This window comes from Prevotella histicola (genome assembly GCF_055385135.1).
Genome location: NZ_AP043793.1, coordinates 173,015 through 634,387, shown reverse-complemented (window position 1 = coordinate 634,387; position 461,373 = coordinate 173,015). Strand labels below are relative to the sequence as shown.

General features: G+C 39.1%; 376 protein-coding genes, 13 tRNA genes and 3 pseudogenes (2 of these 392 only partly in view). 200 read left to right on the top strand and 192 right to left on the bottom strand.

Annotated features, from left to right (window positions below):
• From gap to ACZ48L_RS02640, 8 genes are all read left to right on the top strand, one after another.
• Positions 1-101, top strand: partial view of a type I glyceraldehyde-3-phosphate dehydrogenase gene (gap, locus tag ACZ48L_RS02675; protein WP_025791033.1) — the end only. It extends 928 nt beyond the left edge of the window; the window shows 101 of its 1,029 coding nt (coding positions 929-1,029); the start codon falls outside the window, past its left edge; the stop codon is at positions 99-101.
• A gap of 149 nt (positions 102-250) precedes the next feature.
• Positions 251-1,177 (top strand): tRNA (adenosine(37)-N6)-dimethylallyltransferase MiaA, encoded by a 927-nt coding sequence (gene miaA, locus ACZ48L_RS02670; RefSeq protein ID WP_199897292.1) that lies wholly within the window; start codon positions 251-253, stop codon positions 1,175-1,177.
• On the top strand, positions 1,171-2,109 hold the full coding sequence (locus ACZ48L_RS02665; RefSeq protein WP_025791036.1) for a diacylglycerol/lipid kinase family protein: 939 nt from the start codon (positions 1,171-1,173) through the stop codon (positions 2,107-2,109). Before miaA ends, ACZ48L_RS02665 begins: the two co-directional genes overlap by 7 nt.
• Positions 2,110-2,469: 360 nt before the next feature.
• Positions 2,470-4,413 (top strand): glycogen debranching enzyme N-terminal domain-containing protein, encoded by a 1,944-nt coding sequence (locus ACZ48L_RS02660; RefSeq protein ID WP_219523798.1) that lies wholly within the window; start codon positions 2,470-2,472, stop codon positions 4,411-4,413.
• A gap of 14 nt (positions 4,414-4,427) precedes the next feature.
• Positions 4,428-5,693, top strand: coding sequence for a glycosyltransferase family 4 protein (locus tag ACZ48L_RS02655; RefSeq protein WP_025791038.1), 1,266 nt, complete (start codon positions 4,428-4,430; stop codon positions 5,691-5,693).
• Positions 5,694-5,747: 54 nt separating this feature from the next.
• Positions 5,748-7,163, top strand: coding sequence for a glycoside hydrolase family 57 protein (locus ACZ48L_RS02650; RefSeq protein WP_025791039.1), 1,416 nt, complete (start codon positions 5,748-5,750; stop codon positions 7,161-7,163).
• 679 nt (positions 7,164-7,842) lie between these two features.
• Positions 7,843-8,295: a DUF6359 domain-containing protein gene (locus tag ACZ48L_RS02645; protein ID WP_308339657.1), complete on the top strand. Its 453-nt coding sequence runs from the start codon at positions 7,843-7,845 to the stop codon at positions 8,293-8,295.
• Between the two features lie 197 nt (positions 8,296-8,492).
• Entirely contained in the window at positions 8,493-9,089 is a 597-nt protein-coding gene (locus ACZ48L_RS02640) for an RNA polymerase sigma factor (RefSeq protein WP_025791040.1), read from the top strand.
• 183 nt (positions 9,090-9,272) lie between these two features.
• Here the strand turns inward: ACZ48L_RS02640 and ACZ48L_RS02635 are convergent, their stop codons facing one another.
• On the bottom strand, positions 9,273-11,639 hold the full coding sequence (locus tag ACZ48L_RS02635; RefSeq protein WP_025791041.1) for a mechanosensitive ion channel family protein: 2,367 nt from the start codon (positions 11,637-11,639) through the stop codon (positions 9,273-9,275).
• A gap of 185 nt (positions 11,640-11,824) precedes the next feature.
• Here ACZ48L_RS02635 and ACZ48L_RS02630 point away from each other — a divergent pair, with 185 nt between their 5' ends.
• The 11 genes from ACZ48L_RS02630 to ACZ48L_RS02580 all read left to right on the top strand — a co-directional run bounded on the left by ACZ48L_RS02630 (position 11,825) and on the right by ACZ48L_RS02580 (position 23,503).
• Positions 11,825-12,724, top strand: a complete 900-nt coding sequence (locus ACZ48L_RS02630) for an ATPase (RefSeq protein WP_025791042.1) — start codon at positions 11,825-11,827, stop codon at positions 12,722-12,724.
• Between the two features lie 375 nt (positions 12,725-13,099).
• Entirely contained in the window at positions 13,100-13,450 is a 351-nt protein-coding gene (locus tag ACZ48L_RS02625; RefSeq protein ID WP_008822630.1) for an NADH-quinone oxidoreductase subunit A, read from the top strand.
• The gene (locus tag ACZ48L_RS02620; RefSeq protein WP_025791045.1) at positions 13,441-14,328 is read left to right on the top strand and encodes an NADH-quinone oxidoreductase subunit B; all 888 of its coding nucleotides are present in this window, start codon (positions 13,441-13,443) and stop codon (positions 14,326-14,328) included. Before ACZ48L_RS02625 ends, ACZ48L_RS02620 begins: the two co-directional genes overlap by 10 nt.
• Before the next feature lie 18 nt (positions 14,329-14,346).
• Positions 14,347-15,921 (top strand): NADH-quinone oxidoreductase subunit D-related protein, encoded by a 1,575-nt coding sequence (locus ACZ48L_RS02615; protein WP_008822628.1) that lies wholly within the window; start codon positions 14,347-14,349, stop codon positions 15,919-15,921.
• 45 nt (positions 15,922-15,966) lie between these two features.
• Positions 15,967-17,064: an NADH-quinone oxidoreductase subunit NuoH gene (gene nuoH / locus ACZ48L_RS02610; protein ID WP_025791046.1), complete on the top strand. Its 1,098-nt coding sequence runs from the start codon at positions 15,967-15,969 to the stop codon at positions 17,062-17,064.
• A gap of 6 nt (positions 17,065-17,070) precedes the next feature.
• Positions 17,071-17,607 carry a 4Fe-4S dicluster domain-containing protein gene (locus ACZ48L_RS02605; RefSeq protein WP_008822626.1) on the top strand — a complete coding sequence of 179 codons (537 nt, stop codon included), beginning with the start codon at positions 17,071-17,073 and terminating at the stop codon, positions 17,605-17,607.
• A 12-nt stretch (positions 17,608-17,619) separates the two neighbouring features.
• On the top strand, positions 17,620-18,162 hold the full coding sequence (locus ACZ48L_RS02600; protein WP_025791049.1) for an NADH-quinone oxidoreductase subunit J family protein: 543 nt from the start codon (positions 17,620-17,622) through the stop codon (positions 18,160-18,162).
• Positions 18,159-18,467, top strand: coding sequence for an NADH-quinone oxidoreductase subunit NuoK (nuoK, locus tag ACZ48L_RS02595; protein WP_004360908.1), 309 nt, complete (start codon positions 18,159-18,161; stop codon positions 18,465-18,467). The genes ACZ48L_RS02600 and nuoK overlap by 4 nt, the downstream gene beginning before the upstream one ends.
• Before the next feature lie 13 nt (positions 18,468-18,480).
• A complete protein-coding gene (locus ACZ48L_RS02590; RefSeq protein WP_025791054.1) occupies positions 18,481-20,535 on the top strand; it encodes an NADH-quinone oxidoreductase subunit 5 family protein in 2,055 nt (684 codons plus the stop codon).
• Between the two features lie 4 nt (positions 20,536-20,539).
• A complete protein-coding gene (locus ACZ48L_RS02585) occupies positions 20,540-22,051 on the top strand; it encodes a complex I subunit 4 family protein (protein ID WP_025791056.1) in 1,512 nt (503 codons plus the stop codon).
• A 12-nt stretch (positions 22,052-22,063) separates the two neighbouring features.
• Positions 22,064-23,503: an NADH-quinone oxidoreductase subunit N gene (locus ACZ48L_RS02580; RefSeq protein WP_025791058.1), complete on the top strand. Its 1,440-nt coding sequence runs from the start codon at positions 22,064-22,066 to the stop codon at positions 23,501-23,503.
• A gap of 245 nt (positions 23,504-23,748) precedes the next feature.
• On the opposite strand, the gene ACZ48L_RS02575 is transcribed toward ACZ48L_RS02580, so the two are convergent.
• Positions 23,749-24,153, bottom strand: coding sequence for a DUF3127 domain-containing protein (locus ACZ48L_RS02575; RefSeq protein ID WP_025791060.1), 405 nt, complete (start codon positions 24,151-24,153; stop codon positions 23,749-23,751).
• Between the two features lie 214 nt (positions 24,154-24,367).
• On the opposite strand from ACZ48L_RS02575, the gene dnaN reads away from it, so the two are divergent.
• The 11 genes from dnaN (at position 24,368) to ACZ48L_RS02520 (ending at position 36,052) form a co-directional block, all read left to right on the top strand.
• Positions 24,368-25,492: a DNA polymerase III subunit beta gene (gene dnaN, locus ACZ48L_RS02570; RefSeq protein WP_025791061.1), complete on the top strand. Its 1,125-nt coding sequence runs from the start codon at positions 24,368-24,370 to the stop codon at positions 25,490-25,492.
• Positions 25,493-25,581: 89 nt separating this feature from the next.
• On the top strand, positions 25,582-26,436 hold the full coding sequence (locus ACZ48L_RS02565; RefSeq protein ID WP_008822619.1) for a 3'-5' exonuclease: 855 nt from the start codon (positions 25,582-25,584) through the stop codon (positions 26,434-26,436).
• 4 nt (positions 26,437-26,440) lie between these two features.
• Positions 26,441-27,649 carry a bifunctional phosphopantothenoylcysteine decarboxylase/phosphopantothenate--cysteine ligase CoaBC gene (gene coaBC / locus ACZ48L_RS02560; RefSeq protein ID WP_025791065.1) on the top strand — a complete coding sequence of 403 codons (1,209 nt, stop codon included), beginning with the start codon at positions 26,441-26,443 and terminating at the stop codon, positions 27,647-27,649.
• Positions 27,627-28,511 carry a type IX secretion system protein PorD gene (gene porD / locus ACZ48L_RS02555; RefSeq protein WP_314695548.1) on the top strand — a complete coding sequence of 295 codons (885 nt, stop codon included), beginning with the start codon at positions 27,627-27,629 and terminating at the stop codon, positions 28,509-28,511. Before coaBC ends, porD begins: the two co-directional genes overlap by 23 nt.
• An 8-nt stretch (positions 28,512-28,519) precedes the next feature.
• Complete coding sequence (gene recN / locus ACZ48L_RS02550; RefSeq protein ID WP_464722004.1) at positions 28,520-30,190, top strand: DNA repair protein RecN; 1,671 nt, start codon at positions 28,520-28,522, stop codon at positions 30,188-30,190.
• Between the two features lie 41 nt (positions 30,191-30,231).
• Positions 30,232-31,905, top strand: a complete 1,674-nt coding sequence (locus tag ACZ48L_RS02545; protein ID WP_197050678.1) for a tetratricopeptide repeat protein — start codon at positions 30,232-30,234, stop codon at positions 31,903-31,905.
• A gap of 57 nt (positions 31,906-31,962) precedes the next feature.
• Positions 31,963-32,037: transfer RNA gene (locus tag ACZ48L_RS02540), tRNA-Arg, on the top strand.
• A gap of 245 nt (positions 32,038-32,282) precedes the next feature.
• Entirely contained in the window at positions 32,283-33,410 is a 1,128-nt protein-coding gene (locus tag ACZ48L_RS02535; protein WP_025791068.1) for a site-specific integrase, read from the top strand.
• Positions 33,411-33,460: 50 nt separating this feature from the next.
• Positions 33,461-33,682 (top strand): hypothetical protein, encoded by a 222-nt coding sequence (locus ACZ48L_RS02530; protein ID WP_025791069.1) that lies wholly within the window; start codon positions 33,461-33,463, stop codon positions 33,680-33,682.
• A gap of 358 nt (positions 33,683-34,040) precedes the next feature.
• Positions 34,041-34,421: a hypothetical protein gene (locus ACZ48L_RS02525; protein ID WP_025791071.1), complete on the top strand. Its 381-nt coding sequence runs from the start codon at positions 34,041-34,043 to the stop codon at positions 34,419-34,421.
• A 68-nt stretch (positions 34,422-34,489) separates the two neighbouring features.
• The gene (locus tag ACZ48L_RS02520; protein WP_025791073.1) at positions 34,490-36,052 is read left to right on the top strand and encodes a relaxase/mobilization nuclease domain-containing protein; all 1,563 of its coding nucleotides are present in this window, start codon (positions 34,490-34,492) and stop codon (positions 36,050-36,052) included.
• 55 nt (positions 36,053-36,107) lie between these two features.
• Here the strand turns inward: ACZ48L_RS02520 and ACZ48L_RS02515 are convergent, their stop codons facing one another.
• Positions 36,108-37,217 (bottom strand): HigA family addiction module antitoxin, encoded by a 1,110-nt coding sequence (locus tag ACZ48L_RS02515; RefSeq protein WP_025791075.1) that lies wholly within the window; start codon positions 37,215-37,217, stop codon positions 36,108-36,110.
• The gene (locus tag ACZ48L_RS02510) at positions 37,201-37,533 is read right to left on the bottom strand and encodes a hypothetical protein (RefSeq protein ID WP_025791076.1); all 333 of its coding nucleotides are present in this window, start codon (positions 37,531-37,533) and stop codon (positions 37,201-37,203) included. Before ACZ48L_RS02510 ends, ACZ48L_RS02515 begins: the two co-directional genes overlap by 17 nt.
• Before the next feature lie 549 nt (positions 37,534-38,082).
• On the opposite strand from ACZ48L_RS02510, the gene ACZ48L_RS02505 reads away from it, so the two are divergent.
• The 17 genes from ACZ48L_RS02505 to ACZ48L_RS02425 all read left to right on the top strand — a co-directional run bounded on the left by ACZ48L_RS02505 (position 38,083) and on the right by ACZ48L_RS02425 (position 53,790).
• The gene (locus ACZ48L_RS02505; protein WP_025791077.1) at positions 38,083-38,772 is read left to right on the top strand and encodes a ParA family protein; all 690 of its coding nucleotides are present in this window, start codon (positions 38,083-38,085) and stop codon (positions 38,770-38,772) included.
• A complete protein-coding gene (locus tag ACZ48L_RS02500; protein ID WP_004363138.1) occupies positions 38,769-39,176 on the top strand; it encodes a hypothetical protein in 408 nt (135 codons plus the stop codon). Before ACZ48L_RS02505 ends, ACZ48L_RS02500 begins: the two co-directional genes overlap by 4 nt.
• On the top strand, positions 39,169-39,771 hold the full coding sequence (locus ACZ48L_RS02495; protein WP_025791080.1) for a helix-turn-helix domain-containing protein: 603 nt from the start codon (positions 39,169-39,171) through the stop codon (positions 39,769-39,771). Before ACZ48L_RS02500 ends, ACZ48L_RS02495 begins: the two co-directional genes overlap by 8 nt.
• 12 nt (positions 39,772-39,783) lie before the next feature.
• Entirely contained in the window at positions 39,784-40,149 is a 366-nt protein-coding gene (locus ACZ48L_RS02490; RefSeq protein ID WP_044113800.1) for a hypothetical protein, read from the top strand.
• Positions 40,150-40,268: 119 nt separating this feature from the next.
• A complete protein-coding gene (locus ACZ48L_RS02485) occupies positions 40,269-40,631 on the top strand; it encodes a DUF4134 domain-containing protein (protein ID WP_025791082.1) in 363 nt (120 codons plus the stop codon).
• A gap of 62 nt (positions 40,632-40,693) precedes the next feature.
• Positions 40,694-40,972, top strand: coding sequence for a DUF4133 domain-containing protein (locus ACZ48L_RS02480; RefSeq protein WP_025791084.1), 279 nt, complete (start codon positions 40,694-40,696; stop codon positions 40,970-40,972).
• Positions 40,973-40,977: 5 nt separating this feature from the next.
• Positions 40,978-43,863 (top strand): TraG family conjugative transposon ATPase, encoded by a 2,886-nt coding sequence (locus ACZ48L_RS02475; RefSeq protein WP_025791086.1) that lies wholly within the window; start codon positions 40,978-40,980, stop codon positions 43,861-43,863.
• On the top strand, positions 43,845-44,573 hold the full coding sequence (locus ACZ48L_RS02470) for a hypothetical protein (protein WP_464722003.1): 729 nt from the start codon (positions 43,845-43,847) through the stop codon (positions 44,571-44,573). The genes ACZ48L_RS02475 and ACZ48L_RS02470 overlap by 19 nt, the downstream gene beginning before the upstream one ends.
• A 14-nt stretch (positions 44,574-44,587) precedes the next feature.
• On the top strand, positions 44,588-45,283 hold the full coding sequence (locus tag ACZ48L_RS02465) for a hypothetical protein (RefSeq protein WP_278537166.1): 696 nt from the start codon (positions 44,588-44,590) through the stop codon (positions 45,281-45,283).
• Positions 45,280-45,960: a DUF5045 domain-containing protein gene (locus ACZ48L_RS02460; protein WP_025791088.1), complete on the top strand. Its 681-nt coding sequence runs from the start codon at positions 45,280-45,282 to the stop codon at positions 45,958-45,960. The genes ACZ48L_RS02465 and ACZ48L_RS02460 overlap by 4 nt, the downstream gene beginning before the upstream one ends.
• Before the next feature lie 16 nt (positions 45,961-45,976).
• Positions 45,977-47,335, top strand: a complete 1,359-nt coding sequence (locus ACZ48L_RS02455) for a membrane protein (protein WP_025791090.1) — start codon at positions 45,977-45,979, stop codon at positions 47,333-47,335.
• A 16-nt stretch (positions 47,336-47,351) separates the two neighbouring features.
• Positions 47,352-47,948, top strand: a complete 597-nt coding sequence (traK, locus tag ACZ48L_RS02450; protein WP_025791091.1) for a conjugative transposon protein TraK — start codon at positions 47,352-47,354, stop codon at positions 47,946-47,948.
• Positions 47,949-47,952: 4 nt separating this feature from the next.
• Positions 47,953-48,432, top strand: a complete 480-nt coding sequence (locus tag ACZ48L_RS02445; protein ID WP_013264290.1) for a hypothetical protein — start codon at positions 47,953-47,955, stop codon at positions 48,430-48,432.
• A 1-nt stretch (position 48,433) separates the two neighbouring features.
• Positions 48,434-49,822 (top strand): conjugative transposon protein TraM, encoded by a 1,389-nt coding sequence (locus ACZ48L_RS02440; protein ID WP_025791093.1) that lies wholly within the window; start codon positions 48,434-48,436, stop codon positions 49,820-49,822.
• A gap of 31 nt (positions 49,823-49,853) precedes the next feature.
• The gene (gene traN, locus ACZ48L_RS02435; RefSeq protein WP_025791095.1) at positions 49,854-50,777 is read left to right on the top strand and encodes a conjugative transposon protein TraN; all 924 of its coding nucleotides are present in this window, start codon (positions 49,854-49,856) and stop codon (positions 50,775-50,777) included.
• A gap of 18 nt (positions 50,778-50,795) precedes the next feature.
• Positions 50,796-53,129, top strand: coding sequence for a type IV secretory system conjugative DNA transfer family protein (locus ACZ48L_RS02430; RefSeq protein WP_278537161.1), 2,334 nt, complete (start codon positions 50,796-50,798; stop codon positions 53,127-53,129).
• Position 53,130: 1 nt separating this feature from the next.
• On the top strand, positions 53,131-53,790 hold the full coding sequence (locus ACZ48L_RS02425) for a TraX family protein (protein WP_025791097.1): 660 nt from the start codon (positions 53,131-53,133) through the stop codon (positions 53,788-53,790).
• Here ACZ48L_RS02425 and ACZ48L_RS02420 read toward each other — a convergent pair.
• The 11 genes and pseudogenes from ACZ48L_RS02420 to ACZ48L_RS02370 all read right to left on the bottom strand — a co-directional run bounded on the left by ACZ48L_RS02420 (position 53,779) and on the right by ACZ48L_RS02370 (position 76,182).
• Positions 53,779-55,188: a KAP family P-loop NTPase fold protein gene (locus ACZ48L_RS02420; RefSeq protein WP_025791099.1), complete on the bottom strand. Its 1,410-nt coding sequence runs from the start codon at positions 55,186-55,188 to the stop codon at positions 53,779-53,781. The two genes, ACZ48L_RS02425 and ACZ48L_RS02420, sit on opposite strands and share 12 nt — an antisense overlap.
• Positions 55,178-56,206 carry a hypothetical protein gene (locus ACZ48L_RS02415; RefSeq protein WP_061450557.1) on the bottom strand — a complete coding sequence of 343 codons (1,029 nt, stop codon included), beginning with the start codon at positions 56,204-56,206 and terminating at the stop codon, positions 55,178-55,180. Before ACZ48L_RS02415 ends, ACZ48L_RS02420 begins: the two co-directional genes overlap by 11 nt.
• A 51-nt stretch (positions 56,207-56,257) precedes the next feature.
• Entirely contained in the window at positions 56,258-57,679 is a 1,422-nt protein-coding gene (locus ACZ48L_RS02410; protein ID WP_025791102.1) for a DUF2130 domain-containing protein, read from the bottom strand.
• 73 nt (positions 57,680-57,752) lie between these two features.
• Entirely contained in the window at positions 57,753-58,790 is a 1,038-nt protein-coding gene (locus ACZ48L_RS02405; protein WP_455064287.1) for a helix-turn-helix transcriptional regulator, read from the bottom strand.
• Between the two features lie 73 nt (positions 58,791-58,863).
• Positions 58,864-64,938 (bottom strand): DEAD/DEAH box helicase, encoded by a 6,075-nt coding sequence (locus ACZ48L_RS02400; RefSeq protein ID WP_025791104.1) that lies wholly within the window; start codon positions 64,936-64,938, stop codon positions 58,864-58,866.
• A gap of 4 nt (positions 64,939-64,942) precedes the next feature.
• On the bottom strand, positions 64,943-68,077 hold the full coding sequence (locus tag ACZ48L_RS02395; RefSeq protein WP_025791106.1) for a hypothetical protein: 3,135 nt from the start codon (positions 68,075-68,077) through the stop codon (positions 64,943-64,945).
• A gap of 66 nt (positions 68,078-68,143) precedes the next feature.
• Positions 68,144-71,788 carry a type I restriction endonuclease subunit R gene (locus ACZ48L_RS02390; RefSeq protein ID WP_025791108.1) on the bottom strand — a complete coding sequence of 1,215 codons (3,645 nt, stop codon included), beginning with the start codon at positions 71,786-71,788 and terminating at the stop codon, positions 68,144-68,146.
• Positions 71,789-71,800: 12 nt separating this feature from the next.
• On the bottom strand, positions 71,801-73,072 hold the full coding sequence (locus tag ACZ48L_RS02385; RefSeq protein ID WP_455077909.1) for a restriction endonuclease subunit S: 1,272 nt from the start codon (positions 73,070-73,072) through the stop codon (positions 71,801-71,803).
• A pseudogene (gene rhuM, locus ACZ48L_RS02380) lies at positions 73,069-73,709 on the bottom strand (RhuM family protein). Before rhuM ends, ACZ48L_RS02385 begins: the two are co-directional and overlap by 4 nt.
• 38 nt (positions 73,710-73,747) lie before the next feature.
• Positions 73,748-75,781 (bottom strand): class I SAM-dependent DNA methyltransferase, encoded by a 2,034-nt coding sequence (locus tag ACZ48L_RS02375; RefSeq protein WP_464722002.1) that lies wholly within the window; start codon positions 75,779-75,781, stop codon positions 73,748-73,750.
• A 191-nt stretch (positions 75,782-75,972) separates the two neighbouring features.
• Entirely contained in the window at positions 75,973-76,182 is a 210-nt protein-coding gene (locus ACZ48L_RS02370; protein ID WP_025791114.1) for a helix-turn-helix transcriptional regulator, read from the bottom strand.
• 234 nt (positions 76,183-76,416) lie between these two features.
• Here ACZ48L_RS02370 and ACZ48L_RS02365 point away from each other — a divergent pair, with 234 nt between their 5' ends.
• Complete coding sequence (locus ACZ48L_RS02365) at positions 76,417-77,103, top strand: DUF4468 domain-containing protein (RefSeq protein WP_025791116.1); 687 nt, start codon at positions 76,417-76,419, stop codon at positions 77,101-77,103.
• A 56-nt stretch (positions 77,104-77,159) separates the two neighbouring features.
• Here the strand turns inward: ACZ48L_RS02365 and ACZ48L_RS02360 are convergent, their stop codons facing one another.
• Positions 77,160-78,218 carry a peptidoglycan DD-metalloendopeptidase family protein gene (locus ACZ48L_RS02360; RefSeq protein ID WP_061450564.1) on the bottom strand — a complete coding sequence of 353 codons (1,059 nt, stop codon included), beginning with the start codon at positions 78,216-78,218 and terminating at the stop codon, positions 77,160-77,162.
• A gap of 85 nt (positions 78,219-78,303) precedes the next feature.
• On the opposite strand from ACZ48L_RS02360, the gene ACZ48L_RS02355 reads away from it, so the two are divergent.
• The 15 genes from ACZ48L_RS02355 (at position 78,304) to ACZ48L_RS02285 (ending at position 90,139) form a co-directional block, all read left to right on the top strand.
• Complete coding sequence (locus ACZ48L_RS02355; RefSeq protein WP_025791118.1) at positions 78,304-79,071, top strand: DUF4099 domain-containing protein; 768 nt, start codon at positions 78,304-78,306, stop codon at positions 79,069-79,071.
• A 159-nt stretch (positions 79,072-79,230) separates the two neighbouring features.
• Positions 79,231-81,018: a MutS N-terminal domain-containing protein gene (locus ACZ48L_RS02350; protein ID WP_025791120.1), complete on the top strand. Its 1,788-nt coding sequence runs from the start codon at positions 79,231-79,233 to the stop codon at positions 81,016-81,018.
• Between the two features lie 61 nt (positions 81,019-81,079).
• Entirely contained in the window at positions 81,080-81,307 is a 228-nt protein-coding gene (locus tag ACZ48L_RS02345; RefSeq protein WP_004382186.1) for a hypothetical protein, read from the top strand.
• On the top strand, positions 81,288-82,607 hold the full coding sequence (locus ACZ48L_RS02340; protein WP_464722001.1) for an ArdC family protein: 1,320 nt from the start codon (positions 81,288-81,290) through the stop codon (positions 82,605-82,607). Before ACZ48L_RS02345 ends, ACZ48L_RS02340 begins: the two co-directional genes overlap by 20 nt.
• A 21-nt stretch (positions 82,608-82,628) precedes the next feature.
• Positions 82,629-83,828, top strand: a complete 1,200-nt coding sequence (locus ACZ48L_RS02335) for a toprim domain-containing protein (protein ID WP_278537311.1) — start codon at positions 82,629-82,631, stop codon at positions 83,826-83,828.
• Entirely contained in the window at positions 83,825-84,547 is a 723-nt protein-coding gene (locus ACZ48L_RS02330) for a hypothetical protein (RefSeq protein ID WP_025791122.1), read from the top strand. The genes ACZ48L_RS02335 and ACZ48L_RS02330 overlap by 4 nt, the downstream gene beginning before the upstream one ends.
• 124 nt (positions 84,548-84,671) lie before the next feature.
• On the top strand, positions 84,672-85,469 hold the full coding sequence (locus ACZ48L_RS02325) for a type IA DNA topoisomerase (RefSeq protein WP_025791125.1): 798 nt from the start codon (positions 84,672-84,674) through the stop codon (positions 85,467-85,469).
• A 13-nt stretch (positions 85,470-85,482) separates the two neighbouring features.
• Positions 85,483-85,986, top strand: a complete 504-nt coding sequence (locus ACZ48L_RS02320; RefSeq protein WP_025791127.1) for a hypothetical protein — start codon at positions 85,483-85,485, stop codon at positions 85,984-85,986.
• 370 nt (positions 85,987-86,356) lie between these two features.
• Positions 86,357-86,836, top strand: coding sequence for a BTB/POZ domain-containing protein (locus ACZ48L_RS02315; protein WP_025791129.1), 480 nt, complete (start codon positions 86,357-86,359; stop codon positions 86,834-86,836).
• A 4-nt stretch (positions 86,837-86,840) separates the two neighbouring features.
• Positions 86,841-87,062 (top strand): hypothetical protein, encoded by a 222-nt coding sequence (locus ACZ48L_RS02310; protein WP_013264447.1) that lies wholly within the window; start codon positions 86,841-86,843, stop codon positions 87,060-87,062.
• A 53-nt stretch (positions 87,063-87,115) separates the two neighbouring features.
• Positions 87,116-87,331, top strand: a complete 216-nt coding sequence (locus tag ACZ48L_RS02305) for a hypothetical protein (protein WP_013264015.1) — start codon at positions 87,116-87,118, stop codon at positions 87,329-87,331.
• Between the two features lie 264 nt (positions 87,332-87,595).
• Positions 87,596-87,769, top strand: coding sequence for a hypothetical protein (locus tag ACZ48L_RS02300; RefSeq protein ID WP_159102208.1), 174 nt, complete (start codon positions 87,596-87,598; stop codon positions 87,767-87,769).
• Between the two features lie 139 nt (positions 87,770-87,908).
• The gene (locus ACZ48L_RS02295; RefSeq protein WP_174254475.1) at positions 87,909-88,124 is read left to right on the top strand and encodes a hypothetical protein; all 216 of its coding nucleotides are present in this window, start codon (positions 87,909-87,911) and stop codon (positions 88,122-88,124) included.
• Between the two features lie 290 nt (positions 88,125-88,414).
• The gene (locus ACZ48L_RS02290) at positions 88,415-88,783 is read left to right on the top strand and encodes a hypothetical protein (RefSeq protein WP_013264841.1); all 369 of its coding nucleotides are present in this window, start codon (positions 88,415-88,417) and stop codon (positions 88,781-88,783) included.
• Positions 88,784-89,251: 468 nt separating this feature from the next.
• A complete protein-coding gene (locus ACZ48L_RS02285; RefSeq protein ID WP_025791136.1) occupies positions 89,252-90,139 on the top strand; it encodes a hypothetical protein in 888 nt (295 codons plus the stop codon).
• A gap of 282 nt (positions 90,140-90,421) precedes the next feature.
• On the opposite strand, the gene ACZ48L_RS02280 is transcribed toward ACZ48L_RS02285, so the two are convergent.
• From ACZ48L_RS02280 to ACZ48L_RS02240, 9 genes are all read right to left on the bottom strand, one after another.
• Positions 90,422-90,547 carry an XRE family transcriptional regulator gene (locus tag ACZ48L_RS02280; protein ID WP_108235544.1) on the bottom strand — a complete coding sequence of 42 codons (126 nt, stop codon included), beginning with the start codon at positions 90,545-90,547 and terminating at the stop codon, positions 90,422-90,424.
• Complete coding sequence (locus ACZ48L_RS02275; RefSeq protein WP_025791139.1) at positions 90,544-90,852, bottom strand: helix-turn-helix transcriptional regulator; 309 nt, start codon at positions 90,850-90,852, stop codon at positions 90,544-90,546. Before ACZ48L_RS02275 ends, ACZ48L_RS02280 begins: the two co-directional genes overlap by 4 nt.
• A gap of 26 nt (positions 90,853-90,878) precedes the next feature.
• Positions 90,879-93,281 (bottom strand): S8 family peptidase, encoded by a 2,403-nt coding sequence (locus tag ACZ48L_RS02270; RefSeq protein ID WP_278537492.1) that lies wholly within the window; start codon positions 93,279-93,281, stop codon positions 90,879-90,881.
• 8 nt (positions 93,282-93,289) lie between these two features.
• Positions 93,290-94,249, bottom strand: coding sequence for an AAA family ATPase (locus tag ACZ48L_RS02265; RefSeq protein ID WP_025791141.1), 960 nt, complete (start codon positions 94,247-94,249; stop codon positions 93,290-93,292).
• Between the two features lie 146 nt (positions 94,250-94,395).
• Positions 94,396-97,506 carry a DNA primase gene (gene dnaG, locus ACZ48L_RS02260; protein WP_025791143.1) on the bottom strand — a complete coding sequence of 1,037 codons (3,111 nt, stop codon included), beginning with the start codon at positions 97,504-97,506 and terminating at the stop codon, positions 94,396-94,398.
• 108 nt (positions 97,507-97,614) lie between these two features.
• On the bottom strand, positions 97,615-97,818 hold the full coding sequence (locus tag ACZ48L_RS02255; RefSeq protein ID WP_025791145.1) for a helix-turn-helix domain-containing protein: 204 nt from the start codon (positions 97,816-97,818) through the stop codon (positions 97,615-97,617).
• On the bottom strand, positions 97,811-98,143 hold the full coding sequence (locus ACZ48L_RS02250) for a hypothetical protein (RefSeq protein ID WP_025791147.1): 333 nt from the start codon (positions 98,141-98,143) through the stop codon (positions 97,811-97,813). The genes ACZ48L_RS02255 and ACZ48L_RS02250 overlap by 8 nt, the downstream gene beginning before the upstream one ends.
• Before the next feature lie 382 nt (positions 98,144-98,525).
• Entirely contained in the window at positions 98,526-99,815 is a 1,290-nt protein-coding gene (locus ACZ48L_RS02245; protein WP_025791149.1) for an ATP-binding protein, read from the bottom strand.
• 964 nt (positions 99,816-100,779) lie between these two features.
• A complete protein-coding gene (locus ACZ48L_RS02240; RefSeq protein WP_206777546.1) occupies positions 100,780-100,941 on the bottom strand; it encodes a hypothetical protein in 162 nt (53 codons plus the stop codon).
• Positions 100,942-101,417: 476 nt separating this feature from the next.
• Between ACZ48L_RS02240 and ACZ48L_RS02235 the strand changes: the two genes are divergently transcribed.
• On the top strand, positions 101,418-101,930 hold the full coding sequence (locus tag ACZ48L_RS02235; protein WP_025791151.1) for a hypothetical protein: 513 nt from the start codon (positions 101,418-101,420) through the stop codon (positions 101,928-101,930).
• A 1,569-nt stretch (positions 101,931-103,499) separates the two neighbouring features.
• Positions 103,500-104,465 (top strand): CfxA family broad-spectrum class A beta-lactamase, encoded by a 966-nt coding sequence (locus tag ACZ48L_RS02230; protein WP_004339683.1) that lies wholly within the window; start codon positions 103,500-103,502, stop codon positions 104,463-104,465.
• A 92-nt stretch (positions 104,466-104,557) separates the two neighbouring features.
• Here ACZ48L_RS02230 and ACZ48L_RS02225 read toward each other — a convergent pair whose 3' ends face one another.
• The 7 genes from ACZ48L_RS02225 to tnpA form a co-directional block, all read right to left on the bottom strand.
• Complete coding sequence (locus ACZ48L_RS02225) at positions 104,558-105,961, bottom strand: hypothetical protein (RefSeq protein ID WP_004292734.1); 1,404 nt, start codon at positions 105,959-105,961, stop codon at positions 104,558-104,560.
• 282 nt (positions 105,962-106,243) lie between these two features.
• Positions 106,244-107,359, bottom strand: a complete 1,116-nt coding sequence (locus ACZ48L_RS02220; RefSeq protein WP_004292742.1) for a DUF6371 domain-containing protein — start codon at positions 107,357-107,359, stop codon at positions 106,244-106,246.
• Between the two features lie 3 nt (positions 107,360-107,362).
• The gene (locus tag ACZ48L_RS02215; RefSeq protein WP_004348225.1) at positions 107,363-108,460 is read right to left on the bottom strand and encodes an AAA family ATPase; all 1,098 of its coding nucleotides are present in this window, start codon (positions 108,458-108,460) and stop codon (positions 107,363-107,365) included.
• 5 nt (positions 108,461-108,465) lie between these two features.
• Positions 108,466-108,840, bottom strand: a complete 375-nt coding sequence (locus ACZ48L_RS02210) for an excisionase family DNA-binding protein (protein ID WP_004338328.1) — start codon at positions 108,838-108,840, stop codon at positions 108,466-108,468.
• Between the two features lie 199 nt (positions 108,841-109,039).
• Positions 109,040-109,897, bottom strand: a complete 858-nt coding sequence (gene tnpC, locus ACZ48L_RS02205; protein ID WP_004339687.1) for a transposon Tn4555 protein TnpC — start codon at positions 109,895-109,897, stop codon at positions 109,040-109,042.
• Positions 109,898-110,144: 247 nt separating this feature from the next.
• The gene (locus ACZ48L_RS02200; protein WP_004338318.1) at positions 110,145-111,263 is read right to left on the bottom strand and encodes a tyrosine-type recombinase/integrase; all 1,119 of its coding nucleotides are present in this window, start codon (positions 111,261-111,263) and stop codon (positions 110,145-110,147) included.
• A gap of 141 nt (positions 111,264-111,404) precedes the next feature.
• Positions 111,405-112,340, bottom strand: a complete 936-nt coding sequence (gene tnpA / locus ACZ48L_RS02195) for a transposon Tn4555 protein TnpA (RefSeq protein ID WP_004292844.1) — start codon at positions 112,338-112,340, stop codon at positions 111,405-111,407.
• A gap of 342 nt (positions 112,341-112,682) precedes the next feature.
• On the opposite strand from tnpA, the gene ACZ48L_RS02190 reads away from it, so the two are divergent.
• The 13 genes and pseudogenes from ACZ48L_RS02190 (at position 112,683) to ACZ48L_RS02130 (ending at position 128,190) form a co-directional block, all read left to right on the top strand.
• Positions 112,683-112,910 (top strand): hypothetical protein, encoded by a 228-nt coding sequence (locus tag ACZ48L_RS02190; RefSeq protein ID WP_025791198.1) that lies wholly within the window; start codon positions 112,683-112,685, stop codon positions 112,908-112,910.
• 106 nt (positions 112,911-113,016) lie between these two features.
• A pseudogene (locus ACZ48L_RS02185) lies at positions 113,017-113,214 on the top strand (IS982 family transposase); the annotation flags it as partial.
• Between the two features lie 289 nt (positions 113,215-113,503).
• The gene (locus ACZ48L_RS02180; protein WP_025791200.1) at positions 113,504-114,106 is read left to right on the top strand and encodes a hypothetical protein; all 603 of its coding nucleotides are present in this window, start codon (positions 113,504-113,506) and stop codon (positions 114,104-114,106) included.
• A 190-nt stretch (positions 114,107-114,296) separates the two neighbouring features.
• Positions 114,297-114,818 (top strand): hypothetical protein, encoded by a 522-nt coding sequence (locus ACZ48L_RS02175; RefSeq protein WP_044113805.1) that lies wholly within the window; start codon positions 114,297-114,299, stop codon positions 114,816-114,818.
• 615 nt (positions 114,819-115,433) lie between these two features.
• Positions 115,434-115,565 carry a hypothetical protein gene (locus tag ACZ48L_RS02170; protein ID WP_257879285.1) on the top strand — a complete coding sequence of 44 codons (132 nt, stop codon included), beginning with the start codon at positions 115,434-115,436 and terminating at the stop codon, positions 115,563-115,565.
• A 5-nt stretch (positions 115,566-115,570) separates the two neighbouring features.
• The gene (locus ACZ48L_RS02165; RefSeq protein ID WP_025791206.1) at positions 115,571-116,044 is read left to right on the top strand and encodes a hypothetical protein; all 474 of its coding nucleotides are present in this window, start codon (positions 115,571-115,573) and stop codon (positions 116,042-116,044) included.
• Between the two features lie 598 nt (positions 116,045-116,642).
• A complete protein-coding gene (locus ACZ48L_RS02160) occupies positions 116,643-117,629 on the top strand; it encodes a hypothetical protein (RefSeq protein ID WP_025791207.1) in 987 nt (328 codons plus the stop codon).
• A 324-nt stretch (positions 117,630-117,953) separates the two neighbouring features.
• Positions 117,954-119,915 (top strand): ABC-F family ATP-binding cassette domain-containing protein, encoded by a 1,962-nt coding sequence (locus ACZ48L_RS02155; protein ID WP_025791208.1) that lies wholly within the window; start codon positions 117,954-117,956, stop codon positions 119,913-119,915.
• Between the two features lie 6 nt (positions 119,916-119,921).
• On the top strand, positions 119,922-121,955 hold the full coding sequence (locus tag ACZ48L_RS02150; protein WP_025791209.1) for a M13 family metallopeptidase: 2,034 nt from the start codon (positions 119,922-119,924) through the stop codon (positions 121,953-121,955).
• A 415-nt stretch (positions 121,956-122,370) separates the two neighbouring features.
• Entirely contained in the window at positions 122,371-123,288 is a 918-nt protein-coding gene (gene metA / locus ACZ48L_RS02145) for a homoserine O-acetyltransferase MetA (protein WP_025791211.1), read from the top strand.
• Entirely contained in the window at positions 123,288-125,249 is a 1,962-nt protein-coding gene (locus ACZ48L_RS02140) for a peptidase U32 family protein (RefSeq protein ID WP_025791212.1), read from the top strand. Before metA ends, ACZ48L_RS02140 begins: the two co-directional genes overlap by 1 nt.
• A gap of 13 nt (positions 125,250-125,262) precedes the next feature.
• Positions 125,263-126,351 (top strand): TFIIB-type zinc ribbon-containing protein, encoded by a 1,089-nt coding sequence (locus tag ACZ48L_RS02135; RefSeq protein ID WP_008822598.1) that lies wholly within the window; start codon positions 125,263-125,265, stop codon positions 126,349-126,351.
• 237 nt (positions 126,352-126,588) lie between these two features.
• Complete coding sequence (locus ACZ48L_RS02130) at positions 126,589-128,190, top strand: tetratricopeptide repeat protein (RefSeq protein WP_025791213.1); 1,602 nt, start codon at positions 126,589-126,591, stop codon at positions 128,188-128,190.
• 84 nt (positions 128,191-128,274) lie between these two features.
• Here the strand turns inward: ACZ48L_RS02130 and ACZ48L_RS02125 are convergent, their stop codons facing one another.
• Together ACZ48L_RS02125 and ACZ48L_RS02120 are read right to left on the bottom strand one after the other, a co-directional pair.
• Complete coding sequence (locus ACZ48L_RS02125) at positions 128,275-128,721, bottom strand: NanQ anomerase/TabA/YiaL family protein (protein ID WP_025791214.1); 447 nt, start codon at positions 128,719-128,721, stop codon at positions 128,275-128,277.
• A 223-nt stretch (positions 128,722-128,944) separates the two neighbouring features.
• The gene (locus ACZ48L_RS02120) at positions 128,945-130,411 is read right to left on the bottom strand and encodes an SLC13 family permease (RefSeq protein ID WP_008822595.1); all 1,467 of its coding nucleotides are present in this window, start codon (positions 130,409-130,411) and stop codon (positions 128,945-128,947) included.
• A gap of 128 nt (positions 130,412-130,539) precedes the next feature.
• Here ACZ48L_RS02120 and ACZ48L_RS02115 point away from each other — a divergent pair, with 128 nt between their 5' ends.
• From ACZ48L_RS02115 to ACZ48L_RS02100, 4 genes are all read left to right on the top strand, one after another.
• A complete protein-coding gene (locus ACZ48L_RS02115) occupies positions 130,540-131,649 on the top strand; it encodes an ABC transporter substrate-binding protein (RefSeq protein ID WP_278528834.1) in 1,110 nt (369 codons plus the stop codon).
• Positions 131,649-132,659, top strand: a complete 1,011-nt coding sequence (locus ACZ48L_RS02110; RefSeq protein WP_025791215.1) for an iron ABC transporter permease — start codon at positions 131,649-131,651, stop codon at positions 132,657-132,659. The genes ACZ48L_RS02115 and ACZ48L_RS02110 overlap by 1 nt, the downstream gene beginning before the upstream one ends.
• A gap of 185 nt (positions 132,660-132,844) precedes the next feature.
• On the top strand, positions 132,845-134,509 hold the full coding sequence (locus ACZ48L_RS02105; protein WP_314695201.1) for an AMP-binding protein: 1,665 nt from the start codon (positions 132,845-132,847) through the stop codon (positions 134,507-134,509).
• 199 nt (positions 134,510-134,708) lie between these two features.
• Complete coding sequence (locus tag ACZ48L_RS02100; protein ID WP_025791217.1) at positions 134,709-136,373, top strand: AMP-binding protein; 1,665 nt, start codon at positions 134,709-134,711, stop codon at positions 136,371-136,373.
• 148 nt (positions 136,374-136,521) lie between these two features.
• On the opposite strand, the gene ACZ48L_RS02095 is transcribed toward ACZ48L_RS02100, so the two are convergent.
• Together ACZ48L_RS02095 and lepA are read right to left on the bottom strand one after the other, a co-directional pair.
• On the bottom strand, positions 136,522-137,121 hold the full coding sequence (locus ACZ48L_RS02095) for a Crp/Fnr family transcriptional regulator (protein WP_008822590.1): 600 nt from the start codon (positions 137,119-137,121) through the stop codon (positions 136,522-136,524).
• 25 nt (positions 137,122-137,146) lie between these two features.
• The gene (gene lepA / locus ACZ48L_RS02090; RefSeq protein WP_008822589.1) at positions 137,147-138,928 is read right to left on the bottom strand and encodes a translation elongation factor 4; all 1,782 of its coding nucleotides are present in this window, start codon (positions 138,926-138,928) and stop codon (positions 137,147-137,149) included.
• Positions 138,929-139,579: 651 nt separating this feature from the next.
• Between lepA and ACZ48L_RS02085 the strand changes: the two genes are divergently transcribed.
• On the top strand, positions 139,580-139,984 hold the full coding sequence (locus ACZ48L_RS02085) for a hypothetical protein (protein WP_314695197.1): 405 nt from the start codon (positions 139,580-139,582) through the stop codon (positions 139,982-139,984).
• A gap of 38 nt (positions 139,985-140,022) precedes the next feature.
• Here the strand turns inward: ACZ48L_RS02085 and ACZ48L_RS02080 are convergent, their stop codons facing one another.
• The 3 genes from ACZ48L_RS02080 to yihA form a co-directional block, all read right to left on the bottom strand.
• Positions 140,023-140,949, bottom strand: coding sequence for an IS982 family transposase (locus ACZ48L_RS02080; protein ID WP_006045714.1), 927 nt, complete (start codon positions 140,947-140,949; stop codon positions 140,023-140,025).
• Between the two features lie 111 nt (positions 140,950-141,060).
• Positions 141,061-142,851 carry an ABC-F family ATP-binding cassette domain-containing protein gene (locus tag ACZ48L_RS02075; protein ID WP_278567565.1) on the bottom strand — a complete coding sequence of 597 codons (1,791 nt, stop codon included), beginning with the start codon at positions 142,849-142,851 and terminating at the stop codon, positions 141,061-141,063.
• Between the two features lie 2 nt (positions 142,852-142,853).
• Positions 142,854-143,453 (bottom strand): ribosome biogenesis GTP-binding protein YihA/YsxC, encoded by a 600-nt coding sequence (gene yihA / locus ACZ48L_RS02070; RefSeq protein WP_025790341.1) that lies wholly within the window; start codon positions 143,451-143,453, stop codon positions 142,854-142,856.
• A gap of 101 nt (positions 143,454-143,554) precedes the next feature.
• On the opposite strand from yihA, the gene ACZ48L_RS02065 reads away from it, so the two are divergent.
• Genes ACZ48L_RS02065 through ACZ48L_RS02055 form a run of 3 tightly spaced genes read left to right on the top strand, consistent with a single transcriptional unit; the run spans position 143,555 to position 146,811 of the window.
• On the top strand, positions 143,555-144,538 hold the full coding sequence (locus ACZ48L_RS02065) for a Gfo/Idh/MocA family protein (RefSeq protein ID WP_025790343.1): 984 nt from the start codon (positions 143,555-143,557) through the stop codon (positions 144,536-144,538).
• Positions 144,539-144,577: 39 nt separating this feature from the next.
• Positions 144,578-145,819, top strand: a complete 1,242-nt coding sequence (locus tag ACZ48L_RS02060) for a DUF4421 domain-containing protein (RefSeq protein ID WP_025790344.1) — start codon at positions 144,578-144,580, stop codon at positions 145,817-145,819.
• Between the two features lie 26 nt (positions 145,820-145,845).
• Positions 145,846-146,811 carry an N-acetylmuramoyl-L-alanine amidase-like domain-containing protein gene (locus ACZ48L_RS02055; RefSeq protein WP_025790346.1) on the top strand — a complete coding sequence of 322 codons (966 nt, stop codon included), beginning with the start codon at positions 145,846-145,848 and terminating at the stop codon, positions 146,809-146,811.
• A gap of 588 nt (positions 146,812-147,399) precedes the next feature.
• Here the strand turns inward: ACZ48L_RS02055 and ACZ48L_RS02050 are convergent.
• Positions 147,400-149,688 (bottom strand): NADP-dependent malic enzyme, encoded by a 2,289-nt coding sequence (locus ACZ48L_RS02050; RefSeq protein ID WP_025790347.1) that lies wholly within the window; start codon positions 149,686-149,688, stop codon positions 147,400-147,402.
• Positions 149,689-149,831: 143 nt separating this feature from the next.
• On the opposite strand from ACZ48L_RS02050, the gene ACZ48L_RS02045 reads away from it, so the two are divergent.
• The 5 genes from ACZ48L_RS02045 to ACZ48L_RS02025 all read left to right on the top strand — a co-directional run bounded on the left by ACZ48L_RS02045 (position 149,832) and on the right by ACZ48L_RS02025 (position 155,460).
• Entirely contained in the window at positions 149,832-150,458 is a 627-nt protein-coding gene (locus tag ACZ48L_RS02045; RefSeq protein WP_025790348.1) for a TetR/AcrR family transcriptional regulator, read from the top strand.
• Positions 150,459-150,493: 35 nt separating this feature from the next.
• A complete protein-coding gene (locus ACZ48L_RS02040; protein ID WP_025790350.1) occupies positions 150,494-151,894 on the top strand; it encodes an SGNH/GDSL hydrolase family protein in 1,401 nt (466 codons plus the stop codon).
• Positions 151,895-151,898: 4 nt separating this feature from the next.
• A complete protein-coding gene (locus tag ACZ48L_RS02035; RefSeq protein WP_025790352.1) occupies positions 151,899-153,446 on the top strand; it encodes an MBOAT family O-acyltransferase in 1,548 nt (515 codons plus the stop codon).
• Positions 153,447-153,467: 21 nt separating this feature from the next.
• Entirely contained in the window at positions 153,468-153,890 is a 423-nt protein-coding gene (locus ACZ48L_RS02030) for a hypothetical protein (protein WP_219495794.1), read from the top strand.
• A gap of 307 nt (positions 153,891-154,197) precedes the next feature.
• Entirely contained in the window at positions 154,198-155,460 is a 1,263-nt protein-coding gene (locus ACZ48L_RS02025) for an Nramp family divalent metal transporter (protein WP_025790355.1), read from the top strand.
• Positions 155,461-155,555: 95 nt separating this feature from the next.
• Here the strand turns inward: ACZ48L_RS02025 and mltG are convergent, their stop codons facing one another.
• Positions 155,556-156,584, bottom strand: coding sequence for an endolytic transglycosylase MltG (mltG, locus tag ACZ48L_RS02020; RefSeq protein ID WP_025790357.1), 1,029 nt, complete (start codon positions 156,582-156,584; stop codon positions 155,556-155,558).
• Positions 156,585-156,743: 159 nt separating this feature from the next.
• Here mltG and ACZ48L_RS02015 point away from each other — a divergent pair, with 159 nt between their 5' ends.
• Positions 156,744-157,400, top strand: coding sequence for an HAD family hydrolase (locus tag ACZ48L_RS02015; RefSeq protein ID WP_025790359.1), 657 nt, complete (start codon positions 156,744-156,746; stop codon positions 157,398-157,400).
• A gap of 888 nt (positions 157,401-158,288) precedes the next feature.
• Here ACZ48L_RS02015 and ACZ48L_RS02010 read toward each other — a convergent pair.
• From ACZ48L_RS02010 to gcvT, 8 genes are all read right to left on the bottom strand, one after another.
• A complete protein-coding gene (locus ACZ48L_RS02010) occupies positions 158,289-158,999 on the bottom strand; it encodes a LytR/AlgR family response regulator transcription factor (RefSeq protein ID WP_025790361.1) in 711 nt (236 codons plus the stop codon).
• The gene (locus ACZ48L_RS02005) at positions 158,974-160,050 is read right to left on the bottom strand and encodes a sensor histidine kinase (protein WP_008822570.1); all 1,077 of its coding nucleotides are present in this window, start codon (positions 160,048-160,050) and stop codon (positions 158,974-158,976) included. The genes ACZ48L_RS02010 and ACZ48L_RS02005 overlap by 26 nt, the downstream gene beginning before the upstream one ends.
• A 253-nt stretch (positions 160,051-160,303) precedes the next feature.
• The gene (locus ACZ48L_RS02000; protein WP_008822569.1) at positions 160,304-160,909 is read right to left on the bottom strand and encodes a riboflavin synthase; all 606 of its coding nucleotides are present in this window, start codon (positions 160,907-160,909) and stop codon (positions 160,304-160,306) included.
• A 435-nt stretch (positions 160,910-161,344) separates the two neighbouring features.
• Positions 161,345-162,706: a dihydrolipoyl dehydrogenase gene (gene lpdA / locus ACZ48L_RS01995; RefSeq protein WP_025790364.1), complete on the bottom strand. Its 1,362-nt coding sequence runs from the start codon at positions 162,704-162,706 to the stop codon at positions 161,345-161,347.
• A gap of 21 nt (positions 162,707-162,727) precedes the next feature.
• Positions 162,728-164,218 carry an aminomethyl-transferring glycine dehydrogenase subunit GcvPB gene (gene gcvPB, locus ACZ48L_RS01990; protein WP_008822565.1) on the bottom strand — a complete coding sequence of 497 codons (1,491 nt, stop codon included), beginning with the start codon at positions 164,216-164,218 and terminating at the stop codon, positions 162,728-162,730.
• Between the two features lie 33 nt (positions 164,219-164,251).
• The gene (gene gcvPA, locus ACZ48L_RS01985) at positions 164,252-165,562 is read right to left on the bottom strand and encodes an aminomethyl-transferring glycine dehydrogenase subunit GcvPA (RefSeq protein WP_315362050.1); all 1,311 of its coding nucleotides are present in this window, start codon (positions 165,560-165,562) and stop codon (positions 164,252-164,254) included.
• A 76-nt stretch (positions 165,563-165,638) separates the two neighbouring features.
• On the bottom strand, positions 165,639-166,019 hold the full coding sequence (gene gcvH, locus ACZ48L_RS01980) for a glycine cleavage system protein GcvH (RefSeq protein WP_008822563.1): 381 nt from the start codon (positions 166,017-166,019) through the stop codon (positions 165,639-165,641).
• 140 nt (positions 166,020-166,159) lie between these two features.
• A complete protein-coding gene (gene gcvT / locus ACZ48L_RS01975) occupies positions 166,160-167,239 on the bottom strand; it encodes a glycine cleavage system aminomethyltransferase GcvT (protein WP_025790366.1) in 1,080 nt (359 codons plus the stop codon).
• A gap of 230 nt (positions 167,240-167,469) precedes the next feature.
• On the opposite strand from gcvT, the gene ACZ48L_RS01970 reads away from it, so the two are divergent.
• Positions 167,470-168,561, top strand: coding sequence for an FMN-binding protein (locus ACZ48L_RS01970; protein ID WP_025790367.1), 1,092 nt, complete (start codon positions 167,470-167,472; stop codon positions 168,559-168,561).
• A 281-nt stretch (positions 168,562-168,842) separates the two neighbouring features.
• Here the strand turns inward: ACZ48L_RS01970 and thrC are convergent, their stop codons facing one another.
• The 3 genes from thrC to thrA are packed head-to-tail and all read right to left on the bottom strand — an operon-like array spanning position 168,843 to position 173,823.
• Positions 168,843-170,150, bottom strand: a complete 1,308-nt coding sequence (gene thrC, locus ACZ48L_RS01965; RefSeq protein WP_025790369.1) for a threonine synthase — start codon at positions 170,148-170,150, stop codon at positions 168,843-168,845.
• Positions 170,147-171,382 carry a cofactor-independent phosphoglycerate mutase gene (locus tag ACZ48L_RS01960; protein ID WP_008822559.1) on the bottom strand — a complete coding sequence of 412 codons (1,236 nt, stop codon included), beginning with the start codon at positions 171,380-171,382 and terminating at the stop codon, positions 170,147-170,149. Before ACZ48L_RS01960 ends, thrC begins: the two co-directional genes overlap by 4 nt.
• A 5-nt stretch (positions 171,383-171,387) precedes the next feature.
• A complete protein-coding gene (gene thrA / locus ACZ48L_RS01955) occupies positions 171,388-173,823 on the bottom strand; it encodes a bifunctional aspartate kinase/homoserine dehydrogenase I (protein ID WP_025790371.1) in 2,436 nt (811 codons plus the stop codon).
• A gap of 143 nt (positions 173,824-173,966) precedes the next feature.
• On the opposite strand from thrA, the gene ACZ48L_RS01950 reads away from it, so the two are divergent.
• Positions 173,967-175,541, top strand: a complete 1,575-nt coding sequence (locus ACZ48L_RS01950; RefSeq protein ID WP_025790373.1) for an NAD(P)/FAD-dependent oxidoreductase — start codon at positions 173,967-173,969, stop codon at positions 175,539-175,541.
• A gap of 599 nt (positions 175,542-176,140) precedes the next feature.
• On the opposite strand, the gene ypfJ is transcribed toward ACZ48L_RS01950, so the two are convergent.
• On the bottom strand, positions 176,141-177,025 hold the full coding sequence (gene ypfJ / locus ACZ48L_RS01945) for a KPN_02809 family neutral zinc metallopeptidase (RefSeq protein WP_025790375.1): 885 nt from the start codon (positions 177,023-177,025) through the stop codon (positions 176,141-176,143).
• A gap of 212 nt (positions 177,026-177,237) precedes the next feature.
• On the opposite strand from ypfJ, the gene pheT reads away from it, so the two are divergent.
• Together pheT and ACZ48L_RS01935 are read left to right on the top strand one after the other, a co-directional pair.
• Entirely contained in the window at positions 177,238-179,706 is a 2,469-nt protein-coding gene (gene pheT / locus ACZ48L_RS01940) for a phenylalanine--tRNA ligase subunit beta (RefSeq protein WP_025790376.1), read from the top strand.
• Between the two features lie 11 nt (positions 179,707-179,717).
• Positions 179,718-180,446: a YebC/PmpR family DNA-binding transcriptional regulator gene (locus ACZ48L_RS01935; protein WP_008822554.1), complete on the top strand. Its 729-nt coding sequence runs from the start codon at positions 179,718-179,720 to the stop codon at positions 180,444-180,446.
• A 123-nt stretch (positions 180,447-180,569) separates the two neighbouring features.
• Here the strand turns inward: ACZ48L_RS01935 and ACZ48L_RS01930 are convergent.
• The 5 genes from ACZ48L_RS01930 to ACZ48L_RS01910 all read right to left on the bottom strand — a co-directional run bounded on the left by ACZ48L_RS01930 (position 180,570) and on the right by ACZ48L_RS01910 (position 182,142).
• Positions 180,570-180,641 (bottom strand) — tRNA-Glu (locus ACZ48L_RS01930).
• A 30-nt stretch (positions 180,642-180,671) separates the two neighbouring features.
• Positions 180,672-180,743, bottom strand: a tRNA-Glu gene (locus ACZ48L_RS01925).
• A gap of 30 nt (positions 180,744-180,773) precedes the next feature.
• Positions 180,774-180,860, bottom strand: a tRNA-Ser gene (locus ACZ48L_RS01920).
• A 455-nt stretch (positions 180,861-181,315) separates the two neighbouring features.
• Positions 181,316-181,915 (bottom strand): OmpH/Skp family outer membrane protein, encoded by a 600-nt coding sequence (locus tag ACZ48L_RS01915; protein WP_008822552.1) that lies wholly within the window; start codon positions 181,913-181,915, stop codon positions 181,316-181,318.
• Positions 181,916-181,947: 32 nt separating this feature from the next.
• Positions 181,948-182,142, bottom strand: coding sequence for a hypothetical protein (locus ACZ48L_RS01910; RefSeq protein WP_025790377.1), 195 nt, complete (start codon positions 182,140-182,142; stop codon positions 181,948-181,950).
• A gap of 78 nt (positions 182,143-182,220) precedes the next feature.
• Between ACZ48L_RS01910 and ACZ48L_RS01905 the strand changes: the two genes are divergently transcribed.
• Positions 182,221-183,672 carry an aminoacyl-histidine dipeptidase gene (locus ACZ48L_RS01905; protein ID WP_025790378.1) on the top strand — a complete coding sequence of 484 codons (1,452 nt, stop codon included), beginning with the start codon at positions 182,221-182,223 and terminating at the stop codon, positions 183,670-183,672.
• A 638-nt stretch (positions 183,673-184,310) separates the two neighbouring features.
• Positions 184,311-186,365: a molecular chaperone HtpG gene (gene htpG, locus ACZ48L_RS01900; protein ID WP_025790380.1), complete on the top strand. Its 2,055-nt coding sequence runs from the start codon at positions 184,311-184,313 to the stop codon at positions 186,363-186,365.
• 353 nt (positions 186,366-186,718) lie between these two features.
• Here htpG and ACZ48L_RS01895 read toward each other — a convergent pair whose 3' ends face one another.
• From ACZ48L_RS01895 to ACZ48L_RS01880, 4 genes are all read right to left on the bottom strand, one after another.
• Complete coding sequence (locus ACZ48L_RS01895) at positions 186,719-187,471, bottom strand: shikimate dehydrogenase family protein (RefSeq protein ID WP_025790381.1); 753 nt, start codon at positions 187,469-187,471, stop codon at positions 186,719-186,721.
• Between the two features lie 17 nt (positions 187,472-187,488).
• The gene (gene ubiE, locus ACZ48L_RS01890; RefSeq protein ID WP_025790382.1) at positions 187,489-188,223 is read right to left on the bottom strand and encodes a bifunctional demethylmenaquinone methyltransferase/2-methoxy-6-polyprenyl-1,4-benzoquinol methylase UbiE; all 735 of its coding nucleotides are present in this window, start codon (positions 188,221-188,223) and stop codon (positions 187,489-187,491) included.
• A gap of 99 nt (positions 188,224-188,322) precedes the next feature.
• Entirely contained in the window at positions 188,323-189,273 is a 951-nt protein-coding gene (locus ACZ48L_RS01885) for a phosphoribosylaminoimidazolesuccinocarboxamide synthase (RefSeq protein ID WP_008822547.1), read from the bottom strand.
• A 21-nt stretch (positions 189,274-189,294) separates the two neighbouring features.
• Positions 189,295-190,242, bottom strand: coding sequence for a PhoH family protein (locus tag ACZ48L_RS01880; protein WP_025790384.1), 948 nt, complete (start codon positions 190,240-190,242; stop codon positions 189,295-189,297).
• 108 nt (positions 190,243-190,350) lie between these two features.
• Between ACZ48L_RS01880 and ACZ48L_RS01875 the strand changes: the two genes are divergently transcribed.
• The gene (locus ACZ48L_RS01875) at positions 190,351-191,148 is read left to right on the top strand and encodes a DUF5715 family protein (RefSeq protein ID WP_008822545.1); all 798 of its coding nucleotides are present in this window, start codon (positions 190,351-190,353) and stop codon (positions 191,146-191,148) included.
• Positions 191,149-191,265: 117 nt separating this feature from the next.
• Positions 191,266-191,817 (top strand): 30S ribosomal protein S16, encoded by a 552-nt coding sequence (locus tag ACZ48L_RS01870; RefSeq protein ID WP_025790385.1) that lies wholly within the window; start codon positions 191,266-191,268, stop codon positions 191,815-191,817.
• A gap of 262 nt (positions 191,818-192,079) precedes the next feature.
• On the opposite strand, the gene hutI is transcribed toward ACZ48L_RS01870, so the two are convergent.
• The 5 genes from hutI to ACZ48L_RS01845 form a co-directional block, all read right to left on the bottom strand.
• Positions 192,080-193,324 (bottom strand): imidazolonepropionase, encoded by a 1,245-nt coding sequence (hutI, locus tag ACZ48L_RS01865; RefSeq protein WP_025790386.1) that lies wholly within the window; start codon positions 193,322-193,324, stop codon positions 192,080-192,082.
• 108 nt (positions 193,325-193,432) lie between these two features.
• Positions 193,433-194,914, bottom strand: coding sequence for a histidine ammonia-lyase (hutH, locus tag ACZ48L_RS01860; protein WP_025790387.1), 1,482 nt, complete (start codon positions 194,912-194,914; stop codon positions 193,433-193,435).
• A 34-nt stretch (positions 194,915-194,948) separates the two neighbouring features.
• The gene (locus tag ACZ48L_RS01855) at positions 194,949-196,958 is read right to left on the bottom strand and encodes a urocanate hydratase (RefSeq protein WP_036870697.1); all 2,010 of its coding nucleotides are present in this window, start codon (positions 196,956-196,958) and stop codon (positions 194,949-194,951) included.
• Between the two features lie 122 nt (positions 196,959-197,080).
• On the bottom strand, positions 197,081-198,784 hold the full coding sequence (gene ftcD / locus ACZ48L_RS01850) for a glutamate formimidoyltransferase (RefSeq protein ID WP_025790389.1): 1,704 nt from the start codon (positions 198,782-198,784) through the stop codon (positions 197,081-197,083).
• Between the two features lie 469 nt (positions 198,785-199,253).
• The gene (locus ACZ48L_RS01845; protein ID WP_008822539.1) at positions 199,254-199,475 is read right to left on the bottom strand and encodes a hypothetical protein; all 222 of its coding nucleotides are present in this window, start codon (positions 199,473-199,475) and stop codon (positions 199,254-199,256) included.
• A 102-nt stretch (positions 199,476-199,577) separates the two neighbouring features.
• Here ACZ48L_RS01845 and nth point away from each other — a divergent pair, with 102 nt between their 5' ends.
• Positions 199,578-200,225: an endonuclease III gene (gene nth, locus ACZ48L_RS01840; protein ID WP_008822538.1), complete on the top strand. Its 648-nt coding sequence runs from the start codon at positions 199,578-199,580 to the stop codon at positions 200,223-200,225.
• Positions 200,226-200,270: 45 nt separating this feature from the next.
• Positions 200,271-200,981 carry a DUF2461 domain-containing protein gene (locus tag ACZ48L_RS01835; RefSeq protein ID WP_008822537.1) on the top strand — a complete coding sequence of 237 codons (711 nt, stop codon included), beginning with the start codon at positions 200,271-200,273 and terminating at the stop codon, positions 200,979-200,981.
• 114 nt (positions 200,982-201,095) lie between these two features.
• On the opposite strand, the gene ACZ48L_RS01830 is transcribed toward ACZ48L_RS01835, so the two are convergent.
• Positions 201,096-201,542, bottom strand: a complete 447-nt coding sequence (locus ACZ48L_RS01830; protein WP_025790391.1) for an HU family DNA-binding protein — start codon at positions 201,540-201,542, stop codon at positions 201,096-201,098.
• Between the two features lie 469 nt (positions 201,543-202,011).
• The gene (locus tag ACZ48L_RS01825) at positions 202,012-204,705 is read right to left on the bottom strand and encodes a valine--tRNA ligase (RefSeq protein ID WP_025790393.1); all 2,694 of its coding nucleotides are present in this window, start codon (positions 204,703-204,705) and stop codon (positions 202,012-202,014) included.
• Between the two features lie 146 nt (positions 204,706-204,851).
• Here ACZ48L_RS01825 and mazG point away from each other — a divergent pair, with 146 nt between their 5' ends.
• The 3 genes from mazG to ACZ48L_RS01810 are packed head-to-tail and all read left to right on the top strand — an operon-like array spanning position 204,852 to position 207,240.
• The gene (mazG, locus tag ACZ48L_RS01820) at positions 204,852-205,730 is read left to right on the top strand and encodes a nucleoside triphosphate pyrophosphohydrolase (protein ID WP_008822534.1); all 879 of its coding nucleotides are present in this window, start codon (positions 204,852-204,854) and stop codon (positions 205,728-205,730) included.
• A gap of 20 nt (positions 205,731-205,750) precedes the next feature.
• Positions 205,751-206,308, top strand: a complete 558-nt coding sequence (locus ACZ48L_RS01815) for a lipocalin-like domain-containing protein (protein WP_008822533.1) — start codon at positions 205,751-205,753, stop codon at positions 206,306-206,308.
• Positions 206,309-206,325: 17 nt separating this feature from the next.
• Complete coding sequence (locus ACZ48L_RS01810; RefSeq protein ID WP_025790396.1) at positions 206,326-207,240, top strand: ribonuclease Z; 915 nt, start codon at positions 206,326-206,328, stop codon at positions 207,238-207,240.
• A 66-nt stretch (positions 207,241-207,306) separates the two neighbouring features.
• On the opposite strand, the gene ispE is transcribed toward ACZ48L_RS01810, so the two are convergent.
• Positions 207,307-208,146: a 4-(cytidine 5'-diphospho)-2-C-methyl-D-erythritol kinase gene (gene ispE, locus ACZ48L_RS01805; RefSeq protein ID WP_008822531.1), complete on the bottom strand. Its 840-nt coding sequence runs from the start codon at positions 208,144-208,146 to the stop codon at positions 207,307-207,309.
• Between the two features lie 83 nt (positions 208,147-208,229).
• Between ispE and dnaB the strand changes: the two genes are divergently transcribed.
• On the top strand, positions 208,230-209,744 hold the full coding sequence (dnaB, locus tag ACZ48L_RS01800) for a replicative DNA helicase (protein ID WP_008822530.1): 1,515 nt from the start codon (positions 208,230-208,232) through the stop codon (positions 209,742-209,744).
• 585 nt (positions 209,745-210,329) lie between these two features.
• Here dnaB and kdsB read toward each other — a convergent pair.
• Positions 210,330-211,076, bottom strand: coding sequence for a 3-deoxy-manno-octulosonate cytidylyltransferase (gene kdsB / locus ACZ48L_RS01795; RefSeq protein WP_008822529.1), 747 nt, complete (start codon positions 211,074-211,076; stop codon positions 210,330-210,332).
• A 131-nt stretch (positions 211,077-211,207) separates the two neighbouring features.
• Between kdsB and ACZ48L_RS01790 the strand changes: the two genes are divergently transcribed.
• Genes ACZ48L_RS01790 through rlmH form a run of 4 tightly spaced genes read left to right on the top strand, consistent with a single transcriptional unit; the run spans position 211,208 to position 213,537 of the window.
• The gene (locus ACZ48L_RS01790) at positions 211,208-211,984 is read left to right on the top strand and encodes a Rossmann-like and DUF2520 domain-containing protein (protein ID WP_025790397.1); all 777 of its coding nucleotides are present in this window, start codon (positions 211,208-211,210) and stop codon (positions 211,982-211,984) included.
• Positions 211,984-212,502 (top strand): KdsC family phosphatase, encoded by a 519-nt coding sequence (locus tag ACZ48L_RS01785; RefSeq protein WP_025790398.1) that lies wholly within the window; start codon positions 211,984-211,986, stop codon positions 212,500-212,502. Before ACZ48L_RS01790 ends, ACZ48L_RS01785 begins: the two co-directional genes overlap by 1 nt.
• A complete protein-coding gene (locus ACZ48L_RS01780) occupies positions 212,496-213,107 on the top strand; it encodes a Maf-like protein (protein WP_373272810.1) in 612 nt (203 codons plus the stop codon). The genes ACZ48L_RS01785 and ACZ48L_RS01780 overlap by 7 nt, the downstream gene beginning before the upstream one ends.
• Positions 213,067-213,537, top strand: coding sequence for a 23S rRNA (pseudouridine(1915)-N(3))-methyltransferase RlmH (gene rlmH / locus ACZ48L_RS01775; RefSeq protein WP_025790401.1), 471 nt, complete (start codon positions 213,067-213,069; stop codon positions 213,535-213,537). The genes ACZ48L_RS01780 and rlmH overlap by 41 nt, the downstream gene beginning before the upstream one ends.
• A 23-nt stretch (positions 213,538-213,560) precedes the next feature.
• Here the strand turns inward: rlmH and ACZ48L_RS01770 are convergent, their stop codons facing one another.
• The gene (locus tag ACZ48L_RS01770; RefSeq protein WP_008822524.1) at positions 213,561-213,923 is read right to left on the bottom strand and encodes a DUF4491 family protein; all 363 of its coding nucleotides are present in this window, start codon (positions 213,921-213,923) and stop codon (positions 213,561-213,563) included.
• Between the two features lie 174 nt (positions 213,924-214,097).
• Between ACZ48L_RS01770 and ACZ48L_RS01765 the strand changes: the two genes are divergently transcribed.
• Positions 214,098-215,843: a phospho-sugar mutase gene (locus tag ACZ48L_RS01765; RefSeq protein WP_008822523.1), complete on the top strand. Its 1,746-nt coding sequence runs from the start codon at positions 214,098-214,100 to the stop codon at positions 215,841-215,843.
• A 272-nt stretch (positions 215,844-216,115) separates the two neighbouring features.
• Here the strand turns inward: ACZ48L_RS01765 and ACZ48L_RS01760 are convergent, their stop codons facing one another.
• Positions 216,116-216,502, bottom strand: coding sequence for a DUF1573 domain-containing protein (locus tag ACZ48L_RS01760; RefSeq protein ID WP_008822522.1), 387 nt, complete (start codon positions 216,500-216,502; stop codon positions 216,116-216,118).
• 219 nt (positions 216,503-216,721) lie between these two features.
• On the opposite strand from ACZ48L_RS01760, the gene aspS reads away from it, so the two are divergent.
• The 3 genes from aspS (at position 216,722) to ACZ48L_RS01745 (ending at position 219,354) form a co-directional block, all read left to right on the top strand.
• Positions 216,722-218,479, top strand: coding sequence for an aspartate--tRNA ligase (gene aspS, locus ACZ48L_RS01755; RefSeq protein WP_464722000.1), 1,758 nt, complete (start codon positions 216,722-216,724; stop codon positions 218,477-218,479).
• Positions 218,480-218,652: 173 nt separating this feature from the next.
• The gene (locus tag ACZ48L_RS01750) at positions 218,653-218,937 is read left to right on the top strand and encodes a winged helix-turn-helix domain-containing protein (RefSeq protein ID WP_025790404.1); all 285 of its coding nucleotides are present in this window, start codon (positions 218,653-218,655) and stop codon (positions 218,935-218,937) included.
• 72 nt (positions 218,938-219,009) lie between these two features.
• A complete protein-coding gene (locus ACZ48L_RS01745; protein ID WP_025790405.1) occupies positions 219,010-219,354 on the top strand; it encodes a hypothetical protein in 345 nt (114 codons plus the stop codon).
• A 146-nt stretch (positions 219,355-219,500) separates the two neighbouring features.
• Here ACZ48L_RS01745 and ACZ48L_RS01740 read toward each other — a convergent pair whose 3' ends face one another.
• Complete coding sequence (locus ACZ48L_RS01740) at positions 219,501-221,711, bottom strand: RelA/SpoT family protein (RefSeq protein WP_025790407.1); 2,211 nt, start codon at positions 221,709-221,711, stop codon at positions 219,501-219,503.
• 141 nt (positions 221,712-221,852) lie between these two features.
• Here ACZ48L_RS01740 and ACZ48L_RS01735 point away from each other — a divergent pair, with 141 nt between their 5' ends.
• Entirely contained in the window at positions 221,853-223,370 is a 1,518-nt protein-coding gene (locus ACZ48L_RS01735) for a DUF4301 family protein (RefSeq protein WP_464721999.1), read from the top strand.
• Between the two features lie 781 nt (positions 223,371-224,151).
• Positions 224,152-226,134, top strand: coding sequence for a transcription termination factor Rho (rho, locus tag ACZ48L_RS01730; RefSeq protein ID WP_464721998.1), 1,983 nt, complete (start codon positions 224,152-224,154; stop codon positions 226,132-226,134).
• 75 nt (positions 226,135-226,209) lie between these two features.
• Here the strand turns inward: rho and ACZ48L_RS01725 are convergent, their stop codons facing one another.
• Both ACZ48L_RS01725 and ACZ48L_RS01720 read right to left on the bottom strand, forming a co-directional pair.
• On the bottom strand, positions 226,210-227,472 hold the full coding sequence (locus tag ACZ48L_RS01725) for a type IX secretion system plug protein (protein ID WP_025790409.1): 1,263 nt from the start codon (positions 227,470-227,472) through the stop codon (positions 226,210-226,212).
• Positions 227,469-227,915, bottom strand: coding sequence for a hypothetical protein (locus ACZ48L_RS01720; protein WP_025790411.1), 447 nt, complete (start codon positions 227,913-227,915; stop codon positions 227,469-227,471). Before ACZ48L_RS01720 ends, ACZ48L_RS01725 begins: the two co-directional genes overlap by 4 nt.
• Positions 227,916-228,079: 164 nt before the next feature.
• On the opposite strand from ACZ48L_RS01720, the gene galE reads away from it, so the two are divergent.
• The 4 genes from galE (at position 228,080) to ACZ48L_RS01700 (ending at position 233,564) form a co-directional block, all read left to right on the top strand.
• Positions 228,080-229,117, top strand: a complete 1,038-nt coding sequence (galE, locus tag ACZ48L_RS01715) for a UDP-glucose 4-epimerase GalE (RefSeq protein WP_008822513.1) — start codon at positions 228,080-228,082, stop codon at positions 229,115-229,117.
• A gap of 256 nt (positions 229,118-229,373) precedes the next feature.
• The gene (locus tag ACZ48L_RS01710; protein ID WP_219523765.1) at positions 229,374-230,486 is read left to right on the top strand and encodes an MORN repeat-containing protein; all 1,113 of its coding nucleotides are present in this window, start codon (positions 229,374-229,376) and stop codon (positions 230,484-230,486) included.
• A 106-nt stretch (positions 230,487-230,592) separates the two neighbouring features.
• Positions 230,593-232,593, top strand: coding sequence for an alpha amylase C-terminal domain-containing protein (locus ACZ48L_RS01705; protein ID WP_242401667.1), 2,001 nt, complete (start codon positions 230,593-230,595; stop codon positions 232,591-232,593).
• A 5-nt stretch (positions 232,594-232,598) separates the two neighbouring features.
• A complete protein-coding gene (locus tag ACZ48L_RS01700; RefSeq protein ID WP_025790414.1) occupies positions 232,599-233,564 on the top strand; it encodes a hypothetical protein in 966 nt (321 codons plus the stop codon).
• A gap of 761 nt (positions 233,565-234,325) precedes the next feature.
• On the opposite strand, the gene ACZ48L_RS01695 is transcribed toward ACZ48L_RS01700, so the two are convergent.
• Both ACZ48L_RS01695 and ACZ48L_RS01690 read right to left on the bottom strand, forming a co-directional pair.
• Positions 234,326-235,897, bottom strand: a complete 1,572-nt coding sequence (locus ACZ48L_RS01695) for an Rne/Rng family ribonuclease (protein ID WP_008822509.1) — start codon at positions 235,895-235,897, stop codon at positions 234,326-234,328.
• 361 nt (positions 235,898-236,258) lie between these two features.
• The gene (locus tag ACZ48L_RS01690) at positions 236,259-236,537 is read right to left on the bottom strand and encodes an HU family DNA-binding protein (RefSeq protein WP_008822508.1); all 279 of its coding nucleotides are present in this window, start codon (positions 236,535-236,537) and stop codon (positions 236,259-236,261) included.
• Positions 236,538-236,714: 177 nt separating this feature from the next.
• On the opposite strand from ACZ48L_RS01690, the gene coaW reads away from it, so the two are divergent.
• Complete coding sequence (gene coaW, locus ACZ48L_RS01685; protein ID WP_025790416.1) at positions 236,715-237,542, top strand: type II pantothenate kinase; 828 nt, start codon at positions 236,715-236,717, stop codon at positions 237,540-237,542.
• A gap of 668 nt (positions 237,543-238,210) precedes the next feature.
• Here coaW and ACZ48L_RS01680 read toward each other — a convergent pair.
• Positions 238,211-239,572 (bottom strand): TrpB-like pyridoxal phosphate-dependent enzyme, encoded by a 1,362-nt coding sequence (locus tag ACZ48L_RS01680; RefSeq protein ID WP_008822505.1) that lies wholly within the window; start codon positions 239,570-239,572, stop codon positions 238,211-238,213.
• Positions 239,573-239,694: 122 nt separating this feature from the next.
• On the opposite strand from ACZ48L_RS01680, the gene ACZ48L_RS01675 reads away from it, so the two are divergent.
• Positions 239,695-241,122: a sodium:solute symporter gene (locus tag ACZ48L_RS01675; RefSeq protein ID WP_314695475.1), complete on the top strand. Its 1,428-nt coding sequence runs from the start codon at positions 239,695-239,697 to the stop codon at positions 241,120-241,122.
• Between the two features lie 133 nt (positions 241,123-241,255).
• Here ACZ48L_RS01675 and ACZ48L_RS01670 read toward each other — a convergent pair whose 3' ends face one another.
• The gene (locus ACZ48L_RS01670) at positions 241,256-241,804 is read right to left on the bottom strand and encodes a glutathione peroxidase (RefSeq protein ID WP_008822503.1); all 549 of its coding nucleotides are present in this window, start codon (positions 241,802-241,804) and stop codon (positions 241,256-241,258) included.
• A gap of 235 nt (positions 241,805-242,039) precedes the next feature.
• Here ACZ48L_RS01670 and ACZ48L_RS01665 point away from each other — a divergent pair.
• The 3 genes and pseudogenes from ACZ48L_RS01665 to ACZ48L_RS01655 all read left to right on the top strand — a co-directional run bounded on the left by ACZ48L_RS01665 (position 242,040) and on the right by ACZ48L_RS01655 (position 245,133).
• A pseudogene (locus tag ACZ48L_RS01665) lies at positions 242,040-242,907 on the top strand (hypothetical protein).
• 448 nt (positions 242,908-243,355) lie between these two features.
• The gene (locus ACZ48L_RS01660; RefSeq protein WP_025790418.1) at positions 243,356-244,327 is read left to right on the top strand and encodes a bile acid:sodium symporter family protein; all 972 of its coding nucleotides are present in this window, start codon (positions 243,356-243,358) and stop codon (positions 244,325-244,327) included.
• A 5-nt stretch (positions 244,328-244,332) separates the two neighbouring features.
• Entirely contained in the window at positions 244,333-245,133 is an 801-nt protein-coding gene (locus ACZ48L_RS01655) for an SGNH/GDSL hydrolase family protein (protein WP_025790420.1), read from the top strand.
• 194 nt (positions 245,134-245,327) lie between these two features.
• Here ACZ48L_RS01655 and ACZ48L_RS01650 read toward each other — a convergent pair whose 3' ends face one another.
• Positions 245,328-247,316 (bottom strand): OPT family oligopeptide transporter, encoded by a 1,989-nt coding sequence (locus ACZ48L_RS01650; protein WP_025790421.1) that lies wholly within the window; start codon positions 247,314-247,316, stop codon positions 245,328-245,330.
• A gap of 87 nt (positions 247,317-247,403) precedes the next feature.
• On the opposite strand from ACZ48L_RS01650, the gene tsaA reads away from it, so the two are divergent.
• Positions 247,404-248,066 (top strand): tRNA (N6-threonylcarbamoyladenosine(37)-N6)-methyltransferase TrmO, encoded by a 663-nt coding sequence (gene tsaA / locus ACZ48L_RS01645; RefSeq protein WP_008822498.1) that lies wholly within the window; start codon positions 247,404-247,406, stop codon positions 248,064-248,066.
• A gap of 384 nt (positions 248,067-248,450) precedes the next feature.
• On the opposite strand, the gene ACZ48L_RS01640 is transcribed toward tsaA, so the two are convergent.
• Positions 248,451-248,765 (bottom strand): hypothetical protein, encoded by a 315-nt coding sequence (locus ACZ48L_RS01640; RefSeq protein ID WP_025790423.1) that lies wholly within the window; start codon positions 248,763-248,765, stop codon positions 248,451-248,453.
• On the bottom strand, positions 248,765-249,259 hold the full coding sequence (locus ACZ48L_RS01635) for a zinc ribbon domain-containing protein (RefSeq protein WP_025790425.1): 495 nt from the start codon (positions 249,257-249,259) through the stop codon (positions 248,765-248,767). Before ACZ48L_RS01635 ends, ACZ48L_RS01640 begins: the two co-directional genes overlap by 1 nt.
• 137 nt (positions 249,260-249,396) lie before the next feature.
• Here ACZ48L_RS01635 and ACZ48L_RS01630 point away from each other — a divergent pair, with 137 nt between their 5' ends.
• The 7 genes from ACZ48L_RS01630 to ACZ48L_RS01600 all read left to right on the top strand — a co-directional run bounded on the left by ACZ48L_RS01630 (position 249,397) and on the right by ACZ48L_RS01600 (position 257,071).
• Positions 249,397-249,849, top strand: coding sequence for a hypothetical protein (locus ACZ48L_RS01630; RefSeq protein WP_025790426.1), 453 nt, complete (start codon positions 249,397-249,399; stop codon positions 249,847-249,849).
• An 11-nt stretch (positions 249,850-249,860) separates the two neighbouring features.
• The gene (locus tag ACZ48L_RS01625) at positions 249,861-250,466 is read left to right on the top strand and encodes a DUF3256 family protein (RefSeq protein WP_025790429.1); all 606 of its coding nucleotides are present in this window, start codon (positions 249,861-249,863) and stop codon (positions 250,464-250,466) included.
• Between the two features lie 63 nt (positions 250,467-250,529).
• Positions 250,530-251,792, top strand: a complete 1,263-nt coding sequence (locus ACZ48L_RS01620) for a nucleoside permease (protein WP_025790431.1) — start codon at positions 250,530-250,532, stop codon at positions 251,790-251,792.
• 55 nt (positions 251,793-251,847) lie between these two features.
• Positions 251,848-252,405 carry a bifunctional nuclease domain-containing protein gene (locus ACZ48L_RS01615; protein ID WP_025790432.1) on the top strand — a complete coding sequence of 186 codons (558 nt, stop codon included), beginning with the start codon at positions 251,848-251,850 and terminating at the stop codon, positions 252,403-252,405.
• Positions 252,406-252,426: 21 nt separating this feature from the next.
• On the top strand, positions 252,427-253,149 hold the full coding sequence (locus ACZ48L_RS01610) for an RsmE family RNA methyltransferase (protein ID WP_025790434.1): 723 nt from the start codon (positions 252,427-252,429) through the stop codon (positions 253,147-253,149).
• Between the two features lie 242 nt (positions 253,150-253,391).
• Positions 253,392-256,652 (top strand): TonB-dependent receptor, encoded by a 3,261-nt coding sequence (locus ACZ48L_RS01605; RefSeq protein ID WP_025790435.1) that lies wholly within the window; start codon positions 253,392-253,394, stop codon positions 256,650-256,652.
• Between the two features lie 86 nt (positions 256,653-256,738).
• Positions 256,739-257,071 (top strand): cupin domain-containing protein, encoded by a 333-nt coding sequence (locus ACZ48L_RS01600; RefSeq protein WP_008822489.1) that lies wholly within the window; start codon positions 256,739-256,741, stop codon positions 257,069-257,071.
• Positions 257,072-257,353: 282 nt separating this feature from the next.
• Here the strand turns inward: ACZ48L_RS01600 and ACZ48L_RS01595 are convergent, their stop codons facing one another.
• Positions 257,354-257,626, bottom strand: coding sequence for a hypothetical protein (locus tag ACZ48L_RS01595; RefSeq protein WP_025790437.1), 273 nt, complete (start codon positions 257,624-257,626; stop codon positions 257,354-257,356).
• A 264-nt stretch (positions 257,627-257,890) separates the two neighbouring features.
• Here ACZ48L_RS01595 and ACZ48L_RS01590 point away from each other — a divergent pair, with 264 nt between their 5' ends.
• The 6 genes from ACZ48L_RS01590 to ACZ48L_RS01565 all read left to right on the top strand — a co-directional run bounded on the left by ACZ48L_RS01590 (position 257,891) and on the right by ACZ48L_RS01565 (position 262,948).
• Positions 257,891-258,100 (top strand): hypothetical protein, encoded by a 210-nt coding sequence (locus tag ACZ48L_RS01590; protein ID WP_025790439.1) that lies wholly within the window; start codon positions 257,891-257,893, stop codon positions 258,098-258,100.
• 73 nt (positions 258,101-258,173) lie between these two features.
• Positions 258,174-258,965, top strand: coding sequence for a leucine-rich repeat domain-containing protein (locus ACZ48L_RS01585; protein WP_464721997.1), 792 nt, complete (start codon positions 258,174-258,176; stop codon positions 258,963-258,965).
• A complete protein-coding gene (locus ACZ48L_RS01580) occupies positions 258,962-259,354 on the top strand; it encodes a hypothetical protein (protein ID WP_025790441.1) in 393 nt (130 codons plus the stop codon). The genes ACZ48L_RS01585 and ACZ48L_RS01580 overlap by 4 nt, the downstream gene beginning before the upstream one ends.
• 2 nt (positions 259,355-259,356) lie before the next feature.
• Positions 259,357-260,175, top strand: coding sequence for a GLPGLI family protein (locus ACZ48L_RS01575; RefSeq protein WP_025790443.1), 819 nt, complete (start codon positions 259,357-259,359; stop codon positions 260,173-260,175).
• Positions 260,172-262,769, top strand: a complete 2,598-nt coding sequence (locus ACZ48L_RS01570; RefSeq protein ID WP_464721996.1) for a lantibiotic ABC transporter — start codon at positions 260,172-260,174, stop codon at positions 262,767-262,769. Before ACZ48L_RS01575 ends, ACZ48L_RS01570 begins: the two co-directional genes overlap by 4 nt.
• Before the next feature lie 2 nt (positions 262,770-262,771).
• Positions 262,772-262,948 carry a cysteine peptidase family C39 domain-containing protein gene (locus ACZ48L_RS01565; protein WP_081767838.1) on the top strand — a complete coding sequence of 59 codons (177 nt, stop codon included), beginning with the start codon at positions 262,772-262,774 and terminating at the stop codon, positions 262,946-262,948.
• Between the two features lie 602 nt (positions 262,949-263,550).
• Here ACZ48L_RS01565 and ACZ48L_RS01560 read toward each other — a convergent pair.
• Both ACZ48L_RS01560 and ACZ48L_RS01555 read right to left on the bottom strand, forming a co-directional pair.
• Positions 263,551-264,798, bottom strand: a complete 1,248-nt coding sequence (locus ACZ48L_RS01560; protein ID WP_025790445.1) for an ABC transporter permease — start codon at positions 264,796-264,798, stop codon at positions 263,551-263,553.
• 3 nt (positions 264,799-264,801) lie between these two features.
• Positions 264,802-266,007, bottom strand: a complete 1,206-nt coding sequence (locus ACZ48L_RS01555) for a pyridoxal phosphate-dependent aminotransferase (protein WP_008822479.1) — start codon at positions 266,005-266,007, stop codon at positions 264,802-264,804.
• A 212-nt stretch (positions 266,008-266,219) separates the two neighbouring features.
• Between ACZ48L_RS01555 and ACZ48L_RS01550 the strand changes: the two genes are divergently transcribed.
• Both ACZ48L_RS01550 and ACZ48L_RS01545 read left to right on the top strand, forming a co-directional pair.
• A complete protein-coding gene (locus tag ACZ48L_RS01550; protein WP_025790447.1) occupies positions 266,220-266,708 on the top strand; it encodes a DUF4494 domain-containing protein in 489 nt (162 codons plus the stop codon).
• Between the two features lie 23 nt (positions 266,709-266,731).
• On the top strand, positions 266,732-267,403 hold the full coding sequence (locus tag ACZ48L_RS01545; protein WP_008822477.1) for a YggS family pyridoxal phosphate-dependent enzyme: 672 nt from the start codon (positions 266,732-266,734) through the stop codon (positions 267,401-267,403).
• A gap of 198 nt (positions 267,404-267,601) precedes the next feature.
• Here the strand turns inward: ACZ48L_RS01545 and ACZ48L_RS01540 are convergent, their stop codons facing one another.
• Both ACZ48L_RS01540 and ACZ48L_RS01535 read right to left on the bottom strand, forming a co-directional pair.
• Positions 267,602-269,428 carry a M6 family metalloprotease domain-containing protein gene (locus tag ACZ48L_RS01540; protein WP_025790448.1) on the bottom strand — a complete coding sequence of 609 codons (1,827 nt, stop codon included), beginning with the start codon at positions 269,426-269,428 and terminating at the stop codon, positions 267,602-267,604.
• 37 nt (positions 269,429-269,465) lie between these two features.
• Positions 269,466-270,308 (bottom strand): EFR1 family ferrodoxin, encoded by an 843-nt coding sequence (locus tag ACZ48L_RS01535; RefSeq protein WP_008822475.1) that lies wholly within the window; start codon positions 270,306-270,308, stop codon positions 269,466-269,468.
• Between the two features lie 125 nt (positions 270,309-270,433).
• Here ACZ48L_RS01535 and ACZ48L_RS01530 point away from each other — a divergent pair, with 125 nt between their 5' ends.
• From ACZ48L_RS01530 to dapA, 4 genes are all read left to right on the top strand, one after another.
• Entirely contained in the window at positions 270,434-271,978 is a 1,545-nt protein-coding gene (locus ACZ48L_RS01530; RefSeq protein WP_025790450.1) for a ComEC/Rec2 family competence protein, read from the top strand.
• 24 nt (positions 271,979-272,002) lie between these two features.
• Positions 272,003-272,758 (top strand): tRNA pseudouridine(38-40) synthase TruA, encoded by a 756-nt coding sequence (gene truA / locus ACZ48L_RS01525; RefSeq protein ID WP_008822473.1) that lies wholly within the window; start codon positions 272,003-272,005, stop codon positions 272,756-272,758.
• Positions 272,759-272,762: 4 nt separating this feature from the next.
• A complete protein-coding gene (locus ACZ48L_RS01520) occupies positions 272,763-273,686 on the top strand; it encodes an EamA family transporter (protein ID WP_025790451.1) in 924 nt (307 codons plus the stop codon).
• A 130-nt stretch (positions 273,687-273,816) separates the two neighbouring features.
• Positions 273,817-274,701, top strand: a complete 885-nt coding sequence (gene dapA / locus ACZ48L_RS01515; RefSeq protein ID WP_025790452.1) for a 4-hydroxy-tetrahydrodipicolinate synthase — start codon at positions 273,817-273,819, stop codon at positions 274,699-274,701.
• Positions 274,702-274,988: 287 nt separating this feature from the next.
• Here the strand turns inward: dapA and pyrF are convergent, their stop codons facing one another.
• From pyrF to ACZ48L_RS01495, 4 genes are all read right to left on the bottom strand, one after another.
• Positions 274,989-275,813 carry an orotidine-5'-phosphate decarboxylase gene (gene pyrF, locus ACZ48L_RS01510; protein WP_025790454.1) on the bottom strand — a complete coding sequence of 275 codons (825 nt, stop codon included), beginning with the start codon at positions 275,811-275,813 and terminating at the stop codon, positions 274,989-274,991.
• A 64-nt stretch (positions 275,814-275,877) separates the two neighbouring features.
• On the bottom strand, positions 275,878-276,990 hold the full coding sequence (gene prfA / locus ACZ48L_RS01505; RefSeq protein ID WP_008822469.1) for a peptide chain release factor 1: 1,113 nt from the start codon (positions 276,988-276,990) through the stop codon (positions 275,878-275,880).
• Positions 276,991-277,158: 168 nt separating this feature from the next.
• Entirely contained in the window at positions 277,159-278,322 is a 1,164-nt protein-coding gene (locus tag ACZ48L_RS01500; RefSeq protein ID WP_025790456.1) for an AIR synthase-related protein, read from the bottom strand.
• A gap of 119 nt (positions 278,323-278,441) precedes the next feature.
• Positions 278,442-278,918, bottom strand: coding sequence for an energy transducer TonB (locus ACZ48L_RS01495; protein ID WP_008822467.1), 477 nt, complete (start codon positions 278,916-278,918; stop codon positions 278,442-278,444).
• Between the two features lie 458 nt (positions 278,919-279,376).
• Here ACZ48L_RS01495 and ACZ48L_RS01490 point away from each other — a divergent pair, with 458 nt between their 5' ends.
• Together ACZ48L_RS01490 and ACZ48L_RS01485 are read left to right on the top strand one after the other, a co-directional pair.
• On the top strand, positions 279,377-280,441 hold the full coding sequence (locus ACZ48L_RS01490) for a mannose-1-phosphate guanylyltransferase (RefSeq protein WP_025790458.1): 1,065 nt from the start codon (positions 279,377-279,379) through the stop codon (positions 280,439-280,441).
• Between the two features lie 172 nt (positions 280,442-280,613).
• Entirely contained in the window at positions 280,614-281,561 is a 948-nt protein-coding gene (locus ACZ48L_RS01485) for an esterase-like activity of phytase family protein (protein ID WP_025790459.1), read from the top strand.
• A 90-nt stretch (positions 281,562-281,651) separates the two neighbouring features.
• Here ACZ48L_RS01485 and ACZ48L_RS01480 read toward each other — a convergent pair whose 3' ends face one another.
• From ACZ48L_RS01480 to ACZ48L_RS01465, 4 genes are read right to left on the bottom strand one after another with little or no spacing between them, the layout of a single operon-like run.
• Positions 281,652-282,338 (bottom strand): sigma-70 family RNA polymerase sigma factor, encoded by a 687-nt coding sequence (locus ACZ48L_RS01480; RefSeq protein WP_025790461.1) that lies wholly within the window; start codon positions 282,336-282,338, stop codon positions 281,652-281,654.
• Between the two features lie 55 nt (positions 282,339-282,393).
• A complete protein-coding gene (locus ACZ48L_RS01475; RefSeq protein ID WP_025790463.1) occupies positions 282,394-283,026 on the bottom strand; it encodes a DedA family protein in 633 nt (210 codons plus the stop codon).
• Positions 283,027-283,064: 38 nt separating this feature from the next.
• Entirely contained in the window at positions 283,065-284,258 is a 1,194-nt protein-coding gene (locus tag ACZ48L_RS01470; protein WP_025790464.1) for a tetratricopeptide repeat protein, read from the bottom strand.
• 12 nt (positions 284,259-284,270) lie between these two features.
• Complete coding sequence (locus tag ACZ48L_RS01465) at positions 284,271-285,989, bottom strand: glutamine--tRNA ligase/YqeY domain fusion protein (RefSeq protein WP_025790465.1); 1,719 nt, start codon at positions 285,987-285,989, stop codon at positions 284,271-284,273.
• A gap of 1,314 nt (positions 285,990-287,303) precedes the next feature.
• Between ACZ48L_RS01465 and mtgA the strand changes: the two genes are divergently transcribed.
• Positions 287,304-287,993: a monofunctional biosynthetic peptidoglycan transglycosylase gene (gene mtgA, locus ACZ48L_RS01460; RefSeq protein ID WP_025790467.1), complete on the top strand. Its 690-nt coding sequence runs from the start codon at positions 287,304-287,306 to the stop codon at positions 287,991-287,993.
• Positions 287,994-288,052: 59 nt separating this feature from the next.
• Complete coding sequence (locus ACZ48L_RS01455; protein ID WP_025790468.1) at positions 288,053-290,608, top strand: ATP-dependent helicase; 2,556 nt, start codon at positions 288,053-288,055, stop codon at positions 290,606-290,608.
• Positions 290,609-290,647: 39 nt separating this feature from the next.
• Here the strand turns inward: ACZ48L_RS01455 and ACZ48L_RS01450 are convergent, their stop codons facing one another.
• From ACZ48L_RS01450 to ACZ48L_RS01435, 4 genes are all read right to left on the bottom strand, one after another.
• Positions 290,648-293,515: a PD-(D/E)XK nuclease family protein gene (locus ACZ48L_RS01450; RefSeq protein ID WP_025790470.1), complete on the bottom strand. Its 2,868-nt coding sequence runs from the start codon at positions 293,513-293,515 to the stop codon at positions 290,648-290,650.
• Positions 293,516-293,649: 134 nt separating this feature from the next.
• Positions 293,650-296,922 (bottom strand): UvrD-helicase domain-containing protein, encoded by a 3,273-nt coding sequence (locus tag ACZ48L_RS01445; protein WP_025790471.1) that lies wholly within the window; start codon positions 296,920-296,922, stop codon positions 293,650-293,652.
• A 963-nt stretch (positions 296,923-297,885) separates the two neighbouring features.
• Positions 297,886-298,539, bottom strand: a complete 654-nt coding sequence (locus ACZ48L_RS01440; RefSeq protein ID WP_025790475.1) for a hypothetical protein — start codon at positions 298,537-298,539, stop codon at positions 297,886-297,888.
• Positions 298,540-298,570: 31 nt separating this feature from the next.
• A complete protein-coding gene (locus ACZ48L_RS01435) occupies positions 298,571-298,840 on the bottom strand; it encodes a hypothetical protein (RefSeq protein WP_025790477.1) in 270 nt (89 codons plus the stop codon).
• A 1,151-nt stretch (positions 298,841-299,991) separates the two neighbouring features.
• On the opposite strand from ACZ48L_RS01435, the gene ACZ48L_RS01430 reads away from it, so the two are divergent.
• From ACZ48L_RS01430 to leuB, 5 genes are read left to right on the top strand one after another with little or no spacing between them, the layout of a single operon-like run.
• On the top strand, positions 299,992-301,488 hold the full coding sequence (locus ACZ48L_RS01430; protein ID WP_025790479.1) for a 2-isopropylmalate synthase: 1,497 nt from the start codon (positions 299,992-299,994) through the stop codon (positions 301,486-301,488).
• A 13-nt stretch (positions 301,489-301,501) separates the two neighbouring features.
• A complete protein-coding gene (gene leuC / locus ACZ48L_RS01425; RefSeq protein ID WP_025790480.1) occupies positions 301,502-302,896 on the top strand; it encodes a 3-isopropylmalate dehydratase large subunit in 1,395 nt (464 codons plus the stop codon).
• 52 nt (positions 302,897-302,948) lie between these two features.
• Positions 302,949-303,539: a 3-isopropylmalate dehydratase small subunit gene (gene leuD, locus ACZ48L_RS01420; protein WP_025790482.1), complete on the top strand. Its 591-nt coding sequence runs from the start codon at positions 302,949-302,951 to the stop codon at positions 303,537-303,539.
• 11 nt (positions 303,540-303,550) lie between these two features.
• A complete protein-coding gene (locus tag ACZ48L_RS01415) occupies positions 303,551-305,131 on the top strand; it encodes an alpha-isopropylmalate synthase regulatory domain-containing protein (RefSeq protein ID WP_464721995.1) in 1,581 nt (526 codons plus the stop codon).
• 16 nt (positions 305,132-305,147) lie between these two features.
• Positions 305,148-306,212, top strand: a complete 1,065-nt coding sequence (gene leuB / locus ACZ48L_RS01410; protein WP_025790483.1) for a 3-isopropylmalate dehydrogenase — start codon at positions 305,148-305,150, stop codon at positions 306,210-306,212.
• A gap of 675 nt (positions 306,213-306,887) precedes the next feature.
• Here the strand turns inward: leuB and ACZ48L_RS01405 are convergent.
• Positions 306,888-308,522 (bottom strand): hemin receptor, encoded by a 1,635-nt coding sequence (locus ACZ48L_RS01405; protein ID WP_025790484.1) that lies wholly within the window; start codon positions 308,520-308,522, stop codon positions 306,888-306,890.
• Positions 308,523-308,561: 39 nt separating this feature from the next.
• A complete protein-coding gene (locus tag ACZ48L_RS01400; protein ID WP_025790486.1) occupies positions 308,562-309,593 on the bottom strand; it encodes a hypothetical protein in 1,032 nt (343 codons plus the stop codon).
• A 169-nt stretch (positions 309,594-309,762) separates the two neighbouring features.
• Here ACZ48L_RS01400 and prmA point away from each other — a divergent pair, with 169 nt between their 5' ends.
• The gene (gene prmA / locus ACZ48L_RS01395) at positions 309,763-310,629 is read left to right on the top strand and encodes a 50S ribosomal protein L11 methyltransferase (RefSeq protein WP_025790488.1); all 867 of its coding nucleotides are present in this window, start codon (positions 309,763-309,765) and stop codon (positions 310,627-310,629) included.
• On the opposite strand, the gene ACZ48L_RS01390 is transcribed toward prmA, so the two are convergent.
• Positions 310,538-311,428 (bottom strand): glycoside hydrolase family 25 protein, encoded by an 891-nt coding sequence (locus tag ACZ48L_RS01390; RefSeq protein ID WP_081767839.1) that lies wholly within the window; start codon positions 311,426-311,428, stop codon positions 310,538-310,540. The two genes, prmA and ACZ48L_RS01390, sit on opposite strands and share 92 nt — an antisense overlap.
• A gap of 94 nt (positions 311,429-311,522) precedes the next feature.
• Entirely contained in the window at positions 311,523-313,166 is a 1,644-nt protein-coding gene (locus tag ACZ48L_RS01385; RefSeq protein ID WP_025790489.1) for a diphosphate--fructose-6-phosphate 1-phosphotransferase, read from the bottom strand.
• Between the two features lie 209 nt (positions 313,167-313,375).
• On the opposite strand from ACZ48L_RS01385, the gene ACZ48L_RS01380 reads away from it, so the two are divergent.
• The 8 genes from ACZ48L_RS01380 to ACZ48L_RS01345 all read left to right on the top strand — a co-directional run bounded on the left by ACZ48L_RS01380 (position 313,376) and on the right by ACZ48L_RS01345 (position 322,206).
• Complete coding sequence (locus tag ACZ48L_RS01380) at positions 313,376-313,648, top strand: hypothetical protein (protein ID WP_025790491.1); 273 nt, start codon at positions 313,376-313,378, stop codon at positions 313,646-313,648.
• Entirely contained in the window at positions 313,648-314,205 is a 558-nt protein-coding gene (locus ACZ48L_RS01375; protein ID WP_219449576.1) for a 1-acyl-sn-glycerol-3-phosphate acyltransferase, read from the top strand. Before ACZ48L_RS01380 ends, ACZ48L_RS01375 begins: the two co-directional genes overlap by 1 nt.
• Before the next feature lie 3 nt (positions 314,206-314,208).
• Positions 314,209-316,797, top strand: a complete 2,589-nt coding sequence (locus ACZ48L_RS01370) for a golvesin C-terminal-like domain-containing protein (RefSeq protein WP_025790493.1) — start codon at positions 314,209-314,211, stop codon at positions 316,795-316,797.
• Between the two features lie 42 nt (positions 316,798-316,839).
• On the top strand, positions 316,840-317,175 hold the full coding sequence (locus ACZ48L_RS01365) for a hypothetical protein (RefSeq protein ID WP_008822436.1): 336 nt from the start codon (positions 316,840-316,842) through the stop codon (positions 317,173-317,175).
• Positions 317,176-317,268: 93 nt separating this feature from the next.
• A complete protein-coding gene (locus ACZ48L_RS01360) occupies positions 317,269-319,296 on the top strand; it encodes a YgiQ family radical SAM protein (protein WP_314696044.1) in 2,028 nt (675 codons plus the stop codon).
• 740 nt (positions 319,297-320,036) lie between these two features.
• On the top strand, positions 320,037-321,602 hold the full coding sequence (locus ACZ48L_RS01355; protein WP_025790496.1) for an acyl-CoA carboxylase subunit beta: 1,566 nt from the start codon (positions 320,037-320,039) through the stop codon (positions 321,600-321,602).
• 16 nt (positions 321,603-321,618) lie between these two features.
• Complete coding sequence (locus tag ACZ48L_RS01350) at positions 321,619-321,768, top strand: hypothetical protein (protein WP_008822433.1); 150 nt, start codon at positions 321,619-321,621, stop codon at positions 321,766-321,768.
• Between the two features lie 9 nt (positions 321,769-321,777).
• Positions 321,778-322,206: a biotin/lipoyl-containing protein gene (locus ACZ48L_RS01345; RefSeq protein ID WP_025790498.1), complete on the top strand. Its 429-nt coding sequence runs from the start codon at positions 321,778-321,780 to the stop codon at positions 322,204-322,206.
• 460 nt (positions 322,207-322,666) lie between these two features.
• On the opposite strand, the gene panD is transcribed toward ACZ48L_RS01345, so the two are convergent.
• Positions 322,667-323,011, bottom strand: a complete 345-nt coding sequence (gene panD, locus ACZ48L_RS01340) for an aspartate 1-decarboxylase (protein ID WP_008822431.1) — start codon at positions 323,009-323,011, stop codon at positions 322,667-322,669.
• Between the two features lies 1 nt (position 323,012).
• Complete coding sequence (panC, locus tag ACZ48L_RS01335; RefSeq protein ID WP_025790500.1) at positions 323,013-323,870, bottom strand: pantoate--beta-alanine ligase; 858 nt, start codon at positions 323,868-323,870, stop codon at positions 323,013-323,015.
• A gap of 169 nt (positions 323,871-324,039) precedes the next feature.
• On the opposite strand from panC, the gene ACZ48L_RS01330 reads away from it, so the two are divergent.
• The 4 genes from ACZ48L_RS01330 (at position 324,040) to ACZ48L_RS01315 (ending at position 329,126) form a co-directional block, all read left to right on the top strand.
• The gene (locus tag ACZ48L_RS01330; RefSeq protein ID WP_219524786.1) at positions 324,040-324,849 is read left to right on the top strand and encodes a glycogen/starch synthase; all 810 of its coding nucleotides are present in this window, start codon (positions 324,040-324,042) and stop codon (positions 324,847-324,849) included.
• Positions 324,849-326,294, top strand: a complete 1,446-nt coding sequence (locus ACZ48L_RS01325; RefSeq protein ID WP_025790501.1) for a DUF4270 domain-containing protein — start codon at positions 324,849-324,851, stop codon at positions 326,292-326,294. The genes ACZ48L_RS01330 and ACZ48L_RS01325 overlap by 1 nt, the downstream gene beginning before the upstream one ends.
• Positions 326,284-326,415, top strand: a complete 132-nt coding sequence (locus tag ACZ48L_RS01320; RefSeq protein WP_081767840.1) for a dehydrogenase — start codon at positions 326,284-326,286, stop codon at positions 326,413-326,415. Before ACZ48L_RS01325 ends, ACZ48L_RS01320 begins: the two co-directional genes overlap by 11 nt.
• Positions 326,416-326,564: 149 nt before the next feature.
• Positions 326,565-329,126: an ATP-dependent Clp protease ATP-binding subunit gene (locus tag ACZ48L_RS01315; protein ID WP_025790502.1), complete on the top strand. Its 2,562-nt coding sequence runs from the start codon at positions 326,565-326,567 to the stop codon at positions 329,124-329,126.
• Positions 329,127-329,338: 212 nt separating this feature from the next.
• On the opposite strand, the gene ACZ48L_RS01310 is transcribed toward ACZ48L_RS01315, so the two are convergent.
• The 3 genes from ACZ48L_RS01310 to fabD form a co-directional block, all read right to left on the bottom strand.
• Complete coding sequence (locus tag ACZ48L_RS01310) at positions 329,339-329,800, bottom strand: alanyl-tRNA editing protein (RefSeq protein WP_008822426.1); 462 nt, start codon at positions 329,798-329,800, stop codon at positions 329,339-329,341.
• Between the two features lie 3 nt (positions 329,801-329,803).
• Positions 329,804-331,498 carry an alpha-amylase family glycosyl hydrolase gene (locus tag ACZ48L_RS01305; RefSeq protein ID WP_025790505.1) on the bottom strand — a complete coding sequence of 565 codons (1,695 nt, stop codon included), beginning with the start codon at positions 331,496-331,498 and terminating at the stop codon, positions 329,804-329,806.
• Between the two features lie 82 nt (positions 331,499-331,580).
• On the bottom strand, positions 331,581-332,468 hold the full coding sequence (gene fabD / locus ACZ48L_RS01300; protein ID WP_025790506.1) for an ACP S-malonyltransferase: 888 nt from the start codon (positions 332,466-332,468) through the stop codon (positions 331,581-331,583).
• Between the two features lie 1,004 nt (positions 332,469-333,472).
• On the opposite strand from fabD, the gene ACZ48L_RS01295 reads away from it, so the two are divergent.
• On the top strand, positions 333,473-335,020 hold the full coding sequence (locus ACZ48L_RS01295) for a Gfo/Idh/MocA family protein (RefSeq protein WP_025790508.1): 1,548 nt from the start codon (positions 333,473-333,475) through the stop codon (positions 335,018-335,020).
• 104 nt (positions 335,021-335,124) lie between these two features.
• Here the strand turns inward: ACZ48L_RS01295 and ACZ48L_RS01290 are convergent, their stop codons facing one another.
• The 10 genes from ACZ48L_RS01290 to ACZ48L_RS01245 form a co-directional block, all read right to left on the bottom strand.
• Positions 335,125-336,198: an AAA family ATPase gene (locus ACZ48L_RS01290; RefSeq protein ID WP_025790509.1), complete on the bottom strand. Its 1,074-nt coding sequence runs from the start codon at positions 336,196-336,198 to the stop codon at positions 335,125-335,127.
• Between the two features lie 81 nt (positions 336,199-336,279).
• Positions 336,280-336,807: a 50S ribosomal protein L9 gene (gene rplI / locus ACZ48L_RS01285; RefSeq protein ID WP_025790511.1), complete on the bottom strand. Its 528-nt coding sequence runs from the start codon at positions 336,805-336,807 to the stop codon at positions 336,280-336,282.
• A 15-nt stretch (positions 336,808-336,822) separates the two neighbouring features.
• Positions 336,823-337,092, bottom strand: coding sequence for a 30S ribosomal protein S18 (gene rpsR / locus ACZ48L_RS01280; RefSeq protein WP_004353605.1), 270 nt, complete (start codon positions 337,090-337,092; stop codon positions 336,823-336,825).
• A 3-nt stretch (positions 337,093-337,095) separates the two neighbouring features.
• Positions 337,096-337,440 (bottom strand): 30S ribosomal protein S6, encoded by a 345-nt coding sequence (gene rpsF / locus ACZ48L_RS01275; protein ID WP_008822420.1) that lies wholly within the window; start codon positions 337,438-337,440, stop codon positions 337,096-337,098.
• Positions 337,441-338,376: 936 nt separating this feature from the next.
• Positions 338,377-339,243, bottom strand: coding sequence for a carboxylating nicotinate-nucleotide diphosphorylase (gene nadC / locus ACZ48L_RS01270; RefSeq protein WP_025790525.1), 867 nt, complete (start codon positions 339,241-339,243; stop codon positions 338,377-338,379).
• Between the two features lie 15 nt (positions 339,244-339,258).
• Complete coding sequence (gene nadA / locus ACZ48L_RS01265) at positions 339,259-340,251, bottom strand: quinolinate synthase NadA (protein WP_008822418.1); 993 nt, start codon at positions 340,249-340,251, stop codon at positions 339,259-339,261.
• 51 nt (positions 340,252-340,302) lie between these two features.
• Entirely contained in the window at positions 340,303-341,913 is a 1,611-nt protein-coding gene (gene nadB, locus ACZ48L_RS01260) for an L-aspartate oxidase (protein WP_025790527.1), read from the bottom strand.
• Between the two features lie 453 nt (positions 341,914-342,366).
• Complete coding sequence (rprY, locus tag ACZ48L_RS01255; protein WP_008822416.1) at positions 342,367-343,074, bottom strand: response regulator transcription factor RprY; 708 nt, start codon at positions 343,072-343,074, stop codon at positions 342,367-342,369.
• A 35-nt stretch (positions 343,075-343,109) separates the two neighbouring features.
• A complete protein-coding gene (locus ACZ48L_RS01250) occupies positions 343,110-344,666 on the bottom strand; it encodes a sensor histidine kinase (protein ID WP_025790529.1) in 1,557 nt (518 codons plus the stop codon).
• A 446-nt stretch (positions 344,667-345,112) separates the two neighbouring features.
• Entirely contained in the window at positions 345,113-347,275 is a 2,163-nt protein-coding gene (locus ACZ48L_RS01245) for an elongation factor G (RefSeq protein WP_464721994.1), read from the bottom strand.
• Positions 347,276-347,478: 203 nt separating this feature from the next.
• Here ACZ48L_RS01245 and hemW point away from each other — a divergent pair, with 203 nt between their 5' ends.
• Together hemW and ACZ48L_RS01235 are read left to right on the top strand one after the other, a co-directional pair.
• A complete protein-coding gene (gene hemW / locus ACZ48L_RS01240) occupies positions 347,479-348,726 on the top strand; it encodes a radical SAM family heme chaperone HemW (RefSeq protein ID WP_025790532.1) in 1,248 nt (415 codons plus the stop codon).
• Positions 348,727-348,763: 37 nt separating this feature from the next.
• Entirely contained in the window at positions 348,764-349,090 is a 327-nt protein-coding gene (locus tag ACZ48L_RS01235) for a hypothetical protein (RefSeq protein ID WP_025790534.1), read from the top strand.
• A gap of 87 nt (positions 349,091-349,177) precedes the next feature.
• Here the strand turns inward: ACZ48L_RS01235 and ACZ48L_RS01230 are convergent, their stop codons facing one another.
• The 13 genes from ACZ48L_RS01230 to tamL form a co-directional block, all read right to left on the bottom strand.
• On the bottom strand, positions 349,178-350,398 hold the full coding sequence (locus ACZ48L_RS01230; RefSeq protein WP_025790536.1) for a uracil-xanthine permease family protein: 1,221 nt from the start codon (positions 350,396-350,398) through the stop codon (positions 349,178-349,180).
• 283 nt (positions 350,399-350,681) lie between these two features.
• Entirely contained in the window at positions 350,682-350,840 is a 159-nt protein-coding gene (locus ACZ48L_RS01225) for a DUF4295 domain-containing protein (protein ID WP_008822410.1), read from the bottom strand.
• A 42-nt stretch (positions 350,841-350,882) separates the two neighbouring features.
• Complete coding sequence (gene rpmG / locus ACZ48L_RS01220) at positions 350,883-351,071, bottom strand: 50S ribosomal protein L33 (RefSeq protein ID WP_008822409.1); 189 nt, start codon at positions 351,069-351,071, stop codon at positions 350,883-350,885.
• Positions 351,072-351,076: 5 nt separating this feature from the next.
• A complete protein-coding gene (rpmB, locus tag ACZ48L_RS01215; protein WP_008822408.1) occupies positions 351,077-351,340 on the bottom strand; it encodes a 50S ribosomal protein L28 in 264 nt (87 codons plus the stop codon).
• A gap of 125 nt (positions 351,341-351,465) precedes the next feature.
• A complete protein-coding gene (locus ACZ48L_RS01210; RefSeq protein WP_008822407.1) occupies positions 351,466-351,969 on the bottom strand; it encodes a CinA family protein in 504 nt (167 codons plus the stop codon).
• A gap of 30 nt (positions 351,970-351,999) precedes the next feature.
• Positions 352,000-353,031: a tRNA (adenosine(37)-N6)-threonylcarbamoyltransferase complex transferase subunit TsaD gene (tsaD, locus tag ACZ48L_RS01205; RefSeq protein WP_008822406.1), complete on the bottom strand. Its 1,032-nt coding sequence runs from the start codon at positions 353,029-353,031 to the stop codon at positions 352,000-352,002.
• A 34-nt stretch (positions 353,032-353,065) separates the two neighbouring features.
• The gene (gene map / locus ACZ48L_RS01200; RefSeq protein WP_025790541.1) at positions 353,066-353,929 is read right to left on the bottom strand and encodes a type I methionyl aminopeptidase; all 864 of its coding nucleotides are present in this window, start codon (positions 353,927-353,929) and stop codon (positions 353,066-353,068) included.
• Between the two features lie 322 nt (positions 353,930-354,251).
• Complete coding sequence (gene metH, locus ACZ48L_RS01195; protein ID WP_052341918.1) at positions 354,252-357,002, bottom strand: methionine synthase; 2,751 nt, start codon at positions 357,000-357,002, stop codon at positions 354,252-354,254.
• A gap of 10 nt (positions 357,003-357,012) precedes the next feature.
• Positions 357,013-357,492: an SsrA-binding protein SmpB gene (gene smpB / locus ACZ48L_RS01190; RefSeq protein WP_008822403.1), complete on the bottom strand. Its 480-nt coding sequence runs from the start codon at positions 357,490-357,492 to the stop codon at positions 357,013-357,015.
• Positions 357,492-357,995, bottom strand: coding sequence for a DMP19 family protein (locus ACZ48L_RS01185; RefSeq protein WP_025790546.1), 504 nt, complete (start codon positions 357,993-357,995; stop codon positions 357,492-357,494). Before ACZ48L_RS01185 ends, smpB begins: the two co-directional genes overlap by 1 nt.
• Before the next feature lie 150 nt (positions 357,996-358,145).
• Positions 358,146-358,310, bottom strand: a complete 165-nt coding sequence (rd, locus tag ACZ48L_RS01180; RefSeq protein ID WP_008822401.1) for a rubredoxin — start codon at positions 358,308-358,310, stop codon at positions 358,146-358,148.
• Positions 358,311-359,110: 800 nt separating this feature from the next.
• Positions 359,111-359,917, bottom strand: a complete 807-nt coding sequence (locus ACZ48L_RS01175; RefSeq protein WP_025790548.1) for an MBL fold metallo-hydrolase — start codon at positions 359,915-359,917, stop codon at positions 359,111-359,113.
• 121 nt (positions 359,918-360,038) lie between these two features.
• On the bottom strand, positions 360,039-362,303 hold the full coding sequence (tamL, locus tag ACZ48L_RS01170; protein WP_025790549.1) for a translocation and assembly module lipoprotein TamL: 2,265 nt from the start codon (positions 362,301-362,303) through the stop codon (positions 360,039-360,041).
• An 85-nt stretch (positions 362,304-362,388) separates the two neighbouring features.
• Here tamL and ACZ48L_RS01165 point away from each other — a divergent pair, with 85 nt between their 5' ends.
• The gene (locus tag ACZ48L_RS01165; protein ID WP_008822397.1) at positions 362,389-363,093 is read left to right on the top strand and encodes an RNA methyltransferase; all 705 of its coding nucleotides are present in this window, start codon (positions 362,389-362,391) and stop codon (positions 363,091-363,093) included.
• Between the two features lie 27 nt (positions 363,094-363,120).
• A complete protein-coding gene (gene hisC, locus ACZ48L_RS01160; RefSeq protein WP_025790550.1) occupies positions 363,121-364,158 on the top strand; it encodes a histidinol-phosphate transaminase in 1,038 nt (345 codons plus the stop codon).
• 1,003 nt (positions 364,159-365,161) lie between these two features.
• Here hisC and ACZ48L_RS01155 read toward each other — a convergent pair.
• The 4 genes from ACZ48L_RS01155 to ACZ48L_RS01140 form a co-directional block, all read right to left on the bottom strand.
• Positions 365,162-367,309: a peptidylprolyl isomerase gene (locus ACZ48L_RS01155; protein WP_025790551.1), complete on the bottom strand. Its 2,148-nt coding sequence runs from the start codon at positions 367,307-367,309 to the stop codon at positions 365,162-365,164.
• 100 nt (positions 367,310-367,409) lie between these two features.
• Entirely contained in the window at positions 367,410-368,675 is a 1,266-nt protein-coding gene (locus tag ACZ48L_RS01150; protein ID WP_219524288.1) for a hemolysin family protein, read from the bottom strand.
• Between the two features lie 11 nt (positions 368,676-368,686).
• Entirely contained in the window at positions 368,687-369,280 is a 594-nt protein-coding gene (locus ACZ48L_RS01145; protein WP_242401671.1) for an LPS export ABC transporter periplasmic protein LptC, read from the bottom strand.
• A 58-nt stretch (positions 369,281-369,338) separates the two neighbouring features.
• Entirely contained in the window at positions 369,339-370,646 is a 1,308-nt protein-coding gene (locus tag ACZ48L_RS01140) for a membrane protein (protein ID WP_025790554.1), read from the bottom strand.
• 156 nt (positions 370,647-370,802) lie between these two features.
• Between ACZ48L_RS01140 and ACZ48L_RS01135 the strand changes: the two genes are divergently transcribed.
• The 4 genes from ACZ48L_RS01135 (at position 370,803) to ACZ48L_RS01120 (ending at position 376,564) form a co-directional block, all read left to right on the top strand.
• Positions 370,803-371,990 carry an Lnb N-terminal periplasmic domain-containing protein gene (locus tag ACZ48L_RS01135; RefSeq protein ID WP_025790555.1) on the top strand — a complete coding sequence of 396 codons (1,188 nt, stop codon included), beginning with the start codon at positions 370,803-370,805 and terminating at the stop codon, positions 371,988-371,990.
• 5 nt (positions 371,991-371,995) lie between these two features.
• Positions 371,996-372,355 (top strand): hypothetical protein, encoded by a 360-nt coding sequence (locus ACZ48L_RS01130; protein WP_008822389.1) that lies wholly within the window; start codon positions 371,996-371,998, stop codon positions 372,353-372,355.
• Positions 372,356-372,489: 134 nt separating this feature from the next.
• Complete coding sequence (secA, locus tag ACZ48L_RS01125) at positions 372,490-375,849, top strand: preprotein translocase subunit SecA (protein ID WP_008822388.1); 3,360 nt, start codon at positions 372,490-372,492, stop codon at positions 375,847-375,849.
• Positions 375,830-376,564 carry an ATP-binding cassette domain-containing protein gene (locus tag ACZ48L_RS01120; RefSeq protein ID WP_025790557.1) on the top strand — a complete coding sequence of 245 codons (735 nt, stop codon included), beginning with the start codon at positions 375,830-375,832 and terminating at the stop codon, positions 376,562-376,564. The genes secA and ACZ48L_RS01120 overlap by 20 nt, the downstream gene beginning before the upstream one ends.
• Positions 376,565-377,002: 438 nt before the next feature.
• Here the strand turns inward: ACZ48L_RS01120 and ACZ48L_RS01115 are convergent, their stop codons facing one another.
• The 30 genes from ACZ48L_RS01115 to ACZ48L_RS00970 all read right to left on the bottom strand — a co-directional run bounded on the left by ACZ48L_RS01115 (position 377,003) and on the right by ACZ48L_RS00970 (position 411,717).
• Positions 377,003-378,520 (bottom strand): Y-family DNA polymerase, encoded by a 1,518-nt coding sequence (locus ACZ48L_RS01115; protein WP_044113756.1) that lies wholly within the window; start codon positions 378,518-378,520, stop codon positions 377,003-377,005.
• A 97-nt stretch (positions 378,521-378,617) separates the two neighbouring features.
• A tRNA-Ser gene (locus ACZ48L_RS01110) sits at positions 378,618-378,706 on the bottom strand.
• 45 nt (positions 378,707-378,751) lie between these two features.
• A complete protein-coding gene (locus tag ACZ48L_RS01105; protein ID WP_025790562.1) occupies positions 378,752-379,345 on the bottom strand; it encodes an IMPACT family protein in 594 nt (197 codons plus the stop codon).
• Between the two features lie 19 nt (positions 379,346-379,364).
• The gene (locus ACZ48L_RS01100) at positions 379,365-380,612 is read right to left on the bottom strand and encodes a DUF1015 domain-containing protein (protein ID WP_036868389.1); all 1,248 of its coding nucleotides are present in this window, start codon (positions 380,610-380,612) and stop codon (positions 379,365-379,367) included.
• An 89-nt stretch (positions 380,613-380,701) separates the two neighbouring features.
• Entirely contained in the window at positions 380,702-381,619 is a 918-nt protein-coding gene (locus tag ACZ48L_RS01095) for an NAD(P)-dependent oxidoreductase (protein WP_025790563.1), read from the bottom strand.
• A 93-nt stretch (positions 381,620-381,712) separates the two neighbouring features.
• The gene (serC, locus tag ACZ48L_RS01090; protein WP_025790564.1) at positions 381,713-382,783 is read right to left on the bottom strand and encodes a 3-phosphoserine/phosphohydroxythreonine transaminase; all 1,071 of its coding nucleotides are present in this window, start codon (positions 382,781-382,783) and stop codon (positions 381,713-381,715) included.
• A gap of 207 nt (positions 382,784-382,990) precedes the next feature.
• Positions 382,991-384,304: a DEAD/DEAH box helicase gene (locus tag ACZ48L_RS01085; RefSeq protein ID WP_008822380.1), complete on the bottom strand. Its 1,314-nt coding sequence runs from the start codon at positions 384,302-384,304 to the stop codon at positions 382,991-382,993.
• The gene (locus tag ACZ48L_RS01080; protein WP_044113762.1) at positions 384,304-385,485 is read right to left on the bottom strand and encodes a tetratricopeptide repeat protein; all 1,182 of its coding nucleotides are present in this window, start codon (positions 385,483-385,485) and stop codon (positions 384,304-384,306) included. Before ACZ48L_RS01080 ends, ACZ48L_RS01085 begins: the two co-directional genes overlap by 1 nt.
• Before the next feature lie 23 nt (positions 385,486-385,508).
• Positions 385,509-386,624 (bottom strand): tetratricopeptide repeat protein, encoded by a 1,116-nt coding sequence (locus ACZ48L_RS01075; protein ID WP_008822378.1) that lies wholly within the window; start codon positions 386,622-386,624, stop codon positions 385,509-385,511.
• 85 nt (positions 386,625-386,709) lie between these two features.
• Complete coding sequence (locus ACZ48L_RS01070; RefSeq protein WP_008822377.1) at positions 386,710-387,972, bottom strand: tetratricopeptide repeat protein; 1,263 nt, start codon at positions 387,970-387,972, stop codon at positions 386,710-386,712.
• Positions 387,973-388,009: 37 nt separating this feature from the next.
• Positions 388,010-390,592 (bottom strand): DNA gyrase subunit A, encoded by a 2,583-nt coding sequence (gyrA, locus tag ACZ48L_RS01065; RefSeq protein ID WP_025790567.1) that lies wholly within the window; start codon positions 390,590-390,592, stop codon positions 388,010-388,012.
• 410 nt (positions 390,593-391,002) lie between these two features.
• Positions 391,003-391,527 carry a hypothetical protein gene (locus ACZ48L_RS01060; protein ID WP_025790568.1) on the bottom strand — a complete coding sequence of 175 codons (525 nt, stop codon included), beginning with the start codon at positions 391,525-391,527 and terminating at the stop codon, positions 391,003-391,005.
• A complete protein-coding gene (locus ACZ48L_RS01055; RefSeq protein ID WP_025790570.1) occupies positions 391,524-393,491 on the bottom strand; it encodes an NAD(+) synthase in 1,968 nt (655 codons plus the stop codon). The genes ACZ48L_RS01060 and ACZ48L_RS01055 overlap by 4 nt, the downstream gene beginning before the upstream one ends.
• Positions 393,492-393,501: 10 nt before the next feature.
• Positions 393,502-394,719 (bottom strand): DUF2027 domain-containing protein, encoded by a 1,218-nt coding sequence (locus ACZ48L_RS01050; RefSeq protein WP_025790572.1) that lies wholly within the window; start codon positions 394,717-394,719, stop codon positions 393,502-393,504.
• A 147-nt stretch (positions 394,720-394,866) separates the two neighbouring features.
• Positions 394,867-396,138 (bottom strand): S-adenosylmethionine:tRNA ribosyltransferase-isomerase, encoded by a 1,272-nt coding sequence (locus ACZ48L_RS01045; RefSeq protein WP_025790573.1) that lies wholly within the window; start codon positions 396,136-396,138, stop codon positions 394,867-394,869.
• Between the two features lie 7 nt (positions 396,139-396,145).
• The gene (locus tag ACZ48L_RS01040) at positions 396,146-396,841 is read right to left on the bottom strand and encodes a phosphatase PAP2 family protein (RefSeq protein WP_025790574.1); all 696 of its coding nucleotides are present in this window, start codon (positions 396,839-396,841) and stop codon (positions 396,146-396,148) included.
• A 31-nt stretch (positions 396,842-396,872) separates the two neighbouring features.
• Positions 396,873-399,434 carry a BatD family protein gene (locus ACZ48L_RS01035; RefSeq protein WP_025790576.1) on the bottom strand — a complete coding sequence of 854 codons (2,562 nt, stop codon included), beginning with the start codon at positions 399,432-399,434 and terminating at the stop codon, positions 396,873-396,875.
• A gap of 7 nt (positions 399,435-399,441) precedes the next feature.
• A complete protein-coding gene (locus ACZ48L_RS01030) occupies positions 399,442-400,110 on the bottom strand; it encodes a tetratricopeptide repeat protein (RefSeq protein ID WP_025790577.1) in 669 nt (222 codons plus the stop codon).
• Between the two features lie 21 nt (positions 400,111-400,131).
• A complete protein-coding gene (locus tag ACZ48L_RS01025; protein WP_025790579.1) occupies positions 400,132-401,121 on the bottom strand; it encodes a VWA domain-containing protein in 990 nt (329 codons plus the stop codon).
• A gap of 38 nt (positions 401,122-401,159) precedes the next feature.
• Positions 401,160-402,116, bottom strand: coding sequence for a vWA domain-containing protein (locus ACZ48L_RS01020; protein WP_025790581.1), 957 nt, complete (start codon positions 402,114-402,116; stop codon positions 401,160-401,162).
• Between the two features lie 11 nt (positions 402,117-402,127).
• Complete coding sequence (locus tag ACZ48L_RS01015) at positions 402,128-403,174, bottom strand: hypothetical protein (protein WP_025790582.1); 1,047 nt, start codon at positions 403,172-403,174, stop codon at positions 402,128-402,130.
• On the bottom strand, positions 403,174-404,043 hold the full coding sequence (locus ACZ48L_RS01010; protein ID WP_025790584.1) for a DUF58 domain-containing protein: 870 nt from the start codon (positions 404,041-404,043) through the stop codon (positions 403,174-403,176). The genes ACZ48L_RS01015 and ACZ48L_RS01010 overlap by 1 nt, the downstream gene beginning before the upstream one ends.
• A gap of 53 nt (positions 404,044-404,096) precedes the next feature.
• On the bottom strand, positions 404,097-405,092 hold the full coding sequence (locus ACZ48L_RS01005; protein ID WP_025790585.1) for an AAA family ATPase: 996 nt from the start codon (positions 405,090-405,092) through the stop codon (positions 404,097-404,099).
• A 145-nt stretch (positions 405,093-405,237) separates the two neighbouring features.
• The gene (locus tag ACZ48L_RS01000; RefSeq protein WP_025790587.1) at positions 405,238-406,392 is read right to left on the bottom strand and encodes an HU family DNA-binding protein; all 1,155 of its coding nucleotides are present in this window, start codon (positions 406,390-406,392) and stop codon (positions 405,238-405,240) included.
• On the bottom strand, positions 406,385-406,678 hold the full coding sequence (locus ACZ48L_RS00995; RefSeq protein ID WP_025790589.1) for an HU family DNA-binding protein: 294 nt from the start codon (positions 406,676-406,678) through the stop codon (positions 406,385-406,387). Before ACZ48L_RS00995 ends, ACZ48L_RS01000 begins: the two co-directional genes overlap by 8 nt.
• A 12-nt stretch (positions 406,679-406,690) precedes the next feature.
• The gene (rimO, locus tag ACZ48L_RS00990) at positions 406,691-408,001 is read right to left on the bottom strand and encodes a 30S ribosomal protein S12 methylthiotransferase RimO (RefSeq protein ID WP_219446413.1); all 1,311 of its coding nucleotides are present in this window, start codon (positions 407,999-408,001) and stop codon (positions 406,691-406,693) included.
• 3 nt (positions 408,002-408,004) lie between these two features.
• Entirely contained in the window at positions 408,005-408,955 is a 951-nt protein-coding gene (gene ftsY / locus ACZ48L_RS00985; protein WP_025790590.1) for a signal recognition particle-docking protein FtsY, read from the bottom strand.
• An 84-nt stretch (positions 408,956-409,039) separates the two neighbouring features.
• On the bottom strand, positions 409,040-410,215 hold the full coding sequence (locus ACZ48L_RS00980) for an MFS transporter (RefSeq protein ID WP_219446409.1): 1,176 nt from the start codon (positions 410,213-410,215) through the stop codon (positions 409,040-409,042).
• A 9-nt stretch (positions 410,216-410,224) separates the two neighbouring features.
• Positions 410,225-411,043, bottom strand: a complete 819-nt coding sequence (gene panB, locus ACZ48L_RS00975; protein ID WP_219446407.1) for a 3-methyl-2-oxobutanoate hydroxymethyltransferase — start codon at positions 411,041-411,043, stop codon at positions 410,225-410,227.
• 50 nt (positions 411,044-411,093) lie between these two features.
• Positions 411,094-411,717, bottom strand: coding sequence for an HAD family hydrolase (locus tag ACZ48L_RS00970; protein WP_025790591.1), 624 nt, complete (start codon positions 411,715-411,717; stop codon positions 411,094-411,096).
• A gap of 68 nt (positions 411,718-411,785) precedes the next feature.
• Between ACZ48L_RS00970 and ACZ48L_RS00965 the strand changes: the two genes are divergently transcribed.
• From ACZ48L_RS00965 to ACZ48L_RS00945, 5 genes are all read left to right on the top strand, one after another.
• The gene (locus ACZ48L_RS00965; protein WP_025790593.1) at positions 411,786-412,553 is read left to right on the top strand and encodes an RsiV family protein; all 768 of its coding nucleotides are present in this window, start codon (positions 411,786-411,788) and stop codon (positions 412,551-412,553) included.
• Positions 412,554-412,606: 53 nt separating this feature from the next.
• Positions 412,607-413,230, top strand: coding sequence for a 16S rRNA (guanine(527)-N(7))-methyltransferase RsmG (rsmG, locus tag ACZ48L_RS00960; RefSeq protein WP_025790594.1), 624 nt, complete (start codon positions 412,607-412,609; stop codon positions 413,228-413,230).
• Between the two features lie 67 nt (positions 413,231-413,297).
• Positions 413,298-413,942, top strand: coding sequence for an MBL fold metallo-hydrolase (locus tag ACZ48L_RS00955; RefSeq protein WP_025790596.1), 645 nt, complete (start codon positions 413,298-413,300; stop codon positions 413,940-413,942).
• Between the two features lie 14 nt (positions 413,943-413,956).
• Positions 413,957-414,532: a crossover junction endodeoxyribonuclease RuvC gene (gene ruvC, locus ACZ48L_RS00950; protein WP_025790597.1), complete on the top strand. Its 576-nt coding sequence runs from the start codon at positions 413,957-413,959 to the stop codon at positions 414,530-414,532.
• 115 nt (positions 414,533-414,647) lie between these two features.
• The gene (locus ACZ48L_RS00945; protein WP_025790598.1) at positions 414,648-415,160 is read left to right on the top strand and encodes a hypothetical protein; all 513 of its coding nucleotides are present in this window, start codon (positions 414,648-414,650) and stop codon (positions 415,158-415,160) included.
• 504 nt (positions 415,161-415,664) lie between these two features.
• Here ACZ48L_RS00945 and ACZ48L_RS00940 read toward each other — a convergent pair.
• Complete coding sequence (locus ACZ48L_RS00940) at positions 415,665-416,219, bottom strand: outer membrane beta-barrel protein (protein WP_025790599.1); 555 nt, start codon at positions 416,217-416,219, stop codon at positions 415,665-415,667.
• A gap of 266 nt (positions 416,220-416,485) precedes the next feature.
• Between ACZ48L_RS00940 and kdsA the strand changes: the two genes are divergently transcribed.
• The 3 genes from kdsA (at position 416,486) to cls (ending at position 419,652) form a co-directional block, all read left to right on the top strand.
• Positions 416,486-417,244 carry a 3-deoxy-8-phosphooctulonate synthase gene (gene kdsA / locus ACZ48L_RS00935; RefSeq protein WP_025790600.1) on the top strand — a complete coding sequence of 253 codons (759 nt, stop codon included), beginning with the start codon at positions 416,486-416,488 and terminating at the stop codon, positions 417,242-417,244.
• On the top strand, positions 417,241-418,212 hold the full coding sequence (locus tag ACZ48L_RS00930) for a KpsF/GutQ family sugar-phosphate isomerase (RefSeq protein WP_025790602.1): 972 nt from the start codon (positions 417,241-417,243) through the stop codon (positions 418,210-418,212). Before kdsA ends, ACZ48L_RS00930 begins: the two co-directional genes overlap by 4 nt.
• 90 nt (positions 418,213-418,302) lie before the next feature.
• A complete protein-coding gene (gene cls, locus ACZ48L_RS00925; RefSeq protein WP_279181249.1) occupies positions 418,303-419,652 on the top strand; it encodes a cardiolipin synthase in 1,350 nt (449 codons plus the stop codon).
• Positions 419,653-419,670: 18 nt separating this feature from the next.
• On the opposite strand, the gene ACZ48L_RS00920 is transcribed toward cls, so the two are convergent.
• On the bottom strand, positions 419,671-420,285 hold the full coding sequence (locus ACZ48L_RS00920; RefSeq protein WP_025790604.1) for a response regulator transcription factor: 615 nt from the start codon (positions 420,283-420,285) through the stop codon (positions 419,671-419,673).
• Between the two features lie 79 nt (positions 420,286-420,364).
• Entirely contained in the window at positions 420,365-421,321 is a 957-nt protein-coding gene (locus ACZ48L_RS00915) for a LuxR C-terminal-related transcriptional regulator (protein WP_025790606.1), read from the bottom strand.
• Between the two features lie 398 nt (positions 421,322-421,719).
• Between ACZ48L_RS00915 and ACZ48L_RS00910 the strand changes: the two genes are divergently transcribed.
• The 5 genes from ACZ48L_RS00910 to ACZ48L_RS00890 all read left to right on the top strand — a co-directional run bounded on the left by ACZ48L_RS00910 (position 421,720) and on the right by ACZ48L_RS00890 (position 429,413).
• Positions 421,720-423,030 (top strand): hypothetical protein, encoded by a 1,311-nt coding sequence (locus tag ACZ48L_RS00910; RefSeq protein WP_008822345.1) that lies wholly within the window; start codon positions 421,720-421,722, stop codon positions 423,028-423,030.
• 53 nt (positions 423,031-423,083) lie between these two features.
• Entirely contained in the window at positions 423,084-424,445 is a 1,362-nt protein-coding gene (locus ACZ48L_RS00905; RefSeq protein WP_025790608.1) for an imelysin family protein, read from the top strand.
• A gap of 101 nt (positions 424,446-424,546) precedes the next feature.
• A complete protein-coding gene (locus tag ACZ48L_RS00900; RefSeq protein WP_025790609.1) occupies positions 424,547-426,244 on the top strand; it encodes a di-heme oxidoredictase family protein in 1,698 nt (565 codons plus the stop codon).
• A gap of 75 nt (positions 426,245-426,319) precedes the next feature.
• Positions 426,320-428,497: a cytochrome c biogenesis protein CcsA gene (locus ACZ48L_RS00895; RefSeq protein WP_025790610.1), complete on the top strand. Its 2,178-nt coding sequence runs from the start codon at positions 426,320-426,322 to the stop codon at positions 428,495-428,497.
• 298 nt (positions 428,498-428,795) lie between these two features.
• Positions 428,796-429,413: an HU family DNA-binding protein gene (locus ACZ48L_RS00890; protein WP_025790612.1), complete on the top strand. Its 618-nt coding sequence runs from the start codon at positions 428,796-428,798 to the stop codon at positions 429,411-429,413.
• Positions 429,414-429,479: 66 nt separating this feature from the next.
• On the opposite strand, the gene rny is transcribed toward ACZ48L_RS00890, so the two are convergent.
• The 4 genes from rny to ACZ48L_RS00870 form a co-directional block, all read right to left on the bottom strand.
• A complete protein-coding gene (gene rny / locus ACZ48L_RS00885; RefSeq protein WP_025790614.1) occupies positions 429,480-431,021 on the bottom strand; it encodes a ribonuclease Y in 1,542 nt (513 codons plus the stop codon).
• Positions 431,022-431,055: 34 nt separating this feature from the next.
• A complete protein-coding gene (locus tag ACZ48L_RS00880) occupies positions 431,056-431,349 on the bottom strand; it encodes a cell division protein ZapA (protein ID WP_008822339.1) in 294 nt (97 codons plus the stop codon).
• 11 nt (positions 431,350-431,360) lie between these two features.
• The gene (locus ACZ48L_RS00875) at positions 431,361-431,654 is read right to left on the bottom strand and encodes a hypothetical protein (protein ID WP_008822338.1); all 294 of its coding nucleotides are present in this window, start codon (positions 431,652-431,654) and stop codon (positions 431,361-431,363) included.
• Positions 431,655-431,721: 67 nt separating this feature from the next.
• Positions 431,722-432,354, bottom strand: coding sequence for a hypothetical protein (locus ACZ48L_RS00870; protein ID WP_025790618.1), 633 nt, complete (start codon positions 432,352-432,354; stop codon positions 431,722-431,724).
• Between the two features lie 530 nt (positions 432,355-432,884).
• Between ACZ48L_RS00870 and rfbA the strand changes: the two genes are divergently transcribed.
• Genes rfbA through ACZ48L_RS00855 form a run of 3 tightly spaced genes read left to right on the top strand, consistent with a single transcriptional unit; the run spans position 432,885 to position 436,764 of the window.
• Positions 432,885-433,763 carry a glucose-1-phosphate thymidylyltransferase RfbA gene (rfbA, locus tag ACZ48L_RS00865; protein WP_008822336.1) on the top strand — a complete coding sequence of 293 codons (879 nt, stop codon included), beginning with the start codon at positions 432,885-432,887 and terminating at the stop codon, positions 433,761-433,763.
• A gap of 45 nt (positions 433,764-433,808) precedes the next feature.
• On the top strand, positions 433,809-436,313 hold the full coding sequence (locus ACZ48L_RS00860) for a GumC family protein (RefSeq protein ID WP_025790620.1): 2,505 nt from the start codon (positions 433,809-433,811) through the stop codon (positions 436,311-436,313).
• Positions 436,314-436,338: 25 nt separating this feature from the next.
• Positions 436,339-436,764, top strand: coding sequence for a BT0820 family HAD-type phosphatase (locus ACZ48L_RS00855; protein WP_219450564.1), 426 nt, complete (start codon positions 436,339-436,341; stop codon positions 436,762-436,764).
• A 586-nt stretch (positions 436,765-437,350) separates the two neighbouring features.
• Here ACZ48L_RS00855 and ACZ48L_RS00850 read toward each other — a convergent pair.
• The 3 genes from ACZ48L_RS00850 to ACZ48L_RS00840 form a co-directional block, all read right to left on the bottom strand.
• Positions 437,351-438,466, bottom strand: a complete 1,116-nt coding sequence (locus tag ACZ48L_RS00850; RefSeq protein WP_025790621.1) for a nucleotidyltransferase family protein — start codon at positions 438,464-438,466, stop codon at positions 437,351-437,353.
• A gap of 32 nt (positions 438,467-438,498) precedes the next feature.
• A complete protein-coding gene (locus ACZ48L_RS00845) occupies positions 438,499-440,418 on the bottom strand; it encodes a polysaccharide biosynthesis protein (RefSeq protein WP_025790622.1) in 1,920 nt (639 codons plus the stop codon).
• A gap of 162 nt (positions 440,419-440,580) precedes the next feature.
• Entirely contained in the window at positions 440,581-441,831 is a 1,251-nt protein-coding gene (locus tag ACZ48L_RS00840) for a toxin-antitoxin system YwqK family antitoxin (RefSeq protein ID WP_008822331.1), read from the bottom strand.
• A gap of 148 nt (positions 441,832-441,979) precedes the next feature.
• On the opposite strand from ACZ48L_RS00840, the gene ACZ48L_RS00835 reads away from it, so the two are divergent.
• The 5 genes from ACZ48L_RS00835 (at position 441,980) to serB (ending at position 447,628) form a co-directional block, all read left to right on the top strand.
• Positions 441,980-442,891, top strand: coding sequence for a phosphate acyltransferase (locus ACZ48L_RS00835; RefSeq protein WP_008822330.1), 912 nt, complete (start codon positions 441,980-441,982; stop codon positions 442,889-442,891).
• A gap of 5 nt (positions 442,892-442,896) precedes the next feature.
• Positions 442,897-443,961 (top strand): butyrate kinase, encoded by a 1,065-nt coding sequence (buk, locus tag ACZ48L_RS00830; RefSeq protein WP_025790625.1) that lies wholly within the window; start codon positions 442,897-442,899, stop codon positions 443,959-443,961.
• Positions 443,962-443,998: 37 nt separating this feature from the next.
• Positions 443,999-445,138: an ADP-forming succinate--CoA ligase subunit beta gene (gene sucC, locus ACZ48L_RS00825; RefSeq protein WP_025790626.1), complete on the top strand. Its 1,140-nt coding sequence runs from the start codon at positions 443,999-444,001 to the stop codon at positions 445,136-445,138.
• 12 nt (positions 445,139-445,150) lie between these two features.
• Positions 445,151-446,023 carry a succinate--CoA ligase subunit alpha gene (gene sucD, locus ACZ48L_RS00820; RefSeq protein ID WP_008822327.1) on the top strand — a complete coding sequence of 291 codons (873 nt, stop codon included), beginning with the start codon at positions 445,151-445,153 and terminating at the stop codon, positions 446,021-446,023.
• Between the two features lie 378 nt (positions 446,024-446,401).
• The gene (gene serB / locus ACZ48L_RS00815; protein WP_199897289.1) at positions 446,402-447,628 is read left to right on the top strand and encodes a phosphoserine phosphatase SerB; all 1,227 of its coding nucleotides are present in this window, start codon (positions 446,402-446,404) and stop codon (positions 447,626-447,628) included.
• Between the two features lie 27 nt (positions 447,629-447,655).
• Here the strand turns inward: serB and ACZ48L_RS00810 are convergent, their stop codons facing one another.
• The 16 genes from ACZ48L_RS00810 to spt form a co-directional block, all read right to left on the bottom strand.
• Positions 447,656-448,357 carry a hypothetical protein gene (locus tag ACZ48L_RS00810; protein ID WP_025790628.1) on the bottom strand — a complete coding sequence of 234 codons (702 nt, stop codon included), beginning with the start codon at positions 448,355-448,357 and terminating at the stop codon, positions 447,656-447,658.
• A 6-nt stretch (positions 448,358-448,363) separates the two neighbouring features.
• Positions 448,364-449,317: a hypothetical protein gene (locus tag ACZ48L_RS00805; RefSeq protein ID WP_025790629.1), complete on the bottom strand. Its 954-nt coding sequence runs from the start codon at positions 449,315-449,317 to the stop codon at positions 448,364-448,366.
• Positions 449,318-449,443: 126 nt separating this feature from the next.
• Positions 449,444-450,586, bottom strand: a complete 1,143-nt coding sequence (locus ACZ48L_RS00800) for a replication initiation protein (RefSeq protein ID WP_081767842.1) — start codon at positions 450,584-450,586, stop codon at positions 449,444-449,446.
• Between the two features lie 597 nt (positions 450,587-451,183).
• Positions 451,184-451,696, bottom strand: a complete 513-nt coding sequence (locus ACZ48L_RS00795) for a 4'-phosphopantetheinyl transferase family protein (protein WP_081767841.1) — start codon at positions 451,694-451,696, stop codon at positions 451,184-451,186.
• Positions 451,671-452,993 carry a gliding motility-associated protein GldE gene (gldE, locus tag ACZ48L_RS00790; RefSeq protein WP_025790634.1) on the bottom strand — a complete coding sequence of 441 codons (1,323 nt, stop codon included), beginning with the start codon at positions 452,991-452,993 and terminating at the stop codon, positions 451,671-451,673. Before gldE ends, ACZ48L_RS00795 begins: the two co-directional genes overlap by 26 nt.
• Positions 452,993-453,400: a single-stranded DNA-binding protein gene (locus ACZ48L_RS00785; RefSeq protein ID WP_025790635.1), complete on the bottom strand. Its 408-nt coding sequence runs from the start codon at positions 453,398-453,400 to the stop codon at positions 452,993-452,995. The genes gldE and ACZ48L_RS00785 overlap by 1 nt, the downstream gene beginning before the upstream one ends.
• Positions 453,401-453,431: 31 nt before the next feature.
• Positions 453,432-453,971, bottom strand: a complete 540-nt coding sequence (locus ACZ48L_RS00780; RefSeq protein ID WP_008822318.1) for a hypothetical protein — start codon at positions 453,969-453,971, stop codon at positions 453,432-453,434.
• A 34-nt stretch (positions 453,972-454,005) separates the two neighbouring features.
• Positions 454,006-454,078, bottom strand: a tRNA-Gly gene (locus ACZ48L_RS00775).
• Between the two features lie 40 nt (positions 454,079-454,118).
• Positions 454,119-454,202, bottom strand: a tRNA-Leu gene (locus ACZ48L_RS00770).
• A 30-nt stretch (positions 454,203-454,232) separates the two neighbouring features.
• A tRNA-Leu gene (locus ACZ48L_RS00765) sits at positions 454,233-454,314 on the bottom strand.
• A 42-nt stretch (positions 454,315-454,356) separates the two neighbouring features.
• Positions 454,357-454,429, bottom strand: a tRNA-Gly gene (locus ACZ48L_RS00760).
• Positions 454,430-454,469: 40 nt separating this feature from the next.
• Positions 454,470-454,553, bottom strand: a tRNA-Leu gene (locus ACZ48L_RS00755).
• A gap of 30 nt (positions 454,554-454,583) precedes the next feature.
• Positions 454,584-454,665, bottom strand: a tRNA-Leu gene (locus ACZ48L_RS00750).
• Positions 454,666-454,707: 42 nt separating this feature from the next.
• A tRNA-Gly gene (locus ACZ48L_RS00745) sits at positions 454,708-454,780 on the bottom strand.
• Between the two features lie 37 nt (positions 454,781-454,817).
• A tRNA-Pro gene (locus tag ACZ48L_RS00740) sits at positions 454,818-454,891 on the bottom strand.
• Positions 454,892-455,657: 766 nt separating this feature from the next.
• On the bottom strand, positions 455,658-456,848 hold the full coding sequence (gene spt, locus ACZ48L_RS00735) for a serine palmitoyltransferase (RefSeq protein ID WP_008822317.1): 1,191 nt from the start codon (positions 456,846-456,848) through the stop codon (positions 455,658-455,660).
• A gap of 196 nt (positions 456,849-457,044) precedes the next feature.
• Here spt and ACZ48L_RS00730 point away from each other — a divergent pair, with 196 nt between their 5' ends.
• The 3 genes from ACZ48L_RS00730 to lon all read left to right on the top strand — a co-directional run.
• Positions 457,045-458,073 carry a diacylglycerol/lipid kinase family protein gene (locus tag ACZ48L_RS00730; RefSeq protein ID WP_025791699.1) on the top strand — a complete coding sequence of 343 codons (1,029 nt, stop codon included), beginning with the start codon at positions 457,045-457,047 and terminating at the stop codon, positions 458,071-458,073.
• Between the two features lie 21 nt (positions 458,074-458,094).
• Positions 458,095-458,808, top strand: a complete 714-nt coding sequence (locus ACZ48L_RS00725; protein WP_025791698.1) for a tRNA1(Val) (adenine(37)-N6)-methyltransferase — start codon at positions 458,095-458,097, stop codon at positions 458,806-458,808.
• A 109-nt stretch (positions 458,809-458,917) separates the two neighbouring features.
• On the top strand, positions 458,918-461,373 hold the 5' portion of the coding sequence (lon, locus tag ACZ48L_RS00720) for an endopeptidase La (protein ID WP_008822314.1). The gene runs 10 nt beyond the window's last position; only the first 2,456 of its 2,466 coding nucleotides appear in the window; the start codon lies at positions 458,918-458,920; its stop codon lies off the right edge, out of view.

Here is a 461,373-nt window from a genome sequence, read left to right as displayed (position 1 = left end):
ATGATACTTATCAGGTACAGGTTGTTTCTTGGTACGACAATGAGAACTCTTACACTTCTCAGATGGTTCGTACAATCAAGTACTTCGCAGAGTTGAAGTAATACCGTTAGAGAATAGTCTGTAAATTCTCTCTTTTGTAGAGAGTTATGGATAAAATAATACTCCCTGTCAGCTTTGCTGGCAGGGATTTTTTTGTTATCTTTGCGACATGGAGAACAAAGGGTTATGTGATCAGATAGCTATAAGTGATATGTCAGAACGAAGAATGATAACCATTCTTGGCCCAACAGCATCTGGAAAGACTGATCTTGCTGCACATCTTGCTTCATATCTAAAGGCAGAGATTATCAGTGCAGATAGCCGGCAGGTGTATCGTGGTATGGATATCGGAACAGGAAAGGATTTGGGGGATTATACTGTCGACGGACACGTGATTCCTTATCATCTTATAGATATCTGTGAGCCAGGGACGAAATACAATCTTTTTCGATATCAGCAGGACTTTCTTGATTGCTATGAAAATATACGTAAGCGGAAAATACAACCAATTCTCTGTGGTGGAACAGGTTTATATATAGAGGCTGTCTTGAAAGGATATAGTCTTTCTCCAGTTCCTCAAAATCCAGAATTACGTATGGCTTTAGCTGATAAATCACTTGAAGAGTTGACGGTTATATTAGCAGATCTAAAGACAAAGAACCATTCTGTCATGCATAATAAGACGGATGTTGATTCCTGTCAAAGAGCCATCCGCGCTATTGAGATAGAGACATATAACCTTTCCAATCCCGTAAAGGAGAGGTCATGTCCGCCTATAGACTCCTTGATAATTGGTGTAAATATAGATAGAGAGGAACGTCGGAGAAAGATCACGAGCCGTTTAAAGAGCCGCCTTACTAACGGGATGGTTGAGGAGGTAGATGGGTTATTAAAGAGTGGAATATCTGCAGAAGACCTTATCTATTATGGTTTAGAGTATAAATATGTAACAGAGTTCCTTATTGGTAATATTACCTATGATGAAATGGTTCATCAACTTGAAATAGCTATTCATCAATTTGCCAAACGACAGATGACGTGGTTTAGAGGAATGGAACGTCGTGGGTTCACCATTCATTGGATAGATGCACTGCAACCTATGGATGTAAAGATAGATGAAATAATGAATTTATGGTAGATGAAGAAAGATGGGGTATTATTTATTGCCCACGGAATGGTTATCTTGGTAATTATCAGAAGCAGAGAAGGTCTCTTGAACAATGCCTGCAGCTACACCAAGTTTCTTATGATATAGTTCAAAGTGAGAATCCTCGTAGCGTAGAGCGACTGGTACGTCTGCTTGTAAGCAATGGTTACAAGACTATTATCATATATGGTGGTGACTCTGCATTGAATGATGCGGTTAATTATCTGATGCTTTTAGAACCAGAAAAGCGTGACAGTATAACGGTGGGTGTTATTCCAAATGGTGTGCTGAACGACTTTGCACACTTCTGGGGATTTGATGAATCACACTTGGAACAGACTATAGTTTGGCTTAAGCAGAAGCGTATAAGACGGATAGATATTGGGTATATTCGCTATGAAAACAAGAAGTGTGAACGTTGTCGTAGATATTTCCTTAACTGTGTAAATATTGGGATGGTTGCAAATATAATGAGCCTTCGTCGTCGTATGCGCCACCTTTTCATATCCCGTACAATCTCCTTTATTCTCTCTTGTTTCCTGCTTTTGTTCCAACGTATGGATTATTTGATGTCACTGAACATCAATACAGATAGTATCAGGCGACGGTTGATGACCGTTTGTATCGGTAATGCTCAAGGCTATGGGCAGACACCGAATGCTGTCCCATATAATGGTTTACTAGATGTTTCAATCGTTTCTCAACCAAAGATGTTGCAAGCAATGAAGGGTATGTATCTCTTGTTGCGGGATAAGATATTGAATCATCAGAGTGTATTACCTTATAGAACGCAGGAACTGAGAGCACAGGTAACCTCACATACTCCTGTCAGTGTTGATGGACGACTCTTGAAATCGGCACCTGTTGGCACTTTTATAATAGGTGTGGAGAAAGAAGTCATTAACTTTATCATACCGAATTAATACACCTTATATATTAAATTACTCCTGTCTATTCTCTTGTTTTTATTGAAAAAAGAGACCTTCTATTGTTTAAGCAAATTACTGATAGATTCTATCTACCCGTTAAAAGCTCCTAAGCTTTCTCTCAAATGTTTATGAACTTTTCCTATTATATATTAGAGCTTTTAAGACATAGGTATTTAAACCTTCTTCGTAAATTCTTCTTATAAGTTTCATAAGAGAAGTCTGAACCTGAAAATAATATCTTACTTTATAATGCTATTATGAAAAATATTTGTATCTTTGGAGTGCCAAACGGTAAAGTCTGTAAAGACTTCTACTGGAAAGAAATTAAAAACCAAACAATAAACCTTAAAAGACATGAGCTACTTAAAATTTGAAAAAGCTCTGATGACCAATCTTCAAGATTCGCTTCCTCGAGAGCTACTGCGAACTAATCGTTCTGGAGCTTATGCTTGTTCCACTATTGTTGATTGTAACACTCGTAAGTACCATGGTTTACTTGTTGTCCCCGTTCCTGAATTAGATGATGACAATCATGTGCTGTTGAGCTCTCTTGACCCCACAGTTATACAGCATGGTGCTGCATTTAACTTGGGTTTACATAAATATCAAGGAGGAACTTTCAGCCCACAAGGGCATAAGTATATACGGGAATTTGATTGTGATAATGTCCCTACTACTATCTATAGGGTTGGAGGAGTCTTGTTAAAAAAAGAAGTTGTTTTCCAACACTATGAAGATCGTATCTTGATACGTTATACATTACTGGAAGCTCATTCGAAAACAACGTTGCAGTTTCGCCCATTTTTAGCATTCCGCAGTGTTAAACAATTTACACATGAGAATCCTGTAGCTGATAGAACCTATCATCAGATAGATAATGGAATAAGCACTTGTATGTATGCAGGGTATCCAGCCCTATACATGCAATTCTCAAAAACCAATGAGTTTCATTTTGAACCTTATTGGTATCGTGGTCTCGAATATCCAAAGGAACAAGAACGTGGTTATGCTTCTGATGAAGATTTGTATGTGCCAGGTTATTTTGAGATGAATATTAGCAAAGGAGAGAGTATTATTTTCGCTGCTTCTACTTCAGAATGCAAGCCTTCTATACTACCCAATTTGTTTAATACAGAGGTTGAGACACGTAGTCCTCGCGATAATTTCTTCCATTGTCTTGTTAATGCAGCACATCAGTTTCATAATAGTGCAAAGGATGGTGCCCGTTATATACTTGCGGGTTACCCATGGTTTAAGTGCCGCGCGCGCGATCAGTTCATAGCACTTCCTGGTCTCACATTGAGTATTGAAGAGCAGGATTATTTTGAGTTGGTGATGCAGACAGCAGAGAAAGGGCTACGCGAATTTATGGAAGGAAAGCCTTTGACTGTTAATATCTATGAGATGGAGAAGCCTGATGTACCTCTTTGGTGTGTGTGGGCTATTCAGCAATATGCTAAAGCTGCAGGTAAAGAACGTTGCAAGAAACTCTATGGTAGTTTATTGTATGATATCATAGATTACCTTATGTTAGATAAACATCCAAACTTAACTTTAGACAAGAATGGATTACTTTATGCTGATGCAAAGGGTAAAGCTATAACCTGGATGAATTCTATGAACAATGGGCGACCAGTTGTTCCACGCTCTGGATATATCGTGGAGTTTAATGCCCTTTGGTATAATGCTCTGAAGTTTGCTGCTGTTATGGAACAAGAGAGTGGGAATATAGAGCGATCGAATACTCTTGAGGAACTCGCAGCGCGGTGTAAAGAGGCGTTTGTCGATACATTCCTTAATGAGTATGGCTATCTTTATGATTATGTTGATGGGAATATGATAGATTGGAGTGTTCGTCCAAATATGATATTTGCAGTTGCACTTGATTATTCGCCACTTGATCAGAAACAGAAACGGGGTGTTTTAGATGTTTGTACGCGCGAGTTACTGACACCGAAAGGATTACGTTCTCTTTCTCCAAAGAGTGGTGGTTACAATCCAATGTATACTGGTCCGCAAAGTCAGCGTGATCTAGCTTATCATCAGGGGACAGCCTGGCCATGGTTAGGAGGATTCTATCTTGAAGCCTGCTTGAAACTCTATAAGCAAACACGCTTGAGTTTTGTTGAGCGCCAGTTAGTTGGTTATGAGGATGAGATGTTTCATCATTGCCTTAGTACGTTACCAGAACTCTTTGATGGCAATCCACCTTTTAATGGCCGTGGTGCTATATCTTTCGCCATGAATGTGGCTGAAGTACTTCGTACTTTAGAGTTACTTGAAAAATATAAATATTAATAGGAGGAACTTATATGAAAGTATTAATGTTTGGATGGGAGTATCCTCCTCATGTATATGGCGGTTTAGCGACTGCAAATTTTGGTATATCGGAAGGTCTTCATGTACAAGGTGATATTGAGACAACGCTTTGTCTTCCTCATCCTTTTGGTGATGAAGATCAGAGATTTGCCAATATTGTAGCAATGAACTGTGTGCCAATAGCCTATCGAGATGTTGATTATGATTATGTGAAGAGCCGTATAGGCAATATAATGAATCCAGATCTTTACTATGAGTTGAGAAACCATATCTATGCAGACTTTAATTATATGCATGTCAACGACCTCGGCGCCATGGATTTTGCTGGTGGTTACCCTGCTAACCTTCATGAAGAGATCAATAACTATTCAATTATAGCTGGCGTTGTGGCACGGACACTTGACTATGACATCATTCATGCACATGATTGGTTAACCTATCCTGCGGGTCTTCATGCCAAGCAAGTTTCAGGCAAGCCTTTGTGCATTCATGTTCATGCCACAGACTTTGATCGTTCACGTGGACAGGTTAATCCAACTGTATATGGCATAGAGAAGGATGGAATGGACAATGCTGATTGCATCATGTGCGTGTCAGAACTGACTCGCCAGACCGTTATAAATCAATATCATCAGGATCCACGTAAGGTTTTTACAGTGCATAATGCAGTTTATCCCCTGACACAAGAGATTGCAGAAATTCCACGACCAGATCATAAAGGGAAGGAGAAACTTGTTACTTTCCTTGGTAGAATAACAATGCAAAAAGGTCCAGAATATTTTATTGAGGCTGCAAATATGGTACTTCATCGTACTCGTAATGTCCGGTTTTGTATGGCAGGGTCAGGTGATATGATGAATCAGATGATTTATCTTGCGGCTGAACGTGGCATTGCTGACCGTTTCCATTTCCCTGGTTTTATGCGAGGTAAAGAAGTCTATGAATGCTTGAAAGCATCAGATGTTTATGTGATGCCTTCTGTCAGTGAGCCTTTTGGCATTTCTCCTTTGGAAGCAATGCAATGTGGTACACCAAGTATTATCTCCAAACAGAGTGGATGTGCCGAGATCCTCAATAATTGTATCAAGATTGATTATTGGGATATACATGCATTAGCTGATGCAATTTATTCTATCTGTCATAATGAGAGTCTTTTCGACTATTTATCAGAAGAGGGTAAAAAGGAGGTTGCCCAGATAACGTGGGAGAAGGTTGGGGCATGGATTCGTGAGCTTTACCTTCGCACTTTAGGCTGGTAATAAAAGATTAATGAAACTTACTAATGACCTTTAAAACTAAAACGAGATAAGATAATGAAAACGATTTGTTTATATTTCGAGATACATCAAGTAGTTCATTTGAAACGTTATCGTTTCTTTGATATAGGTACGGATCATTATTATTATGATGATTTTGAGAATGAACGTTCAGTTTCGGATATAGCAGAGAGAAGCTATATACCTGCATTGAATACACTGTTGCAGATGATTCGTGACAATGGAAATGCTTTTAAAGTTGCCTTTTCTCTTTCAGGGGTTGGTATAGAACAACTTGAGATGCATGCTCCACAAGTACTCGAGAAACTACAAGAGTTGAATAACACAGGCTGTGTAGAATTTCTTGCAGAGCCTTACTCACACGGCTTAGCTTCCCTTGCTAATGAAGAGAGCTTTAAGCTAGAGGTAAAACGGCAGGCTCAGAAGATAAAGGAATATTTTGGGCAAACACCAAAGGTGTTACGTAATTCTTCTCTTATCTATAGTGATGATATAGGATTACTTGCTTCTCAAATGGGCTTTAAGGCTATGCTGACAGAAGGTGCGAAGCATGTGCTAGGTTGGAAGAGCCCACACTATATATACAACTGCGCACTTGCCCCAAAGTTAAAGTTACTATTGCGTGATATTAAGTTGAGTGATGATATCTCTTTACGCTTTAATAATTCAGAATGGGAGGGTTATCCTTTATTTGCTGATACCTATATGGATGAGATTGCAGCTCTTCCAGACGAAGAACAGGTGATAGGTATCTTTATGAATCTTTCTGCTCTTGGTATAGACCAACCATTGTCAAGCAATATACTTGAATTCCTTAAGGCATTCCCCGCATGTGCAAAGCAACGTGGAATAACTTTCTCTACACCATCAGAGATCTGTATGAAACTGAAAAGTATCAGTAGTCTTGATGTGCCAGATACACTTAGTTGGATGGATGAAGAACGTGATGTCAGCACGTGGTTGGGTAATCCTATGCAACGAGAGGCGTTTAATAAACTTTACAGTGTTGCTGATCGGGTGCGAATAGCCAGAGATCCACGTATTAATCAGGATTGGGATTATTTGCAAGCTAGTGATAATTTCCGCTTTATGTCAACTAAGCCTTCTCGTGTTGGAATGGATCGGGGTATCTATGATGGTGCTTTTGACGCATTTACAAATTATATGAATATCCTTGGTGACTTCCTTAATCGTGTCAATAGCCTCTATCCTGCAGATATTGATAATGAAGAATTGAATGGGTTATTGACTACAATCCGCAATCAGGGTGAAGAGATTGAGATGAAGGAGAAGGAGGTAATACGGCTACAAGGGAAGGTTGACAAGTTGGAATCAGAAGAGGATAAGCTTCGATTGCAAGTTGAGAAGGAGGTAATCGGTAAGGATGCCCCCAAGAATCCTAGTCATAATACCCCTGCAAAGCGTACGGTAAAGAAGAAACAAAAGGATTAATATAGATATAAGAGAGAGGGGATTAACGATGAGGAAAGCTCTCATGAGAAGTGTTACATGCTTTTCTTTGATGGTATGAATAACTTTTACAGATAGGATTGTTATTCTATTTAATATTTAATGTAAATCCTTTCGGGAGTCACTTCGTATCTACTTGTAATTCAGATGCTTATAATTTGAAAAACAAAAGATGCCCTTTTGCAACGCAAAAGGGCATCTTTTGTTCCCTCAAAGGGTACCTTTTACCATTCAAAAGGGCGTCTTTTACAATGCAAAATAGCACCTATTGAAAGTGTGTTATGATTTATTCTTACAATAATCTTTTGTAATCCTATTGTCCAAGAGTGGGGTAGGGCAATGCCCATGTTTTTTTAATCTTCCCTCTTTATTTAGCCTAAGTGTTTGTTACTGTGTACGCTTACAATGTTAAAAACATCTTTTTTTTACTATAATATTTGTTTTATTCTTTTATTAGCTATATATTTGCCATGTGTTTTTCACTGATTTAGATGTTTGCTAAATCATTATTCGAGGTTGGTAGCTTCCTGCACCAACCTCTTTTTTGTGTACTTTACTTGATACTCTTCTAATCTTTTTCTATCTTTGCAAAGTCTAATATAAATTTTATTCCATGAAGTTGTATAAGTTATTTTTTCTGGTTCTGTGTGCTTTGTTTTTTGTGAATTGTGAAAAAAGTGTTGTAGATGACGTTGAACATAAAAGACATAAGACAGAAGATGTGGATAACGGAGAATCTGATTCTGTAGATTCTTCTGCCATTAGTCATATTTATACAATTGCAGAATTCCAGCATGATATTCCTGAAGGGAAGGTTGTTACAGTGTCTGGATACATTGTTGGTGCATGCTCTAAGCATATCAAGAATGCAGAATGGGAGTACCCCTTTACTTATGATAATGCCATTTTGTTAGCAGATGATCGTGGAGAAACCTCTCCAGAACAAGTGATTGCCATTCAGTTGGCTTCGAAGCTTCTGAAAGAAGAGCTTGGTTTGAAAAGTAATCCTAATAATTATGGGAAGAAGATATTTTTCTGTGGGGTAAAACATAAGTATCTTGGAGTGTTCGGTATGAAAAAGAATATATATGATTATGGATGGATGGAAGAATGATTTTTGTGTAAATAATTTGCATATACCGATAAAAGTGATTATATTTGCAGTGGAAAAGAACATTGCAGACAAATAAAGGGAGTGATCCTTTTGGTTTATTGCAAACTTCTCCAGTATTCATTGAATAATAATACTAATAAGAATAAGTTTAGAAAGCCTATCGAAACACCTGTACTTCATAAATATTTCTTATAAAAATGAAGAAACTGAATGAGATGACCGACGAGGAGTTGGCATTGTCATACATTGATGGAAGTAATGAGGCTTTCGATTTATTGTTGTCACACAACCAATCGAAATTATTTTCGTATATCCTTTTTGTGGTGCGTGATCGTGACATTGCTGATGACTTGTTTCAAGAGACTTTTGTTAAAGTAATAACGAAATTACAGCAGGGGAAATATTCGCCGACAGGTAAATTTTCTGCTTGGGTGATGCGTATTGCCCATAATGTAATTATGGATTGGTATCGTGCACAACGTGCTGAGAAAGTTGTAGAGGCACCAAAAGACAATGATCTTTCAAATATAGGGGGGATTGATACGGTTATTGCCAATATCGAAAGTCAATTTGTTAATTCCCAAACACTCTCAGATGTAAAGCGGTTGATGAACCTTCTGCCAGCTTCCCAGCGTGAAGTTGTATTTATGCGTTTCTATCAAGAGATGTCATTTAAGGAGATAGCAGAAACTACAGGTGTAAGTATAAACACAAGCCTAGGCCGTATGCGTTATGCTATTTTGAACCTACGTCGTATGGTTCGTGATCATAAGGTGAATCTGCAATTTGCGTGAGAAGTGATTAGTACACTTAGATTAATCTGTATTTTTAAGAACAAAGGTTGAGGCTATCAGGGTATAATGACAGGTTTACTACCTGGTTACTTCAATAATTTAAGAAAAAGCTCCAAGACCCAGTTGAGGTTTTGGAGCTTTTTGAATTGTAGGTATAAAACTTTTTATACTTTTCGTTATCTATTATTCTTCTATCGTCTGGTGTTTAATAGTAATCTCTCTTTGTGGGAATGGAATTTCTATGCCATTCTTTTCAAGGGTTTCATATATACATTCCATGATGGCACTATCATCAGAACCCTGGGTGAAAACGTTTACCCAAACAAGAACCTTTAATGTTACGCAACTGTCATCGAAACTTTTTATCATTACCTGAACACTCTTCTCGGTATAGGTAATTCCTAAGGCTGTAATAGCGTCAACCAACATCTTTTTCACTTCATTGATATTACTTCCATAAGCAATACCAACTTCGAGGATATCTAATTCATATCCGTGATTCTTGGTCATGTTTTTATAATTCTTAGTGAAGAGCTGTGAGTTCTGAAAAGCTATGACAGAACCATCGAGGGCCTCCAACATTGTAGAGGTATAACTGATAGAACTTACTCGCCCGCGTATGCCATCACAAACAATATAATCGCCAATCTTTATTCGTCCTGTCATCAAAGAAATACCATAATAGATGTTTTCAAGTATATCCTTCATGGCAAAACCAATACCTGTCGACAGACCTCCACTGACGACAACCAGCCAAGTACTACTGATTTCAAAGATACTTAATATGGTTAAAAGCCATGCTCCCCAAACAATGACTTGTAAGACATTGATGTACATTGTGCTACGTGCTGCAGCTGTTGTTGGGTCATTTTTATCCAAATATAACTTAATTGCATCACGAGTCGTCTGATTAAGATATCTGAAGACGAACCAAAGAATGACAGAGATTGTAATGGAGTAAACGCTTATCTTGAACTTATCTGAGTTGATAAAGTCCGTGCGGAATATTTTCCAAGTCATGTCGCTGAGGTTGAATACATCTGTAGCCCAGTAAATAGCAAAGATAAAAGACAATACTAAAGCTGATGGTATGAACACATTTGATATTAGGCGAATGAACCAACCTTTATTAACAGGGAGTGTTCTCGTGTTATGACGCTCTCGGTATTGGTTGAGATAATCGTGTAAGAAAGCTATAGTCTGAACGCATGCTAATTGCATCATCCACCAAATAATTCCTTGTACTGCCAGCATAGTATAACCTATGGTTGAGCTTACTAGCGAGAAGAGGAATACTGCAAGTGAGAAGTAAGCTAGGTAAAGGTCATATTTAGGAATGAGTTTATAATATTTGTACATAACTCGGCCCTGCCAAGAAGCAATAATAAGCATGAGTGGAGGGAATAATAATGTAACAATGGAACTTGGAAGCATTACTATGCGGAAAGTAATAACCGAGAAACCTACAAGAATAAGAGGATAGTAAATTCGGTAGGTATTATGCGTTTGTGCGCCATTGACGCGGAAAAGTAAAGACGCAAAGATGACAGCAAGTAGCCAAGTATACTCTAATAGTAGACTACAAGCCATGTGAACGAAATTGGATGGTGATAGAATTCTTATTATTATAATGATAAGACTAAAGGTCATAACCGAGGTCACCATGATGATACAGGTTCGTTTGGCAAGAAAAGCACTATTTTGCTGCTCAAAACGGTTTGTTTTCATCAACTTTGTGACAAGAAAACGAATGCTCAGGTAATTAATTAGAATGGCAACAAACCCGTAAATCAATATCATACTGAAAAGGGCAATCAGCCATTTAACATCCCATTGTGATTGAACTACGCTCTGTGGGGTATATTTTTCAGAAATACTTGAACTCATGTTCTTTATCATATAGGGTGCGGAACGGAGATATTTAAAGTAATTCTCACCGCTATTAGTAAAGATACCTGACTGAATCTCTTCATATCTTTTCTGAGCATATGAATCAAGAGCTTGTAATTGTTGTTGGCTATACTGATAATATTGAATGTATTCTTGATAAGAATCGTTGCGCTCCTGTAACATACGCCGAATGCTCGTTGCGAGTGTAAGACACACATTACGCTCAGTTTTCATTTTGGTAGTCATTCCAAAGGTATACATTGTACTGAGCACATTGATAAGAGAATCATACCTTGCAATCTCTTCATTACTTTGGGTAATAAGGTCATGAAAGGGACGTGTTTTTGTTTGGAAGTCCTTCCAAAGCTCTGTAGCCTGATGACAGGCATATGTAAGATCAAATATATTATCAGTCTTTTGTGAATAGAGCATGAGTGAAACCTGTGCAGATTTTTCTCCAATTTCTTTCAATTGTGTCATCACCTGCTCATTAATTATTTTTGAGCGATTCAACTGCTTAGTCTCTTCAAGGTGTTGGTTGATCAGTTCATGCCGAAGAACAGACAATGAGTTTTTCAAAGAGTCTTCTTGTAAAACAGCATGCGTAGGTACAGTAATTAAAAATAGTAAGAAGGTGATGAAGAATATTTTTTTCGGCATATCAGTTTCTTATGATAACGGTTTCTTATTGATTAATAATGTGTGCAAAGGTAATCAAAGTTTATCATTCTGACATGTCAATGAATGTAAAATGATACTAAAGGTTTTACTTATCAATGATTTCTTTTTTTATCTGACTTTTAAGTGGATAATTTTGTGTAAGTTTGCAAATAAAACATAAGACAATGATATTAATAGCTGATAGTGGTGGATCTAAGACTGATTGGGCTCTGGTTGAGGAAGAAAATGCCGATAACAGGCAAATTTTAAAGGGACGTACACAGGGTTTGAACCCTTTTCATCAGTCGGAGGATGTTATTTTACATACTTTGGAATGTGAATTGAACCCAATCTTTCAGGTAATGGATTTAAAGGGTGGCTGTGTTCAGACAAAGGATGATGTTATAGAACAAATTACTAAAATTTTTTTCTATGGTGCTGGTTGTACTTCTGAAACTTCATATGTTATGCGAAAAGCACTTATGAAGCACTTTCCTAAAGCAGAAGTAGAGGTTGATAGTGATTTGTTAGGAGCAGCACGAGCTGTGTGCGGATATGAGCCTGGTATTGCTTGTATCTTGGGAACTGGTGCTAATAGTTGCCTTTATGATGGAAAAAAAATCACGCAAAATATTCCACCACTTGGATATATCCTTGGAGATGAGGGTAGTGGAGCTGTCTTGGGGAAATTATTTTTGAATGGTATTTTTAAAGGGAGTCTTTCGGAAGATATAAAAGAAAAATATTTAAAATGGAGTGGACTGACGTATCCACAGATTATAGATAAGGTGTATCGCCAACCGTTAGCTAATCGTTTCCTTGCAGGTATCTCTCTCTTTATTAAAGAGAATTTGAAGTACTATGAGTTAAGAGATTTGGTTATCTATAATTTCCAATGTTTTTTTGAAAAGAATGTCTTGTGTTATTCTTCGGATTCTATTCGTACTCTTTCTGCTGTTGGAGGAGTGGCTTCTGCATTTGAGGGGGAACTGAGAGCTTGCGCAGAGCACTTCAATTATAAAATAGGTAAGGTTATTGATGCACCAATTGATGGTTTGATAGGGTATTATAGTGAAACTGTTTAAAGCTGGCACTTTTCCTTTTATTATCTATATACTTTAATGGGATCTTAATTAGCACTAATAACGATATTTGCAAAATGCTAAATATAGGACTTAAAGAGACTGTTATTGCTTTTCATTAATGCTAAACGATAGAGAAATCTTTATTAAAGTTTGGATATTACTGACATAGTGTTATCTCCGTATTTTTCAAGACCTTCTTAGTAGGGGGCAAGTTGTTTGTGCAATCTTTTGTTTGTAAAGTAGAGTTTGCAAAATGTAGTGCGTTTTTTTGTTAGATTTGCATACGTTCTCAAATATTTTTGTATCTTTGCAACCGTTTTAAAACATGTTCTTTGTGAACGAGATTAGACAATTAAATTATAGCTATATAAGTTTATGTATTTCACACTTTTTGTTACCGTTCTGATAACGGCTGCATTCTTGGTAGTGGCAGCGTATGCCATAGCTAAGTTGATTGGTCCGCGTTCATACAATCCAGTGAAAGGTGAGCCTTTTGAGTGTGGTATTCCGACCTATGGAACCTCTTGGTTGCCAGTGCATATCGGTTACTATCTCTTTGCAATTCTCTTTCTGATGTTTGATGTGGAAACAGTTTTCTTATATCCTTGGGCAGTTGTTGTTAAGACATTTGGACCATTGGCTCTTGCCACGATTGGGTTCTTTATGTTGGTATTAGTATTTGGCCTTGCATACGCTTGGCGGAAAGGAGCACTCGAATGGAAATAAGAAAGCCAAAAATCAAATCTCTTCCATACAATGAATGGAAAGATAATGACACGCTGAGTAAGATGGCAAGTGAGCTGAACGAGGGAGGGACAAATCTCGTTCTTGGGAACTTGGATCAACTTATCAACTGGGGACGGAGTAATTCTCTGTGGTCATTGACTTTCGCTACTTCTTGTTGTGGTATTGAGTTTATGGCAGTCGGTTGTGCACGTTACGACTTCTCTCGTTTTGGATTTGAAGTTACGCGTAACTCTCCTCGTCAAGCGGATTTGATTATGTGTGCAGGTACTATTACCAATAAGATGGCACCGGCACTGAAGCGTTTGTATGATGAGATGGCAGAACCTAAATATGTTATTGCAGTTGGAGGTTGTGCTATTTCTGGTGGTCCATTCAAAGATAGCTATCATGTTATGCGAGGTATCGATGAGATTATCCCTGTAGACGTATATATTCCAGGTTGTCCTCCACGTCCAGAAGCTATTATCTATGGAATGATGCAACTTCAGCGTAAAGTTAAAGTTGAGAAATTCTTTGGTGGCGTAAATCATAAGCAGACTGCAGAAGAGCGTGAGTTGGGCAAGAGTAATGCCGAACTGATTTTTAAGGAGAAACTAGGCATTGATCCAGAGGAAATAAAGGAGAAGCGTGAGGCTGCATGGGAAGAGGCGCATAAGCCTACCCCTAAGCCTGCTCGCCCTGCAGCTAAACCCGCAGTAGACTCTGTTACTCCAACTCCTGTAGGGGTAGCTCCTAAGAAAGAGACGATTGTCATCAACCAACCAGTAACAAAAGAAGATGTTGATAAGTTGGGTAAGGAAATCGATCAGATTGATGCTGCAAAGAAGGCTGCTGATGAGAGTACAACTAACGTATAATATATAAGGTACGCGAGAATGAAACTAGAAAATAAAGAATTCGGCTTTGATAGCTTTGCTACTGAGATGGCAAGGTTGAAGAATGAGAAGCATTTCGATTACCTTGTAACTGTTGTCGGTGAAGACTTTGGTACAGAGGAAGGTCTTGGGTGTATTTATATTCTTGAGAATACAAGTACACACGAACGTTGTTCTGTAAAACAGCTTGCAAAAAAGGTGGGAGAGGAATTTGTAATTCCTTCTGTTATTAAGTTGTGGGCTGATGCCGATTTACTGGAACGTGAGGTCTATGATTTCTATGGTATTAAGTTCCTTGGTCATCCAGATATGCGTCGTCTCTTCTTAAGAAATGACTTTAAGGGGTATCCACTTCGTAAGGATTACGATATGGATCCTGCAAAGAATATGTATACTACAGAAGATGATGTAGAACTTGATACAACTACAGAGTGGAACTTAGACAAGAATGGTGAACTCGTAGGAACACAACATGCTTTGTTTACTGATGACAATTTTGTTGTTAATATTGGTCCACAACACCCTTCTACTCATGGTGTACTTCGTTTACAAACGGTGTTAGATGGTGAGACTGTTACTAATATCTATCCACATTTAGGTTATATCCATCGCGGTATAGAGAAACTTTGTGAACAGTTCACTTATCCTCAGACTTTGGCATTAACTGACCGTATGAATTACCTGTCAGCTATGATGAATCGTCATGCACTTGTGGGTGTAATTGAAGAGGGCATGGGGATTGAATTGTCTGAGCGTATTCTCTATATCCGTACTATTATGGATGAGTTACAGCGTATTGACAATCACCTCCTTTATACAGCTTGTTGTGCTCAAGACTTAGGTGCTCTTACTGCATTCCTTTATGGTATGCGTGACCGTGAGCATGTCCTCAATGTTATGGAAGAGACTACAGGTGGGCGTTTGATACAGAACTATTATAGGATAGGTGGTCTGCAAGCGGATATCGATCCAAACTTTGTATCAAATGTAAAGGAACTCTGCAAGTACTTACGTCCAATGATTCAGGAGTATGTTGATGTCTTTGGTGATAATGTGATTACACATCAGCGTTTTGAAGGAGTTGGTGTTATGGACGAGAAGGATTGTATCAGCTATGGCGTGACTGGTCCTGCTGGTCGTGCTAGTGGTTGGAAGAATGACGTTCGTAAGTACCATCCTTATGCAATGTATGATAAGGTAAACTTTGAAGAGATAACATTGACAAATGGTGATTCTATGGATCGCTATTTCTGTCATATTAAGGAAATCTATCAGAGTCTCAATATTATAGAGCAATTGATTGATAATATTCCTGAAGGTGAGTTCTATATTAAGCAAAAGCCAATTATCAAAGTCCCAGAAGGACAGTGGTATTTCTCTGTAGAGGGAGCAAGTGGTGAATTTGGTGCTTATTTGGATTCAAGAGGTGATAAAACTGCTTATCGTTTGAAGTTCCGACCAATGGGGCTGACACTTGTTGGCGCTATGGATAAGATGTTGCGTGGTCAGAAGATAGCCGACTTGGTTACTACTGGTGCTGCACTTGATTTCGTAATTCCTGATATAGACCGTTAACAAGGTTTATCATAAAAGTAATCAATTAAGAATTAAAATCATACTATGTTCGATTTTAGAATAGTAACAACATGGTTCGATGAATTACTACGCGTCACTTGTGGCTTGAGTAATTTTTGGACTATTCTGATTGAGTGCGTTGTGGTAGGCTTAGCAATTCTTCTTGCTTATGCTCTACTAGCTATCGTTCTCATCTTCATGGAACGTAAGGTCTGTGCCTACTTCCAGTGCCGTATTGGGCCTGTCAGAGTAGGCTGGTGGGGAACTTTACAGGTTTTTGCTGATGTATTGAAGATGTTGATCAAAGAGATCTTTGCAGTTGATAAAGCTGATAAATTGCTTTATTATCTTGCGCCATTCTTGGTTATCATCGCTTCAGTAGGGACATTCTCTTTTCTGCCATGGAATAAAGGAGCTAATATTTTAGACTTTAATGTGGGTATTTTCCTAGTAACAGCTATTAGCTCTATTGGCGTTCTCGGTATTTTCCTTGCAGGGTGGGGAAGTAATAATAAGTATTCTGTACTCTCTGCTATGCGTGGTGCGGTACAGATGATTTCTTATGAGTTGTCTTTGGGACTTTGTTTAATTTCCGCAGTTATACTAACTGGGACAATGCAAATTTCTGGTATTGTAGATGCACAGACTGGTCCTTGGCAATGGTTGATAGTGCAAGGGCATGTACCTGCAATTTTAGCTTTCCTTGTATTCTGTATTGCCGGTAATGCAGAAGCGAACCGTGGTCCTTTCGACTTAGCTGAGGCTGAGAGTGAGTTAACTGCTGGTTACCATACCGAGTATAGTGGTATGGGATTTGGTTTTTATTATCTTGCAGAATATCTTAACCTCTTTGTCGTATCAGGAATTGCCACTACTGTGTTCTTAGGTGGATGGGCTCCTCTTAATATTGGTATAGAAGGCTTTGATGCAGTTATGAACTATATTCCAGGTATTGTATGGTTCCTCGGTAAGACATTCGTTGTAGTATTCTTGTTGATGTGGATTAAGTGGACTTTCCCACGCCTTCGTATTGACCAAATTCTGAAATTGGAGTGGAAGTACCTTATGCCATTATCACTTGTTATCCTAGTCCTGATGACTGTTTGCGTAGCATTTGGTTGGACGTTCACTATTAATGGTTAAAAGAGAATGGAAGAAAAAAAACAATCATATTTTGGTGAGGTTGGTTCTGCACTCAAGACTCTTGCTACAGGTATGAAGGTGACGATGAAGGAATACTTCACACCAAAGTCTACTGAGCAGTATCCTGAGAATCGTGAGACAACCCTTCACGTTGCTAAACGTCATCGTGGTCGTTTGGTCTTTAAACGTGACGAAAATGAAGACTACAAGTGCACAGCTTGTACTATGTGTGAGAAGGCTTGTCCTAATGGTACCATCAAGATTGCTTCAGAAATGGTTACTAACCCAGAGACGGGTAAAAAGAAAAAGCAACTTCTCGATTATGAGTATGATTTGGGTGATTGTATGTTTTGCGAGTTGTGTGTAAATGCTTGCAACTTTGATGCAATTGAGTTTACAAATGATTTTGAGAATGCAGTGTTTGATCGCTCTAAGCTAATTCTCCACCTGGATAAAGAAATATATAAAGGTGGTTCACTACCAAAGCTTATTGAGGGTGGAGCAGATTGGAAAGTTGGAACATTCAATACTAAAAAGAAATAAGGAGTAAGGGATATGGCAAGATTAATTATGTTTGCGATTCTCGCCGTTGTAATATTGGCATCAGCTATATTCTGCGTGTCGACGAAACGTATCATGCGAGCTGCAACAGCATTGCTGTTTGTGCTCTTTGGTGTTGCAGGTCTCTATTTCCTGCTTGATTACACATTCCTTGGTGCTACCCAGATAAGTATTTATGCTGGTGGTATCACTATGATGTATATATTTGCAATTCAGTTGGTGAGTAAACGTACGTTACAAGGACTCTCTGAACGATGGTTAGGTAAGCGTACTTTTCTTGCTGCGGCAATAGCATTAGTTGGTTTCGCAACTGTTGTTGTTGTATTGTTAAAGAATGAGTTGATCAATAATACAATAATAAATGGTGATACATTGTCAAAAGAAGTAACAATGGATACCATTGGGCAGAACTTGATGAGTGCAGATAAGTATGGATACGTACTTCCTTTTGAATTTATTTCTGTATTCCTTTTGGCATGTATTATTGGTGGCTTAGTTATTCTGAATAATAATAAGAAGGAGGAGGAAAGCAAATGATACCTGTAGGATATTTCTTTGTCCTTAGCGGACTTCTGTTTTTTATCGGAGTTTTTGGTTTTGTCACTCGTCGTAATCTTGTTGCAATGCTAATCTCTGTAGAATTAGTTCTTAATAGTGTTGATATCAATTTTGCAGCATTCAATCGTCTGCTCTTCCCTGATGGATATGAGGGTATGTTTTTTACGCTTTTTTCTATCGGTGTAAGTGCTGCTGAGTCAGCTGTAGCACTCGCTATTATTATAAATGTTTACCGTCATTTCCACAGCGACCAGGTGAACAGTATTGAAAATATGAAATTATAAAGAGAAAACAAATATGTTTGATTACGCATTTTTGATACTTCTTCTCCCGTTTCTAAGTGCTATTGTACTTGGATTATTCGGAATGAAGATGCCACGCAAGGTTGCTGGTATTATTGGCACCTGTGTGTTGGGGACGTTATTTGTGCTTAGTCTCTATACTGCTTATCACTATTTCTTCTATACAGGAGAGTATACAGCAATGGGAGAGACTTTCCATGTTACTGACGGTCGTTTGGCGAATGGTACTTATCCTACTGTTACCGTCTTTAATCTGACATGGTTAAAGTTTACAGAGCTATTGACATTTAATATAGGCTTCCGTCTTTCTCCAATCAGTGTGATGATGTTAATTGTCATTACTACTGTCAGCTTTATGGTTCACATCTATTCATTTGGTTATATGGCTGAGCGTGACGAGAACTACAAGTTTGAGGAGTATGAACACGGATTCCAACGTTTCTATGCTTATTTGTCACTTTTTACGATGTCTATGCTTGGACTCGTTGTGGCAACCAATATCTTCCAGATGTATCTCTTTTGGGAGTTGGTAGGTGTATGTTCATATCTGTTGATAGGATTCTATTATCCAAAACACACGGCAGTACATGCTAGTAAGAAGGCATTTATAGTTACGCGCTTTGCCGATTTGTTCTTTCTGATTGGTATTTTGTTCTTTAGCTTCTATGTAGGAACATTCAACTATGACCTTCATGCAAATCCAGACCTTGTTGGTAAATTGACAGCATTAGCTTCAAATCCCGCTTTAACGTGGGTACTTCCAACATCACTTTTCTTGATGTTTATTGGTGGTGCTGGAAAATCAGCAATGTTCCCTTTGCATATATGGTTGCCAGATGCCATGGAAGGTCCAACGCCTGTATCTGCTTTGATTCACGCTGCTACGATGGTTGTAGCAGGTGTATTCCAGGTTGCATCGTTATTGCCTATTTATGTACAGTTTGGCGCTCAAGAACAACTCCACTGGATTGCTTGGATTGCTGCATTCACAGCTTTCTATGCAGCAGCAGTAGCTTGTGCGCAGCGTGATATTAAGCGTGGCTTGGCATTCTCAACGATCTCGCAGATTGCTTACATGCTTGTTGCACTTGGTGTATGTTTCTATGATAGTAAGGAAGGAACATTTAATAGCCCTGAGTTCCTCCATCATGGTGGTCTTGGTTATATGGCTGCAATGTTCCACCTCTTCACTCATGCTATGTTTAAGGCTCTACTCTTCCTTTGCTCTGGTGCTATCATTGTTATTATTGGTAGTAACTTCAAAGATTATATGGGAGGTTTACATAAATATATGCCAATTACAAATATCTGCTTCTTGATAGGTTGTTTGGCAATTGCTGGTATTCCTCCATTTGCTGGTTTCTTCTCAAAAGATGAGATAATTTCAGCATGTAATAGTTTGCCAGGCGTAGAAGGACAAGCTTTGAAATGGATTATGACTATTGTTGCAGGAATGACAGCATTCTATATGTTCCGTCTCTACTACGTAATCTTCTGGGGTGAGTCTTATTATGAACAAGATCCTGAGAACCGTCGTCGTCCACAAGAAGTACCTTTCGTAATGTGGGGACCATTGGTATTCCTCGCTGCTATTTCTGTATGTGCTGGTTGGATACCATTTGGTCACTTCGTAAGTGCCAATGGCTTAAACTATGATATTCATATAGATTGGAGCATTGCAACAACAAGTATCATTGCAGCCGTTATCGGTATAGCCCTTGCAACTTGGATGTATATGGGTAAGAAACAGCCAGTAGCTGATGCCTTACAGCGTACCTTCCCACGTCTGCACAAGGCAGCCCTTAACCGATTCTATATAGATGATGCATGGCAATTCTTCACACATAAGATAGTATTCCGTTGCTTCTCTATTCCAATCGCATGGTTCGATCGTCATGTTATTGATGGTACATTCAACTTTATGGCTTGGGGTACACAAGAGGCAGGCGAGTCAATCCGTTCTTGGCAGAGTGGCGATGTACGTCAATATGCCGTATGGTTTATTACCGGAACTGTAGCATTAACATTAATCTTACTTTGTTTGATATAATAAAATGAGTTGGATATTAACTGTATTTGTAATAATCCCCGTCCTGATGCTTTTCGCCCTTTGGGTTGCTAAGAATGACAATCAGGTACGCGGTGTGATGGTAGCCGGCTCAACGGCACTTTTGATTGGTGCTATCTGGTTGACTGTCTATTTTGTTCAGCAGCGTAATGCTGGTAACCATGATGCAATGCTACTGGCAAACTCCGTGATGTGGTTCAAGCCTATGCATATTGCTTTCTCGGTGGGTGTCGATGGTATCTCTGTTGTGATGATTTTGCTTTCAGCGATTATTGTCTTTACAGGAACCTTTGCTAGCTGGCAACTTGAGCCGATGAAGAAAGAGTATTTCCTTTGGTTTGTGCTTTTGGCTTCTGGTGTGTTTGGCTTCTTTATTTCTACTGACATGTTTACAATGTTCATGTTTTATGAAGTAGCCCTTATTCCTATGTACCTTCTTATCGGTGTTTGGGGAACAGGACCAAAGGAGTATTCTGCAATGAAGCTAACCTTGATGTTAATGGGTGGCTCAGCTCTATTAATTCTTGGAATTCTTGGTATCTACTATTTCAGCGGAGCTAAGACTATGGATGTTATAGAGTTAGCACGTATGCATGCGATGCCAAAGAATATACAGAACATCTTTTTCCCATTTGTATTTATTGGGTTTGGTGTCCTTGGTGCTTTGTTCCCATTCCATACTTGGTCTCCTGACGGTCATGCATCAGCGCCTACAGCAGTGTCAATGCTCCATGCCGGTGTATTGATGAAGCTTGGTGGTTATGGTTGTTTGCGTATAGCAATGTTCTTAATGCCAGATGCACTTACTGTATGGGCACCTGTGTTCCTTGTCTTGACTACGATTTCTGTGGTATATGGTGCACTATCTGCCTGTGTACAAACGGACTTGAAGTATATCAATGCTTATTCATCAGTGTCACACTGTGGTATGGTACTTTTTGCATTGGTTATGACGACACAAACTGCAATCACAGGTGCTATTCTCCAAATGCTTTCACATGGTTTGATGACAGCTTTGTTCTTTGCATGTATCGGTATGATTTACCATCGTGCGGGAACACGTGATGTTCGTTACCTTGGTGGTTTGATGAAGGTTATTCCATTCCTTGCTGTCTCTTATGTTGTAGCAGGTCTTGCAAACCTTGGCCTCCCTGGTTTTTCTGGATTCGTTGCAGAGATGACTATCTTTATTGGTTCATTTGAGAATGCAGGAATGTTCCATCGGGTTGCAACAATTATTGCTTGTACGGCAATTGTCATCACTGCAGTTTATATTCTTCGTGTTGTTGGTAAGATTCTGTTCCAAACTATTCCTAACAAGAAGTTCTATGAATTGCATGATGCTACATGGGATGAGCGATTTGCCATTGGGTGTCTGATTTTCTGTGTAGCAGGGTTGGGCCTTTGTCCACTCTTCTTTGAAAATATGATTATGGATGCAGTTCATCCAATATTTGATCACATCATAACGTATGTTCCAACATTGGGTAATCTTTAATAAACTAGCGAAATGAATTATAGTGATTTCTTTAAGATGATTCCGGAGGCAAGTCTTGTTGCCATCCTGATTGTTTTGTTCGTTGCAGACTTTGTGACGGCAAAGACTGAAGAACGCAAGTGGTTCAATCCGCTGGCTTCTGTTCTACTATTGTTGAATACATTTGTTTGCCTTATTCCTATGGATGCACAAACAGCATTTGGCGGTATGTATGTTACCTCCTCTGCCGTGGATGTGATGAAGGCAATTCTTTCTATGGGAACATTCATTGTTATTCTTCAAAGTCGTGTTTGGGCAGCAAAGAGTGGTAAAGAAGGTGAGTTTTATATGCTTATTGTCTCAACACTCCTTGGTATGTTCGCTATGATGAGTGCAGGTAACTTCTTGATGTTCTTCCTCGGCCTTGAGATGGCGTCAGTTCCTTTGGCATGTGCTGTTGCTTTCGACATGTATCGTAAGAATTCTGCAGAAGCTGCAGCTAAGTTTATCTTGACCGCTACTTTCTCTAGTGGTGTAATGCTTTATGGAATTAGCTTCCTTTATGGTGAGTTTGGTACACTTTACTTTGCTGATATTACAGCGAAGATGCAGGCAACCCCACTTACTATTATGGGCCTTGTGTTCTTCTTTAGTGGTCTTGGCTTCAAAATCTCTCTTGTTCCATTCCATTTTTGGACAGCTGATACGTATCAAGGTGCACCAACAACGGTTACAGGTTATCTGAGCGTAATATCAAAAGGTGCAGCCGCCTTCACATTGTTGAGCATTCTCTTCCATGTTTTTGGTGGCATAATGGAGTATTGGCATGTGTTATTGATGATAGTAGTTGTACTTTCTATCACTATCGCTAACCTCTTTGCCGTTCGTCAGAGTGAGTTGAAACGTTTCATGGCGTTCAGTTCTATCTCTCAGGCTGGTTACATCATGTTGACGGCTATTGGTAACGATTGGGCAAGTTCTGTTAGTGCATTAAGCTATTATGTATTGATTTATGTTGTTGCTAATATGGCAGTCTTTACTATCATTTCCGTTGTGGAGCAAAATAATAATGGCAAAACGAACATTGATGATTATAATGGCTTCTATCAGACAAATCCTCGTTTGAGCTTCTTAATGACTTTAGCAATGTTCTCACTCGGTGGTATTCCGCCGTTTGCAGGTATGTTCTCAAAGTTCTTTGTATTCATGTCTGGCGTTAATGGAGCTAACATTAATACAACAATGGGGGCATGGGCATATGGAGTAGTGTTCATCGCATTGCTCAATACAGTCATTTCACTCTACTACTATCTCAAGATAGTAAAGGCAATGTATATCGTTCGTACAGACAGCCCGTTGCCAAGCTTCAAGAGTGATTGCAATACAAAGTTCGCTTTGGCTGTTTGTATGGCAGGCATTCTCCTCTTTGGTGTATGTAGCTTTGTTTATGAATGGATTGCAATGGCAGCTTAATGATGTAGTAAGAGTTATATAATTATGATATTAATACCCAAAGGTTTTAGCCTTTGGGTATTTTTATAGTTCATATGACGGTATATAGTACTTACTCTTGCTTCAGTCGATAGTTCACGGAACGGCATATTGTATTTGTGTTGATGGTAAACTCCCCTTTGAAGATATGTATGCTATTGGGAAGACAAAGAGGACGAGCTCTTATAAAAGAACTCGTCCTCTTTGTTGTTTTTTACTTTTTACTGTTAGAAAGGAAGGTCGTCTGCAGAGTCAGAACCTTCTTGAGCAGGAGGGAATGGAGCAGCTTGTGTCGCTGCAGGGTTTACAGGCTGTGAAGTAACAGGTGCTGCTGCTGCAGGAACCCCTGCCTGTACTGCTGCTGCATCTACGCGCTGTATGTTCCATGCGCGTATATTGTTAAACCAGCGACCATTATATTCGTGTGCATCTATATCAAAACTTACCATTACTTCTTCACCAGCTTTGATTGCGAATTGGTCAATACGATCTGCTCCGAAGACGTTAAAAACCATCTTCTTAGGATATTGATCATGTGTTTCAATTACATACTCTTGTGACTTCCATGGCCCGCGAGCTGAAGTCCCTTCACGCGCAGGGAGGACGGCAATAACTTTTCCTTGTAAATCCATTATCTACTTGTTTTGGTTATTTTATTACTTATTTCTGTTTGCGAAATTACTAAAATAGTTCTAAAAAGCGAAACTTTTATACTTAAATTTTGTTTTTCACGTCTCTTTTTTGTATTTTTGTACGATGAAGTGTGAAGCCTATATAGCCCTTGTTGTGCTTGCGGTTGGAACTTTATTGTTAGTAACAAAAAATATTAACTAAAATAAGATACTAATGAGATTTAACCTTTCAAGTACTGCCTTGGGCAGCCGATTGTTGACTCTCTCGCGAGTAATTAATAGCAAGAACTCTCTTCCGATATTAGATTGTTTCTTGTTTTCTGTTCATGATGGACAGTTAACAGTAACAGCATCTGATAGTGAAAATGTCATGCGTGGCACCTTGAATCTTGAAAATTGTGAAGGGGAAGGAGATTTTGCCGTAAATAATCACACGATTCTTGACGCAGTAAAAGAGTTGCCAGAGCAGCCTCTCTCGCTTGATGTTGATATGGGTGAAATGAAGATCTACATTACCTACCAGAATGGCTCTTATAATTTCCCAATTCTGAATGCTGATGAGTATCCTAAAGCTCAGACCGTTTCTGAGAATGCAACAACTATCACTATAGACGCAGGAATACTGTCAGATAATATTAATCGTTCTTTGTTTGCAACAGCTCAGGATGAATTGCGTCCTGTGATGAATGGTATTTACTTCGATTTGCAGGCTGATAGCTTGGCTATAGTTGCAAGTGATGGTCACAAGCTGGTGAGAAACAAGAACTTTATGATTAAGAGTGATATTCCAGCTTCATTTATTCTTCCAAAGAAGCCTGCTACGCTACTTAAAAATGTGCTCTCAAAAGATGGAGGTGATGTCGTGATTCGTTTTGATGATCGCTCTGCGGATATATCTTTTGCAGAAGGTAACTTGTCATGCCGCTTGATAGAAGGGAAGTACCCTAATTATAACAGTGTTATCCCACAAGATAATCCTAATCAAGTTACAATAGATCGTAAGTCTTTGATAGGGGCTCTTCGTCGAGTCCTTCCTTTTGCAAGTGACTCTTCTCAGTTGATTCGTTTTCATGTAGCGGCAGGCTTATTAGAATTAAGAGCTGAAGATATTGACTTCGCTACGAGTGCAAAGGAAAGTGTGACATGTGAGTATGGCGGCAACCCTATGGATATAGGTTTTAAGGGATCAAGTATGCTAGAGATTCTCAATAATCTTGAGAGTGAGGATGTAACGATTCAGTTAGCCGATCCTTCACGTGCAGGTATAATCATCCCAGGGGTGCAACCAGAGAATGAAGACATCCTTATGTTGATTATGCCAATGTTGCTAAACGATTAACATATATAAAAAGAAATAGGCTTAAATGTAAGGAGGATGGCTTTCAATTCTATATAGCCATTCTCCTTATATACTTTATATACGAGCAGATGAAACCAAACTTATTGAAACCACTTGTTGTATTTGATTTAGAAACAACAGGGCTGGATCTTGTCAGTGACCGTATCATTCAGATTTCTTTCATAAAGATTTATCCTGATTGGAAGGAAGAGAGAGAGAATATTTTTATTAATCCAGAGAGGCCAATACCATCCTCGGTAGTTGCATTGACAGGAATTTCAGATGCAGATGTGGCTGATGCTCCTACATTTAAGCAGAAAGCAAAAGAGCTCGCAGATAAATTCTCAGGTTGTGATTTTGCAGGTTTTAATTCTAATCGATTTGACATCCCTATGCTTGCCGAGGAGTTTTTACGCGCAGGAGTAGATTTTGATTTCTCTAAGTGTCGACTAATAGATATGCAAAATATCTATCATAAGATGGAACGTCGTAACCTTGCTGCTGCTTATAAATTCTATTGTGGTAGGAAAATGGAGGATGATTTCGAGGCACATAGAGCTGATCAGGATACAGAGGCTACGTGGCGTGTATTGCAGGGACAGCTTGATATGTATGCCCCAGAGAACCAGTCCGAAGAGGATCGTGTCTTGAACAATGACATGGAAGAGTTAGCTGAGTTCTCAAAGATGAATGACTTTGTGGATTTTGCTGGTCGTATCGTTTGGGAGGATATGAAGGATCAAGATGGTAAAGTTTTACTTGATGCAACAGGAAAAGTACGTCGGCATGAGATATTTAACTTTGGCAAGTATAAAGGATGGGATGTAGCAGAAGTTTTACGTAAGGATCCGGGATACTATAGCTGGATGTTGGCAAGTGATTTTACATATAATACAAAGCAAGTCTTGACGCGTATTCGTTTAAGGGAGTTTAATAATAAGTAAGCTGATGTTGAAAGGGAAGAAAATAGTATTAGGTATAACGGGCTCTATTGCTGCATATAAAAGTTGTCTTGTTATTCGTGAGTTGGTAAAGCATGGAGCTGAAGTACAGGTGGTTATTACTCCTGCAGGGAAAGAATTTATTACTCCTATTACGCTTTCCGCTTTGACACACAAGCCTGTTATTAGTGAGTTTTTCTCCCAAAAAGATGGAACGTGGAATTCACATGTAGATCTCGGACTTTGGGCCGATGCTATGTTAATAGCTCCATGTACAGCAGCAACGCTTGGAAAATTCGCTAGTGGAGTGGCAGATAATATGCTTATTACGACTTACCTTTCGATGAAAGCTCCTGTGTTTCTTGCTCCAGCAATGGATTTAGATATGTATAAACACCCGTCAACTCAAAGGAATCTTGAAGTTCTCCGTGGTTTTGGCAATTATATCATAGAACCTGGAAATGGATTTCTAGCAAGTGGTCTGGAAGGGAAGGGTAGAATGGAAGAGCCTGAGAACATAGTAAAAGTCTTGGATTCTTATTTCTCTGGTCAATATAATGGTCATGCCGTAACCGACTTGGCTGGTAAGAAAATCCTAATTACTGCTGGGCCAACATACGAAAAGATAGACCCAGTTCGTTTTATAGGAAACTATTCTTCTGGGAAGATGGGCTTTGCTTTGGCAGAGGAGTGTAGTAGGAGGGGGGCACAAGTTATACTTGTGGTGGGACCCGTAAGTCAGACTTGTTCCGATTCTATTAAACGAATTGATGTGGAAAGTTGTAATGAAATGTATGAAAGAGCACTGTCTGAGTTCCCAAAATGTGATGTGGCAATTCTTTGTGCAGCTGTTTCAGACTTCCGTCCAGACCATGTCGCTGAGCAGAAAATAAAACGAAAGGGACATAATCTGGTTCTCACTTTAGAGCCAACACAAGATATTGCAGCATCTATAGGTCGCATGAAAAGTGCACATCAGCGCTTAATAGCCTTTGCTTTAGAAACAAATGAGGAGCAGCATAATGCACAACGGAAACTCTTACAGAAGAATGCAGACTTTATTGTCATGAATTCTACGAGGAACCCAGGGACGACTTTCCAGTCGGATGATAACCAGATAACGATTATCAATAAGGAAGGAAAAAAAGAATATGCAAAGAAACCAAAGTCAGAAGTGGCACGTGATATTATTAATGAGCTTGTGTCTATTCTTTAGTTATAGGTTACAGGCACAGGAATTGCAGGCTAAAGTAACTGTGAATCATAATCAGATTCAGGGAACTGAGTCTGCTATTTTTGATAATCTACAGCAGACGCTAGAGCAGTTTATAAATACGCATCAATGGACTCATTATCAGTTTCAAAAGAATGAGCGTATAAATGTAAACTTTAATATTACAGTGACTAAGTATGATCCAAGTTCTAATGCTTTCAACTGTACAGCTTTGATTCAAGCTAACCGACCTGTTTACAATTCTGCTTATACCTCAACGCTATATAATAATCAAGATGCAGACTTCAATTTTTTGTATGCTTTGTATGATCAGATAGAGTTTAATGAGGAAAATATAGATAATCAGTTAACGGCACTTGTTGCTTATTATGCTTATCTTATCATAGGACTTGATCTAGACTCATTCTCCCCAATGGGGGGAGAGGATGTTCTGCAGCGTTGTATGAACTTAACTAATAATGCACAGAATCTGAATTTCACAGGGTGGAAAGCATTTGATAACTCTCGGAATCGTTTTGCTATTATTAATGATTATTTGGACGGAGCAATGAGACCATTTCGTCAGTTGCAGTATGATTATTATAGAAAAGGATTGGATGAGATGGCAAATAATGCTGAAAGGGGACGTACTAATATTACAACAGCCCTTGAGAATGATTTGAAGAAGGCACATGAGAATCGTCCAATAAGTCTGTTGCCACAGATATGGACTGACTATAAGAAAGATGAACTTGCCAATATATATCATGGGAAAGGTACACAGAAGGAGAAAGAACAAGTGTACGATATTCTCTTTAGTATCAATGCAAGTCAGAATATAACATGGGAGAAGATTAAACAATAAGTACGATTATGCTGAGGCATCTCTATATAAAAAACTTTACTCTAATTGATCAGTTGGATATAGATTTCCATACGGGTTTCTTTGTTATTACTGGTGAAACGGGAGCAGGAAAGAGCATTATTCTTGGCGCTATTGGTCTGTTGTTGGGTAATAGGGCAGATAGTAAACAGATAAAACGAGGAGAAAAAAAATGTACTATTGAAGCACATTTCGATCTTTCTCATTATAATTTTGAATCTTTTTTTATATCACACGATATTGACTTTGACCCCGAAGATACTATTATACGTCGTGAATTGACTGCTGCAGGTAAGTCGCGTGCATTTATTAACGATACCCCAGTGTCATTACAAGATATGCGTACACTAGGGGAACAGCTGATAGACATTCATTCACAACATCAGAATCTGCTCCTACAGAAAGATGATTTCCAGTTGAATGTTGTTGATATTATTGCACAGGATGATAAGGTTCGAAATGATTATAAGATCTCTTACCAACTTTATAAAACGGCAGAACAACGTCTTGAAGACTTGAAAAGTCAGCTTGCAAGATCTCAAGAGAATGAAGAGTTTATGCGTTTTCAGTTTGGAGAATTGGATGGTGCGAATCTTGTTGAGGGAAAACAAGAGATGCTAGAGCAGGAGAGTGAAACTCTTTCTCATTCCGAAGAAATCAAATCTGCATTCTATGAGACGGATCGTCTTTTAAGTTCTGATGATGTAGGCATCATCTATCAGTTGGGACAGAGTATTGATTACCTTTCTAATGTCTCAAATGTTTATCCCAAAGCACAGGAGATAGTGCAACGTATCTCCTGTGCCCATATTGAATTGAAGGACATTGCTGCTGATATTAGTAATGAGGTAGAAAATATAGATTTTGATCCTTCACGTTTAGATGACATTAATCAGCAGCTTGATCAGCTTAATACACTTGAGCAGAAGTTCCATGTTTCTACAGAGAAGGAACTGATAGAAATAAGGGATAGTCTTGCTTCACAATTAAAAAGTATTGATAACAGCGATGAAGAGCTTGAGTCTTTGGAGCAGGATGTTAAGGAAAAACAAATAGCTTGTGAACAACAGGCGAAGAAGCTGACTGCACTTCGCCAGAAAGCAGCTAAAGCTATAGAAAAGGAAATGGCGGAACGCCTTGTTCCACTTGGTATTCCTAATGTTCGTTTTGAAGTGAGTTTATCTGCTAAACCCTTGTCTGCGGATGGGGCAGATAAAGTCCAATTCCTCTTTTCAGCAAATACAAGTACAGCACTGGAACCTGTTGCTCAAGTGGCTTCTGGGGGTGAAATTGCGCGTGTCATGTTGTCTCTTAAAGCCATGATAAGTGGTGCGGTTCAATTACCTACCATTATTTTCGATGAGATTGATACGGGTGTTAGTGGTAAGATTGCCCAAAAGATGGCGCTTATTATGCAGGAAATGGGAAACCATAATCGTCAGGTGATATCTATCACGCACCTTCCTCAAATAGCGGCTCTTGGTAGCTCTCATTATAAAGTGGAGAAAAAGGAAACTTCTGAAGGGACAAATAGTAATATGCGAGAGCTTACAGGAGAGGAGCGTGTGACGGAGATTGCACAGATGCTTTCTGGTGCTGATGTCTCAGATGCAGCTTTACAGAATGCACGTGAGTTGCTAAACTTAAGCGTAAAGAAATAATAACCTTATGATATATGTGTGTAGATACGTATAAAAGATTAATGAGTATGAAAAATAGAAAACTGTCCTTTTTGTTTATACAGTTGCTTTTCTTTGTTTCTCTAACGAGCATGGCACAACCTGGGTCTGTAAAGAAAGTAGCTGATGCGACTTTTACTTTGACTACATTTAAGGCTGATGGGAGTATCCTTGCATCAACCAATGGTTTCTTTATCAGTACTGATGGTGTGGCGATTGGGCCTTGGAAACCCTTTGTAGGTGCAGATAAAGCTGTTGTCGTTGATGCAAAAGGACAGAAACATAATGTGGAATGTCTGTTAGGTGCAAATGAGATTTATGACATTGCGAAGTTTCAGGTGGATGGTAAGACTATCTCTGGCTCTCTATCAGCTACTATTTCTGCTCCTGAGACCGTCTGGATAGCTGTAGCTCCAAAGAGTGGTAGTGCTGTGAAGGCTGAAGTCTCAAGTGTCGAGAAATTCATGGATAAGTATAATTATGCCATATTGAAGTCTGCTGCTACAGAGAAAATGAATGGTGCACCTGTAGTAAATGAACGTGGACAAATTATTGGAATATTCAACGCTGGTGGTACATCTCAGAGTGCTACTGATGCTAATTATGCAAAAGACTTTGTTGTTAAAGGATTATCACAGAATGATGTAGCTCTTCGGCAGAGTAATATTCGTGTTGGATTGCCAAACTCTTTGGAGGAAAGTGTTGTTGCTTTAATGCTCTCTTCGGAGAAGCCTGTGGGTACGCATGAAGCTTTAATTAATGATTTTATAGCTAAGTTTCCACAAGCTAACGAAGGCTATTATGCTAAAGCAAATCTCTTAGTCGCACAAAACGATCTTGTCAATGCAGATAAAGTGCTACAAGAAGAAGTGAATAAAGCTACATCTAAAGATGAGGCACATTATAACTATGCCCGTATCGTCTATCTTAATTCAGTTAATAGTGCCAATGCAGATAAGCTAAAGGCTGCAGGATGGTCGCTTGATAAGGCTTTGACTGAAGTTGAAAAAGCCATTGCTATAAAGTCTCTTGAGGTCTATCGTCATCTTCAAGCTCAGATCATTTTTGCAAAAGGTGATTATGCTAAGGCTTACACAGAGTTTGATGCATTGACGAAAACTCCTTTTAAGAATCCAGAACTCTATTTGGAAATGGCGCAGAGCCGTCAGCATTTAGGGGCAACAGACAAGGAAATTCTCGAATTGTTAAATCAGAGTATAGCTCTTTGTGATACTCCTTATGTTGCAACTTCAGCACCTTATTTCCTTGCGCGTGGTCAGCAGTTGGAAAAAATGGGGGATTATCGTAAGGCAATGCAAGACTACTATACTTATGAATATTTCAACCAAGGACGCCTCGGGGCTGAATTCTATTATATGCGTGAACAGTGTGAGGTGAAGGGACGTCTTTGGCAACAGGCACTGCAAGACATTCTTGTTGCTTCACGGCTAGACCCTAAAGAGGCCTTATATCCTACGGAGGCTGGTAGTTTATTGTTGCGATTGGGTAAGCTTGATGCAGCTATTAGTGCAGCTCAACAGGCAATACAGCTTGATCCTTCTCTCCCTGATGCTTATCTTATTTTGGGTGTAGCACAATGTCAAAATAATCAGAAAGCAGAAGGAGTTAAGAACATCCAAAAGGCAAAGGAATTGGGAAATGCGCAAGCTGAAACATTCCTTCAGAAGTTCAAATAAATATATTTGATAATTTGGCAGAACAGAATTAAATCTGTACCTTTGCACTCGCATGATGGTTCCGTAGCTCAGTTGGATTAGAGCAACAGCCTTCTAAGCTGTGGGTCTTGGGTTCGAACCCCAACGGAATCACAAACCATGTAAAAAGAGGATTTTGGAAACAAAATCCTCTTTTGCGTTTAGAATGAGCCACTTGTGGCCTAATTAGCACATTTAGAGGAGTTTATGCTTAATGTTAAACCCTGTGGCTAATGGGAAGTAATGGGAGCAAAAAGGAGCTCTCGGGAATAAAATGTGTTACCAATTTGTGTTACCAGAATACAGAATGTGTTACCACTTTCCACAATCTTCTCCATCCACACTAAAATGTTGTTAATATGGCAAAACAGGAAGTTGTGGTCATCTATGATCGGAAAAAGGTTGCTGCAAAACGTGGCAAAGGGAAAGTCGAAGTACGAGTCTATATCAGCAGGACTGAGAGGAAATATATTTCTCTTGGTGATGTAGCCCCTGATGAACTGGAAAATTTTGTAAGTTCTTCCAAGGTACTTGCTATCAAGAAAAGATGTGAGCAGATACTGGCTGCAATGAGTGTTCTTGACGATAAATTATCCGTTGAGAAGTTTGACTCCTATTATTACGAAACAGAAGACAATCCATTTGCCAAAAGTAAAGGCTCGGTAAATTTCTTGCTGTATATGGAACAATCCATTAAGCAAGAAAACATACGTGAGGGTACACGCAAACACAAGATTTGCACATTGGAAGCTATCAGGCGTTTTGGTCAGATAAAAACCACAAAGGACTTAACGCGGGAAAATTTGGTAGCCTTTGACCAATGGCTTAGAGATGGCACTCGCTCTGATGTTTCAATCAATAACTATCACAAGAATTTTCGTATCTATACAAAGAGGCTTGCTACAGAAAATGTTATAGACGTTGATCCTTACGACTTGGCTAAATTTAAGCGAGGCAAATGTAAAGAACGTGAGCCGCTTTCTGAAACAGAATTGAAAAAACTCCGAACAATAAAACTGGAGGGGAAACTGGATAAGGTCAGAGATTTGTTTGTGTTCGCCGCCTATACTGGTTTGGCATATTGTGATGTTCAATCATTTAGCTTTGATACGATGACGGAACTGCAGGGAACATTGTATTATATTGATGGAAGCAGATTAAAGACTGGCTCTAAATTCTTCACTCCCATTCTCAAACCGGCAATGGAGGTGCTCAAAAAGTATGATTTCAAGTTGCCGAGAATATCCAATCAAAAGGCAAACGACTACCTGCATCTCATCCAGGCAGCCATGAAACTCAACAAGAACCTGACCTTCCACATTGCCCGGCACTCGTTTGCGACGCTGGCTCTTGCCCACGACGTGCCCATAGAGAACGTCGCACGAATGTTGGGGCATCAGAACATCCGGACCACGCAGATTTATGCGAAGGTGCTGAAATCGACCATCGAACGACATGCGGTAAACCTCCAGAAGGCAATCAGATGAATGATGAATAAATCTCACACCCACATAGAGCCATACCTCCCCTTCGAGGCATGGCTTTATGTTTTGCGTTCTATCAGATAATTCACCAGGTAAGCGATGCCGCCAAAGAGCATCCACAAAACATACAGAAAGCCTTGAATCACCCAACCTATCAGTTGGAAGATGGCTCTGAACAGGATATATACGAAGAGAAATACTTGCATCTTAAAACATTATTAGCCATACCAAAGATACGAAAAATATCCGAGAAAAACAAACAATATAACATCTAAAACATTGATAATCAGTAAGTATTTTGTGATTACGTTTTCTCGCAATATCACTACTTCACAACTTCGGTTCTTCGTCTTGTCTCAAAGAAATGGACTCGTGACTTCGGCTTATCCTTATATCGCTAAATCATGTTTTCATTATCCCGATTTCACGATAATTTTTTTCTTGAATTAGTTATCGAAGGACACCACAGTCCATCATTTCTTGCTAACTTTATGTCAGACAAGCAAGTGGCAGGACTACATTTCCCTTACGGAGTTTGGGTAGCAAGTTGTACTTTTGTGCGGACAAAAGTAACTTGCCAACTCTGTCAAGTTGGGGATTATTCTTCGCAACTCAGAATATAAACAGGAGAATATGGAACGGAAAACGAAAAGACTCTGGATAAGGATTTCTGCACAGGATGCCGAGCAGATTAAACAGAAAGCTACTAACTACAAAACGGTAAGTAGCATGATTTGGGATGCTATCAAGCAATTTGACGATGTTGGCACGAAACGTAAAATCGCCACGCTCAACGAAATGATGACCTTCTATAAGAAGTATCAGCAGGACTTAGCATGGATGGGCAGCAACTTCAACCAGGTGGTCAAGCGTGCCAACGAACTGGCGATAGCCAATGAGCTGACACTTCCCTATTTCGAGAGTGTGCTTTATCCTCAAATCATGGAGCTGCAAAAGCTCTTAACAGCGATAAAACAGGAACAGCATCAGATAGCCAAACGATTAACACGATAAAGCGAAAAGCCGTAATCGGTAAATACCGATTTATCAATCCCATCTTTTCACAAACACACAAGAAAACGATGATAGCAACCATACTACCCTCCAGCACGACATTCCATGCCGTCGAGTACAACGAACGAAAGGTGGCCAAAGGTCAGGCCGTGCTCCTTGAAATGCAGAACTTCGGTTATGTGGGAGCCGTCGATGACTACACGCCCGAGCAACTGCAACAGTTCCTGATGGACTACTCGGCAAGAAACGAGCATATCCGCAAGGCGCAGTTCCATGTTGCTATCTCCTGCCGGGGACATGAATACTCTCAGGAGCAGCTTCTGGATATTGCCCACCGGTATCTCCATGAAATGGGCTATGATGATGAAGGCCAGCCGCTTCTTATCTATGTGCACAATGACACCGACAATAATCACCTTCACATCATCACCAGTCGGGTGAATCCTAACGGGCAGAAGATAGACCACAACCATGAGCGCATCCGCTCGCAGGAGGCTATCAACAAGATTGTTGGCGAAGATGAAGAACTGCGTGCCAGCCTGTTCTTAAAGGAAGCCCTCGGTTACAAGTTCAATTCGCTCACTCAATTCAAAGCTATCATGGAAGCATCCGGCTATGAATGTTTCGAGCGTGACGGCAACCTCGAAATAGCACGCAGCGGTCGTGTACGCACCAATATTACTAAGGATGACTTGATAGCAGGATTTTCAACCATTGATGAAAAGGAGACCTACAAACGTCGTATGCAGTTGGGGGCTATAATGAAAAAGTACCGTAACATGGTTTCCAGCCGTGGCGAGTTGGCGGACATCATGCAAAAGAAATTTGGTGTCTCGCTCATCTTCTTCGGTTCAAAGGACAAGCCATACGGTTACATGATAGTGGATCATCACAAACAGGCGGTGTATAAAGGTGGCAGCGTACTCTCCATCAAACAGCTGCATCATTTCATGAGCGAAGAAGAACGAGTCAATAAGGTGGAACTCTATGTGGATGCCATGCTGGAGGATAATCCACGGATGATTGCCTACGAACTCAACAGAATGTTATGGCGACAGTATGGTACCCACATTGCCAAAGGTCGCTTCAAACTCCTTGGTGGCAGGGAGGTTGCCCTAAGCGATAACGTGCAAAAGGTGTTGAAGTTCAACTTCATGCTGCGCCGTGTCCAGGCATTTTGTCCTACCAACGAGACGGAACGCGATATTCTGTGCCACATTTGGAAGATTGAGAATCCCCACCTTATTTATATAGAGCCACACGGCATCCTCAACAATGGCTTTGCCGTAGAAGTGCTGAACAATCTGGCTGCATCAACTGATAAGCAAGACTTGAGGGCAGCATTAAAAGAAAATCATCTTGCCATTTTCAGACAAGGTGACGAATACTATTGTGTCGATTTCTCGCACAAGTCTATTTTTAACTTGGCTTCAGAAGGTATCAACTTCAAAGCCTTGCTCCCAGCTCTGCAAGTGCTCCAACCTATGCCCATCCACAACACTTATCTTTCTAATAGCATCCTGAAAAATATTCTTTCATACCAGACCTCAGCATCCGAACGAAATGCAGAATGGGAAGTGGGTAGTAAAAATAGCTATGAGGTTGATGATGAACGAAGCCTGAAGCGATAGACTTGTAAGCCCATAGACCAAGAAGAGCCGGGCAAGTCACCCAGCTCATTTTTTATCAATAAATCCTAGATGACTTGTAAGCCGAGGTCTGATACCAATTGGTATCATGTTTATACCTTGAAACTGCTATAGTCGGACTAATTCCATACTTTTCAGCCTCTTTTGCAATAGCCTTCACTACAATATGCGGCGATAGGCTACTGCTTTTACCTGAAAGTATTTTATTCCAAACTTCACATGGAATTAAATGCTCTTTAGCAAAGTCGTTTGCCTCTTTTTCCCTTGGATCTTTTGAGTAGATAGTTCCTTCGATAGAGATGAACGATGTGTGCTCTTCTGAGAAGTGCTTTTCGATATGACACAATTCATGAAGAACATCAAATGCTAATTTATCAATATCATTATATCGATAGGTAACCGTCACTATAGGATGTTGGTTTACATAAGTAGAGAAAGCATCAACAGGGGTTTTATCCAACTTTTCTACTACAACATAACCTATACCGTTTTGATAAAGACTATCCTTGATAGCCATGGCTGTAAGTTTCCGCTCATTAGCCAATTTCGCGATTGTTTCAGCGGCCTTTATTCCATTGCCATGTACATAAGTCCTTTCTACTTTTTCACGTGAAGTTGCCAACCAGCTCAACAGAAGCCAAGTCTGCATATTCTTTTCGTCAATTTGAACCTTGTCGCTGTACTTATATAATCCAGCTACTTGCTTGCTCATATCTGCAGATGACAGCAGGTCAAAGGAAAAAAGCGATTTTATTTCTTTCACCCGTTCAAGAAGGGGAAGAACTGCTAAATTCAATTTCTTATAAAGAAGTTTAAGATTGAACACACGAGCACACGCGTCCTCAAACGAACGTGCATTTTGTTCTTCCGATTGTTTCATGCTGACTGCTTTGCTGTCATACATATAACCATTGTGCAAGTTCATCCAGGTTTTATAGGGAATCCCTAAATGGTTTTCCAGCTTCATGGCCAGATCGTCGTTCAGATTGCGTTTGCCACGAATAAACTCACTCAGATGGGTAGCTTGCATACCTATCTGCTTTGCAAAGTCCTTTTGCTTGATGCCACGTTCCCGCAACTCTTCACGCAAGATTTCTCCTGGGTGGATTGCCCTAACAGGAACTAATCTGTTACTTCTTGTTGCCATAATGTGTACTATCAATTTCAATTAGTTCTACTTCGATGCCATCCTTTGTCTCCTTGAACAACAGGCGTTCTACCAAACCGTTTACAAGTCGAACAGAGCTTAGAGGCTCTTTCTGCTGATATTTCAATTTCTCATAGTGTAAGAAGCTGAAATTCTTTAGTTCGTCTGTACACTCTACATCATAAATGATTCCTACTGCCCGGATGTAGCCATCTAACAAACGTTTATTCTTGCATATCTGCTTGTATTTCTTGTCTTTGGTTTTGCCTATTTCATACAGCTCAGATAAGGCTTCTTCCTTGAAGATTATATTCATGCGGTGAAATGTATCTTAGCCTTTATGCTGCAAAGATAAGACAAAATTCCCATATATGGTAATTTTTTAATACTGTTATTGTTCACTATATACATATTTAACTTTTCTACATCTTTTATAAACTGCAAGAAGAATGTTTTTGTTATTATCCCATGATATCGTTTACAATTAGAATCATAGCAGAGCATTACCGGATATTTTCATCTCCTGTAGTTAAACTACGTTAAAGGAAAAGGATTGCAAACTATAATCCATATTCACAATAAATTGTGCGTACTATCTCTATCTTACTATAAATATTATTATGTCTTGAAACCATCAACAGAATATCGGCATTATCGTGCTTATTGACGAGTTAATAGTCTCTTGCAAATTCCATTTCCATTTTTTATCTTTGCCAATGATTTCACGATTTAGCATCTTCCTCATTTACCTAATTCGCAAGATACCTATTTCTCGAAATAATGCTACTGGGGCCCAACTCCATTTGATAACCGGCCTTCCAAAAAGGAGTTTGTTATTATCACACAACTAATAACAACCTCGACAATGAGAGACAACATCATGATTACCTTTGCCAATCAGAAGGGCGGTGTCGGAAAGACCACGCTCTGCACCATGTTCGCTGATTACCTGGCAGCAAAGGGAGAGAGCGTACTCGTTGTAGATTTCGACCGTCAGCAGACTATCTATTCCAAGCGAAATGAGGACGTGGAAAAGTACGAGGGTGTGCGACTGCCTTACAGCGTACACACTTTCGACATCAAAGACGCTAACAATGTGAGAGAGTTCCTTACGAACCTACGCAACAGCTATAAAGGTTTCGTACTGATGGACACTCCCGGCAATCTGTCACAGCAAGGTCTGGTGCCTATCTTCGCCCTAAGTCATTACATTGTTTGCCCCTATCAGTTCGAGGCAACCTCCATCAGTTCCACGGCTACTTTCATCGGCTTTATCGCCAAGCTGCAGCACATGCTGCCCATCATGAAGAGCCGGTTTATCTTCGTTGTGAACAAATGGGATAAGCGATATGGCAGGAAGGCAGAACTGGAACTGTGGGATAAGACAGAGGAAAGGCTCCGCCACTTCGGACTGGTTGCACCGCGCATAGAGGTCAAGGCGGATATGCAACGGTACAATACCATCGAACTGATGGGGCCGCAAAACGACATCGTGTCACCCACCTTCGACTTTATGTATCAACAGATCTTCAAACCTAAAGTGCCAACAAAATGAAAACGAATACTTCCCATTTGCAGGCTGCACCTACCAACGACCTTCTCAATCTGCCCGATATAGACGGTGTGTTTAATGAGGTGAAGACATCAACTTCCCCATCGTCTTCTCAGCCAATGCTAAGAGCTGCACAGCAAGACATTCCCCAGACAGTCAGCAGTTGGCAGCTCTTCCAGCAGTATGCCCAACAGTACGGCTACCGTGTCAAGAAGTACGGCCGCAAAAACTATGAGATAGACAACGAAGTGGTAGAGTTACTGAAGCTATGTAACATCAACAATATGTCAGTTACCGACATCATCAACGCTGCTCTCCGTGCCTTCATCGGCACCAACGGCAGCTACCTCAAAGAGTTTTTGCGCAGAAACGATTGCATTATCAATAATCTTCAAGATCATGTATAGGCAAAGTATCATCTGGACCGCCGCTATGGTGGATTACCTTAAAGACCATTATAAAGCGATGAGCAACGCCTCGTTAGCAGAGCATTTAGGTATTTCCCTAAGTTGCCTTCGTAAGAAGCTGCATGAGTTGGGCTTACACAAATGCCCTGTCACCAAAGCGATGACAGTGGCAGATAGGATCAGACGGCTATACTGCAGCCACTCTCATAGTGAGATAGCCCGGCTTACAGGCATATCCACTCGGACAGTATCACGAATTGTGAAGAAGTTCCATCTTGTCAGGACGGCAGACGATGCCCTGCAGATACGGTCCCGTAGCAGAAGGAGCATCATCAAACGGGAGAAGGCTCGCGTGTTGTTCGGTCTGCCACAGAAAACCAACATCAAGGTGGTGGGAAACAAGAAGCGGGTGGTCTTGAAGAGCATCCTGAAGTCATTTGGCTATTTGGTCATCCCCGGGCACAACACCTTATATTATAATGAAGAGCTGAAGCGCAGGCCGATACGTGAGAGCAACGGACAGAAGATGGGGTTGACATTTCAGCCTATGAGTGTCTATCTTTCTGCATCAGTTCCATGTTCATCATTCACTTAATGCCTATTGCGTATGAATTTTCAAATATTCTTTGGTTTTATAGTGGTTTGCTACATCTGCTATTACTTAGGAATAGTGGCCTACGACCTGATGGTAAACAGCAAGCGGGCTGCCAGCGAAGACGACAAGGTACAGGAGGAAGCCATCGACATTTCTGATGAAGTAAGGGAATTTACCCCCGTGCTTATCACTCGCCCTATTGTCAAGAAGCAAAAGGCAGCTGCCATGAAACGGAAGCAGACGGCAGAGCTCCTGATGACCGGCGGCATTGAGGTAAACGACTTGCTGATCAAGGTGGAAGACCTGTCGAAAGACGGTGAGAACAGTGAACTGGGTGGGCTGCTTGCCGACTGGAAGGAAAGTCCACCATCTTCATAGCGGATTTCTTCATGAATCATATATCGACCTTTAGCTTTAACATTGCAGACGTAGCACTTTAACTTGTTTGACTTACGGCTTTAACATGGAATTGAATTTCAAATTTAATCCATTCGATTATGTCGCAATTAAGAGAACAAGCAATAGCGTGCGCAAAGAAAGCTTGGAGTTTTGCGAAGCAGCAGTCTTTGAAATTAGCAGTGGGTGTATGTATGTTCACCCTGAGTACAGGAACAGCGTTGGCCAACAGCAGGGGGGCGGGCGGCTTCTCAAAGGCCACCACGGAGATCTCTTCGTATCAGACCCCTGTTTCCAACCTGATGAAGGCCATCGCAGCCGTCATCGTGCTTGTGGGTGCGTTCAATGTATATTTCAAGATGCAGAACGGCGACCAGGACGTGAAGAAGACCATCATGCTCACCATCGGTGGCTGTGTGGCTTTCATCGCCATGTCGGAGGCGCTTCCGCTCTTCTTCAAGTAACTAACCGGTGGGAGCCGGACCATCTGACCATGCGTCTGGCTCCTGCCAAATTTCAACATTCTATGGAAGATTTCTTTCCTATATACAAGGGCATACAGAAACCGTTGGAGTTCATGGGCATCAGAGGCCGATTCCTGACCTTTGCTGCCATAGCCATCGGCGTGTCCTTCCTCGGCTTTATCCTCTTCTCCATCATCTTGGGTAAGTTAGCCGGCTTCATTGCCATGATTGTCCTTGCCCTTGTTGGACTGGCCACCATTTACATCCGGCAGCGCAATGGCCTTCATGCCAAACGCCACGATAAGGGTATCTGCATCTATCACGGAATCTTCAAACAATAAAGGTTATGACACAGAAAAGAAAACCATTCGACAAGCTCTTTGCCCAGTTGCAGGACATCAGGGAGAAGGGCGGGAAACAGCTCAACACGGTGCTCTGGTCGCAGAAGGGCAATCCATCAGTATTTTTCGAGATAGAGAATTTCGTGCAGCAGTATTGTACCGATGCCGACCAGTATCGGCTCTTTCAGGACGTACTGGCCAATATCGTCAAGACGCTCGGCGAAGGCTATGCCCTCCAGAAGCAGGATATTTTCTGCAAGCAGGAATATCACCATGAGCCGGAGGGAGAACAGGAGTTCCTCACCGAAAGTTACTTCAACTACTTCGAGGGACGGCCTTATACCGACATACGCACCTTTCTCATCATCACGCAGGAATGTGCGCACAATGCCTTCGTGAAATACGATGCCAAGCGATGGGAGGACTTCCATGTAAAGGTGGCCAAGGTAGCCGACATCCTGCAGGAGAAAGGTATTGCGCACCGTAAGCTGAGCAAGCCTGAGATTGTCGAGTACCTTCATCGCTTCATGGCGTTCCAGTTCAAGCAGGGACCATTCTCCATGACCAACTTCAAGTGCTCGGACGAGAACCTGAAGATTGGCGACCGCACGGTAAAGTCCTTCCCCTTGGTGGATATAGACGAAATCAACATGCCCAACTTCGTGCGTCCGTTCCTCTCTGTGAATATCAACGGTACTTACATTGCCACCGACCTCTTCTCCTTCCTGACGGAGATTCCTTATACCGATTGCGTCATCTACAATCAGGTCATCCAGATACCTGCCCAACGAAAACTCATGCGGAAGCTGCAAGGCAAGGCGAAACGTCATGGCTCCATGCCCGACCCGTCCAACCGCATCGCCAAGGAAGATATAGAACGATTACTGGACACGTTGGCCGTGGATAGCAAACTGATGGTCTATACCAACTTTAATATCCTCGTCAGCTGTCCACACGATAAGATAACCCCAGTTACCTCGTATATCGAGACGAAACTCTACGACTGCGCCATCATGCCTTCTCGGTCAGCGTATAACCAGTTGGAACTCTTCACATGCAGTTTCCCGGGCAACGGCTATGCCTTCAATCCCGACTACGATCTCTTCCTTACGTTGTCGGACGCCGCACTCTGCCTTTGCTTCAAGGAGCATCTGAAACACTCGGAGGAGACGCCACTCAAAACCTACTATACAGATCGGCAGGGACTACCCGTGGCGATAGACATTACCGGCAAGGAAGGTGCGCACAAATATACCGACAATGCCAATTTCTTTTGTATAGGACCTTCTGGCAGTGGCAAGAGCTTCCACATGAACAGTGTGGTGCGCCAGCTTCTGGAGCAAAACACGGATGTGGTGATGGTTGATACTGGTGACAGCTACGAGGGAATATGCAGCTACTTCGGTGGCACTTATATCACCTATTCCAAGGAGCATCCCATCTCCATGAATCCGTTCAAGATTACCAAAACGGAGTACCGACAGAACTTCGGGGAGAAGAAGAACTTCCTCAAATCCCTCATCTTCCTGATCTTCAAGGGTAGCGAGATGCCCTCCAAGATTGAGGATGCCATCATCAATCAGGTCATTGTAGAGTATTACGATGCCTACTTTCATCCTTTCCGTGGCTTTTCTTCCGAAGAAAAGGACAGACTGCGCCACCGACTTTTGCTGGAGGATAAGAAGAACGGCGAGTATGAGAAGTATGGTGAGAAGGTGGAGCATCGCTATTATCAGGACTTTGAGGAACATCAGAGCGACATTTCCACAAAGGACTATGCAGAGGGTAAGGACGACATCTTTTCAGAAGCAGAGGTGCGGCATCAGGTCAAGGCAAAGCGTCAGGTGGAGAAACTACATGCCTTGGTCAATGACAAAGCTGCGACCGAAGGCGAAAAGGTGGCGGCCAACCGTCAGCTTATGCGCATCATGGCGGAGGTGATCGAGGGCAGCTATCTTATGCGTATCGAACAGAAGATAGAGAAAATGGAACAGCGCAGACGGAAGATGACCGTCAGGAAATTGTCTTTCAATACTTTCTATGAATATGCCTTGGAACGTATTCCACAGTTGATGGCCGAGAAAAGGATAGCCTTCAACATTGACAACTTCGCTGCCATCCTCGAACAGTTCTACCGTGGCGGTGAACTGGAGAGTACACTGAACAACGATTTGGAGCAGTCGCTCTTCGATGAGCGGTTTATCGTCTTTGAGATAGACAAAATCAAGGACGACCCCGTGCTGTTTCCCATCGTTGTGCTCATCATCATGGATGTGTTCCTCCAGAAGATGCGTATCAAGAAAGGCCGAAAGGCACTCATCATCGAAGAGGCATGGAAGGCCATCGCCTCGCCTACGATGGCAGAGTATATCAAATATCTGTATAAGACGGTGCGCAAGTTCCACGGCATCGCCGGTGTGGTGACGCAGGAATTGAACGATGTGATTGACTCGCCCATTGTCAAAGAGGCGATTATCAACAACAGTGATGTGAAAATCCTGCTCGACCAGGCCAAGTTCAAGGACAGGTACGATGACATTGCGGCCATCCTCGGATTAACGGCCGTACAGCGACAGCAGATCTTCACCATCAATGCGCTCAATAACCACGAGGGGCGCAACTACTTCAAGGAGGTATGGATATGCCGTGGGCAGGTGTCGGACGTGTATGGTGTGGAGGAGCCGCCTGAATGTTACTGGGCCTATACTACGGAACGGGCAGAAAAGGAAGCACTCAAAATCTATACAAGGCACTTCGGTGGCAACATCCAACGCGCCATCACGGAGATCGAAAAAGACCGCAGACAGACTGGGATAAATAAATATCTCGACTTCGCGCGGCAGGTCAACAATCATCAAAACATTATGAGCTTATGGAAAAGTCAAAGTTAATCCTCGTTCTGGCGATGCTCCTTGCCTCGCTGAATATCCAGGCTGGCTGGCGTGTGGTGATCGACAAGAGAACGATGGCAACAGTAACGGCAAATGCAGTTTCGCAGAAAATCATTGAGGACAAGCACAACGGTCGTCTGGATTCCATCAAGTCCAAGCAGGAGAAGCTGATGCAATACACCGCTACGATGGCAAGCATTAAGGAACTCTACCAACTTTCCATGCAGAACATTACAGGCTTTGGGGAGGAAAGCAAATACTATGGGGAAATAGTCTCGCTCACCGCTGGTATCTTCAAGGACGTGCCCATCGTGTTGAAACAGCTCGGCAAGTCGCCGGGCAAAAACTATGTGGTATGCATCAATGAGATGGCCAACCTCGTGTCCGAGACGGAAGGACTGGTACACGACTTTGTGGACATTGTGAACAATGGCAGAATCCGCAACCCACTCAAAGAAGGCAAAAACGGCGGCAAGGACGATGGGTATAACCTGCTCAACCGCTATGAACGGCTGACGATGGCTAACAAAATCTACAGCCGTCTGCTTGAAATCCACTACAAACTGGAGGTCATGATGATGATGTGTCAGTTCGGAAACAGCTGGGGCGATGTGCTCATGGCCATCGACGTGGAGTCATGGGCTGCCTATATCACCGCTCGCAACTCGGTGGACGGGCTGATTGACAACTGGAACGGATTGGGTGTATAATGGAGGTCGAGCATATGAAAAGAGCATATTATATAAATAGGTGTTGGATGTTGCTCTTATGCCTAACATTAGCAGCTCCTACTTTTGCCGATGTAATTCCCACACCGAGGGATCCGGCCACCATCGAAGCCCTCATCAGTCTGCACAAACTCATTAAGGGCGAGGAGGACAAGGCCTTGGCAAAGGTGACGACGAGTTTTGGCGAGCAGAGCATCATCACAAAAGGTGCCACGAAGTTCAATGATGTGAGGACGACCTTGGACAGCAAACTGAACAACGGCTATTCCTACGTCATCTTAGCCAGTGCGTTGGGTTCGACGGCCAACAGCATGTATCGTCTGATACAGGAGTATTCCCAGTTTACACGCTCCACCTTTCAATATACCTTCAAGAAACCGATGGTGGCATGGTACTATACCGAGGCGAACATGGCATGTGCAAGGGAAATCAAGAATATCAAAGCCCTTTATGCCTCGCTTGCCGCCAGCGGTATCAACGCAATGAAGGCCTCGGTGGACGAGAAGCTACATCTGGTCATGGAACTGAGAACATCCATCGAGAACATGAGGGGAATTATAGACGGTGCCAACGTATGGTGCAGCATCATTACCGTCGGCGGCTTCAGATACGATTACATCTGGGACATTCTCAACAGTGAGGTAACGGACAAGATAGCAGAGAAAGTAATCAATAAATGGAACAGCGTATGAGAAAGTATTTATTGATAATAGTGGGCTTGCTTTACCTATGTTTACCAGTATCGGCACAGCATCCAACCTACGACGACCAGAAGGAAAAGCAGTGGAAGTCAATGGAAAACGGGCCGTGGGATTTTTCTCCTGCATGGTATTATTACCTGCTGCATAAAAAGTATAGTGGTGGGGAGACCTACTGGAAATGGGGATTCCTTAAATCTGGTTGGAGGGTGCGGTTCAAGGAAAGTAAGTCCAAGGTGAAGCGGATCATGCCCACCCGTATCACCGCCGAGGAGACACAACGGCAGAAGATGAAGGAAGCCGAACAGGAACGTGTCAAGATGGAAGAACTCTACAAGGAGGAAGTGGCGCGTGCCGCTGACAGGAATGTCGATCTGGTTTATTCTTCGTTCAAGGCCGACTTTGACCGTATGCAGCAATCCATTGCCGACGGACTGCTCTTCTGTATGCAGCGAAGCAAGGGCAAACTGAAATATCAGGTCGATGAACTGACACGGCAGAATGAAATGATTTGCCAGGAAATCGTCTACATCCATCGGACAGGTGCAGGGTATGAACTTGAAAACGCCAAGCGGCAGAAAGCCTACCAGCAATACAAGAAACAGATGGAGGAGATGGTCAGCCGTGTGGCGCACCTTGTCGGCATGGCGCAGAACTATTACAAACGATAAAACATGGTTTAAGAATATGGTTACAGACATCTTATTGAATATCACAAGTCAGCTGCTCACGATGGGACTGCCTTCCATCGACGAGAGCCTTGACAAGCTGCTGGTGGCGATGGAAACCTTCCCGAAGTCGGCGGTGCTGGGCGACACCGTGGGCTATGCCCGTGTCATCGGCCTATGCCTTGCCCTTTGCGTGGGTTCCTACGAGTGCTGGATGATGATGCTTGGGCGCAGGGCGATGGACGTGATGAAACTCCTCCGTATCGTGGGACTGTCCATCTGCATCACTTACAGCTCGTGGATCTGTCAGGAGCTTGCCTGGCCGGGAAAGGCATTGGAGGCGACGACCAAACAGATGGCGAGCAGCAAAAATAAGGAGGTCGCAGCCCTCGAACTGAAAGTGGCGCAGAAGCAGTCGGACTACCTCAAACGGCTCCGGCAGGTACAGGACAGCATCGAGACGGCGAAGCAGGTACAGGAAATTGGCGAGGATGCCCATTGGTGGGACAAGCTCATCTACAACATGGAGAATCTTGGCTCGACCATCAACAATTATGCGCAACGGGCTACCGTAGCCGCGGAGACAAAAGTGTCGGAATGGATCAACGACGTGATACGCTTTATCGGGGAACTGATCTTCCAAATGTCGTATTATGGCATTTTGGTGGCGCAACGTATCTTCATGACGATATTGGCGACCTTCGCGCCCATCATGTTTGCCCTGTCCATCGTACCGCCATGGAGCAGTGCGTGGTCGCAATGGATCAGCAAATACCTTTCCTTATCGCTTTGGGGATTTGTTACCTATATGTGCCTGTATTACATAGACTTCATTCTGATGTATAACCTTGGCGAGGACCTTACCGCCTATGGCAGGCTTCTACAAGGACAGGTGAACTCATGGGGACAGATAGGTGCGCTGGGCATTCAGGGCATCGGCTCCAACTGTATGTACGCTATGGGTATGCTCGTGGGTGCCTACATTATCCGCTTTGTTCCAGAGGTGGCATCATGGCTGATACCAGGTGGCGTGAGTTCGAGTGCGGGCAGTGCCGCCGGTGGTGTTGTGGCAGGTGCTGTGGGCGGAGCCGTGGGCAGTGCCGCCTCTACTGGTATGGGCATCGCTTCGGTGGCTACGCCAGTAGCAGGTTCGGCGGTATCGGGTGCAGCACACCTCGGAGCGGCAGGTATGGCCGGGGCAGTAAGTGGCGCAAGTGGTTATTCCGATGGCGGTGCAGCTACTTTGGCCGGGGCGATGGGCGGTGCAGCTTCAGGTATGGCGAAAGAGGCCAAACACATGTTCACCGAAAGCTCTGCTGGCAAGGCGGCATCGAAGATGGGCAGTTCCATGAAGGATTCATATAACAGAGGAAAATAAACTAAAACGACAGGATATGTTAATACAGAGTTTGGAACAGAAAACAAGACTCGCACTGACGACCGTACTGCTGACCATCATCGGCAGTACGGTGGTCTGTGCCTGCTGTATCTTCTATTGTGCCAAGTTGGTAACGGAAGAGCGTAATCAGATTTATGTCCTCGACGGCGACATCCCTTTCCTCGCTGAAAGGAGCAAGCAGGAGGCGAACTTTGTGATGGAGGCGAAAGCACACATCCAACTCTTCCATCAGTATTTCTTCAACCTGCCGCCCGATGATGATTATATCAAGTGGACGCTGTCCAAGGCGATGTATATGGCGGACGGTACGGCACTGAAGCAGAAACAGGCAATGGAGGAAAACGGTTTCTACTCGGACATCGTGTCTTCCTCTGCCGTGTGCATGATTATCTGCGATTCCATCAAGTTGGATGAGCAGTCGAGGAAGTTCAAATATTATGGTACGCAGATTATCAAGCGCCGTTCGCGCGACATGAAACGCTCCCTCATCACGGTGGGCAGCATCGAGAATGTGCCCCGCACAAGGAATAATCCGCACGGGCTGCTGATTACCAACTGGAGAACGCTGGAGAATAAGGATTTAGACTACTAAGGGTATGAAGAAGAAAATGAAGCGTGCGAAAGCAGCAAAAGCAAGATGGGAACAGGGAGTCAAAGGTAAAATAGAAACCGTCGTAAGGAAATTCTCTCGTCAGTGGAAGATACAGGAGCGGATAGACGCTGCCAATACATGGGCTACAAATCATCCGAAGCGCACGGCGGCCATGACCATCGGTGCGTTGGTCTGTTCGCTCGGCCTTGGGATTCTTGTCTCCCTCTACACTCCACAACCCAGCAAGGATATTGTGGGAGAGATAGAGAATGTGCAGTCTATGTTCGCCGGACTACAGAGCATACAGAATGGCAAAAACGTGCAGGTGCGTGAAGTCGGGCAGCTGGCTCTCAGAGGACAACGGCTGAAATGGGAGTTGGATTCCCTTGTACACATCCCTGTAAAGACACATCGGGATTCTATGCTCATCATCTCTAAATACAGACAACTCGAAATGATAGTGGCAAACTTAAAACATCAATGATATGAATGAACTGATTAAGAAACTCTTACTCAAAGTAGGACTGAGAAAGGAGGATGACCCTTCAGACAATGCCCGGACGGAGGCTGATGCAGAAACGCAGGGTGAAAACGAGGCTAAGGGCGACGAAAGGGAAAAGACAAGTCCGAAAGAGCCGCCCGTAGTGAAGCCCTTATCACAGGGCAAGAGTTGGTGGCGCATCGACTTCAAACAGCCCAAGTACATCTTTCCTTTGGCCATTCTTCTGCCTATCTTGTTCTTAGGCTATGAGTTGATGGGGGTGTTCGGAGGTACGGACAATGCCAAGAAGGGTGTGGCCACGGACAGCATCAATGCCTCCCTGCCCACGGCGGCCAATGCTGATATGGGTGATAAGATGACTGAGATGAACAAACGCTATAACGAAGAGGATGCGGCATCGGCAGTGAACGGCATCGGTGAGGACCAGCCACAGCAGGACTCGCTCGGCAACGGCTATCAAGAGCATGAACTGGATGAGATAGACCGCCAGAATGCCATCAATGCCCAGCGGCAGAAGGATATGGAAGCCTTGCAGCAGCGGCTGGCTCAGTCACGGAAGCATATCAATGCCTATGAGGGTGGCAGTTACGGAGGTGCATCTGGCTATGGTTCGGGCGGCAGCTATGGGCGCGGTTCCAGACAGACAGAGATGGATGACTATGCCAGGGAGGTGGAGGCGATTCAGAAGAGAAGCCTTGCCCGGCAGAAAGCGTTGGAGAAGAGCATAGGTATCGGCGACGAGGATGAAAGTGCCAAAGTGTCAAAAGCGTCACATCCTTTTGGTGCGTCCAATCGTAAGTCCGAAGAGAAACCGGTCATTGTCAAGAAAGTGATGGAGGGTAATGCGGAGAAGTTCAACACCGTCAGTGCCGAGCCTACGACGGATGTTCCGTTGATCCGTGCCATGATAGACAAGACGACGAAGGCACACGAGGGTACACGCCTCCGCTTCAAGCTCCTCGACGATGTCACGCTCAAAGGGACAAAATTGAAGAAGGGCACCTACCTCTATGGTACGGTGACGGGATTCGGTCAGCAGCGTGTGATGGCGACCATCACCAGCATCCTGGTCAGGGATAAGTTCATCAAGGTGGGACTGTCGGTCTATGACAACGACGGCATGGAGGGCTTTTATGTCCCGGAGTCTGCCTTCCGTGACCTGATGAAGGATGCCAAGGCGAATGCCTTGCAGAGCAACATCAACTTTGACGGTGGGTATGGCAGTGGACTGAGTTCCGAAGCGGTGGCTCTGCAGGCCCTACAGAATATGTACCAGTCGGTAACATCAGCCGTGTCTACCAATATCCGAAAGAACAAGGCTCGTATCAAGTACAACACCATCGTCTACCTGGTCAATACCAATGCAGAATAGCTTTCAAAAATTCATCAAACATTTAGGAAATATGAAAAAGATTTTAGTTCTCATGGTTGCCCTCATGGGATTGTGTGGCAGCCTTCAGGCACAGAAGAAGTATAAGAACATCGAGGCAGACTCGGCTTCGGTGAGGTATATCCGCAACGCCAAGCCTACGGACAGCTACATCTTCGACGAAAACAGGCGTAAGGATGTGGTGTTTGTCAACGAGGAAGTGACGACACACCTGCTGATGCCTGAGAATATCAAGCTCGTAGACATCTCGACGAGCAAGATTGTGGGCAACCAGTGTACGGACAATATCGTGCGCATCAAACCCTCTGGGAGAATGTACAACAACGAGCTGGTGGGTACGATTACCGTAATCGGTGAGCGGCATATCGTACAGCTCAACGTGGTTTATACCGCCGGACCTACCAAAGCCAACTCCATCTACCGCATCAAAGCCGGGGACATGGGCAGGTATGAAAATCCCGACGTATCGATGCCGCGCAAGGAAATGGCGGCCTACGCCTGGGCCATCTTTGCCAGTAAACCACAGAAGAACATCCATTCTAATGAGAACGGAATCAAGGCGAGGGTGAACAACATCTACAGTATCGGTGACTATTTCTTCATCGACTACTCGCTCTACAATGCTACCAAAATCAAGTATGACATCAGCGAGGTACGTATCAAGCTCACGGACAAGAAGGAACTGAAGGCCACCAACTCACAGACGATTGAGCTGACACCGGTATATAGTCTGAGCAGTGCCAAGAGTTTCAAGAAGGCATACCGTAACGTGCTGGTGCTCGATAAACTCACCTTCCCTGAAGAGAAGGTGCTGAAGCTGGAAATTTCGGAGGAGCAGATTTCGGGGCGTATCATCACGCTCGATATCAACTACAAGGATATGCTGCACGCTGACGGGGTCAGTGAGCAGATGGTATCGTATCTGCCAGTGTTTTAACCATCAAATTGTAAAGTCATGGCTGTAGAAGAGACAAGAGAACAGCAGCAGATGTACAACATCTTCAGGAGCTGCATCTATCTTTTCCTGATAGTGGAACTGATCATGAATCTGCCCATCACGGCGGACAACCGTGTCACAGGATTTATTTTGGAACTCATCGCACGCTTCAAAGTGTTCAACAATGTGGCATCGTGTAAGCTCGTCGAACTGATCTGCATCGGTGTGACATGTATCGGCACACGTCCGCAGAAGGCACTGAAGTTCAATGTCAAAACGATGGTGCTTTATCCTATCGGCATCGGCATCACATTCATCGCACTCTGCATGATGTTTCATAAGGGCATCTGGGGAGGAGTCTCTTTTGGTTTTCCGACCAACCGCATCCTTTATGCCATGACTTCCATCATCGGTACAATGCTCCTGCATCAGGGGCTGGACGGTATCTCGCGCTTCTACAACTATAAGTTAGGAGAGGACCGCTTCAACTTTGAGAACGAGTCGTTCCAGCAGTCGGAGGAACTGAATGAGAATCCTTACTCGGTGAACATCCCGATGATTTACTATTTCAAAGGACGTATGCACAAGGGGTGGATCAACATTATCAATCCCTTCCGTGGTACCATCGTGCTGGGTACGCCTGGCTCCGGCAAATCCTTCGGCATCATCGACCCGTTTATCCGCCAGCATGCGGCCAAGGGGTTTGCCATGATGGTATATGACTACAAGTTTCCTACATTGGGCAAAACGCTGTTCTATCAGTATTGTAAGAACAAGAAGCTCGGCAGGTTACCAGAGAACTGTGGTTTCCATATCGTGAACTTTACCGATGTGGAATATTCCAACCGCATCAATCCTATTCAGCGAAAATATATCCCTGATTTGGCGGCGGCAGCAGAGACGGCAGCGACCTTGCTGGAATCGCTCAATAAAGGGGGCGACAAGAAGGGTGGCTCGGAGGCGTTCTTTCAGAACTCAGCCATTAACTTCCTCTCTGCCATCATCTATTTCTTCGTGAACTTTCACCCGACGGGATTCAAGGACGGCAAGAAGCTCACGAGGTATGTCAAATACAGGGGCAAGAAACTGAAATTGATTACGAAGAACTGGCATGACTACCGGGCTGTCGATAAGGACGGCAACACGATACTGGACTTTGTGGATGAGTTGAGCCACGATGTGTCTGTAGATGAGGACGGTATGTTCGTGGATTTGAATGACTTCACTTATATCAGCCGTAACGGGCAGAGGGTGCATATCACTTCGTCATGGTATGAGGATGAGCAGGGGCAGGTGGTGGAACCGGACACCATCACCGGAGAATACTCGGATATGCCGCACGTGCTGTCCTTCCTTGGCAAGCAGTACAGTGACGTATTCGACATCCTGATGCAGGACCAGAAGATTCTCTCGCTCATGGCTCCGTTCCAGTCGGCTTATACCAACAAGGCGATGGACCAGCTCGAAGGTATGGTGGGTACGCTCCGGGTCAATGCGGCACGCTTGGTCTCGCCAGAAGCCTACTGGATTTTTACGGGGGACGACTTCGACCTGAAGATTTCAGACCCTGCAAGTCCTTCATATCTCGTGATAGCCAACGACCCGGAGAAGGAGCAGATAGTGGGTGCACTGAATGCGTTGGTGCTGAACCGTCTCGTTACCCGTGTGAACAGCCGGGGGAATATCCCTGTTTCCATCATTGTGGACGAGCTGCCGACCTTATACTTTCATAAGATTGACCGTCTGATCGGTACGGCGCGTAGCAACAAGGTGGCTGTGACATTAGGCTTTCAGGAACTGCCTCAGTTGGAGGCGGACTATGGCAAGAACGGTATGCAGAAGATAATCACCACGTGCGGAAATATCTTCATGGGGGCCGCCCGTAACAAGGAGACACTGGAATGGGCGCAGAACGATGTGTTCGGAAAGGCGAAGCAGACTTCCAAATCCATCACCATCAACGACCAGAAGGTTTCCACATCTATCTCGGAACGGTTAGACTATCTTGTTCCAGCGGCGAAGATAGCGGACATGGCGACGGGTTGGCTGGCAGGTCAGTCGGCACGTGACTTCACGCCTACCGAGAGTAGTATGATGCAGGGCTTTAATATCGAGAAGTCGGAGGAGTTCAAGACATCCAAGTATTTCTGTAAGACCAACTTCGATATGGCACAGATCAAGCAGGAGGAAAGTCTATATGCCGACTTGCCGAAAATCTATCAGTTTGCCTCTAACCGTGAGAAGGAAATCATGCTCGGTCGTAACTTCAAGCGGGTCAATGACGAGGTGGACGCGATGATTGCCGAGCTTCTTGGCAAGGACAGGAAGAAGAAACAGGAAAATAAACAGTAGTATGGTACTTGAGCAGTGGAAAGGATTGTCAGGCAGTGCCCTGAAGATAATAGCATTGGTGTCCATGACCATGGATCACATTGCTTATTACCTCATGGAACATGGTAGTTTGATGTATGACTTGATGCGGACGATGGGAAGAATGGCGTTCCCCATCTTCGCCTTTCTACTGGTAGAGGGGTATGACCATACTCGTTCCACAAGGAAGTATGCGCTAAGCCTCTTGGCTTTTGCACTTATATCTGAAATACCATGGTGGCTGCTCAATCACGATAATACCCACAATGTGTTCTTTACTCTGCTATTGGGGTTGATAGCGATAGAGGGGATGTGCAGAATCGGAGACAAGCCCCTGATATGGTGCATCATCATTGCCTCAATTTGCGGCAACGCCATTTGGTTGCACGTCGATTATGAGTATTCCGGCATCCTGCTAATATGTGCGTTCCATATCTTTAAGCCAGATAAGGTAACAAAATGCCTTTTAGCTACCCTGTTCATGTACCAGTATGGTGTAGTCGGGCTTTGTTTGGGGCTGTCTGCTATCCTTTGTTACAATGGAGAGCGAGGATTTATCAAGGGACAGTATGCGAAGTATTTGTGCTACGCGTACTATCCCTTGCACTTGGTGCTTTTTATGTTATTGAGTCTAGTCTTCTAATCTCAATTCTTCCGACAATTCAATAAAGTTGGTAACATAAGACAGTCTCGGTGAACTACCCCGTCTAAGTGATTTTGCATATCGGGCAATATCTTCAGGCGTAAAATGCTCAGAGGTAAAGAACACATTCAACTTACTAGTATCAGACTCATCAACTTTCCATAGCTTAGATTCTGTACTATAGCTATCTGTAGTCATATAATAAACTAATAAATCACAGAAAGGGAAGAGAATAATTGGAACATCATATTCTGAGTATTTTTTTCGTACAAAAAGTGAATTAGGCAATATCCTATCTAACTCGCTAACTAGTTTTTGACGGGTAAGTTGATGATTAACGATGTCTTCATATAATCCCAAATGGTAACTTCTAATATATAAAAGTAACAGAATCAACCCAGGTAGCTCCTCTCTATTCGTATTGAGTGAACAATATACTAATCGAACAGATACCAGCAATTTCTGCATCTGTCTAAGCGTTAGCTTTTTACAACCAGCAAGAGATCTAACAAACTCTTCAAAGAATGAATAAGCCGAACTTGGCATATCAGAATTATTACCAAAGAAGAAGCCTTTGAAATTAAGATCATCACACAGATACTTAATGTAGTAATCATAGTTGGGTTCTGGTAAGAAGTATTCTATATCTATAAAGCGACGTAAGTACTCTTCTGCGTCAATTCGGTCACTTCCAAAATACCCTCTAATAGAATTACTTAACTGTTGCTTATCCACAGAAAGGATAAATATAATATTAGGAATAGAGAAAAGATGCTTTACTCGTTCCAGTACTTTTACAGCATGATGTGGGTTACATCTATCTAATTCATCTACAAAAAAGATTAATGGTTGTTCTGTTAATTGGTCTACCAAACCCTTTAATTGTGCTCGAAAAGAAGTAAGACTCTTTCTTTCTTCATAGTATTTATCTATTTGCTCTTTAAGAGCAGATGCACCTTCCTCAAGCATATCGGATATACAATCAGCTGCATCACTTCCTATATGTTTTTCCACAATATGCTTCACTATTTTGGGTGTTGCTGCCAAAGTTATTTTGCCAGCATTAGCTATTACAGATGCAAACAAATCTTTGAATTTTTCTTCTTGGCTTAATTCGCCAACTTCTGCGATCATTGCAATTAAAGGATCTTCAACAAAATCTGATTCCCAAGCATTATAATAGATGGTCTTATACCCCTTGTTCTTCAGCATTTGTTTCCACATCTTTACAAATGTGGTTTTGCCAGCCCCCCATGCGCCACTAAGACTTATTACACAGCCCTCATGGTCATGAGCAATAATGTTTGTCAATATATTGGCATACTTTTCTCGTCCTAACTTGTCCTCCTTAAAAGGAGAATCTACTCCAATTTCAACGTCTTTAAATCTATACTGCATTATCTGTTTTTTTTATTTTTCTATACCTCAGCCCAGAATGCTCTCCTTTTTGCCACAGTCGATAGTTTGGCAGCAACTCAAACTTTGCCAAATGTCCATTGATAGGCCTACTACCAAAAAACAAATCGACATCATCTTTCAAGCTCATACGCAGTTTTATGAGGAATTTTATGTCAACCCCAAACTCAGACTTAGACCCTTCCCTTTGTGGTGCAAGAATATTTTTTGTCTGGGTTGATATTGAAACATCATTTGGCATTTGCTCATCCATCCCTAATTCCGCTTCATCAGTCAAACGGGATCCATCACGATTCCAAAATGAGCCTCCATCATCTGAACAGAACAATATGATTTTCTTAATAGTTGGCTTTACGAAGCTCTTGTCAAACCAAGCATCATAGTCCTTTTGGGCTGTATACCACTCTAATTTGGTAGACTTAACATTATTGTAAAGTTCGAGGGAGGTGGAAACTTCTCCGTGCGGCATCGACCAATTCTCAATAAGATATTCTTCATCGTATTGTCCATTGTTATGAAAAGCAAAGAAGTTTAGGAGTGCCAAATAGATGCTTTTTATTAAATTAACGGGTGAACAAATAGCAGAGACCGTTTGTTCTTTATCTTCTAAAGTCGAACAATATACAACAAACAATCCTCTTTGGTCTTCTACGCTACCAAATTCAGGAAGTTCAACTAACTCATAGTGCATAAAGATATGGGTGCCTTCGCTGTCTATATGCAACGTATGCTCATAGTATGGATTTCCATTACCCAAATCTATGATTGCTTCCAGCCATTGTACTATATCCTGTAGCGGATCGTATAAATCGCTTAAAGGTATCATCAGCTGCTTTTGACCATTGATTCTAAAAACCATTTCCAGCCATCCATATCGTAAATTCTGGAAATCGACGTTTATCACATCAGGTTTCTTTGGAATCGATTTGGAATATTTGTCATAGATAAGACTTCGTTCATGGAACCAGTCTTGTATCTTTAGCCATCCGTCGTAAATCATATTCTTATTGGTATTGGGTATCCTCAAATAAACGAGGATACCTATTTCTATTTACACCTCTTGACTTTCAGACTCAAGTCCTCTTGCTTCTTCAAACTTTTCCTTCATTGTAGGATTGTTGTAGGTAAGCTTCTTAATAGTCAGCTCGTCAGCCTTCTTATTCGCTAAGCGAAGGTTGTCTTCAGAACCGACTAAGGCTTCACGCACCTTCTGTAGATGCTTGATAGACTCGTCAATCTGGGCGATGGCTGTATTGAACTTCTTGCTGGCCAATTCATAGTTACGACTGAAGCCGTTGCGGAACTCATTGAGCTTTGTCTCAAAGTTGGTTACATCAACCGACTGGTTACGGACGATAGCCAACTGCCGCTTATAATCCACAGCATTTCTCGACGCCTTGGCTAAAAGCGAAATGATGGGCATGAAATACTGTGGACGTATGACGAACATCTTAGGGTAACGGTGGCTCACGTCCACTATACCATTATTATATAGGTCACTCTCTGGCTCCAGCATACTTACGAGTACGGCATATTCACATCCCTTGGCAGTACGATCCTTGTCAAGTTTGGAAAAGAAGTCCTCATTCTTATGCTTAGTGGAAGTCGTGTCTGCCTCATTCTTCATCTCAAACATAATGGAGATATATTCCGTATCACCGTCATAGTCCCGGAAGATAAAGTCACCCTTGCTCCCATTGCTGGCATCATTGTCCTTCTCAAAATAGGCATTTGGATATAGTCCGAGCGACCGTGCATTATCAAATTCATTGTGACAATGTATCTCCAAATCCTCGCCAATCATCTTGGTTGATTGACGAGTCTTGAAGTCCTTATAGCGTTCTATCTCTTCGTCTTTGTCCTTCAGGCTGCGCTCGTAATAGTCTTTCATGTTTTTTTCGTTGAGCGCAGCTTTTGCCTCATTCTCGGTGAGTTTTGCCTCCAGCTCCGTGATGCGCTGTTGCTTCTGCTGTATGGCGTCCTGTTGGGCGGTCTTCTCCTGTATCACAGCAAGTTCCTGGTCTTTAGCCTTCTGCTGCAATGATGCTTCAAGTTCAAGTATACGCTTGTCCTTCTCTGCCACCTTGTTATCAATCTCCATCTGCTTACTACTCTGCAGACTTGCGATTTTCTCTTCCAAGCGGGTAATTTCGGTATCTTTGTCAGATATCTGCTCTTTCATTTCGAGCTGTTTTGTCTGGGCAATACTGTTCAGGCGCTCGTTTAGCTTTGCTATCTCAGTATCTTTGCCGGCAATGACTGTATCCTTTGCCGACAACTTATCCTTGTACCCTTGCTCGGTTTTTAAGATAACTGTAGCTTGCTCTGCCTCCTGCTGCTTATGAAGTTCAGCAAGTCTTTGATTTATCTCTGCCTCAAAAGCATCATTCTTAACTTGATTAAGGATAGCTGCATAATCAGCTTCGTCAACGGTGAAAATAGCACCGCACTTTGGACATTTAATCTCGCTCATAAACAAACTTATTAAAAATTACAATGCAAAGGTAATCACTAACTGTGCAGACATTCTGCGTTATTGCGGATTTTTATTCGTCAGAGTACATTTTAGATAGGGTATCAGCCTCTTTCTTCATCTTTTCACGTAGTGAGGCTGGCTTTATCACCTCTATTTGGCTCCCAAAAGAACGCAACAATGCCCGCAGTTCATAGTTGTCTTTCACTTTCAGAGTTATGATTCTTCTTCCATCCTCAGTTCGTTCACCTCTGGCTACCTGTGATTCATGGAGAGGTTTGGTATAGATATAGTTGAAAGCCTTATCGTTGGCATATATTACAACGTCCTCAACTGGCACATCTTCAACTGATACACCAATGACATCCTCAAAATACTCATCGAAGTTGAAGTCTTCGTCCAGTGGTTCAAACTTCTTGCGGCCCATTTCCTTAATACCGTCTATCCTGTCAATGGCATAGTTGGTCAGTCCAACAAAGTCGCTTTGCTTACCGATAAGGAACCACCTATTATTATATTGCTTCAGATGGTACGGACTCACCACAAGCTCCGAAGCCTCCTTACCGAAAGGATGGTAGCAAATCTCCAGAGCCTGTCTGTTGACAATGGCATCGAAAATCTGCTTATAATAGTCCTTATCCATACCTTTCAGATAAGGATTGTGTTGGAAACTAACTACCGAACGCACATCTTTTCCCAGTTGACTGGTAGAATACAATTTCTTGTCAACATCCATCAGCCATTCGAACTGGGGTACCCCCTCAAAACGTTTAAGCAACATCAGAGCATCTGATACGATGTTCTGTTCTTCTTGGTTAAAAGGTCGCTCACTGATAGAGTCATTACGATGATGGTAGCGATAGTACATCTTATGGCCGTCACGTATGGCGTCAATCATCATTCCGTAACCTTCTTCGCTTTGCATGAATTTCAAGTCCTCCTGTACCTGGCGTTTCCTAACGCCATCCCCTTTCTTCCCTTCGCCATTGTAAAGGTAAAGCGCTTCATTGCAAGCATCTACCAAGTCGTCAATATAGTACCGACGACTCCAGTTGCCCAAACATCTGTCCAGTGCCTGGTATCTTATCTGTGCATTCTTATTGGTTGCCATAATCCACTATAATTTAATATTCGATGCAAAGTTATTGTGCAATAACGCAGCAATCCAGCATTGTTGAAAGTTTTTAACCAATATCATTAGACTTGTGGAAGTCAATAATATATTGGATGCCCACATGTGTGTTCACATTGAAAAGCATTAAGTTCTCATGATAATTTACGTCGTCATATTTCTTTTGACTGTCATTATAGCGTAACTTCCAACCATTAGCAATACCGCCATCGGGATAAATTGAAAGTGTAAAATCTGGACCTTTCAGATCTATCCAACGAAAATGTGGCTGTTTTTCTAACATAGTAATCTGGACATTTTTATTAACTAATTGGTCAATACATGCAGTAAGATAATCATTTCTTTCTGCAGCATCATAGAAGTTATCCATAAGTTTGTTTCCCCAGTTATTGGAATTATTGAGCCGCTTTGGGAAATAACATTTAACAGAGCCAAGCCTTACTCTAAGCACATTAGGGATAGCCTTAACCATATTTGCTAGAATCATGCAGCCTAATGGCGTGTTTAAATATTTCTCATTATAGGAAACGTCCACATTTTTCCCTTCAATAAAGGATTTTATTGCAGACCATTTTTCCTCATATTGTTTAGTCAATAGACTAAGTAAATCACTAATTTGACATGCGTCATCTTTCAGCCGAATAAGACTTGTAATATCATCCCCTTGTGAGAGAATTGTATCAAGTTCGATGTCGAACGTATTGAAAATAATGTCATGTGAGGTATAATATATATTTTCGCATTCTCCCCAATGTTCATTATAAGCAATTGAGCCTTCTAACGTGAAATATAACCGTAAAGAGCCATCCATGAGTTTTACTATCATCAATGGCTTATATGGTTGTGCTATCATGTCGGTTGTCTTAATGCCCCTTTTATAGATTGTTCCCAACAAGGCTATCTTGTTAGGGCTTACTCTTAGAGCATCTAACATCGTCTTATTAGAAACCAAATTTGTGGTGAAATGCCTGTTAAACAGTGAAGCTGATAGGGGAAATTCGTCATCTTCCCATTCATCAACGTTAGGATCAACAAAAACTGTTACAGACTCGATATTGTCATCAGAATCAAGACGGCTGATTTCAGAAACGAAGTCGCCAGTCATTGTTACTGCATCATCAAAAATAGCCTTTATTTCTTTTGGCGCAGTGCGGCTCTTTCTTTCCATCTTCAACCATTCAATAGCCTTATGGCGATCTAAATAGTTAGAATACCATTGAGTACGCCTATTTATAAGGCATTTCAGACATGCTCTTTCACAATTGCATGATTCTAGTGCTGTTAATGCATTCTCAAATATGATATTCTTATATTCAGGCAGATGCACTGAATAGCCTGAACCGCCAAGTGCAGTGTCAAAGATAAAAATGGAGTTGTAGTCCTGATTATATCCGAAAGATATTTCATCATCACGAACACCAAGGTATTTTGATAGTTCTTGTGTTATAACCGTACCCAGTGAATACAAAGTGGAGATGTCTTTAATCTCTTGCTTTTCATCATCATAAAACTTCATCTCTACTATATCAGTTGGATATTCTGCTGTTAATAGGACATGACGTCTTATATTGTCACGCTCATTTCCAACACATCTTGTATTATCTAAAAGGCTAATATGGTTTGATAAAGGATGGTCATTTGTAGGGTCTTCTGTTACCATCCTACCACAGTGGCTACAAAGTGCGAAGCCCGTTCCTGCCCCATAATTGTAGAATAGAATTTTGGACTTCTCTGACCCTTTTCTCATCAGTACCTTGGCATTATTAGTTCCTTCATTTCTCCATGGCTGCATTTCTAATAGCAAAGGCTGGGTAATGGCTGCTCCTGCATCTTCTATTTTTCTTTTGGGTGCCGATGTAAATGCAACCGTAAATCCCGCAGGCTCTATTACCTCTGTAAATGGAGATAACTTGCCATATACATCTTTTAATCCATGCATTTCATGGTGATGGCATACGGGACATTCATCTCCAACAGATGTAGGGGCTATTGTGGCAAAACCACAATGGCTACATCTTTGTAATGCAAATCTCCCAGCCTTATTATAATCCGTTTTAAGATATATTCCTTCAGACCGATATGCTAATTCATTTATAACAACTTGTCGTCCTGGGGAATACATTGAAATAGCTTGGCTGAGATGCTGAGTAATATCTCTATGGCTCCCACTGTCTTTGTACCAATCATTGTGCATTGAATAAACATCCTTCGTAAAAGGAACTAATCCTGTTGGCATTCCTGCACTTGGAATAAAGCCATTTTCTGCTAGATAACCAAGCAGAAAGCTATCCTTATAATTGCCTAATGCATTTTCTATAGCCTTTTGTTGACGTCCGCTCGCATCTTTTAACTGCATTTCATAGGCACTTAATCTATTTTCATAAATTTTCTTTATGTATTGAAGTTTGAAAAGCGCATTTACGGCAGCATCTTTTAACTCAGTTTTATTTTCAAAAACCGTACCACGAGTTAATGCTATATATGAATCATTCATCTTATTATCCATACCATTAGCTATACGATACAGATAATCTGAAAAAGCATCATATCTACTAGGGGTGTTATCAAAGAATTCTCTTAATTTCGTGGTAACATTAACACTAGTCCTAATATTCTGTTGCACAAAATCTGTAAGCAACAATGAGTTTACATGCCGCTGTACAAGTTGCTGACTTTCAAACTTTAATGTTGGCAGTTCATTATCATGGGATAACATCGACATGGGAGCATTCCATGTTGATGTACCTATAGGGGTAGGAGCACAGAATGTTACTGCCATTGACTTTGTCTCATTTCTTCTTCCTGCGCGGCCAGCTCTTTGTTGATAATTTGATGGCTTGGGCGGAACATTGTTCATCACGACTTCACCAATACCCCCTATGTCAACACCCATTTCCATCGTAGTCGAACACGAAAGTATATTAATATGCCCAGCATTGAATGCCTGCTCATATTTACTTAATGTTGAATGGTCTATTTGTGCAGAATGTTCAGCTGCCATAAATATCGGTCGATATAAGAAGATGGACTCATGTAGATTGGAAAGCAACCCTTTTTCTTCAATATTATTTAAATTGTTATTAACCCAAGCAATTATTTCCTCGTCAGAAACGTCAGTAGTCCTATCTCCTTCTGTTTTTCTGTGACAAGCAAAAGGAAAATAAGGCATTGTGATCTGGGCATCATCTTTTACTTTATAATGCGCAAAAGTAGAGTTTGCCAATATACCTGTTATACGAGGACTATATCCTTTCAAAATTGTTGTAACAGGAACATTATCTATAGGGCATACCCATGCTTGCTTTATAAGTTGAAGCCGAACCTTATTCTCGTCCATGAGATTGATGACATATCCATCATTTTCACTATCAACCTTTTCCAGCACATATTCTGTCAAGAATTTCCAAGCCTCTTTCAAAAGTTGATTGATCGTATTCTCTTGCTCTTGATTTAATTCACCAGAATAACCTAATGCAGCACAGAGTAGGAGTATTATTCGATGCTGCTTTTTTCCTTTTTCACCGACTAGTTTTACTCCTGGTATCCATTTTTTGACATCAACAACATTACCCTGTTTACTTTTATATGTCAAAGTACAATCCGAAGGGTAAACTGCGTTTGCTCTAATCTGCTGAGTGAGATAATGGCTAAGTTCTGCGGGTATGAAATAGTGCCTGCCCGCTCTAATAAAATAATCAACACAAATGACCAAGAAGTCTTGCCAGTCTTTATCCGTAAACTTATCGCCTACGCATGGTGGGACATGAGCATTTGAGATAGTAGGGTAAACTAGCCTTACCAGTCCCATATTTTCCAAGGAGTTTCCATATTTTGGAATCCAGCCAAATTGGTCTAAGAACATAGCATCGATGTAATTCCCCTTATTATTGAAATTCCTTTTGCTTAGGTTCATCAGGTGTGAGAATAATAATCTAAGCTGAGAATCTTGAAGTGTCGGGCTTCGCTTGACCTCGCCCCATCCGAACGACTTATATTTCACCACCGACGATGCTACGGCATCCTTGTACATGTTCATCAAATATCCTGGTACTTTCTCTCCTACAGATAACTTATGCTCTATATCCTTAATCATGTCTCGAACATCATCTGTAGGTTGTTTGGGTGCAGACATATTAAGGAGAGTATGATAAATAGCTGTTCTTATCCAGTTACGCTCAACATCCTGATTAATAGACATAGCAACCTTAGCAGATCCTTGACGATTATCCATGAATGACAAGTATTTGCGCCCACCGTAGGTTACTTCTGTATCATGATTATCTTTCGCTGGGTCTGTTGCGTTTAGAAGTGTAGAAGCCAGAATTCGACTCAGAAAAGACGAGCTCGCCCGTAAAGATACTCCGTTGGAAACCCCTTTCCCACAATGTGGGCAACGGTATCCACCTGACTCCCTAACAAAAGAAAAGGAATCTTCTGTTTGTTTGTCATCAACCTTTAGCCTTCCATTTTTTAAGGTAGTGAATTGTACATGTTCTGGATCCACATAGATATTATCATCGACTTTTGCTAAGACAAAACCTTCGTACACATCTGGTGTAGTACTTATGGTATCTGTTCCATAATCGTCCAGATTATCATCTTCTATATCTTGACCGAAAATATTTTGCTCCAAAGATTTGTCGATAGTCTTCATACGGATTTTCCCATAGTCATCTTTTCCTGTCACAACATTTTCTTCGCCAACAACAAGTACTTGCCCACATTGTGGACAAGTAGCTACCTCAAGCATAGGTTGCCTACAATCTTTATCAGGACAAACATTACTTTGGTAAGTTGTCATACTGCCCAATGAAGGGCGTATGGCCTTGTCACGGTTGCAGTCTGGATTAGTACAAACGTAAACACCATTAATTGACCGTATAAAGAAGTGAGCACGAGTAGGAATCATAGCCTCGCTAAGTTTATCTATAACCTTCAAGCGTTCATCTATGGTTGCTGATGGAGGCATAAAATATGTCAACTGAGACGTTGTGAGCCCATTTGATTCGTTTATTTTCCGACGCAAATGTTCTACAGTTTTCAAATTGAGACTACTATCCCCAATCATATTATTAACATCTTCTATGTCTCTATCAGCCTCTTCTTTATTTAATTCAGGAATAATTCTTTTACCATCAATTACCTCTATTGTATCAATAGGCTTTCCAGTAAGTCTATGAACAAAGGTTTTCAACTTCAACTTAATTGCTGGATCAGATGTATCACCAATTGTTGCAGATGTTACGGCGAAATTCACATCATCAACAGTTTCGCCGAACGCATCTATTATTCGCCGAATTTGAAGAGCTAATTCTGAAGCGGCAGAGCCTGAATATGAATGGGCTTCGTCAAGTAAAATCCAACGGAGTTTACCACGAGATTTTTGAATTATTGGCTGGTCCTCTTGGCGAACTAACATATAATTCAACATTGTTGGATTCGTAAACATGATTTGTGGAGGTGTACTTCTGATTTGCTGGCGGTACACCAATTCCGGTAGAGCTTTCTTTATACGCTCGTTTTCTTTGATATTTGGTTCTTTCTTCTCAAGATTATTTGTATCACCATTGTAAATGGCATAGGTGATGTTTGGATCAAGGGCTTTACACCACGCATTAATACGTTTTTGCTGGCTTTTCATCAAAGCATTTAACGGGTATATAAAGATTGCCTGAACCCCACTATCAAGTGGATTCTTAATCCGCTGCCGATATAAGTCTTGAAGAACTGGAATCATAAAGCACTCTGTCTTTCCTGAGCCAGTGCCAGTTGTAACCACAATAGTCTTGTGTTTGTTAAGCATACAATCCCAGCCCTTCGTTTGATGGAGATAAGGGCGACGCTCTGCAGGAAAGTTCTGTTCCTCACCGGTCAGACATTCGTCAGAAATTGCTTTTACGAATTTTTCGTCTAATATCTTCAACTTTGACGCATGGTCAGAAAAACTTTCAGTTGACTGCTCCCATGGAAATACCGTTTGGAAGATGGGCTCCGACATCAAAGACTCACGTTTTGTCAAGATTTCACGCAAATAAATTTGCTCCTTGCCTTTCCCTTTGAACCAAATGGACAGTAAAGTATTAACCATGATGCGGTTAGCATCCCTATAAAACTTAGAATACTCCATATCGTTATAAATTTATATATATTGAGAGTGCCTTAATTAGAATCCGTGAATACGTCTTTGTAGCATAAATACGATAAAAATTAATAACCCGTCTTAACTCTTCATTCTCATCTCCCCAGAAATTGACATCATCAATGTTCTCTGTCAGAAGTTCTGCTATCTTTACAGGACATAACATAGCAACCTTTTGCCATGGCAGCGTATCTTTAGAGAATTCCGGAAAAATATATTTGCTCAAAACAATTTTTGTTGTTGGCAGATCCTGACCTGTATCAGATACCCCATGAATACTTGCCTTATACTCACGCAAATCTGAAAGGTAAAATGTTCCTCGTGCTTTTATTTTATTCGACATAAGGAATAATGAAAACTCATTTGCTTGCCCTTGATACAATTCTGTCTTAAAAACATCTGTCATAAACTTAAAAACATCATTCCTCAGATATTTTTGCTCCAATTCACCAAGTGTGTTGATAAATTGAAGAACACCTTTCCATATCTCAGGCCGGATCCAATGCAAAGCGAACGCAAGTTCGCCTGCGTATCGGTTAAAATCAGAGATACTGTTGTCGCTATACCCATTATAGCAAAGGCCAAGAACAAATTTGGCAATGAGTTTAGGACTTTTAGCAATACTAATGAAGCAATCAAATGTTGAAAAGACGAGATTGTTTTCAGTGACGACTTTGTAGCATTGAAACACTTCGTCCCATTTTTCACTGGATAAAGAAGCGGACTCCAATATATTCTCATATTCTTTTAGTCGGGCTCTTCTGGTGGCAATTCGTTGTGCCACGGTAAGATCTGGAATTTCTAAGTTGTAATATCGGGGAATTACTCTATCTCTGTCATTCTTGTCAGAGAACACTATGAATTGATTGGCTATGTCAGGGTCGGGAAATTCAAACTTCGTAGAATCTGTTGTTTCACGCAAAGGTAATACTTCCCAAGCGTTTGATCGTTGCCCGACAATACAAGCCAACAGTCGCCCAGAATAATTCTGTGGACGTGTAAATATTTCATCGTCAGGATTATCATCTATATCCATTACCACACATGAGTCTGGGCATAACATTTTCGTATCCAATGAATAATGACGAACTCTAAATGATTTCTTATAACTTCCATAAGAGCCTTTTATAGTTACCATTACAAACGAACTTCGATTAAAGGCACGTCTTTCATATAGCATAAACAATCTGTCAAGTAGATCGTTTATGTCGCTCAAAGACATGATTCCATTTGAAGGACGATGAATTTCTAATGATTTTGTATCTTCTATATCATCGCTAATGTAGCTTAGTTTGATAGTTATATCCCCAATACCTTGTGCAAAAACTTTATAATTATATAAGTTTTGGGTACAAAGCATTGCACCATTAGCAACTTCTTTTCCCTCACTATCGAGGACTGCCAATCCTTTAAAAGGTGAAGAAATTACCAATTTTGTTGGAGAACAAGCAGGGGCAAAGATGACGAAAGTACAAACAGAAGGGAAAACATTATTGTCTTCTGTTCGATGTAGGTGAAAAGAATTGTTCCCATTAGATGTTACATCAACTCCTTCCAAATCTAAACAAGAGATTCTGATATTGTTGCTATTTTCCCATTTAATATCGGCATCGTAAAGAGTAGCATCTGATGTAATATACTTTACATCACCCAAATAGAAGAAAGAACGGATATCTTCCTTTCCGTCAGGATATTTTACTCGAATTTGTATACTTTGAGGAATGCTCCCTTCAAGTTCTTTCAGGGGTTGCCATCCACATCCAGTGCCTCTTGTCCTATAACATTTTTCGACATTATGAGTACAATTCTCGCCATTTTCATTAAAAACGTTGATTAAAGGAACTGATGTGAGGAAATTCTCTGTGCTATTCAGACACCAAGATGCTATATTGTAACGATATTCTGCATGATAGGTAGAAAATACATTATCATAGGTCATGATTTCTCCTTGCATATTCTGCAAACGTATCGTATCATTGAAGACGACATAGAAGTATTCTTTATCTAACAAAGTGATGCGCCTTTTTGTTTGGCCATCAATTATACTCCAGTTGTCATCAAAAATGATAATGTTATCTGTATCGGATGTACCATGCTGTACATAATCATCACCATTCTTTATGAATGTCTGTGGGGTTGAAAAGTCTGGTGCATAACAATTACTAACCGTAATTAGCCTTTCTTCTCCATTATCCAGTAATAATTTTACGGGAACAAGCTGCTCTCCCAACCATTCAATGACAACACTATCTTTGCTTACGCAGGTGTATAGCGAATAATCTTCATTATGCTCAACTCTTGCATACCGTGCCACAAATTTTCCGGAAACATGTATTTCAAACCTATAGACCGAAGGTGCTATGGACAACACATCGGAACGTAAGCTATTTTGTGCATTCAAGCTGTAGAGGAGATGGGCTTTTTCATTAGATATTTTCAAGGACCAAGAAAAAGCCATTGGATTTGCTTTCCTACGATGAGAATATATCTTTTGTAAACTGGTATTCAGTTTCTTAAATCGCTCTTCTTTTATATCATACGGGAGAATATCAGATTTGTCTTCGACAATAGACCTTACTACCTGCATACTTACATTATAGATACACTCATTTTGGAATGACTTCGGTAAGTATTTAACACAATCCAAGGTCTCAAAAATAGACGTGTCTTCCCAATTGGAAACACCCCGAGTTATCAATTCCATCATGGCACGCTCTAAGAAGTTCGTGTAGTTTCCCCATGAGCTTTGTATTTGCTTCATAGGTAAACCGCCTTGCAGCAACAATGAATAGAAGTACATGTGACGATTAACACCATACACCTTGCACTTCCATCCATGCATTGCTTGCTTTGCCTGCTTAAATAGTAATTCAGGATCGTCTATACCAGCAGCACGGGCAACTCTCTCTTTACTTGGAGTCCCTCCGTTATATTCTCGACGCCACCATTCTGCGTAAAAAATAGCAGCTTCCCTGGTATACATTTCAAGATTACCTCTAATATATGCGGCACTTAGTGTGTCTTTCAAGTCAAGATATTCTTGTTCTTGTACATGAAGTTTCCATAGAGGAAATTTAATCTTCCCTCCATTCCTTACCATAATTTGAGCAAGAGTCGTATATTCCATGAATCCTCTAAATTTTTGATTTTCTATTTTGGCATATCTTAAAGAGCGTGCCAGATGTCTTTGAAATTATTTCTCTCCTGGCCCAGGCTCCGCTGCTATGAAGTATCCTTGCTTACTATCATCAATCAGCTCGTATCCTCGTTGAGCGGAATCTGGATGAGAGTGAGACTTATTATTCGTTGGTCTATCAATCATTCCACCCATCTCCATATCGGTGATATTGATCATGGTGGCATAGAGATACATGGCCACGGTCATGTGTATGCCGGGCTTCAGGTCGCGTGGCTCGATGACTGGTGCTTGATGGGTGGTATCATTACGCTGCTGGTGTACAAATTCGTAATAGGTTTTCATCTGGTTGAGATAATCCTCTACATCGTAATGCAACTTGTTTACCCCGACAGCCTTGGCTGCGTCGAGGAACTGGACAAAGCCTCCGTCTGTACGCGACAGTTCGTTACCTTTACAGAGATAGTATATCTTCTTCATGTAGGGTTCAAAACCACTCAACAACAACTTCAGCCACTCTTCCATATCCTCGTCACGTCCTATTGTGCGATAGGCTAGGTTGAGGATACGGCGGATCGACTTGATACCATCCAACTTAGAGGTTGTCGTAGCTTCCAACACGCTGAAATACCAGTCGATTACCTCTGTTAATGCACGATAGCGCACACCGCACAACTCCGCGAAATCACTAGCATAAGCCTCGTTGAGCTTTTCTTTCAGCCGCTGCTCGTTGTAAGAAGGATTAAACTGTTCTTCCAAATGCTGGAGCAATGAAGCGTCAATAATCTGGCGCACATTCGGGTCAGTGGCATACCGTAGTTGGAGTTCGCTGGCATTTGCAGTGAGAATGCCGATGATGTCTGACATGTTGTCGTGTATTACCTGCATCTTGGTGTCTTCATCATTGTTGAGCAATGCATCACGCACCTCGTCGTTTACCTGGAGCGAGCTGGCAGCCTGGGTGTACTGTTGCTTCACCGTGTCGGTATCCTTCCATTCTATGCCACCGAGGAAGGTGTTGAAGTCGTCCACTATCTTGTCGAGCGTCTCCATGTTAGGGTCGGGCTGCCCACCGCCCGGCTGTCCTACCGGGATAGGCTCCACCTCAGCATTCTCATTCTTCAGGCGTATCTCCTCGTCGGTCTTCTTCGTCACGCGATACTTGTCAAAGTCAACCAGCTCCAACAGTCCTTCTGCCCAGTCTTCGCGTTTCAGCTTCGGAAGTTTGCGCAGCAGGAAGTGGAAGAAGGTGTTTTTCTTTTCCCACTCTGGTACACCTTCGGGCAGCAGGGCGGCGATGAACTCATACAAACGCACAAACGACTTCATGGCTCCCTTGATCTCTGCTTGGCGGTCTTCGCCGTCTTCCTCGCCTATCTGTACGAAGCGTTCTCGGCATGTGTCGAGTATCGGATCAAGCTCTGTGCGATCGGCACCGCACCAGTACTTCTGGTTGAAGTCCTCTACTTCTTCTTGTTCATAGACCAGGCTCTGGTCGCAGATGTCGAGCAGGTCGCTAGCCTTGTTGATGTCGGTCTCATGGCTCAGCGATGTCTGCTTGTAATACTTCTGGAACGACTTCTCTATATCCTCTGCCGAGTTCACGAAGTCGAGCACATAGGTATCCTTCTTCAGCGGGTGCACACGGTTCAGGCGCGAGAGTGTCTGTACCGCCTTGATGTCGCTCAGCGTCTTATCCACATACATGGTGTGGAGCAGCTTGTTGTCGTAACCTGTCTGAAACTTGTCGGCCACGACGAGGAAGCGGTAGCCATCGGTGTTGAATGTCTTTTCTATCTTCGACGAGGGAAACTGGTTGAGTTGTGCCTCGTCGTAGCTCTTGCCACCATATTCCTTCGTGCCCGAGAAGGCAATGATTGCCTTGTAGGGGCTGTTGCGCTCAGCCAGCAGTCGCTTGATGGCAAAGAAGTAATCGATGGCACGCTCTATACCATTGCATACCACCATGCACCGTGCCTCACCGCCTATCTTGTGGCACACGCTCTCGTGGAAGTGTTCCACCATGATGCGTGCCTTCTTCTTTACCGTTTCGGGACGGCTCTCCACCCATGCACGGAGCTTCTTGGCAGCCTGATCCTTGTCAAACATGGGGTTTGCCTCGGTATTCTTCAGTATCTTGTAGAAGCTGTCGTAAGTGGTGTAATTCTTCGTAACGTCAAGGATAAACCCTTCCTCTATGGCCTGTTTCATGCTGTAGAGGTGGAAGGGACGATGCCCTTTCTCTCCATCAGGCTTGATGTATTCGTCGCCAAACATCTGTAACGTCTTGTTCTTGGGCGTGGCAGTGAAGGCATAGAAGTTGGCATTCTTTGCCATCAGTCGGCCTTCCACCACGTGTTCCATCAGTGTGTTGAGCCCCTCCTCATTGTCTTCCATGCTCACGCCTTTCAGTCCGTGTCCGCTGAGCACCTTGTTGAGGGCACTTGCCATGTCGCCGCTCTGACTGCTGTGTGCCTCGTCGATGATGACGGCAAAACGCTTGTTCCTCAGTTCGGTGCCGATAGTCTGCAAGATGAACGGGAACTTGCACACCGTGCTCACGATGACCTTCTTGCCCTTGTTCAGCGCCTCTTTCAGTGCTTCGCTGTCGTCGGCCCACGTCACGATGTCTTTCTTGGTGATAAACGAGCGCAGGTTATCGCGTATCTGCTTGTCGAGCACCACGCGGTCGGTAATGACCAGCACACTCTCAAAGTGGGGCGTGATGCCGTCAGCCTCTTTCAGGTCTACCAGCTGCTTGGCTGTCCAGGTGATGGTGTTGCTCTTGCCCGACCCTGCGGAGTGCTGTATGAGGTAGCGGCGACCGCTCTCGCTTACACGGGTGTCGGCAAGCAGGGCACGTGTACACTCCAACTGGTGATAGCGGGGCCAGATCACGTTCTCCTTCGTCTTGCCCGTGTCCTCGTCTTTCTCTTTCACCACCTGTGCAAAGTTCTCCAGTATGTCGCTCAGGCTCGCCTTCTGCAGAATTTCTTCCCACAGATAGGCAGTCTTCAGCCCGTTGGGGTTCACGGGATTGCCAGCACCGTCATCTACTCCTTTGTTGAAGGGCAGAAACCACGATGCTTCGCCATTGAGGGCTGTACACATCATCACCTCGTTGTCGTCCACGGCAAAGTGTACGGCACATCGCTTTTTCTGCAGCAGCAGTTCTTTGGGGTCACGGTCGGTGCGATACTGGTGTATGGCATCGGCCACGGTCTGACAGCTGAGGTCGTTCTTCAGCTCCATGGTGATGATGGGCAGACCGTTGAGCATCAGCACCATGTCGATACTCAGTTCGGGGTAAAGCTTGGAGTAGTGCAACTGGCGCACACAGCAGAAGTGGTTGTTCTCGTACAACGCCTTTGCCTGCAAGTTGGCATCGAGCGGCGTGGGAAAGTACAAAATAAACTTGGTGGCATTGTGCTCCACGCCCTGGCGCAGCACATCCACGATGCCACGCTGGGTAATCTGCCCCCGCAGCCGCTCGTAAAACTTACGGGTGTTCACCTCACTGTCGTAGATGCGAGCACGCTGTACCTTGTCGCGTTGGGTGCTCTCAAGGAAGGTGCGCAGCATACCCTCGTCAATGGCGTAATCGGTATTAAAATCCTTGCTTGTGCGCTTTTCGTACCCGCTGTTGAGGAGAACGCTTTCTATCGTTTCCTCCAAACCTTTCTCTGATGTATCTGTAGTCATTTTATTTTGCCTTTAATTGTTTACTTCCCTCACGTCAATTTTGCCTGTTACTGCATCGCTGATGATGCGCTGCTTCAGCTCCTTCAGGTGGTTTATCTGATCGACAAGCTGTGAGGTAAGCATATCAATCCTTTTATTTAGACTGTTGATGGCAGAGACAATGGCGGTCTGCTCTTGTTTTGGAGGAACAAATAGATAATTATTCTTTAGCATATCATAGTTGATATTTTGCCCTTCTCGAATACCCTTCACACAGGTCTTAAGGAGCTGTATAAAAGGAAATGACTTGAACAAGTATCTTGTATAATCATTGGTTAAATCACCCTTTGAACGTAAGATAGTATAAGCAGCACTGATGATGCCTTGATAATGTGCATACTCTATGCCTCCTTGAAACGAACGCAAACTTATAACGAAATCACCAACCTCCACAAACTTTAAGTTCTGGAAGCCCGTATTCACCACAACCACTCGATTGTCATACATTGATTGAGGGATCACACCATGAGCTTGAGTGGCACAAAGTATTGGTTCTTCGGGATGGTTTTTCTCTGTGCGCTCGTCAAAAAGAAATTTCATTTTCCTTACCTCCCAATGCTCTGGTACCTGTCCTATCCATACGATGTTGCTATCCTTCATGGGTGCATCGGGATTGGTGCCGTGCATCACCAAGTGGGCTATCTGTGCCTGCTTCAGTTCGTTTAGCTTCTCTATCTCTTTGGTGGCCTCGGAAATAAAGCGGTCAATCTGCGCGGTCTTTGCATCAAGGAATGACACAATAGCCTGCTGCTCTGGAAGAGGGGGCTCTATAAAAGGAATACTTTTTAGTGCGATTGGAGATAAATCCCACTGATCAACCCTAATACCTTTTGAATACTGAGTAAAAAAAGGTATATATGCTCTACTTCTGATTGCAATACTAAAGAATTTTTTATACGGGAAGTTTAGGTCACATATATAATATGCAGGGCTTACAATTCCTTGATATTCTGACACAGCATATGAGCCTTGCCACGATTTCATCTTATTAATAGCGAATTGACCTACTTTCACTAACTTATATCCCGATAAATCATCAGGGATAAAATTATGGTTTTCTTCCTTAGAATCAACATTTCTAATAATAACACCTCTATCCCTTGTTACTGATAAAAGTATTTCGTTGGGATGTCCTTTATCTGAGACCAGCTTAAGATAGTTCCTTAAATGAGCAAACTTCCAATGCTCCGGTATCTCTCCAATCCAGCTTACCCCAGAGTCTTTATATTTTGGATATTTCTTCATACGTTTTTCTTATTTATAAGGTTCACCACCACCTTTACCATGGTATCCTTCTCCTCTGTCCGACTCTCCGCAATCATCAAGGTGAGTGCCACGAGGGTGTTGTCGCCGATACGCTTAGAGCCGTCAGGGTTGTAAAGAATGCCGTTGTTGTTCATGAACCATAGGAAGAGCGTGGCAGCAATGCGCTTGTTGCCATCGCTAAAACTGTGATTTTTAGTAACGAAATAGAGCAGCATCGCTAGCGAGCAAGGTCGTTCTTGACGGCATAGCCCTTGACGAGGTATTCCTTCAGCACGGTGTTGGCCCATCGACAGAACTCTATGCCACGTTTCGATTTTACTCTATAGCCCACCGACGTAATCATCTCCAAATTATAATAGTCTGTCATGTGGGTCTGCGTCTTGCCTTCCAAAGCACCATGCTGAGTGGTTGTCGCAAATTTTGCGACAACCACTTCGCCCTCCAGTTCCTCCTTGAGCGCATTGTTGATGTGCTTACCAATAGTTTTCACATCGCGGTCGAACAGTGTAGCTATTTGATTACGGTTCAGCCACACCGTCTCGTTCTCCAGTCGCACGTCGATGGTCGTCTGCCCGTCCTGCAACTGATAAATCTTTATCTCGCCTTTACTATCCATGGTTGATTACTTAACATTTAACACCTAACACCTAACACTTAACCTCTATCACTTAAAATTTCTTCCAGCAGTCCATCCGTATTCTTTTCGATGGCGCGAATATCCGCCTTGATGTCGGCTATAGAGCGCAGCTGCACAGGCTTGTAGAAGTATTTGGTAAACGAGAGTTCGTAGCCGACAACGGTTGCATCTTCGTCCACGTAAGCATCGGGAGCGTAGGGTAGCACCTCGTTTTGCATAAAGACATCTATACCGCCTGGGTACAACAAAGGTACCTGCTCTGTATCTTTCAGCTTGGGGTCGGCTTCGCCCTCTACAGCTTTGGCTGAAGGGGCGGTAACGGTGACAAACGGACGGAGCTTCTTGGCGAGCGTCTTCTTCAGCTTCAGCTGGCAAGCATAGCCCTCCCAGTCGTCAAGGGGCGTGTCGGCGGGTACATTCTCTATAGCGGCTTTACACTCTACCTTCTCTGCTTCTTTCAAGCCCACCTCGTCCCAGTTGATGTCTGTGAGAACTCTCAACCTGAGTGGTCGCTGCACGGTAATCTGCCAATAGCCGAACTCACGGTTGTCGAAGATACGGCACTGTTCGGTCTCACGGAAGTCGGTGAGAAGCTGGAGGATAGCCTTGCGTCCCTCCTCGTCGATCTCACAATTCTTGTTGCCCAGGTTCTTGCGCAGCGGGGTGGAGATGCTGGTGGCATCGATGAGCTGCACCTTGCCTCGGCGACGCTCTTCCTTGCGGTTGGTAACTATCCATACGAAGGTGCCGATGCCCGTGTTATAGAACATGTTGAGCGGCACGGCAATAATGGCCTCCAGCATGTCGTTCTCGATGATGTAGCGACGTAGGTTGCTCTCTCCACCACCAGCATTGCCCGTGAAGAGGCTGGAGCCATTGTGTATCTCGACGATGCGTGTGCCCTGTCCCTCGGTCTTCATGCGACTTACGTTGTTGGCAAGAAACAGCATCTGCGGGTCGCCGATGTCGGGAATGAAGCTCTTGTCGGAGTCGGGCCAGTAGAAGCGTGGATCTTGAATGTTCTTCTTCTCGATGGGTTTCAGTCCCCATTTTTCCAAGTCGGCTTTCCAAGGCGTGCCGAAAGGCGGGTTAGAGATGCAGAAGTCGAACTTGCGGCCCGGGTGTCCGTTCTCGCTGATGGTGCTGCCATTGGCAAAGCGGTCGCGCACCACTCCGTTATGGATATAAGAGAAGGTGGTGCTATTGCCACTGAGCATGAGATCCGCCTTACAGGTGGCAAAGGTCTCAGGTTGGAGCTCCTGTCCGAAGAGGCTGGTTTTGAAGCGGCGTCCCTTCTCATTGGTTATTTCTGCAAAGCGTTCCTGCACAATGCTCAGGATGCCGCCCGTACCGCAGGCACCGTCGTAGATGTCGTAAGTGCCGTTCTTTAATTGGTCGGCAACAGGCAGCACGGCAAGGTCGGCGAGCAGTGCCACATAGTCGCGCGGGGTGTAGTGCTCTCCTGCCTCGGTCACGCTGTAGTCCTCGTTGAACTTGCGAAGCAGCTCCTCGAACAGCGTTCCCATGGTGTGGTTGTCGAGCGCTGGTAGCTTCTCATGGTCCTCATCGTCGAGCACAGGGCGCATGCCGAGGTTGATGCTCTTATCGGTCATCTTGTCGATCATCATGCCCAGACGGTGTACGTCGTTGAGCTTCTCCACGTAGTGGCGCAAGTCAAACTTGGTGATCACGTCCTGCACATGCTTGCTGAATCCGTCAAGGTAGGCCCTGAAGTTGAGCAGCAGACGCGTCTCGTCGGTCTCGCCACGCAACATATTCATGGTAAACGGTGAGACATTGTAGAAGGGGTGACGGGTGAGCATGCAGAGCTGGCTCTCTTGGCTCTCTTCGGGCAACTCCCTGAAAGTATCTGTCTTACTAAAGTCCAGCACCTGTTGCTTGGTGTCGGCAAGGAGCAGGTCCAGGCGACGCAGCACGATAAAGGGCAGTGTTATCTTCTTGTAGTCGCCCTTCTCGAATGCTTGTACCAACACGTCGTTGGCAATGTTCCAGAGGAATGTGAAGAGCTTGTTGTATTGTTGTTGTTCCATATTATTATGCTTCAGTTTTTAATTTCTATTTGCAAAGATACAAATTAACAATGCAACAGAGGTGCATTGTTGTGATGATTTTTCTTGCTCTTGGCATGATTAACTCTTCTTGATAGAGCGATGTAGTGAATACAAACGGGAAAATGATCGGGAAGTTCACGTTATTCTTTCTTGAGCATAGCAGTAATGGGTTATTGGTCATTATTCTTAGCAAGGAGATCTTCTACTGTTACTTCCAATATCTTTGCAATTTGAATGAATGTTTCTATATTAGGCTGGGTGGTGTTAGTACACCACTTGGAAACAGTAGTCGGATTGATGCCCAACTGTTCGGCGAGCCACTTGTTGGTGCGCTTATGCTCAACAAGCACGACCTTGATTCGATTGATGTCTTTTGCCATGTCGCTTAGGAATTAAAATGCTTACGGCACAAATATAATGAATTTTTTCGAGAGAAGCCTCTGCTTATTATAAATAATGTGGAATATTCCTTCTTTTGTTGTTTTGACCGTCAAACAACCTTCTTTCTCATCGTGAAAGACTACTTTTTATGGAATGATGCAAAATGGTTGCGCTGTTGTGTATTTACTTTGCAAGCAGAAACAAATATTGTTCTAATTTAATACTAATCAGTTATGAAGAAACTACTGTTAATGATTGCCTTTGTTATGACAACCGTGTGTGCGAATGCGCAGATTATGCGTGTAGATGAGTTGGAGAAGTACGCCAAGGAGAAGTATGGCGACAAGTGGACAGAAGCTGCCGCCAACATCTCGAAGAGCATTGAACTCGACAAGAACAACGCAATGACCTTCGTGCAGGTTATCTCGTGTGACGGGCAGTCAGCGGAGCAGCTGTACGTGAACCTCAACTACTGGTTTACCGCAACCTTCAACGATGCCAACTCTGTGATCAAGTTGAACGACAAGGAGAGTGGTGTCATCATCGCATCGGGCTATATGGCCGACATCGCTGGTCATGCCGGAGGTACGAACTCTTACAACGTGAGTATCAAGCCTGTGATTAGAGTGGATATCAAGGAAGGTAAAATCAGGGTAACTTACTCCATCGATCACTATGACGTGACGGTGCTTGCTGGAGGTGGCATCATGGGGGCACTTGCAGGCTCTATCCCTACAAGGGTTGAGGAGAAATGGGTACTTGACAAGTGTTATCCGTTCACGGAGAAAGATGTCCATCATGCCAAGAGAACATCAAGCAAGGCACTCGTGATGTCTTACGCCTACTCGAATGTGTTGCTCGACAAGATAGAGGAAGCCGCCAAACATGGTCTGGTGGGTAATGAGAATGATAACTGGTAATAGCCACAACTAACATTGAAGTCCTGCAGTTTCTATGCTGCAGGACTTTTTTTGCTCTACAAGAAAAGGCTCCTTTCAAGGTTCATCACTTTGGATATATAACTTCCATCTTCCGCATACCTAATCCTATTCAGGAACTCGTAATAGTTGCCACCTTTGTACTTATACTGCACATAATCCTTATAGGCCTTCACGCTTTCCTCCCATGAGTTGAAGGTGTAGTAGCTGCCATTGCTGGGACGGCGGAGTCCGAAGAGGTTGTTGTTCTCTAAGCATACCCGTGAAGTGAAATAGCCTGTTTCAAGCAGAGCTTGTGCGGCAACTATCTGTGGGAACTTTACATCATACTGCCGGAGAACAGCCATCAGGTTCTCGATGTTCAACTCCTTGTCGGGCTTTGTCCCGAATCTAACGTATGCCATCTTATCCTGTAGCTGCGTGATGTAACCGTTAAGATAATCCACGAAAATATTGGGATCGACGCTCTTCCCACCTCTCCTGATTCTGATATGGAGGTGTGGGCCGGTGCTTTTGCCTGTGTTTCCTGATATTCCTACGATGGTTCCTGCCGAAACGGCATCGCCAGTTCTTACGGTTATCTGGTCAAGATGGCCATACAGACACTCAAAGATGCCATGTTCCAATACAACATAGTTGCCATAACCTCTGTTCCCGAAATGTACCTCCTTGATGATACCGGGCAGCATCGCATAGACTCGTGCATGGTTGCATTGCAGGTCTATGCCGTCATGGAACGCCGTGCATCTACTTACAGGGTCTTTGCGATAGCCGAAAGCTGAATTGAGTTTCAAAAAGTCGAGCGGAAGGCAGACATTCAAGCGCTGGCTAATCAGATTGAAAAGTAGGGAGTCCTTCACATTGACAAACAGTGGTACGTCCTTCTCAATGGTGATTTCAAATCCATGGCCAGTTTGAAAGGTTACTTCAGGTCGCTTTGCACTTATGCTGTCTGCTTTTCGCCTTGTAACCGCTTGTTTTTCAACCTTTACCTGTTTGCGAACTACCTCCGGACGGAGGGTATAAAACTGCGCTGCCATCCTTATGCTAATTGTCATAGCGACAAAAACCAATAGAAATAATCTGTATCGTCTCATCTTATCATATTGCTTTTTTAATAATTTTGTTTGGCGAGAAGCCGTAAGACTTCTTTCGACAAATTTACCGATAAACATTCAACGTATGGAAGATGTGATGACTTTTCAAGCTCAGGGAGCTGTCTTAGAGAAACTGATGCTGTTGGGTATCGACAGGGAAAAACTGGAGTTGATGCCTGATGGTCTGAAAGTTCCGCTGCTTCGTGGGGAGGTAACGCCTGTCTTCGTGGCCAACATGGAAACATCAAATGGCAAGGTGATACAGTTACCGCTTAAAGCCCAGTTCGTGCTGGATGAAAACGACCAAGTGATGCTGATGACTTATCCGCTTCGCCGGGAGATTGCCAACGAGCTGAATCTCAATCAAACTGAACTCCAGCGTGTGCAGTCGGGCGATGTAGTCCGTAAGGAGGTGGACGTGGAGGGAGAAAGGAAAGTAAAATTTATCCAGTTGGATAAGGAAACCAACTCGCTCATGCACCGTGACGTGGCCAGTGTGTCTATCGAATCGGAACTGATGACACGGGACAAGGTGAAGGACATCGAACTCGGGGCTAACCAGAAGGAGGCTCTGCAGGAGGGAAAGCCCGTGGAGCTTTCGCTCGGCGACACTAAGGTAACGGTGGGTGTGGACCTGCGTGAGCCACAGGGCTTCAAGGTGGTCAATGGCGACATGAAGGAATGGGAACGCCTTCAGCAGATGCGCTACGATGATACCCACGAGGATTTTATAGGGTATGTGATGACCGACGAGAACCGCTGGGAATACCAGAAGGTGGTGGAACGCCAGACAATGACCAACAACCCCTCTGAGTCTATCGAAAAGAAACAGCGTACTGGCTTGATACGATAACTCCGGACTAAGAACCATTCTCCCAAACAAGGGATTCTTTAATATTCTGCTCCCGGCTTGTCACTTTCATAAGAGCCAGCGAGTGCTTTAACATTCTTCTTTGTTGGCGAGTTCTTCTGTTGTAGAACCGTAGCGTTAAAGCATATCACGACAAGCAAGGTGGGTAGAAAGAAATACAAAAATCTTGATTACGACTACATCGTCAGCTCCGTGGCTGGCTATGCCAAGGTTGCTCCCATTGCCCGAAAGGTAAAGGCTGGGGACGATATGGCCATTGCCAAGGCAGCAGCGATGATGACGGCTGCCGTCAGGAATGTCATGCCTAAGGACAAGCAGGTGGTACTGGTACCCATTCCCAACCGCACGGGCAGGGCGGGTTACACCAAAACGCTTGCCGAGAAAATCAGCGAGGCACTGCATCTACCTGTCATCGACGCATTAGCAAGCAATACCCACGAGCCGCTTTATCTGGTGAAGAAAGCCAATGGCTCGATCGATGAAGTGCCGCTCTACTTCTATCGCATCCGAAGGGTGCCCAGAGACAAGATACCCATTCTCATTGATAATGTACTCGACACCGGGCACACGGCAATGGCTGCCTATGAAGCGATAGGCAGGCAGGACACGCTGATGGCGGTGCTCGGTGATACGCATAAGTTCACGCCCAACAAATGGAAAACGGATATTTACCCTTTAATTGACAACAATATGGCAAGCAAGAAAAAAGAAGAGGTGCAACAGCAAGCTACCCCGAAGGAAGAGCCGAAGGCTCAGACTGAGAAAAAAGCTGCAAAGAAAACCGCGAAGCTCCCGAAGTCAAAGACGCTGGCAGAGCTGTACGAGAACATGAAGGAGAAGCATCCTGATGCCGTCCTGCTCTTCAGGACGGGAGATTTCTACACGGCCCTGAACGCTGATGCCTCCAAGGTGGCTGACACCTTGTCCATCAAGCCAACAAAACCGGCAAAGGCAGAGGACGGCCCTCTGCAAGTCACATTCCCTCATCATGCTTTGGACACAAACCTGCCAAAACTCATCCGTGCCGGTCTTCGAGTGGCCATCGTGGACAGTCTGGAGAAGAAACAAAGCGTAGAGAAATCCACATCGGTAAAAACGGAAACAAAAGCACAGGAAACAAAAGTGCAGGAAAAGAAAGAGGAAGGAAAGAACGTGGACAAGTCGGCTTCCGCCAAACAGGAGCATCAGCCGCGTGAGCCGCAGATGGTAACGGTCAATGGCGACAAAGTTTCCCATGCCCATGCCTTCCAGTCCAAGGTGAATCCTGCCGACTGGTTCTATGTGGCTCAACTCAACGGCAAGCAGCTCAACCCTATGAAGATGGACGCTGCCGACATCGCAGCCTATCAGAAACGGGAGGCGAAGGTGGAGGACATGATGCAGAAATACTATCCGACGAAACTGGCTCCCAAGGTGTCTGCCGAGGAATACAAAGCTGCCAACATTCTATCTGACGGCAGGGTAATCGACAAGATGACGGTGTATAAGGAGAAAGATGAACAGCGTGCCGACTATGGCAAGTACAAGCTCTACGCACAGGTGGGCGACCAGCGCATGTCCGTACCCATGACCAAAGCGGACCAGAGTGCTTTCTTCGACCGCGTGACGACACCGGCGGCATTGGTAGAAAAGAACTTTGGTGAACGGCTGCACCTGGCATCCGCCTACGCCATCTATCAGCTCCCAGCCAACATCAAGGTGGAGGACATCCGGGTGGCGAAGGACAACATGGACGGTAAGTGGAAGATTTCGGCTGCCGTGGGCGAAAATGGGCGCACGGACAAGAAAGCAATTTCCTTTGACGACGGCTTTTCTCTCTTCCAAGCCAAGACCGTCACACGGGAGCAGCTGGCCGCCAAATATCTCTCGGACGACATCAAGGTGCTGTCGGGACAGAAACAAGCCATCAGCAACGGACTGAAGATGTAGAGCTTGGTTATGGTATAGTGAGTATGAATTACAAAATACAGGCAAAATAAAATCAAAGAAAATGGCATATAGTTTTGAAGAGCTGGTCCAGCTCAAACAGGACAGACGGATCGGGTGGCTGCAGTTCACGCTCGAAGGCGAGCATGCGGACGGCTTCATGCAGTGGTGCAAGGAACACAACACGCATCCGAGTGAAGATACCGCAGAGTTCTACATGGAGTCGGTGGAACTGAGTATGCAGGACAAGCAAATCTTGGCAGAGGACGACTATGACTACAGCTGGAACTGAAACAAAGACGCTCGGTCAGAAAGCCGTGGACAGGTTCACGGAGATGATGATTGGGCGCATGGAACAGATGAAGTCCGTGGGCTGGCACAAGGAGTGGATAGGCGGTGCCACCGCCCCCGGTGCCATGCCTCAGAATGTGTCCGGGCGTGGATATTCGGGAAGTAACTCTTTCTTCCTCCAACTGGACACGGCTCTCCGTGGCTACTCAATGCCCGTGTATCTCACCTTCAAGCAAACCAATGACTTGGGAGCGTATGTCAAGAAGGGCGAGTCGGCCATGCCGGTGCTCTACTGGGACATCATGGCAAGGGACAAGGACGGACGCAAAATCACCAAAGACACCTACCGCAAGATGAGCCTTGCGGAGCGGATGCAGGTGCAGACCATTCCATTCCTAAAGGCCTACAATGTGTTCAATGTTGATCAGACCAATCTGGCTGAGGTGAAGCCTGATAAGGTGGAAGCACTCAAAAAGCTATTTGCACCGCCTGAACTGCGTGATGCAGAGGGGATGTTTACAAGCAAGGCACTCGACCGTATGTTTGAGAAACAGGAGTGGATTTGTCCTATCCAATATGACAAGCAGGTACCCGGTGCATACTTTTCTCCCTCCAAGGACATCATCGTCATTCCAAGGAAAGAACAGTTCAACATCGGCAAGACACCGGAGGAAGTGTATAAGGACGGTATGGAATACTACTCCACGGCCCTGCACGAGATGGCTCACTCCACGGGTACGGAACCTCGGCTGAACAGGGGCAGCCATGAGAAGTTCGGCGACGCGAAATACGCCAAGGAGGAACTGGTGGCTGAGCTGACGGCGGCGATGGTGGGCAACTCGATGGGCTTTGACAAGCGTATCCTGAATAACAACGCTGCCTACCTCGACGGTTGGATCTCCACGCTAAAAGAGAATCCAAAGTTCATCGTATCGGTGATAGCCGACGTGAACAAGGCTGCCAACATGGTGCTGGAAGAGGTGGACAAGCAGAAGATGGCTTTGGGCGAGGAACCTTTGCTCGACAAGAACAGGAATCAATCTACCGAAGCCCCTAAAAACAAGATTGTCTTTGAGAACGCTTCGATTATCAAGCAGAACGACGGGGACTATGCGGTGCGTGCCTCCTTCCAAGGCAAGGAGCTGGGACTCAAGCCGATTGATCGGAATGTGGGCATCCTCTATTTCTCTCTGTCGGAGGAAGCGGAGAAGGCTCGCCTGCTCTCTCGCACGCTGGAAAAGAGCTATGGCGATGTGGTCATGGCACAGACTCAGCAGCAAGCTCATCGTGTAAAAATCTAACCTTTATACTTGTAGGCAGTTATGAAACAGACAGTAAACTTCAAAGACCTTAAAACAAAGGTAGGCGTAGATGATATAGCCTATTATCTGGGCTATCGTCTCGACCGCTCGGCTGGCGTGGGCAGATATATTGAAATGGTCTTGCCTGATACCACCGGACATAAGGATAAGCTCATCATCAAGAATCCAAAGGAGAAGGCCGCACAGACTTATTTTCGCCGTAACGGGGCGAAAGGCGGGGATGTAGTGTCGCTGATTCGTGAGAATCTTAACAGCTTCCACGAGTCCGGCAGGAACGAGTGGGAAATCATCGGTAAGGTGATGGCCCGCTTTGCCAACGAGCCGATTCCCGACTATGGGGATAGCCTGTATCTTGCGAAAGCCGGATATAGCGACAACCGTGTGTTCGATCCTAAACTCTACGAGACGAAGGAGATAGGCAGTGATTTGTCGGAGGTAATGGCTTTCTTTGCCCAGCGTGGCATCAACGAGGAGACGGTGGCTGTCTTCGCTCCGTTCATCAAGCAGATAAGGGACAGCTGCCACACCACCTACAAACAGTTCAACATCGGTTTCTCTTATACGGAGGCTGGTAAGGACAAGGTGGTGGGCTATGAGATACGAGGCTTCGGTTCATTCAAGAGTAAGGCTGCCGGTACCAACTCGACGACGGGCGCATGGATAGCTGATCTCTCACAAGGTGGAGAGCCTGCTGACATCCGAAATGTGTATTTCGCAGAGAGTGCCTACGACATCATGGCGTTCTATCAGCTGAATCACCTTCGGTTAGATGCTGCACATTCGGTGTTCGTGTCGCTGGGCGGTACATTCTCTGACGGACAAGTCAAAGGCATCATGTCGCATTACTCTGAAGCCAAGGCGATGGACTGTTTCGACAATGACCTTGCTGGACGCATCTATGGCATCCGCATGGCTGCCCTGTTGGAGGGTATTCGCATGAATATACATAAGGAAGATAGCGAGGTAAAAATTACCATTGGTGATAAGAACTTTAACATTCCTAACGACCAATTGTCGATCCGTGAGCTTCGCAAGCATGTCCACATCCGCTATAACGTAGGTGAATGGAAGGCTGCCGAGAACTACAAGGACTGGAACGACCAGTTGATGGGTAAGCAGTTGGAAGTTGTGCCCATAGAGAATAAGTTTGCAAGGGACCGCAATCTGGCTGACCGCCGAGAGAAAGGAGTGTGCTTATGAAACGAATTTTCATCATATCGTTGTTGGGCGGTTTGACTTTCTGTCCTCTGATGGCGCAGCAGACGGACCCGATGCTGACGGGTGCCGTGGTAGCGCAGAGCGAGATGCTGAAAAAGATTTTCAAGGACCGCGAGAAGACACAGAAGAAAATCATTGCAGCGGAAACAGCGGTCACTGTGGCCATGGACAGGATGCACAAGGTGGAAGATAAGATGCTGGAGTATCTTTCCAATGCCCAGGGTGCCATGCAGAACCTTTATCAGATCAAGCGGGCGGCAGAGTTGACGACGGTGGAGATTCCACGAAACATGAGCCTGTTGCGCCAGTCACTGCCTGGCCATCTGAAAGGTACGGCCATTGCACTGTTGGTTTCTGACGAGCTGACGGATGCTGCTACGCAGATGGCTTCGCTCTATCCGTTCATGCAACAGCTGGTGACAAGCGGCACTTACAATGTGAGTGGCTATGATGCCACGGGCAAGCCCATCAATGAGAAGCATAAGGTAAACCTCCTCTCTTCGGCGGAACGGTATTATATTGCCAATGAGGTGGTAACGAAACTGGAGACCATCAATACTGACCTTTGGTTGCTGGCATGGCAGGTAAGGACATACTCGTGGAATGACCTTTGGTTCGGGCTTGATCCAGAAGGCTGGGCCACGGTGATGTCGGGGAAGGCGATTGTGGATGGACTGGTCTATGAGTGGAAATATATCTGACAGGCCTGAATATGGGCAATTTTCTGTACTTTTGCACTCGCTACACTTTGTTATTTCGAGGAGGAGCGGTGCAAACGGAGGGTTGCCAAAGATAGAGTAACATATAACGTAAAGAAATAACAAAATGAGTGATACTGACAATTTACTGACCTGCCCCGTGTGTGGCAGGGGCACAATGGTACATAACGAACAGGAGTGGAAGTGCAGTGAGCAGTCCTGCGGGTTCGTTATCCCTAATCGTGTGTTTAATCTGGAAATGACGGAGGAACTGGTTGCACAGCTCGTCAAGTATGGCCATACCGGTATGCTCTCGCTGCAGAACAGGGACGGGCAGCATTTCAAGGCGGCAATCGTAATTCGCAACGGGAAGGTGGAGGTCTCGTGCGGTGTGCATTATATCAACGGTGTGTGTCCTATATGCGGGGGCAAAATGCGTAAGACCTCGAAGGGCTACCGATGCGAAAACTCCATCGGCGAGCATCCTTCGTGCGACTTTATGATTCCGGGTATCATCTGCAACCGTAGGATTACGGAGCAGGATGCTGTGGCGTTCTTGAATGGCAAGCATATCGCTTTGGAGGGCTTTGCCTCGAATGAGTGGAAGATGTTTGCCTCGTCGCTGTCGATAGCCGAGGGCAAGGTGAAGCTGGAATCGCGCATCGCAAAGTGTCCGCATTGCGGGGGAGACCTGCATGTAGGGCTGAAGGCATACAACTGTGCCAATTACCGCAATACCGAACATCCCTGCAAGTTCTCCATCTGGCGTAACATCAGCGGTCATGCCGTGTCGGTGGAGGAGGTGAAGCAGATATGTGAGCAGGGCGTGACGAGGGACAGCATTGAGTTCTACAAGGAAGACGGTACGGTGTACTACAAGCGTCTGCAGCTAACGCCTGAAAAGGACAGAATAATCATGATTTAATTAGTTATTGATGATGAAAAGACAAAGTATTATATATTTAGTGGTGGCATTGTTATGCCTCACTGGTTGTACGAATAAACGTCATGCGTTGAAGCAGTTGGCAGTGGAGAATCTGAAACAGTCGGTGGAATATCCTAAGCAGTTACAGGTGATGGCTATATCAGAACCAGACTCGGCGTTTGGATTCAGCTACTTCTCGCAAAAGGAGAAGGCAGGCATCGTCCGTATCATGAAATCGGTAACGGACAGCATCATGAGGCGAACTGACAATATGCAGTCGCTGGACATCAACGACTTCTACGTGATGGATCTCGCTGAAAGGCAGATGCGTGCCAACTCGGACATCAGGCAAATGCTTAGCCAGGCAACTGACAGGAAGGAATGGACGGGCTGGAAAGTGAAAATCGACTATCAGGCGGTAACGCATCATGGCATGAAGTACAATGCTGAGCGGTGGTTCTTCATTAGCATGGACGGCAAGGCGGTAGTAAGGACGTTTGAGTTACCGCTACCATAAAGATATTGCATTTTTGGTTGAATTGGGTTAATTCTCTTTTGTTTAGGTGGAGATTGTCGTGAGACAGTCTCCATTTTTTGTGTATCATTTCCATGTTTGCAGTTGCCTCCTTGCTACATGTGCTCATTTTCTTTGCAAAGTTACGGCATAGGAAAGAACGGCAAGTACCGCTACGGCTATGCGCAGAAAAATAGACGGCAGCCTTCCCAACAATCATAGATTGGGGTATTCCGTCGATTTTCTGTGCATTACTTGCCTTATCTTTCCCGCTTATACCGTCCTGTTTTGCTCGAAAATTAAGTACCTGCAAGAAGTCTGAAGACTTCACAAAAGGGAAAAGATTAAGTTTAACCTCATAAAATTATAAGTTATGCACGCATGGATTTTTCAATTATCGGAAGAACGCATCGAGGGCTATCTTTGTGAAGATACCTTGTTGCAGGGTGATGGCAGCGATTACGACTACTGTGCCGCCATATCTGAGGAAGAGCGGAAGAGAGCCGTTTGCTCGCTCGTAGATGACATACTGCCATTGGGTATGTTTCACCTCAAAGATGAAACGACGTTGGTGTATCAAGGTGGTTTTGAGCAGTGGAAACGTGAGTGGGTGGAGCGTATTCAGATAAGGGCTGCAAAGGTGAACATGGAAAACGTGATGAACTTTTGCGGTGAGGTGTACCGGCTGGAAAACGAATTACAGAACCCACTCGATACCGCAGCACACTTCTACCTTTGCAATGACGACTATCAGACCTTTGCGGAGAAGTCGGCGGAGTTGATGCGCATGGTGGAGCATCTGACGGAAGGCGACGAGCTTTATATCGGTGGTATCATTGATTTTCATTTTTAAGCGTATGGAGAATATCAGTATTTTTTCGATAGAGGGCGTTGATGCAAGGGAGATTTGCAATGCGCAGTTGGGCGATGCCCTGTTTGCACCTTGTAGTGTGTGCGACAAGTGGAGGGGCGACTATCCATCGGTGGACAATCTGTTTTACGGATATGTGGAGGACGATATTTTCTATAACTACTCCGATGACGAGTTTGAGACCCACGTCAATACGATGTTTGACTAAGTAGAACCAGGAGTGTGCCGAGCTATCGGCATACTCCACAAAAGCAAGTTACAATGAAGAAAACGTATAGTGTAACGGCTCGATACATCTTCGAGGGTACTTTCAAGGTAGAAGCTGAAAGCAGGGAGGAAGCCAAGGATAAAATACTAAAGCATTGTGGCATGGTCATGGACAGTGGCATACAAACCACGCTGCCAGACAATGAGATAGACTGGAATTTCTGTAACCACCCTTATAAGCAGGTGGCCAGAATAAGCAGGGAGAAGTAAGGTACGGCTGGGCATATCAGGCTGGTATGCCCGGCTTTCAAAGTCGGGCAGCGGTCACAGTTCGCTGCCTGCTTGGGAGGGAATTGCCCATCGGAAGGATGAATAACAGAGATAAAAAGTCTTGTTTTTGACGCAGAAAACAAGACAATTCGTTGGGAGTACTTTATTTCCCTGAAAGCCGTATCTCGCTATCACGCCATAAATGATCGTGATGGCTCCACACCGCTTTCATCGCTCCGTCGGAACGTAGAGCGACAAGGGAGAGTGGTTAGGTTGTTTTGTGCTGAATGGAGTGCATGGGCAATGGGGGCAGGAAGGATAGGCTACCGCTGTTTCACTTGTCAAGGACTTATCGCCCATGACCACTTCACGGCTCCGCCTATCTTACTTCCTGCTCCATGCCTATGCACACCATATCGCACGCTCTATCCAGTGTAACGCCAGTTTATTGTCGGTGTAACTCACTTTTTCGTTGCACTGACGATAAACTGACTATCTTTACAGGTTTTACCTAACTGCTTTGTGCCCATTTCCCTGAAGGCCGTATCTCCATTCATTGCGCATAGAGCAGCAATCATTGCGATACCGCTTCCATCATTCTTCAGGGACGAAGAATGACAAGGGAGAGAGGTTAGGTCATTCCGTGCGCAGCAAGGCCAGTGATGAGTTGAAGACACCACATTCTATTTCAGACTTGCAGCAAGAAGGTCCGCATCATTGCATGCAGTTCTTCCATTCTATTTTCGGCTCTCTTCAACTCATTACCTGCCATTGCGCACTCGTTTTGCTGTGAGAAATAAACCTTCTTCGGTGGTCATCCATTTCCTTCGCGAAGTTCGCTATTGGCACCTTCTGGTCAAGTACCAGTGCCTTATTTTTCAGGTTTTTAATGGCCGTTCTTAGTTTGGTTGTGGTAAGCTAATAAAAACTTGAAAAATTCCTTGCCGTTGAATGTGTCGTCCAATAGCGACTTATTTGCTCGAAAATCGTTTCCCCGAAGAAGTCGTTAGACTTCACAGGAGGGAAAAGAATCGAAATCAAGGTAACGGGGTGGCTCACCACTGCTCCACAATAGCTTTTTATATGGCAAATCGTTTGATGACGGCAGAACTCGCCGAACAGCTGAAGGACTTCCCCCTTTATTCTCAGGATGGGAAGCAAAAGGACGCTACTTGTGTCTGTGTATTCGAGATTGGACTCATCCGCTGGTATGTACTGGAGGGACAGCCAGAAGGCGATGACTTCACTTTATTCAGTATCGTCGTCGGCATGGCTGAAACGGAGTATGGCTACGCCTCTGTGAAGGAGATGGAAGGCATCACGGTGGATGGCTCACGGTATGGTCTGGGCACGTTGCGCATTAGGCAGGTGCTGAACTTTAAGCCATGCCCACTTGCCGAGATACAGGATAGGCGGCTACAGGACTTTCTGTCAAGGCTATATGAAGAGTAGTAACAAAAGACTTTGCAAACGAGAGCAAAGGGAGCTTACTTCAACTTTGCCGAGTGCAGCTAAGTGAAAAGGCGGAGCTTCCGCCTTTTTATTTTTCATAGGGCATATATTTTTTGGCTGTCTTTTCTGTCTTATTTGTCATAAACACATAAAGTGTTGATATTCAGTAATATAATATTCTTTATTATTGGACAAGACTTAATCTAATTTGACTAAATTAGAAAGATTCTCCACTTCAGCCCTTTTCTAAGACAAGCGATGACAAGTCAAGACAAAACAAGCAGCATATAACCCATTGATAATCAATGACAAGACATATAAGACAATTAAGACAAGCATTTTCGGAGGCCGAAAAGATACCCATTGAACGCTAATTAAGCTTTTCATCGATATTTTTCAAACATAAGGGTGTTTACTTTCATGTATTTTTCACTATATTTGCAATATTAAAACTAAAACAGGTGAATTATGGGAAGAAAGTTAAACTATATCCATCTACTATTCTTTAGCACTATTATTGTAATCCTGCTGATGTCGGCTGGTTGTGAAAGAAAAGCAACTATGGTTTCAAGAGCGAACGGAAGAGGTCATTCCATCATTGATGGAAAATCGGATTCTTTTGTGGATGCCAAGTCTAAAATGACCATCGAACTTGATACCATAGTAAGGGATTGGCATATGCTATTACAAACTGCAGACAATGGCATTAAGATAAAAAATGAGAACTTCTACGATAAAACGCTTTTTGTGACAATTGCCAAAAATGGCAAAACACTTTTCCATCAAAAGGCTGTAACTACGCCATGGCTATTAGGGAGTCCAGATAATGAACGACAACTATATGCCGGACCCCTCTTTGCTGTTTCTAATACGACAGTCTATCTATTTGTAGGTTCATACCTACCTGAAACAGACGATGGATACACTTACATTTTAGCATTCTCTAAAGACGGTAACGTCAACAAATACCTGATGCCACAGAGTTTAGACGAATCAGATTTGGTGACCGAATTTTATTTGTTATATTCCCATGAATGTCTTTACAAACCTTTTGACGCAGAATCTTTACAGCAAATCATCAAGGAATATTGCACCGATGAATTGTTATGGAAAATCAAACAACAAGGCAAATTTGCTATCTTTCCCCCAAAAATAAGCGACAGACATTCTCTCAAGTATGATGTTGCAAGTGAAATGATAGACATAGATACAACTAAAATGCTATTATATAGTAGAATTTATTTCTACAAACGTCACAGTTATCAACCTCTCGACTCCATGAAAGTTGTGCTGAAAGGGCGTAGGAACGAATATAATGGTGTGAGCTATGATAAGATATTGTCCATTAATCATTGATTTGGAAACGATTAATTGTTATTCTCTTCAACAAGTTCCTTTCTGAAAAAGTTGCGAATATAAAAATCCGCCATTACAAGGACTTACACCTTGGTAATGGCGGCTTTGTAAAAAAACGACCCGCACATTTGTATAATGCTTGCTGCATTCGGCAATGTGAAAGTGCACTTTCCATTGCCCTCATTTGCAAACTCATTTGAGCATCGTTGAGAGGCTTGGTGGGTTCTAGCGGTGCAAAGATACAGTATAAATCCTATCTATACAAACCTTTGGTATCTTTTCTTAATGCGTATCTCTTTTATCTTTCAAGAGGTAGTTGATTTTCTGCTCATAAGCATTACGGGCAGGAGTGCCTTTGCTGCCCAACACCTGGTCGAGCATATCTTCATGTGAGTATAGCTTCATCATACGGCTTCTACCTCGCTGGGGAGCAAATGGAGTGAGAGGGCATCCTCTATCTTACATAGTGTCTCGATGGAAAGGTTTTCCTTGCCACGAAGTATCTTCGACACGTACTGCTGCGAGCAGCCCATGCGCCGGGCAAGTTCTGTCTGGGTAAGATGGAGTTCGTCCATCTTGTCGAGCATAAGCATCGCAATACGCTGCGAGTGGCGGAGCCACGACTTGTTGGCCTGGCGGTATTCAGCCGCCTCGCGCCAGCGTGAGGGAGTCTTGCTCTCGTGCGCTTCCAGTTTGTTGATGATTTGGTTCATGTGGCCATCAAGCAACCTCATACTTTTTAATAATGATTCGAAATTGGAATTGCTATTCTGTTTGCAATAGCGGTCTCTACAGCTTGGTAAATTTCAGTTTTCTCCGTCTGAATTGATACCACAAGTGAATACTTTATCTTATTATCGACATTTTCAAGCTTACGCTCTTTCCACCAACCAGGACCTGGGAACACAACAATTTGCCCACAGCTTGCTAACTCTTGTGCCGTACATGAGAACCAGTCTGACTGGACGGTACCTCTTTCTCGACGCTGCTGTCCGATATTCCATCGTGTCGAATTATTGTCACTTGTTTTTTCACCTTCGAGTTTATTGTGGCGAGCCAAGAATTCTGAATCGTTCTCAATTGGAGTTTTTACATCAAAACGCAAAGTGGCTGATGGGTAGCGGTATTTATTGTTCTTTCCGGATTTTCCTGGTGCCGGCTCGACATAGTATGACAGAGTTATACGTAAAGTTACAACTTCATCGTGCATTGCTTCTAGTACGTCTACAGGCCATGGCAAAGCATAGAAATGCATTTCATTGTATGTATTCGTCCCCCCGGACTTGTATGGCTTTAATTCATTTTCAAATACATAAGTTGCATATTTTTCACTGCTATATGCTGCTATATCTTCATCTGGGACGCCATATCCACAGAGTGGTATTATATCTTGAGGTCTTCCGTCATCAATACTTTTCATTTCATCTGTCCAACGAGCTGAATGTACCATCAACGCTCTGATTGACAGCATACTTAAATTAGGATTCTCTACCTTTATCTTTGCTGCAAGACGCGCAGCAAGAGCTGTTGCAGCACTTGTAGCATTAAACGTCTCAAGAGGGGAACGTAAATCATTGCTGGTTGTGATAAGGCACAGATCCTCGTCAGGATATAAACCCATAGATGGACTATATGCCAGATTTCCACCCTCCATTACAATTTCTGGTTTAACTCTTTCTTCATGCCAACTAAACGAAGTACATGAATATGGGGACACTCCTTTAGGGGACGCTATTCCTTTAGCAGTCTTATCTGCAGGTATAGAAAGTTCTGTATATGCGCCAACCGTTAGAGCATTCCATGCCTGAGCAGGACTATTTATAGCATTTGCCTTACATGATTTAATATAATTGGTGGCGTCTACATCATCTTGATATATATTACCAGCAGAAACCAATACTAGGCGATCACATTCTCCACTATGATAAATACTTTCATCAAGAGCAGCTGAACTAGATGTAGGTTTTCCATCATCAGAAATTGAATCTGTTACCGCCATACAATCAATATCAGCTCCCATGTCTTGACTTTGAGATATAGCATCTTCAATAACAGCGCCATAAAATGAAGGGGCTGTGGAGTAATTTGCATCTACAATCTTCACAGAAGCTAAATTATGCTGGACAACTGGTAAATTTCCTCTATCGTATGCCAATTTTGTCAAATCTCCCATGAGAACCAAGCCTGCCATTCCTGTTCCATGATCTATGTGATCTAGGTTATCTTGAACATTGATAGCAGTGGACATACGACTGTCTGGGAGTGCTTGAGCTATTAATGGATGCGCATTATTTACACCGCTATCTAAAATACCTATGTGAACATCAGATTCTTCAAACTGTAACTCGTTTGCAAGTATGTCTGTCCATTCTCGACTGACCTCTGAAGATTCTGTTAAAATAGATGGCTGCTTATAACGGCGGATTTCAGATATGTTTGCCATGTGGTATGGCAATTGTGCAAGAACGGTCTTGTTTGTTGTAATTAGAAAAACATCAACATCCGCAAATTGCAGCCGTTGTTCTATTTGACATTTTATACTCAGGTCATCTAAAACGATCTGAATATCATTGATGTTATAATCATCTGTCTTACAAATCCACAATTCGAATCCCATTTCCTCTGCAGGTCCTAAGGCTTCATATTCGTCTTTTGACTCAAATAGGGATTCTATTTTTGCTGATGAAATACCTTGTATTGGAGCGATAAGAGATTCATTGCATGGTTTTTTCTTTTCTGTCTCTGCTGTAGCAAATTTATCAGCCTTCTTATCAAACCAATCTTTATGTTTGTTCGAAACAAAAACTGTTACATCAACATTATCATCCTCTGAATCCTTTTTATGGATCTTCATTATTCGAGCGCCTCTTTGGGTGTCAAGAGATGAAGGTATCATGTTTTGTGGTACGGTAAAATCCAGATAGGCACCATCAGCCGTATGCTGCCCATACTGAAGAAGTGGCTCTTGCTCATTAATTGCATTTGCAAATGCATTAGCATATTGCTGTTTTAATGCATCTGCATGAGCTCTTCTATTATCGTATTGTGGAAATTCTGCTGGAGAGCCACCTCCTTGCGGTTGGGGTGTAAATCCTTTATTCTCAGCTATTTGATTACCTAAGAAGAAATGTTTTTTGTGCATAAAAAATATTACCCGATATTGCGTACCAAAATGCTACGCATATCAAGAACGGTTTTTACAAGATTAATGTTGATAGGTGTATCGTTTAAAAGGGATTCTTTGAATATGTCAGCACAGACCATTTTAATCTCTGCATGACTCATTCCGTCAAACAAAGGCTCGACCATTGAAAAATCAAGATCCTTTGCCGTATATAAATATTCTTTTAAAAGCTTTAGACGTTGTTTTGAATCTGGTAAAGTATATTCTATCACATCATCGAATCTGCGGAACATAGCCTTATCTATTGATTCGATGCTGTTTGTTGCTGCGATAATAAAACTTTCAGAAGAATCTCTTTCTAAGAGCTGTAAGAATGTGTTTAAAATACGACGTTGCTCACCAACTTCGTTGTCCATTCCTCTTTGAGCTCCAATTGCATCAAATTCATCAAAAAGATATACAGCTGGTACTTCGGAGATAAAATCAAAGATATTACTTAGTTTCAACCCGGTTTCTCCCATGAACTTCGTAACAACCTTTTCTGTACGTACTACAAAGAAAGGAAGATTTAGTTCCCTAGACAGAACATTAGCTGTCATAGTTTTACCTGTTCCGGATTCACCATATAACAACAGTTTTCGTCTATTGTCAAGTCCATACTTATGAAGATTGTCTCGTTTCAAATATTCCTTGATGATTCTGTTGATTTTCTCAATGTTCTCATCTGATGTAATGAGACTTTTCAAGTCTTCATCACTTTCAATTTGCAATAAAAGATCTTCTACATCTTTATGCTTCGGAGAAATATGAAGTGGACTAAATGAAGTCTTGGATTTACCGAGTAAATCTTGAATGGTACGTGCTAAAATAACATGACCATTCTTGGCTTCTACAGCTGATATCTGTAAAGCCACCTTCCTGAACTGGGCATCATCATTATTCAAATGATTCCGTATCAGGGATAATACTTGGTCAGAATTAATCATAATTACTAACACACAATAATTCGCTTTGCAAATTTAGTGTTTTATTTGTGTAACGACAAGCTTTCATTGTTAAAACATTACCATACACCTAAATTATTCATGTTATAACATAATAAATGAATATTTTTGTGAGACAATCACGATATTCAAATATCTTCATTACGAGACATCTCCAAATTGATATCAAACGCCTCGACGAGCTTTTCGTAGTCGAAGCAGTAGGAACGCTGCTGCACGGACATTTTGGTGGGCTGCCCCTTGGCATCGCGGTGCTCAAAGTCGAGGACTTGATTGCCTTTTTTAATGACGTGGTAAGTCATGCGCTGCTCGCCCAGATATTCTTTGCTGTTTTCAAGATAGTAGCGCAGCGACTCCTCGGGCAGGGAGGTCTCGCCGTTGCGGTGGGCATTGAGCTTGTAGAGCATGAAGATACGGGTCTTCTGTAGGTAGAGTATCTTGCGCGGCTCGGTCCAGACGGTCTCGCTGACGAGGGTGGAACGGAAGCGGCTCACGGCCTTGATCTTGAAGTCGGCATCCTCGTTGATCTCACCCTCGCTGTTGAGAAACTGCACCATGCGCCAGAAGCTGCCCAACTCGTCGTTGGTCTTGCACTCCATGTTCTGATGGACGATACCCTCGACAGTGATCTCCAGCAGTTCTTTGTAGGATAAAGTGGTGTCTAACTTCCCTTCCAAACAGCGAAAGGACGTGAGGGGAATCACCCAGTTCTGAACAATTCGGTCGATGATGGTGTGGCTCGTGAGGCGACTGTTCACGTCGTCAAGCGTCTGCCGGTACTGGTCGTAGAAGCACTGGCCGAACTTGTCGCGGTGGGCAAGCAGCTGGAGGGTGAGATGGCTCAGTCCCTTGGAGCGGATTTGCAGCAATTGCTGATAGTTCGCCTTCTCGCTTGCCGTGAAGTTCGATTTGGGAAACAAGAGGAAGATGAGTCGGCTGAAGAGGGCGATGTCGGCCGTGGGCATCTCCTGCCCGGAGATAATCACGCCCGCATCCACGGCGGTGGTTTCCTTCTTCTTGTCGGTGGCCATGTTCATGCGCGTGCGACCCGTGCCGTCCCAAAGCCCCTTGATAAACTCTATCTTGGCGGTGTCGATGCCGTTCTTGTATTCGTCGATATGCACCAGGGCATTGGCAGCGGCAGCCACGGTGTCGTTGAGGGCGGGAATGGTGGAGTTCTGTATGTTGGGCGGTATGTTGTCGATCACGAAGAACGACATGAGCGTGTGGCCCAGTTCGCTCTTGCCGGAACCCTTCGGACCGAAGAGGTCGAGGATGGGGAAGGAACGTGTGGTGAGGGTGATGATGTCGCGGAAGAGCGTGGCGAGATAGAAGCAGAAGCCGATCTTGCCGTTGTCGCCGAAGACGAGGAAGAGTTGACGGGTGAAGTCCCGGAGGCTGATCATGGAGAAGTTGAAATGCACGAATTGCCGCTCGAAGCGGAAGTAGTCGGTGTTCTCCTTATAAATCCGAGAGAGGGCGGGAAGATAGAAATTGCCCTTCTCGCCCAGGTGGACGATGCCGTACTCATTGACCTCGTGGAACTGCCGACCGTCAAAGATACCGTTGCCAAAGGCAAAGAAGCCCTTCTTGTTCCAGCCCAACTGCTTGATTTGCGCAGCCGTCTCGGTCTTTTCGTAGAGGAAACTCTTCAGTTTGATGAGTTCCTTCTCACTGGCCTTCCAGATGAAGTTGCCGAGCGATTCGAGCTTCTGACGGAACTTTTGCAGTGAGATAAGGTCTTCCTGCTCCATCTCCACAATCTCCTTGACGCCCAGTTCGTTGGTGAGCAGGTAGAGGCGTTTGGCCATGAGCGGGTCTTTGATGTGGAAGAGCGGCGTAAGGGTAAAGTTGCTCCATTCGAGTACGCCGCCCTTCTCGGTGGTGGAGAAGTATTTGCCGCGGTCTATCCAGAATCCGTACTGGCGGTTCAGGTCGATATCGTCCTCCTTCGGACTGTCGCGCCTCGTCCGCTCGTTCTCGATGGCTTTCTGCCAGAAGAGCTTGCCCCGGTGGTACTTCGTGAGGGCATCGATGAACATGGTGAGCTTGGTATCGTCGTCGATAAAGGAGAGCAGATGGGCTATCCGCTTCACGGCATCGCTTTTTTGCTCGGTGTTGCCGCTCGTTTCAAAGAGTTTGGCGGCCAGCCACAGGATGAAGTCCTCTTCCTCGACGGCCTTGAAGAGGGTTTGATTCTTGAAATAGGTGTCGGGATCTTCTTTCTTGCCTTCCTCCGTGGTAGTTATCTCCTTGACCGACACCGTAAGGTGCTGTTCGGTGGCGAGTTTACCAGCCTTCATCACCGCCTCGATGCCCGTGCCATAGTCGGCTCCACCCTTGAGTGGGTCGTTGTCGGGAATGAAGCACACCTTGTTGGCAGCCCTCTTGATGAGCTGAAACTGCTCCACAGTCCACGCCGAGCCGAGGTCGGCCACGGCGTTCTGCACCCCGATGGCGTGCAGACGCATACAGTCGGGTGCGCCCTCCACGAGGTACATCTGCCCGGTCTTGCCCGCTGCCCGCCATGCCACGTCCAACCCGAAGACGGTGCTGCGCTTGCTGTATAGAAGGGATTCCTTGCTGTTGAGGTATTTGGGCTGACTGTCGTCCATCACCCTTGCCGTGAAGCCGATGATGTGTTGGTAGCGGTCCTTGATAGGGATGACGATGCGGTTCTGGAAGAAGTCGTAGCCTTGTGGGTTAATAAGTCCCAACTCCTGAAGAAACTCCTTTTGCAGAGGTCGATGGGCGAGGGCTTTGCCGTCGATGGGCGCAAAACCGATTTCTATCTCGTCGCAATACTTCTGCCCCCAGCGGCGGTAGGCATAATCTTGGGCAGGCTTGTAGCGCAGGAATACCTCACGGTAATGCTTATGCACGGCAGTATTGACAATCAGCAGCGACTCGCGTTTCAACCGTTGCTGCTTCTCGTCGATGGTTTCCTCTCTTTCCTCCACCTCGATGCCGTACTTCCTACCCAGCCACCTGACGGCTTCCGGGTAGGTCATGTTCTCATGCTCCATCAGGAAGGTGATCACGTTGCCTCCCTTGTGGCAGCCAAAACAGTAGAACATGCTGCGGTTGGGCGTAACGGTGAACGATGGCGTCTTCTCCTGGTGGAAGGGGCACAGCGCACGATAGATGGTGCCACGCTTTTGGAGTGGCAGGAACTCGCCAACCACATCTTCTATATGTGCCGCATCGAGTATCTTTTCTATGATGGTCTTGGGTATCATCTCATCCTCTAATAATTTCAATGTTCACAAAAAATGCCCCAGCCGACTGGCTTCACAGCTGGTCGGCTGGGGGCTTCTACTTAGTCACTTGTTATTTAGAGGATTCTGCTAAGTATCTCTCAGTCCCGCCACCAGTTCCGACTTCAGGATGTACCAGCAGCGTCCCATCTTGTGGGCGGGGATAAGTCCCTTCTCGATGCGCTTGCGTATGGTACATTCCTTGCGTCCGAACATGCGGGCGACATCGGGCACGGTATAAACGGTGTCCGAGGTATCTACTATGCCGTGGTTGTTGTCCGTGGCATTACTCATACTCTTGTCCTTCCTCCCATGGTTCTTTGTCGAAGAATCCTTTGGGCAGTTCCTTTGTCCATTCATGTTTATCTGCAAATGAGTTTAGTTCAAGGGCTCGCTGATCCATACTGATGGCACAGATGGCCATACGATGGGCGTAGCTGTTGTAAGAAACATGGAGGAAGCGGTCCTTTTCTTCACCCAAGAGGCGGTTGAATCTGCTTGCCAGGTTGCGCACAGCGTGCGCACGCATTGGGGGAATGTTGGCCACTCTTACCTCTCCGACACTGATGCCGTTGATCCATGCTGAGGGATGGATTACCTTTTCTACTTTTACTTTCATGTTGATGAAATTTTAGTCCGAAGCGATATTGCTCCGGTATTCAAAAGTAGAAAGATTCCGGTCCCTGTTTTGGGGACGTGTAGAATAGCACTAAATCCTTTTCCAGCCATTTTGTACTTGTTTCTTCTGATTTAATGCTGCAAAAATATAATCAAAAAATCTGGAAAAAGAAAGAAAAGACATCAAAACTTACCAACCAACCAACTATTTAACACTACTTGGCAGGTTCTAATGGGATTTTTGAAGACTAACGGTGTCTTGTATGTAAAACGACACAAAAAAGGTATGACCGTTATTGGCCATACCTCTATAAATTTTGGAACCCTGCTATCTTTGTCTGTTGGATAAAGATGCTAAATGAATCCTTTGGATTACCACATATTTAATCTCTCATACATCCTATGGGTATTATTTTTACTCCGTCAGGTCTTGAATAAGCCATAGCACCTCCAGTTATTACCATCAGCAGGTCTGGTTCACGAAGCCGAATCTGCTTTTCTTTTTCATTATATTGCTGGACGAGACGCTTAATCTCTAAAAGATGTTCTGCTCCTTCCTCGATTTCCCTGCTTCCAAGTTTGAATTCTATGAGCGCATACCTTCCATCCTCCAGATGAAGAACAGCATCTGCCTCTAAATCATATCGGTCATGATAATAGGAGGTATAGCCCCCTAAGGCCTGAGAATATGCTTTCAGGTCACGAATGCACATGCACTCAAAAACAAAGCCAAAAGTCTTCAAATCCATAAGCAATGTTTCTGGAGACATAGATAAGGCTGCTACTGCGATAGACGGATCTACAAATTCTCTTTTTACACCGCGACGTATGGCTGATGCCGACCTGACCGCCGGACTCCAAGCCTCTATATCTTGTATGACGAAGAGTTTAGTCAATGCGTTCAGATAATCATTCAACGTGTTTTCTGAACAGGTTTCTACATTTGCCCTAATATCTTTCAGCATATTGCTCTTCTTTGCCAGTGTCGAGACATTGCGGGCGTAAGTACGAAGAATAAGCTGAGTAAGCTTTTCGTTGCGTGCAACACCATCTATGGTTGAAATGTCTATTCGGCAAAGGCTATTGATATAGTCTTTTGCAACCTGAAGACGTGCTTTGTCCGTTTTACGGTTCAATGCAGCTGGCCATCCTCCTCTGCAGGCTGCAAAAATCAAGTCTTCCAACTGCATCGGTGATGTTTTGCCGTCAACATCTAAAAGAGGATCATCAAACAACTTTTTCAATGAAACTGTACCAGATGATTCCTTGGACTCGAACAGGCTCATAGGAAGCATTTCCATTGTTGCAATACGACCAGTCCCCGAATGTCTGATAGCACTTTTATCTATGGAATTAGAACCTGTCAAGATAAACTGACCTACATCATTCCGTTCATCCACCATCGTTCGCACAGAATCCCACAAAATGGGGATTTCCTGCCATTCATCTATCAAGCGAGGCGTTTCACCTGCCAATAATAAAGATGGTCTTATGGATGCGGCAGAGAAATAACGCTCTCTCATATCAGGATCTTGTAACTTTATGACGCTTGCAGCCTGTTGTGTGGCAGTAGTTGTTTTTCCACACCACTTCGGACCTTCTATCAATACCGCACCTGCAGAATCAAGATGATCGGCAAGTAATCCATCTGCCATTCTACTATAATACTCCATATCAGTTTATCTTTTTTGCAAAGATAATAAATTTATTTGTTACAACAACTATATTGATGTGTTTTGTGTATTATCATTGATGTTTTTTGTGGTTATACAATAATTATTTTTGTGCTGTTCCATTGATATTTTTTTGCGAAATTAGTTGTTGTATTCAAGAAAAACTACTATCTTTGTTCCGTTATTTAGATGGAGTAGGTGTTATGCTAAGTTTTTAACTTCTTGATGCACCATGTTCCTCAAACACTCCGATATATAAATACGGTAGTGTAGCTCTTTGAACAAGTTAAAAACATCCTCGATAGAATATGTGCTAATGATTCTTGTTGGGTCATGTACCAAATGTGTTACCGGTGTGTTACCACCGCAAAGTTCAATACAAAGTGAATGTTTAATAAATCCGTTCAACACATTGATACATATTTAATTACATCAAGGCACAAGAGTTCGTAAAATGATTCCAGCCGAATCACAAAAGATTCCAACGGAATCACTTGGACAAAAGAGGAATATCTTAGTTGATATTCCTCTTTTGTTGTTTGTACTCTTAGCTATATTTCTTCTTTGCGGGCTTTATGAACTCTGACTTTAATCCTGTGTAATGACTCGTTTATGCTGAGAATACAGACAATTTCCTTTTCATAGCTATCCTTCACAATTCTCAATAGTTGGGGCTGAAGCTGTTTGTTAGTATCTGCCTAACTGGGTCTATAATTTGCCTGTTGTAAATATTATTCTTAATCTTAGTTTTATATATGCTCTTTTACCACGTAAAAGATGCCCTTTCACACGGTAAAAGATGCTCTTTTGAGGTGTAAAAGACGCCCTTTTGCAGCGTAAAAGGGCATCTTTTAGAAAGTCATTTGTAAGTCTTTGATAGAGAATGGCATACAAGTCCGAATGCTTTGCATAACTCCAGATTTTGTGGGCACGCAGCTTCAATTCACTGTAAACATATTTCTGATTAGTCCGTAATGGTTCTGTGGTATACATCGGGATGGATAATCTTACAAGGACCTGCGCTGGAGCGTTTTACCATGGACAGGTGTATCCCATAACTATCAGTCGCCCTTTCTCCACCCAAGGACAAAAGCCGATTACATACCATTTCTGATTTTGCTGTCATTTCTGTCACTCCATTTCTATTTTTAATCTACTGATTATAAGTTAATTACTCGAAGTGTTAAAAGTGACAGCAACTAAAAACAAAACTAGATTAGGGGTTTTGATGCTTCTCGTTTGGTTACATTTACACGCACAACGCACCCTTATCCATCCTCGTTTTCCCATATTCTAAATACCCATTTACAAAATTAAGTTGTATATTTGCCTTAAAATAACACATGACATAGGAGTCTGCGGACATTAGGTCTTACGGTGGAGGAGTTGTTGTGGTGTAGGAGAACCAGGTCTCTTTACGCTGTGATTGGAAGTCACAGCAGGGACAGGTGTCTCTCGTTTCTTCCTTCAATCTATGCCCTAAACTCACCACACACACTATTATGATGAAAGGAACAGCAAAGTCGCAGGGAGGACAATGGATAGGGGGAAGAACTCAATATTTTACAGTGGGTAATTTAAATAGGGTTAAATAGAAGTCTAATGAAAAAAAGTATTGTATATGCGGAAATGGGAAATCCTTGGAGATTCCCATCTTCTTACGAGGTTGCTTCCTGTAGGATTCAATTTAAGGATTTGCATAATTTTGGAAAAGAAGGTCCATTATGTGGGAAATTATTTATAAATGACATACAACTCACAATTCCCGATTATGATGGTTTTGGGGGGCCAATCATAAAAAATAATAAGTATATATATCTACCTCTCTATCAGATGAAAACAGGAAACAGGTCAAACAGTCTAAGAACATATATTGTGGAAATAGATATTTCTAGAAAAAAATATCGGCTAATAGGGAAAAGAGTTGAATATGCTGTCGTTTATCTTGATTTTATGGTAGATGACATACTATATTTTTATAATTCTCCAATGAAGAATGATAAATTGCTTAAATATATTAATATTAATTCTATTTATAAACCTTGGAGTTGGAAAGATAGATGTTCTCATTTCTATCATGAATTATTATATTTTTTCCATGATTTGTTTTCATAAATATAATCCTTCGTCTATGAAAATAACTTTTTACCGTCCGTACGGTGATAGCAAGTGTGACGGATATCGGGACTTATGTCTATGATGCCACCTATGATAGCTAGAAGCGTGTGCAGACGATGACTTATCCTGACGGAGAAGTGGTAACTTATCACAACAATGCAGCAGGACAGGTGGAGAGTCTGACAAGCAATAAGTAGGATGCTGCGCTTGAACAATACGTAGTCACAAGACCATATGGATTGTCTTATAAAATAACTGATGAACTTGAAGACTTGCAAACGACGGGTATAAAATCAATCTTTATTAATTCTTCAAAAGGCACAAGTGGGAAATCACAATTTGCTGAAAACATTTTAAGAAAAGAACATGGTTATAATGAAAGAGTTGAATATTAAAATTATATATTTATTACTATGTATAATTTTCATAGGGTGTCATGATTCTGTTGATCCAAAAGATTCATATATAATATGTTTCCAAACAAGCTCTATCCAGAATTGTTATATTATAAAAATTAATCATCAAATGATTAGTACCTCCGTAGGACAACGCTCTACTACTTTTCTAAAGAATGTTTATAATAATAAACAGATCCCGTTAAATACGAAATTCCTGGATGCTATTGTAAAAACAAGAAATAAGAAAATTACAAGAATGCAATACTCTAATTTTTATAATGATTTAAAAATGTTGATTTCAGAAAAGGTATTTACAACCGATTATTACTCAATATTTTATAGATAATAAGTCAGAAATATGGTTGTTATTTTTAATTGCACATTCTAAAAGGTGAAGATTTAACGCTTTTATTGATTATTAACTCAAAAAGGACATCAACTTGGGTCGTTTCTTCTCTTTTCCTTGCTATTCGTTTCCGATATTCCACTTTTGTTTTGGTCTATCTCATATGTACTGCAAAGGTATTGATTTTTGTTTGATATTGCTCCTTGCTTGCTCCTTGTCGTAGATTAATTTTCACACAGGAATTTTTGTTCTCTTTCTATAGGGGCTTGAAACAATCCATTTATTGGAAACAATTAAAGACGGAGCTGGTTTGCCCCAGTGCTTTTTAAGAAACAGGGCAATTATTTTATCTCCACAAAGGCTCTTGTTCCCAATTATGAGGAAAGCCTAATAAACGAGTTCTTACTGATGGGTATTTCGATAAAAGCTGCTTGAAATCTGCAACAAAAGTGTTGCCCATAGAAATGGAGTTAAGCCAATACACCACATAGCAGAGTTGCGGATAAAGTGTTTGTTCACGGAACGAGAAATCCGTAATCCATGTGTTTGGCATACGCATAGGCATCATTGGCTTGACAGGAAAGACCCGATTTGACAGTCTTGAATGATGGGCGCAGCAATTACGAAGTACGGGTCTGGGTACGGATTAAAAGGCTAAGTGATTATTTCCAGTCATTTAGCCTTTGTAATTATCTAATTTTTCCCCACATTTTCCCCACAGCTGTCTATTTATATATTTTAGAAACATATTTTTCCGTAAAGTTATGTACCTTTGTCGGCAAATAAAGATATTCTCGTCAAACAAATATAAATAATATAAACATGGAAAAAAACAGAAAAAAACAAATCGTAGTTTTGAGTATAGCTTTAGTTTGCATTTTCATCTTGGTATTTTCATTGTTCCATAAATCAGCGACAAAAGATAGCGCAAATCCTCCTTTAACAAATGTTTTGACTGATAGCATTTCTCAAATTGTCTCAGCTTGTCCTGGCGAAATTGGTGTGGCGGTTATTGTTAATAACAGAGATACGGTTAAGGTCAATAATAAGAGTGTTTATCCTATGATGAGTGTGTTTAAGGTTCATCAGGCATTAGCTCTTTGTAATGACTTTGACAATAAAGGAATTTCACTTGATACCTTAGTAAATATAAATAGGGATAAACTTGACCCAAAGACTTGGAGTCCTATGCTGAAAGATTATTCAGGGCCAGTCATATCATTGACAGTGAGAGATTTGCTGCGTTATACTCTTACTCAGAGTGACAACAATGCAAGCAACCTTATGTTTAAGGATATGGTTAATGTCGCTCAAACAGATAGTTTTATAGCCACACTCATTCCTCGTTCAAGTTTTCAGATAGCTTATACGGAAGAGGAAATGTCGGCTGACCATAACAAGGCTTACTCTAACTATACATCTCCTCTTGGTGCTGCAATGTTGATGAATCGTTTGTTTACTGAAGGTCTTATCGATGATGAGAAACAAAGTTTCATTAAGAATACGTTAAAAGAATGCAAAACAGGTGTAGATAGGATAGCAGCTCCACTTCTTGATAAAGAAGGGGTTGTTATAGCGCATAAGACAGGTTCAGGTTATGTTAATGAAAATGGTGTTCTTGCAGCTCACAATGATGTTGCCTATATATGTCTGCCTAATAATATCAGTTATACCTTAGCGGTATTTGTTAAGGATTTCAAGGGAAATGAATCACAAGCGTCACAATATGTTGCGCATATATCAGCTGTAGTATATTCTTTATTAATGCAAACTTCAGTAAAATCTTAAACTGCACTTGCTTTGATAATTAATGATAAACAATCTAAAAGCACTCTAATCGTTATCGGAGTGCTTTTAGATTACTAATCAAATTGCTTCTATTATAATTTGAATCCTCTACTTTTTCTTTCTTCCTGTTGCGGCACTCTTGCTCCATATCTAAGCCTGTGCCATTGCTCCCTGAACCAGTCGGCAATCGGCTTCCTGTTTATTGTCAGGTTCAGCCTGCTTTCATCGTCAGGGTCATTTTCCACCCTTAAAATATCATCCTTTATATCAAAGTTCCGCCTGTGTTGCTCGGAATAGATTTTACCGCTACATTTCAGGGCTTCTTTTTTGACTATAAGACTTTCAGTCATTTCTTTAGAGAATCCCAGCATGGCACAAAACTTTTCCATGCGCAGCATTTCCCTGAACATCGGAAACCACCTGAAAGCCTTGTCTATGATTCTGGCGAGCCGTGACAGTTCTTTTTCTTTCATGTCAAGTTCCTGCCTGTGCATTTCTCTGAGATTGTGGATTTGCGTATCATGCTGTTTCTGCATCTGCTGTACTTGGCTCTGCAATTTTTCAATATTGGTGTTCCGTTTTGAAACCTCGTCTTGCAGTTTTTCGTTGGCACGTTCCAGTTCTTTCAGTTTTCCACTCCCGAAAAGAGAAGCAACTCCACTAGTTATGGCTGTCGCTGCCGTGGTGGCTGTCTTCTTTAACTTGTCAGTGCGTATTTCTGATTTCACCTGTTTCAGTTCCTGCTCGGCAAGATTTATCTGTTCTTCTTTGTGCCGTTTGGCTGCATCCATGCGTTGCAGTTCAGCTTTCTGCTTCTCAATGATAAAGTCGTTCCGTTCCAGATGCTCCTTACCAGTGACAGCCTTTGACTGCCCGCGTTCCATCAGCAGGATGTCGGATGCAAGGGTCTGCATCTGCATCATGTCATCGTCATTGAGCTTTCGGCTCTTTCCTGTTTCGTGGTTCATCCAGTCGAAAACGATATGGGCATGATAGTTCGGCTTGAACCATCTGTCCCCGACTTTGAAGCTTTCCCTGTCTTCCGCTTCCGGCTGACCGTTCAGCCAATGCCCTTCATCCTTGTGCAGGAAGATTTGCAGCGGTGTGATTCCCCAGCGTCTTTGACACTCCTCACCGAATTTACGCACGTCTGCCAGTGTGGTGTCCGACCTGACAAGCAGCACTCCTTCACGTATGGGGGAGCATCCCGCAATCTTGACTATTTTACCGTTCTTGCCTTTGCGTTCACGCTCCTTTTCCTGCATGGCACGTCCGGTCTTTTCCTTTACCATCTGTCTGATATTGTCATAATGCATCCGCAAATCCGGACTGCCGAAGTCGGGATTTATCCACTGTTCGTTATCGGTGGATAGTTCAGGAACGACATAGATTCTGGACTCTCCGATGTGGCGCATGTATTCGGCAGTCCTCCTGTTGTGAGCCTCGCTCGATGCGATGTTGCAGGGCTTGATATGTATGCTTGATTTTGTTGCCATAGATACTTGTTTTTTGGTTTGTACTTTATTGTTTGCTTTTCCGCTGTCCGTAAACGCATGGGGTTCTTAGGGGTGCAACCCATAAGCGGAGATTGCAAAGAGAGGGTCACTCTTTGCTCTGGGTTCTCAGGGGAGAAACGCCCTGAGTGGGTCATTAGGGTAAAACCCTAATCCCCTCGGGAGAGCCCACAACTACGTAAGCGGAGCGTGTAGTTATAGTGGGCTATATCAATGGCAAGCCATTGTCTGCAAACTCCAGCCTACGGCTTCCGCTCTCCTCCGTCAGGGAGGTTTTTCATCATCGTTGCCGATTGGAGATGCACCGACCAGCACAAGGTCTAAATCGTCTATCAGTTTTTGCAGGACGGGATTCTTCTCTATCATCCGCTGGAGGATTCTCTCAGCCTCGACCAAGTGGTTGGCTGTACTCATCACCTTGCCCTCCCGTATCTGAAAGATAATCCAATCGGCTATGTCGATATGGGCTTCTTTTTGTTTCGGGGTGGCATTCCTTTCGATGATGTCCGAAACCACCACCTTACAAAAGTACATGCTCTCGGCTCGCTGTTTCCACTCGGCATAAGCATCGGCATCGGGAAAGAGAAGCACGGTTCGCCCTGACAGTACACGGAGTTTCTCTTCTCTCATCTGACTCTTACCACCCGTAGCCAGCCATACATAATCGGGGAAGATAGCAGAACCGATAACGGCACTCTTCTCGGATTCCACCAAGACCACCACCTTGTCGGGATGCGTTTTCAACAAGTGTTCCCCGAAAAGGCATTGGGATAGTTGCCAATCCTCTGCCAACACACGCTGCTTTTTCAATATGCTGTGTATCCAGTTCACTGCCGATGTCTGTCCTCCCTTGATACGGTGTCCGTCTTCGGGATTGTACTGCATCACCTTTCCCGTGCGTACCTTGCCCGTCCTGTCTATCTGCCAAAAGATAACAGAGCCGTCACGGGTAGCCCCCAAACGGTATTCCTCCAACAACCGCTTCAACACCTCTTTCGCCTTGTCGCCATAGTAGGAAGTAAGGAGTGTGAAGAGGAAACGGAAGAAATTGCTACGCTCGCTTTGCGACTTCTCCACATAGTGAGGGGGAATATAGCCGATGGCTGTCGGCTTACTTTGCTGCTTCACTTTCTTCTGCTCTGCTCTTTGCCTGTCAAAAGAGAAATCATTGGTAGTTCTGTGTTCAGGATGCTCTTGAAAATACTCTTTCGGAGTGTAGTGATACCCACAACCGCTTTCGTGGTTACATCTGCCGACCGATGGATGCAACGGCACATTATTTTCGTCCACGTAATAGACGAAAGAATGCCTGTCTCCGCATTTGGGGCAGGTATGCCGTGTTGCCGTTCCTTTATACTTCTGTAATGAATAATTGCCCATAGCTTAGTCCGTTTTTGATGGTTGATTGTCGGCTGTCCCATCCTGTCCCATTGTCCCACACTCTAAGGGTTGGGACAGTGGGACACTTGGGACACCTGCGTTTTTACTCTCTTTGCTGCGCTGGATGATACGGTTTACGGTGGACTTGCCACAATTCACCTGTGAGGCTATCTCCCTGACGGACTTGCCCGATTGGGAGAGTTGCAGAATTTGGCAATCCCTTTGGCTTGATTCATTGTCGCCCAATTTTTTCAAGTGTTCCTTTTCCGTGGAATAGCCCCTGAACACGAACTGCAAGAAAGCATCCACCTTGTCAATCTCGTAAACGATTACATTATCCGCATCATGAGAGAACGTGCCATAGCGCACTTTAAGCTGCTTCACATAGCGAAGCCCTCCGTCTTGGGCACTTTTTCCAATGGTGAACACGCTGTCAAAGAAATTGTAGAGCCGTTTGCTTCCGGCAAGGTCGTTGGATGTGATGGGACAATCCAAAGAGCGTTTGGGCGTATGTGCTAGGACAAGGATAGAGAGCGCATATCTCTTTTTGAGATTGTTCAGCTGAATCATCAGCCGTCCTGCGGCATCGCCTTTCTCCATGGCGCAACACAGGTAGGTAAGATTGTCAATGATGAAAATCTTGCAGTCGGTCTGCACAGCCATCTGTTCAATGCCGCCTATGATAGCTTCCTCAAAGTTGGCATCCAAAAGCTGGTTGCAGTCAATAGACACCCGATAGAGTTTGTCGGGAAAGGTGTAGAGCTCTCCATGCTCGTTGGTATAGCGGAGCTGGAACTGCTTTTCGGACAGTTCAAAGTCCAGATACAGCACATTGTCGGTTCGGGCGATGCGGTCGGCTATCTGCACGGCAAGGATGGACTTGCCCACGTTGGAATCGGCAAACAAGCAGGAGAGTTCCCCCTCGTACCAAAAGCTGTCCCACAGCGCACGGGGCGTAGGCAATAACGATGCTTCAAGAATGGTTTGGTTTGCCGTCTTGATATTCATCATGCCTACACTGTCGGGCATACCGTTATGCGCTTGGGATGCTTTTGTGAGGTCGCCACGTATCAGGTTGATATAGTTCTTATCCTCTTCCATATCATTCACCAGTTACGTGGGTTGGGCTTGCGACGGTGGGAAGAGGATAAGGACTTGTTCAGTTCCTCGTCTGACAACGGTATGGGATTCTTTCGGGCGGTTTCCAGCCACTTGTCCAGTTCGTCACGGTAAAGGCAATAGCGTTTGCCGGGCTTGGTGGCAGGGATTGTCCCTTCTGACAGTTTCATGTAGAGCGTACCCTTAGGGATACCTAAATACTCTGCTGCCTCGTCCACAGACATGGGCACGTGGGTGTCCACCGTTTTGGCATTGTTCACACTGCGCTGCTCGGCGAGCAGGCTTTTCAGGCTCATCACTTCGTCTCGAAGCTGAGCGACAACCTCGGGGAGGTCGTTGAAGGTAAGAATTGATTTTTCCATTCGCGTACTCGTCTCTTTTGTAAGACTTGGCGCAAAGGACTGAAATGATATATCCGTGAATATCTCCACGACACGTCATTGCAAAATAATTCCCGAATAATTAAGCCCAGCCATAAATGACGGGTAAAATTACTCGGGAAACGATGTAAAACAGGCGGTTATGAGTTACCGGATGGTTGTCGTTGGTGTCGTGATTATCCTAATTCCGCACATAATCCTCGGGATAGTGGAAATCAAGTTTGCCGTTTTCGGGTTCATCAATGGGAATTTCCGTCTTTAACGGCTCTACCTTGAAATTCTTGATGGTTGATAAGTCTGTATCAGCAAACGATTTCGGGAAAAGGGCTTTGATGAACTTGGCACGGTTATCCCCATTGTAGTATCTCTTGTACAGGAAACGCTCAGAGATATTCCATACGAAGTGACGGAGTGGAATGTTGTTGATGTCTTTGGTAAACGGTCTTTGTATGGGCTTCGGGGTATAAGTGTTAAGATTCATCCATTTGTCCACCTCAGTACAGATGTGGTTCACGGTTTCTTGGTCGGCAATGCGAGGCAGGTAATAATGGCAATACTCCATGACCATGCGGATGCGCTCTTCCTTTTCCCGTTGCTCTCTGCTTGCGTAATTGGCACGGTTCTTTTCGTGAAGATCCGGGGCGATAGTAAGCTCTATCGGTTGTGTTTGGATAAGTGTCTCTTCTTTTGTCGGGGATGATTCGGGTACAGGCTCAGGGACTGATGTAGGTCCAGGCACAGATGTGGCTTCTTCAAGTGTATTTTGTGACAGTTCTTCCTGCACCTCTATGGCTTCGGCAATCGTTTCTTTCTTGCCGAACTTGATTTTGTAGATTTCGTATGTATCAAAGATAAGTGTCTGAAAGGAGAGATAGAGCAACCATCCCAACAGGTTACAGCATACGAATACTATCCACCTGACAAAGTTGTCTTGGTTGAAGCTGTCCGCTATTACCAGCGTGGCAATGGAAGATATTAGGACGATGGCGAAGCCGACAAAGCCCAAGATGATGTATTTGTCCTTGATTGATGATTCCATATTTCGTTGAGAGATTGAATGTTCCTGTATTATTTTGTGCAAAGTTAATGCTATTTTTCCCAATTACTGCCCGTTATTTGCGGTTAGAACGGTCTTTTTCAATGTATTTCACGAAATGTCATCATATCATACTCTGTTTCATACTCTGAGGGGCTTATAAATGGTGGCATCAAGCCAAAAACATAGAGGGGCGATTATAGCCTTGTAGCCATAACCGCCCCTCTGAATACCTGTCAATGTGAGACATTTATGCCTCCTTGCGCTTCAAGGTTATCTTGTCCACCACCTGACACATCTGCTGCGCTGCTATCTTGGAATAGATTTGTGTGGTGGTAATGTTCTTATGTCCGAGATAGGCTTGGATGACAGCCATGTCCGTTCCCATTTCCACGTGCAGGCTTCCGAAGCTGTGGCGGGTACAGTGAAAGGTGATTTTCTTGGTTATCCCTGCTGCCGTGAGCCACCGTTGGAGTGGTCCTTGCAGCATCTTGTCCTTGAAATCCTCAAAGATAAGTCCCTCGCCCCGTTCTCCCAGCAGTCCATAGGCTTCATCACTGATGGGGTTATGCACTATTTCTTTGGTTTTCTGCATACGGGTGGTAACGAACATCCTGCCGTTGGTGTATGGTTGTATCTGCTGCCACGTGAGCTGTCTGATGTCGCTCTTTCTCAGTCCCGTAAGACAGGCGAAAAGAAAAGCTTTTTTCAAGACCTCCTCCTCACAGGGTGTTTCGGCAAGCCGTATCAGTTCCTCTTGGCTCAAATGCTCCCTGATGGTGGGAATGCACTCGATGCGGTCTAAGAAGCCGTTTGGGTTCTCCTTTATCTTCCTGTCACGGTAAGCGGTGTGCAGCACGGCACGGAAAGTTGACCAATAGCCTGCTGCGGAGTTGATGTGCAGCTTTTGGTTGGTGTGGATGGATTGGGGTGCATCAAGCAGGTATTCCATGAACTTGCGGCACAAATCCACATCCACCTCCTCAAAGGTGCATTTGCCGTTCACGAACCGCTGGAAATGCTTGTATACGTGCTGCCACTTGATATTCTTGCGGTCAGCCAGTCCTTTGAAATAGGCAAGGAAATCGCCCTTCATCTTGGTCTTGTCAAAAAAGCCGTTGTTTTCATTGAAAATGGCTTCGTAGCGCTGGTTGCGCAGGATGACCGCTTTCTTCATCATGCGTGCGTTGAAGTCCCGTTCCTGCTGGTTTGCAGGTTTGGCGAAGATGTAAATTCCTAAGGCTTCACGTGTAATCACTCTCATGGTGACATTGTCACGGTAGCCGGGATAGTAGTCAAGGCATAGTGAATACTGTGTCCCGTTCTTAATCTTGCGCTTACGCAAGGTAACTGTTTTGCATTTACTCATAATAATTATGTTTTAATTGGTTGTATACATTTTGGAGTTGTATCCATGTTTCCGATGGCAAAGGAACAACGTGAAATATCCGTGAATACCTCCACGATACATCATTTTGAAATAATTTTCGATAATCCCGATTTTTCACGGTTATTTGTTCCTTTCAGCCATGACACGCTCCACATCTGAGCGCAAAAGCAGGTTTTTCACACCCACCTTTATCTTTTCGATGTGCTTCACCTTGACGATATGGCAGATGTTGGCTGACGAAAGACCATAGATTTGCTGCACCTGCTCAACGGTATAGTAGCGTTCATCGTTCACAAGGTCAGTTCTGCGGAGTTCGTTCAAATGTGATTTGGAGTAATAGGTACGCCCGTACTCTCTTTTAGTGGGTATCTTATGGCGATAGGTGTAGGCACGGAGTGCGGTCGGCTTCATGCCGAACAGTTCCTCCACCTCCTCGGTCAGTAGCCAGTCGGTAATTTCGCTAATATCAACTGCCACACCGAAAAACTCGTCAATATGCTTCTTGCTGTAATAGTTCTTTCCTGCGATACGGCAGATGGGGATATGGTTACGCTTGGCGGAAGTGTAAAGCCATGACTGCTTTACCTTAAAAAGGGACATCACCTCCTCGCCCGAATAGAAGTCCAACACTTCTTCGCTTTCCTTTTCCCTTTTTTCTCTTTTGGCAGGTAAGGAAGATGAAGATGATTTCCTTGGTGTGGAGGTGTTGCCGGGCAGGATGCGGTGATAGGGATTGCCCTCCAACATCTGCTCGATGTCGGCTCTGCGGATGAATGCCATGCGGTTGCTGATGCGTGAGGCTTTCAGCTTGCCGATGGCTACAAGTTTGTAAATGTACTGTCGGGAACAGCCCATGAGGATGGCTGCTTTGGAAAAGGTGAGATACTCCTGATGCTGTATCTCCATCAAGGGTTGGGCGACTTTGAAGAGGTTGTTCTTCTGCATCACTCTGGCTCGTTTGGCTTCTGCCTGACAAGCCTCACTGCAATATCTTTGCATACCGCTTCGGGTTACAAAGGACTTGCCGCAAAAACTGCATTTTCTGGTTGCTTTCATACCGTTTTATCGTTTAATGGTTCATTTCTTCAATCCTATATCTCTGAAATGGTAAACGGATGTGAACGGAAGTCAACCATTGTCGCTTTTCTACACAGTGTGACTGTTTCCGCATATCGGGGCGGTTATTGTCGCTTGTCGTAAACGGTTGTAAACCCTTGTCAACTGTCTGCACGGTGTGACAAAAAACAAGCCCCGCAAATTCTCCACGTCAGAAATACGTCTCAAAAATATGTGGAAATTTGGGAAGCGACAAATGGCAACCGAAAAGTGTTAAATTTTAGAATATGCTGGTAATTAAAGATTTACACTCGGATATTTCTGATTAGTTTTGGTTGTTCTATGGTTATAAATACAGAAAAGGAAGTTAATGATTTTTATCCTGGAGGTAGTAATGATACTTGGGGCATTATAATCCTGACTAAAGGTAAGCAATATTCTGTTGAATATCCAACTTCAAATAAAAAAATAGATAAAGTGATTGAGGATATAGATAGTCTGTCACCTATAAAACTATTTGAAAAAAAGTATTCTGTAACAATTCCCATCAACCAAAAAGATTTTTTATAATAAACGTGAGTTCGACGAATTATAAGTGTCTATAAATTTGGTGATTAGCGAAATTTGTTGTAACTTTAAAGAACTAATATACAAACAGTTACAAACAAAAATCGCTATGATCACCGAGGACAAAGTTACTGAAATATTTTGTATGGCAGATGACTTCTGCAAGTTTTTTGATGCAATGACAGCAAAATATACGCTAAAACCTACAGGAAAAAGGAAATATCATCGAAATTCTACAATGTCAAAGGCAGAAGTTATGCTGAGAATGATCCTTTTCCACGATTCTGGTTATTGTTGCTTCAAACATTTACAAAATAAAGTTGTATATTTGCCTTAGAAAGTGCTATGCTTGGATTATCTATTCTTTTCAAAAAGAGAATAACATAGCCATCATAGCCATGACAAAACACATAACACTGAGCGTCTGCAGGCATTGAGCCTTACAGTGGGTGTCGGTTTGTGGTGTAGGATATTCGTCTCTCCAATGCTGTGATGAGCGTCATAGGAGGGGATGATGTCCCTGAAACTCAACTGACATTTCCCACACCATCAATGAATATAGAAATGCAGTATCAACAATATAATGATAATTTACGATGAACTTAAAGGAGAAATTAAATTTACTGGAAAGTGAATTAATTCGAATAGAGAGCCCCATTCTTAGATTGTTAAGAGATAGTAATGATGGTTTTGACAGAGATCAAACTGCTCATGTGCTTACAAATCTTGGAATGTGCCCTCTTCAAATGCTACTTGATTTTTATGATTGGGCTACAGGGGCAGATGAGAATATTCTTTTTAATATAAATAATCAGGTAAAACTTTCTACAATAGGTAATCCCGCAAAAGTTTCAATTACTACGAGTTTGTACATGTTAGATGCAACAACAGATGATTTTTTTGCACATAGAAAGATGCTTCCTTTTATTTATAATGGTATCATGGAAGATCCCATACTGATTGATTTGTCGCCGAAAAGTAAAACCATTGGAGCACTATATTATTATAGTCCACAAGTAACATTATCTGTAGATCCTATTATGATTTATGATTCATTAGAGTTATGGATTGATACAATGTTATTATGTTATTCAAATGGCATTTATAACATAAAACCTGATGGAATGTTAGTTGCCAATGTAGATAAGGAGATTAAAATAACAAGGGAACTCAATCCACACTCTATCTATTGGGATTAATACACAATACTGTATGGTCTTTTCCATAAAGACGCTTTCAGTTGTACATCTCCCATCCCTATGGTTACGGATGAGCAATGCTCCGTCTAAGTTCTATGAGAAGAAAAGTCTGTACCAGAAGGTTCTTTAATAGTATAGGGACGAATACAGTTTCAAAAGAAGGAAGTGTAATTTATAAAAAAATTACGAGATGATGAATCTAAAAAAAATATTAAAGGAAGAAGCAACTTGGTATTTTTTGGCCTTAGCGGGGCTGTTGATACTACTCTATATGGGAGCGAATGTCATTACAGATACGTATTTCTATATGATATCATTAAACATTTTAATCTTTTTATTTTCTTATATAATACTTAAAATAAAGAATAAACTGCATTACTACTCTTATGTTGTAGGCTGTGCGTTTTTTGCAGTTTGGTTAATCTTTTATAGTATATGCGATTTGAGAAGCAGAAGTTTGAAAGGTTATCTCACCAAACAACTCCCAGTATTGTATTATATTCCAACGGGTTCTGGAGGGAGGTGGACAAGTAGTGGATTTAGAATAGAATGTAAAGGAATTCAGCAAAAAATCTCAACATCTCAAGAATCAGATAGCCTGTATCAGATTTACGGGGACTCGATCATCAATCATATCGTAGTACGATTTTTGCTAAAGGAACCTTTTCCTGATGTATATTATATAGATAGCGTAGGTATAACTTATAAATAAGTTAGTTCTTTCAAGACATACTTTACAGATTGAGTTATAACAAATTAAATAGAAAGGGGTATAAATGAACATGAGAGTTATTACTTTTATAGGTCTAATTACATTTATAATTAGCTGCTTTCTACCATGCTTTTCTGTAAGAGATAGTTCCTTTGATTACATGGGATACACAGCTTTATTTTTTGGATGGGCTGGAGTATTTATAAATAGCGAACTAACTGTTTATTATATATCATGGTATGCGAATATTCTTTTCTTGATATCTTTATTTATAAAAAGTAAATGTCTCGGTATAATATTATTAACAGGCTGTCTCATTTTAGGATGCTTATTCCACGGATGCCCCTATATTGTTATTAATGAAGCAGGAAAACATAGTGATATTGTTTCATTGCAGATTGGATACTACATATGGATTTTAAGCTTTTTCATTTTACTTATAGAAAGGATTTTAAGATATAAAGAATAAAATTATTATGAGTATGAAGTACCTTTCATTCTTAGTGTTATTCGTTTGTTTTTCCTGTATAGAGCCTAACGTAAAAGATATGTTAGGAGATGATTTTAGGTTATATAAACATACGCCTGCATGGTCTTTAGCAAAGGCTGTTGAGGATGAAGATACAACTTGATATAGAAACAAATGGGACAAAAACAGTATATGATAAAGTTTCTGGACGCGGCTTTAACATAAGTCGTGAAGGAAAATTTAATGGCTTTAGAGATTTCAAAGAACGAACAAAATAGTAGTTATGGACTGGTATCAAATAAAAAAAAATATATATTATACAAATGACGATTATATCAGAGATGTAATTGCTCTACACCTTAAAAAGGGCGCATTGAAAGCTATTTATAACTATATCTGTCAAACTCCTTTTGTTTCTATGGAAGAGAGATTTAAAGGTTTTGCAGAAGGTATAGAGCATGATATTTGTAGTGAGATTATAACTCTTTTTTTATATAAAAAGCCCATACTAAGGTGGTACTTAAATAGTACAGAACAGTTAGAAATGGACATTGATGCAAGATTTGTTGATAGTTTGGATGTTCACAATAAGATTTGTGAATTCTTGACAAACTTATCATGCTTAATAGATGATGATATATTTTTATTAAATGATGTTATTAAGGAAAAACCTTTGGTATTAATGGTTTTCAAACCTCAAGCTCCCCCAGAAATAATAGAAGGTACCAAATATTTTGAATTTCCTTCTTGTCAGTAAGATGTGGAATAGTCCAGCTATGCTCCTCTGCCTGGTAATCAAAAGATCAGAGGGGACATGGAAAACTCCATTCAAATTATGAGAATAAAGCTGAAGCATTACCTATTTATATGGAGGAATCAAGGAAGTTAGGACTTTTTATATACTAAACTGAACCCGGACTGGCGTAAGTTATGGTGCATCGTACTCATAATGCTGCTTACCACATATCATTTTCAATTTTGCTGTCACTCCAATCACCATTTACTTTTCTCTAAACATCTAATAATAAATTGATTATATGAAGTGTTAAATGTGACAGTAACTAAGATGAAAAACGAATTAGGGGTTGAGGAGTAATGGTTGAACACATAAAACTATACAGAATAAGCACTGTTGTCTACTGTTTTTCCTCATTTGGTGATGTTTTTGTACAATTATATTGTATGCATGTCTTTATTCTTGTAAATCTTATTAAAGGTTATTATGCAGAAACAATTTATAGTGGAATGTTTTTCTGATAATGTTAAATAACGTTATAGACCCTCTGATGACTTGACTTGTATTTACTTTTTCTTTATCTTTGTCAGCCGAATTTAATATACTGAAAGGCAATAATATGAAAACAACTAAATGGTTATGGCTTTTATTTATAGCATGTGTGTTTACTTCATGCGAGAAAGCCGTTTTGTCTGGTGATGAAGAAAGGGGTAAGGAACAAAAGATTACTAAAATAATCTCCGTACATCCTACTGCAATTCATGTAGATCTTGCAGAAGAAGGAGCGATGGCAGGTTCCAAGCCCCGAATGAGTGGTATTTTAGAAAGTCGTGCAGAAAAGACTAAGCTTTATGCTCTTAATATTTATGAAAAGCGAAAAGGTGCGAAGTCCTATTCGAAGTATGCTTATGGTCTTTTCTCTGATCCTTCTAATATCGCTATCAGAATGACAGAAGGTAGTTTGTATAAGATAGAGTGCTTAATGACAGAGAATGGTGAAGATACTATCTATAATAAAGATAATGAGTATCTCTTGCCTTTCCTGCATGGAACAGATAAGCCTACTAAAGTTGAGAATTCTTTCATTATGTCAACAAAAGATAACTTGGGTCATATCTTGGATGGTAAGACAAATGTCTCTGCAAAGGACATAACAATGTACCCAAGACTCATAAAATCTTATGCCGTTATTGAAGACTTTGATCCCAAGAGCGCTAATGACCTAACACTTAATCTTAAGCATGCGGCTTTTGGACTTCATTTTAAGATTGCCCCTCCAGAAGAAGGCGAGTTAGAGATAGATTATCTCCATTATACACTTACCGTAAAGTCCACTGATCCAGCCTATGATAAGTTATCTGTCTATTCTTTCAATATGATTAGTGATGCTTGTAAAGATGGGTATAAAGGAGATATTACTGTAAAGATGAAGTGGACAAAGGCTGATGGTAGTATAGAAGAAGCAAGTACAACCGTTACCTTAAAACGTAATGTAATTATGGTAATGGACATATCTGTTACTGGTCCTAGTCCTAAAGGAATCAACTTTGCAGAGGAGGGTCACGAGATGTCTACAGAGAATATTACGTGGCATGTTAGGAAATAACAAGTCTGCATGCCACAATGTTGCATAATAGTATAATGTGGGCAACTTTATTCGTGTCATACAGGTTTTGAGGCTGTGTGTGTTCTTTTTATTTGATGCGTGTCTTCCCGTAACTTCGCTTTGAATACAGCTTTTTTCTTTTATAGAAGCAATTGTCTTTCCCTTTAACGTATATAAAAACATCTCTTTATCAAAATAAAATAGTATCTTTGCATGACATAAGACTTTGGGAATAAGACTCTGAACGTTGTGATGTATACAAGTTGGAAAACTTTCTGCAGAGATAATGAAACTCAAAGTAAAGATTCAAAGTATAAGAAAGAGATGATATCAATAGATGGACTGACGGTGGAATTTGGCGTGAAGCCTTTATTTAAGGATGTATCATTTGTCGTCAATGAGAGAGATAGGATAGCGTTAGTAGGTAAGAATGGTGCAGGGAAATCTACAATGTTGAAGATTCTCTGTGGCTTACAGAAGCCCACCAGTGGAACAGTGTCTATTCCTAATGATACGACTGTTGGGTATTTACCACAGGTAATGAAACTTTCCGATGATACAACAGTAAAAGAGGAGACACGTAAAGCATTTTCTGATACAACAAAGATTGAAGCACGTCTGAAGCAGATGGAGCAGGAGATGGCTGAACGTACAGACTATGAAAGCGAAAGCTATGCAGACTTGGTTGAACGCTTCACAACAGAGCATGAGCGTTATATGATGATGGGAGGGGAAAACTATGAAGCAGAGATAGAACGTACGTTGACAGGACTTGGTTTTACACGTGAAGATTTCGGACGACCTACTCGTGAGTTTTCGGGTGGTTGGCGTATGCGTATAGAGTTGGCAAAGATACTCCTTCGTCGTCCTGATGTTCTTCTGCTTGATGAGCCTACTAACCATTTGGATATAGAATCAATTCAATGGCTTGAGCAGTTTCTTGCCCAAAGTGCCAAGGCTGTAGTCCTGGTCAGTCATGACCGAGCCTTTGTTAATAATGTTACTAACCGAACATTGGAAATTACTTGTGGGCATGTAGAAGACTATCGTGTGAAGTATGATGAGTATCTCGTTCTGCGAAAAGAACGTCGTGAACAACAGCTTCGTGCGTATGAGAACCAACAGAAAGAGATTGCTGATACAAAAGCTTTCATTGAGCGTTTTCGTTATCAGGCAACTAAAGCTGTACAAGTTCAACAACGTATTCGTCAGTTGGAGAAAATAGTACCTATAGAGGTAGATGAGGTAGATAATTCCGCTATGCACCTTAAGTTTCCTCCATGTTTAAGAAGTGGAGATTATCCTATCATAGCAGAGAGTTTGAAGAAAGTCTATCCAAGCCGATTACATAGTGACGGACCTGGACAAACTGTGTTTGAAGGTGTTGACCTAACCATCAAACGAGGTGAGAAGGTAGCCTTTGTGGGTAAGAATGGTGAAGGAAAATCAACCTTTGTGAAGTGTATCATGGGAGAAATACCTTATGAGGGAACATTAAAAATAGGACATAACGTGCAGATAGGTTACTTTGCACAGAACCAAGCACAGTTATTAGATGAGAATCTGACAATTTATGAAACCATTGACCGCGTGGCAACAGGTGAAATGCGATTGAAGATAAATGACCTGCTTGGAGCATTTATGTTTGGTGGTGAGACGTCAGAAAAGTACGTTAAGGTACTTTCTGGTGGAGAACGCTCACGCCTTGCCATGATAAAACTTCTGTTAGAACCAGTCAACCTCCTGATTCTTGATGAGCCAACGAATCACCTTGATATTCCTTCTAAAGAAGTATTGAAGGAAGCGATTAAAAGCTTTGATGGTACAGCCATTATTGTAAGTCATGACCGCGAGTTCCTTGATGGTTTGGTGAGTAAGGTTTATGAATTTGGTGGTGGAAAGGTGAGAGAGCATCTTGGTGGTATTTATGATTGGCTTAGAAACTCTCTCCAACTCTCTCCAAAGGAAGAGAGTACAGAGATTGGCTCACTTGTATCATCCAATGATAGAAAAAATGTTTCGGAAGGGCTGGGAGAGAATTCTTATGCTGAACATAAAGCTCAACAGAAGAAGATTCGCAAGGCACAGCGTGCTGTGGAGGAATCTGAGGCTAAAATAGCGAAGTTGGAAGCGCGGAAGAGTGAATTAGATGCACTACTACTCAAGCCTGAGAATGCTTCAGATATGGAACTTGTCACCGAATATACTAATCTGCAACGTGAACTTGATGAGGAGAATGATAACTGGATGATATTTTCAGAACAATTAGAACAACTTAATAAATAAAAGAATATGCGTATCAAAACACTTTTATCTATGATGCTTATCGCATCTGCACCTATCACTGGTATGGCACAGGGACAAGCTGGTATCAAGGCTGAGAATCTAGACAAGTCGGTACGTCCGGCAGACGACTTCTTTACGTTTGCAACAGGAGGATGGCAGAAACTTAATCCACTTCCTGCTGCTTTCTCTCGTTTCGGTTCTTTTGATCAGTTGCAAGAGAATAATAACAAGCGTATTAATACTATTCTTACGGATCTGCTCAAGAAGCAGGGTAAGGAAGGAAGTGTTGAGTGGAAGTTAGGCAATTTTTATAAGCTTGCTATGGATTCTGTTCGCCGAAACAAGGAAGGTGTTAGCCCTGTTAAACCCTTGATAGATGAAATGGAAGGTGCAAGAACTCTCAATGATCTTCGTGCTCTTCAACTGAAGTATGCCTCTTTCGGATATGGTATTCCATTTGAATATGGCTTTGATGCTGACGAAAAGAATGCCAAGATGAATATTCTTAATATTTCGCAGGGAGGACTTTCTCTTGGACAAAAGGAGTATTATCTTGATAATGATAAAGCAACAAGCGACATCCGCAAAGCTTATTGCCAGTTTATTGCTGATATGTTCCGTCTTTATGGATTCTCTGATGCACAGGCACAAGCCAAGCGTGATGCTATTATGCGTTATGAGACTATGCTAGCTCTACTATCAAAGAGTCGTACTGAACTGCGTGATGTGGAAGCAAATTATAACAAGATGACACTTGGTGAGTTCAAAACAAACTACCCTAACATCCCTCTTGAGCAACTTGCAAATGCAGAAGGTATAAAGAGTGAGTATATTCAGTCAATGGTTGTTGGGCAGCCAGCTTTCCTTGCTGGTGTTGATAAACTTGCTGCAACAAGTAATGCTGACGAACTTCGTGCACGCATGGAGTGGGATGTAATACTTTCTTCTGCCAACTATCTGAGTGATAACATCCGTGCGGAATACTTTAACTTCTTTAGTAAGACCATGCGTGGGACGAAAGTTGACTATCCCCGTTGGAAGCGTGCCACACAGCAGACGGAGAGTCAGATGGGTGAAGCACTTGGGCGCATCTATTGTGAGCGTTATTTCCCAGCTTCGAGTAAGAAGCGCATGGAGGAGTTGGTTAAGAACTTACAGGTAAGCCTCGCTGAGCGTATTAAGGCACAAGACTGGATGAGTGAAGCTACGAAGAAAGCTGCTCTTGAGAAGCTTTCTACATTCTATGTGAAGGTGGGATATCCTAACAAGTGGAAAGATTTAAGTAAACTGACGATTGATCCAAAGAAGTCTTATTATGAGAATGTACAGAATTGTAAGAAGTTCTGGGCAGAGGACGCCATCAAGGAGAAAGCTGGCAAACCTGTTGATAAGGACCAATGGTTGATGACTCCACAAACAGTTAATGCTTATTACAATCCAACGACGAACGAGATTTGTTTCCCTGCTGGTATCCTTCAATATCCTTTCTTTGATCCGAAAGCTGACGATGCATTCAATTATGGTGCTATTGGTGTAGTTATCGGACATGAGATGACACACGGATTTGATGATCAGGGGCGTCATTATGACAAAGATGGAAACATGACCGACTGGTGGACAGCAGAAGATGGCAAAAACTTTGAAGCACGTACAGGAAAGTATGCTGATTTCTTCAGCGCAATTAAAGTTCTGCCCGACCTTTATGCAAATGGTAAGCTTACCCTTGGTGAGAATCTTGCTGACCATGGAGGACTTGAGGTTGCCTTCAATGCCTTTATGAAGACACCAGAAGCAAAAGCTGGTAAAACAATTATGGGCTTTACACCAGAGCAGCGTTTCTTTATCGCATATGCTGGAGTTTGGGCAAACAATATAACTGAGGCGGAGATTCGCAGTCGTGTGAAAAGTGATCCTCATTCACTTGGTGAATGGCGTGTGAATGGTGCCCTGCCACATATCAATGCGTGGTATAAAGCCTTTGGTGTGAAAGAGGGTGATAAACTCTTTATTCCAGAAAGTAAACGCCTAAAGCTCTGGTAAGAGACATACAGAAATATTTTATAATAACATATTGAGCTATTACTAATATTCTTAAATCCTAAGATAGGATTTGATCTATATTCCAAGTTTTTTAACCCTTTCCCATAGCTATGGGAAAGGGTTCTTTTTCCTCGACCTAACTTGCAATAAGATTTTTTCCTTTATCAAAAGAATGGTGATAAGGTCTCCTTACTCTATAAAAAGGAGAGAAGCACTTCTTCGTGTTATGGGTAGGAATATTTCCCCACAATTACACGTTAGGACACTCCCTTCTTAATAGGACTGGAGAACTTTTATATCTTTGTGTCATTCTATCTTTCTATACATTCTGTCTTTAAAACTTTTGGTTTATTCTGCCTGTTTTGTCTTTTAATCATTATCTTTGTATCTGTTTTGTAGAAAGAAAGAACAAGATATGCCATTAAGATTGCCTGACCGGCTTCCAGCAATAGAGATATTAAAGCGTGAGAACATCTTTGTTATGGATGACTCACGTGCCCATATGCAGGATATTCGTCCATTGAGAATTGTTGTTCTCAACCTTATGCCTCTGAAGATTACGACAGAGACCGACCTTGTGCGTTTGCTCTCGAACACGCCGCTTCAGTTGGAAATAAGTTTTATGAAGTTGAAGAGTCATACGCCGAAGAACACGCCTGTTGAACACATGATGATGTTCTATAAAGAGTTTGAAGAACTGCGTACGCAGAAGTTCGACGGAATGATTATTACTGGTGCTCCCCTTGAGACGATACCGTTTGAGGAAGTGGGGTATTGGGATGAGATGCAGGAAATCTTCGACTGGGCTCGGACGCATGTCACCTCAACCCTTTATATCTGTTGGGCAGCACAGGCAGGACTGTATCATTTCTATGGAATCCCAAAACATCCATTGGCGAAGAAGATGTTTGGCATCTTCCCGACTGTTCCGCTTGAACCAGAACTGTCAATCTTCCGTGGTTTTGACGATGTCTTTCGCATGCCACAGAGCCGGCATACGGAGGTGAGGCGTGAGGACATAAACAAAGTTGGCGACCTTGAGATAATTGCCGAGTCAGGAGAGAGTGGTGTGTCTATGGTAATGTCGCGTGGTGGTAGAGAGTTCTTTATTACGGGTCATCTGGAGTATGCACCAGACACACTGGATAAAGAGTATCGGCGCGATCTTGGGAAGCGTGATGATGTTGAGTTGCCAAGGCATTACTATTTTGAGGACGACCCAGATAAGGGACCACGTGTGACGTGGCGTGCCCATGCAAACCTGTTTTTCTCTAACTGGATTAACTACTATGTTTATCAGGAAACGCCGTTTAATATTGAGGATATTGGTTGATGAGGACAATTGAATTACTTGCTCCGGCAAAGAACTTAGCATGTGGTATCGCTGCGATTGACCATGGTGCTGATGCTGTCTATATAGGTGCTTCACGTTTTGGTGCACGCCAGTCGGCAGGCAATAGTGTTGAAGATATTCATGAATTGTGTGAGTACGCCCACCGCTTTGGTGCTACGGTCCACGTAACCATCAATACGATTATCTATGATAGCGAACTGGAGGAAACAATCGCCTTGGTCAGGGAGTTAGTTGAGGCAGGAGTAGATGCTTTCCTTTTGCAGGATATGGGGCTGATGAGTGAAGTGAAGAAGATTGTACCAGAGACAGTAGCACTTCATGCCAGTACACAATGTGACACGCGCACGTGGGAGAAGGCATCGTGGTTGAGCCAACAAGGTTTTGATCGTGTAGTGTTGGCTCGTGAACTATCGTCTGAAGAGATCAGTGGCATTCATAAGCATTTACCTGATCTGGAGCTGGAAGCCTTTGTGCACGGAGCACTTTGCGTAAGTTATAGTGGTATTTGCTATGCATCACAATATTGTTTCGGACGGTCAGCCAATCGGGGGGTTTGTGCACAGTTCTGTCGTTTAGCATTTGATCTGAAGGATTCTGACGGTAAGACTATAGAACATCAGAAGCATCTGCTTTCTCTGAAGGATATGAGCCAGATTGATAATCTTGAGACACTGATGCGTTCGGGTGCATGTGCCTTCAAGATTGAAGGGCGATTGAAGGATATCAATTATGTGAAGAACGTAGTATCAGCCTATAGTCAGCGTATAAATGAGATTATTGGTAAATATCCAAAAGAGTTTTGCAGAGCTTCACTCGGCAGAGTACAGTATACGTTTACACCTGATTTGAAGAAGACTTTCAATCGTGGGTATACCAATTATTTTCTCAATGGACGACAGCCCGATATATTTTCACCCGATACGCCAAAAGCATTGGGAGAATATGTTGGGAGGGTTAAAGAAATTCGCAGAGATAGTTTTAATGTTGCAGGAACAGCAACATTTGCCAATGGGGATGGACTATGTTTCTTGGCGAGTGGACAAGTGGGAGAGAACTCCGGTGGGCAAGTGGAGAGCGGACGTAATTCCATTAACCCATCAACTGTCTTACAAGGTTTCCGTGTTAATCGTGCAGTAGGCAATCGCCTTTATCCATTTAAGATGCCAAAGGGTTTAAAGCCCGGTATGGCTTTGTATCGTAATCAAGACCAATCTTTTGATAAGGAGTTGAGTGGGACAACTGCTGTACGTAAGATCCCTATTGGAATGAGGTTTGGACTAACAAACGACGGCTTCAAGGTAGATGCCAATATCACCTCTTTAGACCAGAGAAGGACTGCTATAACTTTTGCTCACCAATTGGCACAGAAGCCACAGCATGATAACATCGTGCGACAGTTATCCAAGCTGGGTAATACTGTTTATGAATGTTCGGAGATTGATATAGAAGATGGGGCAGACAGTTACTTTATTCCTAGTAGTATTCTTGCAGAACTAAGACGGAAGGTAGTGGAGCAGCTTGACACACAAGTACTGCAAATGAAGCGTGTGGTTACCCATCGTCAAACCAATGATAAGGGACAAGGTATACGAAAAAGACAGCAGTTCTCTTTGGTTAATCCTTCTCAATATAATGAATTGCCTTACCTTTATAATATATCTAATGATGCTGCACGTAAGTTCTATGAATATCAAGGCTTATCAAAGTCAGAATCAGCCTTTGAATGTCAGCAGCCTAATGGTTTAAGACAGGAGGGCGAGGCTGATCTTCTCCTCATGCAATGTCGTCATTGTATTCGTTATTCACTAGGCTATTGTGTTAAGCGAGGAGGGAAGAGCCCTAAGTGGCATGAGCCTCTCTATCTAGAGTTGTCCGATAAACGTCGTTTCCGTTTAGAGTTTGATTGTAAGAACTGTCAGATGAATGTACTTCCTGAATAAAAGAAATATTGATATGAGAAGACACCCCTTTTTACTATTTATAGTACTATTAGCAGTCGTGATACAGTTGGCAGGCTGCTACCATAAGAAGACTCCATCCTCCTTCCGCTTGTCTGATAGCATACAAGAAGCACAGATCTCCCGAAGAATAGCTGCGGGAGGTGATTCCATTTTGAAACAAAAAGATAGTACGGATGATAAATGGGATGGTATTACCGACAAGGTGGATTCTCTATCTTTCCGGGTGAAGCATCATTATTCTCCAGGCTATAACTTTGTTGTTACATCCGACTCACTTATGTTATTACGTCAGCAGCCTGAGGAAGCTGTTAATGGCATGAGAACTGATTCCTTTGCAGTAAAGAAAGGTAAAGAGATTGTTGTAGCGGATGTGCGTATTCTTCCTTATGATAAACAGGATTCTGTTTGGATTAAGATTGCTACAGAAGATTATGCTTTTGGATGGATTCATGAAGGACGCCTGTTAAAGCAGGTTGCTCCAGCCGACCCAATCTCCCAATTTATTTCCACCTTCTCAAATGTCCACCTGCTGATCTTCCTAATAGTAATATCTATTATAGCTGTGGGGTATCTTGCCCGAAAGATTCTCAAACATAATGCAAAACTCGTACATTTCAATGATATTAATTCTTTTTATCCAACACTCTTGGCAGTGATAGTAGCTCTGTCGGCTTCCTTCTATGCCAGTATACAGCTCTTTGCACCAGAGACGTGGCGTGAGTTCTATTTTCATCCCTCTCTTAATCCCTTCTCTCAGCCCTTACTTCTTAATATCTTTTTAGTCTTGGTGTGGGCTATGCTTATTATAGCCATTGCCACAATAGATGATGTCAGAAGACTGTTGAAATCGGGTGAAGCATTGCTCTATCTTAGTGGATTGGCTGCAGTCTGTGCTGTAAATTATATTGTGTTCTCGGTCCTTACACTATATTATATAGGATATCCTCTGCTAATGGCTTATATTTATTATGCTTTTCATGTCTATATACATAAGAGCAGTGAGACATACTATTGTGGAAATTGTGGTAAACGGTTGCACCGGAAAGGTAGATGCCCGTATTGTGGAGCTATTAACGAATAAGGGTTATTAAATAGAATATAAAAAGATATGGCATAGTCTAGCACAAAAAGTATCAGTGCTCTCTGAAATAAAGATTATAAATAGCTATGTTTTGGGGATAATTTTATATCTTTGCAATTGTTATGTGGATGGTTTATAGATCTGTTAAAATAACTCTTTCTGTCTATCAAACAGGTTTTTAATCCATAGGGAGTAATGTCACCTAATAATGATTAACTATAAACTCAAATATTATTTATGATTAGAACTAAATTTATACTTGTTGCAGGATTGTTCCTCGTTCTTAATTGTCATGTTGTTAGGGCACAAAAGACGAGCTACAATTACACGCATGCTGTAGAAGCCATTCAAAATGATGACATTGCTACAGGGAAATCGTATCTTCTGCGAGAATTGGGAACTAATCCCAAGAATGGTTATGCTTGGTCACTAATGTGCGTCGTATATGCTAAGGAGAATAAAGCTGATAGCTCCTTCTTGGCCATAGACAATGCTATAAAGTTTATTCCCAAGACTGATGAGGAGACACTAGTGAAAGCATATAACATCAAGGCAAAACTGTTGACAGCCGTTGATATGGCTGATCAGGTCCTTCCTGTTTACAATGAAGGGGTTAAACGTATGCCAAAGAATGTTTCTATGTTAAAGGCACGTGCTGATTATTTTAATGAGACATTGGAAGATTATGCCAAGGCACGCTCAGACTATCAGAAGGCTTTATCATTAGATCCTGGTAATCTTGACATCATGTGTGATATTGGTGATACGTATGTTAATGAGGATAAGCTATCAAAAGGGATGGAGTACTATAATAAGGTGTTGGCTGTTGACCCATCTCATCCGAAGGCTCTCTTAAATCGTGCCATAAGCTATTGTACTGATAATAAATATGAGAAGGGTATTGATGATCTTTTGACTTTGGTTAAGACGGATAATATAGATGGGTATAAGTTATTGCTTTCACTGACAGATTCCATACCTATTCGTGAGATTGTGATAGAACAGCTTAATACACGTATGAAAGCTGATCCTAAGGAACAGTTATATCCCTTTACTTTGGGTTCAATTTATTCGAATGCGGGTGACCATTCTTTAGCTTTGAAAGCTTATCAGCAGGCATTTGGTCTAGAGAAGAATGCAGGAACAGCTAATAATATTGCAAGGGAGTATTATTATGACAATCATTATGCAGATGCAGAAAAATGGGTATTAAAGGCTGAGCAGATAGCGCGTGATTCTTCTCTTGATATGTCTGATTATCTTTCTACACATGGAGATATTCTCTATGATCAGGGGAAATACAGTGATGCTATTAAGCAATATACTGCTAGCCTTGATGCTAATAATGATGCTGGGGTACATTATATGCGTGGAATGGCATATATCATGCGTGGACTGAAGGCTGATGCTTTTAAGGATATGGATGCAGCAATAACTCTCTCTGAAGACCCTGATGCTCGTATTTATCTTATGCGCGGTTGGTTGAATATGGGACTTGGAAAGAGAATGGAAGCACAAGGAGACTTTCGTAAAGCGATAGAAAAAGATAGTGTGGGAACACCGTCAGCAGCAACTTTTATTTCTCAGCACTTCTTAGGAATTGATAATACAGCAAAAGAGAATGTTGCCAAATGTTTGAAGGATGCAAGTAATAATCGTAATGCCCTCTTTGATGTGGCTTGTTTCTATGCTCTGCTAGATGATAAAGTTATGGCTACACATCACTTAGAATTATGTATTGAAAAGGGTTATAATAGTTGGGCTATCATGCGTGATCATCCTTGGCTTCAGTCATTAAAGGGGTATAAGGACTATGAGAAATTATTGAAAGTGAAATAACTACTAAAGGATAAGAACTCTTAGTACGAAAGGAAAAGGTAGGTAATCTAGATTACCTACCTTTTCCTTTCTGTATTTGTAATATTACACTTTTATCTTTGCTACTAGTTTCTTTTGTCTCCCTTCTCCGATAATAGGAGCGTGTGCATCCTCTGGAAAGAATATTGTAAATTGTCCTGGTTTTACTTTAAAATATTCGTGTCCAGAACGTTTATAGAATCCACAATCTTTTTCTGAATCATAGGCTATATCTGGATTCCCTAACAAATTTATAGGACTCCAGCCCATTACTTCTTCTTTTAATAAGGGGATTTGAACATCAATATATCTTTGATGAAATTCAAGGTATTGCTCTTCTTTACTCTTTAGTTCAACTTCATCAAGATTGATAAAAAGCTTATTTCCCAAAAGAGTAATCCGGCCTGGCGCTTGACAACTGAAATCATGATTCCTAATATATCTGAATAGTTCCTCCATTTCTTCATGTAAAGCATAGTAGCGTCTACAAGATTCTAAATCTGCTATAATCATTTCCCTGTGTTTTATTTTTGTTATTACAAACGTACTGTTTTATTTCTTAAAATCAAAGAATAAAGGTATTAATTCTTTTTAGAAACATTGATTAGTATATGCTAGAGCCTTTGTAAAGTACTATAATTATGTCACATGAACCTTTCGATTAATAAAAACAAAAGAGGGCATATCTACATTTCTGATATACCCTCTTGTTTTAAAAGATATTTTGTTTAGAATTCTATCCTATAAAGTGTATTTGGCCAATAAAGTATAGTAGTAGGTATCCAAGAATAAGAGATATAAGTCCACATGTGAGGCCTACTTTCAGCATTTCGTTCTGTTTAACTAATCCTGTTGAATAAGCAATCGCATTTGGAGGAGTAGAAATAGGTAAGCACATGGCAGTTGATGCTGCGATAGCAATACCAATGAGGATTGTACTTGTTCCACCGATACCACCTAACTTGTCACCCATACCGCGACATACAACAGCAAGAATTGGTACTAGGAGAGCAGCCGTTGCGGTATTAGAGATGAAGTTGGAAAGGAAGTAGCAGATTAGACCAGAGATAGCAAGAATAGCGATAGGACTCCAGTTGCCGAAAGGTATACTCTCAATTGCCGCGTCTGCTAACCCAGAACCATTCATGCCTAAACCGATGGCAAATCCTCCAGCTACCATCCATATGACACTCCAGTTGATTTCTTGTAAGTCTTTGGCTGTTATGACACCTGTAATAGCAAAGATTCCCATTGGTAGCATTGATACAGTATTTGTGTCAATACCTGTTACATCCTTTGGGATAACCCACAAGAGTATGGTGATTATGAATGTAATGATTACTACCCACATGCGCCAACCACGATGAACCTCACCATCAATCTTTAGATGAATAGTCTTTTGGGTAAAGGGGAAGAAATGTAGGATAATACGCCAAGAGATGATTAATAGGATAATTACCAATGGAGTCATGAATGCCATCCAGTGGAAGAAGTCGATATTCATGTTCAAACCTGCAGGGTCATTGAGATATTTCAGCGCAATGAGGTTAGGAGGAGTACCAATAGGGGTACCCATTCCGCCAAGGTTTGCTGCAACAGGGATTGATAGAGTCAAAGCAATACGTCCTTTTCCTGTGGCAGGTAAAGCTGCAAAAACAGGTGTAAGAAAGGTTAGCATCAAAGCTGCTGTAGCTGTATTCGAGATGAACATAGAGAAAAGACCTGTGATTAGGAGAAATCCTAAGAGAACATTTTCACTCTTCTTACCGAAAGGTTTGATAAGATTGCGCGCAAGAAGTGTATCAAGCCCCGATTTAGAAGCGGCAATTGCCAAAATAAAACCTGCTAAGAAGAGCATAATGATAGGATCTGCAAAGGATGCCATGATCTCCTTTGAGTCAAGAAGGTCTCCAACTCCGTCATGCTTAAAGACTCCGAAGGCATTCTTTGACACCGTAACGCACATGATGGTCATAATGCTGAGAGATGTCGCCCACGCCGGAATACATTCCGTTAGCCACGAGAGTGTAGCAAAAACGAAGATGGCAATGATACGTTGTTGAACTACTGTGAGACCGTCAATTCCGAAAGTACTGGTTGGTAAGTTCCAAATAATGACTGTCACCACTACAATTGATAATAGTTCCCATAACTTCTTCATGTCGATATGGGTGCTTAAAGCATTAGAATTTTCTTCTGCCATGGTAGTTAGTTGTTTTGTTAATAATTTTAGATTGTTTAGTTATTTATGGCGGCTAAAGTACAAAAAATATTCTTAACGGGCAAAGAATCCCTCTTTTTTTGTAATTTTGCATATCAATTTTCTAAATTATGCGCCAATTATCAGTACTTATCCTTTGTTTCTCATTGTTGGTTTCCTGTGGTCTTCGACAGCAAAAAGCAAATGAAGAGGTAGGGGAAACAGGGTTTAAATATGCTCGGAATATCACAATGGAGCATAAAGATGGCTATGTTGTTGTAAAGTTACTGAACCCTTGGAAGAAGAGAAAAATCCTACAGACATATTATCTCATGCCGCGTAATGCTGAGTCGGAGAATATATCGGATGGAGTACGTGTGGATGTTCCTATTCAGCGAAGCGTAGTCTTTACGTCAGCTCATGCTAATCTATTGGAAATGCTACATGCAGGAAAGTCTATATCTGGTGTGGCAGATCTAAAGTATATGTTGATTCCTGATATTCAGAGGCGAGCACATAGTAAAGGTGGAATCGTGAACTGTGGGGATGCTATGAAACCTGATGTGGAACAAATCATAGATTTAAAGCCTGAAGCAATCTTGCTTTCTCCTTTCGAAAACGGTGGTGATTATGGACGCTTAGAAGAGATAGGCGTACCTGTTATAGAATGCGCTGATTATATGGAGGAGTCTGCCTTGGGGCGTGCAGAGTGGATGAAGTTCTACGGATTACTCTTTGGTCGAGAGCGTGAAGCCGATTCCTTGTTTGCTGTTGTTGAAAAGAATTATCAGGCTTTGAGCGAGAAAGCAAACCAAAGTAGGATAACACGCAGTGTTTTACCCGATAGGAAAGTAGGTCCAGTATGGTATCTACCAGGTGGGGAAAGTAGCGTAGGTCTGCTGTATAAGGATGCTCATGGCGTGTATGCCTATGCTAAAGATAAGCATAGCGGTAGTTTGTCTATGCCTTTCGAAACAGTATTGGATAAATTTGGGCAGAGTGACTTCTGGATTCTTAGCTATAGAGGTGACTTCAATCGTGCGAAGTTATTGGCAGAGTTTCAAGGATATAGCATGCTTAAACCTTGTCGAACGGGAGAAATTTATGGGTGTAAGGTGGATAGTATACCTTACTTTGAGGAGGTTAGTTGGCGTCCAGACTGGTTACTTAGTGACTTGATTCAGCTCTTCCATCCCGACTTACATATTGCTCCTATGCGGTATTATCATAAGTTAAAGTGATGAAACGGAATATCTTTCTTTTTGTAGTCCTATCAGTAAGTATCATAATATTGTTTGGACTGAACCTTATGACAGGCTCAGTTCATATTCCATTGTCTGATATTTGGACTATTCTTGCTGGTAGTTTTACGGGGAAAGAGAGCTGGCGTTTTATCGTTTGGGATAGTCGGCTACCGCAAGCTCTGACGGCTATGCTATGTGGAAGTTCACTGGCAGTCTGTGGTTTGATGTTGCAGACAGCCTTTCGTAACCCATTGGCAGGACCAGATGTATTTGGTATTAGTTCTGGAGCCAGCCTGGGTGTGGCGTTGGTCATGCTTCTATTGGGTGGGACGGTAGAGACTTCTCTGTTCACAGCATCAGGCTTCTTGGCTATTCTTATCGTAGCTTTTGCAGGTGCTATCTTAGTGACGGCTTTCATCTTGTTCCTCTCATCTGTGGTGCGTAATAGCGTGTTGTTACTTATTGTTGGTATAATGGTGGGCTACGTAGCCTCTTCTGCTGTCACACTCTTGAATTTCTTTTCGTCCGAAGATGGTGTGAAGGGCTACATTGTTTGGGGCATGGGCAACTTTGGAGGAGTATCAATGAGCCATATTCCGCTCTTTGCCTTCCTATGTCTTGCTGGGATTATAGCCTCTTTTCTTTTGGTGAAGCCACTTAATATCCTTCTTTTAGGTCCACAATATGCTGAGAGCTTAGGGATTAGTACCCGAAGAATACGTAACATTCTATTGGTTGTTGTCGGAATTCTAACTGCTGTAACAACTGCTTTCTGTGGTCCAATCTCATTTATCGGACTGGCTGTCCCACATGTTGCAAGACTTCTTTTCCGTACAGAGAACCATCAGAAGCTTTTACCAGGTACGCTACTTGTTGGAACTGTAATTGCTCTACTTTGTAATCTTATTTGTTTTTTACCAGGAGAATCGGGTGTGTTTCCACTTAATGCTGTTACGCCTCTTATAGGTGCACCTATTATTATATATGTGATTATGAAGCGGCATTAAGCCTTTTTACTCCCTAGATAGTTTTATTATAACTGATATCATGCTAGTTTAATGCGTAATATCGTTCTCTTTGTGTTCTCTGTTCATTATATTCTTTTTGCTAATTATAGCGAATTTGTTGCACAAATGATTTGTAACTGCGCAAAGAAATCATTATCTTTGCACGCAAATCATATTTTTGTGCAATGGAATTTATAAAAAGTTTTAACTCATATATAGAGGATAGTATAAAGGATAATTGGGATAAAGATGCTTTAACAGATTATCTAGGTACTACACTTCAATATCATGATGTGGCTCGCAAGATAGAGAAATTACATATTCTTTTTGAGAATAGTGGTCTTAAAAGAGGTGATAAAGTAGCTCTTTGTGGTAGAAATTCTTCATCCTGGGCTGTTGCTTTCTTTGCTACATTGACCTATGGAGCTGTTGCAGTGCCAGTTCAGAATGAGTTTACCCCTGATCAAATATACAATATTGTTAACCATTCTGAGGCAAAATTGCTATTTGTTGGTGATGTTGTTGCTACAACGATTGATGGGGAGCAAATGCCAGCATTGGAAGGGATTATTTATCTTCCAGATTTCTCTTTGATAATGTCTCGTTCTGAGGCTCTTACTTATGCCCGTGAGAATTTGAATGCCATGTTTGGAAAGAAGTATCCTAAATTCTTCCATCCAGAACATGTTGAATATTTCAAAGATGCTCCTGATGACCTCGCACTTATAAATTATACAAGTGGGACTACAGGCTTCTCCAAAGGAGTAATGCTTAGTTACCGTTCAATGCGTAGTAATTTGGAGTGGGCAATCAGTGATCTGAAACCGCATATTAAAGCTGGTAGTAATATACTTTGTATGCTTCCTATGGCTCATATGTATGGTATGGTTTGTGAGTTTATTAGTGAGTTTACATTTGGGAATCATCTTTATTTTCTAACTCGTTTACCAAGCCCTTCATTGATAGCACAAGCTTGTGCAGATCTTCATCCTGCTATTATAGTAGCAGTACCTTTGGTTGTAGAGAAGATTATACGAAAAACCATTTTCCCACGGATTCAAAATAAGGCTACACGTATGTTGCTAAAAATGCCAGTGGTGAATAAGAAAGTTAAAGAGAAGATTCGCTCTCTTGTTATGGATGCTTTTGGAGGTAATGCCTATGAGATTATTACGGGTGGTGCGGCACTTAATAAGGAGATTGAGGATTTCTTACTTAGTATAGACTTCCCTGTTACTAGTGGTTATGGAGCTACAGAATGTGGTCCAATGGTCACTTATAGTGATTATAAGGACTTTGTTCCAGGCTCTTGTGGAACAGCAGTCCTAAATATGGAGATAAAGATACAGAGCCCTGATCCTTTAAATATTCCAGGGGAGGTTTTGACTAAAGGCGAGAATGTAATGCTGGGTTATTACAAAAATGAGGAAGCTACTAAGGAAGTACTTGATGCAGAAGGTTGGTATCATACGGGGGATCTTGCAACGATAAGTGAGGACGGTCATCTTTTTATTCGTGGAAGAATAAAGAATATGCTTTTAGGGTCTAATGGTCAGAATGTGTATCCTGAAGAAATAGAAGATAAATTGAATTCCATGACAATGGTTAGTGAAAGTATTATTGTTCAGCATGGTGACAAGTTGGTCGGATTGGTCTATCCAGAGATGGACGAAGCTAAGGCAATGGGCTTTTCTACTGAAGATTTAGAGGATATCATGGAGCAAAATCGTTTGGAACTAAATGGAATTCTGCCTTCATTCTGTAGGCTTTCTTCTATTGAATTACGTGATGAGGAGTTTGCAAAAACACCAAAGAGGAGTATAAAACGTTACCTCTATCAGAATGTATAGTTAGATTAGGCTACATAAGAAATTTTTCTTTAAAGAGATAAGTTTGTTTACTTAGTTTTTTATCTTATATTAAATGCTGAGTAATGGACTTATCTTCTTATTTCTATTTATGTTTGCCTTTATTGAATAATTCTGCATATTTTATTTTGAAATATGCCCATAAGTCCGTATCTTTGCACATAATTTGAAAAATTGTGCAATGGAACATATCCCAAGTTTTAATGAGTTAATTGAGAAGAGCATTATAGATTATTGGGATCTGGATGCTCTTACAGACTATAAGGGTAAGACTCTTCAGTATCATGATGTAGCAAGAAAGATAGAGAAACTCCATATAATGTTTGAAGCCAGTGGAGTGGAGAAAGGTGATAAGATAGCTATTTGTGGCCGTAACTCTGCTTCTTGGGCAGCTTCTTTTTTGGCTATCCTGACTTACGGCGCTGTCGCAGTACCTATATTGCATGAGTTTACACCTGAGCAGATTCATAATATAGTTAATCACTCTGATGCGAAGCTTTTATTCGTAGGTGATGTCGTTGCTACTCAGATAGATGCAACTAAGATGCTAGGATTGGAAGGTATTATCTATATACCTGATTATTCTTTGGTTCTTAGTCGTACAGATAAACTTACATATGCACGAGAGCATCTCAATGAAGAGTTTGGGCGACGTTTCCCCAAGTTCTTCCGTCCTGAACATGTACATTATTATCATGAACAAAGTCCAGATGAACTTGCACTGATTAATTATACAAGTGGTACAACAGGACGTTCTAAAGGTGTGATGCTTCCTTATCGTTCCTTATGGAGTAATTCGGATTTTGCCAAACACGTTCTAGGGGATGTTGTCAAGCCTGGGAGTAATGTAATAAGTATACTTCCTATGGCTCATATGTATGGAATGGCATTTGAATTTCTTTATGAATTTCTTTCAGGAGTTCATATCTATTATCTTACTAGGATACCGTCCCCTGCTATTATTTCGCAAGCTCTTCAAGAAGTTAAGCCTATTATAATGATTGCTGTTCCATTGGTAATAGAAAAGATTATCCGTAAGAAGGTATTTCCTAAAATTCAGAATAATCGTATGCGGATTTTACTTAATATGCCAGTTATTAATAAGAAGGTTAGGGAGAAAATACGTGAACAGGTTTATCAGGCTTTTGGAGGGAATTTATATGAGATTATTATTGGCGGTGCTGCTCTTAATGGGGAAATTGAAAGTTTCCTTCGTCATATAGACTTTCCATACACAGTAGGCTATGGTGCTACAGAATGTGGCCCTATTATCTGTTATCGTGACTGGCATACGTTTGTCAAGGGCTCTTGTGGGCAGGCTGCATTACATCAAGAAGTACGTATTGATAGTTCAGATCCTCAAAACATCCCAGGAGAAATTCTTACCAAGGGCCCAAATGTGCTTCTTGGGTACTATAAGAATGAAGAAGCAACTCAGCAGGCAATTGATAAAGATGGTTGGTTCCATACTGGTGACCTTGGTTTGATGGACTCAGATGGGAATGTTTTCATTAAAGGTCGATCAAAGAATATGTTGCTTGGGAGTAATGGGCAGAACATATACCCTGAGGAGATAGAAGATAAACTTAATTCTTTGCCTTTAGTTAATGAGTGTCTTATTATTCAAAGTGGTGATAAATTGATAGGACTGGTACATCCAGATTATGACGAAGCACAGAATTTGGGTTTGAACGCTGAAAATATAAAGAATATAATGGAAGAGAATCGTAGGCAATTGAACGAGATCATTCCTGCATATTGTAAGGTTTCTGAGATAAGGATTCAAGAAGAAGAATTTGAGAAGACTCCTAAGAAGTCTATCAAACGGTTCCTTTATACAGAGTGATAATGAATGTAATGAAATATTTTTATAGTTTGTTTGAGTTATATTTTGGATAAATAAAGGGTCAGGACTTTAATAGTTCTGACCCTTTATTTGTCTATTAATGTTGCAGTTTTATTTCATTGATATTGTGAAATTTACTGTTTCTGGTTCAATCGTCAAGCAAAGTGGATGAACGAACACGGCTTAACGTCTCAGGTGTCATTTGTAAGTAGCTCGCTATATATACTAATGGAGCACGTAATATTACTTGTGGATAAAGTTTACACATCCTTTTATATCGAGCCTGTGCTGTCTCAAAACGTACGAGATCAGCGTGTACTTGTGAAATGATAAGACTCTCTTCGAGAATTTTACGGTATAGAATCTGTATATTTACATTGTGTAATGCAACTTGTTCAAGTTTCTGCTTGGGTATAGCAAAAGCCAAAGTTGGCTCTAGTGCTTCTACTTGCAGTTTCGTTGGCTCTTCACGGAAAAGGCTTTCAATGCACATCATAATGCTGTGGTCTTCTCCTAAATGTTCTGTAATTTGTTTGCCATTTTTAAAATAAAACTGACGAATGAGTCCTTTTTCTATATAATAGATATTTCGACAAATCTCTCCTTCGTTGAGAATCATTTCTCCTTTAGAGAACTTCATTGGTACAAGAATACTCTCAAGTACATCCAACTCATCATGAGTCATCGTGCTATATTTGCGTGCTAATTCACGTGCTATATCGCGAGTATCATTTGCTAATTCTTTCATTTTCCTTTCCTTTCTTTTATGATGTCTAGTCTAACTTAAGCACCGCAAGAAAAGCTTTCTGTGGTACTTGTACGTTACCTATCTGTTTCATTCGTTTCTTTCCTTTCTTCTGTTTCTCCAAAAGTTTGCGCTTACGGCTAATGTCACCTCCATAACATTTTGCAGTAACATCTTTACGAACCTGCTTAACAGTCTCTCTTGCAACAATCTTTGCCCCGATAGCAGCTTGAATAGCAATATCAAATTGTTGACGGGGTATTAAGTCTTTAAGCTTTTCACACATTCTCCTTCCGAAGACAACAGCATTGCTTTCATGTGTCAAAGTGGAAAGTGCATCAACAGGTTCTCCATTTAATAGAATGTCAAGCTTTGCCAATTTAGATGGTCGGAAAGAGTCTATATGATAGTCAAAGGACGCATATCCCTTGGAAATGCTCTTCAATTTATCATAGAAGTCTATTACGATTTCTCCTAATGGTATCATGAATATGAGTTCCAAACGATTACCACTAACATAATTCTGGCTTACTAATTCGCCACGTTTATCAAGACAAAGGGTCATGATAGGACCAATATATTCACTAGATGTTATGATAGAGGCTTTGATGTAAGGCTCCTCAATATGGTCAATCATTGTCTGGTCGGGCAATCCTGAAGGATTGTGTACTTCCTTTACATTGCCTTGCTTATCATAGACCATATAGCTGACGTTCGGGACAGTCGTTATTACATCCATGTTAAACTCACGATCCAATCTCTCTTGTATGATTTCCATGTGCAATAACCCTAAGAAACCACATCGAAAGCCGAAGCCTAAAGCCTGAGAACTTTCTGGCTGGAAGGTAAGAGAAGCGTCATTAAGCTGTAACTTTTCCAATGATGCACGAAGATTTTCGTAATCATTTGGGTCAATTGGATAAACACCAGCAAACACCATAGGTTTTACTTCTTGGAATCCTTCAATGGCATTCTTGCATGGATTCTCTATATGTGTGACGGTATCTCCAACTTTTACTTCTGTTGCATTCTTAATTCCAGAGATGATGTAGCCTACTTCTCCTGTTGAAAGTTGTTTTGAAGGGACCATATCCATCTTCAAGACTCCAACTTCATCAGCAGTATATTCCATGCCCGTCTGTACAAACTTTACTTTATCGCCTTTCTTAATAACCCCATTCTCTACTTTACAAAGTGTAATAATGCCTCGGAAAGAGTTGAATATAGAGTCGAAAATTAATGCTTGAAGTGGTGCATTTATATCTCCTTTAGGTGCAGGTATACGCTTCACAATCGCCTCCAATATCTCAGGAACACCTTCTCCTGTTTTACCGCTGGCTCTGATAATATCCTCAGGGTCACATCCAATAAGGTCGACAATTTCATCTTCAACCTCTTCTGGCATGGCGTTAGGCATATCTATTTTATTGATTACAGGTATAATCTCTAAATTGTGATCTATAGCCATGTAAAGGTTAGAAATCGTCTGTGCTTGGACTCCTTGCGTTGCATCTACGATTAGTAGGGCGCCTTCACAAGCTGCAATACTACGTGATACCTCATAGGAGAAGTCCACATGTCCAGGAGTATCTATCAAGTTGAGAATATACTTTTCTTTGTTAGATACATATTCCATCTGGATAGCATGGCTTTTAATAGTGATGCCACGCTCTCGCTCCAAATCCATATCATCGAGCATCTGCCCTTCCGTAATCTTTATCGTCTGGGTATATTCCAACAGGCGGTCTGCCAAGGTTGATTTGCCATGGTCAATGTGGGCAATGATGCAAAAATTTCTTATATGATCCATTAAATAGTGCGTATTTAAACTGCAAATATAAATATAAATATTGAGAAGTGAGCAGATTAAAAAGAGTTTTTCTCTATTTTTTGTGTGAAGAGGAGATTAAAGTTCTAGAAATATGATATAATTTTGATATTGTATGCGATACTTATAGAATGAGATAAGTATCTTACTTCGTTGTTCAACTCAAATCAAGTTGTAATTTATAAATACTGATCTGCGATGAAATTCGTACTGTTTGGTGGGGGGGATAGAGGAGGGGAATATAAAATAATGGGCATGTTTAATAGTAAAATATACTTACAAGAGGAGGGGTGATGGTATAAGCTGAAATGAATAAATGTAGTTTTAAAGGGGGCTTGTAATAGTCTAAAGACCAGAAGGTTACAAATGGACTTGTAAAAGGGCATGTTTTGTGATGTAAAAGGGCGTCTTTTACAGTTCAAAAGGGCATCTTTTACCATGCAAAAGGGGCTCTTTTAGAATGTAAAAGAGGGCCTATGAAAAAACAAGTGGAAATTTATTTTATAAAATAGTGAGTATACTTTATCACAGACTCACTTATTTTTTAATAACTTTGCAGGGATAATAGCAGAGGGAGAATTAGTGATATTTGGTCCTCTATATAATAATATATCAGCAAGAAAGTAACGCAATATGGCTATAAGACGTTTTTTTTATTTTGTGGTAGTTATATCTATCTTTGCGGCATGTCACCGTACCCTTGAGGATAGAGCTGCAGAAGAATGCAAAGAGTATACTGAAAAGAAATGCCCCACACCGGTAGTAGATAATACACGACTTGATAGTATGGTTTTTGAACGCTCCACATGGACGATTCATTATTATCATAGTCTTATTGGCGATGCTGATAATAAACACGCTATAGCTTCTCAAAAAGGGAAGCTGCGTAAAGCTCTTTGTGAAGCATTGAGGGCTGATCCAGGAACAAAGGTGTACAAAGACGCAGGGTTTAATTTTCGATATACTTACCATTCTGGCAAGAAACCAACGGAAGTATTGATTGATATGACATATACCCCAAAAGACTTTGGCGATTAATCTTCATAGAATCATTAATACTTGAGTTCGGGATAAGTTTAGTATGAAAAAAGTTCCAACTGCCTTGATTTTTCCACATACACTGGCAGTGCCTCTGGCTTGTTCTCAAAGAAGCAGTATGCTGTAAGGGCAGAACACAAGTTCATGATAAAGTTGTGTATCGAGCGGTGTCTTGAGTGAACAAGGTTGGCTTTGTTCTTGAGTAGTTCGTTAATGCACTCGATAATGTATCTTTTCCTCAGCATAATCTTGTCCCACATAGGCATCAGTTTGTTCTTCATCTTAGCCTTGAGCCCATGAACGAGTTGGATACCTTGACTGAACAGACTATCAAAGAGTTCCTGCTTGATGTACCCTCTATCAGCAAAGATCTTCCCAAATAAGACCTTTGCAAATACCGTCCATACCCTGCTATCTCTGTCATCCACATTTGCTCCTGTAAGACAGAACGTTATCACTTCACCAGAATCATTGCATAGCAGGTGCAGCTTGAATCCATGACACCAGCCCATGGTACCCTTTCCGTCCTTGGCGAGGCCGGCAAAGACTTTGTTGTAATATCGTCGTACATTGTGACATACGGGTATCATTGTGCTGTCAACGAATGTTATACCCGTACACTTGCCGAAGGCATAGAGCTTCATGAACAGCATCATCTTAAAGAACACTCTTGGCATGAGTTCAACGAAGCGGTTATAGGAAACCGCGTCGGGAAAATCCTGACGCATCACCCCTTTGACCCAATTCAAATAATACTCCTTGAAATTGCGATATGCGCCGAAATGATAGCATACCAAAATGGTCATAATCTCACTTTCCGAGAGTCTGCCCTTGCGGTTTCGGTAGCGTTTGCCGTCACTGTTATGGGACGGTAGACGCAGGTTTTTCGCTAATTCGGCACTCAAATTCTTATCAAACTCGTCGATTATACAGAAAATTTCAGTAACTTTGTCCTTGGTAATCATCGTTCAAAAATCTTGTAATCTATTGATTTTCACCTATAAAGATACGAATTTTTGACGAGATTACCAACTTTTTCAAGCCTTTTCTTATCCCGAACTCGCGTATTAATAATCCTAGGTTAATTCGGATAGTTCTAACCAACGAAATTCCAACTCATCCAGTTCTTCTTTTAAAAGAGGTAGTCGTTTGCTTTTCTCTGTCAGTTCTTCTATTGAAAGTGTTCCAGAGCAAAGTAGTCCCTCTATATTATTCTTTTCCTCTTCCAATTGGCTGATTCTTTCTGTCAGTTGTTCATATTCGCGTTTCTCTTTGAAAGACATTTTACGCTTTGTGTTGTTATGATAGTCTTTCTTTGTATTCTCTTCTGCAGCGTTACTTTTCCTGATAGGCGTTTGTTGCGCCTCTTCTTTAGATTTCATCTTTTGGAAATCCCGGTATTGTGTGTAGTTCCCAGGGAAGTCCTTTACCTCTCCTTCTCCTTTGAACACTAATAGATGGTCAATAACTTTATCCATGAAATAACGGTCATGAGACACAACAATGACACATCCAGGGAAGTCCTGCAGGTACTCCTCTAATATTTGTAATGTTTGGATATCAAGGTCATTGGTGGGCTCATCCAAAACAAGAAAGTTTGGGTTTTGCATCAAAACGGTGCATAAATAGAGCTTTCTTTTTTCGCCACCAGAGAGTTTATATACATAATTATGTTGTTCTTCTGGTGAGAAAAGGAAGAAGTTGAGGAATTGGGATGCAGTCATGTGCTTTCCACCTCCTAAATCAATGTAGTCTGCTATATCGGTAATGATATCAATTACCTTTTGGTCCTCGTGAAATTTTAAGCCTTCTTGCGAGAAATAGCCAAAACGTACGGTGTCTCCTATGTCGAATTTGCCACTGTCAGGTGTTACCTTGCCCAATAGCATCTTAATAAAAGTGGATTTTCCAGTACCGTTGTTACCGACAATTCCCATCTTCTCAAAACGTGAAAAGTTATAATAGAAATCTTTCAAAATAACTTTATCATCGAACTTCTTTGAGACATATTGACATTCAAATATCTTACTGCCAATATATACTGTTGAGGATTTTAATCGGATTTGTCTCTCTTCAATTCTTTGTTTTGCTTTTGCTTGTAGCTCGTAGAAAGCTTCTTCACGATAGCGGGCCTTGTGTCCACGAGCCTGTGGCATTCTTCGCATCCATTCTAATTCCGTACGATAGAGGTTATTGGCGCGTGCTATTTCTGCTCGAGTATTGTCAATACGCTCCTGTCTTTTCTCTAAATAATATGAATAATTCCCTCGGTATGTGTAGATAGTCTTATTGTCTAATTCTAAGATAGTATTGCAAACATTATCAAGGAAATAGCGGTCGTGAGTGACCATAAAGATTGTTTTATTTCCACGGGATAAGTATCCTTCTAACCATTCTATCATCTCTAAGTCAAGATGATTGGTAGGTTCGTCTAGTATTAGGAAGTCAGGCTCTAATATGAGTACGTTTGCTAATGCAACTCTTTTCTGTTGTCCTCCGCTAAGCTGTTCCATAGGCTGATCTAAATCATTTATCTTCAGCATGGTTAAGATCTGCTTAGCTTTTAAAATTCTGTTAGGGTTACCTTCATGATTGAAGCATGCGTCAAGCACACTTTCCTTCGGGTCGAACTTTGGATTTTGTTCTAACATGCCTACTCGAAGGTCATTCCGATAGATGATATTTCCACTATCGTAACTTTCCCTTCCTGTAAGGATAGAGAGGAGAGTAGACTTTCCGGTGCCGTTTTGTGCTACAAGACCTATATGTTGTCCCTCTGCAATAGAAAAGGATATGTCTTTAAAGAGAACCTGAGCACCGAAACTCTTAGTTAGGTTCTGCACATCAAGATATGGTATTTGTGCCATAATTACACTAATGTCTCGTTTATCTGCTCAATATAGTCCAGTACTTCGTCTTTACCCATCTTTTGTTCAGCGGATGTAATGAAGTAAGGTGGAAGATTCTCCCATCTATCTTCCAACTTCTTCATCCATAATAACGCATTTGATTTTGCTTTTGCTGGTGACAGTTTATCTGCTTTGGTGAAGATAATAGAAAAAGGAACATTACTTTCCCCCAGCCAATCAACAAACTCACGATCAATCTTTTGTTGTTCATGTCTTATGTCAATCAGAACAAAAACATTTACCAGCTGTTTACGTTGGAGAATGTACTGTGCAATCATTTGTTCCAGTTTATTACGAACTGTCTTTGAACTTTTGGCGTATCCATAGCCAGGTAAGTCTACCAGATACCACTCATTGTTGATCATAAAGTGATTAATAAGTAATGTCTTGCCAGGCTTTGCAGATGTCTTTGCTAACCCTTTATGGTTACATAACATATTAATTAAACTAGATTTTCCTACATTTGACCGGCCAATAAATGCATACTCAGCCTTTGTATCCTCTGGACATTTCGTTACATTTGGTGACGAAATAGTAAATTCTGACTTCTTTATAATCATCTTTAGGGTTTACTTATTTATTGCAAAGTTACTAAAAAGAAAGGAGGTGAGGATTGGTAGTTAATAGTTTTTTTGTAATTTTGCAGGAAAACAAGGTGTAAATGAAGCAGATTAACTGGGGATTTATTGGTTGTGGGGAGGTCACGGAGAAGAAATCAGGACCTGCTTTCAACGAGATTATGGGCTCTAAGGTTGTTGCGGTATTCAGTCGCAGCGAACTTAAAGCCCGTTCTTATGCTGAACGTCATGGTATTCGTAAGTGGTATACTGATGCACAAGAATTAGTAGATGACCCAGATGTTAATGCTGTTTATATAGCAACACCACCATCAGCCCATGCTACTTTTGCTATAATGGCAATGAGAGCTGGTAAGCCTTGTTATATAGAGAAGCCTTTAGCTGCGTCATATGAAGACTGCGTACGTATTAATCGTATATCAGAAGAGACTGGCGTCTCGTGTTTTGTAGCCTATTACCGGCGTTATTTGCCATATTTCAAAAAGGTAAAAGAGATAATAGAGAAAGGTGATATTGGTAAGGTTCTTACAGTACAGGTGCGTTTTGCTGTTCCACCTCGCGACCTAGACTATAAACAAAACGAACAGTTGCCATGGCGTTTACAATCAAATATCTCTGGTGGTGGCTATTTCTATGATTTAGCTCCCCATCAGCTTGATTTACTTCAGAACTTTTTTGGAGTTATTGTGAAAGCTCACGGATACAAAGCTAACCGTGCAGGACTGTATAATGTAGAGGATACTGTGAACGCAGTTTTCCGTTTTGAGAATGGTTTGACAGGTAGTGGCGCTTGGTGTTTTGCAGCACATGAAAGTGCCCGTGAGGACCGTATAGAGATTTATGGTTCGAAAGGTCGTTTGGCTTTCTCTGTCTATACGTACGAGCCAATTCATCTTTGTACTAGTGAAGGTGTGAAGAATATTGAGGTGGCAAACCCTCCTTATGTACAATTACCTATAATCAAGTCCGTTATTGAGGACATGCAAGGTTTTGGAGCTTGTGACTGTACAAGCATCAGTGCCACCCCAACCAATTGGGTGATGGATCGTATTCTTGGTAAAATATAAACCCTCGGAAGGGGGATAGATATCCATTTAGCAATTTACATGAAGCTAATGTTCAACCACTGTTTATGTCTTATCTTCTTCTTTATTATAGAAGGAGGAGTGAATACTTATGCCTCGTCAGAATCGGATATATCTGTTGGGCAGAAAATTGTTCAGGATAGCGAGATGGTTCAGCCAATCAAGCAAGTGTTTGATTCTGTACGTTGGATGCGTATAGACACTATTTCGCGTTCATTTAAACGGCAGCAGAATAAAGAAAAGCGTGTGTCTCATAAGTTTAATGAGATTGATACAACCTACATTGAACCGCAAAAGTATAATTTTACGGTTATGGTCCAAAATACAAATACATATGAGGTATATAGGTTAAGTAATGCCAGTGGTCAGGGAATCACATTTGCACCAGAGGCTACAATTCGTATAGGACCTTATGTTGGATGGCGCTGGATATTTCTAGGTTATACACTTGATATTAAACATTTGGATTTTTGGCATCATGAAAATAATCCACGGCAGGAATATGATCTGAGCTTGTATAGTTCAATGGCTGGACTTGATATTTATTATCGTAAGACAGGTAATGATTATAAGATAAGGCAACTTGACCTTGGAAAGAATGTTTCAACGGAGAATGTTCGAGGTATGCCGTTTGGAGGACTAATGTCTACGATAAAAGGCTTTAATCTTTATTACATCTTTAATCATCGCAAGTTTTCTTATCCAGCAGCTTTTAGTCAGAGCACAATCCAACGACGTTCTGCAGGAAGCCCATTGTTGGGAATTGGTTATACGCGTCATACATTGGAAGTTGACTGGGATAACCTAACCAAAGCTCTTGCAGACCGTATGGGGAGTCAGCTTTCCAGAACACCAATAGATAGTACGCTGATGATAGGTCAGGTTAAGTATACGGATGTCTCTGTCAGTGGAGGATATGCCTATAATTGGGTGTTTGCACGCAATTGGCTGTTGGCGGGGTCGCTTTCCGTAGCACTTGCTTATAAAAGAAGTACTGGTGGAGCAACACATCGCAGTTTCTCTCTCAGTGAATTCAAGTTCAATAATATAAATATTGACGGAATCGGGCGTTTTGGACTGGTATGGAATAATAGTAAATGGTATGCTGGAATGAGTGGGATATTCCATGCTTATAATTATCATAGAAGTAAGTTTTCAACGAATAACTTCTTCGGAAGCGTAAATATCTATTGCGGTTTTAATTTTGGAAGAAAGAAAAATAAGGCCCAACCACATTCTGCTTGGAAGGAAGATCAGACTTGATAATAGGGTAGGAACTATTAAGGTAAATGATGAAACAGAAGTATTTTTTTATTGGTTTAGCTCTTTTAGCTTTGTCGGCATGCGGAGCTAAGGCAGAACGTAATATGAACGAGTATAGCGAGGCTGACTCTATAGCAATGGCAAGACGTGATTCTCTTGTGGTTCCTATTGATACTTTACCTTCGTATATTGATACTTATACTAAGGGGGATAGTGCACTCGTTGTGCAAATACTTAAAGAGTATGTACCGCAAAAGAAGACACTCTCTCATGAGCAACTTATTTTGCGTGTTGCTCGCCATTTCCTCGGTGTCCCTTATGTAGCGCATACATTAGACCGTAATGATGAAGAGCGTCTTGTCATTAACCTGCATGAATTGGATTGTACTACGTATGTCGAGACAGTGACAGCACTTGTTCTCTGTATAGAGCAAGGTCTTACACGTTTCTCAGATTATGTTCATACGCTCGAGGTTATCCGTTATCGTGGTGGGAAGATGAGCTATACCAATCGATTACATTATTTCCATTGGTGGCTGCAGGACAATGAGCAGAAAGGATTGGTCCGTGAAATCAATGAGCCTGATCCGCCATTCACGGCTCTACAGACGTTGAAGATTAACTATATGAGTCTCAATGCAAAGGCGTATGACATGCTAAAGGGTAATCCCGAACGGGTGGAAGAAATCAAAGCATTAGAGGATAAAACGAACGGGACCCAAGTTAAGTATATTCCAATAGGACAACTGAGAAGTCCGTTACTCCGCAATATTATACATGACGGGGATATCATTGCGATAGTAACTAATAAGCGGGAGCTCGACACAACGCATCTCGGTTTTGCTGTTTGGCATAAGGATGGACTCCATCTTATGAATGCTTCCAGTTTGCGAAGGAATGGTAATCAGGTTGTTGAGCCTTCTGAAACGTTTTATGATTATATGCTTTCGCGTGCTTCCAATATTGGGATTCGTGTCGCGAGAATTCTGTAATGCGTAATAATACCTTATATTAAAACAATTGTTTTACGGCTAACTTACACTGTTATAACGCCTATTTGGAGAGATGTAGCGTAGGTAAGTTAGTTCCCTCTCTGTGCTAAGAGAGGATTCTATATTATTGGAAATAAGATTATGAGGATACATAGAGAACAAACAATTCTCTATGTATCCTCTTTTGTTTTTCCGTATTCCGTTTTATTTTAGTAGGTACTTCGTATTTCTTTTGTGCGGAGATTATTATGTTATCTAAGCGTGATAATTATTTATCACACTTAGATAATTGTTTATCACACTTAGATAATTAATTATCACGTTTAGATAATAATATATAGTCCTATGAAAAGTAATAGAGAGTCCTATGAAAAACAGAATCAGATCCTATAGGAAAGCAGGGTAGACGGTATGGAAAGAAAATGGAAATATATAGAATCAGGTATTAGGTGTTTAGGAATGAGGAACTCTATGTATGATTCTTTTTCGTGTTAAGTGTTATGTTGTGTTCTGTATTGGCATAGAAAAAGGAGACAAACAACTCCGAAAGAGTGTTTATCTCCTTTGTTTCCTATCGGGAAAAACCGTTTATTTCTTGTTTTTTACCTTCTCAACATAAGCATCAATAGCAGCTACTGCTGTGATGTTTACAATGTCTCGAACAGAACATTCAAAGTCAGTAAAGTGGATAGGCTTATTGAGACCCATCTGAATAGGACCAATCACTTCTGTCTCTGGGCTAAGTGCCTGCAGAAGTTTGTAACCACTATTGGCGGATGAAAGGTCTGGGAATATAAGTGTATTTACGTCCTTTCCTTTGAGACGGGTAAATGGGAACTTCTCATCGCGTAGCTCTTTATTCAGTGCAAAGTTAACTTGCATCTCACCGTCTATAGCCAATTCTGGGCATTCCTCCTGCAATTTCTCCACGGCAGTGTGTACTTTCTGTGGAGATCCTTCCTTATCTGAACCGAAGTTAGAGTAGGAGAGCATTGCAATTACAGGTTCATCATTGAAGAATTTGACAGAATGGGCAGCTAAACGTGCTACATCTGCAAGTACATCGCCGTCAGGGTGACGGTTGATCAACGTGTCTGCTATATAGAATACGCCCTTCTTCGTATTCAGAATATGCATTGTTCCGAAGTGATTATATTCTGGGCGGATACCGATAACATCCTTTGCAACCTTTATAGTATTGCTGTATTTAGTGTAAAGTCCTGTGATGAAAGCGTCTGCATCGCCGTTTTCAACCATAGACATGCCGAAGTAGTTACGTTCATACATCTTGTCATATGCCTCCTCAAAGGTATAACCTTCGCGAGAACGCTTCTCTGCGAGGTGCTTAGCATAGGTAGCACGGCGTCCTTGTTCCTTATCTGCACGCATGTCGATAACTTCAATATCAGAGATATCAAGCTTTAGACGGTTTGCTACACGGTTCAGACGGTCTGGGTTACCCAGAAGGATAGGCTCACAGATACCTTCTTGCTTTGCCTGTACTGCAGCTTTCATCATGGTCTGATGTCCACCTTCTGCAAAGACAATACGCCGTGGATGCTGTGCAGCTGTGGCATGCAGTGTGCGAGTTAGCTTCGTCTCCTGTCCTAACATTTGGCGCAGGCGTTCTTTGTAGTCTTCGAAATCTTTGATTGGAGTACGGGCTACGCCGCTCTCCATTGCTGCTTTTGCAACGGCAGCACTAACCTCTGTAATTAGGCGTGGGTCGACAGGTTTGGGGATAAAGTACTTAGGTCCAAAAGTAAGGTCATTGACATGATAAACCTCATTTACGACATCTGGTACTGTCTGTTTAGCTAAATCGGCAATAGCTAAGACTGCTGCCATTTTCATTTCCTCATTGATGGCCTTGGCATGTACATCCAGTGCGCCACGGAAGATATATGGGAAACCAATTACATTGTTGATCTGGTTTGGATAGTCAGAACGTCCAGTAGACATAATAACATCAGGACGTGCAGCAATAGCATCGTCATATGAAATCTCAGGAACAGGGTTTGCTAGAGCAAATACAATAGGATTCTCATTCATGGAACGAACCATATCCTGTGAAAGAATATTCCCTTTTGAAAGACCAACGAAAACATCGGCACCCTTGATGGCCTCTTCTAATGTATGGATGTCATGTCGATCTGTGGCAAAGAGAGCTTTTTGTGGCGTAAGATTTTCTCTATCAGAAGTAATGACTCCTTTTGAATCAAGCATTACGATGTTTTCTTTCTTTAGCCCCAATGCTACATACATCTTCGTGCATGAGATTGCAGCTGCACCGGCACCATTCACAACTAACTTTACATCTTTAATATCTTTTCCTGCAACCTCTAAGGCATTCTTTAAACCAGCAGCTGATATGATTGCTGTTCCGTGCTGGTCATCGTGCATTACGGGTATATCCAGAGTTTTCTTTAGCCGTTCTTCGATGGCAAAGCACTGAGGTGCTTTGATATCTTCAAGGTTGATACCTCCAAAGGTTGGGGCTATTTTTTCTACAGCTTCACAGAATTTGTCAGGGTCTTCTTCAGCTACTTCTATGTCAAAGACATCAATACCACCATAAATTTTGAAGAGTAACCCTTTACCTTCCATAACAGGTTTTCCACTCATTGCTCCGATATTTCCCAGTCCAAGAACGGCAGTACCGTTACTGATTACTGCAACGAGGTTTCCTTTATCAGTATATTTATATACATCATCTGGATTCTGTTGAATTTCTAAACATGGAAAAGCTACACCAGGAGAATAAGCCAGACTTAAATCAGTTTGTGTGCTATATGGTTTTGTTGGTTTTACTTCGATTTTGCCTGGACGGCCGTTATGATGATATTCAAGAGCTGCTTCTTTTGTTACCTTGACCATAATGAATCTTTTACTTTATGTTATTATAATGTGTATTCGTAATTATAAATATTCTTGTTTGAAGCACAAAGTTAGTAAAATCTACTCTAAAACGAATGTCATTATGGAAGTTTTTTGTAATTTTGCGGCAAAATTAGATTTTGATGCAGAATACCACAATAGAAAATGTTTATCGTCAGAATTTGAAAGAAAAGATCTTGCAGGTTGCAACGGTTTTATTCTATCGGCATGGGATTAGGCAGGTTAGAATGGATGATATTTCCAATAATCTGAGAATATCAAAACGAACTCTATACGAAATATATGATAATAAGGAAGTTCTTCTTTTAGGTGTGCTTCAACACAATAGTGAGAAAGAACATCAAAGTATGCAGAATTTTGATAAGTCTGGAGCAAATGTGATTTCAATTATTTTGGAATTCTATAGACTTCGGATGAAAGAGCTTAGCAGAATGAGTCCCTTATTCTTTGAAGATATAAGAAAATATCCGAGACTTCTGTCATATATTGATAAACAGCACCAGCAACATGATATAGATGCTAAAGCTTTTATGAGGCGTGGAGTGGAAGAAGGCTATTTTCTTCCTAATATAAACTATGATATAATAAGAGAGCTGTCGAGTGCTGCTGGTCGTGAAGTAATGAAAGGCTGTCTATATAAAACGTATGACATAAAGGAGCTTTTTAAAACGTCTATAATATTGTTTGTTCGTGGCATTTGTACTCCTAAGGGATTGAAGATGCTGGATGAAGCTATTAATATTTTATAACTAGGTTAACGAAAGGTTAGAGAATTTTTATCAAGATGAATGATAATATCTATAAACCACTGTCATTGACAGTGTTAGTTGTCTTTTTTCTTTTCCTTCTTCATTTCCTTCCTACAATAAAAATAGGAGGTGTTGAGTTGAGAGAAGTAGATATTTTAAGTGACTTAGCAAGGGAGAAGAAGGAATTGAAGAGTATTATTCCAACTCCCAAAGAGCCTTCAGCTATTCTTACATTAGATAAGAATGGGAATACTATCAACTTTAAAGAGGAGTGGCCAAAGGGAACTGAGCGTATCATTGATTATGCTGCAGGTAAAGCTGGGGGGCTAGATCATTTCTATGCACAACTTACTTCTTTAGCTGAAAAGAAGCAGACGGGTGGCCCTGTTCGTATTGCTTATTTTGGAGATTCGTTTATTGAAGGTGATATATTGCTTGCTGACTTACGTGAGGACTTACAGCGCCAATATGGGGGATGTGGCGTTGGTTGGATAGATGCAGGTAATGATCTTGATCAATACAAGCATACTGTTGACAATAAATTTACGGGCCTTACAGAACACATGGTTAAGAAACCTGCAAGTTATGATGTAAATCAGGCCGGTATAGCTGAGCGTTATTATACGATGGGGGGACAAGCTACAATGATGTATGCTCCTTTTAAGTTACATGAATATTTGCATACAGATAAGTGGGAATGTACTTATTTGTATCTGCGGACTAAAGGTGGCGCAAACGTTAACTTCCAAATAGATGGTGGAAAGACCTTTACGGAGCTGGTTTCTCCATCAAATGAAGTGCAGGTAGCTAAGATAGATGGTCTGACATCTCATGCAAACATCAAAGTAACAGGTGTGAATACAATCCTTTTTGGAACATCTCAAGAGGGAAGAAGTGGTATTGTTCTTGATAATTTTAGTATGCGTGGCTCAAGTGGTAAGACTCTAGCCAAACTACCCGAGGGAATGTTAAAGCAATTTGCGAAGATTCGTCCATACGATCTTATTGTCTTTCAGTTTGGAGTCAATGCTATTGATGCAGAAACGACACCCGAACGGCTTAAGAAATACATTTCAGATATGAAGTTGGTTGTCGAGCTTTTCCGCAGGTGTTTTCCTGAATCAAGTATTTTGATTGTCAGCAGTCCTGATCGTGGCTCAAAGACTTCTCCTGATGGAACAATGAAGGGAGTTGAAATGCTTGTCGGCTATCAAGAACAGCTTGCTGCTAATTGTCATGTAGGCTTTTATAATCTTTTTAGATCAATGGGTGGTGCTGGCACCATGATGCGTATTGTTGACGAGCAGGATATGGGTACAAAAGATTACGTACATATCAACTATAAAGGAGGAAAATATGTCAGTCAACGTATCTTTAAATCAATCGTTGCAGGGCAGAAAAACTACGCACGCCGTGCAAAGTTAATAAATAAATAATGAGATGAATATAGGTAATTTTCTTGATCAAATACTTTTTACTCTTGGATCCTTTTTCCAAGAGATAGGAGTATATATAGGTTCACTCAACTTTAGTAAGATTGGCGACATCTTATTGTATAATCAGCGTGAGCCATTATTGTTCTCCTCAGGTGCTTTTCTGTTTATTTTCCTGTTGTTTATGATTGGCTATTACTGCCTGCGTAATAAGGTTGATAAGCGCCTGTTGTTTATAACACTTTTTTCTTATTACTTCTTTTATAAGAGTAGTGGCTTCTATTTCTTCTTATTATTCATAGTCACTGTCAGCGATTTTTATATTGCTAAGCGTATTGCTAATAGGCAATATGCAAAGTTGTGGCTAGCACTGAGCCTGTTAATAGATTTGGGTTTGCTGGCTTACTTTAAGTATACCAACTTCTTTGTAGGAATGGTTGCACAGATGATAGGCAACAATTTCCAACCATGGGATATCTTCTTACCAGTAGGAATAAGTTTCTATACATTTAAAACTATTTCCTATGTTGTTGATGTCTATCGCGGAAAGATACAGCCAATGGATAAGTTGCTGGATTATGCATTCTATGTAAGTTTCTTCCCAACACTCTTAGCGGGACCTATTACTCGTGCAACAGATTTTGGACCACAAATACGAAAGCCGTTACATATTAGTCGAGAGATGTTCGCATGGGGTGTATTCTTTATTATCACAGGCTTATTTAAGAAAGCAGTTATATCCGATTACATTTCACAAAACTTCGTTGATCGTATCTTTGACAATCCTACACTCTTCTCTGGTGGTGAAGTTCTTTTAGGACTTTATGGCTATTGCATTCAAATTTATTGTGATTTCTCTGGTTATTCTGATATGGCTATTGGCATTGCCTTGCTATTAGGATTCAAGATTCCGATGAACTTTAATGCTCCATTAACAGCTGATTCCATGACGGACTTTTGGCGTCGTTGGCACATTTCTCTTTCTACATGGATTCGTGATTATGTATATATCTCTTTAGGTGGGAACAGAAAAGGTACATTACATATGTATCTCAACCAGATGATAGCCATGACAGCTTGTGGCTTATGGCATGGTGCTTCATTAAATTTTATTGTATGGGGGGTATTACATGGGGCTTTGGTCTGTTTGCATAAGTTCTGGTCACAAACTGTGATGAAGCATGACAAGCATTATCATCCTACGGGTTTACGACGCTTCTTTTCTGTATTTATAACGTTCCATGTTCTTTGTTTTACATGGCTTCTCTTCCGTTGCAAGGATTTTGAAGGCGTTGGAGTTATGATTAAGCAAATGTTCACAAAGTTTAATCCTTCCGTTTTGCCTGATGTCTTCGTAGGTTATAAGTATGTTTTTCTGCTGATGGCATTCGCCTTATTGACACATTGGATTCCTGATAGTTGGCAAAGACATTGTGTGAACGTATTGCAAAAGGGTGGTGTCTTATTGTCTGCTATAGCAATTACCATTGTTATCTTTATTATTATGCAAGTTAAGAGCTCAGATATCCAACCTTTTATATATTTCCAATTTTAGTATAAGCTATATAAAGGCAACATGGAGGATAACTATGATGATATAATTAATCTCCCACATCACGTTTCTAAGAATCGTCCGCAGATGAGTCTTTACAAACGTGCTGCTCAGTTTATGCCTTTTATGGCGGTTAAGGGACTTAAGGAAGTTCTTGCTGAGGTAGAGCGTTATACCGAACCAAAGGAAGACTTAATGGAAGATAGAAAAGATCTATTGGATAGGAAGCTATCCATTTTACAAGGTTTTTTGGAAATCTCACCAGATGTAGTAGTTACATACTTTGAGCCTGACAAGCGAAAGGCTGGTGGAAAGTATCTTACTGTCACAGCTCAATTGAAGGATATACAGATGGAACGCAAGAGAATTATTCTTTCTTCTGGGGAGAAGATTCCTTTTGAGAACATTAAAGATTTAGATAGTAAGCTCTTTGAAGAGATAGAATGAGATGTAAGTCCAATCAAGCAAACTAATGATAATTTATAATAAAGCGCAAGAACAAGTATTGGCTTACTGTAATCGCTTTATATACTATTACAAGATAGAAATGAGCTTTTAGAATAAGGATACAATCTCTCGGTCTTAGATAATGCTGTTATGTGAGGCTTTTAATTTAGGGTCATTAAAAAAGGTTCTCCTACAGTTGAGTATTTTGTTTGTGTCTACTCATAAATAATGAAATTTATAGTTAACACTGTTATCTATTCCTCGTTCTCGTATTGTTATTGTATCTTTGTAGGAAATTAAGATGTGTATGAAGAATATTCTAAAAGAACTTAAACGTAAAGATCATCCACATGTGTTGGGTGCTTTAGACATTTTCAAGTATATTGGACCAGGTTTATTAGTGACCGTAGGCTTTATAGATCCAGGGAACTGGGCTAGTAACTTTGCTGCGGGCTCAGAATATGGTTATACTCTATTATGGGTTGTTACGCTTTCAACGATTATGCTGATTGCACTGCAGCATAATGTTGCACATTTGGGCATTGTTACTGGTCTCTGTTTGAGTGAGGCAGCAGTGAAATATGCTCCTAAGTGGATAGGACGCCCTATTATTATAAGTGCTATCCTAGCAAGTATATCCACCTCACTTGCAGAGATATTAGGAGGAGCTATTGCCTTACAGATGTTATTTGGTATTAGTATTCCAACTGGTTCTGTGTTGACTACGGTAGCAGTTCTCATTATGTTATTTACGAATAGCTATAAGAAAATGGAGCGCGCTATTATAGGTTTCGTATCAATGATAGGGCTTTCGTTTATCTATGAGTTATTTTTAGTAGATGTTCATTGGCCTTCTGCTATTGAAGGCGCCTTTGTCCCAACTGTTCCACAAGGCTCTTTATTGATAATCATGAGTGTATTGGGAGCTGTTGTTATGCCTCATAATCTCTTCCTTCATTCAGAGATTGTCCAAAGTAGAGAGATACATCTGGAAGGTGATGAGCGTATCCAACACATGCTGAAGTATGAGTTTATAGATACTTTATTCTCAATGATAGTGGGGTGGGCTATAAATTCTGCTATGATTCTTTTAGCTGCGACTACTTTTTTTGCGCATAATCAGCATGTAGAAGAGCTCTCCCAAGCACAAGCTATGTTACAACCTCTGTTGGGTAATAATGCAGCTAATATCTTTGCTATAGCCTTATTGTTGGCTGGTATATCAAGTACGATAACAAGTGGGATGGCTGCTGGTAGTATTTTCTCTGGTTTGTTCGGTGAATCATACAATGCTAAGGATACGCACTCCATTGTAGGAATTGTTTTATCTTTAGGTATTGCGCTCTTGATCATCTTCTTTATTGGAGATCCTTTTAAGGGGCTTATAATCTCACAAATGTTCTTATCAGTACAACTTCCATTTACCGTTTTTCTTCAAGTGGGGCTTACCTCTTCCAAGCGTGTCATGGGAAAGTATGCTAATAGCAAGGCTAATATGATGTTTCTTTATTCACTTGCAGGCATTGTTACCTTTCTTAATATATGGCTATTGATAGAGAGTTTCTCTTGATAAGTTGACATAAAGTAAAACATTTAGGGGAGCTAAACATTTTGTTTAGCTCCCCTAAATGTTTTCTTATATTCTCTTTAATAATATAGCCGTACTTAGTTGATACCATGCTCATTAAGAGCCTTGGCATATTTTGCAGCATTAACTTGATGTTCTTCGTATGTCTTTGCAAAGTTATGTGTACCGCTGAAGTCTTCTTTTGCGCACATATAAATATAATCATGGTGCACATAATTTAGTACGGCATTGATAGCTGCAATAGATGGTATGCGTATTGGACCAGGAGGAAGCCCACGATATTTATATGTATTATACGGACTGTCTACAGTAAGCCACTTCTGATAGATGCGATGTGCAGTAAAGTTTCTGGTGGCAAATTTTATTGTTGGGTCCGCCTGTAGCGGCATATTGAGATGAAGTCGGTTGATATACATTCCTGCAACCTTCGGCATCTCAGCCTCATTATCTGTCTCTTCGTCAACGATGCTTGCTAATGTTATAACCTCGACTTCGGACAGCCCTGCGGTTTTAGCTTTCTGCTTCCGTTCAAAGGTCCAGAACTTATTGTATTCTTTATGCATCTTATCAAGAAACTTATCTACAGACGTATCCCAATAGAAATCATATGTGTTCGGAATAAACATTGCAGGAATAGTTTCTGGTGTAAATCCATATTTCTTGCAGTCATCTTTTGATGTTAACCGAGAAAGAAGTTCACTACGTGAAAACATCATCTTCTCACTGATGTCGCTTGCAAGGTCATCTAAAGTTCTGACAGATCTTATAGTGAGAGAGACTGGGGCTTGAAGTCCATTCTTTATGTGACGAAAAGTTTGGAGAGAACCTGCTGAACCGACTGCAAACCTACCTGTACGAATGTTATCGGCATAATCAGTTATTTTTGCTAATTGTTTGAAAACCCAAAACCCTTGAGATGTTGACAGAGGTTGAAGTTTCGCATATACAGAATCTATATTGTCATTGTTATCAATGAAGATGTATTGTTCCTTTCCTGTGCGTGACATTCCTGAAAAGAATAGAAAATAAGTCGCACCAGCAAGAATCACGCATACTATTGCTATGATTAATCGCTTTCCTGAACTAGTATTTGTCTTTTTTGCCATTATTCTTATTTTATATTTTAATAGTGCAAAGTTACAATTTTATCAGATAAAAATATAGCAATACTAGTGTTTTGATGTGTTCTTTTTCTAAATTTAAGAGAAAACATATCCTTTTATCTTTATTATTGAGTAATTTTGCTTCGTAAAAAGAGAAGGATAATGAAAGATTTTGAAACATACATCTTTGATTTAGATGGCACATTGCTTAACTCTTTGAATGATTTGGCAATGAGTACTAATTATGCTCTTCATTGGGCTGGGATGCCGGAGAGAACTGTGGAGGAAGTTCGAATGTTTGTTGGTAATGGGGTAAAATTGCTTATGGAACGGGCAATTCCTGGTGGGGTAGATAATCCTCGGTTTGATGAAACATACGCTAAATTCAGAGAACATTATTTAAAACATAACCTTGATACGACTCGTCCATACGAAGGAATCCCTGAGATGCTGAATATTTTAAAGCAGCGTGGAAAGCGTTTGGCTATTGTCAGTAATAAGTTTTATGAAGCAACGCAGGAGTTAGCAAAACATTTTTTCCCTGAAACTATAGAGGTTGCAATAGGAGAAAGAGAAAATATACGCAAGAAGCCTGCACCTGATACGGTGTTGGAAGCACTCCGCCAATTAGGTGCTGACAAAGAAGGGGCTGTATATATTGGTGACAGCGACGTTGATATTATGACTGCAAAGAATAGCGGGTTACCCTGCCTTAGTGTTCTCTGGGGGTTCAGGGATAAAGAGTTCTTGATAGAGCATGGCGCAAATAATTTAATAGAGCATCCTTTGGATATTCTTAATGTAAAGTTCAATCAATAGGGGAGAGAAGCTGTTCGTTTTGTACGAGTCGTATATTCCATACCTAGGAATAGCTTGATTATTATAATTAAAAACTGCCATAGGAGTAAGGTTGACAGGAAAGAGGTTTGATATTTTTGCAGTTTTGATGCCCAATAGGATGTGCTATGTAATAGATATATATCCTTTTTATAGTCTTAAAGCTCTTTTGGGGGTGAACAAAAAAAGATATTCCTTTATCGCAAAAGGGAACCTTTGATTCGGAGCAAACTACATGAGGCTAGATAGAGAACTTTCTTACTCGTGTAAAATTAATTCGCTGTCTTCTTCAAATAGAGCACTTTTTGTATTCCAAAAGGGCACCTTTTGCATTGCAAAAGGTGCCCTTTTGAGTGGTAAAAGGTGCTCTTTTACATAGTAAAAGGCGCCCTTTTGCAAGTCTATTTATAACTACCTGATTATGTGTACATTACAAAGTCGTATTAAGACCCTTATCTTCCTCTTGGTTCTTTTTAGTCTTCTTGTTTATGTAAGTTTGTTTTACTATTAGTTGTATATATCCTTCTTCTTTCTTTTTTATGTTTTTACGTATAATCATAGTATATATGCTTGCTTATAAAAAAGCAAAGCTAACGATCTTTAATGCAGAGATAGGAAAGCATTGTTCAGGCTTCTATTCTCTTATGTTGGCATAAACAATGGGATAGTTGTATACTTCATATGCTTACACCTACCTCTATACATCAAGTTATGGGTTATTTATTGAAACCAAGTTTATAAAAGTTATTATAAGGGTTAGCTGTAGTTTTGTTTAAAATGGCAAAGCATAAACCTCATTTACTTTCCCATTTAGTGAAAGTAGCAGGAGATTTATGCTTTTTCATATATATAAAAAGGTCAGAGAGTTCCTTATAAGGTATGCCCATCAAGATAATCTTGAAGTATGGCTTTATAGCTATCTGAAATAGGGAGGATTGAATCTCCTACTACAATACGGAATCTATCTATACCATCAACTTTTTTCATATGTACAATATAGGAGCGGTGAATACGCATGAATTCTGGCTTAGGTAAGGATTCTTCTATCTTTTTCATGTTCATTAGACTCATAATTGGCTTGCGATCATCAGTCAGATAAATTTTCACATAGTCTTTCAGTCCTTCTATATAAAGTATGTCGTCGAACATTATTTTAACTAGTTTATACTCGCTTTTGACAAAAATAAAACGATCATTAGCGGCATCTTCAGAATGGCGAATACTCTTGAACCAGTCTAAAGCTCTGTTTGATGCGTCAAGGAAATCATCGTAGCTAATTGGCTTTAGGAGGTAATCCAAAGCGTTAGCCTTATAGCCCTCAACAGCATATTGGCTAAAAGCTGTTGTGAAAATAATCTTCGTCTCTTTTAGAAGTATCTTAGCAAACTCCAACCCGCTAAGTTCAGGCATCTGAACATCTAAGAAAATAAGATCAATTCTATTTTCTCGAATAGCCTTAATACCTTCTATAGCGCTATTGTATACACCAATCAAATTAAGAAAGAGCGTTTTCTTGGCATAGCTGGCAAGTAAGTCTGCAGCTAAAGGCTCGTCATCAATTATTATGCAGTTTAGTGTCATAGATAATTATTTTAGATGAATATATATTTTGATTATTATCAAATTTCTTTTCCCATTTATATTTGCCAGGATAGGCTAACTCCAATCGACGTTCTACTTGGTTAAGACCTATTCCGTGTCCCGTATTCCTTAACCTTTCTTTTGGAGAGCAACTGTTTTCTATTGAAAATATAATTTGCTCGTTTGTAGCTTCTAATTTAATGTGAATAAAGTTCTTTTGCCCAGGATTGATACCATGCTTAAAAGCATTTTCAAGAAGTGAAATGAAAATCATAGGGGCTACATAAATCTTACATGGGTCTGGAATATTACATTCACGCTTAATATCCACATTTGCAGGTAACCTAATCATCATCAGTGCTATGTAGTTCCGTAGGAATTCAATTTCTTCTTTTAAGTTCACATAAGGCTGTTGGTAATCATATAGAATATGCCGAAGCATCTTGGACAAATCAATAATTGCTTTTTGGGCTTTTTCTGTATTAAATGCCGTAAGAGCATAGATATTATTCAATGTATTAAGGAGGAAATGGGGATTCACCTGTTGACGTAAATTCACCAATTCTGCTTTTGACATTGCTATTTCTGCCTCTTTCTTTTCTTCTTCTGCCTTTGATAATCGTCTTGCCATCAAGACAGAAGTTGCTACTCCTGCACAAATACTTAGGTTCAATACATTGCGTAAAACGAAGAATAGCTGTGCATATAATCCGCCTCTTTGTTCTTGTGAAAGTATACGGTAAGGATATGTTACGAAATATCTTTCCAAACCTACATAATAAAGCCACTCGTGTTGTCCAATGGATAATAAAAGAATGATAAATGCATTGTAGCACCAAAATTCTTTCTTACATCCTTTCAATAGCATTGGAGCTAGTACAAAATAATTCAAGTAGACAACTATCATCATCGAGAGGGGAATGATGTATTGTGATAGATTATCCTTCCAAGAGATGTGAGGTACCCCATACATTATAGGTATGAGGAAAAGTGGTAACCAAACGATAATTTGGCTCCAAAAGAATTTTGATGTATAAACTTGTTTCCTCATTTATTACTCTTAGTTTGCATTATATTGATAATCCGCAAACAAAGGTAATAAAAGTTTCTGTAAAATAAAATTTATTGAGAGCTTATGTGAGTTTTTTTTACATCCACCCATATAAAAATATATACAAAAGTCGTGTAATTAACTAATTTTTATATTGTAAGGGGCTTTTATGTAAAAAGGATATGCCGTTGGACATACCCTTTTTACGTAAATATAAGTTGTTTGTAATTTTGACAAACCAGATTGCTTGCGATTATTTTGTGAAGGTGTTAAGTCTTGCAATGTACTTGCCAAGTATATCAAACTCAATATTTACAATTGAGTCGATCTCTATATCTGCAAAGTTAGTGTTTTCTTTTGTATATGGTATTATTGCAACTTTAAAACTATTATTTGTCGGTTCACATACAGTAAGTGAGACTCCATTTACGGTAACAGAACCTTTGTCTACAGTAAAATATCCTCTTTGTGCTAATTGGCTATTGAATGGATATTCGAATGTAAAGTAAGTGCTACCATCTGCATCTTCTATGTTTACGCATTTTGCAGTTTGGTCAACATGTCCCTGCACAATATGTCCATCTAATCGCCCGTTCATAGTCATTGATCGTTCTATATTAATATGATCACCGATCTTTAGAGATCCAAGATTAGAACGTTCGAGTGTTTCTTTCATGGCTGTTACGGTGTAGGTTTCGTCCTTTAAGCGGACAATCGTTAAGCAGACACCATTATGGGCAATACTTTGATCGATTTTTAATTCATCAGTAAACGAACACCTGAGTGTGAGGTGGATGTTTTCCTGTTCGTGTTCAATATTAATAAGCGTAGCCATTTCTTCTACTATTCCTGAGAACATAGTTTGAATCCTTTCTTTTAATAGCCTATCTTTATGTGATAGACTGGCTTTAAAACTTAGTGTTGTCTATAGAAAAAGGTGAGAATTCCTCCTGGAACCTCACCCTAAATTCCCTTTCTGAAGAGGGAAAAATAGAAAGTCGTATCGACGATGTGATGAAAAGTCCGAGTATCAATGATAAGAGAGCTCTTCGCCTTTGTAATCCACTGGCCTTGCGGCTTAGTCGCATAATGCGTTTTATGTGGCCCGCCATTGACAAAAGAAGTCATCCCGGGTTTTCTAATTTTATTTGATGACTATCCCGATCGAATCGATACGACTAAGATCTGTATCCTTTCTTGCTGCAAAGTTAGTATAAAGATCTTTATCCTCCAAACATTTCATGTTTAAAAATGCTTTACTTGCTATGAATGGATAGAACTTAAAGATATCTATTTATAAGAGGGCATCTTGTAAAATTTCACTCAATGTTGGATGAATATGTATAATGTCACGTATTTCATCAATTCTTGCTTCACGATTCATTAAAGCCGAAAGTTCCTGAATGAGGTCTGCAGCATGTGCACCATAAGCATGTGCACCAAGAAGTAGGCCATCTTCTCTTATGAGGATTTTTATCATTCCTTCTGTTTCGTCCATGCTAAGTGCCTTCCCATTTGAGCGATAGAAGCCTTTGCGAGTAGAATAATTGATCCCATCATTCTTACATTGATCTTCTGTCTTACCTACACATGCTGCCTCTGGATAAGTGAAAATTGCAGCTGGCATGATATCAAATCGTATAAAATCCTTCTTTCCTAAGATGTGATTTACGGCACGGAATCCTTGGAAAGTAGCAGCGTGAGCCAGCATCTGACGAGCATTTACATCACCGATTGCATATACTCCTTTTATATTTGTTTCCATGTCGTCGTTTACATTAATACCTTTAGGGCTATATTCTATACCAGTTGCGTCTAATCCTAAGTTTTCAACGTTGGCTTGTCTACCTGTTGCAATTAGTACTAAATCAGTCTCAATAGTCTCTTCCTTATCTTTCCTTTTAAAGATGAGCTTGACGGCCTCTTTATTCTCCTCACATAGGTCTATTCGGCTAACTGCACTTTGCATATAGAATGTGACGCCTCTTTTTTCAAGAGACTTCCTAAGTCTCTTGGCAATATCGCTATCAATAGGTGGGAGACACTCCTTCATAAATTCTATGACGGTAACCTCGCTTCCGAAAGCAGAGAATGCTGATGCAAACTCCATTCCGATTACTCCCGCTCCAATAATAGATAGTCTTCGAGGAATTTTGTTTATAGATAGTATCTCAGTTGATGTGACTATCTTTTGTTCACCTACTTTTTGCTTTGTTATATCTTCTTCTTTTAAGAAGGGGGGAGTTTTAGAGCGAGACCCAGAAGCAATGATTATATTCTTGGCTTCTATTTGTTTACCATTTACTTCAATAATATGGTCAGATATGAAATGTGCTTCTCCTTTGATGAATGTAATTCCTGGTTGAGTAAGCAAAGCATTTACTCCTTCTCTAAGTTGGGTAATTACTCCCTCTTTTCTTTCCATTACTTTCGTAAAGTCAAGAGGTGGAATTGTGTTACAGACATGTGAAGTTGTCAGCCGTAGTTCGGCATCATGTGCAAGGCATTTTGTAGGTATACATCCAGCGTTTAGGCAAGTCCCACCAGGATAATGCTTCTCTATAATAGTTACTTTTAACCCATTTTGGGAAGCATAGGAGGCGGTTCGGTAGCCTCCTGGCCCCGAACCTATTATCAATAAATCTGTTTTTTCCATTGTTTACCTCATATCTTTAGTTTATGCTTCTTCCGACATATCATTGATTAGTTGTCGATATGTGAGAATAGGATGCTTTGCTGCAAGCACGTCGTCTACACGGCCAATAGGAGTATTATGAGGAGCCTCCTTTACAAGCTCTGGTGTATCACGAGCTTCCTTAGCAATAATATGCATTGTTTTAATGAATCCATCAATCGTATCTTTGCTTTCACTCTCAGTTGGTTCAATCATCATTGCCTCATGGAAGAGTAGAGGGAAATAGATAGTTGGTGCATGGTAACCATAATCAAGTAAACGTTTAGCTACATCCATAGTAGTAACGCCAGTACTTTTATCTTTCAAGCCATCAAATACAAATTCATGTTTGCATAAGCAATCAATAGGAAGTTCGTAATCATTTTTCAAACATTCCTTGATATAATTGGCATTCAATGTTGCAAGTGGACCTACTTCCTTAATATGATTTTTACCTAATGTGAGTATATAGGTGTATGCACGAAGGCTTACAAGGAAGTTGCCATGATAGCCACTTACGCGATTGTTTGCAGTAGAATATTCTTCTGTTAAATTTGGATTCTCTACGCTAAAACCTTCTTTAGTTTTATATACATGAGGTTTGGGTAGGAAAGGTATTAACTTCTCGCATACTCCTACTGGACCAGATCCTGGACCACCTCCTCCATGAGGTGTTGAGAATGTTTTGTGAAGATTAAGATGGATAACATCAAACCCCATGTCACCAGGACGTGCTGCACCAAGAAGAGGATTGAGGTTTGCACCATCATAATAAAGTAGCCCTCCACAATCGTGTACAAGTTTTGCTATTTCAAGAATATCTTTCTCAAAAAGTCCCAGAGTGTTAGGATTTGTCATCATGATACCAGCAATATCATCTCCCAATAGAGGCTTTAGATCATTTACATCAACAAGTCCATCGGGAGTACTCTTTACTTCTACGACTTCCAAACCACATACAGCTGCAGAAGCTGGGTTTGTACCATGTGCTGAGTCTGGAACGATAACCTTCGTGCGTTTTGTATCGCCTCGATGCTGGTGGTAAGAACTGATAATCATTAAACCTGTTAATTCACCATGAGCACCAGCATAAGGATTTAGAGTAACATCTGCCATCCCAGTAATTGATGCAAGAGCGCGTTGTATGTTGTATTCAACTTCCAATGCACCCTGTACAGTATCAATAGGTTGAAGAGGATGAAGGCTAGTAAAAGTCTTTAAAGAAGCTATTTCTTCATTGATGACAGGGTTATATTTCATAGTACATGAACCTAGTGGGTAAAAACCATTGTCAACTCCGAAGTTGTTTTCACTATGATTTGTATAATGACGAACGACTGTCATTTCATCACATTCTGGTAGTTCAGCGTCATTCTCTCTCTTAATAGCAGCTGGTAGAGGATGGCTTCCGAAGTGGTTTTCGGGAAGACTGTAAGCACGTCTTCCAGGGTGTGACAATTCAAATATTAGATTGCCATATAATTTGTTGTTCATTGTTTTGTAGTTTTAGAAAGATTGTAAGAAGACTTATAATAATCCGACAAGCATATCAACTTCTTCTTTCGTACGTTTTTCCGTAACAGCGATGAGAAGTTTGTCATCGTCAATCTTAATGCCAGGAAGGATACCTTTCTTAATGGCTTTGTCAAAGAAAGCATCACGATTCTGGACCTGAACGAGGAATTCATTGAAAAACGGCTTGTCATAAACAAGCTTTGCTTTCCCTGTGCCTATTAACTGATCGCAGAGATAATGTGCTCCATCATAGCTTATCTGTGCAGCTTCTTTCATTCCCTCTTTGCCCATGAGACTCATATATATAGTTACATAGAGAGCCATGAGACTTTGGTTTGAACAAATATTAGACGTTGCCTTTTGTCTACGAATATGTTGCTCACGTGCTTGAAGTGTAAGTGCAAACACCCGTTGTCCTCGACTATCTTTTGTTTTTCCTACTATTCGGCCAGGAAGTTTTCTCATCAGTTTTTCAGTTGCACACATATATCCTGCATAAGGACCACCGAAGGACATTGGGATTCCAAGGCTTTGTAGGTCTCCAACAGCAATATCAGCTCCCCATTCTCCAGGAGTCTTCAATAATGCTAAGTCAGAAGCAATACCATTAATAATAAACAGAGCTTTTTTTTCGTGGCAGTCCTCAGCAAAACCCGTAAAATCTTCAATTATACCATTTCGGTTAGGCTGTTGAACTATAACACCAGCTACGCCTCCTTTATCTATATGTCGCTTCAAATCGTTATGAGATGTTGCACCGTTTTCTGTCTTTATACCTTTCAGTTTAATGCCATGAAAGTGAGCATATGTTTTTAAGACACCAATGATATTCTCGTTTAATGCCTCAGAGTAAAGTACAGTGTCAGCCTTTTTGGCGTTATCAAAAGCAACCATCATTGCTTCGGCTGTAGCTGTTGTTCCCTCATACATTGAGGCATTGGCAATGTCAAGACCTGTAAGTTCTGCCATCATACTCTGGAATTCAAAAATATAATGGAGGGTGCCTTGTGAGATCTCTGCTTGATAAGGAGTATAAGAGGTAAGGAATTCTGAGCGACTCAGAAGATTAGAAATGATGCTAGGAGCATAATGGTCATATACACCTCCGCCTGCAAAACAAGTTAAGACATCATTTTTCTGTCCAAGTTTGTCAAAGAAAGCACGTATCTCTAACTCACTCATATCTTCAGGAATGTCATAATCTTTTTTCAGACGTATACTCTCTGGAACTTCAGCATATAGATCCTCGAGAGAATTTATGCCGATGCGTTTAAGCATCTGCTGAATATCCTCAGGTGTATGGGGTAAGAACTTATGATTCATTGTTGTTTAGGTGTTTAGGTTATAGTAGTAAAGCTTCTTAGGTCAAACCTAAGAAGCTCTGAAAATTAGGATGGTTTTATTCTGCACAGAATTCTTCGTAAGCCTTGGCATCCATAAGATCTTTCAGCTCAGAAGTATCAGTAAGTTCTACTTTGATAATCCAGTTTTCAAAAGCATCTTTGTTTAGTAATCCTGGGTCATCTTCTAAAGCTTCATTTACTTCTAATACCTTTCCTGATACAGGAGACTTAAGGTCAGATGCAGCTTTTACGCTTTCGATAGCACCGAAGTCTTCATCCATTTCCACATCATCATCTACGTCTGGCATGTCTACATAAACAATTGTGCCTAAAGCATGCTGTGCATAATCTGTAATACCGATATAGCCTACGTTCCCAGCTACCTTTACGTACTCATGTGACTCTGAATAGTAGAGTCCTTCAATAACTTTTGTCATAATATTCTTAGTTTAAATTTTTGTTTAATCTTAGGTTGTAATGTTGATCTATAAGGCTTAAGAAATTAAATAGAATAAATGTCTTTTGATTTCAATCAGTATAATAAATGAAATACTCGACATTATCTAATTAAAACAGCCTAATTATTTTTCTTATAATGCTTTTCGTAGAATTTCTTCTTTACTACAGTTCCAGGGAAAGTCTTCTTTCGAATCTGTATTTCGAGTCTGTCTCCCATCTGAATAGAAGCATCAACCAATGCTACTGCACAACTCTTGTCTGCCGAGATGAGGTGGTAACCAGTTGTAACTTCACCTACTTCTTTGCCATCTTTGAGCACCTTATATCCATGACGTGGAATAGCATTTTCATCTAGCTCTATTCCTCTCAAACGTTGAGTAACTCCTTCTGTCTTTTGACGTAACAAGGCTTCTTTTCCGATAAATTCCTCTTTATCGAACTTAACGAACATAGATAGACCTGCCATAACAGGGGTTATCTTGTCAGACAATTCGTCTCCGTAAAGTGGTAATCCTACTTCGAAGCGTAGAGTATCTCTACATCCTAATCCGCAAGGAGTAACACCAGCAGCAATGAGTTTATCCCAAGCTTTAACAATGTATTCAGGAGTGCCATATACCTCAAATCCATCTTCGCCTGTATATCCTGTACGAGAGATGATGACATCACCAATGCATTTTACTTCGTAGAATTTTAAGTCTTTGCATGCAAGGCCAAGAACTTCTTCTATAGTCTTTTCTGCTTCCGGTCCTTGTATAGCAAGCTGTCCATATGCATCGCTCTTATGTTCTATGACAACATCAAATCCTTCCGCATTTTGTTCAATCCATGCAACATCCTTATCTATATTTGATGCATTGATGGTCATAAGGTAGAGTTGATCATCAAGTTTACAAATACAAGTATCGTCAACAACTCCTCCATCGGGATAGCATAACATGCCGTAAAGAACTTTTCCTGCAGGGAGTCCTGTTACGTCATTCGTAAAGATATGATTGATGAATCGATCTGCATCATGGCCAGAAACGAGGACTTCTCCCATGTGTGATACGTCAAAAACTCCACAATTCTCTCTTACTGCATTATGTTCTTCAATAATCCCAGTGTATTGAATTGGCATGTCAAAGCCTGCAAATGGTGTGATAAGTGCACCTAGTGCTACGTGTTTGTCATAAAGACATGTTCTTTTGTTTGTCATATTCTGTTTAGGTTTTAAGTTGTTCTTCTCTCTTGGTAAAGAATAATTCTGTTATAGATTCGGTTTCTTTTCCTTACTTTGCATGCAAATATAAAAAAAAGAACTGAAAGCACAAAACGAAATGATGTTAATTTATTTAAAGTGCATCCAAAATCAATTATAACTGTTTGACAATATGATTATTTGTTGTTTTATTATTATTTTTGCATCTCTTAGATAAATGATAGAAGATGGTAAAGAGATTACAACAGATAATTATTTTGCTTGCTTGCTTATCAGTTGTTGCAGTTGTAGCTGTACAACGTGACGGGAAGCTTTTGGGAAATAGTGTGTTCAAGGGGGAAAAGACTGGAAATACAAATAAGATAGATACGCTGAGAACTTTGGAAGATGGTACTATTATCATTAACACTAGCTATCTCGCCAAGGATATAAAAGGGTTTGGTGGTGCAGTCCCTTTGGATATATATATAAAAAATGGGAAGATTTTAGAGGTTAAAGCTCTTCATAATTCAGAAACTCCAGAATTTTTCCAAGAAGCGAGCCAATTATTGACGCGTTGGAATGGGAAAACTCTTGATGAGGCTTTGAAGATAAAGGTTGATGGAGTAAGTGGTGCAACCTTTTCTTCGCGTGGTATTATTGGAAATATGCAAGTTGGCTTGCGCTATGCTGCCAAGAATGCACAAGAGACTTCTTTATTTGATAAGATGGATCTTCGCACAAAGACACTTGTTGGCTTGCTAGTTGTATTTATGGCTGCAATGATTCCTCTGTTCGTAAAGGATAAGCGTTATCGTGTGTTTCAGCTCTTATTGAATTTTGTTGTTCTAGGTCTTTGGGGCGGCACATTTATCTCTTGGTCTGTAATTGTTGGGTACATGTCTGGTGGGATTAATGTATGGATATCTTTAGTTCCTATCATTATGCTTATTACAGCTTTCATATATCCACTCTTTGGCAAGAAGAATTATTATTGTACTAATGTCTGTCCATTTGGGGCTGTACAGGAATTAGCTGGGATGGTGAATCACAAGAAGTGGAAAATGAGTAAGAGGACGGCACAATATCTCGACCATTTCCGAAAGATTCTCTTTTGGGTTCTAATGATTTTGATGATTTCAGGAGTTTGGTTTCAATGGATGGACTATGAACTCTTTGTAGCATTTATCTTCCAATCTGCTACATGGATTGTAATGATGATGGCAGTAGTATTTATTCTTTTGTCCTTTTTTGTTCCTCGACCATATTGCCGTTTTGTTTGTCCGATGGGTAGTTTCTTTAAGCTATCATCAACGACTTCTGTTAAGAAGTTGATATAATGTCTGTAGAAAGGTTTACTCTTATAATGGTGACGTTGATTAGCACCAATAGTGTTGTTAGTTAACACGCTCTGTGTTGTTGGTAAGCTCCTATCGTGTTGTTGGTAAACACAAATAAAATAAACATATGAAAAACAACATAAGACTTTGTTCATAATAGTCTTATGTTGTTTGTATAAACTTTTATAGGCTTTCTAAAGATGTTCTCTTACTTAAAATATTGTATCTTTTAGTCTAGAATAAGACACTAGTTTTCTTTCCTTTACGAAGAAAGCTCTCAATTAACTTTTGCGCATTAATAATTCTTTTAACGCTTCATAGTCTGCTGAGAGACGAATGGACTGTCTTTTACCGGACATGAAAGCCTGCAGACGTTCTGGTATTTTGATGTCAGTAGATAGTATTTCATCCACTTTATCTTTAAATTTCGCGGGATGTGCTGTCTCAAGGAAAATACCAGTTTCACCATCGTGCAGTTGTTCTTTGAGAGCACGATACCCACAAGCACCATGAGGGTCAAGGATATATCCAACTTGTGCATAACATGTTTGCATAATTTGACGAATAGCAGCATCATTGTAACTCGCACCAGATACGTCTATTCGAATAGCATCCCAAGAACCTTTGTATAGGTCAATTATACGTGCAAAATTACTTGGGGCGCCAACATCCATTGCATTAGCTAGGGTTTGAAGGGAAGGCTTGGGCTCGTACTTACCGGTCTGTAGGTATTTGAAGAAAACATCATTGGCATTATTTGCTGCAATGAAGCGTTTAACAGGTAGTCCCATTCTATGTCCAAAAATACCTGCAGTAATATTCCCAAAGTTTCCACTGGGTACACTGAATACTGGTGGTTCAATAATCCCTATACGCTTTAGCTGTGCATAGGCGTGAAAGTAATAAAATGCTTGTGGAAGAAAACGCGCGATATTGATACTGTTAGCACTTGTAAGACGCATGTGATTGTTAAGTTCGACATCCATGAAAGCTGATTTTACCAGTCGTTGACAATCATCAAAAGTCCCGTCTATCTCCAGGGCTGTGATGTTTTTTCCAAGGGTCGTGAATTGGCATTCCTGAATCTTACTTACCTTTCCCTTTGGGTAAAGTACAAAGACGTTAATCCCTTCAACTCCTAGAAAGCCATTTGCGACAGCTGATCCGGTATCTCCTGATGTTGCAACAAGCACGTTAACATCGCCAGTTTTACGTTCTTTATGAATCTCGTATTGCAGAAGTCGGGCCATAAAACGCGCCCCAACATCTTTAAAGGCAAGGGTAGGGCCGTGAAAGAGTTCTAAAGCATAGATATTCCTGTCTATCTTCTTTAAAGGTGTGTCAAACGAAAGGGTGTCATAGACAATCTTTTTTAGGGTTTCGGGAGCGACATCTTCTCCAAAGAATACATTTGCAATATTGTAGGCGATTTCTTGGAAAGACAAATCTTCTATTTGCTCAAAAAACGTTGGTGAAAGTTTCTCTAGCCTACTAGGCATATATAATCCACGATCTTCAGCTAATCCTTTGATGACAGCTTTCTCAAGTGATGCCTCTAGAGCAGTATGATTCGTAGAATAGTATTTCATTTGATTTCCATTAATGAGTGCATAAATTCTTGTAAATATATCAGACCATATTCTCCTCTTACACATGATGTCTCATCATACTGTGTGACATTATCAGGAGTTATTCCTGGATGCCAGATAAGAAATGGTACAGGTTCTTTGACGTGTGTTCGAATCTCAACAGGAGTGGGGTGGTCGGGGAGGACAGCAATACATACAGGTTCATCCCATTTTTTTACCTCATTATATATAGGTTCAACGGCACGATGATCGAGATTTTCTATTGTCTGGAGTTTTAGTTGAAGATCACCATCATGTCCTGCTTCATCACTTGCTTCAATATGGAGAAAAACGAAATCTTTTTCACGCAGTTGTTTAAGTGCAGCTTCAACTTTCCCTTCATAGTTTGTATTGGCAAGTCCAGTAGCTCCTTTTACCTTTATGATTTCTAACCCTGCATAATATCCAATGCCACGTATGAGGTCAACAGCAGATATTACAGAGCCAGAGTGTATCTGTGGGAACATCTCTGAGAGAGTCCTCATTTGTGGACGATACCCACCTCCCCAAGGCCAAATCGAGTTTGCAATATCATTCTGTTTATCTTTTCGTTGCAGGTTGAAAGGATGTGCTGTTAATAGTTCCTGACTCTTGATGATCAGTTCGTTAAGAAGATTAGCTGTCTCTTGTGGAGATAATCTGCCATCTTCTTTATTCTCATTTTCTGCTTTTATAAGTAACGGTTTCCATGCCTCATTTGGATGGTCGTGAGGTGGTGCGCAGATAATATGCTTACTTCCTCCTTTGATAATAAGAAGATGACGATATTGTATTCCTGGTATAAACTGAATATATTCATTACCAAGTTTCTCATTGAGATACTTGATAAGTGTAGTCCCTTCTTCAGTAGTAAGATGTCCTCCGTGATGATTTTTAATAATTCCATCAGAAAGTGTAATTAAATTACATCTTAGGGCTAAGTCTTCGGGAGACATGTTATAGCCAATGGAAGCAGCTTCTAATGGTCCTCTTCCTTCATATACCTTATTAAGATCATAGCCAAGGATAGATGTATTGGCAACTTCACTCCCTGGGTGGAAGCCATCAGGGATTGTCATTAATCTTCCCGTTTTCCCTTTACGTGCAAGTAAATCCATATAAGGTGTATCTGCATACTGAAGTAATGTTTTGCCTCCAAGTCGCTCAACTGGATGGTCTGCCATACCATCACCAAGTATAATAATATGTTTCATAATCTTTAAATATTGGCAATACTCATGATGTTCGCAAATACTCCAGCTGCTGTAACGGAAGCACCTGCACCATAACCTTGGATTTGCATTGGATATTCTTTATACCGTTCGGTAGTAAGGAGAACAATATTGTTAGAGCCTTCGAGATTATAGAAAGGATGCATTGCGTCAACTTCTTTCAATGCAACAGTTGTTTTCCCGTGGTCCATAGTTGCTACAAAGCGCCAACGTTTATTTTCTTTTGCAAGTCTCTTTCTCTGTTTTTCAAACTCTCTATCTAGATTTGGTAAGTGTTTCCAAAATTCTTCCTCAGAGCATTGAAAGTAGTCTTCAGGTACAAAAAGATGTTTTTCAACATCCTCTTGATCAACCTTATATCCAGCTTCTCGTGTAAGAATAACGAGTTTACGGATAACATCTGTACCGCTAAGGTCTATACGTGGGTCTGGCTCACTATATCCTTGTTGCTTTGCTCTCAAAACTGTTTCAGAGAACGGGACATCATTAGAAATCTCATTGAAGATAAAGTTAAGTGTTCCTGATAAGACTGCTTCTATCTTAAGAATCTTATCTCCCGAGTTTCGTAAATCATTTATAGTACCAATAATAGGTAATCCAGCTCCTACATTTGTTTCAAATCGGAACTTAACCCCGCGCTGAAGTGCCGTCTGCTTCAACAGCTCATAATTATCATATGAACTCGATGCTGCAATTTTGTTTGCTGCGATTACGGATATGTTATGCTGTAAAAAGGATAGATAGAGTGCTGCTACCTCCTTAGAGGCTGTACAGTCAACAAAGACAGAGTTAAAAATATTCATCCCAAGGATCTTGTCTCGAAGTTGTTCAGGATTAGATTCTTCACTTGTCTTTAATAACTCATGGTAATTATCGAGATCTATGCCGTCACGATTAAAGATTGCATTGTGCGAAGAAGCTATACCGACAACATTCAATTTTAAATGAGAATGTTGCTTCAACTCGTCATATTGACTTTTAATTTGCTCAATTAGTTTACCTCCAACAGTACCGACTCCACAAATAAAGAGGTTTAATACTTTATATTCTGATAAGAAGAATGAATCATGCAGTACGTTTAATGCTTTTCTTAAAACTTCTCCTCTTACAACAAAAGAAATGTTTGTTTCAGAAGATCCCTGTGCAAGAGCTATCACACTGATCCCAGAACGACCAAGTGTTCCGAAAAGTTTACCTGCAATACCAGCAGAGTGTTTCATATTCTCACCAACAATTGCAACTGTAGCAAGTCCGCTCTCTTTATGCATGGGGAACATTCGCCCATCCTCAATTTCTAACTGAAACTCTTCATTCAGTATATTCACAGCCTTCTCTGCATCTCCGTCTTTAACACCAATTGACGTGCTGTTTTCCGAAGAGGCTTGTGATACAAGGAATACACTTATACCGTTATTTGCAAGAGAAGTGAAGATTCTTCTATTGACACCAACAACACCAACCATGGAAAGTCCTGTAACAGTGATGAGTGTTGTGTCTTTGATAGAGGAAATACCTTTAATGGGTTTTTGGTTGTTCTCTATGTGCGATTTTATAATTGTTCCTTGACCATCAGGGTTAAAAGTGTTCTTGACTTTTATAGGAATGTTCTTGACACATACTGGATAGATAGTTGGAGGGTATACTACTTTTGCCCCAAAGTTACACAACTCCATTGCTTCTATATAAGATAGTTCATTGATGGTATATGCACTTTTAATGACACGAGGGTCAGCAGTCATGAAGCCATCAACATCTGTCCAAATCTCTAAAACTTCTGCATCAAGTGATGCTGCAAGGATTGCTGCTGTATAATCACTTCCTCCGCGTCCTAAGTTAGTGATATCACCAGAGTCCCGATCCTGAGCAATAAACCCAGGGACGAGTGAAATACGTGGGAGTTCTGCAAAAGTTTTTCCTACTAATTTGTTTGTTAAGTCAGAATCAAGACTTCTTTTTCCAAATTTCTCCTCCGTTTTAATAAACTTGCGTGCATCAAACCATTTAGAGCCGCGAATAAGAGTAGAAACAATATTTGAGCTTAGACGTTCCCCATAGCTAACGATAGTGTCCTGAGTCTTCTGGCTGAGATCATGGATCAAGTATACTCCATAATATATCGAATGGAGTTGTTCAAAAAGGGTATCGACTGTTTTAAAAAGTTGTTCGCGGTCATATGGGTCTGTAATGATAGTATCTATCATCTTATGGTGTCTATCTACCATCTTGTCATATTCCTCGCGCCAACACTCATCCCCTTTTAATGCAAATTGAGAAGTGGCAATTAAGTGATCGGTTACCCCACCTAATGCGCTTACTACGACAATGACCGGTTGGCGCTTTGCCTCTTTCTCGACAATGTTTCTTAAACTTAAAATACTCGAAACGGAACCTACGGATGTTCCTCCAAATTTTAATACCTTCATTTCTGATGTTTTTGTTAATATTCTACATCCCTTTTACAATTAGGGAAATGCAAAACTTGTAGGCAAAAGTAATAAGAAATATTGCAATTACCAACGTTCTTTCGATATATTTATCTAAATTTGTGGCAAAAAGTAAAAACAAAATGACAGAAGAGTATCAGATACGTGTATTACCGCAAGTCGGATATAATGAGGATAATATAAAAGATTACCTTGCAAGAGAGAAGGGTATTGATCAAAGAACGATTAACCAAATACGAGTTTTGAAACGTTCTGTTGATGCACGTCACCGTGATATATATGTTAATCTGAAAGTTCGTATATACATCAATGAGTTTCCGCAAGATGAAGCTTATATAAAGACTGAGTACCAAAATGTGAGTGATAAACCAGAGGTTATTGTCGTTGGTGAAGGTCCAAGTGGATTATTTGCTTCTTTGAGACTTATAGAGTTAGGATTTCGCCCTATTGTTCTTGAACGTGGTAAAGATGTTCGAGAACGTAAGAAGGATATGGCAATGATAACTAAGATGCAAACTGTTGATCCTGATTCAAACTATTGTTTTGGTGAAGGTGGAGCTGGTGCTTATTCTGATGGGAAACTTTATACGCGTAGCAAGAAGCGTGGTTCGGTGGAAAAGATTCTGAATGTGTTTTGTCAACATGGAGCTTCTACCTCAATTTTGGCAGATGCCCATCCCCATATAGGTACTGATAAACTTCCAAGGGTGATAGAAAATATGCGTAACAGAATTCTTGAGTGTGGGGGAGAGGTACACTTTCAAACAAAGATGATATCTCTAATTCTTGAGAGAGATAAGGTTATTGGGGTTCAAGCTGTTGAAAAGTCAAATTTTGAAAATAGAAAACGCGAGTTCTATGGACCTGTTATTCTTGCAACAGGTCACTCTGCACGTGACATCTATCGTTATCTTGCTGATACTAAAATAGAAATAGAACCCAAGGGAATTGCAGTAGGTGTTCGTCTTGAACACCCCTCTTCTTTAATTGATCAGATTCAGTATCATAATAAGAATGGTAAAGGAAAGTATCTTCCTACTGCGGAATATTCTTTTGTAACTCAAGTTATGGGGCGTGGTGTCTACTCATTCTGTATGTGCCCAGGAGGTTTTGTTATCCCATCTGCTACAGGGCCAGAGCAAATAGTAACCAACGGTATGAGCCCTGCTAATCGTGGAACACAATGGTCGAACTCTGGTATGGTTGTTCAAATTAATCCTGAAGATGTGGGAGGTAATGATATTCTACGTGTTATGCACTACCAAGAACAGCTTGAACGTGATACCTGGCAACAAGGAAATCGAAAGCAAACAGCTCCAGCTCAGCGTATGGCTGACTTCGTGAATGGACGCCTGTCGTATGATTTGCCTAAGTCGAGTTATGCTCCAGGGCTTATTTCAAGTCCTCTTCACTTCTGGATGCCTTCTTTTATCACGAAGCGTTTACAAGAAGCTTTCCGTACTTTTGGGAAGCAGGCACATGGTTTTTTAACAAATGAAGCCGTGATGATTGCATCGGAAACACGTACAAGTTCTCCTATTCGTATCCTTCGTAATCCTGAAAATCTTATGCATGTACGCCTTCAAGGTCTATTCCCTTGTGGAGAAGGTGCAGGGTATGCAGGTGGAATTGTTAGTGCCGGAATAGATGGTGAGCGTTGTGCAGAGATGGCAGTAGCCTATCTTCGCCAACTGTAGAACATAGTTCTTGGATGAAATAATCTCCTCGCATTAAAAGAAAGAGTTAATCTTTCATTATGATTTATGCTCTTTTAGTTTCTTGGGATGTATTATAAATATTTTCCAATTAGTAAATCATACAATTTGGGCTATATTTTTAAGTAAGTCATTAGTATTTTGCTATATGTTTAAGGTGACTAGATAGAACAGATCTTCTCGTTTCCTATCTATGTGACGCAGTTCCTCACTTATTGTGTTATATCTCCTCACCTATGAGGTTTAGAGCAACTCTATAGGTGAGGAAGGGCCAACACGTTGTAAAATTTTTCTGATTTGCGTATAATTTGAAGTCAAGAGGAATCTATAACACTCTACACAAAGCTGATATTATTTAACTCATAGGTATAGTCTAAAAAAAATGATGGATTGTTCTCTGGTTTAGAATAGTCCACAAGGTAATATATTTCGTTTAAGTTTTATCGAATAGTAATATCAGCGTATTGGTAGGTTGTAAGAATGTAAAGGTGAAGTGATATAATTAAACCATGCAGTGCTAGGTGTACTCTTATCGGTAAAATCTTTATCTCTTGGCTTCTCATGTGTATACTGGAACTTTATTAATCAAGCTCGTCAGAAGAAAAAGTCGTAGTATTCCAGTCTCCTGTTTCCAACCCTTTCTTAAACCAATAAGCACGTTGGGCTGATGTTCCATGTGTAAATGTCTCTGGTTGGGCATATCCTCGAGCTTTTTCTTGAAGATAATTATCTCCAATCTTTTCAGCGCAATCAATGGCTTCTTCTATATCTCCGTCTGAAAGACTTTGATATTTTTCATTGTCATAATGGGCCCAACACCCTGCATAATAATCAGCTAAGAGCTCTAGTTTTACACTAAGTTTGTTTGCGTTTATTTTGTCTACTTGCGCCATTTTAGTATGACATTTACTAAGAATTCCACGAAGATATTCTACATGATGACCGACTTCATGTGCTATTACATAAGCATATGCAAAGTCGAGATCACCTTTTGCTTGTATGCCTAATTCCCTTCGCATGCTTGTAAAGAAGCTTAAGTCAAGGTAAAGTTTTTGGTCTGCAGAACAGTAAAAAGGCCCCATTGCGGCAGAACCTTTGCCACATGATGTTTCTACGCTTCCCGTGTAAAGGACAAGCGTAGGGTATTTGTAGTGCATTCCGTGCTTCTGGAACTGTTCTGTCCACACATCTTCTGTCCCTGCAAGAATTTGTTTAGAAAAGTTTGCTAGTTTATTTTCTTCTTCTGTAAATGCCTTTTGATTCCTCTCTGAAGATTTTTCGACTTGACCTTGCATCTCTTGTTGGAAGACATTGTTCACAATGTCACCCATATCTCCACCGCTTAAAAGTGTTATGAGCACAATGATAATAACTCCTCCAATACCTCCAATGCCAGCTATATTGGTGATACTCTTTCCTCGACGATCCTCAATATTATTACTTTCTCTGCGTCCAGTAAGTCTCATACAATTTGGTTTAATTAGTTTTTATAAATAAATATGTTGCAAAGATAAAGCATTTGTTTTATATCCACAAATGGCATTTTTGTATTAACAGGTTGATGATGAGAATAAATATCTTCCAAATGGGCGAAGGCTTTTTTCTTTTATCCTTTTGTTATGTCTGAGATTTTTCGTAATTTTGCACGTATTTTGAAATAAAATAATATATCGATATAATGAAGATTTCATACAAATGGCTTAAAGAATACGTTGATTTTGACCTGACTCCTCAGGAAATTGCTGATGCATTGACTTCAATAGGGTTAGAAGTTGATGCTCTGGATGAGGTTGAAACAATACGAGGAGGATTGAAAGGACTCTATGTTGGAGAGGTTCTGACATGTGAGCCACATCCTAATTCTGATCATCTTCACGTGACAACAGTTAATCTTGGTAAAGGTGAACCGCAGCAGATTGTGTGTGGTGCTCCTAATGTAGCAGCTGGCCAAAAGGTTATAGTTGCTGATCTTGGATGTGTTCTCTATGATGGTGACAATGAGTTCACGATAAAGAGAAGTAAGCTCCGTGGAGTTGAAAGCCTTGGAATGCTTTGTGCAGAGGACGAGATAGGTGTTGGTACGAGCCATGATGGTATAATAGTGTTGCCAGTCGATGCACCTATCGGACAGCCTGCTGCAGAGTACTATCAGTTAGATAGTGACTGGGTGATTGATATTGATATTACGGCAAATCGGGCAGATGCATTAAGTCATTATGGTGTAGCACGTGATCTTTATGCTTGGCTTGTGCAGAATGGATATAAGACGACTCTTCATCGTCCTGATTGTCAGACTTTCAAGGTTGATAATCACAATCTTCCAATTGAAGTAACGATAGAAAATACAGATGCTTGCCGTCGTTATGCCTGTGTCAGTATTACGGATTGTGAAGTAAAGGAGAGTCCACAATGGCTAAAGGATAAACTGAATGTTATAGGTCTTCGTCCAATTAATAACATCGTTGATATTACAAATTATATTATGATGGCATATGGTCAGCCAATGCATTGCTTTGATGCAGATATGGTTGAAGGACATCATATTATCGTGAAAGATAAAAACGAAGGGAAGAAGTTTGTTACACTTGATGGAGAAGTTCATACGCTTGGAGTACATGATTTAGCTATCTGTAATGAGAAAGAGCCAATGTGTATTGCTGGTGTCTTTGGAGGAAAGGGTAGTGGAACATATGAAACAACTAAGAATGTCGTTCTAGAGAGTGCATATTTCCACCCAACATGGATTCGGAAGAGTGCACGGCGTCATGGACTTTCTACTGATGCAAGCTTCCGGTTTGAACGAGGGATTGATCCTAATGGGGTCGTTTATGCACTAAAGCAGGCTGCAATTCTTTGTAAGGAATTAGCTGGGGGAAAGATAAGTATGGATATATGTGATGAATATCCTACAAAGATGGAAGATTTCCCTGTTCGTTTGAACTATGAATATTGTGATCGTCTCATTGGTAAGAAACTTGGTAATGATACGATTAAACATATTGCAGAGAGTCTTGAGATGAAGGTTTTGGAAGAAGACACAGAAGGTCTTAATCTCCTTGTGCCAGCTTATCGTGTAGACGTTCAGCGCCCTTGTGATGTTGTAGAGGATATTTTGCGTATTTATGGATATAATAATGTGGAGATTCCTACAGAGCTAAAGTCCTCTCTGACAATAGCTGAAGAAGCTGATAAAGACTATCATCGTGAGAATATTATTGGTGAACAGTTGGTTGGAGAAGGCTTTTCCGAGATTATGAATAATTCTCTTACTAAAAGTTCATATTATGAAGAGACAGAACTTAATGCCTATCCTTGGGATGAGACTGTAAAGATTATGAATCCTCTCTCTGCAGACTTAGGCGTAATGAGGCAAACTTTACTCTTTGGCGGATTGGAAAGCATAGTCCGTAATATAAACCGCAAAGCCCAGAACTTACGCTTTTTTGAGGTGGGCAATGTTTATAAATACAATAAAGAAAAGTGGACAGAGGATAGCCCTGTCAAGGCTTATATACAAAAGCACCACATGGCATTGTGGGTGACTGGTAAACATATACAAGGTTCCTGGGCTCATCCTGATGAAGAAAGTTCTTTCTATGAACTTAAAGCATACGTAGAAAATATCTTACGTCGAATTGGTATTGCACAAGGATTGTTAGTCTATGCAAAATCAGACAACAATGTATTTGACAAAGCTATAGCCCTTAAGACACGTGCTGGCAAAACCTTAGTAGAGATGGGGATTCTTGCTCATAAGCTTTTGAAACGTTTTAATATTGAACAGAAGGTCTATTATGCAGAATTGGATTGGACAGGACTGATGAAGGTTATACGTAAGAATAAACTCCAATTCCATGAGATTTCAAAGTATCCTGCTGTTAGTCGTGACCTTGCCTTGTTGGTTGATAACAATGTGGAATTTGCACAAATAGAGGAAATAGCACGTCAAACAGACAAGAAGCAGCTTAAGCGAGTTGAGCTCTTTGATGTCTATCAGGGAAAGAATCTTCCCGAAGGAAAGAAGAGTTATGCCGTTAATTTTATTCTACAAGACGAGACCAAGACACTTAATGATAAGGCTATTGATGCCATTATGCAGAAACTAATTAAAAATTTAACAAATAAACTTGGAGCAGAACTCCGTTAAAAAGAAATCCAATGGGTAGAGCATTTGAATATCGCAAAGCTACAAAGCTTAAGAGATGGGGGCATATGGCCCGCACGTTTACTAAGTTAGGTAAGGAAATTGCTATTGCTGTTAAGGCTGGTGGCCCTGAACCAGAAAATAACCCACGCTTACGTGCTATTATAGCAACATGCAAACGTGAGAATATGCCAAAGGATAATATCCAGCGTGCTATCAAGAATGCAATGGGTAAAGATCAAAGTGAATATAAGGAAGTTCCATATGAGGGGTATGGACCTCATGGAATTGCTGTATTCGTAGACACTTTGACAGATAATACTACACGTACTGTTGCTGACGTTCGTTCAGTCTTTAATAAGTTCAATGGTAATCTTGGGACACAAGGGTCTCTTAGTTTCCTCTTTGATCATAAAGCTGTATTTACATTCAAGAAGAAGGAAGGAATAGACATGGAAGAGCTGATTCTCGACTTGATTGATTATGGTGTAGACGATGAATATGACGAAGATGAAGATGAAAACGAGATTACAATCTACGGGGAACCAACCAGCTTTGGTGAAATTCAGAAGCATCTTGAAGATAATGGCTTTGAGATTACATCAGCCGAATTCACTCGTATTCCAAATGATCTAAAGGATGTAACTCCTGAAGAACGTGAGACTATTGACAAGATGGTTGATAAGTTAGAAGACTTTGATGATGTACAGAATGTTTATACAAATATGAAACCAGCAGAATAAATCTTTCATATTTATATTATAATATAATAAAAAGGGATGTTCCTAGATTGGAATATCCCTTTTTTATATGCCTTAAATTCTATCTCAAATAAAAAAAGTTCAGTATATAAACTGAACCCTTAGTAGTCGATAGGGGAATCGAACCCCTATGCCAAGATTGAGAATCTTGTATCCTAACCGTTAGATGAATCGACCTAAACAGTATTTTTTATTAATTTTTGGTAGTAGTCGATAGGGGAATCGAACCCCTATGCCAAGATTGAGAATCTTGTATCCTAACCGTTAGATGAATCGACCATAGTGCATTTGAGCAATACGAGATATAAGCGGAAGGAGGGGGATTCGAACCCCCGGTACGCGGAAGCGCACGGCAGTTTAGCAAACTGCTGGTTTCAGCCACTCACCCATCCTTCCTTAAAAGGTTTTGCTGAAATACCAAGCATTATCTCAAATGCGGTGCAAAGGTAGTGTTTTTATTTTATACCTCAAAATTTTCTACTACATTTTTTTGTGTGATTAAAGGAAAATATATATCCTAAACAAGCTCTCTACAAGGTGGTATCAATATCCTATATTTTGTAGAAAACTTATTAGTAGGTATACTTTATATATCTAAGGTTTGTAGTTTTACAGTGGCTTATTTCTGATAAACAATATGTGTCTATATATTAATACTATTTGGCTCTACCTGTATCACCTTTCATATTTACCAACAAGTCCTCACTGTTTATGAACGAGACAAACTTAAAATGCTTTAGTTTGTAGGAATAAAAATACCAGCCATTTATCATGACTGGTATCTATTTATATGAAAGTGCTTTATGTTAGTCTTATCATCGTTGTGACAAGAGATAACATCAGCCTCTACTTTACTTCTTCATACCTTTATAAGCTTGATTCATTCCTTTAATTACATCATCAGTAATGTTATAGGCTGGATCAGCATAAAGAATATTATCACCACTCTTTGCAAGGATGATTGCGAATTTCTTGTCTTTGTTATATTCCTTCAAGTAGTTGTGCACACTATCAGAAAGAGCTTTATTATACTTGGCAACTTCATTTTGGTATTCTGCACCTAAGCGTTGTTGTAAAGCATCAGCATCCTGTGCTTGTTTCTGAATACTGGCTTGAATCTGTTGAGCCTGTACCTGTGTATATTTGTTTGCTTGAACATTCTGCTGGAAGTTTGCAGCTGCAGCCTGTATAGCTTTCTGCTTTCCTGCAAGTGTACGTTGGATGTTTGCCTCTTTAGCTTTGATAATTTTCGTCACATCCTTCCAGTACGTGTATTGGCTCATAATAGAGTCGATCTCTACATAAGCAACTTTCTGATTGTCAGAAGCTGGTGTTGTGGTTGTTTCATTCTTACTTGCCACGGTGTCATTCTGCTTCGGCTGATTATTACAAGCAATAAAAGCAAAGGCTGTCAAAGTGACAATGGCAATCTTACTAAATGATTTCTTCATTTTGTATAGTATGTTTAATTAATTATTATCGTTTAATAAGCTTTATTTCTAGTGCGCGCTTCCTTGTCTTGGTCAATGACACAGTGGATACCTTTCTCTTTGAGATAAGCATTATCCGAGATGTGTTGCGACTGGAACTCTCCGTCCTTTTTGAATAAAACACGTACTCCAAGGAGCAATAGTGATATTGCAATTATTAACAGAGTGTATAATAAAGTTACAAACATTTTCTATATCTTTGCAATTAATATTGCCCGCAAAGGTAATATAAAACAGTAAAATAACAAAATAAAATATTATTAAAAATGGCAAATATAGAACTAAAGCCAGCCAGCGTTTTTGAACAGTTTGCAAAAATTAATCAGATTCCTCGTCCTTCAAAGCATGAGGAACAGATGATTGCTTATTTACAGCAATTTGCAAAAGACCGTAATCTTGACGTGAAAGTAGATGCGACTGGTAATGTACTTATCTCAAAACCTGCTACGAAAGGCATGGAGAATGTTCCAACAGTGATACTGCAAAGTCATATGGATATGGTCTGTGATAAACTTGTAGATGTTGATTTTGATTTCCATAAAGATGCTATTCAGACCTATGTTGATGGTGAGTGGCTTCGTGCTAAGGGAACAACACTGGGAGCCGATGATGGTATTGGAGTTGCTTATGAGCTTGCCATTCTTGATGCAGATGACATTGAGCATGGTCCCATAGAGTGTCTTTTCACTCGTGATGAGGAGACTGGGCTAACAGGAGCCTTTGGTTTGGAGGAAGGATTTATGACTGGTAATTACCTTATCAACTTAGATTCGGAGGATGAAGGACAGATTTTTGTTAGTTGTGCTGGTGGAAACAGTACTACAGCAACTTTCCATTTTACACGTGAGAGTGCTCCTGAGGGTTACTTCTTTATGGAGGCTAGTGTGAAAGGACTTGTTGGCGGGCATTCTGGAGACGACATAAATAAGAAACGAGCTAATGCTATCAAGCTTCTTGCACGTTTCCTTTATCAAGAGCAAACTAAGTTTGACCTTCGGTTATCACTATGGGATTCAGGGAAAATGGATAATGCTATACCACGTGATGGCAAAGTTATTTTTGCTGTACCTACAGCTAAGAAGGAAGAGGTTAAAGCCGATTGGAATATCTTCACTAAAGATGTGGAAGGTGAATTCCATGTAACTGATACCGATATGGTATGGAATCTCCAGAGTACGGAGGCTGATAAGGTGCTACCGAAGCAAGTCTCTCATAATGTTATCCTTGCTCTTCAGGCTGTTGATAATGGACCTTTGACAAATTGCCAAGACGAAGCTCTTGCATATATGGTTGAGACTTCAAGTAACGTTGCAAGCATTCATATATCAGAGGATACTGTTACCGTTGTTAGTTCTCAGCGTTCAAATGTCATGAGTAATCTCGTTAATATGACTAATACGGTTAAAGCATGTTTTGAATTAGCTGGAGCTGAAGTTTTGGTTGAAGATAGTTACCCTGCTTGGAAGATGAACCCTAATTCTGAACTTGTTAATGTTGCGGTTGAACAATATCATAAGCTCTTTGGTAAGAAACCACGTGTATTGGGAATACATGCAGGTTTGGAATGTGGACTATTCTCAGAGAAGTATCCTAATCTGGACATGATTAGTTTCGGACCGACGTTACGTTATGTACATACACCTGATGAACGGCTACTTATACCTACTGTTCAAATGGTATGGGATCATCTGCTTGCTATCTTGAAAAATATAGATTAATAAATCTTTTTAGCAATACCACCATTCTCATTATTCATATAAAAGTGGATTGAGAATGGTGTTTTATTTTAGAATTCATGTAATAGGGTTGGCCAGTCAGGCGCTAGTAGAATATTAAGACTGGCTCAATTCTGTAAAATTAAATTCCTATTGAATTTTAAAAGGGCATCTTTCGCTTTCTGAAAGATGCCCTTTTACACTGTAAAAGATGTCCTTTTGATGTGTAAAAGGTGCTCTTTTGCATTGCAAAACATGCCCTTTTATGAGCCTGTTTATAACACTTTGGTATTGTGGATGTTACGAAGTTGTTAAAAAAGGGTTTTTAGCTATTCTGTTCTGGTTGATAGTCATTAGTTTGTAAAGTTGTTTTATTGTTGTCTACTTCTGTCCTTTCATACTTTCTTCTATCTTTTGCAAAATACTATTGTGCTATGAGTATCCTTTAAAAGTTTATCTTTCCTGTTTGCTTCTGTTTGAGATATGAAGAAGGTTGGGAGATATTTGTATTTCACATAATAGTATAAAGTAAGGCAAATCCGTCCTGCTTAATCCCTTATAATTTATTCTAAACTTAGATATGTGTGAAGTGGCACATTATTTGTATTGACAAAACAAAAAAATAAAAATAATATATGACTATGCAAAAAGGAAATATTGGGGTTACAACAGAGAACATATTCCCCGTTATCAAAAAGTTCTTGTATTCTGATCATGAGATATTCCTTCGTGAAATGGTATCAAATGCTGTTGATGCTACACAGAAACTGAAAACACTTGCTGCTACTGGTGATTTCAAAGGAGAGTTGGGCGACTTGAGTGTACGTATCAGTCTGAATGAAAAGGAGGGCACACTTACCATTAGCGATCATGGTATAGGTATGACAGCAGAAGAGATTGAGAAGTATATCAATCAGATTGCCTTTTCAGGAGTAAATGATTTCTTAGAGAAATATCAAGATAAGGCTGAGGCAATCATCGGACACTTTGGACTTGGATTCTACTCTGCTTTCATGGTCTCAAAGAAAGTTGAGGTCATTACTAAGAGCTACAAAGAGGGTAGTAAAGCCGTGAAATGGAGTTGTGATGGTAGCCCGGAATACACCTTGGAAGATACTGATAAGAAAGATAGAGGTAGTGATATCATACTTTATATTGATGATGATTGCAAAGAATTCTTGCAGAAATCAAAGATAGAGGAGCTCTTAAATAAGTATTGTAAGTTCATGCCAGTACCAATTGTCTTTGGAAAAAAGACAGAATGGAAGGATGGTAAGAATGTTGAAACGGCTGAGGATAACATCATCAACAGTGTTGAACCACTGTGGGTGAAAGCGCCATCATCTTTGAAGGATGAGGATTATAAGAGTTTTTATCGCACACTTTTCCCAATGAATGATGAACCATTGTTCTGGATTCATCTGAATGTAGACTATCCATTTAATCTTACTGGTATACTTTACTTCCCACGTGTAAAAAACAATATAGAACTTCAGCGTAACAAGATTCAACTTTATTGTAACCAGGTGTTTGTTACTGATCAGGTTGAAGGTATTGTTCCTGAGTTTTTGACTTTACTACATGGGGTGATAGATTCTCCTGATATCCCTCTCAATGTAAGTAGAAGTTACTTGCAGAGTGATTCTAATGTAAAGAAGATAGCAAGCTATATTACCAAAAAAGTAGCTGATCGTCTACAAAGTATCTTTAAAGAAAATCGTAAGGAATATGAAGAGAAGTGGGATGATCTGAAGCTTTTTATAAATTATGGAATGCTTTCAGACTCAGATTTTTATGAGCGTGCTAAGGACTTTGCTTTGATTAAAGATACTGAGGGGAAGTACTTTACTTTGGAAGAATATAAGAAACTGATAAAGGATAATCAGACGGATATGGAAGGAATCCTTGTTAACTTATATACAACGAACAAAGAGGAGCAATATAGTTATATAGAAGCGGCTAAGGCCAAGGGATACAGTGTTATAGATGCTAGCGGGCAATTAGACGTCCCCACGCTCTCTATGCTTGAGCAGAAACAGGATAAAACCCGTTATGTCCGTGTCGATTCAGACATTGTAGAACGTATTATTCAGAAAGAAGATACACCAAAGAATAACTTGTCTGAAGAAGAAACTGACAATCTGTCAGAGGCTTTCCGCTCTCAAATCCCTGCTATCGATAAGGCTGAGTTTACTGTTGATGTTCAGTCTCTTGGTGAAACTTCACAACCTGTACTGGTTACTCAAAATGAGTATATGCGTCGTATGAAGGAAATGAGCCAGTTCCAGCAAGGGATGGGATTCTATGCACAGATGCCAGACACTTATAATTTAGTTTTGAATGCTGACCATCCATTGGTGAAGAGGGTTCTTGAAGAGGTTGAGGCTAGCACTACTAAAGAATTAAAACCTGTAGTTAGTGACTTAAAAGGATTGCAAGCTAGGTTAGCTGCATTACATCAATCACAAGATAAGAAGAAGCCTGAGGAACTAACTCAAGAGGAAAAGGATGAGGTGCAAAGTACTCAGAAGTCTATTTCTGAGTTGCAAAGTAAGAAGAAAACAATTATAGCTACTTGCGCAAAAGACAATGCTATTGTACATCAACTTATTGACTTGGCTCTTCTCCAGAACGGGATGCTTCAGGGAGCTGCACTTGATAAGTTTCTAAAACGTTCAATAAGTCTGATAAAATAACTAGATATTTGTATAACTAAAGAATAAGAAAAGAGCCAAAGGTCGTAGCATAAGTTCTTTGGCTCTTTCATTATTGCAGATTTATAGTCTATTCTTGGATACTATAATCTATATGGTGTTAGAATTCTCTTATATATAAATAGATTCAGAATTAGATTTAGAAAATAGGATATATATGCTTGTAATCTTATTATAATATGATCTTTAAACTCTCGAAGAGTGTCTTTATCTTTTATTGGGTATATGAAAGAACGATATGAAAGATTATGGAATATATGCAAGAATGCAGATAAATCCTCTTCACACTCTCTATTATCCTCTGAAATTCAGATGTCCTGTGCCCTTTGAGAGGGTCATTTTTGCTCTTTGCCATTCCAAAATTCCCAACTGGCAAAAGCTTGAAGAAGCAGCATCTCAAGTCCATTCTTTGTGATTGCCCCATACTCCTTACCCTTCTGCATGAAGAGGGTCTCATCTGGATTATAAAGTAAATCGTAAAGTAAATTATGACTGTCCATAGCTTCATAAGGAAGAGTAGGGCAGACATCAGTATTAGGATACATACCTAATGGTGTGCAATTTACTATTATGTTGTAGTCCTTGATAATTTCTGGAGTTATCTCTTCATATGTAAAAAAGCCAGGGCGTTTTGTGCGTGAGACAAATTTTGTTTCTATTCCAAGAGATCTCAAACCATAGTCTACGGCTTTAGATGCACCACCGGTTCCAAGTATAAGGGCTTTCTTGTGATGACGTTCGAGTAATGGTTCTATACTACGTGTAAAACCTATAACATCACTGTTGAATCCCTTGAGATGAGTTTTATCCCCTTTACGTGTAATACGAATAACATTTACAGCTCCAATAGCATTGGCTTCTGGACTAAGACTATCAAGATAAGGAATAACCTGTTCCTTGTATGGGATAGTAACATTTAATCCTCGTAGTTCAGGATTAGACTCAATTACTTCAGCAAAATCTTCTATAGAAGGAATCTCGAAGTTTATATATTTAGCATTGATGTGTTCGTTGGAGAACTTCTCATTGAAATATCCAACAGAAAAAGAATGCCCCAAAGGGTAGCCTATTAGTCCATATTTATCCATATCCTAACCTTGTTAATCTATTTTTCTGCAAAATACATGGTACAAATACCATACGTTAATCGGTGAAAAGTCATTTTACTAAAACCAGCTTTCTTGAAGATTTCCATCATTTTCTCACCCTGTGGAAATGCTGCAATAGTTTTATTGAGGTATTCGTAAGCGTTACTATCTTTGGATATAAGCTTTCCGTATAATGGCATTATGGTATTGGAATATATATGAAAAAGCTGTTTCATAGGAAAGCTGGTAGGTGTAGTCAGTTCTACAATGCTAAGGTGTCCACCTTTTTTTAAAACTCTACAAATCTCTGTTAATCCTCTGTCTAGATCTTGAAAGTTACGTATACCAAAAGCAGCTGTAACGGCATCAAAAGTGTTCTCGGGGAAAGAAAGGTTAAGACAGTCTTCTCTCTTGAAGGAAATGATATTCTGCAACCCTGCAGTTTTTACCTTCTTACGTCCGATAGACATCATCCCTTCCGAAATGTCAGCACCTATAAGATTTTTGGGTTTCAATTCTTTCGCAGCAAGTATAGCAAAGTCACCTGTACCAGTTGCAATGTCAAGTATCTTTTCTGGACGAAAGGGTTTGAGTTGTTGGATAGCTCTTTTTCTCCACCCTTTATCTATGTCCCAAGATAGCCGATGATTTAATGTATCATAAGTAGAAGCAATATTATCAAACATTTCTTCAACTAGTTTTCCTTTGTCACCTTTGCCATTATAGGGTTTTATCTTTTCTTGATCGTACATTTTCTTATGAAGAGGATTGGAGAATTTAGAGAAAGTTAGAAGCAATAAGAGGTTATGGGGAGGAATATCTCCCAATAACCTCTTATTTGTTTTTAGATTTTATTTCCTAGAAGCAAGATACTGCTTAACATTTCGTTCTATTCGTGCAGCAATATCACCTTCTTCTGCAGCTTTATCAAATTTTTCGCCAGTGATGTGCTCATATAGTTCTATATAACGATCGCTAACGCTCTTTGCATATTCATCTGTTATCTCTGGCATTTTCTGCCCTGGCTCATTCATGAAGTTATGTTCAATAAGCCACTGGCGTACAAATTCCTTTGATAATTGTTTTTGTGGCTCACCCTTTGCCAATTTCTCTTCATAACCATCTGCATAGAAGTAACGGCTTGAATCTGGGGTATGAATTTCATCTATTAAATAACACTTTCCATCACGTTTCCCAAATTCGTACTTGGTATCTACGAGAATCAATCCATGCTTTGAAGCAATCTCTTGCCCACGGGCAAAAAGTTTACGTGTCCAATCTTCAATTATAGCATAGTCTTCTGCCGAGACAATCCCCTGCTTGATAATTTCCTCTTTTGAAATGTTCAGATCATGTCCTTCGTCGGCTTTTGTTGTTGGTGTGACAATCGGTTCTGGGAAACGTTCATTCTCACGCATACCATCAGGGAGTTTTACACCACAAAGTTCACGACATCCTTCTTTATAGGCACGCCACGCAGAACCTGTGAGAATTGAGCGGATAATCATTTCAACACGAAAGCCCTCACACTTCAGACCAACAGTTACCATAGGGTCAGGAGTCGCCAACTTCCAATTTGGACAGATATCTGCTGTCTGGTCAAGGAACTTGGCGGCAATCTGGTTCAAAACTTGTCCTTTGAACGGTATTCCTTTAGGCAATACGACATCGAATGCTGAGATTCGGTCAGTAGCAACCATGACGATAAGATCGTCGTTGATATCATACACATCACGTACTTTGCCGTGATAAACACTCTTCTGTCCATCGAAATGGAATTCAGTTTTTGTTAATGCTTTCATTGTTCTTATGTTTATAGAGTCCTATCTCTTGTCAGCTTTATCATGTGCCTCATAGGCATTCACAATACGCGTAACTAATTTATGTCTTACGATGTCCTTTTTCCCCAGATTTATCACGGAGATTCCTTCTACGTCTCCTAATATGGATAAAGCTTCTTTCAGTCCACTCTTCTCTGCATGTGGGAGGTCTATCTGCGTTAGATCGCCAGTAATTATCATCTTTGTGTTCCATCCCATACGTGTAAGAAACATACGGATTTGTGCAGGAGTTGTATTCTGTGCCTCATCAAGGATTACTACAGCATCACTCAATGTACGCCCTCGCATGAACGCTAGTGGAGCAATTTGAATAATATGTTTGTCCATCATGTCCTGAAGCTTTGCAGCAGGAATCATGTCTTCCAATGCATCGTAAAGTGGCTGTAGGTATGGATCAATCTTATCTTTCATGTCTCCGGGTAAGAATCCGAGTTTCTCACCAGCTTCAACAGCTGGGCGTGAGAGGATAATTTTTTTCGCAGTCTTATCTTTAAGTGCCTTTACAGCTAAAGCAATACTAAGATATGTTTTCCCTGTTCCTGCTGGGCCAACCGCAAATATCATGTCTTTTTTTTCAAAATCATCAATTAGTTGTTGTTGGTTTTCTGATCTACCTTTTATCGGGCGTCCAGCAATAGAATATACAAGTACATCTTTTATTGTATCAGCTTTTGTCTTACGACCTTTCACAATATCTAAGATATCTTCCTCCGAAATAGTGTTATAGTGCTCTATGTGTTTACGCATAGTCTCTATGTCTTCTTCGAATTTCGCCATTTCCTCTTCATCGCCTAAGACACGTATAACATTATCTCGGGCTATAATCCTTATTTTTGGGAAAAGCGACTTTATCATCTGAAGATGATTATTTCCTATTCCATAGAACACCACAGGGTCTATATTCTCTAAAACTATATGTTTTTCTATCAATTTGAACAATTTTATATTTGCTCGCAAAGTTACTATAAAAACGTGATACCTGCAAATAATTCTTAATTCATAATTACCAATTATCAAATTCTTATTACCTTTGTAGCAATGAAAAGAAATTCAACGATAACAAAGAAGAAATTTTTGTTAGGATTCCTTGTTATTACTCTTTTTTTAGCATTGATAAGAGTTATAGTTCCATCAGTAGCCGAGACAAGGGTAATTTTGAGGAATAATAATGTTAAACATAAGCTTGTTGTGGCTACAAAAAGCACAGACTCAGTAAAAATCAAATATCAGTCAGCTCCAAGAGAAGTCGCACTCTCTTATTTCTTCAACTCTGATGGTTCTCCAAAGAAAAATAGGATATTGGGTGTAAGGGACTATGATGAAAGCTTTCCTGACTCTCAGCCCCAACAGTTGAGTGCTGCTTTAAAATTTGGGGTAAAGCCTGTTGCAGATCGTGTTGATGCAGAGAGGCGCAAGAGTGAACTGGTGTATATAGGAAGCAATCCTTATTATAATATGAAAAAACTCAATAATAGTGTTCCTTATCTTGTTCCTCGTGCAGCCGTTCTGCTTCAAGATATCGCGCGAAACTTTATGGATAGCCTTCAGACAAAAGGCGTTCCTCTTAATAAACTTCTCATCTCAAGTGTTCTCAGAACAAAAGAAGATGTAGAGCGCTTGCGTAAATATAATAAAAATGCAACAGAGAATAGCTGTCATCTATATGGTACGACTTTCGATATTGCCTATAATAAATATGCAGCTATTACTCGTCCTGTAAGAAATGATACACTGAAGTGGGTTTTGAGTGAGGTTCTTAATGATTTACGCTCACAAGGTAGATGTTATATCAAACACGAAAAGCATCAAGGTTGTTTCCATATCACTGTTAGATAAGAAAAGAAGATAATAGCCCAATCACTTGGATATTAGAAAAAAAAAATGTAATTTTGCATCCGTTGTCACGAGATGACAGCATTAAATTCAAACCTTTAAAATATTTATTAAAAAATTATGGCAACAAAAATCAGATTGCAGCGCGGTGGTCGTAAGAACTATGCTTTCTACAGCATCGTAATCGCTGACGCTCGTGCACCACGTGATGGTAAGTTTACTGAGAAGATTGGTACTTATAACCCAAACACCAATCCAGCCACAGTAGATTTGAATTTTGAACGTGCTCTTTACTGGGTTGAGACAGGTGCTCAGCCAACAGACACTGCTCGTAACATTCTCAAAGGTGAGGGCGTTTACATGATGAAGCACCTGCGTGGTGGTGTTAAGAAGGGTGCATTCGACGAGGCTGCATGCCAGCAGAAGTTCGATGCATGGAAGCAAGCTAAGGTTGCAGCTACAGAAGCTGTCGAGAAGAAAGTAACTGATGCGAAGAAGGCTGCTGCTACTCAGAACCTTGAAGCTGAGAAGAAAGTTAACGAAGCTATTGCTAAGAAGGTTGCAGACAAGAAAGCTGCTGCCGCTGCGGCACAAGCTGAGGCTGAGGCAGCTAAGGTTGCTGAGGATACTACTTCTGAAGCTCCTGCAGAGGAGGCACCAGCAGAGGCATAATCCTCGCTCGCTATTAAAGTATAAGTCCATAGACTCGGTACGAGTTTATGGACTTTTTCATTTATATTAGTTTCTAAAATGATACCGTACAGTAAACGTCCTCTTTCAAGTAAGCTATTATATTGATAATGAATATAATAAGGTACTTCCTCCTTTTTAATTCAAGACAGCCATCAGTAGCTACACTGACGCTGAGATTCGGACACCTTAATGAATATCGTCAAGGTAGAAGTAGCATATTATAATTTTCATTAAATACTATCTAGACATACTCTTCTCCTTGTAGGAATACACGTTTTATGATAGGTGTTGTATAGGCGTATGGAATAAATTCAATAGAAGGAATCGTATCTGTAATAAAGAAATTAGCAACCTTTCCACGTGTGATAGAGCCATACTCTTTGCTCAGTCCCATTGCACATGCTCCATTTAATGTCGCTGCATTAATTGCTTCTGCAGGCATTAATCGCATCTTGATACAGCCAAGCGAAACAATAAACTTCATATCTCCTGATGGAGTAGAACCTGGGTTATAATCACTTGCAAGGACAAGCGGTAGACCACGGTCTATTATCTTACGACCCAAAGCAAAAGGAAGATTAAGAAAGAAAGACGTTCCAGGAAGTGCTGTTGGCATAGTTTTGCTATTCTTAAGGATATCTATTTCTTCTTCTGTCATACTTTCTAAATGGTCAACTGACACAGCCTTATATTCTACACCAACCTCAACACCACCAGACGACGCTAACTCGTCAGCATGAATCTTGGGACGCATGCCGTATGTAGCACCAGCTTTTAGAATCCGAGCAGTCTCTTCTGGAGTAAAGAAGCCCGTGTCACAGAATACATCTATAAACTCAGCTAATTTCTCATCACCCACAGCTGGTATCATTTCGTTGATGATTAATTCAACGTAGGCGTCTTGTCTACCTTTATATTTACGTGAAACAGCATGTGCACCAAGGAATGTAGCAACAATTTTCAGTCGTGTTGTCTCTTTGATACGACGAATAACACGAAGCATCTTTAGTTCGTCTTCTACGTTAAGTCCATACCCACTCTTTATCTCTACACAACCTGTTCCTTTCCTAATAATCTCATCAATACGCTTCATAGCCTGCTGATAAAGTTCGTCTTCGCTCAGTTCATGAAGGCGGTCTGCAGAGTTAAGGATACCACCACCACGCTTTGCTATCTCAGCATAACTAAGCCCACGAATCTTGTCAACAAACTCTTGCTCTCTGCTTCCTGCATAAACAATATGAGTATGGGAGTCGCACCATGAAGGGAGAACGCTTCCTCCATTCGCATCAACAACTTCCTTATTATCAGAAGTCTGTGGGCAATCATTCATTTTACCATAATCAGCAAAACGTCCATTCTCTATGACAAGGTAAGCGTCTGAAAGCGTGTTGAACTCTGCCATCTCTTTACCTTTCAAACATAGCTTTTCTTCATGCCCTATACCAGTCAGTAAGCCAATGTTTTTAACTATTAGTCTTTTCATATCAAGCCTTTTCTCTAATCAATGAAAGTATGATAATATAAGATATTCAAAAGGAAAGGAGCTACATCAAGATTGTATCTAATCTTGACATAACCCCTTCTACTTTATTTATTTACGTAGGAACTCAACAGACTTAGCGATGTGAGGAGCCATAAATTCGTCCGTATCAATGAAAGGTACAAACTCACGATAAGCCTTATGGATTGCTTCTATCGTAGGAGATGACTTCAACGGACGGCGGAACTCAAGTGCTTGTGCAGCATTGAAGAGCTCAATAGCAAGTACACGCTCGGTATTCAATACGACCTGATAGAGCTTCGTAGCAGCATTAGCACCCATGCTGACATGGTCTTCCTGTCCTTGTGAAGATGGAATACTATCAACAGAGGCAGGAGTACAATAAGTCTTACTCTGGCTAACGATAGATGCTGCTGTGTACTGCGGAATCATAAAACCACTGTTTACACCAGGTTTAGCTACAAGGAAACTTGGTAGGTTACGTGTACCAGAGACGAGCTTGTAGATACGACGCTCAGAAATATTACTTAACTCGCAGAGTGCTATAGCAAGAAAGTCCATTGGTTGTGCAATCGGTTCTCCATGGAAGTTTCCTGCTGAGATAATAAGGTCTTCGTCAGGACAAACGGTTGGGTTATCAGTTGCAGCATTCACTTCAATGTCTATCACAGACTTAACGTATGCAATCGTGTCCTTTGAAGCGCCGTGCACCTGCGGCATACAGCGGAATGAATAGGGGTCTTGTACATTGAACTTAGGCTGTTTAATAAGTTCACTGCCTTCTAATAATTCTCTTATTCGTGCTGCAGTATCAATCTGTCCCTTGTGATGGCGAACGGCATGAACGGCATGTGTGAAAGGTTCAATGCGTCCATCGTAAGCCTCAAGAGACATTGCTCCGATGACATCAGCCCACTCACTCAAACGTTCACTTTGTAAGAGTGCCCATACAGCAAAGGCATTCATGTTCTGTGTACCGTTGAGTAGGGCAAGCCCTTCCTTAGAAACGAGTTCTATTGCATCCCATTTCATCTTCTTCAAGATGTCAGCACCAGAGAAGATCTCTCCTTGATATTCAACCTCTCCCATTCCGATAAGTGGCAAAGAAAGGTGAGCCAAGGGAACGAGGTCGCCCGATGCGCCCAAAGACCCTTGCATGTATACAATAGGATAGATGTCATTATTGAAGAAGTCTATCAGTCTCTCAACGGTCTTCAACTGACAAGCAGAGTAGCCGTAACTGAGCGACTGAATCTTGAGCAGCAACATTATCTTTACAATCTCATTAGGGACACGGTCACCCACACCACAAGCATGGGACATCACAAGGTTTTTCTGTAACTGTGACAGGCTATCCTTGTCAATAGATATCTTGCAGAGAGAGCCGAAGCCCGTTGTTACACCATAGATAGGAGTTTCTGATTCTTTAATCTTATTATCGAGATACTCTCTACAACGAATAATTCGTTGACGTGCATCTTCAGAAAGTTCAAGCTTTGTGCCGTTCTTGATTATCTCGCCAATCTGCTCAATAGACAGGTGCTCGGCACTGATCTGATGAATTTTGTTCATAGTTTCTAAGGATTAGTATAATAGATTTAAATGATTAAAAAGCAGTGTTTATAACATCATCATCAACAATGTTAGGGAGTGTGACACAGAGTCCTGGGGTACGTTCCATCTCTCTTCGAATAGCATCAATAGAACCTGTGTTGCGAGCCCAGCTACGACGTGCTATGCCGTTGTTGACATCCCAGAGGAGCATCTGACGGATGTGACGGTCAGAGTCTTTGCTACCATCAATCACCATACCGAAGCCACCATTGATAACTTCTCCCCAGCCAACACCGCCTCCATTGTGGATAGATACCCATGTTGCACCACGGAAAGAGTCGCCGATAACATTCTGTACAGCCATATCAGCACAGAACTGTGAGCCGTCATATATGTTAGATGTCTCACGGAAAGGAGAGTCTGTTCCCGACACATCATGGTGATCACGTCCCAGAACGATAGGTCGAGAGATTTCTCCCTTACGTATTGCTTCATTGAAAGCCAAGGCAATCTTGGTGCGACCTTCCGAGTCTGCATATAGGATACGAGCCTGGGAACCAACAACTAAATGATTCTTTCCTGCTTCTTTTATCCAATGAATATTATCGTCAAGTTGACCAATAATATCTGGAGTTGCTGTCTTGCGTATTTTTTCCAATACTTCCGTTGCAATGCGGTCGGATGTTTCCAAGTCTTTTGGGTCACCTGATGAGCAAACCCAACGGAATGGTCCAAAGCCATAGTCAAAGAACATCGGCCCCATAATATCCTGTACGTAAGATGGATAACGGAACTTACCATCTTTCTTCATGATGTCCGCTCCCGCACGACTTGACTCCAAGAGGAAGGCATTACCATAGTCGAAAAAGTACATACCTTTTGCTGTCAGCTTGTTAATAGCTGCCACCTGACGGCGTAAAGACTCCTGAACTCTCTCTTTAAACAGTAGTGGCTCCTCTGCCATCATACGCTTAGACTCTTCTAAAGAAAGTCCTACAGGGTAATAGCCACCTGCCCATGGATTGTGAAGGGAGGTTTGATCACTTCCTAAATCTACGTGTATGTCTTCTGCAGCCAAACGTTCCCAAAGGTCAACGACATTCCCCACATAGGCCATAGAGACTGTTCGCCTCTCTTCAATAGCCTTCAATGCTACAGGGATAAGTTCGTCGAGCGAGGTATGAAGTTCATCAACCCAACCTTGGTCATAGCGTTTCTGTGCCGCAAGTGGGTTTATTTCAGCCGTAATACTTACTACACCTGCTATGTTACCAGCCTTAGGTTGAGCACCAGACATACCTCCTAAGCCAGAAGTAACGAAGAGCATTCCTTTTATACTGGTCTCTCCCTCCTTCAATCGTTTGCGTGCTGCATTCAGGACAGTGATAGTAGTTCCATGTACAATACCTTGTGGTCCAATGTACATGTATGAGCCGGCTGTCATCTGCCCATATTGGCTTACACCAAGGGCATTAAGTCGTTCCCAATCATCAGGTTTGGAATAATTAGGTATAACCATACCATTGGTAACTATGACTCGTGGAGCATTTTTATGTGAAGGGAATAGTCCAAGAGGGTGCCCAGAATACATAACTAATGTTTGCTCGTCGGTCATCTCACTCAAATACTTCATTGTAAGCCTGTATTGTGCCCAGTTTTGAAATACAGCACCATTTCCTCCATATGTTATTAATTCGTGTGGATGTTGTGCAACAGCTTTATCCAAATTATTCTGGATCATCATCATAATTGCTCCCGCCTGTTTAGATATACAAGGATATTCACTTATAGGACGAGCGTACATATCATAAGATGGGCGGAATCGGTACATATAGATTCTTCCGTACTGTCGTAGCTCCTCGGCGAATTCGTGGGCTAGTGTCTTATGGAATTTCTTCGGGAAGTATCGTAATGCATTACGTAAAGCAAGCTTTTTTTCTTCCTTAGTGAGAATATCTTTCCGTTTGGGGGCATGATTGATAGTGGGATCGTATGCCTGTAGTTCTGGTAAAGTATCAGGTATGCCTGTACAGATATCTCTAATGAATTCTTCTTTTGTCATAGTTGTCTAGGTGTTTTATTCATGTTTATGAAAGGTGTAATAGTCCTTTTATGTGGATGAAATATTACACCTTATTATATATAGAATTATATATAGAGAGTTAGAATAATATATAGAGGGAGTTAGAGCTTTGCTTCAACTATCTTCATAATCTCCTTCTCTGCTTCATTGGCTTTATTAATCAGTATATTTGCTTCGCTTACTAGTTGCTCTGCTTTTTGCTTATCTTTCAAGCCTGATGCATTGATTTTCACATTAAGTCCTGCCCCAAGAACAGCAGCGCGAGCAGCAAGTACACCTACACCTGCATCTGAAACACTATTGGGATTACCCTCTTCTGCCATTGCCTGGCAGAGTTCAAATACTTTGTATGAAGCTTGCATTGTATGTAATGGTACTTCCGTAGCAAACAAGGTCGCTTCTTGTATAGCCATTGAGCGGGCAGTCTTTTCTTCTGCAGATTCCTTAGGTAGTCCAAAGGCTGACATGATACGGTTGAATGCCTCGGTATCTTCATCAACTAGTACCATTAGTTCAGATTGGATAGCTTGACCCTTATTTGCCCAGTTGCTGAATTCTTCCCAACGGGCATCCCATCCAGCTTTATGGCTAGATAAATTAGCCACCATTGTTCCTAGTGCAGCACCCAAAGCTCCCATATAGGCTGAGATTGTTCCTCCACCTGGTGCTGGTGACTCGCGTGAAGTTTCATCAGCAAATTCCTTAACTGTCAGGTCAATGAGTTTTTGTTTCTTTTCAGCATCCTCTAATAGATATTCGATGACTTTCTCTCTTGGGTTGAAAGGCTTCAAATCATCAAGCCCCATGGACTTGATAGCTATTTTTATAATATCCTCTTCGGGAATACCCGTCGAGCGATTTTGTTTTTTAAGGAAATATGCTCCAGCTTCAGTTAGTGTCCGTTTTGGAATCAAACCGACAATTTCTGTTCCTGTGACACGAATACCTCTGTTTTGTGCACATCGGCAGACTTCATCGAAAGCAATGTGGAGTGGGGTAGTGTTGATATTAGTAATGTTCATTGACACCTGTGCAATACCGTATTCATCTATAAACCAACCTATCGCCTTGGTATCTTTTAAAGTCCCAGGTATCATAATGATCTCACCATTTTCATTCTTCATAGGTTTGCCAACAGGTGATCCTCCTTCACGTTTTGGCCGACCTTTTTCTCTTACATCAAAAGCTATTGCATTTGCGCGACGTGTAGAAGTAGTATTTAGGTTGAAGTTTGTAGCGATAAGGAAGTCACGTGCTCCTACAGCTGTACATCCTGTCCGTGCCATCTGCTCGTCCCATTCGCGTGCACCATAATCTGGTTTTTCTCCTATTGTACTCATGCGTTTAGCAAGTCCTTCATATTCACCCTCTCGGCATACAGCAAGATTTTTTCTTTCAGGAGTAAAGGCTGAGGCTTCATAGCAATAGCAAGGGATGTTTAGTTCGTTGGCAATGCGTTCAGCCAACTGACGCGCAAGGTGAGCACACTCCTCTAAAGTAATACCAGAGACTGGGATTAGGGGACAAACATCAGTTGCACCCATACGAGGATGAGCACCATGATGCTGGCGCATATCTATAAGTTGTGCAGCTTTCCTGACACAACGGAATGCAGCTTCCATGACTACTTGTGGTTCACCAACAAAGGTTACTACGGTTCTATTGGTAGCTTCTCCTGGATCAATATCCAAAAGCTTGACACCTTTGACTTGTTCTACCTCATCAGTAATCTGTTTGATAACATCTTTGTTACGTCCTTCACTGAAATTAGGAACACACTCGATAATTTGTTTTTCCTGTACCATATTTGTTTTTAGATTTAGAAATTCACGATAGTTTAGGTTTTCGTGCGTAAAAATACAAATAAGTTACTGGAAAACAAAATATTTAATGGGAAAAGTAGGGTTAATTATGGTAGGAACTTCTTGGCCTTTAGTAGTTTTCAATGATTTTGTTAGTAGTTACCAGTGATATTCTTAATGTTTTTCAATGATATTCTTAGTGGTTGCCAGTGATATCCTTAATGTTTTTCAATGATTTTGTTAGTAGTTACCAGTGATATTCTTAATGTTTTTCAATGATATTCATAGTGGTTATCAGTGATATCCTTAATGTTTCTCAATGGTATTCTTAATAGTTTCCGATGAATTATTGAGCAGTTTCTGATGATATTATAAAAGGGAAAGGGAATAATGTGAGTGATGGTTTATTCTATAAATAAAGAACGGAAGCTATATCAGATGATAGCTTCCGTTCTTTGTTTTTATTGTTTTCTTAGATTGCCTTGTAACCTTTCGTGCTGTTACGAGCGAGCAAATCTTTAAGATTCAGTTCTTTATTTCCATTGGCTTCATAAGCCTCTCTCATTTCTTCTTCTCCCTCTTCCTCTGCTTCTGAGTGGGTGAAAGTGATACTTTTGCTTTTAAGTTCTGCGATTGCCCAGCCAACTAATGAAATAATAAGCAGTGCAATCAGTCCTATCATTGGAGTTGTCATAATTTGATTTGTTTTTATTTATGATGCAAAAGTACATTAACTTTCGGAAAACGCCAAATAATCTGCAGATTTTCAGTACCTTTGCATAAAAGAACGAGCAAGATGACGAGAAAAGAAAGATATGATTTTGTATTAGGATACTTCCGAAAGAATGTTGGACACGTGACGACTGAGCTGAATTTTGGTTCAGCTTTTCAGTTGCTTTGTGCGACATTGCTATCTGCCCAATGTACGGACAAGCGGATTAATGCTATTACTCCGGAGTTGTTCCGTCATTATCCTGATGCGAAAGCTATGGCAAAGGCTACTGTTGAGGATGTTTTTGAATATGTAAAGAGTGTTTCTTATCCGAATGCGAAGGCGACACATCTGGTGGAGATGTCGAAGATGCTGGTTGAGAAGTTCGGCGGAGAGGTACCGTCCGACCCTGATGAGCTGACGCAATTGCCGGGAGTGGGGCGTAAAACGGCGAATGTTATACAGGCTGTCTGGTTTGGAAAACCGACGTTGGCTGTAGATACGCATGTATATCGTGTCAGTCACCGACTGGGTTTAGTCCCATCTACGGCGAACAATCCGCGTAAGGTTGAGGATTATTTGATGAAGAACATCTCTACGGATGAGGTTTCTGATGCGCATCATTGGATATTACTTCATGGGCGTTATGTCTGCAAGAGTGCTAAGCCTGATTGTGAACATTGTCCTTTTGATGCGATTTGTCCGAAGCTGATGAAAGATAGTAAGTTGTGAAAGAGTAATTAAGGGGCGTTGACTCCTGATAATTCATAGAAGAATATGGATACAAGAAAGATAATGCACTTCCTAAAGGGGATTGCTGCAAACAATAACCGAGAGTGGTTTCAAGAGAATAAGACTGAGTTTGAAGCCGTAAAGGCTAACTTTGAAGAGGGAATTGATAAGGTGATTGCCTGCCTTTCTACCTTTGATGATGAGGTTTCCCATCTCACGGCTAAGGACTGCACTTACCGTTTTTACCGTGATGTGCGCTTTTCTCCTGATAAAAGTCCTTATAAGCGTCACTTCGGAGCTTATATCTGTGGGCATGGAAAGAAGGCGCTTCGGGGTGGATATTATATTCATCTGCAGCCGGGAAACTGCCTCATTGCGGTGGGTTGTTACTGGCTTCCGACGAATATCCTTACGTCATGTCGCAACGAGATTATGGCGAATATTGATGAATGGCGAAAGGATGTTGAGAATAAGGACTTCGTAAATCTCTTCGGACTACCGAATGCGGGGCAGTGGACTGAGGACAAGGTGAGCGAAAAGGGCTTCGGTCTGGCTGCTTTGAAGACTGTTCCTAAGGGTTTCCCAAAGGATTATGAGTTCCTGCAGTATCTACGAATGAAGGATTATTGCTGCTGGGTTTCCGTTCCCGATGACTTCTTTGAGGGTGATAAGTGGCAGGAGAAGTTGGAAAACATCTGCAAGACGGGCAAGCCGATGATGGACTTTATTAATAATGTGGTGGATGATTACGAGTAGAACGGCGTGGCGTTCTGCCTATAATATAAGGTGAAAAAAGATTATCCCTCTCTTCAGTCTGACCGAAGAGGGGGATAATACGTTTAGGAAAACTCTGTTCCTGCTGGCTAAGGATTAAGGTGTACCGCCTGTTTCTTCTTTCTTCTTCTTGTCATCCTTGCCTTTTTTCTTTTCCTGCACTGCTACGCGGAAGAACTCAACGTCCTTCAGTTTGCGGAATTCGGTGGATGGGGTGAAGAGAATCTGCGTCCTTGTTATGCATTCTGCCGGCTTGAAATCCTCCTCTTTCAGCACTGCTTTCGAGGTGAATGTTGGGCGGAATGTACCGAGCGGACCGCCGTCAACGATGAAACCCTGCGAACAGAGTTGGTTCAAAACCTTGCGGAAACGATAGAACACAGCGGCAATGTCAGCCTGTCCTACTGTTGAATCGTCTGCCATGCGCTCACAAAGTTCGTCAAAAGTGATGTGATGTTTCTGACAAACAGCACTTGCAACGAACACTTCTTTGCCTTTTAAAGCACCAAGATTTACTTTTCTTTTACTCAGTGAATAGTCCATACAATAAAATAATACTATGTTTTTTATAAAACTAGAGTGAGGTTATCTGTACTCTTCACAGAACTGACACCCAGGTTAATCGCTACAAATTTAGTGAAAATATTCGGACAATAAAATAAATAAGATTACTTTTTTCCGAGTTGTTTTGTAATCTTCTTTTCTTAGAAGAATATACTATTTGCTAAAAACGTATATACCTTTCACCAGAAAAGTCTATAGGTTTCACAAAAAAAGTATATACTTTTTAGTGGAAAAGTATATACTATTTAGTGGAAAAGTATATACTTTTTTTTGAGAGAGTATGATGGTTTTATATCGCTCTGATAATCAGCTACTTATAAACGTGTAGAAAATGGGCTGAAAACGGTTGTTTTTCTGCTGCCTTTCAGCCTAAAAAGAGAGTAGGAGATAAGCATGCCGTTGGCTATTATGCTCATCTCCTACTCACGTATTGATAGGTAATTTTTATTTACTTCTTTCTTAATTCTTCAAGACTTGCCTTGAGGGCTGCAATCTTTTCTTCAGAATCACTCTGCTTTTTGCGCTCACGTTCGATGACGGCTGCAGGAGCATGCGCCACGAAATTCTCGTTGGAAAGTTTCTTCTTGATGCCTGCAAGGAAGCCTTCCAAGTGGTTAAGCTCCTTCTCCTGCTTCTCTATTTCGGCAGCAACATCAATCAAATCGCCTACAGGCACTGCGAAACTGTCCGTTCCGACCATGAATCCTGACGCATCGCCTGGCTTCTCTTCAACCACTTCGATAGCTTTCAAGTTCGCCATCTTGCGGATAACACTGTTGTAAGCCTCATAGTTGTTCTGCCCGATAACGTCAAGTTCAAGCTCAACCTTCGGAGCAATATTCTTCTGATTGCGCACCGTTCTGACACCGCCGACGATGGCTTTCACCTGCTCAATATCGCTGATCAGCTTCTCTTCAGCCTGCGTTGGAGCCGGAATCTTCAGCTCATCACGCATGATACTCTCGCTGTCCTTGCGGTCATAAATGTGCTGCCAGAGCTCTTCGGTGATGAAAGGCATGAAAGGATGCAGCATCTTTAGCAGATTATCGAAGAAGCTTAGCGTCGCATCGTAGGTCACTTTGTCAATAGGCTTGCCGTATTCTGGCTTAATCATCTCCAAGTACCAGCTTGAAAACTCGTCCCAGAAGAGTCGGTAAACCGTCATCAAAGCCTCAGAAATACGATAGCTCTTGAACTGATCGTTCATCTCCGCATTCACCGCTCTCAGCTTGGCTTCGAACCATTCAACGGCAATTCTGTTCGCTTCCGGCTGCTCAATCTCCGTAGTCTCCCAACCTTGTACGAGGCGGAAAGCATTCCAAATCTTATTATTGAAGTTACGTCCCTGCTCGCAAAGCGTCTCGTCGAAGAGAATATCATTACCCGCCGGAGCTGAAAGCATCATACCCATGCGCACACCATCGGCACCATATTTCTCAATAAGCATAATCGGGTCAGGCGAATTGCCAAGACTCTTGCTCATCTTCCTTCCGAGCTTATCACGCACAATACCCGTGAAATAAACATGCTTGAATGGGAATTTCCCACGATATTCATAGCCCGCCATGATCATTCGTGCCACCCAGAAGAAGATAATATCCGGACCAGTTACAAGATCACTGGTAGGGTAGTAGTAGTTTATTTCCTCATTATCGGGATGATTGATACCATCAAACACCGAAATAGGCCATAACCAACTTGAGAACCATGTGTCCATACAGTCGCTTTCCTGCTCAAGATCTGCAGCAGTTACGGCAGGGTTCTTCTCCTTAGCAAGCTTCAAAGCCTCCTCAGAGGTCTCTGCAACTACGGTAGCATTCTTACCCTCTGCATCCTTAAAGTAGTATGCCGGAATACGATGTCCCCACCAAAGCTGGCGACTGATACACCAGTCCTTGATGTTTTCCAGCCAGTGGCGGTACGTATTCTTATATTTCTTTGGATAGAACTCAATCTCATCATCCATAACAGGACCGAGCGCAATGTCAGCAAAGTGCTGCATCTTCAGGAACCACTGAGTAGAGAGTTTAGGCTCAATAGGCACGTTTGTACGCTCGGAGAAGCCCACTTTGTTGTCATAGTCTTCCACCTTTTCCATCAAACCAGCCGCCTCTAAGTCCTTAGATATCTGCTTGCGCACGTCCATTCTGTCCTGACCTACGTATAAACCAGCCGCCTCGGAAATGGTTCCGTTATCATTGAAAATGTCAATTGTCTCCAGTCCGTGCTTCAAACCAAGTGCATGGTCGTTGACATCATGTGCAGGAGTAACCTTCAAACAACCCGTTCCAAACTGGATATCTACATATGAATCCTCGATAACAGGGATTATGCGGTTGACTAATGGTACGATGACATGCAAGCCTTTAAGCCATGTATTCTTCACATCCTCTGGATTGATGCACATAGCCGAGTCGCCCATAATCGTCTCTGGACGGGTAGTTGCAACAACAGCGTAGTAACCTTTCTCGTCTTTGTGCATTACGTTACCCTCGTCTTTGCGTTCAACTTTAGCCTGATCGTCCGCAGCAACATAATATTTAAGGTGATAAAGCTTGGAATGTTCATCCTTATAGATAACCTCCTCGTCCGACAGAGCAGTCTGAGCCTGTGGGTCCCAATTGACCATTCGCACGCCACGATAGATATAACCTTTATTATATAAATCGCAGAACACCTTAATAACACTCTTGCTTCTGGTGTCATCCATGGTGAAAGCAGTACGGTCCCAATCACAAGAGCAGCCCAGTCGGCGCAACTGTTTCAGGATAATCCCTCCATGTTCATGTGTCCAATCCCATGCATGCTCAAGAAATTGCTCGCGAGTAAGGTCAGTCTTTTTAATACCTTCCTGCGCTAACTTGTTAACAACCTTTGCTTCTGTAGCAATACTTGCATGGTCTGTTCCAGGAACCCAGCAAGCATTCTTACCCTCCATACGGGCACGTCTTACCAGAATGTCCTGAATAGTATTGTTAAGCATGTGCCCCATGTGAAGCACACCCGTAACGTTTGGAGGTGGGATGACCACAGTGTAAGGCTCACGGCCATCTGGTTTAGAACTGAATAGCTTATTGTCCAGCCAGTACTGGTACCATTTTGATTCCACAACCTGTGGATCATACTTGCTTGCTAATTCCATTGTTTCGTATATTTTTATTTCTTTATTATCTTTAAAATACGGTGCAAAAGTACAAAAAATCCGCTTAAAAAGTGTATCTTTGCAACGATATTAGTACTCACAGAGAAGTACTTTAACGTTTATCTTTAACTTTAAACATCAAGACATTGCATACAAAAGAAGAAAAATTAAAAGCCTTTGCTCGTTTATTGGATGTTCAGGAACGCCTTCGAAAAGAGTGCCCTTGGGATAAAAAGCAGACCAATGAGAGTCTTCGCCCTAATACTATTGAAGAAGCATTCGAGTTAGCTGACGCTCTTCTTAAGGACGATTCAAAGAATATTTGTAAGGAATTGGGCGATGTTATGGAGCATGTCGTGTTCTATTCTATGCTTGGTCAGGAGAAAAAGGAGTTTGATGTCGCTGATGTTTGCAATGCACAATCGGATAAACTCATGTTCAGACATGATTTTATTGATTGGACTGGATGGGAGGTAACACGGCAGGATATGGTCGTAAATACCAATGGCCAGGTTGTGTACAAAGATGAATTGAATAAACAGGCTAATAATCATCAAGCTGCACCTGATACTGCAACGCAGGTAGAATCAACATGGGAACAACGGAAGCAACGCGAAAGAGATGGAAATACGTCTGTCCTTTCTGGTGTTCCTGATTCTTTACCAAGCCTTATTAAAGCTTATCGAATACAAGATAAAGCCCGTAATGTGGGCTTTGATTGGGAAGAGAAAGAGCAAGTATGGGATAAGGTTTATGAGGAATTGGACGAATTAAAAGCTGAACTGAAGAAAGGAGACAAAGAACATTCTGCTGAAGAGTTTGGTGATTTTATGTTCTCTCTTATCAATGCTGCTCGACTCTATCATATTAATCCTGATAATGCTCTTGAACATACTAACCAGAAGTTTATAAAAAGATTCAATTATATTGAAGAAAAAGCTCGTGAGAAAGGAGTTAATATAAAGGATCTTACTCTAGAAGAGATGGATAAGTTCTGGGAAGAAGCAAAACAGACAAATAAATAAACCTACATAAATTCCACAATATGAAAAATTCTTTTTATCTCATTATTTCGTTATTTCTCCTTTTAATGGTTGCCTCTTGTAAGGATAATAAGCCTAAGACAATAGCAGAACAATCTTCAAAGAATGCTGATACGCTCACGACGGGGGACAGTACTGTATATGGAACAATGGTAGATGGTGGTATGAACTCCATCATTCTTCTTACAGACAAAGGTGATACTATAGAGTTTCTTGCCAATCCTAATGATACTGCAGAGGTGGTTAAAGGAGGTAAGATAAATGGCGATCGCTTTGCCATTATCGGTTATACAGAATATGGTGATCGTTTTATGCGTTCAGCAATCAATCTTACATCTTTGTTTGGAAACTGGCATAGCCTTGATCGCAATTTTGAAATAAAGGAGGATGGAACGATTACTTCTACTCTTCAGTCAGAGAAAAGTCCATGGACAACATGGAAAATATGGAATGGAAAGCTTATCCTTTCGAAAGATACTTTCACGGTAGATAAGCTCGGAGCTGAGGCTTTATCTTTAGAAAATAAGGATGGTATATTCGTGTTTAATAGGGGAAAGTAGCCCTATCTGTTTATAGAATGGATCCATTTAAAGTGCACATCCTGGGCTGTGGAAGTGCTTTGCCTACTTTGCAACATTATGCTTCTTCTCAAGTTGTAGAACTTAGGGAGAAGCTTTTTATGATTGACTGTGGAGAAGGTACACAAATACAATTGCGTCGCTGTCATATTCATTTCTCGCGTATTACAGCAGTCTTTATTAGTCATCTCCATGGTGATCATTGCTTTGGCATCCCTGGTATGATATCTACTTTTGGAATGACAGGACGTACAGCTCCACTGCATATATATGGTCCTGCTGCTTATGAACCAGTACTAAATCAGACTCTTGATTTCTTTTGTCAAGGTCTAGAGTTTAAGGTGGTCTTTCATCCAGTTGTTACAAAGGAGCAAACTATTATTTACGAAGATCGTGGTTTGACAGTCGAATCCATTCCTTTAGAACATCGTATTGAATGCTGTGGTTATTTATTTAAAGAGAAACCAACTTTACCCCATATCCGCCGTGATATGATAGATTTTTATCACATTCCTGTTAGTCAGATAAATAATATTAAAGCAGGGGCTGATTGGATAACGGAAGAAGGTGAAAAGATTCCTAATAGTATGCTTACAGTTCCTGCGAAAGCTCCAAGAAGTTATGCATATTGTTCGGATACCCGATATATGAAGAATCTGCATAAAATAGTCAAAGGTGTCAGTACTCTTTACCATGAAAGTACTTATGCTACAGAAGATGAGGACCGTGCACATCTATATTGGCATAGTACTTCTCGTCAGGCTGCAACTGTAGCAAAGGATGCTTCCGTCGGTAAACTAGTGTTAGGTCATTTCTCTGCAAGATATCAAAATGAAGAGAAAATTTTGGAAGAAGCAAAGGAGGTCTTCCCGAATACACTCCTTAGTAAAGAAGGGATGACTATTGATGTATAAGTCATAGACGTTAGGATTTTGTTCCTATCGTTAAAGATTAGAAGGTAATATCTACCATCAACCTATCTATAGTCTGCAGACATATGTAAATGTATTAGGGAAAGTCTTTTCTATATCTACAGGCTTTCTTCCAAAAATACCAAAGATAGTACTACCGCTACCAGACATTTGTGCATAAAGGGCATTTTTTTCGTATAACTTTTCTTTAATTGCTTTTAATTCTGGATAACGCTTAAATACAGGAACCTCAAAATCATTAAATAATTCTGTTCGCCATGTATCGATAGGTTGTTTAACTATGTCACGGCAACATTTTATTGGCTGTTGGGGTTCTATGGTTGCGTAAGCCTCTGCTGTTGATACTGCTATATCAGGTTTGATCAATACTAAATAATATCCATTAAGATTTCCACTTTCAGAGTCTGCAGGTGCCAGTATGTCTCCTATGCCCGTTGCATATGATATTTCTGAACGAATAAAAAAAGCGCAATCAGCTCCTAACTTACTTGCGTAACGTTCCATCTCGGCATTACCCATGTTCAACCGAAAACGTTCGTCAAGAAGGCGAATCATATATGCTGCATCAGCCGATCCACCTCCTAATCCAGCTTGTGTAGGAATACGTTTATATAGATGTGTGTGAACGCGGGGTAACTGGTAGTCTTCAGCTATAAGGTTATAGGCTTTGACAACAAGATTATTTTTTTCTTCTCCATCGATTAGATTACCTGTTATCTTTAAGTCACACTGTACGTCTGATGGGAATTCTTCGTCCATTTTCTTTATTTCAAGTACATCACAGAGTGGTACTGGGTAGAAAATAGTCTCAAGGTTGTGATAGCCATCAGGACGTTTGGATACAATATTTAAACCAAGATTGATTTTACAGCAGGGGAATGTAATCATAGCTTCTTTATTTTTTGCAAAGATAGTAAAACTGTTGCATAATGCGGTTATGATTGGAATATTTTTTGTAATTTTGTGGGCAAATGGTAGAAAGAAGTAATAGTAAAAGCAATCGAAGGAGCAAGCAGGCTCCTATAGATACGACCTTTGGACATTTACAGCCACAGGCTACTGATATTGAGAAGGTAGTCTTAGGTGCCCTTATGATAGACAAGGATGCCTTTACTGTTGTATCTGAGATTATCAAGCCCGAAACTTTTTATGAGGCTCGTCATCAGAAGATCTATGAGGCAATACAATCGTTAAATCTTCAGGAAAAACCTGTAGATATTATGACTGTGGCCGAGGAATTACGACATAAAGGAACTTTAGAAGAAATAGGAGGTCCTGCTTATGTTGTAGAGCTGAGTTCTAATGTAGCTTCTTCTGCCCATATAGAATATCATGCTCATATTCTTGCACAGAAATTTCTAGCACGGCAACTTATCCAGTTTGCATCAATGATAGAAACTGACGCTTTTGATGAGACTGTTGATGTAGATGAGTTGATGCAAAAAGCAGAAGGAACTCTTTTTGAGATTTCTCAAAAGAATATGTTGCAAGACTATGTACAAATTGATACAATTGTAGAGCAGGCGCACCAATTATTACTTCAAGCTGCTAATCGAGATGGTGGATTGACTGGTGTTCCAAGTGGATTTCATAAACTTGATGAAATCACGGCAGGATGGCAAGCTTCAGATCTTGTGATTATTGCAGGTCGTCCTGCTATGGGTAAGACCTCATTTGCTCTGAGCATTGCAAAAAATATTGCCGTTGATTATCGTGAGCCCATAGCGTTCTTCTCTCTTGAGATGAATAATGTTCAGCTAGTAAATCGTCTTATATCTAATGTTTGCTCAGTACCTGGTAATAAGATTCTTAATGGTCAGCTTACACCTGATGAATGGGAAAGGTTTGATTCAAATATCCGAAAGATGCAAGGAGCTCCCATATATGTTGATGATACTCCTGGGTTATCTATTTTTGAGCTTAGAACAAAGGCACGCCGTTTAGTGCGAGAGCACGGCATTAAGATTCTTATGATTGACTATTTGCAATTGATGAATGCAAATGGGATGCGATTTAATAGTCGTCAAGAGGAGGTTTCCACTATTAGTCGTTCTTTGAAAGGTCTTGCAAAAGAGCTTAATATTCCAGTACTTGCTCTTTCACAGTTGAGTCGTGCAGTTGAACAACGTGATGGCGCTGAAGGTAAACGTCCACAACTTAGTGACTTGCGTGAGTCAGGTGCTATTGAGCAAGACGCTGATATGGTCCTTTTTGTGCATCGTCCAGAATACTATCATATCCTTCAGGATGATAAAGGAAATGATTTACATGGTATGGCTCAGATTATTATTGCTAAGCACCGCAAAGGCGCAACTGGCGATGTCCTTTTAAATTTCCGAGGGGAATATACTCGTTTTGCGAATCCAGAAGATACCGATTTTACTGCACCTCTTCCCGAAGATCAGTTTGGTGGTGAAATTGTGGGTAGTAAGATAAATGAAGATCCTATGCCTCCTACACCTCCAGGGATTCAACCTCCTTTTTGAAATTAGAGAAAATGCAAGAGAACTTATAAAAGAGGGAATATATTTTCTTCTTATTTTTTGTTTGATGTTGCTGTCATTTTTAACAGTTTCTGTAAATTCCTATATCATAGATTTTTAGCTCTCTATTAGAGTGATACTAATGACAGCAAAATCCAAAATGGCATATATATAGTTCAAGCTATATTATGAAGAGATATAAATTCTCCGTCTTAATTCTTTGCTGAATTATAAAGAAATTTGCTTGTTAAAGTCACATGTAAATTGGAGATAGCTTCAGTATTATATATTAATGCGTTTCTTTAGTTTGTGTTTTGTAATATGTTTATTATTAATATGTTATATATTAAATGTGTGTGTGTGCTACTCAGTAATGTACAAAGGTGATACATTAGGTTTGTGTTGATGGTTAACACTAGGAGTGCTAGAGTTAAACACAATACGAGTTGAATGGTAGCACCATTTAAAGTTTGTTGTAAAGAGAAGATTTCTAGTGCTACAATCAGTTTTTTATATTAGGAAGGAATTGTGAGGATGGGGGCTTTCCCCATCCTCACTTAGATATTTGAGATTTTATTTTCTCCACTCTTATACTTTGTTTTCTCTTAAAAAGATTTCTGCACGTTCTAAGTCTTCAGGAGTATCAATCCCTATGGTTTCAACATCAGTGAGTCCTACTTTTATGCGGTATCCGTTCTGAAGCCAGCGAAGTTGTTCTAAACTTTCTGCAAGTTCAAGGGAGGATTGTGGCAAACGGCTAATTGCTCGTAAGACATCTGTACGGTATGCGTAGAGACCAATGTGTTTTAGAAAAGGATATCGTTCAATCCATTCGGATTTCTCATACCCTCGCACAAAAGGTATAATAGAGCGGGAGAAATAAAGAGCATAAGAATTATTATCCAAAACAATTTTTGGAGAATTTGGATTTTTTGCCGATTCCATCGACTTAAAATGTTTGCCTAATGTTGCAATTTGCGTTTGAGGATCATCAAAGCAATTCATCACTGTTTTTATCTGACTCTTTTGAATAAAAGGTTCATCTCCTTGAATGTTGATGACTACATCATAAAAAATACCGATTTTATCGAGGGCTTCGCAAATGCGGTCGGTTCCGCTTTTATGATCTGATCGTGTCATGACAGCCTTACCTCCAAATGACTGGACCGTATTCGAAATGCGCTCATCATCTGTTGCAACATATACATCAGTTAGAATACTGCTTACCTGTTTATAAACACGCTCTATAACAGTTTCTCCTCCGAGCATGGCTAAAGGTTTGCCAGGGAAGCGAGAGGATGCATAGCGAGCAGGAATAATACCTATAAATTTCATTTGTTTTCTTTTGTTGAAGTTCTTATGAAGTCTGCTAATAGCAGAAACTCTAGACGCAAAAATAATAATTCTTTCGTAAAAAGACAACTCGCAACTGCTATATTTCAGCAAAAAATACTAAATTTGTTGGCATGAAGAGTATTATAATGGTTGGTGCAGGTAATCTTGCAACGCAGTTGGGGCTGGCTCTAGCTGAAGTTGGTTTTCCTATTGTTCAGGTATTTAGTCGTACTAAAGAATCTGCACAGGATTTAGCTAATAAACTTAATTCTGAGGCCATAACGGATATAAACTCCTTGCGTAATGATGCAGATGTATATATTTTTTCTGTAAAAGATAGTGTACTTTGTCAGCTTATTCCTAATGTTTGTAGAGGCAAAAAGGATAAGCTTTTTTTGCATACGGCAGGCTCTATGCCTCTAGATTGTTTTAAGGGCTTTGCAAATCGATATGGGGTTTTCTATCCAATGCAGACTTTTTCGAAATCACGTAAAGTTAATTTTAAAGAAATCCCTATATTTATCGAAGGTAGTGCAAATGATACAGTACAAGAAATAAGAGATATTGCTTCATCAATATCAGATTATGTTATTTCTTTAAGTACAAATGATCGGCAATATCTACATCTTGCAGCTGTATGGGCATGTAATTTTGTAAACTATTGCTATAGTGTTGCCGCAGATATACTTGAGAATAAGGATATTCCGTTTAATGTGATAATACCTCTTATAAATGAAACTACACAAAAGGTGCATGACATTAATCCCAAAGATGCACAGACTGGTCCTGCAGTGAGATGGGATAAAAATATAATAGAGAAGCAAATGAATTTGATGTCTTCGTTTCCAAGTAAGCAGGCTATTTATGGGATGATTTCAAAAGATATTCATGAACAAAATAAACAGTAATGATAAACTACGACTTAAAGAAAATTAAAGCCATCGTTTTTGATGTAGATGGAGTCTTATCAGCTGAGACAATCCAGATGGATGATAAGGGAGAACCTATTCGTACAATAAACATAAAGGATGGCTATGCTATCCAGCTTGCGGTGAAGCATGGGTTACATTTAGCTATCATGACAGGTGGGCATAATGATAATATAAGATTACGATATGATTATCTTGGAGTTAAGGATGTTTATATAAATTGTTCCATGAAGATAAATGTGTGGAGTGAATTCTTACATAAATACGCACTTAAGGAAGAAGAGATTATATATGTAGGTGATGATATTCCAGATTATGAAGTAATGCAGCGTGCAGGTTGTGCATGTTGCCCAAAGGATGCATGTTCTGAAATTAAGCATATATCTACATATGTGAGTGATGTAAAGGGTGGGGATGGAGTTGCACGTGACATCCTTGAGCAAGTTATGAAAGCACAAGGGAAATGGGTCTTGAATGAAAAAGCTTTTGGATGGTAAATGGTGATATGAAAAAGATTATTTTGGCCAGTAATTCACCTCGCCGTAAGGAGCTATTAGTTGGATTAGGTGTTGAATTTGAAGTTAAAGTCTTGCCAGGTATAGAAGAGTCCTATCCTAATAATCTTCCTGCAGAGGATGTTGCCAAGTATATAGCATGTGAAAAGGCAAATGCTTATAAGCAAGGATTGCAGGAGGATGAACTTGTTATTACTGCTGATACTGTCGTTGTTGTAGATCAGCAAGTACTAGGTAAACCTAGAGATGTGATAGATGCTCGAAGAATGCTCCATTTGATTAGTGGACGATCGCATCAGGTTGTAACGGGGGTATGTTTAACAACAAAACAGTTTCAACGCTCTTTTTCAGTGACCACTGAAGTTACATTCAAGGATTTATCAGAGCAAGAGATAACTTATTATATAATGAATTATAAGCCGTTTGATAAAGCTGGGGCATATGGTATTCAAGAATGGATAGGCTATGTAGGTGTTACGGCATTAAAGGGTAGCTATTTTAATGTTATGGGTTTGCCTGTACAAAGAATATGGGAGGAAATAAAAAATGAAGACGGTATTAATCCTTGTTGGGAAAACGCAGAATAAAGTATTTAAGGTGGGGATAGATGAATATGTGAGTAGGATAGGGCATTATATTCCCTTTTCTATAATAATTATTCCTGAACTAAAGAATACTAAGAGCCTATCGGAAGAACAACAGAAACAGAAAGAGGGAGAATTGATTTTGAAAGAAATTCATCCAGGTGATACCGTGGTATTGCTAAATGAGCATGGGATGGAACTCCGCTCTGTTGAGTATGCTAAATGGTTAAAACAAAAACAAAATATAGCTCGTCGACTTGTTTTTATTATAGGTGGTCCCTATGGTTTCTCACCTAATATCTATGCGCGGTCAAACGAAAAAATCTCTCTTTCTCGTATGACCTTCTCGCATCAAATGGTAAGACTCATCTTTACTGAACAACTTTATCGTGCTTGTACTATTATAAAAGGAGAACCTTACCATCATGAATAAAAAGAGTAGGTAGTAGAATGCCTTTATCCTTCCTCAGGGATTTCCTCTTTGCATATAGGGCAGAGATGTTCGTCTGTCTTTATGTCTTTATAATGTTCTTTGCGTTTTGGATTCATTGGGAACCAACCTTTCGCTACACGTTTTTCTTGAGCTAAAAGCTCGCCAATTCCCCAAAGAAGAGATGCTCCAAGTACACCAAGGAGAGCAGACCAGAAAACACTTTTAATAAACAGCGCACCAATACAACATGCCAGCCCAGATATAAGCCATATCCACCAAGGTTTTGTTCCAAAATAATATTCCGTTTTAATGACCAAAGGATGACATAGTCCAATTATGAGAAATGTACATATTGCGAGTAGAATTCCTTCGAAGTTTATACCCATTTTAGTCTAAGTTTTAGATGTTTATATTTAAAATACTATTATAATATAATAAGAAGACCTATAATCTTCTTAATTTTATAGGTGCAAAAATACAAAAAAAAAATATTTTCAAGAGATATTCTCAGAATAATTGACTATATTTGCAGATAAGAAGATAATAGAAAAACTTAAATTATGGAAAATAACCAAGCGCTTATTGCGCAATGCGAAAGCAAAGCAAAGCAGTGGTTGTCTCCTGCTTTTGACGAAGAGACACGTTCAGCTGTAAATAGAATGATCGCTAATGAGGATAAGACTGATCTGATAGAGAGCTTTTATAAAGATTTGGAGTTCGGAACAGGTGGTCTTCGTGGTATCATGGGTGCTGGTTCTAACCGAATGAATATCTACACAGTCGGTATGGCTACGCAGGGGTTTGCTAATTATCTGAAAATTAATTTTAAGGATAAGAAGCAAATAAGTGTAGTCGTTTGTCATGATTGCCGTAATAACTCTCGCCTTTTTGCAGAAACTGTTGCAAATATTTTCTCAGCTAATGGTATTAAGGTTTATCTTTTTGAAGACCTGCGTCCAACTCCTGAATGTTCTTTTGCAATCCGCTATCTAAAGGCTCAAGCAGGTGTAAATATCACAGCTAGTCATAATCCACGAGAATACAACGGTTATAAAGCTTATTGGGAGGATGGAGCTCAAGTACTTGCTCCACACGATAAAGGTATTATAGATGAGGTTAATAAGGTAAAGATTGAAGATGTTAAGTTTGAAGGGAATAAAGCTTTAATTCAATCAATAGGCGAGGATATAGACAAACCTTATCTTGATCGGGTAAAGACTGTTAGCATAGATCCTGAAGTGATTAAACATCAGCATGATTTGAAGATTGTTTATACTCCACTTCATGGTGCAGGACGGGTTATGATTCCTCGTTCTTTAGCTCTATGGGGATTTGATAATGTACACTGTGTAAAAGAGCAGATGGTGAAAGATGGGAACTTTCCTACTGTGGATCGTCCTAATCCTGAAATAGCGGAAGCACTGACATTGGGTTTACGTGATGCTAAAGCACTTGATGCTGATATACTTATGGCATCAGACCCTGATGCTGACCGAGTTGGCATGGCTTGCAAGGACAGTAATGGTGAATGGGTTTTGATAAATGGTAACCAGACTTGTCTTATTTTTCTTTGGTATATTATCACCAATCGTCAAGCTGTTGGTAAGATGAAGCCTACTGATTTTATAGTGAAGACAATTGTCACAACAGAAGTTATTCGCAAGATAGCTGAAAAACAACATGTAGAAATGCGTGATTGCTACACAGGATTTAAGTGGATTGCACGTGAAATTGCTATATCAGAAGGTAAGCAACAGTATATTGGTGGTGGAGAAGAAAGTTATGGATTTCTTGCAGAGGACTTTGTGCGCGATAAAGATGCTGTAAGCGCTTGCTCATTGTTAGCAGAGATTTGTGCATATGCAAAAGATCATGGTAAGACTTTGTATGATATTCTCATGGATATATATTTGGAATACGGGTATAGCCATGAGCATACGATTAACGTAGAACGACCAGGTAAGAGTGGCGCAGATGAGATTCAACAAATGATGAAAGACTTCCGTACTAACCCTCCAAAAGATCTTGGTGGAAGTCCAATTAGTATTTATAAAGATTACCAAAGTCTTGAGATGACAAAGGTTGATGGTAGTAATGAAAAAATAGACATGCCTGATACAAGTAATGTATTACAATGGTTTTGTTCGGACGGAACCAAAGTGAGTGTTCGTCCCTCAGGTACTGAGCCTAAGATTAAATTCTATCTTGAAATAAAAGATAAAATGTGCTCTGCTTCAGACTACCCGGCTTGTGAACAACGTGCCGTAACGAAAATAGAGGAAATCAAGAAGAGTTTGAAGTTGTAGAGCTTATTCTGTAGACCTTCTTTTTAGTAGAAGAAAAAATACTTATATATGAAAAATAAGAGGATGTATCAAAATAATACATCCTCTTATTATTATGCATTTATTTGGCGTTAGAACACCATAATACCTTAATGCAATAAATCTATTTTGTAAAGTCACTTATAGTTGTTTTATCTCTTGTATTATATTCTCGCAAGAGATGTAAATCTCTAAAAAAAGGCAACCTATATCTATTTATAAGTTGCCTTAAGGTGTTTTGTTTCTTCAACAGACTATTTACCTTCCATGACTCCTTCTATATATAGACGGGTCATTTCGTTTTTACCATTCGTACGTACAGTGATACTTTTTTTAAAATGACCAGGAAACTTTCCTGTCCCATTATATGTAACATCAATACTACCTTTCTGCCCAGGTGCTATTGGTCGTTTGTCATATCGAGGAATGGTGCAACCGCAACTTGCAACAACTTGGTTTATCACTAATGGAGCCTTTCCAACATTTGTGAAAGTAAATGTCGTCTTGTGGACTGGATTATTCTCAGAAAATGTACCAAAATCGTAACTCACTTTGTCAAATTTGATTTCTGCCTGATTCTGTGCAGTTGCGAATGTTAATCCAAAAACAAGCAGTAATGTCATTAATATAAACTTCTTCATGTAAATCTTTATTTAATTATAACTTCATTGAGTTGGATGCAAAAGTAATCAGAAAGTTTATTGTTATCAGGGGTTTTATATTTGTTAAATGTAAATTATCAAATATTAAGTATTCTGTGAGCTATGGTATTTAATCTTCCCATATTTTTATAAGGTATCTCCCGTTTCTCATTTAAAGTTCGTACCTTTGCAGGGAGAATATAATAAATATACTAGAATATGTATAGAACAAGTACTTGTGGAGAGCTGCGCCTTTCAGATGCAGGCAAAGAAGTAACCCTAGCTGGCTGGGTACAGCGCTCACGTAAAATGGGAGGTATGACCTTTGTAGACCTCCGTGACCGCTATGGTATCACTCAGTTGGTTTTTAATGAGGCAGATGATGCAACTTTATGTGGTGATGCCAACAAGTTAGGACGTGAATATTGTATTCAAGTGAATGGCATTGTTAGCGAACGGCAGAGTAAGAATAGTAAGATTCCTACAGGTGATATAGAGATAATAGCAAAGGGATTGAAGGTGTTAAGTCCGTCTTTAACCCCTCCTTTTACAATTGAGGATAATACAGACGGTGGTGATGATTTGCGCATGAAGTATCGCTACCTTGATCTCCGTCGTGAGGCTGTACGTAAAAATCTTGAGTTACGTCATAGGATGACAATCCTTATCCGTAATTTCCTCGATTCACAAAAGTTTATGGAAGTGGAGACTCCTATCCTTATTGGTTCTACTCCAGAAGGGGCTCGTGACTTCGTAGTCCCATCACGTATGAACCCTGGGCAATTCTATGCTTTACCACAGAGTCCACAAACTTTGAAGCAATTATTAATGGTAGCAGGCTTCGATCGTTACTTCCAAATTGCAAAGTGTTTCCGTGATGAGGATTTGCGTGCTGATCGGCAGCCAGAGTTTACTCAGATTGACTGTGAGATGTCTTTTGTAGACCAAGATGATGTTATCAATTTGTTTGAGGAAATGGCTCGCCACCTTTTCCGTGAGATTCGTGGCGTTGAACTTCCTAAGTTAGAGCAGATGACATGGCATGAGGCCATGAAGCGTTTCGGTTCTGATAAACCAGATTTACGTTTCGGTATGGAATTCGTTGAATTGATGGATGACCTAAAGGGTACTGGTTCTTTCTCTGTATTTGATGAAGCTGCGTATATAGGAGGTATTGCCGTTCCAGGATGTGCTGATTACAGCCGTAAACAGCTCAATGAACTTACAGATTTCGTCAAGCGTCCGCAGGTTGGAGCACATGGTCTCGTGTTCATCAAGTACAATGCTGATGGTACTGTTAAGAGCTCTATTGATAAGTTCTATACGGCAGAGCAATTACAGAAGGTAAAGGAGACAACTGGTGCCAAAGATGGTGATCTTGTTTTGATATTGTCAGGTGATAATGCAAATAAGACACGTATTCAGCTTTGTTCTCTACGTCTTGAGATGGGCGATCGCTTAGGACTTCGTGATAAGAATGTATTTAAGTGTCTTTGGATTGTTGATTTCCCATTGTTTGAGTGGAGTGATGAAGAGCAGCGTCTTATGGCAACACACCATCCGTTTACAATGCCTAACCCTGATGATATACCATTATTGGATGAGCATCCTGAGCAAGTACGGGCTAAGGCTTATGACTTTGTCTGTAATGGTATTGAAGTTGGTGGTGGTTCTCTCCGTATCCACGATACTCAACTACAAGAGAAGATGTTTGAGGTACTCGGTTTTACTCCAGAACGTGCAGAAGCACAGTTTGGCTTCTTGATGAATGCTTTCAAATATGGAGCACCTCCTCATGCAGGGCTTGCCTTCGGTCTGGATCGTTTTGTTAGTATCCTTGCAGGTCTTGATTCTATTCGTGACTGTATTGCCTTCCCTAAGAATAATAGTGGTCGTGATGTTATGTTAGATGCTCCTTCAATGATAGATCAGAAGCAGTTAGATGAGTTAGAAATAAAGCTTGACCTGAAGTTATAAGTGTATTAAGTTGATATAAATCAATAAATTAATAATCAACACTTTAGAGTGCTATAGTATTATTTACTTTTAGCTATTAGTATTTGATACTACCAATTATTTAATGTACTTTTGTGGAGTATATTACAAATTATTATTTGATAACTTGGTTAGGACTTTAATTTATTTAAATTATGACTGTAAAGAAAGAAATAAAAACTGCTCCAAAGAGCACTGCAAAGAAAGCCACTACAAAGAAAGTTGCTGTAAAGAAACCTGCAGTTGTTATTAATGCAGAGAATGTTGGATTCAAGGCAGGTGATGTTTATAATGCACTTGCAGCAGAGGCAAAGGCACTCAGTGTTAGTGAGATAGCTAAAGTTGCTAAGATTACAGAAGAAGAGGCTTATCTAGGTATTGGCTGGCTCTTTAAGGAGGGTAAAGTAAAAGATGAGAATAGCAAGATTGTACTTGCTTAAGCTAATGACATTTTAATATAAATAGAAAAGAACGGGGAGTCTGTATGAGATAGTATAGACTCCCTTTCTTATATGCAATACGATAAAGAGATACTACAGGTGCTTATTGAGGCAGGTTGTGAGGGAATTTCTGTTCAGAAAATTTCTCGCCATGTGCATAATGCATGTAACTCTTTATTTAATCCTTTATCTCAAAAGGATATTCACAAGTACGTTCAGCAGTTTTTACTGCGGAATTGTAAAACTGATACATCTTTAGTTGAGAAAACAAAAAAGGGGATTTATCGTTTGAATGTAAATAATGGAATGACACAACAGTTGTTTCTTCAATTCCGTGAAGATAGGGAAATTGTAGAGGAAGCGCCAGAAAAGGACTATAGCCTCGATCTCTTTGGTAATTTAGATTCTGGAGTATAGTTGGAATAGACTATACCTTCTGTGTATTTTTTCTATCTTGTATCCATTCTTGTTTATTTGGAATGTGCACTTCTAAAATCTTAATCTCCTGATAAATCCCTCTTTCAGAAATCTATATATGGGAAATGTTGTTATTAGCTTATTTCTCATATTCTTGTAACCTGTTTTACTCCTTTCACTGTTCTTAATTTCTTGATAAGCATGTTTAATTTTGAATTGTCATCAAGTAAAACTACAAGATTGCCAGAAAAGAGGCCATCATGTGAGTCTATATTGATAGATCGCATTACTATCTTTTCATCTTTAGAGATTACATTAGTAATATTACTTACAATACCTATGTCATCATTGCCTATTACACGTAGCGTGATAGCATACTGTGAAGATCCCTTTCCACTCCAACGTGCTTTCACAATACGATAACCAAAACGTTTACACATTTCTGGTGCATTTGGACAATCTGTACGGTGAATCTTTATACCCCCATTTACGGTTACAAAACCGAAAACGGGGTCACCATAGATAGGGTGACAACATTTGGCCAAAGAAAAATCTAATCCTTTAAGATTCTTATCAATGACTAGGACATCATCATTCTTCTTTAGAAACTCATTTGTTGGATTTTCAAACTCAAAGTTCTCAGCACTTTCAGTCTCTTTGGGTTGATTTAAATTATGGTCGTGGTTATATACCTTCTGATACTCCTCTATAATATAATTTGGGTCAAGTTTCTCATCAGCAACTTGTTTATAGAATTCTGAAACTTCTTTAAATCCAAGTTTACGCAGAAGGTGCCCCATAGTAGATTCTTCTATCTCTATTTTCTTATTCTTAAATCTACGTTCTAAGAGCTCTTTGGCGTAAAGTCCGTCTTTTATTTGTGTTTCTTTTAAAGCAAGACGTATTTTAGCTTTAGCTCTTGAAGACTTAACTATTTTTAGCCATTCTGCTTTAGGTTTCTGTGTGGCAGAAGTAAGAATCTCTACAGTATCACCGCTATGAAGCTCTGTACGAAGCGAGACATTCTTGGCATTTATTTTCCCTCCGACACACTGATTACCTACTTTCGAATGGATGTGATATGCAAAGTCAAGTATAGTTGCTCCCTTAGGAAATTTCAATAAATCTCCTTTGGGAGTAAAAACATAAATCTCCTTTTCGTATAGGTCAGACTTGAATTGGTCCATAACTTCCAAGTTGTCCCCTGCTTCAAGTGCAGCGCGAATGGAGGCTAGCCAGTCATCCAATCCTCCCTCTTCTTTTATTCCTTTATAGCGCCAGTGTGCGGCAAGACCATGCTCGGCAATCTCATCCATTCGCTCTGTACGGATCTGTACTTCTACCCATTTTTTTTCTGGCCCAAGAACAGTAATATGTAAGCATTCATAACCGTTGGATTTGGGTACAGACAACCAATCACGTAATCTCTTAGGGTTAGGCTGATACATATCTGTCACGATAGAGTAAGCTTGCCAACATTGGATTTTTTCTTTTTCCAATGGGGCATCTAAGATGATGCGGATAGCGAATAAGTCATATATTCCTTCAAAACCACATTTTTGTTTTTTCATCTTTTGCCAGATGGAATGTATTGATTTTGTTCGTCCCTTTATATGAAATCGTAATCCACCAGCTGTAAGTCGTTCTCTTACAGGAGCTATAAATTGATTAATATAAGCATCGCGCGAAGCTTTTGTTGCATTTAGTTTATCCTTAATTAAGTAATAGGCATCATGCTCAAGATATTTTAATGATAGGTCTTCTAATTCACGTTTTAATTGATAGAGCCCCAGCTTGTGTGCTAGTGGAGCATAGAGATAACTAGCTTCCTCTGCAACTTTGTGTTGTGCTTCTTTATCCTCAGCATCTCGTATCTGTCTCATAAGATTTACGCGGTCGGCAATCATTATCAGAATGACTCGCATGTCTTCTGCAAAGGACAATAAGAGATTGCGAAAGTTCTCACTTTCGATAATAGGATTTTTCTGGTAAAGTGTTTGTATACGAATGAGTCCATGGATAATTTTTGCAACACTTTTTCCGAATCGATTATCTATGTCTTCTAATGTGATGTATCCATCTTGTACGCTTTGGTGAAGCAGAATAGCTATAACAGAATCACGCTTTAATCCAATATCCTTTACAGCTATGGCTGCAGTTTGTAAAGAACACAAAATAGGGTTTAGCCCGAAAACATTGCGATGAATAGTATTTTTAGCTACAGAATCTTTAAGTTGTACTTGTAGCATTGGCAAATCATTTTCAAGAAAAGATTTGTCCAAAGTATCCTTTAGTTCATCCAAAATCTGATAAGATAATTTTCTCTCTTTATCTGTATATATGAATTTATCCTCCATGAGCCATAAAGTAATTGTTTATGGCAAAGGTACAAAGAAAATCGACATTATAGAGCATAAAAGTTTCATTTACTTTCTTTATTCTAATATAATTCTTTATTTTTGCAATAACAATACAATCTTTTTAATTTTCTGTCAAATATGATACACAAAGAAGACCTAAAGCAAATCAGGAATAGGGGAATTGATCTTGCACAAGTTACTAAGCAATTAGAAGATTTCTGTAATGGTTTTCCTTATCTTAAGATAAAATGTGCTGCAACACCAAAGAGAGGTATTGTAGTATTAGGTGAATCAGATATAAGCGAAGTTTGTAGAACTTGGGAGGAATATCAATCATCTGGTCATAAAATAGTAAAGTTTGTACCAGCCTCAGGTGCAGCAAGTAGAATGTTCAAGGACCTCTTTGCTTTTCTTAATGGAAATAATGACGTACCAACAACTGATTTTGAAAAATATTTTTTTGCTAATATCCATAATTTTGCTTTCTATGCTAAGCTTTCTCAGCAATGTATGATTTCTGAAGGACAGACGGTTGATACGCTAATTGCAAATGGTATGTTCAAAACTGTTGTCTCTATACTCTTGGAAAATAAGGGCTTAGATTACGGAGGACTTCCCAAAGGGCTTCTACTTTTCCATACATACAATGGTAATCCTCGTACTCCAATGGAGGAACATCTTGTCGAAGCTGCACTTTATGCTTCATGCAATGGTGATGCTCATGTTCATTTTACGGTTTCTCATGAACATATTTCGCCATTTAAGAAGAAGTTGAGAGAGGTAAAGGATACTTATGAGTCCTTATATAACACCAGCTTTGAAGTTACATTCTCCGAGCAAAAACCAAGTACGGATACAATAGCTGTGAATCCTGATAATACTCCGTTTCGGAATAGTGATGGCACTTTACTCTTTCGTCCAGCAGGACATGGGGCTCTGATAGAAAACCTGAATGAGTTAGATGCTGATATAATCTTTATAAAGAATATAGATAATGTAGTACCCGATCGTCTGAAGGATATTACAGTTAAGTGGAAAATGGTTCTTGCAGGTAAACTTGTTGAACTACAAAAGCGCACTTTCTCCTATCTGCATAAACTTGATGCTGGAACCTATACAAACGATGATATTAATGAAATGATAGACTTCTTGCAGCACGACCTTTGCTGTTATAAACCAGATATAGAACTCCTTGAGGGTAAAGATCGTATAAGTTATCTTTATCATAAGCTTAATCGCCCAATGCGAGTTTGTGGAATGGTGAGGAATGTAGGAGAACCTGGAGGAGGCCCATACCTTGTTTTTAATAAGGATAATAGTATCAGTTTGCAGATTCTTGAAAGCTCACAGATTGACAAACATAATAAGGCTTATGTTAAGATGTTTACAGAAGGGACACATTTTAATCCTGTAGATCTAGTTTGTGCAGTGAAAGATTACAGAGGTAGACCTTTTGATCTTGCTATGTATGTTGATAAGTCTACTGGTTTTATAAGTTCAAAGTCTAAAGATGGTCGTACTCTTAAAGCTCTTGAGTTACCAGGTTTATGGAATGGTGCTATGAGTGATTGGAATACCGTATTCGTAGAGGTTCCTCTTGATACTTTTAATCCGGTTAAAACGGTCAACGATTTATTACGTGAACAACATCAATAAGGTGATAGCATCATATATCTTATTCCTAAGTTCTGTATAAAGTACAATGATATTTTTATATTCAAAGGATGAGAGCTCTTAAGATATCTGAAAAGGCTGACTAAGGAGAGTTAGCTCAGAGAGCCTATTCACATGCGAGTATACTGATATATAACAAGGTTTAGAGGAAGAGGGATGAAGTGAATAGTAGTGTATGACAAAGGGTAAAAAATATATACGTATTACAAGATATGGAAAAACAAAGAATGAAAGGGAATAGTATTTTTCTTGTTTTGTAACTTAAACATTGTCAGACAGTTATAGGTAGGCTTGTGAAAGGGCCTCTTTCATGCTGCAAAAGGGCATCTTTTACATGCTAAAAGATGCCCTTTTATAATGTAAAAGATGCCCTTTTGAAAAGCAAAAGATAATCTTTTGGAAAACATAGGAAGTTTTCTTTTACAGAATGGGAGTAATTTTTTATGTATTCCTAAAGAGTTCTTTTTATTTTGTATATGTGGCTTTGCCCTTATGAATATAGTTTAATCTGTTTGAATGCCGATAATATCTTTCAATTCTATTGGTTATTTTATAATTTTGATAAATAGTATTTATTGTATAAAGGAACGATAATTTGACCCATGTAGCTTTAAGTTCAAGAATTATTTCTAATAAAAAAGAGTGGATTTCTTTGTCTCTTCCAAATAAAGTTTTTATCTTTGCATCATAAAAGGCACGAAAAGATGTTTCTCTTTATGAAACGTCACAACTCTTAAAATAAGATTTCCTATACATATTATATATGTTAAGCAAAGAAGAATTGTTAGAAAAAAATGTTTCTGAGCTTGAAGAAATTGCTCAGCAGACAGGTGCTGTTTACTCGCCTGGAGACGATAAGGATAAATTGGTGTATGCCATTCTTGATCGTCAGGCAGAGGAGGTGGGAACGGCACACCCTTTAGAATCAAAGCGTAAACGTACCAGAATTGCACGTAAAGAAACTGACCGTGTTTATTCTGTACATGGTAAGAATGGTGAAAATTTTGATGTAAAAAATAATAAACCGACGGGTGTTAGTCAGCCAACTCTTTTTAAAGATGCTGTTGAAGAAACTCCTGCGACGGAGGAAGAGAAGACACCAGAAGAGATACTTGCATCTATCCCTAAACATCGTGGACGTAAGTCAAAAGCTGAGCTTGAAGCTATTGCTGCAGCGGAGGCTGCTTTAAAAGCAAAGCAAGAAGTAGATAGCGTGGAGGATGAACAGAAGGAAGAGCCAATATCAGCTCCTGATGATTCCTTAAATAATGGGAAAAAAGTAGACATGGACGGAGAAGATTTTATTCCAGAAGACCAGTTTGTTCCTGAAAACGAGCAAGAGTCTGGCCACGATGATGATATGTTGGCTCGTCTGCAAGAAAAAGTAAATGCGCATAATATGAACTATGAAGCTTCAATTGCGCCTACAACTTTTCCAAGTGGAGTATGGGAAGGTGATCCAGGAGATGGAACGGATTTCATTCCAGTGGTTGATCTACCAATAGAAGATCAAGGGGCTGTACCTACATATGATATGTTTGACCAACCTACAGTGCCTGGTCCTATGGCCTCTACTCCTGTGTATGAAGAAGCTCCTACTTTGAATGCAGAGGCTACTTATGATTTCGCTGACATTATTAAGGCAAATGGTGTGTTAGAGGTAATGCCTGACGGATATGGTTTTTTACGTTCCAGCGATTATAATTACCTGTCTTCACCAGATGATGTTTATGTTTCTAATAGCCAGATTAAGCAATATGGCTTAAAAACAGGAGATGTTGTTGAATGCCATGTACGTCCGCCACGTGAGGGAGAAAAGTACTTCCCGCTTACGGGTATTGATAAAATAAATGGGCGTAAACCTTCTGAGGTGCGTGATCGTATTCCGTTTGAACATCTAACACCATTATTCCCTGACGAAAAATTCTCACTTTGCGGTGATCCAAAGACAACAAATCTCTCTACACGTATTGTAGATCTTTTTTCTCCAATAGGAAAAGGACAGCGTGCATTGATAGTGGCACAGCCTAAGACTGGTAAGACTATCCTTATGAAAGATATAGCTAATGCCATCGCTGCTAATCATCCTGAAGCCTATTTGATGATGCTGTTGATTGATGAACGTCCAGAGGAGGTAACAGATATGGCGCGTACGGTAAATGCTGAAGTAATTGCTTCTACATTTGATGAGCCGGCTGAACGGCATGTAAAGATTGCTGGTATTGTTCTTGAAAAAGCAAAGCGCATGGTTGAATGTGGGCATGATGTAGTCATTTTCCTCGATTCTATAACTCGTTTGGCACGTGCTTATAATACTGTAGCCCCAGCTTCAGGAAAAGTACTTACGGGTGGTGTTGATGCCAATGCATTACAGAAACCTAAGCGATTCTTTGGTGCTGCACGTAATATAGAAGGTGGTGGCTCATTGACTATCATTGCAACCGCATTGATTGATACAGGTTCAAAGATGGACGAGGTAATCTTTGAGGAGTTCAAGGGTACAGGTAATATGGAATTGCAGCTTGATCGGAGCTTAAGTAATAAGCGCGTCTTCCCAGCTGTTAATCTTGTTGCCTCAAGTACACGTCGTGATGACTTGTTGCAGGATCGTACTACCTTGGATCGCATGTGGATTCTTCGTAAGTATATTGCAGATATGAATCCAATAGAGGCTATGAATTCTATCCATGACCGTATGGCGCACACGAAAGATAATGAAGAGTTCTTGTTATCCATGAATGGATAACGGCTTTCGTCCGTATGTTGACAGATATATAAAATGTCAGAAGCATGTAATCTATTGATACAGCTTCTGACATTATTATTGTATTATAAACTTTACATTTGAATATCCAACTAACTTATCCGTTCTTCCTCCTTGGGGGCGAAAGTATATTAAGGCTTGATAACTGTTTTCTGTCTGATAATGACTTTCGTCAATTCTGAGAGAAGACAGCTTATTATTCTCATCAGTAGTTATAAACTGATAATTATAATAACCCAGTTTGAGAGGTATAATAGCTTCATAGTATTTTTGTTCAGCATTATATCTCATCTCATATTCAGGAAGAATACGGTCATAAGTCCAATCTCCATTTAAGTAAATATGTGCTTGATATGGAGTAGGGGCTGATAATCGGATATGTGTCATAACATAATCGCTAGTGGTATTGATATCTACATTATCAGAATTGCGTATAAGAAAAGCCCCGTCAGCATCTTTTTCATAAAGATAATTTGTGAGTGGGGTCGTAATAAATGGATAGACTTGATAATTCTTTCCATCCCATGTAATATGATCAATACCCATAGAAGCTACATCTGTAGAGAGAATTTCAAACTTGCGGTATTCATTTCCAGCCCAGAAAATGTAATCCTTATTATGGTTCCATTGTAGACCATCTGCCATGATGTATTGTGGTTTAGAATTGTATCGAGCATCTAACCAATTACGATTTTGTAGGACAACCGTCTTTATCTGTTGTTGCGGATTAGATACAATGTAGTTTCCATAATTAATAATCATATCTACCTGTTGATGTTTGTCGTTGATGGTTGCGTCTGTCCTCGCCGTAACATTAAGTTTTAGACCCATAGTTTGTCCAAATGGTTCTGTTAGCATAAAGCAAGCTATGAGTACAGGCTGGCCTGGATGATCATCATCATAAACAGTAAGTTTGTAATTCCCAGATATTTTAGGCTTGCAATTATCATTAGGGATATCTAAGTGATAATGAGTATAGAGTGTGTTTGTTAGTGATGACTCTTGAATGTTCTCGATTGTATTTCCCGATGCAAATCCTTCAATGAAATCACTGTCAAACAGCCCTGTAGAGGGACTCCAGTCTGCCTCATAATGTTTTATCGTATAAGTTAGTCTTCTATAAGTGTGTGTAAGATCATCAAAGTCAATGCTAATTTTCCCTTCATTAATCATCATAACAGGCAATTCTTGCCATTTTCCATTAGCAATGACCTGTAAAGAGCGTATGTTACGGTCTTTTATCTCATGTCGTTGAGCAAAAGTAGAAAGACTATATATGGAAAAGAGAATACAACATAGTCTGGTTATAGTGTATTTCATTCGCTTTGTTTTAAGATGTTCTGCAAGAAATTGTCGAGATCTTCATCAAGTCCTTGCATAAGGTTGCCACCAATCATTACTAAGTCGTCATCAACAAGATAAAGCTCAGCAATATTATTCTTTTCATCATCTTCAAGAATAAAGCTAAAAGGCTTCATGATCGAGAGGTTGTCAATCGTGTCTTTCATGCGGTTGAGCTCAGATCTTAAAGTGTATGCTATTTCTTGATAGAAATTATCACTTTTGTTTTCTATCCATGTGCTTATAACACAACGACTAATTTCGTTATCGTCATCGTCAAAGGCCATGAGATCACCACTGTCTTGTGATGCACGTAAATGAATATCCGTCATAGGCATATCACTTTCTTTTGCGGTGAACTTCTGTGCAACTTTTCTGAGAAAGCGCTCTATCTGTTGTTGTGTCTGTTCTGTATATCCCATTTCAGTTATAAATTATTATGTCGGCAAATATACGAAAAGTTTTCTATTTTATATTCCTTTGCTTAATTTTTTGCATCTTTTTTTTGTTGATATTAAAAAAAATGTTATCTTTGCACCACTACTGATATTGGGGATCAGCCTAAAAAATAAAATCTAAAGGACATATGAAACAGACTATATTGGTTACAGGTGGAACTGGGTTTATTGGTTCTCATACAAGTGTTGAACTGATAGAAGCAGGGTACAATGTTGTCATAGTAGATAATCTGTCTAACTCTAAGATTGAGGTGTTGGATGGAATAGAAAAAATTACGGGTACACGTCCAGCATTTGAGCAGGTTGATCTTCGTGATTTTGAAGCAACTAAAAACGTTTTTCTTAAGTATCCTGACATAGAGGGTATTATTCATTTTGCTGCATCAAAGGCTGTTGGAGAAAGTGTTCAAGAACCATTGATGTATTATAGAAATAATGTAGTTTCACTTTTGAATCTACTTGAACTGATGCCGCAATATAATGTGAAAGGTCTTATTTTCTCAAGTTCATGTACGGTATATGGTCAACCAAATCCGGAGAATCTACCAGTTACGGAAGAAGCTCCTCATCAGAAAGCAACTTCCCCCTATGGTAATACAAAAGAGATTAATGAACAGATCATTTTAGATTATATTCATAGTGGAGCAAATATCAAAAGTATTGTCTTGAGATATTTTAATCCAATTGGTGCACACCCATCTGCGCTTATTGGCGAACTGCCAAATGGAGTTCCCAATAATTTAATACCATATGTCACACAGACAGCTATGGGTATTAGAAAAGAGTTAACTATTTTTGGAAATGATTATAATACACCTGATGGCACGTGTATTCGAGACTATATCTATGTAGTTGATTTGGCCAAGGCTCATGTTGCGGCTATGGCACGTGTCCTGGATCAAGATACTGATAAAATAGAGTATTTTAATATTGGTACAGGTCATGGTAACTCAACACTTGAAATTGTTGAAACCTTTGAACATGCTACTAAAGTAAAAGTAAATTGGAAATATGGACCTCGTCGTGAGGGAGATATTGAGAAGATATGGGGTGATTGTTCTAAGGCAAATTCTATACTCGGGTGGAAGGCTGATACACCTTTGTCTGATGTTCTTCTCTCTGCCTGGAAGTGGCAGGAAAAACTGCGGGCTGATGGTGTAATGTAGTAAAGGATTAATTGTTTTTCATAATATATTATAATTGTAGATATTTAAAGATTTGTAGGTTTATCCTACATTATTTTGTGTTTGTGTTGTTGTTATCCCTCGATGTGAATCGGGGGATAATCTTTTACAGGTCTATCTTTTACAGGTCTATATAATTGGTACTTAAAAAAGATTCATAAATTTGTTATATCCATTATTATTCTGTATCTTTGCAAAACAGTTATATTATTTCTATAACAATTTAAAGCCAAATTACGTGAGAAATAAATATATTATAATTTTACTGCTCCATTTATCTACTACGCTCTTTGCCCAAACAGTGGAGATAGGTTCTTGCATAACAAAAGATGGAGGAAACTATTATGGACAGATGTTTCGTGGAAAACCAAATGGAAAAGGTAAAACTACATATAAGAAAGGAGATGTCTATGAGGGAGAATATATCCGAGGTATGAGAGAAGGAAAGGGGACATACACTTTTGCAGATGGTGAGAAATACAGAGGGCAATGGTTTCAGAATCAACAACATGGACAAGGAGTTTATTATTTTTCTAATGGAAACCGTTATGATGGTCTATGGTATAAGGATTATCAACAGGGGCTAGGAACTATGTACTATTATAATGGTGATAAGTACATAGGTAATTGGGAGCATGATAAACGGAGTGGACAAGGAAAGTATATCTTTTCCAATGGAGCCTATTACGATGGCTCATGGAAAAATGATATGAAGAATGGACATGGGCGTTTTTGTTGGCCAGATCATTCCTCTTTTACAGGAGACTGGGTTAATAATTTGAAGGATGGGAAAGGAATTTATATCTATTCTGATGGAGATGAATATACTGGTGAATGGAAGAATGATTTGCAGAATGGGAAAGGTATATATAAGTATAAAGATGGTGAGATCTACGAAGGGCAATATGTAGATGGCGAACGGACGGGACAAGGAATCTTCCGGTATAAGAATGGTGATCAATATTCTGGTCATTTCCTTAAAGGTCAAAAATCTGGTTTTGGTACAATGTCTTGGCGAAATGGAGATATCTACACTGGATATTGGGAAAGAGATTTACAGAATGGGCAGGGTAAGTTGACCAAAAAGAACAATGATATATATGAAGGACAGTTTCGTGATGGGAAATTAGAAGGCCTTGTTATCATCCATTATGCTGATGGTAGTAAGTTTAGAGGCAGTTATCATAACGGAAAACGTAATGGTAGTGCTATTGAAGAATCCTCAAATGGGATAAGATTTGAAGGTAATTACCGAAATGATGTTCGAGATGGCAAGTTCATAGAGCGTGACAAGAATGGCAAAGTGATGGTCAGTGGGCATTATGAAAGAGGTAAGCGATATACAAATTAATTTTTATACACGTAATCAATACTGATTTTCCATAATTTTAGATAAGATTAATAAAAACATGTTGTCTACTAATCAAACAAAAAGAAATTCTAAAGAAGTTCCTGAAATGGAAATTGTCAAGAGAGATCCTTATCTTGCTCCATACGAGAGTGCTATAAAGGGACGTCATGACCATGCTTTATGGAAGCTGAATCAGCTTACTCAAGGAGGAAAGTTCTCGTTGTCAGAATTTGCAAATGGCTATCAGTATTATGGTCTTCATCATGAGTCTGATGGTTGGATTTTTCGCGAATGGGCTCCAAATGCTACAGACATTTATCTTGTAGGTGATTTCAATAATTGGCAAGAGACAATAGCTTATAGATGTAAAAGAGATGTTGATACTGGAGATTGGGAATTAAGGCTTCCTGAAGATGCGATACAACATGGTCAATTTTATAAGATGCATGTATACTGGAATGGGGGAAAAGGAGAACGCATTCCTGCTTGGGCACAGCGTGTTGTACAAGACCCTCAGACGGGAATTTTTTCTGCTCAGGTATGGAGTCCTAATGCTCCTTATGTATGGAAGATTAATTCCTTCAATCCCCAGATTTCTCCTTTATTGATCTATGAATGTCATATAGGTATGGGTCAAGATGCAGAGAAGGTTGGGACATATAATGAATTTCGGGAGAAAGTGCTACCAAGAATAGTGAAGGATGGGTATAATGCTATTCAAATAATGGCAATTCAGGAGCACCCTTATTATGGTAGTTTTGGTTATCATGTTAGTTCTTTTTTTGCACCCAGTTCGAGATTCGGTACTCCAGAAGAGTTGAAAGCTCTTGTGGACGATGCGCATGAAGCAGGTATAGCCGTTATCATGGATATTGTCCATTCTCATGCTGTGAAGAATGAAATGGAGGGCTTAGGTAATTTAGCTGGTGATCCTAATCAATTTTTTTACTCTGGCGAGCGACGTGAACATCCAGCTTGGGATTCTTTGTGTTTTGATTATGGCAAGGATGAAGTCCTTCATTTCCTCCTTTCTAATTGTAAGTATTGGTTAGAGGAGTTTCATTTTGATGGCTTTCGTTTTGACGGTGTTACTTCTATGCTTTATTATAGTCATGGGCTAGGAGAATCTTTTTGTAACTATGGAGATTATTTTAATGGTCATGAAGATGATAATGCCATATGCTATTTAATGTTGGCAAATACTTTAATACATGAAGTTAATAATAGAGCTTTGACTATTGCAGAAGAGGTCTCTGGTATGCCTGGTCTTGCAGCTGAATTCAAAGATGGTGGGTATGGGTTTGATTATCGCATGGCTATGAATATACCAGACTATTGGATTAAGACCATTAAGGAGTTGCCTGACGAAGATTGGAAGCCTTCCTCTATCTTTTGGGAGATAAAGAATCGTCGAATAGATGAGAAAACGATTTCGTACTGTGAATCACATGATCAAGCTCTTGTAGGCGATAAGACAATTATTTTTCGTTTAGTGGATGCTGATATGTATTGGCATTTCCGTATAGGAGATGAGACTGAGAGGGTACATCGAGGTATAGCGCTCCACAAAATTGTGCGTTTAGCAACTATTTCCGCTATTAATGGGGGATATCTGAACTTTATGGGTAATGAGTTTGGACATCCCGAGTGGATAGATTTCCCTCGTGCCGGTAATGGATGGAGTTGCAAGTATGCGCGACGTCAATGGAATCTAGTTGATAATCCAGAACTATGTTATCATTATCTTGGTGATTTCGACCGTAATATGTTAGCTGTAATTAAGAGTGAGCATGGGTTTACAGATACTCCTATTGAAGAAATCTGGCATAATGATAATGATCAGATTCTAGCTTTTAGTAGAGGGGAATTAATATTTGTTTTTAATTTCTCTCCTAGTCATTCCTACTCTGATTATGGATTTCTTGTTCCAGAAGGGTCTTATGCAGTTGTTCTAAATACTGATGCGAAAGAGTTTGGTGGCTTTGGATTTGCTGATGATTCTGTCGAACATTTTACAAATGTAGATCCTCTTTATACCAAACAACATAAAGGATGGCTTAAACTTTATATCCCTGCTCGTAGTGCAGTTGTCTTAAAAAAGAAATAAAGTTTATGAGTGAACAGAATTTTATACATATAGTATGCTCTGTACTATTTTTCTTGTTTACATTTAGTTATCTGTTTTTCTTTCAGGCAGATGTAATGACTGTGACTCAGCATTTAGCCTCTGGAGGTCAAACTTTTTATAATCCTCTATTAGGAGCTATTTTGATAACTATTGTTCTGAAGTTGCTCCAAATAGGTGTTAGTTCTCTGATTAGATTGACAAAGCGGGGCTATGCTTTGACTTATTTTCCTTCTTTTCTGTTTCTGACAATTATTTCTGACCTTAAACCAGCATCTCAGGGAGTTAGCCTTGGCAACTGGATTTGGATATCCCCTATATTATTTGTTATTTATTTCTTTGTGATTGTTTCTGTAAAAAGATATGAACCTTACGAACTTGAGTCACGCAGTATAGGGCCTTTTTCACAACAGGTTTGGTCAAGTCTTCTTATTATGCTTGGTCTCTTTCTGTTTACAGGACTGTTTAGTAATACTGATAAACACTTTCACCAAAGGGCAAAGGTTGAATCTATGATAGATAAACGGAATTATGTTGGTGCTTTGCATGTTATTAAGACGGTATCTAATACAGATTCAGTAATGTCTATGCTAACAATTTATGCTGTAGCCCGTTGTCATCAACTATCTAATAGCTTATTCTGTTATCCGTTAATAGGAGGATCAGATGTGTTGAGGCCAGGCAAAATACATTCCTGGCTGCAACCAGACAGTATTCTTCAGAAGTCTACACGTAATTCTGCAAATTATCAACTTGTTGGTTTTCTTTTGGATCGTAATCTTCATGACTTTGCACGCTATTTGGTTAGATATTACCCAATAGATACGATTCGTCCTCGTTATTATCGTGAGGCATATCAGATTTATTTACTCCATAAAAAAGGATTAAAGCCCAAGGGACCTTATGCAGCAGGGAGTTATGCTGCCTATTATTTTAGGCAGTATGCAAAATAAGCCTGGGTAGTATTTTATCGTGCATAAGTTTAATCAGTAATTAATGTAACATTGAAGAAATTATCCCTCAATACTATTTAACTTAAAGATACTAGGGCATATTATATAATACCAGGGTAATTACAATATAGAAAGGTGTGTATGAGGGAAATATATTTATCCCTCGCAAGCAACTGGTAAATGTAAAAGGTAGAAAGCAATGGATCCCAAAATGAAAAGGATAGTTTTGCTTTTGAAAATAATATTAGATATGATTCTGAAAGTTAGGTGCCTGACGAGTTTAATACAGAAGGTGGCTATGTATCTTTCTATAAATCGATAAAACTAAAGAATACTTGCCATTCTGTTTGTTCAGATTCTTTGTGCTGTAGAAGGAGGAAGCAAGTTTAGACTATATCGTTTGCCAGAAGGAGAACATAATTATCAGGAGTTTTTTTTAGAAGTAGAAGTTCCTGTGCTCCAGACAGAAAGAAGGTTCGTACTTACGGGCTATTAGGTTTATCCTCTTAGCTGTTTAGTTTAAGATCAGTTTTTATTTGTTAGCTAAAAATAGAAATAAGCAAAATAGCTGACTTTCAAGTGGGGATCTGATCTTAAAATATATTTATAAGAACTAGTTTGGTAAACAACAATAGAGCGGAACAAAGAAAGCGGCTGTGTTAAAGTGATACAGCCGCTTTCTTTAGTATAGACCTTTCTATTCATCTTTACCTAAATGTTTGATTATTTTAGGTGACTTCTAATAATGTCCTTTGTCAGATTCAAGATTTATCATTTCGTTCCTTCATGTCAATGAACTGCTGTTTTGCATCATAGAACTCATATTGCAAGAAAGCAAGTTTCTGTGAAGGAATGATATTTACACCTAATCCATACTTAATCTGCCACTTGCGTTTCAAGGAGATGAATCCTTTGTTAATATAGGCTGCAACATAAGGATGAACGTGTAAATAGAATTTCTTAATTCCAACTTTATTGACAAGGCGGTCAATTTTTCTCTCTAATTGATCTGTGAAAAGAATGCTTGAACGAATCTTTCCAGTACCAAAGCATGTTGGACAGTCTTCATCAACATCGACATCCATTACGGGTCGTACACGTTGACGTGTGATTTGCATTAAACCAAACTTACTTAATGGAAGGATATTATGGCGAGCACGGTCTTTCTGCATGTTCTTGCACATACGTTCATAGAGCATTTGTCTGTCCTCCGCAAGATTCATGTCTATGAAATCAACAACGATAATGCCGCCCATATCACGTAAACGTAGCTGCCGAGCTAACTCATCTGCAGCTCCTAGGTTGGTATCAAGTGCATTCTGTTCTTGAGCTTTCTCCTTAGTTCTGTTTCCACTGTTTACATCTACAACGTGCATGGCTTCTGTATGCTCGATGATGAGATAACAACCATGTCCATAATTAATGGTCTTCCCAAAACTAGATTTGATCTGTTTGGTAACATCAAAGTTGTCAAAGATTGGTACCTTGCCATTGTATTTTTTCACGATGTTTGCCTTTTCAGGGGCTATAAGTGAAACATAGTGTCGTACAGCGGTACAAATCTCGTCATCATTAACGTAGATGTTTTCGTAAGTTGGGTTGAATAGATCACGAAGCATTGCAACAGCACGTCCTGTTTCTTCAAAGATTAATTGAGGACGGTCCTGTGTCTTTTGTACTTTCGTAATAGCTTCATTCCAACGGTTCATTAGGATCTTCATCTCAGCATCAAGTTCAGCGACACGTTTCCCTTCAGCTACAGTACGAACTATTACTCCAAAGTTTTTCGGTGTAATACTTTGAATAAGTTGCTTAAGGCGTGCACGTTCTTCTCCACTTTTGATCTTTGATGAAACGCTAACTTTATGCCCAAAGGGTATAAGCACCAGGTACCGACCAGCGAAAGATAGTTCGCCTGTAAGGCGCGGTCCTTTGGTGGAAATGGGTTCTTTAACAATCTGTACCAGTACTTCTTGTCCTACTTGCAGTGTATTTTGGACAGTACCATCTTTCTGTAGATCAGGCTGATGACTGGCTTTTTGTATGGGATAAAGTTTCTTGCGATCGCTCTGAACCTGTTTCAGATACTTTGCATAGGAGTTGAATTGACTTCCTAAGTCGAGATAATGAAGAAAGGCGTCACGCTCATAACCTACATCTACGAAACAGGCATTAAGCCCTGGCATAAGCTTTTTAATCTTTGCCACATAGATGTTTCCAACCGAGAAACTAGCCTCCCTTGGTTCACGCTGATATTCTACCAGGCGTTTGTCCTCAAGTAGTGCTATCGAAATCTCTTTCGGTTGGGCATCAATAATTACTTCGCTTGTCATCTTCTTCTTTTAATATAAATATCAGATAGCTTCTCTAATGGTTATTGATAGCCGTACTATCTGTTGATATAAGCCTATCTATCTGCCATAGATAGTAATACTAAACGATACTTATAGGTAATAAAAAACGGAACCTGTCGTCGCACTTCCAGGGAAAGAAGCTTTCTGCGATGACACGCCCCGTCATGTTTTGAAAGTCTGTTTATAAGTTCTTTCAGCCTTAATGGGGGCTTACTTGCTCTTATGTCTGTTCTTTCTTAATCTCTTTTTACGCTTGTGCGTAGCCATCTTGTGTCCCTTTTTCTTCTTACCGTTTGGCATAGCTTTTAATGTTTTAAGTTGTTATTGTATTTATATTTAATTATTTCTTCATATCCTCGATGAATGTCTTTGCAGGCTTAAAGCTTGGAAAGTCATGTGCTGGAATTGTAATAGTCGTATTCTTTGAGATGTTACGAGCAGTCTTTTCTGCACGATGCTTTACGATAAAGCTACCAAATCCGCGCAGGTATACGTTCTCTTTTTTGTCTAATAAGCTGTTTTTGATAGCGTCCATAAAAGATTCAACCACAGCTGAAACGTCCTTCTTGGCGATGCCAGTAGATGTCGCAATCTCATTAATGATATCTGCTTTCGTCATTTCGTTTTGTTCTTTATTGATGTTTATATCTTTATTCTCTCTTCATAACGGAGTGCAAAGATACTCATTTTCAGCTTAATAGAGAAATGTTTTTGTCTTTTTTTGCAAAAACTGTTTGCTTCTATTCTTAACTCTCAACTTTTTCGTACCTTTGCGACCTAATAATATATAAGGTATATGAAGATAGCCATAGGAATAGATGTGGGTATTTCAACGACGAAAATAGTTGGAATAAGGGATGGAAAGGTTGTGAAGCCTATGCGTATCAAGGCTACAGACCCTATAACATCTCTATATGGAGCTTTTGGAAAGTATCTCTATGATAATAGGATTGATCTGTCTGATGTAGAGCAAGTTATGCTTACAGGGGTCGGTGCTCACTATATTGATAAACCCGTTTATGGGCTTCCGACGTCAAAAGCTGATGAGTTTCTTGCAGATGGCTTAGGTGCCCAATATGAATCAAAGCTACAACGAATGATCGTTGTCTCTATGGGTACAGGTACGTCTCTAGTACTTTGTGATGGTAATGAGATACGGCATATTGGTGGTATTGGTATTGGGGGAGGTACGCTTAGTGGCTTGTCCCGCCTCTTGTTGAAGACAGATGATATAAAAGAGATTATAGCTTTAGCTATGAAAGGTGATATCTCGCGTATCAATCTTCAGATTAAGGATATATCAACTAATCCTTTGCCTGGTTTGCCAATGGATGCAACTGCTTCTCTTTTTGCAAATGCCCAAGGTAATGCTAGCCGTGAAGATATTGCTTTAGGATTGATAGGTTTAGTGCTACAATCTATTGGTTCTGCAACTATATTAAGTGCATTAAACAGCAATATCAGGGACTTTGTTCTCATTGGTAATCTTACATTATTGCCCCAATGTGAGCTTCTTTTCCCAGTAATGGAGAAGATTTATGATGTAAGGTTTATTATTCCTAAGTATTCCGAGTACTGTACAGCAATAGGTGCTGCACTACAAGCGAGTAGAATAGGGGGATGAGAAATAAAGAAAAAAAGTCTGGCAGGTTTCCTGCCAGACTTTTTTTATACTGTATACTTTGAGAATTTTATTCCTGATGCGAGTCTTTTAGAAGATGATCTCTCATCTGGAATCAAGTCGATTCAAATGAAAACGAAATCTGTTTCTTAATGATTGTATGGTGATTTAGAACTTCCTTTTGTAAAACAAATTCTCTTTTGGTTTTTAATAGGTCATATTTTGCTTTCTAAAAGGTGCTCTTTTGAATTGCAAAAGATGCCCTTTTGAAGTGTAAAAGACGCCCTTTTGCAATGTAAAAGACGCCCTTTTAAGAGCCTGTTTCTAATTGCTTGATAATGTATGTGTTACAAAACTATTTAGAAATCATTTCCTATCCCTTAATTCATCCTTATATTCTTAAATCTGTAAATTTACTTTATCATTTCGTAATATTCAAGTTCTGAGTTGTTCTCTTAGTACCTTGTATTTTATTGTATACATGGAAAGCATATAGGACATCATCCTTTGTACTTAGCATCATCGCCTGAAATGAATGGGAAGTATAGACATTTTATACTTCGAACTTGAAATATTGCCTTTAAACTTTATACTATATTCTAGTGAGATGCTGATACAAAAGATAATGAAACTGAGGACCACTAAGATGGAAGTAATCCCAATTTCCTGTATTATATTTGGGGTACAGTCTCAAGATTCTTTGCTATTTCTTCATCTGATAGTGTATAATTCCTAAGATCACCATTGATATAGTTGTCGTATGCAGTCATGTCTATGAGCCCATGTCCTGAAAGATTAAAGAGAATAACTTGTTGTTTGCCTTCCTCTTTTGCCTTTTTTGCTTCACGTATAGCTGCTGCGATTGCATGACAACTCTCTGGTGCGGGAATGATTCCTTCAGTGCGTGAGAAGAGAATACCTGCCTCAAATGTGTCTAATTGTGGGATATCCACACCGTGCATATAGCCATCCTTTATCAGTTGACTGACGATTACACCAGCACCATGATAGCGTAAGCCTCCTGCATGGATATTGGCAGGCTTGAAGTCATGACCTAAAGTGAACATTGGTAATAAGGGAGTATATCCCGCTTCATCACCAAAGTCATATTCAAACTTACCTCTTGTCAACTTTGGACAACTGTTAGGTTCTGCTGCTATAAACTCTGTTTTCTTATCGTTGAAGAAGTTGTGACGCATAAATGGGAAAGCTATACCTCCAAAATTACTGCCTCCGCCGAAACAGGCAATGACTTTATCTGGGTATTCTCCAGCCATCTCCATTTGTTTCTCTGCCTCCAGACCGATAATAGTCTGATGTAATGTCACATGATTCATGACAGAGCCTAAAGTATATTTACAATTAGGAGTTGTTGTTGCTAGCTCTATGGCCTCAGAGATTGCTGTACCTAATGAACCTGGATGTGTTGGGTCACGTGTAACAATGTCCTTTCCCGCACGCGTTGACATGGAAGGTGACCCTTCAACCATTGCACCGAAGGTACGCATGATGAGTGAACGATAAGGCTTTTGCTGCATGGAAATCTTTACTTGATAGACTGCTGCTTCTAATCCATAGACCTTTGCTGCATACGACAATGCAGCTCCCCATTGTCCTGCTCCAGTCTCTGTCGTTACGTTTGTAACTCCTTCCTTTTTGCAATAGTAACATTGTGGGATTGCAGAGTTTACTTTGTGCGAACCTAAAGGATTTACACTTTCATTCTTAAAATAGATATGTGCAGGAGTGTCTAAAGCTTTTTCTAATGCGTAGGCACGTACAAGAGGTGTAGAACGATAGTATTTATACATGTCCATGACTTCTTCCGGAATGTCAATCCACGCATGTTCTGTATCCAACTCTTGTTTAGAGCATTCTTTACTGAATATTTTTGCAAGATCATCTACTCCCATTGGCTCATGGGTAGCAGGGTTTAGCGGTGCAAGAGGCTTGTTTGGCATGTCGGCCTGAATGTTATACCACTGTGTAGGAATGTCCTTTTCACTAAGGAGGAATCTTTTCTGGTGTGCCATATTGAGATGTTTTTGATGTTTGATATTTCTTCTTGCAATCAAGTTTTATCTTTTACAAAGGTACGAAAAATGATATATTAGGGGGCTTAAATGATAATATTTTTCGTAATTTTGCCACTAATATGATAATAATAGGAACAATTCTTGCATATTTTTGCATCTTATTACTCATCAGTAGAGTAACAGGGGGCAAGGCTGATAATGAAGCTTTCTTCCGTGCAAATGGGAAATCTCCCTGGTATTTAGTAGCGTTTGGCATGATTGGTGCAAGTATTTCAGGGGTTACTTTTGTTAGTGTCCCTGGAATGGTAATGGTAAATAATATGTCTTACATGCAAACATGTCTTGGCTTTATTCTAGGATATTTTGCTGTAGCTTATCTGCTTTTACCTGTCTATTATCGTTTGCACCTGACAACAATCTATTCTTATTTGCAAACAAGACTGGGCAATCGAAGTTATAAGACAGGTGCTTCTTTCTTCTTACTATCAAAGATGGCTGGTGCTGCAGTTCGTTTTTATGTTGTATGCATGATACTCCAGCGCTTTGTTTTGGATGCTTATGGTGTTCCTTTTGCCATGACTGTTGTTGTGTTAGTATTACTTATTTGGTTGTACACACGACACGGAGGGATACGAACACTCGTTTTAACAGATACTTTCCAAACCGTCTGTATGTTTCTGGCACTTCTCCTTATTATATATAAGGTGATAGATGCACTCGGTCTGGATATACCTGAAGCCGTACAAGTTATTGCTTCCAACAGCCATTCACGTATCTTTGTGTTTGATGACTGGTTCTCACAGGAGAACTTTTGGAAGCAATTCCTTAGTGGTATCTTTATTGTTATTGTCATGACAGGACTTGATCAAGATATGATGCAGAAGAATCTTACTTGCAAAAATCTACATGAGGCACAAAAGGATATGTGTAGTTATGGTATTGCATTTGTCCCAGCTAACCTTCTTTTTCTATCTTTGGGTGTGTTGTTGATGCTGTATTTTCAAAAGACAGGGCAGACTCTACCTACAATGCCGGATGAGTTGATGTTGCAGGCTGCTGCAAGTGGGCAGTTAGGTAGCATAGTGGTAATACTCTTTACGATAGGTATTGTAGCTGCTTGTTTCTCAAGTGCTGACTCTGCTCTTACTGCTTTGACAACTAGTTTCTGCGTAGATATCTGTGGTCGTTCAGCCGATGAGCGTCTCAGAAAGAGGGCACATTTGGGTATATCTGTAGTTTTTATATTGTTTATTCTTGTCTTCCGAGCCGTTAATTCGACGAGCCTGATAGATGCTGTTTATATCATTGTGTCATATACATATGGACCACTTTTAGGACTTTTTGCCTTCGGACTACTTACAAAAGGTACTGTAAATGACAAATGGGTCCCTTGTATAGCAGTGTCAAGTCCACTATTGTGTTTTGTTCTCGATACCATAGTGTCTACTACTTCAGGCTATAAGTTCGGTTATGAACTACTGATGTTAAATGGTTTAATAACCTTTTTAGGACTTTTGATGATAAGAAATAAAAGGTCTATGATTTAAAAAAATATAGGAAAAGGAATACAAATAAGATCAAATAAAAAAGGTAAGAGAATCTATCTGTTTGTTTACAGATTCTCTTACCTTAATAAATATCTATTGTTTCTTACTTCTTTATTTTCGCTTTTGGCCTTTTCTATAGTAATGCTTCAATCTGCTTTGCTATATTCTCAACCTTCTCTGTAGGTTCAAAACGTGCTACAACCTGTCCTTTCTTATTGATGAGAAATTTCGTGAAGTTCCATTTTATATCAGCACTTTCCTTATAGTTGGGATCGGTTTCAGAAAGCATCTTGTCTAAAACAGGGTAGAGTGGGTGAGATTCGTCCCAACCAGCGAAGCCTTTTTGTTCCTTAAGGAACTTGAAGAGAGGGTCTGCATCTTCTCCATTTACTTTTACTTTCTTAAAGCGAGGGAACTCTGTACCATATGTAAGCTTACAGAATTCGTGAATACTCTCGTCAGTTCCAGGTGCTTGTTGTCCAAATTGGTTACAAGGAAAATCAAGAACTTCAAACCCCTGTGCATGGTATTTCTCATAAAGTTCCTCCAGTTCTTTGTATGTAGGGGTGAAACCGCACTTGGTTGCAGTGTTTACTATTAACAGTACTTCATTGGCATACTCTTTTAAAGATACTTCTTTCCCTTTTCTGTCCTTGACAGAGAATTCATAAACTGTTCTCATTTCCTTTTATTTATCTTTTCTTTTTTATTAAGATACTTAGTTATTACGAGTTGCAAATGTACGAATTTTATTTTTATTCTTTGCTTTATTCCCTCTTTAAAAGTACAAAAGTTTTATAGATACTGTAGGGAAATCCCTATTATTAATAGTAAATTTACATATTATAAGCTACAATCTTTATATACTTTTGCATCAGTCAGAAAAGAAAAAGATTAGATAATAAAATAGTATACATATGAGACAAATAACAAAACTCTTCCTTGCGCTTGCTATAGTAGCAAGTCCGCTGACATTTACTAGCTGTGATGATGATTCATTATATAGTGGAAATGATTATTATGATGATTTAGTTGCTAATGCTGTACAGAACTATTACAGGGTATTTCCTAATGGTTCAAGTAACACTGCTGCCTATAATTGGTTCATAACTTACTATCCAGATGCCTATACTAGTGAATTGGAGGCATTTATGAATGCTATAGGAGGTGATATCTATTGGGATGATTAATAATAATGGCCGTTATGTATGGAATAATAATTATAACCAAAGACAGGAGTCTCAGAATAACAGTTTACTGGAGGAAGCACGCACTTTAACGGGTGAATGGGAAGGTAGTATGGTCTATGAGTACACGGATGATAGTACGAAAAAACGTGTAAGTGATCAGTTTAAAGCAAATATGAAGTTCTTCCAATATAACTCTTCTGCCAATTCTTTGGGTGGAAATGGTGTCGAGGTTGATACAAATGCGAAGGGTGACCAACAGACTTTGGCTTTCTCTTGGTATGTAAACACTGACGGAAATATCTATATTAAATATACTAAGAGTGGTAATGTCTTTGTTCTTGACAGTAAATCAGATAAAAATGGCTTCCACTTAGGGTATGAGAAAGAAAAGGGTTATGACACCTTCTTTGGTACAGCATTCAGCACAAATACTACTGATGTATTGCGTTTCGATCTTGCCCGCCAGCAACCAGCTAGTGCAAAGGCAACAAATAGTTTGACGAGAGCTGCAAATCAAGCGACTTTTGGAGCTGCTAAGAAGAATGATTTCGCAAAGTATAGTACAGATGCTGTAAACCGTCTACACGTAAGATAAATGGCATAAATTGCTTCTCTATAGCCTCAAGTGTTGAGGTGACAATCCCACTGACTCCATGTTGGTGGGATTTTTATTTGTTGTATAATCTTTGTTTTGGTCACTAATGGTGGTTAGACGTATTGGTATAGAGGAGTTGATGGTAAACACTATAACTGTGATGAACGTTAACATCTGTGGAGTTACCTATAAACACATATCGTACTTAATGACTGATGGAGATTTCCTTGGTATTATTTGGACATAGGAAACAACCGTTCCGAATCTTTTATATGGGATCTTTTGTTTGTTCTTCTTGCTTTACTTTGCTTAGTTTACATAGTATTTACTTTGCCTTCTTTAACTCCTGATAATTGCTTTTATATCTGATTCTCAGTAATTTTTCGTAACTTTGCACCCGTTTCTCTTCTTTTTAAGAAGTTTAGAATCCAACTTGAGTACATGAAAGATGGTGAGAATAATTCATTTTATAAAGGATTGGACGCTGCCTGTAGCAATAGCTACGGGTGCAATTATATATCTCTTTTTTGCTTTTATCCCTGCATTAGACAAAGCATCTGTTTTCTTTGCACCAATCTTTGATGAGATGTTACCACTCTTTATGTTCTTAGTCTTATATGTAACTTTCTGTAAAGTAGACTTTAGAGGGCTTGTTCCTGTAGGCTGGCATTTCTGGATAGGTTTCTCCCAAGTACTCTTTGTGGCAGTCATTATTGGTATAATCTCTTTCTTTCATGTTACAGGAAAAGGACTTGTCCTACTTGAAGCGATTCTTACATGCATCATCTGTCCCTGTGCAACGGCTGCTGCAGTAGTGACACAGAAGCTGGGCGGAGATCTGGAAGAGATGACATCATATACTTTTCTGTCGAATATTATCTGTGCCATTCTTATCCCTCTTTGTCTTCCATTGATAGAAAAGAGTGTCAACATGACTTTTATGAGTGCTTTTTTCCTTATTCTTTATAAAGTATGCCTTGTGTTAGTTGTACCTATGTTCTTGGCTTACCTTACGAAGCATATACGTATGCTACAGAGATTTTATCGTTGGGTTATAAGTGTGAAGGATCTTAGTTATTACCTTTGGGGGTGTTCATTACTTATAGTTTCTGGGACAACAATGAAAAATATTCTGCATGCTGATGCATCTGTAGGATTCCTTTTGTTAATAGCTATATTGGTTCTTGTTGTCTGTTTAGTGCAATTTGCAGTGGGTAGACATATTGGACATTATTTTAATAGTACGATTAATGCTGGGCAAGCTTTGGGGCAAAAGAATACAGCTTTTGCAATTTGGATTGCTTATACATACATGAACCCACTTTCAACAGTTGGTCCAGGATGTTATATCCTGTGGCAGAATATCATTAACAGTATTGAGATATGGTATTATGACCATACTATGAAACGAAAGAATTAAGAATCATGAAGAAGTATTATATAATAACATTATTAATATTGCTGTCATGCAATGTTTTGGCACAAGAAGATTATAGTTTCTCTGTACAGAAGAATCGTCCTGTTGAAACAGTGGAGCCTGATGTGTTGTCAGCACAGCCCTATAATGAACAGTCTTCTGAAGAGACAGAAGATATTTTGGTTTCACCGCCTTCTACATCCTCAACGCATGCAACACAAGTTGCTGATAGTCGTAATCAAGTTGTGTTACTTATAGGGGATTCTATGGCTGATGGCATGGGTGCTCGCTTCAATGATTACGCTGTCAAGAACGGTTTTGAATTCCATTCTATAGTCTGGTACGGTAGTACAACACGTGATTGGGCAATAGCTTCTGACCTACAATATCAGATAGAACGGGTACGTCCTACGTATATTATCATAAGTTTAGGTACTAATGATTTAGGATATAAAGATTATAATCGACGTACGGCTGCGATACAAACTATTCTAAGTCGTGTTGGTAATATTCCTTATGTTTGGGTAGGACCGCTTCCATGGCGAAAGGTAAAGGACCGTAGGATTGTTAATGTTATTCGTGATTGTACGGGTGAAGGGAAGTTTTTTGATAGCAGTTCTGTTATTGCTTCACGTGCTGATGGTGTTCATCCAACACGCCAAGGAGCAGCTCATTGGGTTGATAAAATAGTAGAATGGATGGGAGAACCTGAACTGAATGATAATCCGATAGAAATGGATCAACCTGATTTTACAACACGTTATCGCCATGACGAAAAGCATGGGATGGGGTATCACGGTAGAAGATAGTAAGAAATCGTATTCGCATAGTTATTTATCTAACGATTTAGTGTATAATATAGAAAGTCCATAGGGTTCTGAAAAGATCCTATGGACTTTCTATATTATTAGTAGGAATCAAAGCTATTAGCAAAGTTTAATTGCAGTCTTCATGGACTTTTCAGTCTCTTAGAACTTAACTTTGGTATGCAGGCTTAATGATATTATTCTTCTATTTCATCCTTTCGAGGCTTTGTCGCAAGGATAAAATAGATAATTAATGCACAATATGCAACGAGAGAGAGGAGCTCGGACAAATGATTTCCCCACCAGGAAGAATAATCAAAGTCGATACCTCCAAACTTGAGTAGGGCAGAGATGACCCCCATGAGTGCACCACCAGCAATGAATCCTGATGCCAAAAGTGTACCTTTGTCACCACGAGCTTTATTGATTGCCTCACTCTTTGAGCGTGTTGTTACGTACCAATTAACAGCTCCTCCAACAAGTAGTGGGATATTCAGTTCTAAAGGTATGAACATTCCAAGAGCAAAAGCCAGAGCTGGAACTTTACAACGGTCAAGTACAAGTGCTATTACAGCGCCAATCGCATAAAGAATCCATGGCGCCCCCTGTCCACTCATTAAAGGTTTGATGACAGCAGCCATTGCATTAGCTTGTGGGGCAGCAAGCTTGCCAGAGTTAAAACCATAGGTTTTGTCAAGAACAATCATCACACCAGCCACTGTCGCAGCTGATATTATGGTCCCCAGGAACTTCCAAGTTTCCTGTTTTCTTGGTGTTGTCCCAAGCCAATAGCCAATTTTCAAATCAGTAATAAATGACCCTGCCATTGATAGTGCAGTACAAACCACACCTCCCATGAGCAATGCAGCCAACATACCAGCATTGCCTTTCAAGCCAACAGCTACCATAACAACAGAAGCAAGGATCAAAGTCATCAATGTCATTCCTGATACAGGATTACTACCAACAATAGCAATGGCATTGGCAGCAACGGTAGTAAAGAGGAAAGCAATAACTGCAACCAAAATGATTCCTACTACGGCATGGAGTAAATTGAAGTCCATTACACCAAGATAGAAAAAGAGAAAAGTAACTACTAATGTAGCAATACTTCCAAAAGCTATAATCTTAAAGGAGATGTCACGCTGGGTTCGGATTATCATCCCTTGGTCTCCTCCTTTTCCTTTCATCTCACGTGCAGCTAAGCCTATAGCACTTTTAATAATCCCCCATGATTTTATGATACCTATAATTCCCGACATGGCGATACCCCCAATGCCAATAGAGCGAGCATAAGCCTTGAAAATTGCCTCTGGGGCCATCTGTCCAACAGCCGTGGTTATAGTTGGATCCCATTGGTTGAGTACACTATCTGGGAAAATAAGTGCCATACCTGGGACAATTAACCACCATACAGTCACGGAACCTAAACAAATTATAAAGGCATATTTCAAACCAATGATATAGCCGAGTCCAAAGACTGCTGCACCGGTGTTTACTTTAAACACGAGTTTTGCTTTGTCTGCAATAGTTTCTCCAAAGCCTATCATTCGGCTTGTTACGTTTTCATTCCACCATCCAAAGGTTGCAACAATGAAGTCATATAATCCGCCAATAAGACCTGCTATCAATAGTGGTTTTGCTTGACTTCCTCCTTTTTCTCCACTAACAAGTACTTGTGTTGTGGCAGTAGCCTCGGGGAAAGGGTATTTTCCATGCTGATCCTTTACAAAGTATTTACGAAAAGGAATCAAAAACAAAATGCCAAGGACACCTCCTAAAGCAGCTGCAATGAAAATCTTAAAGAAGTCAGCCTGAAGATCAAGCATATATATGGCTGGCATGACAAAGATACCACCTGCAACAACTGCTCCTGAACAAGCACCTATACTTTGGATGATAACATTCTCGCCAAGTGCATTTTTCCGCTTTGTAGCAGATGATAGGCCTATGGCAATAATAGCGATAGGGATAGCAGCTTCGAACACTTGACCAACTTTTAAACCTAAATAGGCTGCCGCAGCAGAGAAGAGAACAGCCATGAAGATGCCCCAAGTAATTGACCATGGACTTACTTCACGATATGTTTTGCTGGGTGACATGATAGGCTCATACTCCTCATCATCTTTTAGTTCTCTAAAAGCATTCTCTGGGAGATCAATGTTTTGCTTCACTTTATTTTCCATATTATTATAACTTTTATTCTGCTTGCAAAGATAAATAAAAATCATTTATCTTGCATCAATTCAATACAAAATATTACCTTTGTCTCTATGAAAGAGATTACACCGATAGCTTATTTCCACTCTCCACTGACTTCAAAGTTTGGTATACCTCGACAAAGTGGTTTATCTGAGAATCTTATTGGTCATATTGTTTTTGAAAAAAGATATCGTAAAAAAGAAGCCTTAAGGGGATTGGATGAGTTTGATTATTTATGGCTTATCTGGGGCTTTTCTGCTAATAAATCCTTGAATGAGTGCAAACTAACAGTACGCCCTCCGCGATTGGGTGGTAATGAGAGACTAGGAGTTTTTGCTACACGCTCTCCTTTCCGTCCTAATGGATTAGGGTTATCGTGTGTTCGTATCAAACAGATCAGTGAAGAAAATATTGAAGTTGTCGGGGCTGATCTTATGGACGGAACACCAATATATGATATAAAACCTTATATTCCTTATGTAGATTGTCATCCAGAGGCAAAAGGTGGGTTCACTGATATGAGGAAATGGAAACGTTTGTCTGTACATATTCCTAATAAGTTCTCCAAAGAATTTGGTGAGAATGAATTAGCAGCATTAAAGGATCTGCTTGCGGAAGATCCACGTCCACAATATCAACATGACGCAACGCGCATCTATGGTATGCCTTTTGGAGGTAAGGATGTAAAATTTAGAGTTCATAAAGATTTGTTAGAGGTTATCGGAATCGACTAGGAAAGACTGGATTTTATAAAGTAATATGATTCCTTGCGAAAATACTATTTCATGAGTTTATATAAATGAAGAGCATTTTTATAATCTTTTGAAGAATTAGTAGTATGTGAAAGAATAAAAAGTTTACGTGATTATAAAATGGTAAAAACACAATTAAATAGTAAAAGAAGCCTTTCTACAAAGTAAAATAGCATCTTTTGAATTGTGAATTGTAGATCTTTAATTATCTGTGTATTATGAATCTCAAGATGCTTGTTTTATGTTCATTCTTTGTATCTCTTACGATATATTATTTGTATAGATAGTTTCTTTTGTATCTTTAGGAGAGATTATGTAGATTTGAACAAGTATATGCTTATTCGTAGAACCATGTTGGAGTTCGCCTTACATATAATGTAGCCAAGCAAAAGCTTTGCGTTCTGAAAGATAGTTCAAGTTGTTCATGTTCCGATAAGCTTCACGTTCAAATGACAGATTCAAGTAAGCACGACCATGAAAGGGGAGGCGAATCAACCATTCTGTAATATACCAAATATAAAATGGTAAGATTAACATCTCAAGCATTTGACGCGTGTGTATACGCTCATGATTGATAAGTTCTTTTGTTAGATCAGTGTTAGGATGTACGAAAAGAATACCAAGAATATTGATCGCATCATAATTCTGGGGAGGTAAATATGGTGTTCGGATAATCTTCATTATTCTGTTTCTATTGACTCTATGCGGGGCTTAGATGCCGTAGGGGTCGTTGATGTCTCATTTAGTGAACTAGATGTCGTTTCAGAAGGGCTATTATCTATATCTGGATCTTCCGAAGTTTGTTCAGATTTCTTATGTCTTATTTGGTGTCTCCCACGAATACTATTAAATACTTTCTCTGCTTGTTCCTCCTCTTGATTATCGAGAGAGTCTTTAGATGTCGTATCCTTAGTGATGGTATCAAATTTTGCCTTATTTGATTCGGCTAGATTGGAGTCGGGTTCAATTGCAGTTTGAGTATATTCTGGATCATTTTTGTGTTGGCCGTAATAGAAAAATCCAAAGCCAACAAGGGAAAAAGTACCAATAATGATAAATGTTACGATTCCACGTCCTAATGTAGGTTCATCTTCTTTGCGAGGTATTGGCGTACCACAATGTGGACAGTGATTTGCTTTTTCATTTATTTCTGTATTACAGTTTGGACATCTCATTTTATATAAGCTTTGTTTCTGTTGGCAAAGGTAACGGAAAACGTAGAGATAGCAAAAGGATTTAGCTTTTTATTCATTTCTACTTTCTTTTTTGTATCTTTGCAAATGTTTCTCTGAAGATGAAAAAGAAATAATAAATGAAGAAGTTCCTACTGATTATAATTGCTTCTTTCCTGATAGCTGCTGGTAAAGCGCAACGAGGTATAGACGGTATTACTTTCATGGAAAACAGGCAAGAAGCAATGAAAGAGCTTATAAATAAGTTTGGACAGCCAGTGTCTGAAGTTGGTAATAAAGTTGTATTTAAAAATGTTTTGTTTAATGGGGATAAATATTCTGAAGCCGATGTCTTTTTTAATGGTGATAGTTGTCTGTATATTATTCGTCTAAGAACTATTTGTATAAGTCGACCAAAGGCAATTGAACATATGAAAACTTTGTGGAAAAAATATGCAGAAGTTTATAGTACTACGGAAGGAATGAATGCGGAAGATGGAAGATTTGTTGTAGGTTATGATAAAGATGGAACTCGTTTTTTTACTATTGCTACCTTCCGTAATAGCTGTGAACTATCGTTTGGTCCCTTCTAAATTTTAACATTATGAAGAAAATATTTGTAATTATATATTGTCTTGCTTGCAGTCTTTGTATTTCTGCACAGAGTCTTCGTGAAATATGGATAGAAATGCCAGATAGTATTATCCCTTATCTCACTAAAAGCCAGCGTACTGAGCTCGTAGATTACATTAAAATGAATGTTACTCCTGTTGTGAAGAACACTTTTGGTGATTCTACTTTTATAAAAAGAATGACAAAGGATTACCTTAAAGTTTTGCTAAATAAGAATACACAACTTGAGATAAAGATATTGGACCCATCTTCATTTGCCTTAGTTGAAACTTGGAATGGGCCTGTTGCTGAAAGTAAATTGCGTGTTTATGATTATCAGTGGAATGTTCGTAAGATAACTCTTCCAGAAACTTTTTCTGTACAACAGCCTGATACGATGAGTAATTCAACGTATGCAGATTTGTGCTCAATAATGACTCCGAGACTACAGGAACTTCATTTCTCAGACATGGATAATTTCTTGTTAGTAGATTATAACTTCCCATTATTGTCTAAAGAGGATGTTAAAAGGGCGAGGATGTTATTAAAACCTTCGCGATTAATATGGACAGGAAAGGTTTTTCGTTATGAAAAGTGATAGTTCTTTTGGCAATCTCTAATAAAATAATTACTTTTGCGGTGCGTTTTAAATAGCTGAAACATGAATTTGAAGATACGTTTAGCGTTGATGAACTTCTTGGAGTTCGCAGTGTGGGGGGCTTATTTAACTTCCATGGGACGCTATCTTGGTAATGTTGGTATTGGGTCTGAGATAGGTTTATTTTATTCCATGCAGGGTGTTGTCTCAATCTTTATGCCAGCCCTAATGGGTATTGTTGCTGACCGCTGGATTCCTGCTCAGCGTTTATTGGGCTTTTGTCATTTACTTGCAGGTTTATTTATGTTTGCAACAGCAGGTTATGGCATTAGTGTTGGGAAGCAGGCTGATTTTCCCGTAATATTTACTCTTTATTCTTTATCCGTTGCTTTCTATATGCCTACGTTAGCTCTTTCAAACTCTGTAGCCTATAGTGCGTTGACAAAAGCTGGGATGGATACAGTTAAAGATTTCCCTCCAATTCGTGTGTTTGGAACCATAGGGTTTATTTTAACCATGTGGATAGTAGACCTATTAGGTTTTCAGAGTAATCAGAATCAGTTTATAACCTCTGGCGTTGTAAGTATTATTCTTTTCTTATACACATTTACATTACCAAATTGTGATGTCTGCAAAGGTAATAATAAGAAAAGTTTTGTAGATGCGTTTGGTTTACGAGCCTTTGCGCTATTTAAGGAGAAGAAGATGGCAATATTCTTTATATTCTCAATGCTTCTTGGTGTTAGTCTTCAGATAACGAACAGTTTTGCTAATCCTTTCCTATTCAGTTTTGGTGCACAGCCAGAGTTTGCTGAAGCGTTTGGAGTACAACATGCGAATATTCTAATTAGTTTGTCACAAGTTAGTGAAACATGTTGCATTCTTCTTATACCATTCTTTATGCGTCATTATGGCATAAAGAATGTTATGCTGATAGCTATGTTCGCTTGGGTATTGCGCTTTGGATTATTTGGAGTAGGGAATCCAGGCTTCCCTGGAGTGTTGTTGTTTGTGTTGTCAATGATAGTGTATGGTGTAGCTTTTGACTTCTTCAATATCTCTGGTTCTCTGTTTGTTGATAATAGTACAGAGCCTGCGTTACGCTCGTCAGCACAAGGGTTGTTTATGCTTATGACAAATGGTGTTGGGGCTACAATCGGTACTTTAGTTGCTCAAGCTATTATTAATGCTTATACACATCCCCAAAAAGTTGGTATGGATATCTTAACTGTTGGCGACTGGCCAGCTTGTTGGTTTATCTTTGCTGGTTATGCTTTTGTTGTAGGAGTTTGTTTTGCTGTGATATTTCATCCGAAGAAGGCATAATATATGTAAGTCAAATTGTATAGTAGATATACTATTAGAGTGTAGAAACCTCACTATGAGTAAAGTTCAACTTCTTTTTGTTGGCATATCCGAAATTGTTGGAGGTCCGGAACTGGGGCTTCTTTTACTCACAGACTTAAGTCGTACAAGGCAGGTAGCTATTGTCTGTGATAGTAATATAGAATATGAAATCGGATTACGCACGAGTAAAGATGTGGATACGAGTAGATTTTTGCCTGAAGTATTATGTCAAGTAAGCCCTCTTATGACGAATGATCATTATGAAATCCTATTCAATTCAATTATTGATGGACAGTATAAGGCTTTGTTAGTTAATAAGGATGATTTAACTCATACACCTATGCGCGCTTCTGATGCAATTCTCTTAGCCTTAGTGGCAAAACTTGAGATCTTTATGGAGGAGCATCTTTTTAATCGTCAGAGTGTCCATAATATGGGAGGGCAGAATAAGATGGCATTACCACTTAATGCACTTAGCCCAGATATGTTACGTCGTGCTTTAAAGCAAGCCATAGAAGATGAAAACTATGAATTGGCATCAATGCTCCGAGATGAGATGAAACAACGTGAGAAGAGGAACTTAGATGAATAGATTTTCTTATAATTTTGATAAATGAAAGAAGCTAGATACTTTTATGTTCCTAATGCTGTAACAGAAACAGAATTACCTGCAGACGAAGCAATACATGCATTACGTGTTCTCCGATTGAAGGAAGGGGATGAGCTCTTTCTTATTGATGGGGAAGGATGTTTCTTTCGAGCAGAAGTCGCATTAACTACATCAAAGAAGTGTGTTTATACTATTAAACAAACACTTAAACAAGAGCCTACATGGCATGGTGGAATTCATCTTGCTATTGCCCCTACAAAAGATATGGGACGCATGGAATGGTTAGTAGAGAAGGCTACGGAGATTGGCTTTAATAAGATTAGTTTTCTTGATTGTAAATTCTCTGAGCGTAAATCTTTACGTGTAGATCGAATAGAGAAAATCATAATTTCTGCTGTAAAGCAGAGTAGGAAGGGATGGAAGCCTGTTGTAGAACCTATGATACCGTTCCATCAGTTCATTGATAATTGTACATCAGCAGGGCAAAAATATATCTGCCATTGCTATTCTGAAATTTCGAAACTGGATTTCTTTACAGAGGCGAATCAATCACTTGAAGAAGACATTCTTGTTTTAGTTGGTCCAGAAGGTGATTTCTCTTTTGATGAGGTACGTTATGCAATGGAACATGGCTTTAAGAGTGTGACTTTGGGGGAGAGTCGTTTGCGCACGGAAACTGCAGGGCTCTTTGCCGTTATGATATCACAGCTTGCACGTAGGGTGTAAGCTGTTTTTGTATATTAAAATTAATAATTAAGAATAGAATATTAGAAGGAATATGAGTAAAATGGGTATAATTTTTTATAGTCTCTCTAATGTGACATGAGTATTTGAAAAGAAGGGCTTTACAAGAATAGTCCATTACAAACTTTTGTCTTTCATCTCGTGTAAGTATCGAAAGTTTTATTTATATTTGCAACATACATTTAAATAACGTTATTATTTCATTTAATCTCTTAGCTTAAACTATGCAAAAAAGATTACTTTTCTTGTTCATGTTGTTAATGACAATGACAACTACTGTCATGGCTCAGATAACAACATCAGGAATCAGTGGTAGAGTGACATCTCAAGGTGAAGATGTCATTGGTGCTACTATTACGGCAACTCATGAACCATCAGGAACCGTCTATAGGGCTGTGACGAATATAGATGGTCGGTATACTATTCAAGGTATGCGTGTAGGTGGGCCGTACAAGGTACAAGTGGCTTATGTTGGCCAAAAAACAAAGACCTTTGAGAATGTGATGCTCCAACTTGGTGAGACGGAAGATCTCTCTTGTACACTACAAGACGATTCTAAAGAACTTCAAGAAGTTGTTGTAACAGGGAGTGCGGGTGTAAATGCCACAAAGACGGGTGCCGCACAAAGTATCAGCTCAAAGCAGATTGCTGATATGCCTAGTATTACTCACGGTATTGCTGATGTTGCCCGATTGAATCCACAGTTGACAACTTCAAATAATGGGGCTATGTCATTTGCTGGTGCAAGTAACCGTTATAATTCATTTATGATAGATGGAGCTATGAATAACGACGTGTTCGGTCTTACTGCAGATGGTTCAAATGGTGGTCAAGCAGGAACACAACCTGTTTCAATGGAGACTATTGAGCAAATTCAGGTTAACGTTGCTCCTTTTGATGTACGACAGAGTGGTTTTACGGGTGGCTCTATTAATGCTATTACTAAGTCTGGTACTAATAAGTTCCACGGTAGTTTGTATGGTTTTGGAAATAACCAAAGCTTGATAGGGCATCACTATCCGTATTCTGATGGTACTGGCTATGCACCAAAATATCAAAAACAGCAAGAGTACCAATGGGGTATGACACTTGGAGGTCCGATTATTAAGAATAAGTTGTTCTTCTTCATTAACTATGAAAATACGAATAAGACTTATCCAAACCTTAATGGTTATCGTCAGTCAGGTTCACGTGTTAATCCTGATGAAGCTGATGATGTCATGCAAAAAATTAAGGATATGGCTCAACGCCAAGGCTTGTCATATGATGGAACCTTTGCTAATCCTGACATTTATACGAAAAGTAATAAGTTTGGAGCTAAGATAGATTGGAATATCAACGATTTCAATAAATTCTCCTTCCGATGGAGTTATGTTGATGCAAAGCAATTGAATGTTGTTAGTTCAGCTTCTTCTTTGAATGATGATCACTATTATTTCCCATTCACGAGTAAGACGAATTCTTTTACAGCAGAGTTGCAAAGTAGGTTATCTCCTGTTGTAAGTAATGAAGCACGTGTAAGTTATGTACGTGTTCGTGATAAGCGTAATGTATCATCAGCTTTCCCTATGATCTCCCTACAAGTGACAGGTGGGTCTGTTAATATTGGTAATGAGCGCTCTTCAATGGCAAACTCTTTGGATCAGGATATATATACAATAGAAGATAACTTGACCTGGTATAAAGGTAATCATACCTATACTTTTGGTACACATAACGAATTCTATAAGTTCGCTAACCTCTTTATCCAAGATGCCAATGGCTCTTATGATTTTACTGACAAGGCCCATTTTGATAAATACTATGCTGATTTCATAGCAGGAACAATAGATCCTACCTATAATTATTTCCGTCAGTATCGATTTGGAGTAGCAAATGTTGATGTAACAGGAGACCCACGTTGGAAAGCTCCTTTCTCTGCAGGACAACTTGGTTTCTATGCCCAAGATAAGTGGAATGTGACACCATCTTTCCAATTTACATATGGTTTGCGAATGGAAATTCCACTTTTCTTCAAAACACCTACTGCAAATGAACCATTTAATCAGTATGCTGCAGCCCATAACTGGGGTGTTCGAACGAATCATAAACTCTCAAGTACTCCACTTTGGAGTCCTCGTGTAGGTTTCCGTTGGGATATTAATAAAGATCGTAAGTATATCCTCCGTGGTGGACTTGGTGTCTTCACAGGTCGTATTCCTTATGTATGGATCAGTAATAACTTCGTGAAGACAGGTCTCCAAATGCAGACTTATTCTGTGAATAGTCCTAAAGGACTGGATCTGATACTTGATCCAAATGGACAGGAGGCTAATGCGGCACGCTTAAGAGCTGCTGGTAGTCAAGAAGTCAATGTGTTTGAGGATAACTTTAAGTTTGCTCAAACATTGAAAGCAAACCTCGGTTTTGATTTTAATCTTTTGGGTATTGATTGGACAGCAGAAGCAATTTACTCTAAGACTTTAAATGATATTTATTATAAGAATCTTTCTGTTGATAAGACAGGGCAGACCTTTGGTCAGGTAACAGGGTATGACTGGGATAATCGTCCAATGTATGAACGGACAACTACTGGTACTCCTTATTCATATGTCTATGCTCTTTATAATACCAGCAAGGGATATACACTAAACTTGTCACTTAAGGCAGAGAAGCACTTCAACTTTGGTCTTGATCTTATGGCAAGTTACACATGGACTCGCTCTATGAGTGTCAATAGTGGTACTTCTTCTGTTGCTGGTAGTAACTGGATGTTCAATGCGACCTATCGTGATGCAAATGATCCAGAACTTAGTCTTAGTGCATACAATGTTCCTCATCGTATTCAAGCTAGTGCATACTATCATACAAATTATGGTGCAAGAAAACAGTGGGAGACAACTGTTGGATTGATATATCAAGGACGCAGTGGGTCACCATATGTCATTGAAGTTTATGGAGATATGAATGGAGATGGTGCTAATGGTAATGACCTTATGTGGATTCCTACAGATGCACAAATTGATAAGATGAAGTTCGCTAGTAATGTCAGAGTGAATAACAGTAAAGATATTTATCCACTGATTACCAAAGTTCTTGGCCCAGGCTTTAATGGAACATTAACGGAAGATCAGCAGCGCTCATTGATGAAGCAGTGGGTTGGTGATGATTCTTACATGCGTGATCATCGTGGGGAATATTTCAAACGCTATGCCGATAACCTTGCTTTTGAGCATCATTTCGATGTACACCTTGCACAAAAGTATAGTTTTAAGGTTGGTGGTCAGCTGAATTCACTTGAGTTAAGTTTTGATATCATTAATCTTGGCAACCTGTTAAATAAAGATTGGGGACATACTTATGGTGATGGTTTTGGCCGTTACTTTAGTCCTTTCAACTACGAAGGAAATGGTGTGTTTAAGTTTGATGGTACTCACGTAGCTCGTAATTACGATACTTATTATAGCCGTTGGCGTGGTCAACTCGGTTTGCGTTATACCTTCTAATTGGATGAATTAAGCATATAAAAAAGCAGGGACTCGGTATGGGTCTCTGCTTTTTTTCTTAACTTTGTAATCAAAATATTTATAGTATGATAATAGATTTTGATAAGATTAAAGAGGAGCACATAGATGGCTTCAAAGGTGGTGAAGGGAAACTTGATATGCGTGCTTATGTTGATGATAAAGCACGTATTATGTATTCAACATTACGACCAGGTGCTTTTAGTGGGAAACACCAGCATGTCGGAACCTTCGAAGTTATGTATGTCATTAGTGGGGAGTTAACAGTACATTATGATGATAAGACTGAAGTTGCTAGGGTAGGTCAGTTACATTATTGTCCGGAAGGGCATTTTCACTGGTTTGAGAATTGTACAGACCATGATGTAGTATATTTAGCTATTGTACCAACATTAGGATAATAGATTAATTATTATATGAGTTCACATGGACCGTATAATGATCACCTTTCAATTGCATTCTTTTTTTAATAACAAAATAGATGCTTATTTAACGTGAGTTCTACGAACTCACGTTAAATAAATGTTGCTATCACTTTTAACACTTCAAATAACATGCTAATAACAAGGAGGTTAAGTAGCAATACGACATGACAGAAGTGACAGCAACTTTGGAAAACAGGTCTTATCAACGTCTATTATGCAACTTTGTGTATGTCGTATTTTTCGTTTTCCAACTCATAATTAATGCCAAATCTTCTTAGAGGTATATAGAGTAAGTACAGTAATATTATCCTTGTTGTAACCTATCCTGTCAACAATAAAACAGAGTTGAGTACCATCATAGCCCTCTATCTGCATTTTTGCTACAACTCCCGTTTTTGCCATAACCCAATAGATCTTGCAGCCGAACTGATTCATCTGGTCTATGTAACTTTGGAAGTTTTGGCTACGTTCAATGACATTCTCGTTAGGAGAAATTTCAAAATCTTTTAATGAAATTAATTTTGTATCCATATAGACATAAATAATGTGTAAATAGTAAACGACGCTACAAATATACCACAAATACTCATAAAATACATTTTTTTTAAAATAATACTGACTTTTCTTGTTATAAACAATATAGATATATATATTTGCAAAATATAATTAGAATAAAAAAAGAATTGATTAAATGGTTCTATTGTATAGAAAAAATAAAAGCTTGTTGTTTCGGTTAACAAACTCGGCGAATCAATGAGAATGTATAATATTCGAGTCTATCTAAAATTTAATAGTATGAAAGTATTCAAAAAACAATCCAAAAACTTATGTTTGCAACCCGAAGATTTGCGTGCAATTCGTGGTGGAAGTGCAGAAAATGTAACAAGTAATAATCTTGCAAGTGAAGCAAGTTTTCCATGCACGGTAAGAGAGAAAGATGGTTCAATACGCACAAAACAAGTTTCTTCCGTTCAAGAATGCTTAGAGTTTGCAGGAAAGTGTTAATGACAAGGTAACGAAAACTAGTCAGTACTAAATTATTGACCAGTTTTCGTGTTTCTTTCAATTTATACATTTTATGAAAAAAATATTTATAGTCCTTTTGTTATTTTTTTTCTCACTTGAATTTGTCAAAGGTCAGACCTCTAAGCTTGGATATGAGGTCTCGGACTCTGCAGGGGTCCTTGAACTTGTAAAATGGGAAAGAAAAGATAGTATAGTGGATTTAACTAAAGAAGATAATTTAAAACAGGTTAAGGCTATAGGAAATTGCTGTTTTGTTTTTAACGATTACATTAAAACGGTCATACTTCCCGAAGGGGTGGAAATAATCAAAGGAAGAGCTTTTGATACTTGTAAAAATCTACATCATATATATCTGCCAAATTCTCTGAGAATTATTGGACAAAATTCTTTTAATATGTGCGAAAATTTACGTTTAGACTCACTGCCCCCAAATCTTAAAAGGATAGAATATGGGGCATTTTGGGATTGTTGCAGGATTACAATTTCAAAAATACCAAATACTGTTACTTATATAGGGGGTAAGGCATTCACATTGTGTGAAAGCATACAGGAATTGGTATTGCCCGATTCTATCATAGAAATAAAAGAACGCACTTTTGCAGGTTGTAAAGGATTAAAAAAAATAAAACTTCCCAATTCTCTGCAAACTATAGAGAAATATGCTTTTGCACGTTGTTTAAGTTTGGATGAAATTTCCTTACCTGCATCTATTCAAAAGATAGGGATACAAGCTTTTATTGGTTGCATTTCATTAAGATTAGTTATCCTATCCCCAAAGGTGGAAGTAGAAAATAATGCCTTTGACTTGTGCAAGAATGTTGTAATAAAAGAAATTCAAAAGTGACATTAATAGCTTATATTCTTAGACTACTGAAAGTACCCTTTACAAATAAGAATTTGAGAGGATTTTTTTGGACTCACCCTGATAGGGATAATCTATTAGGGTATGCAAGGATATTATCTTATTATGGGATTAAAATAAATGCAAAAATAATCGATAGTTTAGATTCTATAGACAAACAAGAACTTCCATACCTTTATTTTGGAAGAGAAAAGTTTATAAAACATTATTGCAAAAAAGATAAGAGCAAAGATAGCACAAAAAATTATATAATATTATCACATTATAAATGGTTTGAAAATGATCATATAGGAAAAACTCCTACATACATCCTAAATGGAGAAAAACTTCCATCAGGAATAACGATATTAGATATTATTAATGCATCTTAGTTATGAAACAGAATTATTTAGTCCTCTTTTTACTCATCCCTTTACAAGTTTTCGCTCAGAAAACAAATAATAATTATGAATGTATTTACGAATACACTGTAAAAACAGCGAATGCCGAAACAGAAACTTATACAGCGATATTGCAGTTTGATGCTATTCACGCTAAGTTTGTCGACTATGCTGCTTTTCAGTTAGACTCTTTGATGCAGACAGGACAAGCAACCGAAGAGCAGGTAAAGAAAGCAGAAGAGCGCATGGTGAAAACCGCCTACTACTTTGACCAAACTACCTTTGTAAATGTGGCAGATAAATCAATCTCCGTGTACAGTGTTATCCCTCCAAGTCTTTATTTTTATCAAGAGGGGATGAATGGTATTTCATGGCAACTTACCGAAGAGATCGATACTATATGCGGCTATCTATGTAATAAAGCGGTAGGAGAGTATGGCGGACGTACTTGGAATGCTTGGTTCTCATCAGAAATTCCATCCCAATTCGGACCTTGGAAGTTTGGTGGATTGCCTGGACTGATAATGTATGCTTGTGATACCGATAAAATCCACTGCTTTAAAGCTATTACGTTTAGGCAAGGTGCTACGCCAATCACTGCGCCTAAAATATCCAATAGCATTACTACCAGCCGTGAAAAATTTATCAAGGCAAAAAATCACTTTGAAGAAAACCCGATAGCCAACATCCCTACTGAGAGCATTACGGACATGAGAGTGGAAAAAGGCGACGGTGGAAGCAATTCTATTTTTATCAATGGGGTACAAGTACGCCTACGGACAAATGGCTATGTGCCTTTAGAGATTAAATGATGATGAAAAGATTACTCCTTTATATTCTCTGTCTTTTCGTTTGGATACAAGCACAAGCTCAAGAAAACTATACGTTGACTGGAATTGTGTCGGACTCTAATGGTATGCCAATAAGAAATGCCAATGTGCAGATTTTAGAAAATAACAAGCCCATTGCCTATACCTTTACCAATGAGAAGGGAAGCTATGCTTTAAGCTACAATAGTGTTAAAACGCAGGTGCTACTTTCTATCGGACATATATCGTTTGAGAAAACCAAGCTAGTAATAGATAGCAAAGAAACAAAAAAGAACATTACATTACTTGAAAAAAAGATGCAGTTAAGGGAAGTTGTTGTAAAGGCTCCACAAATAATTCAGCACGGCGATACACTTTCCTATCGGTTGAGTTCTTTCGCAGGAAAGGGCGATTACACGCTTAGAGATGCGATGAAGCGATTGCCCGGTATAGAGGTAACTAATTCGGGAAGTATAAAATATCTAGGAAAGGATATTTCCAATTTTTACATTGAGGGAATGGATCTTCTTGGTGGACAATATAATGTAGCCACAAACAATATTCCAGCAGACTACGTTACATCTCTGCAGGTGTTGAATAATCATAAAGACGCCAAAATGGACAAAGACGTGCTATCTGATGATGTGGCAATAAATATAAAACTTTCAAAGCACGCCAAGTTTAAACCAGTCGGGACATATGAAGCAATTGGAGGTTTAGGCAGTAATGGAGGACTTTACCAAACTAATGGAGCTGGTATGTTCTTCAAATCGCGTATGCAACTTTTGGGAACATTTAAGATAGGGAACATAAGGGAGTTTGCTACCGATGAAAATATCAATCATTTTCTAAACGACCAGTTAGAATCTTACGGTGTAAAACTATTGGGTAACTTATCTTCTTCTAGTGCACCACTCAAAAGAGAAAGGTATATCCATCCCAAAGATTATTCCGCTAGCTTCAATCTACTCTATAAACTGTCGGAAAACAAGTCGTTAAGAACAAATGTAGGCTATGCTTATTCCCAATGTAACTATGCTTACAATCATAAGATGTTTTTTGGTAATGGTTTGGACGAATTAGTGCAAGATTATCAATACCAATCTGCCTCTACACTTCACAAGCCTACCCTGACTATCGAATACAAGGACAATAGCGATAAACGATATATCACCAATCGGTTTTCATCAGTGGCTTCGTTCGTAAAATCAGAATTGCCAACAGTTGAAAACAATAGCAATTCGGTCTTTCAAAATGAGAAATATCACGATTTAGGTTTTTCCAACAACCTTTCCATACGTTGGAAAACAAATAAGTTTCGCTGGAGTCTTTCTTCTCTTCTCAGTTATACTACTATGCCTAATGGCACTATTCGCGTTTCACACGTAGGAGTAGCCTCTTTTCAGCAAAGTGCAAACAGCAAACAGTTTACGAATCAGGAAACTATTTCTGCCACTTATGAAAGAAGAGCCTCACGAGTTTATTTTCCTCTTTCATTCCAATATCGTAGCGAAAGGGTTAATTCAGCTTTGATAACTGATGACTATTCAGGCTTTAACCTAGTGAGGGGAAATGAATTAGATTTTTCATTCTCTCCACAATATGAATATACCCACCCACAACGGAAATATAATTTCAAGGCAGGCGTATCATTGGCTACAACAAGAATCGATTTTGAAAATGAGGGAACAACTCCATTAAAGAAGCAGAAATGGAGCTTTGTAATTAATCCTTCATTTTATTTTCTCTACAATGTTACACCAAGAGCTACGATAAGGATTCAAGGGGCTTTTGCAAACAAGATAGGTGATTTGGCTGATTTTATAACAGCACCGATACAAACCAGTCTGAACTATCAAAGGTACAGTTTAGGGATCTTGAGTGAGAATAGGAGTGTTACGCTCAATGCTATTTACGATTTAAAATATCCAATAGAAATGTTTTTTCTTAATTTTGGTATAGGCTACACACATCAGCACAACAATTTATTGTCGGCACAGAATGTGTCGCAAACATTGATTAAGGAATGTCCGGCACTAAGTCCTAACGGCACTGACAATATTAATACCTATTTCAATATTACAAAACAGGTAAAAGCTATCAACACCAAGTTTTCGCTGTACGGAATTTATATGCACAGCAAGAGCTTGATGATGCAAAATAGTATGATTTACAGCTATTCGTGGAACAGTCTAAATGTAGCTCCATCTGTTTCATTCAAACCTGTTTCTTTTATGGAGTTATATTATACTTATAGCTTTTCAAAGAACTTTACAAAGGTACAAAACGTGTCAAAATCTTTCTTGTCGCAAACACATGATATCAACTTGGTATTACAGCCTGTAACAAATCTGCAATTCAAGGCAATGGCAGATATTTCAACAAAGGAAATGTATCAAGATCTTACCAAGACTATGGCTATCTTCGATGCAGGGGTCAGTTACAGACACAAAGCATTTCGTTTCAGTATTGATATGAGAAATATTTTCAATCAGCAGTATTATAGTTACACCATTTTTAACATGATGAATACCTACGTTTACAGTTATCACATGAGAGGGAGAGAGTTGCTTTTTACTATTTCATTAACAAAATAAGAATGGCAGGTTTTGTTTTTATAAAGCAACATGACGCTATGCAATGTGGAGCAGCATGCATAGTAATATTATGCCATTTATATGGCAAAAAATATTCTCTACAACAAATATCAAAGAGCTTAGAAAGTTCAAAAGGTGGAGTTTCTATGTATGATATTAGTGAACTAGCAAAAAAATAGGATTAAAATGTAATGGGAAAATAGTATCTCTTGATATACTAAAGACTTATGAAAAACATCTTACAATTCCGAATACAAAAAGACTTGATAATTAAAAGAAAACCTATTATTTCCGCTTTCATAACTCACGCTGTACCAATAGGTTACAAAACCGAAAATAAAAGGTGCCCTTTTGCGTTCCAAAAGAGCACCTTTTACACCTCAAAAGGGCATCTTTTACAATGTAAAAGAGCGTCTTTTAATTTACTAAAGAGCACCTGCTATTTTCTATTTATGAATCTTTATTACAACATTTCCAATGTCCCTTTTCTTTTCATAACAAACGAGTATTGTACCTTCTGCATAGTTATAAGAACACCATAAAAACGACTGCTTTTCAATTTTCCTGTCACTCCCTTCACCCTTCCTCACATCACAACGTATTGATAACAAGATGTTTATGAGAAATGTTAAAAGTGACAGCAACTAAAAGAAAAATAAAATAGGGCTTATGAGCAACAATGATTATTATGCTGACGAGAATTTAAGAATTATAATAATCTCAGAAATATAGAAACGTTATTGCTTCTACATTTGTGATATAGCCGGTGTATCTTAAAGCTTTATTCGTAATGCATTGATTTAGCTGGATGAATATGACTGATAAGATAACTTGGTGCTATAAGAATAACTAAACATACCAGCATTGTTACCATGTTTAGTGCGATAATAAGTGGAATGTTGATTTCTACAGGAACTGTGTTGACATAATAAGTTTGAGGATCAAGTTTTACAAGTCCTGTCCAAGATTGAAATAATATGCAGCCAAGTCCTATAATATTACCCCATAAGAGTCCTTTACCAATAATAAAGGTTGCAAACCAAAGGAAGATGTGTCGTATCTGTCTGTTACGTGATCCTAAAGCCTTCAAAATACCAATCGTCTGTGTCCGTTCAAGGATAATGATAAGAAGGCCTGAAATCATAGTTACACCAGCTACGGAGATCATAAGTGCAAGGATTATCCAAACATTCATGTCCATCAAATCTAACCATGAGAATATTTGTGGGTTTTGTTCTATGATGTTTTCTGATGAATAAGTACCTCCATAGTGGTCAACAGTATTCTTTACCTTATTAAGAACACGCATAGATATAGGAGTAAGTTGGGAGAATTTGTCGACTTGTAGTTCGGCGCCACTATACTGGTCAGGCTCCCAACCATTTAGTTTGTTCGTAGTATATATATCAGTGAAGCATATCTGCGAATCAAACTGTTTCATATTTGTTGCATAGATACCTGTGATAGTGAACTTACGTGTACGTACCCCTTGCTTATTTATGAAATATGCGAAGATACGTTGCCCAACCTTCAGATTTAGCTTATCAGCAATAGTCTTTGATATAACTATTTTTTGTTGGCTCTCATTATCATGAAAGTGTGGGAGTGATCCCTCCACCATGTTCTCATGGATAAATGTAGAGTCGAAATCAGGGCCAACTCCTTTTAGCAATACTCCAAGGAAGTCATTATCTGTCTTCAGTATACCTTGCGTATAATCATAGCGCTGTACATGCTTGATTCCAGGCGTTATCTGTAGAGCCTTGACCAAAGAGTCCGTAATTTGGATAGGGTATTGCTCTGAACTTTGGAGCGTAAGGAAATTCGCTACTGTTATATCACTACCAAATCCTACTACTTTATTGCGAATTGTATGTTTAAATCCTAAGACAACACCAACTGAGATAATCATAACCGCAAGTCCAATAGCCACACCTATAGTGGCAATGCGGATAGCAGGCTTAGACACTTTACGTGTTCTATCACCTCCGTTATAAATCTTTCGGGCAATAAAAAGTGGATAATTCATTTACTATTCTTCTTCTACACGACCTGGATATTCCTCTAAAGCCTTTTCCAGTATAACGAGAGCACGCTCTAAGTCTTTTCTTTTCAAAACGTAAGCAATACGTACCTGATTGATTCCTGCTCCTGGTGTCGTATAGAAACCGCTTGCTGGAGCCATCATAACGGTCTCACCTTTGTAATTGAATTCCTCCAAACACCAACGACAGAACTTCTCGGAATCATCAACAGGGAGTTTAGCTACAGTATAGAAAGCTCCCATAGGAATAGGAGAGTATACTCCAGGAATACGGTTTAGCCCATCTATCAAGCATTTACGACGCTCTACATATTCATCATATACATCACGGTAATATGATTCCGGTGCATCTAAACTAGCCTCTGCAACAATTTGTCCAATAAGAGGAGGAGACAAACGAGCCTGACAGAATTTCATAACAGCCTTACGAATCTCTTCATTCTTGGTTATTAAAGCACCAATACGAATACCACACTCACTATAACGCTTTGAGACAGAATCTATTAATACCGTATTGTTTTCAATTCCATGTAAGTGCATCGCTGATATGTAAGGAGACCCCGTATATATGTATTCACGATAGACTTCATCTGAGAAGAGATACAAATCATACTTCTTTACCAAGTCTCGGATCTGATTCATCTCACGTCTTGTGTAGAGATATCCTGTTGGATTGTTTGGGTTACAAATCATAATGGCACGTGTACGTTCATTTATGAGCTCCTCAAACTTCTCAACTTTAGGCAAAGCAAACCCTTCTTCTATGGAAGTAGCTATTGTTCTAATCTTGGCTCCTGCAGAAATAGCGAAGGCCATGTAATTGGCATAGGCAGGCTCAGGGACTATTATCTCGTCACCAGGATTTAAACATGCCATGAAAGAATAGAGTACGGCCTCAGAGCCACCAGCCGTGATAATGATATCATCCGGAGTGACATTGATATTAAACTTCTTATAAAAAGTACAGAGTTTCTCGCGATAAGATAGATAACCCTGTGAAGGAGAATATTCTAAAATATTACGATCAATGTTTTTCAGAGCATCTAAACCACATTGTGGCGTTGGTAAATCGGGCTGACCAATATTTAAATGGTAAACTTTAACGCCACTTTTTTTAGCTGCAGCGGCAAGAGGAGCCAACTTCCTGATTGGTGACTCCGGCATCTCAAGTCCACGAACTGATATTTCCGGCATAATCGTTTAATTATTTCTTCCTGTGGTAGAGGAGGGTATTCGTCCTGTTTCTTACTGTGTTGCAAAGATAGACATTTTTTTTATTTTATCTGCACTTTTATGAGATTAACGCAGATTTTTTACTACTTTTGCACAACTATAAAACAGTCCGATAGATTTCTTTTCTCTTTATTTGTTGATAGAATAGTCGGGCTTAAATATTTAAAATTATTATGAGAAGTAGGACAAGTACCTGGTTTGAAACAAGAGTAAGATATGACAAGACCATGGAAGATGGTCAGATGAAGAAGGTCATTGAACAGTATGTTGTTGATGCTTTCAGCTTTTCAGAAGCTGAGAAGTTTATTACTGAGGAGATGTCACATTATGTAAGTGGAGAGTTTGATGTCAAGGCGATTGCTCCTGCTACCTATGGTGAGATTTTTTTTAGTGATATTGATACCGATGATAAGTGGTTTAAGGCAAAACTTTCTTTTATTACTATAGATGAAAAAACAGAAAAAGAAAAGCGTTCATCAGTTACTTATCTTGTGCAGGCACATTCTGTCAATGGAGCTGTAAAGCATGTTGATGAAGTGATGGGCTCTACAATGATTGATTATGAGATTGCTGCTATTACAGAAACGCGCATTATGGATGTCTTTGAACATCATACTGGAAAGAAAGAAACAGTAGAATCAAAGCCAGAGTACGAGCAGTAATTATATAAAAAGAACTTACAACTATGTATGATGTTGCAAAGAATTTACACGAAGTATTGAGGGATCTTCCTGATGGAGTGAAGTTAGTTGCTATCAGTAAGTTTCATCCTAATGAATATATTGAAGTAGCTTATAATGAAGGACAACGTATCTTTGGTGAAAGCCAAGAACAAGAATTGTCACGTAAAGTAGATACGCTACCAAAAGATATTGAGTGGCATTTCATAGGTCATCTTCAGACAAATAAAGTGAAATATATAGCTCCTTATATCTCAATGATAGAAGCTGTTGATTCATTGAAACTATTGAAAGAAATCAATAAACAGGCTGCTAAACATAATCGTGTAATTAATGTTCTTTTAGAACTTCATATTGCAGAAGAAGAAAGTAAGTATGGTTTCTCTCCTGATGCTTGCAGGCAACTGTTGGAAGAAGGTGAATGGAAGAATCTCAGAAATGTACATATTGTTGGGCTTATGATGATGGCATCCAATGTAGATGACCAGGAGCAGATAAGAAGAGAGATGACTATTGCAGCTGATTTGTTTGATGAATTGAAAGCAAAATACTTTGCTGATGATGCTGATTTTAAAGAACGTTCCTGGGGGATGAGTCATGATTATAAGATAGCTGTAGAGTGCCGTTCAACAATGGTTCGTGTGGGAACCACAATTTTTGGTCCACGTATTTATTAGCAACAACTTTGTAATATAGGTGTAAAATAAAGGTGCAGTATCCTCAATTTGGATATATTGCACCTTTATTTGTTTATGGTAATATCACCTAATGTTTGAAACTAGAGAGGCTTCTTTTGTAAAATAGATTCCTAATCGATTATCTATTATATTCAAAAGAGGCACCTTTTACCATGTAAAAGATGCCTTTTTGTAGTGTTACTTCACAAACTTCTTTCGGTCCTGAATGTATATTCCACGAGGGAGAATATCCTTATCTGTCCCTACGAATCTACCGTCAAGAGTATAGATTCTGTTGTCTGAGACATTGGTTTCTTTGATTGCAGCAGATTGAATACCTGTAGTTATTCTGTTTCTAAAGTCGAAACTAACATATCTGTTGTTTATATCTACTCCATCAGTCTCAGTAATATTAAATATAGATCTCTCAAGTGTGGATTCATTGAACATCTTGAATCCTTTGATAGAATCTATGCCATTGTAAGGATAAAGGTCATTGTTATGCTGCAATAGGTAATTATTCATAGTTCCTGCATGTGCTGCAGCTATTATTTCACCATCTGCAGGTATTACAATAACACGAGGCTTTCCTTTAACGTTATTAGGTCCATCATGTAAGTTTACCTTATCTGATGCGTATGATATACGATATGTTAATAAACCTTTAGGATAAGTAATATTCTTATTCCCCCAGCCTTGGTACCAGCCGCCTTTTTGTATACTTTGCAAGATTACATATTCATTTGCGGCTGAAGGATTCAAAATTTTATAAGCCTTGCCGCCATTATCTATTGTTTTTAAGTTTGAAATGTGGCAGTCGGTCGTTAATGTGTCAATACTCATCCAACCCATAGTCTCACGCTCCCATGCAAGGTAAGGAGAAGGGATTCTGCCACCCCAGACATCCGTTCCACCATCCATAAGATCCCAATACTCCATGCCTTGGTTGTTTTGGTTCACAGCCTCATTATTCTCTCCTTCATATCTGTCATAAGCATATATATCGGGGAGTCCAAGTGTATGAGAGAACTCATGACAAAAGAGACCTATACCATTAATTGTTTCTCTCTCTTTCTTCTTATTCTCTCTTCCTGCAAGTTCATTGCTTACGCCATAACGACGAACACTTTTACCATCAAAAGTCTTAGATAATATTGTCGTTCCTGATTTAGGCCAAATATCAGTAGAGGCATTCCCTCTATAGTTGGCTGAGTGACCTGCATAAATGACATAAACGAGGTCAACCATTCCATCTCCATTTGAATCGTATTGCGAGAAGTCTACTTCATTATCGACAGCATTACAAGCATCTGTCAGCAGATCTTTTATATTATCACCTCCTGCTCCATAATAAGTCTGGGGCTTTGGTAACTTTATAGGACCAACAACATCAAATGCCGGGGTGAACTGTCCATAACTACAATCCTTAAAGTATCCACGTACACCTTTATAGTTCATGTTCTGGCCATAGGCCGTCTCAGTAAAATGCCCTTCATTCATCAAGTAATTGGTGAACACTTGCTTGGTATTCTGAATTGTAAAGAGCGTGTCAGCAAACTCTGCAAGTATGACGAGTGCCTTTGGGCTTCCAGTATGGGGGAAATAAGCTACACCATCTGAACTAGCACCTATTGATATTCGTGTCATAGGACTTTCTTTATATGCATTTTCAGATTGTGCAGCAACGCTTCTTACATAAGAATAAAATCTTTCCTTATCTTGCTTTTGTATTAAGCTTCGCTCCGTTTGCGAGCGGAAGGCTGGTTCATGTGCAAGTTGCTTTGTTGCTGTTAGATGTCCATTGTTCGCTACACGTCCAACATAATAGTTATTGTCAGAGCCTTGAACGAGCAATGTACCATCAAGTGCAATGTACCAGTTAATGTGTTCATCACCTTGGAGGATAACAGTAATAGTTGTCCCATCAGCTTGTTTCACTAGTACTGGTATCGATTGTGCTTTTGCCGCCCAAGTTGTGATTGTAGTACATGCTATGAAACAAATAAGTAGAATTATTCTTTTCATCTTTTTTATCTTGTGGTTATTTTAATATACTTTCAAATTAATGCAGTTTGTTTCTGTTATAGAAGTACTGACCTTTCTTCTGTGTGCGCTTACCATATTCTATTGCATGATGTGGGCAATGATGGTAACAGGCAAAGCAAGTGAGGCATTTGCCATTGTGTATCCATTCAGGTTCAAAGCCTAATCCTCCTTTAATATCATTGACAGGACAGACATTCGCACATATTCCGCATTTTACGCACCGGTTGCTTTCTACGTGGAAAGGTTTATCTTTGATAAGGATATGCTCAAAGAAGCCACCCACTGGCCCGGAGAAGAATGAAGGTATAGGACCTCTTTTGATTTTTCTCCATCCCCAAGGTTTCTCATTAGTACCCATCTTCTTTTGCTGAATAACTTCTATAAACTCCTTTAGTTCCACTTGTGCTGTCCTTTTCTTCTCTTGCTCTTTCTCCTTAGTATCAACATCCATACTTGGTAGTCCTACGTATGATTCAGGCATAATAAGTGAAAAGACCGCTTCAAGTGATAAGAATTGTCCTGCTGAAGATTCCATGAGTAAATGTTGGAAATGTTCAATAGTCTTTGCAACAGTATCACCTGCTGTCACTAAGCAGAAGCAATAATGCTTACATGAGGCTTTTTGTAGATTTAAATCATCTTTCAAAAATGTCAATTTTTCTATGAATTCTCTTACTATAAGTGGTACTCTCCAGCCATGTACAGGGAATACAAAGCCCACATGCTCATCCTTTCCCAACGTGAAGGAGCAGTCAGTATTGATTACTTCTGGGATGGAAATCAGTTTGTCACTGGTATATAATGCCAGTGTATTTGCAGCCCATTGGCTATTGCCCGTACCAGAAAAGTAGAAAATCATGTGACAAAGGTACTTATTCTTTGTAATTCTAGCAAGATTCAGACCTTATTCTCTTTATTAATTATTAAATTCTCAGTTGTTTTTATTACATTTGCACGGCTATATATACATGAAAGCATTTTGCTATGAAGAGGAAAATAGACTTAAGGATGTATCCGTTTGTTAAGTTGGTTATACCACTTGGCTTGGGTATTGTGGTTGGCGATACTATATGGGATATATTTCCCCGTGTTTATTGGTGGATACTTCTTTGTGGATCAATCTTTATGACTTTTGTTGTTTCACACTGGAAGTACTTTCAAAGTTTTATGATGCTTCTGACCATTTTCTTCTTAGGTGCAATACTTACAATCGAGAAAGAGCATGCTATGTTGATTAAACTTCCCAAGGGACAAGTTGAATATGAAGCTATAATTCAGACAGAACCTGTTGTACATGGGAAGATTATACAGGTTGATTTGTTAGTTTTATCAGCCGCATCCCCCTTGAAGGTGAAGGCAGATATTCTCCGTGATACTATCACAAATCGATATAAGAAGCTGCATGTTGGAGATGGTATTAACGCTAAATCATTTATAGAAAAGCCTAGGAACTTTACTGGAGATTCATTTGATTATGCCCGTTGGTTACGGTTTCATGGTTTTTCTGCAGAGACATTTATCTATTATGATCAATGGGAGAAGGCGCGTGTAGATGTTCGATCTCTTGGTGTCTTTCAACGTGTAAGCTTATTGATGCTTGTTTATCGGCAACGGATTGTTTCGAAGTTTGAGAAAGAACTTGCTGGTAATAATCTTGCAGTAGTCTCGGCTATGGTGCTTGGGGATAGAAGTCAATTGAGTAAGAACTTGAAAGATGATTACTCAATTTCAGGTGCAAGCCATGTTCTTGCTTTGTCAGGTTTACATCTTGCAGTAGTATATGGATTATTGCTTCTTTTATTAAAAGGACTTAGCAATCTTTTACCTGTATTACGGAGAAAGGGATTGAGGGAGTTTATTATTCTATTTACAGTATGGGGATATGTCACATTAGTCGGTTTCTCTCCCTCTGTTGTACGGTCAGCAGTAATGTTAACCATTTATAGCTTTGTTTCTCTTCTTAATCGTGACCGGTTATCAGTAAATACATTAGCATTAACAGCTTTTATAATGCTTTTAATAAATCCCTTCAGTCTTTTTGATGTAGGTTTCCAATTATCATTTATGGCGGTTTGGGCAATTATGGTCTTCTATTCTCCAATATATCATGCACTGTCAGATAAGTTACTTGGGAAGTCTATAATAATGAGATATCTATGGGCTATGTTAGTTGTATCTTTTTCTGCACAAATAGGCACAGCTCCTCTTATTATGTACTACTTTGGAAGGTTCTCGACAGTGTCACTTTTAACAGGCTTCGTTGCTATTCCTATAACGACTGTAATTCTTTATTTGGCCTTTTTTATGTTATTGCTGAGCTCATTTTCTTCAATCGATTCCTTTATGGGCTATTTGCTTAATATGTTAGTAGACTGGCTTAATACGTTCCTTCATTGTTTTTCTCTTTTACCTTGGGCTAGTATAGAGCATATCCATCTTCCTCTTCTTTATGTCTTAGCCTATTATTGCCTCTTAATGATTCTGAGTCTTCCTTGGAGTTTTTATATGGCTGATGCAGAGTTAGAGTAATTTTTACTATCTTTGCAACCAATTATGCAACGGTATTTTATAACTCTTTCGTATGATGGTACGGCTTATCATGGCTGGCAGATACAACCAAATGGTATTTCTATACAGGAAGTATTGGAGCAGGCTTTGTCCACTCTTATGCGAAAAAAAATAGCAATAACGGGTGCAGGACGTACAGATGCGGGTGTACATAGTCGTATGATGGTAGCACATTTTGATACGGAAAGTCTGCTCGATTGTGAACAACTTACCTATAAGATAAATCGTTTATTGCCTCGTGATGTATCAGTTAGCCAGATAGAGACAGTGGATAGCGAACTCCATGCACGTTTTTCTGCGACTTCGCGGACTTATCATTATTATATTCATACTTCTAAGCAGCCTTTCTTACGTCAGTATTCATGCGAGATCAGATATCCATTAGATTTTGATAAGATGAATGAAGCTGCCGCCTATCTTATAGGAAAAAAAGACTTTAAGTGCTTTTGTAAGACTGGGGCGGACGTAAAGACAACCATATGCGATCTGACAGAAGCACGTTGGATACCTTGTAAGCAAGAGTTATCCTTAAGTAAATCCGGAAATAGTTGGTGCTTTGTTATTAGTGCTAATCGGTTTTTACGGAATATGGTTCGTGCCGTTGTCGGTACGTTAGTAGAGGTAGGACGTCATCGTATGTCTATAGAAGAGTTTAAGAAGATTGTGGATGGTGGAACACGAAGTGATGCTGGTGAGAGTATGCCAGGCAATGCTTTGTTCCTTTGGGATATAAAGTATTAAACTTATGTGGATTCTTTTAGCCTTTATTTCAGCTACATTGTTAGGCTTGTATGATACATCAAAGAAGTATTCTCTTCGTGGGAATGATGTCATTCCCGTGTTATTCCTCAATACTCTTTTTTGTTCATTGATCTTTCTTCCTCTTATTCTCTTGTCACAATATACAAACTTATTGGATGGAAGTTTGCTTCATGTGGGTTTCGGAGGCTGGGAAATGCATCGTTGGATAGTCTTGAAGAGTTTGATAGTGCTTCTTTCTTGGGTGTTTGGTTACTTTGCTATTGCTCATTTGCCTCTAACAATAGTAGGTCCCATCAACGCCACACGCCCTGTAATGACTTTGGTCGGGGCAATGGTAGTCTTTGGCGAACGTCTGAATGGTTGGCAGTGGGCTGGTGTTGGGCTTGCAATCTTATCAGTCTTTCTCTTGGCAGGGAGTGGTAAGAAGGAGGGAATAGACTTCAAGCATAATCGCTGGATATTCTTTCTTGTATTAGCTGCATTGATGGGTACGTGTAGTGGATTATTGGATAAGTTCCTGATGGCGAGCCCAGAGGATGGGGGAGTTGGACTTGATCGTATGATGACACAAAGTTGGTATAATATTTATCAATGCCTGATGATGGGAGTTGTTTTCTTTATCTATGTAGTAGGTAGAAAGAGGAAGAAGACAACCTTATCATTCTCTTGGAAGTGGTCAATCCTTTTGATCTCAGTTTTTTTGTCTATGGCAGACTTTGCTTACTTCTATGCTTTATCTATCCCTGGTGCGATGATATCCATTGTATCAATGGTTCGTAGAGGTTCAGTACTTGTATCATTCCTTTGTGGAGCATTACTTTTCAAAGAGCATAATCTTAAGGCAAAGGCACTTGATTTATGTTTTGTTCTTTTAGGTATGATATTCCTTTGGATAGGCTCTCATTAAGGAAAAGTAGGAGACGTATATAAATCTTGTTTATAAAGATAAGAAGGAAAAGCCTTTGCTGATTGACAATAAATTGCTATATTTGCAACAATATTGATAGAAGCTTTTTCTTATAAGAAGATATATTACTATGCAAAATGTTTTTCATGGACTAGGTATAGCATTGATAACACCTTTCAAGGATGATGGGAGTGTTGACTATGATGCACTGGTGAATTTGGTTAAGTATCAGTTGGATAATGGGGCAGACTTCTTCTGTATTCTTGCAACGACAGGTGAGGCTCCTTGCTTGACGCGTGAAGAGAAAGATGAGCTGACACGGGTCATAAAGAAAGTCGTCAATGGGCGTGTACCAATCTTGAAATATTGCGGGGGGAACAATACTGCAGCTGTTGTTGATGAGATAAAGACGACAGATTGGAGTGGGATTGATGGTATTCTCAGTATTTGTCCTTATTATAACAAGCCAAGTCAGGAGGGACTGTATCAGCATTTCAAAGCCATTGCACAAGCAAGTCCATTGCCCGTTGTGATGTATAATGTGCCTGGACGTGTTGGAGTAAACATGACGGCAGAGACTACAGTCCGCATAGCATCAGAATTTGAAAATATCGTTGCAATCAAAGAAGCATCAGGCAATCTTGAGCAGGTTGATGAGATTATAAAGAACAAGCCAAAGCACTTTGAAGTCATTAGTGGTGATGATGCTTTGACTTTCCCAATGATTGCCAGTGGAGCAGTCGGTGTCATATCGGTTATTGGTAACGCATTACCCAAGGAGTTTTCTCGAATGATTCGACTTGAATTTAATGGGGAATATGAGCCTGCCCGTAAGATCCACCATCAGTTTACAGAGCTATATAAGCTCCTTTTCGTAGATGGTAATCCTGCCGGCTGTAAAGCTTTGCTAAATGATATGGGAATGATAGATAATGTTCTCCGTCTTCCTTTGGTCCCAACACGTATTGAGACGAAGCAGAAGATGAATGAGATACTGAAAGGGATGAGGATTTAATAGTATTCATTAACTGACAGATAAAACGAAATAAGAGACAGGCTTAATAGTCTGTCTCTTATTTTTGTTTAATGGATAAAAGACCTAATATTATAATATGTGGTCTATACCTCTATAAGGAGTTGTTTAGGACTTCTTAAAGAAGTAGGGGAGGAGTTCTTAAAGAAGTCGTCAAGGAGTTCTTAAAGAAATCCTCTTGTAGTTTTTTAAAAGATGTCAATTATACCCGGAATAAGATTGAACGTATTACCTTAAACAGCGTGTCAGATAGATATATAATAATTAGTTTACTTGAGGGTCTCTAACTCTGATGCCATCTCAAGCTGTAGCTCCTTTGCCTTCTGGCCCGCTATTTCTGCAAAGTCTTCATCCTTGCTAGCATAAATGATACCGCGAGATGAATTGACGAGTAAGCCACAATCCTTTGTCATCCCATATTTACATACCTCTTGCAGGCTTCCACCTTGTGCACCTACGCCTGGTACAAGAAGGAAGTGATTGGGGGCTATTCGGCGAATATCTTCAAACATCTTACCTTGTGTCGCTCCAACTACATACATGAGATTCTCTGTAGTTCCCCATTCTTGTGACTTCTTTAATACCTTCTCAAAGAGTCGTTCGCCTTGTTTATCTTCTGTTAATTGGAAGTCGTGACTACCTTTATTGCTCGTAAGTGCGAGAAGGATAACCCACTTACCATCGTATTCAAGGAAAGGCTTCACACTGTCTTCACCCATGTAAGGAGCTACTGTGACAGAATCAAGGTTATACTCCTCAAAGAAGGTCTGGGCATACATCTTTGAGGTATTGCCAATGTCACCACGCTTTGCATCGGCAATGATAAAGTGATTAGGATGATTCTCTTTTAAATACTTGATAGTCTTTTCGAATGCAATCATACCTTTGAGTCCGTAGCACTCATAGAAAGCTAGGTTAGGCTTATAGGCGACGCAGTAGGGTGCTGTTGCGTCAATGATAGCTTTATTGAAAGCAAAGATTGGATCCTCTTCCTTCTTCAAGTGTTCAGGAATCTTATTGATATCCGTGTCTAGTCCGACACATAAGAAACTCTTCTTTGTAAAGATCTCGTTGATTAGTTGTTGTCTGTTCATATTAGGTATAAATGTTTTATATGACATGGGGACATACGTTGTCGTATATCCCCATAATTTAATCTTATAACTCTGTTTCCTTTAATTTTTCTGCATTCTCTGCTACAGTCAGTGCATCTATCATCTCTTGAATGTCACCATTCATGAAGCCCTGTAAGTCGTGAGTTGTAAAACCTATACGATGATCGGTAACACGTCCTTGTGGAAAGTTATAGGTTCGAATCTTAGCACTACGGTCGCCTGTTGACACGAGAGTCTTGCGCCGAGAAGCAATATCATCAATATACTTTTGATGTTCGTGGTCATAAATATAAGTATAAAGACGACTCAAAGCACGTTCTTTATTCTTTGGCTGGTCGCGTGTCTCAGTACATTCAATAAGAATTTCTTCAACCTCACCAGTGTTAGGATTCTTCCATGGATAACGCAAACGTACACCAGATTCAACCTTATTGACATTCTGTCCACCTGCACCACTAGAACGGAAGGTGTCCCACTTGATGTCGCCTTCATTGATGTTAACCTCAAACTTATCAGCTTCAGGTAACACCGCTACTGTGGCTGCTGATGTGTGCATACGTCCTTGTGTCTCTGTTGCTGGCACACGTTGTACACGGTGCACACCTGATTCATACTTCAGAGTCCCGTAAACGTTCTCACCTTCTACAGCGAAATCTATCTCTTTAAAGCCGCCTACAGCACCTTCTGAGACTGATGTTATAGATAGTTTCCAACCTTTTTTATCGCAATAACGCTTGTACATATTGAAGAGATCACCTGCAAAAAGCGCAGCTTCATCACCGCCTGCACCACCACGAATCTCCATTTGAACATTCTTCGCATCCTCAGGGTCCTTTGGTACGAGTAAGATCTTAATCTCTTCTTCAAGCTTTGGTTGTAGCTCTTCGTTCTCAGCAAGTTCTTCACGTGCCATCTCCTTCATCTCTGCATCACTCTCATTGGCAATAATATCCTTTGCTTCCTTGATAGTTGTGAGGCAATTGATATAACGTCGACGAGCATCCATGATGTCACCAAGATCTTTATACTCCTTTGTCAGCTTAACGTAGCGTGACTGGTCTGCTATAACACTTGGGTCTGTAATAAGTGTTGATACCTCTTCATAACGAGCTTCAAGCCCATCAAGTTTCTGTAGTATATTGTTGTTATCGATCATAATCTATATAGGGGAATTTAATGTTGCTAAGGGGCATTAAGGATGTTAAGCCTAATGTTCATTTGTATCCCTTTTCTCTAAAAGATTAAAATAGTAAGACTAAAAGTAAGTATAAGAAACTTATCCTATTGCCCTCTCTAATACCTTTTATTTCTTTAACTCCTAATATTAGTATTCAAATGTGCCAAACTCACTCTTAATAATCAAGCTACGGTTTCCTTCTTCAATGTGTCCAACAACCTGTGCATCAATGTTAAACTCCTTACTGATGGCTATAACTTGTTCTGCAACTTCTGGACGAACATAAATTTCCATGCGATGCCCCATATTAAATACCTGATACATCTCCTTCCAATCAGTACCGCTACAGTCTTTAATAGCACGGAAGAGTGGGGGAACTGGGAACATGTTATCCTTGATTACACAACAGTTATCACCGACAAAGTGTAGGACTTTAGTCTGGGCACCACCTGTACAATGCACCATGCCATGTACTTCTGCGCGTAATTCATCAAGTAATCGCTTAATAACAGGAGCGTATGTGCGAGTAGGAGAGAGTACAAGCTCACCAGCATTGACAAGGCTTCCCTCAACAGAATCAGTCAGTTTGTACTTACCACTATAAACTAAATCCTCTGGCACTGCATGGTCGTAACTCTCTGGATAATTCTCTGCTAGGTATTTGGCAAAGACATCATGACGTGCGGAAGTTAATCCATTGCTGCCCATACCACCATTATATCGTGTTTCATAGGTTGCTTGTCCAGTTGATGAAAGACCAACAATGACATCACCAGGACGAATATTCGCATTATCGATAACATCCTTACGACGCATACGACAAGTGACAGTAGAATCTACGACGATTGTACGAACAAGGTCACCTACATCAGCAGTTTCTCCACCAGTGGGATATATTCCTATCCCCATATCACGCATATCAGCAAGTAACTCATCGGTTCCGTTAATGATAGCCGAAATAACCTCACCTGGTACGAGCATCTTATTACGGCCAATAGTTGAACTAACAAGGATATTATCGACTGCACCCACACAGAGTAGATCATCTGTATTCATGACAATTGCATCCTGTGCAATACCGCGCCATACACTTAGATCTCCAGTTTCTTTCCAGTACATGTAAGCTAGAGAAGACTTTGTTCCAGCTCCATCAGCATGCATAATATTACAATACTCTGGGTCACCTCCAAGAATATCTGGGATGATTTTGCAGAAAGCCTGCGGATAAAGACCCTTATCAATGTTCTTGATGGCGTTGTGCACATCTTCCTTTGCAGCACTGACGCCGCGCAACATATATCGATTATTCATATTCTTTGTGGGGTTTATTGGATTATCAAATGATTTAAAGTAAGTTATTACTTTTACTCCTTATGTGGAATCTGAAGTTCCGTTATCCAACCACAGGAGATGGACAGAAGAATGTAAAATTATCGCAATTTAAAGGTGAAAGGCAAAGAATAATATACATTCATCTTTTTTCCATTCAATTCTGCTGGCTCCCATTTAGGCATTAAGCGAATGACACGTGCAGCCTCTTTGGCAAAGGCCTTGGCACATTCTTTCTTCAAACTTTCTTGTTTACTTAATGGGAGTTTGTTGAATTCGGTTCTATTATAATTAGTTATTTTACAATCTACCGCCGATATGTCTTTGATACTACCATCGCTAGAAACACAGAACTTCATGAGACTTCTACCTTCTACACCAAAAGCTTGTGCCTTTTCAGGATAATGTAAGTTCAAAGATAAGAAAGCTCTTAATGCTCCATCACCTCCAGGGTACAATGGCATCTTGTCTGGTAAGGAAAAGTTTTTTGTTTCATATTTTATAGGTTTCTCTTCCTGAGCCAAACTATTCATTGTTATGGTTCCTAAAAATAAGAACATAAAGAATAATCTTTTCATTATTATTATTTTTATTTCGCTTACAAAGGTAGTGAATATTTGTTGATTACGTATTGTATTAGAAGAGTTTTTTGATACTTAACAAAAGGCTATCAGACGGTCTCAGTATTGTTCTGATATAATAATTCATCTTTTATAGTTATTGTGGTAAGTTATTATAAATCAGACTATGTTTAGTTGGATTGGAGCTGATAATCAACACATGTTGTGCTAATGCCTGACACGAGTAGTGATGATGGGCAGCACAAGTGGTGATGTTGGTAAACACATTATCAATATAGTTTTCTTGACACAAAGACTAAATCTCTGTCACCTTGCTTTTACCTTAGTGTAACCTGTAAAAGCAGTAGATACCAAGAGCTGGTTGGTTAAGAGGGAGCTCTAACTTATTAAAGAAACGTTTGCTTTTATATTTTTTATTTTGTATATTTGCAGCTATAATCATTTACAATAAGACTATGGCACAAACGGATAATCATCTTGTTATAATGGCAGGAGGCGTGGGTAGTAGGTTTTGGCCAATGAGTACAGCTGATCGCCCCAAACAGTTTATTGATGTACTTGGAGTTGGTAAGACTTTGATTCAACTTACCAATGAGCGTTTTTCTGGCGTTATTCCTCCATGCAATGTATGGGTAGTAACGAATGAGAAATATGTTAGTGTTGTACAAGAACAGTTGCCAGATATCCCTGTTGACCATATTCTCAGTGAGCCTTGTAGGCGTAATACTGCCCCTTGTATTGCTTACGTCAGTTGGCGTATTAAAAAAGAGAATCCCAAGGCTAATATCGTTGTCTCACCGAGTGACCATATTGTGACGAATCCAGAAGAATTCCGTCGTGTTGTAACAAACTGCCTAAAGTTTACAGCAGAGACGGATGCTATTGTTACTCTTGGTATGAAGCCGACACGTCCAGAAACAGGATATGGCTACATACAGGCTGATTTGTCTACAGCCTCTGCCCGAAACAAAGAAATCTTCCGTGTAGATCAGTTTCGTGAAAAGCCTGATTTGGCTACAGCTATTCAATATACGAAACAAAGTAATTTCTTTTGGAATGCTGGAATCTTTATCTGGAGTGCATCTACAATAGTCAATGCTTTTCGTATTTATCAGCCTGGAGTGGCACGTATTTTCGAGAATATCATGGATATACTTGGTACAGCTGATGAACAACGTGTGATAGATGAGGTCTATCCAGAATGTGATAATATATCAGTAGATTATGCTATCATGGAAAAAGCTGAGGAAATATTTGTTTGTCCAGCTGACTTTGGTTGGAGTGACTTAGGTACATGGGGATCCCTACTAGCACAAACACCACATGATCTTTATGGTAATGCCGTTATAGGAGAAAATATTCAACTGTTTGATAGTAAGAATTGTATTATTCATACTACAGAGGAACGTAAAGTTGTTGTCCAAGGGTTGGATGGTTATATTGTAGCAGAGAAGGATGATACTTTACTTATATGTAAGCTTTCTGAAGAGCAACGTATAAAGCAGTTCTCGGGAGAGTAGTATTGTTTTAAATAAAAAGAGGTTAAGAAAGAGGTAGTAATATTGATATTTGGAGAATCTCTTTCTTAACCTCTTTATTTTTTTGTACACAGTCAACACAATGTATAGAAGATTATTCTTTCTTTTGATCATATTTCATTCGTTATCCATCTTTGGGCAGACTCTTATACGTATGAATTCACAGCACAGTTTTCAAAAAGATGTACCGAAGGGAAATTATAGCGGATTAACCTGGCTAGGAGGTGAACGATACGCTATAGTGTCTGATAAAGCTCCTCAAAGTGGATTCTTTATATTCAGAATCCAGATTGACTCCATCAATGGTGATATTATTAATATTAGAACAGAAGGCTTTCGATCTTCGGGAGTTAAGAATCATGATGAGGAAGATATAGCTTTCTTCCCGAAAGATAGTACAGTTTTTATTTCCCGTGAGAGTGATAATAAAATCATGGAATATAGTTTGGTAGGACAGCTTACGGGGAGAGAATTATTAATTCCTCCTGTTTTTAATGATGCTACAACACAATACGGTTTTGAAGCACTGACATATAATAAAATGACACATCGTTTTTGGTCGACCTCTGAGAGTACATTAAAGGGAGATGGTAAGCAGGCTGATTCGAAGAATAGCGTAAGGAATAAGTTGAGGATACAAAGTTTTAATGACTCTTTACAGCCAATGGAACAGTATATTTATCTGATGGATACACCTAAAAGCCATGCGTCAGCTTCAGTTTTTGCTATGGGAGTTCCTGCGATTGTGGCATTAGATAACGCAAAACTGCTTATTTTGGAACGTGAGTTTGCTGTAAAACCAGGAAAGATTGGATCCTATGTTATTAATAAAATCTATGCAGTAGACCCTTCTACAGAAGAACCAATTCATATGGATTTGCCTTTACCATCTACACCTCCTTACATGAAGAAACACCTTATTGTAGAATGGAAAACCTCTTTATCATTATTCAGGCAAGATCTAGCCAATTACGAAGGGATGTGTCTTGGCCCCAAACTTGTAGACGGTAATCAAGTAATTATTCTCTGTGCTGATAGCCAGGACCAATATAAAGGTATACTCCAAGATTGGTTTAAGACTATAGTCATCTCTCCTAAATAAAATAAAAGGTAGATGTATTTAAGTAGATTTGAGACAAACAATACCTACAAACCTCTAAACTTAGATACTTCTACCTATAGTAGTTGTTTTCTACTTCATTCTTTTATGTAGTTTACGCAATGCTTTATCACGAATCTGGCGAACTCGCTCTCGCTTAAGCCCCATATGATAAGCAATTTCTGCCATTGTGTAAGGGGAGCCTGTAAGCCCATATATAAGTGTGATTACCTGCTTTTCACGCTCATCAAGAACATCCATCCCAATCATAATCTCTGCATTGAGAATCTCTGTATTGAGATGTTCATCTGCATGTGGTGCATTCTCGTTCTCTAAAACATGCTTCAAGGTAAAGTTATTATTACTACCTACGGGGACTGGTTGATCAATAGATATAGCTCGAGAGCGTATCTGTTCAACTTTATTTTTCTCTGTTTTAGGGAGCTTATATAGTGCAGATTGTTCCTTAATAGCTTCTTCCATTGCAGCACGAATGTAAGGAGCTGCGAAGATAACGAAGCGAATCCCTTTGGTTCCATCAAACTTTTGGGCCGCATGCATCATTCCTATATTTCCTTCACTTATGAGATCATCCTCTTCTACGCCACGATTTCTATACTGATGTGCTAATGATATGACAAACTTAAGGTTGCTTTTTGTCAATTTTTCTAATGCTTTTGCATCTCCAATCTTTATTTTTGCAGCTAAAGTACGCTCTTCTTCGTCAGATAGAGGTTGTTCTTTAATGATTTCTTTAAAATATTTCTCATTTAAAGTCATGATATAAAATCTTTAGAAGTTATTTGTATATTGGGCATTATACAGTGTAATTTTCTTACTTGCTATTACCTTTCTTCTTGATGTACCACCTTATTCCAAAGTAAGTTCCTGCTAATATTACTAACAAGATAAGCCCGATCTTAATATATTCTCCATACTCCATGATTTTATCATGAAGCTGGTCTTCAGGAACAAAAGTATGTAAGTAATGTCCCATGAGAGCAAGGATACTGTGCCATGCCCCTGCACCTATAGTCGTGTAAAGTAAGAATTTCCAGTAATTCATCTTTGCTAATCCTGCAGGTATAGAAATAAGATGGCGTATACCAGAAAGTAATCGACCTGTAATGGTAGCTACTAAGCCATGATCATCAAAGTATTTTTCGCTTTTCTCAACTTTTTCCTGGTTTAAGAGGCACATGTGTCCCCATTTGCTATTAGCAAATTTATAAATAATAGGCCGCCCAAGATACCACCCTGCAAGGTAATTTATTGTAGCACCACAGTCAGCTCCTAGAGTTGCAAAGAGAATAACAAGCCACATATTAAGGTTTCCTCCTGCAGCATGATAGGCGGCTGGTGCAACCACAAGCTCTGAAGGGACTGGTATAACAGTACTTTCTAAGAGCATTAATAGGAAGATTGTACCATAATTAAGTTGTGAGAGAAGAGCTGTTATAAAGTTCATATTGAATATTATTCTTTAATTATAGGTAATTATTGATATTAAATCCTGATGGAAGAAATGTAATTTTTAGGATCAGTTCCTTGTGGATAGAGGTCTGATAAGACCTCCAAACATTCCTCAGGATTTCGTTCTATAGCAATTAAAAGATACTTTTTAAATTCTTTCTTCTTTTTAAGTTCATAACAACAGCGAGCTAAATAAGCATATCCTATATCCCAGTCCGCACTTGTATCAGATAGTAAATTGCTAAAGATCCGGTAGGCGTATTCCACATATCCATTATCAAATGCAGAAATTCCTATATGAATAAGTGTGAGAGGCTTATCTTTTGACTCAGCTAAAGCTTTCTTATAGTGCTCCTGAGCTTCTAATGCTTTCCCTTTCATTAGATAGATATGTCCAATAGTAACATCAATTATGCTAACATCTGCATAATGACATAGTTTCTTATAACGTTCATAATACTTAAGCGCTTCATCGTAATTACCAAGTGTAAAAAGCCCGTTTGCCTTGTTTAAGACTGCTTCCTCATCATTTGGATTGATAGCTATTGAGTACTCACTGGATATAATGGAATCTTGGATGTCATTACGGAGGAATTGACTTTGTGCCAGCTGATTCCAATATGGACCAAAGTATGGATCTGCATCAAGTAATTCATTGAGGATAGTTTCACTCTCAACATAATTACCATGACTTTTCAAAATCTGTGCTTTTAGCTCCTTATAGTCTTTATCTTCAGTCTTAGTAGATTGATTTAACCATTTCTCAGCATATATGATTTCCTCATAATCGGAGAATAATGCTGCAACATCAAGGATAAATTCTTCCTGGGCTTCAGAATCGATTATTTCATCATAACAAGCTTGAAGATATTTATCAGCATCATCTGGTCTACTAGAAGCGATCATAATCTCCGCTTTTAGATATAAGAAATCTACGTCATTCTTATCTATAATTGACTCTGCAATTTCATCTGCCTTTTGAGGATTATTATCTACAAGTAAAGCCATTCTAGCCTTAAAAGCCAATGGAGATACTGCAGACGGATACATTCTTGTCGCATAGTCAGCCACTTCTAAAGCTTTTTCCTCCTCCCCCAGCATGTGGAAATACTCAGCAACATCAGTGAGATCCTCTGCACAAGGAATCTCGCTGATGTTGTTTTCTTGCAGTTCTTCGTATTTGCGAAGTAGCTGCTTGAACTTCTCACTATGATAATATATATCCAATATAATCCGTATTTACGCCTTAATTTTTTTTGCCCAAGTATCCTTTAGGCCTACAGTCTTGTTGAAGACAAGATGATCTGCAGTCGTATCAGGGTCAAGTATGAAATATCCGGTACGCTGGAATTGTAGATAATCACCAGGTTGTTTCTCTGAAAGGAATTTTTCTACATAACAGTTCTTGTGTACTTTCATACTCTCAGGATTCAGTAATTCACGGAAGTCGCGTTCGTCTGCTGATGGATTTTCTACATTAAACAATCTATCATATTCACGAACTTCTGCCTTTATACTGTGATTAACACTAACCCAATGTAGTGTCCCTTTTACTTTACGGTCTGATCCTGGCATACCACTCTTGCTATCAGGATCATATTCTGCCTGTATCTCTATGATATTACCTTCATCATCCTTAGTACATCCGGTGCAGTTAACAATATATGCATTTTTTAATCTAACTTCTTTTCCTGGAGTCATTCGGAAGAATTTCTTAGGTGCATCCTCCATAAAATCAGCCCGTTCAATCCATAAATACTTTGAGAAAGTGATAGTATGTGAGCCATCAGCTTCGTTTTCAGGATTGTTAATAGCTTCCATCTCTTCAGTCTTATCTTCTGGATAGTTTGTGATGACAAGTTTAACAGGATCGAGAACAGCACTAACACGGGTTGCTTTTTTATTAAGATCTTCACGTACAGCAGCCTCCAATAGAGCAACATCATTAAGTGCATCAAATTTTGTATAACCGATAGAATCAATAAAGTTGCGGATAGATTCAGGAGAATAACCACGGCGACGCATACCACAAAGAGTTGGCATACGTGGATCGTCCCATCCATTTACAAGGTGTTCGTCTACAAGTGTGTGCAGCTTACGTTTAGACATTACGGTATAAGTGAGATTCAAACGATTGAATTCAATCTGTCGTGGGCGATTGTCACTTAGGTTGTCTGATGTACCATCAGATTCTTTAAGGAAGTCTATGAATTTATCATATAAAGGACGATGAGGTACAAATTCAAGTGTACAAATAGAATGTGTTACTCCTTCAAAGTAATCACTTTGTCCATGTGCAAAGTCGTACATTGGGTAGCAGTGCCACTTTGTTCCCGTGCGATGATGAGGAATCTGGATGATTCGATACATGATTGGATCACGGAAGTGCATGTTTGGATTTGACATGTCAAGCTTTGCACGCAGGACCATACTTCCTTCTACAGTCTCGGCTGTGTTCATATTCTCGAATAGTGTGAGGTTTTCTTCTATAGGGCGATCACGATAAGGTGAAGGAATACCAGCTGTTGTAGGTGTACCTTTTTGTTTTGCAATTTCTTCCGATGTCTGTTCATCAACATATGCTAACCCTTTCTTGATCATCCATATTGCGAATTCCCACAATTTTTCGAAATAGTCACTAGCATAGTAGATGTTACCCCATTTGAATCCCAACCAACTAATATCATGTAGGATATTCTCAACATACTCTGTATTCTCCTTACTAGGATTCGTGTCATCAAAGCGTAGATTACATACGCCGTTATAATGTTCAGCGACACCAAAGTCCATGCAGATAGCTTTTGCATGACCAATATGAAGATAACCGTTAGGTTCTGGCGGGAAACGTGTTTGGATTCTTCCTCCATTTTTACCTTCCGCAAGGTCTTCTTCTACCAGTTGTTCTACGAAGCTCAAGCTGCGCTTTTCCTCATTGGTGTTATTCTCTATTGACGTCATATTATTTTGTTTGTTATTATGCTGCAAAGATACTTATTTTTTCTTGTTTATAGCAATCTTTAGAACATTATTACGTAACTCCTGACATGAATAACCTAGAATAGACTTTGTCGGTGACAGTTAATAAGTAGAAATTTATATGGCTTATAATAATTGTCAGGCTATGAAATATATAAGAGCCTTCTGAAGTAATATCCTGAGATTAAATTATATTAGAGTCGATAGTTCTATAAGTAAAAGCCAACTATACTTGTCCCATTTCAGCATAATTATTCATGCAGATTAGAATGAAGCAAGACAGTTTAAATCCTCTCTAATTCCTTTTTCATCCTTTATAATCTGCAAACTTTAGACTGAGAAAATAGTTGGGAGTACTCAATTTACATTGTTACCAAGTATAAATTTGGAGATGATAAGTTAGGAATGATGTCATGTTTTTTCACAATTGGTTTTTAGATGATGCTTTTTTGAATAGTAAAAGGGCATATATTGCACAGTAAAAGATGCCCTTTTACATGGTAAAAGGTGCCCTTTTGCATCATAAAAGAGCATCTTTTGCCATGCTGTTTGTAATCACTTGATAATCTTTATTTTACAGAGTCATTTTCAATACGTTTATATGTGCTATTGGATAGTTGCTCGTTCTTTATTTGTAAATTATTACTCGTAAGTTTTACCTACCATTCTTTGGACTGTAGCAAAGAATTATTTTGTCTAATATAGTACCTGCTATAATGGCCTTAAGCTGTTGCAAGTAATATTGATGAATCTTAAAACTATTTTGTTGAAGTTGTTAGATAGAAATGAACTTTTGCTCGTTCTTCATTCCTTTCGAGTATAATGAATTCGTAAGCTACTCACTAAATTAATGCGCTATAATGTATATCGTATGTGTGAAAATCCTCAGGTTTGGGAGTTTATGAGACGTTTTTGAGAATTATTTACCATGTTTCGGTTTTTACATGATATATATCAATTTATCGGTGTTATTATTTATTCTATAGCTTTATTGGTAAATGAACAATTTGATATTGGACGAAAAAACAAAAAAAATGTTTTGTTGTGAAAAAAAAGTTTGATGAAAGCTTGCAAGGCAGAAATAAATATTTTATCTTTGCAATCGTTATCCTGAATACAATCTTTTTACCTTAAAGGACTAATACCTATTGAGATTGAATGCCTGTCGCTGTGAAGCGTCGGGCATTTCTTTTGTTTTTCAAGCAATATTTTATTAACTTTGCAAACGTTATGTTCAGAGCCTATGAGGCTAATATACAGACGACGTGCAGATTATGTTTAGTATTATCAAACAATATGATTAAAAAGATACTTCGTATTTTTCGATGGGTTGTTGCATTGACCTTTATTTCAACAATATTGGCTGTTGTTGTTTATCGCTTTATCCCAGTTTATTTTACACCATTGATGATCTCTCGTTGTTTTGAACAAATAGGGAAGGGAGAACATATAAAACTGTACCACAAGTGGATACCTTTGGATGAAATGCCAAAGTCAATGCCTGTAGCTGTTATGGCAAGTGAGGATCAGCGCTTCCTCATTCATCACGGATTTGACTATCAAGCAATAGAACAAGCAGCAGAAGATCATTTAAAAAGAGGGAAAAAACTTCGTGGCGGTTCTACAATCTCCCAGCAAACTGCAAAAAATGTATTTCTATGGCAGGGACGTTCATGGGTAAGAAAGGGACTTGAAACTTACTTTACCTTTCTTATAGAGCTGATGTGGAGTAAACAACGAATCATGGAGGTATATCTGAATTCTATTGAGATGGGGGATGGTATATATGGTGTTCAAGCCTGTGCGGAACAGAATTTTGGAATGGATGCACAACAACTTAGTCGTCGAGACTGTGCACTCATAGCAGCAACATTACCTAATCCACGCCGATTTTCCTCAAAAAATCCTGGCCCTTATATGAGGAAACGCATTGGTCAGATTGAACATCAAATGACGTTTATACCAGCTTTCCCTGAAGAACATTAATAGGACTTCCCTTCTATAGTAATATAAAAAGGATATTATCATCCAACATGAGTAGTTATATGACAGATCAAGAGAAAGAAAAAGAGATTCTTGCCGCATTAAATGATAGCCAGCGGGAAGCTGTAGAATATTGTACAGGACCTTCGTTAGTTGTTGCAGGTGCAGGATCAGGAAAGACACGTGTACTAACATATAAAATAGCTTATCTACTCAATAAAGGTTTAAAACCTTGGAATATTCTTGCACTTACTTTTACCAATAAAGCAGCTCGCGAGATGAAAGAGCGTATAGCTATGATAACGTCATCATCTGATGCAAGACGGTTGTATATGGGAACTTTCCACTCAATCTTTGCACGTATATTGCGCCGGGAAGGAGAGCTTATTGGTTTTGGTAGTAATTTTACTATTTATGATGAAGCCGATTCGCGCTCACTTTTAAAAAATATTATAAAAGTATTAGGGCTTGAGGAGAAGGTGTATAAACCAGCATCGGTTCACAACATAATCTCCATGGCAAAGAATCATCTTATTACTGCTTCTGAATATGCCGAAGATCGTTCTGCTATAGAACGTGATAGGAGCATCAGAATGCCTGCTATTCATATGATTTATAAGGCCTATGAAGAGAGATGTCGCCAAGCAAATGCAATGGATTTTGATGATATTCTTCTTTATACCTACACCCTTTTCCGAGATCATAAAGAGGTGAAGGAGAAATATGCACAGTTGTTTGAGTATATTTTTGTAGATGAGTACCAGGATACAAACTATGCGCAGGTAAGTATTATTAGCCAGTTGGCAGAATTACATCACCGCATATGTGTTGTAGGAGATGATTATCAAAGTATTTATTCTTTTCGTGGTGCAAATATTGATAATATTCTTGATTTTAAAAATAAGTTTGAGGATGCACGTACTTTTAAGTTAGAACGAAATTACCGATCAACACAATTAATAGTAGAAGCTGCTAATTCTCTGATGAAACATAATGAACGACAGATCCCAAAAGATGTGTACTCAAAAGAGGATGAAGGGGATAAGGTTCTTTATAAACCTTGCTACAGCGACAAAGAGGAGGCTATGGTTGTTGCAAAAGATATACTTCGCATTAAACGAAACGATAAATGTGACTTTTCAAGTTTTGCAATTTTGTATCGAACGAATGCACAGAGTCGCCCTTTTGAGGATGAGTTTCGTAAGCAGGGGATTCCATATAAGATAATAGGTGGATTATCGTTCTACCAGCGTAAAGAAATAAAAGATATCATAGCTTACTTTAGATTGGTGTCAAACCCAAATGATGAAGAGGCTTTTCGTCGTATTATAAATTATCCTACGCGGGGTATTGGCAGTACTACTATACAAAAAATTATTGATTGTGCACAAGAAAATAACGTTTCTTTATGGCAGATCATAATTAACCCTACGCAGTATGGTTTGAATGTTAATAAGGGTACGATGACAAAACTCTTTGATTTCTGTTCTCTAATTACAGGTTTTATCAAGAAAGTCACAACGGTTGATGCTTTTCAATTAGGTCGGGAGATAATAGACTTAAGTGGGATGATGGCTGAGATTCAAACCGGCAGTGATCCAGAAGATCTTGTACGTCGTGAAAATTTAGAAGAGTTCTTGTCGTCGATACAGGACTTCGTTGAAACAGGAAAGGAAGAAGGCAGAGAAGAAAATATCTTTTTAACAGACTACCTTCAGGAAGTTGTACTTTATACAGACGCAGATAAAGTAGATGATGATGTGCCCAAAGTTACATTGATGACAATTCATGCAGCGAAAGGTCTGGAATTTCCTACAGTTTTTGTTGTAGGATTGGAAGAAAATATTTTTCCAAGTCCTATGTCTTCTGACTCTAAAAGGGGTATTGAAGAGGAGCGCCGACTTCTTTATGTTGCTATAACACGTGCTAAACGCCACTGTATTTTGACGAATGCAAAAAGCCGTTTTCGTTATGGTAGTATGCAGTTTGATAATCCTAGCCGTTTTTTGAGAGATATAGATCCTTCTCTATTACTTTTAGATAAAGGATATATCAATAACTCGTCAACAGAGTTTAGTAAAGTCCCTTGGAGTAGAGACCGTGATGTTGATAATGATATTCAAAATACAACGAGTAGATGGAATGATTTATCTAACGATAATTTTCGAGATTATGAGCCAAATAAGGCTTATACAGGAAGTCATCTTTGGGGGCAGGAATATCGCAAAATGGGATCTCGGTGGCAAAATTCTAATCCTGTAGCAAGTCAATTCCGAGCAGACCCGAAGCCAAAGATTACTGAGCGTAAACGTCCTGAATTCGCTATAGATCCTCTTTCTGAACGTACAAAACATAAACTTTTAACCGAAGGAGGTAACTTCAAACGGATTTCTTCTGCAATGACTAATGGGGGACGGGCATTTCCTACTAATTCTTCACCAACTAGTATTACTACAAATCTAAAAGTTGGAAATACGATAGAACATCAACGTTTCGGTATCGGAGAAGTCTTAGCTCTTGAAGGATCTGGGGAGAATGCAAAAGCAACAGTTGCATTTAGAAATGCTGGTCAAAAGCAACTCTTATTAAAATTTGCGAAATTCAAAGTGATAGGGTGATATTATTGGTGTCATTGCAATTGCTTTAGTCTTTTATTATTATCTACCACATAACTGTTTATACGGGCAGTATTCGCATATTTTTAAATCTGCTGTAGGAGAGAAAGGTATCTCTGGATCATAAATCTCTGCAAGTTTATTAGATAGTTCTTTCATGAAATCTTCTTCATAGACTGTTACATCTGTGATTTTTTCACCTGCCATCGAGATAACCGGAGTATAATCATTTCCTCCAGCATGCTGGATGAAAAGCAGGGCCGGGCTTACGGGTTTGTGATAGGGGTTGTGAATATTGTCATACTTTGCTTCTATTAAACTGTAAAGTAATGCCTGCATAGTATAATCACTTTTCTTGGTTCTAATATTTTTAGAATCAAAAACGTCTTGGATACTCTTTAATTCTTCTGCTTTTTTACTACCAGTCTTATAGTCTACTACACGTAAATAAGTTGTCTTATTATCAGAAAACACTTCATCCAACCGGTCAATACGTCCACCAACTTCTACCGTTTTTTCTATACCCCTAGATTTTATAGTAATATTCCTTCTAACATCAAACTCATGGCTAATTACTTGTAAAGGAGTTAATCTTCTATCTATCTTTAATAATTGACGTAAGTATTTGTTTACGACTTCTTTATTGATTAATTGCAGACCATTTAATTTAGGATGCTTTTTTGTTCCTGAGCTCAGATTAAACAGTTCAGTTGCAAAAGCATCATCTATGACTCCCTCAAGAGTCCATCCTGTGTTGCCCGATGTAATAGGTTGTGTGCTTTTACCTGTTTTAAGAAGATTATCAATGTCTTTAGCCGTTATTATTTCAAGTGGTAATAGCTTCTCATACATCAATTGTGCCGAACGGTGGAAGATATTACCAAATAAACGTCCATCTATATCGTCTTCATCGATATCATTTAACTCTGCTATACCAGCTATATATTTAAAATAAAACATTAGCTGGCATCGCATATAGGTATTGATAGCAGTAGGAGAAAAACGTTTGATTTCATCGATTTTTTTAAGTACACCTTGTTCTTTTTGAATGATTTCAGCCTCTATTTGCATCGTATTCTGCCCTGCCTGAAGTTTTAGCCGATGAATTGGGTGATTCCACTCTGTCATCAGTTGGAGCATAAACCGACTCATTTCACCAGTTTTACTTCCCTGTGTAGAGCTGTTATAAAGGAAAGTAACATCTTGTGCACGTTGTATTAGTTCATGGAAATAATAACTATAGATGGAAACTTTATTATCAATTGTTGTTAACCCATAGGCTTTGCGAATCAGGTGAGGAATAAATGAAGCATCATCGACCCCTTTAGGCATATTGCCTTCATTACATGATAAGACCAATACATGGTCAAAGTCTAGATTGCGTGTCTCCAAGATTCCCATAACTTGTACTCCACTGGCAGGCTCTCCATGGAACGGAATACTTGTAGATGAGATTAGTTCCGACAATAATCGGCGGAATATGATAATATCTGTATCTAGATCTCCACTCTTCATTAATTCCAAAACTCTTGTGAGTAATGTGTACATGCGAAAAGTAGATTCTACAAATAGGGGATCTTTATTTGTTGCCCCATTTACACCAATTGATCGAACAATTTTAATGATCCAGGTAATTAACTCTGGTAAATGCTGCTTGTCAACAGAATAATGAGTAAAGAGAGAATTGACATCTGCAGTAATATAGAACCGTTTTTCTTTGTTCAAAGTATTTAGTAGTTCTGTTGATTGGGTGACAATATATTTGCAATAAGGATGACGAAGTACTCTGTTGACATAGTGTAGTCTGAATGCTTTTTCTTGTGCAGAGTATCCCTCTGTTTGTAATGCGATCAGTTGAGTCACGAAAGAGGCTATTGGTGTCTGTTGTAATGGATAGCCTGTCGTGACATTTAGTTTCCTCATATTCTCTGGGATACAGTGTATTACGGTATGTAGTAGATGTTCGTCACACATCACAATAGCAGTGCGTTTCCCATCTTCATATCTATTATCTTCACGTAACCATTTTGTGACGTAACGTGCCTGTAGATCTTCTGTAGATGCAGAAATGAAATTAATGTCTTTTTCTCTTTTCAGATTATCGTAAAGAATTTCATTATCGTTTTGTAGTGCATTGGGAAATTGGTCCAACCATTTACGGATATAATTTCCTGCCTCATTACCTTTTTTCATATAATAGTAATCATAATCCCAGTAGAAGGCTGCTTTATCTTTCAATCTGTCAAATAAGACTTGTTCAACTTTTTGTAATACATTGAAACCTACAAATGCATAGTGTTTATACTGTGTCTTTATGTTGTTTTTTTCGATGACATCTCTGTACATCATTCCCTCATATGCAAGACCTTGGTTTTTAAGCCTTTGTTTAAAGTTGATATAAATATTGTTTAAGTTTGACCACAGTGCTATGAAACGTTCACGAATTCCTTCTGGGTTATCTTCGAAATTTGCAAAAAAACGATGGAGCTCAGCTTTCTGTTCATCTGTTAGATAACTAACGTCATCGAATTCACGAAGGTTTGATATATTAGAGAACAACATACTTGCATCGGCCATATTTTTATCGAGATCATCATAATCGGACAACAGTAGCTGGCCCCACCCGTAAAATTGGTCAAGTGTTTCTGTTAAATTACCAGTTTCCTCAATGTAGCTTTGGTACAAGTCACAAACACTTTTAATGGGGTCAGCTACTGTTAAAGAAGATTGTTGACGAAAGAAATCAGAGATAGTCATATATGAAGGGCTCCACATTGGTTTGTTAGCCAATTGTGCAAGTTCATTATTTAGGAAAAGAGCAGCACGCTTATTAGGAAATACCACTGCTACGTCCGTCATATCTACACCATATTTATTTAGCAGATCTTTTGCAACTTCTTTTAAAAACATATTTTTACGGATTAAGAAGAGTTATTCTTTAATTTTATTTTCAAGTGAATATATAATACCTTGAGGATATACTACTTTTATCTAAACAGACTTTCATTCTGTATATGTCCAGTTTATAGTTTTTATAATAGAAATTATACAATACAAGTTTCTATTTTGTTCCATATAACATACCACAAATAGCCTTTAATATTCTTATATCCCATAGTTTTCAAAATCTGGATATACTCTATCACTTGTTCTTTGTATTCCTCTCTAGGCTTTCCAAACTTAAAATCTATAACTATAAATTCTTTCCCATTCGTCATGACACGGTCTGGACGACGTTCCCTTATTTCTCCACTTGCCTTATCAAATTCTATAATTGTACGCTCATTAAAGACTTTCCAATCTGGGCTAAACCACTTTCTTACCGTTTCATTCTTAAATGCGTTGTGAATCCTTTGTCGAAGTTCGCGCGAAGTTACTTCATCATTATATATTATACCTTCTTGCTCTAATTCCTTTAGGCGTGGTTCTATATCCGCTTCTGTGAGGATTGTCGAGAAAAGTTGGTGGAGGATATTTCCCATTTTGATATAACGAGAAGTATCTGAAGGATCGTTGTCTTCCCCATTTATAAAGTCGTTACTTTTATTACTTTGTCTAAAGCTGACAACCGAATTAGGGAATGTTTCAATTGCTACATGCATTTTCTTTTCTGTTGCGGAGAATGGATTTGTTTTTTGAAAAGAAGGTTGTATATCTTTTTTCGTTGAAACCAATGGAATTTTACCCCATGTAAATTTAATTGGGTCATTACAATTATCTGGATATTCAAGCTCTGATTCTACTAACTTTTCTGTAAGTAATGGAAGAATCTGTTCTATCACTTGAGAACGATTTGATGTTGTAAATTCTTTCTTTAGTTTATCAAGTGTTGATTTCCCCATGCGTCTACCCGTGATAAATAGGTTCTTTCTAGCTCTAGTAAAGGCAACATATAGAAGATTCATATTATCTACCGTATTTTGCAGATGCTCATCTTTATAGTTGTTCTCAAATACTGTTCCCAACATATTGTTTTTAGAGAAATCAACGGGGATAAGAGGTAGATTGCTGAATGGTTGCTCTTTATCTTCCCCTGCACACCAAACAATATTCCCAGTTTTCTTTTCTAATTCCCAGTCACAAAAAGGAATAAATACATTATCATATTCCAATCCCTTACTTTTGTGAATAGTAAGTAAGCGGATGCCATTAACCTCATCACTTGGAATAGTTTTCTCAGAAAGTACATTTTTCCATTCTTCGATAAAATCGTCTATATCTGCAGAATGATCACGCAGATATTCATTTAGTGTATCATAGAAAGTGCAGATATATGCACTTTGGTTTTTCAATCTGTCTAATGAAAAAATCGAATATAATTTCTCTACAAGATCCACAAGAGGAGTTCTTAATAATTCCTCGAATTTTGATGTGTAATCTTCTGGTAATAATCTAGTTATATCGTTATTATCAATAAATAGTTCGTTGCTTGTCTTTTTAGTCTTAAGAACTTGCTGCTGATATAACTTTACTAATTTACTTTCTTCTAGTTTATCGTCTGGATGTGTTAATACACGTAGTGCACTTATAATTACATTTACTGCAAGAGAAGCATCTAAGCGGAAAGCTTCATCCGATACAAGGCTTACTTTATCTCCAAAAGTATGTATAAAACTATCTGCGATGTCTTGAACATCTCCTTTCCGCCTAACAAGTATAGTGATACTCTTTTGACTATAGCCTGCATCAAGTAATTCTTGTACTCCATCTGTAAGTTTACCTATAATAGCTTCGCGATAATCCGTTTGAGGAAATAATTCTATCTGTATATAACCTTGGTTATCGTTCTTAAATGGTATCTGTTCTATTTCTTTATAAGCTTCTGCAAGCTGTTCCAGACCTATAATCTCATCATTCTTCAATTCATTAACTGTCTGCTCTACAGCGTATTTGAAGAAGGCATTATTAAATTGGACAATTCTTTCTTCTGATCGATAATTCGTGCCTAGTGCCAGTATCTTTATTTGTTCTTTCTGAAAACTTCGTTCAATATTGTTCAGCAGTCTCCAATCTCCTTGTCTCCATCGATAGATACTTTGCTTTACGTCCCCTACAATAAGATTCCTAGAATCTTCCTGTGCTATGCAATTGTCTAATAATTTTTTAAAATTACTCCATTGTATGGTACTTGTATCCTGAAACTCATCAATCATGATGTGTTTTAGATAAGCCCCCATCCTTTCAAAGACAAAAGGTGTATCAGAGTCCTTCATCAATGTGCTAAGCAGTGATTGTGTGTTACTTAGCATAAATCGATTAGAGTTCCTATTTATATCATCAACGGCATCTGAAATTGCATGTAATAAACGTAGTTGTGAGAGGTGGCGTAAGGTCAGATTACACGACTGATACTCTTTCCAACTACTCTTTCTATAATCTTCTAATTGCTCTAACTTTTCTCGTAATTGCTCTTGAGCGAGACTTATTATAATATTCTTCTCTGTTATAGGGCACTTTCCTGCAGGCCACTTTTCAGCATTTTCTATGCATTTCAAGGTATTTGCACCAGCTGGCTCATTTTTAATCTCACCCTTAGAACATTTTAGCAGATAGGAATATAGTCCTTTAATAAAATATGAAGGGTCATCTACGTTATTATTACGAAATGTAGAAAGTATTGTTTGTGCCTTGTCTACAATATTCTTTTCAATATTCCTTTTTCTATCTCGTAGATCTCTGATGAAACCATTGAAAAAGATTTCATCTTTAAAGCATTCCTCCAATTCTTTTTGGTGTTCCTTATAAAAGTCTTTGAAAATGTTTTTGCCAAAGTCTTTTATCTGTCCAATAACGTTCCACCCCTGGTCATCCTCTATGTTTTTGTCAATATAGTCTCGTATCCAATGTAATACAGGGTCTCCTTCCTCCAAACTATTGATTAGTTCGTCAACAGCTTGCTCTTCTACCTGATCATCATTAAGGTCAATGCGTAGATTTGCCGTAAGATTTAACTCACGAGCAAGGTTACGCAGTACAGATTGGAAAAAAGCATCAATAGTCTGTATACGAAACTCATTATAGTGATGGGTGAGTAGTGATAAAGCTTTACTAGCATTCTCTCTTATAATGGATTCTTGTAAGCCTGTTTTCAACTGTACCTGTTTAAGATATGGCTCAGCTTCCACTTCACAATGTGCAATCCCATATAATTTTTCAAGAATACGCATCTTCATCTCCTGTGTAGCCTTATTGGTAAAGGTTACAGCCAAGATATGATTATAATCTTGTGGATTTCTTGCCACAAGTGAAATATATTCTACAGCGAGAGTAAATGTCTTCCCAGAGCCTGCAGATGCCTTGTAAACAGTTAGTGACATTGGAGTTTAGGGGTTATTGAATACTTTGCATAACATTGTACCTGCAAAAGTAATAAAAAAGATTGTAATTGTAGAATAAAACAATTCCCTTTGAGAATGAGACACTATACGGAGTATGTGAGTTGAAGGTAAAAATATTGCTGCTTTGTAAACTTAGTGATATTTATGTATTTGGAGCCTCAATAAATTGGAATCTCTAATACGTGCATTATACTGGAAATATCCAATCTCTTTTTGAGCTGTTGATTTTTTTTATAATCGGTGCTAGACAAATAGGCTTTGTGTGTTGTAGACGATAATAAAACGGTTCTGGCAATTCTTACATACTAGTACTACTTTTACCTCTTTTCCCATATAAAGGTAATGATGAACACTCATATAAGGGTATTGCCCGTTATCCTTATATGGGTGTTGTAGCATACCCTGGTATGGATAAGTTCAAACTGTTTATATATGGTTTACCATAGTCTTACTGTTTTAATATATATTCTGTTATTTATTGCTGTCGTGGATTGGCGTCTGTGTGCCACATTAATTATTTTTTATTTTGCCAGCCTCCGAATTGAAGCATTACGGTTCTTTACTATTACAAACAACCAAATACATGAACATAAATAGAGAATAAAGTACCATACGATATATCTTACTGTCACATCGTGTTGTTCAAATATTTCATCACATTCTTTGTCGTAAAACAGTTTTATTGTTTGGGGATTAAATGATTTACATTGACTCGTAGTAATTCCTACATAATATTGCTTTGCGTTGAACTTTATTAGAAGGTTTGAGCCACCCCGATAACCACTGCTGCAATTAACTTCCAGTACCGGGAAATCAGTTATCGCCTTCTCGCAATTTATAATAGTCTTTCTATGACTATATGAGAACCAAGCATATATAAGAATGACTAATAAGCCAACATTTAAGAATATAACTTTTTTCATTCAATATTTGTTGTTCTTTTTATTTTGATAACTCCCGATTTGGAGCATTACTCGCATTATCAATTGTTCCTGGTAAAACAATATCCTCTATAGGAGTTTGTTTATACCACATTTTTGTTATGTACGGATACCTTTTCAAAATCTTTTCTATAATTCTTTGATCATTTTCACCTGTCTTCCAGTAATCAAAACAAGAGTAATAGTTTCCATAATCAGAAATTATATCAAGAAATATTTTCCTATTATAATCGCTTGGAAAACTAACTACCTCACTAATAAGATTTCTATCGTCAAGAAGTAAAAAATCATCAGAAAGATTATTCCTGCTATTTATCATCTCTTGCCCACATTTACTCGTAATTATATTAAGCAATTTATCTTTATCTATCACGAAAAAAAACAGATATCCTTTTTCGCGTAGCTTATCACATAAGCTATTTGCATTTTGTAGTTTAAATTGTTTGTTGTTTCCTCTTCTTAATTCATTAATGTCTTTATAATTATCTCTACAAATAACTCTTTTAAGCATTAAAAAGTGTTCATAAGCTAATGTATCCTTTTCTAAAAGAGATTTCAAGTGCACCCTAAGTTCTATTTTAGGAGCACAGACTCTCTGTGCATATACACAAACTGAATATTGCAAAATCAGCAATAAAAAAAATACATTTTTCATTGTTTTCTTCCTTTCTTTTTTGTTTCATCAGCTACATAAAGGTATACAACTTTAGCCTGACTTCCCCAGAATAGCTAACTCCTTCTTTAGATATCATAATAAAAGTTTCCCTTCGACTTCCAAATATACCCCAGGTTTTATCCTGCTCGTATTTTTTATATGGTTGTTGCATAATTTTTTGTTTTATTTTTAGATCCATTTGGCGATATTTGGTTACCATTATAATCAACCCCTTTAACCTTTTTCCTGTTTTAGGATTTGTAACATCATAATGGTCTTTATGTTTTCTGTCTTTTCCCAAATATTTCCTTACTTATCTTTCCATTCCTGTCCACCACGCAATTTAGTTAGTTTACCGGGAGGTCCTTTAGAATATCTCGGGGTACTTGAATATCTACTACCATTTTCTTGTAGATGCCCTTTCCTTTTTTCCTATATCCTTTGTGCCATTAACAGTCATCATTGAAGTAAGCTTGGCATTACACTCGACTTGCACGATAATCCACATGGATGGCTTCGTGCTCGCCACTCGTTTTCACCGTGCGCTCGCTTTCGGCATCTTACCAATGCGAGAATAAATGCTGTTGTCGTCCACTGTAAGCGGATGATTTCCACATTGGCAAATGTATATAACATTCTTGAGAAATCCAAAGAAAGTTATTACTTATTTCTGATGCGAATGACATGTTCTTAAATGAAAGTATATTTTATGCTATAAAAACTGTTTTACCGACTAGGTGTTTCCTTAAGTTTTAAAATTATAGTATTGATCATTAGGCCAGTTGTAGTATTAAAACCTCCTCTACGTGTACATTTTTGTAGAGTTCATGTGTAAACAATGTAAGAAATCAGAGTTATTGTTCTAGCTTAATATTCATAAAAAACCTCTTTCCTGTAGTATTTTAGTGCTACAAAATTACCTTTTCTATTTCTTTTGAACTCTAAAGATTCGTGTTTTGCCCTCTTTCCTTATAATAATATATAGCTATATATTTTGGGGGAGAGGATATATCGTTGTATAAACACGGTAAAGCACGACTCGTGTTAGGCGTTAACACTATTTGTGTTAGGCTCAGGCACCGATAGTGTTAGGCATCAGCACATATGTAAAAGGTCATATCTAATGAGTTTATTAGTTCTATCTTATTAGATAAAAAGGCGTATAAATCTACGTTTAATAATATTTATTATCAAAAAAGTTACAAACTATTTTGTAATTAAGGGTATATTGTTTAACTTTGCAAGCGGTAATAATTTAAAGCAACAGATATGGTTATTCTTTCTCATCTACTAAGTATTATTATTCAAATTCGACTTCATGATTGGAGTGGAAATGGTGAAACGTGCATGTAGATTGATGAAACAAAAGTTATAAGCCTTTCTTACTTCAAACAAGTTTGGAAGGCTTTTTTATGAGTTTTATGTGGAGTAAAAAGTGTAGACAGTAGGCATATGAATGAAAGATTGTACATTTTCGACACAACTTTGCGTGATGGAGAGCAAGTACCGGGCTGCCAATTGAACACCATAGAGAAGATTCAGGTTGCTAAACAACTTGAACAGTTAGGTGTAGATGTCATAGAAGCAGGATTCCCAATATCAAGTCCAGGTGATTATAATTCTGTCATCGAGATCAGTAAAGCGGTAACTTGGCCTACCATATGTGCGCTAACACGCGCGGTGGAGAAAGATATAGATGTTGCTGCAGAGAGTCTACAATATGCAAAACATAAACGAATTCATACGGGTATTGGGACAAGTGACTCACATATTCGATTTAAATTTAACTCGAATAGAGAGGAGATAATCGAGAGAGCTGTTAGAGCCGTGAAGCGTGCTAAGCGGTATGTTGAGGACGTAGAATTCTATGCAGAAGATGCAGGACGAACAGACAATGAATATCTTGCTCGTGTTATAGAGGCTGTAATCAAAGCTGGGGCAACAGTTGTCAATATCCCTGATACGACAGGATATTGTCTACCAAATGAATATGGTGCAAAGATTAAATATCTTATGGAGCATGTTGACTCTATAGATAAGGCTATTATATCAACACATTGTCATAATGATCTTGGGATGGCAACCGCTAATACGCTTGAAGGGGTTCTAAATGGAGCACGTCAGGTTGAGGTAACAATAAATGGTATAGGAGAAAGAGCTGGGAACACTTCATTGGAAGAAATCGCAATGATTCTTAAATGTCATAAGCATTTAGGAATTGATTCAAATATTAATACAACTAAAATTTCTCCCGTATCACGGCTTGTATCAAGTTTAATGAATATGCCAGTACAAGCTAATAAAGCTATTGTTGGTCGAAATGCTTTTGCCCATTCTTCTGGTATTCATCAAGATGGTGTTCTGAAGAATGTTGAAACCTATGAGATCATCAATCCAAAAGATGTCGGAGTCGAAGATAATAACATCATTCTAACAGCCCGTTCTGGACGCGCAGCTCTTAAATATCGCTTACAGGCAAATGGTGTAGCATGCAGTGAAGAGAATCTTGATGTCATTTATCAAAGGTTCTTGGAATTAGCTGACAAAAAGAAAGAAGTCACTGATGCAGATATTCTTATGTTAGCAGGTACTAATGTCTCTGATGATAAGGCATTGCGACTTGATTTCCTACAAGTAACAACAGGTAAAGGAGTCCGGAGTGTTGCAAGTATAGGACTTGACATTAGTGGACAAAAGTTTGAGTCTGCAAGTTCGGGAAATGGCCCTGTTGATGCAGCTATAAATGCTCTGAAGAATATTATTCATAAGCACATGACATTAAAGGAGTTTACGATTCAGGCGATAAACAAAGGTTCAGATGATGTCGGTAAGGTACACATGCAAGTAGAATATGATGGACATGTTTATTACGGTTTTGGAGCTAATACAGACATCGTTACTGCTTCTGTTGAGGCATATATAGATTGTATCAATAAGTTTAAGAAATAAAATAAAAGCATTTATGAATACATTATTTGACAAGATCTGGGATTCCCATGTTGTGCAAGTTGTTGAAGATGGTCCTACACAGCTATATATAGATCGTCTTTATTGCCATGAAGTTACATCACCACAGGCTTTTGAAGGTTTACGTAATAGGAGCTTAAAATGTTTTCGTCCAGAAAATATCTTCTGCATGCCAGATCATAATGTGCAAACCCATGATCAAGATAAACCCGTGGAAGATGCTATTGGGAGAAAACAGATTGATACTTTAGATGCCAACTGTAAAGAGTTTGGACTGACAGAGTTTAAAATGAATACGCGGGATAATGGCATTATCCACGTCGTTGGTCCTGAAAAGGGTTTATCACTCCCAGGAATGACTATTGTCTGTGGAGATTCTCATACTTCTACTCATGGTGCAGTTGGGGCGATAGCTTTTGGTATAGGGACCTCAGAAGTAGAGATGGTTATGGCTTCTCAATGCATTTTACAACAAAAGCCAAAATCAATGCGAATCAGTATAAATGGCAAATTGCCTAAAGGCGTTGTTGCAAAAGATGTTGCACTCTATATCATGGCTAAACTGACAACAAGTGGCGCTACAGGATATTTCGTTGAATATGCGGGTGAAGTCATAAAAGATATGAGTATGGAAGGGCGGTTGACTATTTGCAACCTGTCAATAGAGATGGGCGCGCGAGGAGGTTTTATTGCACCTGATGAAAAAACATTTGAGTATTTAAAGGGTAGAGAATATGCCCCCAAAGGAAAAGAATGGGATGTTGCTGTAGAAAAGTGGAAGGATTTAAAAAGCGGAGAAGATGCAGTTTTTGATAAAGAATACTTTTTTGATGCTGCAGATATTGAACCTCGTATTACTTATGGAACGAATCCAGGCATGGGTATCGGCATAACAGAGAGTGTGCCATCACTTAACAAAATTCCAAATGAAGAGAAACAAGGTTTTATGAAGTCACTAGACTATATGGGATTTAAAGATGGTGAGAAATTAGAAGGTCATCAGGTTGATTATGTGTTTCTTGGAGCATGTACAAATGGACGTATAGAAGACTTTAGGGCATTTGCATCTATAGTAAAAGGACATAAGAAGGCACAGAATATAACTGCTTGGTTAGTACCGGGTTCATGGTTAGTTGATAAACAAATACGTGAAGAAGGACTTGACAAGATTTTGAGTGATGCTGGCTTTGTCATTCGTCAGCCAGGATGTTCTGCATGTCTTGCGATGAATGACGATAAAATCCCATCTGGGAAATATAGTGTATCCACCAGTAATCGTAATTTTGAAGGGCGACAAGGACCTGGAGCACGAACAATACTTGCATCGCCATTAGTTGCTGCAGCTGCAGCTATTACTGGGAAGATCACAGATCCTCGAACATTACTTTAAAAATCTGTGTTAAGATAAAGATATTATTTAATCATAAAAGAGAAAGATTCTCATGAAGCAGAAATTCAATATAATCAAATCAACCTGTGTACCACTGCCATTAGAAAATATAGATACAGACCAGATAATCCCTGCACGCTTCCTTAAAGCAACAGATAAGCAAGGGTTTGGTGATAACCTCTTTCGAGATTGGAGATATGACAAGAATAATCAACCTATAAAAGATTTCGTTTTAAATGACCCCAAGTATGGTGGTTGTATACTTGTTGCTGGGCGTAACTTTGGTTCAGGGTCTTCCCGTGAGCATGCAGCATGGGCCATTGCAGGCTATGGATTCCGTGTTGTTATTAGCTCTTTCTTTGCAGACATTCACAAAAATAACGAACTTAACAACTTTGTACTTCCAGTTGTTGTATCTGAAGGTTTCTTAAAACGACTGTTTGACAGTATCTCAGATAATCCAAAGATGACAGTAACGGTTGATTTACCTCGCCAAACTGTGATAAACGAAGCTACTGGAGAACAAGAGAGTTTCGAGATCAATGGGTATAAAAAACATTGTCTTATGAATGGATTAGATGATGTAGACTTCCTTGTTCAAAATAGGAAGTGTGTAGAGGCATATGAAGCTAGGAGAAAGTAGGAAAAGACTGGATGATGACAAAGAGTACAAAAGATATTACATTGCAAGGTAAACAACTGTCTATAGAGATTATGGATAGCACCCTTAGGGATGGAGAACAGACAAATGGCGTATCATTTCTTCCTCATGAGAAGCTGATGATAGCTCGTATGCTTCTAAGAGACGTCAACGTTGACAGGATTGAAGTTGCATCAGCAAGAGTTTCTGAGGGAGAAAAGAATGCTGTCACAATGATTTGTAATTATGCTAGAAATGCAGGAATGCTGGATAGGGTAGAGGTTCTAGGCTTTGTTGATGGGCATCTTTCCATAGACTGGATAAAAGATTGTGGAGGAAAAGTAATCAATTTATTAGCAAAAGGGTCTTTAAAACATTGCATTCATCAGTTACATAAGTCGCCCAAGGAGCATATTAATGATATAAAAGATGTATTAGCTTATGCGAAAGAACAAGGGATGATAGTCAACTTGTATCTAGAGGATTGGAGTTCTGGAATGAAAGATTCGCCTGATTATGTATTCCAAATGATGGATGAATTGAATGATTCTTGTATAAGACGCTTCCTCCTTCCAGACACGTTAGGACTACTTAATCCTATAAATACTTTAGAGTATTTGCAACAAATGATTAGTAGATATCCACATTCTCATTTTGATTTCCACGCACATAACGATTATGATATGGCAGTCTCAAATTCTCTAGCAGCTGTAATGAGCGGTGTAAAGGGGCTACATGTAACTGTGAATGGGATGGGGGAGCGATGTGGTAATGCCCCTTTGGCAAGTGTTCAAGTGATACTTGCAGACCAACTTCATGTAAAGACAAATATTAATGAAAATCGTTTGAATGAAATTTCACGGCTCGTAGAGGGTTATAGCGGTATTTCTATTGCTCCCAATCAACCGATTGTTGGTGAGAATGTCTTCACGCAGGTAGCTGGTGTACATGCAGATGGAGATAATAAAGACAATCTGTATTGTAACGATCTTGTACCAGAACGATTTGGTAGAAAACGGTCTTATGCTTTAGGAAAGAACAGTGGAAAAGCTAATATTGCCAAGAATTTGGAAGAACTAGGATTAGAGCTTAGTCCTGAACAGACAAGACTTGTAACTAAACGCATTACAGAGTTAGGTGATAAGAAGGAACTCGTAACTCAGGATGATTTACCTTATATAGTATCGGATGTCCTCAGGCATCAAGTACCGGAGAACCGTGTTAAGTTGATTAGTTACATGGTGAGTACCACATATGGTTTAAAGCCTATTGCAAGTGTAAAGGTAGAGATTAATGGTGAGGAATATGAATCAGATGATACGGGTGATGGGCAGTTTGATGCATTTGTAAAAGCGTTACGTAAGATTTACAAGAAAAATATGAGTCGGACATTTCCCATACTTCAGAATTATGCCGTAGGTATTCCTCCTGGAGGACGAACAGATGCTCTTGTACAGACAATCATAACGTGGGAAGACAATGGTCGTACGCTAACAACGAGGGCTGTAGATGCAGATCAAACTGAGGCAGCTATAAAAGCTACTATTAAAATGTTAAACCTGTATGAGGAAGAACAAATAGATAAAAATAAATAATTAAATTCTATCAGATATGAAATTAGACATTGCTATCCTACCTGGAGATGGAATTGGACCAGAGATAATGCAACAAGGTGTAGCCACCCTTGATGCCATAGCCCAAAAGTTTGGACATGAATTCACGTACCATGAGGCAATTTGCGGTGCACATGCCATTGATGAAGTGGGGGATCCTTTCCCTGAAAAAACATTCAAGACTTGTATGGATGCTGACGCAGTATTGTTTGCTGCTGTGGGAGATCCACGATTTGATAACGATCCAACTCTTAAAGTACGCCCTGAAACGGGCCTTTTAGCTATGAGAAAGCAGTTGGGATTATTTGCTAACGTACGTCCTGTGGCAACTTTTGACTGCCTATTGCATAAATCACCTCTAAAAGAAGAACTGTTGAAAGGTGCTGATTTTATTGTTATTCGAGAATTAACAGGAGGCATGTATTTTGGAGAGAAATATCAGGATAATGAGAAAGCCTATGATACAGACATCTATTATCGTAATGAAATTGAAAGGATTTTAAAGATTGCTTTTGAATATGCACAGAAGCGAAACAAGCATCTGACTGTTGTTGATAAGGCAAATGTCCTTGCAAGTTCTCGTTTATGGCGTCAAATAGCAAAGGAAATGGAACCTGTATATTCTGATGTAACCACAGATTATATGTTTATAGATAACTGTGCGATGCGCGTATTGACAGAACCAACCTTTTTTGATGTTATTGTGACAGAAAATACATTCGGCGATATTTTAACAGATGAAACTTCGTGTATTACTGGCTCTATGGGGCTGCAACCATCTTCAAGCATTGGAGAATATACACCATTATTTGAACCTGTACACGGATCTTGGCCACAAGCTGCAGGTAAAAATCTTGCTAATCCTGTTGCTCAGATATTATCAGCGGCAATGCTACTTGAGCATTTTGAGTTAGAAGATGAAGGCAGAATAATCCGAGAAGCTGTAGAAGCAAGTTTACAGGCAAATGTACGCACACCAGAGATTCAAGCCGAGGGTGGCAAGCATTACGGTACAAAGGAAGTTGGCAATTGGATTGTTAACTATATAAAAGAATCCAATTAAGGTTATTTCTAAAAGTAAATAGTCTATACTTTATAATTAAGGTATAGAAGGATATGATAGGATATTGAGTATTTTACATGTGGGAAGTAGAGAATTCTTACAAAATATGAAGTATGGATGTTCACAAAAATAGAAGGTTAAGTTATTTTCTTATTTTTATTCTTCACAATATCAGATAGTTATGAGTAAGCAGCCAAAAGGGCATCTTTTACATTGTAAAAGATGCCCTTTTATCAAGTAAAAGGTGCTCTTTCACTCTGTAAAAGGGCATCTTTCAGAATCTAATAGATACTTTCTTAAAATAGCAATGACTTTTATCTTACATTAAAAGACATTTTAGATTAGTTCATTCCCATTGTTTTAGTTCTAGTTCATTTGATTGAAAAGTTGAACGAAGACCTTTTTAGCAAAAGTATTTTATATAGTATGATGTTATAAATGATAGCTTAACCTTTCTCTTAATATCAATATTCAGACTCCTTATAGTCAATTTATGTGGAGCTAATAATATATGTTTGAAATATAATTAATATATTATTTATAATCAACATTATGATAAATATAAAGATTTATAATGTCCTCTTATAATTCATATCTCTTGAGGATAAGAAAAAGAGGCAAAGGAATTATTGCTCCTTTGCCTCTTTCTGTCTATACTAATTATGCCTTCTAAAATTAAAAACGATATCCAAGAGTAAGTAATAACTGACTTCTATCATTTTTTACTTTAGAGCCTGTTGCAATATTTGATTCTGTAACTGTTGTTGTACCTGTTGCTGGATTAGTGGATGTTATAGTCACACCTCTAATATTAGAGAACGGATAGAAATCACCGCTTTGTGCACTATATTGGTAAGCTAAATCAATATTAAATTTCCTGAATTGGTATCCTAAACCTAATGTAAAACGATTTGTCGCTTTCCAATCTGTGTAATCTGTTGCTGAAGCATAAGACGTTCCTAAAGAGGAAATACCTGGATCTTTCTGACCATCACTTGAATACATTGGGCTTACATAATTATATCCCAAACGTACAGCAAGATTAGTTACTGGCTTATACTCAACGCCAAGTTTAAGGGTACTAACAGCTTTCAACACTTGACGAGTATGGTCATTCATATATTTATCGGGGCTTGAAGACTCATAATATTCACCATAGTAGTAATCATAATAACCACCATCATTGATTCTGCTGTTTATATTACTATAATCTTCGTATTCATATGTTAGCCCTAAAGCAATGTGGCTACCGATTGTATGTCCGAGCGATAGACCAAATCTCCATGGAGTCCATATCTTGTAGTCATAAGAATTTGATATACTTTTTTCTTTTTTAGTTGTTCCATTACGGTATGTAAGCGTAGTTATGTTTGAAGTCGTCAAATCATACCATGTTGGTGTCTTTATATATGCGCCAATCCTAAAGGGAGACTCTGCAACAGGCCGAACAATGACACCTGCAGTAACATCGAACCCAGATCCTGTAATCTTTCTATTGTCGCTGACAATAGCTCCTGCCCCATTCGTAAATGTCTCTGTATACTCACTATATGCATTGTAATGAACATCTTTCAGACCAAACGTAATACCAAGGTATACCCTATCGTTCAGATTTCCACTTACATTGAAATCATAATTGCCAATATATCCTGTATGAGAACGGTTAAAATCATAGGAAGAAGCTGGTTCGTAGTTGTAAGAACTTGCTGTAGGACTTCCTGGAATAAGGGTATTCCAATAGAGATAGTCTATTTGACTCCAAGTATATGCTACAGGTTTACTCGTTGCATTTATATATCCAATGTTCTCCCCATTAGTATTTTTGTCAATATAAAAACCGCCTTTACCCTCATCACCAAGTGCTCCTTTCAGATAAGACTGCTTATTTTGAGAACTACCGTTTAGTGAGTTCGCAGCATTGAGTATATAATCAAAGTTCTTTCCCTTATGGTAATTAAAACCAAAGTTTAGAAAAGACTTCTGTCCTGTGCGAGTAGAATATACTCCACCTATCTGATCAAAACTTGGATTAGTCTTATTGCCGTTAGCAAAATCTTTTCCATTAGTCTGCATAACTAAACCACCACTTAGACTGATATTGCTATGACGAAAAAGTCCTAAGCCTGCAGGGTTAGTTCCAATAGTTGAAATATCCGCACCTAAAGCTTCCATAGCTCCACCCATACCAACATAACGTGCGGTTCCGTTTAGATCTTCTCCAGCTAATTTAGCATTCTCGTATGTCTCTTGAGCATTAACAGATAATGCTGTGAACAAAGATACGGCAAAGAATATATATTTACTCTTCATAATACGATAATCATTATTAAATTATATTTTTATTTTGTATTATCTATGACCTCCAAAACCACTGCGTGAAGCCCCGAAACTGCTACCTCCAGCGCGAGACCCTCCAAAGTTTCCTCCTCCGAAACTACCTCTAGTTGTTTCACCAAATGAACTTCTTGATGGTTGTGAGAAAGAATTGTCTGGGCGCGAGTAAACCTGACGTGATTGATTATTATAATCGCTTTGTCTTGCACCTCCAAACTGACTTTGATACGTGTCCATACTCCTATCATATTGGTTTTGGCCTATATTATTACGGGGAGTCGAATAACCTGGCTGACCATAGTCATTATATGCTCTTGACCTTGACTGATTCCCAAAACTTCTTGGAGCGTTGCCCCAGTGGTTAGCAGTGCCAGTATGACCATTATGAGAGTAATATACTCTCCTATATCCATAGTAAGGATAACCCCAAGCATAGTAACTATCCCAAGGACTATACCATCCATATCTTGCATATCCATAATAATATGGATAGCCATAATATGGATATCTGCCATAATAACTATAATATGGATATCCACCATAATATCCATAATAGAATGGATCGTCATACCATGGATCATACCAGGTACTATAACCATAATATGGTGAATGCCATCCCCATCCTAAATAAAAAGAAGAGCGACCTGCAAGCCAAGGATCATAGTATCCACCCCAAAATCCATCAAAACGACTCAAACGTCTACTGTATGCAAAATCGTCATTATACCCTTCATATTTGCGAGTAAAGCCACTATAAATAGTGTCTAAAACAACAGAATCGCCATGCTGTGTAGATACTTTTGACATAAAAATATCATTTCCTAAAGAATCAACACCTATTTTTTTATATGTATATTGCCCACGACGATTATATTCTTCATCTGTTTTACCAATACCACTATAATAATCTGAACGCTCAGCCTCTATTTTAGCTTGCTGATAGGCAGATTGTTCAGCCTTTGAAGGGGTAAAATAAAGATCATCTTGCGCCTGTGATAATAGTGGCAAGGCACTAAATAAGACCGAAAATAATATTGCTTTTCTCATAACATATATACTTTATTACTTTTTGTTCCTTATATCTCAAGTATCGTATATTTACGTTTTCTATAATGCAAAAATAAAATAACTTATACTGCAAATGTACGGAAATTCCCTAATCCATGATAGGTTTTTCCCTAATTTTTATAAATTTGCAACAGTTTTTTTAAGTAAGATGAAATATATACAAGTCACATTTACCGTAGCCCCTGATACCCAGGATGTAAGAGACATTCTTGTTGCATTGGCTGGTTGTAATGGTTTTGAATCATTCACAGAAGAAGACAATGAACTTATTGGGTATTGTCAAGAGAGTGTATTTAATCTACATTCTTTAAAAAAAATACTAGATGAATTTCCTATTCCAAATATACAGATAACATATTCAATCAATAAAATTGAAGATAAAAATTGGAATGAAGAATGGGAGAAAAATGGGTTTAATCCTATTGTTATTGATAATCGTTGTGCTGTAATATGTAAAAATACAATGGAGAGTCAATCTGTGCAAACTTTAATAGCTAAAATTCCTATGAAGGTTATCATAGATGCACAGCAATCTTTCGGAACAGGTACGCATGAAACAACACAAATGATAGTATCTTTATTGCTCAATCAAGATATGCAAGGTAAAAGAGTTCTTGATTGTGGGTGTGGTACTGGTATTCTGGGCATTGTTGCTGCCAAATGTGGAGCACAAGATATCGTATGTTATGATATTGATGACTGGAGTGTCCGTAATACAAAGCATAACGCAGAGTTAAATAATGTGAAGTTAGACATACTTGAAGGGGATAAAAACGTCTTGTCACATGTAAATGGTATTTTTGATTTAGTATTAGCTAATATTAATCGCAACATAATTCTTGAAGATTTAGAAACCTTTTATAGTGTTATGTCGGATGATGCAAAGATTATTTTAAGTGGATTTTATGAACAAGATACTGAAGTTATTCTTCAACAGGCGATAAGGCTTGGACTGAAGGAGAGTCAGCAGCTATTGAATCAAAAATGGTGCTGCTTACTCCTTGAGAAGGCATAACTTCTTGGATGAGTAACTGTTGTAAATCGTAAAAGCTCCCGTTATAAATGTCCAAATCAACATAGCCATTTATGCCAGGTAGCCTTCCAGCATCAGTATGTTGCCAGAATTTCCAATCACCTTTATATTCCATTTTATCAACATAATAATGTGCTATCCAATAAGGATAATCGTCAAAACGGGAATCTGATAAATAGAGGTCCTTGAATTTATAATAAGTATATATGATAGGTTTGACATGATATTTATCTTCAACAATATGAAGCCACGTGAGGATATTCTGCTGAAATTCTTCTGTGGATATATTCTGAGGTTTATTTTCAATATCAAGTACAGGGGGGAGATCTCCTGGTTCTAAGTGAACCATGGCCAAGAAATAATAAGCTTGTCTACGTGCGGTCGAGTTATTGCTCCAAAAGTGATATGCACCACGTATAAATCCTGCTTCTTTAGCATTAGAGAAGTTTTCTCTAAAGTTTGTGTCTATATGGTTTCCTCCCTCAGTTGACTTAATAATAATAAAACGGATAGGGGAACGCTCTATCATGGCATTCCTTAGTCTATTCCAATTTATAGATCCCTGATATCTACTTACGTCGATGCCATGAATGGTATACCCTGCTGGGTAATCAGGATCACCATATATAGCACGCCATCTAAAACCTGTAGGAGATACAAAAAGGTTATAAAATAAAATACTATATATAGAACAAATAAACAGAACTATCCCCCATTTTACCCAATTCGGTAATTGAAAACAAAGCCTAAGGCATGAGTAAAAATAATTGGAGCTAGGCATGAATCTTTTATGCTTACCTTATGATTTATTCTATATATAAAGGAGGAGAAATAGAAAGAATCCTCTCACTATTCCTCCTCATGTCTTTTTTGTTTTATTTCTGCTGTTCTAACTCGAGAGTTTTAGTTGTTTGGTCACACACAGAAGAAGGCCCCCAATACTGAATAGGACCAGGATAGACATAGCAAGTCTCTTTTGCCCATTTTTCACGTTGAGTTGAAAAAGATTTAAATGGAGCACCATCAAGCTCAACAAGTGCTTTGCGAATAACTGGTTTCATTTCTCCGTTACGTCTCTCCATGTTCATCATCATGGTGATTGGCACTCCCCCAGCCTTCCATTGATCTGTACCTGCGGTGGTGTTTTTAACTATTGCCATATAACCAGTTTTGCCATTAGCAATCAATTGAGCTGCTGATGAACCAAGGGCGTAGCAGTAGTCTGCATCGAAGTTAGAAGGAGCCGCACAACGACCTTCGTATCCGAAGAAGTGATGCTGAGCTGCAAATTTGCCTTTATACTTATCTTCCTTCTTCCATTGATCTAATTTAGTAGCGACCATTTCAGAAATAAGCTTCTCTGTCTCAATGAGAGAAACCTGTACATTTCCATGAGGATCACGATCAAGAGAAAGCTGACGAGCAACACCTTCTGGAAGAGTTTCGAAAGTAGCCTTGTTCTCTGTTGACAGATGTTCGAGGATGTACTTACGCTGAGCATCCTTATCAAGATTCATGTAATCAGCTCCATGAGCAGCCAATAAATCATTTAATTCTTGGATAAGACGACCGATAGCAGGGATAAATTCTATAAGGCCTTCAGGGATTAGAACAACACCGAAGTTATTACCCTCTGCAGCTCGATAAGCAACAATATCAGCAATATATTCAACGATATCATTCAATGTCTGATCCTTGGCTTGAATTTCCTCAGAGATAAGACAGATATTTGGCTGGGTCTGTAAGGCACATTCAAGCGCAATATGAGAAGCAGAACGACCCATCAATTTGACAAAATGCCAGTATTTTCGAGCAGAATTACAATCGCGCTCAATATTACCAATCAGCTCTGAGTAAGTTTTAGTTGCAGTATCGAAACCGAAAGAAGTTTCTATCTGATCATTCTTTAAGTCACCATCAATAGTTTTAGGACAACCTATTACCTGTATACCATAGTTCTTTGCAGCATAATACTCGGCCAAAACACATGCATTTGTGTTAGAGTCATCACCACCAATAATAACAATAGCCTTTATATTGAGTTTTTTGATAATTTCAAGGCCCTTCTCAAATTGGTCTTCTTTCTCTAACTTAGTTCGACCAGATCCAATCATATCAAACCCACCCGTATTACGGTAAGCTTGGAGATTCTCTTCTGTAATCTCAATATAATTATGATCGACAAGACCACCTGGCCCCATAAGGAAACCATAAAGCTTATTTTCTGGATTCAACTTCTTAATTTCATCAAAAAGACCTGAAATGACATTGTGTCCTCCAGGTGCTTGACCACCAGAGAGGATTACACCGACATTCATGTTTGCATTGTTGGCTGAATCTGCTGGCTCAAACTCAACAAGAGGCATCCCATAAGTATTAGGAAATAGTTTCTTAATATCTTCCTGATTGTCAACACTCTGTGTAGGAGCACCTTCTTTTACCTTTACCGCACCCTGAAGAGCTTTAGGCAGCTTTGGCTGATAATTTGCTCTTTCTTTCTGTAATGCACTTATTTCCATTGTTTAATTAAATGATTAAATATAAAGATTTACTTTAAAACTATCTACTATATACGCTTTGCAAAATTACCTTTTTAATCCCATATTAGAAAATAAAAGATCTAAAATTAATTTTTTAACTCTATTTTCACTGAAGAAATACTTGCTTTTCTTTTTTTTTATTTATCTTTGAGCAATAATTAAGTATAATATAGATATTTGGGATTAAGATGAATAGCAAAAGAAAATTAAAACGTACCATTAACTACGTTTGTAGTGATTTGTTCGCAGAAGGTATCGCAACCTCCCTCTATAGCGACATACATGATTCTAGTAATATAGAGGTTCTTTTAACATCTATTCTAGTAATACATAATAATTATATTAGAAGAGTATCGCATATAGAGCCTGGTATGTCAGCTAAAGTATACTTTAAAGACCTAAAAGAGAAGTTTACTAAAGAGATAAACGAAATAACAGATCAACTTAACAACATTTCTTAATGTTACAGACATTATCTAAATTCTTGCTTTATAAATGTATGGGGTGGAAGAAGGATGTTAGGTTTAAATTACCTAAAAAGGCTATAATTTGTCTTGCACCTCATACAAGTAACTGGGATTTCTTTATAGGTCAATTATATGCAGAGGCGGAAGGATTGCGAGGAAATTTTCTTATGAAGAAAGAGTGGTTTATAGGACCTTTAGGTATTTTTTTTCGCAAACTTGGAGGCATCCCTGTATATCGAGACAAGCATACAAGTATGACAGATAGATTGGCTGAGATGGCAAAAGAGGTCGATAAGTTTCAGCTTTGTATTACTCCAGAAGGTACGAGAAGCCTAAACTCGAATTGGAAAATGGGATTTTATTATATAGCGAAAAAAGCTAATTTACCGATTTTTTTATATGGATTAGATTATGATAGGAAGCTTATTGCCTGTACAAAATTTATTAATCCTTCTGGTGACATTGATACAGATATACAAGATATAAAGTCATACTTTAAAGATTTTAAAGGTAAATACCCAGAATTATTTACTGTAGGAGAAATAGGCTAATCAATGAAAAAGATATTTTTGTGTACACTCTTTATAATATTAGTTTTACAAGCTTATGCACAAGCTGGTAAAATGACATGGGAGAAAACAAATTATCAAGATGCTCCCTGGGTATTTAATGCATCTCGTCCAAACCAAATTTCAGAAGGATTACAGAATAGACACCTCTCTGTTTGGTCTTCGCATGGTAGATATTATGATGGAAATAAAGGCGTTTGGAAATGGCAACGTCCAGTTTTATTCGGTACGACAGAGGACCTTTATACTCAGACTATAGTTCTTCCCTACCTCATCCCTATGCTTGAAAATGCTGGAGCTATAGTTTTTAGTCCACGTGAAAGAGATTGGCAAAGAAAAGAGATTATAGTTGATAATGATGGCCATAGTAATGACTATAAAGAGGAAAGTTTAAAGAAGAAATGGAAAAACACCTCAGCTCAAGGGTTTTCTTTTCATCTGGGAAATTATAATGATGGGGAAAATCCTTTCACATCGGGCACTGCTCGGCAAGTAAAAGCTAGGACAAAAGATACAAAAATTAGTTCTGTTATTTATCAGCCAACAATACCAGAAAATGGGAAATATGCTGTTTATGTGAGCTACCAAACACAAAAGAAGAGTGTTGTAGATGCTGAATATATTGTTTTTCATAAAGGACAAGAGACTCATTTTCGTGTGAACCAACGTATGGGAGGTGGTACTTGGGTCTATCTTGGAACATTCGAATTTGATAAGGGTAATAGTATCAATAACTCCGTGGTATTAACGAATCATAGTTCTCATAAAGGGATAGTTACTACAGATGCTGTTCGATTTGGAGGAGGAATGGGAAATATATCACGTGGTGGTTCTGTTAGTGGCTTATCTCGTTCGTTAGAAGGGGCAAGATATTTTGCACAATGGGTAGGAGCCCCTTGGAACGTTGTAAGTAAAAGCAATGGCGCTAATGACTATAATGATGATATAAACTCACGTTCTTTGATGACAAACTGGCTAGCTGGAGGTTCTTGCTATGTACCTAACGTAAATGACGGTAAAAATGTCCCAATTGAGTTAGCATTAGCTGTTCATAGCGATGCTGGTGTAAAGCTTGATGGGAGTTTTGTAGGAACACTGGGGATATGTACAACACAACAAGGAACTAGAAGTTTAGGAGATGGACTATCTAGGCAAGTGTCTAAAGCTCTTGCACAACAGCTTGTTTCCAATGTAAAGAAGGACTTAGATAAGGCATTTGAGATAAATTGGGTGACTCGATCTGTGTGGGATCGTAATTATAGTGAAACCCGTTTGCCAGAAGTACCTTCTGCTATAATAGAAACGCTCTCTCATCAAAATTTCCCTGATATTAAGTTGGGGCAAGATCCAAATTTTAAATTCACAATAGCACGCTCTATTTATAAGACTATATTAAAGTATGAAGCTAATATGCACCATACTAAATATACAGTACAACCGTTAGCACCTGATAATTTCAGAATTGAATTTATTACTCCAAAAAGAATACGCTTGCAATGGAAAGCAACTTATGATACGGAAGAGCCTACTTCGATCCCAACTTCGTATAATATTTATACTTCAAAAGGAAGAGGTGGATTTGACAATGGAGTAAATATTACTAACTCATATTATGAGATAGATCTTACTCCTGGACTTATATATAATTTTAAGGTTACAGCTTGCAATCGCGGTGGTGAAAGCTTTCCAACAGAGGTCCTCTCTGCAGTGTGCCGTGATGGTGCAACACAGACAATTCTTGTAGTAAATGGTTTTCATCGTTTATCTTCTCCTGCTATTATTAATTCTGACACAGAGCAAGGCTTTGATATCGAAGCTGATCCGGGCCTAACTTATGGGCCTACAGCTGGCTGGAGTGGTAGGCAAGCAAACTTTGATAAATCAATGATAGGTAAGGAAGGAATAAATGCACTTGGTTATGGCGGAGAAGAATTAGTTGGGAAGATTATTGCCGGTAATGATTTTAATTATGTAAAGGAGCATATTGAAGCTTTATATCATGCAGGTAAATACAACATCGTAAGTTGTTGTAGTAAGGCAGTAGAGGATGGTGAGGTTAATCTTGTTAGATATACATTAGTAGATTTACTCTTAGGTAATGAGAAAGATGATGGTCATAGCTTGTATTACTACAAATCTTTTAAGCCTGCACTACGCCAACAAATAGCTAATTATCTTAATAAAAATGGAAAGTTATTTGTCAGTGGCTCTTATTTAGCTTCAGATATGCAAAGTGATGAAGAAAGAGTATGGATTCAAAATAACCTAAAAATTGCATATGATGGCAGTAATGTTGATAATTATAATTCCTTTGTTAGTGGTATGGGTATGAGTTTCGACGTGTTTCGTACAATCAATGAACAGCATTATGGCTCATATTCTCCAGATAATATTGTACCTGTCAACAATGCTTTTAGTGTATTGAATTATGCAGATGGGCATAGTGCAGCTGTAGCCTATAAGGGACTTGATAATTGTGTCTTTACAATGTCATTCCCATTTGAATGTATAAAGGATGTGGCTGCACGCAATAGTATTATAAAGGGTATTATTGCTTATATGACGAACAAATAGAATATTAGGGCACTGCCTCTTATAACAAAATAGTAAAAATCTATGTATAAAATTAAAGCAAATGCTTCTGGTACACGAACTATAGTAGTAACGGAGAAACATCTTGAGACAATTCAAAAATATTCTCTCTTCTCTGGACTAGTTGATTCCAACGGGATAGTAGATGAAGACATCGTTAACAAGCTAAGATTCAATATTAGAGGCCTGTTAGAGTCTGAACCTGGTAAAGATAAAGATTTACTAGATTTATGTCTAGATGTAATTTATAATCAGAATATGAAAGCAATTGGATTAGATAATCTGGTAACACTATATAAGGAATGGTCTGTGAGGCAATTACCTTCTCAAGAAGTAAATAACACCCCTGTCACTGAGTAGTCATAACAAAGAAAATTGAAAAACTCTAAACAAGATAGAATAGCCATTGTTGCACAAAAGAAAGGATATAAAAAAATAGATGTTCATCAGTCAATGTCAGTTCATTCTAAATATAAATTGACAGATTTCCTTCCGACAACAAAAAAAGAAGTAGAACTAAGAGGGTGGGATCAGCTTGATATCATTCTTTTTAGCGGAGATGCATACATTGACCACCCTGCTTTTGGGGCAGCTGTTATAGGTAGAACACTTGAGGCTGCTGGTTATAAGGTTGCGATAGTACCTCAACCAGATTGGCATGGAGATTTCCGAGACTTTAAGAAGCTCGGACGACCACGACTATATTTTGGTATAGCACCTGGCGCAATGGATTCGATGGTGAACAAATACACAGCTAACCGCCGTTTACGCTCAGAAGATGCCTATTCACCTGACGGAAGACATGACTTGCGCCCAGAATATCCAAGCATAGTCTACTCTAATATTCTCAGACAACTTTATCCTGATACCCCTATTGTCTTAGGTGGAATTGAGGCATCTTTGCGTCGTCTTACACACTATGACTATTGGAAAGACCGTCTCCGCAAGTGTATTCTTTGCGATGCACATGCTGACATGATTATCTATGGTATGGGCGAGAAACAAGTTATTAGCATTGCACAGAAGTTAGAGAATGGTGCTCACATCAAAGACTTGAAGCATATCCCACAGACTGTTTACCTCTGTAAGGAGGATGATATTCCTGGTGGAATTAAAGAGGATGACATCATACTTCATTCGCATGAAGCATGTCTTCATAATAAGAAATATCAAGCGGAAAACTTCAAGCATATAGAAGAAGAGTCTAACAAGAAACACGCACAACGTATTCTGCAGTCTGTCGACAACGTTTATGCTGTCGTCAATCCGCCATATCCGACGATGTCAACAGCAGAGGTAGATGCAGCTTACGACCTCCCATACACACGTGAACCACACCCAAAGTATCGTGGTAAGACAATCCCAGCATACGAGATGATTAAGCACAGTGTGAACATTCATCGAGGATGCTTTGGTGGTTGTTCGTTCTGTACCATTTCTGCACATCAAGGCAAGTTTATTAGCTGTCGTTCAAAAGAGAGTATATTGAAGGAGGTAAAGCAAGTAATACAGATGCCCGACTTCAAAGGTTACCTCTCCGATCTCGGTGGTCCATCAGCGAATATGTATGGTATGGCGGGCAAAAACCAGAAGGCGTGTGAGCACTGCAAACGTCCAAGCTGTGTCAATCCAGAGATTTGTCCTAATCTCGAAACCGACCACACCAAACTACTTGAAATCTATCATGCAGTAGACGAACTACCAGAAATCAAGAAGAGCTTTATTGGTTCAGGTGTACGCTACGACTTACTACTTCATAAGAGTAAGGACGAGAAGAGTAATGAAGCGGCCAAACAATATACACGCGAGCTGATAACACGCCATGTCAGCGGCCGTCTGAAGGTTGCACCAGAGCATACCTCTGACCGGGTACTGCACCTTATGCGCAAACCTTCTTTTCAACAGTTTTATGCATTCAAAAAGATTTTCGACCGCATAAATCGTGAGGAGAATATGCGACAACAGATAATTCCTTACTTCATTTCCTCTCACCCTGGATGTCAAGAAGAGGATATGGCCGAGTTAGCAGTACTGACGAAGGACCTCGACTTCCACCTCGAGCAGGTGCAAGACTTCACCCCTACTCCAATGACTGTTTCTACAGAGGCATGGTACACGGGCTATGATCCATATACACTTGAGCCAATTTTTTCTGCAAAGACACCAAAGGAAAAGCTTGCTCAACGCCAGTTCTTCTTTTGGTATAAGCCTGAAGCACGTCATGACATTGAACGAGAACTTCATCGTATTGGGCGCAGTGACCTGATAGCCAAGCTCTATGATAAACCATCAAAACAGCATCCACGTGCTGTTTACGACCCTAAGGCAATTGGAAGTACACCTGACGTCTCTAACAAGAAACGTAAAGGACGTGAAGAAAAGCCAACGGATAATCGCAGAAAATCTGCAAAACAAAATGATAAGCGTCATAAGAGTTTCAATCCGAATTTCTCAAGTAACCATCGTCGCAGACAAAAATAAAACAGTCAAAAAGGAGTTATGACACATAAGTCATATCTCCTTTTCTACTTAGTGATAGTTACGATTTAACCTACCAAGCAAATACTATTTAGCATATATCAATCAAAAAAAACGACAGTAAAAAGCACTGTGGTAGAGTATATATTAAAATGAAATATCATGAAGAAAAATCAACAAAGATAAGTTTTCGTCTCACTCAGCAACAAGATTCTACATATCCATAACTAGCTAATATACAAGTGGATATGAACAACAAAAGAAAAGATGCTTAGTTAGACTCTAAAAGGGCGCCAGTTAGACCGTAGAAGAGCGTCTTTTACAAGTCAATTAGGCCTTGATTAGAAGTCAATATAGCATGTCTTATTTTTCCACTTGTTTTTTTATTACAAAACAAAGGGTTGAGTGAAGAATTGAAAGACAACGAGTAACTCTTTTTATCTTATTATCAATGGTTCGATAAAGAATGGTAATAGTTGATTTACTTTGCAACGGAGGATTCTTACCTACTAAAGTCCCATTTTCACCCACAGACATGTATAACCAGATATGAACAGAAGGAATGAAACGCAAAACCTTAACAAAATTTAAAGAGGTGAAGAAAACAATCTCCACCTTTTTTAGTAATTTTGCATTTGATTCAGTGAGAAGGTCTTTTTAACCCACACACGAAAGGGGCATAGATGCCTACAGATGAAACAAATAGATATACGAAGCTATAAATAAGAAAATAAAATCAAATTATGAGTAAGCAAACAGAAAAGATCAAGGCACTCGTGGAGAAGCGCGAGTTGGCACGCTTAGGTGGTGGTCAGAAAGCCATCGATAAGCAGCACGAGCGCGGAAAATACACTGCACGTGAGCGTATTGAAATGCTGGTTGATAAGGGCAGTTTCGAAGAATACGATATGTTTAAACTTCATCGCTGTCATAACTTTGGAATGGAGAAAAAGCAGTATCTTGGTGACGGTGTTGTGGCTGGTTCAGCTACTATCGATGGCCGTCTTGTTTACCTCTATGCACAGGACTTCACCGTAAACGGAGGTTCGCTTTCTGAAACGATGGCTCAGAAAATATGTAAGGTAATGGATATGGCTATGACCAATGGTGCACCAGTCATCTGTATGAACGACTCTGGTGGTGCACGTATTCAAGAAGGTATCTCTGCTTTGGCGGGGTATGGAGAAATATTCGAGCGTAATATCCTCGCTTCTGGTGTAATTCCACAGATATCAAGTATCCTTGGTCCTTGTGCTGGTGGTGCGGTTTACTCTCCAGCACTGACTGACTTCATTATTATGAAGGAGCAGACAAGTTATATGTTCTTGACCGGTCCTAAGGTTGTAAAGACCGTTACAGGTGAGGATATCGATGCAGAACACCTTGGTGGTGCAAGTGTTCATGCATCAAAGAGTGGTGTAACAAGTTTCACTGCAAAGACTGAAGAAGAGGCAATGGAGCTTATCAAGCAGCTCTTGTCTTACATTCCTTCAAATAACCGAGAGGAAGCTCCACGTGTTGAATGCACCGATCCTATTGACCGTAAGGAAGACCTCTTGAACGAGATTATACCAGACGATCCAAACCAGGCATACGATATGTACAAGGTGATTCAGGCTGTTACTGACAATGGTGAGTTCTTCGAGGTTCAGCCAAAGTTTGCTAAGAATATCATCACAGGCTTTGCACGTTTCAATGGTCAGAGTGTAGGTATCGTCGCTAACCAGCCATCAGCATATGCAGGAGTATTAGATACCAACGCAAGCCGTAAGGGTGCACGCTTCGTTCGTTTCTGTGATGCATTCAACATCCCTATCGTTTCTCTCGTTGACGTACCAGGCTTCTTGCCAGGAACAGGACAGGAGTACAACGCTGTTATCCTTCACGGTGCACAGCTACTCTATGCTTACGGTGAGGCTACAGTACCAAAGATTACTATCACATTGCGTAAGAGCTATGGTGGTTCACATATCGTTATGGGGTGTAAGCAGCTTCGTTCTGATCTCAACTTCGCATGGCCAAGCGCAGAGATTGCCGTTATGGGTGCATCTGGTGCTGTTGCCGTTCTATGTGGTAGAGAAGCTAAGGAAGTTAAGGAGCAAGGTGGTGATGTTAAGCAATTCCTTGCAGAGAAGGAAGAGGAATACTCAGAGAAGTTTGCTAATCCATATCAGGCTGCTCAGTTTGGCTACATCGACGATGTTATCGAACCACGCAACACTCGTTTCCGCATCTGCCGCGGCTTGGCTCAGTTGGCTCATAAGAAGCAAGACTTACCAGCTAAGAAGCATGGCTGTATGCCAATGTAATAAGGAGGCCGCAACTATGGATAAAAACGTATATGCAGCTATTGCAATGGCACTCTATGAGTTTGCCGGAAACAATGTTCACGATAACGAACCAGGCTTTATCACTATTCTGCCAAAGCAGACAATGTGGGATGCCAAGTTCGAGATAATGACAAAGAAACCATAATAGACAACAATGAAAGAATTCAAATATACTATCGACGGCAAGGAATATAAAGTCGAGATTGGTGAGATTAATGCCGAGAATGTTGCAGAAGTATCTGTCAACGGCGAGCAGTATGCAGTACAGATGGAACATCCTGCAGAACCAGAGAAGAAGAAGGTTGAGCTTGGTAAGCCAGCTGCTGCTGAAGCAAATGAGGAGGCTACTCCTGTTGTTGCTATCAACAGTTCTGCAGCTGTTAAGGCTCCACTTCCAGGAACCATCACATCTATTGAGGTGACTGTTGGTCAGGAGGTGAAGGCTGGCGATACTGTTGTTGTCCTCGAGGCTATGAAGATGCAGAATAACATCGAAGCTGAAAAGGATGGTAAGGTGACTGCTATTGCTGTGAAGGTCGGTCAGGCAGTCCTTGAAGATGACCCACTCGTTGTTATAGAATAATGTCGGATATAAGATAAAGAATAAACAGTGATTATTCTTCCTAATTGATAACTATCGACACCCTATAGAATTATAATAATTATTCTTAGAGGATATGTCTTAATGGCATATCCTCTTTCTTTAATTTACATTTATACTTTTGCTAGATTCTTGGCATTGTAATAGGTGTATTAGGTCGATAAACGTTAACCCTAATACATCGGTAGATAATAGATTCTACTTTTACAAAAAGTTCTAACGTGTAGAGAAACTAATTGGTAAACTTCTTATATCGACTGTAATTGAACTTAATGGACTAAAAAAGAAAACTTTTAAGCATTCTTCTAAGAGCTTCTGATCCATTTAATAAGATTTCATCACCTTTCAAAAATAAGAACTTTGCTCAAATACTTATAACAGTTTTTGAGTACTGAAAAGTTTGATAGCCTTATATTTACAATCTAGTTCTAATACAAGTTTTTTATAATCTATTTCCTTCTTTGGGAAACACTATGGATGGATTAAAACTCTTAGCTTCTTTAAAATCCATTAGTGCATAGGAAATGATTATCACCTCATCTCCGACAACTGCTTTACGGGCAGCAGCTCCATTGAGACAGATACAACCACTGCCTCGTTTTCCCTTAATTATATAAGTTTCAAATCGTTCTCCATTGTTATTATTGACTATCTGTACCCTCTCTCCAGCTATCATATTTGCAGCATCCATCAAGTCCTCGTCAATAGTAATACTACCCATATAATGGAGATTAGCTTCTGTAACCGTTACACAATGAAGTTTACTTTTTAATACGTTTATCTGCATTTTATCCTCTATATTTTATATGATCTATAAGTCGAATTGGTGTTTTCCCGCAATAGACAGTAATACATCCAACTATATATGAAGAATCTTCCCAACTCTTTACATCAAGTAGAGTATTTCCATCCACAATCTCAAAATATTCAACCTCAAGTCCTTCTATACGGTTAATATCCGTAACAACCTTATTATGCGTTTCGTTGATATCGTGAGTTTTAGAATATTTGATGCTCTCTTTTAAAATCTTGAAGATATTGGGAGCTATGAGACGTTCTTCGCGACTCAAAAGTATATTGCGTGAACTTTTTGCTAATCCATCCGTTTCACGGATTGTAGGACATTCGACTATTTGGATTTCTTTTTTTAAACATATAAAATCAACTAATCGTTTAATAACTGCTATTTGTTGCCAATCTTTCTCCCCAAAATATGCCTTATCTGGATGAACAATATAAAACAGGCGACTGACAATTTGGCAAACTCCATTAAAGTGTCCAGGGCGTTTAGATCCTTCCATCACAGTTGTTTGTGGTGGAAATTCAAAATTTCGATTATCAGGAGTGGGATAAATCTCCTCGACCGTAGGAGCAAAGACATAATCAGCCCCACACGCTTCGACAAGCTTACAATCAGCATCCAAAGTACGTGGATATCGGTCTAAATCGCTTTTGTCATTAAACTGAGTTGGATTCAAGAATATTGAAACAACAGTTGCATTATTCTCTTTTACGCTTCGTTCTATCAATGAAGCATGTCCTTCATGCAAAGCCCCCATTGTAGGGACTAGTCCTATGGTTTCTCTGTTTTTATGAACTGTAAAAAGTTCATTTTGAAGATCAACAATCTTTTTAAAAACTTTCATCAATACCTAAAAATTTTATTGTTGCAAAGTAACAACAAAATAATTAAATAGACGAGAAATAAATTAAATAATCTCAATGGAAAAGTTTTTTTGTACGCTTTCAAAGAGGAAAAGACTAATTCTCATATTTTTTTCGTAACTTTGCAGAAAACTAATTCTAACAGAAAGAATGGGAAAAAAAGTATTATTTGTTAATCAAGAAATCATACCGTATGTACCTGAGACAGAAATGTCTCTATTTGGGTCAGAGATGCCGACTAAGATGCAAGAGGCCGGATTTGAGATTCGTACTTTCATGCCACGATGGGGTAATATCAATGAACGACGTGGACAATTGCATGAGGTAATACGTCTATCGGGAATGAACTTGATTATAGACGATACAGACCATCCTCTGATTATCAAGGTGGCAAGTATTCCACAGACACGCATACAGGTTTATTTTATTGATAATGAAGATTATTTTCAAAAACGCCCTGCAATGACCAAAGATGAGTTAGGTAATGATTACCCTGACAACGGTGAACGAGCTATCTTTTTTGCAAGAGGGGTTTTAGAGACTGTTAAAAAGCTTAGATGGACTCCAGATATCATACATTGTCAAGGGTGGATGACTTCTGTTATCCCATTTTATGTTAAGACTGCCTATAAGGATGAACCACAATTTGCTAGCTCAAAGGTAATAACTTCTCTTTTTACAGAACAGCCACAGAGCAACTTGGGGGAGAATTTCAAACAATGCTTAGAATTCCGTGAAATAAAGGCTGGTAGTCTTAAGAAATATGGAGATAATTTTGATTTCATGGAACTCGGGAAACTTGCCATAGACTATTCTGACGGTGTTATTAGTACTAGTAACAATGTCAATTTAGACCTTATTGACTATGCTAAAACTAGTAAAGCTTCCTTCTTTGAACATTCTGTTGACGATGCAGATTTGAAAGAGAAATATTCAGAATTTTACAATAATATAATTTAATGAGAAAAGAAATTATAGTTACCTGCATGCTCATTGCCTGTATTGGTATAGTATCATGCGATGATACAACTGATACCATTGGAGGCTCATTGGTTGATAATACTGATAAGCTGAATGTCAAAGCAGATACGTTCAATGTTACATCAAACACTTTACTTGCAGAGAATATTATTGCACGAACTTCTACAGGTTATTTAGGTCGTATAGAGGATCCTGAGACAATGACTACTGTAACAGGAAATTTAATGTCCCAATTTCACGTTTTGAGTAATTATGAATTACCAGCAAAAGACAGTATTGTAAGCCATGATTCTAGTAATCAGGTAATAGCTGATTCTTGTGACATACAATTGTTTTACAGTTCTTTTTATGGCGATTCATTAAGTCAAATGAAATTGACTGTATATGAGTTAAAAAAGCCTATAGAAGAAGGACATACTTATTATTCTAATTTTAACCCTGAAGCACAAGGGTATATTCGTTCGCTGAATACGGGTGGTATAGTGGAAAAGCAATCATATACACTTGCAAACCCGGCAGAAACAGATAGTATTAGAAAAAATAAAGATTATATACCAAACATAACTATCCGCCTCAATAAGCAATATACGGATAAAAATGGTGTCGTATACAATAATTATGGTACTTTCTTATTACGTAAGTACTTAGAAAACCCTGTAACCTTTAGAGATTCTTATGCATTCCTGCATGATATTTGTCCTGGATTTTATTTTAAGGTAGATGACGGATTAGGTTCAATGGCCCACATTCAGCGTGTGCAAATTAATATCTATTTTAGGCATAAGAAAAATGGAAAGTCTATCACAACTTCAACAAACCTTGTAAGTACGGAAGAGGTTCTACAGATGACAAATTTTTCTAATGACAATACAAGACTGCAACAGTTGGCTAACGAGACTGGTCATACATACCTTAAAACACCAGCAGGGTTATTCACACAGCTAACTATTCCAATGTCTGACATTATGGCAGGACATGGAAATGATTCTGTTAATTCTGCTAAAATTATTTTATACCGGCAGAATAATACTTCAGAATCTGCCTATCATTTTAACATTCCTAAGAATCTCGTAATGCTACCTTCAGATAGTTTGCAATCATTCTTCGCAAACAATCGTATACCAGATAATAAAACTTCATTTTTGGCCACATATAATAGTACGACGAACTCTTATGTTTTTAATAACATCTCGGGAATCGTTAATCTCTTTATGCGCCATACCAATTCAGCCAATTGGGGTAAAGTTGTTGTTGTCCCCGTAGAATTACAGACTGTTACACAGGGGACTGGTAATAATCAGCAAACAAAGATCACAAAAGTTTCTCATGAGATGGGATTAACAAGTACAAAATTACTTGGAAACTCTCCTGGTCGTAATAACATAGAAATTAGTGTTATTTATAGTCGATTCAATGGCAGATAATTTTTTGGAACGACATCATGAGATCTACGAGCTACGAAAAGTAGCTTGGCTGAAAAAAAAGAAGCATCTAAAATTCCGACCAGCAACAAAGATTCAACGCCCCGAGGAAGAATCTTTGTAAGTATGAAAAATAGGGGAAAGAATCGGACTTACCAACAAATTGTGTATATCCGATTCTTTTCTTTTGGCACATCTTTTGTCAATATTGTCTTACAAGAGGTGTAAATGAACCCTCCTATAAATCAGTAAATAAAAAGAAAGGTTAAGGATATGATAAATCAATTTTCTCCAAAAGTATCAGAAATTCTCTCATTTAGCAAGGAGGAAGCAGAACGATTGACAAGTAGGTCAATTGCCCCTGAGCATATTATGCTTGCTATTCTGAGGGAAAAGTCTGGTCCTGTTTGGGAGATAATCAATCAGAAAAAGATTGATATTGAATACCTGAAGAAAGACATTGAAAAGCGTATTAAAGAGAAGTCCAATATTTCAGAAAGTGTGAAAGGACCCGATATGCTCTTAAATGAGCATGCAAATAATATTTTAAGGTTAGCTGTTTTGGAAGCGAGATTACAACATGCACAAACAGTTGACATCATTCATTTGTTTCTTGCAATCCTACATGATTCTTCTAACAATGGGGCTAAACAGGCATTTGATGTACATGGTTTTAGCTATAATAATGTGATTAGTATGTTTACAGCTTCAGCTAAACAGCCTAAAAATGGTATTGGGATGGCAGATGAAGAAGAAGAAATTGATGACAACATGGTATCGTCGCCAAATAGTAATACCAAAACGGCATCATCTTCTCGAACAAGGTCAAAGACTCCTGTGCTAGATAGCTTTGGTACGGACTTGACACAAGCAGCTACTGAAGGTAAACTTGATCCAGTGGTTGGTAGAGAAAAGGAGATTATGCGTGTTAGTGAGATTTTAGGGCGTAGAAAGAAGAATAACCCTATATTGATTGGAGAACCAGGTGTCGGTAAAAGCGCTATTGTAGAAGGATTGGCACAACTTATTGTAAAACATCTCACCTCCCCTATTCTCTTTGATAAGCGTGTTATAACACTTGATCTTACAGCAGTCGTTGCTGGCACCAAGTATCGTGGACAATTTGAAGAACGTATACGTGCATTGATTAAAGAAATAGAATTAAATCCAGATGTCATTATTTTTATTGATGAGATTCATACACTGATTGGTGCAGGTTCTTCTCCGGGTTCTATGGATGCTGCAAATATCCTAAAGCCAGCATTAGCACGAGGAACAATACAATGTATTGGTGCAACAACATTGGATGAATATAGAAATTCTATAGAAAAGGATGGAGCTCTAGAACGACGTTTCCAAAAAGTGCAAGTAGAGCCAACAACAACTGATGAGACATTACAGATTCTTGGAAATATTAAAGATCGATATGAGACTCACCATCATGTTAGTTATACAGAGGACGCGTTAAGAGCTTGTGTTAAATATGCAGACAGGTATATTACAGATAGGTTTTTTCCAGATAAAGCAATTGATATTATTGATGAAGTTGGTTCACGTATGCGTCTACAACATATAAAGCTACCTCAGTCAATATTAGATATTCAAAAAGAGATTGAGATTACACAAGAGAAGAAACAGTCTGCTGTAAAAAATCAGAATTTCGAATTAGCAGCAAGCTTCCGTGACAAGCAGGCAGAACTTGAACAAACATTAAAAACAGAGCAGGAGAAATGGCAGAAGGGTGATGATACAGACAAAGTAGAAGTCAATGAAGGAGATATAGCATCTGTTGTTTCTATGATGACAGGTGTCCCAGTTCAACGCATGCAGGAAGCTGAGAGTATTCGCTTAAAAAATATGAGCAATGAATTAAAAAAGCTTGTTGTTGCACAGAATCCTGCTATTGACAAGATTGTAAAGGCTATTTTGCGTAATCGAGTAGGACTGAAAGATCCTAATCATCCTATAGGTGCTTTTATGTTTCTAGGTCCCACAGGTGTAGGTAAAACTTATCTTGCTAAACAGTTAGCAAAAATTATGTTTGGCTCAGCTGATGCTTTGATTCGTATCGACATGAGTGAATATACTGAAAGTTTCAATACCTCACGGCTCATAGGAGCACCTCCAGGATATGTTGGCTATGAGGAAGGTGGCCAGCTTACGGAACAAGTACGCCGTCATCCTTATTCTATTGTCTTGCTGGATGAGATAGAGAAAGCCCATGGGAATGTTTATAATATGCTCTTACAAGTTCTTGACGAAGGTCGTTTAACAGATGGGAATGGACGACTGATTGATTTTCGTAACACAGTAATCATTATGACATCCAATGCAGGTACACGCCAATTAAAGGAGTTTGGTCAGGGTATCGGCTTTAAGGCTTCGACTATCAATGGTCTCTCACATGGTGAGCAAGATAAAGAACGGGCACGTGCTATCATACAAAAAAGCTTGAGTAAGCAGTTTGCTCCAGAATTTCTTAATCGTTTAGATGAAATTATTACTTTTGACCAGCTTGATCTTGAGGCTATAAAAAAGATTATAGATATAGAATTGAAAGGCCTATTCAAGAGGGTGGAGGAACTAGGATATACGATAAAACTAACAGATGAAGCAAAAGAATTTGTGGCTACTAAGGGTTATGATGTACAGTTTGGTGCTCGACCTTTAAAACGAGCTATCCAGAATTATATAGAGGATGGACTGAGTGAACTGATTCTTTCTGATAAACTTACTCTAGGAGATACTATTTATATATCAAAAATAAATGATGAAAATAGTCTAAATTTTACCATCCAAAATGATTCTATAAGAAAAGTTGAACCAACTAATTAATATAGAGAAATCTAAGAATAAAGGGTATCCGGTTAGCAGTAATGCTCTAGATACCCTTTCTTTAATATTATTGGTATCTACTAATTTTAGAAAGACTTAAGTACTATACTTTATGAATAAAAAATAATGTTGCTTAGAAGTAAGATTTATAATTATTATCTTATAACCCCCAAATCATATTTCTTGAGATAGCCTTTAGCAGGTAACACGAATTATTTAATCTTAAAACGGATGCGAAATGCATGTTTCTGTTCATCCCAGTTAGTACCTAACATCTCAAAATGTCCTATTTGGGAAGTGGAACGTACATGCTTACCAATACAAGGACATACATCATAATCTCCAATCCTCACAAGCCGTAACATCTCAGAGACATTATCAGGTAGTCTATCTATACTTATATCTGAAGGCACCTCTTCTCTATTTACCATCTCATATGTTATGGGTAAATCTTCTGCAATCAAGCGGTTCATCTCTTCTTCAATTGCTTTCTCATCTTTACGGTCAGGTTTTTGGTTAAGAATAAAAGTCATCTTGCTCTTCTTACGTTCTATGTGCGTATTACTACTACGTTCAGTTCCGAACATGCGAATCATAACCTGATTAAGTAAATGTTCTGCCGTATGAGCAGGCGGAAACTCCTCCTTATTGTGTGCATTTAATACGTAATCCATTAATTATTTCTTTATCATAAATTTATAAACCCTACCATAGTATCCATCAACCTCCATCTCAACCTGCTTATTTGGTTCCAATGTAGCAGATAAACTATCTCCAGAAAGGAGGTCAGTCATAACCACATTCCCTGTTGATAAGCCAAGGAATTCAAACGCATGAGATGGGATTGTCACACCAATATATTTCTTATCCTTACTAAAATTCGCAACAATCAATAGAACTTCATCCTCTGCTTTCCGTAAAAAGGCAAACTGTCTGTGTGAATTAAACTTATCAGATTGTACATTAACATACATAAGATCATAGGACTGACCTTCCCGAGCTGCAGCTTCATTATTGCATATATTTAGTATTCTTTGATAAGTTAGTAAGAGAGATTTCGTCTCATTTGTGAGTTGTTTTTTATTCCAGAAACCCTTATATACACTCTCTACCGTCCAATAATCAAAAATCGTGGAACGTCCATCGCATCCAGAGAATCCTTCTTTATCCATACCTCGTTCTCCAAACTCCTGTCCAGCATAAACCATTACAGGATTTTGATAAAGAAGTGCTGTTACCAGCATACCTGGAATAGCCTTTCTCGGATTTCCTGCAAAGAAATCTGAAGCTATACGTTGCTCATCATGATTCTCAAGAAAGTAAAGCATATGGTTACGGATGTCATCAACTTTCTGCCATTCGGAAGTAATGGAGACTGCAGCACGTTCTCCACAAATCACCCCTCGCACACAATCATACATACCAACCTTATCATAGAGATAATCAAATCCTGAATGTATATACATGCGATAAAGTTCTGGGTTATAAACTTCAGCTATGAAAATTACTTCTGGATAATGCGCTTTGACAGCCCTTATTGCATAAGCCCAAAATTCGCATGGAACCATTTCTGCCATGTCACAACGAAATCCATCAATTCCTTTCCCTGCCCAATAAAGAAGAATATCTGTCATTTTCTTCCACGTAGAGGGTATAGGGTCATAATGAAAACTGCGACCTCCTGCATCACAATAGTCAATGCCATAATTCAGTTTAATGGTTTCATACCAATCATTCTGCTGAGGATGAGAATCAAAGCGATCATTACCAGTACATTTTGCAGGAAATTCCATATAAGTTTCTGCCCCAGTAGCATAGTCATAGGTAGGGACTCCAGACAAGTCAAGGTATTCTCCTGGACAATAGTAAAAGTTATTTTGCATATCAAAATGCTTTCCAGTGTCATCACCCTGTCCAAGATCTTCAACACCTTCTGGCTTTGCTATACTTTTATATTGACGTGCAACATGATTAGGAACAAAATCAATTAGCACCTTTAAACCTTCAGCATGAGTTCGAAACACAAGATTTTCAAACTCTTCCATACGTTTATCAACATTCGTCGCAATATCAGGATCAATATCATAATAATCGGTAATAGCATAAGGTGAACCTGCACGTCCTTTCACAACATGTGGATTCTGTTGTGGTATACCAAACAAAGAATAATCAGTACACGTAGCATGACGAATTACACCAGTATACCACACATGAGTTATACCTAGGCCTTGAATCTGCTGCAACACTGTCCTGTCAAGGTCATTCATCTTCCCTACCCCATTTTCTGTAATAGTTCCATACTCTTTCCTTGTCAGAATTCTATTGCCAAAGGTACGGGTAAACACCTGATAGATTGCTAATTTAGTTTTCATAAATGAAATAAAAAGCCCCCTCCCCATCCCATCCATTATGAGGAGGGGGTCGGAAGAGGGAGTAAATAAAAACAGATAGGAATTAGGCTACACCATGTACATTAACATTCTTATCAATTCTACCTATCATACCTTGCAAAGCTTTACCAGGGCCACACTCTATAAACTCCTCTGCACCATCAGTAATCATATTTTGCACACTCTTTGTCCAACGAACACTTGATGTGAGCTGAGCTATTAGATTCTTCTGAATATCAGCAGGATCAGTATGAGGCAAAGCATCTACATTCTGATAAACAGGACACTTCGGAACATTAAACTTTGTTGCTTCAATAGCTGCTTGCAGCTCATCCTTAGCTGGCTGCATCAATGGAGAATGGAACGCACCACCAACCTTCAGTGGTAAGGCACGTTTTGCACCTGCTTCTTTCAACAATTCACAAGCTTCATTGATTGCTTCAACAGAACCAGATATTACCAACTGACCAGGACAGTTGAAGTTAGCTGCTACACAAACCTTACCTTCTTTAGAGACCGTTGCACAAATCTCTTCAACCTTTTCATCAGAAAGACCAATGATTGCAGCCATAGTCCCAGGATTCAATTCACATGCTTTCTGCATCGCATTAGCACGCGCAGCTACAAGCTTTAGACCATCTTCAAAACTCAATGCGCCAGCTGCAACAAGTGCAGAGAACTCACCCAAAGAGTGTCCCGCAACCATATTTGGCTTGAAATCCTCACCTAAACAAAGTGCAGAAATAACACTATGAAGAAATACTGCAGGCTGAGTAACTTTGGTTTCTTTGAGTTGATCATCAGTTCCTGCAAACATAATATCGGTTATCTTGAAGCCAAGAATCTCATCAGCCTTCTCGAAAAGTTCCTTTGCCAAAGGGTTATTCTCATAAAGATCTTTACCCATACCAACAAACTGAGATCCCTGTCCTGGGAATACAAATGCTTTCATATCTGTTTTAATTCTTTAAATGTTAATACTTTACGAGATGCAAAGATACAGAAAATTAAGCAGACTAAGAAGAAACCTCTAAGAAAAAGCTTCTTAAGCAAAAGTCTCTTTTTGCTTCAAAAACTCAGCCTTTATCATAACATATGATAGTATTAGTATTATAATGTTATTTATTTTTCTCTAGGCCAAAAGAAAAATCAATAAATCTTCATGGTAAAAGGGCATGTTATCCATTAATTCTTTAGCTAATATGAAAAGCTACGTATATATAAAGACGATATGCATTTTCACCAAACTGTGGCTTTTTCCACCATTATTAGCTATGTCCATAACCGATTGAGGTTAAAAGTCATTATGGTTATGTTGTAAGAGCACTCTTCAATATCTTCAAAATACATAGACTATCTAGCTACAAACAACGATAGGCTTATCTATCACTGGTAACGGATATAAGCACACGGATGACTACCAAATGGATGCAACATCTCACTCTTGACAAGGAAAAACTAAGAACTTTGCACTTTGATTGATACTGTCAACCGAAGATGTACTTTGGAAAAGCTAATGACAACAACACTATGACTTAAGAAAATAGTGTGTCAACCAACATTGGATTTAAACAAATTAATTGTCAAATAGCATCTAATTTAAAAACTAAAATTGTCAACTAAATCCAGTACATAGCACATTACAGAAAATTACAAAGGCTTTGTAGAAAGATTACAAGCGCTTTGTAGAAAAATTACAAAGGCTTTGTAGAAGTATTACAAACGGCTTGTAATGTTTTGTAAATACGTTTAATAAATATCAGATAACTTGTTTTGAGGTTGCATTAGCAAGTCTTAGAGATTTTATAATAACAAAGATTTGTAAAGAATTAGACTTCAACGATTTCGCAAATAGTAAATAAAAAACTTGTATTGCCTACATTTTTATTTTACTTTTGCATCCAATAATAAAAATAAAACCTAAATTCTTTAAAACATAACAACTTTATTGAGATTATGAATATTAAAAAAAATGTATTAGCATTTTGCATTACTGTTTGTTCACTCCAACCTTCTTTAATACAAGCTCAGTATAACTGGAAATATAAAATAGAAAACGGGAAGGCAATAACTGAAGTCCCTCAACGTCCTGAAGGACAGGAAAGTGCCCTCAATCTTTCTGCGCCCAAAATGAAAGTTGTACGTGTAGCTTTTGTAGGATTGGGCATGCGTGGTCATGATGCAGTAGAAAGATGGACGCATATACCAGGAATACAGGTTGTTGCTCTCTGCGATTACGAACGTGACAGAGCAGAACGATGCCAGGACTATCTCCGCAAAGCAAGTATGCCCGCAGCAGCAATCTACTCTGGCGAAGATGGTTATAAAGACCTTTGTAAACGTAAGGATATTGACCTTGTCTATATAGCTCCTGATTGGAAACATCATTTTCTTGTTGCACATGAGGCAATGATCAATGGCAAGCATGTGGCAATAGAAGTACCAGGTGCTATGAATCTTTCTGAAATATGGCAACTAATTGACCTATCTGAGAAGAAACGTTTACACTGTTTTATGCTTGAGAATTGTTGTTATGACTTCTTTGAACTTAACGCATTAAACATGGCTCAAAAAAATGTCTTTGGGGAGATTCTTTACGTACAAGGCGCATATCGCCACGATCTTACTCAATATTGGAATGAATATTGGAAGAAAGACGCACAAGATAAACTGGGTTGGAGATTAGATTATAATAAGAATTTCCGGGGAGATGTCTATGCTACACATGGCTTAGGGCCTATCGCACAGGTTTTAGATATACACCGTGGTGATAAAATGAAGACACTCGTTGCAATGGATACAAAATCAGTTAATGGGAAGATGCATGTGAAACAAATGACAGGAGAAGAATGCAAGGAGTTCCGCAATGGTGATCAAACAACAACACTTATTAGCACCGAGAATGGGAAGATTATCGAAATACATCATAATGTTATGACTCCTCAACCATATAATCGTATGTATCAACTAACTGGAACAAAGGGCTTTGCAAATAAATATCCATTTGAAGGTTTTGCATTGTCTTCTGATGAGATGAAGAAATCAGGTGTCATGCCCTCGTCTGATGATATTTCAGGACATTCTTATCTTTCAAAAGCTGATGCAGATGCCTTAATAAAGAAATATGAGAGCCCAATTGTTACAAAATATGAGAAACAAGCTAAAGAAGTAGGAGGCCATGGCGGTATGGACTTCATTATGGATTCAAGACTTGTTTACTGTCTCCAGAATGGATTACCACTTGACATTGATGTATACGACCTTGCTGAATGGTGTTGTTTGGCAGAGTTGGGGGCAATATCAATGGATAATGGTAATATTCCTGTAGAAGTTCCAGACTTCACTCGTGGACAATGGACCAAAACCAAAGGCTATCATCATGCATATGCTAATGCTGTAGACGAAGAAAAAGCCGCAGCCGATGCCATGGCATTTACTATCAAACTAAAAGAGAAAGGTAAGAAATATTGGGAAGAACTAGATAAATCAAAAAAGAAAAAATAGATCATCTGAACAGGAATATTAAATGCCGTAACTTAATAAAAGAAAGTTACGGCATTTAATATTGTATACTACATAAATAAAGGTCGTTTCAAAGCAGACCAATTCTATCTCTTCAGAGCAAGATTATAATTATAATACTCTGTCTTACCAGTTATGTCTTCAAGAACTTCTAAGAATGGCGGAAAATTTACATCTTCATGATCCACAATACCTTTTGTCTCTAAAATCTGAAGATTGGATATAGGTTCTAAATATGTATCCAGTTCAAAAAACTGACCACGCCATATAAATGTCTTCCGAATCTTATGTATTGAATAACGATAAGGATCAGCTTGTCTCATAAGGGATTCGTAGAGATTATTATCTATCTGACGTTCAGTCTCAACTTGCTCATTAGTTGGCAAAGTTTTCTTTGTGGTGCGAACATTAACAGAGACCCCATTAAGTGTGCGCCTGCGGAGTCGCACCTCACTACGTGGCTCAGAAGTAAGGTATGTTTGCTTGATATCACTTTCTATGGCTCCAGGTATATCCCCTATAAGACGAACTATATATTTCCTCTCTTCAATAACCTGCTGGGGAATCTCTAATACATTTGATATCTCTTGTAAGACACGATTGATCTTTGTATCAAAGTTTTCATGATTATTGATAACGCGTAAGCGTGGATGCTCTGACCAAGCAGAAATAACTTTTTTATCCAACTCTCGTGCAAGCTCAAGTCCTTCAGTACGTTCTGCATTAGTAGCTGTAGTATAGAATTGTTCAGCACCATCAGCTGCACTAACAAGGTGAAGCACGGCGTCATAACGTGCACGTAACCGTTCAGAATCTGTTGATAATGCCGAGGTAATATCCTGCCACATAGCAGGTTTCATGTATGCAGAGATATCCATTGTTCCACGATCACAAACAATAATCGTAGGCTCTTCTATCGTCTCTGCTATTCGTGTGAATTTTTCCTCTAATGCAATTTGCATTTCTAAAGTGGCTTTTTCACCTTCATAAAAAAATGCATAATTATCTGTAAGATAATCCATTCCTGCCTGACTGAACAATGTTGGAACTTCAGGAATGATAAACACTTTATAGCCAAGACTGGAGAAATGCTCAATTATCTTGACAAGTGCTGTCGTTTTGCCGGCACAAGGGCCGCCAGTAAGTACTATACGTTTCATAAAAGAACTAAAAATCCCCTCCACTCGAGAGTGAAAGGGATAATTATCTAACATACTGCTTTACAGTGCAAAATGTCTATATTACTCAGCTGCTGGAGCCTCTTCTTCTGATACAGAAGCTTCTACAGGCTGCTCTACAGATGTCTCCTCAACAGCAGGAGCTGGCTGATTCTCTGCTACTACAGTAACAGGGATTTTAACCTCAACCTCCTTGTGGAAGTGAACTGTTGCTTCAGAAGAACCAACTTTCTTCATATCGTGCATTGTGACAATCTTACGATCAATCTCAATACCACGCTTTGCAAGCTCTTCAACTACTGTAGCAGCATTAACAGAACCGTAAGTAACTCCAGTTGCAGATACCTTTGTTTCAATAACAAGTTCTACGCCATCCAACTGTGCTGCTTTCTTCTCTGCCTCTGCTTTAAGTGCTGCAAGCTTAGTAGCTTGCTGTTTCAAGTTTTCAGCCAACTGCTTCTTAGCAGAAGGAGAAGCAATAACACCTTTACCTGTTGGGATAAGGTAGTTACGGCCATAGCCGTTCTTTACATTAACGATATCGTTCTTGTATCCAAGGCCGATAATATCTTCTTTCAATATAATCTCCATCTATTGACCTCCTTTTTACTTCATCAAATCGGTTACGTATGGAAGGAGCGCAATCTGGCGAGCACGCTTAACAGCCTGTGCCACACGACGCTGATACTTCAAAGAAGTACCTGTAATACGACGAGGAAGAATCTTTCCCTGTTCATTGAGGAACTTCTTCAAGAACTCGCCATCCTTATAATCGATGTACTTAATACCGCTCTTCTTGAAACGGCAATACTTCTTCTTCTTTGTATCAATAGAAGGAGCTGTCAAATAACGGATTTCTGATTTCTGCTCTGCCATGATTTAAGCCTCCTTTTTAGCTGCCCATTTAGCACGACGCTTCTCAGCATAAGCTGCAGAATACTTGTCCTGCTTAACGGTGATGTAACGAATAACCTTCTCGTCACGACGGAAGCCGGTCTCGAGAGTGTTGATAACTGATGGTTCTGCGTTGAACTCCAACAAAGCATAGAAGCCTGATGACTTCTTCTGGATGTTGTAAGCCAACTTCTTCAGACCCCAGGCCTCCTCGTTCAAGATCTCAGCGCCATTATCGGTGAGCAGTTTCTTGAATTTAGCGACCGTTTCCTTCATCTGTTCGTCAGACAAAACGGGAGTCAAAATGAAAACGGTTTCGTATTGATTCATACTACTTAAAATATAAATTTGTGAATTAAATTACATCTGCTTACGCAAAATGCGGTGCAAAAGTACTCATTTTTATATAAATGACCAAATATTTTTAGTACTTTTGCGTCTGTAAACAGCATATTTACTATTATATATGAAAAGATATATTAAACATTTAGGAATTGCAGTGGTAATTATTGGTCTTCTGCTATTTGTTGTCCATGTCGTCCTACATATTCATGGGAATGTAGTTCTCTTCAGTGGACTTCTATTAGTTTTGGGTGGTATTATCTTATTTGTAAAGGGTGAGAGCGCAGCTTCTATCCATTCATTTAACGAAAAAAAGGATAAAAAATAGCTATCTTCGCTACGATTATTAGAGAATTAAATCACAGACTTTCCATATCACAAAAAGTCTAGATTGTTAGTCAAACATTAGAGGTTATAATCTTACGTATGATAGAATGGGATAGAAATCTAAAGAGTAAAAACTTGTTTATATACCTTATACCAGAGTGATTTTTATTTCGTTTTACTTTCACTTTTAACATTTCGAGTCAACACCCTACAAATCATTTAATTACACATCTGAAATAAGTGATAGAAATGACAGGAAAATGTGTTTTAGGAAATTGTATATTGATTATAATCTATTCATCTAAACAGTAATCACAACTACAAAACCTTATCCCATAATCCTATTTTTAGGATCTTTATTGGACCTCTCTTTTTGTTCTAAATCCAACTTCATTTACCTTATTTACAAAGTTTGTTGCAAATAAAGGAGTTCATAAAATCTTGATGTACGAAAGATAAATAGTAAAAAACTACCACATCCCCAAATTATTTTCATAGAAGGAAATAATTATTTATGCGAGAGGAATATTTCTCTTCGTGAAAATTAAAAAGTCCTCTCACATAAATAATTCTGAGTCATTCATAGATTTGACTCCATTAATCCTTCTTCGTCACCGCCTTAAAACTCATATCAAGTCCTTTAACACTATGTGTCAATGCACCAAAGGAGATGAAGTCGACCCCTGCCTGTGCGTATGGAATCATCGTATCGAAGGTGATTCCCCCACTTGACTCCGTCTCACAACGACCTCCAACTATCTCAACAGCCTTGCGAGTGTCTTCTGGTGTAAAGTTATCAAACATGATTCGGTCGCACCCTTCACGTAAGGCTTCCTCCAACTCATCGAAATTTCTGACCTCACACTCTATCTTGAGACCGTTCTTTCCATGTTCCTTACAATACTGCTTTGCCTTAGAGATAGCATTATGTATCCCTCCACAAAAGTCAACATGATTATCTTTTAAGAGAATCATATCAAATAATCCAATGCGATGATTCAGTCCACCCCCTATCTTAACTGCCTCTTTCTCCAACATTCTCATCCCTGGTGTTGTCTTACGAGTATCGAGGACGCGCGTCTTCGTGCCAGCATCTATCAACGCTTGTTGGTACTTATGCGTCATCGTGGCTATACCACTCATACGCTGTAGGATATTGAGCATGAGCCGTTCTGTCTGTAATAGACTTTGTATCCTACCTTTTACTATCATCACAATATCCCCTGGCTTCACCCACGCACCATCTTCTATAAACACCTCAACTTGAAGTTTAGGGTCGAAGCGATAGAATACTCGTTTGGCTATCTCAACACCAGCTAAGACCCCTTCTTCCTTTATTAGCAACTTGCTTTCGCCTACTGCATCTGCAGGAATACAACAAAGTGTTGTGTGATCACCATCTCCAATATCCTCACTAAAAGCGAGTTCGATAAGTTTATCGTTAAGTTCTTCTACTGACAACATAAATATATGATTAAATTATAAACCTAAATTCTTTGATATTTCCAACATCCTGTGAATAGACTTCACGGCTTTCTTACCCATCTCTGGCTCAACTTCGATAGCAGGCCACTCGTATTTCAGACAGTTATACAATTTGTTCAACGTGACAAGTTTCATATACTCACATTCGTTACAAGTGTTATCACTATCTTCCGCAGGAGCAGGAATGAATGTCTTATTCGGTGCCAATCGTTGCATCTCAACAAGAATACCACTCTCTGTCACCACGATGAACTCTTGAGCACTATCAGTAACACTATACTTCAACAAGGCTGCTGTACTCCCCACCTTGTCAGCCAGGCTGATTATAGCTGGTGGACATTCTGGATGAACGAGTACCTTAGCAGCTGGATACTTGCTTTTTAGCTGTTGAATTTTCACTGCAGAGAACTTCTCATGAACCTGGCAAGCTCCATCCCAGAGCAACATCTTACGACCGGTCTGCTCGCTGATATAATGTCCTAAGTTCTTATCTGGACCAAAGATAATCGGTGCTTCTTTCGGCAAAGACTCCACAATCTGTTTGGCATTACTGCTTGTTACTACAATATCTGTCAAAGCCTTCGTTGCTGCCGTCGTGTTTACATAACTGATAACCGTGTGATGAGGATGTGCCTTAACAAACTTCTCAAACTCATCGGCTGGACAACTCTCTGCTAAAGAGCAAGAAGCATTAAGATCAGGAACAAGTATTGTCTTCTCAGGACATAATATCTTATTCGTCTCACCCATAAAATGCACACCACACATCACAATAATGTCGGCATTTGTTGATGCAGCCTTCTGTGCCAAGGCCAAACTATCTCCGACGAAGTCAGCCAACTCCTGGATAACTCCTTCTGTGTAATAATGTGCCATGATAAGTGCGTTCTTCTCCTTGCACAACCTACGTATTTCAGCCTTAACATCTACCCCTTCTGGGATAGCCTCGTCGATAAAGCCTTGCTCCAACCATTTTTCTTTTATCATCTGATTCTTAGTTATATGTTGAATAATCTATGGTAACAGTGTTTCTCTTTATTATCTATCTATTTTTTCTTCGGTCTTCTTGTCATAAGCATGCTTCGGATAATCTACAGTATAATGTAGCCCACGACTCTCTTTCCGCTCTATCGCTTGCCGTGTTATCAGATAACCAACATTTATCATATTACGGAGTTCGCATATATCCTTCGTTGCTTTAACACGCTTAAAGAGGTTCTCGGTCTCTTCATAGAGTAAGTCGAGCCTGTCCCACGCACGTTTCAAGCGTAAGTCACTACGAACAATACCAACATAATTACTCATGATTTCGCCTACTTCTCGAATACTTTGTGTTATCAAGACATGCTCTTCATTGGTCATTGTGCCTTCGTCATTCCACTCAGGGACATCCGTATTGAAATCATAGTTATCAATCTTCTGTAGAGAATGGGCTGCTGCAGACTTAGCGTAAACGGCTGCTTCTATCAGAGAGTTACTGGCAAGGCGATTCCCTCCATGCAGTCCTGTGCACGAACATTCGCCCACAGCATAAAGTCGATGGATGGAACTCTCCCCATTCAAATCTACCTTTATACCACCACACATATAATGGGCACTGGGGCAGACTGGTATATAGTCTTTCGTAATATCTATCCCAACGCTCATACACTTCTCATAGATATGCGGGAAATGGCGCTTTGTCACTTCAGCATCCTTGTGTGTCAAGTCAAGACAAACATGGTTGAGTCCGTGTATCTTCATCTCATGGTCGATAGCTCTTGCCACAATATCACGTGGGGCAAGAGAAAGTCGTTCATCATACTTCTGCATGAACTCCTGACCATCTGGTAGTCGCAACACTCCTCCATAACCCCTCATAGCCTCAGTAATTAGGAATGCCGGATGGGTCTCGGAAGGGTTATAAAGAACCGTAGGATGGAACTGTACAAACTCCATATCCTTCACCGTACCCTTTGCACGATAAACCATTGCTATGCCATCTCCTGTAGCTATCACCGGATTTGACGTCATTGCATATACAGCCCCAACGCCTCCTGTAGCCATGAGCGTCACCTTACTCAAGAATGTATCAACTTTCTGAGTATCAGGATTGAGAACATATGCACCATAACACTCTATATCAGGCGTTCTTCGAGTCACCTTTTTCCCTAAGTGATGTTGTGTGATAATCTCTACAGCATAGTGATTCTCAAATACTGTAATATTTGAGTTAGCCCGCACAGCATCCATCAAGCCACGTTGTATCTCAAATCCAGTATCATCAGCATGATGAAGTATGCGGAAGTCACTATGTCCACCTTCACGATGTAGATCGTATGTTCCGTCTTGGTGTTTATCAAAATTAACCCCCCAGTCAACAAGCGTTTGAATTGCTGAAGGGGCATTACACACAACTTGTCTCACAGCTAAAGGGTCGGAGATATTATCCCCTGCCACCATAGTATCATTGATATGCTTTTCATAATTGTCAACGGTAAGATTGGTAACAGATGCTATTCCTCCTTGTGCTTTTGCTGTATTAGTTTCATTCAAAGAGGTTTTACATATTAATGCAACTCTACCCTTTTCACGATTTGCAACACTTAAAGCATAAGTCAATCCTGCGATACCACCACCGATAATCAGGAAATCGAATTTGTATATCATTTGTTTGTTCAGTCTGATCTCAAAATATTAGTCGGTACAAAAGTAATAAGAATTACCAAAACACGGATAAGAAAAGAGTAAATATATTTAAACGTAACCAATAAAAGTTATTCAAACGTATTAAATATTAGTATCTTTCTATATGGTTTGATAGAAATAACGTCCATCTTTGGCCATTTCATATCATGGTGTTGATGCCCAGCACTTATTGTGCTGATGGTGAACACTAACAGTGTTCGTGGTAAACACCAATAGTGCGGAGTACTAAACACATAACAAGATTGACTCCAATCTGTAATATTTTCACGAAATTTCCAAATGTGGTTTAGGTGCGATCTTTATCATCTCACTTCTTGATTAAACAAGAAAAACGCTATCCAATCCCCTCAACGGGAATAGAATAGCGTTTGACATATAGGTCCTGCATGCGGCATGCATTACAGTATAAGGTTCTTACTGCTCGTCTGGAACAATGAGCTTATATCCTTTACCATGAATATTAATAATCTCTATTTGAGAATCTGGCTTCAGATGCTTACGCAACTTAGTAATGTAAACGTCCATTGAACGTGCATTGAAATAGTTATCATCAATCCAAATAGTCTTCAATGCATAATCGCGCTGAAGGATCTCGTTAGAATGAGCACATAACAAAGCCAACAGTTCATTCTCCTTTGTTGTTAACTTAGTTGCTTTTGAAGGATCATTGTCCAACGTCAGCAGCTGCTTCTGAGTATCAAAGGTAAAACGACCAATATTGTACATTGTTGATTCCTTTGTCTTTTTACCCCTTACACGGCGAAGAATTGCCTCAATACGGAACACGAGTTCTTCCATTGAGAACGGTTTTGTAATATAATCATCTGCTCCAATCTTGAATCCTTCCAAGATATCTTCTTTCAACTGCTTTGCTGTAAGAAAGATAATTGGAATCTCAGCATTAGCCTGACGGATTTCTTGCGCAAGTGTGAAACCATCCTTTTTAGGCATCATCACGTCAAGAACACAAATATCGTACTTATTCTTCAAAAAGAATTTATAACCTACTTCACCATCAGGGCAAAGATCAGCTTGATAACCTTTAGCTTGCAAATACTCACTCAACAATGTTCCGAGATTCTCATCATCTTCACACAAAAGAATTTTTAGCTTATCGTCCATATCAATAATAATTTAATTTGTTAATTCTAATTTATTTAATCTACTATATCCTCATCATGAATAACAGGGAGTTTAATAATGAACTTAGTTCCCTTGCCATATTCACTCAGTACTTTTATCTCTCCATCATGAAGGTCTACCATACGTTTTACATAGGCTAATCCAAGTCCAAATCCTTTCACATCATGTCGATTACCTGTATGCACACGATAGAACTTTTCAAAGATCTTCTTAAGATTTTCTTTCTTAATACCCATACCCGTATCACGGATTGACAGATAAAGATGCTCATTCGTATTCCATGTTTTCAGATAGACATCCAATGGTTGCTCTGGCTTTGCATACTTGACGGCATTATCAAGAAGATTGAAAATCACATTTTGAAAATGCATTTCATCAACAAACATAGTAGAATCGACTGCTTCTATATCTGTATAAACCTTTCCACCAGTATGTTCTACGCGAAGTGTAAAGGAATTCGCTATGGTCTCAACCATTTCATTTAAGTCTGTATATTTCTTCTTTAAAACAGCTTTTTTTCGATCATACATGCTCATTTGAAGCACTTTCTCAACAAGAAATCTCAGACGTTTTGACTCATCATTGATAACCCCTCCTAAGTGTTCCAGCATCTTTGGTGTTTTCGTCAGACTCTTATCATTCATCATTTGAGCTGCCAAAGAGATACTTGCAATCGGAGTTTTCAACTCATGGGTCATATTATTAATAAAGTCATTCTTTATCTCACTATAACGTTTCTGTCGGAAGATAATTACAATTGTAAAAATGAATGTGAACAGAAGGACAAAAGTAAAGATGATAGATGGGATCATAAAGCGTACACTCGAGAAGATGTAATTATTCATTTCTGGGAAATGTACCTTAACAACCCCCATTCGATTTACAGGGTCATTGCGGAAAAGAACCTGGGAATAGGTATTTTCTTCACCGTCACTCACATAATCTGGACAACGGTAAACTTCTCTCCCATCCTGTGTTGTAACTGTGAAGTGATAAGGAATATTAATACCATTATTCATCATCTCAGCCTTTAAGTCCTGATCCAACAGTTTAAAGTTTATACGTTGACGTAGAGGTTTATCCGAAGCTGAATACAGGATATTATAAACAACTTCCTCCAACATGGCTTTCTGATAAACATAACGATTACGAACAATCTCTTGCATATTACGTTTTGTAGCAGACAAAGAACTACTATCACTCCGTAAAATTGAACCTTTCGGAACCAAAGAAGGCTTCGATTGCTTTAGTTTTGCTTCAAAAGAGGTGTAGACATCACCCTGATTATCTGTCGACGGAGCCTGATGCGTAGCTGTGACAGAATCTTTTGAACTCATTTGATTCTGCGGCAACTTACGCTCTTTATTATTAACATCATCCTCTAAATAACGAAGAGTCTCATTCAACTCCATATTACGAGAAGCTTGATAAAGAGCACGATTGACAGATTCATCAAACTGTTCTTTCTTCATCTCAGCCATTTCTTCGATATAGTTGAGCTGGAGCAAAAGTAGTCCAAGGAATGAAAACCCCATTATGACAGCTATGATCCAAATTGTACTCTTCTTCATTATCCGTTACTTCTTATGTGTAAAAACCTCATAAGGTTACTACCAATCGTCTTTTATTATTTGTACTTGCAAAGATAAGCAATTCTTAATAGATTAACATATAGAAGTTAATTAAACTAGTTAAATTCCCTTTTATTAACAAATATAACAACTTTAACTGTATAAATATCAATTATAATGTAATTCAAACATTGACTTTATAAATATAATATGGCGTTTAACAATCCAAGATATACTTAATTATTAATGTGTTTAGTCATAACATTATTCATGCTTAACATCAACTTTATTGGTGCTTAGTAACAACTCTAACATAAAAAAATAAGAGTCTATTCTTTCTCTAGTTATTGTAGAGGCTCATGTAAACGTAAGAAAAAGGATGGTCCATCTATCTTATGATATGATTGGACCATCCTTTATAATTTACTTAGTTTAAAATATAAATTTTATTCATCTTCGTCTTTAACTTCTGCCTCATGCTCGTCAATCAGTTTCTGCTGGACGTCATTCGGGACAAGCTCGTAACTTGCAAACTTAGTAGTGAAACTTGCACGACCACCAGTGAGAGAACTCAATGAAATACTATAGTTAGCAAGCTCCTTCAAAGGAATCTTTGCCTGCAATTTCTGATAACCAGCCTCAGAGTCCATTCCCATAATCATGGCACGACGCCCTTGTAAGTCACTCATCACATCACCCATATAATCATCTGGAACAAAAACCTCCAAATCATAGATTGGTTCTAGGATTTTAGGTCCTGCAGTTTTAAAGGCATCAGAAAAAGCATGACGGGCTGCTAATGTAAACGATAATTCATTAGAATCAACAGGATGCATCTTTCCATCATAAACGATTACACGAACGTCACGTGCATAACTTCCAGTCAGAGGACCACGCTCCATACAATCCATAATGCCCTTCAGTATAGCCGGCATGAAGCGTGCATCAATAGCACCACCTACAACGGAATTGATAAAGACGAGCTTTCCACCCCATGGGAGGTCACGTTCTTCACGCCCTTTGATATTCATCTTAAACTCTTGCCCATTAAACTTATAAACTGTTGGATCAGGCATTCCTTCTGCATAGGGTTCTACTATCAAATGTACCTCGCCAAATTGACCAGCACCACCACTTTGTTTCTTATGCCGATATTCTGCTTTAGCTTGTTTAGTAATTGTTTCACGATATGGTATCTTAGGCTCTTTAAAATTCACTTGCAGCTTTTCGTTGTTCTCCAAACGCCATTTAAGTGTACGAAGATGAAATTCGCCCTGCCCATGAACGATTGTCTGCCGAAGCTCCTTACTCTGTTCCACAACCCATGTAGGATCCTCTTGATGCATCTTCAACAGTGCTACCATCAACTTTTCTGTATCTTGTGAGTTCTTTGCTTCGATAGCACGAGAGTATTTAGAATTAGGATATTTGATAAAATCAAATCGTTCATCCGTACCTTTACCATTCAAAGTGTTTCCTGTCTTCACATCTTTCAGTTTGACAGTACAACCTAAATCTCCAGCATTCAATTGATCTACAGGAACTCTATTTGCACCTGCACAAGCATATATCTGTCCTATTCGTTCCTTTGAACCACGATCTGAATTTGTTAAGTCATCACCAGCCTTTACACATCCACTCATTACTTTAAAGTAGCTAACTTCCCCAATATGTGGTTCTAACCCAGTTTTGAAGAAGTACAAAGACTCTGGTCCATCACTATTAGGGGCTACTTCTTCACCACGTGTATTATGAATATTAGGCATTTCATCTACAAATGGAACGACATTGCCTAAGAATTCCATCAAACGATGTACCCCCATACTCTTGCCAGCACATACACAGAAGACTGGGTATATTGAGCGTGTGATGAGTCCCTTACGGATTCCCGTACGAAGTTCATCCTCTGAAAGAGTTTCTTCTTCAAAGAACTTCTCCATCAATCCCTCATCATTCTCAGCTGCAGCTTCAACAAGAATTTTGTGAAGCTCCATAGCCTTATCCATTTGATCTGCAGGTATATCTTCAATTATTGGTTCACCTCCCTCTGGCTTCCAACTATATTTCTTCATCAACAAAACATCTATTAAACTATTAAAGTTCGGTCCTGTTTCTATTGGATATTGGATCTGAACACACTTTGGACCATAAATATCCTGCATTGTTGATATGATATTCTCATAATCACACTTATCAGAATCAAGCTGATTGATTAAAAAAATAACTGGTTTCTTCAGTTTCTCTGTATAACGGAAGTTATTCTGCGTACCCACTTCTGGCCCATATTGACCATTAATAAGGATGACAGCTTCATCTGTAACATTAAGAGCTGTTATTGCACCACCAATGAAATCATCACTACCTGGACAATCAATAATATTCAGCTTCTTGTTATTCCACTCAACATGAAAAACAGTAGGGAACACAGAGTAACCATACTCCTGTTCTACAGGGAAGTAATCGCTAACTGTATTCTTAGCTTCTACTGAACCGCGGCGCTTAATAACACCAGCTTCGAACAACATACTTTCGGCAAGAGTAGTCTTGCCGCTACCCGCACTGCCAACCAAGGCAATGTTCTTAATCTCGTTTGTCTGATATACTCTCATATCTGATAGATTTAAGCTGTTAGTAATAATTTATTCGTCTCAAGAGGACAAGTATTAACTCATCCATTCAGCGGTCTAAGTTAGGCATTTTCAATGAAAGAGCCAAAGTTTCTTACGAAAAAAACAAATTCTTTTAAAACTTATTAGTACATTTGCATTAGTTCTTTTAAGACATACATTAATATATACGCATATACTTAATCATGTTTGGATTATACATTCACATTCCTTTTTGTGCCAGTCGCTGCATTTACTGTGGATTCTACTCCACTACATCTGCAAGAGAGAAGGGTGAAAGGCTTTCTGTTGAAGAACAGTATGTGAATGCTCTTTGCCATGAGATGGAACTCCGTATGGAGAAGGACGATGATATGTTTGGTAGGAAAATGACAGGCTTATCAAGTATCTATTTAGGCGGTGGAACTCCTTCACTGCTTTCCTTCAATAGCTTACAGAAGATATTCCAAACGATAGATAAAGTATACCACATTGGTTTAGAATGGAACAAAGAGGACAACACCTGTTCTACTGCAATACCTATCGAAATCACAATGGAATGTAACCCAGATGACGTGACAGAAGAGTTCGCACAGAACTTGCATTCTCTTCCTATCAATCGTATCTCTATGGGAGCACAGACCTTCTCGGACGAACGTTTACACTTTTTACACCGTAGACATACAGCTGACGAGGTGAAGAATGCTGTCAAACGTCTAAGAGGTATAGGAATCAAGAACATATCAGTAGACCTTATGTTTGGTTTTCCCAACGAGACACTTGAAGAATGGAACGATGACATTGAACGACTACTTGCTTTAGATATTGAACACATTTCTGCATACAGTCTTATGTATGAGAAAGGAACCCCCCTCTTCCGACTCCTCCAGGAAGGAAAGGTCAAAGAGATAGACGAAGAACTCTATCGACAGATGTACGATACACTCATCGACCGCTTAGCCAAAGCAGGATATGAACAATATGAGATTAGTAACTTTGCTAAACTAGACGTTCAAAGTCCCAAGTTCAATATTCAAACCTCAAAGTCCAAAATTCAAAGTCTTTATCGTTCCCAACACAACAGTTCGTATTGGCAAAATATCCCTTATATAGGCATCGGTGCTGCTGCTCATTCATATGGTAATGGTAAAAGAAGTTGGAATGTAGCAGATATCAAAGCTTATATCACTGCAATTCAAAAAAATAGACTTCCGTCTGAAGAAGAAATAATTGATGCAGACACACACTATAATGATATCATTATGACAGCTCTGCGCACATGTGAAGGAATAGACCTTTCAATACTCCCTGCCGAATACCGAACCTATCTTATACGCCTTGCAAAACCTTTTCAACAACAAGGTCTATTAAAAGAGGACAACGGCAAACTCCACCTCACTCGCAATGGTATCTATGTCAGCGATTCTATTATGAGTGATTTAATGAAAGTATAAGTAGATCGGCACTTAACATTCAACACTTATCCCTCCTATGACAAACGAAGAATTTGAGAAAAAATGGACAGAGAATCGTAAAGAGATTCTTGCCAACAATGAAGAATATCAACGCATCGTACAGAGCTATAAAAGTTCGGGCTGGATTGATTATATCATCTTCATCGCAGGCTTTGTTATCTGCGAGAACTATACAAAGACTATCATAAATAGTGTCGTTTTACAATATCTCCTTGCACTTATAGGCATGATATTGATATGGTTAGGTTATCGCCTTATCAAAGGTCTATTTGACAGCAAGCAAACATTAGAAGAACTTGAAGAAAAGATTAAGCAACAGTATAAGGATTCGGTTGGTAACTAAAGACTCTTTTATAGAAAAAGATAAGGCTAATAGGCTTTAACGCATCTATTTGCCTTATCTTTTTATCGTCAATATAACATGACACTTTTATTCCTTCTCAATAAACTTCTTTTCCTTTGCTGGTGGAAGCAGAAGATTTAAAATAACACCAATAACTGCAGAGAGTCCGATACCACTAATAGAGAAACTACCCCACTGTAGCACGGCACCTCCAATACCCATCGTCAGCGTAATTGATATAATAATGATGTTACGTGTACGATTAAAGTCTACCTTATGTTGAATAAGGTTCTGAATACCAACAGAAGCAATTGTTCCAAAGAGTAACAGCATAATACCTCCTAACACTGCAGAAGGAATACTCTGTAACAAAGCACTCAACTTCCCTATCACCGAAAATACAATAGCTGTTGCAGCAGCAATACGAATTACCTGAGGATGAGTTACCTTTGTAATACTCATTGCTCCTGTTACCTCACTATAGGTTGTTACTGGGGGACCACCAAAAAAAGAGGCAGCAAGACAAGCTAAACCATCACCTAACATTGTGCGATGTAAACCAGGAGATGCTGTAAAATCCTTACCAGCAACAGCACTTACTACGTAAATATCACCCACATGCTCTATCACAGGTGCAATAGCTACAGGAATCATATAAAGGAATGGTTCCCATGCGAATTGCGGCAGATGAAAATCAGATAAAGCTGGAGGCAGAGCTAACCATGGTGCTGCTACAACATGTGAGAAATCAACGACTCCCATACAAACTGCTAATATGTAACCAGAAACTATACCACAAATAACAGGTACAAGTTTCATCAAACCACGCCCCATAGATAACACACAAACTGCCACAGCCAATGATACAAAAGCCAATAGCCAATTAGTTTTTGCCATATCAACTGCTGATGTCGATAATGATAAGCCAATTAAAATGATAACAGGTCCAATAACAACAGGTGGAAACAATCTATCTAGCAGTTTCTTTCCCTGCCATTTAATTAAGGCTGACATAACAAAATAAACCAGAGATACACCCGCTATGCCTGCCAGTGTCCCAGGCATACCCCATTGCTTCGACGCCGCAATGATTGGTGCTATAAAGGCAAAGGAAGAACCTAAAAAAATCGGGACCTTACCCTTCGTAACTAAATGAAAGATAAATGTCCCTAAACCTGCAGTAAATAGTGCCGTTGCAGGATCAAGCCCTACAAGTAAAGGGACAAGAACAGTAGCACCAAAGGCAACGAAGAGGAATTGGACTCCCACTATCGTCTTCCGAATTGGAGAAAGTTTCAACGTATCCATGTATATATTGTTTAATATTAGTTTACATCAAGATAAACGAAGTATATCGGTTTCTTCCCACAAAAGTATAAAAAAGATTGCACATGTCACAGACATAATGCTTGAAATGTTATTTAAACACATCTGATATTAGCCATCAGTTACCTTCCACTTTGACGGGAGGGTCATTGCTAACATCTTTCAGTCCTCAATTATTGCAGTAAGCAATATAGATTTAACACCAATAAACAAAAAGAGGATGTACCTTTAAAAAGTACATCCTCTAATATTACCTTTATAGAAATTAATTCTTAAAGAAGTCTTTGACAGCCTCATTAGGGACCATCTGCTCATCAAAGATGTAAGCACCGGTCTTAGGGCTCTTTACCATCTTAATTACTTTTGAATATGCGCGACCATCCGTTGATCCTTCATGGAGGGTAGCGACCGCTTTCTTTGCCATAGTCTATCTATTTTAACTATTAACTAAATCTATCGCATCAGCTTACTTAATCTCCTTATGAAGAGTCATCTTCTTCAGAACAGGATTGTACTTCATGAGCTCAAGACGCTCAGGAGTATTCTTGCGATTTTTTGTTGTCACATAGCGACTTGTTCCAGCCATGCCGCTGTCCTTCATCTCTGTACATTCCAAGATAACCTGGACTCTATTTCCTTTAGCTTTCTTTGCCATGCTATTTAGTCTCCTATTACCTTAATGTCCTTCCAGTCAACATAACCTTTAGAAACAGCCTGTTTAAGAGCTGCATCAAGGCCTACTTTATTAATAAGACGAAGACCAGCTGCACTAATCTTCAGCTCAATCCAGCAACCTTCTTCTACGTAGTAGAACTTTTTGCTGAAAAGGTTAACATCAAAGCTTCTCTTAGTACGGTGCTTTGAGTGAGACACATTACAACCGAGCTGTGCCTTCTTTCCTGTGATTTGACAAATCTTAGACATTTCTATCTTTGTTTTGTGATTCGTTAATTGATACCTATTCCAAACAGGGTGCAAAATTACAAAAAGTTTTCAAATGAGCAAAACTTTCGTAATGATAATTACTGTTTTTAAGCTTTTTTGCGCTTTTATTCGGATTTAATATCCAAATCCTTCAGGAAATCAAGCATCAACCGAATAGCTTTGTTAGTTGCTATCGCAAGATTTATGTCACGACCAAAATCTTCTGTAAGCTTAAAAGTTCTTACCTCCTCTTTATTGCCATATGCGAGCCATATTGTACCAACAGGATTATCCTTAGTACCACCGCCAGGACCTGCATACCCAGTTGATGCTATTGCAAAATCAACATCTATAGTATTGATCGTACCTAACACCATCTGACGCGCAACTTCCTCTGACACAGCCGTATACTCCTCTAATATTTCGTGAGGTACGCCCAGAATTCTCTCTTTCACTTCATCAGTATATGCAACTATTCCTCCCTTATAGTAATCAGAAGAACCTGGTATTGCAATAATTGCTTCACTGATGCGTCCACCTGTACAACTCTCCGCCGTACCAATAGTTAACCCAGAGGCATACAGAATGTCTCCTATTTGACGAGATATTATTTTACTTTCAAAATCCATAATTTATGTTTATAGGGCCTAAATTTGTTATCATTCAAAAGTTACTTTACTGAAAACAGGAATGTCCATCTTAGTAAAATCTTTATCCTTATATTTAAAAGTTCCGACACTTGCTATCATCGCAGCATTATCTGTTGTATAACTAAACTTTGGTATATATATTGTCCAGCCAAATCTCTTTGCATGATCCTGGAAAGCATTTCTTAGTCCGTTGTTAGCTGAAACACCACCAGCAACCGCTACATGTTTGATTCCTGTTTGCTTTACTGCCAAACGCAATTTTTTCATGAGAGTATCAACGATAGCATGTTCAAGGCTTGCAGCAATATCTTCTTTATTATGCTCTATGAAATCGGGATCATCTTGTATCCATTTTCGCATATTATATAAGAAAGAAGTCTTCAAGCCCGAGAAAGAGTAATCAAAACCTGCAACATTTGGTTCGGCAAACTTATATGCTAAAGGGTTACCTTGCCGTGCAAGTTTATCAATGATAGGACCTCCTGGATACCCCAACCCCATTACCTTCGAACATTTATCTATTGCTTCACCAGCAGCATCATCTATTGTTTGACCAAGCACTTCCATATCATTATATGCATTCACTTTGACGATCTGAGAATTTCCACCAGAAACTAGGAGACATATAAATGGGAATGGTGGCATATGAGTATCATCCTCACTTTCTTTAATGAAATGTGCCATGACATGCCCTTGTAAATGATTGACTTCTATCATTGGGATTTTCAATGAACGAGCAAATCCTTTTGCAAAGTTCACGCCAACCAAAAGACTTCCCATCAACCCTGGCCCACGTGTAAATGCAACTGCTGACAGTTGTTCTTTTGTAATACCTGCACGTTTTAAAGCCTGATCTACAACTGGCACCACATTCTGTTGGTGGGCTCTTGAAGCCAGTTCTGGGACAACACCTCCGTATGCCTTATGTACTTCCTGTGAGGCCGTAACATTGCTGAGGATTATGCCATCCTTTAAGACTGCTGCACTTGTATCATCACAACTACTTTCTATTCCTAATATATATATACCCTCTTTTTCCATTCTATAATTATCTCTTAAAAGAACTACATGAAAGTTAGTGGGTCAACACTTCTACTCCATGTTCTGTCATTACAAACGTATGTTCCCATTGAGCAGAAGGTAGTTCATCGCCTGTAACGACCTCCCATCCATACGGATCATCCGCATCGATAAACACTTTCCATGTCCCCATATTAATCATTGGTTCGATCGTAAATACCATGCCTGGAACAAGTAACATTCCGGTGCCTGCATGCCCATAATGAACAATATCTGGTTGTTCATGAAACTCAAGTCCTACACCATGACCACATAGATCACGAACAACTCCATAACCATTCTTTTCTGCATGTTTCTGAATAGCATGTCCTATATCCCCAACAAAAGAATAAGGTTTAGCAGCTTCTGCTCCAAGTTCAAGACACTCTTTTGCTACACGAACCAAACGCTCTTTCTCAGGAGTAGTCTTATTGCCTACAATAAACATACGACTCGCATCTGCAAAATAGCCATCAACGATCGTTGTCATATCAACATTGATAATATCCCCTTCCTGAAGAATATCTTCTTTTTTAGGAATACCATGACATACAACCTCGTTGATACTGGTACATACACTTTTGGGGTATCCTTCATAATTTAGGCAAGCAGGTATAGCATTATGATCTTTGCAATATTGCATACAAATATCGTCAATTTCTTGTGTATTCATACCAACATGAATAGTATCTGCAACTGCATCTAAACAACCTGTGTTAACGACACCACTTTTCCGAATACCCTCAATCTGTTCAGGTGTCTTTATAAGATCACGAGTAGGCACTAATTTCCCCTTCTTTTCGAAGGCCATAATCTTTAAATCCATCTCGGTTGGTTCTTGTCCTGGAAGACAATGCCATCTCTTCTTCTTTAATTGCATATCAATCTAATAAACTTTTATGCAAAAGTACTATAATTCAAAGATAATACAAAATAAATAAAGCCCTTTTTAAGAGATTAAAAACCTACAGATTAAAGGGAACATAATTATTGATTTAAATAAACTGCTAAGACGTACATAAAATTGTTCGCGAACAATTTGAAAAAAGTTCACGAACAATCCCACAACAGTTCGCGAACTAATTCTTCTTGTCTATAAATCATTTTATCTTTCTTAAATCAGCAACTAATCAATAGTATAGCTCATATTCTAACAGAAGCTATTTCATATTGTATTCAATAATCTACACATTCTAAATTACTTATTCAAAAAGATTTAATTTATTTTCTCTTGCTTTGTCCAAAGATAATATTTTCAGTTGTTGCTCTTTGTATCCAGCACGTAGACATTCATACGTCTTATTTAACTCTTTACAGAAATTCTCTCTCTCTCTCTTATTGAGCAAGACAGCCGCAATAGAAGGATTAACAGAGGCATCTTTAATCCAAACTACGGGACTATCATATAATGGAGCTATTTTCAGTGCAACATGAAGCTGGGAAGTCGTAGCTCCTCCTATCATTACAGGAATATTTAGTCCTGCCTCCTTAAAAGCAACAACATCATTTACCATCTCCTGCAAACTTGGAGTTATAAGCCCAGAGAGACCTATCAAATCAACTTTTTCCTCTTTTGCCTTCTTTATAATTTTATCAGCAGGAACCATAACGCCCATATCTATCACCTCATAGTTATTGCACGCCATCACTACTCCTACAATGTTTTTCCCAATGTCATGAACATCACCTTTCACTGTAGCTAGTAGTACTTTTCCAGCAATAGCCTTACCGCCAACTTTTTCTTTTTCAATGTATGGTTGAAGAATAGCGACTGCATCTTTCATTGTTCGAGCCGTCTTAACAACTTGGGGTAAAAACATCTTTCCAGCACCAAACAAGTCACCAACCTCATTCATCCCACGCATTAATGGCCCTTCAATGACATCTACTGCGCGGGAATACTTCTGTAAAGCCTCATGGATATCTTCATTTAGATAAGTAGAAATACCTTTCCTCAGAGCATACACCAGTCTTTCTTCTAAACTTTCAGATCGCCATGCCTCCTGGTCAGATGAGCTGTGATTTACCCCATTCTCTACTTGTTCATCCTTTTGCTCAAGAATCTTGTTAGCAAGGTCTATCAATAGTTCATCACTCCCCTCCACCCTATCCAGTACAACATCTTCTATAATCTTTAGATGGTCTTCCGGAATATCAGCATAAGTTACTTTAGTGGCAGGATTAACTATCCCAAAATCCATCCCTGCTTGAATAGCATGATAGAGAAATACGGCATGCATTGCCTCACGTATATAATTATTCCCACGAAAACTGAATGACAAATTACTTACACCTCCGCTAACATGGGCACCTGGGAGATTCTTTTTAATCCATTCTGCTGCTCTTATAAAGTCAAGAGCATAGCTATTATGCTCTTTCATCCCAGTACAAATAGCTAAGATATTTGGATCAAATATAATGTCTTGGGCAGGGAAACCTACTTTTTCTGTGAGGATCTTATACGCCCTGCTTGCTATTTCTATACGTCTTTCGAAACTTGTTGCCTGCCCTTCTTCATCAAAACACATGACAACTACAGCTGCTCCATATCTTAACACATCTTTTGCGTGCTGTATAAAAGAATCTTCCCCCTCTTTCAAAGAGATAGAATTAACGATAGATTTACCTTGCACACATTTTAAAGCAGCTACAACCACACTCCAATCAGAAGAATCTATCATTAACGGGACTCGAGCTATCTCAGGCTCAGAAGAGACCATATTTAAGAAATGAACCATCTCCTCTTTAGCCTCAAGCAAACCATCATCCATATTAATATCTAAGACCAATGCACCATCATCCACCTGCTTACGAGCAATTGTAAGAGCCTCTTCGTAATTCTTCTCTTTGATCAATCGCAAAAATTTTCGACTTCCAGCAACATTACATCGTTCCCCTACATTGACAAATGTAATCTCAGGGCTTAGACGGAACTGTTCAAGCCCTGACAGAATTATTTCCTTAGGCCATTCAACTGGTATATGTGGACTTTTTCCTTTAACAATCTTAGCATAACCAGCTATAAAATCATCAGTAGTGCCACAACACCCTCCAATAATATTGACCAGTTTATCATCTATATAAGTAGCCATCTGAGGGACCATTGTGTCTGCAGTCTCATCGTATAGACCCATTGAATTAGGTAAACCTGCATTAGGATAGATACTTATATAATAAGGAGCTTTTGCTGATAATTCTTTCAGATATGGACGCATCTGCTCTGCACCAAACGAACAGTTCAGACCGATAGAAAAAATTGGATAAGAAGAAACCGAAGCAAGAAAGGCATCAAGAGTTTGCCCACTAAGTGTTCTACCTGATAAATCGGTTATTGTCACAGAAAGCATGACAGGCAAATCAACACCAGCCTTACACATCTCAGATATAGACGCATCAACAGCTACTTTAGCATTAAGTGTATCAAAAATAGTCTCTATTAATATTACATCTATTCCACCTTCTATCATAGCTGCAACCTGCTCACTATAAGATTCAAACAAAGAATCATAAGTCAGATCACGTTTTGCAGGATCGCTAACATCTGGTGACATAGAACAAGTCTTATTAGTCGGTCCGATACTTCCTGCTACAAAACGAGGCTTGTCTGCCGTAGAAAATTCATCTGCACATTTACGAGCAATTTTTGCTCCTTCCAAAGCCATATCTCGTGCAGAACTTTCCAAATGATAATCAGCTTGTGAAACACGCTGAGAAGAAAAGGTATTTGTTGTTATGATATCTGCGCCAGCCTTTAAATAACGGCGATGAATATCTTCAATAACATCTGGACGTGTAAGGTTCAACATATCATTGTTACCTTGATAATTCAGCATCTGTAACAATTCAAGCCTTCCTCGAAAATCTTTCTCCGTTAAGTTGTATCCCTGGATCATAGTGCCCATGGCACCGTCTAATATAAGAATTCTTTCTTTTATGCTATCCCTTATACTCATTATTTCTGTTTTAATAATATTTTCTTGCACGATCCATTTCTCGTCTGTCTTCTTTTTCTTTCAATGTCTGACGCTTATCATATTCTTTTTTTCCCTTTGCTAAAGCAATATCGACTTTGGCACGACCATTTTCATCGATAAAAATAAGTATAGGTATAATTGTGAAGCCTGGAGTCTTCGATTCTGTTTCAAGACTACGAATTTCTTTTTTCGTTAACAAGAGTTTACGGGGCCGTTTGGCTTCATGATTAGCATAAGATCCATAGAAATAAGGAGAAATGTTCATTCCCTGTACCCACATCTCACCTTTATTTATATAACAGAAAGAATCAACCAAGGAAGCCTTTCCTGCTCGAATAGATTTAATCTCAGTACCCGTAAGAACTATGCCCGCAGTAAAAGTATCTACAAAAAAATACTCAAACGAAGCTTTTTTGTTTCTTATCTGGACTGGGGACTTCTTTCTTCTATCTTGTTGTTCTTTATTCATTATTCAATCGTTGCTAAATTTTCAATATGATCATCAATATAGGCAGCTATCATCTCTGTCCAATGCTCTTCATTTACGACAAATTCATCATCAAATTCATCAAATTCTGGCATTTGTTCATACAATGCCATAAAATCATCATCTGAAACTACAGCTTCTATTCTTTCATGATATTTTTCATAATATTTCTTTGCATGACAAATATGTGTATAGAGATCACGAAGTCCCCAATTACGCACAGCTACAGCAAATGGATTTTTGAAAATAAAAGCGCCATATCCGTTATATATTAGTTGAACATAACCACCATTCATCACCTCTCGATGTAGATAGCTCCAGGCTAACAAAGTTATCTGATCAGCATTGAGCTGCTCCATAGTCTCCAATGTTAGGTTGCCATTTATAGCTTTATTAATTGCATCAATAAATACTTGAACAAAGCTATCCATGCCTTCACCAACAGCCGTACGAATATCACTATCTTTTATTTTCACATCAATCATCGCTACTGAAATATTTTGTTATAACACTGCAAAGATAACTTTTTTTCTCGATTAATATGCTTTCATCAATTAAAAACAGATTATAATTCAAAGAAAAAGCCTACTCATATAATCGAGTAGGCCTTATGTTATGAACTCCTGTAAACTGTATTATTCGTCAACAGGCTTAAAATCATCTTTACTTACACCGCAAAGAGGACAAACCCAATCATCTGGAATATCTTCAAAAGCTGTACCTGGAGCAATGCCACTATCTGGATCACCTACCTCTGGGTCATAGATATAACCACAAGTCTCACATTCATATTTCTTCATAATGCCTTGTTATGTTTATATAATTTTTAATAGTTTTATTGGTTGCAAAGATACAAGTATCCTGTAATAATTACAAACTTTTGACGTTAAAAAATGTATTTTACACGATTCATAAATTATGAATTCTGTGTTATTATAAGACTTACTTATCCTTCGTTATCTCACTCTCCATGCTGATTAAATATACTATATAATAATTTTAGCCGATATAATATAATAGATGAATGCGAAATTAAAAGGTACTTATTTCTAAGAGAATATTCCAATTGATTAATAATAGACCATTTCTTTTTTCCAAAAGGATCTCTTGGGCATTATAAAAGAGGCTTGTTTGGTCTGTGAAAGATACTCTTTCAGTACATAATTCAGGCCCTTTTACTATCTTACATGCAACCAGCTGATACTTTTAAAGTTATAAAACTTAAAAAAGGATTGTATTTCATCACCTTTTCCTTCATCTCCCTATTTCAACTGTAAACTTTATTCGCTACGCCTTTTCAAACATATATTCAACTTTATCACTTTCTACATCATTGTATTAGAGTAGCGAACAGCAAGGTATGACCTGATGGTTTCAAATCATAATATTTACACCATAAATTCAAAGATTTAAAAGTAGACTGTCTTACGTAGCTAAAATTAGTTGAAAGGAATAATAGGATTTAAATGTCCTTCTACAAAGTCTTGTATAGAAGAACTTCTTATGCTAATGAAGGCATCAGAAGAGAACTTCCTTGAGTCTGTATGTCAGAGTTATCAATTCATCCAAAATTTCAAAACAAAAAATAAGAAACACGTCCTTACAGCTTTAATTCAAAAAATTCGCTAGGTGTTTTTCGCTTCAACACATCAAGTATGAAATCTTTACCAGCTATAATTCCGCTATCACGCAAAATCGATTCTATTGTTTTTTTGGCTAATTCTGGATGATTATTCTCATCGCTTAAATGACAAAGCCATACATGGCGCAATAATGGAGAGGCATTCTGAACCAATGCAAGTGCACAAGCTTCATTACTTAGATGACCATTAGGTCCACTGATACGTTCCTTCAAATGACGTGGATATGGTCCTGCAGCGAGCTTCTCGGGCTCATGGTTTGCTTCAATAACAAGATAATTAGATATAGAAATATAATGTGCAATATCTTCCGTAATATGCCCACAATCCGTGACTAATGTGAATCGGACTCCATCATGCTCTATCGAATATCCAACACAGTCTGTACTATCGTGCGGAACATCAAAAGCAACAACTTTAAATTCACCTAATTGAATCTCTTCCCCCTTATTTATTGTATGCGTTAATTTAGTATCAATCTTACGTCTGACACACCAATTGTTTCTTATACCTTGGAGAGTTCCATCAGTTGCATAAACAGGTAGTTGTAAATCTCCACTGATAGAGCCAACAGACTTCACATGGTCAGCATGATCATGAGTGATAAGTATATGATGTATCATACTCATTTGCAGCCCATAGTTGTAGAAATGCTTCTTCAAAGTACGAATCCCTACTCCACAATCTATCATAAGACAATCAGCACCTGTAAAAAGAATATAGCAGTTACCACTGCTACCACTGCCAAACGACAAAAACTTCAGCATCTTATTTTTTATTTTACGCAAATGTAAGAAAAGAAATTTAATATGCAAAATTGTTCGTAGCCTTTTGCAGGACTTTCAACAAGAATTTAGCAATAATTAATTGTCAGACTCACATACTCTACTAAAAAGGAAGTCCCACTGCAAAATGTAACGTAAAGTCACGTTTGAAACTTGGGTGCAATAGAGCATAATGTTCATGAGAATTAGTATATGCCGGGTTTATTGCTTTCATACCCCCATCAAGACGTAAAACAAAATAATCCAAATTTAATCTAATTCCCAAACCATATGCAAAGGCTATTTGCTTATAAAAATCCTTGAAACGAAATTGCCCTCCAGGTTGATCATTATAATTGCGTAAGGTCCAAATATTACCGGCATCTATAAAAGCTGCACCATCAAACTTCCAAAATAAACGACTACGATATTCTGCATTCAAATCAAGTTTCATGTCACCTGTTTGATTGATGAAGTCAATACGCCCATCTACACCTCTAAATCTACCAGGCCCCAACTCTCTTACACCCCAGCCACGAACAGAATTTGCACCCCCTGAGAAATATCTCTTTTCAAAAGGTAACACAGTACTATTCCCATAAGGGAAAGCAATGCCAAGTCCACCATGTAAAGCCAAAGAGTTTCGTTCATCAAACCTAAGGATCTGGGTATAGTCAAAGTCAAATTTCGCATATTGCGCATAGGCGATATTAAATAAAGTCCTCTTGCCTTGACTATTTCGTTTGAAATCAAAGATACTCCCTAAACCGTTAAGAAGATTACCAGCAAATTCGACATTCAATCTATAAACATGACTGGCACTCGAATAATGAAGCCCAAAGCCAGTACGTAAGATAAACAGGTCTTGATAATTATATCTGAGTATAGCATTACGTGTTGTAGCATTATCAAGATAATCCTGCTTAAAAGTTTCACTTATCCAAGGCATGTAAACATAACTTACATCCAACAAATCAAAATCATAAGTCAGATGATGAACAGAATTAATCCAATGATATCTCCATGCAGAAGAAAAAACTCTCCGATGGAATTCGGGCCTATTCTGCAGATTCCAGCCAACAGATACCTCAGATGTGGCACTGCTGCGTCTCCTAAAATTACGAGTTACAAAAGGTGCTAAGAAGCGGGGAAACTGTAAACGTGCCTGAACATCATACTCTTCATAGTTACTATTCTTATAACCTTCCAACCCTCTTATAGCTTCAAAAGCCGCACGAAAGTCCAAACTAAGAATTTCACTTCCTCTAAAAAGATTCCTGTTCTGATAGGAAAGAATGGCTGCAGCACCTAAGTCACCTGCAGTGTTTGTCCCTTCAGGTTGAAATGATATGGTATTTGGTTTATTATTAGAGATCTGTACATCTGCATTAAGATAGCGCGTAGCCGAAGTTGTGTATGCAAAAGATTTACCAATCACAAGGCTATCATAATGTGGAACCTCATGAAAATTTATATTTGTATAGTGCACAGCACCTAAGCGTGAGAAGCTATTATAAGTTTTTTGTAAATCAGTTGCAGAGAAATATTTACCCTTCTCTATTAGAGTATTTTCTTCAAGTACACTCTTACGAAGATGAAACCCTGTAGAATCTCCTGGTATAAAATTCACATCCTTAATAATATAACGAGGATGCAATGTCGGTTTCGAGCCAGACCCTTCAACATATTTCGATAGATGCAATATTACGTTTACATGTTGTCGTCCAAGCGTAGAATCAGCTGTATAATATATAAAATCTTTATTAAAACGATAATAACCAGAGTCATTCAGGATATGTGTCAAACGCTTTCTCTCTTCATCCAAAGATGACACTGTAAACTGTTTCGGTTGATTGTGATCAGATAACAGATGTGGAGCAAGAACTTTAGCCACGATAGAATCCTCAATATCATAACTGAATTTGTCTATCATATAAGGTTCACCAGGATGAATATTATAAATAGCCGTGAGTTTCTTTCCTCTTATTTTCTTGTCTAAATCAACGGAAGCATTCATATATCCCATGTTCTGTAATGCAACTCTCAGATCTTCACATGAAAGATGTGCTTGTAACGTATCATATACCACAGGCTCCTCCCCCATCTTCTTTAAAGTACGGTTGATCCACCTTGTGGAGTCTTTCCCCGACATAGCATATGCACCAAGTGGTATTTTGAAGAGGGAAAACCAACGAGAATTACCCTTCTGATGCACATATTGCATAAGAAGAGAAGTATTTATATCCTTCTTATCAGACCGTAATTCAACTTTGTCTAATAGATACTTTCCATCAGGTATTAGCTTATCAGAAGAACAAGCCATGACAACAAAAAGCACCAAACTTAATAAGAGAGGACTAAGAAACTTGTATAATCTTGTAAATGACATTGATATCCTAACGAATTTCCGGCAAAGATACTAAAAAGTTAAGAGTTATACATGACGAGTGGAGAGTTTTTTGTAAATTTGCGAGGTGATTTCAAAGAATAAAATAAAACTTATCCGTTCTCTCAACACAAAGAAAGGGAGAGAGAATACAGGCTTATTTGTTGCTGAAGGTCCAAAGTTAGTCCACGATTTGCTCAACGAAGGTTTCATCCCTGATGAAATTTTGGATAATATTGACGATATCAAAAAAGTATCTTTCCTTCAGCATCCACAGTCTATGTTGGGCGTTTTCAAAATACGTAAAGGGGACAACAAACCTACTATAGATTTATTATCTGACAGCAAACTCGTACTTGCCCTTGATGGAGTACAAGACCCTGGCAATCTTGGTACTATCATCCGGATAGCAGATTGGTTTGGAATAGAGGATATTTTATGTTCACATGACACTGTTGACTGTTGGAATCCTAAAGTTGTACAAGCAACTATGGGTAGCATAGCAAGAATAAAGTTACACTACACAGACTTAATTAAAATGGTAGATGACCTTCCATCAGATTATCCCGTTTATGCAACATTACTTGATGGAAACAACATTTATGACCAGCCATTATCCCATCATGGAATGATAATAATGGGAAATGAAGGAAACGGTATATCACCAGAACTTCGAAAAAGAATTAACAGGAAACTATTTATTCCTAATTACCCACCTGAAAGAAAAACTGCAGAATCACTGAATGTTGCTATTGCAACATCTATAGTCTGTGCCGAATTTAGAAGAAGATAACATATAACCATTTTCAGAGAAGAACTTATGAAAAGTCTAAAAGAATTAGTTCGTCCAAACATTTTAGCTTTAGCACCTCATTCCATTGCACGAGAGGAGAATGCTGGGTACGCTGCACATGTTTTCTTGGATGCTAATGAGAATCCATACAACAAACCTTACAACCGCTATCCAGATCCCTTGCAACGCGAGCTTAAAGAGACTATAGCAAAGGTCAAAAACGTAGAAAGCAAACAAATATTTTTGGGGAATGGGTCAGACGAAGCCATAGACTTATGTTATCGTATTTTCTGTCAACCAGGTATTGATAATGTTGTAGCAATAGAGCCTACCTATAGCAGGTATAAGACATATGCCGATATCAATGATGTGGAATATCGTGCCGTTCCTTTAGATGATGACTTCCAGCTCAATGCCGAAAGACTCCTATCTGCATGTGATAAGCAAACAAAACTAATATGGATCTGCACGCCTAACAACCCTACTGGAAACAACATAAACACCAAGGAGATTGAAAAGGTATTACGTACATTTAATGGTATAATCGTTATTGATGAGGCTTACTCTGATTTCTCACGTCAACGTACATTTAGAGAACGGCTGGAAGAGTTCCCTAATATCATCGTACTAAATACTTTCTCAAACGCATGGGGATGTGCTGCAATTCGCCTGGGAATGGCTTTTGCTCAAGAGGATATCATCCAATTCTTTAATAAAGTTAAGCAACCTTATAATATAAGCTCACTAACACAAGAACAGGCTATTGAAGCCTTGCGAAACCGTTTTGACACAGACGAGTGGGTTAGAATACTGCTTGGAGAACGCAATCGCATGTTACAAGCCTTTTCCGAGTTACCTTCATGCGTAAAGGTCTACCCCACCGATGCTAACTTCTTCTTAGCCCGCATGACAGATGCACAAGCAACATACGATTATCTTGCAAATCAAGGTATCATAGTACGAAACAAGACTCAAGTCACCCTTTGTGACAACTGCCTACGTATCACCATTGGTGCCAGAGCCGAAAATTCCGAATTACTGGGCGCATTAAGAAGATTCAAATAAATGAAATGTGCCCAGGCAGAACTATACACCCCTAATTTAGTTTTAATTTTTAGTTGCTATCACTTTTAACACTTCATATAACAGATTTATAATCAGAAGATTAAAGGCGAAGAAAGAATGACAGAAATGACAGCAAAATAGAAGACGGTATGCAACTGGCTTTTGTATTTGAGTAGAAAAAGGGAACTCATAGTTATAGCATATAGGTGTTAATAGTAAAACTATCTCACGCAGTTTCTTGTAAACTTATTCACTCTTACAAATATCACTGCCCCATTACGGATTAATCAAAAATATGTTTACAAGAAGTTGAAGTCGCAAATCCATGAATATAGGAGATGAACAAAGAGTGTAGGGACGTATCCCATTGTTTACCAGCAACTTACGAATACTATACTTAAAGATGCCCTTTTACATTACAAAAAGGCATCTTTTACACCTCAAAAGAGCACCTCTTACCATACAAAAGGGCATCTTTTATTGTGTCAAAGACCATCTGTTATTTTCAACTTATGAATCTTTATTACAACACTATTAATGTATTTTTTTTTGTGACAACAGAATACAGGCCCTTTAGCATTGATAGAAAGATACCATTTAAATGATTACTTTTCAATTTTCCTATCACTCCTATCACTATACCCTTTACTGCAACACATTAATAATAAAGCGTTTATGCGAAATGTTAAAAGTGACAGCAACTAAAAACAAAAACTAACTTCGGATTTTAGCGTAATTATGAGTCATATAGTCCAAAGACTGCATCCGTGAGAATAGGGATCTTCCTTTGTGGTTATAAGTCTTCTTTATGTTGGAACAAAGATAATCAAAAGAGCTAAATCCCTATAGAGAAGTTCTTATAGAGTGATTACTTAATCTAAAAATGTCAATAATTGACAGTTATACTCGAACAAATGGTTATTGTATACACTCATAATCTATTAAAAAGCCCCTCACAAACAATTGTATTTGTGAGGGGCATTCTATATTCTAATCTGAATTCTTAGAAGAAGAGGTAGCGATTATCAACTACATTTGCTTTAAGAATAAGATCTTGCATAAAGTTTCCAACTTGCTGCATGTTCTGTTGTGCACACTGTTGAAGCATTTGAGCCTCATTATATTTAGACCCTGCACGCATGGTCTTCTTCATAACTTGGAAAACATATACACCTGCATTACCCTTTACAGGAGCCTTTGAGAATTTGCCTGCAGCAGTAGCAGCAACTGCGCCTGAAAGTGCTGGTTCAACTGAACCAGTTGCCTGTACAAAAGCTGGACTAGCAAAAGTAATTTGATTTACCATACTTACCTTTGCACCCTTAGATTGTGCAGCAGCAATGGTATTTACACCTTTAAGTTTAGACTCAAGCATCTCTGCCTTCTTATCCTTCATTACCTCACGCTTAAGGATCTCCTTTACTTGTGGATCATCCCATGCACGATAACCTTGTGGGTGAACAGCAGTGAGGACAAGAACCATGAAATGATCATTATCTCCACATTCATAAAGAGGAGAGATATCACCTACCTTAGCATCAAACAGCCATTTGAGTGCATCACGAGTTCCATGTATTCCTGCTACATAATGCCCAGCCGTAGAAATATCATTAAGAGACTGTACACGATAACCATATTTACCTGCATTCTTCTCAAGATCAGCAGCAGTAGTACTCTTTGCGACAAATTCAGAGAATTTATTATAAGCTTCACCGCGTGTAGACTTAGAGAAGTCTATAAGTTTCTTGATAACAGCTGCTGTGGTCTTTGTCTTGAAATCTTTCTTATCAAGAACCTGAAGAATAATATTTCCTTGTGCTAAAGACACATTTTGTACAGCATTAACTTCTCCATTGAGGAGTGCGTTAATAAATGTACGATTATCTTGACTCATAGAAGGAGCGCCCTCATACTGCTGCCCTGTGAACCAAACCTTTTCACCAGTCTGACCATAACGTTTTGCAAGTGTCTCAAAGTTCGCACCAGCTGCCAATGCCTTCTGTATTGAATCTGCCTTTACACGTGCTTCATCAGGTGTATTAGCAGCAATTTGTATCTGACGGAACTGTACCGAGTCAGGCAGCTGAGCTTTTGAAAGTACACGAATAATATTCAAAGTATTATCCTGCTTATTCTCAATAACTCCAGTAGTACCAATAGCAAGCGAGTCAATTTTAGAAGCTATATCTGGATACTGCTGGTAAGCCTTGCTACTTACAGGAACGCCAAGATAAGGAATTGCACTACTACTCTTACTAACAATTATCGATGGATCAGAAGCTGTTGAAAGTTGCTTTTGGAAGTCATTCATTTCTTTCGCTACTGCATTACGATCAGCTGTACTTGCCTTTATCTGATAATCGACATACTTAATATCACGTGTCTCAATATTCTGACGGAAAGCTGGCTTAAGCTCTTCATATTTAGCCTTGAGATCTTCATCTGTAACCTTTACATCTGCATCCTTAACAGAGCTATATGCTAAAGAGGCAAGCTGAATTTGGCTTTCTTCATTATTGTCATTGAAAGCCATCTTGGCTTCTGCTTTATTGGAAAGGACACAACTGGCAAGTAATGCCTGATACTTCTGCCCAAGGAGCTGTGTACGAAGCTGCTTCTCTATAAAGAGCCAATAATCATAGACCTGCTGCAACTGATCGAGTTGCTCCGACTTTGCAGCTTTAGCCTTATTATACCCATCAAGGAATTGCTTCAAAGCATTCACATCAAAACGCCCCGTCTGTTGATTGACAAATGGGGTTTGAGCTAACATTGGACTTGTTCCATCATTAAGAACATTTTGAATCTCTTGTTCAGTAACAGTAAGACCAACTTTCTTTGCATCAGCTTCCAATACGCGATTATTTACCAACTGCTGCCATACTTGATCTTTTACCTGGTTGAGTTCCTCTTCAGATAGATTGTCTCGTTGCATGGTAAACTTAATTGCAGACTGATATTCATCAATCAATTTCTGATAATCCTGGACACTAATTTTCTCGCCCAGGATTTCACCAATTTGCTGCCGAGCCTCTCCCTTAATTCCATTACAAGAACGGAAGGCCTCTTCAGCAATAAATGCGAACAAGGCTAGACCGATAATGACTATCAGCGTTACGCCCTTGCTTCTAATTTTTCCTAATGCTGCCATTTTTAGATTTTTATTTTGATATTTAATTATTTCGCTTCATGACAAATTGCCCACAAAAATACAAAGAAAAAGGCAACTATCATAATTTTTCATGCACAAATTAGTTCATTGAGTGGACTTTCAATTTTACAAGTTCTATTTTTGTCATAGTATTTTTAATAATCTTGAATTCATAATTATCAACCATAATGATTTCATTCAATTTAGGGAAGCTCTGGTAAACATGTAAAAGCAAACCACCAACTGTTTTATAATCATCATTTTCTGGTAAATCAAGATTGAACATTTCATTGACTTTGTCTATCTCCAAACGAGCTGAGAGAACATATTTCCCATCACCTGTCTGTTTAGCTATGTACTTTGTATTGTCATGCTCATCTTCAATATCACCAAAGATCTCCTCAACAATGTCTTCCAAAGATACAATTCCATTTGTACCACCAAATTCATCGACAACAACACCTAAACTTTTTTTCTGCTGAAGGAAAATTTGCATGAGCTTCTGTGCCGCCATAGTTTCTGGGACAAAAGGCATTTGTCGTATGCACTCTTTCCACCTTTCAGGAGCACGAAACATCTCTGAAGAATGGATATAACCTTTTATATGATCTATATCTCCTTGGTATACTATGATCTTAGAATTTCCACTTTCTATAAACATCTGCTGAAGTTCATCAAGGGTACAATTTTCCTCCACAGCATTAATCTCTGTACGTGGTACCATACAATCTCGAACTTTTGTATCTTGGAAATCCAATGCATTTTGGAAGATCTTTACTTCATCCTCGATTTCATCCTCATTCTCTGCATTATCAATAGAACTTTGAAGAAGATAATCTAAGTCAACTTTCGTAAATGTCCCATCATTACTCTCTTCATCTACCTTTGCTCCTAACATACGAAGAAGTATACGTGCGAGAAAAGTTGCAAAACGACTAATCGGCCATAGTACTATAAAGAAAACATATGCGAGTGGAGCAAAAAATGTCAACAAACGATTTGGATTACTTTTGAAAAGAGTTTTCGGTAAAAACTCACCAGTAAAGAGTATAACAAGTGTTGAAGCAATAGTATCTGCTATCACTCTTGTGGCAGGATCAAAAGGATTGAATAATGTTGCATCAAAAAGTTGTGCGAAAAAAATACCATAGACAACAAGCACTATGTTATTCCCAACCAGCATTGTTGAGACAAATCCGTTGGGATTATTATAGAACACTGTCAGACATTTCTGCGCAATGCCATTCTTTTCCCTATCCATCTCTGCAAGAAGACGATTACTTGCAACAAAGGCTATCTCCATTCCTGAAAAGAATGCTGAGAGAACCATTGTTATAAAAATTCCTATAATTAAATTTATATCCAACTTTTGATTTTTTACTTTTGCTTTACTATTGGTCCTTTCAAGCTATCCACATGGGAAGTATCAATAGGAGTAAACCCAGAATTAGGACCAGGCATCATTTCCGTATCAGAAAAAACACCCCACCCCTTTGTTTGACGTATCTCATAATTAGTCATTTGTTCATCACTACGAAACCAATTACCCTCTAGATCTTTGTCAGGAGTTCGTAAATGAGAATAAGTGTATGACCACATCTGATGATTCCTTTCATCCCAAAAGAGTTCATTACTATAAAAGGAGAGTCCTTGTGCAGTAAGAATCCTAACACGTCCATGGAGTTCCCAACGACGATCTTTATCAAAATATACAGCTGTATCACATTGGATATAGCCTACTATATGCTTTTTTAAATCAAACTGGGTCAGAAGTATTCCTTTATTGAAAGTCCAACGAGAAGGTTTTTTATTTTCATTCACTTCCCACTGTTCGGTTACAATTCTATACTTAATAACTCCTGAATCAGAAATCAAGGTATTTACACCATAGGTTGTCATGACTGGAACAGAATCACGATCATATATGGCAGGGGCAGTGTGCTCACGTTCCTCTGTGCAAGAAATAAGCATACTCCCTAAAGTTATAAGTAACAGAACTAAAAAAAGGATGTTACGTCCAAAACGCATATTATTCAACCTTAAACTTAGCAAACCAACGCTCATTGAAAGTTAGGCCAACGTTGATTCGAAACATGTTCTCTTTAATTAATCCTGTAGCACTTTGATTTACCCACTCAGCACTGATATTTAAAATACTACGATTGTTGTAGCCGTTAATGATTGGAATGCCAACGCCAAGACTTGCAGATAACTCACGTGGCCCATCTGCTCCATTTATCTTTAAATAGGGGCTTGTATAGCTGATACCTGCACGATAGTGCAAACGATCAAAGAATCCGCGATAACGTTCACCTCTACAATAATCACCTCCAAGAGTCAGACGGTGTCTATCTTTAAAAAAACCATCAGCTAAGGCAAAAGTTGTGGTTGATCCGGTCCCACTCAATCGGGGGTATAAAATCTTAGCCCATTTCTGCAACTGATAGTCAACTCCTATTTTCAAATGATTATTGTGATTCCACATTAAACCTATACCAATAGTATGTGGCAACTCAAAAGCATTAGATATCATATAACGAGTTGTATCAGAAACACCTGTTTGTGAGTTTGTTGAGAAAAGATTGCATTCAGTATTAGAATTCAACTTATGCCCAAAAGAATAGGTTAATCCTAAAGTAAGTTCATCTTTCTTTGTGATAGCATGTGTATATTGCGCTCCAAAATCCAACTTATAATTTTTAATTTCTGCCGTATAATTCCTTGAGATAGTATTAACATAACTATCACTATAACTATTTGTAGTATATCTGTTTAACGTACCCCAAAGATAAGAAATATTTGCTCCAAAAGAAAAACCCTTAAAAGGTTCCCATCCTGCTCCCAAATATACCTGATGCAATCCTCCGTCACCACTATATGTGTTTGAATAGGTTGTACTGGGAGATGATGGGCTAGGAAAAGCATTTACGTTACGCGTGTTACTAAAGTTATAGCCCACATTCGAATATGGCAAAAGTCCAAAACTTACTCCAACATGTTTAAAAGCCCTAAAAGAAGCAACAATATATTCGATATCAGCATTATGCGCATTAACTTTATGCCCACCCTCATCAAAATTAGTCAATTGAAGACTAAGGCCAGCATCAAAGATAAATGAGAGAGAGTCAACGGCAGAATATGAAGCTGGATTCATGTGATTAACCTGATTATGCTCGTGAAAACCATAAGCCAATCCATTCATACCGCGATTGAATCCTGTCGCTTGGGTTGCCAAAGCTCCTAAGCCATATTGGCTATAAGGTGAATTAGTGCCACTTTGAGCGAAGCCTTGCATCGCAAATCCAGCAAATAATGCCGATACTATTATCTTCTTCATTCGTTATCTGTTCTGATCGTGACCGTTAAGTCTTAACAATATATTGGCGCAAAGTTATTAAAAAAAATCTATATAGCAGAAAAACGATAAAGGATTTTGAATTTTAATAGGCTTTCTTTGTGCTCTCATGCTTTTTTGTTACCTTTGCCACAAATAATGAAGAGAAAAGTTTTATATATTGTACTAATATGCTTGCTGTCAGTCTTACAAATGATAGCGGTGGCACGTCCTATCAGCAATACTGATAGTATACAGATATCGCTTCTAACATGTTCCCCTGGACAGGAAGTTTGGGCACAATATGGGCATACAGCCGTTAGGTATTGGAATAAGACAAACGGAGAAGATTTCGCCATTAATTATGGGATTTTTTCTCCGAATCAATCTTATTTTATTCCACGTTTCATCTTAGGTCTAACAGATTATCACATGGGGGTAGAACCCATGAGTTCTTTTCTCGCCCAATATGATTATGAAGGAAGAGGAGTTGTTGAACAAGTCTTAGATATTTCTATTGAAGATAAAGAAGCTATTCTGAAGGCATTAGAGGAGAATATAAAACCTGAAAATACTGTATACAGATATAATTTCTTCTATGATAATTGTACGACTCGTGCACGTGACTTGATTGTAAACCACTTACACGATAAAGTTATTTATCCCAAAGCACAAGAGGACGCAACCTTCCGTTCAATGATCCACAAATGGAATCACTCTTTTCCATGGACAAAATTTGGAGAAGATTTGCTACTCGGAGTAAATGCCGATCGAAGAACGACAAAATCAGAACAGCAGTTTCTACCCGAAAATTTAAAGAATGATTTTGAAAAGACCATTTACAATGGACATTGGCTAGTAAAGAGTACACATGTGCTATTGGTACCTAAACAAATGACTCAAACTTCAGGATTTCCAATTCCCCCGCTAATTATGGCCCTGTTCCTTGCTTCGATTAATTTAATAATTGACATTATATATTATCGCAAGCATCAGGCTTATTGGATATGGGACACTACCTTACTTGTATTGTCTGGAGCATTAGGTCTTATATTTTTTATTATGATATTCTCCCAACACCCTTGTGTCAGCTTAAATACTATTATATTATTCTTCAATCCTCTCCCATTTCTATTTTTGCATAAGACTATACAAAAATCTAGGAGACAGGAATATAATAGCTGGTGGTTAATATGGGGGATTCTCATAACTTTAGGATTTATTGGAACTATTTTTCAGTATGTTCCATCCCCTGCACGAATCATGGCATTATCCTTGCTGATACATTGCATAATACATTTGCTGATTGATAAGCCAACATCCATAAGACCTGGCTCAAACAAATGAGAGAAATGAATAAATACATCACTGCACTACTTGTAGTCCTAGCTACGACAGGAGTAGAAGCACAGAATTATCAGTCTGTGCTCAAACTGGTATTGGGTGATGTCAATGTAGAAGATTTCTACCGTTTAAAAGAATTTAAAGGTTCTGAAAAGGATATTCTATCTATCATAGAAACTTTTAGGCTAATAAAAGAAGAAAAAGAGACTGAGCCCGTAAAAAAACTAGCAGCCCTTATTACAGATTCAGCAAAGGTAAATTCCGCAGAACTTTTTTCTTTATTACATGAATATAAAAAACAACAGTGTTTTCTCCCAATTCCTTCCATTAGAACTGGGATAAAAATTCGTGCACCAAGCGAGACCTAACAAAGGTCAATACAAGGAAGTAAGACACCGTCTTACTTCCAAATTTACAAAAAAAGAAGCTTGAATCATTTACTTCTCAAGCAATTATATACAAAGATCCACATAAGAAATATGCGGAATAAATAATAAATAAAATGAATTTCAACAAGATATTAAAATCACTTTTTGGGGATAAATCAACACGTGATATGAAACTTATTCAACCTTATGTAGATAAGGTAAAAGAAGCATATCCAGAGATTAAAGCATTAAGCAATGATGAACTGCGAGCAAAAACGAAAGAAATTCAAACGTATGTTCAAGATGCAGGCAAAGCTCAACGCGAGAAAATAGCAGAATTACGTGCAACAATAGAAGAAACTCCTATTGATGAGCGCGAAGAGATCTTCACTCAAATTGATAAATTGGACAAAGAGGCCCTTGATAACTATGAGAAGGCACTAAATGAAGTTATGCCTGTTGCTTTCTCAATTGTAAAAGACACTGCACGTCGATTTGCCGAGAACGAAGAGACCGTTGTCACTGCGACAGAATTCGATCGTGAGTTAGCTGCAGATCCAACAAAAGACTTTATAACAATAGATGGTGATAAAGCCATTTATCATAACCACTGGACAGCTGGAGGAAATGATCTCAAATGGGAAATGGTCCATTATGATGTACAGCTATTTGGTGGTACAGTCTTGCATCAAGGAAAAATCGCGGAAATGGCTACTGGTGAAGGTAAGACTCTTGTTGCTACCCTACCAGTATTCCTTAATGCTTTAACGGGTAATGGTGTACACGTTGTCACAGTTAATGACTATTTGGCAAAACGTGATTCCGAGTGGATGGGACCACTTTATATGTTCAATGGACTCTCTGTTGATTGTATTGACAAACATCAACCTAATTCTCCAGCACGCCGCAAGGCATATCAGGCTGATATAACTTTTGGTACTAATAACGAATTCGGCTTTGATTATTTACGTGACAACATGGCAGTATCACCAGCTGATCTTGTGCAGCGCCAACATAATTATGCAATTGTCGACGAGGTCGATTCTGTTTTAATTGATGACGCCCGTACACCGCTTATTATTAGTGGACCAGTACCCAAAGGGGATGACCAGATGTTTGAGGAATTTCAACCACTTGTCCAAAGTCTTTATGAAGTACAACGCAAACAAGCTACAGAGCTTTTGTCGGAGGCACGTCATAAACTATCTGAGGCACAGCAACATGCAAACGACAAATCTACTTTCCAGAAATTACAAGAGGAAGGATTTCTCGCTTTATATCGTTCGTATAAAGCATTACCTAAGAATAAAGCTCTCATTAAATACCTTTCAGAAGAAGGTGTAAAGGCTGGAATGCTTAAGACGGAAGAATATTATATGGCCAATAATAATCGCGAAATGCCAAAAGCTATCGAGCCACTTTATTTTGTAACAGATGAAAAGATGAATTCTTGTGATCTTACAGATAAAGGCACAGCTTGGCTTGCAAATCAGGTTAAGGATGATCAATTATTTGTATTACCAGACATCACGACAGAACTCTCTGCACTTGAGAAAGAAAAAGAAGAGAAGGCTATTGATGAACAAACTTATATCGACAAGAAAGATGCGTTGATGGCCCATTATGGTGTTCAGAGTGAACGTGTTCACACACTCCAGCAACTACTCAAGGCTTATACAATGTTCAACAAAGATGATGAATATGTTGTCCTCAACGGAGAAGTGAAGATAGTCGATGAACAGACTGGTCGTATCATGGAAGGGCGACGTTGGAGTGACGGTCTACACCAGGCCGTAGAAGCAAAAGAACATGTAAAAGTAGAAGCTGCTACTCAAACGTTTGCTACTATTACATTGCAAAACTACTTCCGTATGTACCACAAACTTGCAGGTATGACTGGTACTGCATCAACTGAAGCTGGCGAACTTTGGGATATCTATAAATTAGATGTCGTAGAAATCCCTACTAATCGTCCTGTCATTCGTAAGGACATGGAAGATCGAGTTTACAAGACTGCACGTGAAAAGTATGCAGCTGTTATCGATGAAGTTGAGGCTATGAGAAATCAGGGACGCCCTTGTCTTGTAGGTACAACATCTGTTGAAATCAGCGAACTTCTTAGCAAAATGCTTAATATGCGCAAAATCCCTCATCAAGTACTTAATGCAAAACAACACTTGAAGGAAGCCCAAATTGTGGCTGAAGCTGGTCGTTCCGTGAATGGTTTAGGTGCTGTAACTATAGCAACAAATATGGCTGGTCGTGGTACCGATATTAAGTTAACACAAGAAGTCAAAGAGGCTGGTGGCTTAGCAATCATTGGTACTGAACGACATGAAAGTCGTCGTGTCGACCGCCAGCTACGTGGTCGCGCAGGACGCCAAGGTGACCCAGGATCTTCCGTATTCTATGTGTCATTAGAGGATAAGCTTATGCGCCTTTTTGGATCAGAACGTATTGCCAAAGTCATGGACAAATTAGGTTTTGAAGATGGCGAACGTATTGAGAGTTCTATGATTTCTAATAGTATTGAACGTGCCCAAAAGAAAGTTGAAGAAAATAACTTTGGTATTCGTAAACGTCTATTGGAATATGATGATGTAATGAATAAACAGCGTACTGTTATTTATGAGAAGCGCCGTCATGCTCTTATGGGTGAACGTATTGGAATGGACATTTCAAACATCATATGGGACCGTTGCTTAAGTATCATAGAGAAAAATGATTATGAAGGTTGTAAAGAGGATTTCTTAAAAGTCCTGACGATAGAATGTCCTTTTACTGAGGAAGAATTTACAAACGGCAACACAGAAGAACTTGCAGAACGCAGTTTCCAAGTTGCAATGGAGACTTTCCAACGTAAGACTGAACGTATTAAAGATGTAGCATGGCCTATTATCAAACAAGTATACGAGAATCAAGGGGCAATGTATGAACGTATAATGGTACCAATAACAGACGGTAAGCGTGTTTATAATATTCCATGTGACCTTAAAGAAGCTTATGACAGTGAAGCAAAGTCTGTTGTGAAGCAATTTGAGAAGGTTATCTTACTGCATATTATTGATGATAACTGGAAAGAGAATCTGCGCCAATTAGACGATTTGCGCCACTCAGTACAAAACGCTTCCTACGAACAGAAAGATCCTTTACTGATTTTTAAACTAGAGAGTGTTAAGTTGTGGGATAATATGATAGATGATATGAACAATCGTACAGCAAGTGTACTTATGCATGGACAGATTCCTGAGATGCAAGAGGCAGACGAAGTTCAGGAAGCTGCTCCAGAGGAGCGTTCACAACGTTATACCGAGCAAAAGGTTGAGCTTGATGAATCTGGACAAGCTGAGGCTGCGCAACAGGATACACGTGAAAGTTCTCAGAATATCAACCACACACCATACCGTGCAGACAAGATGCCACGTCCAAATGACCCATGCCCTTGTGGTAGTGGGAAAAAGTTCAAGAACTGTCATGGTCGCAATATACGTTAAAGAACTTATAAAAAAATTCGGGGATAGGACAGCTGTGTCTATCCCCGATTTCTGTTTTCCACCTAATGAAATAATAGGTTTAGTTGGCAACAATGGTGCAGGTAAAACAACCCTATTCCGACTTATTTTAAATCTTATAAGATCAGATAAGGGAATGATTGACTTTTGTATTATCAAGCAAAAGATTACAGAGAACTATGAGACACACCTGTCTAATCTTGAGGACTCTTGGAAAGACTTCACTGGTGCATATTTGGATGAAAGTTTTCTTATAGACTTTCTCACACCAGAAGAATATTTTGCTTTTATTATCAAAGCAAACAAACTTGATAACAAAACATTATCAGAACAACTACAAGATTATCAAACATTTCTAGGAGAAGAGATAACAGGTCAGAATAAATTTATACGAGAATTTTCAGCAGGAAACAAACAAAAAATAGGAATAGTATCGGCATTGATTGCTAAACCTAAGGTTGTTATTCTTGATGAACCTTTCAATTTCCTTGATCCAAGTAGCCAAAACCAACTCAAACAACTTTTGACCTCTTATAAGCGGAAAGAGCAAGCAACAATCCTTATCTCGAGTCACAACCTACACCATACAATTGACATCAGTGATAGAATTGTCTTGTTGGAAAATGGAAGACTGATCGAGAATATCTCCTCTATTAACGTTGGAACTATTAGTGATTTAGAAAATTATTTCATGTAAATTATCCTTAGACATAACAATAACATTCTCTAATTAACTTTCAAGAAGGAAAAGTGATATAGTTACCAAAAAATAAACACAAAATTATAACTCATTGCGATATAAATAACCAACTCACGCATATGGAACTATCAACAATTAAAGAGAAAAACTTAGTTAGTAGGTATTCTACAGTCTTTGCAAGATGTTCTTTATGGTAATAATACAATATTAACTACCAATAGATTATTTAGGCTTGCAATTCTATCTTTTAAATAGAAGCTGGAAGGAATATTCTTAACCATATTCGATCTATGCGTTATAGCCTATCACAACTTGTATTACACCTCATCACCTATGGGACTGTTGTCAAACACCTATCCTGTAGGACACTCAACAGCTTATAATTCATTCTAAATATACACAATATAAACCAGAAATAGTTTGTTTACTTTTCCCTTAGGCCCTATGCCCTCCTATCTGTTGGTTACGTTCTTTTGCCGTCGAACCCTCTCTAAAATTCAGACCACGCAATAAAGAGTTTTTACCAAACTTGTGCTTTATCCTAAGAATGGTTTCCTGCATAGAACGGTCTTGCACAGAATTTCTCCTGGTCTCCTTTCTATCTACTTTCTCGGGGTCAGCAAGAAAGAAAAGGTCTAACTCAACCGGGATTCTCTGTACTTTATAAAACTGTTCCTCAGTGATAAGGTTGTTAGCAGAAATGCTAATACGTCTGACCAACAATTTTCGATCTACTAAGTGATCATATAAAGAGAGTATTGCTGCAGTGATAATCCGGGAAGAGGATGAAAAGGTCATGAGGTTTGAAGTCCCTTTGGTAGATTTCGGAACTTTTCTACCATAGTAGTCAAAGGTAATTAGTCCCAAATAATCATCTCTATCATTGAGACTGTCTTTGTCATAGCCAACGGAAAGAACAAGCTGATTTGTAAAACAGTGCTTTTCTAATAAATCTAAAGACAATGCATCAATCATTTCTTGAACAACGACTCTTGCTTTAGAGAAAGTATAAGCCTCTTGTAAAACTTGTCCATTAACTACTGATCTTTCCTCTGGACGATAGAGCTTTATCATTTCCATCGTACAAGGTTCCCACCCCCATGCATGGTCTATAATTATCTCTGCATTAACACCAAATAAGTGATAAAATAGCTCTTCATGTTCTATTGAGCAGCGTGCTATCTTTCCCATAGTATCAAGTCCGTAAGAAGATAAACGCTTTACTATTCCTGATCCAAAACGCCAAAAATCAGTAAGAGGACGATGATTCCACAACAACTCACGATAACGTTTCTCATCTAATTCTGCAACTCGAACACCATCCTTATCTGCAGGAATATGCTTTGCTACGATATCCATAGCAACTTTACATAGAAACAAGTTAGTCCCAATACCAGCTGTGGCTGTTATGCCTGTTTCTTTAAGTACATCCTGGATTATCTTCATTGCTAATTCATGAGCAGAAATTTTATAAGCAGATAAATAATTTGTAGCATCAATAAAGACTTCATCTATAGAATAAGGATGTATATCCTTGGGTGAAACATATCTCAGATAAATATTATATATCTTAGCACTATATTGAATATAATGTGCCATGCGCGGCTTTGCCACAATATAATCAATGGCTAATTCAGGGTGACTCTCTAACTCTTTAATATCAACAGAACTTCCTAGAAGAATATTTTTTCCAATAGATAGTGCTCTCTTTTTATTAATATCTTTTATTTTTTGGATAACTTCAAAAAGGCGCGCACGTCCAGGGATACCATAAGACTTCAAAGAAGGAGATACAGCTAAACAAATAGTTTTTTCAGTTCTACTATTATCAGCAACAACCAAGTGAGTTCTCATAGGATTAAATCCTCGTTCAACACACTCAACACTAGCATAGAACGACTTAAGATCTATGGCCAAAAAGCTTTTAGTATTTAAATAATTTAAAATAGACAATATAGAACAACTGTATTACTTACCGGGGGATAACTCTAAAAGAGCAAAATAAATTAAACAAAATAACTAGAACCGACACTACCTATAAGATAAAAAGCGGAAGTAGAGGGATTCAAACCCCCGATACGTCAAAAGACGTATACCGGATTTCGAGTCCGGCGCATTCGTTCACTCTGCCATACTTCCTTTATAGGAAGTACAAAAGTAAACATTTAACGTGTAAATGCCAAATTATTCAAATGATAATTTACTAAGTCGGGAGCGAAGTTCCTCAACTTTACTTTTTCGAACAGAAAGGGTAATTTCACAAGTATTATCAAACTGCCCATTTATAATATTAAGATCCATTTCCTTGATTATACGCATAACATTATTCATCATGGGATAAGTGAAAGAAAACCTAATTCTTTCTTCAATAAATCTTTCTTCAATTTCACAATGGGAAATTGCATCAAAAGCAGCCTCACGATAGGCAACTATCAAACCTCCTGTACCAAGATTTATACCTCCATAATAACGAATAACACAAACTAGAATATTCGTTAATCCATTACTATCAATCTGCCCCAGAATAGGTTTACCTGCAGTTGAAGAGGGTTCTCCGTCATCATTGGCACGAAATTCTCTTCCTTTGAATCCCACTCTGTACGCATAGCAACAATGTCGTGCATCATAATACTTTTTCTTATACCTCTTTACAATTCTCAAAGCATCATCTACAGATTCAACATGATGCGCAAAAGCGAGGAACTTACTCCGCTTTTCAGAGTAATATCCCTCGCCAATTACTTTCTCTTTAATTGTTTTATATTTATCGTTTGCCATTCAAAACATTAAATTCGTATCATTCTAGCTTGTGGATAACGAGACCAGAACGAAGCTTAGGCTCAAACCAAGTTGCTTTAGGTGGCATAATTTTCCCACTATCTGCAATATCCATAATCTGCTGCATAGAGACTGGATAAAGCGCCAGAGCCCAACGCATTTCACCACTATCTACACGACGTTTCAATTCTCCAAGACCACGCAGACCACCAACAAAGTCGATACGCTTGTCAGAACGGAGATCCTTTATACCCATCAACTCATCTAAAATCAGTCGACTTGAGATATCTACATCAAGTATGCCAATTGGATCATTATCATTGTATGTTCCTGGCTTAGCCACTAAACTGTACCAGTTGCCATCAAGATACATGGAGAATTCATGCAATTTCGTTGGACGGTATTCATCCTTACCTTTCAACTCAACAATGAAGTTCTTCTCCAAAGCTTTTAAGAACTCGGCAACTTCCATGCCATTTAAGTCTTTGATAACACGATTATAGTCAAGAATCGTCAACTGACTTGCCTGGAAGCATACAGCCATAAAGTAATTATACTCCTCATCGCCCTTATGATTCTTATTATTCTTAGCCTTCTCAGCACCAACCAAAGCAGCTGCAGCAGATCGATGATGACCATCTGCGATATATAAACTTGGCATCTTCTTAAACTCTTCAGTTACAGTTTTGATGTCAGCTTCGTCTGTTATTACCCAGAACTGATGTCTGAAACCATCGTCAGGTGCAACGAAGTCATACTCTGGCTTTGTAGCTGCATAACGAGCCAACAAACTGTCAAGTACCTCATTGTCAGGGTAAGCAAAGAATACAGGCTCTACATTTGCATTACAAATACGAACATGCTTCATGCGATCCTCTTCTTTATCTCTACGTGTCAACTCATGCTTTTTGATGTTACCTGTCATGTAATCATCAACAAAAGCACCAACAACAAGACCATACTGAGTCTTGCCATTCATTGTCTGCGCATAGATATAGTAGTGTTCTTTATCATCTTGTACTAACCAACCCTTATCTTGGAACTTCTGGAACTGCTCAGCAGCACTCTCATAGGCTCTTGGATCATATTCGCTTGTCCCAACCTCAAAGTTGATTTCTGGTTTGATAATATGATATAAACTCTTTTCATTATTACCAGCTTCTGCGCGAGCTTCTTCTGAATCCAACACATCGTATGGACGGCTGGCAACAGACTCTACTAAGTCTTTTGGAGGACGAATCCCCTTAAAAGGTTTAATTACTGCCATAGTGTTTATCTTTAAGAAAATAAGAAAAGGATTGAGAGGCACAATCTATTATGAAGATTAAGACTATCAATCCTTCTTACATTAGAAAGTTATTTGTTTACTTGGAACTTTGTGTCACCGGTTGCAAAGAAAGCATTAATCTGCTTTGCTGCAGCAATACCAGCATTCGTATTTGCTTCAGCAGTCTGAGCACCCATCTTCTTTGGTGTAGAGAAATAGCGACCCTCAAACTTCTTAAACTCTTCGTCTGCATCTGGCTTAATATCGGTAACAAACTTTAAGTCCTCACGCTCAGCCATCAACTTCAAAAGCTCTTCCTCGTTAATAACCTCTTTGCGAGCAGTGTTTACGAGGACTCCCTTCTTTGGAAGAAGATTTACTAAACGGTAATCAATACTCTTTACGGTCTGTGGAGTTGCAGGGATGTGAAGTGACAAGACGTCACAAGTCTGGAACAACTCATCCTGACTCTTACAAGCATGAACACCTGCAGCCTCTATAGCATCAGCAGGACAGAATGCATCGTATGCATAGACTTCCATACCAAAGCCTTTTGCTATGCGTGCCACGTTTCTACCAACATTACCGAAAGCAAGAATACCGAGTTTCTTACCCATTAACTCAGTACCAGCCTTGCCATTATAGAAATTGCGTACAGCATATACCAACAAACCAAACACAAGTTCGGCAACTGCATTAGAATTCTGACCAGGAGTGTTCTCTACTACGACATTCTTCTCCTTTGCATAAGCTGTATCAATTGAATCATAGCCTGCACCTGCACGTACTACGACCTTCAACAGTTTAGCAGCATCAAGTACCTCTGGTGTAACTTTATCAGAGCGTACAATCATTGCATCTGCATCTTTTACAGCCTCGAGTAATTCAGCTGTACTCGCATATTTTTCAAGTAGGACAACTTCATGTCCGGCATCTTTTAATTCGTTTGTAATACCTTGCACAGCAGCCGGTGCAAATGGTTTCTCAGTTGCAATTAAAACCTTCATAGCTTTAATGTTTAGGTTAATAAAAAGTAAAGACAATTACTTAGACTTAGCAAACGAAATACTTATGCTTGCTAAGTCTAATGACTATGCGACTTAGTGCCTAGCTTCGAATTCCTTCATTGTTTCAACGAGAGCCTTGCAGCCTTCAACTGTCATCGCATTGTAGCAGCTTGCACGGAAACCACCAACATCACGATGTCCCTTGATACCAACCATGCCTCTTTCTGTTGCAAACTTAAAGAACTCATCTTGAAGTTCAGCATATTCATCGTTGAGAACGAAGCAGATATTCATGTAAGAGCGATCTTCCTCACACTTAACTGTGCCACGGAACAACTTATTGCGATCGATCTCACCATAAACAATATCAGCACGCTCCTTAGCAAGTTTCTCCATAGCTTCTACACCACCATTAGCCTTAATCCAACGAAGGTTTTCCAATGCGGTATAAATAGGTACTACAGGAGGAGTATTGAACATTGAACCCTTCTTAATATGTGTACGATAATCCAACATAGTTGGGATTTCACGCTGTACACGACCAAGAACGTCGTCCTTAATAATAATGAATGTTACACCTGCCATTGAGAGATTCTTCTGTGCACCACCATAGATACAGTCGTACTTAGAAACATCAACTGGACGACTGAAGATATCAGAAGACATATCACCAATCAAACGAACTGGAACGTCCAAATCTTTGTGATATTCTGTACCATAGATTGTGTTATTAGTAGTTACGTGCAAATAATCCAAATCTGTAGGAACATCGAAGTTCTTTGGGAGATAGGTATAGTTCTCATCTGCTGATGAAGCAACTTCAACAACTTCTCCAAACAACTTAGCTTCCTTCATTGCTTTCTTTGCCCAAACACCAGTATTCAAATAACCAGCCTTCTTTACCAAGAAGTTAAAAGGAATCATGCAGAACTCAAGTGATGCACCACCACCCAAGAAAAGCACTGAATAGCCTTCAGGAACATTTAACACTTCCTTTACTAAAGCCATTGCTTCGTCCATTACTGGTTGAAAATCCTTTGAACGATGGCTGATTTCAGCAATTGAAAGACCAATTCCATTGAAATCTAAAATAGCACTTGCTGTTTTCTCGATTACTTCGCGTGGAAGGATACATGGACCAGCACCAAAATTGTACTTTTTCATCTGATTGTTTAGTTTAAGTTTGACTTATGTTTTGTAGTTATTATCAGTATTAAATATTGTAATAGGTTTCTATATTCTACGATGCGAAGATACGCTTTTATTTTTATACTTCCAAATAAAATAACACTTTTTTTATCTGTAAAATATCAAACGATTTATACACACCGACGGACATGAAAAGGAAAAGGTGACACATTGTATAATGCATCACCTTACTTCTTCCACAACGGTACGAATACCTTTTATTTTTTCTCCTTTAGTCAAAGAGATTATTTCTTTTATCTTCGTACGTACTACTGCTACATAAGTAAAACGGTCCTTTATGTCAATCTTTCCTATCTCAGAAGACTTCAATCCTCCCTTTTTACAAAGAAAGCCAACAATATCCATCTTTGAGATTTTGTCTTTCTTTCCTTTACCTATATATATAGTAGCCATGCGAGGCTGAGCAGGTTTCTGTAAAGAGTCTGGAATCTTGTATTCTTCATGTTCATTGCTAACAAACTCTGGCAAACGTTCTTCTGGACCAAGAATGAAGAAGGTTCTTCCTTCTTTGTCCCAACGAGCTGTACGTCCTACCCTATGAACATAGCTATCTTCCGTTTCCGGGAAATGATAATGTATTATGTTATCAACATCAGGAATATCCAGTCCACGTGAAGCCAAGTCAGTGCTAACGAGTATTGGTGCAGAACCATTAGAGAAACGATAAAGTGCAGCTTCACGCTCACGCTGTTCTAAGCCACCATGGAACCAGCTAATTATAAACCCTTCTTCCTTTAAGAACAAGGCAGTACGCTCAACAGAGTCACGATAATTTAAGAATACAATACTACTCTTGTCACCTAAAGAAAGTAAAAGGTCCTTCAAAACCTTCAGTTTATCCTTCTCTGGACTTGTGACCGTGTAGAGGCAAATACGATTAGGAATATTCTCTTCATCTGTACGATAATCCAAATGAATAGTTCTTCCCATTGATACAAAATTAGGAATAGTCTCTGATTCTGTCGCTGATAGTAAGATTCGTCTTTCAATATTTGGCAACTTACAGAGAATACTCATCATCTCTTCTTGGAAACCAAATTCAAGGCACTTATCAAACTCATCTATCACAAGCCACTTTATTGTCTCCGTATTAATATTTGCTTTATCAAGATGATCATTCAATCGTCCAGGAGTAGCAAAGACTATTTGTGGCTTTACATCTCTCAATACGCGATGCTCTTCCATCGTTGGACGCCCACCATATAATGCCATAGAACGTAAGCCACTTCCCATATCTTTAAGTACGTTAGCTGACTGCAATGCTAACTCGCGTCCTGGTACTAAGACTATTGCCTGCAACTCATCAGTCTTAGCATCCAACCGCTGGATTAATGGTAGAAGATAAGCGTATGTTTTACCAGAGCCTGTCGGTGACATAACGACGATATCCTTCCCTGTATGTAATACAGCTTCAGCCGTAGCTTCCTGCATTGTATTGAGTGTTATACCAAGTTTATCAATAATATCGTTGTTCATCAATACTTTTCCTTTCTCAACTTATCAATTTCATCAAACTCCTTACCCATATTAAGATTAAGATAAATAGTGTATAAAGGAGCTAACCATTTACTCTTTGCAGTTGGTGCAAGCTCTCTGAACTTCTCCATATAGGGCTTAGAACGCTGATATAATGTTATTATCTTTTCTTTGTTGGCTCTATACTTCTGCCTATCCTTATTTAATTCTATTGCTTGATTAAAATAAGCAAGCCCAATGTTATAATAAGCATCAGAAAAAGATGCATTCTCTTTAATTATCTTCAAACAAAGCTGAATACTCTCATCATAACGCCCCAGGTTCAATAAGGCTGTACTCTTAGCAAACTTAAATAAAAGGCTTGTTGAATCTGCCTTTAAAGCTCGTTCTGACAAATCCAAAGCCTTTCCATATTGTCCCATTTTTACATAATATTCTGCCAAACGAGGAAAAAAGAAAGCAAAGTTAGGATATTGCTCAAAACCGACCTGCAATGACTTCACATACATTGTTGTATCTTTCTTTAGCAAGTAAGCTTCAGCCTCATATTGACGGACGAAATTAAGCATAGAAGTATCACGCTCTGCTATATCTTTAAACAACATAATCTTATCTGCATCACCTAATTTGTATCCACAATACATTGCCCAGTAAGCAGCATGAGGCATTAGTGCATCCTTTTCTATATAATCATATTTTTCAAAAAGAGGCCATTTAGCGGAACAAAGATAATCTGAGAAAAAATTAAAAGCAGTTTGATAATCATTCTTATGAATAAAAAAAGATCCGCCATTGAACAAATTGGGTCGAATAGAGTTAAGAAAAATCGAATGCTTTAGTCGATATTTAGGTTGAATTCTCCCTATAGAATTGGAACAAGCATCAAGAGTATCAAATCGTGACATCGTATTATATAACTTACGTGTTATAGAAAAAAAAGCAGTTGTATCGTACTGCTGCTTTAAATATAATTTTTCATTGCCTAATTCGTACTGTTTTATCAACACATCGCATAGAAGTAACCATATTCTATTTTCTTTTCTATATATAGAATCATCCAACAATCCTTGCAGAGTTTTCTCTGCCTTATCGAGTTCTTTCCCAGCCTTGACTTGCTCTTTCACAACTTGTAACTGCTTTTTCTGTGCAAAACAACATAGGGGAAAGAGAAACCCCACCATAAATAAAAAAAACTTAATATTCCTCACTTCTTATATTTTGTAACGAGTGGTTCTAACTCGTCGGCCTTTATTTTATCATTTAGAATCGTATAATCAAGATAAAGAGGTTCCACCCAATCTACTTTATTACGTCGTGGGTCTTTTGCTCTCACACGTTCAAGATAGGAACGTGCTTCCGCAAAGATATCCAAAAAACTTTTATCAGAAACAATCTCTCCCCTTTTCTTCTTTGCAATAATAGAATCACGTAAAGCCAATCCTTTCGTATTCAAACACACACCAATATTAAAAGCTACAGGAATACTACTTGGATCTATCTCATCTGCCTGTTTATATGCATCAATAGCTTCATCCCAGCGCTCAGCATGCATCGCAATCTCGCCTTTTAATATCCATGGGACAACAGAATTAGCCGTATTATCTTCAAGGATCTTGTCCACAAAATCTTCTAGATTAAACCTAGGTGTAGGATTCTGATAGAACTTCATGATCCACGAAAAATATTTTTCATTTGTAGGCTCTGTCCGATAAAGCTGCTGTAAAACAGATAAATAACGGATAGAATCCTCTGCATTCTTCATTTTATCGTGCATACATTGTGCCTTCACCTCAGCCGCAGATTGTGCCGTTTCATCATACTGCATAGCAATATCTGCATATTTGTCTGCTTCTTGTAGATCACGATTCTTCAAATAATAATATGATAGATAATAGGCTGCTACTCCAGATTCATCTACATTATCTTTCACAAGCTCAGATTGACGTACTTTTAGATATAGTTTAAATGCAGCCAAACCTTCTTGCCTTGTACGAATATTTTTACTGAAATATTTACCCGCATCTATTAATAAAGGATGTAACAAGGCCAAACGACTTTTGTTCTGTTCTTCAAATCTTAATTCAATCTTACCCTTTCGATTAGGTTTCCTATCAAACTCATCTGAGTTCAAAGAATACTCAACCCCATCAATGATTGTTTTAAAAAAAAGAACAGAATCCTTTTCCATTTTCTTTTCTATGCGAGTAAAAGCATCTTTCGCAAGACGGTTAAAAGACTCTGCTTGTTTATAAGCTTCTTGTGCAGAAACGGGCTCCCAGCATAAAAGAAAGAAAAACAATAATGTAAATAATCGTATCATCAACAATTACTTTAGTAAAACAAAAATCCCTCTCTTATAATTTAGCCTACAGGGTCATCATAAAAGAGGGAAATATCTCAAAAGCTTACTGCTGTACGCCTGCGTCAGCTGCAGCATTTAAAGTCTCAGGGGCTTGTGGACCCTTTACAAAATAATAACAACCATAAAGAGGATAAGCCCAAGCAGACTTCTGTTCTTTCATTACATCAAGCTTCTTCGCTGTCTCTAGATAAGAGATAGCTTTATTATAAACTTCATTGAATTGTGCACGAGCAGCTGGAGATAATACACCTTTCACTGCTGCTACGCGTTCCTGCGCTTTATAGAACCAGCACTGACCAATTGAAGCATTGATTGCGACTCTAGCATTATCATCCTTTGCCTGTGCAAGTGCCTTTGTTAGATAATCTGCAGCCTTTTCATAATCTTTTTTCTGACTGGCAAACTGACCTTCCATCACAAGAGCCCCATAACTATTAGGATTCTTTGCAAGAGCCTCATGAACGATTGCCTCAGCCTTATCTTGCATACCTAATGCACTGTAAGTTGAGGTTAGTGTAGTCAATATAGCATCATTTTCCGGATCTTTTGCATATATACCGGCAAGTTTCTCAGCATAATTGATAGAATCCTGACGACTCTTAAGTTGCGCACCTAGGATTGCCAACTGCAATTGCTGAGCATCTTTAGCACGATCTTTATTTTGCATTGCATAAGCAACATACTTCTCAGCTTTCTTATAGTCCTTATTCTGATAAGCGTAATAAGTAGCAAAATAAGCTATTTCATTGAGATTCTGGTCCTTAGATTTATCAAATTTTGCAAACATTGGATCATCAGCAGAATCTACATAACGTGCAAGATACTTATAAGCATTAGCATCATCCTTCGCACCCTGATAATAAATACCTCCATTAATTAGTTGACCACGCAGAGTATAAAGCTGATCAGCAATATTCGTGTATCTAGGTTTTACCTTACCTTTTGCATTAGGCATATTATCATACTTCTCTACCTCTGCAGCAGCATCAAAGGCTTGTCCAACAGCTTCGTAAAGTCCCTTTTCATCAACAGGCTTATTACCATCTTTACCCATCTGCTTATTGGTCTCATTTTCAAGCTGAACAGCTTGCTCTGCGGTAACTTTCTTCATTGCAAGCTCATAAAGCTTATCATAAGCTCTTGCTTTTTCTGCATTGTCAGTAATTTGTGCAAGATTAGCCTTCAAGAGGTCTAAAGCCTCCGCATAAGTTTGTGCTTTCAAGATAGCTTTTAATGGCTCACTATCCCCTGCAAATACAGCCGATGTACTGAGTAGCATCAATGCTGCGAACAATAATTTCTTCATATTAGTTATCACTTTAAAAGGTTTATAATTCTATTCATTATTCAAAATCTACTGGATTATCTTCCAAATTTTCAATCGAAGATGATGTTTCGTTCCTAATTTCTTCACTATTTTTCTCCCATTGCATATGACTTTCTTCTTCCATCTCTGATTCCATTTCTGAGCTCATTACTTTACATACAGATGCAATGACATCATTTTTCTTAGCAAGATTGATTAGGCGTACACCCTGAGTAGCACGACCCATAACACGACATTCTGATACTGCCATACGAATAACAATACCGCTCTTATTGATAATCATAAGATCATTCTCATCCGTAACATTCTTAATGGCAACTAATTTACCTGTCTTATCCGTTATATTAAGAGTCTTAACACCCTTTCCTCCACGATTTGTCAAGCGATAATCTTCAACCTGAGAGCGTTTGCCATAACCTTCTTCTGAGACAACCATTACGGTCTCATTTACAGGGTCATTTACAACAACCATACCAACGACCTCATCCTGACCATCATCATCAAGACGCATTCCACGGACACCAGTAGAAACACGTCCCATTGTTCGGATATTTGACTCATTGAAACGACATGCGCGCCCATTACGGTCAGCTATGATCAACTCATTATGCCCATTTGTCAAACGAACATCAACCACTTCATCACCCTCATTAATATTGATAGCAATAACGCCATTAGTACGAGGACGAGAATAAGCACGAAGCGAAGTTTTCTTTACAATACCTTGCTTAGTAGCAAACACAACATAATGCGAATCAAGGAAAGTTTCATCATCCAAACCTTTGATTCGTAAGAAAGCATTTATAGAGTCATCTGGTTCAAGAGATAGCATATTCTGAATAGCACGTCCCTTCGAATTTTTATCGCCCTCAGGAATATCATAACACTTCATCCAATAACAACGCCCTTTACGAGTAAAGAACAACATTGTCTGATGCATTGTTGCAGGATAAATATACTCCGTAAAATCTTTATCACGAGTACGAGCACCCTTAGAGCCAACACCACCACGAGCCTGTTCTTTAAAATCAGTCAATGGAGTACGTTTGATATATCCAAGGTGGCTTATTGTAATAACGACAGGATCATTAGGGTAGAAATCCTCTGCATTAAATTCATGCTCATCTGGTATAATCTCTGTACGACGGTCATCGCCATATTTTTCCTTAACTTCCTGCAATTCAGCTTTCATCACCTCCTTACAACGCTCAGGGTTATTAAGAATCTCCTGCAAGTCCTTAATGGTTTGCATAAGTTCTTCAAACTCCTGATGCAACTGGTCAAGACGTAAACCCGTCAACTGCGACAAACGCATATCGACGATAGCTTTGGATTGTAACTCATCAAAACCAAAGCGCTTCTCCAGATTTGTTTGAGCTTCTGAAGGAGTTTTACTTGCACGAATAATATGAACAACCTCGTCGATATTATCACATGCCTTTATAAGAGCCTCTAAGATGTGAGCACGTTCTTGAGCCTTCTTTAAATCAAACTTAGCACGACGAATCGTTACATCATGACGATGTTCTACAAAATATTGAATACACTCACGTAGACTCAACAGACGTGGACGACCAGCAACCAATGCTATACAGTTCACAGAAAATGAACTTTGCAAAGCTGTCATCTTGAAAAGTTTATTCAAAATAACATTGGCATTAGCATCTCGTTTTACGTCCACAACAATACGCATACCCTGTCTACCCGTTTCGTCATTTACGTTTGAGATGCCTTCAAGCTTACCCTCCTTTACCAAGTCAGCTATATATTCAATGAGCTGCTGCTTATTAACACCATAAGGGATTTCTGTTACGACAATTTTGTCATGTTGCTCGCCACTCTCTATTTCAGCTTTTGCACGCATAACAATACGTCCACGACCTGTTTCATAGGCATCTTTTACACCTTGAAGACCGTATATATAAGCACCAGTTGGGAAATCTGGGGCAGGAATAAATCCCATCAATCCATCTGTAGTGATATCAGGATTATCTATATAGGCACAACACCCATCAATTACCTCGCTTAGATTATGGGTTGGAATATTTGTTGCCATACCAACAGCAATACCGTTCCCACCGTTTACAAGCAGATTAGGAATTTTTGTAGGCATTACAGCAGGCTCACGTAGCGTATCGTCGAAGTTGTTGACCATATCAACTGTATCCTTCTCGATATCATCCATAATATGCTCACCCATCTTTGATAGACGGCACTCCGTATATCGCATAGCAGCTGCAGAGTCACCATCGACAGAGCCGAAGTTACCTTGCCCATCAACTAGCTTATAACGCATATTCCATTCTTGCCCCATTCGAACAAGAGCACCATATACCGAAGAGTCGCCATGTGGATGATACTTACCAAGCACTTCACCTACGACACGAGCACATTTTTTATAAGGCTGGTTACTAAAATTACCTATACCTCGCATGCCAAATAGAATACGACGGTGTACTGGTTTAAAGCCGTCACGAACATCTGGGAGGGCACGAGCCACAATTACCGACATAGAATAATCGATATAGGAGCTCTTCATCTCCTCCTCGATGTTGATCTTCATAATTCTGTCCTGATCAATTGTCTGATTTTCGTCCATTATCTTTATTACTTGTGAATCTTCTAATCTTTACATTATGTTAGCTCATACTTAAAAAGACAAAATTGCCTACAATAGCCTTTATTTTCTTTCTGAGCCGTTTTACATATATTTCAAGGTGTAAAGATACAAAAAAAATATAGATTACCAAATGCTTAAAACGAAAAAAATGTTATTATAGGCCTAAACGATAATATATTATAAAACCCAATAATATTAACTAAACTTTATCTTAACTATAAAACCTTGTTATGATACGAAGAGGGTCTAAGGTTACAGAGTTGACTATAGCACAATAAGAGATGACGGCCAACACAGATTGAGATGATAGCTAACACAAATGGAGCTAAGGGTGAACACAAAGCTGACTCTAGGCTTGATAGTATTTATAAAGTACGATAAAATGATCATTATAACTGAAATAAGTCCAAGACATACATATCTGCCCACACTGTAATATCAATAACTACAGATATCCCCATACGTTGAAAACGGAGAACATTGTTTGCTGGTTTCTTTGCTTGCAACTGGTAACCATACTGTTGCATGTCTCGTGAAAATATACGATAATAAGCTTTATCCCAAAAAATTATCTGTAAATGACCGTCTTTATCATCTACAATCGCTATACTAGAATCATCCTTCTTCTCAAAAAGTCTATAAAGAGGTTGTTGAAGCGAGTTAAAATTTGGATTAGGCCCAACATGCCATCCCCAAAGCTGGCGAGTATCCGTTGAACCAACAACCAGTTCTGTTCGAATCTGCTGAAACCCATACTTACTAAAAAAACTAGATGGGATTGTGCGTTTTATCTTTTGCGCCTGATATTGTAAAAGATCTGAAATTTGAATTTGAACTAAAGGGAAATTCCCCTGTGCCGTTAGGCATAGAGGAAACATTACCCACATAAAGATTAATAATATTCTCTGTTTCATGACAATCCTTCAAGTTCATTAAGCCAATCTGTGGACATAGCGTCAGAAGGCATACGCCAATCTCCGCGTGGAGACAAGCTGACACTACCGACCTTGGGGCCATCTGGCAAACAAGAACGTTTAAATTGTTGTGAGAAGAAACGACGGAAGAAGATGCGCAACCAATGCAGAATAACTCCATCTGCATATACATTATAAAAAGCCTTTTGGGCCATCCAATAGACCTTAGAAGGGCGAAAACCACAACGAAGGACGTAATAAAGGAAGAAATCATGTAACTCATAAGGACCTACAAGGTCCTCTGTCTTTTGCGCTATATTACCTCTATCGTCAGCTGGCGTCAACTCTGGAGATATCGGAGTCTCAACGATATCATTTAGTGTCTGGCGTGAAGTCTCATCTACTCCACTCTCTGCTACATAACGTACAAGATACTGCGTAAGTGTTTTTGGAATACCAACATTCACAGCATACATACTCATATGATCTCCATTATAAGTACACCATCCAAGTGCCAACTCACTAAGGTCACCTGTACCGATTACTAATCCGCCCAACTGATTGCTTAGATCCATCAATATTTGTGTTCTCTCGCGAGCTTGAGAATTTTCATAGGTAACATCATGTACTACGGGATCATGGCCAATATCTTTAAAATGCTGTAATACAGAAGTAGCAATGCTTATCTCACGGATTGTGATACCAAGGCTTTCCATAAGTACCATTGCATTATTATATGTACGATCCGTTGTGCCAAACCCCGGCATAGTTACACCAATAATCCCTTTACGGTTAAATCCCAATTTATCAAAGGTTTTCACTGCCACAAGTAAAGCTAGTGTAGAATCTAAGCCTCCACTAATACCAATTATGACGGTTTTACAATTAGTATGAACCAATCGTTTGGCCAGTCCACTAATTTGAATATTAAAAATCTCATCACATATAGCCTGCATATTCTCACTTCTCGGAATAAACGGATGCTTATCAATTTGACGGGTAAGAGTAAACTCACGCATTGGATTTAAATAAGGTAGGCATTCTATACGCAATGCTAACTCTCCAATCTGTCTTGTTATCCCATTCAACCCAGCTACAGGGCGCTGCGCATTAACAAACGTACTATTAGTTCTGCGCTCACTACGGAGTCGTTCTACATCAATTTCTGATATCACCAACTGAGATTCTAGTTGAAATCGTTCAGACTGCTCCAAGAGACTTCCATTTTCAAAGATAAATGCATTACCCCCATAAACAACATCTTGTGTACTTTCACCAAACCCACAACCGCTATATACATAACCACTAATAGTACGTGCACTCTGCTGAGCAAGTAGTGACATAAGATAAGCATGCTTTCCTATAAGCTCGTCACTGGCTGATAGATTAAAAATAATTTCTGCACCTGCCAAAGTAAGATGATTACTTGGTGGAGTTGGAGCCCAAACATCTTCACATATTTCTATTCCAAACTTAGCACCTTGGGCTGTTCGGAATATCTGCATATCAGGAGTAACAAGAATATGATGACCTGCAAAATGAATAGACTGTGGACGCAAATCTTGTGAAGAGGCGAACCAACGCTTTTCATAAAACTCACTATAATTTGGCAGATAAGTCTTTGCCACGATTCCTAAGAGTTTTCCTTGCTGAATAACTAAGGCACAATTCAGCAACAATGGACCTGCAGCTACAGGGGCACCAACAATTACAGTTATATCCAATTGTCTGGTAAAATCAAGTAAAGACAACGTGGCCTGTTCCGCATTATCTAAGAGTAGCTGTTGGTGAAAGAGATCTTGACAAGAATATCCCGTCAAAGATAGTTCTGGGAAACATATTATCTCAACTCCCTTACCTTCTGCAATTGCTATCTGATTTTCAATCTCGGAGAGATTATACTTTGTGTCAGCAACTTTAACTGCAGGGATAGCTGCTGCAACTTTGATAAGTCCATATTTCATACGCTCAGGATTATTTGATTGTTATTTGTGTTGCTCCATAGCCATATTCACGGAAGGAGGCATCTTGGTAAGAGTAATGTTTATATTTATAATTTAATTCATGGATAATGGCATGACGTAACACTCCTTCACCTTTCCCATGAATGAAAATGATCTTCTTTCCACGCTGCGCTTTATACTGTTCAAGTGTACGCCGGAAAACATCAAGTTGATATTCTAGAATATCAGCAGAAGACATACCTGCAGTCGTATCAAGGAGCTCTTCCGAATGCAAATCAACTATAATCTTGTCATTATTCAGTATCTGCTTTGCAGGCTTTTTGTATTCTACCTTGTAGCGTTTAGCAAGTTCGTCCGTCCCTTTCTGTACAGCATCATCTACATGACAGTCTAAAGTGACATATCCAGTCTTTAACTTCTCTACTGCCTTATCTCCCGTCTTCTTTATTAGAGGCTCAAACATTGGGCGCAGAGCTAGTTTATCCTTTTCTACTAATGTATAAATCAATGCTGGTTGCTCAAAGAATACATTCTCATGAAAAGTATTCAACTTGTAGAACTTCACAGCATCAATATTCACTTGAATATCACAAGTAGGCTTAAGTTTAAAAGGCTTATTCTTGTAAGCATGAAATTGCACGCATCCATGAAGCATATCATTAAGGTCTGCAATCGTGAAATCTTCTATTAGTAATTTCATGTTCGGTTCTAATTCTCCAACAGCTCTAAGACTCCAATTCTCCCCGTCCTTTACTGCATAAGAGAAATGAATATAGTAATTAGAGTCATTCACTAAATAAGATTTAAAATGAGTTGTTGATAGATTCTTAATATCAGTAGGTGTGAATGCTAAATAGATTGAAAGTTCATCACCACCTATACGCTCTTTCACAGGAGCTTCAAAATCAATAGAAGGATCATCATTCAAATCAATTCCAGCATCAACATCACGCCATGCAACATTAATGGGTTCATCATCTACACTTGCTGAAGTCAGTCGTTGTTTGATACTACGCTTATCTTCACCTTCATCTACTTTCCTCTGCTGCTGATCGATGCGTAGTTTTGCGCGGTCAACAGCTGCATCCTCAACAACAACAATTTCATTAGCTGGTGTAGGAATCTGAAAGCCATCCTCATCCTCAACTAACACGATTTTTCCTTTAAAACCAGCAATAACTCCACCACCGGTATCACTTAAAAATCTAACTTTATCTCCTATCTTCATTCTTCAATACATTTCAATAAATTAGTTCTATTCTTTACTATTGGACACATTTGTCCAAAGAATTAGACAAACGTGTCCAATCAGTTAGACAGATTGATCCAAGCAGTTGGACAAGTCTGTCCAAAGACCATTTCCTTACAGCTACAATCAAGGTATTAATAAAGAGGAGTCACCATAACTTAAGAAACGGAAATCATGACCAATTGCATAATCGTAAATCTTCCGCCAATCACCTTTAACAAAAGCACTCACAAGGAGTAGTAATGTCGACTGTGGTTGATGGAAATTTGTTACTAACGCTTTTACTATCTTATAAGTATAGCCAGGAGCAATTATAATCTGCGTACTTGAATGTAGGCTCATCAAATCTTCTCTTTCTAAATAATCAAGTAATCGGCGAATAGAATCTTCGACAGTAATAACATTACCATCTACTTCCACTAATCCGTCCTGATTATGCGGTAAGTCGTACGGTTCCCACTGATTTACATGGAGTTCATTCTCCGAAGAATCAGGGTTTGTCACGAGTTTTACCCCCATGTAATAGAGACTTTCCAAGGTCCTGACACTGGTTGTCCCTATAGCTATTGCTTTACAATTATGCTTGAGCAATTTCTCTAAGGTCTGACGCCTTACAACAATAAACTCCGTATGCATATTATGTCCCTCAATCTCATGACTCTTAACAGGCTTGAAGGTACCTGCACCCACATGAAGCGTCAATTCTTCACGATCAACACCATGTGCATCCAATGCACTTAAAACCTTTTCTGTAAAATGTAACCCGGCTGTAGGTGCGGCAACAGAGCCTTTAATCTTAGAGTATACTGTCTGATAGGTTTCTTTATCACTTTCTTCTGTTGCCCGATTAAGATAAGGCGGTATTGGCAACTCCCCTACAACCTCCAGGATTTCTGCAAAAGAGATATTCTCATTATCCCAAACAAAGGTTATCCAATGATTAGTCCCTCCTCCATGTTCTTGAGACCTTACCCGATCCAGAGTTGCCGTAAGAGTAAGTCTATATCCTTTAATCTCAAATTCACGCTGCAGAGAACCTTCTTTCCATTTCTTCAGATTCCCTACCATACAAAACCATGCGCATTGATGGTTCGTCTGAAACATGAGTTCATAATCCGTTGGCTGGGCAGGTTCCATAAGAAATACTTCTATTAAAGCTCCTGTATCCTTACGGAAATGTATACGTGCTTGTATTACTTTCGTATTATTAAAGACCATCAGAGCTTCTTTTGGCAGATAATTTGGAAGATTATAAAAAACATCTTCTGTGATAACGCCATGCTTGTATAACAACAATTTACTGTGATCACGCTCTGCCAATGGAAACTTTGCTATACGCTCATCAGGTAGCGGATAGTTATAATCAGAAATGCAAATATGTTTTGTATCTTCAGACATAATTTATTTATATAGATAAAACAGCACGAAAAGCTGCATAGATAAAAGTCAATATAAGAATGCTAATAACCACATCTATGTCTGCAAAGCTATAGCCCGTTCGAGTATACTTTGTAGATATATAATGTAATTTATCACTACACCGAATATAAATACGAAGGTATAAAAAATAAACGAGAACAGCTATTGATGACCCAAAAATGATACCAACAACAACATCAGAAGGATAATGAACCCCTAAATATATTCGAGTAAGCGAAACAACAGAACACCAAACAAGCATACATGTCGTAAAGACCTTATCTCGAATCAACAAACTAAAGAAGACAGCCAAGACAAAAGCATTCGAGGTATGTGAGGAGAAGAAACTATAGCCAGATGCAGAATAGTTATTTGTTGCGGAGATAATCCCTCGTAAAGAGGGCTCTTCTAAAGGACGAAGACGCGCAACAAGAGGTTTAACAAGTCCTAAATTTATGGTATTACTCAGTAACAGACATATTGCTACTGCACCTATCACTAACAATATCTTTTGCCAGTTCTCATTATTCTTAATAACCAAATAAAGTAAAGAAAAATATAGAGGTATCCAGGTATAAGCAGAGGTCAGAACCACTACGAAGTTATCCAAGAACAAATTCTCACTTCCATTAAAAGCAAGAAGAATCAACCTATCTATTCCTTGTATTACCCCTATATCCATTATTAGAATCCTTGCAAATCAAAAAGTCTTTCTAGATTGCCTCTATACGACTTGATTGTATCCACCCTCTACGTCCATCATTAAGCTCTATCTCTGTCCATTTCCCCATGCTATCATCTGTAATTTTAACCTTTGATCCCTCATGGAGAATAAACACCTCTGCAGAATTCTGGTCAGGCGTTTTCCTTGCCACAGCAGATGAAGACATGATAACACCTCTATCATGAGAATTAAGAAACAAACTTTGCTGTATTGCAAGCGTTGTTCCCAACAAAAAACAAATAAAAAATAAAGGTAAAACCATCCTTAGAATCCGACGGACGATATCACTTTCTATAAACAAATAGAGGATAAGGCCTAACAAGCATATTAACAAACAGATAAGGCTCAGATAAGCCCATACGTCTATACTAACAATACTAACAAAAGATTTATACCAAGTAACAAAGAACATCTCTGGTTCTGGCGTTAAATTATCTATTGTTTTTGATTGAGCCAGTTGGAGATTAAAACGTATATCATCGTTACTCGGCGCAAGCCTTTGCGCACGCTCATAAGCAAGTACAGCGTGAGGAATATCATCTAAACGATAATATGCATTACCTAGATTATAAAACAAAGCAGCAGATTCCTTTTCCTTCAATAAATTTTCGTAGCCTTTAACAGCTTGCTTATAATTACCTTTCTGATACATCTGATCAACCTCTCTCTTGCTTTGTGCAGATATGTGCAAAGAGAATATACTGAACACAAATAACAATACCACGAAAATAAACGATTTACTAATAGAAGGAGCTGCTTTCTTTATGGACTCTTCGATACCCGCTATAGCTTGCATTGCACTATCAAAAGTTTTTTTCATATTACCTTTTTCATCACCTGGTGCATAACGTTCATATTCACATTCATCAATGGCAATAATAAACTTCTCTGCGATTTCATTAGATACACCAATCTTAGATAATTGTTCAATTATATTTTCGCGTGATAACTGCTCAATAGGTAGACTCAATTTATCACTTGCATATCCCCATAAAGCCTGTAGAATCTCATCATAAAAGTCAAGATTATTCCCTTTAAGCATAAAAGAGTTGGCATTATGAAGCCGAATAGCTGCTGTTCGATTAGCATTTTTACCGCGCTTAAGTACCATGTCTACATGATGTGCAAACCGACGACGAAAACAGAAAGAAAGGATGCCACATGCTGCCAGTAAAAGGCCAAGAGTTAGGAAATAAGCTACCGAACCAAAGAAAGAATCATCTACTACACTCAGTGACGAGTTGCCCAACTTTAACGGTAGAATATCCTCTTTAGGCAAATTAACTTCCATTGCATCACTAACTGAGCCATTTCCTTTCAAAACCCGTATATCAATAGGAGTTGTCTGAAGTGTAATAAACTTCCTTTGCAATAAATCATAATAGCAGAACTTAGCTGAAGGTATAGAGAATACTCCTTCTTTATGTGGCACAACAACTTGGTCATATATCATATTACCTTCATTTCCCTTTGTTGTGAGCTGAGTTTTATCAGTCACTTTAACATCATAAGCTTCAAATCCATTAGGAAGTTTTATAATTGGTTGCTTTATAAGCTTCAAATTACCAGACCCACTAACAACCACACGGATAGTAAAAGGATCTCCAACTCTAACTTCTTTTTTATTCAATTGTGCGGAAAGATTAAAATGCCCAACTCCACCTGAAAACTCTGTTGGACGAGTAGGCAAAGGAAGAACACGAATAGAAAGCCCTGGTGCAACAACATCTTTCTTTATACTAGTGGAACCACCGTCGATTCCAAAGTCTTCAAAAGGATTAAAAGCATCATTTACTTGAATTATACCATGAAAGGTTAATGGAGGAACACGCAATGTACCTGTCACCTGCGGATACATAACATATTCACTCCAAGTAACACAATTATAAATACGTTTACCAACACGTTCTTTATGGAAAGTTTTTTGTTGGGGAAGATCAATTTCCTGAACATGAAAGCCTGATAAATCAGGCATTTTTCCAACTAGCTGACGAAGATTCTTTGTAGTATATACCTTATATGTCAAAAGAACAGGCTCCTGTTCGTAAACAGTACTCTTATTGGCTCTAACTTTTATAAACAGGTCATTAGGGCCAATCTTTGAATTTGAAAGGCGAGATCTTTCTCTAGTATCATAATAACTACCCGAATTTGAGGCATGGGAGTTGTTTGCAATATTTGATGCAATTATCTTTACAGGGGTTGAAGCTAGATCTTGTCCATTAACAAAAATTTTTGCAGGACCGATACTCAACCCACCTCTCTTTGTGGCAATAAAAACATAAGTAAATGAAACTGACGACGAACTACTAGCATGTCCATCGATAAATTGGAAATTGGATTGAGAAGACGTAGCTGGACCAAAAACCTTCTCTAACCCAGCAGACAATTTGCCTAATTGAAATCTACGAACATCTTGTGTATATATCGTATACTCAATTTGAAATTCCTCTCCAACTGCTACATGCTTAGGCGCTGTAACACGGATGTGTTGTGCACTCATAATAAGAGTACTCAACAAGGTTAAGAAAAACATCATATATCGTTTCATATTTAATTTACCAATTTTTATCAAGTTTTCGATCCGACGGTTGCTTCATTGCTTTAGATAAACGTTCTTGTGTTTCTTTTTCTTGCTGCATTGCTGCATTTAGAAGCTGTTGGGCATTGTCTCTACTCATACTATTACGATTCTTTGCCTGATTCGATTCTCCATTTTTATTGTCACCATTCCTTTTCTGATTTTTCTTTTGATTATTATTAGATTTATTCCGCCCACCAGCAGAATGCTTCTTTTTTTGTTGTTGCTGTTTTTTGCACAGTTCCAAATTATAACGTGCTTTGTTATGATTAGGATCTATACGTAATACTTTTTTATAAGTTTCTATAGCTTCGCCATAGTTTTTCTCTTTTTGCAATAGAGTCCCTAAATTATAATAACTACTAACCCGAGCAGAAGAAGCATCCTTTAACTTTATGACTTTTTCATATAAAATCTTTGCTTCAGAGTCCTTATTTTGAGCTTGTAAAGTCCTAGCAAGGTTATAACAAGCTACTATATTATTATTATCTTTATTCAAAACTTTCCGGTAAGATATTTCTGCATGCACATAATCTTTTTGGGAATATTGCTTGTTCCCTACTCTAATTAATTGATTAACAGTCTGACTGTTAATCGTTAAAAAGAACATAAGCAAACATAGTATGACATAACACCTTCTTATCATAAATCTAAGTATAAAAGCAATTTATTTTTTCCTTTCAAGAATCAAAGATTCTAAAATTAAGAGTAGAATTACTATAAGAGCTATACCTTGAAACTGCTCATCGAAATCACTATAGATAACATTATTAATTTCTCCTCTCTGCAATTTACTCAGCTCACGATTTAATATAACGTCCGCCAAGTCTGTATTATCAACATGTATATACACACCATGCCCTACTTCTGCGATCTTTTTACACATCTTCTCATTCAAACGCGTCTTTACAATATCACCACTAGGTGTTTTCAGGCTTTCTCCATTTGGCATTGGGATAGTTGTACCTTCCTTAGAACCGACACCTAAAATAAAGACCTTTATACCTTTCTTCTCAGCTTCATTAGCCATCTCCTCTGCACCACCTTCATTATCTTCACCATCAGTAATAACAATAATCGCTTTACCAATTTTAGAATTTGGTGTAAAACTATGTATAGCAAGATTAAGCGCTTTACCAATATCTGTTCCCTGAGTACCTATCAGAGATGGACTAATATTATCTAAGAACATTTTCGCAGAAATATAGTCACTTGTAATAGGTAGCTGTACAAAAGCATCACCAGCAAAAACTATAAGCCCAATCTTATCCTCACTGAACTTAGTCATTAAATTCTCTACCATCAATTTACTTTTTTCCAATCGCGAAGGAGGAACGTCTTGTGCCAACATCGAATTACTGATATCTAAAGCAATGATAGTTTCTATCCCTTTCTTGTTTTTTTTGCTGGCTATTCTATTCCCGACCTGAGGACGTGCAAGCATAATCACAAGCAAAGTTAAAATTACTTCTGACAGAATAAACTTAATTAATATTCTTTTATGACTTACTGTAGAAGAAAACCTCTTTATCAACTCTGGGGTTCCAAACTTCTTTATCCTTTTTTTATAATTACATAAAGACATATAGTAAACTGTTGCCAATAAAGGGATCAGCAACAGCAACCACAAATATATAGGGGATTCAAATCTAAACATTCTTTATTTTATCTCGTAAGACCCGCAATAATAAGAACTTATGGTAAACGTCTAAAAACTAGAAGACGCATGAATAGTTCTAAACTAAAAAATAATAAAGCTGCCCATGCAAAAGGCATATAGGCTTCATATAAATGGCTATATGATTTCATACTCAACTTCGTTTTCTCTAGTTGATCAATGTCTTGATAGATCCTAGATAATTCACTTTGACTTTGAGCACGATAAAACTCTCCATCAGTTGAAACTGCTATATTTTGTAAAGTCTTATAATCAATAGCACCCATAGAATCACCTGTCTCTTTACCAAGCCCTATCGTATAAATTCTTATACCAAATTTCTTTGCTATAGTTGCAGCCGTCATGGGAGAAATAGACCCAACATTATTACTACCATCAGTCAATAAGATTACCACCTTGCTTTTAGCTTTAGAATCTTTAAGTCTACTAATTGCATTGGCTAATCCCATTCCTATCGCAGTACCATCTTGTATCAACCCTTTCATAACTAAATCTGCTCTCACATTATGAAGTAGATTTAACAAAGCAGCATGATCAACAGTCATTGGACATTGAGTAAATGCTTCACCAGCAAAAATGGTAAGACCTATATTATCATTCGGACGACCATTAATGAACTCTGATGCAACTTCTTTCGCGACTTCCATACGATTTGGAAAAACATCTTCCGTTAACATACTTGCAGAGACATCCATTACCAACATAATGTCTATTCCTTCCACATTTTCATTATTCCAAGAATTATAAGTTTGAGGGCGTGCTAAAACAATTACAACTAAAGTATAAACAAGGCAATGTAACACCAGTGGAAGATGTATCATTCTAGCTCTCCTACTTTTAGGAACATTCTGATACGCAAATGTATCACTCATACGTATCATAGGTTCTTTTCCTTTTCCTCTCAAGAAAAACCATAATATATATGGTATCAATAAAAGTAACAAAAAAAGATAACCACTATTTGCAAATTCCATTTCTATACTACTTAAAGATTCAGAAGAATATAACTCTCAGCCGCAACATAAATTAACAAAGCTACAGAGATACTAATCAATACTGCTATGCTTAACTTTACCAAAGAGCGAGGACTATCAATCTTTGTATGTTCTTGTTTTTTTTCTACGTTAGGCTCTATGATTTGTGTTTTATGTACGAAATGAGTTATGTTATCAAGAAACAGAAGCTTATCATTTTCTCCTGTAGAAAACTTTGCAAACTTCACCAAATCAATCGTATATAACAAATCTATTAGATCTCCAAGTGAATCTTCTTCACATCTAGATTTTAGTATCCCCATTATTTCCGTAGATGTCATTTCTAAACCATTAACTCCAAATCGCCAAGATATATATTTTTTCAGGATATCAGTAAGTTCCGAATAATATGCTTTTTGATCTCTATAAGACTCTATGTTAGCTCTAATAGATCCAATATCATGGAGAACCTTTTCATAAGGAGTAAGAGGCTTTTTAAAGTGGACAGAATTCCATATCTTATTTTTATTCCTCAATTGATTATAAAGATATAGTGAAATACCAAGAAATGAAAACGCCAAAAGACTTAGAAAGAGTATAGGGATCCATTCACCCCACGCAAAAGGAAGTTGAAAAATGTCATCAGGAACTTTAGCAACATTTCTTTTTACATCGATAGGAATTGCTCTCACATTAAGAACAAAACGATGTGTATAATGAATATTCCCTCCAATAAGAACTTTTTGTACAGGTATTAAGTACTTTTTTTCATCCCACCCCGTTAACGTATATACCATCCTGACTTTCAGCCTATTACCATTAATCATTGTATCACGCTTAACGGAGAGGACCTCAAGACCAGGAATCATATCCTCACCATTTTTATACATTGGGAATGATACCGTTTCACCTTTTGGCACATTAACAACAATACTAAAATGTGCTCTTCCACCTATTAATATATCTGTGGAATCCACCTGTGCTGTAACCTGTACTTGCGCATGACTAACTATTACAGCATTGATAAGCAATATTATTATTACAATATACTTTCTCATCAACTTCTCTTTGAAAATAAAGACATTAATTTCTTTACATAATCATCATCTGTCGCTATTGCCACACTATCAACATGACCCTGTTTCAAGATATCAGTCAATCGTTGTTCACGCTCTTCCCAATAGATATTATGCGCCTTACGTAAACGAGAATCATGTGTATCTATATACATTTGGTGCCCAGTCTCTGCATCAACTACTTTTACCAACCCAACATCAGGCATTTCTTTAGCACGGGGATCATACACCTGTATTGCTACGACATCATGCTTCCGATTGGCAATACGAAGCTCTTGTGAGAAGTCTTTGCGAGTATAAAAATCACTAATAATAAAAGCCGTACAATGTCGTTTCATGACTTTATTAAGATATTCTAGACCTGCCCCGACATTGGTTCTTCTACTAACTGGTGTGAAAGTAAGCATTTCTCTAATAAGAAATAGAATATGCTTACGGCCCTTCTTAGGAGCAATATATTTTTCCACATGGTCAGAGAAAAAAATCACCCCAATCTTATCATTGTTTTGAATAGCAGAGAAAGCTAATGTCGCTGCAATCTCTGTAGCACACTCACGTTTCAATTGATTTACAGTTCCAAAATCTAGAGAACCGCTGACATCTATGAGCAACATTACCGTTAACTCTCTTTCTTCTTCAAAAACCTTTATATACGGATGATGGAAACGCCCAGTAACATTCCAATCAATGTCACGAATATCATCCCCATACTGATACTCACGCACCTCTGAAAAAGCCATACCACGTCCTTTAAAAGCAGAATGATACTGCCCTGCAAAGACTTCTCGGCTCAATCCTATAGCTTTTATCTCTATCTTTCGAACCTTTTTTAGCAACTCAGAGGTATTCATGTATTACAACATTTTTATCTTTAGAAATATGATCTGAACCTACTACAAATAACTTACGGCACCTGCACTTTGTTAAGAACCTCTCTGACAACTTCTTCTGCTGTGAGATTAGTAGCTTCAGCTTCATATGAAAGACCAATTCTATGGCGTAAAACGTCATAAGCTACGGCACGAACATCTTCTGGAACGACATATCCACGATGCTTTACAAAAGCATATGCACGACTTGCCTTTGCTAAATTTATACTAGCACGGGGACTACCTCCAAAAGTTATCATCTGCTTCAAGTCTGATAATTGATAACGCTCAGGATAACGTGTTGCAAAAACTACATCAGCAATATATTGCAAGATTTTATCATCCAGATAAACTTCTTCTACAATTTTTCGAGCATCAAAGATATCATTAGCAGAAACAATAGAATTTACTTCTGGCATTTTATCTTGTAGATTCTCACGTACAATAAGTTTCTCATCCTCTATTGTTGGATAGTCTATAATAACTTTTAGCATAAAACGATCCACTTGGGCTTCAGGAAGCATATAAGTTCCTTCCTGTTCTACAGGATTCTGTGTCGCCATAACAAGGAATGGATCAGGAAGAGTAAAAGCTGTATCACCAATTGTCACTTGGTGTTCTTGCATAGCTTCCAACAAAGCACTCTGAACCTTTGCTGGCGCACGGTTAATCTCATCAGCAAGAACAAAATTTGCAAAAACCGGACCCTTCTTTACATGAAAAGATTCATCCTTTTGAGAATAAATCTGCGTACCAATAACATCAGCGGGCAATAGATCTGGTGTAAACTGAATACGATTATAACGAACGTCTATGAGTTGAGATAGCGTCTTAATAGCTAATGTCTTTGCTAAACCAGGTACGCCTTCAAGAAGAATATGACCACCGCTAAGTAAAGATATTAGTAACGAATCTATAAGATGTCGTTGCCCGACAATAACCTGATTCATACCAACCGTAAGATCTGTAATGAAGGAACTTTGTTTCTCTATTCGTTGATTTAACTCTCTAATATCAATAGATTCTGCCATTATAATGTCTCTTATATTATACTGTTTATTATAAACTCTATGAATTACAAAAGTACAATATAAAAGCGATATGAAACAAGAATAAGAGCCTAAATTATATTAAAAAAGTTCCTCAAATTCATTATTTAAGAAACTTTTTGTCATTTTATTTTTTTCTGTATTGGGGTCGTAATTCTACACGAGGTACTTTCATTGTATCTCCTTCTGCCATTGTATTACGCCCATTAAGGACCTGAAAATAACCTATCATATCAGCCCCCAAGGTTTGACGGCTATATTTCGCCATTGTCTGACCTTTTTTCAATACAACTATACGATCTATCCCTACAATATTATATGCACCATAGCGGATACGTGCATCATTATTCATATGCATAAAATATTCTACCTTCTTTACTCTTGAAGCAACATGCTTTAGAGTATCAGGCACTGAAGCTTTTGCAACTGACACTGTGGTATCCTTCTTTACAAGTTTTTTCTGTTGAAGGCTTAACTCCACTTTATTATTTTTTTCATTTCCCACCTTCATCCAAAAGAAGACTCCAAGAAAAACAATAATAATAGCAGCCAAAAATGCAATTACTCTCAGTATACTATTAGAAGAAGATTCTATATCGTCATCAGTGTCATCAATATCACTAAGAGCCTCTCCAGAAGTAGTTACATTAGGGGTATCAACATATTTATCTTTAGTAGAACATAGAGTTTCTTGCGATTTTGAATAAATTGAAGAATCCGTTTCTACTACCTCTTTCTGACTAGTATTATTTTCCTGTGTTCTCTTAACCCCATTAACGGACTGAGTATTAAACGTATTAGGAGAATCATTATCTTCATCTATAGAATTATCCATTGCTGCAGTAAAACTGTTTTCTACAACAGAGGACTTTGATATAGTATCCTCAAAATCCTGATCAGCCTGCTCTACAGTATCTGACAATTCCTCCTCTGGAAGAGTCTCTAATTCTTCTACATTCACGTTATCATTAATAACAACCGTTTCAAATTGAGAGAAAGGTTTATTAACGAGTTCTTTCATTGATGCATCAGGAGTAAAAGATATTTTATCATGCCCTTTTATCAACACACGCTCTCCTGTATTCACATTTACACTCTCACGTGGCTTTACTGTTTGAACCTTAAATGTTCCGAGTCCTTTAACTTTTACTTGATTGCCTCTCTTCAACTCATCTCCTATAACCATGAAGAAAGCTTCTACGAAACTTGACGCATAAGCTATAGAAATATTATGTTTCTTTGCTATAGCTGTTGCTATTATTTGTATAACACTTTTAGCCATTCTCCATTCCCCCTTTCTTCACTTGTACCTTTATCATTGTAGCAGGCTTAAAGTTAAGTACCAACTTGGGAGGAACCAACATTCGGAGGCCTGTTGCCGGATTTACCATTACACGCTCTAATCGTTTCTTAACTTCAAATGTGCCAAAGCCTGAAACTGCTACAGATTCACCTGACTCAAAGTATTTACTCAGCTGTTCTATAACATCTTTCACCATCTGCTGACTCTCATCTTGAGTATATCCTGTCTTTAAAGCAATCGCGCCAATAAACTCTTTATTATTCATATCTTTTAAAGTTTAATCGTCGTATGAAACTACCTCACCAAAAAGGTCAAACTCATCAGACTCTGTAATACGGACACTATAGAAATTACCTACACACAACACTTTTTTTCCGACTGGGATCAAAACCTCTGGATCAACTTCAGGAGAACAGTATTCTGTACGCCCAACATAATAATCTCCCTCTTTGCGGTCAATAACCACCTTAAATATTTTTCCAACTTTTTTTGCTTCTAACTGTCTTGATATCTCTTGTTGAATTGCTAATAATTCATCCAATCTTTGCTGCTTTACTTCGTTAGAAACATCATCCTTATAGTGTGTTGCACTGTATGTTCCATCTTCTTCAGAATAAGCAAAAGCACCCATACGTTCAAAGCGAACTCTAGAGATGAATTCCTTCAATTCTTCAAAATCGTCATCTGTCTCACCAGGAAAACCGACCATCAAGGTCGTCCGAAGATGAATACCAGGTACTCTACGTCGAATTTTCTCTATAAGATTCATTGTCTCACTCTTAGTAACATGACGATGCATACGCTTTAACATATGATCAGAAATATGTTGGAAAGCGATATCCAAGTACTTACATACATTAGGTTTCTCTGCTATTACATCAAGTAATTCAAGTGGGAACTGATTAGGATAGGCATAGTGAAGGCGAATCCATTGTACCCCTTCTATATCAGCCATACGAGAAATAAGTTCAGCTATATGGTGCTTCCCATCAATATCTACTCCATAGTAAGTCAGCTCTTGCTCAATAATTTGAAACTCCTTTACACCTTGAGCAACAAGTTCTCTGACTTCTCCAAGGATATTCTCTATAGATCTTGAATGATGTTTACCAGTAATAAGGGGAATAGCACAATAGGCACAATGACGATCACATCCTTCAGCTATCTTTACATAAGCATAATGGCGTGGTGTTGTGAGATGTCGTAATCCGTCACAAGAAGGAATTTCAGCCTTACCAAGATCAGACAGCAACTGTTTATAATTAAACTTACCATAAAATTTATCAACCTCTGGGAGCTCTTTTTCTAATTCATCTTTATAGCGCTCCGAGAGACAGCCCATGACATACAATCTATTAAGCTGTCCATTCTTTTTTCTATTAACAAATTCCAGTATAGTATTAATACTTTCCTCCTTTGCTGCTTCAATAAAGCCACAGGTGTTTATTACAGCTATCTCCCCTTCTGGGCACTCTGAATCATGAGTGCAATAATAGCCATTAACCTCAAACTGCTTCATGATAAGTTCGGAATCCACAAGGTTTTTTGAGCACCCCATGGTTACAATATCAATCTGGTTCTTTTTCATTTTTTACTTAAACAGACTATCAACAAACTGCGTTTTATCAAAGAGTTGTAGATCCTCCATCCCTTCACCCAAACCAATATACTTAACAGGAACTTTCAGCTGGTCACTAATACCTATTACCACGCCACCTTTCGCTGTCCCATCAAGTTTTGTAATAGCAAGAGATGTTATGTGAGTAACTGCCGCGAACTGTCGAGCCTGTTCAAACGCATTTTGCCCAGTACTGCCATCAAGAACTAACAAGACTTCATGTGGAGCCTCTGGGACAACTTTTTTCATGACGTCTTTTATCTTTTTCAACTCATTCATTAAGCCAACCTTATTATGTAATCTACCTGCAGTATCGATAATAACAACGTCAGCTCCATTCGCTTTTGCACTTTGCAGTGTATCAAAAGCCACACTGGCAGGATCAGCACCCATTTGTTGCTTAATAACAGGAACACCCACGCGTTCACCCCATATCTGTATTTGTTCAACAGCAGCCGCCCGAAACGTATCAGCAGCACCAAGGTAAACCTTCTTACCAGCCTGCTTAAATTGATAGGCAAGCTTGCCAATGGTAGTTGTTTTACCCACTCCATTAACACCTACAACAAGAATAACATAAGGTCGCACATCCTGTGGCAGTTCCCACTCGCTATTATCACCTGTATTATTTTCAGTGAGAAGAGCTGTTATTTCACTTTTCAGGATTCCATTCAATTCATTTGTTGACACGTACTTATCACGAGCGACACGGTCTTCAATACGTCGAATAATCTTAATGGTTGTATCAACTCCCACATCTGATGTAACAAGTATCTCTTCAAGTTCGTCTAAGACCTCATCGTCAACTCTTGACTTCCCTGCTACAACACGGGTTAACTTTGAAAAAACATTTTGTTTTGTTTTCTCTAATCCCTTATCAAGAGTATCTTTCTTACTTTTATTGAATAAACCAAATAATCCCATAATTAGCTAATTTGATGCAAAGATAATAAAAAAAAAGGAACAGACAAAACTTATCAGATAGCCTTACATTCGGCTTTTATTGCTTTATCTATTCTTATGCTTTATATACCAACAATGAACAAAGCCGATGTAGAAGATAAGACTGACACATAGTACAAACAGACAAAACCATAATATGTAAGAATGTTCACCATGAAACAAGCCAAACGACACTGCCAACCCTATACCAACACCAGTCTCCCAAGCTAAAAGGAACGTGTTTTGACTCGTACCCCGTTGACAATGGCCAGAGAGTTTGATAAAGAAAAGTAAAAAACGACTACCAAGTACCCCATAACCCAACCCAATGAGAATAGGAGAAATATATCCTACACTCGCTTGTCTACGTGTCAACATAAGTAAGACTGACATACCGATTACTAACAATCCGGTAACAGCCTCACTACGAAGATCGGCATCAGCAAAAGCGAAACGTTCAGCTAACAATGCTACTAAGAAGCCCAACATTATCAAACTGTAAAATAAAGGATTATGCTCTATAGACAACAAAGCACCCAAAATGGAAGTCACAAGAACTATATTAAGAAAAAGCCAATGGCTTCCCTTAAGTAAGAAACGATCTAAAGATAAATGGTTTAAATCTTCATTAGGAAGCCGAAAAGGGAAACGTACAAGTTCTACAAGTAGTAATGATAGAATTACACATACACAAGATAACAATAGAACTGTATTAAAATCAAAATGATGATAAACGACCAATCCTAATAATGGACCTAATGATATGGAGAAACGTCCAAACCATGTAGCTGCATGATTTGCCTCCGTCCTATGCACAGCTTCTACCGTATCAATAATAAGCGTACCAAGTAATACCATCTGTGAAAGCCCATAAAAGATTCCTTGTATAAATCTTAACAATGTTAAAAGAAGATAATTAGTAAATCCATCCTGCATTTTATACAGGTAATAAATTGTCATTGTTACAGCCAGAAGGAGAAGAGTCGAAACAACAAAAACAGACTTACGCCGATATTGTTGTACCCAATAAGCAGAACATCCACCCAAAAAATACATTCCTAGGAAGAAAGAACAGAGTACAGCAGCAATCTGCCACCATGAAGAACTGTCATTCATCATTCGCAAAGGAATAACGGGAATGAGCATGTATGACGACATGACAAGCAGGAGATTCGCTAATGCCAATGCCCAAAAGCGCTTGTTCCACAAACGAACATGAATAGGTATATTTTGAGTATCCATGATAATTATCTAATATGATTCTGCTTCCGAAGGAAAGCTTTCACTTTTCACACACCTTATATACTCCATAACTCCCTCCGTCATACACTTATTTACATTTGCAAAATGACGAAGAAACTTCGGCTTAAATCCCGATGTCATGCCAAGAGCATCCGCATACACAAGCACCTGCCCATCTGTCCCATTACCAGCTCCGATTCCTATAGTAGCAGCTTTTACCATTGCTGTAACTTTATTTGCCACCGCAGCTGGAACCTTTTCAAGAGTAATTCCACTAACTCCTGCAGCATCAAGAGCCAATGCATCTTCTATGAGTTTTTCTACTTCCGTATCTTCCTTAGCCCGAAGTCCATAGCCTCCAAATTTATGAATGCTCTGAGGAGTAAGTCCAAGATGCCCTATAACAGGGATTCCAGCATCAACAATTCCTTTAACAGTATCAGCTATCTCTTTCCCACCTTCCATCTTAACTGCACCTGCCCCAGTCTCTTTTATAATTCGAATAGCATTTCGAATTCCATCTTCCCGACTTACTTGATAAGAGCCGAAAGGCATATCACAAACCACTAAGCAATGGTGACATGCTCGTACAACAGCACGTGCATGATAAATCATCTGATCAACAGTAATTGGAGTAGTATCTTGATTACCTGCCATGACATTTGAAGCAGAATCACCCACAAGGATACTATCAATTCCAGCAGCATCAATAATACTAGCTGTAGTAAAATCGTAAGCTGTCATCTGGGTAATCTTCTCACCCGCAGCCTTCATTTCTAATAATGTTTTTGCTGTTATCTTTTTCTTATCCGTTGTTAGATATCCCATATACTTTCCTTCTTTTTATTTCTCATATTGGGCTGCAAAGTTACTCTTTTTTAATCATTTAACAAACTAAAACCTTCATAATTGCTGATAATCTCTTTAGTATAAACTTGGATTTCAGCCACAGAATTGGTAGTAGCAAGTCCTACCACACGAGCGCCAGAAGCAACTCCAGAGCGCAAGCCATTGAAACTATCTTCAAAAACCACACAATCTTTTGGGGAAATATCAAAGTAAGCTGCAGCTTTAAGATAACAATCAGGAGAAGGTTTACTTTCATCAAAATCTTCTGAAGTAAATATAGCATCGAAATAACTTTTGAATTCTGGATGCTTTTTATAAACATTATGCATCTTTTCAAGGTTAGAACTCGTAACAACAGATGACTTTAAACCTTTACTTCTTATATCTTTAATAAATCTTTCAAAACCAGAAACATAGTTATAGTCCATGTCTTGCTCATACAAATCTAACAATCTTGTTATTTCCTTTTGTTTTTCATCGTGCCCTTTAAAATATTTATCATATATCTGTACCAATGTTTGTCCTTTTATAACATATTCAAAGTTCGGTACATTGGGGCAGAACTGTTTACCTATCTCTTTCCAAAACAAAGTATACAAGGGCTCTGTGTCGAACACAACACCATCTAAATCAAATAAACACGCTTTTACCATTCTTCCTATTTATTATATATACTATAATGCAAAGTTACAAAATCTTTTTTGTAACTTTGCCCCTATATATGGTAAAGAAAACATTACTCACTCTGGTTTCTCTTCTTTCACTTCTCCTTATTATGAGCTGTGAAGGAAAAACTAAAACTCCTAAAGTATTGCATATACCAACAGCGATTGTAACTGTTGATACTTTGGCTCGTTTGTCAGATGACATGCAATGCCACGTACATGTAGATTTCACGTATCTTAAAGGAAAAAAATACGAGGTTATCAATGATTCTCTTCTAAGAATGGGACTCTTACAACCTGATTATTTCTCCATCAGTCATAACAGACTAAAACCACAAATTACCATATCTTCATTTGTTAGACAATATGTAAAAGAGTATATGGAGATAGCTAGACTCATACGACAAAAGGAGAAGAAAAGAAGTCAATTGATAGGCGAATTAACCATTAAGACGGAACTAAAGGCGGCTGCAGATGATTATATTACCGCCATTTCCCATATAGCAATTAACAATGGTAATGGCAGATTAACACAGTATACCATTATTCGCAACTTCAATCCGAAGAATGGACATCTGGTGAATTTAGGAGAAGTGTGTGGAAAAGAATACAAAGAAGAGCTAACAAAAAAAATTATTGGGCAGTTAGCCGAACAAGAAGGACTTGATGATGATGACCTTATAGGCCTACAAAGAAAAGGCTATTTCATAGGAATCGACCCCTATCCGACAGAAAACTTTATCCTTACAGATGACTCTCTCATTTTTATCTATACGCCTGGAGAGATTAACCAACATGAGGTTAGAGTGGCTATTGAAAGATGATAATAATTAAAACAGATTGATATATAGCAGCCTTCATATAACAAAAAAAGAATATGATAGAAATTATAAAGAAATATTTCCCTAAACTTTCTGCTAAACAAATAGAACAGTTCACTGCGCTCAATGCACTCTATCATGAATGGAATGCAAAGATTAATGTTATATCACGCAAAGATATTGACAATCTATATGAGCACCATGTGCTTCACTCACTAGCCATTGCCAAAAGGATAAACTTCCGTGAAGGAACGAATATACTCGACTTTGGTACTGGAGGTGGATTCCCTGGTATTCCCCTCGCTATCTTTTTCCCAGAAGCTAACTTCAAACTTATTGATGGAACAGGAAAGAAAGTACGTGTAGCACAGGAAGTAGCAAATGCCATTGGGCTTGAGAATGTCCTACCAGCACACCTGCGTGGAGAGGAGGAAAAAGGGAAGTTCGACTTTATTGTATCACGTGCTGTCATGCCCCTACCCGACTTGATAAAGATCGTCAAGAAGAATATTGCATGTGATCAACATAACGTTCTGCCCAATGGTGTCATTGCTCTTAAAGGTGGGAATCTCGAAGGAGAACTTATGCCATACAAGAGAATTGCAGAAAAGACAGAACTTTCACAATGGTTTGAGGAGGATTGGTTCAAAGAGAAGTATCTTATCTATGTTCCAAGTTAAGCTTATTAAAACTACATAGTATACCTCTCATTTATTTATAAAAGACTTTATCAAGATTCTATACAAGATGATTAAGATAGAAACATTTGTTGTAAATCCTATACAAGAGAATTGCTACGTTATCAGTGATGAGACGAAAGAATGTGTCATTATCGACTGTGGAGCACTCTCAGAAAGTGAACAAAAGGCAATTATTACATATATAAAAGAGGAAAAGCTGAGACCTGTACATAACCTCGGAACGCATGGGCATCTTGATCATCACTTTGGTGATGCAGTTATCGAAAAGGTTTTCAAGTTAAAACCAGAAGTTGAGAAAGGTGATGCAGTCTTAATGCAATCACCAAAAGAGGCCGCAAGACATATGTTTGGGATGGAACTACCTGAAGATCTGCCTGCAGGCAACTTGTCACTAACAGCTGAAGGAGACATCAACTTCGGCTCTCATGTTTTCCAAGTCATCCCTACCCCAGGACATTCTCAAGGTTCTGTATCCTTCTACTGTGCTAAAGAGAATATTGTTTTTACTGGTGACACACTCTTCAAGGGAAGTATTGGTAGGACAGACTTCCCTGGCGGCAATAGATTTCAGATTATAAGTAGCTTGCGCAGGCTTGCCCAACTACCTGATGCAACAGTCGTTTATCCTGGTCATGGTCCACAAACGACTATTGGATACGAGCTTGCTCACAATCCCTACATGGATCGATAACAACGTAGAATTACATGCAAGCAAAGACTGCACAGCCCGAAAGGATTCTATTAGGTATTGACCCTGGCACAAATGTCATGGGATATGGCATATTACGCGTGCGAGGAAATAAGACTGAACTTGTTGTCATGGGAGTGATTGATATGCGAAAAGAGAAGGATGTTTACCTGCGATTAGGAAAGATCTTTGATCGTGTAACAGGAATCATTGATGAATATCTCCCTGATGAACTTGCCATTGAGGCCCCTTTCTTTGGGAAAAATGTACAGTCCATGTTGAAGCTTGGAAGAGCACAAGGAGTAGCCATTGCTGCTGCAATTCACCATAATGTACCTATAAATGAGTATGCACCTTTGAAGATTAAAATGGCAATTACAGGAAATGGCTCAGCATCAAAAGAGCAAGTTGCAGGGATGCTACAGAAACTTCTTCATCTAAGAGATGACCAAATGCCACACTTCATGGATGCTACGGATGCCGTTGCCGCAGCCTATTGTCACTTCCTCCAGATGAGTAAACCGACAACAGATACAAAGCATTACAACTCTTGGAAAGATTTTGCTCGGAAGAATATTGAGAGGATAAGATAGGCTATTAAAAGTATAAGAAAACAAACTTTACATGTCTACAAGTAAAAACAAGGGCATCAGTTCCAAACCAATAAAACAACAGAAAGTCAAAAAATAAAACTAAAAGAACAGAAATATGAAAAATAAGATTATTGCAATCACATTATTATTAACATCAGTCCTTTCTGGCAATGCACAAGAACGCGTTTCAAAACAGATATACTCAAGTGCATATAAGGTTGCAACAGACAAGACTGAAGATGTAAACGTACGGAAAGCTGCATCCTTTAAAGTGGATGCAATTACCTATCTGAACACTCGTACACTGTCTGCAATCGTAGATACAACACGACATCTATCCAACAAAGACATTGCCCATCTTAATGCACAACTTGATTCTATGGCATTTTACATGCACGAATATATAAATCTATTTACGAAAGAATATGCACGTGCTGGTAGTCAACGAGAGAAGACTCGCATACTGAAGATCTTCCGTGATGCAAGTATAAATCATCCACTTTACAATGACCCAGATAAGGATATTGTATTAGCATACTACAATCGTGAGGATTACCTCACACAGTTTTCACTTGACACCAACTGGGTGGCAGCTCTGGCCGACGTCAAGAAGAAGCTAGCCGCATAACGAAGCTTCTTGTATACGCAGAGAAAATATAGGTACCCCTGTTAGTAGATATATCTTTACAAATTGTGCACCTACAAAGTATAGATATCCAAGTAGACTTACTTATTTTTAGATTTGTAACCCACAGATTATCAGGTTATTATAAATTCTATTTCAAAAGGTGCTCTTTTGCCATGTAAAAGGGCACCTTTTACACCTCAAAAGGGCATCTTTTACCATGCAATATATGCCCTTTTACATAGCAAAAGAGTATCTATTAAAATTCAAAAACGAATTATCCTAACAAAAGAGGAAGTTGAAAATAAACCGTACTCACAAACAAATAGTACGCTATACACATAGTCATAAAGAAAGACTGTACAGTACACGAAGTTCTGTATTAAATGCTTTAAAATAATTAGACTATTTGGAAGAAACCAAAAATTAAAGAATCAAGAAAGAGGGGTACGCAGTCTAAGTGGCGTACCCCTCTTTATAAATATTAAATATGTTCAGAACAGTTCTTTAGAAGTTGTAGTAAACACCGAATGTAACGTTGTTACCATCGAGGTCTACACCCCATACGTGGCTGTCATCATTTGCGCCCTCAGCCTTAACAGACTTCCAACCAGCGAAACCAACGTGAGCTACGAAGCTAAGCTTTTGGTTCAAGTTAACAGCAACACCTGGCTTCAAACCTACTGACCACTCGTTTACTGAAGGAGTACCCCAAGCCTGGTGAGCGTGATTGTAGTGTGTATAACCGAAACCACCATCAACGAATACGTTTACATACTTGCTGTGAACGAATGTGTAACGAGCGTATGGCTGTACTGTAAAATAGTTACGAGACTCACCCTCAATGTTTACAGGAGTACCTTTACCCCAACCGAGAGTTGTACCAACTGCCCAGTCTTTGTTAATGTTGTAACCAACTTCTGGAAGAACCTTGTAAGTTGTTACGTTGTCACCATTACCGATCTTTGAAGAAGCGATACCAACGTTACCACCAACATAAACCTGTGCATTAGCAGCTACAGCTACAAAAGCCACTGCAAGTGTCATTAAAACCTTTTTCATAATAGAAAACTTTTTAATTGTTAATACTGAATATACATTTTCTTTTTACCAACTCCCTAACACTTAAAAGTATAGGGAGTATTATTAATTTGGGTGCAAAGTAAAAGCTTTTAAACCATTCTGCCAAATTTTAAAGATAAGTTTTTCAAAAGTGATGTGAATGAAAGTTAAACTCTTGTGTTTTCACCTTATTATATATACCTTTGTAAAACTCTTGAAGATTTAAAGCTTAAAAATAATTTGATCAGGGGTAATCAGATAATAGTATGACAAATAAACCAATATTCGTAGCAGGGCCATGCGTCATTGAAAGCCCAGAACTTCTGAACACTGTAGCAGAAGAATTAGTAAGACTGAATGAGAAATACGATATAGACATTATTTTCAAAGCCAGCTTTGATAAGGCAAACCGTACAAGTATCCACTCTTTTCGCGGTCCTGGACTTTACAAAGGCTTATCAATGCTACTGAATATTAAACAAAGGTTTGGCTTACGCATATTGACAGACATCCATGAAAGTAATCAAGCAGGACCTGTAGGAGAAGTGGTGGATGTAATACAGATACCTGCTTTTCTGTGCCGGCAAACCGACTTACTGGTTGCTGCTGCTAAGACAGGAAAAGTGGTCAATATAAAAAAAGCTCAATTCCTTAGTGGAAGAGATATGCGATATCCTGTACAAAAATGTCTTGAAAGTGGGGCGAATGAAGTTTGGTTGACAGAACGTGGGAACAGCTTCGGCTATAACAACCTTGTTGTTGACTTCAGAAATATCCCTGATATGAAAGAAATTGTTCCAAACGTGATCATGGATTGTACACATAGTGTACAACGTCCAAGTGCAGGAGAAGGGAAGACTGTAGGCGATCGTAAATTCGTACCATCAATGGCATTAGCAGCAAAAGCATTCGGTGCGACTGGCTACTTCTTTGAAATCCATCCGAATCCTGATGCTGGTCTATCAGATGCAGCCAACATGTTAGAGCTTAACAAACTGGACGAACTAATAGGGAAATTGTTATGATTGGGGCAGAACAAAGACTAAAGAAAGTCAAAGAATACGCTATACAATGTATTAAAGAAGAGACTGATGCTACTCTAAACCTTATCAACCAGCTAGATGAGAACTTTGATAAGGCTGTCGAATTGATGTACCATTGCACCGGAAAGGTGATAGTTACGGGTGTTGGCAAAAGCGGGAATATTGGCGCTAAGATAGCTGCTACCCTATCATCTACAGGGACACCAGCTTTCTTTGTTAATCCACTTGATGTTTATCATGGAGATTTAGGAGTCATGACAAAGGAAGATGTCGTTCTTGCACTCTCCAATTCGGGTCAAACTGATGAGCTTTTAAGATTTATCCCTATGGTTTTGCACATGAATATCCCAATTATTGGCATGAGTGCTAACCCAGATTCATTGTTAGCAAAATATTCTACAGCGCACTTAAAGGTTTGGGTTGAGAAAGAAGCATGCCCGCTCAATCTTGCCCCAACAAGTTCAACCACGGCAGCACTTGTTATGGGGGATGCCCTGGCTGTTGCTCTCATGCGTGTAAGAGACTTCAAACCACAAGACTTTGCACAGTTTCATCCTGGAGGAGAATTGGGGAAACGATTACTAACTACCGCACAGGATGTGATGAGGTCTGACGAATTACCTATCATACCAAAGGATATGCATCTAGGCGAGGCTATTATCCACGTTAGCAAAGGAAAATTAGGCTTAGGAGTCTCACTTGATAATGGGAAAATAATAGGGCTCATTACCGATGGGGACATACGTAGAGCAATGGAGCGGTGGCAAGCAAAATTCTTTGACCACACAGTCAGCGACATCATGACTAAGGAGCCTAAAATCGTCTTACCCACAACGAAGATTACAGAAATACAGCAGATCATGCACCACAATAAGATACATACTGTATTAGTATGTGACAAGGAAAAACATTTATTGGGTGTTGTTGACCATTATAGCTGCATGTTATAACCGTTAATTTAAGACTTTTATCGTGGCATTAATACTTTGCTAATATTAGCTTCTTATATTTAAAAGGCTACTATTTCCCCTCAACGGAAGATGAAAAAGGTAATAGAAAATAAACAAATTAAAAACGCCATCACAATTGTGATGGCGTTATACTGTGTCTTATCACCGATTAAAACTTTTGCAGAAAACAATAGGAAGATAGGATATTTAATAGGACCAGCTGATACTATAATATATAGAGCAGATTCGCTAATCGTTAAACAATTGAGAAAGAAGGGAGTAAGGTTCTCACATAACAACTCTGTTACGCTTCTTACAACAGGTCAGGAGAAATTTGATGATTTATTCAAAGCTATTGATCAGGCCAAATCAAGTATCCACCTTGAATATTTTAATTTTCGCAATGATTCTATCAATAACGAGCTGATACACCATTTAGCAGCAAAAGCAAAGGAGGGTGTAGAAGTAAGGGCTGTTTTTGATGGTTTTGGCAATGCCAGCAATAACCGTCCTATGAAGAAACATAAAATAGAGGCTATACGTAAGCAAGGCATAGAGATATATGAATTCAAACCAATGGAATTTCCATGGCTGCAAGACATCTTTAACCGAGACCACCGCAAGATAGTTATCATCGATGGAAAGATTGCATACACCGGAGGGATGAATGTTGCAGACTATTATATTAAAGGGACTGAGATTGTAGGTTCCTGGCATGATATGCACTGTAGAATAGAAGGTGATGAAGTTAATACTTTGCAGAAGATCTTCTTACGTATGTGGTTTTTAGTTTCTGGACAAAAGGTTCATGGGGCAAAATATTATCGAGGAATCACTAATGCAGATTACATAAATGATCTAAAGAAAGACACTTGTCGAAGTGCTGGAAACAAAATGGTCGGTATTATTAACCGTGAACCACATGTAACAAAAGACATTATCAGATATTTTTATGTCAATGCTATCAACGATGCAAAAGATAGCATTAAGCTCATAAATCCTTACTTCACACTATCTCATTCACTGAAGAAAGCTTTTAGAAATGCTATAAAGAGAGGAGTAAAAGTAGAGATCCTGTTAAGTGTCAAGAGCGACATCCCGTTAACACCAGATTGTGGATTTTTTAATGCACATCAACTAATGAAAGCTGGCTGCCAAATCTGGCTATACAAGCCAGGCTTTCATCATACAAAGATCATAATGGTTGATGGGCAATTCTGTACAGTTGGATCAGCAAATTTAAATGCAAGAAGCCTCAGATGGGACCGCGAAGAAAATGCAGTAATAATAGATGCTTGTACAACACACGAACTTAATCAAATTTTTGAGCAGCAGAAAAAAGATAGTTTCTTGCTTACAGAGGAGAAATGGAAACAATGGCGAACACCATGGCAACGATTCCGAGGCTGGTTTGCACACCTTCTATCACCTTTTTTGTAATAGGGGAAAGGATTTTAACTAAATCTTATTTATATCTATATAACCGTGCATAACGGCATAAATAGTCAGGGCTGAAACACTTTTCATCCCTAATTTCTCCATAATATTCTTACGATGTGTTATAACTGTCGTAAGACTAATACTCAATTTTTCTGCGATTTCTTTATTTATCAGTCCCTGCACGATCAGAGACAATACCTCTATCTCACGGTTACTAAGTATTTTATTCTTTAGGACCTGGGGCATTTCTGGTAAATTTTTGCCACCAGAATGCCCATACTGTTCAATCTTAAGAATAGCTTTTACCAGCTCTTCTTCGGGGACATTAATACAAAAACTATGGAAACCGGACAGTTGAGAATTGGGATCTTTGGTTATCGTAAGAACGATGGTCTTATGGATTTGCTGAGAAAAGAATTGTCTATTCTCTAAAACAACAACCTGCGCTACAAAATAATGATAAAAAGTGTCAGGCCCAGCATCACTAAATTCTTGGAATGTAGAGAAAGTCTCTACAACCATAATAGGCATCACATTCTGCAATATCTGCTTTAGACCTAAGACAGCAAGCGTATTAGGATCGACTATAGCCATTTTAGGACGGCCTCTCTTCTTCATTTCAATATCTTCCATATTCGTAGACAAAGGTATAAATTATTATCAAGAAAGGCAAGCGAATTGATGCACTAAATTATATTAACCATCTTTATTATTACAGTTTTACGCTACTAATATCTACTAAATTATTAACAATAGCATAGATAGTAAGTCCTGCAGGAGAATGTATCTGTAACTTACGAGCTATATTGCGACGATGAGTTATAACAGTGTTCGTAGAAATACATAAATGATTAGCAATCTCCTTATTTGTCATACCTTGTGCAACAGATACAATAACATCCTTCTCACGATCACTAAGAACTTCATTTGACTCTGGATTCTGAGTAATCATATTGGATATCTTGACACTTACATCATTCTGTTTACTCTTCTGTTCCAATCGGCGAATAACGGGTATGAAGATCTCGTCCTCAACTTGCGCATGCTGAGCAAGCCACTCTTCACAATTATAAATATCATATAAAGTAGCAGTAAGACGATTATTATGATGTGAATCCGAAGGTAAATATTTAATAATAATACTTTTCAATTCTCTAAGTTTCACATCAGTCTGCCCGTGATGCTTAGAATATGTTTCTACATCATACGTATCATTAGTCTCACCCTTTAATAATAAATCTACATACGGGAATACATTTTTCTCTTCATATTGCATATGATTACGAATAGAATGAGAATATTCATCATAAAGACGAAGTATCAAGCGTGCTAGATTGTCATTCTCATCCAAAGCTGCAGTAAGTTCTCTTCGAATAAAAGGGAGTGCATAATCAAGATAATAAGAATGACTAGCCCTAAGATACTGCATAAGTGTTGAAATAGATAAACGGTCAACTTCATCAAACCCCTTGTACCCATTTATAGTAAAATTGACAACTGCCAAAAATGTGTAAGTATCTACATTCTGCTCGTCGCAGACCTCCCGTACAGTCTTATCACCAAAGCCTAAACTGATTCCAAAACATCCCAAACTTTGCAATAAACCGTAATTATCTCTGATAAGATAAATCATCTTATCATCTGGTTCATACATCTTTTGATTCTTCATCTTGTCCTTCTGTAATGATATTGTATGCAAAATAACAAAAAAAAAATCAACGATGCAATAACAATAATTAGGTATTTAAAGAAATTATCATCATTTATTAGTAAAGGACATAAAAGATAACTAGTAAATATTGACAACTTCAGTTCTATAAGATTAAATAGTAGGTATGAAGTATATATGAAAGAAAAATAAATGGGCAAAAGTTATTTTCTTACTATAGTTATTTAACAAAGACTTCTCAGAGTATACCTACTTATGATGATGTTTTATGGTACCAAAAGTCCAAAATGCATATCATAACATTGTCAAAATTCAACAAAAGTAGGTATTGTTAGATTATACAATTCACTCTACCTTTGCATGCGGAAAATAATTAAATATTTAATATAAGATTCTCAATGAATAATTTTACACTTGGAATTATTTTTGCAACAGCCTCTCTATCAGTTAACACAACTACAGCCATGGCACAAGTTAGTGCTGCGGACTCTGTGATGAACCATGCTAAAGGAAACAAACTTAGTGTCGGTGGCTATGGCGAAGCAGCTTATTCTCGTAATTTTTATAGCGATAATGGCAATCGCTATACTACACCAAGTCTCTATAAGAAAGACCCAAGCCATGGAAGATTTGATATTCCCCATGCTGTTATTTACCTTGGTTATGACTTTGGAAAGGGTTGGACAATGGGAACAGAAATAGAATTCGAACATGGAGGCTCTGGATCTGCTATAGAATATGAAGCTGATGAAGCTATTGAATTTGAGCATGAGACAGAAAAAGGTGGTGAAGTTGAACTTGAACAATTTTGGCTTCAAAAATCATTCAGTAAGGCTTTTAACATAAAGGCTGGTCATATTGTAGTACCATTTGGCCTCACTAATGCACATCACGAACCTCTGAACTTCTTTACAGTATATAGACCTGAAGGTGAAAATACTATTTTACCTTGTACCTGGCATCAAACAGGAATCTCTTTTTGGGGACGTACTGGCGACTTCCGCTATGAAGCACAAATGATTGCGGGTTTAGATGCATATCACTTCAGTCGTGCGAACTGGATTCAGGGCGGAACTTCAAGCCCTTTTGAATTTGAGGTAGCAAATAAATACGGTTTCTTGGCCCGTGTAGACAACTATACTATCCCAGGTTTGCGCATTGGTGTCAGCACTTACGCAGGACAGGCAATGCATAACAATGTCCCACATGACAGTGAGAAGGGAGAGAAGAAAAAGATTAAGGGTAATGTATATCTTGGTAGTTTAGACTTCACTTACAATAAATATAACTGGATTGCAAGAGGAAACATCGACTATGGTTATGTGAGCAATGCAAAAGAGATTGCTCAGCTTTCATATCCTAATGTTCAATACGTAAAACCATACGAATCAGGTAATGGTAAATACTTTGGAAGTCATGCTATGGCAATGATGCTAGAGGTTGGCTATGATATTTTTTCCCAGATTCACAAGTTACGTGAAGACAATCAGAGGCTTTATGTCTTTGGACATATCGAGCACTATGATTCTTACATCCACGCTACAACCAAACAGTGGACCAACAGAACCATTCTCGCAACAGGTATCAACTACTATCCTATCCCGCAAATTGCTATCAAGGCAGAATACAATTATCGTAATCTGAAGAAGGGGTACAATGATGAGCCCTCAATCAATATAGGTATTGCATACGAAGGTTTCTTCCTATAAAAAAGGAGTATAAAGATTGAAAGATTGTATAACTATCATTAAATAAAATCATAATGAAAAAAGTAACAAAACTAGCAATGTTTCTTCTTGCAGGAACATTAGCTACAGGTTTCACATCGTGCAGTAGTGATGATGATGAAGTTATTAACACAACGATTCTTACACCAGAACAGCAGGCAGAACTAAACAAGGCTGCAAGCGAAAGTAGCGCAAATGCTAACAAGACTGAGATGGGCAAGGTTGTTGCCAATTACCTTGAGGCTGTTGTTAAACCGACATACTTAGATTTAGCACAGAAGTCTGACGAGCTTTATAAAGCTTGCCAAAATCTTTATCAGAAGCGTAAGGCTGGTACTTTGACTCAGAGTGATATTGATGCAGCTTGTGAGGCTTTCAAGGCGGCACGTAAAGATTGGGAACAAAGTGAATCCTTCCTTTATGGTGCAGCTTCAGACAATGAGATTGACCCACATATCGATTCATGGCCACTCGACCATGACCAGTTGACAAGAGCATTGAACGATGCTTCCGTTATAGCAGGTATCAATGGCGAGAATCCAACTAAATATGTTTATGACAACAATGGTAACTTCGACTCTGTATTAGGTTTCCATGGTTTAGAGTTCGTTCTCTTCCGCAATGGCAAAAACCGTACAGTTGCAGACTTCAATGCAGAAAAAGAAACTGAGGCAGGTCTTACAAGTGTAAGTACTGTAAATGAAGCAGCATTCGCAGCAGCTGTCGCAGGTGACCTTCGTAACATGACTTATCTCTTGGAATATGGCTGGTTAGGCACAAGTATCCCTGCAACTCATCAAGCTCAACTTGCTAATGCAATCTGGGTAATCAATGGAACACGTCACCAAGGTCTATCACCAAAGTTGATTCCTTATCGTGACTATTCACAGTTTGCGACAAAAGAAAATGGCATGTTTGCTTCATGGCATGAGACTCTGAACAACATCTTTATTGGCGGATGCTCTGGTATCTGCGAAGAAGTTGCTTCACAAAAACTTGGTCAGGCTTATCGTAAGGCTACAGGTACTGGCACGACAGACGATGCAGCTAACTACATCGAGTCACCATACAGTAAGCGTTCATTCCAAGACTATCAGGACAACATTTATTCTATCAAGAATTCACTCTATGGCGTACGTGGTACAGAGAACATATCTACTCCTACTCAGTACTCTATAATGAACTTCTTGAAGAATAACAATTATCCTAAGTACAATGAGTTGAACAACGCTCTTAACGAGGCAATCGCAGCCTTGGAGACAGCTAAGAAGAGTGGTATTGCTTTCATCGATGATCCAGGTAATGCACAGGTTAAGAATTGTATTGAAAAGGTTGATGCCTTAAATGAGGCACTTAACACAGCTGGCACATGGATTAATCAGCAGACAGACAAATAATTCTTATTTGCAAATCTGAAAATCAAAAAATAATTAAAAACGTAGTTTTGTCTTCTTCAGGCAAGGCTACGTTTCAAACGTAAATTTAACTATAAAACATTATGAGACACAACAGCTATAGCAAATACTTACTTGCTGGAGCACTCTTATGTGCATTTGCTGCATGTTCTGACGACAATGTTTCGCCAGACAATCCACAGCAACCATCAGAACCTGAGACAAAGTACATTGGTCAGGCAGTAGGTAATTTCTCTGCAGACGAATGGTACCCAGGCGGTAAACTCGGGACAACGGAGAATACTGCTGCCGGTGGCTATGAGGATAATACACCTGCTATCGACGAACAAGGACTAACCGATCTCTTCAACCAAGGTGATATGATGGCAAGTGCCAAGTACACCCTCAGCACCGAACCATACAAAGGTTGGGGACCTGTTGCTTCACGCCGTTCATGTGAGTACTGCCACTCTGGTGGTTATGCTCACGGGCATAGTCGCAATGACATGGAGCCAGTAAAGGGTAATGGTTACATTGTTTCTGTCTATACCCCAGACGCTCCAGGCAGCAACAATGGAACTCCTATTGATCAGCTTACAACCTTTACAATGTTACAAGCTGTCGAACCATTCTTGCCCCCTGTTGATCCAAAACAGATACACATTACCTGGCATGATGTAACTTCTATGCCAAGTGGGCTACCAATGCAGTTCCCTGATGGTGAGAAGTATAATCTACGTTATCCATCTGTATCTATTCCGCAGTCAGCATTCAACACAGATCCAGTACCAAGTAACTATGAAGTACGCTTGATAGCATCATGTAACTTCCAGGGTCTTGGTTTGATAGACGCTATCTCTAACGAAGACCTGGAGAAGCAATACAAAGCAGAAGGGCAGCACGTAGAGTTAAACCCAGAGTTCTTCGATAATACAACAAAGCAGTTGAAGCCTGAGGCTTGGTCAGAAGATGCTTTTGGCAATAAGTTCGTAAAGCGTTTCAACTATGACCTACTCGATGGTTGTCTTGAGAACGACGTTGCTCTTTGGGACGAGTTGAATATTCTTCGTTCAGATATCAAGCACATTTGTTCTACAGAGCCATGGGCTAAAGCAATGTCAGAGAACGAGAACGTAATTAGTTACATCCAACAGCATGGTAGTGATCCTAACTCTTACGTACATCCATATTACAACGATGGAACACGTGAAGGTATCAAGAAGGCTGTTCGTTACTTGCTTTCACCAAGCAATAACGTAAACCTCTATAACAATCCTTACTTCAACTTCAAGCCAGAAATGAGCGATGATGCATATCACGCATTCATGGTTTGGCACAGAGGTATTGCTGTTCCGCGTGCAAGAAATTTAAATGCCAAGGACGTACAGCGTGGTAAGGAACTCTTCACAGGAGAGTTAGGTTGTGCACACTGTCACAAAGCATCTTGGACAACGGGTGCTGACAACCATGGTTCTTCTGTAATCCTTGGCAACAAGCAGCTACCTAAGTATGCTAATCAGAAGATTTATCCATACTCTGACTTCATCCAGCACAAGCTCGACATGAAGAATGATATCCATGGATCTTGGTGTCGTACTACTCCTCTGTGGGGTAGAGGTCTTTCACTGATTAACTCTGGTGTAGAAGACCGCCTACACGATGCTCGTGCTCGTAATGAGATTGAAGCTATCATGTGGCATGCATATAGCAAGAACAGCCAGGCTTATAATGCAGCTGTTAAGTTCTATAACTTGCCTAAGAAAGATAGAGACGCTGTCGTTAAGTTCATACGTTCTATCTAATAAACAGCAATTATCAAAACATTTATAAGAAGATGGAATTCGTGAGAGGATTCCGTCTTCTTTTATCTTACAATAATGCGAATAAAAAGATTACTTGAGATTGTGTATATTCTCATTGTTGCCATAATGGCGATTGGAACTATTGTTGGCAAATACACAAGTTTAGATTACGTATCGGATAACATCTTCGGCTCTTGGTGGTTCTGTTTATTATGGGCAATAGGAATTGCTCTAGGAATCATTTATTTTATTAAGCAGAAAATCCACCGACCCATTATTGTCTTATTACACTTGTCATTCGTCATCATTCTCCTTGGTGCGTTACTCACTCATCTAACAGCACACAAAGGAATGATACATCTAAGACAAGGGAAGCCTGTAAGTACATATATAACAAAAGATGATAATAAGGTACAATTACCATTCTCGGTTGTTCTAAATAGATTCAATATTACATATCACGCAGGCAATATGGCTGCCATGGATTATGCTTCTGTGATTACTATAATAGAAGGTGAAAGGAAAGAAGAATTTCAGGTATCTATGAACAAGATATATTCAGGCTATGGCACACGTCTTTATCAAAGTAGTTTCGATGAAGATATGAAAGGCTCATACCTTTCCGTCAATTCTGATCCCTATGGTATACCCGTCACATACACAGGCTATGCCCTACTCTTCTTTGGATTAATTGCCATGCTTATTGAGCCAAAAGGAAACTTTCGTCGACTGCTTCGTAGCAACAGCAGGAAATCCATTGTATTATTATTACTACTTCTGACATGTACATCACCTATCATCGCGCAGCCTTCATTAACCCGCGAAACAGCCAATGAGTTTGGAAAAATATTCGTTGTCTACAATGGTAGAATCTGTCCAATGCAGACTTACGCCATAGACTTCACAAAGAAACTCTACGGCAAAAAGAAATATAAAGACTTCACTCCCTGTCAAGTACTCACGGGTTTCATGTTCTGGGGTAAAGAATGGATGAAAGAACCAATCCTTAGAATAAAAGGCAATGAACTACGTGATAAGTTAGGTTTAAGTGAATATACATCCCCTATGAGCCTATTTGGACAACAAGGCTATATCCTTGGACCATATCTTCAAGATGCGCAGAATCAACCAAACGATGCCGTGTCCAAACAACTGCTTGACATAGATGACAAGATGATGCTTCTCATGGATCTCATGCAAGGAAAAACACTCAAGATGTTTCCTTACACATCACTCCAAGGTACGACTGAATGGTTTGCACCCACTGATCGTATGCCCAAAGCTATGCCCAAGGCACAACAGCAGTATATTCGTACAATTCTCTCATTAGCAAGACAACTGGCCAACCAAGGGAATACAGGCATGCTAAATGAACTTACACAGAAGTTACAAAAATATCAATATGCATACGGAGGTAATACAATACCTACACCAACAGAGATAAGAGCTGAGAATATATATAACTCTTACTCCTTCACAACTTTTCTCTTCATCGGAAATCTAATCTTAGGACTACTGTCCATCTTATTCCTTAACAAAAAGAAAGCTTATAGAATATTTACCTATCTCATGGGCTTATCATGGCTCATTCTCACTTTTACCTTAGCCTTAAGATGGATTATAAACGGAACAATCCCAATTGCAAATGGCTATGAAACAATGCTTCTACTCTCATGGCTCATTATGATTGTATCAATCCTCACAACCTATAAGATGCAACTGATGACTACCTTCGGTCTACTCATGAGTGGATTCATGCTACTCGTAAGCCATCTTGGCGAGATGGACCCAAGTATTACACCACGTATGCCTGTATTGAACAGTCCGCTACTAAGTATACATGTCAGTATTATCATGATATCTTATGCCTTATTCTCTCTAACATTTATCTGTGCAATTGCATATTTCCTCACATATAGGAGCAAAAAGGCAAACATCATTCAAACAAATAAGCAACTGACCACCCTCTCACAAATATTTCTCTATCCTGCTATAACCACTCTCGGATTAGGAATTTTTATAGGAGCAATATGGGCAAACATCAGTTGGGGTACTTATTGGGGATGGGATCCAAAGGAAACATGGGCACTTATAACGTTAATGGTATACGCTATAGTGCTCCATAAACAAAGCTTACCAACTTTCCGTAAACCGCTTAATTATCATCTATATATGATTATAGCATTCCTCTCAATATTGATGACCTATTTCGGTGTAAATTATGTTCTTGGAGGAATGCACTCCTATGCATAAAGAATAAAAATAGATTAATACTTCAACTAAGGATAAGCAGAGAAAACGAAATGTATATGTGTTGCATTTCACTTTCCCTGCTTTTCTTTTACTTTTCTACGGACTTTGTATTATCTTTGTGCGTATCTAATCGTATTATCTAAGTGTGATAATTAATTATCTAAGCGTGATAATACTTTATCTAAGTCTGATAATACTTTATCACGCTTAGATAATATAAAAAGATACGTATTCCGTGAATACAAAATACGCAGGGAAATATAACAAGAACCGTATAAACTTAAAACATAAACCGTATATGAGTGTAAAGTATAAGCTTCTAAAGTATCATGGACACTTCTCTACTCGTTCAGATTTCAGAGCAGTTACCATTGAAAATCAAGTCGTAGGAATTGAGCGCATGGGTAAGAATATCCAAAGTGCATCGTCACTTACACAGTCTGATGTCATAGCTGCTGTAGCAGCATTGAAGGAAGAAATATCCTTTCAACTGATGTCGGATAATGCCGTACATCTACCAGGAATAGGTTATTTCACGCTTTCTGTGAAGGGTAAACTATACCAAGATCCGCGTTCTGGCCATTATCGATTGCGAGATCCTGAGGCACGGACTGTTAAGTTTCGCCCTGATACTGAGATGATGGAGGCACTCCTTCATACCGAGTTCGAGAATGTTACTTATCGGCAGGGCGTTTCCTCTATCCCAACCTATAAGGAGATTGATGAGGCTATCGAAAACTTAGGAACGGATAGACCTTTCTTCTCTGTGGACGACTTGCGTCTCAGCCTTAATCTTTCGCAGGCAAATGCTTATCGCATTGCGGCACGATTGATGGAAGAAGGAAAGATAAAGAATATAGGGAAAGGGAGAAACAAGTTGTATGTGTTGGAGATAGGTGCACAACAAAATAAATAGAAATAAAAATACGCCCCACAAAATGAGGCGTATTTCTTATATAAAGTTCTTTAAGAGATTAGAGACCTACTTCGCATAGGCCACAGAACGGATCTCGCGAATTACAGTGATCTTAACCTGACCAGGATAAGTCATCTCATTCTGAATCTTCTCTGCTATCTCTGAGCTTAGTTTTTCACTCTCTACATCGTCCATCTTATCAGCACCAACAATTACACGTAACTCACGTCCAGCCTGAATTGCATATGTTTTTGTTACACCTGGATAACTCATTGCAATAGCTTCCAAATCATTCAAGCGCTTAATGTAAGCTTCAACAATCTCACGACGGGCACCTGGACGAGCACCAGAGATAGCATCACAAACCTGAACAATTGGTGCAAGAAGAGTTGTCATCTCCACCTCATCATGGTGTGCAGCAATAGCATTGCAAATATCGGGCTTCTCCTTATACTTCTCAGCAATCTTACCACCGTAGATTGCGTGTGGCAGATCAGTCTCCTCATCTGGAACTTTACCAATATCATGCAATAGGCCAGCACGCTTTGCCTTCTTGGGGTTCAAACCTAATTCACTTGCCATAACAGCACAAAGGTTCGCTGTTTCACGAGCATGTTGAAGAAGATTCTGCCCATAAGAAGAACGATATTTCATCTTACCAACAATACGAATCAACTCTGGGTGTAAACCGTGAATACCAAGATCGATTGCCGTACGCTTGCCAGTCTCAATTATCTCATTATCAAGCTGCTTTTTGACTTTTGCAACAACTTCTTCAATACGTGCAGGGTGAATACGTCCATCTGCAACTAGCTGATGAAGTGCCAAGCGGCAAACCTCACGACGAACTGGGTCGAAAGCTGAAATTACAATTGCTTCTGGCGTATCATCAACAACGATTTCTACACCTGTAGCAGCTTCCAAAGCACGAATATTACGACCTTCACGACCAATGATGCGACCCTTTACCTCATCGCTATCAATATGGAAAACACTTACAGAATTTTCTATAGCTGTTTCTGTTGCTACTCGTTGTATAGTCTGTATAACTATCTTCTTTGCTTGTTGATTCGCATTAAGTTTGGCTTCATCAACAATCTCATTGATATAAGAAGCTGCATCCAACTTCGCTTGATCTTTCAAGCTCTCTATTAAACGTTCTTTCGCTTCCTCGGAGCTAAGCCCTGAAAGTTCCTCAAGCTTAATACGCTCCTTCTCCTGCATCTTTTCAAGATCTTGTTGTTTAACCTGTAACAACTTCTTTTCATTGTCAACACGCTGTTGCTGCTGATCAACATCCTGTTTACGACGATTGACCTCTTCTTGTCTTTGATTCAAAGCACCCTCACGCTGCTTCAGTCTGTTTTCTCCTTGCTGTATCTTGAGCGTGCGTTGTTGGACCTCCTTTTCCAGTTCGCTCTTCTTATTTAGGAACTTTTCCTTTACTTCAAGAAGCTTTTTTTCTTTCAATACTTCTGCAGCTTTTTCTGCCTTTTCCATTGTATCTTTATATTTTCCTGTCAAGATATAGCGGAAAAGAGCAAAGCCACCAGCACATCCTGCAGCCAAACAGACTGCAGCAATTATAACTGTTACAATTGGACTCATTTATTTTATCTTATGATTTTAGTTAATATTCTCGTTACTTCTTTAATGCATCTTCAATCTCAGAAGTGAGTTTGCCGAGAATATCATTGAAAGGAGCAGTATCATTACGCATACCCTCTTTCTTATATCGTAATGCAATATCTAACATTGCCATATATGCGATATCCTTATCACTCTTTTTCCCCTTAAAAAGAGTAGCATAAGTATTAACAGTATCTGTAATGAGTTTTGCTGCCGAACGATAAAACTCTTCGTCTTCTCTTGGAACGTTTACAGAGAGTTCTGCATCATAAACATGCAATCTAATATGTAGTTTATCGTCTGCCATTATATTCTAGATTATTTCTCACTTAAAAGAGTGATGCACTTATTGACATCACGAATGAGTTTTGTAACGCGTTTCTTAGCTACTTCCATATCACCATCCGTGACCTCAAGCATCTTTGCCATTTTCAACGTACGGTAGTTTTCCTGCTCCTGCCGCAACTGCGACTGAAGATCTTTTATTTCTTCTTCATGCTGAGCTACTAGTGCGTAGAGATCACTATTCTCTTTCTTCAACTCTTCATACTGAAGAATCATCTGCCGTACACGAGTCGCAAACGTATTCAGAGTTTTCTCATTCGCATTCATAACTAACCTTATTGTTTTGGCTACAAAGTTACATTAAAGTTTTTATTTAAGCAAATATATACTTGAATTATTTTGATTGTGTCTCTTCCGCCCCTTTGGGCTCTTTTTTAGCCAGCATAACGATCTGATAGACAAAGTCTGTAACCCATTTACGACTAAATCTAAGTCGTTGGTCATACTGACGGATGGACATAACAGCTTTTATAACTCCAGGATCCGTAAAGTCATTTTTATCAAAGATATCATTTACTGTTTTCTCTGTCATTGTATAGATGACTTTCTTAAAAATACCGGGAACACGTAGTTTAAATTTCATAAGATTACCAACCAACATCATCAAATCCTGTGTAAATCCCTGAAATTGGTACAAATAAGGTTGCACATCCTGCATCTTTTTACAGTTCTTCTTTATACTTGCATCTATTTCATCAAAGAAACTATCGTCTACTTTATAAATATTTTTCATCGTTTTCCTAACACTAACTTTCTCGCCAAGTCCTAACTTGTTATTAAGCGTAGGAACACGGAACGTCTGTTTATAAGTCCGCAGGTCCGGCAACATCGCTAAATTATTGATACCCAACCTAGATGCAAGTACAGACTGAAAATAGACTCGAACTAACATCATATAGTCTTCCATTCCTCCAGACTTTACTTGTTCTTTTTCCCCTCGGTTGAAAATCGATGATATTATTCCCATATTTGTTTATATAATTAATTTTATTACACAATCGAAATTACTATATTTTGATTGCAAAGTTAATTAAAAAAACAAGAAAAACACGTATTCACGATATGTTTTTCATTTTCATTCTTTTTAATTTAAATTAAAATTCTTATCTTTGCAGACAGTATATTAGCATTGTTAAATGAGAACAAACGGAATAGCAATGATTTCATAAAATGGATTATTGTCCTCAACGATTTCATTAGCTTGAATATAAATATAAATGGGTCTTTTAAAGCTTATTTCTGCCAAAATGCTCTTATCGTATTAGGTTACAGGAGAATATTAATAACTGACCACACATAAGTAAATTAAGAAGTATCTTTAAAGATCCGAATTCATAAAAAGAGAACCAAGTATGATATGGTACATGAGAATTGAACTCTTCTAATTTGACATAAAGAACATCTTTATGACAACATGAAGCATCATCTGTACAGTTAAGCATACTTATTCAAAGTTGAAACTACTAATTTATAAAACAAATATTAAGATTGATCATTATGAAAGGTATAGTTCTTGCAGGGGGTTCGGGCACACGCCTTTATCCAATAACTAAGGGTATAAGTAAACAACTAATACCGATCTTTGATAAACCGATGATATATTATCCAGTATCAGTATTAATGCTGGCAGGTATACGAGAGATTCTAATAATCTCAACCCCTCATGACCTCCCTGGCTTCAAAAGACTTCTTGGGGATGGTAGCAGTTTTGGCGTACACTTTGAATATGCGGAACAACCTTCTCCAGATGGACTAGCGCAAGCATTCATAATTGGAGAAAACTTCATAGGGAAAGATTCTGTTTGTCTTGTATTAGGTGATAATATATTCTATGGTGCAGGATTCAGTGGGCTCTTGAGAGACAGTGTACACATGGCAGAGAATGAGAACAAAGCAACGGTCTTTGGATATTATGTTAATGATCCCCAACGATATGGAGTGGCAGAGTTTGATAAAAACGGGAAATGCTTGAGCATCGAAGAGAAACCTGCAAATCCAAAAAGCAATTACGCTGTAGTAGGGTTATATTTCTATCCTAACAGTGTTGTTGAAATTGCCAAGAACATAAAGCCATCCCCTCGTGGAGAACTGGAGATAACAACAGTAAACCAAGAATACCTCAGAAAAGAGCAGCTCATGGTTCAAACCTTACAACGTGGCTTTGCTTGGCTAGACACTGGAACTCATGATAGTTTATCTGAGGCAAGCACTTTCATAGAATGCATAGAAAAAAGACAAGGATTAAAGATTGCATGCCTTGAAGAGATTGCTTTCAAAAAAGGATGGATTTCAAAAGAAAGATTGGTAAAAGAAGCACAACCCATGGCTAAAAATAACTATGGTAAATATCTACTCCAATTAGTCGGTGACAGATAAATTTATATTCTTGACCACTAAATTAAGAAACAAATAATAACAGATATGGAAGAAAAAACAAAATTAGACCAGGAAAAAGAGCAGCACATCCAGGATGGATTATCATCTTTTGATTTTAGTGCACTCTATAGGACAATTATATTGAATTGGTACTGGTTCATTTTATCATTAGTAATCTTTGGTGGCATTGGAGCTATTTATCTACGATATGCAACTCCAATGTATCAAGCAACAGCTAAACTACTCATTAAAGATGAGCCGACAAATAATAGCAGAAGCCAATCTCCACTGAATATCTCAAACCTTGGTACTATATCTAATTCCACAGGTATAGACAATGAAATGGAGATATTAACTTCACATTCAATTGCGGAAGATGCAATTCGAGATCTAAAACTATACGTCAACTATGCAGTTCAAGGAAGAGTAAAGGACATCATGATGTACCGTAATCAGCCTCTTAACGTAGATATTGATCCTACCCATCTGACAAAATTAAACATGCCAATGGACCTAATCATTACAAAAGAGGGTAATACTTACAATGTCAATGGTACATATTACGTATCTAAGGATGAATTCTCCAATGAAGGTCCATTCTCTTTAAACAGGAAGTTTACTTCTTTACCTATATCGATCCCAACGAGAGCTGGTATTATTACTATTAGCTCAAACAATGGAAGGATATTACATGATGGACAGGTACTTAAAGTAAACATACTATCACCTAAGATGGCATCTAACAAGTATGTTAGTGAACTACAAGTTGCACAATTATCAAAAGCAACATCAATAGCCCAACTACAATTGAACGATGAGATTCCAGAACGCGCACTTGATTATTTAAAGCAACTTTCTATCGTTTATAATCGTCAAGCTAATGAGGATAAAAACATAGTAGCCCTCCGTACAGAGAAGTTTATAAATAGCCGTCTAGAGAAGATCAATGCAGAGCTTGGTAAGACAGAAGGAGAATTACAAAACTACAAGCAACGCAATGGAATGGTTGAGCTAAAAATGAATGCAGGTAATTCTGTTGCAAACCAAAATTCTGCAGAACTAAAACTTGCAGACACAGAAACACAGATTGAACTTTTCAATACCATTGCAAAAGAAGTTGAGAGTTCTTCACGTAACCTTTCACAAGTAATTCCTTCAAATGTTGGATTAGACGACCAAAGTTCTACTACATTAATTAATCGCTACAATGAATTAGTACTCGAGCGTAATCGCTTACTTCGAAGTGCTTCGGAAAGCTCTCCTGTCGTAGAGCCTCTTACAGCACAGATCCGTGAGCTGAATGTAAACATAAGACGTGCAATAGCGGCAGCACGTCAGAATTTACAGATACAACGTGATGCTGTTCTAGCGCAAGTAAATAAGTTTGACGAACAAGTAGCAGAAACCCCACAACAAGAGCGTATACTAACACAAATTGGAAGACAGCAAGAGGTTAAATCAGGATTGTACCTGATGTTGCTCCAGAAACGTGAGGAAAATAGTATCTCTTTGGCAGCCACAGCAGATAAAGGTAGGCTAATTGATGCACCACAACTTATTGGAAAAATTAGTCCGAAGTCAAGCTACATCATGTTAATAGCTCTTCTTATCGGCTTGGCAATTCCTGTTGGTGTTATCCTCATCCTACAATTCTTCCGTTATAAGATTGAAGGTCACGACGATGTAGCACGACTGACAAAACTTCCGATTATTGCAGATGTTGCTATTGCTAGCAATTCAGCCAAAGGAAAAGCTGACATTGTTGTACACGAGAATCAAAACAACCAAATGGAGGAAATTTTCCGTTCTCTTCGCACCAATCTGCAATTTATGTTGCATGAAGGACAAAAGGTCGTTTTGTTTACCTCCTCTACATCAGGCGAAGGTAAAACATTCACAGCTGCTAATCTATCAGTAAGTTTCGGCCTTTTAGGGAAAAAAATTATTCTTGTTGGTCTTGATATCCGCCGTCCACGTCTTGCAGAACTATTCGGAATCAACGACCACAAACATGGTATCACAAACTTACTTGTAAAAGAAGATCCCACAGCAGAAGAATTACAAGAACAAATACTCCCTTCAGGTGTCAATAAGAATCTTGATCTTCTCATGGCTGGCCCAATTCCACCGAATCCAGCAGAATTAATTGCACGTAAATCATTAGAGACTATTGTCAATCTTTTAAAAGATAAGTATGATTACATCATGATTGATACAGCCCCTGTTGGTTTGGTCACTGATACATTACAGATAGCACGTATTGCGGATGCTTCTGTATACATGTGCCGTGCAGATTATACTCCTAAATCAAGCTTTAACTTGATTAATGACTTAGCAAAAGAAGACAAATTACCTAACATGGCAGTCGTACTGAATGGCATTGATATGTCTAAGAAGAAATATAGCTATTATTATGGCTATGGTCGCTATGGGAAGTACGGAAGATATGGAAAAGCAGGCTATGGAGCAGGCTATGGACAATATAGTACATATGGTAACTACAGTAAGAGCCATTATGGAAACAAGGATGATCATTCTATAAAGAGATAATTCTTAATTTTTTTATAAATAGGAAATGACAATTGCAATAGATTTCGACGGGACCATCGTCGAGCACAAATATCCTAAAATCGGTAGCGAAATTCCTTTCGCTACCGATACTCTTAAGATGCTAATAAAAGATGGACATCGCCTCATCTTGTGGAGTGTTAGAGAAGGCGAACTACTCCAAGAGGCTGTTGAGTGGTGTCATACAAAAGGCGTAGACTTTTGGGCTGTAAACAAAGACTATCCAGAAGAAGAAAGAAACAAGAACAATCATTTTTCACGTAAGCTCAAAGTGGATATGTTTATAGATGATCGCAATCTTGGAGGACTACCCGATTGGGGAACAATCTATCAAATGATAACGAACCATGAGACATGGGAGACTCTAAACTATCGACATCTATCCTTAGAGGAGCATAAGGCACCTAAAAAGAAACACTGGTGGAGTTTTTAATGGACTGAATATTAAGGAGAGTGCTCAAACACTCTCTTTTTTTATTCACGAATAACCAGCTTATGGTAGCAAGAACATAAACTCTCTATTTTTCAAATAACCTTTGGTCTACCTACATCTTTCTGACTATAGTTCGTTTTCACATTCAGAACGCATCATAAGGTACTACCATAACAGCTCTATAGGTAACAAACTGAAGCACACTGTAATGGGCATAACATATAGTTTAAGAAAAGAAAAATATAGTATTTTCTATCACAGAATATACCAAGCAAACAAATATAATCATACCCCGCAAATAGGTCCTCTCGTACCCAGCTGCTGGGTACGAGAGGACTTGTTCGCTGGGTAGAACTCTACTCTATCGTTGGGTAGAATAGGGATTGCAGGCTGAGAGTTCCTCCACCTAACTGTTGGATATAAAAAAAGAAAAGAGAAATATATTCCCTTTCTCTTATTACCTACCTTCCCAAAGATAGAGAGAAGTGAAACGGATATACCTCTCTTGGGACATCAATTAAAATTAAATGCAGAAAGACCTATCATTACCTATATGAATATTATAGCTATAATATTCCACATGTCTCTAATGCCGTAACTGATAACGTAAGTACGCTTTATAAAACATATGCCACCAACGAGAGATTGGACGACCTAAAATCGTTTCAGAAGGGAAGTCCAAAGCAAAGTGAAAATTTCTATACATCTCTATAAAATACTGAGTATAAACAGACTTACCCGCGAAAGAATAACGCTCATCATAAAACCCAAAGTTACCACTTTGAAGGATTTCCGAAACAAGGAGCTTACCTATTCGAACATTAGGTGGCATAAGTAAGGAATTCTCCGACAATCCAAGAACCTCTTTCATTATATACATAACACCTGCGGCAAACTTATACATACCAGTCTCTTTTAGTACACATACCGTTTCTTTTCTTTCTTCCTCCGTAAAATTACGACATAATAAGTAATAATAATCTATCATTTGCCGCAGCCCTATCCCTTCAAAGAAGAAGTGATGCATAATATGAGACATCTGAAACACACGATTAAATGAGTCTGTCAATGTATAAATCTTTCCAAGATTATCCGGCAAGACTGAGAACCTTTTAAATTGATCAGCCTTACATTGATTGAAAAAACGACGCAACTTATATTCATGCCAGATATTACCCATAAAAGATGGAAAGAAATGAATCTCTACAGGAGTCTTCAAATAAGATAACTCTATATGATGATATCCAATTTCTCCATGCACATCAAGTTCCCGAGAAATACGAATAATATCTAAGGTTTTTGCGTCTGTCCACAAGTCAATATCTCCAGAAGTACGCATATAAGGATCTGGATACATCAGTGCATTCGTCTGTCCTTTCAAAACACAACCTTTAACACCATACTTATTATATAATAGTTCCGTTAAAGTTGAAGCATCCTTATAATTCTGTTTATTTGCCTTCTCAATACGAGAGTATCCACTATACCATTTAAGTATTTGAAGCCGATCAGGACGAAAGTTAGATTTAGAAAGTTTCATAAGACCACGATAGAGTACTCCAAGGATAGCTTGCCTATTACCAAAGTCATAGAGAGCATCCCAATCCATACTGTCTAAGCTAACTGGCTCAACAGCATCATCATGTATACAAAACCTTAGAAATTCAAAAAATATCGAAGATTCCTTGCTATTATATTTCATTATAGAGAAACTACCTAGTAGGCCTTACACCTTTATTTCTTATCAAGAACAGAATATTTACTATTATTGCTTACATACTCAGGAACTATTTCTTTCATCTTTTCTACAATGGCCATATCATCATACGTGTGGCTTAAGGCTATAAGTGAGTCTATCTGCTTACTAACCTCGCTATAGTCATATTCACGAACCTTAGCTATACGGATCTTTTCATGAAAACTTGGAAGAGTATTCTCTGTAGTACTCAACACCTCTTCATATAGCTTCTCACCAGCACGTAAACCAGTGTATTTAATTTCAATATCTTTAGCCCCTGATAGTTTAATCATTCGTTTTGCTAAATCAGCAATCTTGACAGGTTTACCCATATCAAAAACAAAAATTTCCCCTCCACTTCCATGTGTACCAGCTTCAAGAACAAGCTTACAAGCTTCAGGAATAAGCATAAAGAATCTAATTATATTAGGATCTGTAACGGTGACAGGTCCCCCATTCTTAATTTGCTTTTCAAATAAAGGAATAACAGACCCATTGGAACCTAAAACATTACCAAAACGAGTTGTTACAAACTGTGTAACTGGTTTATCTCCCGCATGTTCATTAATCATTTTATTTAGGCTCTGGCAATATATCTCACAAATTCGTTTAGAGCACCCCATTACATTTGTAGGGTTAACTGCCTTGTCTGTGGATACCATCACAAACTTCTTAACACCATACTTCACACTTAGGTCAGCAATAACTTTTGTGCCTAGGATATTGTTCTGTATACTCTCAGAAGGATTATTTTCCATCATTGGAACATGCTTATATGCAGCAGCATGGAACACATAATCAGGTCTATAAGTGTGAAATATCTTATCCATACGTTCCTCGTTGGAGATATTCGCAACTATAGTATGTGCTTTTATATTAGGCCACTCAAAATGCATCATTAACCGAATATTATGCTGTGGCGTCTCTGCTTGATCTATAAGAATCAGTTCTGTAGGATTATAAACAGCAATCTGTCGAACCATCTCTGAACCGATACTACCAGCAGACCCTGTTATCATAATTTTCTTTCCTCGCAATAAATTTCCAATAGAATCCATATCTACATGGATTTGGTCACGAGGAAGAAGATCTTCAATACTAATCTCTTTTAATTGAACTTTTGTATAATCATCATTCTGATTCCACTCTTTTTCTCCCGAGCTCATAAAAATCCGAACTCCCAGATTCAATAATGTATCTTGAAGCTTCAAATCATTACGAAATTTATCATTCTGAAGAGGAGAAACTAATACTGCTTGAATTTTAAGGACCTTTATGTACTTTGCTAGGTCCTCATCTGCCATATAAACTTTCTCGCCCATAAGAATGCGTCCTCCTAAAGTAGGATCATGTGCTATAAAACCTTTAAGTTGGAAATTACTCTTTTGTTCGCTCCGAATTGTTTTTGCTAAACCGACACCACCATCTTTCACACCGTAAATAAGTGTCCTCAACCCTTTATCCGTATTAAAGACAACTTCATAAAGTGATTTCACTAGAATACGAAAGAGCATCATTCCTATAGTAGCAACAAGATACATTGCGGCTATCTGACGTCCCTCAAGTCGAACAAATTCTAGATTCCAATGATAAATGACATAATGCATTACCTCTGCTATACTAAGAGACAACACCATTGCCAAAGCTACCCGTTGTAAATCGACGAAAGAAGAATAACGAATAATACCAGAATAGGTACGGAATAGCCTAAAACCGATAAGATTAAAGACCATATACATAAATATAGTCTTTGTCAGTAGCACCATGTTTTCCCAAGCAATGGCACCATGATAATACATCCAAAAAACAAAGATACCTGAAAGATAGCAGATGAAACTATCAACAACGAGAATAACCCAATAAGGTAGAGCGTTGATAGAAAGGTACCAATTAAGTAGCTTCTGTATTATTTTCATACCAGTTTCTATAGTGTTAAGGTATGTACAGCCTTTTTACTGTAGCTGTAACATCTTTTTCTTCTTTAATTTATTTATGTTGCAAAAATAAGTAAAATAAATCAAATGTCATAGTATTACGACATTATATTTCTAATGCCAACAGAAAAAAGTTTGTTAAACCTACCTAATATCCATTTGGATATGATACAGTCCCGCATATAAATTAGGATCAAAGGTAAAGGTCAAAACCACATCTCGTCCCATATTTTTATTCAATCCAGCACTAGGTTCCAAGATAAAATTACCATTTTGCTCCTTATAGTCACCCCCTCCAAGTACTTTATAGCCATTAGAGACAGCCTCTTTCGCAAAAAGTAACATTTCATTTTCTGACCATGTAAACAGATTAATACGCTGAACCGTAAAACGATTATTGTCAAGATTACCCCAAAAGCCTATCTGACGAGGATTACTTCCCGTCACTTTATCAAGACCACTATGTACATCATAATCCATACTATGATGATAAATTAACTCTTTCTGAGAGCCATAACCATTTATCATCTGAAAAACCTCCAAATGATAATGAGCACTCAGAGTATCAAAGAAATGCATTTCCTGAGTAGAGTGATCTGAATTCGATAGCAGGTCATATAGATATGAAAAAGAAAATATGCCTTTAGGCAATTTAGTAGAAGCAACATCCTCCACAACAAGTTTCTTTGATTCTTTCTTTAGAGAAAAATGCTCTGAATGGATTTTGGGAGAATTTAGTTCACCATTACTCTTGACATGAGCATTATTTACGCTACTTGAATGCGTATACTCAGTATCTTTTGAAATCTGTTCTATACGCTCTTTTTCCCCACCAAACTGTTCACAGAAAGCATCTTTCTTTGTATTAGAATCAATGTAATAATCTCTCCCCCCCTTTAATTCTTTAACTTTCAAACCATTCTTCCAAATAGTGGTATATTCAAGTTGGCCATTTTCATTAAATGTATAACAAGCTCCATCCAAAACCCCATGCCTATAAAACAACTTCATACCAACTTTACCATTAGGAAAGAATGAAACTGCGCGACCATTAGCCTTACCTCGGTCGTATAGCATGACACTCTCTACCCTTCCAGATTTATAAAAAGTTCTGCATACTCCTGTTAGTATTGTTTGATTAGCATTTGCTTTATTTAATGTTAAGTAATACTTTTCCGCACGTAATTCACCACTTATATAATAGTCATGAAATAACCTTTGTCCTTTCCTATCAACTGAAAGGACACGATAATAGGTTGCTTTCTGGGGACTATTAACTCTCAATCCTTGCTCATTATATAATATTGCCCCACGTGGAATTCCCTGACTAACTGGCTGAGCAATAACAAAAAGAGTAGCCTTCAATAAAAGGAATAAAAGGAATAAACGTTTCATATATAATCTCTAATTCTGCTACAAAATTACATCAACTTACATAAAAAAAAGAATTTTCAATCATTTTTCAACAAAATAGATATACTATTTAAAAACAAAATAGTATCTTTGTCTCATTAATAAACTACGACCCATAAATCAATTAACTATGCCAGAAGAAGAAAAGACAATTAAAGACTTTGAACAGTTAACAGGACTCCTTAAAAAGAAGGAAATCTGTAAACGCACTGTTGTTGTATGGCCAGAGGAAGATCACACACAAGAGGCAATACTACAAGCTACACATGAAGGTTTTATAAGTCCTATATTAGTTTGTTCTGAGAGGACTAAAAAAATATTTGCAGATAGAGAAGCCCTGCAAGCTGTCACTGCAGAGAACCCTGAAGAGGCCTCCCGAATAGCAGTAAAAATAATCCGCGAGCAAAAAGCAGACATCATAATGAAAGGATTTGTCAACACAGATGTTCTACTACGCGCCATACTTGACAAAGAACATGGTATATTACCAAGGGGAGCTGTCCTGACACATATTACGGTGACGAAGATTCCAGAATATCCGAAGCTACTTTTTTTTACTGATGCAGCTGTCATACCGTACCCGACCGAAGAACAACGTAAAGCACAAATAAAGTACGTCATTGATTTTTGTCACGCGTTTAATATTGATTGCCCTAAGATATCTCTTATCCACTGTTCAGAGAAGGTTGACGTCAAACATTTCCCTTATACAGACTCTTATAATAAGATAAAAAAAGAGACAGAGTCTGGTTTATTTGGTAAATGTGTTGTTGACGGGCCATTGGATCTCAAAACTTCTTGTTCCACAGAGGCAATGAAAATTAAGAATATATGCTCCCCTATCAATGGAGAGGCAGATGCTCTTATCTTCCCAGACATAGAAGCTGGTAACCTTTTCTATAAGACAATCACATTATTCAGCCATGCAGAAACAGCAGCTGTTCTCCAAGGTACGTTAGCACCAGTTGTACTTTCAAGTCGTGGAGACACCATTAAATCTAAGTTTTATAGTCTTGCATTAGCAAGTTTAATTTCCAAATAAAAACTATGGCATATAAGATTCTTGCTATAAATCCGGGCTCAACATCAACGAAAATATCCCTCGCAAATGATGATCAGCCAATATTTATGGCAGACATTACACATACGCAGGAGCAATTAAAACCCTTCAAACGTATATCTGACCAATATCACTTTCGAAAGCAAGTAGTTATAAATGAGCTAGAAAAAAGGAATATACCATTAGACTTTGATGCTGTCATTGGTCGTGGAGGATTAGCTAAGCCTGTCTCTAGTGGCGTCTTTACAATAACAGAGAAGATGATAATAGATCAGCAGCAAGCTATACATCAGCACGCATGTGACCTTGGTTGTATGATTGCTGATGAAATTGCAAGAGAGATTCCTGGATGTAGAAGTTTCATCGCTGACCCTGGTGTCGTCGATGAAATGGAGCCAGAAGCACATATTTCTGGTTCACCTCTCATGCCACGTATGTGTATCTGGCATGCACTCAATCAAAAGGCAATTGGTAGGAGATTTGCGAAAGACATGGGAACAAGCTACGAGAAGTTAAATCTTATCATCTGCCATCTAGGAGGTGGAATTTCTATTGCAGCACATGATCATGGACGTGCTATTGATGCTAACAATGCACTGGACGGCGAAGGGCCTTTTTCTCCTGAACGAGCTGGGACCTTACCTGCAGCTGACTTAATTCATCTATGCTTTAGTGGTAAATACACAGAAGAACAATTATTAAAGAAGGTAAGCGGGCAAGCAGGGCTAATGGCTCATCTTGGAACTAATGACCTTAAAGAGGTCATGACTTGGATAAAAGCAGGTGACAAACATGCTGAAGCCATTGTGTCAGCCATGATATGGCATATTGCAAAAAACATAGTGGCAGAAGGGGCTGTTTTATATGGAAAAGTGGATGCTATCCTCCTTACAGGTGGTATGGCTCGCTCAGAATATATCATTGATCGTCTGAAAAGACGTATAAGCTTTCTTGCTCCAGTATATGTTTATCCAGGTCAAGATGAAATGCAGGCACTGACAGAGAATGCCTTATCAGTATTACGCGGAGAACGATTAGCACAAGATTATTAGTATTTATCAAATATAATTTTAAATAAAACCAAATCTTATGAAAGTACATGAATATCAGGCGAAGCAATTCTTTGCTAGTTATGGGCTCCCAGTCGACAGAAATATCATCTGTCGAACTCCCGATGAAGCAGTTGAAGCCTACAAGAAGTTAGGTTTAGAAAAAGCCGTTGTTAAGGCACAAGTACACACTGGTGGTAGAGGAAAAGCTGGTGGAGTCAAATTAGGAAGTAATGAAACGGAAATTCGGCAACATGCAGAAGCCATTCTCGGTATGAATATTAAGGGGTTTACCGTTGATCGTGTATTAGTCAGTGAGGCCGTTGATATCGCTTCAGAATATTACATGAGTATCTTAGTTGATAGGAAATCAAAGTGCCCTATGCTTATGCTGAGTCGTGCTGGCGGTATGGACATAGAGCAAGTTGCAAAGGAAACGCCCGAGAAGATTGAAAAAATCATAATTGATCCTGTCATTGGAATGAGTGATTATCTTGCACGAGAAGCGGCATTCAAGCTATTTGATGATATGGCTCAAGTAAAACAAGCAGTTCCTATCTTCAAGAATATCTATAAACTCTTTACGGAGAAAGATGCTTCTCTAGCTGAAATAAATCCATTGGTAATGCTAAAAGATGGCTCATTAAAGGCTATTGATGCAAAAATGACATTTGACGACAATGCTCTTTATAGACATCCTGATGTTGCCGAACTTTTTGAACCAACTCCAGAAGAGCGTAAGGAACGAGAAGCAAAAGACAAAGGTTTCAGCTATGTAAACCTTGGAGGAAGCATAGGCTGCATGGTAAATGGTGCAGGATTGGCTATGGCAACCATGGATATGATCAAGCTCTATGGTGGTGAACCAGCTAATTTCCTAGATATTGGCGGAAGCTCAAATCCTGAGAAAATTGTAGAAGCAATGAGATTATTATTGGGTGACAAACACGTAAAGGTCGTACTTATTAATATTTTTGGTGGTATCACTCGATGCGATGATGTTGCTAAAGGATTAATTGAAGCTTTCAAGATACTCAAGACAGACATTCCTATAGTTATCCGTTTAACAGGAACCAACGAAGCTGAAGGCCGTTCCATACTTGAAGAAACCCAATTCACAGTAGGAACGAGTATGTCAGATGCAGGGCATAAAGCTGTCGAACTTAGTAAGAACCTTTAAAAGATAATAGCTATGAGTATTCTAATCAATAAAGATACAAAGTTAATTGTACAAGGAATCACAGGCCGTGATGGAAGTTTCCACGCCTCTAAGATGAAAGAATATGGTACTAATGTAGTTGGTGGTACATCACCAGGCAAAGCAGGGCAAGAAGTATGCGGCATTCCTGTTTTTAATACAGTCAAAGATGCTGTAGCAGCAACAGGCGCCAATACCTCTATAATATTTGTCCCAGCCCCATTTGCAAAAGATGCAATGCTTGAGGCGATAGATGGAGGTATCAAATTAGTTATCTGCATTACAGAAGGAGTACCTACACTTGATGCTGTCCTAGCACAACGATATGCAAAAATAAAAGGAGTTCAAGTTATAGGCCCTAACTGTCCTGGACTAATTTCCCCAGAAGAAAGTATGGCAGGAATCATGCCTACTAACATCTTCAAAAAGGGACACACAGGCGTGATCAGTAGAAGTGGAACTCTTACATACGAAGTCGTATATAATCTAACTCAAGCAGGATTGGGACAATCAACAGCTGTAGGTGTAGGTGGAGACCCCGTTGTAGGACTTTATTTTGAGGATCTTCTCCGTATGTTCCAAGACGATCCCGAAACTGATAGTATTGCACTTATTGGTGAGATTGGAGGTGATGCAGAGGAACGTGCAGCACAGTTTATCAAGAAAAATATCACAAAACCTGTAGCAGTATTCATCTCTGGACAACAGGCACCACAAGGTAAACAAATGGGACATGCTGGTGCTATTATCTCCAGTGGCTCAGGCTCTGCAAGCGAGAAGATTGCAGCTTTTGAAGCTGTCGGAGTTCCTGTCGCAAAAGAAACAAGTGAGATTCCAGAACTTCTGAAAAGGCAATTGAAGAAATAATATACAAGAATTATAACAGAAAAAATCCCCAATAGCAAATTAAGATAAGCTATACTGGGGATTTTTTATTATATAAGGACTTTCCAAGTAACTAAGCTTTACAACTTATATTATTACCTTATTACAAGAAACATATAGTTACTCGTTAGATAAATATACATAATAAATCTTGTGCTAATAGCAAGCACATCCAGTGTTAAGTATAAACACATAAAGAGTGGAGGGCAAACACATAATGTGCGAATGGCTAACACCAAACTCTATCATGCAACTCGACATCTCATCGTATAATTTAAAGAATTATGAGTTGTCTACCTCAAAGAAAAGAATTACTTTTGTGCCTACAATCATTCATTTATCAAAAAGAGAACAGAACTAATGGAGGAACAGATTCTAATTAGAATAACAGGACAAGATAGACCAGGACTTATAGCTTCTGTCATGACGATTCTTGCAAAATATAATGCACATATTTTTGATATTGGCCAGGCTGACATTCATTCAACTTTATCATTAGGAATATTAATACGAAGTAATGAACTGTCATCAGGACAAATTATGAAAGAACTACTATTTAAAGCCACGGAACTAGGGGTAAACATAGGCTTTACACCCGTATCTGACGAGGAATATGAAAGCTGGGTAAACAACCAAGGGAAGAATAGATATATTTTGACAATCATTGGGCGCTCACTATCAGCAAAGAATATCGAGGCAATAACAAAGGTCATTGCTGCACAAGGCTTTAATATAGACTCTATCCGTCGACTCACAGGCCGCCAGAGTATATACAAGCAGAACCAGCATGTCAGAGCCTGCATAGAGTTCTCCCTGCGTGGTACTCCCAACAATAATGAAGAGATGCAAGCCGAATTAATGCTAATGAGTCATGAGCAAGGAATAGACTTTTCTTTCCAAGAAGATAATATGTACAGACGCATGCGAAGGTTAATCTGCTTTGATATGGATTCAACTCTTATCCAAACTGAATGTATAAACGAACTAGCTAAACGAGCAGGAGTAGGAAAAGAAGTAGCAGAAATCACTGAACGTGCTATGCGTGGTGAGATTGATTTTAGAGAAAGTTTTATCAAACGTGTAGCACTACTAAAAGGGCTTGATGCGAGCGTCATGCAAGAAATTGCAGAGACAATGCCTATTACAGAAGGTGTAGATCGATTGATGACTATATTAAAACAATGTGGCTATAAAATAGCTATCTTAAGTGGTGGATTTACTTATTTTGGTGAATATCTACAACGTAAATATGATATTGATTATGTTTATGCTAATGAATTAGAGATTGATAGTAACAATAAACTTACTGGGCGATATCTTGGAGAGATTATAGACGGGAAAAGAAAGGCTGAGCTCCTTAAATTAATAGCGCAGGTTGAAAAAGTAAACCTAGCTCAAACAATTGCTGTTGGAGATGGGACAAATGACCTACCAATGATTACCGAATCAGGATTAGGTATTGCTTTCCATGCAAAACCACGAGTTCGAGCTACTGCTGAGCAGAATATTACAACTATTGGACTCGATGGTGTACTCTATTTTCTTGGCTTTAAAGATAGCTATCTAGGAGATGCAGGAAAACTATAGTAATACTTCTTCTAGCTACATATCGGTCTATACTAAGTCCTCATAAGCTTGGTTCATCTCGTTCATAAGACTTTCGAAATTATCAGAATTTAAAGAGACTTTCCTGAACATCATTTCCAGATTATCACCAGAAAAGTTGACTGGAGTCTCATGTAACAATGTCACCATACCAGAAAGCATCAAGCGATATATTGTAGTTTGACGCAGATTGTTAATCTCTGTTTGAGCTTGTGTTATCCCCAACGCATAGGCTTGCATCTGAACTCGCACTATTGAACGAATAGCCAAAGGGACAGGTATACTATCATCAGCCAAAAGAGTTGGACAATCATCAAAAAAATCCTCAACAGATTGCAGATGTCCATTAAGTAGTTCATAAACCTGTTTCTGATATTCTGATGTCACGAATTCATACAACTCTTTAGTCTTGCAGGCATAACGTAACAATATCTTAGAAGGAGTTGCCTCCGAGAAATGTCGCCGTCTCATATCTTCAGTAACAGCATCTATATCAGAGTAATTCAAACGGACAAGGATGGGGAAAAGCACAGATACAAAATTAGTTGCCAATTTATCAAAGCTAGCAACCAACAGCTTTTTATAAACACACGCTTCTAAACGAGACTTCTGTGGGAAAATTGCATCAGCTTGACCCGAAAAAAAAGCATGAAAGTAGCCTCTGACCATAGCAGAGACTACCCTTGAACGATTTATATTTGAAATCTTCATTTACGATTATCTATGTCCACCAAAACTACTTCTGTTTACAGGTACATCAGTACGCGTGCTACTGGATTGTCCCGGAGTAGGCTGAAACGTCTCTGTTCTCTGACGTGCTCCACCAAAACTTTGGTTATATGTCTGAGATGGAGAAGAGTAACTACCTCTCGACATATTTCCAAAAGAACTTTGACTGCCATTGGAAGGGCGAGGTGCAGGTACAGGATCTTGGCTAGATGAACGAGGCGGAGTATTAAAATTACCACGACTCGCATTGCCAAAGCTGTTACGGCCCTGCTGATCATACGAAGGACTTCTCTTGGCTTCACTCCACGTATGTCCATTCTGATAAGTTTCTTGATATCCACCTACACGGTCTACTACGATAGGCTGTCCTGAACGACGTCCAAATCTTCCAGCATAATAACTATCTGCCAGCCTGTTTCTCCCACCACGATATGTCATATAATCAACAGGACGAGGACGATAGAAGACATTTCTATCTGCATAACGGTTATAAACCCGATAAGCATAACTATTGTCACGCCAATAAACAGGACGATAGAAATAGTCGTTGCCTACAAAATAATTATATTGACGGGCATCCAAAACATAGAATAAATCACTATTACGACGTGCCCAATAATTACCAAAAAGAGTATTTTCTCCTTGCATATTCAACAAATAATCCAGATTTATTTCATATACAGCTTCATACTGAGCATTAGTTAACCCAAGCTCATAAGCCATTTTATCTGAAAGAAATAATGCTTCTCTCCTTGCTTCATCATAAGCTATACGACCATAACGGCTTCCATAACCAAAACCATATCCATCATCATAATACTCTGATCCAGAAGAAGCTATAGGTCCTCCAACCCCGGTTCCTACAGAAAACATAGTACCACAAGAAGTAAACGTAAAGCTTAACAAGCTCAAAAACAAAATATTTAAACGAATATACTTCATATCAGTTACTTTTTAAGAGATTCTTACTGTGATCTTATATTTATATTACAAAAGTAACTTACTAACAGCAAAAAGCCTATAGGCAATCTCCTATTTTACAAAGGGAAGTTCCTATTATACGCTACCCTATTGCACTTCCTCGACAACTGTATTAGGAATTTCTTTAGATTTTAATAAATCATCAAGACTTTTGAATGTATACGCAGCCTTATCCTTCACAAATGAACTTGTGAAACGATCTCGTAAGCTCATCAATTTCTGCACAGCTTCTTGATAAGTCTCTGCAGTAATGCGATCAGCCATCTGCTGTGCATTAACAGGAGTGAAGTCGAAATACTGAACAAGATACTGCTGGAACTGACGACGCTGAGTTTGAGTCATTTCTTGCAATTGAACATTCATCTTGTCTTTTGTTCTATAGATAACAAATATAAGCTCATCAGGCTCACCTCCACGCTGCCCATGATCGTACTTTTTATCATACTCAAAATAACAATCACAAAAACCTTTTTCAGAGAGTTCCTTCAGTTCTTGCATAGCAGGATCAAGTACACGACGGCAGAAATCTGAAAACTTTTTGTAATTATTCTCTAAACGTAACATCTTACGAAAATCAATGGTCTTAATTACAGTACGCCCTTTCTCAACCCATGATTCGATAAACATATAGATACGCTGAGTATAACGATTCTTACAAGCAAAAACAATTTGTTTCCCTAGTCTGTGATATCCAAAATCCAAAGAGACTAATCTCTCCGCCACAGTATGATCAAGTTTAAGAATAGCATACTTATTATAAGAACGATCTTCTGGAATATAAACATCACAAAGATTCGTAGCTTTAGTATACTTTCTTCCTTCTGCAGTCTTGTATGGGATTTCTACAGGGATAGAAGCTAGCATTTTTAAGGAATTACGTAACTGAGGATAATGATTAGGATCAACTCCCAATTCTTTAAAAGGCAACTTTATAGGCATACGCCCATCCTCATCCAATTCATCCGTTTGGAATAAATCAAGCTGAAAACCACGTTTGTTATTCAGAATTCCATGCAAAATAGATTGTAGACTCTCAACAATTGATACTAAAATCCTGACTTGTATAAGAGAATAGTCATGACGCATCATCGTAACAGCTATAGGTTGCAATAGCCAAGTTTCTTCTTCAATAGGAATAAGATCATTAGATATTCCTCGTTTAACAGGAGCTTTCTGTGCCTTAGCTCCACGCTTACGGATGGTCTTCTTGGTGGTTGTTTTACCAGTCATTTCTTTGTTATTAGCCTTTGCCATGTATTATTCTAATAGCTTTTAGCTACAAAGATACACCTTTTTTCTGAACAATCTTGCAAATCCTTCAAAAATGATATACACATAAACCAACAATAACTATAATTCCTGATAAAGAAAACAGTTATTATAAAAAAAAAGAAGGAGCATACCTTCTTACATAAGACATGCTCCCTCTAGATAATAAATGAAATAAGAATGTAAAATCTGATAATTAATTATACCATATTTCACCTCCTAATAATTGCTCATCTGAATCATTCCCTTGATTACTTTGATTTTCATACTCAAAGTCTTCAATAATCTCTAAGGTTTTAGTCTCTTTCATATTAATAACCTCCAGTTAATTAGATTAAATTTTAAATAACAACTCTTGTTTGTTAAATGACTATGGCAAAGATAAAAAATAAATACAATAAAAGCAAGTTAAAAGTAAGAACCGGTGCAAAAATTAATCTTTTTTCATTAATGGCTATATGATAATTAAGAATTAAACCAAGAAATAATAAATTAGGAATGAAATTAAATAGTATTAGAGTCTTATATACATTAAATTAACTATAGAAATTAAGGATGTTACCTCCAACAATAAGTCAACAAAAAATTGGTAGATTTTTTACGGACAAATTTAACAATGAGACCATGCTTCAAGACTTTTACTTTTCGTGCAAAAACATCTACCTTCATATCATGGAAGCCTAAATGATCAGAAGAAAAGAGCTTATAGACTGCTTCTTTTGCACACCATGCTGTCAAGCAAGAGTCTATATCATTAAAAGGTTCATCGTCTCTTAAAAACCGAGAAGCTATCCTAAGAACACGATCAGCAGGATATTCTATATCAACACCAACCTCAAAAAAACGAGAAATAATAATTGCGACATAGCCTTTAGTGTGAGAAATACTAATATTGTATCCTTCAATAAAGGGCTTACCATCTGAATTATGAGATATAATAGGTGTATAGCCAAGCATTAAAGTAAGGAGTCTTAACTCTCCTTTCTTTTCAGCTTCCCTACCAGTTTCTATTGGAAGAACTCCAACCTTAATCTTCTCATCAATATCAGTTATTATCCGTTCCACAACCAATAGTAACTTTCACTTTACTAATTCTTCTCTCTTCTATTGCTAAAATCTCAAAGGTATAGTTCTTATACTTCAATATCTCATGAATAGCTGGGAAGTCTCCTTTAATCTCCAACAGTAAACCAGCTAATGAATCGGCATCACCTTCAACGAGATCAAACTCATCATCGGGAAGATTAAGAATTTTAGTAAAATCATTTAGGAGGGTCTTACCTTCGAAGATATACGTATTTGGAGCTAGTTTCGTATAATTATGATCCTCCTCATCATACTCATCATTTATCTCCCCGACAATTTCCTCCAATATATCTTCTAAGGTCACAATTCCACTTGTACCACCAAATTCATCTACAACAATAGCAATATGCACCTTATTCTCCTGAAATTCACGTAAAAGATCATCTATCTTTTTCGTCTCTGGAACAAAATAAGGAGGCCTAATAAGACTTTGCCATCTAAAGTTTGCTGGTTTCGATAGATGGGGCAATAAATCCTTAATATAAAGAACTCCTCGAATATTATCCTGGTTATCTTGGAATATTGGAATACGAGAATAGTTATTATCAACTATACATTTCAAAACATCTTCATAGGGACAATGAATATCTAAATCTACGATGTCTTGTCGAGAAGTCATCACCTCTTTCGCTGTTTCATCACCAAAGCGTATAATTCCTTGAAGCATCTTCCTCTCATCCTTTATATCACTCTTATCTGTCAGCTGCAAGGCCTGCTCAAGATCATCAACGGAAAGTTGTCGATTTTCTTTCTGTACCACCTTTTCTGCAAATGTTCCACTCTTTAATAAGATTGTTTCAATAGGCCAAAATAAGCGACGAAAAAATAAAACACCATTCGCGGCACGCCTACAAAATTGTAAAGGAGCTTTCCTACTATACACTTTCGGTGCTATTTCACCAAAAAGCAACAAAAGAAATGTCAACAGAATTGTTACACACAAGAACTGCAACCATTTTACGCCAAAAGTTAAAAGACTATCGAAAATATAATTGCAAAGCATAATAATAGCGACATTGACAAGGTTATTCGTTATCAGAATAGTAGCCAATGTTCGCTCATTATCATCTCTCAGTTCTTGAACCAGCTTATCTGAAGGACGTTTGTCAGGCTCTAATGCATCAACATCTACAGGGGACAAACTAAAAAAAGCTATCTCAGATGCACTCGCAAAAGCAGAAAGCAAAAGAAGAGCAATAGCAAAAAAGATTGCTATAGCAACATTAAGACTTATTGGATGTACACTTATATAAGAAGAAATGTCAAATAATGATGAATTCATCAAAACGGTAAATTTGAGTTATCTGAAGATGCTACACTATTACCTACACTACTTTCCTCACCAGTATTTTCTACCTTACGAGGAGTAGACAACCATTCAAGATTATCAGCATATATCTCAGTAACAAATCGACGCATCCCTTTCTTATCATCATAAGACCGATTGCGAATACGTCCTTCGATATAAATCTTGTCCCCTTTATGGATATACTTCTCTGCATATTTGGCAAGTCCTTTAAAAAGAACAATATTATGCCAATCTGTACGATCAGGAACGGACGTACCATTCGGCAGAACATATCCTCGTTCTGTTGTTGCCAAGGTAAAAGAAGCAACACATTGGTCTGCCTCGAAATAGCGAACTTCTGGATCGCGACCAACATTACCTATCAGCATTACCTTATTCATATCGGAAGAATCATAATAAAGTCATGTAGAATTACTTCCACATACCTAGATATTTAAATTTAAAATTCTTACCTTTAGCAGATGGGAATTGACTTCTACTATCAACTCTTTCTTTTAGATAGTCAATAATTCTGTTGTAACAATCCCAACCAGAAACAGCTTTACATCGTGCCACGAAATGAGTATCACGATATTCATGTTTACCAGAAGAGGGAATTAGTACAACGCGCTTGAAGTCGAATTCACCTTCATACCACCCCTCACATTCTTCATTAAGATGCATAATTGCGGTATTGTCTTTACGCTGTATTACATCTCCACTTGGACGAAGCGCTTTTTTTTGTTTAAAATCCATCATAGTTGCAGCCTCAGTTTTTATGACAATAAAATAAACACGTGGGCGAACCTTATAACGTTTAGGATAGAAAACATCATTAGCCGCATAATTTCTTATATCAGCTTCCAAGTCTGGCGTTAACTGAATATCTGGGATTGTACTTAAGAAATCTAAAGCTTCTTCAGCGTTATGTACTAATACTTCATTATCGAAATATCTAATATATAAATTCATAAGGATAATGTTCTGTATGTTTCTCTTTATAATGAGCGGCAAACGAGACTCGAACTCGCGACCCCGACCTTGGCAAGGTCGTGCTCTACCAACTGAGCTATTGCCGCATTAAAAACTGTAAGCAACAACTTACATCTAGAATCTATGTGAAGAGGAGGAGACTCGAACTCCCACGAAACAATTTTCACTACCCCCTCAAAGTAGCGCGTCTACCAATTCCGCCACCTCTCCAGCATATACCTGACACTCCAAATAGAAGTGTGCCCAGAACAGGACTCGAACCTGCACGTCGTGAAACACACGCACCTGAAACGTGCGCGTCTACCAATTCCGCCACCTGGGCATAATAGAGAAAAACTCTGGAACTTAATTTGGAATGTCAATGAGCGGCAAACGAGACTCGAACTCGCGACCCCGACCTTGGCAAGGTCGTGCTCTACCAACTGAGCTATTGCCGCATTAAAAACTGTAAGCAACAACTTACATCTAGAATCTATGTGAAGAGGAGGAGACTCGAACTCCCACGAAACAATTTTCACTACCCCCTCAAAGTAGCGCGTCTACCAATTCCGCCACCTCTCCAGCATATACCTGACACTCCAAATAGAAGTGTGCCCAGAACAGGACTCGAACCTGCACGTCGTGAAACACACGCACCTGAAACGTGCGCGTCTACCAATTCCGCCACCTGGGCATAATAGAGAAAAACTCTGGAACTTAATTTGGAATGTCAATGAGCGGCAAACGAGACTCGAACTCGCGACCCCGACCTTGGCAAGGTCGTGCTCTACCAACTGAGCTATTGCCGCATTTAACGTCTTCCTTTCACCAAAGGGCTAGACTTTGTCGGGGCGACAGGATTCGAACCTGCGGCCGCCTGGTCCCAAACCAGGAGCGCTACCGGGCTGCGCTACACCCCGTTGCTATTCTTAAATGAAAGAAGTCATTTCCGAATTGCGAGTGCAAAGGTACTATTTCTTTTTTACTCTGCAAAGTTTTTCATAGTTTTTTTTCTAAAATGCGATACTTTTTTATCGAGAAGACAAGACTAACAATAAGACAAAACAATGGATTATCTGCGTAAACATTTGAGTGTCAAACCTAAAACAACAACCAAATAAAATTTCCCTATCTACAAGCACATTGTTATATATCTAGCGGAATCGTTTCGCTTTGGGACTTTTCCTAAATAAGAAAAATCCTTTCCTTAGCATATAGACATATATTTTATACGCTATATTATGTTATTAACCTTTCTTTATATTTGAATTTAATTAAATTTTGAATAATGAATTATACCAAACTACAAGCATGCCTAGTTATACAATAGGCTCTTTTTTGTAAGAAGTATTCATATTCATAAAATAACAGATACCCTTTTATTATGCAAAACATATCCTTTTACATGATAAAAGATGCCCTTTTGAGAAGTAAAAGAGCCTCTTTTACATTGCAAAAGAGGCTCTTTTAAAATACGATTCCTAACTCATTGGACATCTGCATATTACAAAAGTAGGATACAACTAGTCAACTTCACTTTTCACCTAGTATGCACTTCTAATTTGTAAAAGAATATAACACCGACATATAAGATCAAATAGAGCCCCAAAACAAATAGAAAAGAGGAAATACCCGTTATGTGTATTTCCTCTTTGTTATACATTAAATTATACAAGAGTATATTCTTTATTTTATAATACCTTGTTCTTTAAAGATCTTCTTCAGAGCCTGAACTCCTCTCTCGACCTGTTCTTCCGTATGAGTGGCCATCAAGGCGAAACGGACAAGTGTGTCCTGAGGTGCACAGGCTGGTGGAATTACGGGATTAATAAACACACCAGCTTCATAAGCCAACTTCGTAACAATGAAAGTCTTTTCTATATCGCGAACATAAAGTGGGATGATTGGACTTTCAGTGTCACCAATCTCAAAACCTTCTTCCTTAAAGCGCTTTAATGCGTAATTTGTAACTTTCCACAGATTCTCCATACGCTCCGGCTCTTTTTCCAGTATGTGTAAAGCTTCTAAAGCTGCAGCTGTAGCAGAAGGAGTATTACTTGCTGAGAAAATATATGTTCGGCAAGTATGACGTAGATAATTAATAGTATCTTTATCACCAGCTATAAAACCTCCAATAGAGGCAAGACTCTTTGAGAATGTTCCCATGATCAAATCAACTTCATCTGTTAAATGAAAGTGGTCACAGACACCTCTTCCTTGGCGGCCAAAGACACCTAAACCGTGAGCCTCATCAACCATTATAGAACAGTTGTATTTACGCTTTAACCTCACAATTTCAGGAAGATTAGCTAAATCACCCTCCATTGAGAAGACTCCATCAACGACGATTAATTTTACAGCTTCCTTTGGAAGTTTTTGAAGAACACGCTCCAAATCCTCCATATCATTGTGCTTATAATGAAGCTGAGTTGCAAAACTCAAACGTCTGCCATCTACGATACTAGCGTGGTCACGATCATCACAGATGATATAATCTCCACGACCAACAACAACAGCAATCACACCTGCATTTACAGAGAATCCTGTTGAAAAAACAAGTGCTTCGTCTTTCCCTTCAAAGGCTGCTAGCTCTTTCTCCAATTGAACATGCAAATCCAGCGTACCATTCAGGAAACGACTTCCGGCACATCCTGATCCATACTTATCAAGAGCACGATGGGCTGCATCAATAACACGTTGATCATTTGGCAAGCCAGTATAGGCATTAGAGCCAAACATTAGAATCTTATTGCCATCAATGTCTGTAACCTCTGTTCCTTGCTTACTTGTAATCTCTCGAAAATATGGATACACACCGGCATCCATAAACTTCTGAGGATCGCGATAGCTCTTGTACTTATCTTGTAACTGTCCCATTATTATTAATAAAAGGTGTAGTCAATGACTACGTAAAATTATTTTAGGTTGCAAAGATACTAATTTAGAACGACAAAATGCAGAGAATAGATAGAAAAGTGTCCACCAGACGTTTTTTAGCCTTTGAAAAACGCTTAATATAATGATTAATATGTATCTTTGCCTGATAAAGCATATGCTTACTATCATAGGCACAATGAAAAAGAAAATTATTTTCATTCTCAACCCGATATCAGGTACTGTCAGCAAGGCTGGAATCCCCAAGCTGATAGAAGAACGACTTGATAAAGAGACGTTTGATTACGACATAGCAGAAACAGAATATGCTGGTCATGCAACAGAGCTTGCTAAAAAAGCTGCAGAAAAAGGAGTAGACATTGTCGTTGCTATTGGAGGTGATGGAACAGTAAATGAGGTAGGAAGAGCTCTAATCAACACTGAAACTGCAATGGCTATACTTCCTTGTGGCTCAGGGAATGGACTTGCACGGCATTTAAGATTACCCATGAACCTAAAGAAATGTATAGACATAATTAATATGTGTGATATCCACTCTTTAGATTATGGGATAATCAACCAGCACCCATTCTTTTGTACATGTGGAATGGGCTTTGATGCATTTATCTCCATGAAATTTGCGAATGCAGGAAAACGTGGACCGATTACCTACGTACAACAGGTTTTGGAAGAAGGAGTCAAATATGTTCCTGAGACTTACGAGATAGAGGACGAAGATGGGATTCAGCACTACAAAGCTTTTCTAGTCTCAGCAGCCAATGCTTCACAATATGGCAATAACGCTTACATAGCCCCTCAAGCCTCAATGAGCGACGGTTTACTTGACATTATAATTATGGAACCTTTTGACATTATTGATGCTCCACAGGTAGCTATAGAACTATTTAATAAAACGCTTGATAAGAATCTAAAGATAAAAACTTTCAAGGCAAAGCACTTACACATTCATCGGAAACAAGCTGGATTAATACACTTTGATGGTGATCCTGTAATCTCAGATGCTGACGTTGATATATCTATAGTTCCAAAAGGTATTCATATTCTAGTAAATCCTAATGGTGACAGGGGTGACAGACAGCCCAATATTCTTCAGACTGCTTTTTCTGAAATATTTTTTAATATAGACCTAATGAAGCAGGACTTTATAAAACAAAGTCGGAAAGTACAAGCCATCAATAAGAACTTACTGCGGAAACTTAATATATAAAAAGTTCCTTTACGAAAACAAATGGGTTTCACGTTTAAAGAATTTCACATAAATCAGTCTCATACAGCAATGAAAGTAGGTACTGATGGAGTCCTCCTTGGCGCATGGGCAGAAGGCGGAAATAAGATTCTTGACATTGGTACTGGAACTGGATTAATTGCCTTAATGATGGCACAAAGATACCCACACTCTATTATCGATGCCATTGACATAGACAAAGGTGCGCTGAAAGATGCTACATCTAATGTAGCAAATTCACCATTCTCAGAGCGTATAAATATTATCCAGAGCTCTCTTCAGAGTTTTCGTCTCCAAACTGACAATGAAAAACAGTCTCTATTATACGATGCAATTGTTAGTAACCCTCCCTTCTTTATCAACTCCTTAAAAAATAAGGTACAAAACAGGAGTTTTTCCAGACATACTGACACACTATCTTTCAGCGATCTTTGCCGCCATGCATCCCGACTTCTAAAAGACAATGGAACATTCTCTATCATAATACCTTTTGAAAATAGAGGAATTGTTGAGTCTGAAGCTATAATGAGTGGTTTATCAATCTCTTATGTAATAAATATTAAGACGAAAGAATCCAAGAATATCAAGCGTTGCCTAATAATGTTTAAGAAACAATTAAGATCAACATATAATGTGGTAAAAGAGACTTTATTAAACTCTAAAGGAGAACGTTCCGAATGGTATTCGCATTTAACTAAAGATTTTTATATCAAATAAGGCGAAATATAACAATAATATATATTAAATAATTAAAGCATCTACAACTCTTCAGCCTTTCGTTTTTATTTTGTATCTTTGCAAGCTAAATTGGAATAAATAGACTTTTATGAAACAAAATAGTTCAATACAAATGTTTACTGATTACGAAGGAGGTATACCAGATATGAATATACAGGTAGAAGGTAACATCCCTATCTTCGTAACACGTAACCTTGTTATGTTTCCAGGAATCCTCTCACCTATTCTCGTAGGAAGGAAGCCAACTTTAGCACTAGTAAAATATCTCGAGGAGAATCCTAATGCTATCATTGCTGTTGTTAGTCAGAAGGATAGCAATGTAAACGATCCGAACGAGGGAGATATCTATAACATAGGAGTATATGCACGCTTTGTACGTTCCTTTGATATGCCTGGATATGAGAATAACAATCGGACTGCTATTCTACAAGGACTTGGAAGGTGTAAAATAAAGAAAGTCACAAGTACAACTCCATTCATGTCAGGTATTACAGAATCCTTGCCAGAAGAAATCGATACTGATAAAGACCCAGAATTTACAACTGCCGTTGAAGACATGAAATTGGTGGCAAAGGAATATATACAAGAAAGCGATGATATTCCTGATGACACACAGTTTGCAATTGACAACCTCAAGAATCCCATCATTTCTGTCAATTACATATGTTCTACCGTGCCTTTTCCTGTAAAAGACAAAATATTACTCTTACAGGAGAATTCCATAAAAGACAGATTATTTAGGTTGATGAAGATTCTCAACCGAGAGATTCAATTCCAACAGCTGAGGCAAGACATCCGCTCAAAAACACGAGAAGACCTAGATGAACAACAGCGGGAATATTTCCTTCATCAGCAAATTAAAAATATTAAGGAAGAATTAGGAGATGGTGACTCAACCCCAGAGAAGAAAGAGTTACAGGAAAAAGCAAAAACCAAAAAATGGTCTAGTGAAGTAGCTAAGACTTTCCAAAAGGAATTAGATAGATTAGATACTCTTAATCCACAGAGTCCTGACTATAGTGTACAGGTAAATTATCTGCAGACCATGGTTGCATTACCATGGAATGAATACACTAAAGATGATCTTGATTTAAAACGTGCCAAACGTATACTTGACAAGGATCATTATGGAATGGAAAAGGTTAAGGACCGTATTTTAGAATATATTGCTGTACTACAATTAAGAGGAAGTTTGAAATCTCCTATTCTTTGCCTCTATGGACCTCCGGGAGTAGGTAAAACAAGTCTTGGGAAAAGTATTGCTGAAGCTATGAAACGGAAATACGTACGTGTTTCCTTAGGAGGATTACATGATGAGTCTGAGATCAGAGGACATCGTAAGACCTATATTGGTGCTATGCCTGGTCGTATTATAAAGAATATACAAAAGGCTGGCTCTTCTAATCCAGTGTTCATTCTTGATGAAATAGATAAGGTTACACAAAACACTATCAATGGGGATCCATCATCGGCTCTATTAGAAGTCTTAGACCCAGAGCAAAATAATGCTTTTCACGACAATTATCTTGACTTAGACTATGATCTTTCAAAAGTTCTATTTATAGCTACAGCCAATGATTTAAATACAATTCCTCGTCCATTATTGGATCGTATGGAGTTAATAGAGGTCTCTGGTTATATCACTGAAGAGAAGATTGAAATAGCAAAGCGCCACCTTGTTCCCAAAGAGCTAGAAAATACAGGATTAGATAAGTTGGAAGATAAGCCTAGGTTTACGAAGGCTGCGTTAGAACGAATCATAGAGAATTATACAAGAGAAAGTGGTGTCCGACAGCTTGAAAAACAAATAAATAAAGCTATGCGTAAATTGGCTTTACGTCAAGCAATGGACAAACAATTACCATATACCAAGATTAGCCCCGAGTCATTAGAAGATCTGCTTGGCAAGCCACCTTTTACACGTGACATATACCAAGGCAACAAATATGCAGGAGTTGTCACAGGTTTAGCATGGACCAGTGTTGGGGGAGAGATTCTTTTTATAGAAACATCGCTCTCAAAAGGTAAAGCAGGGAAACTTACACTCACAGGTAATCTTGGTGACGTAATGAAAGAATCTGCAATTATAGCTTTAGAGTATGTTAAGGCACATGTAGAATCACTAAATATAGATCCTCGTATTTTCGAGCAATGGAATATACACATCCATGTGCCAGAGGGCGCTACACCAAAAGATGGTCCATCAGCCGGAATAACCATTGCTACAAGTATAGCCTCTGCCCTAACTCAACGCAAGGTTCGTAAAAACACAGCTATGACAGGAGAGATAACACTCCGAGGAAAGGTGTTACCCGTAGGAGGTATAAAGGAAAAGATTCTCGCTGCAAAACGAGCAGGAATAACGGACATAGTAATGTGCACAGAAAACCAAAAAGATATTGAAGAGATTCCTGAGATTTATCGAAAAGGATTAGAATTTCATTATGTAGAGAACATCAAACAGGTTTGGGATTTTGCACTCACTAAAGAGAAGGTAGATCATCCTATTGAATTTACTATTACTGAGGAGAATAAAGTAGAAAC

Excerpts from the sequence above, each read along its gene's own strand:
- miaA (WP_199897292.1), top strand. The coding sequence starts at position 251 with ATGTCAGAACGAAGAATGATAACCATTCTTGGCCCAACAGCATCTGGA.
- ACZ48L_RS02665 (WP_025791036.1), top strand. The coding sequence starts at position 1,171 with ATGGTAGATGAAGAAAGATGGGGTATTATTTATTGCCCACGGAATGGT.
- ACZ48L_RS02660 (WP_219523798.1), top strand. The coding sequence starts at position 2,470 with ATGAGCTACTTAAAATTTGAAAAAGCTCTGATGACCAATCTTCAAGAT.
- ACZ48L_RS02655 (WP_025791038.1), top strand. The coding sequence starts at position 4,428 with ATGAAAGTATTAATGTTTGGATGGGAGTATCCTCCTCATGTATATGGC.
- ACZ48L_RS02650 (WP_025791039.1), top strand. The coding sequence starts at position 5,748 with ATGAAAACGATTTGTTTATATTTCGAGATACATCAAGTAGTTCATTTG.
- ACZ48L_RS02640 (WP_025791040.1), top strand. The coding sequence starts at position 8,493 with ATGAAGAAACTGAATGAGATGACCGACGAGGAGTTGGCATTGTCATAC.
- ACZ48L_RS02635 (WP_025791041.1), bottom strand. The coding sequence starts at position 11,639 with ATGCCGAAAAAAATATTCTTCATCACCTTCTTACTATTTTTAATTACT.
- ACZ48L_RS02630 (WP_025791042.1), top strand. The coding sequence starts at position 11,825 with ATGATATTAATAGCTGATAGTGGTGGATCTAAGACTGATTGGGCTCTG.
- ACZ48L_RS02625 (WP_008822630.1), top strand. The coding sequence starts at position 13,100 with ATGTATTTCACACTTTTTGTTACCGTTCTGATAACGGCTGCATTCTTG.
- ACZ48L_RS02620 (WP_025791045.1), top strand. The coding sequence starts at position 13,441 with ATGGAAATAAGAAAGCCAAAAATCAAATCTCTTCCATACAATGAATGG.
- ACZ48L_RS02615 (WP_008822628.1), top strand. The coding sequence starts at position 14,347 with ATGAAACTAGAAAATAAAGAATTCGGCTTTGATAGCTTTGCTACTGAG.
- nuoH (WP_025791046.1), top strand. The coding sequence starts at position 15,967 with ATGTTCGATTTTAGAATAGTAACAACATGGTTCGATGAATTACTACGC.
- ACZ48L_RS02605 (WP_008822626.1), top strand. The coding sequence starts at position 17,071 with ATGGAAGAAAAAAAACAATCATATTTTGGTGAGGTTGGTTCTGCACTC.
- ACZ48L_RS02600 (WP_025791049.1), top strand. The coding sequence starts at position 17,620 with ATGGCAAGATTAATTATGTTTGCGATTCTCGCCGTTGTAATATTGGCA.
- nuoK (WP_004360908.1), top strand. The coding sequence starts at position 18,159 with ATGATACCTGTAGGATATTTCTTTGTCCTTAGCGGACTTCTGTTTTTT.
- ACZ48L_RS02590 (WP_025791054.1), top strand. The coding sequence starts at position 18,481 with ATGTTTGATTACGCATTTTTGATACTTCTTCTCCCGTTTCTAAGTGCT.
- ACZ48L_RS02585 (WP_025791056.1), top strand. The coding sequence starts at position 20,540 with ATGAGTTGGATATTAACTGTATTTGTAATAATCCCCGTCCTGATGCTT.
- ACZ48L_RS02580 (WP_025791058.1), top strand. The coding sequence starts at position 22,064 with ATGAATTATAGTGATTTCTTTAAGATGATTCCGGAGGCAAGTCTTGTT.
- ACZ48L_RS02575 (WP_025791060.1), bottom strand. The coding sequence starts at position 24,153 with ATGGATTTACAAGGAAAAGTTATTGCCGTCCTCCCTGCGCGTGAAGGG.
- dnaN (WP_025791061.1), top strand. The coding sequence starts at position 24,368 with ATGAGATTTAACCTTTCAAGTACTGCCTTGGGCAGCCGATTGTTGACT.
- ACZ48L_RS02565 (WP_008822619.1), top strand. The coding sequence starts at position 25,582 with ATGAAACCAAACTTATTGAAACCACTTGTTGTATTTGATTTAGAAACA.
- coaBC (WP_025791065.1), top strand. The coding sequence starts at position 26,441 with ATGTTGAAAGGGAAGAAAATAGTATTAGGTATAACGGGCTCTATTGCT.
- porD (WP_314695548.1), top strand. The coding sequence starts at position 27,627 with ATGAGCTTGTGTCTATTCTTTAGTTATAGGTTACAGGCACAGGAATTG.
- recN (WP_464722004.1), top strand. The coding sequence starts at position 28,520 with ATGCTGAGGCATCTCTATATAAAAAACTTTACTCTAATTGATCAGTTG.
- ACZ48L_RS02545 (WP_197050678.1), top strand. The coding sequence starts at position 30,232 with ATGAGTATGAAAAATAGAAAACTGTCCTTTTTGTTTATACAGTTGCTT.
- ACZ48L_RS02535 (WP_025791068.1), top strand. The coding sequence starts at position 32,283 with ATGGCAAAACAGGAAGTTGTGGTCATCTATGATCGGAAAAAGGTTGCT.
- ACZ48L_RS02530 (WP_025791069.1), top strand. The coding sequence starts at position 33,461 with ATGGCTTTATGTTTTGCGTTCTATCAGATAATTCACCAGGTAAGCGAT.
- ACZ48L_RS02525 (WP_025791071.1), top strand. The coding sequence starts at position 34,041 with ATGGAACGGAAAACGAAAAGACTCTGGATAAGGATTTCTGCACAGGAT.
- ACZ48L_RS02520 (WP_025791073.1), top strand. The coding sequence starts at position 34,490 with ATGATAGCAACCATACTACCCTCCAGCACGACATTCCATGCCGTCGAG.
- ACZ48L_RS02515 (WP_025791075.1), bottom strand. The coding sequence starts at position 37,217 with ATGGCAACAAGAAGTAACAGATTAGTTCCTGTTAGGGCAATCCACCCA.
- ACZ48L_RS02510 (WP_025791076.1), bottom strand. The coding sequence starts at position 37,533 with ATGAATATAATCTTCAAGGAAGAAGCCTTATCTGAGCTGTATGAAATA.
- ACZ48L_RS02505 (WP_025791077.1), top strand. The coding sequence starts at position 38,083 with ATGAGAGACAACATCATGATTACCTTTGCCAATCAGAAGGGCGGTGTC.
- ACZ48L_RS02500 (WP_004363138.1), top strand. The coding sequence starts at position 38,769 with ATGAAAACGAATACTTCCCATTTGCAGGCTGCACCTACCAACGACCTT.
- ACZ48L_RS02495 (WP_025791080.1), top strand. The coding sequence starts at position 39,169 with ATGTATAGGCAAAGTATCATCTGGACCGCCGCTATGGTGGATTACCTT.
- ACZ48L_RS02490 (WP_044113800.1), top strand. The coding sequence starts at position 39,784 with ATGAATTTTCAAATATTCTTTGGTTTTATAGTGGTTTGCTACATCTGC.
- ACZ48L_RS02485 (WP_025791082.1), top strand. The coding sequence starts at position 40,269 with ATGTCGCAATTAAGAGAACAAGCAATAGCGTGCGCAAAGAAAGCTTGG.
- ACZ48L_RS02480 (WP_025791084.1), top strand. The coding sequence starts at position 40,694 with ATGGAAGATTTCTTTCCTATATACAAGGGCATACAGAAACCGTTGGAG.
- ACZ48L_RS02475 (WP_025791086.1), top strand. The coding sequence starts at position 40,978 with ATGACACAGAAAAGAAAACCATTCGACAAGCTCTTTGCCCAGTTGCAG.
- ACZ48L_RS02470 (WP_464722003.1), top strand. The coding sequence starts at position 43,845 with ATGGAAAAGTCAAAGTTAATCCTCGTTCTGGCGATGCTCCTTGCCTCG.
- ACZ48L_RS02465 (WP_278537166.1), top strand. The coding sequence starts at position 44,588 with ATGAAAAGAGCATATTATATAAATAGGTGTTGGATGTTGCTCTTATGC.
- ACZ48L_RS02460 (WP_025791088.1), top strand. The coding sequence starts at position 45,280 with ATGAGAAAGTATTTATTGATAATAGTGGGCTTGCTTTACCTATGTTTA.
- ACZ48L_RS02455 (WP_025791090.1), top strand. The coding sequence starts at position 45,977 with ATGGTTACAGACATCTTATTGAATATCACAAGTCAGCTGCTCACGATG.
- traK (WP_025791091.1), top strand. The coding sequence starts at position 47,352 with ATGTTAATACAGAGTTTGGAACAGAAAACAAGACTCGCACTGACGACC.
- ACZ48L_RS02445 (WP_013264290.1), top strand. The coding sequence starts at position 47,953 with ATGAAGAAGAAAATGAAGCGTGCGAAAGCAGCAAAAGCAAGATGGGAA.
- ACZ48L_RS02440 (WP_025791093.1), top strand. The coding sequence starts at position 48,434 with ATGAATGAACTGATTAAGAAACTCTTACTCAAAGTAGGACTGAGAAAG.
- traN (WP_025791095.1), top strand. The coding sequence starts at position 49,854 with ATGAAAAAGATTTTAGTTCTCATGGTTGCCCTCATGGGATTGTGTGGC.
- ACZ48L_RS02430 (WP_278537161.1), top strand. The coding sequence starts at position 50,796 with ATGGCTGTAGAAGAGACAAGAGAACAGCAGCAGATGTACAACATCTTC.
- ACZ48L_RS02425 (WP_025791097.1), top strand. The coding sequence starts at position 53,131 with ATGGTACTTGAGCAGTGGAAAGGATTGTCAGGCAGTGCCCTGAAGATA.
- ACZ48L_RS02420 (WP_025791099.1), bottom strand. The coding sequence starts at position 55,188 with ATGCAGTATAGATTTAAAGACGTTGAAATTGGAGTAGATTCTCCTTTT.
- ACZ48L_RS02415 (WP_061450557.1), bottom strand. The coding sequence starts at position 56,206 with ATGATTTACGACGGATGGCTAAAGATACAAGACTGGTTCCATGAACGA.
- ACZ48L_RS02410 (WP_025791102.1), bottom strand. The coding sequence starts at position 57,679 with ATGAGCGAGATTAAATGTCCAAAGTGCGGTGCTATTTTCACCGTTGAC.
- ACZ48L_RS02405 (WP_455064287.1), bottom strand. The coding sequence starts at position 58,790 with ATGGCAACCAATAAGAATGCACAGATAAGATACCAGGCACTGGACAGA.
- ACZ48L_RS02400 (WP_025791104.1), bottom strand. The coding sequence starts at position 64,938 with ATGGAGTATTCTAAGTTTTATAGGGATGCTAACCGCATCATGGTTAAT.
- ACZ48L_RS02395 (WP_025791106.1), bottom strand. The coding sequence starts at position 68,077 with ATGGAATATACGACTCTTGCTCAAATTATGGTAAGGAATGGAGGGAAG.
- ACZ48L_RS02390 (WP_025791108.1), bottom strand. The coding sequence starts at position 71,788 with ATGACTACAGATACATCAGAGAAAGGTTTGGAGGAAACGATAGAAAGC.
- ACZ48L_RS02385 (WP_455077909.1), bottom strand. The coding sequence starts at position 73,072 with ATGAAGAAATATCCAAAATATAAAGACTCTGGGGTAAGCTGGATTGGA.
- ACZ48L_RS02375 (WP_464722002.1), bottom strand. The coding sequence starts at position 75,781 with ATGGAACAACAACAATACAACAAGCTCTTCACATTCCTCTGGAACATT.
- ACZ48L_RS02370 (WP_025791114.1), bottom strand. The coding sequence starts at position 76,182 with ATGGCAAAAGACATCAATCGAATCAAGGTCGTGCTTGTTGAGCATAAG.
- ACZ48L_RS02365 (WP_025791116.1), top strand. The coding sequence starts at position 76,417 with ATGAAGAAACTACTGTTAATGATTGCCTTTGTTATGACAACCGTGTGT.
- ACZ48L_RS02360 (WP_061450564.1), bottom strand. The coding sequence starts at position 78,218 with ATGAGACGATACAGATTATTTCTATTGGTTTTTGTCGCTATGACAATT.
- ACZ48L_RS02355 (WP_025791118.1), top strand. The coding sequence starts at position 78,304 with ATGGAAGATGTGATGACTTTTCAAGCTCAGGGAGCTGTCTTAGAGAAA.
- ACZ48L_RS02345 (WP_004382186.1), top strand. The coding sequence starts at position 81,080 with ATGGCATATAGTTTTGAAGAGCTGGTCCAGCTCAAACAGGACAGACGG.
- ACZ48L_RS02340 (WP_464722001.1), top strand. The coding sequence starts at position 81,288 with ATGACTACAGCTGGAACTGAAACAAAGACGCTCGGTCAGAAAGCCGTG.
- ACZ48L_RS02335 (WP_278537311.1), top strand. The coding sequence starts at position 82,629 with ATGAAACAGACAGTAAACTTCAAAGACCTTAAAACAAAGGTAGGCGTA.
- ACZ48L_RS02330 (WP_025791122.1), top strand. The coding sequence starts at position 83,825 with ATGAAACGAATTTTCATCATATCGTTGTTGGGCGGTTTGACTTTCTGT.
- ACZ48L_RS02325 (WP_025791125.1), top strand. The coding sequence starts at position 84,672 with ATGAGTGATACTGACAATTTACTGACCTGCCCCGTGTGTGGCAGGGGC.
- ACZ48L_RS02320 (WP_025791127.1), top strand. The coding sequence starts at position 85,483 with ATGAAAAGACAAAGTATTATATATTTAGTGGTGGCATTGTTATGCCTC.
- ACZ48L_RS02315 (WP_025791129.1), top strand. The coding sequence starts at position 86,357 with ATGCACGCATGGATTTTTCAATTATCGGAAGAACGCATCGAGGGCTAT.
- ACZ48L_RS02310 (WP_013264447.1), top strand. The coding sequence starts at position 86,841 with ATGGAGAATATCAGTATTTTTTCGATAGAGGGCGTTGATGCAAGGGAG.
- ACZ48L_RS02305 (WP_013264015.1), top strand. The coding sequence starts at position 87,116 with ATGAAGAAAACGTATAGTGTAACGGCTCGATACATCTTCGAGGGTACT.
- ACZ48L_RS02290 (WP_013264841.1), top strand. The coding sequence starts at position 88,415 with ATGGCAAATCGTTTGATGACGGCAGAACTCGCCGAACAGCTGAAGGAC.
- ACZ48L_RS02285 (WP_025791136.1), top strand. The coding sequence starts at position 89,252 with ATGGGAAGAAAGTTAAACTATATCCATCTACTATTCTTTAGCACTATT.
- ACZ48L_RS02280 (WP_108235544.1), bottom strand. The coding sequence starts at position 90,547 with ATGATGAAGCTATACTCACATGAAGATATGCTCGACCAGGTGTTGGGC.
- ACZ48L_RS02275 (WP_025791139.1), bottom strand. The coding sequence starts at position 90,852 with ATGAACCAAATCATCAACAAACTGGAAGCGCACGAGAGCAAGACTCCC.
- ACZ48L_RS02270 (WP_278537492.1), bottom strand. The coding sequence starts at position 93,281 with ATGCACAAAAAACATTTCTTCTTAGGTAATCAAATAGCTGAGAATAAA.
- ACZ48L_RS02265 (WP_025791141.1), bottom strand. The coding sequence starts at position 94,249 with ATGATTAATTCTGACCAAGTATTATCCCTGATACGGAATCATTTGAAT.
- dnaG (WP_025791143.1), bottom strand. The coding sequence starts at position 97,506 with ATGATACCCAAGACCATCATAGAAAAGATACTCGATGCGGCACATATA.
- ACZ48L_RS02255 (WP_025791145.1), bottom strand. The coding sequence starts at position 97,818 with ATGAGTAATGCCACGGACAACAACCACGGCATAGTAGATACCTCGGAC.
- ACZ48L_RS02250 (WP_025791147.1), bottom strand. The coding sequence starts at position 98,143 with ATGAAAGTAAAAGTAGAAAAGGTAATCCATCCCTCAGCATGGATCAAC.
- ACZ48L_RS02245 (WP_025791149.1), bottom strand. The coding sequence starts at position 99,815 with ATGGAGTATTATAGTAGAATGGCAGATGGATTACTTGCCGATCATCTT.
- ACZ48L_RS02240 (WP_206777546.1), bottom strand. The coding sequence starts at position 100,941 with ATGACAGCAAAATCAGAAATGGTATGTAATCGGCTTTTGTCCTTGGGT.
- ACZ48L_RS02235 (WP_025791151.1), top strand. The coding sequence starts at position 101,418 with ATGAAAAAAAGTATTGTATATGCGGAAATGGGAAATCCTTGGAGATTC.
- ACZ48L_RS02230 (WP_004339683.1), top strand. The coding sequence starts at position 103,500 with ATGGAAAAAAACAGAAAAAAACAAATCGTAGTTTTGAGTATAGCTTTA.
- ACZ48L_RS02225 (WP_004292734.1), bottom strand. The coding sequence starts at position 105,961 with ATGGCAACAAAATCAAGCATACATATCAAGCCCTGCAACATCGCATCG.
- ACZ48L_RS02220 (WP_004292742.1), bottom strand. The coding sequence starts at position 107,359 with ATGGGCAATTATTCATTACAGAAGTATAAAGGAACGGCAACACGGCAT.
- ACZ48L_RS02215 (WP_004348225.1), bottom strand. The coding sequence starts at position 108,460 with ATGGAAGAGGATAAGAACTATATCAACCTGATACGTGGCGACCTCACA.
- ACZ48L_RS02210 (WP_004338328.1), bottom strand. The coding sequence starts at position 108,840 with ATGGAAAAATCAATTCTTACCTTCAACGACCTCCCCGAGGTTGTCGCT.
- tnpC (WP_004339687.1), bottom strand. The coding sequence starts at position 109,897 with ATGGAATCATCAATCAAGGACAAATACATCATCTTGGGCTTTGTCGGC.
- ACZ48L_RS02200 (WP_004338318.1), bottom strand. The coding sequence starts at position 111,263 with ATGAGTAAATGCAAAACAGTTACCTTGCGTAAGCGCAAGATTAAGAAC.
- tnpA (WP_004292844.1), bottom strand. The coding sequence starts at position 112,340 with ATGAAAGCAACCAGAAAATGCAGTTTTTGCGGCAAGTCCTTTGTAACC.
- ACZ48L_RS02190 (WP_025791198.1), top strand. The coding sequence starts at position 112,683 with ATGGTTATAAATACAGAAAAGGAAGTTAATGATTTTTATCCTGGAGGT.
- ACZ48L_RS02180 (WP_025791200.1), top strand. The coding sequence starts at position 113,504 with ATGAACTTAAAGGAGAAATTAAATTTACTGGAAAGTGAATTAATTCGA.
- ACZ48L_RS02175 (WP_044113805.1), top strand. The coding sequence starts at position 114,297 with ATGATGAATCTAAAAAAAATATTAAAGGAAGAAGCAACTTGGTATTTT.
- ACZ48L_RS02170 (WP_257879285.1), top strand. The coding sequence starts at position 115,434 with ATGAAGATACAACTTGATATAGAAACAAATGGGACAAAAACAGTATAT.
- ACZ48L_RS02165 (WP_025791206.1), top strand. The coding sequence starts at position 115,571 with ATGGACTGGTATCAAATAAAAAAAAATATATATTATACAAATGACGAT.
- ACZ48L_RS02160 (WP_025791207.1), top strand. The coding sequence starts at position 116,643 with ATGAAAACAACTAAATGGTTATGGCTTTTATTTATAGCATGTGTGTTT.
- ACZ48L_RS02155 (WP_025791208.1), top strand. The coding sequence starts at position 117,954 with ATGATATCAATAGATGGACTGACGGTGGAATTTGGCGTGAAGCCTTTA.
- ACZ48L_RS02150 (WP_025791209.1), top strand. The coding sequence starts at position 119,922 with ATGCGTATCAAAACACTTTTATCTATGATGCTTATCGCATCTGCACCT.
- metA (WP_025791211.1), top strand. The coding sequence starts at position 122,371 with ATGCCATTAAGATTGCCTGACCGGCTTCCAGCAATAGAGATATTAAAG.
- ACZ48L_RS02140 (WP_025791212.1), top strand. The coding sequence starts at position 123,288 with ATGAGGACAATTGAATTACTTGCTCCGGCAAAGAACTTAGCATGTGGT.
- ACZ48L_RS02135 (WP_008822598.1), top strand. The coding sequence starts at position 125,263 with ATGAGAAGACACCCCTTTTTACTATTTATAGTACTATTAGCAGTCGTG.
- ACZ48L_RS02130 (WP_025791213.1), top strand. The coding sequence starts at position 126,589 with ATGATTAGAACTAAATTTATACTTGTTGCAGGATTGTTCCTCGTTCTT.
- ACZ48L_RS02125 (WP_025791214.1), bottom strand. The coding sequence starts at position 128,721 with ATGATTATAGCAGATTTAGAATCTTGTAGACGCTACTATGCTTTACAT.
- ACZ48L_RS02120 (WP_008822595.1), bottom strand. The coding sequence starts at position 130,411 with ATGGCAGAAGAAAATTCTAATGCTTTAAGCACCCATATCGACATGAAG.
- ACZ48L_RS02115 (WP_278528834.1), top strand. The coding sequence starts at position 130,540 with ATGCGCCAATTATCAGTACTTATCCTTTGTTTCTCATTGTTGGTTTCC.
- ACZ48L_RS02110 (WP_025791215.1), top strand. The coding sequence starts at position 131,649 with ATGAAACGGAATATCTTTCTTTTTGTAGTCCTATCAGTAAGTATCATA.
- ACZ48L_RS02105 (WP_314695201.1), top strand. The coding sequence starts at position 132,845 with ATGGAATTTATAAAAAGTTTTAACTCATATATAGAGGATAGTATAAAG.
- ACZ48L_RS02100 (WP_025791217.1), top strand. The coding sequence starts at position 134,709 with ATGGAACATATCCCAAGTTTTAATGAGTTAATTGAGAAGAGCATTATA.
- ACZ48L_RS02095 (WP_008822590.1), bottom strand. The coding sequence starts at position 137,121 with ATGAAAGAATTAGCAAATGATACTCGCGATATAGCACGTGAATTAGCA.
- lepA (WP_008822589.1), bottom strand. The coding sequence starts at position 138,928 with ATGGATCATATAAGAAATTTTTGCATCATTGCCCACATTGACCATGGC.
- ACZ48L_RS02085 (WP_314695197.1), top strand. The coding sequence starts at position 139,580 with ATGGCTATAAGACGTTTTTTTTATTTTGTGGTAGTTATATCTATCTTT.
- ACZ48L_RS02080 (WP_006045714.1), bottom strand. The coding sequence starts at position 140,949 with ATGATTACCAAGGACAAAGTTACTGAAATTTTCTGTATAATCGACGAG.
- ACZ48L_RS02075 (WP_278567565.1), bottom strand. The coding sequence starts at position 142,851 with ATGGCACAAATACCATATCTTGATGTGCAGAACCTAACTAAGAGTTTC.
- yihA (WP_025790341.1), bottom strand. The coding sequence starts at position 143,453 with ATGATTATAAAGAAGTCAGAATTTACTATTTCGTCACCAAATGTAACG.
- ACZ48L_RS02065 (WP_025790343.1), top strand. The coding sequence starts at position 143,555 with ATGAAGCAGATTAACTGGGGATTTATTGGTTGTGGGGAGGTCACGGAG.
- ACZ48L_RS02060 (WP_025790344.1), top strand. The coding sequence starts at position 144,578 with ATGAAGCTAATGTTCAACCACTGTTTATGTCTTATCTTCTTCTTTATT.
- ACZ48L_RS02055 (WP_025790346.1), top strand. The coding sequence starts at position 145,846 with ATGATGAAACAGAAGTATTTTTTTATTGGTTTAGCTCTTTTAGCTTTG.
- ACZ48L_RS02050 (WP_025790347.1), bottom strand. The coding sequence starts at position 149,688 with ATGGTCAAGGTAACAAAAGAAGCAGCTCTTGAATATCATCATAACGGC.
- ACZ48L_RS02045 (WP_025790348.1), top strand. The coding sequence starts at position 149,832 with ATGCAGAATACCACAATAGAAAATGTTTATCGTCAGAATTTGAAAGAA.
- ACZ48L_RS02040 (WP_025790350.1), top strand. The coding sequence starts at position 150,494 with ATGAATGATAATATCTATAAACCACTGTCATTGACAGTGTTAGTTGTC.
- ACZ48L_RS02035 (WP_025790352.1), top strand. The coding sequence starts at position 151,899 with ATGAATATAGGTAATTTTCTTGATCAAATACTTTTTACTCTTGGATCC.
- ACZ48L_RS02030 (WP_219495794.1), top strand. The coding sequence starts at position 153,468 with ATGGAGGATAACTATGATGATATAATTAATCTCCCACATCACGTTTCT.
- ACZ48L_RS02025 (WP_025790355.1), top strand. The coding sequence starts at position 154,198 with ATGAAGAATATTCTAAAAGAACTTAAACGTAAAGATCATCCACATGTG.
- mltG (WP_025790357.1), bottom strand. The coding sequence starts at position 156,584 with ATGGCAAAAAAGACAAATACTAGTTCAGGAAAGCGATTAATCATAGCA.
- ACZ48L_RS02015 (WP_025790359.1), top strand. The coding sequence starts at position 156,744 with ATGAAAGATTTTGAAACATACATCTTTGATTTAGATGGCACATTGCTT.
- ACZ48L_RS02010 (WP_025790361.1), bottom strand. The coding sequence starts at position 158,999 with ATGACACTAAACTGCATAATAATTGATGACGAGCCTTTAGCTGCAGAC.
- ACZ48L_RS02005 (WP_008822570.1), bottom strand. The coding sequence starts at position 160,050 with ATGAGGAAACAAGTTTATACATCAAAATTCTTTTGGAGCCAAATTATC.
- ACZ48L_RS02000 (WP_008822569.1), bottom strand. The coding sequence starts at position 160,909 with ATGTTCTCAGGAATAGTAGAAGAAATGGCTACGCTTATTAATATTGAA.
- lpdA (WP_025790364.1), bottom strand. The coding sequence starts at position 162,706 with ATGGAAAAAACAGATTTATTGATAATAGGTTCGGGGCCAGGAGGCTAC.
- gcvPB (WP_008822565.1), bottom strand. The coding sequence starts at position 164,218 with ATGAACAACAAATTATATGGCAATCTAATATTTGAATTGTCACACCCT.
- gcvPA (WP_315362050.1), bottom strand. The coding sequence starts at position 165,562 with ATGAATCATAAGTTCTTACCCCATACACCTGAGGATATTCAGCAGATG.
- gcvH (WP_008822563.1), bottom strand. The coding sequence starts at position 166,019 with ATGACAAAAGTTATTGAAGGACTCTACTATTCAGAGTCACATGAGTAC.
- gcvT (WP_025790366.1), bottom strand. The coding sequence starts at position 167,239 with ATGACAAACAAAAGAACATGTCTTTATGACAAACACGTAGCACTAGGT.
- ACZ48L_RS01970 (WP_025790367.1), top strand. The coding sequence starts at position 167,470 with ATGGTAAAGAGATTACAACAGATAATTATTTTGCTTGCTTGCTTATCA.
- thrC (WP_025790369.1), bottom strand. The coding sequence starts at position 170,150 with ATGAAATACTATTCTACGAATCATACTGCTCTAGAGGCATCACTTGAG.
- ACZ48L_RS01960 (WP_008822559.1), bottom strand. The coding sequence starts at position 171,382 with ATGAAACATATTATTATACTTGGTGATGGTATGGCAGACCATCCAGTT.
- thrA (WP_025790371.1), bottom strand. The coding sequence starts at position 173,823 with ATGAAGGTATTAAAATTTGGAGGAACATCCGTAGGTTCCGTTTCGAGT.
- ACZ48L_RS01950 (WP_025790373.1), top strand. The coding sequence starts at position 173,967 with ATGACAGAAGAGTATCAGATACGTGTATTACCGCAAGTCGGATATAAT.
- ypfJ (WP_025790375.1), bottom strand. The coding sequence starts at position 177,025 with ATGAGACTTACTGGACGCAGAGAAAGTAATAATATTGAGGATCGTCGA.
- pheT (WP_025790376.1), top strand. The coding sequence starts at position 177,238 with ATGAAGATTTCATACAAATGGCTTAAAGAATACGTTGATTTTGACCTG.
- ACZ48L_RS01935 (WP_008822554.1), top strand. The coding sequence starts at position 179,718 with ATGGGTAGAGCATTTGAATATCGCAAAGCTACAAAGCTTAAGAGATGG.
- ACZ48L_RS01915 (WP_008822552.1), bottom strand. The coding sequence starts at position 181,915 with ATGAAGAAATCATTTAGTAAGATTGCCATTGTCACTTTGACAGCCTTT.
- ACZ48L_RS01910 (WP_025790377.1), bottom strand. The coding sequence starts at position 182,142 with ATGTTTGTAACTTTATTATACACTCTGTTAATAATTGCAATATCACTA.
- ACZ48L_RS01905 (WP_025790378.1), top strand. The coding sequence starts at position 182,221 with ATGGCAAATATAGAACTAAAGCCAGCCAGCGTTTTTGAACAGTTTGCA.
- htpG (WP_025790380.1), top strand. The coding sequence starts at position 184,311 with ATGCAAAAAGGAAATATTGGGGTTACAACAGAGAACATATTCCCCGTT.
- ACZ48L_RS01895 (WP_025790381.1), bottom strand. The coding sequence starts at position 187,471 with ATGGATAAATATGGACTAATAGGCTACCCTTTGGGGCATTCTTTTTCT.
- ubiE (WP_025790382.1), bottom strand. The coding sequence starts at position 188,223 with ATGTACGATCAAGAAAAGATAAAACCCTATAATGGCAAAGGTGACAAA.
- ACZ48L_RS01885 (WP_008822547.1), bottom strand. The coding sequence starts at position 189,273 with ATGAAAGCATTAACAAAAACTGAATTCCATTTCGATGGACAGAAGAGT.
- ACZ48L_RS01875 (WP_008822545.1), top strand. The coding sequence starts at position 190,351 with ATGAAAAGAAATTCAACGATAACAAAGAAGAAATTTTTGTTAGGATTC.
- ACZ48L_RS01870 (WP_025790385.1), top strand. The coding sequence starts at position 191,266 with ATGGCAACAAAAATCAGATTGCAGCGCGGTGGTCGTAAGAACTATGCT.
- hutI (WP_025790386.1), bottom strand. The coding sequence starts at position 193,324 with ATGAAAAGACTAATAGTTAAAAACATTGGCTTACTGACTGGTATAGGG.
- hutH (WP_025790387.1), bottom strand. The coding sequence starts at position 194,914 with ATGAACAAAATTCATCAGATCAGTGCCGAGCACCTGTCTATTGAGCAG.
- ACZ48L_RS01855 (WP_036870697.1), bottom strand. The coding sequence starts at position 196,958 with ATGACAAAAGAAGAATTCATTAGAGATATCTGTACAGGCATACCTGAT.
- ftcD (WP_025790389.1), bottom strand. The coding sequence starts at position 198,784 with ATGGTACAGGAAAAACAAATTATCGAGTGTGTTCCTAATTTCAGTGAA.
- ACZ48L_RS01845 (WP_008822539.1), bottom strand. The coding sequence starts at position 199,475 with ATGACAACTCCAATGATAGGACTGATTGCACTGCTTATTATTTCATTA.
- nth (WP_008822538.1), top strand. The coding sequence starts at position 199,578 with ATGACGAGAAAAGAAAGATATGATTTTGTATTAGGATACTTCCGAAAG.
- ACZ48L_RS01835 (WP_008822537.1), top strand. The coding sequence starts at position 200,271 with ATGGATACAAGAAAGATAATGCACTTCCTAAAGGGGATTGCTGCAAAC.
- ACZ48L_RS01830 (WP_025790391.1), bottom strand. The coding sequence starts at position 201,542 with ATGGACTATTCACTGAGTAAAAGAAAAGTAAATCTTGGTGCTTTAAAA.
- ACZ48L_RS01825 (WP_025790393.1), bottom strand. The coding sequence starts at position 204,705 with ATGGAATTAGCAAGCAAGTATGATCCACAGGTTGTGGAATCAAAATGG.
- ACZ48L_RS01815 (WP_008822533.1), top strand. The coding sequence starts at position 205,751 with ATGAAAAATTCTTTTTATCTCATTATTTCGTTATTTCTCCTTTTAATG.
- ACZ48L_RS01810 (WP_025790396.1), top strand. The coding sequence starts at position 206,326 with ATGGATCCATTTAAAGTGCACATCCTGGGCTGTGGAAGTGCTTTGCCT.
- ispE (WP_008822531.1), bottom strand. The coding sequence starts at position 208,146 with ATGATTACATTCCCCTGCTGTAAAATCAATCTTGGTTTAAATATTGTA.
- dnaB (WP_008822530.1), top strand. The coding sequence starts at position 208,230 with ATGGTAGAAAGAAGTAATAGTAAAAGCAATCGAAGGAGCAAGCAGGCT.
- kdsB (WP_008822529.1), bottom strand. The coding sequence starts at position 211,076 with ATGAAATTTATAGGTATTATTCCTGCTCGCTATGCATCCTCTCGCTTC.
- ACZ48L_RS01790 (WP_025790397.1), top strand. The coding sequence starts at position 211,208 with ATGAAGAGTATTATAATGGTTGGTGCAGGTAATCTTGCAACGCAGTTG.
- ACZ48L_RS01785 (WP_025790398.1), top strand. The coding sequence starts at position 211,984 with ATGATAAACTACGACTTAAAGAAAATTAAAGCCATCGTTTTTGATGTA.
- ACZ48L_RS01780 (WP_373272810.1), top strand. The coding sequence starts at position 212,496 with ATGGTAAATGGTGATATGAAAAAGATTATTTTGGCCAGTAATTCACCT.
- rlmH (WP_025790401.1), top strand. The coding sequence starts at position 213,067 with ATGAAGACGGTATTAATCCTTGTTGGGAAAACGCAGAATAAAGTATTT.
- ACZ48L_RS01770 (WP_008822524.1), bottom strand. The coding sequence starts at position 213,923 with ATGGGTATAAACTTCGAAGGAATTCTACTCGCAATATGTACATTTCTC.
- ACZ48L_RS01765 (WP_008822523.1), top strand. The coding sequence starts at position 214,098 with ATGGAAAATAACCAAGCGCTTATTGCGCAATGCGAAAGCAAAGCAAAG.
- ACZ48L_RS01760 (WP_008822522.1), bottom strand. The coding sequence starts at position 216,502 with ATGAAGAAGTTTATATTAATGACATTACTGCTTGTTTTTGGATTAACA.
- aspS (WP_464722000.1), top strand. The coding sequence starts at position 216,722 with ATGTATAGAACAAGTACTTGTGGAGAGCTGCGCCTTTCAGATGCAGGC.
- ACZ48L_RS01750 (WP_025790404.1), top strand. The coding sequence starts at position 218,653 with ATGACTGTAAAGAAAGAAATAAAAACTGCTCCAAAGAGCACTGCAAAG.
- ACZ48L_RS01745 (WP_025790405.1), top strand. The coding sequence starts at position 219,010 with ATGCAATACGATAAAGAGATACTACAGGTGCTTATTGAGGCAGGTTGT.
- ACZ48L_RS01740 (WP_025790407.1), bottom strand. The coding sequence starts at position 221,711 with ATGGAGGATAAATTCATATATACAGATAAAGAGAGAAAATTATCTTAT.
- ACZ48L_RS01735 (WP_464721999.1), top strand. The coding sequence starts at position 221,853 with ATGATACACAAAGAAGACCTAAAGCAAATCAGGAATAGGGGAATTGAT.
- rho (WP_464721998.1), top strand. The coding sequence starts at position 224,152 with ATGTTAAGCAAAGAAGAATTGTTAGAAAAAAATGTTTCTGAGCTTGAA.
- ACZ48L_RS01725 (WP_025790409.1), bottom strand. The coding sequence starts at position 227,472 with ATGAAATACACTATAACCAGACTATGTTGTATTCTCTTTTCCATATAT.
- ACZ48L_RS01720 (WP_025790411.1), bottom strand. The coding sequence starts at position 227,915 with ATGGGATATACAGAACAGACACAACAACAGATAGAGCGCTTTCTCAGA.
- galE (WP_008822513.1), top strand. The coding sequence starts at position 228,080 with ATGAAACAGACTATATTGGTTACAGGTGGAACTGGGTTTATTGGTTCT.
- ACZ48L_RS01705 (WP_242401667.1), top strand. The coding sequence starts at position 230,593 with ATGGAAATTGTCAAGAGAGATCCTTATCTTGCTCCATACGAGAGTGCT.
- ACZ48L_RS01700 (WP_025790414.1), top strand. The coding sequence starts at position 232,599 with ATGAGTGAACAGAATTTTATACATATAGTATGCTCTGTACTATTTTTC.
- ACZ48L_RS01695 (WP_008822509.1), bottom strand. The coding sequence starts at position 235,897 with ATGACAAGCGAAGTAATTATTGATGCCCAACCGAAAGAGATTTCGATA.
- ACZ48L_RS01690 (WP_008822508.1), bottom strand. The coding sequence starts at position 236,537 with ATGACGAAAGCAGATATCATTAATGAGATTGCGACATCTACTGGCATC.
- coaW (WP_025790416.1), top strand. The coding sequence starts at position 236,715 with ATGAAGATAGCCATAGGAATAGATGTGGGTATTTCAACGACGAAAATA.
- ACZ48L_RS01680 (WP_008822505.1), bottom strand. The coding sequence starts at position 239,572 with ATGGCACACCAGAAAAGATTCCTCCTTAGTGAAAAGGACATTCCTACA.
- ACZ48L_RS01675 (WP_314695475.1), top strand. The coding sequence starts at position 239,695 with ATGATAATAATAGGAACAATTCTTGCATATTTTTGCATCTTATTACTC.
- ACZ48L_RS01670 (WP_008822503.1), bottom strand. The coding sequence starts at position 241,804 with ATGAGAACAGTTTATGAATTCTCTGTCAAGGACAGAAAAGGGAAAGAA.
- ACZ48L_RS01660 (WP_025790418.1), top strand. The coding sequence starts at position 243,356 with ATGGTGAGAATAATTCATTTTATAAAGGATTGGACGCTGCCTGTAGCA.
- ACZ48L_RS01655 (WP_025790420.1), top strand. The coding sequence starts at position 244,333 with ATGAAGAAGTATTATATAATAACATTATTAATATTGCTGTCATGCAAT.
- ACZ48L_RS01650 (WP_025790421.1), bottom strand. The coding sequence starts at position 247,316 with ATGGAAAATAAAGTGAAGCAAAACATTGATCTCCCAGAGAATGCTTTT.
- tsaA (WP_008822498.1), top strand. The coding sequence starts at position 247,404 with ATGAAAGAGATTACACCGATAGCTTATTTCCACTCTCCACTGACTTCA.
- ACZ48L_RS01640 (WP_025790423.1), bottom strand. The coding sequence starts at position 248,765 with ATGAAGATTATCCGAACACCATATTTACCTCCCCAGAATTATGATGCG.
- ACZ48L_RS01635 (WP_025790425.1), bottom strand. The coding sequence starts at position 249,259 with ATGAGATGTCCAAACTGTAATACAGAAATAAATGAAAAAGCAAATCAC.
- ACZ48L_RS01630 (WP_025790426.1), top strand. The coding sequence starts at position 249,397 with ATGAAGAAGTTCCTACTGATTATAATTGCTTCTTTCCTGATAGCTGCT.
- ACZ48L_RS01625 (WP_025790429.1), top strand. The coding sequence starts at position 249,861 with ATGAAGAAAATATTTGTAATTATATATTGTCTTGCTTGCAGTCTTTGT.
- ACZ48L_RS01620 (WP_025790431.1), top strand. The coding sequence starts at position 250,530 with ATGAATTTGAAGATACGTTTAGCGTTGATGAACTTCTTGGAGTTCGCA.
- ACZ48L_RS01615 (WP_025790432.1), top strand. The coding sequence starts at position 251,848 with ATGAGTAAAGTTCAACTTCTTTTTGTTGGCATATCCGAAATTGTTGGA.
- ACZ48L_RS01610 (WP_025790434.1), top strand. The coding sequence starts at position 252,427 with ATGAAAGAAGCTAGATACTTTTATGTTCCTAATGCTGTAACAGAAACA.
- ACZ48L_RS01605 (WP_025790435.1), top strand. The coding sequence starts at position 253,392 with ATGCAAAAAAGATTACTTTTCTTGTTCATGTTGTTAATGACAATGACA.
- ACZ48L_RS01600 (WP_008822489.1), top strand. The coding sequence starts at position 256,739 with ATGATAATAGATTTTGATAAGATTAAAGAGGAGCACATAGATGGCTTC.
- ACZ48L_RS01595 (WP_025790437.1), bottom strand. The coding sequence starts at position 257,626 with ATGGATACAAAATTAATTTCATTAAAAGATTTTGAAATTTCTCCTAAC.
- ACZ48L_RS01590 (WP_025790439.1), top strand. The coding sequence starts at position 257,891 with ATGAAAGTATTCAAAAAACAATCCAAAAACTTATGTTTGCAACCCGAA.
- ACZ48L_RS01585 (WP_464721997.1), top strand. The coding sequence starts at position 258,174 with ATGAAAAAAATATTTATAGTCCTTTTGTTATTTTTTTTCTCACTTGAA.
- ACZ48L_RS01575 (WP_025790443.1), top strand. The coding sequence starts at position 259,357 with ATGAAACAGAATTATTTAGTCCTCTTTTTACTCATCCCTTTACAAGTT.
- ACZ48L_RS01570 (WP_464721996.1), top strand. The coding sequence starts at position 260,172 with ATGATGATGAAAAGATTACTCCTTTATATTCTCTGTCTTTTCGTTTGG.
- ACZ48L_RS01565 (WP_081767838.1), top strand. The coding sequence starts at position 262,772 with ATGGCAGGTTTTGTTTTTATAAAGCAACATGACGCTATGCAATGTGGA.
- ACZ48L_RS01560 (WP_025790445.1), bottom strand. The coding sequence starts at position 264,798 with ATGAATTATCCACTTTTTATTGCCCGAAAGATTTATAACGGAGGTGAT.
- ACZ48L_RS01555 (WP_008822479.1), bottom strand. The coding sequence starts at position 266,007 with ATGCCGGAAATATCAGTTCGTGGACTTGAGATGCCGGAGTCACCAATC.
- ACZ48L_RS01550 (WP_025790447.1), top strand. The coding sequence starts at position 266,220 with ATGAGAAGTAGGACAAGTACCTGGTTTGAAACAAGAGTAAGATATGAC.
- ACZ48L_RS01545 (WP_008822477.1), top strand. The coding sequence starts at position 266,732 with ATGTATGATGTTGCAAAGAATTTACACGAAGTATTGAGGGATCTTCCT.
- ACZ48L_RS01540 (WP_025790448.1), bottom strand. The coding sequence starts at position 269,428 with ATGAAAAGAATAATTCTACTTATTTGTTTCATAGCATGTACTACAATC.
- ACZ48L_RS01535 (WP_008822475.1), bottom strand. The coding sequence starts at position 270,308 with ATGATTTTCTACTTTTCTGGTACGGGCAATAGCCAATGGGCTGCAAAT.
- ACZ48L_RS01530 (WP_025790450.1), top strand. The coding sequence starts at position 270,434 with ATGAAGAGGAAAATAGACTTAAGGATGTATCCGTTTGTTAAGTTGGTT.
- truA (WP_008822473.1), top strand. The coding sequence starts at position 272,003 with ATGCAACGGTATTTTATAACTCTTTCGTATGATGGTACGGCTTATCAT.
- ACZ48L_RS01520 (WP_025790451.1), top strand. The coding sequence starts at position 272,763 with ATGTGGATTCTTTTAGCCTTTATTTCAGCTACATTGTTAGGCTTGTAT.
- dapA (WP_025790452.1), top strand. The coding sequence starts at position 273,817 with ATGCAAAATGTTTTTCATGGACTAGGTATAGCATTGATAACACCTTTC.
- pyrF (WP_025790454.1), bottom strand. The coding sequence starts at position 275,813 with ATGAACAGACAACAACTAATCAACGAGATCTTTACAAAGAAGAGTTTC.
- prfA (WP_008822469.1), bottom strand. The coding sequence starts at position 276,990 with ATGATCGATAACAACAATATACTACAGAAACTTGATGGGCTTGAAGCT.
- ACZ48L_RS01500 (WP_025790456.1), bottom strand. The coding sequence starts at position 278,322 with ATGAATAATCGATATATGTTGCGCGGCGTCAGTGCTGCAAAGGAAGAT.
- ACZ48L_RS01495 (WP_008822467.1), bottom strand. The coding sequence starts at position 278,918 with ATGAAAAGATTATTCTTTATGTTCTTATTTTTAGGAACCATAACAATG.
- ACZ48L_RS01490 (WP_025790458.1), top strand. The coding sequence starts at position 279,377 with ATGGCACAAACGGATAATCATCTTGTTATAATGGCAGGAGGCGTGGGT.
- ACZ48L_RS01485 (WP_025790459.1), top strand. The coding sequence starts at position 280,614 with ATGAATTCACAGCACAGTTTTCAAAAAGATGTACCGAAGGGAAATTAT.
- ACZ48L_RS01480 (WP_025790461.1), bottom strand. The coding sequence starts at position 282,338 with ATGACTTTAAATGAGAAATATTTTAAAGAAATCATTAAAGAACAACCT.
- ACZ48L_RS01475 (WP_025790463.1), bottom strand. The coding sequence starts at position 283,026 with ATGAACTTTATAACAGCTCTTCTCTCACAACTTAATTATGGTACAATC.
- ACZ48L_RS01465 (WP_025790465.1), bottom strand. The coding sequence starts at position 285,989 with ATGACGTCAATAGAGAATAACACCAATGAGGAAAAGCGCAGCTTGAGC.
- mtgA (WP_025790467.1), top strand. The coding sequence starts at position 287,304 with ATGATTAAAAAGATACTTCGTATTTTTCGATGGGTTGTTGCATTGACC.
- ACZ48L_RS01455 (WP_025790468.1), top strand. The coding sequence starts at position 288,053 with ATGACAGATCAAGAGAAAGAAAAAGAGATTCTTGCCGCATTAAATGAT.
- ACZ48L_RS01450 (WP_025790470.1), bottom strand. The coding sequence starts at position 293,515 with ATGTTTTTAAAAGAAGTTGCAAAAGATCTGCTAAATAAATATGGTGTA.
- ACZ48L_RS01445 (WP_025790471.1), bottom strand. The coding sequence starts at position 296,922 with ATGTCACTAACTGTTTACAAGGCATCTGCAGGCTCTGGGAAGACATTT.
- ACZ48L_RS01440 (WP_025790475.1), bottom strand. The coding sequence starts at position 298,539 with ATGAAAAATGTATTTTTTTTATTGCTGATTTTGCAATATTCAGTTTGT.
- ACZ48L_RS01430 (WP_025790479.1), top strand. The coding sequence starts at position 299,992 with ATGAATGAAAGATTGTACATTTTCGACACAACTTTGCGTGATGGAGAG.
- leuC (WP_025790480.1), top strand. The coding sequence starts at position 301,502 with ATGAATACATTATTTGACAAGATCTGGGATTCCCATGTTGTGCAAGTT.
- leuD (WP_025790482.1), top strand. The coding sequence starts at position 302,949 with ATGAAGCAGAAATTCAATATAATCAAATCAACCTGTGTACCACTGCCA.
- ACZ48L_RS01415 (WP_464721995.1), top strand. The coding sequence starts at position 303,551 with ATGATGACAAAGAGTACAAAAGATATTACATTGCAAGGTAAACAACTG.
- leuB (WP_025790483.1), top strand. The coding sequence starts at position 305,148 with ATGAAATTAGACATTGCTATCCTACCTGGAGATGGAATTGGACCAGAG.
- ACZ48L_RS01405 (WP_025790484.1), bottom strand. The coding sequence starts at position 308,522 with ATGAAGAGTAAATATATATTCTTTGCCGTATCTTTGTTCACAGCATTA.
- ACZ48L_RS01400 (WP_025790486.1), bottom strand. The coding sequence starts at position 309,593 with ATGAGAAAAGCAATATTATTTTCGGTCTTATTTAGTGCCTTGCCACTA.
- prmA (WP_025790488.1), top strand. The coding sequence starts at position 309,763 with ATGAAATATATACAAGTCACATTTACCGTAGCCCCTGATACCCAGGAT.
- ACZ48L_RS01390 (WP_081767839.1), bottom strand. The coding sequence starts at position 311,428 with ATGCCTAGCTCCAATTATTTTTACTCATGCCTTAGGCTTTGTTTTCAA.
- ACZ48L_RS01385 (WP_025790489.1), bottom strand. The coding sequence starts at position 313,166 with ATGGAAATAAGTGCATTACAGAAAGAAAGAGCAAATTATCAGCCAAAG.
- ACZ48L_RS01380 (WP_025790491.1), top strand. The coding sequence starts at position 313,376 with ATGAATAGCAAAAGAAAATTAAAACGTACCATTAACTACGTTTGTAGT.
- ACZ48L_RS01375 (WP_219449576.1), top strand. The coding sequence starts at position 313,648 with ATGTTACAGACATTATCTAAATTCTTGCTTTATAAATGTATGGGGTGG.
- ACZ48L_RS01370 (WP_025790493.1), top strand. The coding sequence starts at position 314,209 with ATGAAAAAGATATTTTTGTGTACACTCTTTATAATATTAGTTTTACAA.
- ACZ48L_RS01365 (WP_008822436.1), top strand. The coding sequence starts at position 316,840 with ATGTATAAAATTAAAGCAAATGCTTCTGGTACACGAACTATAGTAGTA.
- ACZ48L_RS01360 (WP_314696044.1), top strand. The coding sequence starts at position 317,269 with ATGTCAGTTCATTCTAAATATAAATTGACAGATTTCCTTCCGACAACA.
- ACZ48L_RS01355 (WP_025790496.1), top strand. The coding sequence starts at position 320,037 with ATGAGTAAGCAAACAGAAAAGATCAAGGCACTCGTGGAGAAGCGCGAG.
- ACZ48L_RS01350 (WP_008822433.1), top strand. The coding sequence starts at position 321,619 with ATGGATAAAAACGTATATGCAGCTATTGCAATGGCACTCTATGAGTTT.
- ACZ48L_RS01345 (WP_025790498.1), top strand. The coding sequence starts at position 321,778 with ATGAAAGAATTCAAATATACTATCGACGGCAAGGAATATAAAGTCGAG.
- panD (WP_008822431.1), bottom strand. The coding sequence starts at position 323,011 with ATGCAGATAAACGTATTAAAAAGTAAACTTCATTGTGTAACGGTTACA.
- panC (WP_025790500.1), bottom strand. The coding sequence starts at position 323,870 with ATGAAAGTTTTTAAAAAGATTGTTGATCTTCAAAATGAACTTTTTACA.
- ACZ48L_RS01330 (WP_219524786.1), top strand. The coding sequence starts at position 324,040 with ATGGGAAAAAAAGTATTATTTGTTAATCAAGAAATCATACCGTATGTA.
- ACZ48L_RS01325 (WP_025790501.1), top strand. The coding sequence starts at position 324,849 with ATGAGAAAAGAAATTATAGTTACCTGCATGCTCATTGCCTGTATTGGT.
- ACZ48L_RS01320 (WP_081767840.1), top strand. The coding sequence starts at position 326,284 with ATGGCAGATAATTTTTTGGAACGACATCATGAGATCTACGAGCTACGA.
- ACZ48L_RS01315 (WP_025790502.1), top strand. The coding sequence starts at position 326,565 with ATGATAAATCAATTTTCTCCAAAAGTATCAGAAATTCTCTCATTTAGC.
- ACZ48L_RS01310 (WP_008822426.1), bottom strand. The coding sequence starts at position 329,800 with ATGGATTACGTATTAAATGCACACAATAAGGAGGAGTTTCCGCCTGCT.
- ACZ48L_RS01305 (WP_025790505.1), bottom strand. The coding sequence starts at position 331,498 with ATGAAAACTAAATTAGCAATCTATCAGGTGTTTACCCGTACCTTTGGC.
- fabD (WP_025790506.1), bottom strand. The coding sequence starts at position 332,468 with ATGAAAGCATTTGTATTCCCAGGACAGGGATCTCAGTTTGTTGGTATG.
- ACZ48L_RS01295 (WP_025790508.1), top strand. The coding sequence starts at position 333,473 with ATGAATATTAAAAAAAATGTATTAGCATTTTGCATTACTGTTTGTTCA.
- ACZ48L_RS01290 (WP_025790509.1), bottom strand. The coding sequence starts at position 336,198 with ATGAAACGTATAGTACTTACTGGCGGCCCTTGTGCCGGCAAAACGACA.
- rplI (WP_025790511.1), bottom strand. The coding sequence starts at position 336,807 with ATGGAGATTATATTGAAAGAAGATATTATCGGCCTTGGATACAAGAAC.
- rpsR (WP_004353605.1), bottom strand. The coding sequence starts at position 337,092 with ATGGCAGAGCAGAAATCAGAAATCCGTTATTTGACAGCTCCTTCTATT.
- rpsF (WP_008822420.1), bottom strand. The coding sequence starts at position 337,440 with ATGAATCAATACGAAACCGTTTTCATTTTGACTCCCGTTTTGTCTGAC.
- nadC (WP_025790525.1), bottom strand. The coding sequence starts at position 339,243 with ATGTTGTCAGTAGAAGAACTTAACGATAAACTTATCGAACTCGCTTTT.
- nadA (WP_008822418.1), bottom strand. The coding sequence starts at position 340,251 with ATGATAAAAGAAAAATGGTTGGAGCAAGGCTTTATCGACGAGGCTATC.
- nadB (WP_025790527.1), bottom strand. The coding sequence starts at position 341,913 with ATGATATACAAATTCGATTTCCTGATTATCGGTGGTGGTATCGCAGGA.
- rprY (WP_008822416.1), bottom strand. The coding sequence starts at position 343,074 with ATGGACGATAAGCTAAAAATTCTTTTGTGTGAAGATGATGAGAATCTC.
- ACZ48L_RS01250 (WP_025790529.1), bottom strand. The coding sequence starts at position 344,666 with ATGAAGAAGAGTACAATTTGGATCATAGCTGTCATAATGGGGTTTTCA.
- ACZ48L_RS01245 (WP_464721994.1), bottom strand. The coding sequence starts at position 347,275 with ATGAGAGTATATCAGACAAACGAGATTAAGAACATTGCCTTGGTTGGC.
- hemW (WP_025790532.1), top strand. The coding sequence starts at position 347,479 with ATGTTTGGATTATACATTCACATTCCTTTTTGTGCCAGTCGCTGCATT.
- ACZ48L_RS01235 (WP_025790534.1), top strand. The coding sequence starts at position 348,764 with ATGACAAACGAAGAATTTGAGAAAAAATGGACAGAGAATCGTAAAGAG.
- ACZ48L_RS01230 (WP_025790536.1), bottom strand. The coding sequence starts at position 350,398 with ATGGATACGTTGAAACTTTCTCCAATTCGGAAGACGATAGTGGGAGTC.
- ACZ48L_RS01225 (WP_008822410.1), bottom strand. The coding sequence starts at position 350,840 with ATGGCAAAGAAAGCGGTCGCTACCCTCCATGAAGGATCAACGGATGGT.
- rpmG (WP_008822409.1), bottom strand. The coding sequence starts at position 351,071 with ATGGCAAAGAAAGCTAAAGGAAATAGAGTCCAGGTTATCTTGGAATGT.
- rpmB (WP_008822408.1), bottom strand. The coding sequence starts at position 351,340 with ATGTCTAAGATTTGTCAAATCACAGGAAAGAAGGCACAGCTCGGTTGT.
- ACZ48L_RS01210 (WP_008822407.1), bottom strand. The coding sequence starts at position 351,969 with ATGGATTTTGAAAGTAAAATAATATCTCGTCAAATAGGAGACATTCTG.
- tsaD (WP_008822406.1), bottom strand. The coding sequence starts at position 353,031 with ATGGAAAAAGAGGGTATATATATATTAGGAATAGAAAGTAGTTGTGAT.
- map (WP_025790541.1), bottom strand. The coding sequence starts at position 353,929 with ATGCAATTAAAGAAGAAGAGATGGCATTGTCTTCCAGGACAAGAACCA.
- metH (WP_052341918.1), bottom strand. The coding sequence starts at position 357,002 with ATGAGTATAAGGGATAGCATAAAAGAAAGAATTCTTATATTAGACGGT.
- smpB (WP_008822403.1), bottom strand. The coding sequence starts at position 357,492 with ATGAATAAAGAACAACAAGATAGAAGAAAGAAGTCCCCAGTCCAGATA.
- ACZ48L_RS01185 (WP_025790546.1), bottom strand. The coding sequence starts at position 357,995 with ATGATTGATGTGAAAATAAAAGATAGTGATATTCGTACGGCTGTTGGT.
- rd (WP_008822401.1), bottom strand. The coding sequence starts at position 358,310 with ATGAAGAAATATGAATGTGAGACTTGTGGTTATATCTATGACCCAGAG.
- ACZ48L_RS01175 (WP_025790548.1), bottom strand. The coding sequence starts at position 359,917 with ATGCTGAAGTTTTTGTCGTTTGGCAGTGGTAGCAGTGGTAACTGCTAT.
- tamL (WP_025790549.1), bottom strand. The coding sequence starts at position 362,303 with ATGTCATTTACAAGATTATACAAGTTTCTTAGTCCTCTCTTATTAAGT.
- hisC (WP_025790550.1), top strand. The coding sequence starts at position 363,121 with ATGAAAAGTCTAAAAGAATTAGTTCGTCCAAACATTTTAGCTTTAGCA.
- ACZ48L_RS01155 (WP_025790551.1), bottom strand. The coding sequence starts at position 367,309 with ATGGCAGCATTAGGAAAAATTAGAAGCAAGGGCGTAACGCTGATAGTC.
- ACZ48L_RS01145 (WP_242401671.1), bottom strand. The coding sequence starts at position 369,280 with ATGCTTATTTCTTGCACAGAGGAACGTGAGCACACTGCCCCTGCCATA.
- ACZ48L_RS01140 (WP_025790554.1), bottom strand. The coding sequence starts at position 370,646 with ATGAAGAAGATAATAGTATCGGCATTATTTGCTGGATTTGCGATGCAA.
- ACZ48L_RS01135 (WP_025790555.1), top strand. The coding sequence starts at position 370,803 with ATGAAGAGAAAAGTTTTATATATTGTACTAATATGCTTGCTGTCAGTC.
- ACZ48L_RS01130 (WP_008822389.1), top strand. The coding sequence starts at position 371,996 with ATGAATAAATACATCACTGCACTACTTGTAGTCCTAGCTACGACAGGA.
- secA (WP_008822388.1), top strand. The coding sequence starts at position 372,490 with ATGAATTTCAACAAGATATTAAAATCACTTTTTGGGGATAAATCAACA.
- ACZ48L_RS01120 (WP_025790557.1), top strand. The coding sequence starts at position 375,830 with ATGGTCGCAATATACGTTAAAGAACTTATAAAAAAATTCGGGGATAGG.
- ACZ48L_RS01105 (WP_025790562.1), bottom strand. The coding sequence starts at position 379,345 with ATGGCAAACGATAAATATAAAACAATTAAAGAGAAAGTAATTGGCGAG.
- ACZ48L_RS01100 (WP_036868389.1), bottom strand. The coding sequence starts at position 380,612 with ATGGCAGTAATTAAACCTTTTAAGGGGATTCGTCCTCCAAAAGACTTA.
- ACZ48L_RS01095 (WP_025790563.1), bottom strand. The coding sequence starts at position 381,619 with ATGAAGGTTTTAATTGCAACTGAGAAACCATTTGCACCGGCTGCTGTG.
- serC (WP_025790564.1), bottom strand. The coding sequence starts at position 382,783 with ATGAAAAAGTACAATTTTGGTGCTGGTCCATGTATCCTTCCACGCGAA.
- ACZ48L_RS01085 (WP_008822380.1), bottom strand. The coding sequence starts at position 384,304 with ATGAACAACGATATTATTGATAAACTTGGTATAACACTCAATACAATG.
- ACZ48L_RS01080 (WP_044113762.1), bottom strand. The coding sequence starts at position 385,485 with ATGGTGGGGTTTCTCTTTCCCCTATGTTGTTTTGCACAGAAAAAGCAG.
- ACZ48L_RS01075 (WP_008822378.1), bottom strand. The coding sequence starts at position 386,624 with ATGATACGATTATTTACATTATTGTTTTTCTTTCTTTTATGCTGGGAG.
- ACZ48L_RS01070 (WP_008822377.1), bottom strand. The coding sequence starts at position 387,972 with ATGAAGAAATTATTGTTCGCAGCATTGATGCTACTCAGTACATCGGCT.
- gyrA (WP_025790567.1), bottom strand. The coding sequence starts at position 390,592 with ATGGACGAAAATCAGACAATTGATCAGGACAGAATTATGAAGATCAAC.
- ACZ48L_RS01060 (WP_025790568.1), bottom strand. The coding sequence starts at position 391,527 with ATGAAACAGAGAATATTATTAATCTTTATGTGGGTAATGTTTCCTCTA.
- ACZ48L_RS01055 (WP_025790570.1), bottom strand. The coding sequence starts at position 393,491 with ATGAAATATGGACTTATCAAAGTTGCAGCAGCTATCCCTGCAGTTAAA.
- ACZ48L_RS01050 (WP_025790572.1), bottom strand. The coding sequence starts at position 394,719 with ATGAAGATAGGAGATAAAGTTAGATTTTTAAGTGATACCGGTGGTGGA.
- ACZ48L_RS01045 (WP_025790573.1), bottom strand. The coding sequence starts at position 396,138 with ATGTCTGAAGATACAAAACATATTTGCATTTCTGATTATAACTATCCG.
- ACZ48L_RS01040 (WP_025790574.1), bottom strand. The coding sequence starts at position 396,841 with ATGGATATAGGGGTAATACAAGGAATAGATAGGTTGATTCTTCTTGCT.
- ACZ48L_RS01035 (WP_025790576.1), bottom strand. The coding sequence starts at position 399,434 with ATGAAACGATATATGATGTTTTTCTTAACCTTGTTGAGTACTCTTATT.
- ACZ48L_RS01030 (WP_025790577.1), bottom strand. The coding sequence starts at position 400,110 with ATGATAAGAAGGTGTTATGTCATACTATGTTTGCTTATGTTCTTTTTA.
- ACZ48L_RS01025 (WP_025790579.1), bottom strand. The coding sequence starts at position 401,121 with ATGTTTAGATTTGAATCCCCTATATATTTGTGGTTGCTGTTGCTGATC.
- ACZ48L_RS01020 (WP_025790581.1), bottom strand. The coding sequence starts at position 402,116 with ATGGAATTTGCAAATAGTGGTTATCTTTTTTTGTTACTTTTATTGATA.
- ACZ48L_RS01015 (WP_025790582.1), bottom strand. The coding sequence starts at position 403,174 with ATGAGAAAGTATATTGTAATAATAATATTGCTTATCAATGCTGTAATA.
- ACZ48L_RS01010 (WP_025790584.1), bottom strand. The coding sequence starts at position 404,043 with ATGAATACCTCTGAGTTGCTAAAAAAGGTTCGAAAGATAGAGATAAAA.
- ACZ48L_RS01005 (WP_025790585.1), bottom strand. The coding sequence starts at position 405,092 with ATGGCAGAATCTATTGATATTAGAGAGTTAAATCAACGAATAGAGAAA.
- ACZ48L_RS01000 (WP_025790587.1), bottom strand. The coding sequence starts at position 406,392 with ATGGCTAAAAGTGTTATACAAATAATAGCAACAGCTATAGCAAAGAAA.
- ACZ48L_RS00995 (WP_025790589.1), bottom strand. The coding sequence starts at position 406,678 with ATGAATAATAAAGAGTTTATTGGCGCGATTGCTTTAAAGACAGGATAT.
- rimO (WP_219446413.1), bottom strand. The coding sequence starts at position 408,001 with ATGAAAAAGAACCAGATTGATATTGTAACCATGGGGTGCTCAAAAAAC.
- ftsY (WP_025790590.1), bottom strand. The coding sequence starts at position 408,955 with ATGGGATTATTTGGTTTATTCAATAAAAGTAAGAAAGATACTCTTGAT.
- ACZ48L_RS00980 (WP_219446409.1), bottom strand. The coding sequence starts at position 410,215 with ATGGATACTCAAAATATACCTATTCATGTTCGTTTGTGGAACAAGCGC.
- panB (WP_219446407.1), bottom strand. The coding sequence starts at position 411,043 with ATGGGATATCTAACAACGGATAAGAAAAAGATAACAGCAAAAACATTA.
- ACZ48L_RS00970 (WP_025790591.1), bottom strand. The coding sequence starts at position 411,717 with ATGGTAAAAGCGTGTTTATTTGATTTAGATGGTGTTGTGTTCGACACA.
- ACZ48L_RS00965 (WP_025790593.1), top strand. The coding sequence starts at position 411,786 with ATGGTAAAGAAAACATTACTCACTCTGGTTTCTCTTCTTTCACTTCTC.
- rsmG (WP_025790594.1), top strand. The coding sequence starts at position 412,607 with ATGATAGAAATTATAAAGAAATATTTCCCTAAACTTTCTGCTAAACAA.
- ACZ48L_RS00955 (WP_025790596.1), top strand. The coding sequence starts at position 413,298 with ATGATTAAGATAGAAACATTTGTTGTAAATCCTATACAAGAGAATTGC.
- ruvC (WP_025790597.1), top strand. The coding sequence starts at position 413,957 with ATGCAAGCAAAGACTGCACAGCCCGAAAGGATTCTATTAGGTATTGAC.
- ACZ48L_RS00945 (WP_025790598.1), top strand. The coding sequence starts at position 414,648 with ATGAAAAATAAGATTATTGCAATCACATTATTATTAACATCAGTCCTT.
- ACZ48L_RS00940 (WP_025790599.1), bottom strand. The coding sequence starts at position 416,219 with ATGAAAAAGGTTTTAATGACACTTGCAGTGGCTTTTGTAGCTGTAGCT.
- kdsA (WP_025790600.1), top strand. The coding sequence starts at position 416,486 with ATGACAAATAAACCAATATTCGTAGCAGGGCCATGCGTCATTGAAAGC.
- ACZ48L_RS00930 (WP_025790602.1), top strand. The coding sequence starts at position 417,241 with ATGATTGGGGCAGAACAAAGACTAAAGAAAGTCAAAGAATACGCTATA.
- cls (WP_279181249.1), top strand. The coding sequence starts at position 418,303 with ATGAAAAAGGTAATAGAAAATAAACAAATTAAAAACGCCATCACAATT.
- ACZ48L_RS00920 (WP_025790604.1), bottom strand. The coding sequence starts at position 420,285 with ATGGAAGATATTGAAATGAAGAAGAGAGGCCGTCCTAAAATGGCTATA.
- ACZ48L_RS00915 (WP_025790606.1), bottom strand. The coding sequence starts at position 421,321 with ATGAAGAATCAAAAGATGTATGAACCAGATGATAAGATGATTTATCTT.
- ACZ48L_RS00910 (WP_008822345.1), top strand. The coding sequence starts at position 421,720 with ATGAATAATTTTACACTTGGAATTATTTTTGCAACAGCCTCTCTATCA.
- ACZ48L_RS00905 (WP_025790608.1), top strand. The coding sequence starts at position 423,084 with ATGAAAAAAGTAACAAAACTAGCAATGTTTCTTCTTGCAGGAACATTA.
- ACZ48L_RS00900 (WP_025790609.1), top strand. The coding sequence starts at position 424,547 with ATGAGACACAACAGCTATAGCAAATACTTACTTGCTGGAGCACTCTTA.
- ACZ48L_RS00895 (WP_025790610.1), top strand. The coding sequence starts at position 426,320 with ATGCGAATAAAAAGATTACTTGAGATTGTGTATATTCTCATTGTTGCC.
- ACZ48L_RS00890 (WP_025790612.1), top strand. The coding sequence starts at position 428,796 with ATGAGTGTAAAGTATAAGCTTCTAAAGTATCATGGACACTTCTCTACT.
- rny (WP_025790614.1), bottom strand. The coding sequence starts at position 431,021 with ATGAGTCCAATTGTAACAGTTATAATTGCTGCAGTCTGTTTGGCTGCA.
- ACZ48L_RS00880 (WP_008822339.1), bottom strand. The coding sequence starts at position 431,349 with ATGGCAGACGATAAACTACATATTAGATTGCATGTTTATGATGCAGAA.
- ACZ48L_RS00875 (WP_008822338.1), bottom strand. The coding sequence starts at position 431,654 with ATGAATGCGAATGAGAAAACTCTGAATACGTTTGCGACTCGTGTACGG.
- ACZ48L_RS00870 (WP_025790618.1), bottom strand. The coding sequence starts at position 432,354 with ATGGGAATAATATCATCGATTTTCAACCGAGGGGAAAAAGAACAAGTA.
- rfbA (WP_008822336.1), top strand. The coding sequence starts at position 432,885 with ATGAAAGGTATAGTTCTTGCAGGGGGTTCGGGCACACGCCTTTATCCA.
- ACZ48L_RS00860 (WP_025790620.1), top strand. The coding sequence starts at position 433,809 with ATGGAAGAAAAAACAAAATTAGACCAGGAAAAAGAGCAGCACATCCAG.
- ACZ48L_RS00855 (WP_219450564.1), top strand. The coding sequence starts at position 436,339 with ATGACAATTGCAATAGATTTCGACGGGACCATCGTCGAGCACAAATAT.
- ACZ48L_RS00850 (WP_025790621.1), bottom strand. The coding sequence starts at position 438,466 with ATGAAATATAATAGCAAGGAATCTTCGATATTTTTTGAATTTCTAAGG.
- ACZ48L_RS00845 (WP_025790622.1), bottom strand. The coding sequence starts at position 440,418 with ATGAAAATAATACAGAAGCTACTTAATTGGTACCTTTCTATCAACGCT.
- ACZ48L_RS00840 (WP_008822331.1), bottom strand. The coding sequence starts at position 441,831 with ATGAAACGTTTATTCCTTTTATTCCTTTTATTGAAGGCTACTCTTTTT.
- ACZ48L_RS00835 (WP_008822330.1), top strand. The coding sequence starts at position 441,980 with ATGCCAGAAGAAGAAAAGACAATTAAAGACTTTGAACAGTTAACAGGA.
- buk (WP_025790625.1), top strand. The coding sequence starts at position 442,897 with ATGGCATATAAGATTCTTGCTATAAATCCGGGCTCAACATCAACGAAA.
- sucC (WP_025790626.1), top strand. The coding sequence starts at position 443,999 with ATGAAAGTACATGAATATCAGGCGAAGCAATTCTTTGCTAGTTATGGG.
- sucD (WP_008822327.1), top strand. The coding sequence starts at position 445,151 with ATGAGTATTCTAATCAATAAAGATACAAAGTTAATTGTACAAGGAATC.
- serB (WP_199897289.1), top strand. The coding sequence starts at position 446,402 with ATGGAGGAACAGATTCTAATTAGAATAACAGGACAAGATAGACCAGGA.
- ACZ48L_RS00810 (WP_025790628.1), bottom strand. The coding sequence starts at position 448,357 with ATGAAGATTTCAAATATAAATCGTTCAAGGGTAGTCTCTGCTATGGTC.
- ACZ48L_RS00805 (WP_025790629.1), bottom strand. The coding sequence starts at position 449,317 with ATGAAGTATATTCGTTTAAATATTTTGTTTTTGAGCTTGTTAAGCTTT.
- ACZ48L_RS00800 (WP_081767842.1), bottom strand. The coding sequence starts at position 450,586 with ATGACTGGTAAAACAACCACCAAGAAGACCATCCGTAAGCGTGGAGCT.
- gldE (WP_025790634.1), bottom strand. The coding sequence starts at position 452,993 with ATGAATTCATCATTATTTGACATTTCTTCTTATATAAGTGTACATCCA.
- ACZ48L_RS00785 (WP_025790635.1), bottom strand. The coding sequence starts at position 453,400 with ATGAATAAGGTAATGCTGATAGGTAATGTTGGTCGCGATCCAGAAGTT.
- ACZ48L_RS00780 (WP_008822318.1), bottom strand. The coding sequence starts at position 453,971 with ATGAATTTATATATTAGATATTTCGATAATGAAGTATTAGTACATAAC.
- spt (WP_008822317.1), bottom strand. The coding sequence starts at position 456,848 with ATGGGACAGTTACAAGATAAGTACAAGAGCTATCGCGATCCTCAGAAG.
- ACZ48L_RS00730 (WP_025791699.1), top strand. The coding sequence starts at position 457,045 with ATGAAAAAGAAAATTATTTTCATTCTCAACCCGATATCAGGTACTGTC.
- ACZ48L_RS00725 (WP_025791698.1), top strand. The coding sequence starts at position 458,095 with ATGGGTTTCACGTTTAAAGAATTTCACATAAATCAGTCTCATACAGCA.